This is a genomic window from Salinicola lusitanus (genome assembly GCF_003206045.1).
GTDB classification, from domain to species: Bacteria; Pseudomonadota; Gammaproteobacteria; order Pseudomonadales; family Halomonadaceae; genus Salinicola; species Salinicola lusitanus.
The window spans coordinates 114799-576171 of the sequence record NZ_PZJM01000003.1 but is presented as its reverse complement, the minus strand read 5'-3'; the positions used below and the strand labels follow the sequence as shown (position 1 = coordinate 576171).

Sequence of the window (461373 nt, the reverse complement as noted above, 5' to 3'; positions counted from 1 at the left end):
AGCGAACTCTGCTTGGTGTGCAGGTCCTTGAAGCGGATCCCGGCGGCTTCGATCTCGTTGATCAGCGCGCTGATGCTGACGTGATCGCTATCGCCGGCCTCGCTGGCATCGTAGGTGTAGACCAGCACATTGCCGTCCTCGGCCAGCGTCAACGGGTGGTGGCTCAGCGCGGGCGGCACGCTGGCCAGCGGCGTCTGCAGGTGCAGCGTCAACTGCTTGCTGCCGAGCTGGCGCATCAGCGCCGCTTTCTCCCGTACCAGCACGATCTCGCCGCCATTGATGACGCCGATCCGATCGGCCATCTCCTCGGCTTCCTCGATGTAGTGCGTGGTCAGGATGATGGTCACGCCGCTGTTGCGAAGCTCCCTGACCACTTCCCACATGTCGCGCCTCAGCCCGACGTCGACACCCGCGGTGGGCTCGTCGAGGAACAGGATCTCCGGCTCGTGCGCCAGGGCCTTGGCGATCAGGACGCGGCGCTTCATGCCGCCGGAGAGCGTGATCAGCTTGTTCTTGCGCTTGTCCCAGAGCGACAACGCCTTGAGCACCTGCTCGATATGGCTGTCCTTGGGCGGCTTGCCGAACAGGCCGCGACTGAAACGCACCGTGTTCCAGACCGTCTCGAAGGCATCGCTGGTCAGTTCCTGGGGCACCAGGCCGATCTTGGCGCGGGCCGCGCGGTAGTCGGTGACGCTGTCGTGACCGTCGATCACGACGCTGCCGCCGGTGGCATTGACCAGCCCGCAGATGATGCTGATCAGGGTGGTCTTGCCGGCCCCGTTGGGACCTAGCAGCGCAAATATCTCGCCGCGCTGGATCTCCAGGTCGATCTGCTTCAACGCTTCGAAACCGGAGTCGTAGCGCTTGGAGAGACCGGAGATGGCGATCACCGGCGCCGGCCGGTCGGCGGGGGAGTCGGCTTTGGCCTGGTGCGCTGGCGCTGTGGGCGTCTCGTGATTCATGAAAGGCGATACATCGTGACGTGAGGGGCCATCATTGTAGGCGAAAAAGCGCGCCGGCTGGACCCGTGGAGAGCGGGAGCGTGCCGATGGGGCCGGAAAAGCGTGAAAAGGGGGCCTGCCAGGGCGTAAACGGGCGTAATGGCGCAGAGTTGTCTATAACGAACAGGCAACATAAAAAATCTTATCGATAAGGCCGGTGTCGAAAAGAGACCGAGCTCGTATCAGCAAGGAGGCCATTCATGCCACGTTCTTCTTTCCTTCATCGCACTGCCATCGTGTTGTTCGCTGCCATTCTCGGCGGTACGGCGTTGTCCGCCTGTACCACGACGACGACCGCCGACCGGGAGAGCCGCCTCGCCCAGCGCCAGCAGCTCGACCAGGACGTCCAGCAGACGCTGGACCGGCTCTACCGTTCGGTGCCGGAGGCTCGTTCGCTGGCGGAGCGCGCGAAGGGCGTACTGGTGTTCCCGGGCGTGCTGGGCGCCAGCTTCATCGTCGGCGCCAGCCATGGCGACGGCTCGCTGTTGATCGATGGCGCCAAGGCGGGTTACTACACCACCACCAGCGGCTCGATCGGCTTCCAGGCCGGGGCCCAGTCCCAGGCCATCGTCTACATGCTGATGACCGAGAAGGCGCTCAATCGGGTACGCAGCGACAACGGCTGGTCGGTAGGCGCCAGCGCCGGGGTCGCGGTGGCGGATATCGGTGCCAACGGCCAGATCACCAACAACACCGCCAACAAGGAGGTGGTGGCGTTCGTGATGAACAACCAGGGCATTCAGGGTGGCGTTTCGCTCAACGGCGCCAAGATCTCCAAGGTCAGCCCCTGAGGCGAGCCGAGTGATTCACCGGCCCAGCGCAGAAAACCCACCGTGAGGTGGGTTTTCTTTTGGCAGCGAGCCGGGAGAACGGCGGGCGCGAGGGCCTCAGGCGCTCTCGGGCAGCTCGGCGTTGTGATAGACGTTCTGCACGTCGTCGAGATCGTTCAGCATGTCGATGAACTTCTCGAACATCGCCACGTCATCGCCCTCGACCGGCGTATGGGTCTGCGGCAGGAACTGGATCTCGTCGGCCTCGAACTCGAGTTCGCCGAAGGCGTCGAGCAGTGCCTGCTTGGCCTTGGCGTAGTCGGTGTGCGGCGCGAAGACGGTGATGCGACCCTCCTCGCTCTCGATGTCGGTCACGTCGACATCGGCCTCCATCAGCGCCTCGAGCACGGCCTCCTCGTCGTCTCCGGCGAAGGCGAAGATCGCGCAGTGGTCGAACATGTGGCTGACCGTGCCCTGGGTGCCGATCTTGCTCTTGGTCTTGGTGAAGCAGCCGCGCACGTCGCCGAAGGTCCGGTTCGGGTTGTCGGTCAGGCACTCGACGATCACCATGCAGTTGCCGGGACCGAAGCCTTCGTAGCGTGCCGCCGAGAAGTCCTCGCCACCGCTGCCCTTGGCCTTGTCGATCGCCTTGTCGATCACGTGCGAGGGGACCTGGTCCTTCTTGGCCTTGTCGATCAGCCCGCGCAGCGTCAGGTTGCCGGAGGGGTCGGTGCCACCGGACTTGGCGCAGACATAGATTTCGCGACCATACTTGCTGTAGACCTTGGTCTTGGCATCGGCCGTTTTGGCCATGGATTCCTTGCGATTCTGGAAGGCCCTACCCATTGTCACTACCTATCAGGTTGTCAACGACGGGCGAGATTTTACGCAACATCGCGCCGATGTTGCAGGATTATTTGGCCTTTTCCGCACCAATTGACCGCCCCCGGGCGACGAGACAGCGTCAATCTCGCCGTGCTCTGTTATTCTGCCGCGCCCGAGCATGACATGGCGAGACCGAGGCGTCCGCCGGTTGACTGCATCGATCCCTTCATCTCGACCAGGAGCGCCTGCCGTGCCCGATACCGACCACCACGAGACGCGCCGCGGCGAGGAACGGTCATCCTCGGCGCAGCCGCTCGAGCCGTTCTCGTCGCTGCCGCTGCCGCCGGCGCTGCAGGACAATCTCGCCTCGCTGGGCTATCTGACGATGACCCCGATCCAGGCCGCCAGCCTGCCGCCGATCCTGGACGGCAGGGACGTGATCGGCCAGGGCAAGACCGGTTCGGGCAAGACCGCGGCGTTCGGGCTCGGCCTGCTGTCGGCACTCGAGGTCGCCCGGTTCCAGGTCCAGGCGCTGGTGCTCTGCCCGACCCGCGAGCTGGCCGATCAGGTCGCCGAGGAGCTGCGCCGGCTGGCCCGCATGCTGGCCAACGTGAAGATTCTCTCGCTCTGCGGCGGCGCGCCGCTGGGTCCGCAACTGAATTCGCTCTCCCATGGGGCGCACGTCGTCGTCGGCACGCCGGGTCGCATCGAAGAGCATCTGCGCAAGGGCTCGCTGGACCTGTCCGCGCTCGGCGTGCTGGTGCTGGATGAGGCCGACCGCATGCTCGACATGGGATTTCAGGCCGCCCTCGATGCCATCGTCGCGGCCACGCCGGCGACACGCCAGACGCTGCTGTTCAGTGCCACCTATGGTGACAGCGTGCGGCCGGTGGCCGAACGCATGCTGCGGGAGCCGGTGACGGTGGAAGTGGCCTCGACCCACGACGAGCAGAGCATTCACCAGCATTTCCATCAGGTCGCCGACGAGCCGGCCCGTCTCGCGGCCCTGCGCCAGCTGCTGCTGCACTACCGGCCGGAATCCAGCGTGGTGTTCTGCAACACCAAGCGCGAGACCCAGGCGGTGGCGGACGAACTGGCCGCCATGGGATTCAGCGCCGAGGCGCTGCACGGCGATCTCGAGCAGCGCGATCGCGACCAGACGCTGATTCGGTTCGCCAACAAGAGTCTCTCGGTGCTGGTCGCGACCGACGTGGCGGCACGCGGATTGGATATCGACGCCCTGGATGCGGTATTCAACTACCAGATTGCCCGTGAACTGGAGGTGCACGTGCATCGGATCGGTCGAACGGGGCGTGCCGGCGCGAGCGGCGTGGCCTGCACGCTGTTGACCGAGAAGGAGGCCTATCGACTCGAACGTCTCGAGGCGTTCCTGGGGGAACGACTGCCGGTGGAGCCGTTGCCTGGCCGTGCCGGCGCCGGACAGCAACCGTTTCAACCGCGCATGGCGACGCTCCAGATCGACGCCGGCAAGAAGCAGAAGATCCGCCCGGGTGACGTGCTGGGGGCCTTGACCAACGGTGACGACGCCATCGAAGGCGACCAGGTGGGCAAGATCAAGGTGCTCGATCGCAGCGCTTATGTCGCGGTCGAGCGCGGTATCGCCAAGCAGGCGCTGACGACGTTGAGCGCCGGTAAACTGAAAGGGCGCAGCTGTCGGGTGCGCCGAATCGGACGCTGAGGATAGCGAGGACCTGTGAGGATAGCGAAAGCATGAAAGTACCCAAGCGATTGCAGCCGTTGGTCGAGGATGGCCTGGTGGACGAGGTCGTCAGTCAACTGATGAGTGGCAAGGAGGCCCAGGTTTTCGTGGTTCGCTGCGGTGACGAGCTGCGCTGTGCCAAGGTGTTCAAGGAAGCCAAGCAGCGCAGCTTCAAGCAGGCGGTGGCCTACCAGGAGGGCCGCAAGGTGCGCAACAGCCGCCGCGCGCGGGCGATGTCGAAGAAGACCCGCTACGGCCAGCGCGAGCAGGAGTCTGCCTGGTTGAACGCGGAAGTCGACGCGCTCTATCGCCTCGCCGAGGCGGGCGTGCGAGTACCGACGCCTCATGGCTTCGTCGACGGCGTGCTGCTGATGGAGATGATCGTCGATGCCGATGGCGACGTTGCGCCACGTCTCGATGACGTCGAATTGACGCCGGAGCTGGCGCTCGAGTATCACCAGCGCCTGATCGGCGAGGTCGTCCAGATGCTGTGCGCGGGGCTGATCCACGGCGACCTGTCCGAGTTCAACATTCTGGTCGGTGCCGAAGGGCCGGTGATCATCGACCTGCCCCAGGCGGTGGATGCGGCGGGCAACAACAACGCGCCCTGGATGCTGGTGCGCGACGTCGACAATCTGCGCGGCTACTTCGGTCGCTTCGAACCGGCACTGCTGAAGACCGACTACGGCAAGGAGATCTGGGCGCTCTACGAGGCTGGAGAGCTCCACCCCGAGGTTCGGCTCACCGGGCGGTTCGTGCCGGATGCGACGCTCGTCGATGTCAGCGATGTCATGCAGGTCATCGACGCCGCCCGCGAAGAAGCGGCGGAGCGCCAGGCGCGGGAGCAGGATGACGACGAGCCGGCGTGGTAGTGGGCGACGAGGCAGCTGTCATGCCGGCAAAAAGCGGGGCGTCGTCGGCACGGCTTGATCGGTGCGGGAGGGGAGCGTCTACACTCTGAGCACACCATCAGGCGATCCTTCGAGGTCGTCGCGTTCAAGGAGTGCCCCATGCAAGTCATCAATCTCAAGTCTCCCGGCGGCCTGGACCAGCTCAAGCTGCACGAGGTCGAAGGGCCGGGAGAGCCGGGCCCGGGAGAAATCCGCGTCCGCCTTCACGCCAGTTCGCTCAACTTCCACGACTATGTCGTCGCCAGCGGAAAATCCCCGACCGAGGAAGGTCGAATCCCCATGGCCGACGGCGCGGGCGTCGTCGAGGCCGTCGGCAAGGGCGTCACGGAGTTCGTCACCGGCGACCATGTCGTCTCGACCTTCTTCCCCCACTGGCTCGATGGACCGGCGCGTGTGGCCGACTTCAAGACGGTGCCGGGGGACGGCGTCGATGGCTACGCCCGCGAGCAGGTGGTACGCCCCGCCCACTGGTTCACCCATGCGCCCCAGGGGTATACCCACGCCGAAGCGGCCACGCTGACCACGGCCGGCCTCACCGCCTGGCGCGCATTGGTGGTCGACGGCGGCCTCAAGGCCGGCGATACCGTGCTCACGCTGGGGACCGGCGGTGTCTCGATCTTCGCGTTGCAGCTGGCCAAGGCGATGGGGGCGAGGGTCATCTCGACCTCGTCCACCGAGGAGAAGATCGCCCGGCTCAAGGCGCTGGGTGCCGATCACACCATCAACTACCGCGAAGAGCCGGAATGGGGCAAGAAAGTCCAGGCGCTGACCGGCGGCCGCGGTGCCGATCACGTCATCGAAGTCGGCGGACCGGGCACCTTGCCGCAATCCATCGACGCCGTGGCCATTGCCGGCCACATCTCGCTGATCGGTGTCCTGACCGGTCGCGGCGGCGATATTCCCACCTCCAAGCTGATGGCGAAGCAGGCCAGGCTGCAGGGGCTGATCGTGGGCAGCCGTCGTCATCAGATCGAGATGATCCGCGCCCTCGAGATCACCGGACTCAAACCGGTCATCGACAGTTCGTTCTCGCTCGACCGAATCGCCGATGCCTTCCGCCACCAGGAGTCCGGCAAGCACTTCGGCAAGATCTGCCTTGAGTTCTGATCGTTAGCGCCAACCGCTAGCGCGGACCCCGAGGGCAGCCCGCAAGCGCCGCCGGACANNTGTCCGGCGGCGCTTTTTCACACCTTCCGATCGCTGTCAGCTATCCGTCTTGCGGGAAGCGGGGCGCAGGTCGTAGTCGAAATACTGGTGCATCAGGGTTTCGAACGTGCCGTCCGCGTAAACGCCATCCAGCGCCTGGTTGAAGATGTCGGCCAGATCCTGGTCGCGAGGGCGCACGGCGATGGCGTTGCCCTTGCCGAAGATCGACTCCGGCCGGTCGATGCGCGGGCCCACCTGGACGAACTGGCTGTCGGGATCGCCGATCTCCAGTGAATCCAGCGCCACCGGATAGTTGAGGAAAGCCAGATCGAGCCGCTGCGACTCCAGGTCCAGCGCCACATCGGCCGCGGTGGCGTAGCGCTGAATGTCGAGCGTGTCCGCGTATTGCTGGGTGATGTAGCTGTCCTGGGTGGTGCCGCGCTGCACGCCGACCGACAATCCCTTCAGCGAGGCGGGGTCGTCGAGATCGATCGTCTCGCCGCGGCGGGCGACCCACACCTTGGGCGACATCGCATAGGGGCGCGTGAACAGCACCTGGCGCTCCCGCGCCGGGGTGATCCGCATCGACGACATGATGGCGTCGTACTTGCGCGAGAGCAGGCCGGGGATGATGCCGTCCCAGCCCTGCACCACCCATTCGCAGTCGAGCTTGGCGCGCTGGCACAGAATGTTGCCCAGATCGATCTCGAACCCCTCCAGCTCACCGGCAGCATTGCGGTATTCGAACGGCGGATAGGGCACGTCGACGGCGATTCGCACGTGCTGTGGTGTCTCGGCCTGGGTGGCGGCGTTGGCCGGCGAGGCGATGAACGGTAGCGCGGTGAACAGGGCAACGGCGGGCAGCGTCAGACAGGCCAGCTCACGAGTCGCGAAGCAACGTGGTGTCACGGAAAGATCCTTGAAGTTGTGAGGTTGTTATCGGTGCCGAGCGATTGTTGATAGTGCGGGGCAGCGGATGGCCCTACCCGAATAGCGTGCCGCAAGCCGCCCGCGATGGGAAGGCGGGCGTCGACCCAGATATGTTCTGCGAGTCATCCAGCGGCGCCACCACCTGCCGGATGCTCAGGTCTGGTGACAGGTCGATCCGAGACGCCGCATGCTCTTCGAAGCAATCTTCGGAATATCCCGTCAATACAACACGTTGTCGATAGGGCGGAGATTGCACTCAAAACGTATGACCAAGGGGCTTGGCGTAGATTCACATCACAAAAGATGGTGGGTGGATGGCGCCCGCTTCGGTTGGCGTTGTTCTCGACGTGACTGTCAGACAAAGACCGCACTCAATATCGCCCTATGGCCCAGCTTCACACGCAAGGGACTACCGCAGGGATGGCAGCCCGCCATCACTGCATGCACAGGTAGGGGGGATAGCGCCGCAGAATGCCTCGCTCGAGCTACGCCCCAGCGGTCTGCGGACACCGGCAAAGCCTATCCAGCGCAGGCGCAGCTAGCGCATACTTCGTATTCTGCGATGGGCCACTGCAGCAGACCTCTTTCCGTCAGATGCGCCAGGGAAGCAGGCAATTCCGATGCTCTCCTACCCGGCAGCTCTATTTGAGTAGAATCTGTGATGACTCTGAAAGATCACTTTGGGTTGCTGGCTTCCTACAATCAGTGGATGAACTCGAAGGTTTATGAAGCTGCGAGTCTCCTCTCTGCCAACGATCTAGCCATGGATCGAGGCGCCTTTTTCGATTCCATTCTGGGAACCCTGAACCATATCCTCGTTGCCGACACTATCTGGCTCAAGCGGTTTGCCGAGCATCCCGCCTGCCTGACCTCGCTGCGCGAGGTGGTTGACCTGGCGCATCCGACCGGCCTGGATCAGATTCTCTTCGACGATATCGAGCGTCTGTCTGAGCGCCGGGTTTGGTTGGACCAGAAGATCATCGGTTGGATAGCCGGTTTGTCTGACGATGATCTGGATATCGTCCTCACCTATCGCAATAGCCAGGGGATGACTTTCCACAAGCGGTATTCGAGCCTGGTTCTTCATTTTTTCAATCATCAAACCCACCATCGCGGCCAGGCATCTACCTTGTTGTCACAGGCCGGCAAGGATGTTGGCGTCACTGATCTGCTGGCTCTGATTCCGAATGACATTGAGGTATGACCCGCCGCGTTGGTCGGGCGATATTTCCAGCGCTGCACGACCCCAAGATCGCCGCAAGGCTGCGCGTTATTTTTGATCGCTAGGCCGTCACCTGAAGCGTCGTCAGCGGTCAATCGCGCCGGAGATGCGCTCGAGCACAGACAGTGTGGTCTCGAGTTCCGCCTGGGTGATGCCTGCCGAGCATGTCTTGGCCCAGCCCGACTGCTTTTCATACAGCTTCGAATAGACCGTTTTTCCGAGGTCCGAGAGGCTGATCAGTCTTGCGCGCTTATGCCCCGGATTGTCTTGGAATAACAGAAGGTCATCCTCCTGCATGGCATCCACGAGGCGCTGTACGGCTTGCCGTGTCAGCCCCATGCTTCTGGCGATCTGCGGCACGGTTTGCGGTTCACCCGCCAGGGAAAGGGCACCCAGGATCTTCCATCGGGCACTGGTGATGCCATATTCCGCCCCCATGCGGTCGCCCTCACTGACGAGGAGCCCGCCGAGCTTGAAGACTTCGAGAACAATCTCGGTGAACACCGGGCCTTTCTGAGCGTCGCTCATCGGCGATTCCTCCGGCAGTTTGACAACATGTTGACAACCTTGGTTGCCACTCGCATGATGACAACATGTTACCAATCGCTCCTCCCGGAGGAAACCAGAATGCTCATGCTCCATCGGCTGGCAGCCACCCTCGCCATCTTGTGCATTGCCACGTTCTTCTCCGCGACGGTTCTCGTCGAGCTGTTCGGCACGGCAGCATCCATCGCGACCGTCAAAAGCCTCGTCGTGTGGCCAGGCTTGTGGGTGCTGGTGCCCGCCATTGCCTTGACCGGCGGTAGCGGTTTTGCCTTGGCGAAATCCAGAAGTGGGAAGCTCGTACGACGCAAGAAGATGAGAATGCCCTTTATTGCCATCAATGGCTTATTGGTGCTCATTCCCTGCGCCGTGTTTCTCGATCGCTGGGCATCCGCTGGCGCTTTCGATACCGCTTTCTACCTGGTGCAAGGCGCGGAATTGCTGGCCGGTGCGACCAATCTCGTCTTGATGGGCATGAACATGCGAGACGGTTTCAAGATGAGCGGTAGGTTTAGACGCTCAACGTTGGCTAACCGCTAGCGCTGCTTTCCAACGGGCGCGACCGCTTCAGCTAGCCGTGATCAGTATGGGGACCCAGTACGCGACTTGGGGTAGTGGCCTGCCGACGGGTAGGGCGTGTGAAAACTGCACTGAAATGGAGAGCGCTGGTCATTTTGATGCCAGCTTTACAAGTGCTACCGATTCGGGGCTCCGACCCAGCGGATTTTTCCGTGCAGCGATCAGGGATTCTGACATACGCAAGCAAGACGTCTTTTCTTTCGCCGATTGTCCATTTCATGCCTTGAAACCCGGCGCTGCTGTGGTGCGTCGACAGAGGCGGGATGGGGTTGATCGAGAGTCCGGATCGATAACGAATTAAATATAAAAATCAATGGGATGAGTGGTTTTTCGACATATTGGCACGGCGCTTGCCATGGGTTGTTCAGGACGTCACGAGTGTGATGCGAACAACCTTTCGGCGGAGAGCACAGTGCAATGACCTACAAACGACGGGATTTCATCAAGACGGGTGCCGGAGCGCTGGTGGGCCTGGCCGCGGCGCCGATGGTTGCGCGCGGTGCGCAGGCGCAGCAAGTTCACTGGCGCATGACCGGCGCCTATCCCGCAGGGGCGCCTTTCTATTCCGCCGGGCCGGGATCGGCCAGCGATTTTGCCAAGCGGGTCGAAGCGGCATCCGGTGGCCGAATGAAGATCGACTTCTTCCCGGCCGGTGAGCTGGTGCCGGCGTTGGGCGGTTTCGATGCGGTACGCAGTGGCACCGTGCAGATGAACTGGGGGAACTCGTTCTTCTGGTCGGGGCGCTCTTTCGCCGCGCAATATTTCACCGCCGTCCCCTTTGGCATGGACGTCATGATGGTCAACGCCTGGCTCTACCACGGCGGCGGGCAGGCACTGTGGGACGAGGTCTATGCCGACTTCGGGCTCAAGGCGTTGCCGGTCGGCAATACCGGCATGCAGATGACCGGCTGGTTCAAGAAGCCGCTCGAGAACATCGACAGCTTCAAAGGGTTGCGCATGCGCATCGCCGGCCTGTCGGCGAAGGTCTACGAGCAGTTGGGCGTCAATGTCAAGGTGTTGCCCGGTGGTGAGATCTTCCCGGCACTGGAGCGTGGTGTCATCGATGCCGCCGAATTCGTCGGCCCCTATCTCGACCGGCAGTTGGGCCTGCAAAATGCCGCCAGCAACTACTACACCCCCGGTTGGCACGAGCCCTCCAACGTGTCGGAGCTGCTGATCAATGCCAGCGCCTGGGAGCAGTTGCCGGACGACCTCAAGGCCGTCGTGCAGAACTGCGCTGCTGCCTGCAACGAGATCAGCTTCGCCTGGTGCAATGCCAACAACTCCGAAGCGCTCAATGACCTGACCCAGAATCAGGGCGTGACGGTACGCCAGCTACCCGACGGCGTCTTGCCCAGACTGCGCGAAGTGACCATGGATACCCTGTCGGCAGAGGCCGCCAAGGACCCCATGGTCGCCAAGGTCAATACCGCCTACTTCGACTTCATGAAGACGGCGAAATCCTGGCTGGATGTCAGCGAGAAGGTCGTTCTCAACCTCGATCTCTGAGCCGGGAATCATCCGCTTCGGCGAGTCTCTGGCCGAGCGTCGGCCGGGGCTCGCTCTCTCGTTGTCCAGGGGATATTGACGTCATGACTACGATGGAAACCGATCGCGGCAGCCAGCCGTTCGCGCTCGGCCTGGTCCGTTGCCTGCGCGGTCTGGATCGCGGCATGGAGCGGCTGGGTCGCGCCACGGCATGGCTGACGCTAGCGCTGGTGCTGATGGTGGCTGGCGATGTGCTGTTCCGCTACGTCTGGCACGTGGGGTCCGTGGCCGAGCAGGAGCTGCAGTGGCATCTACTGGCGGTCATCGCGATGATCAGCGCCTCTTACACCTTCCAGCAGAACGAGCACGTGCGGGTCGATATTTTCTATCAGTACTACAGCCCGCGTGCCCGGCAGGTTCTCGACATCATCATCTCGCTGCTGATCGTCGTGCCGAGCATGCTGTTCCTGGCCTGGATGTGCCTGGATTTTGTCTATCAGTCCTGGTCGTTAAATGAAGGCTCTCCCGATCCCGGTGGGCTACCGGCTCGCTACGTGATCAAGGCCTTCGTGCCGCTCGGCTTTGCCCTGGTGGCATGGCAGGGCCTCGTGCGGGGCCTGCTCGACCTGATCACGCTGATGGCGGGACACTCGCCGGAGGTGCGTGATGGGGCTTGAGATGATGGCCGTCGGCATGGTGCTGGCGCTCTTTGCCTTGTTGCTGATCGGCATCCCGGTGCCGTTTGCCCTGGCCGCCAGCGGTATCGTGTTCGGGGTGTTCGGTTTCGGGACCTCGCTGTTCGGGCTCCTGCCGCTGCGTGTCTATGGGGTCGTCACCAACTACACCTTGCTCGCCATTCCGCTGTTCGTATTCATGGGCGTGATGCTGGAGAAGTCGCGGCTGGCCGAGCGCATGCTCGATGTCATCGGCCATGTCGCCGGTGCGCGCCCGGGCGGCATGACGGTTGCCATCATCATCGTCGGCGTGCTGATGGGGGCTTCCACCGGCATCGTGGCGGCTACCGTCGTCACCGTCGGGTTGATCAGCCTGCCGACGCTGCTGGCGCGCCAGTACAACAAGGCGCTGGCCTGCGGCACGATCTGTGCGGCCGGCACCCTCGGTCAGATCATTCCACCCAGCCTGGTGCTGATCGTACTTGCGGACATCTCCGGCGAGTCCGTCGGCACGCTGTTCGCGGGCGCCTTGATCCCGGGGCTGCTGCTGTCCGGACTCTACGTGCTCTATCTGGTGATCATGGCCAAGCTGAAGCCGGACACGATGCCGCCGATCGATGCCGCTGAACGCGCGACGGTCGACAACCGCACGCTGATGATCGATCTGGCCAAGGTGGTCGCGCCACCGCTGGTGCTGATCGTGCTGGTGCTCGGGTCGATCATCGGGGGTGTGGCGGCGCCCACGGAGGCGGCGTCAGTCGGCGCGATCGGTGCCATCGTGCTGGTGGCCTGCACCGGTCGATTGACTCGGAGAGTGATGAGCGACACCGTCATCTCGACTTTCAAGATCACCGGCATGACGCTGTTCGTGCTGATCGCTGCGCAGGTCTTCAGCCTGGCGTTCCGGGGGCTGGGCGGCGATCGACTGATCGATTCGCTGTTCGAGTTTCTGCCCGGTGGGGTCTGGGGCGGTATTCTGTTCATGATGGCGCTGGTCTTCCTGCTGGGATTCTTTCTCGACTGGATCGAGATCTCCTACATCGTGATGCCGCTGCTGCTGCCCTATTTTCAGGCCCAGGGGGTCGATCTCGCCTGGCTCTGCATTCTGGTGGCGATGAACCTGCAGACCTCGTTTCTGACCCCGCCGTTCGGATGGTCGCTGTTCTACCTCAAGGGGGTGGCGCCACCAGAGATCTCCACGCGGGATATCTATGTCGGCGTGCTGCCGTACATCGGCATCCAGTTCCTGACGTTGGCGCTGCTATGCCTGATGCCTGCGCTGGTCACCTGGCTGCCCAAGGCGATCGGCTGGTGATCCGCCAGGGCGGGTGCCCAGTGGCCGGCGTTTCGGTCAATACCTTGGATACAGGGAGCATCACGATCCATGCAGAGTAATGCCAAGCCCAGTCGCGGCATGGTCGTCGCGCCTCACTATCTGGCTGCTCAGGCCGGCCGCGATATCCTGCGTGAGGGCGGCAATGCCATCGAGGCAATGGTGGCGGCGGCATCGACCATCGCCACCGTCTATCCGCACATGAACTCGATCGGCGGCGATGGCTTCTGGCTCATCTCCGAACCCGGCAGGACACCGGTCGCCATCGAGGCCTGTGGCGCCGCCGCGCAGTTGGCGGATACGGATTATTACGCCGGGCAGGCCGGCATTCCCGCCCGCGGTCCGCTGGCCGCCTTGACCACGGCGGGGACGGTGGGGGGGTGGGAGATGGCCCTCGCGCATTCGCGCCGCTGGGGGGGCACGTTGCCGCTGTCACGGCTGTTCGAGGCGGCGATCACCCATGCGCGTCAGGGAGTTCCCGTGACACGGGGGCAGGCGGCACTGACGGCGGCCAAGCTCGGCGAGCTGGCGGACGTTCCCGGGTTTGCCGGCCATCTGCTTAGCGAGGGCGCGGCGCCGCAGCAGGGCGAGACGTTTCGTCAACCGACCCTGGCCTCGACCTTCGAACGGCTGGCGCACGCCGGCCTGGGGGATTTCTATCGGGGCGAGCTGGGAATGGCCATGGGCGAGGAGCTGGAGCGATTCGGCAGCCCGCTGCGCCGGGCCGATCTCGCCGGCTACGCGCCGCGGGCGGTCACACCGCTGTCGCTGAGCCTCAAGCAGGGGCAGGTGTGGAATCTACCGCCGCCCACGCAAGGCGTCTCCTCACTGATGATCCTGGGGCTCTTCGAGCGTCTGAAAATCGCTGAAGCCGAGGGGTTCGATTACGTTCATGCCCTCGTCGAGTCCACCAAGCAGGCGTTTCTGGTGCGAGATCGGCATGTGACCGATCCCCGCTGGATGGACGTCGATCCACTCGACCTGCTGGCAGACGCTACTCTGGATCGGTTGGCGGCGCGGATCGATCCGGCCCGTGCGCTGGCCTGGCCGCACGCAGGCGAACCTGGCGATACCATCTGGATGGGGTGTATCGACGGTGAGGGGCGGGCGGTGAGCTTCATTCAGAGTACCTTCTGGGAGTTCGGTTCCGGCGTGGTATTACCCTCCACCGGGGTACTGTGGCAGAACCGGGGGATCGGCTTTTCACTCGATCCGCAGGCGCGTCAGGCGCTGGTGCCCGGGCGCAGGCCGTTCCATACACTCAACCCGGCCCTGGCGCGGCTCAACGACGGCCGAACCATGGTCTACGGCACCATGGGCGGCGAAGGGCAGCCGCAGACCCAGTCGGCGGTCTTCACGCGGCACGTGGTCTACGGTCAGCCGCTGCAGCAGGCCGTCGATGCGCCGCGCTGGTTGCTGGGGAGAACCTGGGGGGAGGGCACGACGTCACTCAAGCTGGAGTCGCGCTTCGATCCGACGCTGATCGCGGCCTTGCGCCAGGCTGGCCATCAGGTGGATGTCATCGACGCCTACAGTGACACCATGGGGCATGCTGGCGGCATCACTCGCCATGCCGACGGGCGCCTGGAGGGCGGTGCGGACCCGCGCAGCGACGGCAGTGTCGAGGGCGATTGATGGCGCGCCCCTGCAGCACTCAGATCTTGGCGCCGCCGCGCCCGTGTTTGACGCGGGACATCAGCGTGGTGCAGTTCACCGAGATGACCTCCTGGCGGCCCAGGATATGTTCGCGGGCGAAACGATCGAAGGTCTCCTGACTGTCCGTCAGCGTATGCATATGGAGACTGCGAAGATCGCTCATGATGTAGAGGTTGATGACCTCGTGGCACTCCGCCAGCTCGGCTGCCATCGCCTCGATGGCGTAGGGCGCGACCTTCAGGTCGACGAAGGTCGAGATGATCTTGCCGAGCTTCGACGGGTTGACCACGGCGGTGAACTGTTCGATGACACCGCTTTCCACCAGCAACTGCACCCGATCGCGAGCGTGGGCCCGTGAAATGTCGAGCTCGCGGGCCATGTCCGCATAGGACATGCGGCCATCCTTGAGCAGCAGATTGAGCAGGGCGTTATCGAGTTTGTTCATGGCGGGCAGGCGTCGGTGCGTCGATTGGGACCGACTCAACATACGCTCGCTCGAGACTTTCGGATAGCCCGGGCGGGCGTCTCCTCTCCTTCGCGCGGGCACGCGGTGATCCGCATGGAAGTTGCCTCATGCGTGATGACCAGGTGGCGGTTGATCAGTCGAGGCCATATCCCCCAATGGCCGGGCCAGCAGCTCCGAGACCACTCCCGGCATGAACTCCCGAGGCAGGGTGATGGCGTAGAAGTTCTCGAACACGTTGGGGAGCTGCTCCAGGCGCGTCAGCCGCGCCTGCTGCAGCTCGTCCTTGACCACCACCTCCGGCAGCACGCTCAGCGCGCCGCTGTCGCGGGCCAGCAGGCGCAGCATCGCCATGTCGTCGGCTTCGGCGAGGATCTTCGGCCGGTATTGGTAGAGGCTGCAGTGGCCATCGAAGGCGCGGCGAATCTCGTGGTGCTCGCCGGGCAGTATCCAACGGCTCTCATCGAAGCCGGTGGGGAAGGGTGTGCCCGGGGCGGTGCCGGGCGGGCCGATGATTGAGAGCGGCTGGCGCGCCAGTAGCTGGCTCTGCCAGGCAGCGGCCTGCGAATGCGACGAGGGTAGCTGGGTATTGGTGAGCACCACGTCGAATTCGTGACGGGCCAGGCCATCCAGCAGGTCGGCCATGCCGCGGGCGTGCAGGCTGAAGTGCACCCGCTGTTCGGGCTGATGGAGCAGCGGGGCGACGAAGCTCTCGATGAAGTTACGCGACATGGTGGAGAGGGTGCCGATGCGCAGGCGCTGGTACTCGGGCTCGATACCACGGCTGATCAGCGACTCCAGCTCCTCGCCCTTGGTGAAGATCGCCTCCGCGTAGTTGAACACCCGGCGGCCCGCCTCGGTCAGCACCAGAGCGCGGTTGCGGCGCTCGAACAGCGGCTTGTCCATCCGTTCTTCCAGCTTGCGGATCTGCGCCGAGAGCGCGCTCTGCGACAGGTGCAGCGAGTCCGCCACCTGGGTCAGCTTGCCTTCCCGGGCCACGCGCCAGAAGTAGTAGAGGTGATGATAGTTGAGGCGGCTCATTCCGTTCTCTTTTGTAGAACTGTTCTTCAATTAATATCTATTTTAATTAAAAATCGCTTCGCCGGATACTGCACGCTTCCTGGATCAGCGGAGCCTGCCCATGCACGGCAACGAGCCATTTTTCACCTTCCTGCTTACCCTGGTGCCGCTCGTCCTGGCGCTGGGGGCCGTGGTCAGCGCTCGCGGCTCAACCGCGCGGGCCTGGCGTATCGGCCAGATCACCACCTGCGCCAGCGTGCTGCTGGCAGCCGCGCTGCTGGCGCTGGGGCTGGTACACGGCCTGCCGGCGCTCGCCGGCTGGTGGCAGAGCGGCGTGCTGCAGCTGTGCATGCTGGCGCTGGCCAACTTCATCGCTTTCGTGGTGGTGCGCTACAGCGCGACCTATCTGCAGGGCGAGCCGCGCCAGCGGCGTTTCGTCACCCTCGTTCAGGCGCTCTTCGCCGCGGTCAGCGTGGCGGTGCTCAGCGATCATCTGCTGCTGTTCCTGTTCGCCTGGCTGGGCATCAGCCTGGCCATGCATCAGCTGCTGATGTTCTACCCGGACCGCCCGCGTGCGGCCCAGGCAGCGCACAAGAAGTTCCTCTTCGCCCGCGCCGCCGAGCTCTGCGCCGCAGCCGCTTTCCTCATTCTCTACCTGGAGCACGATAGCGCGCGGATCAGCGTCATCACCGCCGCCTATGCCGTGCCCGGCCACGCCCTGAGCCTCGCCGATCACGCCGCGGCCTGCCTGATCGGGCTGGCGGCGCTGATCAAGTGCGCCCAGCTACCGCTGCACGGCTGGCTGATCCAGGTGGTCGAGGCGCCGACCCCGGTGTCGGCGACGCTGCACGGTGGGGTGATCAACCTCGGTGGCTACCTGCTGCTGCTGTTCTCGCCGCTGCTGCTGCAGTCGGCGCCGGCCCAGGCGCTGGTGCTGGCGGTGGCCGGCGTCAGCAGCGTGCTGGCGGCGCTGGTGATGATGACCCGCGTCAGCGTCAAGGTGCGCCTGGCCTGGTCGACCAGCGCCCAGATGGGCCTGATGCTGGTCGAGATCGCCCTCGGGCTGACCGAACTGGCGTTGCTGCACCTGCTCGCCCACTCCTGCTACAAGGCCTACGCCTTCCTCAGCTCCGGTGAGGCGGTGGCCGAGGATCTGCTGCGTCGCCAGGCCCCGGCTCGCAGCCCCTCGCCGGGCCAGTGGCTCGCGGCCTTTCTGATCAGCGCCGCGCTGGTGAGCACGGTGGTGGTGCTAGCACGCAGCCTCAGTACGTCGCCTGCCTTCGCCGCCTACAGCCCCTGGGTGCTGGTCACCCTGGCGCTGAGCGTGATGCTGGCCGAGCGCCGCAGTGAGCGCAGCGCGGGCGCCCTCGGCAGCTTCCTCGGCCTGGCCGTGCTGGTGGTGCTCGCCTATGTCGGCCTCAAGACGCTGTTCGTCACGCTGCTGCCCGCCACCGGGCGCAGTGTCTCGCCCTGGGCGGATCTGTGGGTGAGCGTGCTGTTCGTGCTGCTCTTCGCCGGCTACTGGCTGCAGCGCCATGGGCTGCACTACCGCGCCTCGCAGACGCTCAACCGCTACTGCTACGCCGGCTTCTACCTCGATGAGTGGGTCACCCGTAACACCCTCAAGCTCTGGCCCCACGCGCTGCCCGGCCGAATCAAGGCCAAGCACCTCCACACCGTCTCTCGCGGGAGTTCCCTATGATGAGTCTCGATACCTCTCGAACCGCACGGCTGGCCGACACGAGCGACGTCGCGCCGCTCACCGAGCCCCAGATCGCGGCGCTGGATCGCGCCTGCGCACGCATCGCCCCGAGCTGGCCGCTGGATCGGTTGATTGCGGTGAGCCCCTACTGGACCCAGCGCGGTGAAGACGCCGCCACGGTCTCGGCGCGCCTCTCGGCGCTGGGCAATGTCCACGGCCTGATGCCGCCGAGCCACTACCTGGCGGCGTGGCAGCGCGGCGAGATCACCGAGGCGCATCTGAGTGAGGCCGCCGCAAGGCTCGACTACCATGGCCCCTACCGCAATCTGCTTGCGGTGGTCGACGAGCTGAGCCGGCTGCCCCACTGGCACAACATCAGCGATTTGATCGATGCCCGTCGTGACCGTCAGCACCAGATGGCCTGGCGCGACGAGATCACCCATCAGATCAGCCAGTTCTGCGCCGCCTACTATCAGGCGGACGGGCCGCTCAACGCCGAGCGCCTGCACGCGCCCCGCGACATGCGGCTCTATCAGCACTGGCGCGAGATGACCCTCGAGGATCGCGGCATCGCCATCCTGATGGGCGAACCGCGGCTGCGGCGCTACTTCCAGACCCTGCCGGAGAGCGAAGAGGGGCTGTTCCAGGCGGCCATCGCCGAGCTGGATGTCGCCACCGGTCATCTCGAGAGCTACGCCCAGGCGCTGCTGCTCGATATCAATGGCTGGGCCAGCTGGGTCGCCTATCAGGATTGGCAGCAGGGGCTGGATGCCTCCGCCGGTGAGGGTCAGGAGGAGACTCAGCGCCAGGGCCAGTTCGCGCGGCCTCCTTCGGACATGCGCAGCCTGCTGGCGATCCGCCTGGCTTGGGAGCTGGTGCTGTGGCGCTATACCGGGGCGGAGCAGCCAGAACAGGCCGAGCGCCTGAACCGACTGTGGCACGCCGAGCTGGTGGCGCTGCCGACGCGTATCGAGCGCCACCAGCGTGCACAGCAGCCGCTATGGGTGTGGCAGCTCGCCAGTGAAATCGCCTACCAGCAGCCGCTGCATCATGCGCTGCGGCAGGCCGCGGGTGTGGCTTCAGACAGTACGCAGACGCCGCGGCTGCAGGCGGTGTTCTGCATCGATGTGCGCTCCGAGCCGATGCGCCGGGCGCTGGAGCGGCAGAGCCCGGCGATCCAGACGCTGGGCTTCGCCGGCTTCTTCGGCCTGCCGCTGGCGCACCAGCAGGGTGGTACCGCGCTGGCCCAGCCGCATCTGCCGGGGCTGCTGGCACCGCAGGTGATGCTCAAGAGCGAGCCGAACACGGGGACGACACACACCGCGCAACGGTTGAACTGGCAGGCACGCCTGCAGGAGTGGAGCCGCACGGCGAGTGCCAGCTTCACCGCGGTGGAAGCGGGCGGACTGCTCTACGCCGGCAAGCTGCTGCGCCGCTCGCTGGAGGCCAAGGCCCGGCGCCAGCCCCTCGCTATGGATACGCTGAGCTGGCACTGGCGCGCCAGCGGTGAGGCCCTGAGCCTGGCCGACAAGGCCGCGCTCGCCCGCAGCGTGCTGGTGGGCATGGGGCTGACCGACCACATCGCCTCGCGGGTACTGCTGGTGGGGCACGGCAGCCACAGCAGCAATAACCCGCACGCTGCGGGGCTCGAGTGCGGCGCCTGCGGCGGCCAGTCCGGGGAAGTCTCGGTACGCGCCCTGGCGCGGCTGCTCAACGAACCCGCGCTGCGCGAGGCGCTGGCCGAAGACGGGTTGGTCATCCCCGAGGAGACGCGCTTCGTGCCGGCGCTGCACCACACCATCACCGACCGACTCGAACTGCTGGAGGCCGAGACGGACGCCCAGGTGCTGGGTGAAGAGATGCGTACCTGGCTCCAGCGGGCCGGCGAGCAGGCCCGGCGCGAGCGCGCCCCGCAGCTCGGCCTCGCGGCCGATACGCCCGAACTTGAGCAGACCCTGGACCGCCGCGGCGCCGACTGGTCGCAGACCCGCCCGGAGTGGGGGCTGGCCAACAACGCCAGCTTCATCGCCGCCCCGCGGCGCTGCACCGCGCTGCTCGATCTCGCCGGGCGCAGCTTCCTGCACGACTACGACTGGTGCACGGACAGCGACTTCGCCCGGCTGGAAGCGATCATGACCGCACCGCTGGTGGTCGCCCACTGGATCAACATGCAGTACAACGCCTCGGTCACCGACAACCGCAAGTTCGGCAGTGGCAACAAGGTGCTGCATAACGTGGTCGGCGGGCATATCGGCGTGTTCGAAGGCAACGGCGGCGATCTACGTATCGGCCTGCCGCTGCAGTCGCTGCACGACGGCGAGCGCTGGCGCCACGAACCGCTGCGCCTGAGCGCCTACCTCGCCGCGCCCCCGGAAGCCATCGCCGAGATCGTCGCGCGCCACGAGGTGTTGACCTCGCTGACGCACAATGGCTGGCTGCATCTGTTCGCGCTGGATGACCGGAGCGGAGAGGTTCTGGCCTATCGTGGCGGGCAGTGGGTCAGTAGCTAAAGGTAAGATTCGGCTAGAAAACTCGCCGCATCAGAGAAAGCCCCGGGTCGAACCACTGGCTCGGGGCTTTTCTCTTTTGGGACGTTTTCACTGAGTTGGCATCCGCTTGCGTGGTGGAGTCCCCGGGGGCTGAATCTCAAAGCGGCGAATGGTGCTTCTAATGCGACTCACAGTGTTTTGCATCCGTCATGATGGGTGAATAATCTTGTTGTTCAAGACCTCTTGCATGGCCAGGTGGAATGGTCTCTTAGCTGAATGCTAGCACTACTGCATGGATGGCAAGCCGCCATCACCCATGCCCAGGTAGGGGCGGTAGCGTGGCCAGGCATTAGGTTCTCTCGGTACGCTGGCTGTAGCGTTTACCCGCATGATGCCTTTACACGATCCATCAGCTCGGGAGTTTTGCTCTGCGCATCCATAAGCTGGTGCCTAGGGTTTTGTGTTTATAGACAGTATCGTTGGGATTGAAAAGTTGCGAGGGCGCGCGAATTCGGCATAGGTAGCCGAGCTGTTTAGAGAAAACTTTGTTACCAATGAGTTAGGTGGATGGTGGGGCGCTCGTGAACTCGCGTTGCTGTGCTGCGCTTTAAGTTCTAATTGGAATTGATGATGAATATTAAAACCGTGGAAAAAGCAGAGTATCCAAGGCTGCTGGAGGTTTGGGAAGCGTCGGTGAGAGAAACTCACGATTTTTTGCAAGAAGAAGATCTTCAGGAGTTAAAGCCGCTGATCTTAGAGCAGTATTTTGACGCCGTTGATTTAAGGTGTGCCAAAAACAGTAACGGTGAAATACTGGGGTTCTGCGGTGTACGTGATGGCAACATTGAAATGCTGTTCATTTCACCTGATGCACGCGGCAAAGGTGGCGGGGCTTTGTTGGCGGCCTATGCGGTCAAGTACCAAGGTGCTACCAAAGTCGATGTTAATGAACAGAATAAGCAGGCGCTAGGTTTTTACCAGCATATTGGCTTTTCTGTAACGGGCCGTTCACCAGTTGATGGACAAGGCAAGCCTTATCCACTGCTGCACATGACGCTATGAATTTGACAAATTCAGGTGGTCGAACGTGTGCTACGCTGCGCTCCGTACCCGCCGCAACTGCAAGCGTCATAGCGAAACTGAAATACAGCAAGATTCGGGTCGGCAGCAGTCGTTCGTCCTCCTAACATAGCTCCTGTCGGGCATGTGCCCTTTTATAGCGAGCAGAGCTAGGAGGAATGACTGATGCCTACACTTGCTAACAAGGTTGCTATCGTAACTGGCGCCAGCACCGGTATTGGCTACGCAGCCGCGAAGCTTTTTGCGAGAGAAGGGGCTGCCGTAGTGGTGGCTGCAAGGCGACAGAAAGAGCTTGATGACCTGGTGGACCTAATCAATACGGAAGGCGGAAAGGCACTGGCACTAGTCGGTGATGTTGGCGAAGAAGCGTTTGCCAAAGCTTTGGTAGATAAGGCTGTAAGTCATTTTGGCGCTTTGGATATTGCTTTTAACAATGCTGCCATTCTCGGGGCTATGGGCCCTGTCCCGGAGATGTCGCTCACGGATTGGAATCAAGTTATTGCGAACAACTTGACCAGCGCATTTTTGGGCGCAAAGTACCAGCTGCCCGCTATGGCTGCCCGAAAAGGAGGTTCTTTAATTTTTACCTCCACCTTCGTTGGTTACACTGCAGGCATGCCAGGCATGCCAGGCATGGCTGCCTACGCCGCCAGCAAGGCTGGCCTTATTGGATTGACCCAGGTGCTGGCGTCAGAGCATGGGCCCCAGAATATCCGGGTCAATGCCCTTCTGCCCGGTGGTACTGATACGCCAGCGGGACGTGAATTTGCCAGCACGCCAGAAGCAGTGGCGTTTGTGCATAACCTGCATGCTCTCAAGCGTATGGCGACACCTGATGAAATCGCTCAATCCGCACTGTACTTAGCATCCGATGCCTCCAGCTTCACCACGGGGTCTGCAATGCTGGTCGATGGCGGTGTGTCTATAAATCGTGTCTGAGAGGCCTCGCCATGTCAGACTATGACCGAATCGCAGGTGCTATGGCCTATTTGGTTGATCGGGCAGTGGATCAGCCCAGCCTGGAAGAGATAGCCGCCCATGTGCATCTGAGTCCGTATCACTTTCAAAGGCTGTTTTGTCGGTGGGCGGGTACTACGCCGAAGCGCTTTTTACAGGTTCTGACATTGGAACGGGGCAAAGGATTGCTGGACAATTCCCGCTCCTTGCTTGATGTTTCACATGAGCTTGGATTGAGCGGCAGTTCAAGGTTGCACGATCACTTTGTGCAGCTAGAAGCAGTCACACCCGGCGAGTATAAAAATCGAGGTAAGGAGTTACAGATCGAGTATGGAGTACATCCGACCCCTCTGGGGCCCATGTTCGTAGCCGTAACCCAGCGTGGCGTTTGCCGGGCAGCGTTTATGGACTTCAATGGCATGGAGGAGTTGCTGGATGACTTGCATAACGATTGGCCTCTGAGTTCGATCAGAGAAAGCTTGGCATCCACGCGACACGTTATTGATGCCTTTTTTAGCAGTAAGACAGCTTCCGGACAGGGTCCGCTGTCGCTTCATGTGACCGGGACAAATTTCCAGATAGCCGTATGGCGTGCCTTGTTGAAAATACCATCGGGTGCTGTGGCCAGCTATGCCGAAGTGGCCAGATCACTCGGCGTCCCTAGGTCGGCAAGGGCCGTTGGTAACGCCATCGGCGCAAATCCCGTTGCTTTGCTGATCCCCTGCCACCGGGTTATTCAGCAGAGTGGTGCGTTGGGCGGGTACCGCTGGGGACCAACCAAGAAGCTCATGGTACAAACATGGGAGAAAATGCGTGATGAACCGGTTGCGCTATAACAATGCCATGCAACCGACGCTCATATCTCGCTCGGCTGATGGCGGGCGCCATGATTTCGCTATTGGCCATTGGGCGTCTGCGCCCACGGCGCCCTGGTCTATCTTGTCTTTCATCGCCAGAGAACGGTGCGTTCACGCCGAGATGAAAGGAACCCGACCCTTATGAGTTGCATCTTTTGCGACATCGTCGCCGGCCGGGCGCCGGCCCACCGTATCTGGGAAGACGAGTCGCACCTGGCTTTTCTCTCCATTTTCCCCAATACCGAGGGGTTTTCGGTGGTGATCCCCAAGGCGCATCACGGCAGCTATGCCTTCGAACAGGAAGATGCGGTGCTGCGCGAGCTGATCGTGGCGACCAAGCAGGTGGCCAGGCGGCTGGATCGGGCGCTGGAGGGCGTGGCCCGCTGCGGCATGTTCTTCGAGGGCTACGGCGTCGATCATCTCCACGCCAAGCTGTTCCCCATGCATGGCACGGGGGACGACGCCGCGTTCAAACCGGTCGAGTCCAGGGTCGACAAGTACTTCGACGTCTACGAAGGATATCTCTCCTCCCATGACTACCGGCGTGCCGATGATGCCGGGCTGGCAGCGCTTGCCGCCCGGATTCGTGCCACCGGCGCCGCGGAGTGAGCGGCGGGGAACCGCCTTCCCATGGCGCCGGCCAACCTGTAACTTGGCGTCATCACCGCCTGGGCCCGGGCACCCGGGAACCCTCGAGGCTCCAATTTCCAATCTCCTTCAACCGGGAACCCTTCATGCAGACACCCGTGACCGCCTTGCCCGCCGCCGCCCGTCAACCGTGGCGGTGGCTATTGCTGCTGGTATTGATGTTGTCGCTCTCCGGCTGCGGCATCAACAACATTCCGACCCTGGACGAGAAGGTGAAGTCGGCCTGGTCCCAGGTCGAGAACCAGTATCAGCGTCGCGCAGACCTGGTGCCCAACCTGGTGGAGACGGTCAAGGGCTTCGCCAGCCAGGAGCGGGAGACGCTGACGGCGGTCGTCGAGGCGCGGGCCAAGGCGACCTCGATCCAGGTCGACGCCGATACGCTGAACGATCCCCAGCAACTGCAGCAGTTCCAGCAGGCCCAGAGCCAGCTGACTGGGGCGCTGAGCCGGCTGATGGCGGTTTCCGAGCGCTATCCCGATCTGAAGTCGAACCAGAACTTCCTGGCGCTGCAGTCGCAACTGGAAGGCACCGAGAATCGGATCGCGGTGGCACGTCGCGATTTCATCCAGGCGGTAGAGGCGTACAACACCGAAATTCGGACCTTCCCCGGCAAGATCTGGCATAGCGTGCTCTACAGCGATATGCCGATTCGCGAGAACTTCGAAGCCACCGCGGAGAACGCCGACCAGGCGCCCAAGGTGGAGTTCTGATGCGCTGTCCGACGCGACGAACGTACACGCGTTTCATCTCGCTGACGCTGGGCCTCTGGCTACTGGCATTTGCGTTGCTCGCCCAGGCGGCCCCGGACTTTCCCGAATTGACCGGGCGCGTCGTCGACAACGCCGATCTGCTGGATGCCTCGACCCGCGATCGGCTGACCGAGATGCTCGCGGCCCATGAGGAGGCGACCGGCGAGCAGCTCGTCGTGGTGACGCTGCCGAACCTTCAGGGAGAGGCCATCGAGGACTACGGCTATCAGCTCGGCCGCCACTGGGGTATCGGCCAGCAGGGCGAGGATAACGGCGCGCTGCTGATCGTCGCCGTGGACGAACGCGCCGTTCGAATCGAAGTGGGTTACGGCCTCGAGGGCCGGCTGACCGATGCCCGGTCTTCCGCGATCATCAACCAGACCATCACCCCGGCATTTCGCAAGGGGGATTACGCCGGTGGGATCGTGGGTGGCGTTCAGGCGATGATCGCAGCGCTCGGCGGCGACGCCCAGGCCGAGGCGGCTCCGCCGCCCCAGCCCGCCCAGCAGGAATCCCGTCACCTGGGTGGTGCCGGGATCTGGTTCGGGCTGCTGTTCTTCATCGTCATGCTGATCGTACGTGGTGGTGGCGGCGGTGGTGGACGCGGCGGCAGACGGCGTCGGCGCGGAGGCGCTATGGGCGGCGTGCTGCTGGGCGGCGCTCTCGGCGGTTCCGGCGGCTTCGGCGGCGGTGGTGGTTTCGGTGGCGGCGGCTTCGGCGGCGGCGGTGGTGGTTTCGGCGGCGGCGGCGCGTCCGGTGGCTGGTAGACGACAGGATAACGACAGCATGGCTTTATTGAGTGAAAGCGAACAGCGGCAAGTCGGCGACGCGATCACGCGGATCGAGCGCGACACCGATGCCGAGGTCGTCACCGTCCTGGCGCGTCAGGCCGACGATTACACCTATATTCCGCTGCTGTGGGCCGGACTGACGGCGCTCATCGTCCCCGGCGCGCTGAGCGTCATCGCCAGTTGGCTGGGGTGGCTGGGCGGGACCAGCGCCTGGTATCTGCTGCTGGCGCAGTGGCTGGTCTTCATCGTGCTGGCGGTGGTGTTCCGGCTGCCGCCGGTGCTGACGCGACTGATTCCGCGGCATGTGCGTTTCTGGCGCGCCTCCAACCTGGCCAGGCGCCAGTTCCTGGAGCAGAACCTGCATCACACCGAGGCGGGTACCGGCATGCTGATCTTCGTCTCCGAGGCCGAGCGCTACGTCGAGATCCTCGTCGATCGAGGCATCTCGGCACGCTTGAGCGACGATACCTGGCAGGCGATCGTCGAGGCGTTCACCGCTCGCGTCAAAGCCGGCGAGACGTTGCAGGGCTTTCTCGACTGCATCGATAGCTGTGGCGAGCTGCTCGAGGCCCATGTGCCGGCGACCCACGAGCGCAATGAACTGCCCAACCGGCTCATCGTGCTCGACTGAGTGCCGGGCCGCGCCTCGGCGAGGATCCGACGTCCGGATACGACAACGCCACCGTCAATGACGGTGGCGTTGTCGTTTGGGGCTGGCCCTGAGGGCCGGGTATCAGACGTTGCCGTTGGACGTGCCGCCGCCGCCGCTGCGACGCTGGCCACCGCGCGAGCGCTGACGGCGCTGGGCCGGGGCATCGCCGCTGCGGTTGCCACGGTTGCCGCTATCGATGCGATTGCCACGGTTGTCGTCTTGAGAACCGCCCTGGCTCGAGGAGGCGCTGCGGCCTTCTCCGCGGCGTGAATCGCCACCACGGCCACCGCCGTTACCGCGCCCGCCGGCGCTGTTGCCGCGGCCACCACCGCCATTGCCGCGACGCTGGCCGCCATCACCACGCCGTTGACCACCGCGGGGCTGACGACCTTCGTTCTCGTCCACCTTGGGGCCACCGCCGGGCGTGGGCTCGAAGCCCGTCACCGCCTCGCTGGTCAGGCGCTGGCTGATCAGGCGCTCGATGCCGGCCAGTTCCTTCTTCTCGTCCAGGCTCACCAGCGAGACCGCCTGGCCGCTGGCGCCGGCCCGGCCGGTACGGCCGATACGGTGGACATAGTCCTCCGCCACGTTGGGCAGTTCGAAGTTCACCACCTGCGGCAGTTGATCGATATCCAGCCCGCGTGCGGCGATATCGGTCGCGATCAGGGCGCGGACGCCACCGCTCTTGAAGTCGGCCAGCGCCTTGGTGCGGGCATTCTGGCTCTTGTTGCCATGAATCGCCGCAGCCTCGATGCCCTGGCCCTCGAGATACTTGGTCAGGCGGTTGGCGCCGTGCTTGGTGCGGGTGAAGACCAGCACCTGTTGCCACTGGTGGGTCTGGATCAGGTGCGACAGCAGCGCCGGCTTGCGGCTCTTGTCCACCGGATGGACCCACTGCTTCACCGTCGCCGCGGCGGCGTTGCGCGGGGTCACCGAGAGCTCGACCGGATCGTTGACCAGGCCCTTGGCGAGGTTGCGGATATCGTTGGAGAAGGTCGCCGAGAACAGCAGGTTCTGGCGCTGCTTGGGCAGCACGGCCAGAATCTTGCGGATGTCATGGATGAAGCCCATGTCGAGCATGCGGTCGGCTTCGTCCAGTACCAGCACTTCGAGCTTGTCGAAGCGAACCACTTTCTGCTGGTAGAGATCGAGCAGGCGACCAGGGGTGGCGACGAGAATGTCGACGCCCTGGCGCAGGGTGGCGATCTGCGGGTTGATCTTGACGCCGCCGAAGACCACGGCGCTTTTCAACGGCAGGTGCTTGCCGTAGGTCGCCACGCTCTCGCCGACCTGAGCGGCGAGCTCGCGGGTCGGGGTCAGGATCAGCGCACGTACCGGAATCTGTGAACCGGCCCGGGGGCGATCGCCCTGGGACAGGCGGTGAAGGATCGGCAGGGTGAAACCCGCCGTCTTGCCGGTGCCGGTCTGCGCGGCGGCCATGACGTCTCTTCCCTCGAGAACGGCGGGAATCGCCTGTGACTGGATCGGGGAGGGGGTGTCATAGCCTTGCTCGGCAACGGCTTTCAGCAACGGGGCGCTAAGGCCCAGTGAGGCAAAACTCATTCGGTATTCTCTAGGTCGCGGCGAATGGCGAAGCGAAGCGGCTACGCTCTACCGGGGAATGCCAGTGCTGGCTGATGCGCCTGGAGGCGGCAAAATGGAGGGTCGTCGACTCTTTCAGCTTCGCGTGACGACGGTCAGACAGATAACGGCAATGGGCCCGCAGCTTAACGCATGTGCGTCGCCACCGCCATCCCGTTGTGATGCCTAGCGTGAATCGATTCGAAGCCGAGCCGGGTCAGGAGCGAACCGGTCTCGCGGCGAAGTGAGGACTGACTGGGGCGGTGGCAGTCGGTCGGGGAGGTCGCCGTGCCCGGCGCTGGCTATGCTGGATGAGGATACGACTTTCGGATTCACATGACGGAGAGGAGAACCACGATGCACAGAAGCCGTCTGGCAGCGCTCGTCATCGACAGCCAGGGCGGAGAGAAGTCTTCCGCCATCGAGTTCTGGGCCCGGGCACTGGGCTGGCCCTGTCACGAGACCGACGAGAAATACGGCAAGCTGGCCACGCCTCCGGATCAGCCCGATGTGCTGATACAGCAGGTGGATCACCCCAGTCGGGTTCACCTGGATATCGAAACCGATGATATCGAGGCGGAGGTGGCCCGGCTGGAGGGGTTGGGTGCGCAGGTGGTCGAGCGCCTGGAGCGCTGGACCATCATGGAGGCGCCGACCGGCCACCGGTTCTGTGTCGTCCACCCGCAGCGGCCGGATTTCGAGGATGCCGACAACGTCAATGCCTGGGCATGATCGAGGGACACCCATCGCCATCTCGACGATGGGTGGCGGGGAGACTCAGCGGGGATCGCTGGCCGCGGAGGCTCCGGCGAATCGCGGGCGAGGCGGATTCTCCTCCGGCGCCAGTCGGCGTACGCCGAAACTGCCCGTCCAGGGCGCGGCGATCGCCAGCAGCGCCGAGAACACGATCCCGAGATAATTGAACAGCGCCCAGGGGGCGTAGTCGAGCGTGGATACGCCGAGCGTCGCCGCCATGTAGACCGCCGAGACCGTCCATGGCGCCAGCGGCTCGGGGATCATGCCGCCATCTTCCAGGCTGCGCGAGAGATTGAGCGGATGAAGCCCTTTGCTGGCGTACTGGTCGGCGAAGATCTCGCGGGTCAGGAAGAAGGTCACGTAGCTGTTGCCGGTGGCGAAGATGATGCAGAGACCGGCGAGCAGCGAGGCGAGGATGGTACCGCTGGCGGAGCGTACGTGCTCCAGCGTCCGGTGGAGAACCACATGGAGCGCTCCCGAGGCCTCCAGCGCCGAGGCGAAGAAGAACGCGCAGAACACGAACAGCACGGTGCCGTGCATGCTGTAGAGGCCGCCCCGTTCCAGCAGCGTTCGCAGCGTGTCGTTGATCTGTCCGGCCTGTGCGGAGGGCAGCATGTCGACGCTGAAGCCGGAGACGGCGGCCTCGACCACCACCGACAGCGGCAGGCCCTGTACCCACAGCGCCAGCAGCATGGCGCACAGCGTCGAGGCGAACAGCACCACCAGCGTGGGTTTCTTGAGTATCGATCCGGTCAGGATGATGACCGCCGGGAGCAGCAGGATCGGATTGAGGGTGAAAAGCTCCTCGATCTGGGTAGTGGTGGCGGCGATCGCCGGCGACTGGGCATCACCGTGGAGACTGGTGCCCAGTATCCAGTAGGCGAGTGCCGCGACCAGGCAGGATGGCACCGAGGTGAACATCAGATAGCGAATATGGCGGTAGAGGTCCACCTTGACCACCATCGACGCCATGATCGTGGTATCGGAGAGCGGTGACAGCTTGTCGCCGAAATAGGCCCCCGAGATGACGGCGCCGGCGGTGATCGCCAGGTTGATCTCCATGGCCCCGGCGATCCCCATGATCGCCACGCCGATGGTGCCTGCCGACCCCCATGAGGTCCCGGTGCAGGTCGAGACGATGGCGGTGGCGACGAACGCCATGACGTAGAGATAGCCGGGGTCGATCAGTTCCAGCCCGTAGTAGATGAAGTAGGGGATGGCGCCGGCCACCAGCCAGGTCCCGATGATCAGCCCGATGCTGTAGAGCACCAGGATGGCGATGGTCGCGGTTCGGATCTTGTCCGCGAGGATGGTCATGATGTCGTCCCAGCGGCGGCCGTGGGCGACGGCGAACAGCGTTGCCAGGACGCCGACGGTGATCAGGACCATCTCCGTCTCGTACGCCGCGATGACGATGCCGTAGATGATGGTGGCGGCAATGACGAGCAGTAGTCCGAGCGAGGCGAGAAACCCGGGTTGTTGTTGTCGGGTGGTGGCCATCGTGGCGTCTCCGGTTGACGTGGCGGGATTATTGCAGCGTGCGGAAGGCGCGCTCCAGATCGTCGAGCAGGGATTGGACGTCCTCCAGCCCGATCGCCAGGCGAATCAGGGCAGGGCCGGTGTCGTCGGGCTGGCGCTGGGAGATGGCCAGCGACTCGTAGCCGCCCCAGCTCACGCCGATACGGAAGACGCGCAGGGTGTCGATGAAACCGGCGATGCGAACATAGGACGGATCGACGATCTCGAAACTGAGCAATCCAGCGTGGCCGCTCAGCTGTCTCTCGGCCCATGCCGCCGCCTCGCCGGTGGCGAGACAGGGGTGGTGGAGCCCCGTCACCGAGGGTTGGGTCGCCAGGTAGCGGATGACCTCCAGGACATTGGCCTGGTGCTGGCGCATCCTGATCGGCAGCGTGCGCAGGCCGCGCAGGGCCAGGAAGGCGCTGTGGGGCGAGAGGGCCGCCCCCAGCAACTGGTGGCCGTGCTCGAAGATCGGCGCCACCAGTTCCCGCCGGCCGACGACGACCCCGCCGACCAGGTCGCTGTGGCCGCCGATATACTTGGAGAGCGTGTGCAGGGTCAGGTCGATACCGTGCGTCAGCGGCTTCTGGTAAAGCGGCGTCGCCCAGGTATTGTCGATGGCGGTGAGGATGCCCCGGGTTCGGGCCAGCTCGGCGATGCCGTCGAGATCGGCCAGCGCCATGCGCATCGACGAGGGGCTCTCGATGTAGATCAACCGGGTATTGTCCCGCACGGCCGCCTCGACCTCGCCGCGACTGCCGCCGGTTTCGCTGAAGCTCACGCCGAATCGTGCCATCTGCTCCAGCAGCTGGCGCGTCGGGCCGTAGGCCTGGTTGACCAGCAGCACATGGTCGCCCTGGTCGAGCAGCGTCATCATCGTCGCGCTGATCGCGCCCATGCCCGAGGCGAAGGCCTTGGCCATCTCCCCCCGCTCCAGCGCGGCGAGCTTGTCCTCGAGCAGCTTGACGGTCGGGTTGAGCCCGCGGCTGTAGACGAAATGACTGCGCTCGTCGCGCATCACCTCGGTGAAGCGCTCCAGGGTCGGGAACGTGAACAGGCTGGTCTGATAGATGGGGGGCGCGATCGCCCCCTCGTAGCGCTGATGTTCCTCGAAGGCGTGGGTGCAGATCTCGGAATCCCGAGCGGCGTCGGAGGTGTTGTCGTCGAATGCCATCAAAATCGCCAAGTGAGTGAGCGGAATATGTCATGGTGTCAGCCTGTCTGATAGGTAGGATTATCACAGGGTGACTGGCGCTTCAATTGAACCTAAGCGGGTTTGTGGTTACCGTTTTTGCCTACGGCCGCCCAGCGGCATCAGCGGGGCAGTGATGAAAAGACTCTACTTATCCGACACGGTGGCCGGCGAGATCGGCAGCTATATCGCCGAGCAAGGGCTGTCGGCCGGGGATCGACTGCCATCGGTGGCCGAGTGGATGCAGCGCCTGCGGGTGGGGCGCTCCACGCTGCGGGAGGGGCTGAAGCGGCTCGAGGCCGAGGGCGTGATCCAGGTCGTCAACGGCAAGGGGATCTATGTCAGCGACCAGCAGACCTTCCGTCTGTTCTCGCGACTGCAAGTGACGGATGCGCGGCGCCACCTGCTGGAGATGCTGGAAGTGCGCCTGGTGCTGGAGGAGAAGGCCATCGCGCTGGCCACCCTGCATGCCAGCGAGGCCCAGTTCGACGAGATGGCGCAGTACCTGTCCGATTACCAGGTCGCCCGCGCCGCCGACGATTTTCTACGTGTCCACGAGGCGGACTCGGCGTTTCACCTCGCCATCTATCGCGCCAGTCACAACCAGGTACTGGTCGAACTGATACGCTCGATTCACTCCGAGCTCTATGTGTCGTGGCAGACGCCCCAGGACCGAAACCAGGTCTTCGATGCCAGTTTTCCGCACCATCTGACGCTGTTGGCGGCGATGCGCCGGCGCGACGTCGAAGCGGCCGTGACCGCTTTCGGCGAGTTGATGGCCGCCACGCGGCATAACGTGGAGATCATGCGTTAGGGAAACGCTGAACAGATCGCCGAACGAGATGAAGGGCAAGGCGCACGGCACGCAGAGACCGAAACATGACAGTGGCCAGGCGAGTTTCGATCGGACTGGCGCCCCAGTACCGCGCGACGCAGTCATTCGCTCGTGTAGACCTTTATGCAGTGGTGCCCTCGCCGGCGCTGGCGCGTTCCCTGCAGCACCCCGACAATTCCGAGGAGACGATGATGATCAAGGCGAAGCGACACTGGCTGCGGATCTGCGGCTTGAGCCTGATGCTGCCGTTCGCGGCCGCCCAGGCCGACGACGGGGCGACCCCCCAGGGCTCGACGCTTTGCACCAAGATCCCGATACCCTGCGATGCGGTGATCGCGCATCGCGGCGCATCCTATCAGGCGCCGGAATCGACCCGGCCCGCCTATCTCCTGGCGCGGGATCTCGGGGTCGACTATCTGGAGCTGGACCTGCAACGTACCAAGGATGGCGTGCTGGTGGCCGTCCATGACAATACCCTGGGCCGCAATACCGACGTGGCCGAGGTGTTCCCCGACCGGGCCGACGCGCCGGTGTCGAGTTTCACGCTGGACGAACTCAAGCAGCTCGACGCCGGCAGCTGGTTCAATGCCAGCTATCCCGAGCGTGCCCGCGACAGTTACTCGGGGCTCGAGATCCTGACCCTGGACGAGGTGATCGACATCGCCGAGAACGGCGACAACCATCCGGGGCTCTATATCGAGACCAAGGTGCCCGAACAGTTCCCGGGGATCGAGCAGGACCTGCGCGACAAGCTCGAGGCGCGTGGCTGGCTGGGTGACGCCGCCAAGACTCGGCCGGCCGCGGAGGGCGGGGCGGTAAAGGTGGGCGACGGCCCTGGACGCCTGGTCATGCAGACCTTCTCCAAGGCCAGCCTCGAAGCGCTGGAACAGACCATGCCGGAGGTGCCGCGGGTTTTGCTGCTGTGGCTGGGCGAGGGCGGCATCGAGGCCGCGCCGAGCGAGCCGCAGGGTGAGGACGAGAGCAGCGCCGACTACTACGCACGCCAGCAGGTGGCCTCGCCGGAAGCCTTCCGCTCCTGGCTCGACTTCGCCAAGGATCATGGCGCGATCGGGATCGGCCCGTCGGCGGTCCAGACCGAGCATGATGGTCCTTTCAGTAGCCAGTTCAGCTACATGGAACTGGCCGAGCCGTGGATGATCGGCATGGCCCACGACGACGGCATGCTGGTGCATCTCTATACGGTCGACGAGCCGGTCGATTTCGAGCGCTACCGGCAGCGTGGCGTCGACGGCTTCTTCACCAACCGGGCAGAACAGCTGCTGACATTCTACGGCCACCCGGCGCAGGACCAGGAAGCGATCCTCGAGCGCCACGGCTACTGACGCCCCCTCGGGCATCGGCGAGATCGCGCCGATGCCCGTTCCCCGATTTCGACAGAGGAGTTGCTGCATGAGCGCTTCGCGCCCCCAGGCCCAGCCAACCGTACAGATCGACAATGACCGTGTCGTGGTGACCGAATGGCGCTTCCCGCCTGGCGCCGAGACGGGCTGGCACGCCCACGGTCGCGACTATGTCGTGGTGCCGCGGACCACCGGCAAGCTCGAGCTCGAGACGCTGGATGGCCACACCTTCTCGACCCTGGAAACCGGTGTCTCCTACTACCGGGACAAGGGCATCGAACACAACGTGGTCAACGCCAACGATTTCGAATTCGTGTTCATCGAGATCGAAATCAAGTAAGCCCAGCCCCTTGATCCCATCTTCATTGCCTTGCTCTCACCCGCTCTGTTCAGCGGATGTCTCAGGCGAGTGCCAGATTGGAGCCACGCCCGGCAGTGCTTCGAGCAGGATTGTTCGATTATGGTGTAGACGCCCCATTTAGGTTTTCCAAGTATCGCGCTATCCTCGTCAGAGCGGCAATACAAAAAAGGTTGGTCACGAGTGGAATGATCGTGTTCTGGCGTACACCGTCTATTTCGGAGGTTTAGCGCATCATGGAACAGCATGTACTGATCGAGATGTGTCTGCAGCAACTGACGCTCAGCGGCGTTCACGAGGGTGAAAAGGTCGTGGTGTTGTCCCAGGGCCAGGCGCGGTTGGATTACGCCGATGCCTTCCTCGCCGCGGGGCAGCGTCTCGGCGCGCGGATGTATCACATGCGCCTGCCGGCCCCGATGCCGGGCAACGGCGCCTGGGCCGTCGGCGAAACGGGGCTGGCCGCCAACCCGGAAGCGGTGGAAGCGCTCAAGCAGGCCGATATGGTCGTCGATCTGATCTTCCTGCTGTTCAGCGATGAACAGATGGCGATCCAGGCCGCGGGCGCGCGGGTTCTGACCGCCGTCGAGCCAGCCCCGTTACTCGCCAAGCTGATGCCGACCCAGGAGCTACGCGAGCGGGTCGAGGTCGGGGCCGAGCTGCTCGCCAAGGCCAGCACGATGCGGATTACCAGCCCGCACGGCACCGATGTCACCTATCGACTCGGCGTCTATCCGACCATGAGTGAATACGGCTTTACCGATGAGCCCGGGCGCTGGGATCACTGGCCGGCGGCGTTCGTGTTCACCGGCGGTGCCGACGACGGGGTCGACGGCCAGATCGTGCTGGCGCCGGGCGATGTGCTGCTGCCGTTCAACACCTACGTGCGCGAACCGGTGACCTACACCATCGAGAAGGGCTTCATCACCGATATTCGTGGTGGGCTGGATGCCGATCTGATCAAGTCCTACATGGGCACGTTCAAGGATCCTCGCGGGCTCGGCATGTCACATGTCGGCTGGGGCCTGGATCATCGCGCCGACTGGCACGGACTGACCCAGTTCCCCGGCGGCATGGGGATGGAGCTGCGTTCGTTCTATGGGAACGTCATGTTCTCGACCGGTCCCAACAACGAGCTGGGCGGCAGCAACGACACCGCCTGCCATCTCGACATTCCGATGCGCAACTGCAGCCTGTTTCTCGACGATGAACCGATCGTTCTCGACGGCGACATCGCGGTGAAGGAGATGCAGCGCCGCGACTGAGGGCGTGGCACGGGGCGTGACTCTGGAGGATAATCGCGCCTCGGTTATCTTCCCTTCGACACGGTATCGCCCCATGACCCAGCCACACGTCCACGGCCCCGACTGCCAGCACGATCACGACCACAGCCACGACAGCCCGGGCCACGTCCATGGCCCGCACTGTCAGCATCACCACCACGAAGCGCAGGCGCCGGTACGTAACGCCATGAAGGATATCGGACGTAACGACCCTTGCCCCTGCGGCAGCGGCAAGAAGTTCAAGAAGTGCCACGCCGGCTGACAACCGTTACGGCCCGCCGGCTTCCATCATCCCCTTGAGATGCTCGACGAACGCCCCGGTCGCCGCCGGCAGGGTGCGATTGGCGAGCGTCTGCAACTCCACGTGGCGTGCGTCCATGCCGGTATCGCGGATCGGCACCGCGACCAGCCGATCCTGGAGAAGCCGATGGCGAATCGAGATCTCGCCGGCCAGGGCGATCCCGCCACCCAGCATGGCAAAGTTGACCAGCGCCTCGGTGTAGTTGCTGGTGAAGACGGACTCGAAGATCAGGTTCTGCTGACTGCAGCAGATGTCGAACAGCTGGCGCAGCGTCGTTTCCGGGGGGGGCAGGGCGATAGGGTGGGGCTGCAACTGTGACAGCTTCACGTCGCGTCGGCCGGCCAGCGGGTGATCGTGGGCCATCAGGGCCTGAATCCGCGATCGCTGACGCGATTCCACCTGGATGTCGCGCTCCGGCGCCAGGCTGAACGTGAGCCCGATGTCCACCTCTCCCTCGCGTACCCGGCGCGTCACCTCGGCCGGCGAACTGACGCTGAGCCGAAACTGGATACCCTGATAGCGGCGCCGGAATCGGGCGATCGCCAGGGGAATGAAATCCACCGCGAACCCTTCCGAGCTGGCCAGACGCACCGTGCCGCGCTCGAGCCCCTGCAGGGCCTGGATCTCGCTGGCAATCCGGTCGGTTTCCAGTTGCATGCGTCTGGCATGGGCGGCAAGCAGTTCGCCGGCGGCACTGGGCACCATCCCCCGGGCGCGGCGCTCGAACAGCTGGGTGTCGAGCTCGGTCTCGAGCCGGGCGATCTGACGGCTGATCGCCGAGGCCGCGACGTTGAGCTTGAGCGACGCCTCGCTGATCGAGCCGTTTTTCACCACCGCCAGGAAGTAGCGCAGCGCGGTTTCCTGAAGGGCGCGACTGTTCATTGCCACTGTTCTCTCCCTCGATCTTTTCCACGACATCTCGGTTGATGTTGTTTTTATTAACCTTTGCCGAAATGGCAACGGTTGGTTCTAAACATTGTACTTGTGGCATGGGTGGGCGTTCGATAGCTTCGAGGAAAACGACGTCGGCCCAAGGGTGATTAGACGACACAGGACCTGGTCGCCGGCACGACACCGCCAGCGGTATGGCGGATGCTCCAGCAACACGCTCTCAGCCAACAACACAACAATGAGGTCGAAATGCGCTCCAACCTGACGCTCCGCCACATCGTGGCCGGCACGGCGCTGTGCTGCCTGTCGCTACCGGCGCTGGCCAACAAGGCCAACGACACGCTGATCTACGCTTCCGACAGCGAACCCGAGAACATCAGCCCGTATCACAACAACCTGCGGGAGGGGGTGATCATCTCGCACCTGGCCTGGGATACGCTGATCTACCGCAACCCGGAGACCAACGACTACGAGCCGATGCTCGCCACCGAATGGCACTGGGTCGATGACACCACCCTGGAGATGACGCTGCGTCAGGGCGTCGAGTTCCAGAACGGCGAGCCGTTCAATGCCGATGACGTGGTCTTCACGTTCAACTACGTGGTATCGCCTGACTCGAAGGTGGTAACGCGTCAGAACACCGACTGGATCGAGAGCGTCGAGAAGATCGACGACACCCATGTCCGCTTCCATCTCAACGGACCCTTCCCGGCGGCGCTGGAGTATCTTTCCGGGCCGCTTCCGGTGTTCCCGGATCAGTACTTTCAGCAGATGGGCCTCGAGGGGTTCAGCAGGCAGCCGATCGGCACCGGCCCCTACCGGATTACCGAAGTGACGCCGGGGGAAGGCGTCAAGATGGTCCGCAACGACAACTACTTCGCCGACAGCCCGGTCGGCCAGCCCCAGATCGGCAAGCTCGAGTTCAAGGTGATTCCCGATCAGGACTCCCGCGTGGCGCAGTTGATGACCGGCCAGGTCGACTGGATCTGGCGCGTCCCGGCGGACCAGGCCGAGCAGATGGAGGCGATGCCCAACCTGACCGTGGACAGCGGCGAGACCATGCGGGTCGGCTATCTCTCCTTCGATGCCGCCAGGCGCGAGAACTCGCCGCTGAGCCATCTCGAGGTTCGCCAGGCGATCAATCACGCGATCAATCGCCAGGGCATGGCCGACAACCTGGTGCGGGGCGGCAGTCGTCCGCTCTATGCCCCGTGCTTTCCGGCCCAGTTCGGCTGCGAGACTCAGGATGTCGTCGAGTACGACTACGACCCCGACAAGGCGCGCCAGCTACTGGCGGACGCCGGCTACGGCGATGGCTTCGAGCTGAACCTCTACGCCTATCGCGAGCGGGACTACGCCGAGGCGATGATCGGCGATCTGCGCAATGTCGGCATTCGCGCCAATCTGCGCTTCATGACCTCGCCGGCGCTGCTGGAGCAGCAGCGCGGGGGCAACACCGACATGTCTTTCAAGACCTGGGGCTCCTATTCGGTCAATGACGTGTCCGCGATCACCAGCGTCTACTTCGGCGGCGGCGCCGACGACCACTGGCAGGACGAGCAGGTCCAGCAGTGGCTGCACACCGCCGACACCTCGGTCGACCCCGACGTCCGCAAGGACAATTACCGCAAGGCGCTGCAGCGGATTTCCGAGCAGGCCTACTGGGCGCCGCTGTTCTCCTACTCCACCTACTACGCCTATACCGCCGACCTGAATTTCACGCCCTATCCGGATGAGCTGCCGCGCTTCGCCGAGGCCAGCTGGAAGTGACGCTTTCCGATATCCGCTAACCGCCTGCGTGGCCCCGTGCCTGACAACACGAGGCCGCGCAGCGTGAGGAGGTACCATGGGCACTTTCATCATCCGCCGGGTTCTGGTCGCGATCAGCGTGGCGCTCACCATCTCGGTCGTCAGCTTCATGCTGCTGCATCTCTCCGGCGATCTGGCCACATCGATCGCCGGGCCGGAGGCCACCGCCGAGCAGGTCGAGCGAATCCGCGTCGACTACGGGCTCGATCGACCCATCGTCAGTCAGTACCTGGACTGGCTGGGGGGCGCGCTGACCTTCGACTTCGGCCGTTCCTACTACTACCAGAGCACGGTGGTCGACCTGATCGTCGATCGCATGCCGATCACCTTGACGCTGGGCGGCCTCGCGCTGGCGCTGGCGGTGAGCATCTCGATTCCGCTCGGCGTCCTGGCGGCGCTCAAGCGCGATACCTGGATCGATCGGCTGGCGCTGCTGTTCGCCGTGGTGGGGCAGGCGATGCCGAGTTTCTGGTTCGGTCTGACGCTGATCGTGATCTTCGCGGTGACGCTGCAGTGGCTGCCGGCCGCCGGCAGCGACGGCTGGCAGCATTTCGTGCTGCCGGCGATCGCCCTGGGCTACTACGCCACGCCCGCGATGATGCGCCTGACCCGGACCGGCATGCTCGAGGTACTCGAGTCCGACTATATCCGCACGGCGCGGGCCAAGGGGCTGCGCGGCGGTTCGGTGATCTTCAAGCATGCGCTGCGCAACGCGGTGATTCCGGTGGTGGCACTGGCCGCGGTGGAGCTCGGCTTCATGCTGGGCGGGTCGGTGGTCATCGAATCGGTCTTCTCGCTCAACGGCCTCGGCCAGCTGGCCTGGGATGCGATCTCGCGCAACGACTATCCCGTGGTGCAGGCCGTGGTGCTGATCATCGCACTGTTCTACATCGTGTTGACGCTGCTGGCGGATGTCGCCAACGCCGCGCTCGACCCCCGTATCCGCACCCGTTGAGGAGAACGACATGACGACTTCCCATGCTTCGCCTCGCGTTTCTCCAGCTGCGACCTCGGCTATCTCCGGCGGCGAGATTCCACTGCCGGCGCCGGCCTGGTCGCGGATCACGCGCCGGGTCTTCGGCCATCGCGGGCTGGCGATCGGGCTGGTATTGGTCGCGCTGGCGGTGTTGATCGCCGTCTTCGCGCCGCTGCTGGCCCCGCATGACCCCTATCACCAGGACATCGCCAACCGGATGGTGCCGCCGGTGTGGCACGACAAGGGCTCGTGGACGCATGTGCTGGGCACCGACAAGCTGGGCCGCGACACCTTGAGCCGGCTGCTGTTCGGGACTCGCATCTCGCTGACCATCGGGCTGGTGGCCGCGCTGATCTCCGGTGTCATCGGCACCACGCTGGGCGTCCTGGCGGGCTACTTCGGCGGCCGCGTGGATGCGGTCATCAGCTACATCATCACTACCCGCCTGGCGATGCCGGTGGTGCTGGTGGCGCTGGCGCTGGCCTCGCTGACCGGCGGCTCCCTGACCACGGTGATCGTGCTGCTGGGCCTGCTGCTGTGGGATCGCTTCGCGGTGGTGTCGCGTTCGGTCACCCAGCAGATGCGCGATGCCGAGTACGTCTACGCGGCGCGCACGCTGGGCTGCTCGCTGCCCCATATCCTGCTGCGCGAGGTGCTGCCCAACATCGCCGGCTCGCTGATCGTGGTGATGACCCTGGAGATGGCCCACGCGATCCTGCTCGAGGCGACGCTGTCGTTCCTCGGCATGGGGGTGCAGCCGCCGTTGCCGTCATGGGGGCTGATGGTCGCCGAGGGCAAGGCCTACATGTTCTTCCAGCCCTGGGTCATCGCGATTCCCGGTATCGCCCTGTTCGTGCTGGTGCTGGCGATCAACCTGCTGGGTGACGGACTGCGGGATCTCAACGCACCGGGAGGACGCAACTGATGCCACTTCTGAACGTGAAAAACCTGCATGTCGACCTGCCGGTGGAGGCGGGCATGCTGCACGCCGTGCGCGGGATCGACTTCCATGTCGAGCGCGGCGAGATGCTCTGCCTGGTAGGGGAGTCCGGCTGCGGCAAGTCGATGACCTCGCTCGCCCTGATGGGACTGCTGCCGCGCAAGGCCAGGCTCAGTGCCGACCGTCTCGAGTTCGACGGGATCGATCTGGCGACGCTCTCCGAACGCCGTCGCAGCGATCTGCGCGGGGCGCGCATGGCGATGATCTTCCAGGAGCCGATGACCGCACTGAATCCGGCCTACACCCTGGGCAACCAGCTCTGCGAAGGGTTGATCCGGCACCGCGGCGTCAGCCGGCGCGAGGCGCGCGAGCGGGCGATCTATCTGTTGGGAAGAGTCGGTATCAGCGCCGCGAAAGAGCGCCTCGACCAGTATCCCCACCAGCTTTCCGGCGGGCTGCGCCAGCGGGTGATGATTGCCATGGCGCTGATGTGCGAGCCCGACCTGATCATCGCCGACGAGCCGACCACGGCCCTCGACGTGACGATCCAGGCGCAGATCCTGCGCCTGCTGCGAGAGCTGCAGCAGGAGTTCGGTACCGCGGTGATCTTCATCACCCACGATCTCGGCGTCGTGGCGCGCATCGCCGACCGGGTGGCGGTGATGTACGCCGGCGAGGTGATCGAATCCGCGCCGACGCCGGCACTCTATGCCGCCCCCGGGCACCCCTATACGCGCGGGCTGTTGAGCTGCATCCCCACGCCGGGAAGGACACTCCCCGGCAGCCGGCTGCAGGCGATCCCCGGCGTCGTGCCCAGTCTCGTCGGTGACGTCGAGGGGTGCGCCTTCCGCAATCGCTGTCCGCAGGCCCAACCGACCTGCGAGCGCACGCCGCCGTTGATGGCGTTGCCGGACGATCACCGGGCCCGCTGTCACTACGCCGACCGGCCGGTACCGGCCCCGCGTCAACCGGAGACGATGTCATGAACGCACATTCGACCACCGAGGTCGCCGATTCCCGTCTCTCACAAGCCATGCCCGCTGCGTCCATGTCGCCCCCGGCCTCGCAAGCGCCGACCCCGGCCCTGGAGCTTTGCGGACTGTCGAAAACCTTCACCCTGGGCGGCGGGCTGTTCAAGCGGGGACGCGCGCTGGGCGCCGTCAGCGATGTCTCGCTGCGGATTCCCCGCGGCCAGGTCATGGGGCTGGTGGGGGAGTCGGGCTGTGGCAAGAGCACCCTGGCCAAGATGCTGCTGGGGCTGACCACGCCGAGCGCGGGAGACGTGCTGGTGGATGGCAGGCCGCTGCGGGGCGCCAGCCAGAAAGCGCTGGCGCGACGCATCCAGCCGATCTTCCAGGACCCGTACTCCTCGCTCAATCCGCGCAAGCGAATCGCCCAGATCGTCGGGTTGCCGTTGCGGGTACATGGCATCGGCACCGCCCGCGAGCAGGCGGCGCGCGTCGCCGAGACCCTGGATGTGGTCGGGCTGCCCCGACGCGCCGCCGATCAGTTCCCGGGCCAGCTCTCCGGCGGCCAGCGCCAGCGTGTGGCCATCGCCCGCGCGCTGATCATGCGTCCGGACATCGTGATCTGCGACGAACCGACCTCGGCGCTGGATGTCTCGGTGCAGGCCCAGATCCTCAACCTGCTGCTGGATCTCAAGGCCGAGTTCGGGCTGACCTATCTGTTCATCAGCCACGACCTGGCGGTGGTCGAGCATCTGGTGGATCGGGTTGCGGTGATGTACCTGGGGCGAATCGTCGAGGAGGGCACGCGGGAACGGATCTTCGCCGCCCCGCGTCATCCCTACACCCAGGCACTGCTGGCCTCCGCCCTGACCCCCGAACCGGGGCTGGGCGTGCCGGATATCGGGCTGGGCGACGCCATGCCCGACCCGAGCGATCCGCCCGCCGGTTGTGCCTTCCACCCGCGTTGCCCCAAGGCGGAGGCGATCTGCCGACAGCAGCGGCCGCGCCTGGAGGCGTCTGGTGACGATGGCACTCGTGTGGCCTGTCATCTCGCTTGAGCCCGGCCGTCGCAAGCGGCGGCCCGTCCCCCCTGTTCGTATTCAACGAGGAGAGATTCATGGCGCGAGCAAAAGCGCTGCAACACGCCTGGCAAGTCTTCGACAGCGGCGACTTCCTGCATCGACTCGACGCCCGTATCGCCGTGCGTAGCGAAAGCCAGGAGGCGGGGCGCGACGGCGAACTGCGCCGTTACCTGACCGACTTCGTGATCCCCGAGATCGAAAATCTGGGCTTCACCTGGGAGATCGTCGACAACCCGGTCGGCGGCTTCGGGCCCTTCCTGCTGGCCGAGCGAATCGAGGTCGATGCGGCCTTGACGCTGCTCACCTATGGCCACGGCGATGTGGTACGCGGCTACGACGCGCAGTGGCGGGAAGGGCTTTCGCCGTGGCAGATCGTGGTCGAGGGCGAGCGCTGGTATGGCCGAGGCACCGCCGACAACAAGGGCCAGCACACGCTCAATTTCGCGGCGCTGAAGAGCGTCATCGAGGCACGCGATGGTCGGCTGGGCTACAACGTCAAGCTGATCCTGGAGATGGGCGAGGAGACCGGATCTCCCGGCTTGAAGGCTGTCTGCGAAGCCCACCGCGAGCGCCTGGCGGCGGATCTGTTCATCGCCTCCGATGGCCCGCGCCTGGCAGCGGATTCGCCGACGCTGTTTCTCGGCTCCCGCGGCTCGTTCAACTTCGACCTGCGCCTGCGTGCCCGCGACGGCGCTCATCACTCCGGCAACTGGGGCGGGGTGCTCTCCAACCCGGCCACCCGGCTGGCCAACGCCTGGGCGACACTGGTCGATGCCCACGGCAAGATCCTGATCGAGGGCCTGCGCCCGCCGGCGATCCCTGCGCCGGTTCGTGACGCCGTTGCCTCGCTCGAAGTCGGAGCGACACCGGGGGACCCGGCGATCGATGCGAGTTGGGGCGAACCCGGATTGCTGCCGGCGGAAAGGCTGTTCGCCTGGAACACCCTGGAGCTGTTGGCGATCAAGGCCGGCAATCCGGAGGCGCCGGCCAACGCCATCCCCGGGGAGGCCTACGCGCACTGCCAGCTGCGCTTCGTCGTCGGCAGCGACCGCGAGCGCTTCCTCGAGCATCTGCGCCGGCATCTCGATGCCCATGGCTTCGAGGACATCGAGGTCAGCAGTGCGCGGATGTCGCAGATGAACGCCACCCGACTCGACCCGACGGATCCGTGGGTGGGCTGGGCGCTGGCATCGATGCGCGAGTCCAGCGGCAAGTCGCCGACGCTGCTGCCCAACCTGGGCGGCTCGCTGCCCAACGATGTCTTTGCCGAGACGCTGGGGCTGCCGACGCTATGGGTGCCGCACTCCTACCCGGCCTGCTCCCAGCACGCCCCCGACGAGCACGCCCTGGCGAGCATTCTGCGGGAAGGTCTGGGTATCATGGCCGGGTTATGGTGGGATCTGGCCGAGCAGGGTCGAGACATCAAGAAGGAGCGTGAACGATGGCACCGCTGAGCGACGCGGGAAGAATCACGGCCACCGCCTGCGAGTGGCTGGCCGGACAGCAGGCGGAGATGATCGAGTGCCTGCAGAGATTGGTGGATATCGACTCCAACAGCTATGACAAGGCCGGCACCGATGCGGTGGCGGATCTCATCGTCGAGTGGCTGGAGGCCGACGGGATCGAGGTGACGCGCACGCCGCGCCCGGACGCCGGCGATATCCTCGAGGCCCGGCTGGAGGGCGATGGCAGCGATGCAGGCGCTGGCCACGTGCTGATGATGGGGCATCGCGATACGGTCTTCCCGACGGGAACGGTTGCCGAGCGCGGCTTCACCCGCGAGGGCGATACCGCTTTCGGCCCCGGCGTCGCCGACATGAAGTCGGGGCTGGTGCTCAACATCTTCGTGCTGCGGGCGCTCAAGCGGGTGGCGCCGCTGCCGTTCCCGGTGCGGGCGCTGTTCACGGCGGACGAGGAGATCGGTTCCCGCGACGGCACGGCCTTCATTCGCGAAGCGGCCAGCGGTGCACGGGCCGTGCTCAACGCCGAACCCGGCAGGATCAGTGGCAACGTCGTCACCGGCCGAAAGGGCGGGGCGGCTTTCCTGATCGAAGTGACCGGCAAGGCGGCCCACTCCGGTGTCAGCCACGCCGACGGTGCCAGTGCCGTGGAGGCGCTGGCGCGCAAGATCGTCAAGCTCCACGCGTTGACCGACTACGATAGCGGCGTGACCACCAATGTCGGCTTGATCGAGGGCGGTATCTCGCGCAATACCGTGGCCCCTGCGGCGACGGCGCAACTGGACACGCGCTTCGTCACCAATCAGCAGCGGCTCGATCTGCTGGCGGCGATCGAGGCGATCATCGCCGAGGAGGAGGTTCCCGGAACGCGGGCGACGATCCGCCAGACCTCGGGGTTCTTGCCGATGGAGCCCGCCATGAGCGAGGCACTGTTCGCGCGCTACCGGGTCCAGGCCGAACGGCTCGGGTTTGATGTCGAGGGCGAGTTCACCGGCGGCTGCTCGGACGCCGGGACCACGGCCAGCCTGGGCATCCCTACGCTGTGCGGCACCGGTCCGGTTGGCGCCAAGATGCATACCGAAGAGGAGTATTGCCGTCTCGAGACGCTGGTGCCGAGGGCCCAGGCCGTTGCGGCGACGATCATCGATCTCGCCGGCGAGAAGAGCGGGGCGACCTGAGCGACGGCGCGCCGTCGGTTCGCCAGGCGGCGCAATGTATCCCTGGGTTACCCGCGATGACGGTTCGTTTTCATTGTGTCGATCAATGACACGTTTCGGCCCCCTAGCGGCGCTCGCGGCGTTTCATAATCGGGTTGGTTCCCGGCGTACGGGAGCTCGCAGAACGCGCCAGGTTCATGCCGATGTCATCGAGCCGCGCCACAATCATCAAAACGAACCTTCTGCCAGGGAAAAAGCCGATGTCTACCGTGACGCCGACGGGCAACAGTCCCGCCAACCAGCCCTCTTCCTTCTCTTCCTTCGAAGATCAACTCACCGTCGCCCGGTCCAGCAAGATCCTCGCGGACTACGTCAAGGATCATGGTGGCGCGGTGTGGAAAAGCGACCTCGAAGCGCTGGCCAGCGATACCAGCGGCAACACGCCGCCCGAGGTATCCGCGGCCGCCAGCTACATGCTGAGCCACCCCGACGTCTATACCGCCATCGAGACCCTCGACAATCCGAACGCGGATGGCCTGTCCGGTCACTGGAACTTCCAGGATGCCGCCAATGGTGCCCTGGGCAGCACCGGCACCATGGCCGACCTGAAGGACGTCTTCGACCGCGCCATCAAGAGCTCCGCCGAGATCACCAAGCTGACTACCGAGAAGAAGACCGGGCTCGACGCCACCAAGCAACGCCCCCAGAACTGAGTCCCCACGGCTCGCGAACCGCGGAAAGCCGGCGGCTTCCCGCGGTTCGCATTTCACGGTCGCGCGCCGCGACCCCGCTTCAGGGGCGGTCGGCGAATCGATCGGTTGCCCGGACCAGCGCGGCCATGATCTGCGGTTCGCTGAACGCGTGTCCCGCCGCCTCGACGATCTCCAGCTTGGCATCCGGCCACACCTTGGCCAGATCCCAGGCGTTCTGGAGCGGACAGACCATGTCGTAGCGGCCGTGAATGATCACGCCGGGAATGCCCGCCAGCCGGTCGGCCTGGGCCAGTAGCTGATCGTCGCGCTCGAAGAAGCCCTTGTTGATGAAGTAGTGGTTCTCGATCCGGGCGAAGGCCAGGGCGAAGTGATCGGCGGCGTGGGAGTCGCTGGCATCGACGGGGATCAGCTTCGAGGTCTCGCCCTCCCACACGCTCCAGCGTCGAGCGGCCTCGAGCTGGCGCTCGGTATCGTCGCCCATGAGCCGCTCGTGGAAGGCGGGAATGATATCGTCGCGCTGCGTCTCGGGCAGAATCTCCACCAGCCGTTCCCACTTCTCGGGGAAGATGTTGCGAGCCCCATGCTTGTAGAACCAGTCGAGCTCCTGCTGGCGCATGGTGAAGATGCCACGCAGCACCAGTTCACTGACGCGATCCGGATGCCGCTCGGCGTAGGCCAGCGCCAGCGTCGATCCCCATGAGCCCCCGAACACCTGCCACCGCTCGGCACCCATCATCTCCCGCAGCCGCTCCATGTCCTCGATCAGGTGCCAGGTGGTGTTGTTGGCGAGGCTGGCGTGGGGTGTCGAACGGCCGCAGCCACGCTGGTCGAACAGCAGGATGTCGTAGCGCGCGGGATCGAACAGCTGGCGGTGGATCGGCTTGCAGCCGCCACCCGGGCCGCCGTGGAGGAAGACCACCGGCTTGCCGTTCGGATTGCCGCTGCGCTCCCAGTAGACCTGGTGGCCGTCACCGGTCTCCAGATGACCGCTGGCGTGAGGTTCGAGAGCAGGATAGAGCGGGTTGGATTCGGACATGATTGACCCTGTTGGCAACGTGATGCGGCATCGCAATGGTGTCGTGTCAGCATAGAGGCCGGGCGGCCCGTGGGCCAGCCACCTGCCGTGCCGTCCCGGACTCCAGGCGTCGGGCGCATCGCGTAACAGCGATGATGTCGGCATGCGCCTCTGCTACCATCGTCGCCTATACACGGCAGCGCGCCGATACTCGGTCACGTTAGAGGGCAGTCGCCAACACGACTGCAACGGACATCCATGAAATCTCGCGATACCGGTTTTCGCCACCTGATCTACTCCACCGGATACTCACTGAAGGGGCTGGTGGCGGCATTCCGCAACGAGACCGCCTTCCGTCAGGAAGTGGCGCTCTGCATCGTGCTGGTGCCTTTTGCCTGGTGGATCGGCAAGAACCCCGTCGAGTGGCTGGTGCTGGTCGGCAGCTGCATCTTCGTGCTGATCGTCGAACTGCTCAACAGCGCGGTGGAGACGGTGGTCGACCGGATTGGTCCGGAACACCACGAGCTCTCCGGGCGGGCCAAGGATATCGGCTCGGCGGCGGTGATGCTGGCGCTGGGCATGGCGGCGGTGACCTGGGGCCTGCTGGCCTGGGACAAGTTCTTCGGCTGATCCGGCTCGCCGCTCATGGCGGCTCGGGCAAGTCCTCTGGCGTATCGATATCCCGCCAGATGCCGTCGTCGTCGACATCGACGACGGATACTGCCGCCCGATTGGCCTGCACCACGGTCCTGGCGCCGTCTCCCGCCTCCAGTGCGGCCAGGGTCGGCCAGAAATGCCGCCCGAACAGCACTGGATGGCCGCGCCTGCCACGATGACTGGGGATGATAATGCGCTCGGCATCGGCATGCCGCTGGAGTCGGGCACAGGTGGTGGCGCTGAGCCACGGCATGTCGGCCAGTACCACGGCGGCGGCGGTCGCCGTGTCGCCTTCGGCGATCAGGTGGCGAAACGCATCGCCCAGGCTTCCGCCCAGGCCGTGCCGTGCCTGGGCGGCGACCAGCCGCCGATGCCGGGCGGGATCGAACGCCTCAGCCAGATCCAGGTCGTCCTCCGGGCGCGTGACCAGCCACCAGCGGGGGTAGGCCCGGGCCACCGTGTTCAGCGTGGTCGCCAGCAGGGTGCGGCCATCCGGCAGCGTGGCACGGCGCTTGTCGCCGCCGAAGCGCCGGGAGACACCGGCCGCCATCACCAGTGCCACGACGGCCGGCGGTTCGGGCCGGGGGTCAGAGCTCATGGCGTGACTTGCCGCGCCGCACGCGGAGCACGTCGGCGACGACGGCGAGGGCGATCTCGGCCGGCGTCTTGCTGTCGAGGTGCAGCCCGATCGGCATCTGGATGCGCGCGATGGCGTCGTCATCCAGCCCGCCGGAGCGCTTGAGGCGTTCGGCCCGCTTTTCGGACGTCCGCTTCGACCCCATCACCCCGATGTAGAACGCCGGCGTGCGCACGGCCTCGATCATGGCCAGATCGTCGATCCGGGGGTCATGGGTCAGCGCGACGATGGCGGTGGCGGCATGCGCGGCGCCGGAGCCGATGAACAGCGACGGCAGCACCGACTGCAGCTCGATCCCCTCGATCGGGAAATCGCGTCGGGCCTCTTCCCTGGGATCGCAGACGATCACCTCGAAGCCCAGCGCACGGGCGAATTCGGCGCAGAAACGGGAAACCGGAGAGATCCCGGCGATGATCAGGCGCAGCGCCGGCCCCACGCGAAGGTGGATGACCTGGCCGTCGCGCTCGACCCGAGGGCCGTTCTCGCCGGCTTCGATGAAGCGCTTGCGCCCGCTCGCCAGGTCGATTCGGCGCACCAGCGAGCGCTGGCCGAGCAGGGTCGCGTGGAGCACCTCCAGATGTGTCAGGGTCTCGGCATCCGGCGTCAGACGCTCGACGAGTACATCCAGAATCCCGCCACAGGGCAGCGAGACCTGGGGCGATTCGTCGGCCCCTTCGCCGTAGCGGACCACCGACAGCGCATCGCCGAAATGCCCTTCGGCGATTCTGCCGAGGAAATCCTCCTCGATGCAGCCGCCGGAGAGCGAGCCGACATGACTGCCGTCCGCTTTCGCGACCAGCATCGAGCCCGGCTCGCGCGGCGACGAGCCGAACGTCGCCAGTACGCTGCATAACCAGATCGTCTCGCCGTCGTTGGCCCATTCGAGCGCCGCGTCGAGTACCTGGAGATCGAGATGTTGCATGAGGAGCGTCGTTCCTTCCTGAGAGCTGAGCCATCCCTGGCCGCGATGTGAGGTGACCGGATCAGGCGGCGACCGTCGACCCTGCCGAAGCCAACGCCGCCCGCACCCGCTCCGGGGTGAAGGGGGGCTCGCGAAAGCGGACGCCGGTGGCATCGAAAAGCGCCGCGGCGATGGCCGGGGCCCCGGGCAGTGACGTGGATTCACCCACGCCCAGCGGCGCCTCGTCGGCATTGTCGAGCAGCAGCAGATCGATGTGCGGCAGTTCGTCGAATCGCAGGATCGGATAGCCGCCCCATTCACGGCTGACCGGCAGGCCCCGTTCGAAGCTCACGCACTCCTTCAGCGTTCGGCTTAGGGTCTGGATGACGTTGCCGTGAACCTGATGGCGCACGCCGGCGGGATTGACCATCAGTCCCGCATCCTGACCCACCATGAGGCGCAAGACACGAATCCGGCCGCTCTCGCGATGAACCTGGAGCGTCACCGCCCAGGCGGCGTAGGCCGCGCCGAATCCCGGAAACCTGCTGTGCACGTAGTGGCCGTAGGCGAAACCATGGCCCTCGGACCAGCCATCGCCGACAGCGCTTGCCGACGATCGGCCGAACCAGTTGGCCCGCTCGGCGACGGCGGCCACCAGCGCCTGCGCGCGGGGCTCCAGGTAGTGTAGTCGATATTCCACCGGGTCGACGCCGGCACGTTCGGCCAGCTCGTCGATGAAGCTCTCGTGAGCGAAACAGTTGGGAAGGGCCGAGACCCCGCGTAGCCAGGAGGCGCGGACGATCGGCGCGACATCGTCGCAGGCGACTCTCAGGTGCGGGTAGCGATAAGGAGGCACCGAAGTGCGATCCCCCATCTGAAAAGGCACGTCGCTGGGCTGTCTGGCGCCGGTCAACAGCAGGGCCAGCGTCGGGGCGTCGTTGGAGGGGTAGCGGGTGACGAAGTCGTAGGCGCACAGCTTGCCGTCGGCGTCGGTGCCGCCGCGGATATCCATCAACTGCGCGGTTCCCTTCGGCTCCCACTCGTGTTCCTGAGCGCGATCCAGCTGCACGCGTACCGGCCGGCCCACGGCGCTCGACAGCAGCGCGGCGTCGGCGCCGACGTCATCGGCACAGTTGCGCCCGTAGCAGCCGGCCGCTTCATGGCGGCGGATCTCGATACGGCTTTCGTCCATGGCCAGCAGCGTCGCGATATCGGCACGCAGGCTGTGCGGATTCTGGGTGCCGGAATGAAGCGTCAGATAGCCGTCGCGATAATCGGCGACCGAACAGGAGGGGCCGATCGACCCATGCAACTGATAGGGCCAGAGATAGGTGCGCTCGAGTACCGTCGATGCCGTGGCCAGCGCCGCATCGACGTCGCCTTGCTGCAGCAACGGCCGATGTTCGGCCGGCTGGCGGCGCAGCGCGGTCTCCAGATCGTCGAGATCGGGAAGTGCCGGCAGTGGACGCCAGCGGACCTTGAGGCGCCTGGCGGCGAGCGCGGCCTGCTCTTCCCGCTCGGCCACGACGCCGACGAAGTCCCCCTTGACGACCAGGGCAACGAAACCCGGCAGGCCTCGCACAGACGCCTCGTCGGCCTCGATCAGGCTGCGACCGACGAACGGGCCCAGATCATGCCCCGTGTAAGGTGGGCGCACGACGCGCCCGTGCAGCATGCCGGGCAGGCGAACATCGTGGACATAGACGAACTCGCCGCTGGCCTTGGCGGGGATGTCGACCCGCGGCGTGCTGCGGCCCACTACCCGGTAGTCACGGCTCGCCTTGGTCGGTATCTCGGTGTCGAGTTCGAGCGCGACGCGCTCGCCGACCAGTAGTGATTCGTAACGCAGCGCGCGGCTGGCATCGCCCGGGACCACGGCAACGACCCCGTCGTCGACCTGCAGCTGTTGCGCCGGTATGTCGAGGCGCCTGGCGGCCCGCGCCAGCAGGTACTGCCTGGCCTGGGCGGCAGCGCAGCGCAGGGGGGTGGCGGAGATCTGGATGGTGGCGCTGGCGATGGTCGGCCCCTGGTTCGGCACCTCGAACGGATGGCCCAATACCATGATGACGCGCTCGACATCGACATCGAGCTCATCCGCGACGATCTGCGCCAGCGCAGTACGGACGCCGGTGCCCAGGTCGACGTGGCCGTTGAAGGCAAGGAAGCGGCCATCGGCGAGCAGGGCGATGAACAGCTCCGGCTCGGTGGGGATGAAATCGGAGCGTGTGCCCGGCTGGCCGGGGGCGGGCTTCGGCGGTATCACCGGGGCGCGGTAGACCACCAGCATGTCGGAGCCCTGCAGTAGATGCTCGCGATTGGGGAGTGAAGTCGACGTCATGCCTTACGGCCTCTGTTGTTGTAGGGAAAGTCTCCGCCAGAAACAGGCTGGCTGGCGAACCGGTGGGTCACCCGTTGCGCGCAAAAAGGCGCGTAGACACTGTTCCTGCGTTCGCCGATGATTTCCTTTCTCGCCATCAGCTCCTGATTAATTCATGAAAAACAGCTGAGTGGCGATTCTTTATATTTGTGGGTGGATGAAATTTGACCAAATGGTGTAGTATTTTTCCCAGAAATTACAGCGACTACGCCTAAAATCACAGCCACGCTCTGAGCTTTCCCCGCCGTTTGCTGCGCCCACCGCCGCGACGCGAATCGACGGTATCCGGCCGGCGGTGGCGGCAGGGCGAGGCTTGGAGGATGGTGCTTGGAGAGTGAGATCATGTCGAATTCCTTCGACCATGCCGTCGATGAAGTGGAACCGAACGCCGCCGCGACGCCCCACCAGCAGGACTACGAATTCTCCGAGCAGGTCGGCCATCTGCTGCGGCGTGCCTATCAGCGGCATACCGCGATCTTCCAAAGCCAGAGCTGTGACAAGCAGCTCACCGCCATTCAGTTCGTCACGCTCTGCACGATCATGGACAACGGCCCTAGCGCGCTGACCGATCTGGTCAAGGCGACGGCCATCGACCCCGCCACCATCCGCGGCGTGATCAAGCGGCTCAAGGCGCGTGACTGGATATCGCTGTCATCCGATCCCAACGATCAACGCAAGGTGATCGTCGACATCACCCTGGCCGGACGCGAGCTGGTCGCGACGATGGTGCCGCGAGCCAAGCGTATCTCCGACATGACGATGGGCAAGCTCAATCCCGCCGAGCGCGTGGCTCTCATGCATCTGCTGGAGAAGATGAACGCCTCGGAGGAGTGACAACCCCTTGTCCGGCCGGTCACCGCGCGACGCTGCTGGATCTGGATCGGTGTCGGCCTCGAGCTCTCGAGAGCAGTCCGATCGTACCCCGTGTCGAGCGCCGTGGCGTTCGACACGGGTTTCTCAACGCTTGAGCCACGCCATGGCCTCGCCGCTGTCGATGACGTCGCCATACTTGCTGTCGATGTCGAACAGGTTGGCCTCGTGCGGCCCTTCATGGCGATCACCGACGCCATCGCGGACCACCATGACGCGGAACCCGTGCTGCACGCCGTCGACGGCGGTGGCCCGCACGCAGCCGCTGGTGGAGCAGCCGATCAAGATCAGCGTGTCGACGCCCTGGCTATGCAGCGTCGGTGCCAGCGAGGTGCCGAAAAACGCACTGGCGTACTGCTTGGTGATGACCAGTTCGTCGTCTCGTGGCGTCACCTCGGCGCAGAATTCGGCCAGCGGGTTGCCCTCGACCATGTCCCGCATCACCGGGGCCTTTTTCACCCACATGCCGCCATCCTGGAAGCTGCCGGGCTGATAGCGAATATTGGTGTGGATGATCGGGGTCGCGGTCTCGCGGGCGACCTGCAACAGCTCACCACCTATCCTGACGGCGGTGACCACGCCCGGGGCGTAGAGCGGCGCCCCTTCGGTGGTATATCCCTTCATGAAATCGATGACCAGCAGGGCAGCCTTGTGGCCGAAGCCGATGCGGTTGCCCCATACGCCGGCATAGTTGCTGGCGGCGGATTCAGACATGACGATCCCCTCGATAATGGGCTTTACGAATAGCGGAAAGCAGGTCAGTCCGGCCGCGGGCTTGCCTGCTGGCGAGGCCCCTGCTCAATAGGCGCCCGAGAGCAGCGCGCCGGCACCCGGCACGACGGGCTCGAGATCGAGTGCCTTGAGCATGGCGTAGGTGGTGGCGATGGCGGCGGTCACCACGGGCTTGCCGGTCAATGCCTCGACCTTGGAAACGGCAGCCAGCGACGGCATCTGCACGCACGCCGACAGCACGATGGCATCGGCGTCGCTGAAGTCGAGTTCGGCGACGATCTCCGGCAGGCGCATCGGGTCGTGGCGGGCGACATCGAGGTTGTCGGGTATCTCCAGGGCGCGATAACCGAGCACCTCGACCCCCTCTTCGCGGATGTAGTTCACCACCAGCTCGGTGAGCGGCTTCATGTAGGGCGCCACGACGACGACGCGGCGGGCGTTCATCACTTTCAGCGCATCGACCAGCGCGCCCGCGCTGGTGATGACCGGCGTGGGGTGCCCGTTCTCGACGCTGCGCTGATGAAGGCGCTTCTGCGATTCACGGTGGTAGCCGGGGCCCATCGACATGATCGCGACCAGACACGCATAGCCCATCACATCGACATGGGCATCGGAGAGTTCCAGCGCACAGCGATCGGACTCCCCGTCCATGGCGGCCAGCTCCTCCTTGCGTACGGTCTTCATGCGCATTCGGCTGGAGTGGAAGGTGAACCGTTGATCCGGGCGGATGAGCTGCCGGGCGGTCAGCATCGCGGGAATCTCGGTTTCCATGGTGACGTTGGAGCTCGGGACGATCTGGCCGATGCGATAGAGCTGGGTCATGGCACTTTCCTCGGTGAACAGGCCTGGGGGCATTGCGATTACGGCACGGGCGGGCTGCGCTCGGGCTCATGGTCGTGACACGTCGAGTGGGCGGGCATGGCGCTACCGCCCCTCGCCCAGCTCGACGACGCGTTGACAGAAATCTTCGAAACGGCCGCTGAAATAGTGCTCGCGCGGCCAGCCGGTGCGCGGCAGATAGAAGAACATCTCTTCCAGTCGCGACTTGATGGTGGCGTGGTTCTTGGTATCGATGACGAAGACGTGCTTGCCGGTGGCGTCGAAGGGGCTCTCGGCGAGCTGACGCAGGATGAAGCGCACCAGGGAGTCTTCCTGCGGCATGCTGTACCCGACGATCACCAGGACATCGGTCTCCCGCAACAGCCGCACGGCCTTGGGGAAGACCTGATGGAAATAGGGCTCGTCGTAGTCCTGGACCTGGGATGGCAGGATCAGCAGCGGCGGCTCCTGGCGAATCTCGGCGTCGCTGCGCTGGCGATATTCGAAGTCGAAGCCCTGGGCCGTCGGCAGAATCTCGAATCCACCGTTGATCTTGATCACGTTGCGGTCGACGGTACGCGGCAGGTGTTCCCAGATCGTGCCGCCGCAGATCCGCTGAGGCGTGACGCCCCGATAGAGACGGCCGAAGACCGGCGCGTTCTGGCGATAGACGTGTTCGAGGATGGTCTCGATGGTGAAGTCGTAGTTGGTGGTCAGGAAATGGTACAGCGGCCAGTTGGCGCCCAGATTGGCGCTGCTGGCACGGTCTTCCAGCGCGGCGAACAGGCGCACGATGGCGCGCTGGCCGTCGCTGTCGTAAGGCGAGGTGAAACGCAGAGTGTCGTCGTCGACGTTGTGAATGTCGCAGGCGGCGGTGAAGCGGCGCATGACCAGCGTTCGCAACTCGTTGATGCTCAGACGCAGGTTCTGATCGTCGAAATACCGGTTGCGGATATCGGGATAGCGCACCTGCATGTCGAGCACGTAGCGCAGGTTCTTGAAGCGTTCGAAATCGAGATGACGGTAATCCTCCCAGCCGATGACGTGCATCAGGTGCTGCAGGTTGGGGAAGTCACGAATATCATCGAGATCGATCGCGAACAGCTCGCCGTCGGTGGGGGAGCGCGGGTCCCACGCCTTGGAGAACCCGGCACCGCACCAGAATGTCACCACCGGCGGCTTGCGCTGATCGAGATTCTGATCGAGCAGGCTGCCGATCAGACGCCCGAAGGCGTCGACCGTGGCGTCGTTGCTTACATCCGTCCGCGACATGGCGTCATCACTCCCGTTTCAGCTCGAAGGCGTTGCCGGTCCGGGCAAAGGCGACGACCCGGTCGAGCGCGCCTTGGCTGGAGGCATATAGCCGGTAGAGCGGTTGACCGATGTCGACCCGCTCGCCCTTGCGAGCGGCGAGGTCGAGTCCGGCCAGTGTGTCGCCCGGGGCGCCGGTGAGTCGAGCGATCGAGTTGAGTCGCCAGATATCGATATGGTCGATGCGGCCGCTAGCCGGCGCGACGATATCGGCGTGAAAAGGGCCGGGCGCGGCCGGAAGTCCACGCCGACCCTGCAGGTCGATGATGCGCTCGAAGCGGGCCTTTGCCGCGCCACTGGCGAGCAGGTCCTTGGCGCGCGCCCGCCCCTCGCCGGGCCTCACGTCCGGCGCCCAGTCGAGCAGGGCACCGGCGAAATCGAGCGCCTTGTCACGCAGGTCCTGCGGCGCGTCGGGGTCGTTGTTCAGCACCTGGAGGACATCGCGTGCTTCCAGGTTGGGGCCGATGCCCCTGCCCACCGGCTGAGTGCCGTCGGTGATCCGTGCCAGTACCCGGATGCCGAGCGCGGCACCCACCGACTCCATCAGCCGCTTCAGCTCCTGCGCCTTCTCCCGGGTCGGCAACTTGGCCTGGGGCCCTGTCGGCAGATCGACGACCAGATGGGTGACGCCGGCGGCCAGCTTCTTGGACAGGATGGAAGCGACGCTCATCCGCGCCGAGTCCAGATCCAGCGGCCGCACGATGGCGTTGGTCATGTCGTCGAAAGGCGTGTGCGACAGATGTCCGTTCCAGACGATACAGCCGTTGGCCCCGTTGACGACGCGGCGGACGTCGTCCGGGCCGAGCTCGACGTTGGCAAACAGCGCCATGGTATCGGCGGTGCCGGCCGGCGAGGTGATCGCCCGCGACGACGCCTTGGGAATGGTCAGCCCATGCGCGGCGACGATCGGGATCACGATCAGCGTGATCCGGCTGCCGGGGAGTCCACCGATCGAGTGCTTGTCGACCACCATCGGGCGATCCCAGTGCAGCGTCTGGGCGATCCGGGCCCGGGCGCGGGTCAGCGCGATGATCTCGTCGTCGTCGAGGTGATTGGCCAGGCTGGCCAGGAATGCCCCGGTCGAGGCTTCGTCGAAGCGGTTGTCGGCGATGTCGTGGACCACGCCGAAGAACTCGTCTTCGTTCAATGACTGACCGCGAAGCTTGCGCCGCAGCGCCGGTGCGCCGGCAGGCGGCGGTGCCGGTTGCAACTGCAAGGACATGCCGGCGATCAGCCCGAGCCGGGCCAGGGTAGCGCGCGCCAGGCCGATGGCGTCGGGAGCCAGCCAGTGATCGTCGTCGACCCACTGCACTTCCAGCACCAGCGGCCGGCCGAGGATGTCGACCTCGACGCGGGGCGTGGGCAGCGCCTGTATCGCATCGTGCAGCGGGTGGCGGAGTGACAGGAAGCCGATCAGGCGAGGACCGCTATCGATCGGCAGGTGGCGAATCGGCGTGTCGCCACCACAGGCCCGGGCCAGCGCGATGAGAAAGCGTTCGATGCCGGTGTCCAGGTCGGCACCGTTATCGATGCAGTAGTGGTCCACGCCCTGCGGTGGCTGCCACGCCAGCGTCTCGAGCCGGCCGAGGATGTCGCTGGCGGTTTCGCGCCCACGCATCGCCAGGCGCTGGGCGCGCACCTCGCGCGCTGCCGTGACTTCGATCACCGAGACCGGCAGCCCCAGTTCGGCGATGGCGCCGATGACCTTGCGCGACACATTGGCCAGCACCGTGCGCCCGCGGGCCAGGTCATCACGAATCGCCGCGGGCAGCGCATAGCGCAGGCCGTGCGCACGCCAGTGGATCAGGAACTCGCCGGCGTCGAGCGCCGCGTCGAAATCCGCGTCGCTCATCGCCTGATGATCCTCACCGCCCGCACCGGCAGGACGGGTGATGATCCGCCGCGCCAGGATCACGTGCCGGGTGCAGGCGTAGTCGGTCAGCGCCCGCTCCATCAGGGTATCCTTGCCGGCCCCGCTGGGGCCGACGACCAGTACCAGTAAGCCGCGCGGCGGATTGTTCGAACGCATCCCGCTCACTCCGCGTCGTCGAGGCCGATGTCCAGCGCTGGCGACGACTGCGTGATGCGTCCGACCGAGATGAAGTCGACGCCGGTCTCGGCGATGGCGCGAATGGTCTCCAGGCGCACGCCACCGGAAGCCTCCAGCAGGACACGGCCATCGACCATGGCCACCGCCCGCTGCATCTCTTCCACCGCCATGTTGTCGAGCATGATCACGTCGGCCCCGGCGGCGAGCGCTTCTTCCACCTGGTCGAGGCGGTCGCACTCGACCTCGACCTTGGTCAGCACCGGCACGCTGGACCTGGCGCGGGCGACGGCGGCGGTGATGCTGCCGCAGACGGCGATGTGGTTGTCCTTGAGCATGATGCCGTTGTCCAGACCCAGGCGGTGATTGCGACCGCCACCGCAGGCCACGGCGTGCTTCTCCATGGCGCGGAGCCCTGGCGTGGTCTTGCGGGAATCGATCAATTGCGCCCGGGTGCCGGCGATCCGCTCGATATAGGCCGCGGTGACGGTGGCAATGCCGGAAAGATGCTGAACCAGGTTCAGTGCGGTGCGTTCGGCGGTCAGAATGCTGCGCGCCGGACCTGCGATCCTGAGCAGGGTGGTGCCCTTGTCGACCTGCTGGCCATCCCTTGCCAGCACCTCGACCTGAATGCTGGCGTCGTAGAACGTGAAGACGCGGGCGGCAGCGGCAAGGCCGGCGAGCGTCATCGGTTCCCGAGCGCGCATCTCGAAGCGTCCGGGCAGCTCGGGGTCGATCAGCAGCGTCGCGGTGAGATCGAAGTAGCCGATATCTTCACGCAGGAAGGCTCGGATCTGGTCGTCCAGCACCAGCGGGTCGAGCTGCCAGGCCTGGGGGGCCGTTCGTCTTTCGAGGGTCATGTCGATGCTCCTTGTTGGGGGTCAGGGCGTGTTCACGGATGGGTTGCCGGGCGACGAGCGCCAGCGCCGGACAGTTGATACGCGACGATGACGGCAACCACGATGAGGCCGCCGAGTACGGGCCAGCCGCTCGGAGAGAGCAGGGTCAGCCCGGCAGCCATCAGCAGAAGTCGTACGCCGGGAGACAACCGCTGGCGGAGATAGCCCTCGGTGGCAATGGCGATGGCCAGGGTCGCGATGAAGGCCTGGGCGATCTCCAGCCCGCAGCTCAGCAGCGTGCCGTCCAGCGTGATACTGGGGTTGTAGACGATGGCGAACGGGAACACGAAGGCGAAGATCGCCAGGCGTACCGCCTGCGCCGCGATGCTCACCGGGTTACCCCCGCAGATCGCCGATGCCGCGTAGGCCGCGACGGCGACCGGTGGCGTCAATGCCGAGAGTACCGCGTAGTAGAGGATGAACAGATGCGACGACATCACCGGCAGCCCGAGCGTGTTGACCAGGGTCGGTCCGAGCAGTACGGCGGCCAGAATGTAGGCGCTGGGTGTCGGCATGCCCATGCCGAGGATGATGGTGATGATCGCGGTGAAGAACAGCGTCATGAAGGTGCTGTCGCCGGCCAGCAGCATCACGATCGAGGAGAACTTGGTCGCGAGGCCGGTCATGGTGATGCCGCCGATCACCAGTCCTGCCGCGGCGCAGGCGGCCGTGACGCCGACCATGCGAAAGGTGGTGGTGGCCAGGGCGTCGAGCAGCGACTTCGGTGTCAGCCGGTGTCGGCGACTGAACAGCGAGCAGATCACGATCGCGCCGGTGCCGAACAGCGCCACGAAGGTCGGCGAGTAACCGATCACCAGCGGAATCACCATCGCCGCCAGCGGGATCAGGAATAGCCAGGCGCCACGCATTACGGTAGACCATGACGGCACCTCCTCGGCTGCCAGCTGGCCGAGCCCGTGGCGCTTGCAGTACAGGTGCACCTGCACCAGTACGCCCATGTAGTAGAGCAGTGCGGGGACCAGCGCGGCGATGATGATCTCGCTGTAGGCGATGCCGGTGTACTCGGCCATGATGAAGGCGACCGAGCCCATGACCGGCGGCAGGATACTGCCTCCGGTGGAGGCGGCGACTTCTATCCCGGCCGCCAGGTTGCGCGAGAAACCGAGGCGCTGCATCAGTGGAATGGTGATGGAGCCGGTGGTGACCACGTCCGCGGTGGGGCTTCCGGAAACCGTACCGAACAGCGCCGAGGAGATCACCGCGACCTTGGCCGGCCCGCCGGTCGAGCGCCCGGTCAGGCGGGCGGCGAGATTGAAGAAGAAATCGCCGCCGCGAACGCTGTCGAGAAAGGTCCCGAACATCACGAACAGAAAGGCGTAGGTGGCGGCGACGCGAACCGGAACGCCGAACAGTCCGTCGCTGGTATAGACGTTGACGTCGATGAAATAGGATAGCGGCAGGTAGCCGTGACGGAACATCCCCGACAGCAGGTGCCCGGCGAGATTGTAGATGATGAAAACGGTGGCGATGAGGGTCAGGCCGAGACCGACGGTGCGACGTGTGGCCTCCAGGGTGAGCAGGGTGATCAGCACACCGAAGCCGAGCTGTGCCGAGGTCAGCGGCGTCAACAGGCTGATCCGGTTGGCCAGATCGTCGATCGAACCGATGAAGAAGATGGCGCAGGCGGCACTGGCAACCACCAGACCCCAGTCGAGCGGACTCGGCGTCTCCGCTCCGGGTTTGTCGTTGGGCGCGATCAGGAAGAACACCAGCACGAGCATCAGGGTCAGGAAGACGATGGTCAGCGCCAGCACGTCCGCCGTGGAGAAGATCGTCGTCCAGATCACCCACAGGGCAATGACGGCCGCATAGCACTTCAGCAGCCAACTGAAGACGCCTTGCGGCTGGCGGCGGCGCCCCGTCGACATCAGGCCGTTGGCCAGGCGAGTGAGATTACCGCGAGTCATGTTGTCGTCCCATGAGAGTGGTGTCGTGAGGTCGAGTGGGCTGAGCGGGCTCGCCGGCGCCGGTCACCGAGGCTTCCGGCGCCGCGCGGACCTAGAGTAGACCCGCCTCCTCGTAAGCGCGCTTGGCGCCGGGGTGCAGCTCGACCACCGACTGCTCGAGCAGGGTCTCGGGTGTGAGCTGCTTCATCGCCGGGTGCACCCCCTGCATGACGTCGATGTGTTCGATCAGATCCTTGGTGATGCGGTAGGTCTCATCGTCGGCCATCGTGGCCGGCGCCACCAGCATGGCCGCGGCGGTATGCGTCTGAACCGGATGATCGAGCCAGGTATAGGCATCGGCCGGTACGGTATAGGGCTTGTCGCCGTACTCCTCCTCCATGGCCTTGATCACGCTATCCGGCACTGCCAGCAGGGTCATCGGGCGATTTTCCGCCATGCCACTGATCGCGCTGCTGCCAACGAAGGTCTCGTTGGCCCACATGTCGGCGCGACGGTTCTGGACCAGCTCGGTGGCGACCGCGGAACCCTGGTAGACCACGCTGCCCCCCCAGGACTCGATGTCGTCCGGGGTCACGCCGAGCGCTTCGAGAGACGATTCTCCGACCATCGAGGGGAGAATGCCCTTGCGATTGAGCACCAGCCTCAGCGGTGGCTTCTTGTCGGCGATATCCTGCAGCGAGTGGATGCCGTACTCATCGGAGAAGTCCTGGGTCAGGACCCACTGCATCGGGGCCCAGTTGTACAGCACGCCGATCGCCCGGAAGTTGTTCACTGCCTTGGGGAATGGCGGCTCGCCGGAGATCGCCTTCATCGCTTCGCCAGCGTGGACGATGGCGAGGTCACAGGTATCGCCCTGCATCTGGATGATGTTGGCAAAGCCGCCGGACGAGGTCTGGTAGGTGACGCTGGAATTCGGATTCTCGGCCTTGAGCACGCCGTCCATGCCGACACCCAGCAGCTGCCACAGGCCATTCGGACTGCCACCGCACAGGTTTTCGTTGAGCGGCTCGGCCTGGGCCGACAAGCCGAGCCCGAGGCTGGTGACGATCACGCCAGCGGTGATGAGTTGCTTGATCATTGCTCTGTTCTCCAGATTTGTCGTTGTGTTGTTCGAGAAACGGGCTTCCGACGCGCTACGAGGTCGATGAGTGTAATCAAGGTTGTCGTGGATTGGGTGGGGCTTCGGCTCCTGTTGGCGATGGTGACAAGGCGCGGCTCAGCGGTTGACCTGATGGCCGGGCAAGGCCAGGACCAGCAGGCATCCCAACAGCAGGGCCGCCGCGAAGCAGAGCAGGGCGATTGCACTGCTCCCCGTGAGATCCAGAATCCAGCCCATCAGCGAATTGCTGACCAGGCCCGCGATATTGGCCAGCGAACAGGCAAGCGCGAATCCGGTCGCCGCCGCCTGTCCCTTGAGAAAGGTCGCCGGCAGGCTGAAAAAGACCGGAATCGCGCCCATGATCGCGCCCGATGCGATGGCGAATACGGTCACGGTCGCCACGGCGTTGTGGGCGAATAGCGTGCTCAGCGACATCGCCGCCGCGCCGATCAGAAACGGCACGATGATATGCCAGCGGCGTTCGCGATGGCGGTCGGAACTGAAGCCGACCAGCAGCATCCCGACCAGTCCCGCCAGGCTGGGTATCGAGGTCAGCCAGCCGATGGTCGAGCTGTCGCCGACGCCGGCGTTGTGAATGAAGGTCGGCAGCCAGAAGCCGATGGCGTAGGCACTCAGCAGGATGGCGAAATCGATGCCGCCCAGCATCCACACCTTCAGGTTGAAGAAGCCGTCGCGAAAAGTGGTCTGCCGACTCGGGTTGGCGGCGCTGTCGCGGGCAAGCTCCGATTCCAGCGCCTGCCGCTCGTCGGTATTCAGCCACTTGGCCTGACGCGGGCTGTCGGGCAGTGCCACCAGCAGGACCAGCCCGAGAATGACCGTGGGAATCGCCTCCAGCAGGAATAGCCATTGCCAGCCGAACAGTCCGTGCCAGCCGTCGGCAAAGGTCATGATGGCGCCGGAGAGCGGCCCGCCGACGAGACTGGAGAGCGGCAGGCCGATCATGAACAGGGCGATGATGCGGGCGCGGCGCCAGGAGGGGAACCAGCCGGTGAGATAGAACAGCACCCCGGGCAGGAATCCGGCCTCCGCCGCGCCCAGCAGAAAGCGCAGCAGATAGAACTGCCAGGCCTGGGTCACCAGCATCGTCAGGCCGGAGAGGATGCCCCAACTGATCATGATGCGGGCGAGCCAGAGCCTCGCCCCGACCTTCTCCAGCACCAGGTTGCTGGGCACTTCGAACAGGATGTAGCCGACGAAGAACAGCCCGGCGCCGAGACCGTAGGCGGTCTCGCTGAACGACAGCTGTTCGGCCATCTGCAGCTTGGCGAAGCCGATGTTGATCCGATCGAGATAGGCCGTCAGGTAGCACAATCCCAACAGCGGTATCAGCCGCCAGATCACGCGTCGGTAGAGTTCGTCGTGTGGCGACACCTCTGCAGTGCCGGCCACCGAGGAGAGGGTGGACATAGCGATTCCCGATCGTTGTTGTTGCTGGTTGTCATCGTCTGTCTGATGCGATCGCCGGGCCGACCGCCGCGGGGGCGGTCTTCGTCGATGTCGCCACAGCATTCATGGCGGCACCGGATCCTCGTTGGCAGTGGTGTTGATGATCTCTTTGCCGTTGTGCCGTCTCTATCGGACTATCGATGCCGTCAGAGCCTGCGGCCCAGAAAATCCTCGAAGGCGGCGAAGAACCCCTCGAAGTCATCCCACGGGATCATGTGGCCGGCATCCTGCGCCGTGGTTATCCGGATCGCCGGCAATCGTTGGCGGATCTCCTGCTGGTCGGGCGGCTGGATGACGCCACCTCTGCCCGCGCAGATCAGCAGCGTCGGCACCGTGATTGCAGACAGGTCCTGATGGATATCGACCGTATGAAACTCCTCGAAGGCCTGCACGATGGCCGGCTCGAAGCAGGTATGCAGCCACTCCGCTCGCAGCGCTAGCTGGTCGTCGCTCCACGTCGGGCAGTACTGGCGCATCGTCTCCAGGTCGCAGCCCTTGATGCAGTCGCGAATGGAGTCGACGTACCACGGCAGTTTGCTGGGGTACTCGCGTCGGCCTGGCCCGGAGACCGGGGGATCGATCAGTACCAGCTTGTCGAGCGTCGGCACGCCGCGGCTGGCGGCGCGGATCGCGAAGCGGGCACCCATCGAATGACCCGCCAGAATGACGTTCTCGAGCCCCAGCGCGGCAATGAAAGCAGTGGCGTCGGCGGCGCAGGTATCGGTGTCATAGGCGAGTTCCGGGCCGGTCGACGAGAGGCCTCGGCCACGCACGTCGAGAACGTAGGTATCGAAATTCTCGCCCAGACGCTCGGCCACGAAAGCCCAGGTGATCGCCGGGCTGGTGATGCCGGGAATCAGCACCAGCGGCTGGCCGATCGCAGCGCGTTCGCCGCCGAAACGCAGATAGTGCTGACGAATGCCGTTGGCATGGACATTGGCGCCGTAGAGATAAGTGCTCATGTCGGGTCTTTCCTCGTGGACGTCTGGGAGGCGTCGATACGCCGGCCAGCGAGCGGCGTTCCGGCGTCTCGGCTGTGACTGCCGGCCGCCCGGGCCGTGGCCGTTTGGCAATGCATCAGGGTGCCTTGAGTTCCTGGGTGGTCACGTCATGGCCGAATACCCAGGCCGGGTCTTCTTCCTGCCGCAGCCAGGTGTTGTCGTGGGAGACCTGCTGCACCCGCGAGGCGCGCTCGAAGCGGTTGGTCTTGTAGAGTTCGAAGGCGTCGGCGTAATGCTCGGGGCCGACCGCTTCCAGGCTACGGACCAGCACTGCGGCGTCCTCGATCGCCATGGCCGCGCCCTGCGCCATGTGAGGCTTCATCGGATGGCAGGCGTCGCCGAGCAGCACCAGGCGCCCCTTGTGCCAGATCGGCAGCGGGTTACGTTCCAGCAGTGGCCATTTGGTCACCGCTTCGGTGCAGTCGATCAAGGCCTGAACCACGGGATGATAGTCGTGGAAGATTTCGCGCATCTCTTCTTTCGAGCTGTCGACGAACGACGTGCCATGCTGCCAGTCGGGAGTCTTCACGCCCGTGACGTAGTAGTACTCGCGCTGATCGCCGGTGACGTAGTAGACCATCATGTGCTTGTCCGGCGACCACCACTTCACGCACGACTCGAAATCGAGATCGTAGGCCTTGAGCTTTTCCGCATCGACGATGGCGCGGTGGGCAATCCAGCCGCTGTAGGTGGGATCCTCCGCGCCCAGCAGCGTTTCGCGAATGCGCGAGTTGACGCCGTCGGCGCCGATGACCAGGTCGGCCGTCTCGGTGTTGCCATCCGCGAAGCGCATGATCACCTCGCTGCCGGTGTCGTCGACGCTCGTCAGCCGCCTGTCGAAATGCAGCTGGCTCGGATCGAGGGCTTCGACCATCAGGGCGTGCAGGTCGCCGCGATGCACGGTGATATAGGCGGCGCCGTACTCCCGCTTCGCGAACTCGCCCAGGGGTATGCGTGACTGATAGTCGCCGCTGACGCCGTCGCGACTGAACCAGTAATCCGGGTGCGACCCCATCGCTTCGAGCCGTTCCTCGATGCCGATCTGGCGCATCACCTTCATGACGTTGGGACCCAGATGGATTCCGGCGCCCAGCCGGGAGAATTCAGGTGCCTGTTCATAGACCTGAGTTGGATAACCCGCTTTCTGCAGCAGCGCGGCCACGGCGGCGCCACCCAGGCCGGCGCCGATGACCGCCACTCTGGGTTTCGGTGACATCGGTTTCTGACTCATGTTCTTTCCTCGATAGATTGTTGTCGTGCAGCGGCTGTCGCCGGGCCATGGCCCTCGCCGGCTAGCGCTATCCCGACCCCGACCCCGACGTGGTCGCTGGGAGCGCCGTCTCGACTGGCAATGGTTGCTGCCCCGGTCGCAATCCAGTCCCCTGATGGCAGGCCGGCATGACTGTTAAAAACAACGTATACGCCGTATATTGGCAAGTCAACGGTTTTCTCCATCGGAAATCTCAAGACCGGCCAGGACGTGCTAGGTCTTTATAAAACCATTGTTTTTGAAGTATAAAATTATATTCTAGGGGCGTTTTAAAGGCCGCTTGTTTTACGCTTGGCGAGGGTGGTATAAGTTTAGATATCGCCATTTCTGGTGTATGCACTATAAGGGTACGATGGCGTTCGAGTTTGCACCACGGTAGTGCCAAATTGACGAATAACTCCAATCGAGAACGGCATGACGGACAGCATCGATTTGCGGGTCAATGGCCAAGTGCGGCACCTGCCGCTCGATCCCGCGACCCCGCTACTTCAGGTTCTGCGCAACGACCTCTGTCTCAATGGCCCCAAGTACGGTTGCGGTCTGGGTCAGTGCGGGGCCTGCAGCGTACTGGTCGAGGGTCGTGTTGCCCGCTCCTGCGTGATCTCCCTGGGGGCCGTGGCCGGCCGCGACGTCGTCACGCTCGAGGGCCTGGGCGCGTCGGGCCGGCTCGATCCGGTGCAGACCGCGTTCATCGAATGTCAGGCGGCCCAGTGCGGCTACTGTCTCAATGGCATGATCATGACGGTGCGGGGGCTGCTCAATCACTGCGCGCAGCCGTCACCTGACCAGATCGTCGGCGCGCTCAAATACAATCTTTGCCGTTGCGGAACCCATGTCGAGATTCTCGAAGCTGCCACCCTGGCGGCCGAACTCGATGCCGCCGGCGTGGCGCCGGGGGGCAGCGAATGAGTGTGCCGGCCTCGTCCGTCGACCGCCCCCCGCTCCCCGGCGATTTCGACGCGCTTCCCGGTCTCCTTCGCTATGCCGTGGTCGTCCGGCCCCCCGACGTCGCGTTTCACGAGGGCCGCTTCGGCTGTTCGAGACTGCTGGATATCGATCACGCCTCGCTGGGCGAGTGGGCCACCTTCACCACCGTGGTCGAGATCGCCAATTTCGTGGCGGTGGTGGCGGCCGATCCTGAGCTGGCGCGACAGGCAGCCCGGCGCCTGCGCCTGCACTGGACGCCACCACCGCTGTGGGACGACCACCTCGGCGTGGGTAGCGAGCGATCGGACGGGCGCGGGGCGGTGGTCAATCGCCGACGGACGGACGGCATGGTCCGGCGCTACGGTTGGCCCAATCGCCTGCGTTGGGGGGAGCGTGCCGGCTGGGTGATTGCCGATGTCTCCCCGGCCCGGGCCAGCCTGTGGGTCGACACCGCCACGCCCGAAGCCCTGCGTGGTGATCTCGCGGCACTGCTTTCGCTGGCGCCGGCCGCGATCGATTTCTCCAGCGAGCGCAGCGATCAGGAGGAGACAAGCCTGGGTCGTCTCGCCTGTGACGATGCCGCCGCAGACGCGGCGCTGGTGTCGCGGCAGGTCGGGGCGCCGGTCGCGATCTGGCTGGATGCCGACTATCAGCGTGACGTCGACGCGCTGGGCCTGGCCGAGACGTGGGACGTGGCGGCCAGTGGTGGGCACACACTGGATGCGCTGGCACTGGGGTACGGGGCGGCGAGACCCGCGCCGGCCATGGCGCTGCTGCTGACTGGGCTCACCGAGCCCGCCGGAGCGCCGGCCGGCCGGCCGGCACGCTCGCCTTATCGGCGTGCCAATCCCGTTCGAGAGGGCGACGAGAGCGGCAGGGCAAGCGATCGTGTGCGTGTCTTCGCCGAAGAGTCGTTCCTCGATGAGTGGAGCCGGCAACAGGCGAGCGATCCGCTCGATCTGCGGCTGCGGCACCTCGATGATCGCCGCGGCCAGGCGCTGATCGAGGCCGTCCGCCAGCGCGCGGCCTGGCACCCGAAGCCGACGCCCGATCCCGTCGAGGGCGGCGTCGGGCTGCTGACGGGTCGAGGATTCGCCTACTGTCACCTGCCGGATGCCAAGGGGGAGTGGGAGAGTGGCACCCGTTCCGCCTGGATCGCCGATGTCAGCGTCGATCCGGTGACGGGGAGCGTTCAGTTGACCCGCATGGTGGTGGGGCAGGACGCCGGCGAGCCGGTCGACAGGGCGGCGCTGGCCGCGGCGCTGCGTCGGCAACTGCTACCCGAGTCGACGCTGCTGCTGCGCCACGCTGACGGCATCGACGAGTGGGGCGAGCTTGCCGATGCGTCACCTCCGACGCTACCGGCCATCGATGCGCTGACACTGGATGCCGGCGGCCATGCCTTGCCGGCGCGCGTGCCGGATGCCCTGGCCCCGAACGGCACCGCCGACAGCCCGGTCACGATGCCTCTGCGTCTCAGCGCGCAGACGCTGGCCCCGGGCACGGCAGCGATCGCCAATGCGCTGTTCGACGCCACCGGGCAGCGTTTTCGCGAGCCGCCTTTCACGGCAGCGCGCATTCGCGCCGGGCTGCGTGAGTCGACCGGCGGCGATGCTCGAGGCGCCAGGGCGGCGTCATCCGTGGGTAGGCGGCGCTGGCGCTGGGTGGGCGCCGCCACCGCGTCGCTGATCTCGCTCGGCGGCGCGGCGGCGGTGGGGTTGCCATGGAAGGCGGCGATCGACCCGGTGCCACGCCCCGCCGCGAATCTCTACTCCCAGGCGACCATCGAACGCGGGCGGCTGGTCGCCGAGGCCGGCGACTGTGCGGTTTGCCACACCGCCAGCGAAGGTGGCGCGACCAACGTGGGGGGACGCGCCTTCGAGACCCCGTTCGGAACCGTCTACAGCACCAATATCACGCCCGACGAGTTGACCGGTATCGGCCGCTGGCCGTATGCGGCCTTCGCGCGCGCCATGCGTCACGGCATCAGCCGCGACGGTAGCCATCTCTACCCGGCCTTCCCCTATACGGCGTTTGCCAAGCTGAGCGACACCGACCTCCAATCGCTGTATGCGTACCTGATGGCGCAACCGGCGGTGGCGTCGCCTGCCGTGGACAATCAGATGCGTTTTCCTTTCAATATCCGCGGACTGATGGCGGGCTGGAACCTGTTGTATCACGACGCCAAACCCTTCACGCCGGACCCGACGCGGAGCGCACTGTGGAATCGCGGCGCCTATCTGGCCGAAGGTGCTGGGCATTGCAGCGCCTGCCATTCGCCGCGTAATGCGCTAGGGGCGGAGAAGCGCGGCGATGACCATTTTGCCGGCGCGCTGGTCGACGGCTGGGAGGCGCCGGCGTTGAGTCAACTGTCGAAGGCCCCGGTGCCGTGGAGCGAAGCCGCGCTGTACGATTATCTCCGCACCGGCCGGGCGGCGCACCATGGGGTTGCCGCCGGGCCGATGGCGCCGGTGGTGGCGGGGCTGGGCGAGTTGCCGGAGAGCGATGTGCGCGCCATCGCGCATTACGTGGCGTCGTTCATGCCGAGCGCGGTCGATGCCGCGCAGGCCTCCGAGATCGCCGACCATCGTCTGGCCCTCTCGACCGCCACGCCGCCGGGGTTCGATGCCGGAGAGCGACTCTACAATGGCGCTTGTGCTTCGTGTCACGAAGGCGGCGACATGCCGGTCTATTCCCGGGCGGAGACCTCGCTGGCGCTCAACACCAACCTTCACAGCGCGCGCCCGGACAATGTCATTCAGGCCATCCTCGACGGCGTCGTGGCGCCCGGTTCGAGCGCGGGAAGCGCTGGCGAGATGCCCGGGTTCCGTACCGACTTCAGCGACAGCCAGCTCACCGCCTTGGTGAGTTACCTGCGCGCGCGTTTCGCCCCAGACCAGCCGGCCTGGGAACATCTTTCAACAACAATCGGCGAGCTGCGCGGTGCGTCGTCGCCATGAGCGACGCTGGCGGCATCGGCTCGATAGCGGATCTCGCCAACGCGGGGCGGTAACGCGTGTCTCGACAACAACGGTTTCGATAGCAGCGATTTCGATGACAACGGCAACAATAAAGGAGTGACGCAATGAATTCTCGCCGCTGGATCTGGCTCGTCTGGGCGCTGGTCCTTTCGTGTTACGTGGTGCCCTACGGTCTGCTCGGACAGGTGCAGGCCTGGTACGGCAGCTGTCTGTTCTGGTTTGTCGTCGGCGTCCTGGTCATCGTCGCCAACATCATGATCACCCAGGGTTTCAAGGACGAGTCGGGGAACTGAACCATGAGTACCAATCTGATCTGGGGAGCGGTCCTCATCTATCTCGTGGTGGCCGTGGTGGTCGCCTACCTGTCGCGGGGCGAGGCGACCAACGGCAAGGGCGTCGACATGTCCGGCTACTTTCTCGGCAATCGCCAGATGAATGGCTTTGTCTCGGCGCTCAGCTACAGCGCCACGACCTACAGTGCGTTCATGATGGTGGGGCTGGCGGGACTCACCTATGCCGGCGGCGTCGGGGCGTTCGGGTTCGAGATCGTCTACTTCGCCGGCGTTTCGCTGGTGGCAATCTTCGGGCCCCGGTTCTGGGCGGTGGGCAAGCGCTTCGGTTTCGTCACGCCGAGCGAGATGCTGGGTCATCGCTATGGCAACGGGAAAGTCGCGGTGGCGACCGCCGTCGCCAGCTGCGTGTTTCTGATCCCTTACGCCGCGGTGCAACTGGCTGGCGTCGGCTACCTGCTGGCGGGCATGAGCGGCGGGGCGATCTCGTTCACCACCGGTGTGATCGTGTCGACGCTGCTGGCGATCCTGTTTTCCTACATTGCCGGGATCCGTTCGGTGATGTGGACCGATTCGCTGCAGGCGTTGTTCATGATCGTCGCCTCGACGCTGGTGGCGCTTCTCGTGGTCCATTCGCTCGGCGGCTTTTCGGAACTGTTCGACACGCTGGCCAGCGAGCACCCGGCTTCTCTCAGCGTACCCGGCCCCGGCCTGTTCAGTTTCACCACTTTCCTGGGGCTGACCATCCCCTGGTTCTTCTTCAGCCTCTCCAACCCCCAGGTCAGCCAGCGTCTGTTCATGCCGTCATCGCTCAAGTCGATGCGCCAGATGCTGATCGGCTTTCTGATCTTCGGCTTCATCTACACCGTGGTCTCGGTGCTGTGGGGCTTCTCGGCGCTGGTGGCATTCCCCGATCTGGCCAAGTCGGATCTGGCAACGCCGACGCTGCTGGCTTCCGAACATGTGCCGCCCGTGCTCGGCGTGATCGTCATGGTGGGGATTCTGGCCGCTGCGGTCTCGACCATCGACTCGATCATGCTGACGCTCTCCTCGATGCTGTCGAGGGACGTCTATGCCAATGTCGTTATCGATGCCAGCGAGTCCAGGCAGCTCAAGGTGGGCAAGTGGGTGTTGCCGATCATCGCGATCCTCGCCTTCCTGTTCGCTGAGCTGCAACTCAACCTGATTGCGGTGCTCTCCGTGGCGGCCTCGACGGGGCTGGTGGTGATCGTGCCGGCGATCATCGGGGCCTTCTACTGGCAGCGCGGTACGGCGGTCGGGGCGCTTGCGAGCATCGTCGGCGGCGGCCTGGTCGTCATCTATCTCTACCTGAGCGGTGTCAAACCGCTGGGGCTGCCGGCGGGGATCTGGGCGCTGCCGGTCGCGGTGGTGCTGTTCGTGGCGGTCAGCCTGGTGACCCGGGCCAATCGCGAGCGGGCCGACGAGTTCATGGAGACCGCCAGGCGGCGCTGAGATGAGTCAGCGGCAGGCGTGACGACAGGACGAGCCCGGCGCTGTGCCGGGCTCGTCCTGTGCGGCGGCTGAAAGGCCGGGATCAACGCCAGCCGGGCGCGATGGCGATGGCAAGACGCTCCCCCCTCTTGGCTGCGATCACCGCGCATGCCTGGTCACCAATCACCGTCAGACGGTGATCGATCAATCACCGCTGGCAATGAGTGGTCGTTGCAGGCGGGGCACGCCGAGACCCACCGCCATCAGCACCACGACCAGCGGCAGCAGCAGGAGGTTGAGCGTCTGCCAGCCGAGCCAGGCGTTGAGCGGACCGGCCAGCAGCGCGGAGAGGGTGGTCAGCGAGAAGACCGCGCAGTCGTTGATGGCCTGGACGCGAGGCGCCTCGCCGGTCCGGTAGGTGGTGGTCAGCCAGGCGCTGGCGGGCAGGAAGGTGAAGTTCCAGCCCAGTCCCAGCAGGAACAGCCCGACCGCGAAGGCCCAGAACGTGGTCGGGAGCAGGGCGCAGAGCAGGCTGGCCAGCAGCGCCAGCGACCCGGCGGCGATCATGGGCCGGTAGCCGAAGCGCCGGGTCAGGTCGCCGGTGACGAACGAGGGGGCGAACATCGCCAGGATGTGCCACTGAATCACGTTGGTGACGTCGCCGAAGCCGTGGCCGGCATGCGTCATGGCCAGCGGCGTCGCGGTCATGGCCAGATTCATGATGGCGTAGCTCAGGGTGGCGATGACCACCGCCGCCAGCAGCTGGGGCTCTCGCAGCAGTTGGCCGGGGCGGCGCGGCGATTCGCCGTCGACCGCGCCCCGGGGCGATGACAGTTCGAGTCGCGAGAGCAGCAGCAGCGCCAGGGCGTAGAGTCCCGCCAGGCCGACGAAACAGCCCAGGAACGGTGTCGCGAAGGCGTGTTGGGTGTAGCGCGCCAGCCAGGGCCCGGCGAAGGCGGCGATGACACCGCCCGCCATCACCAGGCTGAGGGCGCGGTCGCGCTGCGATTGGCTCGCCGCGTCGATGGCGGCGAAGCGATAGAGCATGCCGGCGCCGATACTCATGCCGATGGCGAAGGTGCCGAGAGTGAACAGTGGGAAGGCGGCACTCTTCAACGCCAGCAGGCAGATGGCGATGCCGATGAGCCCGGCGGTGTTGCCGATCAGGAAGGTGCGCTTGCGTCCCAGGCGTGCGGTCAACCAGCCGGAGGGGAGTGTCGCCGCGGTCAATCCCAGCAACTGGGTGGCAACGGGCAGCGTGCTCCAGTCGGCATTGCCGGAGAGCTGGGCGCCGACCAGCGGCGAGACGGCGATGAGCAGGATATTGCCGCTGACCAGCAGTGCCTGGCACAGCGCCAGGCCCCAGACGGTGAGTGGCAGGCGGGAAGGCGCGGAGGTCGTCATGAGGCTTCTCGGTTGCTGGTGGGGGACGGGGCCGGGGTGGCCAGGGTTCGGCCGAAGCGAGCGCGATAAGCGCTGGGGGCGAGTCCGTAGCGGCGCTGGAACTGGCGGCGCAGCTGTTCGGCGCCACCGATGCGGCAGTGTTCGGCAATCCGTGCCAGCGGGGCGTCGCTCTCGGCCAGTAGTCGACGCGCCGACTCCAGCCGCAGTCGGGTCAGGAACTCCATCGGGGTCATCGAGAGTTGCTGGCGGAACAGGCGTTGAAAGTGACGTGGCGTCACCGCCATCGCGGCGGCCAGATCCTCGCTGTTCCAGGCGGCCAGCGGATCGTTGAGCACGCGATCGATCAGCGCGCGTAGCCGGCCATGGCTGGCGAGCTGGCAGCGCAACCCTTCACTGAATTGCGCCTGGTCTCCGGGCCGGTGCAGGAACATCACCAGCTCGCGGGCGACCTCGCCGGCCAGGCGATGATCGTGGTCCGTTGCGACCAGGGCGAGCGCCAGGTCCATGCCCGCGGTGACCCCGGCACTGGTGTAGAGGTTGCCGCTGTTGCGGTAGAGCGCATCGGCCGCGACATCGACCTCGGGAAACTCCCGCGCCAGGCGTTCGGCCTGGCGCCAGTGCGTGGTGACACAGCAGCCGTCGAGCAGTCCGGTTCTGGCCAGTGCGAAGGCCCCGCTGCAGATCGAGCCGACCCGTGACGCCGAGGCGGCGCGTTCGGCGAGCTTGCGGATGACCGTGTCGTCCAGCTCATGCACGCCATGGCCACCGGCCACCAGCAGCGTGCCGCCCGGGGTCGTCGTTGCCAGGGCATGGGTCGCGACCAGCGTCATGCCGCCATTAGTCCGGACCTCGCCGGGCTCGCTGGCAGTGAGGCGGAGCTCGTAATGCGGCCGACCCAGCAGCGTGTTGGCGCTGGCGAAGACCTGCCAGGGGCCGCTGGCGTCCAGCAGCTGGCAGTCCGGATAGACGAACAGGTCGACGGTGTGGGTCATGGCATCGTCCGGTGGAGTTCGACAGGCAGTCTGCGCCGGGCGGAGGATGTCGGCAATGACACCATGGCCACCGGAAACGACATTCGACCCTGTCGCCGCGGTACTCCCCGGTCACGGCGCTTCATCCTTTAGTCGTCTTTGTCGCCTGAAGCGGGTCGTTCGACTACCGGAGCCGGGCCGCCGGGACTATCATTTTCTGCGCATTAGTAACGTGCTAATTATTTTTGGGAGTTCAGGTCATGATGCATGTCACGTTGCGGGTCATCAGAATCGGTGGGGTGTCGGCGCTACTGTTGGGCGGTCTCGGAATCATCGGCTCGGCGCAGGCCTACTCGGCGTTCTCCCCGGATTCGCCCTATCTGCTGGGGGATTGGGGGGGCGAGCGCACGGCGCTGGAGAATGCCGGGATCTCCTTCGACTTCGACTACGTGGGCGAGGCGGCCACGATCCTCGATGGCGGCTACCACGATAGCCATGTGGCGAAATACTCGGATCAGTTCGCGGTCGGTGCCAATTTCGACCTCGACAAGCTCGCCGGCATTCCCGCTGCTGACTTTCAGGTCACCGTCACCAATCGCAACGGCCACAGCGTCAATGACCGGATGAGCGATCCCGGCGCCACCGTCGGTGGCTCGTCGGTGCAGGAAGTCCAGGGGCGCGGGCCGGTCACGCGACTGACCCAGTTCTGGTATCGCCAGCGGTTCTTCAATGACGCGCTCGCCGTCAAGCTCGGTCGAATCCCGTTCGGCGACGACTTCGCCACCATCGACAGCAATTTCCAGAACCTCGCCTTTGGCAGCGCTCAGCCCGGCAACTGGGGCAACAACATCTACAACTGGCCGATCGCCCAGTGGGCGGCGGTGATCCGTGCCAACTTCAGCCCCGAGTGGTACGCCCAGGTCGGCGCTTTCAACATCAACGACAGCAACCTGGAGAACGACAACGGTTTCGATCTGCGCACCAGCGGCACCGAGGGCACCCTGTTCCCCGTCGAAGTGGGCTACACGCCGAAGCTGGATGGCATGGCCGGCGCCTACAAACTCGGTTTCTACACCCAGAACGTGGAGAATCGCGCCTACGGCGATGGGCCGGATACCCGCACCAGCGACACCAACACCGGGCTCTACTACGTGGTCCAGCAGCAGGTGACCACGCGTGGCGGCAACGCCGATCGCGGCCTGACCCTGTTCAGCATGGGCAACGCCAACCACGGCGACACCGCCGGTATCGATCGCTACGTCTCGGTCGGCGCGACCTACGCCGGCCCGTTCGATGCCCGCCCGCAGGACGACGCGGGAATCGGCCTGGCCTATCTCCATGTCAACGACGACGTCAACGACTATGTCGGCTACTACAACGCCACCCCGGCCGGCTCGCTTGCGCCGTTGCCGCGCCAGGGGCACGAGTACGACGCGGAGATCTACTACAGCTTCAACCTCACCCCCTCGCTCACCCTGCGCCCGAACCTGCAGTACGTCGCCAACCCGTCGGCGGTGGATTCGGTCGACAACGCCTGGGTGGCGGGCACCATGATCACGGCGAGTTTCTGAGCGCCGGCGGGAAACAGTAGCCGAGCGTGCGAGACGGCGCTTGCTCGGCTTGAGAGCCGGGGCGGGCTGCCGGCAGTTGTCGTTGGCCCGCTTCGCCCGGCTGCGTCGTCCGCCTACCGGGCGAGGTTGGCTTCGAGATAGTTTTCCAGCTCCTCGCGATCAGGCGCTGTGGCGGGTCCCCGGCGGGAGACGGCAATCGCCGCTGCCGCATTGGCACGAGCGCAGGCAGTGGGCAGGGAAGTGCCCTCGGCCAGTGCCGCGACCATGACGCCAGTATGAGCGTCCCCCGCCCCATTGGTGTCGATGGCTTGGCTCGCGAACCCTTCGATGGCTCGCGTCTCGCCGTCGTGATGCAGCCAGCACCCCCGCGGACCGTCCCGCACGACGACCGCGGCCGACCTGTTCAGGCGCGAGGCGATCACGGCGATACCCGATTCCAGCTCGTCACGGCCGGCGAACGTTCGCGTTTCACTGGCGTTGCTGCTCCATATCGCTATCCGAGGCAGTAATCGCGCGAGCTGGCGGTGATCGATACGGGCCAGCAGCGGGCCTGGGTCGAAGACGACGGCGCAGGTTGCGGCCAGCGTCTCCAGCCAGTCGAGCAGGGCGGAGGCCTTGCCGGGGTACGCCAGGCTATAGCCGCTGATATAGATCCAGTCATTGTCGGCCACCGGCAGGGCCCCGAGACGCTCGGCGCCGACCTGCCCCTCCACGCCGATATGAGACACGAACGTGCGCTCGCCAGCCGCATCGGTCAGGGCGATGCAGAAGCCGCTGTCGCCAGCGGGGTTTGGCTCTCTCGCCAATACGATGCCTTCGTTGACGAGCGCCTCTCGCACGCGGGACCCCATGGGCCCGGTTCCATGTTCTCCGGCATAGATGACTGGCATCCCGTAGCGGCGGGCGGCGGCCATCACATTGAATCCCCCGCCGACTTCGTGATTCGCCGACTGCGCGATGACATCGCCGCCCGGGGGCGGCAGCGCCTCGATCGACATCACGATGTCGACGATCGCCTGGCCCGTATGCCAGAGCCTGGCGGGGAGCGGTGAGTGGGGGAGGCCAGTCACGGCGAGGTGCTTGCGCGTAGCGCCAGCAGTGTCTCGACCCGAGGCTCGAGATCCAGGCGGTTGCGGCGCTTGACCTGGTCGATCAGGTCGCTCGGCAAGGCGTCCAGCCCCGCGCATGCGCCCAGCATCGCGCCAAGAATGGCGGCAATCGTATCCGTGTCGCCGCCCAGACTGGCCGCCAGGCAGAGCGCGCGCTGCGGCGCGTCGCCCGCCAGCTCGGCCAGGGCAAAGGCGGCCACGATCGACTCCTGCGCCAGTACCGAAGTGCCGACCAGGTCGTTGAGGAGGGTGATGGCGGTGGCGTCGCTGATGCCGGCCATTTGTGAGCGTATCCAACGGATGCGCGGCGCGAGGCGTGCACCAGCGAACCAGTAACCCAGCCTTTCGCCGTGCTCGGCGAATTCGGTACCGATATCGAGCGCCTGCGCCAGCGCCGCACCATTGAGACCCGCGGAGATGGTCGCTGCCACCGAGGCGGCCCCAGCGATGCCCAGACCGGTGTTGTGGGTCACGCTGCTGGCCGCGTAGACGGCCTCCATGAAGCGTTCTGTGTACGCCACATCGAACGCGATGCCGACCGGCGTGATGCGCATTGCCGCACCATTGGTGGCGCCCAGGCGGCCGGCCTCTTCGGGCGGAATGCCTTGGGTGATGCGTGCCACCGCCCGCTGGGTCGACGGTCCGAGCAGGTCCCGCGAGCCGCGGGCACGCATGTCATCTTCCCAGGCGATCAGACGCTCGGCGAAGGTCAGGGGATCTATCGACCCGCGACCGTCGATGAGCAGGTCCGCGACCAGCATCGCCTGTTCGGTGTCGTCGGTGATGCTGCCCGCCGGCATGCCGGGTGCGATCGGTTGGTCAGCGCGAGCATCGATCAACGTGGTGATCTCGCCGAAGGTCGCCACGATCTGCTGTCGGCTCAGTGACTGAGTCGGCATGCCCAAGGCATCTCCCAGCGCGAGCCCGTAGAAGGCACCGAGTGCCCGTTGACGCAGCGGAGACGCGTGATCGGCGGCATCGAACATGGTCAGGTTCCAAAATGCAAATGTAATCGAAAATGGTCAGGATCGAGCAAGCTCACCACGTGCTCGACCAATGAACCCTGCTGATTGAACGTGGTTCGCGTCGAACGCAGCACTGGCGTGCCGATGTCACGGGTGAGCAGGTTGGCGCTTTCTGCGTCCAGATAGGCGATATCGACGCTCTGTTCGCCGCGCGTCACTTCGAGCCCGGCGGCCCTGAGCGTCGCGGTCAGTGAATCATCGACCAAGCCGCGTGCGGGCAGGTCGATCAGCGCGGGCAGGGCAGGGACCCGTGAGCGCTCCAGCGAGACGAACAGCCCGTCGCGGGTGGAGCGGCGGCGATCGACGGCGATGAAGCGCTCGACCCCAAAGCGGGTCTGCAAGTCGGCCTCTTCGATCGTCGCCAATCGCAGCATCTCGACCTGGAGGTCGGCTCCGGTTTCGGCCAGTGCCTGGGCCCAGCCGCGTTGCGGGTCTATTTCGACGCCATCGTAGGTCACGATGGAGCCGACGCCGGTCTGCGTTGCGATGTAGGACTGCCGCTTGAGCTCCAGCAAGGCCTCACGCAGGGTACCGCGGCTGACCTCGAGTTCTTCGGCCAACTGGTGTTCGCCAGGCAGACGCTTGCCGCGACGCAATCGGCCGCTGTGAATCCTTCGAGTCAACTCGTCGATGACGCGTTGCTTCTTGTCAAATCGAACAGGTTTGTGCATGTTTAGTCTTGTACAGTGAAGCGGAACGTCGATCAAGCACTTTGCGTCAGCGGCGACAACGCGACGCAGCGAGTGCAATGAAGCACGCTTTCAGCCTGCCGCGATGGTGCGGGAGATCACGTCAAGGCGACTTCAGAAGGGGCCTTGAGACGGTGCAAGGCGGGCGGTGAAAACGGGTGCGACGACGTTGGCGGTAGCCGAAATAACAATCCGATAAACAGGGGGCAACACCATGAAAGGGTATGGCTTCATTCGTTCCATCGCGCTCGTCGCGGCTCTCTCCACGGCCACGGGCCTGGCCCAGGCGGACACGATCCGCGTGCTCAACTGGCAGGGGTATGGCACCGACGAGGATTGGTCGCTCGAACAGTTCGAGAAGGCCACCGGCAACACAGTCGCGCACGAGTACTTCAACTCCGAGCAGGAGATGCTGACCAAGCTGCGTACCAACCCCGGCACCTACGACGTGGTCCTGGTCAATTCCGCCTACACTCAGCAGGCGGCGAGGGAGGGGCTGATCCAGCCCCTCGATCTGGCCGACTTCCCGCACAGCGACGGTCTGCAGCCACGACTCGCCCGGAACTCCAACCTCCTGCACGACGGCAAGCTGTTCGGCGTCGCCTGGCTTTGGGGCGTGACGTCGTTTGCCATCAATACCGGCGCTTTCGACGCCAAGCCGAATTCCATCATGGAGCTGTGGAACCCGGCGCATGCGGGACGCCTGGGCTGGCGTGACGACGCGGTCGAATCCTGCCAGTTCGCAGCACTGGCGACCGGTCAGGACATCAATGACCCCAGCGATTACGACCTCATTCGTGAGCGTCTCCACGCACTCAAACCGCAGATTCGGACTTTCTGGAACTCCGAGAACGAGTGGAACCAGTACATGGCCTCCGGTGAATTCGATCTGGCGACTTACTGGAGTGGATCGGCGGCGCGCTCGAAGAATAACTTCGGTCTTCCCATCGAGTTCATCGTGCCCCGTGAAGGCGCCATCGCTTGGCTCGACGGGCTCTCGCTGCCGACGGATGCGCCTCATCCCGAGGCTGCCAAGCAGTTCATCGACTGGATGATCGATCCTGAGTTCTACGTGCAGTGGGATACCGAGGTGGGGGCGCCCATCTCCGCTAATGAGAAGGCCGTCGCCCAGCTACCCGATGGCGCCTTCAACAAGACGCTGATCGAGGAGCTCAAGACGGTCAACACTCTTCCCTTCATGGGGCCGATGAGCGATGCGACGCGCGAGAAGATGCTCGAGGTGTGGCAGGAAACCAAGACCTTCTACCAGGAGTAATTCGGGGCGATGGCTGTTTCCGACACCAAGCGTTCGCCGACACGCCGCCGACAGCCCTCCAATGCCAAGAGCATTCTGGGGCTGACGGGGCCGGCCTATCTGTGGCTGATCGTCACCATCCTCCTGCCGCTGGCAGCGATGTTCTACTTCAGCTTCCTGAGTGACGTGCCGCTACCGGGACGCGACTGGCAGGTCACGCTGTCCAATTATGCGGCGTTTTTCCAGGAAGACTTCTATCGCACGCTGATGCTGCGCTCGCTCAGGCTCGGCTTCGAGGTGGCGTTGTGGTGCTTTCTGATCGGCTTTCCCTGCGCCTACGTGCTGGCCAAGACCATCAAGGGGCGCTGGCGCGAGGCCCTGTTTCTGATGGTGATCATCCCGTTCTGGAGCAACGCGCTGATCCGGGTCTTCTCGTGGACCATGGTGCTGCGCGGCAACGGTATCCTGGAAAGCCTGCTCGACTGGCTGATCCCGGGGTTCGGCTCGCTCCGGCTGATGTTCACCTACGAGGCGGTGGTGATCGGGCTGGTCCACTCTTACCTGCCCTACATGATCCTGACCTGCTACATCTCGCTGTCGACCATCGATGACGATCTGATCGATGCCGCGCGCTCGATGGGCGCGAGTCGTCTGACCGTGCTGCGACGTATCATCCTGCCGCTCTCCATGCCAGGAATCGTCGCCGGCGCCGTGCTGATTTTTGTGCCGGTGATCGGCTCCTTCATGGAGCCGAGGATCCTCGGAGGTCGCGAGGGCACCTTTCTGGGCACGGTGATCGAGGACCAGTTCACCTCGGTCTTCAACTGGCCGTTGGGAGCGGCACTGTCGTTCATCCTGCTGGCCTGCGTACTGATCATCTTCGCCATCTTCCAGCCGATTCTGAGGAGGGCATCATGAAAGCCCGGCCGACCAACATGCTGGCGCGGATCTATCTCGGCCTGGTGCTGGCGTTTCTCTACCTGCCGATCCTGGTGATGGCCGCGATGTCCTTCAATTCGTCACAGTTCTACATGCTGCCCATCGATTGGACCTTCGACTGGTATGTCAAGCTGGCCCACAACACTCGACTGCTGGAGTCCACGCGCAACAGCCTCCTGGTGGCGCTGGCGACCACGGTGATCGCCAGCGTGCTGGGAACGGCGGCATCGATCGCCTTCTTCCGCTATGACTTTCGCTTCAAGAAGGTGCTGCAGGCTGCGCTGTTTCCGCCGATCGCGATTCCGTGGTTGATCACCGGTACCGCGATGTTGCTGTTCTTTTTCTGGAGCGGCATCGGGCGCGGCTTGCACGCCATGATCCTGGGGCATGTGGCACTGGCACTGCCTTACGTGATCATCGTCGTCTCGGCACGCATCAAGGGGTTCGACCCCGACCTGGAGGCGGCCGCTCGCTCACTGGGGGCGAATCCGTGGCAGGTCATACGCCACGTGACCCTGCCTTATCTGGCTCCGGGGTTCATCGCGGGAGCCCTGTTTGCGTTTGCGGTATCGTTCGATCAGTTCGTGATCTCCTACTTTCTGTCGGTGCCGGGTGTCAGCACGCTACCGGTAGAGATCTATACCGCGATCAAGAAAGGGTTCACGCCGGAGATCAACGCCATCTCCACGCTCGTGATCGCCTTCTCCATCACCCTGCTGGTGATCGTGTCCCGTTTCTACCGTTTTGGAGGCGATCGCTGATGGCATCTGTCACCGTATCCCATGTCAACAAGTCCTTCGGCGAGTTTCAGGCGCTGGACGACGTCTCGATCGAATTCGCCGACGGCGGCTTCTATGCCCTGCTTGGGCCCTCCGGCAGCGGCAAGACGACCCTGCTGCGCCAGATCGCTGGCTTCAGCTTTCCGGACAGTGGCGAGATTCTGATCGGTGGTGAAGCGGTCGAGTCGCTGCCGGTGGAGAAGCGCAATATCGGCATGATGTTCCAGAACTACGCGCTGTTCCCCAACATGAGCGTGTTCGACAACGTCGCCTTCGGACTGATGGTGCGCAGCACGCCGAAGCCCGAGATCAAGGCGCGAGTCGGCGAGGCGCTGGAACTGGTCAGGCTCTCCGGCTACGACGAGCGTAAACCGCACCAGCTCTCCGGCGGCCAGCGCCAGCGTGTGGCCTTGGCGCGCGCCATCGTCTTCCGTCCTCGGGTGCTGCTGCTCGATGAACCGCTCAGCGCGCTCGACAAGGCGCTGCGCCTCGGAATGCAGGTCGAGCTGAAGCGTATTCAGCGCGAAGTGGGCATCACCACGATCTTCGTGACCCACGATCAGGAGGAGGCCTTGACGCTGAGCGACAAGGTCGGGGTGCTCAAGGATGGCAAACTGCTGCAGGAAGGGCCGCCGCGAGAACTCTACGAGCGCCCGGCGACAGCCTTCGCCGCGACTTTCCTGGGCGATGCCAACCTGTTCGAAGGTGATGTCGACGACGGCGAGCTGGCGCTTTCCGACGGCACGAGGCTGCGCGCTACCGCACCCTTGACCGGCGTCGGCAAAGCCACCTGTGCGGTACGCCCGGAAAAAATGGCGATCGCCGAGGAGGGGGAGCCCCCTCTTGCCGACCACAATCTCCTCGAGGCGGAGCTTCAGGAGATCATCTTCGCCGGTAACAGCCTGAGTTATCTGCTGCGCCGTAATGACATTCATCTGCGTGTCTTCGCCCAGAACCGCGCCACGGCCGAGCTACAACCAGGCCAGCGAGTGCGGCTGACATGGCGCGTGGCGGATACCATTCCGGTCGAAGCATGAGCGAGGGGCGGCGAAATCTCGGTTGGGGGACGTGGAATCCGGATCGTCCGGCGGAACTCGTGCATCCGGAGTTGAACGTTCGCTTGACACCGATGCTCTACGCGGCCAGCGCGAACGCGGTTTCCCTGCTCACTCCCTCGCAGACGCGATTCGGCATGCGCTCGCTGGACGGCGGGGAAGCGCGCCTGCGGAGTGAGTTCCACGGTACGGTGCTCGACTGGCGGTTTTGCTTCGACGTCGACGGTATCGAGATCGAGTGGCAGACTCGCGAGACCGGTGAGTGGGGGTTGCGATTCTGGGTCGCCCTGGTCGTCCACGGAGGCGGTCGCTGGCATTTCGACGAGGGGAGCGGTGAGCTCCGGAATGACGTGGCCGACGCACCGCGTGATCGCTCGCTGCGGGTCAGGGCAGCCCACGCGCCTCTGCTCGTGACCTTTCACGATGACCTGGACGCAGTGCGCCAGGAGTTCCTCGACAGAGGCTATTTCTATCTCGGCTCCCGGGCCGAGAGTGGCACGACCGCCGCACTGCGCTTCAACCTGGAAGAGATGCCCCGGCAGCGGATCGTCTGTCGGCAGGGCACGATCGACATACCGGCGCTGCCCCGGGAAGACTGGGCGTTGGCCGATGCGCATCCGCCCGGCGGCGCGCAGCAGGCGCTGCAGGCGATCAATGACGTGATCCGCTGGAACCATGTCTACGATGCCGTCAATCGTCGGCCCTACACCGGCTTGACGCGTTTCTGGAGCACACAGAAGTTCGGCGGCTTCGGCGTCTGGCTCGATGACGTCGCCTTCAATGCCTGGCTGTGGGGACACATCGATCTTCAAGGCGCCAAGGACAATCTGGCGGCGATCTTCTCGTTTCAGACCGAGGCGGGTAATTTTCCCTGTCTGGTGACCGGCAACGACGCCTGGATCGATCGCAGCCAACTGCCGATTCTTGGCTACGTCGTCTGGAATCTCTACCAGCGCAGCGGGGATGAAGGCTTGATCCGCTGGGCGTTTCCCAGGCTGCTGGCCAACTTCGACTGGTGGTGGCGTCATCGTGAACTGGCTGGCGCCGGGCTGGTGGCCTATGGCACTACCCCGGGGGTCGGGCGAGGGCTCTACCGGGGTACCAAGCTGGGCGCCAAGAACGAGTCGGCGATGGACAACAGTCCGGTCCACGACGATGCCCCGTTCGATCCCGCCACCGGTCTGCTGCAGGCGTTCGATGTCGGTGCCAACAGCCTGCTGGCGCTGGATAACGAGATGCTGATATCGATGGCGGATCGACTCGGCGAGGTGGCGACGGCGAAACGGCTGCGGGCACGCCATGCCGATCACGTGGCCCGCATCCGCGACCAGCTGTGGGATGCCGAGCGCGGCGTATTCGCCAATCGATTGCGGGGTGGCAGCTTTGTGCGCCAGTTGGCGCCCACTTCGTTCTATCCGCTCGTCGCCGGGGCGGCCACCTCGGAGCAGGCGACTGCGTTAGTCAACAACTACCTGCTCCCGTGGGAGAAGTTCGGGGGGGACGTGGGGTTGCCCTCGGTGGCTCGAGACGACCCCAGTTATCAGGACAACGTCTACTGGCGCGGGCGCGTCTGGCCGACACTCAACTTCTGGACCCAGCGTGGCTTGCTGCGCGCCGGATTTCACGAGCAGGCCCGCGAACTCGCCGACAAGAGCTGGCGACTGTTCCAGGATGGCTGGCGGGAGCGAATCTGCGGCGAGAACTTTCACCCCGAAACCGGCGCCATCACCGATCAGCCCGATACCGATTCCTTCTATTCCTGGGGGGCATTGATGGCGGCGATGGCAGTCGCGCAGACGGTCGACGTGACGCCCTGGAGCTCTGGCGTGGCGAGGCCGGATCATGGCCTGGTGCCACTCTCCGGCCTGCTCTCGAGATAGCCTCACCCCGCCGGTGGCGTTCCCAGTCCTCGGTCCTTGGGTTTGCGGATCACCATGAAGTAGAAGAACACCGCGGTCAGCGCGATGAAGAAGAGGCTATCCGGGCTGGTGAAGAAGATCAGCGGGTTACCGTCGTTGATGGAAAGCGCTCGACGGCAGTACTCCTCCAGGCTCGGACCGAGCACGAATCCCAGCAGCAGGCAGACAGTAGGATACTTCTGCTTGCGCAGGTAGTAGGCCAACACGCCGAACACCAATGCCAGCGCCATCTGGAACGTGGAGTAGGTGGCAACGTAGCTGCCCACCAGTGCGACGATGGCAATGCTCGAGTAGAGCACGTCACGGCGTATCGACACGATCTTGAGAAAGTAGGGGCCGAGCAGGTAGAGGGTCAGCGGAATCAGGATCAGGGCGCTGACGAACAGCGAGGCGAACATCGGCGCGATCAGGTCGAGCTGCTGGGTCATGAACTGCGGGCCGGGCTGGAGGCCGTTGATCACCAGCACGCCGAGCACGATGGCGGTAGTCGGATCGCCGGGGATGCCGAACGTCAGCATCGGCACGAACGCGCCGCCGCACATCGAGTTGTTGGCGCACTCTGCCGCCGCGATACCTTCCGGGTTGCCCTTGCCGTAACGCTCCGGGTGCTTGGAGGAGCGCATCGATTCGGCGTAGGAGACGAAAGCCGCCATCGAGCCGCCGGCACCGGGCAGAATGCCGACCGCATAGCCGATGACCGCGCTTTTCAGGTAGCGCAGCGCGCCGATCTCGCGGACCTCGGAGAGCGGCGGGATGAAATCGCGACGTCTCACCTTGGCCGCCTTGATCATGCTCGGGTCGACGGTGCGGGTGCTGCGGCTGTCGGCTTGGACCAGTAGCTCGCTGATGGCGAAGGTACCGATGATCAGCGGCATCATGTCGATGCCCTGAACCAGCACGCCGGTGCCGAAGGTGAAGCGGGCCAGCGGCTGGACCACGTCGATGCCGATGGTGGCGATCATGACGCCGAACAGGGTCGCGATCATGCCCTTGGTGATCGATCCGCGCTGGGAAATGATGATCACGATCAGCGCAAAGGCGATCAGCGAGAACTTGCCCGGTGTGCGGATCAGCAGGGCCACGTCCGCCGCCAGCGGTGCCATCACCATCAGCAGCAGGGCGCCCAGCGAACCGCCGATCATCGAACCCAGTGCGGCATGGCCGAGCGCCTTGGCGCCCTCGCCGCGCTGCTGCATCGGGTAACCTTCCAGCGCGGTCATCATCGACGAGGGCGCCCCGGGAATGTTGATGGTGGTGGCGGTGATGCTGCCGCTGCACATTCCGGCCATGAAGATGCTGGCGCAGGCGACCAGCGCCGTGGTCACGTCGAGGCTGTAGGTCAGCGGCAGCAGCAGGGCAATGGCCAGTACCGATGTCAGCCCCGGCACCGCGCCGAAGAAGGTGCCGATCAGGAATCCCCCGATCATGTAGAGCAGGGTTTCGGGATTGGCGAGGGCGGCGAAGCCACCCAGCAGCCCGGAGATCGCGTCCATGATCATTGACTCCAGAGAGTGGGCAGGCGGACCTGGAAGACGACCTCGAACAGCAGGTAGCCCGCCAGGGTGATGGCGACGGCGGCGACCAGCTTGGTCAGCCATTTATCGCGGAAGCCGCCGCCGAACAGGCAGCAGAGCAGCAATACGTAGACGAACGTCGCGACGAAGTAGCCGATCAGATCGAACGCCAGCAGATAGCCTGCCGTCAGCACGATGACGCCGATCGCGCCGAGGGAGAGCCCGGCGTACTGGCGACCGCTGGGAATCTCAGCGTGGCTTTCCGTGTCGACGGACGATGATTCGGCGGATGCTCTGGCCCTGCCGCGCAGCGCATGAACCATGGCGCAGATCAGCGCGACCAGCATCAGAATGGCGGTCGCGATGGGGAAGAACGAGGCGGTCATGTTGCCGGCCTTCATCGGCGGACCGAGCTGGATCGCCGAGATCAGATAGACCAGGGTGATGAGCGCAAGCACCGCCGGCACGAAGAATTCACCGCCCAGGGTAGGGCGTCGGGACGACGGGTGAGACGAAGGTTTGAGTGAGCGTTCAGAAGACATGGAGACCCCTGGATTGACGACTCTGCGCCATGCGTAAAGCATGGCGCAGAGTGAGTGGAATCGAATGAGGGTGGCTTATTTCTCCAGCACGCCCTGGTCGACCAGATCGTCCATGGTGTTGAAGAGCTGCTGCTGGGTATCGTTCGCCCACTGGGTCACGTCGTCGGCTCCCAGCCAGGCGGGTGTCACACCGATCTTTTTCAGCCACTGCTGGAACTCGTCGCTCTCGTAAGCCTTGTGATAGGTCGTTTCCAGCTTTTCGATCACGTCGTCCGGCGTACGCGCCGGGGCCACCATGATGATGAAGCTGCCCATCTGCAGATCGAGGCCGGTATCGGTCTCGGTGACCGGCGGTACGTTGGGGAAGCCTTCATTCTGGGTGTCGGAAAATTCGACCAGACCGCGCGCCTGGCCGGACTCGATCAGCGGTGCCAGATCGCCGAGACTGGTGACGACGGCATCGACTTCGCCGTTGAGCAGGGCTTCCTTTTGCGACGCTGCGCTGTTGTCGTAGGAGACGATCTTGAACTTGGCGCCGGTCTGTTCCTGGAGCTGCAGCAGCGTCAGATGGGTTCTGGCCCCCATGTTCTGGATGCCGACGCGGATACTGTTGGGCTTTTCCTTGGCCGCGGCAATCAGGTCATCCAGCGTCTTGTAAGGAGAGTTTTCCGGCACGGTGATCGCATCGGCTTCGCTGGTGATGCGCGCAATCATGCGCATCTTGTCCATGTCGAAGCCGGGCAGCATGTTCTTCCACGGGATCGTGATGATGCTGTCGTAGGTGATCGCGGCGATGGTCTGCCCGTCCGGGCGCGCTTTCATCAACTGGAGCAGGCCGGTTGCCGTCATGCCGCCTTCCACGTTTTCGACATACATCGAGACGGGCAGCGACTCTTCGGCGATGTTGGAGGCCTTGCGAACGATGGCGTCGGTACCGCCGCCGGCGGCTGCCGGCACGATGACGCGGATATCCCGATTCGGGAAGTCGGCTTGGGCGGTGCCTACCGTCAGTGATGCCAGGCAGGCGATTCCCAGCAGGGTTTTCTTGAACGTCATGAGGTAATCCTTGGCAGTGGTTGGACTTCGAGAGCGGGGTCGGTAGATCGAGGAGCGCTTGTGGTTGGAGGAGTGCACCTGGACCCGGCTGATTGGCTTGTGCCTTTGTAGTCGGTTTATTCGTACGATGTAATACAACCTTGGTTTGACACCGTGCATCTGGCCGAGCGACTGCGCCAATCGGCCGAGTCATCGGCACGTAGGCAACGACCTTCGTCGCTTGGGTCTCGCTAGAGGCTTTCGTTATGCTGGGCGGGCCTATTCCGCGTTGACCCGCCCATCGCCTGCCTGGAGCCCCTGATGCCGTTACCCGAGTGCTGGTTTGCCGACATCGATGTCCCCGCGGCACTGGAGCGCGCCAGCCGCGATGCCAGGCAGCGGTTGGAGGAGGCGCTGGACGCCGAGGGGGAGCCGGCGGTCGTCGAGGCGTGGCGGTCGCTGGACGAGACCCGGGGGGGCGAACTCGCCCGCGTGGTGCTGCTGTCGGATTTCGCGCTGGATGCCCTGGCCACACGCCCGGCGCTGCTGCCCGCCGCGCTGGAGATGGGCGAGCTGGAAGCCGCTCCGGAACGGGCACGGCTCGAGCAGGTACTGGGTGAAGCGCTGGCGAAGGCGGAGAACGAGGAGGCGCTCCACCGCGTCCTGCGCCGTTTCCGCCAGGCGCGAATGCTCGGCACCGTCTGGCGCGACCTCAACGGTGCCGACATGTGGCAGACCGCCCGCGCCGTCTCCGAACTGGCGGAAATCTGCCTCGAGGGAGCGCTGGGGTGGCTCGAGGGACATTTCGCGGCCCGCTGGGGGACACCCGCCCCAAGCGCCGATGGCGCGCCCCAGCGCCTGATCGTGCTGGGAATGGGCAAGCTCGGCGCCGGCGAGCTCAATCTCTCCTCGGATATCGATCTGATCTTCGCGTTTCCCGAAAAGGGCACCACCCAGGGGGGCGCACGCGAGTACGAGCACCAGCAGTATTTCACCAAGCTGGGGCAGAAGCTGATTGCCGCGCTGGACGCGATCAGCGCCGACGGCTTCGTGTTCCGGGTCGACATGCGACTGCGTCCGCTGGGCGATGGCGGGCCGCTGGTCGGCAGCTTCAACACCTTCACCAGCTACTACCAGGATCAGGGGCGCGAGTGGGAGCGCTACGCCATGCTCAAGGCGCGGCCCGTCGCCGGCGACATCGATGCCGGTTACCGGCTGCTCGGCGAGCTCAAGCCCTTCATCTACCGCAAGTATCTCGACTTCGGCGCGATCGAGTCGCTGCGTGACATGAAGGCGATGATCCATCGTGAGGTCAAGCGGCTGGGAAGAGACGACAACATCAAGCTGGGACGAGGCGGGATTCGTGAGGTCGAGTTCGTGGTCCAGGCGTTCCAGCTGATCCGTGGCGGTCGGGATACCGAACTCCAGGTCACCTCGCTGCGAGACGCCATGTCGCAACTGGTCACGCTGGAGCTGCTGCCGCAGGCGGTGGTCGACGAGCTGCGGGAGGACTACGTCTTCCTGCGGGATCTGGAGCATGCGCTGCAGGCGCAGCAGGACCGCCAGACGCAGACGCTGCCGGGCGACCCGGAGAACCAGGCGAGGTTGGCGATGGCCATGCGGATGCCGGACTGGGAAGCGTTGAGAGAGGCGCTTGCGGCCTGCCGGGAGCGGGTGCGACGTCATTTCGACGCGGTGATCGCCGACCCCGATGACGAATCGCCGCCCCAGGCGGACGAGACGGGCCGGCATGATGTCGCCTGGCGGCAGCTATGGCAGGGGGAGATGGACGACGCCGAGGCGGAGCGAACGCTGGCGGCGGCAGGCTTCGAGCTGCCCGATTCGCTGCGGCGTCTCAGCGCCTTTCGAGACTCCCGCGGCGTCAAGTCGATGCAGCGTATCGGCTACGAGCGGCTCGACGCCGTCATGCCACTGCTGCTGGAAGCGGCGGCGGAGAGCGACACGCCGAGCGTGGCCCTCGAGCGCGTGCTACCGCTGATCGAGGCGGTGCTTCGGCGCACCGCCTATCTGTCGCTGCTGCGCGAGAATCCGCAGGTGCTGCCGTCGCTGGTCCGGCTCTGCTCGGCCAGCCCCTGGATCGCCGAACAGCTGGCCCGCCATCCCATCCTGCTCGATGAGCTGCTGACCCCCGCGACGCTCTATTCGCCGGCCGACAAGCAGCGGCTGGCGGATGAGCTGCGCCAGACGCTGGCAAGGATTCCCGAAGACGACGAGGAGAGCTGGCTGGAAGCGATGCGGGTCTTCAAGCAGACCCAGGTGCTGCGCGTCGCCGCCTCCGACATCGCCGGGGGGCGCGTGTTGATGAAGGTCAGCGATTACCTGACCGCGATCGCCGAGGTGGTGCTGGATAGCGTATTGCGGATGGCGTGGCGCTCGCTGGCGGCACGCTACGGCCAACCCAGCGCCAGGGAGTCGTCGACTCAGGCGAGCTTTTTGATCGTCGGCTACGGCAAGCTGGGCGGCATCGAGTTGGGCTACGGCTCCGACCTCGATCTGGTATTCCTCTACGACGCCGCGCCGCGGGGCGTCACCGACGGCGCCAAGTCGATCGACAACCTGGTCTTCTTCACCCGCCTGGGCCAGCGGATCATCCATCTGCTCACCGCCACCACGCCCAGTGGCACGCTCTACGAGGTCGACATGCGCCTGCGTCCCTCGGGCAATGCCGGGTTGCTGGTCTCGTCGCTGGATGCGTTCGCCGAGTATCAGCGCAAGGAGGCCTGGAGCTGGGAACATCAGGCACTGGTGCGCGCGCGGGCGGTGGCCGGTGACGACGCCCTGGGCGATCGTTTCGAGGCCGTCCGGCGGGAAGTGCTGGGACGAGAGCGCGACTGCGAAGCATTGCGGCGTGAAGTGGTCGGGATGCGGCACAAGATGCGCGAGCATCTGGGTAGCGGTGCCGAAGCGAGAGAGGCGGGGCAGTTCCACCTCAAGCAGGATGCCGGCGGCCTGGTGGACATCGAGTTCATGAACCAGTACGCCGTGCTGGCCCTGTCGGCAACGACGCCGGCCCTGCTCGAGGTCACCGACAACATGCGGCTGCTGGATGCGCTGGCCCAGAGCGGCAGGTTAGCCGAGCAGGATGCCCGCGATCTGCAGGCGGCCTACCTGGCCTATCGCGACGCCAGTCACCGGGCGGCACTGGCCAAGAAGCGAAGCCTGGTGGCGGGGGAGGCCTTTGCCGATCATCGCGCTACGGTCTCCCGGCTGTGGGATCGCTGGATGCGCCCGGAGTCCGACGATGAGACGAAAGATCAATGAAAACGCCGTTTGATTAATGTAATATTAACGGGTCATGACGCCTGTGTTACGGCTCGGAGTGGCCCCACCTTGCACCGACTTTCCCATCTCAACGAAATTGCCCACGGCAACGACCGGGCGATCTATCGGCATCCGGAACGGCCCGAGCGCTGTATCAAGGTGCCCCGGTTCCCCGAGCGCGGAAGTCACCAGAACGAGCGAGAACAGGTCTACTTCGACGTTCTGAAGGCGCGCGGCCTCGACGACTGGCGCCATGTCCCGGAATATTTCGGATCGGTGGAGACGGATCAGGGTCCCGGGCTGGTGTTTCGGCTGGTGACCGATGCCGATGGCCGGATCTCCTCCACCATTCGACAGTGCCGCGATCGGGGCGATACGGCCTGGTTCGCCACCCATGCGTTCGCCGACGAACTGCAGGGGCTGTATCACTATCTTCGCGACAACTGGATCGTGCCGTCCGACATCAACGACCGCAACATCGTCTGTCAGCTTAGGGCCGACGGCTCTCGGCGGCTGTGGCTGATCGACGGCGTCTCCAATCCGGATTTCATGCCGCTGGCCAACGTCTGGCCCTGGTTCGCGCGTCAGAAAGTCGATCGTCGCATGCGACGGTTCTTTGCCACGTTGAGTGGCTATGGCCTGCTGCCCGAACCGGACAGGAAGGAGCTGGTGCGCAGCGCGCACTGAGTCGGGCCCGGGCGATACCATCGGGGTTCGAATGACGGCCTCCCGAATCGATCGGGAGGCCGTTGCCATCCGCCCTCAGGCGTTCGACGTTTCGCGCGGGTTGCGGCCGATCGGATGCGGCTGGTTGCGGGCCCGGGCCAGCTCGATCTGCTTCTGCCGCTCGCGGGCGCTGGCACGCGTCTTTTCCGGCAGTGAATCCCAGCAGTGGGGGCAACTGATCCCCGGCGTGTACTTGTCCGACGACTGGTCTGCGGTGGAGATCGGCATGCGACAGGCATGACACTGCTCGAACTCGCCCTCGCTCAGGTCGTGGCGGACGGTGACCCGGTTATCGAACACGAAACAGTCGCCGCGCCAGCGACTCTGTGTCTCCGGCACCCGCTCCAGATAGCTCAGGATACCCCCCTTGAGGTGGAAGACTTCCTCGAAGCCCTCGTTGAGCATGAAGCTCGACGCCTTCTCGCAGCGGATACCGCCGGTGCAGAACATCGCCACCTTCTTGTGGCGGCTGGGATCGTAGTGCTGCCTGACGTACTCGGGGAACTCGCGGAACGACTTGGTCCTGGGGTCGACCGCTCCCTCGAAGCTGCCGATGGCCACTTCGTAGTCGTTGCGCGTATCGATGACCAGCACTTCGGGATCGTCGATCAGCGCGTTCCACTGCTCCGGCTCGACATAGGTGCCGACCCGACGGTTCGGATCGACGTCCGGTACGCCCATGGTCACGATCTCGCGCTTGAGCTTGACCTTGGTGCGATAGAACGGGTGGGCGTCGCAGTAGGATTCCTTGTGGCCCAGCTCGGCAAAACGCGCGTCGCGCTTGAGCCAGCCGAGCAGTGCGTCGATGCTATCGCGGGTGCCGGAAACGGTACCGTTGATACCCTCGTTGGCGAGCAGCAGCGTGCCCTTGACATCGAGACGCTGCATTTCGGCGAGCAGCGGCTCGCGCAGGGCTTCGAAGTCGTCGAGAGTGACGAACTGATACAACGCCGCGACCACGATGGCGGGATCGTTTGATGACATGCCTAGGCTCCTGGTAGTCGCCCTCGCAAAGGGCGGACCGGGTTGGGGTGGCGCCACGATGGCGCCGATGATCGCCGCGCATTTTACGCCGCTGAGCGTTGGCGTCCAGTGACCGACCGTCGCAGCGGAGGGCGCGGCTAGCGGGTGGTTTCGGCGATATAGCGGGCGATCATCAGGTCGAGGTGGGCGCCGCCACCATTCTTGAACAGGGTGATATCGGCCTCGTTCTGTCGGCCCCCACGTCCGCTGAGCAGATCGTAGAAGTCGCCGAGGATGTCCTCCTCGGCGATGACACCGGCAGCGAGGGGGATCTTCAGCTCGCCGATGTGGCCGAGCGTGGTCTCGCGGCTGTCCACGAACAGCCGAGCCTTCTGCAGCAGCGTATCGTCCGCTTCCCGCATGTCAGCCTTGAACGCGCCGATCAGATCGACGTGCGTGCCCGGCGCGATCCACTCGCCCCGGAGGAACGGGGTTCGCGCCATGGTGGCGCTGGCGATGATATCCGCCGACCTCGCCGCCGCTTCCAGGTCGCTCACCGCGGCCACGTTCAGGCCGCGAGCTTCACAGGCGCCGGCGAGTGCTCGCGCCTTGTCGTGGGTCCGGTTCCACAGGCTGATGCGCTCGAGTCCGGGGAACAGGGCGGTATAGGCGTCGATCAGGCTGGCCGCGACCTTGCCGGCACCGCAGACGAGCAGATGGCGGCTCTCCCTGCGGGCCAACAGCAGCGCGCCCAGCACGGAGTCGCTGGCCGTCTTGACCTCGGTGACCAGCCGGCTCTCGATGATCGCCTGTAACTGGCCATCGTCGGGGGCGAAATAGAGCATGGCGCCCTGGACGGTCTCCAGGCCGCGGGCGGCATTGCCGTCGAAGACGGTGACCGCCTTGGCGCCATAGCCGACACCGGGGATGAAACAGGAGCGATTGAGCAGGGTCTTGTCGGCCGGTCCAAGAAAAGTATCGTCGATTTCCGGCCGTGCGGCTCGATGGCCCTGCTTCAGGGCCTCGACGGCTTCGGCCCAGAAAAGTCGCTCTCTCGCTTCTTGATAAGTTATCTGTCGAATCATGCCTGCCTCGTATCCTCGTTGACGTCAGTTGTTCCACTCGCTGGGTTTGAAAGCCAGATCGGTACATACCCAGAAAACCACCGCATCTTCTTCCGATCCTTTCAGACAAGCGTGGCCCATGGAGCTGTCGATGTAGGCGCAGTCGCCCTCGTTGAGAACCACGGGACTATAGAACTCGGTGTGCAGAACAACCTGGCCCTTGACCACGAAGAGCGTCTCCTCTCCCTCGTGAGAGAACAGGCCGTCCGCTCGGGCGCTGGTTCCGCGAATCTCCGTCATTTCTTTGGCGTGAACCGTCGCGATCATCGGGCACATCTTCTTGTTCGTCAGTTCGGAACAGAGAAAGCGATAGTCGTGCGAGCCAATGGAATGGCCGATGCCTTCACCGTTGCGGGTAATCGAGCGCCGCGTCTTGGGTAACGCATCCACCTGGGGCTGGATCAGTTCGGCAGGCTCCACCTCCAGCCCTTTGGCGAGACGGAGAAGGCTCGCATAACTGGGTGAGATCGCTCCGCGTTCGATCTTGGATACGGTCGAGGCGCGCAGGCCGCAGCGCTGTTCCACTTCACTAAGTGTCAACGCCTTATCTCGGCGTATCTGTTTGATACGTTCGCCTAGTCGAGCCGAGCTTAGTTTGTCATCTACTTCCGTCACTCGCTCATCTCCCTGGAGGTGCGATGTGGCATCACATGGAACTCATACAGCAATCGCTATTCAGCATGCACAGAATGTTAAAGACTTGCCAAGATGTCAGTCATGTGCAATATATGACATATGTGTCTTATAAGACAATTTTTGGAGCATGTGTGTCATGAAGATCCAGGCGCTCAATATTTTTCTGCTGGAAGTCCCCCTGGGAGGGCAGATCTTCAATCCGCGCATCCTCTGGCATCGGAAGCAGTCTGTGCTGGTTCGTCTGGTCACTGAAGAGGGCGTCGAGGGATGGGGCGAGTGCTGGTGCTTCGATAATTCCGCCGACGCATTGATCCGCTTTCTGCAGAGCGAAATTCGGCCCCGCGTGCTCGGCGCTGATGCCAACGATCCCGCTGGGCTGTGGCAAGACCTATGGTCGATGGCTTCGCTCAATGGTCGTCACGGCATGATGGCGGCGGCCTTGAGCGGGGTCGATATCGCGCTGCACGACGTGCTTGGCAAGCGCACGGGACGCGCGCTGGGGGCGGCGATCTCCATAGAGCCACTGCGCGATCGAATCCCGGTCTATGCCAGTGGCGGGCTCTATCGCAAGGACGATGCGCCCGTTCGGCTGGCCGACGAAATGCGCTGCTACGTCGCGGCGGGGCACAACCGCATCAAGATGAAAATCGGGGCTTTGGCCTTCGAACAGGACGTCGCGCGTGTCAGAGCCGTCAGAGAAGCCGTCGGACCGGATGTCGGGCTGATCGTCGATGCCGTATACAGCCTGGACAGGGCGCGGGCGGAAAAATGGCTCGGTGTATGGCGCGAGTTCGATGTAGAGGCGGTTCAGGCTCCCTTTCCCACTCACTGTTGGGAGGAGATGCGCTGGCTCAATCGTGACTGCGGCGTACCGGTCATGGTGTTCGAGGCCGAGTCGCGCTTCGAGATATTTCGCGCACTGTTGGAGTTCGAAGCGATCGGCGCGCTGCAGTTTTCGCCTATCGCCGTCGGCGGCATTACCGCTGCCAGGCGACTGATCGCTCTGGCGAGCGACTACCGCTGCGACGTCTCGTTGCAGTGCTCTTCGACCTGGCTTACCGAAAAAGTGGCGCTGGAGATCGCGCGAGGTCATTCACAGGTCCGTCACGTGGAGTTACACACGCTTCACACCGCGCTCTTCGATCAGACTGCTGCCGGAGAACTTCAGGTACGTGACGGTCAGCTGTCGTTGGCATCCTGTGTCGGCCTTGGCGTCTCGCCGGACGTTTCGCGCCTGCTCTGCGTCGATGAGCAGCTCCCCGATATGCAAAAGATTCCTACACCCAATGGCCACCTGCGTCGCGTCGGCGACTAGACCGTTGGTCGACGGCGAAAATCGCCAACCTTCAAAAACAAAGAGGTAGATATCGTGAAATACGCGAAAACGATTCTGTCAGCTGCCGTCGCCTCGCTGTCGATCGCTTCTGCATCCGGCGCTACCTGGCCGGAGCGTCCGGTCAGCATCGTGGTGCCGTTCAAGGCTGGCGGCTCCAGCGATCTCGTCGCACGTAGTTTTGCAGCGGCCATTAACGAGCAGCAACTGCTCTCCGAGCCGCTCAACGTGGTCAATGTCGGCGGCCACTCCTCCGTCGGTGCAAGACGCGTCATGGACGCCAAGCCGGATGGCTATGAATTCCTGGTCCACGAGACCGGGCTGATCGGTGCGCAGGCCGCGGGAATCACCAATTTCGGTTATGAAGACTTCAAGCCCGTTGCCCTGACCGGCGAGAACTGCATGGCCATTCTGGTGCGCAAGGATTCGGGCTACGACAGCCTGCAGGCTCTGCTGACCGCTGCTGCCGACAAATCCAACCCGGTGGTGTTTGGCGTCAATATCGGCGGGCTGAACCACATGTCCGGCATCATGCTCGAGAATCACTCGGACGCGGATTTCCGCTTCGCTCAGGTCGGTGGCTCAGCCGACAACTTTGCGGCACTGACCGGGGGCCAGATCGACGTGGCTTCCGTGGGGGCCGCCGGGGCCAAGAACTTTACGCTGACCGAGGATGGTCAACTGGCCGACGACAGCCAGGTCAAGGCGATCGCCCTGTTGGACGATGAGCCTGACGATCGTTTGCCCGGGGTGCCTACGGCCCGTTCTCAAGGTACCGATGTCAGCTTCTGCTTCGGTAACTACTGGCTGGCACCCAAGGACACGCCCGACGAGATCGTTGATGCCTTCGCCGATGCGCTCGAGGCCGCCTCTCAAAGCGACCGTATTAAGACCTACTACGACGATACCCTGACCAAGCCGATCTTTCTCCGTGGTGAAGCGTTCCGTAAGTATCTCGACGAGCAGGCCGATATCGTCGGACCCGTCGCCAGGCAGGCGACTGCGCGCTAACGAGGAAACGTGCTGCCTGCGAGACGAGCGGCGTGTCGCGCCGCTCTTTCGCGCTTCCCTAACGCTTGCGAAAGAGAGGCGTCGTAATGGATCGAAGACAGGAGTGGTTTATCACGATGCTCATCGGCATCGTCGGTGTCATTGGTTGCTGGAGCGCGCTGCAGATCGGCGGCTTCGCATTCGACCCCCTTGGCTCCAGAGCCGTGCCCCTGGGGGTATCCGTGCTCATGATCGGCCTTTGTGTCGTGCAGGCAGGTAAATGGTTGCTTCCCAGAGCACCTGCCGTTTCCGCGACCGGTGCGCCCGTTGATATCGAGAAAAGCGATATGAAGGAGGACACCCTGGCGCAAGTTGGCGAGTCTGTAGAGGATATTTTCGAGGCGAGGCAACTGCTGGCGCCACTTGGCATGCTGACGTTATGCCTCGGTTTCATCTGGCTGGTATTTCTCGAGCGCTTTCCGATTTCGCTGGTCACGACCGCCTTTGTGGTCGTGGCAGCTCAGTTGTTGCCGATGCCGAATCGTCGCCGCGGCACATTGATCGCGCTAATGCTGGGTGTGGTGCTGGGGTTTGGTGCCGAATGGCTTTTCACGCAAGTTTTTTTCGTCGATCTTCCGGCGCTGGGGTGATGTGATGGACGGTTTGCTGACGGCTTTCTGGTTTACCTTGCAGCCCGCAGCCCTTGGTCTGATGCTGTTGGGTGTCTCGGCTGGGGTATTCGTAGGGGCGATCCCCGGATTGAGTGGCACGATGCTCATAGCACTATGTCTGCCGCTGACCTTCTTCATGACGCCGGAAATGGCGATCGTGCTGCTCATTTCGATCTACATCGGCGCCATCAGCGGCGGATTGATCACGGCGACGCTGCTCAAGATGCCGGGTACCGAAGCCGCGATCATGACGACACTGGATGGCTACCCCATGGCCAGGGCGGGTCGCCCGGGGCGCGCGCTCGGCCTGGGAATTGGTAGTTCGTTCGTCGGCGGTTTGATCTCCTGGGTGGCCCTGGTCCTGCTGACCAAGCCGCTTTCGATCTGGGCGACCAAATTCACCGCTTTCAACTATTTCGCGCTGATCGTCATGGCACTGGTGCTGATCGCGATCATCACCGAGGGATCGTTCCTGAAGGGCATCATCGCGGCACTACTGGGCGCGCTGCTCGCGGTGCCGGGCATCGATCCTTCCTCCGGGACGCCGCGACTGACGTTCGATCTGGTGGCGCTCAATGGCGGCATCGATCCTATCCCCATGTTCATCGGGCTCTTCGCCCTGGGCACCGCATTCACCGATCTGCTTAAGCCCAAGAAAGAGGGCGAAGGGCTCTCCACGAGCTACCGCGGCGTGATCATGGGGGTGAAGGATTATCTGCGCCATGGTGCCAACCTGCTGCGCTCTTCCGTACTGGGAACCTGGATTGGCCTGTTGCCGGGTGTCGGGGCAATCATCGGTTCGATGGTGGCTTACTCGACTACCAAGGCGCTGTCGAAAACACCGGAAAAGTTCGGCACCGGCTGCGAAGCGGGAATCGTTTCATCGGAGTCCGCCAACAATGCTACCATCGGCGGTGCCATGATTCCGCTTATTGCGCTCGGCCTGCCGGGAAGTCTGAACAATGTGCTGTTGCTGGCGGCGTTGTTGATCCATTCGATTCAGCCGGGGCCGCTGCTGTTCGTCAACAATCCCGAGCTTGTCTACATTCTGATGGCGGCTTTTTTCTGCGCCAATATCATCATGTACTTCGTCATGGTAGGCAGCGTTAGATGGGTTTCCCGGATCAGCCAGATTCCCGGCTACATTTTATTCCCCATCATCGTATTCTTCTGCCTGGTGGGCGGGTACGCTTACGGTAATTCCGTTGCCGACGTGTGGATGCTGCTCAGTTTCGCGGTGATCGGTTTTCTGCTGGATCTGGGCGGTTTCCCCAAGGGGCCGCTGGCGATCAGTTTTATCCTGACGCCCATGGCAGAACAGAAGTTGCGCTCGGGGTTGCAGATTGCCGGTGGTGACTGGTCGGGGCTGTATACGGAACCTTTGACGCTGATCATGCTGTTGATGGCGCTCGCCATGTTGCTGATCCCCAGTCTGGGGCCGAAACTTTCACGCAGGCGAAAGCGTGCGCTCGACAAGATCGGTTCGCCGACGCCAAAAGAGTGACCGCCAATGTTCATTCGTTGGCGATGGAGCTTTCCACGATCTCGGTCACGACTTCGGTCTTGACCGAGTTGGCGATGAAGCAGCCCCGGTGGGCCTGGTGGTGCATCGCCTCGAGCTGTTCAGGGGTCGGTCGGCGCTCACCGGAGAACGTCACCGCCGGGCGCAGCGTGACCCGCGTCATCGCCAACTGGCCGGCGTCATTCTGTTCCAGCACGCCGACGGCGCTGTCCTCGTAGCGCTCGACGACGAAGCGTCGTTTGGCGACGATACCGAGAAACACCAGCATATGGCAGCTGGAGAGCGCCGCGACGAAGGCTTCCTCGGGATCGACGTTGGCCTCGATCGAGTAGGGGAGCGGGACGATGTGAGGGGAGGCAGAGGCGGCAACGGTGACTCCACCGTCGAAGTGCCATTCGTGCCCCCGGCTGTGGCAACCGTCGATGAATCCCTCCGTCGGCTGGCGCCGCCAGCGTATGGTGGCCGTATAGTGGGACATGGCACCCTCCCTCCTAGTCGATCCCGCTGAGAATCGTTGCTTCGGCGGCGGTATGCCCGTACTCGCCGCGAAGGCCCTGGAAGATCGCCTCGCGCTCCTCCCTCGGCTTGTGCTGGCTCGCCTTGCGCTTGCCCTCCATGCGCTCGACGGTCAGCTCGACACCGATGATGGCACGACACATCCCCGCAATGTAGTCATCCGGCGCATCCTCGATCGACCAGGGAACGGGCCGACCACGTTCGAAGCGGCGGGTCAGCGCGCCCGTCAGTTCACGTAGCCAGGATGGGTCGTCGATCAGGCGAAGGCGACCGCGAACGTGCACGACCTGATAGTTCCAGGTCGGGACGACCCTGCCGTGCTCGCGCTTGGCCGGATACCAGCTTGGCGATACATAGGCCTGCGGACCATGGAAGATGGCCAGGGCGGGGAGGGTGGAGACCTTGGCGCCCGGTGCGTCGGCCAGCGGGTTGGCACGCGAGATATGGCCGCGCAGTCGACGAGGCGCCGACTCGCCGCCGGCGGTCTCGAGCAGCAGCGGCAGGTGATCGGCCTCGAAGCCGCCACCGCCTCCTGGTGTGATCAGGGTCGCGAACGGGGCCTGGTCGATGGCGCTCTCCATTGCTGCGGTATCGTCGAGGCGAAACGGATTCGGCTGGTACACGATTCAGCCTCCGTCGGAAGAGAGGGTCGCCGTCACTTCGGCCAGCGACTGGCGCTGGCGCCCCTCGGCATCGAAGTTGTCCGGCGAGAGCCAGCGGCGATGGCTCTCGCGGATGGCCGGCCACTCGTCGTCGATGATCGAGAACCAGGCGGTGTCGCGATTGCGTCCATTGACCACCCGGTGCTGGCGGAAGATGCCCTCGAGACGGAAGCCCAGCCGCTCGGCCGCGCGACGGGAAGGGGCATTGAGGGCGTCGCATTTCCACTCCACGCGACGGTAGCCGAGCTCGAAGGCGTGTCGAATCAGCAACATCAACGTTTCGCTGGAGATCGGCGTCCGTGCCATGCGCGGCGAGAAGTTGAGATGACCGATCTCGAGCGCGCCGTCGGTCGGGACGATGCGCAGGTAGGTGGCCATGCCCACGGCGCGATCCTCGGCCGGATCGATGATGGCGTAGCAGATCGGATCGCTGTCGCGACTCATCGTCTCCAGCCAGCGCTCGCACCCCGCCCGATCGTCGAAGGCACGGCCACCCAGGTAGGTCCAGCGTGCCTTGGCCTCGCGATCGTTGGCGATGTCGGGGTCGGGCATCTGCCACGCCTGCCATAGCGATGGCGCATGCCGACCTGGATCGAGCGGCTCCAGACGACAGAAGCGTCCTTCCAGGACGGTCGGGTCCGGAAAAGGTGGCTCGCGCCAGTCCGGGATATCGCTGCCCACGGGCTGGCCGTACGCATTGGTGGTCGGTTTCATGATCTGTCTCAGCAGCCACAGGAGGTGAGTGTATGGTCTCGCAGGCTGCCGGCACTGGGGCCGGTGGCAACCGGATGACCGTCGCGCTTCCAGAAGTCCAGGCCGCCGAGTAGCTCCTTGACCTTCAGCCCCGCGCTGGCGAGTTTGAAGGCGCCCCAGGTGGAGCCGTTGCAACCGATGCCGTCGCAATAGCTGATGTAGACGCGCGAACGGTCCAGCGATGCCAATCGCTCTGCCGTCATCTCGACATGGGGGAGGCTGATCGCGCCAGGGATGTGACCGGCAAGGTAGTGATCGTGACGCCGGGTATCGATGACGATGATCTCCTCGATGCCGTTGGCGAGATCCATCGCCAGATCCCAGGCATCGGTATGAAACCTGAGCTTGTCGCGCATGGCGGAAGCGCTCTGCTCGGGGGTGGCCGGCAGAACATCGAGTACGAGTGAGGTCGCGGTCATTGAGAGCTCCCGGCGGTTCAGACAGTCAACAGAAAGGTGTGGAAGGCATCGTCGCGTTGCCAGCCGAGCGCGCGGTAGCGGGACTGGGCGGCGGCGTTCTCGACCTGGGTGCGCAGCATCAATTGGGCAATGCCGTGCTCGGATGCCAGCTCCCTGGCGGCCTGCAGCAGGGCGCTGCCGATGCCGCGGCAACGAGCCTCGGGGACGACGAAGAGGTCGTTGAGAATCCAGCGCGAGCCGAGGGTGGTCGTCGAAGGTATCGGGAACAGCTGGGCGAAGCCGACGGCCGTATCGCCTGCGTCGTAGGCCACCAGCAGGTGAGCGTCTCCGCGCCGGTCGCGTTCGCCAAGAAAGGCCCGGGCGCCCTCGAGGTCGCTGGGCTGCCGGTAGAACTGGCGGTAGCCATCGACCAGCGGCGCGATGGCGTCGATCTCTTCGTGGGTGGCGATGCGGATGTCGGTCATGGGGGCCTCCAGCAGGATTGACGTGACTTGGCAGTAGTCTGGCGTCATGCTGGTCCTTCGATAAGAGCCAGTTGTTGCAATAGCGAGGGGACCAGTGACACAACCCAATGTGCATCGTCCGTGGATCGTCGAAGCGTTGACGATGCGCCTCGCCACGCCCTCTTCGTTGACCCTGACCCAGCGCCTGTACCAGTCGCTGAGAGACTGGATCCAGCAGGGAGAGCTCAGGCCGGGTAGCGCGCTGCCGTCGTCGCGGCAACTGGCGCGCGAGCTCGGCCTGGGCCGCAATACCGTGCTGGGGGCGGTCGATCGATTGACCGCCGAGGGCTTCCTCGAGACTCGGCCCGGTGCGGGTGTCTTCGTCGCCGAGTGGGGCGCGGCGGTAGTGGCGGGGAGGCGTCCGGTGCCGGAGCGGACGGCCGTGTCGGCGACACTCTCCGCCCGAGGCCAGCGCGTTCTCGATATCAGCGGCCTGCTGAGCGAGCGTCACACCGCCTTCGCACCGGGCGTGCCCGCGCTGGACCGGTTCCCGCGTGAGCGCTGGCAGCGACTGCTGCGTCGTCACCAGCAGCGGGCGCCGCTGGAGTGGCACGACTATCAGCATCGGGGAGGCGTGCCGGCACTTCGCGAGGCGCTCTGCGACTATCTGCGGCTGTCGCGATCGGTACGCTGTCGGCCCGATCAGATTCTGGTGACCCAGGGCGCCCAGCAGGGCTTCGAACTGATCGCCCGGTTGCTGGCCGATACGGGGGAGACGGTCTGGATGGAGGAGCCCGGCTACGGCGGTGCGCACGCCTGCTTTCTCGCCGCCGGGCTAGATATCGTGCCGGTCCCGGTGGATGACGAGGGCATGGCAATCGCCACCCTGCCATCTTCGGTGGCGACGCCTCGACTGATCTACGTGACGCCCTCGCACCAGTATCCCAGCGGCGTGACGATGAGTCTCAAGCGACGCACGGCGCTGATCGAAGCGGCCCAGCGTCACGGCGCCTGGATCATCGAGGATGACTACGACAGCGAGTTCCGCTATGCCAGCGCGCCGATCGCCTCGCTACAGGGGCTCGTCGACGATGCGCCGGTCATCTACGTGGGCACCTTCAGCAAGGTGATGTATCCCGGCCTGCGATTGGGTTATCTGGTGCTGCCGGACCTGCTGGTCGAGCCGTTCCGGCGGGCCAATGCACGACTCCACCGCGAGGGTCAGTACGTGGCCCAGGCCGCGCTGGCGGCGTTCATTACCGAAGGGCACTTCGCGCGCCACGTCTCGCGGATGCGGGAACTCTATCGGCAACGCCAGGCTGCCCTGCGCCATGCCCTGGCGCCGGCTGTGGCGAAGGGCCTCGGGCTGTCGGCGGGAACGGCGGGCATGCACCTGGTCGCCGAGCTGGAGAGCCCGGCGCTGGAGGCCGAACTGGTCGCCCGGGCGGAGCAGGCGGGAATTCTACTGTCGCCGCTATCACGCTATTTCCTGCGCTCCCCCGCTCGGCCAGGCCTGGTGCTGGGTTATGCCGGCGCCACCGACATCGAGATCGCTTCCGCTGGCCGCTGGCTGAGCGACGCCTGGTGCGCGCTGGCTTCTCGTGACGAGCCCTAGCCCGCGACACCTTCGCCGGACCCTGGCTCAGGCGTCGCCCTCTCCTTCGGAGTCGTCGCTGGGCCCCGGGGCCCTGGATGGCCGGTGTCTGTCGCCGGAAGATCGGGAGGCGCCGTCGTCGTCACCCGATTCTCGTTCACCATGGACCCGGGTCCCGCCTCGCTCACCATCCTCGCGATCCAGGCCCTCGGGAAGATAGAGCCGAGACGTCGGCAGGGCCAAACAGGCGCCGTGCTGGTCGATGATGTCGCGAACCTTGAGCAGGATGCCCTGCTTGATCTCGTGGAATCGCTGCCAATCCGTCTCGCGGGTGAAGGCGTAGATCATGATGTCCAGCGAGTACTGACCGTAGGTGACGAAATTGACCGTGATCAGCTCGTCCTGATTGATCTCCTCGTGCTGCTGCAGCAGGTCGCGGATATCGTGGGTGATGTTCTCGATCTTGCCGATATCCTGGTAGCGGATGCCGATGGTCTCCCACAGGCGGCGGCTGACCATCCGCGTCGGGGTCTCGACCGAAATCTGGCTGAACCAGGCATTGGGGACATAAAGCGGCGGACCGGCGAAGGTTCGCACGGTGGTAAGGCGCCAGCCGATATCCTCGACGATGCCCTCGATCTGGCGCTCGGGCGAGCGGATCCAGTCGCCGACCACGAAGGGCTTGTCCAGGTGGACCACCATGCCGCCGAAGAAATTGGCGATCACATCCCGCGCGGCGAAACCGATGACCAGGCCGCCGAACCCGCCCATCGCGAGGATGCTCGACATCGATACGCCCAGAATCTGCAGCCCGATCAGCAGCAGCGTGACGATCAGCACGGCACCGACGATCTTGGTCAGCGCCGATGCCGAGGTCGGGTCGACGGGCTTGGCGTGGCACTTGACCGGCGGGAACACCAGCCGCTGCTCCAGCCGCCGGAACAGGCGAATGCCGCCCCAGCCGACGAGCAGGAGCGTGATCAGTGCGCCGAGACGCGATAACACGGCCGTCAGTCGCTCGATCTCGAAGTGCGCGCCGATGATTCCCAGGCCGACCATCAAGGCCGTGATCCAGACCCACCAGCGCAGTGGCAGACGCAGACCATGGAGAATGGGATCGTCCCAGCGGCGGGGCGAGTCGCGCAGGCGACGCTCCATCCGGTTGAGCGTGAAGTGCAGCACGAGATCGATGATGACAGCGGCAAGGAGAATCAGTGCCGGCAGCGCGATCCATCCAGGAATGTGGAGCCACTGGCCGAGCGCATCCTGCGACTGGCTGAAGAGATGGGTGGCGCTATCGGAAATTTCCATTCACCTGCTTTCTTGTTCGCAACTCGCGGCGGCATGGCGCTGCGAAGGGATGGATGGGCACGCCCGGAAGTCGCGGGCGGTGCATCGAATGGAGAAAAGCGTAGCGGGGCGCCGGGGTGTGGTCCACTCGCGTACCGAGTCGACCACGGGATCGGTTTCACTGCAGGCAGCAGCGTTTGGCTTTCTTGCCGCTTCCACACGGGCAGGGGGCGTTGCGCGACGGGCTGTCGGCGGGCGGTGGGTCGATGATGCCATCGACATAGAGCCAATTGCCGCGATGACGGTGGAAGCGGGAGCGCTCGTGAAGGGTCTGGTCCGGTCCGGCGGGGACGGCACGCCGGGGACGGAAGCGGGCCTTGAATTCGACGGTGGCCCTCGCACCGGCGGTGCGGACGTCGACGATCTCGAGCCCCAGCCATTGCTGATCTCGCTGATCGAGCGCGGCGCTCGTCAGGGTCGGGTCGAGCGCGCCAGGGTCCCAGGTGCTGACCAGATAGCCGCCCAGCCCGCCCAGCGCAAAAGCCGTATAGCGGGAGCGCATCAGCGCCTCCGGCGTCGGAGCGGCTTGCTCCAGGCGATGGTAGATCCCGCAGCAGCGCTCGTATGACCGGCCACTGCCGCAGGGGCAGGAGAGGGCGTCTGGTGCTTCGGTGACTGTGGTTGGAACATTCATTTGGGTAAACTACGCTATCATTTGTCTCTGAATGTTAATGGTGCGCTGCGCTTTGGATGAAGTTGTGGTAAAAGAGCGGCGCCGATTGTCAGAACCATCGTCAAGCCAGAACCAATGCCAAGTCACTCGACATGTGGGTCGACCACCTATGTTTCTCGACGAGTTCCATTCTACCGACGCGGACCGTATCTGTATCACGGCGGAGCAGGCCAGTCGGTTCGCGCGACAGATCGCGGGTGATTACAACCCGATTCACGACCCCTGTGCGCGCCGTTTCTGCGTCCCCGGCGACCTGCTGTTTGCGCTGGTCCTGTCCCGCTATGGATTGTCCCAGCACATGACCTTCCATTTCTGCGGCATGGTGGGAGATCGCGTGGCGCTGAGCTTCCTCGAGGATGAATCGGGCACCGTCAGTGTCGTGGATGAGAACGGCAAGCGGTATCTGAGCGTCAAGCGCAGCGGCTGGACGATCCGCGACCCCTCCACGGTGGAGACTTTCACCCGTCGCTACGTCGCCTTCTCGGGTCGCAACTTCCCGCACTACCTCAAGCCGCTGCTCGAGGAGAAGGGCGTGATGTTCAATCCCCGTCGGCCGCTGGTGATCTACGACAGCATGGGGTTCTCGCTCGAGAATCACGACCCCTGCGATCTGGATCTCGACTTCGCCGGTGCCAATCTGGATGTGAAAGGCAAGCGCGGAGAGGCGCATCTCGAGTTTCGCATGAGTTGCAATGGCCACGACGTGGGCATCGGTTCCAAGAAGCTCGTGATCAGCGGTCTGCAGGATTACGACGCGGAAAAGATGGACACCTTCGTGACCAATTTCGCTCAATTGAAAGCCGCCAACCCCTGCTCGGCCTGACACCGGGATTCGAGCTGCGCGTCAGCGCCCCCTCCAGGTGGCGATCGATGTCACATCGAACCGGGCGATTCGCGTTTTAGCGGCCGAACCGCCGATAATGTCATTCACTTTGATCCCGCCGCAGCCCGGTGGCTGTCGGCGTGGGCCGTTCACGTGAATGGGACTCGTCGTGAAAGAACACGTTACGCCGTTTCAGTTTTTTATCCTGGCGCTCTCTTTCTATGTCCTTGGCGCCATGCTCGCCGACATATTCCTTGATTTGCCCCCCGAGATCAGCCGGCTCTTCGGCTATCTGGATTACCTTGTCTGCTTCTTCTTCTTCGTCGACTTCTGCCAGCGGTTCTACCGGGCGCCCAGCAAATGGCGCTACATGCGGTGGGGGTGGCTGGATCTGCTGGCGTGCATCCCCGCGGGCTGGCTCCAGGCGGCGCGCCTGATGCGAGTCGTTCAAGTCATTCGCGTGCTGCGTGCGGTGCGATCGCTGGAGCTGATCTGGCAACTGCTATTCCGCAATCGCGCCCAGGGGGTGCTGGCTTCGGCCGCGACCGCCACCGTCCTGCTGGTGATTTTCGGCGCGATGACGGTGCTGATCGTGGAATCCCCGGATCCCCACAGTCCGATCAATACCGCCGAGGAGGCGCTATGGTGGGCGGTGGTGACCGTCACCACGGTGGGCTACGGCGATTACTACCCGGTCACGACGATGGGACGGGTGGTTGCCGTGATGCTGATGGTCTGTGGCGTCGGCCTGTTCGGCAGTTTCGCCGCCTACGTCAGTTCGCTGTTCGTCGAGGACCAGGGCGAATCCGAGTCACGCCAGCATCAGGCAAACCGGCGGATGATGCGCCATATGATCGAGCAGGTAAGCGAGCTTCGGGAGGAGATCGATTCGCTGCGACAGGAACTTCGCGATCATCGCCAGGAACTGGCCGAGCGCCATGAGCGCGGCGATAGTGCGGATCGATGAGCTCGATTGGGAGAGTCCATTGCCAGAAAAATATAAGGGTGCTAATATATTTTCATCGAATGCAGATGCTTTGCAGCAGTCGTTCGAGTCGCGTCTCCTAGTAACACCCCGCCTCGCCCGCGCATCCCCCCTCTTGCGCGGGCTTTTTTTGTTCCGGCGCTACCGAAAGCCCGCAACTACCAGCCCTTGTAGGGCAGGAACTTGCCGCTCATGGTAACCACGACCCGGTCGCCCTTGGGATTCTCCTCCCGTTCGACTTCCATCTCGAAGTCGATGGCACTCATGATACCGTCGCCAAACTTCTCCTGAATGACATCCTTGAGGGTGGGACCGTAGACGCCGACGATTTCGTAAAGCCGGTAGATCAGCGGGTCCTGCGGAATGGCGCCGTCCCACGTCTTGGTGGGAAAGGCTTCCAGGGCTCTCGCTACGTCATCGCCGAGTTCCAGCGCATCGGCGATCTTGCGCGCGGTTTCTGGCGGGGCGCTGTTCATGCCGTAGCAGGCCGAAGCGATCCAGACCGGCGAGTGACCGGTCATCTCGCCCAGCGACTCCCAGCTCAATCCCTTGCGCGCCTTGGCGGCCATCAGCGTGTGGTGCATTTCCAGCTTGTCCATGGGTCAGTCTCTCCATCTTGGTATCGATAGGGCATCCCGCGGATGCCCCGGCATGTATTGATCGGCTCCCGTTCGCGTCGCGGCCGACATCAAGTCGTGCTCAGGCCAGGTCCCGCTTGGGTCCGGTCTTGACGTGGGTGGCGTAGAGCGTGAGTCCGGTGAAGGCGAGCCCGCCGGCCAGGTTGCCCAGCACTGTCGGTATCTCGTTCCACCACAGGTAGTCCATGATCGAGAAGCCGCCGCCCATGATCATCGCCGAGGGAAACAGGAACATGTTGACGATCGAGTGCTCGAAGCCCATGTAGAAGAACAGCATGATCGGCATCCACATCGCGATCACCTTGCCGCTGACGGAGGTCGAGACCATCGCTCCGACCACGCCCATCGAGACCATCCAGTTGCAGAGCATGCCGCGGATGAAGATGGTCGCCCAGCCGGCGACGCCGTACTCGGCGTAGCCCAGCGTGCGCGATTCGCCGATCCCGGCGATCTTCTCTCCCACGACGCCCGGGCCGATGGAGAAGCCGTAGGTGAAGATGAACGCCATCATGAAGGCAACGGTCAGCGCCCCGCCCAGATTGCCGAGAAATACCCAGCCCCAGTTGCGCAGCACACGATTGAGCGTCACCCCCTGACGTCGGTCCAGCAGGGCCAGTGGCGTCAGCATGAACACGCCGGTCAGTAGATCGAAGCCCATCAGATAGAGCATCACGAACCCCACCGGGAACAGGATCGCGCCCACCAGTGGCTGGCCGGTCTGCACGGTGATGGTAATGGCAAACGCCGCCGCCAGCGCCAGGATCGCCCCGGCCATGTAGGCGCGAATTATCGTGTCACGGGTGGACATGAATATCTTGGATTCACCGGCATCGACCATTTTGGTGGTGAATTCGGCAGGGAGTAGATAGGACATGACGCTTTCCTCGATTGTGATTGTGTATGAAGCGTTATTGCTCGTCTTTCGGGACAGGAGTCGATCGGGGTCGCCGGGGTTCGGCGGCCTCTCCGGCCAGGCCGGGTCAGCGGCCGGCCGCCGCCTCTGCCAGCAGCACCACGTCGTCGCCCTCGAGGGCGACCGGCCAGCAGCGCAGGCGCTGGTCGGGGGCCTCCAGGCACTGGCCATCTCGCAGCCGAAAATGCTGCTTGTAGATCGGCGAGGCCACCACCAGCTCGCCCCCCAGGTCGCCGACGATGCCGCGGCCGATCACGTTGGCGCCGGAGAACGGATCCCGGTTGTCGAGCGCATAGAGCCCATCGGAAGTGATCGGCGAGGCGAAAGGCGCTCCCGCGACTTCGGACGACTCGGGTGGCACTGGCCCCACGCTCCCAGGCGGCTGAGCCAGTAGGAAGATCGCTATCTGATGGCCCTGGTGCCAGGCAACGATGCCGGAGTTGGCGACAAGGTCTTGCCGCGAGCAGAGGCGGATCCGGGCTTCGGTCCCGGGTGCGATGGCCGTGCCGCTCATGACGTCACCTCCACGGCCAGTCTGGCGATCTCTTCCGGACGCGCCGGTCGCGGCTGGTTCCGCTCGGAAACGGCGATGATGTCCGGGTCGCTGCGCTTGTCGTTGACGAAGGTGCGGAAGCGCTTGAGCTTCTCCGGATCCTTGAGCGCATTGGCCCACTCGCACTCGTACTGGTCGACCACGTGCTGCATCTGCGCCTCCAGTTCGCCGCCCAGGCCGAGACTGTCCTCGAGGATCACCTGCTTGAGGTAGTCGAGGCCTCCGTCGAGGTTCTCCCGCCATACCGAGGTGCGCTGCAGGCGGTCGGCGGTGCGGATGTAGAACATCAGAAAACGGTCGATGGTCTTCAGCAGCGTGTCGTCGTCGAGATCGGTGGCGAACAGCTCCGCATGGCGCGGGCGCATGCCGCCATTACCGCAGACGAAGAGATTCCAGCCGTGCTCGGTGGCGATCACGCCGACATCCTTGCTCTGGGCTTCCGCGCATTCTCGCGTGCAGCCGGAGACGGCGAACTTGAGCTTGTGCGGCGAGCGCAGCCCCTTGTAGCGATTCTCGATGATCAGCGCCATGGCCACGCTATCCTGGACGCCATAGCGACACCAGGTATTGCCGACACAGGATTTCACCGTCCGCGTGGACTTGCCGTAGGCGTGGCCGGTCTCGAATCCGGCGTCGATCAGCTCGCTCCAGATCTCCGGCAGCTCGTGCAACTGAGCGCCGAACAGGTCGATGCGCTGGCCGCCGGTGATCTTGGTATACAGGTCGTACTTCTTGGCCACGGCGCCGATGGCGATCAGCTTGTCCGGGGTGATCTCGCCACCGGGGACGCGCGGTACCACGGAGTAGGTGCCGTTCTTCTGCATATTGGCCATGAAGGTGTCGTTGGTGTCCTGCAGCGGCACCAGAGAGGGGCTGGTGATCGACTCGTTCCAGCACGAGGCGAGAATCGAGGCCACCGCCGGCTTGCAGATATCGCAGCCGAGCTGGCCCTTGCCGTGGCGGGCAAGCAGCGCCTCGAAACTGCGAAGGCCCTCGACGCGAATGATTCCGTAGAGTTCCTGGCGGGTATGGGCGAAGTGCTCGCAAAGGCTGCGGTCGACCTCGATGCCGCGGCGCTCGAGTTCATGCTCGAAGACCTGCTTGAGCAGGGCGGTGCAGCCACCGCAGCCGGTGCTCGCCTTCGTCTCCGCCTTGAGCGTGCCGAGATCGCTGCAACCGCCCTCGACCGTCTGGCAGATCGCGCTCTTGGAGACGTTGTGGCACGAGCAGATCGTTGCGGTCTCCGGCAGCGCGTCGGCACCCAGCAGTGGTGCGCCTTCGCCCTGGGGCAGGATCAGGCTGGCGGGATCGGCGGGCAGTCCGATGCCGTTCTGCACGTACTGCAGCAGGGTGTCGTAGTAGCTGTTGTCGCCCACCAGCACGGCGCCGATCGCCCGCCTGCCGTCGGCGGAGACGACCAGACGACGATAGCCGTGGCCGGCTTCATCGATGAAGCGGTAACTCACGGCGCCTTCGGTGGCGGCGTGGGCATCGCCGATCGAGCCCACGTCGACGCCGAGCAGTTTGAGCTTGGTCGACATGTCGGCGCCGCTGAACGGCTCGCAGGTGCCGGTCAAGCAGCCGGCGACGGTGCGCGCCATGGTGTAGCCCGGCGCGACCAGACCGAAGGTCCGGTCGTTCCAGAGTGCACATTCGCCGATGGCGAAGATATCCGGATCGGAGGTACGGCAGGTGTCGTCGATGATGATGCCGCCGCGCTCGCCGATCTCGAGCCCGCACTCCCGTGCCAGCCGGTCCTGTGGGCGGATGCCGGCGGAGAAGACGATCATGTCGGTCTCGAGCCACTCGCCGTCGGCGAAATTCATGCGGTAGCGGTGGGCTTCACCCGCGATGATCTCGGTCGTGGCGCGCTCCAGGTGGATCTTCACACCCAGCGCCTCTATCTGCTGTCGCAGCGCTGCTCCGCCTTCGGTATCCAGTTGCACCGGCATCAGCCGGGGCGCGAATTCGACGATATGGGCTTCGAGCCCCAGCGATCTGAGCGCATTGGCCGCCTCGAGGCCAAGCAGACCGCCGCCGACGACGACGCCGCGTCGAGTTTCCCGTGCCGAAAGCGATTCGGCGGCATCGCGAATGCGGTCGAGATCGTCGAGGGTGCGATAGACCAGCGCCGCGTGGCTCTCCTTGGCCTCTTCCGGAGTGGGAATCGGCGGCACGAAGGGGAAGGAGCCGGTGGCCAGCACCAACTGGTCGAAAGGATACTCGCCGCGGGTGGTGGTGACGAGACGTGCGTCGCGATCGATCGCAGTGACAGCCTCGTCCAGATGCAGTTCGATCCCGTTGAGATCGCAATAGTCGGCTTCGCTCAGCGACAGTGAATTCGCGTCTCGACCGTCGAAGTACTCCGACAGGTGCACGCGGTCGTAGGCACGATGACGCTCCTCGCCGAAAACGGTTACCGAGAACCGGCGATGGGCGTCCTGCTCGATCAGCCGCTCCAGCAAGTGGTGACCGACCATGCCGTTGCCGATCACGACCAGGCGGGGCAGAGCGCGATGGCTGCGGGTCGCGGTCGACGTGTCCGCGTCGATATCGGGAGTGTTCATGCGGGCTCCTCTCGTTCGTTGGGCTTGGATAGCAGGGTGGTGCCGAGCCATACAACGCAAAAAGGCGCCTGATGCCACGAAGCGTTGGCTTCGCGGCATCAGGCGCCTTTGCCTGAATTCTGTTTCCGTCAAACGGGATACCCGGAACCCACCCGTCCGGGTCTGCGGCCGTCGCGCGACATCGATCCGGCGCGCGGCTGGCGATGACCGTCGTTGGTCACTGCCTGTAGTCCGTCAAGCGAATGTCATGCCAGTCGGCGAATCCTGCGATGGATTTCAAGGTGTTGGGTCAATGCTGACTGCCACGGTGCGTACCAGTCTCCCGCGCTGGTGAACACCGATGGTGCAAGGCGGGTGACTTCTGCACCAGGAACTCCCGCCGCGACGCCACACCGCGGTGACGCGGATGGGGAAGGGGGCTGGACGGGGGAGACAGGTGACTGTCTGGAAAGGTAAAGGCGATTGTTGGCCCTGAAATTGCCCAATGATGGATGAATCGAAACGCCGACAAGGCGGTGGTCGGATGCCAAAGAGGGTGTCGGGCCGGAGTGCAGGAGCGAGGCACGAACCGTGTCATCGGCTGCGGAAGAGACAGTTGAAGTGTCGGTCCTCTCTGGGCCGACGGCAGGCAAAGAGGCCTGACTCACCCATGGCGGTGAGTCGGGCCTCTTTGCGTTCGAGCGCGGCCTCTCTTCAGGTGACAGGCGTAGCGCTCTGCCTCGCCCGGTTACACGATTCGCGTCAACCCGATTGGAAATTGCCGTTGGAAGAGGAGTCTGCCGATGCCAGCCTGTCATCCGAGTCGTATCCCGATTCATCATCCCACTCATCGATCCAGGCGCGAATGGGCGCCTGGCTCGACCGGTTGGATGGCACGCATGCGGCAAACGGCCCAGCAGTGGCTCTTCGCCGCCATGGACGCCAAGGGCCGTATTGGTGCAGTTGGGCAGCGTAACTGCCGGGTCTCGCTGGTGGGGGCGGGCCCGGGCTCGGCTGATCTGCTGACCGTTCGTGCGCTGCGGCACATCGAGTCAGCACAAGCGGTAGTCTATGATCGCCTGGTCGGCGCCGAGATCCTCGCCTTGTTACCGAAAGGGTGCGAACGCTACTACGTCGGAAAGGCGAAGGGCGATCACAGCGTGCCGCAGGCGGAAATCGGCGATCTGATGGTGAGACTCGCCGCCAAGGGCAAACGCGTGGTGCGACTCAAGGGCGGCGATCCGGGGATCTTCGGGCGCATGGGCGAAGAGCTAGCCGCGCTCGCCGATGCCGGTATCGACAGCGAGATCGTGCCCGGTATCACGGCCGCTTCCGGCGCCGCGGCGGCGCTGGGGCTGCCGCTGACCGATCGTGCCCACGCCCAGCGCTTGCGTTTCATTACCGCCCGACAGTGCAGCGACGAGGCGATGCCCGACTGGACGACGCTTGCCCACCGAGATGAGACACTGGTCTTCTACATGGGGCTCGACCGCCTCGAGATGATCTGTGAAGGCCTGACCGGTGCCGGCCTTCCGGCCGAGTGGCCTGTGATGCTGGTCGCCAATGCTTCGCTACCCGAGCAGCAGGCGCTCATCGGTACGCTGGCGGACATGCCCCGGAGGCTCGCCGCCAACCCGTTGCCCTCGCCTTGCCTGGTCGTGGTCGGCAGCATCGTCGACATGGCCCAGGCCACCATCCGTGCGTCGATCCCGATCGATGCCGACCTTTGACTGGGCAGCCTCGGGTCGGCGGCGTAGACTTCGCCACTTTCCAGATGTCGAGGGTCTACACGTGAGTCAACTACCAGCCTGCCCGCAGTGCGGGTCAGAATATACCTATGCCGACAACCTGCTATTCATCTGCCCCGAGTGCGCCCATGAATGGTCCAGCGTGGCGACTGCCGATAGTGAGAGCGATGAACGGACAGTCACTGACGCGCACGGCACCCCGCTTGCCGACGGCGACAGCGTGACCGTGATCAAGGATCTGAAGATCAAGGGGTCTTCACAGGTCGTGAAAGTGGGCACCAAGGTCAAGAGCATCCGCCTGGTCGATGGCGATCACGATATCGACTGCAAGATCGACGGGATTGGCGCCATGAAGCTCAAGTCCGAGTTCGTCAAGAAGGCCTGACATCGAATCGACGCCGGCTCGGGCGTTGGACCTATCGGGCTTCTCTAGCCGTCGATCGACTTGGGATTCAGCATCACGGGTGGGGCCATGATGGACTGGAAGATCTCTCGGTTGGGCCGCGCTGACACGCTTGGCATCGAAACGGTATCGCGTTGGACCTTCGACGCCTGGGGCGGACTCCACCCGCACACGACGTTCGACGAATGGCGGGACGACACCCGCGAGGATTGCGGTGCCAGAGGCGTACCTTCGGTATTCGTGGCCATGAACGATGGCGAGCCGATAGCTACCGCGAGCCTGACCGTCAGCGACATGAGCAGTCGGCCCCTCATGGGGCCTTGGCTCGCCTCCGTTTTCGTCCTGCCGGCTTGGCGCGGCCGCGGTATCGCCTCGGCATTGGTGGCGACGGTGGAGACCGAGGCCCAGGAAGCGGATTGTCGGCGACTTTATCTCTACACACCCGACCAGGTGGCGTTTTACGCGCGTCTGGGCTGGGTGCCCTTCGAATCCGTGATTTATCGTGGCGAACGCGTCACGTTGATGCACCAGGACTTCTGAAAAGACCAGAATCGCCGTTATCGACGAGATTCAACAACATAAGCTCGATCCCGTGATGCACGGCGATGGGAGCGTGAGCGGACGGAGCTTCAGGCCGGTGCAACGCCCCCGCCCACTGCACCGAGAGCGTCTGGCGGGCGATTCGAGGTCCTGGTTCAGGCTCGCCTGGGTTCAGACCCGCTTCGCGGAGAGCATCTCGACCAGGTCGATCACGTTTTGCGCCACCTCGATCAGCGGCTTGCTCTGATCCATGGCGGTCTTGCGCAACAGTCGGTAAGCCTCGTCTTCGGACAGCTGCTGATGGGTCATCAGCAGGCCCTTGGCGCGATCGATCCGCTTGCGGTCGCGCAGGCTCCTGCGAGTGCTTTCGAGCTCGTCGCTGATCTGCTGGAGCCTGGCGTTCTGCAGCTGTACCAGCCCGATCAGCGAGCGGCTGAAGCGTGAATCCATCGCACTGGCGGTCAGCGCGCCGAGACTCGAGGCCTGATCCGCGTCCGGCGCATCCAGCAGCAGCTTCACCGGGGCCACCCACCGCTCACCGCTCAGCGCATCCTGCAGACCCGAGGCATTGTCGATATCGCGCTCGGTCTGGGCGATACGCTCCCGGCAACTCCGTTGAAGCTCTTCCACCAGACGATCCTCGATCCCCTTCATGGCGTCGATCCGCTGCGTGGCGATGGCATACCACTGCTCGCCCGGGTCGTCGAGATCGTCGGGGAGTGGCGCATCCAGTGTCGCCAGTTCACGCAGCCGAACGATGGCGGTATGGATCGGCTGGTCCAGCTCATGGCGCCAGCAAGAGATCAGGTCGGCGCTGGCAAACTCGGCGAAGGTCTCGAAGCAGCGGTGCTGGGCATCGATCAGTTGCCGCATCGTGTGGCGGTGAGCTTCATCGAAGGCGCCCGAGGTGAAGCCGAAGGCGCCGCAGGCGCGCTCCTGCCCGGCCAGCTCCTTGCCCTGAATGAAGTGAAACAGGCAGACCAGCACGCGGGTGATTTCGGCGTCACTGGCCGTGTCCGCGGCTTCGAAGATGACCGACAGTAGATTGCTGATCAGCCGATTGAACAACCGCACGGCGTCGTCCGCGGTCAGGCGTTGCGCGTCGATATCGAGACGGATGCCGGGGAGGGCGTCGAGTCCCTGCCAGACCGCCGCGACCCGGGTCAGCAGACGGGCGCTGGCGAGCTGGTGCGAGATTCGGTCTGCCTCGTTCGGTGTCGCCCACTCCTCCAGGCGCTGGCGCAGCGTGGTCTCGGCCTGAAGGCTGTCGGCGATGCGCTGGTGCCGCTGCCTGGTGAAGCGCAGGCCACCTGAACCGAGATAGATGCTGGAGGCGCCTCGCTCACGTTGCAGGGCATGGACGAAACGAGTGATATCGCCGACGACGGCGGCGGTTTCCGCCAGGCCAGTCAGCTGTTCGATCTCGGAAATCTTGGCCGCGCGCAACAGTCGGTCGATCGCGTTCATGGGTCACGGAGCCTTACTGTCGGATTATTGTTATCGACGCCATCACGGCAAGGCGCTGCCGGCGCAGTCGCGATGGCCTGCTCTACCAAGGTCGTAAATGACTCTACCGCGTACGCCGGGAAGGCGCACGCGGTCAGCGCGTTGAGATGACAGGAGACGGCGAGCCGGATCGATCATTGCTGAAGCGACACGGCGCGCGATGCGATCGATGGCGGGAGAGCCGGCGGACGCCGGCCCGATCAATTATCCCTGGAGCGGACTTCGTATTCGCCGTCGAGCACCCGCTGAGAGCGCCCGGTAGCGGCCTCACCGCCATGGTCGGCGCTGCCGCCGGCGTATTGCGCCCGGGAGGCACGTACCTGCTCTGCGCGTTTTTTCATCCGGTGGCGAAGAAACGGTAGCATGGCCCAGCCGATGACGAGGAAGAACAGCCCCAGCAGGGTGCCAATGATCAGCATGGCGCCGAACAGTAGCCAGGTCAGCAACAGTCGAATCCCGCTGGCCCCCTGGCTGGGGCGGGTCTGCTGAACGCGCTCGCGCCACTGCTGGGCGGCACGCCAGGCGGCGTTGTCGTTCTGGCGGTTGTCGGTCATCCGTTTTCACTCCCGCTGTCGAGATGCTCGGAATTCAGCTCATCGCGGTGCAGGTCGAGTTCGAACTGCGCTTGCTGCGCATTGTAGCCCTCGATCTCGACGTGCCCATTACTATCGACCTCGAGCTCCGCAAAATGTTGCATTCCACCGGCCCGGGCCTTGGAGAGTGCCGCGTCGAGCTCCTCTCTGGTCAGTCCCCAGTCCGGAGCGATCGACTTCCGCTGACTCTCTCGCGTCAGCGTCCCATCGTTCAGCGTCATCGACACGTCGAGTTCCCAGCCATCGGCGCGCCAGCCCTCGATCTCGAAACGGTTGTCATCGTGATCGGCGTCCAGTTTCTCGTAGCGATTGAAACCGTAATCCTCTGCGCTGTTGAGCAGCCTCTCCAACTGACCGTAGGAGAGCGTGGTGTCGTCGGCCAGGGCGTTGACGCCGAAACCTCCGCCAAAGGCGACGGCAGGGAGTAGCCATAAGCGATTTTTCATCACGTACCTCCTGAGTGACCGTTTCCGGAAGACGCGGGTCGCGTCTGTCGAACGTGGTCGACACTGTCATCCGTTATACGCGCGCAGACCTTGCGTCGAACTGACGGTGACATTCATATTGCGTTAATCGCCCCTCGACGGCCGATAGGGATGGTGCTCGTCCGGCCGGATGTTCATGTCGGATTCATGGCAATTACGGCACACTGGCGACATGAAACTTCGCAACCTCCTCGTGCTGCTGATCGTGACCCTGCCATTGATGATGAGCGGGGCACTGGTGCCTGCGAGCGCCGACGGCGACAATTGGCGGGATCTCCACAAGGAGGTCAAGGAAGGCCACCTGGTCGGTATCGACGAGATCATGGACTGGCTGGAAGCCCGCTACGAAGGACAGATTCTCGAGGTCGAACTGGAGCAGGAGGATGGCCGGATCGAGTACGAGGTGGAGATGATCGGACCCCAGGGGCAGGTGGTGGAGTTCGAGTTCGATGCAACCAGTGGCGAGCTGCTGAGCGTCGAGGGAGTCAATATCGAGGCGATGAAGAAGTCGCCGTGAACGATTGTCGTCGCACGTCGCCGCGGAGCAGCGACGGTGGATGAGCCTGGAACCGGGGAGTCGGTAATGAAGGTATTGTTGGTCGAGGACGATGCGGCGCTCGCCGAGGCGCTGGCCGATGCCCTTGCCGAGGCCGGGTTGCTGATCGAGTCGACCACCACCGGGCGGGAGGCCGACTTCCTGGTCCGCACCGAACGCTACGATGCGATCATCCTGGATTTGGGACTGCCCGATGGCGATGGCACCCGCTGGCTCTCCCAGTGGCGGGAGGACGACATCGATCTGCCGGTGCTGGTCCTGACGGCACGGGAGCGCTGGTCCGACAAGGCCGCGGGCTTTTCCGCCGGCGCCGATGACTACGTGGTCAAGCCGTTCGAGACCGCCGAAGTGCTGTTCCGCCTGCGCGCACTGGTCCGGCGCAGCCATGGCCATGCCCATCCCGTGATCCGGGTGGGGGAGCTGACCCTGGACACCCACTCCGGCAGCGTCTCGCTGGCGGGTCGCCCCATTACGTTGACCGCTCAGGAGTCCCGGCTGCTCTCCTACCTGATGCACGCCTCTCCACGCATCGTCAGTCGGGCCGAACTGGTCGAGCACGTCTACAACCGCGACCATGAGCCCGACTCCAACGTCATCGACGTGCAGATCAGTCGCTTGCGACGCAAGTTCGGTCGCGCCCGGATCGAGACGCTTCGAGGCCAGGGCTACCGTCTGGTCGATCTCGAGGCCGATACTTGAAGCGTTGGCGACCCCGCTGGATTCTCCACCTGGGCGAGCGTCTGCGCCTGGCGCCATTGGGGGCACGTCTGCTGGTGGCGTCACTGCTTCTGGTCATCGTGCTGCTCCCGCTGGCCGGTGTCGGGCTGAGTTACAATTTTCGCCAATCCGCCACCGCCTCTTTCGACAGCCGGCTCGAATCCCAGCTCAATGCCCTGCTGGCCGGGATTCAGGTCGACAGTGTCGGTCAGCGCCTGCACCTCAATCGCTCGCTGGGCGACGCTCGCTTCGACCGCGTCTACTCCGGCTGGTACTGGCAGGTGAGCGATGGGGGCGATCTCACCATGACGTCGCGCTCGCTGTGGGACCAGCGGCTGCCCATCCCCGGCCACCACAACGGGATCAATATCTATGAAGTCAAAGGCCCGCGAGACGACGCGCTGCGCATGATCGAGCGCGATCTCCGCTTGCCTGGCTACAGCGATGTCATCCACGTGGCGCTGGCAGGTTCGACCGCCGAGCTGGATCACGAGGTCGGGCGCTTCGAGCGCCTGCTGATCCTGTCGCTGGCCGCCTTCGGGGTGTTGCTGCTCGCGGGGCTGGCGCTTCAGATGCGCTGGGGGCTCGCGCCACTGAGACGCATGTCGGCCAACCTGCAGTCGGTGGAGGAGGGCGAGAGCGAGCGGCTGGACACGCAGTTGCCGATGGAGCTCAAGGAACTGGCGCTGGCCATGAACGGCGTGCTCGAGCGCGATCGGCGCTTGATCGAGCGAGGTCGCGCGGCGGCCGGCAATCTGGCGCACGCGCTGAAGACGCCGGTCAGCGTGCTGAAGACCCTGTCGGAGCGCTTCCCCGAGGAGCAGCGCAGGCCCATCAACACCGAGCTGACGCGCATCGATGACGCGGTGCGTCATCATCTGGCGCGAGCCTCGGCGGCGGGCGGCGTGGCATTCTCGGGGCGTGTGGCGATCGGTGACGCGATCGCCCCGGTGGTGCAGGGGCTGGCCAGGCTCGCGGAGCGTCGTGGCGTGCGGTTCGATGCCGATATCGATCCCAGGGCGGCGGCGCGTATCGACCCGCAGGATATCCAGGAGCTCACCGGCAATCTGCTGGAGAATGCGCTGCGCTGGGCAAGCACCAGGGTCTCGTTCACGGTCTCCCAGGTACCCCAGGGAGTTCGCCTGCGTATCGAGGACGACGGTCCGGGAATGACGCGTGCCCAGGGTGAGTCGGCGCTGGCGCGGGGCGTGCGCCTGGATGCCCGCGGCTCCGGCTCCGGGTTGGGACTGTCGATCGTCGAGGATCTGATGATGCTTTACGGTGGCACCCTGCGCCTCGAGCGAGCGGCGCTGGGCGGGCTGGCGGCCGATGTCTGGTTGCCCGCGTCACCGGTCTCCGCCCAGGTCGGCAATGCTGCCGGCCCGACATCGGCACCCGACTGATCGTCTTCCGTTCGATCCTCGCGGCAGCCGTGCCCGGCCCGCTGGCCTGTCACCAGGTACGCAGCTGTCCTCGCACCACGGTTCGGAATCCGCGCTGGTCCGGTGACTGGATCGCCGCCAATGCCAGCTGCAGCGCCTGCTGGGCAATTTCCGGCAAATTGTGGTGAATGCAGGGGATATGCACCCCGAACACGTCGCTATGCTCGATGTCGTCGATGCTGAACAATTGGACGTCTCGCTGTGGCACGACGCCCTGTTCGTGACAGAGCTTCAGCACCGCCATGGTGATCTGGTTGTTGGCCCCGATGATCGCCTCTGGCCAGGAGTGGTCGCGCAGATAGTCGCGTAGCGCCAGATAGGCGGGCTCGAAGCTGAAATCGCTGTAGATCACCTCGAGCGATACCGGTCGGCTGCCGATCGCTTCACGCAGCCCGGACATTCGCCCGATCGAGACCATCGAGTCGGCCGGGCCCGACACGGCGAGCAGCTGCGTCAATCCCTTCTCCAGGCAGTAGCGCCCGGCCTGATAACCGCAGTCGAGATTGTCGATGTAGACGCCGCCGTAATGCGCGGCCTTGAGCTCGCGGTCGACCAGTACCACCGGAATCCTCGCCGCCTCCAGGCGATCCAGGTAGGCCGGATGATAGTCGATGTCCGAGGAGATGACCGACAGGATGACGGCATCGACGGAGAATTCGATCAACTTGCCGATCGCCTCGTCTTCCAGCGTTTCCGACTCGTAGGAGTCGAACACCAGCACCGTATAGCCCCGGGCTCTGGCGGCCAGTGTGATCTCCCGCGTCATCCGGCCGAAGAACGGGTTGCTCATGTTGGGGTTGACCACACCCAGCGTTCGCGTGATCGCGGGATCGCGATTGGCCGTCTGCGACTGCGGCACGTAATTGAGTTCACGGGCGATTCGCAATATCTGACTACGGGTCTCGGCGTGCACCTTCTCCGGCGAAGAGAAGGTCCGCGAGACGGTAATCTTGCTGACCCCGGCCTGTCGGGCAATATCTTCGAGCGTGGTTCGAGGCATCGACCTCATCTCCCTGGTGATACTCGTGATTTTCGACCTGTCGAGAACGTGGCCGGCAAGCCGGCGACCTCTCCTGGTGCAGTGACGATCATGAGCATCTAATATCATTTTGTGTCATTTCATAACATCGATATTGTCCGCGAGGGACTGGTTTTTCTCTACTACTTAGGTCTATTCAGGGCATTAAACATTGGTCTAATGTTTTTCAATATACTGATTTTAAAGGATAAATTAAAATTCAATTGGCTTGATTCCTTCAGTGTTAACGCTATGATTTCCTCTTGATGTCATGTGCGTCAGGGCAGGCATCCATGAGTGCACGGTCGATCCTCTTCATCACAACGCCAGCCTGGGTAGATCGGGTCGGATCGTATCCGTGGGATCGTTCGATGCTCGGCGCGATAGCCGTCGAATATGACCGCCGTCGAAAACATAGCAATAACGAGCGCTACGAGAGGAATTCCAGATGAGACTTGCCTTGTTCATTTCAGGTGTCGGGATCGCAGGCTTGAGTGTCTGCTCCGTCGCCATGGCACAGAGCACGGAAATCACCGTCGCCACGGTGAACAACCCCGACATGGTGACCATGCAGAGCATGATGTCGGCGTTCAACGACGCGCATCCGGATATCAAGGTCAACTGGGTGACGCTACCGGAAAACGAGTTGCGGCAGAAGGTCACGACCGATATCGCCAGCGGGGCCGGCCAGTACGACGTGGTCACCGTGAGCAACTACGAGACGCCGATCTGGGCGCAGAACGACTGGCTGACGCCGATGGAGAACCTGCCCGAGAGCTATGACGTCGATGATCTGCTCAAGCCGGTCAAGGATGGCCTGTCGGTCGACGGCACGCTCTACGCCTTGCCGTTCTATGCGGAATCCTCGGTGACCTACTACCGCAAGGATCTGTTCGAGAAGGCCGGGATCGAGATGCCGGACAAGCCGACCTGGAGCCAGGTCGAGGAGTTCGCCTCCAAGATTCATTCGCCCTCGGATGGCGTCTATGGCATCTGTCTGCGCGGACTGCCCGGATGGGGGCAGAACATGGCGCTGTTCGGCACCATGGTCAACAGCTTCGGCGGCCGCTGGTTCGACATGGACTGGAAGCCGCAGCTGACCAGCGAAGAGTGGAAGAACGCGGCCCACGCCTATGTCGACCTGCTCAACAACTATGGCCCCCCGGGCGTGACCTCCAACGGCTTCACCGAATCCGAGACGCTGTTCGCCAACGGCCAGTGCGGAATGTGGGTGGATTCCACCGTCGCGGCGAGCTACGTGAGCGACCCGAAAACCTCGCAGGTCGCCGACAAGGTGGGCTTCGCTCAGGCGCCTTACGAGACGACGGAGAAAGGCTCCAACTGGCTGTTCACCTGGGCGCTGGCGGTGCCGCAGTCCTCCAAGCATCAGGACGCGGCGAAGACCTTCGTCGACTGGGCGACTTCCAAGGACTACATCCAGGCCGTGGCTGATGACAAGGGCTGGCTGGCCGTGCCGCCGGGAACGCGCCAATCGACCTATGCCAGCGAGGATTACGTCAAGGCAGCACCGTTCGCGCCGCTGGTCGAGACGGCGATCAAGAGCGCCAGTCCGAACGACCCCAGCGCACAGGAAGTGCCCTATACCGGCGTGCAGTTCGTCACCATTCCGCAGTTCCAGGCGATCGGGACACGGGTCGGCCAGCTGATGGCGGCGATGCTGTCCGGTCAGAGCAGCGTCGATGAAGCGCTGCAGCAGGGGCAGACCTTCACCGACCGCATCATGCAGCAGACCGGCAAACCGCAGTAAGCGATTCGCCACGGACACCGCCGAACCGCCATGGCGATCGGCGGTGTCGCTGCGCAAGTCGGACCAGTGGTTGCATGACGCAATCCAAAGCCACGGGAATCACGCATGAAAGCCATTTCTCGAACCGCCTCGACCACCGCGCCATCCGCCGAAGAGGCCGGTGCGCGCTCGTTCGCTCGCACGACGCGACTGCTGATGGCGCCGGCGGTCATCTTCCTGCTGATCTGGATGCTCGTGCCGCTGGCAATGACCATCTATTACTCGTTTCAGCAGTACAACCTGATCATGCCGATGTACAACGGCTTCGCCGGGTTGACCAATTTCACCATCCTGTTGAGCGATCCCACCTTCTGGAAATCGCTGGCCAACACCCTGATCATCGTCGGGGCCAGCCTGGTCATCACGGTCTGCCTGGGCCTGGCGCTGGCGCTGCTTTTCAACCGGACCTTCGTCGGCCGAGGCGTGGCGCGCACGCTGGCGGTCGCGCCGTTCTTCGTGATGCCGGTCGTGACCGGGCTGATCTGGAAGAACATGTTGTTCCATCCGGTCTACGGCCTGTTCGCCTGGGTGGCTCGACAACTGGGGCTGGAGCCGATCGACTGGCTCGCCCACTATCCGATGCTGTCGGTGATCATCATGATCACCTGGGAATGGACTCCGTTCGCGTTGCTGGTGCTGCTGACCGGCCTGCAGTCGCTGCCGGAAGACCAGATCGAGGCGGCCAAGCTCGATGGCGCCAGTGCCTGGCAGGAGTTCCGCCATATCGTGATTCCCCACCTGGGGCAGGTGCTGTACGTCGTGGTGATGCTGGAAAGCATCTTCTTCCTGACCTCGTTCGCGGAGATCTACACCACCACTGGCGGCGGCCCCGGCACCGCCACGACCAACCTGCCGTACTACATCTTCCAGACCGTGTTCCAGCAGAACGACATCGGCATCGCCTCGGCGGCCGCCATCGGCGCCGTGATCCTGGCGAACATCTTCGCCATCATGCTGATTCGCTTCATTGCCGGGAACCTCAACGCGGGAGCCGCACGATGAATTCGAACCGGTTTGCCAACGGTGCCCTGGGCGTACTCGCGTGGGGCGTGGCACTGCTGATCTTCTTCCCGATCCTGTGGCTGCTGCTGACCTCGTTCAAGACCGAGCAGCAGGCCTTCACGGTGGTGCCGAACTTCTTCTTCTCGCCGACGCTGGAGAGTTTCAAGATGGCCCTGGCGCAGGGCAGCGGTTACTGGCACTACGCCTGGAACTCCGCGCTGACCGCCGTCGCCTCGACCGTCATCGGGCTGGCGCTGGCGGTGCCGGCCGCCTACGCGATGGCGTTCTATCCCAACAAGCGCACCGATTTCCTGCTGGTATGGATGGTCTCGACCAAGTTCATCCCGGCGGTGGGCGTGCTGATCCCGATCTACCTGGTCTACAGCGCGGTCGGGCTGCTGGACAACGCGTTGGGGCTGACGCTGCTGTTCACCGCCATGAACCTGCCGATCATCGTCTGGATGGTCTACTCCTACTTCCGCGACATTCCCAAGGACATCGTCGAGGCCGCCGACATCGACGGTGCCAGCATCATGCAGACGCTGTTCAAGGTGGTGCTGCCGCTGGCGCTGCCCGGGCTGGCCTCGACGGGGCTGCTGGCGCTGATCCTGGCCTGGAACGAGTCGTTCTGGAGCATCACCATGACCGACCATAGCGCGGCGACGCTGGCGGTCTACATTGCCTCGTTCAAGAGTGCCGAGGGGCTGTTCTGGGCCAAGATGTCCGCCGCCTCCGTGCTGGCGATCGCGCCGATCATCGTGCTCGGCTGGTTCACGCAACGCCAGATGGTCAGAGGCCTGACTTTCGGCGCCGTCAAATGACCGGCGATCGTGCTGGTAACGGATTTCCTATAGAGGGTTAACGACATGGCTATCGTCGAACTCAAGAATGTCGCCAAGAATTATGGTTCGCAACTCAAGGGCGCCAGCAGCAGCAACGCCGTCGACGACTTCAACCTGGTCACGCGTGACGGCGAGTTCGTGGTCCTGGTGGGGCCTTCGGGCTGCGGCAAGTCGACCACCATGCGCATGATCGCCGGGCTCGAGCGCAATACCGAAGGCGAAATCCTGATCGGCGGCCGGGATGTCAGTCAGGTGCCGCCCAAGGAGCGCGACATCGCGATGGTGTTCCAGAGCTACGCGCTCTACCCGCACATGAGCGTGGCCGAGAACATGGCGTTCAGCCTGCGGTTGAAGAAACGCCCCGCCGAGGAGATCAAGCAGAAGATCGACGAGGCGGCCCAGACGCTCGGCATCCAGCATCTGCTCGAACGCAAGCCGCGCGAACTCTCCGGCGGGCAACGTCAGCGTGTCGCGCTGGGCAGGGCGATCGTGCGCGATCCGCAGGTATTCCTGATGGACGAGCCGCTCTCCAACCTGGATGCCAAGTTGCGCGTCGACATGCGTGCCGAGATCGTCAAGCTGCACAAGCGTCTCAAGGTCACCACCTTCTACGTCACCCACGATCAGGTCGAGGCGATGACCATGGGCGAACGTATCGTGGTGATGAAGGATGGCAAGATCCAGCAGATCGACACGCCGATCAATCTCTACGAATTCCCGGCCAACCGCTTCGTGGCCGGCTTCATCGGCAACCCTTCGATGAACTTCCTGCCCGCCAGGCATGTCGATGGGGTCGTGAGTGGAGATGGCTATCGGCTCTCCTTGGACGCCGCCCACCGTGCCACCATGGCATCGCGGGGCGGGGCGGACGTCTGGGCCGGTATCCGCCCGGAACATCTCCGCTTGAGCGACGCGGCGGCCACCAATCGCATCGAGGGAACGGTGGATGTCGTCGAGACGCTGGGGGCGGTGACCATGGTGCAGTTGAGCGTGGGCGAACACGCCGTTTCGGCACAGCTCCCGGGCCATCGGAAGGTGCAGCTCGGCGACACGCTGACGCTGACCTGCGACAGCGACAAGCTGCATCTTTTCGACAGTGAGAGCGAACTGGCCATTGCCCGCGAGTCGACGGCGGCGCCTTCGGCTGCGGAAGCCTGACCGATACCGTGGCCTGTGCGATGGATCACCCACGGCAGTGACTTTTTCAGGAGAAACACTATGGCATCGTTGAATTCGGCGGCGCTCGACCAACTCGACAGCAGCGTCGCCAAGCCGTCCTACGACCGGGCCCAGGTCACGCCCGGCATCGTGCACTTCGGTGTCGGCGGTTTCCATCGCGCCCACCAGGCGATGTATCTCGACGACCTCATGAATCGGGGCGAGGCGCTGGACTGGGGGATCGTCGGCGTCGGGGTGATGCCAGGCGACCGTCGCATGCAGGTGGCACTCTCCGCCCAGGATCATCTCTATACCTTGGTGATCAAGCATCCCGAGGGCGAATACCAGGCGCGGGTGATCGGTTCGATCATCGACTATCGCTACGCGCCGGACGACATCGAAGGCACCCTGGAGCTGCTGGCGGATCCGAAGATACGCATCGTCTCGCTGACGGTGACCGAAGGCGGCTACAACTTCCACCACGTCACCGGCGAGTTCGATCTCGGTAACGCCGATGTCGAGCACGATCTGGCCTCGCCGAAGACGCCCAGGACCACTTTCGGGATCGTGGTCGAGGCGCTTTCCCGGCGCCGCGAGCGTGGCGTCGAGCCGTTCACGGTGATGTCCTGCGACAACATCCAGGGCAACGGCGAAGTCGCCCACAAGATGTTCGTGGCCTATGCCCGGGCGCGGGACGTGGAACTGGCCGACTGGATCGATGCCAACGTCCACTTCCCCAACTCGATGGTCGATCGCATCACGCCGGTGACCACCGATGCCGACATCGAAGAGATCGGAAGCCGCTTCGGTATCGAGGATCGCTGGCCGGTGGTGTGCGAGCCATTCACCCAGTGGGTGCTGGAGGATCATTTCAACGCGGGCCGCCCGGCCTACGACCAGGTTGGCGTGCAACTGGTCGAAGACGTCATGCCCTACGAACTGATGAAGCTGCGCCTGCTCAACGCCAGCCATCAGGCGCTGACCTATTTCGGCTACCTGGCCGGCTACCGCTACGCCCATGAGGTGTGCCAGGATCCGCTGTTCGTCGACTTTCTGCTCGACTACATGAACCGCGAGGGCACGCCGACGCTGCGTCCGGTGCCGGGGGTCGATCTCGACGACTACAAGCGGACCCTGATCGCGCGTTTCGCCAATCCGGAGATCAAGGATACCCTGGCGCGACTCTGCGCCGAGAGCTCGGATCGCATTCCCAAGTGGCTGCTGCCGGTGATCCGGGAGCAGCTGGCCCAGGGAGGAGAGATCCATCGAAGCGCGGCGGTCGTTGCAAGCTGGGCGCGTTATGCGGAGGGGGCCGACGAGCAGGGCGAGCCGATCACGGTGGTCGACCGGCTCAAGGACGAACTGATGGCGATCGCCAAGCGCAACCGCGACCAGCCGACCGCGTTCATCGAGAACCGTCAGCTGTTCGGGGACCTGGCCGATGACGAGCGGTTCCGCTCGGCCTATCTCGATGCGCTGGATCGTCTCTATCGTGATGGCGCCCGGGCCTGCGTCGAGCATCTCGTCGCCAGTTGACCCCCGCGGTCGACAGGGTGAGGGCGGCACTGGCGCCGGCCTCGACGGAACTGATCAAGGGATGGATGTGATGTATATCGGCGTGGATTGTGGCACCCAGAGCACCAAGGTGGTGGTGGTCGATGGCAGCGACGGTCGCATCGTCGGCGAGGCCTCGCGACCCCACAAGCTGGAGCAGGGCGACCATGGGCGGCGGGAGCAGCGGGTCGAGGAGTGGACCGAGGCGTTCCGTGGCGCGCTCGACGAGGCGCTGAAGGATGCCGGCGTCGGCGCGGAGGCCATTCGCGCGATCGGTGTCTCCGGCCAGCAGCACGGCATGGTGGCTCTCGACGAGGATGGCGTACCGGTACACCCGGCCAAGCTCTGGAACGACACCGAGACTGCGGAGTGGAACGAGCGACTGATCGACCGGCTCGGTGGCGAGCAGAGCTGCATCGACAAGCTGGGCCTGGTGCTGCAGACCGGCTATACCGCCTCGAAGGTCGCCTGGCTGCGCGAGACCCATCCGCAGGCCTATCGCCGGATCGCCACGCTGCTGTTGCCCCACGACTACCTCAACTTCTGGCTGACCGGCGAGCGCGTGGCCGAACCGGGCGATGCCTCAGGCACCGGCTACTTCGATACGCGGGCGCGGACCTGGCGGCGCGATGCGTTCGAGATCATCGCCCCGGAGCTCGACTTCGACAGCGTGCTGCCCCGACTGATCGACTCCCGCGAGGCGGTGGGCAAGGTGCGTCCGGCGCTGGCCCGTGAGCTGGGCCTCAGCGACGACGTCATCGTCTCCAGCGGCGGCGGCGACAACATGATGGGCGCCATCGGCACCGGCAACATCGAGCCGGGCCGGGTCACGATCAGTCTCGGCACCTCAGGCACCATCGCCGTTCACTCTGGTGAACCGGTGGTGCCGGAAAACGCCATGGTGGCCAACTTCTGTGCCAGTCACGGCGGCTGGCTGCCGCTGATCTGCACCATGAACGTGACCTCGGCCACGACCACGCTGCGGGAGTTGGTCGGGCTCGACATCGACGGGTTCAACCGCGCCGTGGCCAAGGCGGAACCGGGCGCGGGCGGCATCACGCTGCTGCCTTTCTTCAGCGGTGAGCGTGTGCCGGCGCTGCCGCAGGCGCAGGCCAGCATGAGCGGCATGACCAGCTTCAACACCACGCCGGAAAACCTGTGTCGCGCGGCGGTCGAGAGCGCCACGTTCGGGCTGCGCTACGGACTCGAACTGCTCGGCTCGCTGGCGAGCGAGGCGACCCAGATTCGTCTCGTCGGGGGTGGTGCGAAGAGTCCGGTCTGGCGTCAGATCGTCGCCGACGTGCTCGGTCTCGAGGTGGTATGCCCGGAAGTCACCGAAGCCGCCGCCTTCGGCGGCGCCATCCAGGCACGCTGGTGCGACGATCGCGACTCCGAGGTGGCATTGGACGAGCTGTGCCGGGATTGGGTACGGCTGGACGAAGACACCCTGACCCGGCCACGGCCGGAAGTGGTCGCCAGCTACGACGGCATCTACCGGCGCTATCGTGAGGCGCTGAGCCGGGAGTATGGCATCGCCTGAGGCTCGCTCATTGCGGTAAGGGGGAGGGCATTGAAATCATCGCCTCTCCCCCTCATAAGACAGAACAGGTGCGGTGATTTTCCGCTGGAATTCCAACTTGCCAGGCCCTCCGTCCAACCAGTATCGACCCTGATCGTCGATCGCCGGAAACACGCCATGTGGCACGGCGATGACCACGTATCGGTGTTATGCTTTCAGAATCAGGATTGCGACGGGATGCAATCACACGCCACAACGATGGAGCGATTCATGACACAGCAACTCGACTCTCTCAAACAGCTTTCCATGGTGGTTGCCGATACCGGCGACCTGGATGCCATTCGTCGCTATCAGCCGCACGATGCGACCACCAACCCTTCCCTGATCCTCAAGGCTTTCGATCTCGAGGGTTACCAGGCGCTGATCGACGAGACACTGGCGGCGGTCAAGTCCGACATCAGCGATGTCGACGCCCGCGTCGAGGAAGCCGTGGACCGCCTGTCGGTGGCTATCGGTACCGAGATCACCAAGCTGGTGCCCGGACGGGTCTCCACCGAGGTGGCGGCCAAGCTCTCGTTCGACGAGCAGGCCAGCATTGACAAGGCGCATCACCTGATCGATCTCTACGAGAAGCAGGGGGTCTCCAAGGATCGGGTGCTGATCAAGCTGGCCTCGACCTGGGAAGGCATCCGCGCCGCCGAAAAGCTCGAGAAGGAGGGCATCAACTGCAACCTGACGCTGCTGTTCTCCGATGCCCAGGCCCGGGCCTGCTTCGAGGCTGGCGTCTACCTGATCTCGCCCTTCGTCGGTCGTGTCACCGACTGGTACAAGAAGGCCACCGGCACCGAATCCTATGCGCCGGACGAGGACCCGGGCGTCAAGTTCGTGCGCGGCGTGTGCGACTACGCCAGCCAGTATGGCTACGACACCGTGGTCATGGGTGCCAGCTTCCGTAACACCGACCAGATCCGGGCGCTGGCCGGCTGCAACCGCCTCACCATCTCGCCGGCGCTGCTCGAGGAACTCGCCTCCACGGATGGCGAAGTGACGCGCAAGATCACCGATCAGGGTAGCGGTGCCAAGCGTCTCGACCCGATCGGCGAAGCGCAGTTCCGCTGGGAGCACAACGAGGACGCCATGGCCACCGAGAAGCTGGCCGAAGGTATTCGCACCTTCGCCGCCGACCAGAAGAAGCTGGAAGGTCTGCTGGCCAAGCGATTGGGCTGAGTCTTTTCTTTCAAGCTCGACGCAGAGACACCCGGCTATATGCCGGGTGTTTTTTTATTGATGGACCGGGCTTGGCTGATTCCCGAGTGAAGAGTGCGTCACTGATCGTGAATCAGCCATCCTCACCGCTGATTGACGAGGGGGCTTAACGCTCGCCCCCTCGCCGCTCCCCCTCTACTGGTGTCGCAAGACCGCGAAACCCGGTATGAGAATGCGCCTGCGCTCCGGGTCGGCGCGCACGGACATCCTTGTCCTGGCGCGCCTCGCGCGACATCCATGTCGCGCGACCCGGCTTAGCGCTTCTCATCCCGCGCGGTCTTGGAGACGCCGGGTAAATTCCAGCCTTATTCGATGTACGGTGAGGATCGCTAATTCACGATCATTGAAGCTCGCGACAGCAAGCCACTGCGTGAGTCGGTTACGTCTTACTCCACACATCCGCCAGAATCTCGTAGGACTTCACCCGCTCGGCGTGGTCGTAACAGTCGGTGTTGACCATGATCTCGTCGGCCCCGGTACGGTCCAGCAGCTCGTCCAGTTGCTGGCGTACGCTCTCGGGCCCGCCGACGACGGCGGCTCCGAGATTCTGGGCGACCATGGCCTGCTCCTGGGGCGACCAGTCGAGATGCTCCACCGGTGGCTGGGTCCGCGTGCTCTTGCCACGGATCAGGTTGAGGAACTTCTGCTGCTGGGTGGTGGCGAGAAAGCGGGCGCGCTCGTCGGTATCGGCGGCGACCAGCGGAATCCCGATCATCGCGTGAGGCTTGTCGAGCACCCCCGGCTGGAAGCCTTCGCGATAGAGATGCAGGGCCTCGATCATGTAACCGGGGGCGAACTGACCGGCGAAGGCGAACGGCAGCCCGAGCCTGGCCGCGAGCTGCGCGCTGTAGCCGCTGGAACCGAGCAGCCAGATCGGCACATGGGTGCCTTCGCCGGGAATCGCCCGCACCCGCTGGCCGGGTACGGTATCGCCCAGGTAGCGGCGGAGTTCGTCGAGGCGATCGGGGAAATCGTTGACCCCGGCGCGCGGGTCGCGACGCATGGCCTGCATGGTGATGCCGTCGGAGCCCGGGGCACGGCCGAGGCCGAGATCGATACGCTCCGGGTAGAGCGTCGCCAGCGTGCCGAACTGCTCGGCGATCGCCAACGGCGGATGGTTGGGCAGCATGATCCCGCCGCTGCCGATGCGCATGGTCGAGGTCGCCCCGGCGATATGACCGATCAGGACGCTGGTCGCCGCGCTGGCGATACCGTCGATATTGTGGTGCTCGGCCAGCCAGTAGCGGTTGTAGCCCAGGCGCTCGGTCTGCTGGGCCAGGTCGACGCTGCGGCGGAACGTCTCCGCTGCGGTGCCGTCACGCGTGATCGGCGCCAGATCCAGTACCGAGAGAGGAGTATCGGCGAGTCGTGACATGAGCGTTCCCTTTAGGAAATGGGCGGGCGCTCGTTAGCGCCCTCATGATCTCCATCATGAGGGCTGTTGCGATGAATGCAACCGATACCCGCTGTCGATCTCCACGCTGTGCCGGATTGCTCGGACGTCAGAACGAGGTCTCTGCGTCTAGATCTCCTGCAGCAGTGCCTGAATGTCTTGACGACGTCCGGCATCGGCCGTCTCCCGGCCGGGCCGCGGCGCGGCGGCCATCGCTTTCTCGAGTGCCTGCCGGGCCTGCGCGTCGTCGCCCTCGTCGTGAAGGAATTGGGCCCAGAAGTAGTTGCTGTCGATCCCGTCGGGATTGAGGTTCAACCCTTTCTGCAGCAGCTCGCGCGCCTTGTCGTCGTCGCCGAAGCTCAGGGGCCAGCCGGGGACCTGGTGATAGAGGGTGCCCAGGCTGGTATAGGCCGACCCGTCCAGCGCCGTCGGATCGATCGATATCGCCCGCTCGAACTCGGAGCGCGCCTCCTTGACCAGGGAGAGTGCGCCCAGGCCACCCTCCGCACCCGCCTGGGAGCCTCGGATGATGCCTGCCCAGGTGTGCAGCGCCGCGCTATCGGGCTGCGCCTTGAGCAAGGCCTGCGCACGCTGGTAGAGCTGATCGAAGTCGTCGGCACGCCGCGCTTCCGGCGTCTTGTACTGGATATTGGCCCAGCGGCTCTGGAGCTCGTGCAGACCCGCGGCGACCGCGGTCGCCGATGCCGCGCTCGATGCCGTCGGGGATTCGGCCGCCAGTGCGAGCGGGCTGCCGGCAAGCGCAATTCCCGACATAGTGGCAAGCGCGGTGGCGAGCATCAGCGCCTTCATGGATCGGTATGCTGTCATGGTGATCTCCGTGTACGGATCATGGCGAGGGGGAGGGGCGACGTGCATGCTGCTGGATCGTCGGGAGCCGTTTCCTGAGTGCGCGGTCGACGATGCCGGGTAGGATCCCGTTCAACTTGACCAGCAGGCACTCCGGCCAACCGAGCTGCCGATCACGAGCCTGCGCCTCGATGCCGCGAATCACCCTCGCCGCGACCTGGGCAGGTTCGTCCACGTGGTTGCCCAGTTCGGTATTGAGGGCATCGGCGCGGTCGCTGTTCATGCCGGTTCGGGTGGCCCGAGGCGAGATGTGAAGCACCTGGACCGGGGTGTCGGCCAGTTCCCGGCGCAGCGCCTGGCTGAATCCGCGCAGAGCGAACTTGGTCGTGCAGTAGGCGGTGTAGCCGGGGTGCCCGATGGCGCCGAACGCGGAACCGAGGTTGACGATCCAGGCGCTGTTCTCGTGCAGCAGTCGCGGTAGCAGCGCTTGCGTGAGCAGCAGGGTGGCGGTCACGTTGAGTTCCACCATCGACGAGATCGCTGCCGGGGACTGCTCGTCGAACAGGCCGAAGTGATTGACGCCGGCGGCGTTGATCAGCATGTCGATACGCGTCTCTTCCGCGGTCTCGACCACCCGGCGACGATCCTCGGACGTCGTCAGGTCCGCGGACAGCGTGCGTATGCGCTCTGGCGCCAGCGCTGCCAGCGCTTTCAGGACGCTGGCGTTACGCCCCACGATCAGCAGCCGTGCGCCGCGCTGTGCCAGCAGGGTCACCAGTTCACGTCCGATACCGCCGCTGGCGCCGGTGATCAGGATGCGGCGATCAGACCAGCGCATGGCTCAGGCCCTCGTGGCTGACGGCGTCGTCGGCGTCCTGGCGGAGGTTGCGGAACATGGCACCGTAGAGGCGGTAGACCATGTTGGCGGCATCGATGATGGCCTGGAGGTCGGCGGGATCTTCGAGCCGGTTGATCTGCTCCTCAAAGAACGCCAGATGGCCGATATCGAGGCTGCCGTGGGACTCGAGATAGCGGAAGGCGTTGGCCGGAAGGCCCGCGCGGTCTCGCATCTGCTCGGCGGCCTGGGTGGCGATGGCGGTGCTGGTGCCTTCCAATACGTGCACCATGCCGAAGAAGCCGACCGGATTGTCGTAGGCGATCACGTCACGGACGTAGCGCACCATCAGTTCGGTCGCCGGCGCCGGGGTCGCGCTGGCGACCGCCTCGGCATCGCCGCCCAGGGCTCGAATGTCGTCCAGGATCCACTCCTGGTGGCCGTACTCCTCCTCGATGTACTCGACCAGCGCGCCACGCAACCACTCGAGACGCGGAGGCAGGCGCGCGCCGCAGGCCATCATCAATGGCACCGTCTGTTTGACGTGATGGTAAGCCTGCGCCAGAAACGCCTGATAGATCTCCTGGGTGATGTTGCCCTCCAGCGCCTGGCGAATCACCGGCGTGTCGAGCAGCCATTGGCGATGGCTGGCGGTGGCTTGTTGCAGAGTTTCGTAGTGGGACATGATGTCGTCTCCTCGGACGTGGACGGATGGCCTATGCATCCGCCGATGGATGTAACGGGCTGGTCAGCCAGGTGTGGTAATGCGCGTTCAGGGCGTCACGGCGCAGCCGACCATTGGCAGTCGCCAGACCGTTCTGCGCGGTAAAGGGAGTGCTGCGTTGCCACAGCGAGACACGCGCGTAATCGGGCAATCGGGCATTGGCGCTGGCCACGGCGTCCTCGATCTGGCGATCGTTGACCCAGTCGCCCCGCGGTACCAGCAAGGCACGGTTGAAAGACTGTGCTTCACCGCTTACCCAGGCCTGGGCAATCGCGGGTTCGGCGGTCAGTTCGGCTTCGACCCAGGCCGGATCGACATTGCGTCCGTAGGCGGTGATGAATACCTGACGACGACGGCCCTTGAGTCTCAGCGCATCGCCGTCCCACTGCCCCAGATCGCCGGTGGGCCAGACGGTCGGCGCCGGCGCGCTATCACCCAGATAGCCCAGCATCACATTGCCCTGGACCAGAACCTCGCCGTCGTCGGCCAGTCTGACCTCGACGTGAGGCAGGGGGCGTCCGACGCTGCCGGGATGCCGTTCACCGGGACGGTTGAGCGTGACCACGGAGGCGCACTCGGAGAGGCCGTAGCCCTCGAATACCGGCCAACCGGCGGCTTCCGCGCGCGCCAGCAGCGCTGGCGACACCGTGGCCCCGCCGACGGCGAAGAAGCGGCCAAAGCCGATGGGGGCATCGCCTTGCCGGGTGAGTAGCGCCGACAGCAACTGCGGCACCAGAATCAGGCTGTCCGGCGCCTGGCGACTGATGACCCGCCAGCCGCTGGCACTGTCGAAGCCGCTGGCGCCCTGCCAGCCCAGGGCGGCCAGCGACGGCAGGCTAATACTGCCCCCGAGCCATAGCGGCGCATAGATGCCGCCGATGTTTTCCAGCAGCGTCGCCAGCGGGAGTACCGCCAGGTGACGGCGCACGTCGACGCTAGCGGCGATACCAGCGAGACTCTCGGCGACCGTGAGCTGATTGTCGCTGCTCAGACAGACCCCTTTTGGCGTACCACTGGTGCCCGAGGTGAAGGTGATCTTGTGGGTGCCCGCGGGCAGCTTCGGCGGTGGCGAGACACCGCGACGCCGCCAGAGCATGGCGTCGGCATCCGGGGTGGCATCGAAGCCCAGTACGCTCGTCAGTGATCCGGGGCCGATCAGGGTATCGATACCGGCCTGGTCAACAAGGTGGGTCAACTGCGCCGGGGTGAAGAAGCCTGGCAATGGCACGTTGACGATGGCTTCCTGCATCATCGCCAGATCCCACAGCGCCCAGTCGATGCCATTGTCCAGCGCCAACCCCACACGTTGGCTGCCGAGCCGGCGCAGCTGCCGTGCCCGGGAGTCGACGAGCGGCATCAGGTCGCCGTAGCGGATTGACCGGGTTTCATCCTCCAGGGCGATGCGGTTCGCATCCTCGTTTCCCAGCGCCCGGAGATGGTCCAGAAAGCGCTCACGCATGATCGATGTCCTTGAGATGCGGGGCCGCGGCTGGCACGGTGGTGGTGGTGGAGCGGCCGTGGCTCGGGGTGAGACGATGCCAGGCGGCGATCAGGTCGCCACCCATGACCCAGGGCCGATGCAGGTAGTAGTTGCCCCAATCGCCCTGGGTGTCGCCCAGCCGGGCCGGATCGGCGTCCGCCAGACGGTGGACGTCGAGACCGAGGCGTCGAAAACCGTTGCGCACCGTCGCCGTCGCGGTGAATGCAAGCCAGCGGCACTCCTCGGCGACGAGCGAATCGATCAGGGCGCGAATCAGCGCGACCGTCATGCCTGGGCGGCGTGCCGCCAGGTTGCCGATCTCTGCCAGTGCGGTGCGCTCCACCGGCTGCTCCAGCACCGCGGAGAGCGCCTGCTCGATGGGCGTTTCCAGGTAGCACTCGAGAAAGAGCGGGGAGGCGTCGGCGCGACGGACGCCCACGGCAGCCTGCAATTCATCGCGCTCCCAGAGCCCGTAGAGTCGTGGCGCGAACTGGCCGATCGACGCACCATGCTGCTGCCGGTAGGTGTCGGCGATGAAGTTCTCGAGCGTGGCGCGCTCCCGGTCGCCGCGGCTTTCACGCCATACGGTGTTCGCTGCTGAAGCAGGTAAACCCGACATCGATAGCCCTCCGACAAGTTGACGGAGGCTAGATTGAAGGGCAGGGGCTTAACGAAGTCTTACGCTGGAACCCGGTGGGGGAATCTTTCGCCCCGTCCGGACCAGGCGCTCGGCCGGGGCTTCCGCAGAGCGCGGCGGGGTCGTCTACACTATTGACGTCGAAGGAAATCAGCACAATCAAAAGGGGACGACATGCCTAAACTCGGCAAGCAAGGCGTATTCATCGTCTCGGCGGTGGTGATCGCGGCGATCGTGGCCATAGGCGCGATTTTCCCGACAGGATTTGGAAATATCGCCAATGCGGCACTGGGGGCGACAACACATTACTTCGGGTGGTTCTACCTGATTTCCGTGTTCGGATTCGTCATTTTTCTGGTCGGCTTGGCGTTCAGCAAGTACGGCAAGATTCGCCTGGGGCCACAGGACAGCAAACCGACTTACGGTTTCTTTTCATGGGTCAGCATGCTGCTCGCGGCGGGCTTCGGGGTCGGCCTGGTGTTCTACGGCATGGCGGAGCCCATGACGCACTACATGACGCCACCCTATGGTGACGTGGAACCGGAATCCGCCGAATCGGCTCGTTACGCGATTCAGTACGCTTTCTTCAACTGGGGGATTCACCAGTGGGCGGCGTTTTCGGTCGTCGGTCTGATCATCGCCTACTACCAGTTTCGCAAGGGCCAGGCGGGCATGGTCTCCAACGTACTCTCGTCGGTCACCGCGAAACGCCCGAAGTTGCGCCGTCTCGGGCCGGTCCTCGATATCTTCGCGGTCGTCGCAACGGTGATGGGCGTGGCGACCTCCATCGGCTTGGCGGTACTGCAGATCAATGGTGGCCTGCACTCGGTGTTCGATGTGCCGGAAAACATGATGTGGCAGTTCATCATCATGGGCGCGATGTTCATCTGCTACATGATCTCGGCCACATCGGGCCTCGACAAGGGCATCAAGAACCTGTCCAACCTCAACCTGATCATCTGCTTCGCACTGATGTTCTACGTCCTGTTCACGGGGCCGACCATCGCGATTCTCGAGACCATCACGCTGGGCATCGGCGACTACCTGCAGAACTTCATCGGCATGAGTCTGCGGATGTCGCCCTACGATGACAGTCAGTGGGCCTCGAACTGGACCATCTTCTACTGGGCCTGGGTCATTGCCTGGTCGCCGTTCGTGGGGACGTTCGTGGCGCGAATCTCGCGCGGGCGAACCATCAAGCAGTATGTTTTCGGGGTGCTCGTGGTGCCGCCGCTGCTGGCTTGCCTGTGGATCGGGGTCTTCGGTGGTGCCGCCATTCAGATGGAGATGAACAGCGATGCGGGTCTTGCCCAGGCAACGGCGGACAATATCACCTCGGCGCTGTTCCGCATGTTCGACCTGATGCCGTTCTCGAACGTACTGTCGGTCGTCGCACTCTGCCTGATCTTCATCTTCCTGGTGACCTCGGCGGACTCGGCGACCTACATCGTGTCGCAGATGACGGACAACGGCTCGCTCAATCCGCCGCTGATGAAACGTATCATCTGGGGGGTACTGATCGCGGCGATCTGCCTGACGCTGCTCTCCGCCGGTGGCGAGAACGGACTGAAAGGGCTGCAATCGGCCTCGGTGCTGGCGGCGTTGCCCTTCACCTTCATTCTCTACGGGATGATATTCGTGACGTTGAAGGAGCTGCGCGCCGATCGCAAGGCGATGCTGACCGCACTCTATCGGCGCCATAGCGATACCCCGGTCGGGGCCGACGCCTTCGAGGCCGAGGAGCTGGGCGAAGAAGATCGCTATCGGCGTGCCCCCGACGTCAAGAACCGGCGCATCAATCCGCGCTGATCGTCGGCGTGGGGAGTCCCGGCCCCGGTCTGCAAGGACCGGGGCCGTTTTCGTCGCTGGATCGGAACGGCGGGAACGCACGGGGGAGCGCCGAGCGAATCTGGCGCCGGTGGCGAAAAATCGTGAACCAGCCTAATTTGTGACTGGATTTCATCTTCATGCCGCCGTTAATAAGATGATAAAGCCTTGCGGAGCTCATCCATGCCACCGGCCTTGAAGTCTTCCCGACGACCGCGTCATGGCGCCACTCGCCGCGGCGTGGCGTCTGCCGATTCCAGGATCGACCGATGGCTCGATGCGCTGGTCAGCCTGTTCGTGGTCACGGCACTGATCGTCGGCGGCGCGGCGCTGCTTGTCACCCTGCTGTTCTGAACCGCTCGAGGTCGGCTCGGCTCCGACCTGCCATCTCCAGGTCTTCCGCGCGGAGCCCGCGCCGGCAACACCCTGTCGCGAGATTTGCTAGCCCTCGCGGCGTCTGACCTGCAGGCGTTGCATTGACGCCACCAGATCGTTGAACCGTTCCCCCTGAACCTGCACATGCGCCTTGATCGCGGCCTCGGCAGCGTCGGCCTCGCCTCGCTCCAGCGCTGCCATGATGGCCTCGTGCTCGTCGAAACTGCTGGCGAGGCGGTGGCGGGCGTGAAGTTGCAGGCGACGATAGGGTTTCAGGATGGCATGCAGGCGGGCCGCTTCCTGGGTAAGAAAGTCGTTGTGGCTGGCTTCGTAGATCAGATGATGGAAGATGCCGTTTTCGTAGTAGTAGCCATCGGCGTCTCCCGAACGCATGCACGCCCGGCAGGCCGCCTGGGCGCGATGCAGTGCCGCCAGCTCTTCGGGGGTGGCGCGTCGCGCCGCCAGCCGAGCGCACATGCCCTCCAGTTCCGCCATGACCTCGAATCGCTCGACCAGCTCGGTGACGCTCAGTTGAGCGACGAAGGTGCCGCGCTTCGGCAGGACGCGCACCATGCCCGACGCCGCCAGTTGCTGCAGTGCTTCGCGAATCGGGGTGCGCGAGCAGTCGTACTCCCTGGCCAGAGCTTCCGGGTCCAGTCTGTCCCCCGGCGCGTAATGGCCGTCGACGATGGCATCCTCGAGCAGGTCGCGAAGCCGCTGGGCATGCGGGATGCGGGCCATATTAGACTTTCTCCTATGTTGACACCCGGTCGGCGGGGGCATAACTGTTATATATAACAGAGCGATGACATGTATGTTAACTGCCGGTTGCCGATTCGCGCGATCGGATGGGGTTCCGGCCCGCTGTCTCGCTCCGTTCACGCTCACCGGCGACGTCGCGCGGCACCGGTGGAAGCTTCAGTCTCCGATCCGAGAGGGACGGCATGAACGTCAACATGAATTTTCTGCAGGATCTGCTCTCCAGTATCGGCCGCCGAACCCGAGGCCAGTACCTGTTCGGTGGCAAGGACGGCGACAAGCCGAGCAGTCTGGCGAGATTGACCTCGGTGTGCGAGACGCTGATGCACCCCGGCGGTGAAGCCTCGCAGATCCTGATCGCCCAGGAGGCGCTGGAGCGCTACGCCTCGCTGGATGACAGCGACCGTGTCGCATTTTTCCAACTGCTGGGGGAGCGCTACGCCGCCGAGCCCGATGCCATCCATCAAGCCTATGCGGCGTATCGCGATACTGGGGACAACGCCAGTCTGCAGCGGCTGTTCTCCGCCTGCGAGCCGCGACGACAGCATCTGCTGCGCCGACTGAATCTGTGCCCCGGCGGCACCTACGAACTGGTCAAGATGCGCGCGGACCTGTTGCGCTGTCTCAAGACCCACCCCGAGCTGGCGCCGCTGGACGCCGACTTCGAGCACCTGTTCGCCTCGTGGTTCAATCGCGGTTTTCTGGTGCTCGAGAGCATCGACTGGAACACACCCGCGGCGGTGCTCGAGAAGATCATTCACTACGAGGCGGTGCACGCGATCGGCGACTGGTCGGACCTGCGCCGCCGCCTGGACCCGGAGGACCGTCACTGTTACGCCTTCTTTCACCCGGCCACGGGAGACGAGCCGCTGATCTTCGTCGAAGTGGCGCTGTGCAAGGGCATTCCCAACAGTATCCAGACGATCCTCGAAGGGGGCGACGACGTGCGCCCGGAAGAGGCCGATACGGCCGCGTTCTACAGCATCAGCAACTGCCAGGCTGGCCTGCGGGGTATCTCGTTCGGCAACTTCCTGATCAAGCAGGTGGTTCAGGAGCTCAAGCGCGAACTGCCCAACCTGGAGAAGTTCGTGACGCTGTCGCCGGTGCCGGGTTTTGCCAAGTGGTTGGCGGCCGAGCGTGAAAGCGGCGCCTGCCAGCTGAGCGATGAGGTCGCAGACGGTCTGGATGCCGAAGGCTGGGTCGAGAACCCCAAACTGCGCGAGAAACTCACGCCGGAGGTGCGCGGCCTGGCGGCGCATTACCTGATCGACGCCAAGCGCGACAATGGCCTGCCGTTGGACCCGGTCGCTCGCTTTCATCTGGGCAATGGCGCCAGTCTCCATCGCCTCAACTGGCCCGGCGACACGTCCGAGAACGGCCGCCGCCAGTCCCACGGCCTGATGGTCAACTATCTCTACGAGCTCGACCGGATCGAGCAGAACCACGAAGCGTTCAGTCGCGAGGGCACGGTGGTCTGCACCAGCGACATCCGTCGCGATGCCAAGCAGGGGCGCTCACGTTGCCGTCATGGCTCCCGCACCGACGCCTGATCGGTCGCGTATTCAAAGCAGGAGAGGTGGAATGAATCACAACTTGTATCTGCAGTTTTCGGGTAACTTCGAGCGCGATCCCGACAAGGTACTGATCGACACGCCGAGTGGCGAGACGTATCGCTATCGCGACGTGCTGTCCACATCGCGGCGGCTGGCGCGGGTGTTGCTCGATCTCGGGGTCGAGCGGGGCGATCGGGTCGTCGTCCAGGTCGACAAGAGCCCGCAGGCGATCATGCTCTATCTGGCCTGTCTGCAGACGGGGGCCGTCTATCTGCCGCTCAACACCGCCTACACCGAAGCCGAGGTCGAGTACTTCCTGACCGACGCCGAGCCGCGGCTCTATGTGTGTCGTCCGGCCGATGTCGAGACCGCACGGGAGCTGGCGCGACGCTGCGGTGTGCCGGCCGTCGAGAGTTTGGGCAGCGAGGCGGATGGATCTCTGATGGAGCTGACAGCGCGCGCCGAGGAGGAGACGAGCATTGTCGAACTCGCAGCCGATGAGCTCGCGTCGATTCTCTACACCTCCGGCACCACCGGGCGCTCCAAGGGGGCGATGCTCAGCCACGGCAATCTGGCGGCCAACAGCCAGGCGCTGGCGCAGACCTGGCACTTCAGCGCCGATGATCATCTGCTGCATGCGCTGCCCATCTTCCATACCCACGGGTTGTTCGTGGCGTGCAATATCGTCCTGACCGTGGGCGCGTCGATGACCTTCCTGCCCAAGCTCGACCCCGAGCAACTGCTCGACCTGATGCCGCGGGCGACGGTGCTGATGGGCGTGCCGACCTTCTACACCCGCCTGCTCGCCAGCCCGCGCCTGGACCGGACGACGACCGCCAACATGCGGCTGTTCGTCTCCGGTTCCGCGCCGCTGCTGGCGGAAACCCATCGCGAATTCTCCGAGCGAACCGGGCACGCCATTCTCGAGCGCTACGGCATGACCGAAACCAACATGAACACCTCCAACCCCTACGACGGCGAGCGCCGCCCGGGCACGGTCGGTTTCGCGCTGCCGGGCAGCGAGGTACGTATCACCGACCGCGAGAGCGGCAAGACTCTGGCGGCCGGGGAGACGGGACTGGTGGAGGTTCGCGGCCCGAACGTCTTCCAGGGCTATTGGCGCATGCCGGAAAAGACCGCCACCGAGTTCCGCGGCGACGGTTTCTTCATTACCGGCGATCTCGGCCTGATCGATGCGGATGGCTACCTGCAGATCGTCGGGCGCGACAAGGATCTGGTGATCTCCGGCGGCTACAACGTCTATCCGAAAGAGATCGAGCAGTGGATCGACGAGATGCCGCAGGTCGCCGAGTCGGCCGTCATCGGCGTGGCCCATCCCGATCTCGGCGAGGGCGTGACTGCCGCAGTGGTGCTGAAACCCGGCGAGTCGCTCGACGAATCCCAGGTGCTGGCGGCGCTCGAAGACAAGGTGGCTCGCTACAAGCAGCCCAAGCGCGTGTTCTTCATCGACAGCCTGCCGCGCAATGTCATGGGCAAGGTGCAGAAGAACGCACTGCGCGACCGTTATGCCGATATCTACCGTAGTGCCGAAACGGTCGGCAAGTAGCCTGTCGTTTCACTGATGGCCCCGCCGCGTGGGTAACGCGGCACCACAGCCACGCGTGAGTGGCTGTCTCGACACACGCCAAGCTCCGATAACCGGGCTAATCATGACCATTCTCGACAATAACGCCCCATGAGGTGATAACGATGGTGATTTACGGTGTAGCACTCCTGGCCGGCTGCATGCTGGCCGGGCTGATCATCGGCGACGTACTCGGCCAGATGCTGGGAATCGATGCCAACCTGGGTGGCGTGGGTATCGCCATGCTGCTGCTGATCTTCGTGACCGGATATCTCAAGGATCGCGGCAAGCTGCCGGAAACGACCGAAAGTGGCATCAACTTCTGGAACGCGATGTACATTCCCATCGTCGTCGCTATGGCGGCGAGCCAGAACGTGGCCGCGGCCTTCAGCGGTGGCATGGTGGCGATTCTCGCCGGCGTCCTGGCGGTGGTGCTGGGGCTGGCGCTGGTACCGGTGCTGACCGGCAAGAAAGTCGACGACGCGAGCCCGCTCGAGTCGGCCCCGACCACCCCTAGCGGCCACTGAGAGAGGATACCGACATGAACGACTCCATCGTCTCCCTGGTCGACAAGTATCACCTGATCGCTGCGTTTGCAGTGGTCGGTCTGACCATGTACATCGCCTATTGGCTGAGTCGGCATCTGACCGCTGGGCGCCTGCACGGCTCGGCGATCGCGATCATCATCGGCCTGGCACTGGCGTACGTCGGTGGCGTGTCCACCGGCGGCAGCAAGGGGCTCTCCGACGTCACGCTGTTTTCCGGCCTCGGCCTGATGGGGGGCGGCATGCTGCGGGACCTGGCGATCATCGCCACCGCCTATGGCGTGCGTTTTCAGGAGATCAAGAAAGCTGGCCTGCGCGGCGTGATCGCACTGTTCCTCGGCGTGCTGGTGTCGTTCGTCGCCGGTGCCGCCGTGGCGATCGGCTTCGGCTACACCGACCCGGTGGACATCACCACCATTGCGGCCGGCGCGGTGACCTACATCGTCGGGCCGGTGACCGGTGCCACCCTGGGCGCGAGTTCGGAGGTGATCGCGCTGTCGATCGCCGCCGGTCTGGTGAAATCGATTCTCACCATGATCGCGACACCGTTGACGGCCAGATTGATCGGCCTGGACAATCCGCGCTCGGCGATGATTTTCGGTGGCCTGATCGGTACCACCAGTGGCGTGGCCGCTGGCCTGGCCGCCACTGACGCGCGCCTGGTGCCCTACGGGGCGATGACCGCGACGTTCTACACCGGGCTCGGCATCCTGCTGGCGCCGACGGTGCTGTTTCTGGCCGTACGCGCGATCTTCTGAGACAAGGGTGGCCGGCGGGAGCCGGCCGCTCCACTAAGGCGACGAGAACGCCCGGTTGAGACACCTGCCCGGGCGGGACGCCGGGACCGGAGCGATGGCGACGCAGCCTCGACCCGCGGACTTGGCCTGATAGAGTGCCAGGTCGATCTCCTCCAGCAATCCCTTGGAAGTCTGGTGGCGGTGTTCGCCGACACCCGCGGAGAAGCTGACGCGCAGGTCCAGTGTACTCAAGGCTTGATGGCGGAGCTGGCCCAGCACACGGTTCACCGTCGCCTGTGCCGAAAAGCGGTCGATGCCCGGCAGGATCATCAGGAACTCCTCTCCGCCCCAGCGAATCAGGGTGTCGCTGGAGCGCAGCGCGCCGGCAACGAAATGGCTGAACTCCCTCAGCACCGTGTCGCCGACGGCGTGGCCATAGCGATCGTTGATCGCCTTGAAGTGATCCAGATCCAGCATCGCGACGGAGATCCTGTCGCCAACCCGCTTGCCGCGCTCCAGCGCCTGCTCGAGCAACTCCCCGCCCATGCGACGGTTGTGCAGACCTGTGAGGTCGTCGCGTGTCGCCAGATACTCGAGACGCCGGTTTTTCTCTTCCAGCCGACGTTCGACGTCGCGCCGCTGGGTGATGTCGACCAGAAAGGCGACTCGCTGGGGGTTGCCCCGTTCGTCACGGCTGACCGTGTCCTCGAGCATCACGGTGCGGGGGGTACCGTCGTGAAGCCTCACCTCCAGCGAGTGGCGCTGGTTCAAGGCATGGGGAAAGCTGGCGGCATGCCGTTTTTCCGCGGCCTGTCGACTCTGCGGGGGTAGCAGCTTGCGAAAGTGGGCGTTGAGCAGTTCGTTTTCCGCGTAGCCGAAGAACTCGCAGAACGCGCGATTGACCTGGCGCAGATATCCGCCCGCATCGATCGTGCACACGCCCATGGGCAGGTTCTCGAGGATCTGACGCAGTTGGGGCTGGTGCCGGGGCAGCAGGTTTGCCGTGGCGTCGTCAGCGGCCACCTCGCCGATGGCGATCAAGACGTGGCGTGAGGACTCGGTATCGCCAGGCGCCCCGAGCGAGGAAACCTTGAGCTTCACGGCCAGCGGTGGCTGACGGTGCTGGCGGATGTAGAAACTGTGCCATTGTCGTGAATCGTCGACGGCGACACTCAGCAGGGCGGGGTGATCCCGGCCCGCGGCCGGATGCCGTCCGGCATCGAGCCACTGCCAGGGGTCGGCCATGGGGAAGCGGTCGTCCAGTCGCAACTGGCGTTTTGCCGTTGCATTGGCGTCGACCAGTAGCGGTACGCCGCTGTCGAGCCGGTAGATCAGTGCCGCGATATCCAGCGTGTCCAGACCATCCGGCGTCGAGGGACGCGCCTGTCGTGACAATCGTCTTTTCGATGCAACCATGAGCCAGGGTACCGTGAGTTCCTACGGTGAATAGAGCTGCCGAGCGTCCTGCGACGGTCAGTACCGTCCCTTGACCAGCGCGAAGCGCGAGTCCGGGCAGACGGGTAGCCGTTCCGCGACCGGCCGGGCAAACCAGTATCCCTGCTGCCTTGCAATACCGTGCCGATAGAGCCAGCGAGCCTCTTCCAAGGTCTCGATGCCCTCGGCGACCAGCTTGATGTCGAGATGGCGCGCCAGGTCGACGAGATGGCGGATCACGATCTGTTTTCGGGGTGAGGCATCGATGTCGCTGATCAACTGGCGGTCGATCTTCAGCATGTCGGGCGAGATCTCGGCCAGCAGATCGAGGTTGGCGTAGCCGGTGCCGAAGTCGTCGAGTGCCGTCTTCATGCCCATGGCACGGTAGCTGGCCACGATTTTCTGCAGGTGGCGCCGATCCGTGACGCTCTCGCTTTCGACGATCTCGAAACATAGTCGACTGACCGGCCATCCGACGCGCTCGGCAGCTGCCAGCGTCGCCTGGATACAGGCTTCGGGTTCATAGACGGCGTTGGGCAGAAAATTGATCGACAGCACGCCCCGCGCGTTCAGCCGATGGGCGATTTCGATCGCCTTGACACGACAGGCCTGATCGAAACGATAGCGTGTCCTGTCATCGACCTTGGCCAGCACGGCTGCGGCGGACTCTCCCTCGGGACCTCTGACGAGGGCTTCGTAGCCATAGACGCGGCCCTCGTCGATGTCGACGAGCGGCTGGAATGCCATGGTGAAATCGAAATCCAGCGGCGCATCGCAGCGTCCGCAGACGTTATCGTGTCTGGCGCAACCCGGCATTGTTGTCCTCCCTGACGACATGCACTGCCATGATGAGCCTTGCCAGCAACGCACTCCATTGCGGTCCTGACAAGTTAACTAAGCTTAGAATAGATGACTATGATCGAATAGCAGTGATTTGGTAGGTAAGTGTGAATCCTGATGCGAGGATCGTCGCAGATCGCCGACGGTCGTGCCGCCTGGAAAAGACACTCTCGAGTACTACCGCCCGATGACGACTCTCTTTCCCAATTCGCGAGGTCTATGAAACCGTCTCCGGCTACCCTCTTCTATATTTTGCTGATCGCGCTGGGCGTCGCGCTGGATAAAGGCGTCTGGCAGATCCCGCGGGAGTGGAATCCGCTGGCGCCACTGGTCGTCAGCGACCCCGTGACGCCAGTCACTCGCTGGAAGCTGAAGGCGCTCTCCGGAGATCGCGACGCCTATCTGGCGGCGCTCGATACCGCCCCCGACATTCGTTACGCCCCGCTGGCGGACTACACGCCGGTCGCCGGCTGTCCGTTGGAGAACGTGGTGCGCGTAAATCACACCCAGGTCCGGTTCAATGCCAGTTTCGTCGCCAGTTGCCCCCTGGCCCTGGCCTGGACCATGTTCGAGCAGCACGAGCTGCAACCGCTGTCGCAGCGGATCTTCGGCGAGCGGGTCGCCAGCGTCCGCCACTATGGCTCCTTCGCCTGTCGCAACATCTATCACCGGGAGAACGCGAGACGAAGCGAGCACGCCACGGCGTCGGCGCTGGACGTCGCCGCCTTCGGGCTGGAGGATGGTCGCAGCATCAGCGTGCTCGACGATTGGCGGGACGGCGGTGAACGCGGCCGGTTCCTCGAGGAGGCCCAGAAGGGTGCCTGCCACTACTTCGGGACCACCTTGGGGCCCGACTACAATGCCGCCCATGCCAACCATTTTCATCTCGGCATGCGAGGTATCTCGTTCTGTCGCTAATCGGTCCGCTCGACGCCTTCGCTGGCTTCGGTCATGACAAAAACCTCGCGGGGACCTAAGGTTGTCGGTATCTCTCGCGGATGCGCTTGTCATCGATAGTGACGGGGCGTTCGCTGCCGCCCGATCCTGTTTTTCCACCGAGAGGAGTAGTCCATGCGTCTGACCATCAAGGGTGTCGAGGAGGGCAAACCGATCCCGGCGACCTTCGCTTTTGCCGTCCCGGATCCGGAGCAGCACATGCGCCTCAGCGACAATCGCAATCCGGAAGTGCGCTGGCTGGACGCGCCATCGGGGACGCGAAGCTTCGTGATGCTGGTGACCGACCCCGACGTTCCCGGCGTGGCGGATGACGTCAACCAGGAGGGCAAGACGTTGCCGCCGGAACTGCCGCGAGTCGACTTCTATCATTGGGTGCTGGTCGACATCCCGGCGGAAGTCAACCTGCTGGAGGAAGGCGAGATGGCCGACGGCGTGGTGCCCAAGGGGAAACCGCCGGGGCAGACCGCCAAGGGGATCAGCGGCATCAACGGCTACACCGGTTTCCTGGCCGGCGATCCCGACATGGCGGGTGTCTACGGTGGCTACGACGGTCCCTGTCCGCCGTGGAACGACGAGATCGTCCACCGCTACACGTTCAGCCTGTTCGCGCTGGACATCCCCACGCTGGGGCTGGCGGGCGAGTTCACCGGTGAACAGGTCCGCGAGGCGATGGCCGGTCACGTCCTGGCCGAATCCAGCGTCACCGGGACCTATACGCTCAACCCGGACCTGCGCTGAGTCGTCATGGCGTCGTCACCCCACCCGGCGACGCTGCGCCGTGCGATCCTGGCCATGGCCGAATCGCGCGGTTCCGCCAAGACCTTCTGTCCCTCGGAAGTGGCGCGCCAGTTGGATGACGACTGGCGCCCCCTGATGGCGCCGATACGGGCCAGTTCGCGCGAGCTGGCCCGCGAGGGGCGTCTCGCTGTGCTCCAGCGGGGACGGGCACTGTCGCCGGAAGAGGCTTGGCGCGGGGCGATCCGGCTGCAGTTGCCGGCCGATCGCGATGGATGACGACGCGCGAGGTGTCCGCCGCACCGGCGTCGGCATGATGGTGCTGTTCTGGGTGCTCCTGCTGCTGTTGGCGGGCTGGTGGTTTCGTGGAGTGGAACAGCGGCGTAGTCATCCCAACGCGGAACTGGCGACCGCGACGTTCGAGCATCAGGCGCCGGTCACCCTGGAGCGCAATGCGCAGGGCCACTTCGTGGCGCCGGGGGAGGTCGATGGCCAGGCGGTGACGTTCCTGATCGATACCGGCGCCACCTACGTCTCGCTTTCGCAGTCTCTCGCCCGCACCTTGCAGATCGAACCTGGGCCGGAGGTCATGTTTACCACGGCCAACGGTCGCGTCAGCGGCAATCTGGCCACGCTGGAGAGTGTGAGGCTGGGAGGGCTGACCGCCCGACAGGTGCCCGGTTCGATCCATGCGGGTATCGGCGACGACGTGGTGCTGCTCGGCATGAGCTTTCTGGGCCGGTTCGATATTCAGATACGCGGCAGTCAGATGATCGTCGGCCCGCCAGACCCTTGATTTGAGCCATACTGGGAATTCGGCGGTACTGGAAAAAAGATCCCCGGACTCGAGCGACATCGATGTCCCCACGGGGAGAGCTTGCCAGCGAGGGGAGTGCCATCGACATGAGCGCACGCAAACCGTATCGGCTCGCTGCCTGGGTGCTGGGCGCCGTCATGGTGGTCGTGGGCCTGATCCTGGTCGTGGGCGGGGGCTGGCTGATCGTCCTGCGGGGCAGCGGTTACTATCTGCTCGCCGGTCTCGGCCTCCTGGCCAGTGGCGGGCTGCTGATTCGTCGCCATCCGGCGGCACTGCTGCTTTACGCGATGGTACTGCTGGCGACGCTGGCCTGGTCGCTGTGGGAGGTGGGATTCGACTGGTGGCAACTGGCGCCGCGGGTCGCGCTGCCCTGCGTGCTCGGGATCGTGCTGCTGTTGCCGTGGTGGAGAAAGCCGGTGGCCTCTCCGCTGGGAAGCGGCGCGCTGGCGCTGGCCGTCGGCCTGACGATCGGGATCGCGGTGGTCGCGCAGTTCATCGCGCCGGGCACCATCGAGGGACGACTCGATCCCGAACGCAGGGCGCAGGTGATCAACGAGGCGCAGGTGGCAGGAGAGAACTGGCCCGCCTACGGCGGCACCAATGCCGGTACCCACTATTCGTCCCTCGACCAGATCACGCCGGCGAATGTCGGCAGGCTCCAGGAAGCCTGGCGCCTTCGAACCGGTGACATCGCGACGTCCACCTCGCCACCGGAGATTACCAACGAGAACACGCCGCTGAAGGTGGGCGACAATCTCTTTCTGTGTACTTCCCATAGCCGAGTGATAGCAGTGTCACCGGAAACCGGCGACGTCCGATGGACCTTCGATCCCGAGCTCAGCAGGATGGGCGCCGACGATTTCTCTGGCTGGGCGCACATGACCTGTCGCGGTGTCGCCTACTACGACGTATCCGATTACGCCGACACGGCGGGGAGTGGCGTCGCGACCGGGGGTGGCGCTGCCGGGAGCGACGAAGGCCCCGTCGCGCCGCGAGTGCCGTCGATTGGCCAGACGGACGTGATGTGCCCGCGACGACTCTTCGTGCCGACGGCCGATGCCAGGCTGATTGCGCTGGACGCCCAGAGCGGCGAGCGTTGTCCCGGTTTCGGGGTCGATGGCGAAGTCGACCTGACGCGCAATATCGGCGATTTCGCGCCCGGCGGTTACTACGCCACGTCGCCGCCGGTGGTCACCGAACACTTGGTCATCATCGGCGGTCACGTCACCGACAACGGCTCCACCGATGAGCCCTCGGGGGTCGTCCGGGCCTACGATGTCGGTACGGGAGAGCTGGTCTGGAACTGGGACAGCGGCAATCCGGAAGCCACCGCTCCCATTGCGCCCGAGGCGACCTACACCCGCAACTCCCCCAATGCCTGGGCGCCGCTCAGCGTCGACGAGCGCCTGGGACTGGTCTATCTGCCGACCGGCAACGCCACGCCGGACCCGTACGGTGCCGATCGCGACGAGAATGACGAGACCTACGGCGCGGCACTGGTGGCGCTGGGTCTCGCCACCGGCGGGGTCCGCTGGCGGCAGCAGTTCGTCCACCACGACCTTTGGGACATGGATACTCCCGCCCAGCCGGTCCTGCTCGACCTCCAGACGCCCGACGGCATGTTGCCGGCGGTGATTCAACCGACCAAGCAGGGCAGCCTCTACGTGCTCGACCGGGGGACCGGGGAGCCGATCGTGCCGATCGAGGAGGTCAAGGCGCCCAGCGGTGCGGTCGAGGGTGACTTCACCGCGGCGACCCAGCCGCGTTCGACACTCAACCTGCTGCCGCCGCCACTCACCGGCAGCGACATGTGGGGCGTCTCGCCGATCGATCAGATGCTGTGCCGCATCCAGTTCCACGCTCTCGACTATCGAGGGCAGTACACGCCGCCGTCGCTGAACGGGAGTCTCGTCTATCCCGGCAATGTCGGCGTTTTCAACTGGAGCGGAGTGGCCGTCGATCCGGCGCGTCAGGCGATGTTCACCAGCCCCAACTATCTCGCCTTCGTCTCGCGTCTGATCCCCCGCGACGGCGAAGACGATCCGGAGGCGTCCGCCAGCGAGCAGGGCGTTCGACCCAATCGAAGGGCGCCATACGCCGTCGAACTGGGGCCGTTCCTGTCGATACTCGGCCTGCCTTGCCAGGCGCCGCCCTGGGGCCAGGTCGCGGGGATCGATCTCGGCAGTCGTGAAGTGGTCTGGCAACATCGCAACGGCACCACGAGAGACAGCATGCCGTTCGACCTGCCGATCCCGTTGGCCGTCGGCGTCCCGGCGCTGGGCGGGCCGATCACCACCGCCGGTGGCGTCAGTTTTCTCAGCGGCACGCTCGATCAATATCTGCGGGCTTACGACCTGACCAGTGGTCGCGAACTCTGGAAAGCCCGGCTCCCCGCAGGCGGACAGGCCACGCCAATGACCTACCGGGGCAGGGACGGCCGCCAGTACGTGGTCGTCACGGCCGGCGGGCACGGGACTTTCGGCTCCCGTATGGGGGACTATGTCGTGGCTTATGCATTGCCTCGGGACGCGCTGCCGTGAGCGAACGGCATGGCGTCATGGTAATGACGGCTTGCGAACTTGTTGCCCGATTGGCAGGCAGGATGAGGCTCGTGACGCTGACGACCAGCGTCAATGTTCAAGGAGAGAATCGATGGTGGCGGGAAATCTTCGGCTCGGCGCTTTGGCGCTGACGGTGACGCTGGTGCTGGCGGGCTGCGAGAGCCTTTCGACGGGATCGTTTCAGATGCCCGATATCTTCGGTGGTGCCGACAGCGATGAAACCGTGGTGAAGCGCCAGATCCCCTTTCCGGCCGACGAGTACGCGAAGCTGGAGAAAAAAGGGACGTCTGCCGTGCAGGGGCGTCTGACCTACGAGACCTCCGCCGGCCAGACGTTGATCGGTGCCGGCGAGACGGTATCGGTAGCGCCCGCGACCCGTTATGCCGCCGAAGCCGCCGACGTGGCGCTCTCGGGGCGCAAGATCGAACCTGCCGACCCACGGGCCCGGGAATACACGCACTACGCCAAGACCGACGACAACGGCTATTTCGTCGTGCGCGGCATCCCCGCCGGTGTCTTCTACGTCGCCGGCAGCGTGTTGCTTCCCGGTGGCAACTCGCGCAGTCCGATCATCATCAAGCAGATCGAACTCGGCGAGGGGCAGACCCGGGATGTGGATTTGAGCCGCTGAGGTCGGCGACGGGAAATGGAGGTCGAGACGGCGCGAGAGACGGGCCGTGAACCGGAGGGGCGAACGATGTTGACGATCTGGGGGCGCGAGAGCTCATACAACGTCCAGAAAGTGCTGTGGCTGGCTGACGAACTGGGACTCGACTACGCCCATCGACCGGCGGGGGGAGAGCAGGGCGGCCTGGACGACGAGGCGTTTCTGGCGATGAATCCCAACGGGCGGATTCCCGTCATCGAAGAGGACGAGACCATCGTCTGGGAAACGCACGCAATCCTTCGCTACCTGGCTTCGGCGCATGGCGGACAGGATTTTCGGCGCGCCTCTCCGGCCGCCCAGTCGCTGATCGATCGCTGGCTCGATTGGTCGTTGTCCGAACTGGAGCCGGCTTTCTTTGGTGGTATCTTCTGGGGCTTCTATCGCACGCCGGGCGACCAGCATGACGATGTCGCCATCGAACGTTCGCTGGCCAAGTGCGACCGGCTCTACCGCCTCCTCGACGAGCGCCTGGCCCAGAGTCCGTTCCTCAGCGGAGATCGGCTGGGATTGGCCGATATTCCGGCCGGCACCACGCTCTACCGTTACTTCGAACTCGAGATACCGCGACCGTCGCTGCCCAACGTGGAAGCGTGGTATCGACGGCTGCAGCAGCGCCCCCACTATCAACGCCACGTCATGCGCCCCTTCGGCGAACTTTACGGACGCCTGACTTACTGATCCCGCGCTAAGAAATTCGCCAGGAGCGACACCCTGCATGGCGTCACGACGGGCATCTTGATGGTGCGCTCCCGGAGGATTCCAACCCAAGGTACTTTGGCCGCCAGCGATACTGGGTTACAAAGGGAACAATTCGGGTATGATGCTGTTTAATTCGCTATGTTCTGTTTTTAAGCGTAGCGTCAGTCTTTGTTTTCGAAGTCGGTTTTCAGAGACAGCAGTATCATGATGGCAAGCCATAATGCAGTTGCGTGAATCGTGATTGCCGTGAGCCGCCACATAATAAATGAATATCGGTATGCAGGGTTTCGAGGCCAACTCAAAGGGATGGATGACAGCTTGGACAGCACTGCACATCAAGATCGCGTATTGATCATCGAAGACGACGAGCGTCTGGCACATCTGACGCGTGAGTATCTGGAGGCCAACGGGTTCCAGGTCGGGCTGGAGCATGATGGCGCGCACGGCGTGGAGCGTATCGTCGAGGAGCAGCCGGACATGGTGATCCTCGATCTGATGCTGCCCGGCGAGGATGGTCTGTCCATCTGCCGGCGGGCGCGACCGCACTATGCCGGCCCCATCCTGATGCTGACCGCGCGCACCGACGACATGGATCAGGTCCTCGGCCTGGAGATGGGCGCCGACGACTACGTGCCCAAGCCGGTTCAGCCCAGGGTTCTGCTGGCGCGCATGAGGGCCTTGATGCGCCGCGCCGACAGCCTGGTCTCCTCCAGTGGAGCGACCCGCCTGACCTTCGACAACCTGGTCATCGACAGCGCCACTCGCGAAGCCTGGCTGGAGGAGGAGCGGGTCGATCTCACCAGCGCCGAGTTCGACCTCCTCTGGCTGCTGGCCGACAACGCCGGCCGCGTGCTGACCCGGGAAGAGATATTTTCCCAGCTGCGCGGCATCAAATACGATGGACAGGATCGCTCCATCGACGTGCGCGTCTCGCGTATTCGTCCCAAGATCGGTGACGACCCCAACCACCCCCATCGCATCAAGACCGTGCGGAGCAAGGGGTATCTATTCGTCAGGGATAGCTGAAGCGAACCGATCACGGTGTCCGCTCGGTTCTCCTGGGCCGTGAAACCGGCAGGTTGCCGGGCTGTTGCGGTCAGTAGCTTCGCGATCACGACTACCGTCGCTCGGCCGGCCACGCCAGGCAGGGGCGATAGGCGAGTCGTCGCGACGCCGGCCGAGCGCGGGGCCACGGGTGCCGCACGGCGGACATCGATCGCCTCCTGCAGCAGGCCCCCGTCTCTTCGCGGAGACGGGCGAAACTAGCCTTCTGGCCATCCACGAAGCCGATTGCCGCGCGAGATTCAACATGCGTCGTTCCTTTACCGACAGCACATTCTTTCGGTTCTACGTGTCGTTGCTGGCGGCGTTGGTCATCACCTTCGCGCTGGTGCTGCTCGGTTTCCTGATGGTCGACAAGGTGCGCCAGGAACATTATCGGGAGAATCTCGTCAGCGGTCCGCTGGCGCTGCTTTCCGATCTCGTCTCTCGCCAACCGTTGGCGCAGCGAAATGACTGGCTGGCATCGATGGCATCGACACTGGGCATGCCGTTGGGGCTGTTCAAGCTCGACGAGCTCTCGCTCAACTACTTCGAGCGAGCCCGCTTGCGCGAGAACCGCCCCGTCATCGAGTCGACCGACAAGGGCTGGCGCTCTCTCTATCAGTTGCCGAACTCCCAATGGGTGCTGGCGGCACGCATCAACAGTCTCAACGAGATGCAGCTGCGCGGCATCACCGAAGTGCTGCGAAGCTGGCTGAGCGGCGAGACGGACGAGATCCAGGCCCGTCGCTTCGAGCGGGTCAAACAGCAGTTCCACGTGCCACTCGGTCTCTACACCGCGCCACCGACGGATGTCGACCCCATCCAGGCGACGCGCCTCGACGCCGGCGAGGTGGTGGTGCGTCTCGAAACGGGCCTCAGCGCGCTCTATATCCACGCCCGAGTCGGCCCGGATCGCTGGTTGCGAATCGGTCCGCTGCCCAGTTTCGAATCGATGCCGCTGTCGCTGGCGCTGGCGCTGCTGATCATGGTGCTCTTGACCCTGGCGGGAGCCATCTATCTCATCGTCTGGAGTGTCGAAGGGCGCGTGGGGCGGCTGGAGCGCGCCGCGACGAGGATTGCCGCCGGGCATCTCAACTCGCGGGTGCGGGTCGACAGCAACGACTTCGTCGGTCGCCTGGGCATGGCGCTCAATGGCATGGCCGCCCAGGTCCAGTCGCTGCTGCGCAGCCAGCAGGAGATGATCCGTGCCGTTTCCCACGAGTTGCGCACGCCGGTGGCCCGCATTCGCTTCGCGGTCCAGATGCTCGAGGATCTCAGCAAGGATGAAAGCGCCCAGCGCCAGCTGGCGGGCATCGACGAGGACATTTCCGAGCTCGACCGGCTGATCGACGAGATCCTCACCTATGCCAAGCTCGACAGCGAGAACGCGCAAGGCGTCACGCTCAAGACGGAGAGCATGGAGTGCCGGGCGGTTGCCTGGCGAGTGCTGGATACGCTGAGCCCGCTGCATCCGCACCTCGAACTCGGCGTCGTCGATGGCGAGGAGCTCGAGGTGGAAGCGGAGCCGCGCTACCTGCAGCGTGCGGTACAGAATCTGGTCGCCAATGCCTGCCGCCATGCCGAATCCCGGGTCATGGTGACGATCCACCGCGAGCCGAGGGCTGTCCGGATCGATGTCGAGGACGATGGTCCGGGGGTGCCGGAAGAGAAGCGGATTGCCATCTTCAAGCCATTCGCCCGGCTGGACGACAGCCGCACCCGCCGCTCCGGCGGCTACGGGCTGGGGCTCTCCATCGTGCAGAAGATCATGGCCTGGCACGGTGGCAATGTCGTGGTCGATCGCAGTGCCAGCCTGGGGGGCGCCCGGTTCAGCTTGCTGCTACCGCTCCATGGGCGGGAGGCGATTCACCCGCTGAACTTCGACGAGGAGGAGTCGTCCTGACGAGCCAGCGCCGGCACGCGCTTCGGCGTCCGCACCGTGGTTCGTGGCTCAGGTGGGCTCCGCGCCCGCCGGCTTGATCCCGTTCAGTACCGCGAACGACGTGTCTCTGGCGGTACGAATGAAGTCCTCCATCCACGGTAGCGCCAGATTCTCCTCCCGGATCGCCGCATACAGCGTGCTCCATACCCCTTCCTTGCCCAGCGGCAGCGCCTTGACGTAGTCGCGCTCCAGATACTCGGTCAGTGCCCAGTTGGGCAGGGCGCAGACGCCGCGCCCGCTGGCTACCAGCTGCATCATCATCACCGTCAGCTCCGCACTGCGGATCTCCTTCGGCCGCACGCTGACCGGGTCCAGAAACTGGGTGAAGACGTCCAGCCGGGAGTGGTCCACCGGGTAGACGATCAGCGTCTCCTCGATCAAGTCCGATGGCTCGACCCAGCTTCGGGTCGCCAGGGCGTGCTGCTTGGCCACTGCCAGCAAGCCTTCGTAGCGGAACAGCGGTTCGTAGTGCACGCCCGGCAGCGGCTCGGGATTGTCGGTGATGACCAGATCGAGAACTTCGCGGGTCAGGCCGGGCAGCAGGTCGAAATTCTGGCCGCTGGGGATGTCGACCTCGACTTCCGGCCAGTGATTGCGAAAGTGGTCGACCGTCGGCATCAGCCACTGAAAGCAGCTGTGGCACTCGATCGCCATGTGCAGGCGCCCTTGTTCGTGTCCCGCCAGCCGAGCCAGGTCCCGCTCCGCCAGACGCAACTGAGGCAGAACCTGTTCGGCCAGTGTCAGCAGGCGCTCCCCGGCGCGCGTGAACGACACCGGACGTGTCTTGCGCGTGAACAGCGGCATGCCGAGACGCGACTCCAGATCCTTGATCTGGTGGGACAGCGCCGATTGGGTCAGGTGGACGCGCTCCGCCGCCTCGACGAGGGAACCGGTATCGCGCAGGGCGATCAGCGTGCGGAGGTGGCGAAGTTCGAGCATGCTATGAATTCTGCTCACGTTGAGGATTAGATAAACGCGTTTGATTCAGGATATATCGCCGGGGACACTGCCCGCCAAGCCATCATCTTCACCATTCTAACCGCTAACTCTGAGAGACCCTACACATGACCACGCCGGTGCATACCCTGGGCTACCCGAGAATCGGTGCCCATCGCGAACTGAAGAAAGCCGTCGAAGCCTACTGGAAAGGCGAACTCGACCGCGATGGACTCGAGCGGGAAGGTACGCGCCTTCGCAAAACGCACTGGCAGGATCAGGTCGATGCAGGCCTGGACCTGGTGACGGTGGGGGACTTCGCCTTTTACGACCAGGTGCTCAACGTCTCGGTGATGATCGGCGCCGTTCCGCCGCGCTTCGGCCGCACCGGCGGCGAGGTCGATCTCGACACCAGCTTTCGGATGGCACGTGGCCGCGCGCCCAGCGGCGAGCCGGCAGCGGCTTGCGAGATGACGAAGTATTTCGATACCAACTACCACTATCTGGTGCCGGAGCTATACCAGGGACAGACGTTTTGCATTGCCAGCGAGCGGCTATTCGACGAGGTCGCGGAAGCCCGGGCCGAAGGCCATCCCGTCAAGGTGGCGCTGACCGGCCCGGTAACCTGGCTGTGGCTGGCCAAGGCCAAGAGCGACGGGCTCGAACGTCTCTCGCTCCTCGACGAGCTCGTCGCGACCTATAGCGACATTCTGGGTCGCCTCGCGAGCGCAGGCGTCGAATGGGTGCAACTCGACGAGCCGGCGCTGGTGCAGGACTTGCCCAGCGACTGGCAGCGCGCCTTCGAATCGGCTTACGCCACGCTCCAGTCGACACCGGTCAAGCTGCTGGTGGCAAGCTACTTCGGCGGGCTCGGCGACAATCTGGGGCTGGCCGTCGCGCTGCCGGTGGAGGGGCTGCACGTGGATGTGGTGCGGGCGCCGCAGCAGCTGAGCGCGGTGCTCGACAGGCTGCCATCCGACAAGGTGCTCTCGGTAGGCGCCATCGATGGCCGCAACATCTGGCGTGCCGATCTCACCCGACTTGCCGGCGAGCTCGCGGACGCCAAGGCTCGCCTGGGCGACCGCCTGTGGCTGGCGCCGAGTTGCTCGCTGCTTCACGTCCCCGTCGACCTGGACAACGAAACCGGACTCGATCCCGAGCTGAAGAGCTGGCTGGCCTTCGCGCGGCAGAAGCTCGGCGAGGTGGTGACGCTCGCCCACGTGCTCGATGGCACCGAGACGGCGACGGATCGCCAGCGGGTGGATGAGGCCAGCCAGGCCCTGGCGGCGCGCCGAGCGTCGCGGCGCATCCACAAGCCTCGGGTCGCCGAGCGTCTGGCCAAGGTGAGCGCTGCCGACACGCGCCGTGGCAACGTCTACGCGGTACGCGCCAGCGCGCAGCGGGAGCGTCTCGCCCTGCCGCTGTTCCCGACCACGTCGATCGGGTCCTTCCCGCAGACCCAGGAGATTCGCGCGGCACGCCGCGACTTCAAGAAGGGGATCCTCGACCTGGCCGATTACGAAGCCCGCATGCGGGAGGAGATTGCAATGGTCGTCGAGCGCCAGGCGCAGCTCGGGCTCGATGTGCCGGTACACGGCGAGGCCGAGCGTAACGACATGGTCGAGTACTTCGGCGAGCAGCTCGATGGCTTTGCCTTCACCCAGAACGGCTGGGTGCAGAGCTACGGTTCACGCTGCGTCAAGCCGCCGGTGATCTTCGGCGACGTGGAGCGGCCAGCGGCGATGACGGTGCGCTGGAGCCAGTATGCCCAGTCGCTCACCGACAAGCCGATGAAGGGCATGCTGACCGGACCGGTCACCATTCTGCAGTGGTCGTTCGTGCGCGACGACCAGCCGCGCGCCGAGACCTGCCGGCAGATCGCGCTGGCCCTGCGCGATGAAGTCGCCGACCTCGAGCGCGCGGGTATCGCGATCATTCAGATCGACGAGCCTGCACTGCGGGAGGGTCTGCCGCTGCGCCAGGCCGAGTGGCAGGCGTATCTCGACTGGGCGGTGGAGTGCTTCCAGTTGAGCGCTGCCGTCGCCACCGACGAGACCCAGATCCACACCCACATGTGCTACGCCGAGTTCAACGACATCATCGGCGCCATCGCGGCCATGGATGCCGACGTCATCACCATCGAGACCTCGCGTTCGGACATGGAGCTGCTGGATGCGTTCCAGGACTTCGACTACCCCAACGAGATCGGGCCCGGCGTCTACGACATTCACTCGCCGAACATCCCCGAGCGCGCCTGGATGGTCGACCTGATGACCAAGGCTGCGGAGAAGATTGCGCCCGAGCGACTCTGGGTCAATCCGGACTGCGGTCTCAAGACGCGCGGCTGGGCGGAAGTGGAGCCCGCGCTGGCCAACATGGCCGAAGCGGCCCGCGAGCTGCGCAAGCGCTACGCATGAGCGTCGCGCGATGAACGGGTTCATGGTTTGGCCCGCCAGCGCGCCTGGCATGTTAGGCTGAACGTTGCGCCGCGGGGCGATCCCGCGGCGCTTTTTTATGACGGCTATCAGAGGGTGTTCACAAAACAGGCGAGCGAAGACAAGGCAAGGCGAAATTGGACGAGAAAGCGGAATTTACCGGGCGTAAATGAGTATTTGACTCGCACCGCTCGCCCTTCGGGCCGTCCTGCGGACGTTCTGAACTGAAGTTCGGTGAGGTCAATTTCAACGCCGCATTGTCGAGCGCAGCCCTTTGGTAAACACTCTCTTCGTGTCCAGACATCTCTCGGGAACCTTGCTCATGCCCAATGCGCTCCAGGCTGGCAAAGACCGCCGCGCCCTCATCCGTCGTTATCGCCCATCGGTTCGCTGGCTGGCCCTGTCGGCCGCGTCGCTGCTGCTCACGGCCTGTGCCGGTGGCGCTCAGCAGGGGGTGAAGTCCACCGCGCCGTCGGCGGGCCTGGCTGCGCTCAAGTCGCCGCTGATGCCGAGTGCCTTCTTCGCCGACGGTGGCGAGACGTTCACTGCCTGGCGCTGTACCCCATCCCAGGATCTGGTCACCACCACGCCCGATGATCGGCGACTGCGGTTGTGGACCGCGCTGGGGGAGACCGAACTGCCGAGCGCCGTGGTGGGCGCCGGCTCCCGCTACCAGCTCGGCGGGGTGTCGTTCTGGCGCCAGGGGCGTGATGCCCGGGTCGAGAGCGATAACGGCCGGCTGGTCTGCACGCTGGCCAGCGAGCGCCAGACGACGACGCGCAAGGCGCATCCCGACACCATCTTCTACGCCAGCGGCAACGAGCCCGGCTGGAACGTCTCGCTGGATCGCAACAGCCATTCGCTGACGCTGGTGTCCGATTATGGCCAGGCTACCGATACGTTCGACTACCGGGTCGCCTCGGTGAAGAACGGAGGCGATGCGCGCATGGTGCTGGTCAGCGACAGCGGCCGATATCCCATGGAACTCGATCTTCGCGCCGGCGCCTGCTTCGATGACATGAGTGGCCAGCCGTGGCCGGTCAAGGTGACGCTGCGCTACGGGGCTCGCGAGTTCCAGGGCTGCGGGCAGGGCGTGGAAGCCAGCCGCTGAGCGACCAGCGCCATGAATGTGAGAACGAACGAAATTGTCGAAAGGTTGATGCTATTTTTAGCGGTTTTCATTTCATGAAGTGCAACGAATAATCCCTGCAACGCTTGCCGCTCATCGACGGCATCTTGGTTGGGTGTGACTTCAATAATGGAGACGGCTTCATGACACGACGTGTTCTTCTCATCACCAGTTCCCTCTTCGGCGAGGCTGGCCAGTCCCGAGCGCTGGCGGCATCGTTCAAGGCCGCCTTGCAGGGGCGGGACGTCGAGTTGACCGAGCGCAACGTGGTGGAGCAGCCGCTGCCCCACCTGACCGGTGCCGAAATGACGAGCTGGATGACCGATCCCTCCGAGCGCAGTGACGAGCAGCGGCAACTGGCTCAGGTGTCCGACGAACTGCTGTCCGAGGTCGATGCCTGCGATGTGCTGGTGCTGGCGGTGCCGCTCTACAATCTGGGCATTCCGAGTCAGCTCAAGTCATGGTTCGATCGTATCCTGCGCGCTGGCAAGACCTTCCAGTACACCGCCAACGGCCCGGTGGGGCTGCTGGAGGGCAAGTCGGCGCTGATTCTGGCCGCCCGCGGGGGCATGTACGCCGGCACCGAGATGGACTCGCAAACGCCACACCTCAGGCACATGCTGGGCCTGATCGGCATCAAGGAGGTCGACGCCATCTACGCCGAAGGCCTTAACATGGGCGACGATCGCAAGCATCAATCCCTGACCGAAGCCAAGCAGGCGATCGGCCACTACGTCGACTCGCATTTCTGATCGTCGGACCTCGTTCCAGCGTCGACCCGAGCCGCCCGCTACCGATGTAGCGGGCGGCTCTCGTTTCAGTCGGGCGCGGTGATCGGCTCGACCTGGGGCGAGGTGATTCGCGCCAGCAGCCGCTGCATGACGGCCCGGTCCGGACGGGCCGAACCCACGCGCTCGCTGGTCACGGGCTGCCACTGGCCGTCATCCCCGCGCTCGGCAATCGAGAAGGTGAACGGGTGGGCACCCGGCACGCCCAGGCGAATGTCGGTGGCCAGGAGCCTCTCTCTGCCCGCCTCGCGGCGGGTTTCGTAACGCAGGAACGAGCCGCTGAACCAGGCGAGGCGCTGGCCATCCCGAGTCCGCTGCGCAGCCCGTCGCCATTCATCCCCCAGTGGCCAGGGTGCCAGCGTCGGCGGGGCATCGCCGTCCAGCAGGCTGACCCAACCTTCGTAGGCCGCGCCGTCATGGATGACGGTGACGCGCCAGAGCAGGGTGGTCAGGGGGGCTGGCTGAACCAGGATGGGGTCGCCGCTCATGCCCCGTTGGGCCAGGAGAGGCGCGAGCCGTTGCTCGACGAACGCCTGGGCCGCCAGGCTGAAACCGATGTAGAGGCATGACAGCCCCAGCATCGCGGCCAGCAGCCGTTGGGTGCTGGGACGTATGGCGAACACGATCACCCCGATCAGCAGGGGAAGCGTGTAGAGCGGGTCGATGATGAACAGGGTGTGCCAACTGATCGGTCGCAGCGGCAGCGGCCACAGCAGCTGGGTGCCATAGGTCGTGAAGGCATCGAGCAACGGATGCGTCGTTAGGCAGAGGGTGAACAGCCACCACCAGTGCTGGAAGGAGGCGATCTCGCGCGTGCGCGACCAGCGTGCGGCGAGCCCGGCGAAAAGCGTCGCGATGCCGGTCAGCACGATCAGCGAGTGACTGAAGCCGCGATGCCGGGTGTAGTCGGCAACGGCGTCGCCATAATCGATCAGCACGTCGAGGTCCGGCAGGGTGCCGAGGGCGGCCCCGATCAGCAGCGCACGCCGGCCGAGTCGAGGCATGACCACGCCGCCGATGGCGGCGCCCAGGCAGGCTTGGGTAACGGAGTCCATACGATGTCCCTATCATGGGCGGTCGAGAGTGACGGCATCTGCCGAACGTCGCAGTGTGTGCGAGGTTGGCCGCCGCGTCGACTCGAACGTAACCAGCGAGGCGTCATTCACCGATCGACGGCGGTGGTCTACCATGGGATGGTCCAACTCACTGACGAATCAGGAACAAATCCATGGAATACCTGCATACGATGGTTCGCGTCGCCGATCTCGACGCGTCGCTGCACTTCTATTGCGACTTGCTGGGCCTGCAGGAGGTGTCACGCAAGGAGAGCGAGAAGGGGCGTTTCACACTGGTTTTCCTGGCCACGCCCAATGACACGCCACGCGCCAAGGCCGAGCAGTCGCCGATGGTCGAGCTGACCTACAACTGGGATCCGGAAACCTACACCGGCGGTCGCAATTTCGGCCACCTGGCCTATCGGGTCGACGATATCTACGCCCTCTGCGAAAAGCTGCAGGCGGGTGGCGTGACCATCAATCGGCCGCCGCGGGACGGACACATGGCTTTCGTGCGCTCTCCCGACGGCATTTCGATCGAACTGCTCCAGAAGGGCGAGGCGCAGGCACCGAAGGAGCCGTGGGCTTCGATGGAAAACACCGGTAGCTGGTGACGCCGTGAATCGCTCGACGCGTATCTTTCTCGGCTGGCTGCTGCTGGTGGCGATCGCTGCCAGCAGCGGCATCCTCGCCCCACCCGGCGAGTGGTATGCGGCGCTGGCCAAGCCGCCCCTGACGCCACCGGATTGGCTGTTTCCGATGGCCTGGACGCTGCTCTACCTGATGATGGCGGTCGCGGCGACGAAAGTGACGCTGGCGGTGCCCCAGGGTGGACGTTGGTCCGCCTTGGCACCGTTCGTGCTGCAACTGGTCGCCAACGGCGTGTGGTCGTGGCTGTTTTTCGCCGCCCACTGGATGCTGATCGGTCTGCTCGACCTGCTGCTGCTGTGGGGGCTGATCGTATGGACGATCGTGACGTTCTCGCGCCATTCACGCTTCGCGGCCGGCTTGCTGGTGCCCTATTTGATATGGGTGAGCTTCGCCGCCTATCTCAACGCGGGCGTACTGATACTCAACGCGCCATGGGACTGATATCGCGCCGTCCCGTGGCCGCCATCGATCGGCGTTATCTCGACAGACCCCTGGAGCCGTCACCATGACCCAGCCGACACGACCGCTGCCTGCCGATATCGAGGCCGCGATGCGCCGCGAGGCGGCCGGGCTCGAGCGGCTGGATCGAGAGGTCTATCACCACTACGATCGTGACCCTCTGGCGCCGATCGTCGGTTTGGGGCCCAGAGAAGCCAAGCTGGCCATCTTCGGCCGCGATCCCGGCAGGAAAGAGGTCGAGATGGGGCAGCCGTTCGTCGGCGCCGGAGGGCAGAAGGTTCGCGACGCGCTCTATCGACATCGCCACGGACGAGCGTTGCCGGATTTCGAATCCTCGCTGGAGGTGGGGGAGGATCTGTTCTGGATCAATACCGTCCCCTACAAGCCGCTGGGCAACAAGGCCTGGCCAATGGCGGTGAAGCGGCGCTTCCAGCCGCTGATAGCGGCACTGCTGGCGCAGCAGTGGTCTGGCGATCAGGTGATCACACTCGGACGGGAAGCCTTCCTGTGGTTCGGTATCGGCCAATCGCGCGAGGTGCGCGATGGGCTGGAGGCTTTCTGGGCCCGCGAGGATCGTTTTACCGCGACCTGTGTCACGGCGCTGACGCTACCGACCGGCGGAACCCGCCACTTCACCCTCGCACCGCTTCCGCACCCCTCGCCGCTCAACCAGCGCTGGTTCAAGCGCTTTCCCGAGCTGCTGGACCGGCGGCTGTCGGCGCTCGGGGCCTGACCGGCTTGGCTAGTCCGGGCGGGCCGCCATACGCCCACTCCCCAGGAACATGATCGCCAGGGCGCCGAACAGGAACATGCCCTGCAGCTCCAGCGTCCATCCCCCCTGGCTATTGAGCGTCCACAGTTGCGACATGTGGACCAGTATCAGTGCCACGATCATGTTGACCGCCATCAGCAACCCGCCAATCCGCGCTTGCCAGCCGACGATCGCCATCAGCGGGGCGACGATCTCGCCGACCAGAACGCCGTAGGCGACGAAGGAGGGGAGGCCCATGCCCGATAGCTGATGGGCAATCCCGTTGAGACTGGTCGGATCCATCAGCTTGCTGATGCCATGCAGCAGTATCAGGACGCCAACGCACAGGCGCAGCAGAAGCTTGCCCAGATCATCGTTTTGCAGGAAGCGCATAGGGAGTTCCGTATTGTCCAAGGTTCCAGTGCCTTATTGGCGCGCATAGGCTAACAGAACTTGCGCTGGATTCGTGGCGCGGGGATATTGGTATCTTTTTGTAAGCGATGGACTACGTTGGCGATGGCGATTCTGACAATGTCCTCTGTCGTCGAAAACGGTGATACTTGTGCCGATTCTTCGGTGAGGGGGGAGCATCGGCCCGCCGGGCCGGGGTTTTTTCTGGCGCTGGCCCGAGCAAAGTGCTCGTAGAAGGGTCCTACCCAAACACAACAACGAGTCGTAAATGCGGAGCCAGTTCTTCTCCCTTTGGCGGAAATGCACCGAAGCGCCCGATTCCCTCCCGGCGGAGCGTCGGAGAAGTTTCGAGATCATGGCCGAGATCTATCTGCTGGCACTATGTGCGCAGTCGATGATCGCGCCTGTGCTGTTTCTCGTCGGCCGCCCGGTCCTCGGTTGGCTCAATCTGGCCTGTCTTGCCGGTTACGTGGTGGCACTGGTGCTGCATCGTCGCCTGTTCGTGGCGACCGCGCTGGCGGTCAAGCTGGGCGCGTTTCTCGTTTTCGTCATTGTCGGTGCCGTCGTCACCGCCAACCAGGCCAGTCTGATCTACTTTCTCCTGTTTGCCGAAGTCGAAATGATGCTTGCCGACCTTCGTCGTCGCACCAAGATCATCGCGACCGGCTGCCTCGTCACGTTTTCTCTTGGTGTCCTCCATCTGCCCCCGTTGCCTGGCGCACCCCGTCAGGCTTCCGGCATCGACATGTTTCTTGCCGAACTGGGTCTGGGGCTGGTCTTCACCATGCTATGCATCGTGATTCTGCGCATGCTGGCGATCACCGACTACCACGAGCATCGCTATCGGCGTGACGCCATGCATGACTCGCTGACGCGGGTGCTCAATCGGCGTGCGATCTTCGAACGGGCCTCCCTCTACTGGAAGACCCATCGCGAGTTTGCCTTGGTGCTAGTGGATGCCGACCGCTTCAAGGAGATCAACGATAACCATGGACACTCTGCCGGCGACGCCGTTCTGCGCCATTTGGCCACCCTGCTGCGGGAGACGCTGCGCAGTGACGACAGCGTCGGGCGGGTCGGCGGGGAGGAGTTCCTGATCCTGTTGCCCGGTGCCGGCAAGCGCCAGGGCATCGAAGCCGCCACGCGCATGCGCAATCGACTGGCGCGCAATCCCTGCCGACTCGACAGTATCGAGCTGCCAGTCACGCTATCGATGGGAATCGCCACTGCCGACGAGGCCCTGCATCTGCGGGAACTGATCGAACTGGCCGATCGGCGACTCTATGCCGCCAAGTCCGCCGGGCGAGATCAAGTGGTGGCCGAGGGGCATGCCGGCGCCGCGACGTCGCGAAACTCGCAGCGCCTCGCCCAGGGGGTCGAGCGGGCGCTGGAGACGGACCGCGTCTGAAGGGAATCGCCGCCGCAGCGCCGGAGGGAAGCGCTTCGTTCCAACCGCGGGCCGGTGAGCGGTCAGTGGGGCAGTGGCAGGCGTGACAGCCCGCGCTGGACGAGCGTCGTCACGCTGGTCGCCACCGGCGTGCACAGGACCCAGGGCAGAGCAAGCAGCGCGATGCTGAGCGCGCCCATGTAGACATCGCTGAACCAGTGCGCGCCGACCATGATCCTGGGGGCGCTCAGCAGCATCACGAAGGCCACGCTCCAGCCGGCCGTGCGGCGATCGGCAAAGCGCAGCATGAATCCGGCGAAGATCATCAACATCAGCCCATGGTCGCCGGGGAAACTGTTCGACGCCGAATCCTTGGTGGGGATCGAGACGATATCCGTCAGGTGGGCGGCATGTTCGAAGAAGCGTGTCGGGCTGGGATGCCCGTAGGTGATCGCCTTGTTGGTGACCACCGCGATGATGCCGGCGGTCAGCAGCATCGTCACGCCGATGCCGAACCAGCGACGCACCCGGTCGGGTCGCGGATCGCGGCGCATGGCGATGGCAAACAGTACGCCCATGACGCCGAACGACGCGGCATCGAAGAAGCGCGTGTTGAGCAGCGCCAGCGTATCGTTCCAGAGTCCGTTCTCGGGGGTGATCCACTGGTTGAAAGCCCAGAAGATTTTGTCGTCCAGGTCGGTCCAGGGTAGCCCGTGGGGTAGTGCCCAACTCAGCAGCAGCGCGAGGCCGGTCAGGTTGAAGGCGATGATGCGTTTGAGATCTATCCGCGTCGGTGTCATGACCAACTCCTTGTTAGTGGCTCGGGCGAAGGCGCCGATAGAGGGTGTCGAATGCCGCTGCCATGGCGCCGATCAGCCGCACGATCCAGGCGTTGCAAAGTACCCAGGGCAGGACCACCAGGGCGATCGCCAGCGATCCCAGGTAGACATCGCTGACCCAGTGCGCGCCGACCATGATTCGCGGCAGCGTGACCAGGCCCGTCAGGGTGACGGCCAGCGCTGCCGTCAGCCGGTCGGCGAAGCGCAGCATGAAGCTGGCGAAGACCATCGCCATCAGCCCGTGATCGCTCGGGAAGCTGTCGGATGCCGAATCCTTGGCGTGGAGCGAGGTGTAATCGCTCAGGAGGTTGACCTGGCCGTGCCACAACGTCGGGCTGGGGCGCACCATCAGCAGGTGCTCGTGCAATAGCGCACCGAGCGTCGCGGCAACGGCGGACATGACCAGGCCAATGGCCAGCCACTTCGGCCACCCGCCGTTGCGGTCGCGAAGCATGGCCATGCACAGAATCCCCAGCAACACGCCGAACAGGATCTTGTCGAACGCGCGGGTGTTGAGAACCGCCAGGAGTTCCGTCCAGTGGGGGTAGACGGGGCCTATGAACTGGTTGAAGAAGAAAAACACGTCGTCGTCCAGCCGGGTCCAGAACAGTACGGTCGGGAGCCACCAACTGATGACCAGCACGAGGGCGAGCAGGTTGTAGAAGAGGATTCGGCGAATATCCATGACGAAGGCTCGGTGTGACTTTTCGCCATTATAATTTAAGCCATACATAAGGAACAGTGTTTCTAAACTGGTCCCGACTCGCCGCCGCTCTTTCCATCGGCTTGAACGAAAAGACGCCGGCCCCTGGGTAGGGCCGGCGCCTGACTCGCGCGAGGTAGAACGTGCCTAGCCGTCGAGTTCGGCGATCTTGTTGCGCTGCTCGACCAGGTGCTGGCGCGCCGCCAGATACTCCTTGAGCTTGCCGCGCTCCTTCTCGACCACTGCCTCGGGTGCCTTGGCGGTGAAGCTCTCGTTGCCGAGTTTCTTCTCGATGCCGACGATCAGCTTGTCCTGCTTGTCGATCTCCTTGGCCAGCCGCTGCATTTCGGCCTCCTTGTCGATCAGGTCGGCCATCGGTACCAGCACTTCCATGTCGCCCACCAATTGGGTGGCGGACAGGGGCGCCTCGGCCGGATCGTCGAGCCAGGTCACGCTCTCCAGCTTGGCCAGCTTGGCCAGGAACAGCCGGTTGGCGGCGAGGCGCTCGCGGTCGCCGGCGACGCCCTTGGTCAACAGCGCATCCAGCGGCTTGCCGGGGGCGATGTTCATCTCGGCGCGGATGTTGCGCACCGCGACGATCACCCCCTTGAGCCACTCGATGTCGCGAATGGACTGCTCGTCGATGCGCGAGGGGTCCGCCTCCGGCCACGGCTGGATCATCAGGCTCGTCGCTTCCGCGGCGGATGCCGTGCCCGCCAGGGGCGCCACGCGCTGCCAGATCTCTTCGCTGATGAACGGCATCATCGGATGCGCCAGGCGCAGAATCACCTCGAGCACACGTACCAGGGTGCGGCGGGTGCCGCGCTTGGCCTCCGCCGAGGCGTTCTCGTCCCACAGTACCGGCTTGGAGAGCTCCAGATACCAGTCGCAGTACTCGTTCCAGACGAAGTCGTAGAGCGCCTGGGAGGCGTGGTCGAAACGATACTCTTCCAGCGCTCTGGTGACCTGCGCTTCGGTCTGCTGCAGACGGGAGATGATCCAGCGATCCGCCAGCGACAGCGCCACGCTCTCGCCGCCGAGGCCGACATCCTGGTCCTCGGCGTTCATCAGTACGTAACGGGAGGCGTTCCACAGCTTGTTGCAGAAGTTGCGGTAGCCGTCGAGGCGGCCCATGTCGAACTTGATGTCGCGACCGGTGGTGGCCAGCGACAGGAAGGTGTAGCGCAGGGCATCGGTGCCGTGGGCCTCGATGCCCTCCGGGAATTCGGCTCGGGTGGCCTTCTCGATGGCGCGAGCCTTCTGCGGCTGCATCATGTTGCCGGTGCGCTTGGCCACCAGTGTCTCGAGGTCGATGCCGTCGATCAGATCGATGGGATCGAGCACGTTGCCCTTGGACTTGGACATCTTCTGGCCCTGGCTGTCGCGCACCAGGCCGTGGACATAGACGGTCTTGAACGGCACCTGGCCGGTGAAGTGGCCGGTCAGCATGATCATCCGGGCGACCCAGAAGAAGATGATGTCGAAGCCGGTCACCAGTACGCTGGTGGAGTGGAAGGTCTCGAGCTCCGGCGTCTTCTCGGGCCAGCCCAGGGTGCCGAAGGTCCACAGCCCGGAACTGAACCAGGTGTCGAGCACATCGTCGTCCTGGGTCAGGGTCACCCCGTCGGCGATGGCGTACTTCTCGCGGGCCTCCTGCTCGGTGCGGGCGACGAAGATGTTGCCCTCGGCGTCGTACCAGGCGGGAATGCGGTGGCCCCACCACAGCTGGCGGGAGATGCACCAGTCCTGCAGGTCGCGCATCCAGGCGAAGTACATGTTCTCGTAGTTCTTGGGCACGAACTCGATGTCGCCGTTCTCCACCGCTTCGATGGCCGGCTTGGCCAGCTTCTCGACGGCGACGAACCACTGGTCCGTCAGCAGCGGCTCGATCACATCGCCGGAACGGTCGCCGTAGGGCAGGGTGTTGGTGACCGTCTCGATCTGCTCGAGCAGCCCGGCGGCTTCCATGTCGGCGACGATGCGCTCTCGTGCGACGTAGCGATCCAGCCCCGCGTAGGCGGCAGGCAGCGTGACGTCGACGTCCGGCAGCGGACGTCCTTGCAGGTCGAACGCCTCGGCGCGTTCGAGAATGGTCGCGTCCTGCGAGAAGACGTTGATCAGCGCGTGGTCGTGGCGCTTGCCGACCTCGTAGTCGTTGAAGTCGTGGGCCGGGGTGATCTTGACGCAGCCCGAACCCTTCTCCATGTCGGCGTGCTCGTCGGCGATCACCGGGATGCGGCGGCCGACCAGCGGCAGTTCGATGTACTTGCCGATCAGCGACGCATAGCGCGGATCTTCCGGATTGACCGCCACGCCGGTGTCACCCAGCAGCGTCTCCGGACGGGTGGTGGCGACGACCAGGTAGTCCCTGCCGTCGGCGGTGGTGACGCCGTCGGCCAGCGGATAGCGGAAGTGCCAGAACTGGCCCTGCTGCTCGCGGTTCTCCACCTCCAGATCGGAGATCGCGGTATGCAGGGTCGGGTCCCAGTTGACCAGGCGCTTGCCGCGATAGATCAGGCCCTCGTCGAACAGCTTGACGAAGACCTCCTGCACCGCCTTGTAGAAGCCGTCGTCCATGGTGAAGCGTTCGCGGCTCCAGTCGACACTGGCGCCCATGCGGCGCAACTGGCGGGTGATATGGCCGCCGGACTCTTCCTTCCATTCCCAGATCTTGTCGATGAACGCCTCGCGCCCCAGGTCGTGACGCGTCTGACCGGTCTCCGCGGCCAGCTTGCGCTCCACCAGCATCTGGGTGGCGATGCCGGCGTGATCCGTTCCCACCTGCCACAGGGTGTTGTTGCCGCGCATGCGCTTCCAGCGCACCAGCGTGTCCATGATCGTGTCCTGGAAGGCGTGGCCCATGTGCAGGCTGCCGGTCACGTTGGGCGGCGGGATCATGATCGAGAACGGCTCGCCCTGACCGCTCGGGGCGAAACGGTTGTTGGTTTCCCAGCTCTCGTACCAGCGGGTTTCGATCTGATCGGGTTGGTAGGTCTTGTCCATGGCGGCTATATCGGGCTCGGCAATCGGTGTCGATGGCAGTCGCCGCGCCTCGGCTCCCGGGCCGGGATTGCAGGATCCCGGAGCTGGATCGAGGCGTGGCGTCGCGAAAATGGCGGGGATTATAACGCTTGAGCAAGGGTGGCGTCAGGGAGCCGCTTTATTTAGCAACAAAACTCAATCTCCCTGCTCTCGGGACGATAAAGCCGCTTCGTCATACGACTTTAGTCGTATGTGATGGCTGGATAGATGACAGGGAGCATTCGATAGTACATGAACCAGGCAACGGAATATCAGGCTGCAGCGGGCGGCATCGAACGAGAGGCGGGCAGGAGTGACGTCGCACCGCCGGCCGATGGCACGACGCGAAGGGGCGTGTCGCTGCGCCGGCAGCGATGGATCGGCATCGCCGTACTATGGCTGATCCTGATCGCGATGCTGGTCACCAATGCGTTGCAGATGCGTAGTGCGCTGATCGAGGAGCGCGAGAAGCGCATGATGACCGCAGTGGAGATGTCGGTGTCATTGATGGCGCATTACCGGCAGCGCGTCGAACGCGGCGAGATCAGTGACGCCGAGGCACAGGCGCAGGCGTTCGACGCCATTCGGGAGATCCGATTCGAGGGCGGTGACAACTACATCTACGTCTTCGGTGACGATCTGCATATCCGTGCCCATCCCAAGCGTGAGCAGGGCCAGGACGTGTCCAAGGCGACGGACCCCACCGGCAAGCTGATCTTCGTCGATATGATCCAGGCGGCGCGGGCCAGCGGTCAGGGCTTCGTCGACTATCGCTCCAACTTCGCCCGTGGCGCGTCGGCGCAGCCACGCGTTCACTCGTTCGTGGAAGCCTTCAAACCCTGGGGCGTCTACGCGGCCAGTGGTGTCTTCATGGGCGACGTCGACGCTCATGTCATGGCGCAACTGCTGCGTTCGGCACTCGTCAGCCTCGTTGCCGGCGCTCTGGTGACGATCGCTTTCTGGTTCATGATCGCTCGGGTGCTGCGCCGTCTCGGTGGCGAGCCGGCCTACACCGCCGGCGTGGTGGAGCGTATCGCCGGAGGCGATCTGGGTGTCGATATCGCGTTGGATCGTCGGTACGCGCACAGCCTGCTGGGAGATATCCAGCGCATGCGGGATCGCCTGCGAGCGGCCGTGGGGAATATCCAGGCGTCGAGTCTGGACGTTGGCCAGGGCGCCGAGGAGATCGCGGCCGGCAATCAGGAGCTGGCATCGCGCACCGAGGAGCAGGCCGCGGCGCTCCAGCAGACCTCGACCAGCATGGAGGAGATGACCGCGACGACCCGTCACAGCGCTGATAACGCCAAGCGTGCCCGTGCGCTGGTAGAGCTGACCGGAGAGACCTCGCAGACCGGCCAGCGGGCGATTCTCGGCGCGGTGGAGTCGATGCAGGAGATCCGCCAAGGCGCCAGTCAGATCACCGAGATCATCGGCCTGATCGACAACATCGCATTCCAGACCAACATCCTGGCACTGAATGCGTCGGTTGAGGCGGCTCGTGCCGGTGAGCATGGACGCGGTTTCGCGGTGGTGGCCGGTGAGGTGAGGCAGCTGGCCAACCGCTCGGCGACGGCCGCGCAGGATATCAAGCGGTTGATCGAGACCTCCAGCGCGCAGGTGGCCACCGGCGCAACGCGAGTCAACGATGCCAAGGCGCAGATGCAGGAAATCGACGGCCAGATCCGCGAGATCGACACGCTGTTCGACCAGATCGCCAATGCGGCACTGGAGCAGACCGGTGGTATCGAGCAGATCAACGACGCCGTATCCCAGCTAGACCAGACCACTCAGCAGAACGCCGCGCTGGTCGAGCAGACCTCGAGCATGGCGGATGCCCTGCGGGAGCGATCGGTAGCACTGCGCGAGGCGATTCGGATCTTCAAGCTGTAGATCACATCCTCTTCGTGAGGCCGGCGCCAGGCTGGGGCTCACTGCCCCAGCTTGTGCGCCTCGACCCGGTACCCCCGATCCTTGTAGGTCTTCCAGCAGGCGCGCTTGGTGCGCAGCACATCCTGATGCTGGTTGATGATCTCGGCGACGCGCTCCAGCCGCGAGAACCACTCGGGGATCTCGTCGTTCAGGTTGAGCATCGCCTGCACGCCCGGTTCCGGCACGGTTTCCCAGCCGATGGTGACCGGTGGGGCAGGGTCCATCTCGTCTCCCGCGACCCGGTGCGGGACATAGCTATCCTCGCGGAACGTCCACAATAGCTCGTCGAGCTCGCGAGCCATGGCTTCGTCCTGGGTGTGGATATGCAGCTGGTAACCCTTGCGATAGATCGTCTCCGCCAGTCGACAGGCGAAGGTCAGCCGGGCTTCCAGCGTGGTATCCGGCAGGATGTAGAAATCGACTTTGGTCATAAATCCCCTTCGGGGAGCTGTAAGCGGTAAGAGCGGCGCTTCGCGCCTGGAAGCGGGAAGAAAGACAATCTGGGCGACGAGCGACGAGCGACGAGCGACGAGCGACGAGCTACGAGCTAAGAGCTACGAGCTAAGAGCTAAGAGCTAAGAGCTAAGAGCTAAGAGCTAAGAGCTAAGAGCTAAGAGCTAAGAGCCCAGGTTGCGAGTTACCAATGTTACCTGAATCGGCGCCGAGCGAGATGAGTGCTCGCAAGCGAACCCGAGCGATCGAGCGAGCTAGCTTCAGCATCTTCTCGCTGAGTCGGCGCCGAGCGAGATGAGTGGCTAGGTGCGCGGCGCGTGAGGAACGAGATATAACAGGGGTTAGGCGAGGCCCGCACGCGGCGTGCAACAAAGCCAGTCGCTCGCGCAGGCCCGACCTCTTCTAGACGCCGCCGTCGACGTCGATCAGCGCCCCGGTGGTGAACCCGGCTTCGGCCAGCCACAGCACCGCGTTGGCGATCTCTTCCGGCTCGCCGATCCGGCCCATCGGGATCACCTCACCGGCGACATCGGGCTTGTCCGGGTTGCCGCCGCTGGCGTGAATGGTGGTGCGGATCACCCCGGGGCGCACGGTATTGACGCGGATGCCCTCGCCGGCGACCTCCTTGGCCAGGCCTTCGGTCATGGTGTCGATGGCGCCCTTGGAGGCGGCGTAGTCGACGTACTCGCCAGCGCCGCCGAGGTGCGAGGCGGCGGAGCCGACGTTGACGATGGCGCCGCCGTTGCCGCCGTGGCGGGTGGACATGCGCTTGATCGCCTCGCGGGCACAGACGAAGGGCCCGACCACGTTGATCTTCATCATCCGGTCGACACGCGCGAAGCTCATCTCGTCGACGCGGCTGATCTGGTCGACCACCCCGGCGTTGTTGACCAGTACGTCGACCCGGCCCAGCTCACGATCGACCGTCTCGAACATGGCGACGATGGCGGCTTCGTCGACCACGTCGGCCTGAACCGCGATGGCGCGGCCGCCATCGGATTCGATCTCGGCGACCACCTTGTCGGCGGAAGCCTTGTCGCTGCGATAGTTCACGGCCACGGCGTAGCCTTTCTGGGCGGCCATGATCGCGGTAGCGGCGCCAATGCCGCGGCCGGCACCGGTGATGATCATCACGGGTTTCATTGCATCATCCTTTTCATCAATGGGCGTCGAGGCTCTCCAGACGAAGCGACCGCCGGAGGGCGGTCGTTTCGGGACCGGCGAGCGATCCAGTGCTTACAGCAGCTTAGGACGAAACCGGGCCACTCGCATCAGGCCAATTGCATCAGCCAGCCGCGGGTGTCCTCGCTGCGACCGTACTGGATGTCGAGCAGTCGCTTGCGCAGTTTCGCGCTGACCGGCTCCCCATCGGTGGCCGGCGTCACGATCCGGTCTTCCTCGGTCAGCAACTGGCCGATCTGGGTGATCACGGCGGCGGTGCCGCAGGCGAACACCTCGACGATGTCGCCACTGGCGACGCCTTCACGCCACTCGTCGATGCTGATCGGGCGCTCCTCCGGCGTGAGGCCTTCGTCGCGGGCCAGTTCCAGGATCGAGTCGCGGGTGACGCCTTCGAGGATGGTGCCGGTCAGCGCGGGCGTGACCAGACGGCCATCGCGGTAGACGAAGAACAGGTTCATGCCGCCCAGCTCCTCGATCCACTTGTTCTCCGCGGCGTCGAGGAACGCGACCTGGTCGCAGCCATGGGATTCGGCCTCGGCCTGGGCCAGCAGGGAAGCCGCGTAGTTGCCCCCGCACTTGGCGGCGCCGGTACCGCCGGGCGCGGCACGATTGTAGTGCTGGGAGAGCCAGATCGAGACCGGCTTGCCACCGCCCTTGAAATAGGACGCGGCGGGCGAGGCGATCAGGTAGTAGTCGACCTCGGCGGCGGGCTTCACGCCGAGCGACTTGCCGTTGCCGATCATGAACGGACGCAGGTAGAGGCTGCACTCCTCGGTGTCGTTCCGCGGGGTCGGCACCCAGTCGGCATCCTGGGCGACCAGCGTCCTGAGCGATCCGAGGAACGTCTCGTCGTCGAGTTCCGGCAGGGCCAGGCGGCGAGCGGAAGCGCGGAAGCGCGCCGCGTTCTTCTCCGGGCGGAAGGTCCAGACCGAGCCGTCGGCATGGCGGTAGGCCTTGATGCCCTCGAAGATCTCCTGGCCGTAGTGCAGCACCGGCGAGGCCGGGTCGATCAGCAGCGGTCCGTAGGGGCGAATCTCGCCACGCTGCCAACCGTCCGACTTGGTCCAGCGTACGTGTACCATATGGTCGGTGAAGTAGCGGCCGAAGCCCGGGTTGGCAAGAATCTCGTTGCGCAGCGTGGCATCGAGAGGGTTGGAGGAAAGGCGGGCTTCGAAACCTGAAGTGGACACTGCGACTTCTCCTGACAGTCCATGATGCCTGACCACGCGAGCGGGGCGGCAGGCGGTCGACGACCTCGGTTGAAAACTGCCCGGGACCCCAGGCAGCGGACCATCCAAATTAGCATGCAAAGCGTTGGTGTGGGTAGTGGCGGATAGCGGCTTATTCCAGCAGCCCTTCCAGGCCTGGCGCCGTGAGGGACGGCTCGAATTCGACGATCTCGTACTCGGCAAGATCGTGGATTTTGAACGGATCCTCGGCCAGGCACGCCTCGAGCGTGGCACGGTCCCCGCGCGCGAGCAGAACGCCACCGGTCCGTGGCACCTTGCGTCCCGATGCCACCACTATCTCGCGCTGATAGGCGTCTTTCAGCCAGGCGATGTGGCCTTCGAGGTGCGCCTCGACCTGGTCGATCGACACCTTGTAGGAGAGCGAAACGATGAACACGTCGGATTTTCCTTGTTGAGAGGGGAGTGTCGGTGATGCTCTGAACGACGAACCGGGCTTGAGTCGCCCGGTTCGTGATTCGGCACTACGCCTCCTGCGTTACCACCCGTTCGCTCTCGCGATCCAGCAGGTAGCGGGTCAGCAGACCCACGGGCCTGCCGGTGGCGCCTTTCTGCTTGCCGCTGTCCCAGGCGGTGCCTGCGATGTCGAGATGCGCCCACGGGTAGCTGTCGGCGAAACGTGACAGGAAGCAGGCTGCGGTGATGCTGCCAGCCGGACGCCCGCCAATATTGGCGAGGTCGGCGAAGTTGGACTCGAGCTGCTGCTGGTAGTCGTCCCACAGTGGCATGTGCCAGGCCCGATCCCAGGAAGCCTCGCCGGCCTCGAGCAGGTCCAGCGCGAGATCGTCATCGTTGGAGAACAGGCCGCTGGCGTGATCGCCCAGGGCAATGACGCAGGCACCGGTGAGCGTGGCGATGTCGACGACGCTGGCCGGCGTGAAACGCTCGGCATAGGTCAGGGCGTCGCACAGCACCAGCCGGCCTTCGGCGTCGGTATTGAGAATCTCGACGGTCAGCCCCTTGAGCGTGGTGACGATATCGCCTGGCTTGATCGCGCGTCCGTCCGGCATGTTCTCGGCGCTGGCGACGATCGCCACCACGTTGAGCTTCGGCTTCAGCGCGATCACGCTCTTCATGGCGCCGAACACGCTGGCGGCGCCGCACATGTCGAACTTCATCTCGTCCATGCCGGCGCCGGGCTTCAGCGAGATGCCGCCGGTATCGAAGGTGATGCCCTTGCCGACCAGAACGTGGGGCGACTCCTCGGGATCCTCGGCGCCCTGATACTTCATCACGATCAGCTTCGAGGGTTCCGCGCTGCCGCGGCCGACCGCCAGCAGCGAGTGGGCGCCCAGCGCCTCCAGTTCGGCTTCGTCGAGAATCTCCACCGTCAGCGAACCGGCGGATTCCCCCGCCAGCGTCTCGGCCTGGCTGGCGAGATAGCTCGGGGTGCAGATATTGCCGGGCAGGTTGCCCAGCGTGCGCGCGAGGTTGACGCCATCGCCCAGGGCCGCGCCGATGCGGGCGCCGGCCTTGGCGCCATCGGCCTGATTGGCCTCCGAGACCAGCAGTTCTATCGTGCGCAATTGCGGCAGGGTCGGCTGGGTGGATTTGCACTCGGTGAAGCGGTAGACGGCGCGAATGGCGGCCTCCAGCGTCATCTGTGCGTTCCAGGCGGCATCGCGATCCTCGACCTCGGCGTCGGCGAAGGCCACCGCGGCGCTATCCACCGGCAGTTTGGCGAGCGCGGTGAAGGCGCCATCCAGCGCCTTGCGCAGGGCACCTTCATTGAAGGCGTCGCGCTTGCCCAGACCGACCAGCAGCAGTCGCTCGGCGGCCAGCCCCGGCGCGAACGGAATCAGTTGGACATTGGCCAGCTCCGGGGTGAAATCGCCGCGCTCGATGAGCTGTGCGATCAAGCGCTCGCTGGCGTCATCCAGCTTGGCCGCGACAGACAGCAGTTCGCCATCCTGAAATAGCGGCACCACGAGGCAGGCTGTCTCGACCTTGGCCGGATTGACGGTCAGTACGGAAAATTCCATGTCGTCTCCAATGAACGATTGCGCTGGCTTCACGTCACATGCCTGTCGGCAACGAGACAAGCGAGCGGTGATTCAGGATAATGGCGCCGGGTGAAGGTGCGCGGCAGTGACAGTCAGTCGGGAACGCCATCGCGAACGTTCTCGAGCAGCCAAACCCATCGCCGCCGATGAATGGCCCATCGATGGGCCAGTTTACGCAAAGCCGAAGCGCGTTGCACAAGACGTATCGGTGATTCGTATTCTCGGGACGTAGTGGCGGGCAGCGACCGTTTTCCCGGCAGCAAGTCCGATGGCCTGGGTCGTCCAGTCCGAGCGCAGGGTCGAGCTGCGGCAGGAAGCCAAATCAGGAGTCGAAGTTGATTGTATCCCGTTATTTGACACGCGAGATTCTGCTGACCATGTCGGCGGTGGCCGGCGTGCTGTTGCTGGTGATCATGGGCAGTCGCTTCATTCGCTATTTCACCGACGCGGCCCAGGGCGAACTGCCGCTCAGCGCGCTGGGCACGCTGATGCTGTTCCATATGCCCAGCTTCCTCGAGCTGGTGCTACCGCTGTCGTTCTTCCTCGCGATTCTGCTCGCCTACGGCCAGCTCTATCTGAACAGCGAGATCACCGTGCTGGTCGCCTGCGGCATCAGTCCCAATCGGCTGTTGCAGGTCACCCTGCTGCCGGCGGCGCTGATCGCGGTGCTGGTCGGGCTTTGCAGCCTGTGGCTGACACCGGCGGGTGCCGCTCACAACGAGCGCCTGATCGACGAGCAACAGAGTCAGCTCGATTTCTCGCTGCTGACGCCGGGTCGATTCCAGGATTTCGGCAATGACCGTACCGCCTACACCCAGTCTCTCAACGATGACCGGTCACGCATGCAGAATGTCTTCATCAGCGAGCGCCAGACCGGCGGCAACGGTTCGCCGCAGCAGGTGGTGACGCGGGCCGAGGGTGGCTACCAGACCACCGATCCGGATACCGGCAGCCGCTACCTGGTACTCGAGAATGGCCAGCGCTACAGCGTCGAGCCCGGCAGCCCGGTCGCGGAAAGACTGAAGTTCGGCAGCTACGGCGTTCGTCTGGCGACCGACGATACCGGCGAGGTCGATGTCGACAGCGAGCTGATGAGCACGCCGGAGCTGATCGCCGACGGCGACGACGAGTCCATGGCGCAACTGCAGTGGCGTATCTCCATGCCGCTGATGATTCCCATCCTGACCCTGCTGGCGCTGCCGCTGGCGCGGGTCAACCCGCGCCAGGGGCGCTTCGCCAAGCTGCTGCCGGCGATCTTCCTGCACATCAGCTACCTCAGCCTGCTGCTGGCGGCACAGGACGCGATCGCACGGGGCAGCTTGCCGCCCAGTATCGGCATGTGGCCGATCCATCTGGTCTACCTGGCGCTGGGGCTTTTCCTGATCCGTCGTGACCAGGCACGGGGGGGCCGCTGATGTTGATCGATCGTCTCGACCGTTATATCGCCCGCAACGTGCTCGGCGCGATGCTGGTGGTTCAGGTCATGGTGCTGGGCCTGGACCTGGTGATCTCCTACATCAACGACCTGGGGGACGTCTCGGGCGGTTACACCGCGCTGGATGTGCTGATCTACCTGGTCATGCGGCTGCCCTGGCGTTTCTACGAATACGCCCCCGTTGCGGTGCTGATCGGCGCGCTGGTCGGTCTCGGTGGCATGGCATCCAACAACGAGCTGACGGTGATGCGTGCCTCGGGCCGTTCACTGGGGCGAATCCTGCTGGGCGTGCTCAAGCCGCTGGTACTGGTGATCCTGCTGACCATGGCGATAGGCGAGTTCGTCAGCCCGGCGACCGAGCAGCACGCCGAGGCGTGGCGGCTGGAGCAGTCCGAAGGCTCGGAGGCCGTGCTGTCGCATCGCGGTGGCTGGCAGCGTGAGGGGGATGACTTCTACCGCTTCGGCACCATTCGCGCCGACGATACCCTGATCAACGTCACCAGGTACCACTTCGATGGCCAGCGCCTGGTCGATGCCACCCAGGCAGCGCGAGCGGTATGGGATGGCGACGCCTGGACGCTGGAAGATGTCAGGATCACCCATTTCGAAGATGGCGCGACGCGTGCCGAGACACTGCCCAGCGAGAGCTGGGACACGGCGCTGACGCCGGCCCAGTTGAACCGCCTGCTGCGCCCCCTGGGCAGCCAGCCCATCACCAGTCTCTGGCGATATGCCGACTATCTGCGAGCGCAGGGGCAGGAGGCCACGCAGCCACTGCTCTACTTCTGGCAGAAGAGCCTGCTGCCGGTGACGCTGGCCGGCCTGGTGCTGCTGGCGGCCTCGTTCGTGTTTGGTCCGCTGCGCAGCGTGGCCGCGGGGACGCGTATCTTCTATGGCGTGATCGTCGGCCTGACCTTCAAGTATCTTCAGGACCTGCTGGCGCCGGCGTCGGTGCTGTTCGGCTTCTCGCCTTCGCTGGCGGTAGTGGTGCCGACGGCGGCCTGCTACCTGCTGGGGTTCTGGCTTTTGCGCCGTACCGGCTGAGAGCCACTCCTCGCTCGCTGGCTCGTAAGACAGACTCCTGCAGACATCGTGATCAGGATGAATCACAGGACGCCGCGACCCGAAAGGGCGCGGCGTTCTTGCGTTCGGGGACTATCGCCAGCGGCGGCAGATTCAGGGGTACGGGGGGCGGGGGAGAGCGTGGATGGCGAGCGTCGGCGGCTTCAGGTTGCGTTAAGTCAGCCTCGAGTAATGTCTGGCGAGATGATTTCGATTACGGGTTGAAATTGCCTATGCGAATCATTTACATTTGCTATCACGTTACCAGTGAGGTTTGCCCGTGTACGTCTGTCTCTGTGTAGGGGTCACTGACCGCGATATCGAAAATGCCGTTGCTGACGGCGCCCGCAGCTGGCGTGAAGTTCGCGAGAGCACCGGTTGCGCCGGCCAGTGCGGCAAGTGCGCCTGCACCGGCAAGAGCGTGATGCGCGAGGCGATCAGCCAGGAAATGGCGATGGATCCAGATCTCGCCTACGCGGTCTGAGCGCGACTGGCACCTCCCGTGGCTGCCGCTTCTGCTTGATTACCAACCGATTTCCCTCATCACGCCGTGCTGGCGATGGCTCCGCGATAGCGCGAGTCGTTATCAGCCGCGTTCCCATCTGCCAACGGCTTGCAGATGAGATATTGTCGTAACCTACTGTAATGGTTGTAATTTCTGGATCGCATGGGTGATACTGCCGTCACTGGATCGATGCCGCCCGGCCGGGTGGCGTGGATTCGACGGGAGTGCGTAGCCAGAACGTGCCTCCCCATTCCAGAGACACCATGAGGAGAACACGACAATGAAAGGCGACGCCAAGGTCATCACCTATCTCAACACCGTGCTCGGCAACGAGCTGGTCGCGATCAACCAGTACTTCCTGCACAGCAAGATGTACAAGGACTGGGGACTCAGCGTGCTGGCCAAGTGGGAGTACGAAGAGTCCATCGAAGAGATGCAGCACGCCGACAAGCTGATCGAGCGCATCCTGTTCCTGGAAGGCATCCCCAACCTGCAGGACCTGGGCAAGCTCAACATCGGCGAGAACTGTCAGGAGATGCTCGAGAGCGACCTCAAGATCGAGCACAAGGCGCGCGCCGACCTGCAGGAAGCGATTCCCTACTGCGAATCCGTGCGTGACTACGTCAGCCGCGATCTGTTCATCAAGATTCTCGACGACGAAGAAGAGCACATCGACAAGCTCGAGGCGGAACTGGGCCTGATCGACAAGGTCGGCATCCAGAACTACCTGCAGAAGCACATGTTCACGACGGACAAGGAGTGAGGCGCCGCGCCTGACCAGGCGCACGCTGCAACGAGAAGGCCCCGCTGTCACCGACAGCGGGGCCTTTTTCATTCTGCCTGCTCACGCCTTGGCTGCGGGCAAGGGCGCGGCGGCTGGCGTGAGTGTCGCGAGCGCCCGCCGCCCTAGCAGAGGCTAGCCCAGGTCGTTGACCAGCAGCGCCTCGACCGCCTCGATACGCTTCTTGAGCGTCTCGTCGTCCGCGGCCAGCACCGTCACATGGCCGATTTTGCGGCCCGGTCGGGGCGCCTTGCCGTAGTCGTGCCAGCGGGTGCCGGGCACGGCGAGCACGGCGTCGCGCTCCGGGAAGGCGCCGATCACGTTGAGCATCGCGCATGGTGCCAGGCGGGCGGTCTCGCCCAGTGGCAGGCCGGCGACGGCGCGGAGGTGGTTCTCGAACTGGCTGGTCACCGCGCCCTCGATACTCCAGTGGCCGGAGTTGTGGACCCGGGGTGCGATCTCGTTGGCGAGCAGCCCGGCGGCGGTGACGAAGAACTCGAACGCCATCACCCCGACATAATCGAGCTCGTTCATGACCCGGCTGGCGTAGTCCTCGGCCTGGGCCTGCAGCGGATGCGCGATCTGCGGCACCGAGCAGTGCAGGATGCCCTGGCGATGCGCGTTGCGCACCACCGGCCAGTGGCGGATCTCGCCGTCGCGGCCGCGCACGGCAATCACCGAGATCTCATGGTCGAAGTCGATGAAACCCTCGAGGATCAACGGCACGCCGCCGAGTTCATCGAAGGTGCCGGCGACCTCTTCCGGCGCGCGCAGCACCTTCTGGCCCTTGCCGTCGTAGCCCATGGTTCGGGTCTTGATCACCACCGGCAGGCCGATCTCGTTCACCGCAGCGTCGAGGTCGGCCTGGCTGTCGATCCGGGCGATGGGCGGCACGTCGATATCCAGCGAACGGAACAGCGACTTCTCGAGCCAGCGATCCTTTGCCGTGGCCAGCGCCGAGGCGGGCGGATAGGCGGGACGGCGCTCGGCCAGCCGTTCGACCGCCTCGGCCGGCACGTTCTCGAATTCGAAGGTGATGGCGTCACAGCTGGCGGTCAGCGTGTTCAACGCCTCCGGGTCCTGCCAGTCGGCCTGCAGGTGCTGGCCGTGGACGGCGGCACACGGCTCGCTGCCGGGGTCGAGGAAGGTGAAGCGAAGATCCATTGGCGCGCCCGCCTGGGCGAGCATGCGGCCGAGCTGACCGCCGCCGACGATACCGATTCTCATGAGGGCTCCTGATCTGCGGGTCGAGGATCGGGGTTGTCGAGCACCTGCTGCGTCTGTTCGGCACGGAAGGCCTCCAGCGCCTCGCGGATGCGCTCGTCGTGGTTGGCCAGCATGGCGGCGGCGAGCAGGGCGGCGTTGATCGCCCCGGCGCGGCCGATCGCCAGCGTCGCGGTGGGAATGCCGGCCGGCATCTGGACGATGGAGAGCAGCGAGTCGACCCCGGAGAGCGTGCTCGACTTCACCGGTACGCCCAGCACCGGCAGGCGCGTCTTGGCGGCGCACATGCCCGGCAGATGGGCCGCGCCGCCGGCGCCGGCGATGATCACTTCCAGGCCCCGGTCGGCAGCGGTCTCGGCGTATTCGAACAGCAGGTCCGGCGTGCGGTGGGCGGAGACCACCTTGGTTTCATGCTCGATACCCAGCTTTTCGAGGGTCTCGACGGTATGGCAGAGAGTCGACCAGTCCGACTTCGAACCCATGATCACGCCGACGCGTACGCTCATGCTTCCTCCCGTGGGAAATGATTCGCCGGCCCCCGTTGTGGCTACCACCGTGTGGAATCGTCGGGCCGTCGCTTGGAAAGCAGCGAATTGTACGGGAATACGGAAAATCGATCAGCCGTAAAATCGTTCCTGCGGGGAAACCATCATCTTTTAGGCAGCGTTCAGCGGAATGCTTTCTCCAGCGCGAAGCGTGCCACCGGTTCGTCGCTGACGCTAACCCGTTCGCAGAACATGGCGAGCGGGCGCACCCACAGCCCGTAGTCGCCGTAGAGCGCGCGATAGACCACCAGCCACTCCTCGGTCTCGCTGTGTTGGGCGACGTCGAGTACCTCGTAGAGCTGGCCCTTGTAGTGACGGTAGATGCCCGGGACCGGCTTGTGATGTTCACTCATGGGGGACCTCCTGGGTGTCGATTGACGGTTCTGCCGATGTGCGGGTCGTCTCCGTCGACGCTGGCGCCTCCGCCGGGGCGGCAGAGCGTTCCGCCCTGGCGGCGAGCCGGGTCAGCACGCGCCCGGCCGCCACGAAGCCGAAGGTGCCGGTGACCACGCTGACCGCGCCGAAGCCGGCGGCGCAGTCGAGCCGTGTCGACTCGCCCGGTGCAGGCTTCTGCAGGCAGACCTCGCCATCCTCGCCGGGATAGACGAGCTGCTCGTCCGAATAGACGCACTCGACGCCGAAGCGACGCTTGGGATTGCGCGAGAAGCCGAAATCCCGGCGCAGCTTCGAGCGCACCTTGGCCAGCAGCGGGTCGTGTTCGGTACGGGTGAGATCGGCGACCCGCACGCGGGTCGGATCGCTCTGGCCGCCGGCGCCGCCGGTCACGGTGATCGGCAGCTTGTGGCGGTTGCAGTAGTGGATCAGCGCCGCCTTGGCACCGACGTGGTCGATGGCGTCGATCACGTGGTCGGCATCGGCGGGGATGCGTTCGGCGAGGTTGGTCGGGGTGATGAAGGCTTCATCGGCGACCACCTCGATGCCCGGCCAGATCGCGCGGCAGCGCTCGGCCAGCACCGCCACCTTGGGCTTGCCGATCTGGCCGTCCAGGGCGTGGAGCTGGCGATTGACGTTGGAGACGCAGACATCGTCCAGGTCGATCAGGGTGAGCTTGCCGATACCGGAGCGCGCCAGCGCCTCGGCACTCCAGCTGCCGACACCGCCCACGCCGATCACCACCACGTGGGCGCGACGAAAGGCGCTGGCCGCACGGGTGCCGTAGAGGCGCCGAATACCGCCGAAGCGGAAATCGTAGTCGTCACGCAGGCCGTCGTCGCCGGATTCGGGGGCGTCCTGAAGAGTCTTGGCGTCGTCGCTCATGGGATCTCGATCATGAAAGGGCATCGCTCGGTTCGGCTGGCGTCATGCTTTCGCCGGGCGTCTGCCACCGGGCGTCGTTTCGTGTCAGGTGCGCCTGCCAGCCGAACCGGATGAGCAGGGCGGAGAAATGGTCGTCGGGAGCCGCTTCCAGCGTCAGTCGGCGACCCTCGAACGGATGTGTCAGCGTCAATTGTACGCTGGACAGCAGCAGATGCGGACAATCCAGGTGATCGCGGAAGTAGCGGTTGTGGATGCCCTTGCCGTGCTTGGCGTCGTTGATGATCGGGTGACCGCAGCGGGCCAGATGGCGACGGATCTGGTGGCGACGCCCCGTTTCCGGCCGCGCTTCCATCAGCGAGTAGCGCGACTGCGGATAGCGGTCGATCGCCACCGGAAGTTCTGCCGTCGCCAGGCGCCGGAAATGGGTCAGCGCCGCCTGCGCCGGCATCTCCGCCTTGGGTCGGATACCGTCCTCCTCACGCAGCGGGGCGTCGACGCTGATCGCTTCCGGCCCCCAGCCGCGAACCACGGCCAGATAGCGCTTGGTCACCTGCTGCTCGGTGAAGGAGCGCGTCAGCGCCGCGGCTGCCTCGCTGTCCAGCGCGAACAGCAGTACGCCACCGGTGGGTCGGTCCAGCCGGTGGACCGGATAGACGTGCTGGCCGAGCTGGTCGCGCAGCGTCTGCATCACGAACCGGGTCTCGCCGCGGGCCAGCGCCGTGCGATGCACCAGCATCCCCGGCGGTTTGGCCACGGCGATCAGCCGCGCATCGCGGTAGATCACCGCCAGCGGCGCCGGGCGCGCGGTCGTGGCAAGTGTCGCGGTCATGAAACGGCTCGCAAAGCGGAACGGGTCGCTATTGTCGGGGCTGGGCCGGGGTATCTCAAGGGGACCGTCGACCGCTGCCCAGGAGCGAGGGCCGCGTGGCTTTTGCCGGCGGCGGATGTCCGCGGCGCCAGCCCATGCTAGCCTCGCTGAAGTTCCAGCCCGAAGGGAGGCGTATGGCGTCATGAGTGATCACACCAAACCCCATCTGGTGGTACTGACCGGTGCCGGCATCAGCGCCGAGAGCGGCCTCAGGACCTTCCGCGATGGCGACGGCCTGTGGGAAAACCATCGTGTCGAGGATGTGGCAACGCCCGAAGCCTGGGCGCGTGACCCGGAGACCGTGCTGCGCTTCTACGACGAGCGCCGCGAGCAGACCCGCCAGGCGCGCCCCAACGCCGCCCACCTGGCACTGGCCGAGCTCGAGGCGGCCGGGTTTCGGGTCAGCGTGGTCACCCAGAATATCGACGACCTGCACGAGCGCGCCGGTTCCCGCCACGTACTGCACCTGCACGGCGAGATTCGGTTGGCGCGCTCGTCCGTCGATGCCAATCTGCGCTATCCGGTGGAGGAGATCTCGCCCCGAGGCACCATCGCAATCGGCGATCTGTGCGACAAGGGCAGCCAGTTGCGCCCGGACGTGGTCTGGTTCGGCGAGGCGGTGCCGCGCTACGCCGAAGCCTGCGATATCGTCGCCGAGGCCGATGCGCTGCTGGTGGTCGGCACCTCGCTGGCAGTGATGCCGGCGGCGCTGCTGCTGGAACAGGCCCCGCTGGAGGCGCCGTGCTGGCTGGTCGATCCCCACGCCCGCGACCTGGCGCCGCCCGGCGTCAGCCCCGTTGCGGAACCGGCCAGCCAGGGCGTGCCGGCGCTGGCGGCACGGTGGCGAGAGCAGGGCGGTTTCGGCGACTGAATCCCCGTCGACTTGCCGACCGGGGGCGGGAAACCCCGGCATCTGCCGCCTTTTGCCTATTTAGTCGCGGCTCGCGGTACGGCAGAATAGCGCGCCCGGTCGATATCGGAACCGTGGCTTTTTTTCGTATCGATCCCGACAGAGCCGCTCGAGCGGCCCCGGCTTGCCCCATCGGCGAGTCACACCATCGCTAGGACACATCATCATGTTTGAACGCATCAACCGGTTGTTCCCGGTCTGGGCCGTCTTGCTGGCCGTCATCGCCGCTTTCGAGCCGCAGCTATTCGTCGGGTTGAAAGCGGATATCAAGACGCTGCTGGTGGTGATCATGTTCGCCATGGGCCTGACCCTGACCCGCGAGGATTTTGCCCGCGTGATCAAGGCGCCCAAGCCGATCGCCGTCGGCGTGGTGCTGCAGTTCCTGATCATGCCGGTGGCCGCGCTGCTGGTGTCCCGCGTGCTGGGCCTGAGCCCGGAGCTGACCACCGGGATGATTCTGGTCGGCGCCACCGCCGGGGGCACCTCCTCCAACGTGATGACCTGGCTCGCCGGCGGCCACGTGGCGCTGTCGGTCTCGATGACCATGGTTTCCACCGTGATCTCGGTCGTCGCCACGCCGTTCATCACCTGGCTGCTGGTCGGCCAGACCATCGACGTGCCGGTTCTGGGCATGCTGATGAGCATCGCGCAACTGGTGATCGCGCCGATCGCGCTGGGGGTCGTCGTCCACCATCTGCTGGGGGCACGGATCCGCAAGATCGAATCGGCCCTGGCGACGCTGGCCATGGCCGCCATCGTGCTGATCATCGCCATCGTGGTCGCGCTCAACGCCGGCAACCTGGCAACGCTGGGGCCGATCGTGGCGATCGCCGTCATCGCCCACAACAGCATCGGCCTCGCCGGTGGCTACTGGCTGAGCCGCGCGCTGGGCTTCGATATCCGCACCGCGCGCACCATCGCCTTCGAGGTGGGACTGCAGAATTCCGGCCTGGCGGTCACCCTCGCCAACCAGTTCTTCACCGCCGGTGCGGCACTGCCAGGGGCGCTGTTCTCGGTCTGGCACAATGTCTCCGGCTCGGTGCTGGCGGGATACTGGAAACAGCGCGGCGTGCCCGCCCACGGTGAGTCGGGCAAGACGAGCGAGAGCCTCGGCCGTTGAGAGGGTGTTTACAAATCCGCCGAGCGCAGGGATTTTGTAGAAACCCTCTGAGGGATTGATACAGATCTTTCCTCGATTGCGGGTCCGAGCCAGCGGGGCGAAGTGCTAGAATGCGCGCCCCGCTTTTTTGTGCAGAGACCGCCGAGCCATGCGTAACGATGCCGACCTGACGACCGACAATCGGTCGCCGAGCGAGAATGACGCGCCGAACGCCGCCTCCCGTCGTGAACCGGCGGCCGGAGAAGGGCTCCCGCCGCGTCGCGAGTTCAAGGCCCGCGGCAGCTTCGTCGAGCGCTGCGAGGGCTGTCGTCTGCCAGCGCTCAATTGCCTCTGCCCCTACCGGGTGACGGCGACCAGCGACGCCCAGGTATGGCTGCTGACTCATCCCTACGAGCACAACAAGCCCACTAATACCGGTCGCTTGATCGCCGACGTATTGCCGCAGACCGAGACCTTCACCTGGTATCGCACCGCCCCGGAGGCGCGCCTGCTCGAGTTGCTGGCGGATCGGCGCTACGTGCCGTTCGTGGTCTTCCCCGACGACCAGCCCGACTATCAGCATCGCGTGGTCGACGAGCGGGCGGTGATCGGCGCCAAGCAGGACGGCTTCATCCCCGTGTTCATCCTGATCGACGGGACCTGGCGTCAGGCGCGGCGCATCTTCCGCAAGAGCCCGTATCTGGAAAACCTGCCGGTGCTACCGCTCCATACGGATCGTCTGACCCGCTATCGGCTTCGCAAGCCGGCCTCGGCCGCGCATCTCTGCACCGCCGAGGTCGCTGCCGAGCTGCTGCGCAAGACCGGCGACGCCGTCGCCGCCAACGTGCTCGACGACTACTTCGACGCCTTCAACGAAAGCTACGCCGCAAGCCGCTTCTATCACAAGATCGAAAAGCCCAATGCCGCCATGCAGCGGCTGCTCGACCGACGGGCCTTCGGCGTCAGCTACGTCTGATCCCGTCCGCTGTCTGCCAGCGCGCCTCGCGCCAGGGATAGCGACCGACGCGAGGCCAGCGCCGAACCCCATGCGTCACGCATCCTCTCTGGCGGCGCCGTCTGCAAGCGTTCGTCATATTTTATGTAGTGTTATGATATAACGTATTGTTCAATGGCGTTTCGATCTTCGTCTGTTCACAAGAGAGAGTCACTTCATGAAATTGTTGTCAGCGCATAGCGCGGGTGTGGTGGTCGTCGGCGTATTGGCGATGGGGAGCTATTCCGCGGTCATGGCGGATCACGACCACGATCATGGCCATGACCACGAGCATGCCCATGACCACGGCCAGGACAAGGACGTCAACGCCGGCTACTTCGACGACGGCCAGGTCGAGGATCGACAGCTCTCCGACTGGGAAGGGGACTGGCAGTCCGTCTATCCCTACCTGCAGGACGGCACCCTCGACCCGGTGTTCGCTCACAAGGCAGCGCATGGCGACAAGACGGCGGCCGAATACAAGGCCTACTACGAGAAGGGCTATCAGACCGACGTGAATCGGATCGTCATCGACGGCGACGATGTCACCTTCTACGAAGGGGACGAGGCGCATACTGGCGAGTACGTCTACGACGGCTATGAGATCCTGACCTATGAAGCCGGCAATCGAGGCGTGCGCTATATCTTCGAGCGAGAAGCCGGCGACGAGGAAGCGCCGAAATACTTCCAGTTCAGCGACCACACCATCGCGCCCAACGATGCGGACCACTACCACCTCTACATGGGTGACGACCGAGAAGCACTGCTCGAGGAGGTCACCAACTGGCCGACCTACTACCCCTCCGACCTGAGCGGCAAGGAGATCGCCGAAGAGATGATGGCGCACTAAGCGCTGTCCGAAGACTGGCTGCGCTCAACCCCATTGCGTTAAAAACCGGTTCTTCGCTCGCCGACTTTTCAGACAAAGCCTAATCGCCGATTCGGGCCTCCGTCGCACTCGCATCGGAGGCCCGAGCAATGTTATCTTCTGCGCCGTGCGCCCGAATAGCTCAATTGGATAGAGTACCGGCCTTCGAAGCCGTGGGTTGCAGGTTCGAGTCCTGCTTCGGGCGCCAGTTCCTCGTCGACGACTTCTCTCGCGAGCTGCCGACATGCAGCGATATTCGAGACGCTCTCTTTCCCGCCGTTCCTCGTCATTTCCGGTTCATGCGGTAACCTCGTGGTATCGCGTGTGCTCTATCGCCTGTTCGCACTCGAGCGCGATACCAGGACGTCCCTGGCCGCCCGCCGGATCGAGAAACCCAGCCTGTACCCCGAAGCTCAAACCTTGGGCGAGGCAGGCGTGGCCGGTGCAAGCCACCAAGCGCATACAGGTGACTTACGGCTCCGGCATGCCGGGGGTGGTCAGGCTGAACTGACGGGCCTCGTCGAGCAGCCAGTCGATGAACTCGCGAATACCTTCCGGTGGCTTGCCGTTGTCGGGAATGACCAGCTCATACCGGAACGGAGACGGCAGCATCCATCGATCGCCGAACGGGCAGGTCAGGATGCCGCTGACCAGGCGATCCGCGACCACCGGCAGGCTGGCGAGGATCAGGCCGCGACCGGCGATGACCTGATCCAGAGCGAGGCCATACAGCGAGTAGTGACGCAAGGTTGGAAGCGGCTGCCCGGCCAGGCCCGCCGCGGCAAACCAGTCTCTCCAGTTCGGAAAGCCGCCACTCCCCGACGTCGACCAGCAGACATCGAACAAGGTGTGTGCCAGCAGGTCGTGTGGCTGTTCGATGGGCCGGTGGTCGAGCAATGTCGGCGAGCAGACCGGGACCAGTACATCCCCGAACAGTGGCAGCGTACTGACGCCGGGCCAGGGAGGCCGGCCGTAGCGCAGCGCCAGACGGGCGTCCGTATCGTGCCAACTGGGTTCGCTGAGCGCCTGGCTGGCGTCGATCGAAATCTCCAGTTGGCGATGACGGAGTTCGAAATCGGCCAACCGTGGCAGCAGCCACAGCTGGGTGAAAGAGGGCGGTGCGCTGAGCAGCAGGCGAGTGATGTCAGGCGTGATATTGGCGATCGCTTCCATGCCGGCCGCGATACGGGCCAAACCGGCATCGACATCCTCGGCGAGGCGTCTTCCGGCGGCCGTGGTTCTGACACCGTTGGCATGGCGCTCGAACAGCGTCACCGCCAGACGCTCCTCGAGCTGCTTGATCTGACGGCTGACCGCCCCAGGCGTGACTCCAAGTCGGTCTGCCGCCACCTTGAAGCTGCCCTCGCGAGAGGCTGCTGCAAAGGCACGCAGGCCATTGAGAGGCAGGCGTTCGATCTTCATGAGTTGAGTTTTCCTGAGTCTGGCCCTGCAAGATAATCGCTTGGCGGCCCAGGCGGCAAATGGTCCACTTCCCTACCTGATTCATCGGCTTTCCAGGCGCGGTGCAGATATCGCCGATGCCTGTGTGAGCCGTACCGAGGGAGAGGCCCCATGTCTTGTTCTTCCGCATCATCCACAGCCGCAACGGCGTTACCGACGCGTCGTGCCATCGATGTGCCGGCCGGTGCGGGCATGGTGCTGTTCTGTGTGGCGCTGGGCCTGCAGCAGGTGGCGATCAAATCGGCAGCGGCGGACATTGCGCCGCTGACTCAGATCGCGCTGCGTTCGATGCTGGCGGCCATTCTCATATGGGGGCTGGCGGCCCTGCGAGGCATCCAGTGGCGTGATTTCGTGGCGGGCCTCGGGCCGGGGATACTGGTTGGTCTGGGCTTTACCTTCGAGTTCGTGTTCGTGGCGTTGGGGCTCCACTACACCACCGCATCTCACATGTCGGTCTTCCTGTATACCGCGCCGGTATTCGCAGGCCTGGGGCTGCATTTCCTGGTACCTGGAGAACAGCTGGCCAAGCGCCAGTGGTGGGGCATGGCGCTGGCCTTTGCGGGCCTGGTGCTCGCCATGGCGCCCAGCGGCGAGGGCGCGAATGCGGGTGCCATGTTGGTGGGGGATATCTTCGGGCTGCTGGCGGGCATGAGTTGGGCGGCCACGACGTTGGTGCTGCGGCGTACCTCGCTGTCGGAGGCGCCGCCGCTGCAGACCCAAGGTTATCAACTGCTGACCGCGGGCGTGCTGTTGTTGCCGGTGGCGCTGTTCAGCGGCGATCTCGCGGCGATACGATTCAGCTGGATCGCCGTTACCAGCCTGGCCTTCCAGACGCTGGTGATCTCCTGCGCGGCCCTGCTGCTGTGGTTCGCGCTACTGCGCCGGTACTGGGCATCGCAGCTGGGGGTGTTCTCGTTTCTGTCGCCCATCTTCGGGGTGATGTTTGGCGCACTACTGCTTGATGAACCGTTGACCGTCAGTTTTCTGGTCGGCGGGGCCATGCTGTTGGCCGGGATCGTCACCGTCTCACGCGGCTGACGCTTGATGCCGTTGTCGACCTGGTCGTGGCGAGCGAATGGGGAGCGGTCTCGCCTCTCACTCCAACAGTTTCTCGACCATCAAAATGATGGTGTGGATCACCTTGATATGGATCTCCTGAATCCGGTCGGCGTAGCCAAAGTGGGGCACACGAATCTCCACGTCCGCCAGACCCGCCAATCTGCCGCCATCCTTGCCGGTCAGTAGAATGACGAGCATCTTCTTCGCTCGGGCCGCTTCGACGGCTCTGATGATGGTGGCGGAGTTGCCGGAGGTCGAAAGCCCGAAGAGTACATCGCCTTCCATGCCGACCGCTTCGACATAGCGCGAGAAGACGTGCTCATAGCCGAAGTCGTTGGCGACGCAGGAGAGATGGCTCGGGTCGGAAATGGCGATGGCCGGCAAGCCCCGGCGATTCTCCCGAAAGCGCCCGGTGAGTTCTTCGGCGAAATGCATGGCGTCGCAGTGTGAACCGCCATTGCCGCAGGCGAGCACTTTTCCACCGGCTTTGAAGCGTGCCGCCAACAGCTCCGCCGCTTGCGTGACGGCCTCCAGTTGGGTTTCATCCTGACTGAAGCGAGCCAGCACATCTGCCGCTTCGCAAAATTGCTCTTTGGCGATGTCTTTCAGTTCCAATAGCGCATCCTCTGGTCGACCGTGCTCGCCAGCCTACACGCGGCCGGTGGCGCTGGGGAAATTTGGGCGCGGCAGACATGAACGACTTTTCCCAACCACCTCTTCCTCGCGCCGGAGCCAAGCTCTCAAGAGGAGTCACGACAAACCTTGGTCTTCACGATGATGAATGTGGAAATCTTCCAGCCCGGCGCGGCACACAGGGCGGCGTTCCTGGCCGCCGTTCAGCGCAGTGAATCCCTCCTGGGCAGATGGGTTGCGCCACCGGATACACCGGAGAAGTACGCTGATTACCTGCGTCGATACTCGACGGAGACTCACTACAGCTACCTCGCCAGGACGAGAGACGGCACCTTGGTCGGCTGTATCAACCTGAACGAGATCGTTCGCGGCGCGCTCCAGTCGGCGTATCTCGGTTACTACGCGTTCAGCCCGAACCAGGGCAAAGGGCTGATGAAGGAAGCGTTGAGCGCCGTGGTTTCCCGCGCCTTCGGCGAGCACGAGCTGCATCGACTGGAGGCCAATATTCAGCCGGGCAACGAGCGCTCGGCTGGCTTGATCAAATCCCTGGGCTTTCGGTTGGAGGGGTATTCGCCGCGGTACCTGAAAATCGATGGGGAGTGGAGAGATCATGAGCGCTATGCGATCACGTCGGAAGAGTGGGCCGTCAAGGCAATTGCCACCGATCGGTCCAGAGGCACCTGAATTGGGACGCGGCCTGACCGCGCTCTGTGTGTCGCCAAATCCTGGCGTCGGTCGAGTGACCGTTCACGACCTGACGTTATCGGCCAAGGCTCAGTCGGATGATGAATGGGAACTCAACTCTGAACGAAAGCCCAGGAGACTGCCCCGATCATCAGCATTGCGAAGGCAAGGCGGAGCAATCGGGAGAAGAGAGGGCGCTGCACGAGCGGCCGAATGGCGCCACCGACGCACATCCAGAAGATATTGGTGAAGACGGCAACCGCCAGGCAAACCCCCATGGTGGCAACGTAAGCGATAGCCGTCGGCGATAGCGGCAGTAAGAACTGAGAGTAGATCACCAGTAACACCGCGTAGGACTTGGGGTTGAGCACGTTGAGGAGAACGCCATCGCGCATCGTCAGGCGGGCGCCTTCGGCTGCGTTGATGTCGAGTGGCGTGGACGCAATGCGGTAGGCGAGATAGAGCACGTAGAGCCCGCCCACGATTTGCAGCGTCAGCTTTGCACTGGGCCAGGCCGCCAGTAGCGCTGCCAGGCCCAGGGCCGCGGCCACCATCGAGACCGCCAGCCCGGTCAGAATGCCCGCATAGAGCGAGAGCGTCTTGCGGACGCCAAAGGTGGCGGATGTCGCCACGATGGTCATTGGCCCCGGCCCCGGGGAGCCGAACAAGAGCATGGCCGTGATAGCGAGTGTGGCGACTTGCGACATGAGCCTCTTCATCTCCGAATACGCTCTTCTCAGAGCGATAGCGACCGCAACATGCTAGCCCCGTTACGGAACCGATCAGTACCGTTTGCGTTAAACGGTACTGATCATTACCATTCACTGTCAAGATCGTAGAGAGGAGCAGCCATGCCGATACAGGCTCGTGAACGACTGATAGCGACGGCGGAAGCGCTTTTCTATCAACGAGGCATCAATACGGTCGGCATCAGCGAGTTGATAGAAACCTCCGGCGTGGGACGCGCGTCGTTCTATCGTCACTTCGACAGCAAGGATGCGCTGGTCCATGCCGTGCTACGTCACCGCAATGAGATGGCCCTGGCATCACTCGAGGCAGGTCTCGCCGCCAATGACAGCTCGCCCCTCGGTGTGTTCGATGTCATCGCCGAGCGCTACGGACAAGCCGACTTTCGAGGCTGTGCCTTCATCAACGCCATGGTGGAAGCCGCCGACCGTGGTAGCGAGACCCATCGCATCGCCAGAGAGCACAAGCTGGCGCAGATACGGATCATGGCTCGAGTGCTCGAGCAAGCCGGCCACTCACCGAGTCACGAACTCGCCCGCGACTTTCAACTGCTTATCGATGGTGCCGTCATGGGCGTGCTGCGAGAGGGCAATCTCGAGCCTGTCGAGCGAGCCAAGCAGATAGCGGCCAGATTGCTGCCACCTCTTTGGACATGACCTCGTCCGTCACAGAGAGACCCGGCGTAGTGCCCTAACCCCGGAACCCCCCCTCTCTCCCGGTGAGCGAACGGGGGGCGTTGCGACTACCCTGAATCCGTGCCAATCACGGACAAGGATGGGGCGTGATGTTTGAAGGGTTTCAGTTGGAGAGGGTAGCGCTGTCCGAAGCGACCTTGAGAGTGCGGTATGGCGGATCCGGACCGCCGATCCTGTTGTTGCATGGCCATCCGCGGACGCACACGACCTGGCACCGCGTAGCGCCGCTACTGACCGCTCACCACACCGTCGTCTGCCCCGACTTGAGAGGTTTCGGAGAGTCTTCCAAGCCCGCCGACACACCCGACCACTCCGGATCGTCCAAACGCGCCAAGGCGCGGGACTGCATCGAGCTGATGCGGCACCTCGGCTTCGACCGCTTCTCCATCGTCGGCCACGACCGAGGTAGTTACACGGCCTTCCGCACGGCGATGGATCATCCCGAGGCTATCGAAAAAGCCGTCATTCTCGATGGCGTGCCGATTCTCGAGGCGCTGGAACGATGCGATGCGCGATTCGCCACCGAGTGGTGGCACTGGTTTTTTTTCGCGCAGTTTGAAAAGCCAGAGCGAGCCGTCCTGGCCGATCCGGATGCCTGGTACGGCGGCGATCCCGAAGCGATGGGGAAAGCGTCATTCGCCGACTTCCATAGAGCCATTCACGATCCCGCAACTGTCCACGGCATGATCGAGGATTACCGCGCCGGCCTGAGCGTGGATCACCTGCACGACCGCGAGGACCGCGAGCAGGGCAGACGGATCCAGTGCCCGGCCATGGTGCTTTGGTCATTACGTGACGACCTGGAACGGCTCTATGGCGACGTGCTGGAGGTGTGGCGTCCCTGGACGACATCGCTAGTGGGGCATGGGCTCGACTGTGGCCATCATATGGCTGAGGAAGCGCCGGAGGCGCTGGCCAGCGCGCTCCTCGACTTCTTCCAAGGCAATGCCGACTCCGCCTCATTGACAACATGACGAGTGGGCCTTGCAGCAGGTCTCGTTCGCCGGCTCGCTCGATGGGCGCGCGGAGTCAGTTGCCATGACCGGCTTCGCACCTTGCCACGCTCCCCATGCCTCGCTGGAGACCTGCCAAGCCGAATGCAGGAACAGCGCCGCAATGGCCAGGCCGACGATCACGTCCGGCCAGAGCGAGCCGGTCACGCCGACGGCGATGGCGGCCAGCACCACGCTGGTATTCGCGATGAGATCGTTGCGCGAACAGAGCCAGGTCGAACGCATATTGAGATCCGCCGAGCGGTAGCGCAGCAGCATGATGAAACAGATGGTGTTGGCCGCCAGCGCCAGCAAACCCATGATGCCCATCGCCCCGGCTTCGGGGACGCTGCCTACCACGCTCTTGTGGACCGCCTCGGCAATGACCGCCAGACCGAAAACGAACATGAACAGGCTCTTGACCAGCGCCGCACCGGCTCGTGTTCGGTCACTTCGGTGCAGGGCGTATAGCGTCAGCACGTAGACGGTGGCATCGCCGAACATATCGAGCGAGTCAGCCAGCAGTGCCGTCGACCCGATCAGCCAGCCCGCCACGAACTCGATCACGAACATCGAGCCGTTGATACCGAGTACCCAATACAGCACCTTGGCCTGCGCGCCCCGCAATTGTGCCAGCTCGCCAGCCTTGTTCTCGCAGCAAGAGTCCATGCCAGTGCCTCCTCGAATGATTGGCTGCTAGCATGAAGGTTCTAGCCGCTATAGGGTCAAGCATCATGGAGGCGCAGATCACCATCGGTCAGCTTGCCAAGGCGACCGACACCAAGGCGGTGACCATCCGCTACTACGAGAGCGCGGGGCTTGTCTCGCCGGTGACCAGAACCGAGGGCGGCTATCGCCTCTACACGGATCGGGAGCGGGATCGCCTGATCTTCATCAAGCGCGCCCGCCACCTGGGGTTGAGCCTGGAAGACGTGAAATCGCTGCTCGGGCTCGCCGATGACCAGAGCGCACCCTGTGGGCAGGTCGACTCGATCATCCACGAGCAACTGGAGCGGGTCAGGGCCAGGCTGAAGGATCTACAGCAACTGGAACGGGAACTCGACCGGCTCGAGCAGTGCTGCCAGGCGGACACCGTGGCCGACTGCAAAATCATCGAGTCGCTGTCGCAGTAACAGCGGCGAGTGGTGACCGCGCCCCTGTGGCCACCATCCTGCCCTTATCTCGCCGCAACCTGCCGGCGCGCTGTCGACTCCCCGCCCCGCCTGCGCGCTAAATGGGTCGGTTTTGATGCAGCGTTGCAATGGGCGCTAGGGCGCGCCAGTGCTGAGGCGACGGGGTGATCAGGGGGTCTGAAAAATGGTGCGGAATGATGCGTTTTGCAGCATGCGCGACGATAGGTGGGGGGTATAGAGAAGTGAAACAGAATGTGGCAGATTGACGCGCTGTGCATTCTTAGCTTTGCTTCGTGTATCCTGGACATTCCTGTATTGGGAATGTAGAGAATTAAAGTCAGTCGATATTGGATGAGTGTGAGATCTGTAAAGTAGATCCAAGGCCTTGGAGGTCCTATGTTGAAGGACGAGCTTGAAGAAGCAAAAAGAAATGTAATAACAGATAGTGTGCAGATATCAATTGGTGAAATTTCATCAATGTATAGTCAGGAGGAGTTGGATATAATCCCTGATTTTCAAAGGCTTTTTCGTTGGAATATTGAGAAGAAAACTGCTTTTATTGAATCGATACTTATTGGGATTCCATTGCCACCAGCATTCGCTTTTGAAAATAGTGATGGGACATGGGAACTGATTGATGGGCTTCAAAGAATATCCACGATTTTGGAGTTTTTAGGTGTTTTGAGAGATCCTGAGGATAGAACTAAGTTGCTAGCAGCCTCGAGTTTGACTAGTGCGATTTATCTGCCTTCTTTGGATGGTGTGAGTTGGTCGGAAAGCGTAGAGGGAAAAACAACGCTAGAGAAGTCTCTGCAGCTGTTTTTTCGCCGTGCGCGCATTGATTTTCAGGTTTTAAAGCATCCGAGTGACCCTAAGACAAAATTTGATTTGTTTCAACGTCTCAATAGGGGTGGCGAGTATGCAAATGAGCAAGAGGTAAGAACTTGTTCAATGGTTCTTGCAAATAAAGATGCTACTCGACGTATTAAAGAAATCGCCCAGTCTGAAAAATTTGGTCATCTTTTTAATATAACCGATGATCAGAAAGAGAAACAAAAGGATATTGAGTATCTTGTTAGAGCGATTTCGCTCACTTTCAGAGAGCTCGATCCTAAGTTAGATGTCCAAGAGTTTCTAGATAGAGCTATTCTTGATGTTATTATAAGTGAGAGTTGTGATGAAGTGATTGATAAAGTTTTGTGGAGTGTCAATTTGCTGCATCGCATTTTTGGTGGTGAGGCATTACTGCCGCATGCGGAAGCGCACGAAGGTATTGCGAAACGATTTTCTCTTCGTGCATTAGAGGGGATACTTGTCGGTGTGGCTAGAAACAGGATGGCAATATCGGCACTTGATGACGCTGAAGCTTTTGTACAGGAAAGGGTAGATGGCTTTTGGCGGCAGAGAGAAGTGGCTGAATTAAGTGCGTCTGGTCTTCGCGGTACAACTAGAATACTTCGAACAGTGCCATTTGGGCAAAAATGGTTTTGTCCCGATGAGTAATGCGTTATCTGTCCTTGAAAAGATTGATGCTGCTAGACTTCGAAGAGTGAAAGAGCTTTCGGAGGTTAAAACGAAAATGGCGCAGGCGTCTGAGTACTCAATTTATGGTGTCCATTCTAAAGCGCTAATAGTATTAACTTACTCTCACTGGGAAGGGTTTTATAACGAATGCGCACGCTTCTATATATCTTTCCTTAAGTCTTCGAGCGTCAAAGTTAGTGAGGTGTCGTGGGGAATGCTGTTGGGAGTGTTGACCCCAAGTTTACAGTCCTTGCGTGATAGAAACTATTCTATTGAAGCAGGTGGGCGTTTTGTGGATGGATTGAAGTCGGCTATTGAAAGCGGGTTTGATTGCTTTGATGAAAGTGTGGTTTTGTCTAGGTCCAATCTTAACTTTCAAAAGCTCAGGCAAAATTATGATTTGTTAGGCTTTGATCTTTCTCCGTTTCAAAGGTTTCGTATTCGTATTGACAAGGAGTTAGTGGGGTGGAGGCACAGTATTGCCCATGGTGATGATCCAGATCTACACACTCTAGATCTTGAAAATCACATAAAGCTGACTCAGGAGTTGCTATTTCTTATATCCAATTCCTTTCAAGAAAATATATATTCGTTGACTATTCCTGAGCAGCGGGTCAGTTAGCCTAAAGCCAGGAAGCCAGGAAGCCAGGGAGCCAGGGAGCCAGGGAGCCAGGGAGCCAGGGAGCCAGGGAGCCAGGGAGCCGCGGTTCCGTGGTCTGGTGGTACCGTAAGTTTGATGTGCTACCAAGTTTAAGAAGTCCTTGGTGTTAAAAGTCATACCTTAAGATATAGCTATTAGATGCTGCTCGTTAAAAGTTAAAAACAGTAGCTTGGGTATGTTGTATAATCCTGCTTTGTGCCAACTACCAAATCTTGATGTGAACTAATCGGAAAGCTGGGTTGGAAAGCTTCAACCCCGCCGAAGTAGTGATCGCCATCGCGAGGGCGTTATGCCAAAGGCGCGACCGAAGGCGCGGGTCATGTGGCTCTGGTCGGCGAATCCCGCCAAGAGCGCCGCTTCGCTGAGGCTGATGCCGGTGGCGATGCACTGCCTGGCGAGATCCAGCCGACGTAGCGTGAGGTAGCGATAGGGGCTGGTGCCGAACAGCGCGCGGAAGTCGCGGGAGAGCGTCCAGCGCTCTTGGCCGGATATCGACTCGAGATCGTCCAGCGTCACGCCCTCTTGAGTGCGGGCATCGAGATAGTCCCGAACCCGGCTTGCCGCGCGGTAGTCGGGTGTCGTTCGCGAGCGGGCGATCCGGGTATCGCTGTTGGCTTCCAGCACGGCGGCCAGGTCGGCAATGCCGTTCTCCTCCTCGAGCGCATCCAGAGGCGCCTCGACCGAGGTCAGGAGAAAGCGGACGGCATCCCTCAATCGCGGGTCCGTCGACAGGCCGCCGGCAATGTGGGGCAGGGTCCTGCCGCCCAGCGCGGTCTGGATCAGCGCCGGGGCGATGTAGAGCATGCGGTAGTGAAACCCGTGCTCGTCGCCGGCGTGGCCATCGTGAGCCTCGTCCGGGTGGAGCACCATGACGGTGCCGGGCAGGCTGTGCCGATAGTCGCGCCGGTAGTGGAAGCTCTGCACCCCATCCAGCGTGATGCCGATGGCGAAGGTGTCGTGGCGGTGGGTGTCGTAGGCATGACCCTGAAAGCGCGCCTCCAGACGCTCGATACGAGAAGGCGAGCCCACGATGCACCAGTCGGCACTGTTATCGGCCATGGCGGTTCCTGTCATAGCAGCGGTACGACAACGTAATCGAAGAACATCATCGCTGCGACCACGACGAGCAGAATCGCCATGATCCGGTTGCAGAGTCGAAAGTATCTCGGTTGATGGATCTGCTTGCCAACGATCTTGCCAGCCCAGAAGTAGAGCGCGGGAGCGCCACCGCCGCCCAGCGCGATGAGCGCCGAACAGCCGATCAACGCTGTGCCGGTGATTCCTCGGCCCGGGAACATCACCGTAGTGATCGGGATGACGACGAGTGAGTTCTTCGGGTTGAGCAGTTGCATGAAGAATCCATTGGCGAAGCTCAACCGCCCTGAACGTAGACCTTCCCGATCCCCGGTCGTCGTCGGGGTCGAGGTGAATACCTTGAACGCCAGGTAGAGAATATAGGCGCTGCCGGCCAGCGCGATGTAAGGGACCAGGTCCCGGACAATCAGGATCTGGCCCGCGAAACCGATCACGGCGAACCAGCAGAAGATCGCCAGTGCCACGCCGGCGAAGAACCCCCACGTCTTCCTGAGCGAAGCGCTCAGCCCCTCGTTCAGGCTCAGCAGGTTCACCGGGCCGGGCGTGTACATCACGGTGAACGCGTACAAAACGATCTCCATCTCTCTGCCTCATCGATGATCAGTTCCGGTTGGGTCGATAGGCTAGAGCGTTGAAGGCGGCGAATCTTGAACGATCCTGCAGCGGACGTTTCTCGCCTTGTGGCGGTCTGCAGTCCGTTGATAAGGATCGTTTCTCCATGGCGCTGGAGGCATCACCAGTCCCGCTCCGACTTCGCTGCCTGGGTGCGAATTCGTCACGCCGTGATCCCCCGACGGGGACGGCTCGAAATGATTACACTGCGAGGGTCGAGCTGCCGAGAGGGATATCATGCACTTATACGTCGTGCGGCACGGGGAAACCTGGGCCAATGCCGAACAACGTTACCTTGGAGCCCTTGATCCAGAACTGACCGTTCTGGGTCGGCAGCAGGCCGAGGCGCTTGGTGGGCGATTGCCGGAAGCACTCGACGTCATCATTGTTTCACCGAAGCTGAGGGCCAGGGAAACGGCCATGATCCTCAATGAGGAGCGAGGGCTTCCCGTCGAGATAATGGACTGCTTCCGAGAGCGAAGCGTTGGCGTTTTCGAAGGGCTGACTCAAGCCGAGGCGAGGGAGAGATACCCGGGGCTCTGGGCCAGGAACATCACTCGCCAATGGGATGCCGCGCCAGATGGCGGTGAGTCAATTCATGAGATTGTGGCGCGAGTTCGCGGCGGCTTGTCCGAGCTGGCATCGAGATATCCCACGAACAATATCTTGCTCGTGGCACACGGTGTCGTTGCCAAGGTGATCCGGGCACTGTCCAAGGGCGATTTCTCGGATTTCTACGACTGGAAGCTCTCGAACGGCAGCATGCTGGCCCTGGAGAATTTCGCGATGACGGTTTCCGATACTGATGCGCTAGGGATCTCGCTGCCGCAATCGTGACGTGTCGTGGTGGTCAAAGCCCGGTACGGCGAAACCCGAATGCAAGGCGTGGAATGTTATGACTCATGAGCCGCATCGAATGTTATTACGCTATCTCGCGGCATTGAGCGAGGCTGAGCGTCTTTCGATACCCGCGATAGGCGCCGAGCATTTTTGTGATAACGAAGTCAATGCCAATGCCTGCGCGCATCTTGTCGCCACAGGCATTAAGCGAGCGAGCTGCGGGTTGCTGAAGTCTTATCAGATCGAGGGGGAGGACTTGCCTGTGGCTGGCAAGTTGACCGTTGTCCTTGATTGGCGCCAGTGGCCAGTGTGTATCGTCAGGACGACGGACGTCCAGATCGCGCCCTTCGATCGAGTTCCGGAGGAGTTTGCCTATCTCGAAGGGGAAGGCGACAGAACCTATGAAGAATGGAGGCGGGCTCATATCCAGTTCTTCGAAAGAGAAGCCGAACGGCTCGGCGATACATTTAACTTCGATAGCGCCGTGGTCTTGGAGCGCTTCGAAAAAGTCTTCCCCTGAGGCGGGCAATTCGGCATTGGTCAAATTGCCAGCCCGCGAGGCGCGGCGCACACTCTCTGTCCAATCGGCCATTCGGTCCTCCGCCTGCAGGGATGCGTCGTCAATGTCGAAACGCTCTTGAATCTCGAAACGATTTTTATCATCGCCTTTGCCTATCTGGTGGCGGCCTTCGTCAAGGGCGCCACTGGCCTCGGCTTCTCGACCTCCGCGCTGCCTATCCTGGCGCTGGGCCTGGGGCTGAAGTCGGGGATGCCGCTGGTGATCATCCCTTCGCTGGTCAGCAATCTCATCGTGATGCGGCAGGCGGGGCACTTCGGCGAGACGCTGCGGCGCTTCTGGCCGATGTTCCTGGCGACCGTTCCCGGCCTGCTGCTCGGTCTCGCCGTGCTGGATCTCATCGATAGCCTCGTGGCCGGCGCGATACTCGGTGTCGTGCTGGTCGTCTACGGGGCGTTCACGCTGTTTCGGCCCGGGCGGCCGTTATCGGATCGGTTGGGGCGCAAGCTGGCACCGGTCTCGGGATTCCTGACCGGGCTGGTGAACGGCACGACCGGCTCGCAAGTGATGCCGATTCTGCCGTTCCTGCTGGCGCTGCGGCTCGATCCGAAGCGGTTCATCCAGGCGATCAATATCTCCTTCACGCTGTCGAGCCTGATCATGGCGCTGGGGCTGGCGAAGCTCGGTTTGATGACGGCGGATTCGATCTGGATTTCGCTGGCCGGGCTGGTGCCGGTCTATTTCGGCACTCGGCTTGGCGGGGCCGTGCGTCAGCGGATGGACGCCGAGTCCTTCCGCAAGGTGGTCCTCATGATGCTGATCGTCTTCGGCGTGGTGCTGGTGGGCAAGACCGCGCTGGCGTAGTCGGCACCGTGCGGTCCGGCGGGCGAATGTCCAGGGTCGGGCGCCAACGTGGCCTGTCGTCTCGTTCCCTGGCGTGTGAACTACCGAACTACGCTCGCGAGGCCTCTTGGGCGTGAAACCCACGCGCAGAAAGGCTGCCGCGCCGGGTGGACCGGCGACGGCAGCGTGGTTGCAGTGCTCGGCTAGCTTTTCAGCGTCGCATCGCGGCTCTGGATCAGATTCGAGTAGTGGGGGAGGTGACTGGCGAGAATGCCGCCGAAGCCCTCGATGTCGTTACGCCAGTCGCGGTGCAGTTCGCCGGCGACCGAGAACCAGTTCATCAACTGCACGCCGGCCTGGGACATGCGGCTCCACGCGGCGTCGCGCACGGTCGTGTTGAAGGTGCCGGAAGCATCGGTGACGACGAAGACCTCGTAGCCTGCTTCGCGCGCGGCCAGGGCCGGGAAGGCGACGCAGACATCGGTGACCACGCCGGCGATCAACAGCTGTTTCTTGCCGGTATCCTTGACGGCCTGGACGAACTCCTCGTTGTCCCAGGCGTTGATCTGGCCGGGGCGGGCGATATAGGCCGCACCGGGGAACTTCGCCTTCAGTTCCGGCACCAACGGGCCGTTGGGGCCATCCTCGAAGCTGGTGGTCAGGATCGTCGGCAGGTCGAAGAACTCGGCGATATCGGCAAGCGCCATCACGTTGTTCTTGAACTCGTCGGGACCGAAGTCGCGAACCAGCGACAACAGGCCGGCCTGGTGATCGATCATCAGCACGGCGACATCGTTCTTGTCGAGTCTCTGGTAGGAATAGGCCATCACGCATCTCCTTCTTTTGGGAAGCGGCGGGATATCGGCGTCGATATCCCGCGAGTTATCGGGCGCTCCCGAGAGCACCCGAATCCTTTACGCCGTGGCGCCGAACTTTCCGGCCTGGAACTGGCGGATCGACTCTTCGATCTCCTCGTTCGAGTTCATGACGAACGGTCCGTAACCGACGACGGGTTCCTCGATCGGCTCACCGGTCAGCACCAGCAGCTTGGCGTCGTTGTTGGCCTCGACCACGATCTCGCGGCCTTCGCGTGCGAACAGGGCGAGCTCGGCATCGCGGACGATCTTGGCGCCGTTGAGCTGCACGGTGCCGCTGAGCACGACGATCATCGTGGTGTGGCCCTCCGGCACGTCGAGCGTGGTGGCGCCGCCCTGGTTCAGACGCAGGTCCCAGACGTTGACCGGGCTGAACGTTCGCGCCGGGCCGCGCTTTCCGGCGACTTCACCGGCAATCACCGCCAACTGTCCCGCGCCTTCCGCCAGTTCGAGGCGGGGGATCTCGGCGGCCTTCAGCGACTGATACGCCGGGGGCGCCGACTTGTCCGCAGCCGCCAGGTTCACCCACAGCTGGACCACTTCGAAGCGCCCGCCACGCGCGGTGAACGCCGGGGAGTGGAACTCCTCGTGGACGATGCCGCTGCCGGCCGTCATCCACTGGACATCGCCCGGGCCGATGACGCCGCCGCTGCCGGTGGAGTCCCGATGCTCGACTTCGCCCTCGTAGACGATGGTCACCGTCTCGAAGCCGCGATGGGGATGGGCCCCGACCCCGCGTGGCTTGACTGCCGGCTTGAACTCTTTCGGCCCGGCGTAATCGAGCATCAGAAACGGCGTGACGTGATGCGCGCCCAGGCGTTCGTAGGTGAACAGCGAGCGCACGGGAAAGCCGTTGCCGACCCAGTGGGCTCGAGGCGCGGAGTAGATACCGGTGATGTTTTTCATCCTGACCTCCCGTTTTTCGATGATTCCTCGGGCGATGCGTCACCCAGCATCCGGCCGTGTCGAAGGCAGGCGGTGATGGGCTGAATCGATAGGTCGAATTTACAGGTAGGACATTCGAGTGATTAGCGGGGTAAAATCCAACGCAGCGTCTCACTCATGGAACGATCATATGCAGGATCTCAACGACCTCTACTACTTCGTCCAGGTGGTGGAGCATGGCGGCTTCGCACCGGCGAGCCGGGCGATCGGGGTGCCGAAGTCCAAGCTGAGCCGGCGCGTGGCCGAACTCGAGGCTCGCATCGGCGTGCGCCTGATCCACCGCACCACCCGCAGCCTCGCCGTCACCGATCTGGGGCGGGCTTACTACGATCACTGCGCCGCCATGGTGGTGGAGGCCGAGGCGGCCCAGGAGACCATCGACCGCTCGATCTCCGAACCCCAGGGATTGGTGCGGATGAGCTGCCCGCCGGGGCTGCTCTGCTTCATCGTGGGTGACTTGCTCACCGCGTTCATGGCGAGGCATCCGCTGGTCCGGGTCGAGCTGGAGGCGAGCGGCCGGCGCGTGGACGTGGTCCGCGAGGGGTTCGATCTGGCGATTCGGGTGAGATTCCCGCCCATCGAGGACAGCGATCTCAGCCAGCGCGTGCTCTCCCGCAGCCCGCAGCGCCTGATGGCGTCGCCCGCGCTGTTCGAGCGTTTCGCCCGCCCGGCGGTGCCGGGGGACCTCCACGGCTTGCCGTCCCTCGACTGGGAGCGGCCGGGCACGGGCCATACCTGGTGCCTCGAAGGGCCGGATGGGGTGAGTACGCTGATCGATCATCGCCCGCGACTGGTGACCGACGACATGGTCACCCTGCGCCGCGCGGCCCTGGCGGGCCTGGGGGTCGTGCAGCTGCCGATGCTGGTGGCGGGGCCGGATATCGCCGAGGGCAGTCTCGTGGATGTGCTACCGAGCTGGGTGCCCCGCGATGGCGTGGTCCAGGCGATCTTCCCGTCGCGCCGTGGCCTGCTGCCGGCCGTGCGCCAGTTGATCGACTTCCTGGCCGATAACTTCGGCCAGGAGGATGTCACCACGAGGATTTCCGCGTCGGCACAGCCCGGGGATGACGCCGGGCGCTGAGCCGTCTCGTCGTCAGCGCTTCAGAAACTCGATGACCAGGCGGGCGATCTCTTCCGGCCGGTCCTCGGGTGAAAAGTGGCCGCACGCCTCGAGGACGCTGAGATCCGACCCCGGTATGTCGGCATGCAGCCGATGGGCGTAGTCGACGCTCTGCCAGGCGTCCTCCGCGCCCCAGATCAGCTTGACCGGCATTCTCCCGAGCTCCGGCAGCCGGGCGGCGACCTCCATGGTGTGCTTCGGGTCGTAGTGGCGTATCTGATGCTGGAACAGGCTGGCCTGGCCGATGGGCCCACTGATGAAGTCGAGGTAGGTCGCGAGCGCGGATGCCTCGAGGCGCCGCGGGTCGTGGACTGCGGTCAACAGCCATTCCCGGAAGTGCGCGCGGTGTTCGTCCTCGGGCACCTTGATCAGTCGCTCCAGCCCCGCGGCCATCTGCTGGCGGGTCCTGGGCGAGGGATAGCTGTCGTAGCTGACGACATCGATCAGTGTCAGCGACCGCAAGCGTTGCGGGTGAAACACGCCGAGGCGCTGGGCGATGCCGCCACCGAAGTCGTGGGCCACGATATGTGCCGCCTCCAGCCCCCAGTGGTCCATCAGGGCCTCCAGCACCGAGACCTGGGCCGAGATCGAGGTATCGATCGATGGGTCCCGGGGGCGCTCGGAGTGGCCGTAACCCAGCAGGTCGAAGAGATGGACGCGATAGCCGGCCTCGACCAGCCGGGGCAGGACGTTACGCCAGATCAGGGAGGAGGAGGGCGTGCCGTGCAGCAGCACGATGGGCTCGCCCTGTCCGTAGACGCCGTGGGCGATACGCTGGCCATCGATCAATACATTGTCGGTCGCGATCGGGTTCATGGTTCGGCTCCGCATTGGGTGGGTGTCGATGAGCTTGCGAAAACTTCTCGCATGACGCAAATGCGTTATATGATGAAAACAATCTATTTTTGTCATGATTTGGGTCGCCGCTATCGTGGCCGGGACCCGCAGGTCGAGGAGCGGAAAGCGTGAGCGCGAGGCTGGAGCTAGGAGCGCTGCAGGCGCTGGCAGCGATCGTGGAGACGGGCGGGATCACGCGGGCGGCGCAGTCGTTGGCGCTGTCCCAGTCGGCGATCTCCCACAAGATCCGCCGGCTGGAGATGGCGATCGGCTGCGAGCTGCTGACTAGGCGCAGCGGGGCGAGTCTGTTGACCCCGGAAGGCGAGAAGCTGCTGGGCTATGCCCGGCGCATTCTGGATCTGCACGACGAGGCGGTCTCCTCCCTGGGAACGGAGCCGTTGCGCGGAACGGTTAGGCTCGGCGTGACCGAGGATACGACCAGCGGCGGCGTGGCCCGTATCCTGGGGCGATTCGCCCGACGGCATCCGGACGTCGCGGTGCGGACCCACGTCGGCCAGAGTCTCGCCCTGGAGGGGCAGCTCGACCGGGGCGAGATCGACGTCGGCTTCATGCAGGTGTTCGAGCATCGTCAGCGAGCGTCCGACACCGTCGTCGCCAGAGAGCCACTGCACTGGGTGAAGTCCCGGGACTGGAGCCTGGACATGACCCGTTCGATTCCGTTCGTCGCCTTCGATGACGACTGTTTCTATCGCCGGTGGGCGATGGAGGCGGGGCAGGCGAGCTCCCCGGGACTGACGACCGTCATGACCTGCGCAAGCATTGCCGGCGTGAAGTCGGCAGTGCTCTCGGGGTTGGGCGTGACGCTGTTGAACCGCCGCCATGTGACGCCGGAGATGGAGGTGGTGCAGGCGCCATTTCCCGAGCCGCCGCCGATCGTCTACCTCCTCCGCACCGGGCGACAGCGTCACTCGAGTGCGGTTCGCGGCCTGGTCAGCGCGATAACCGAAGAGGTGGAGACGCCCGCGGTTCCGGGGTGAGGTGGTCACGACTGGCGAGCCGGGTTGCGATGCGCTGGAAAATGAGGACGTTAGGCCGAGATGGCAAGATTTTCGTCTTACGACCAACACACCTGTTGACTATCCGTCCATGACGGCGCAGACTGGCGATCAGTTGGTTAGCAAGTCGCATATTGTCAGTTGCACTCGAATCATTCGGTAGCCTGGTTATATCCCCTTGTTTTACCCACTACATCGGGTAGCACCCGGCAATCGTAATTACGCGCTAAGCGCATAAGGAATTCGGAACATGGCAACTGGCACAGTTAAGTGGTTCAACGACACTAAAGGCTTTGGCTTCATCTCTCCGGCAGACGGTGGCGACGACCTGTTCGCACACTTCTCCGAGATCCAAGCCGACGGCTTCAAGTCTCTGCAGGACGGTCAGGAAGTTTCTTTCGACGTCACTCAGGGCAAAAAAGGTCTTCAGGCTGCTAACATCAAGCCGCTCTAAGACTTTCGGTAGATCCATCGCCCTAGCGCGATAGAGATTCCAGCACCAAGGCCCGCTAACGCGGGCCTTGGTGTTTTTGCGTCTACAGTCGGTGAACATGGGGCTGGAACGTTTCGTAGCGATCGTTGCGCCCTCCAGGAGGTCTCATGCCCAATCTCCGTCACCCGGCGGCTCCCCGAGTCAATCATGTCGGTTTCAGCGTTCGCTCTCTGGAATCATCGATACGGTTCTGGTGCGAATGTTTCGGTGCCACGCTGGTTCGCCAAGGCGAGATGTCCGGCTCGTTTCTCTCCCATGTGACCGGTGCGCCAGACACGACCGTGAAAATGGCCATCGTCGACATCGATGGCTTTCCTGTCGAGCTGCTGGAGTATGCACTTGAAGCCGAGGCTCCACGCAGCGACGGTTACAGCCAGGGAGTGGCTCATCTCGCGCTCGATGTCGACGACATCGAGGCCACTCTCGGCAGCGTCGGTCTTCACGGCTGGCAGGCGCAGGGCGAGGTGCAGACCATACCGGCAGGTGAGAAGAAAGGAACGAAGGTGATGTATATCGTCGGGCCGGATGGTTGCGTCGTCGAGTTGATGCAGCCACCAACAGGATTCGCCGAGTGATGGAGCTGCAGTGCGACTGCGGTAACGTCAGGCTCTTCGCCCCCGAGCCGGCGCAGGTGACTTGCTGCAATTGTGGAATCTGTCGGCGCTACATGGCGCTTTGGGGCTATTTTCGCCCTGATGAGGTCGAGATCGTCACTGGCGCGGCGGGCAGGGCGTCGTATCAGCGTGGTGACCGGGAGATCGAGTTCCTGCGGTGCGCCGCGTGCGGCTGCGTGACGCATTACCAGACGCTGGCGGGTGACCCCGACCCCATCGTAGCGGTCAATTTCCGGTTGGCGGAAACGCTGCCTCATGGGGTGACGACGCGCTACGCCGATAACGCGACGCGTTGAAGGAAGCGGGAGCCGCTCCCGGCTGGATGTCACGGCCGCTGGCGCGGCCGTGACGTGCGCTGCCCGGCCCGCGATTCAGCTCTGGCGACGCGATGTCACGCTGCCGAAGCGACGCTTGAACTGTGCGGCACGGCCCTCGGTGCCGACCTCGCGCTGCTTGCCGGTGTAGAAGGGGTGGGACGCGGAGGAGATATCGAGGTGGACGAGGGGGTAGGTGTTGCCATCTTCCCACTCGATAGTCTCGTCGGAAGTCATGGTCGAGCCAATCTTGAAGTATTGGTTGACGCTGGTGTCGTGGAAGATCACCTGACGATATTCGGGGTGGATGCCGGCTTTCATGGACTTCTCCGTTCGGTTGATTTTGTAATGTTATTACATTTCTCGAGGATGAGGCAATCGACTGCGTCACGTGGACGCATCGCCCGCCGCGCCTGTGCGAAACATCGCGGGATCCGCTATCATCGGCTTTCCCCCGCCGGCCAGACGCTTTCTCCATGCACAATCTCTATATCCCCGTCGTTGCCATCCTACTGGCGTTCGCCATCATCTTCGGCGGGCAGGCCCTGTCGGACAGCCAGGTCGATGACGACATCAAGTCCCTGATCGCTAGCCAACTGGGTGGCGAAGACGAGATCGAGCTGCAGGCGACGAGAGAGATCCAGAAGGGGTACGGCGTTTGCGGCGAGTATCGTGTGGCCGGCCAGCACCACTCCTTCTCGCCGTTCTACTACAGCAAGGTCAACGAGCGCGTGACGCTGGGCGCCGAATCCGAGCGGTACCGGCGCCACTGCGGCAACTGAGCGACAGGGTCAGATCTGCTGAAATCGCTCGATGCGCTCCCGGATGGCGTTCTCGGGGCCGATGAGATCCAACAGGTCCGATTCGGTCAGGCCGATGTGCTGATGACCGCGAGCGATCGAGGTGTAGTTTTCCCCCTCCCGAATCGCCTCTTCGACCAGCAGCGAAAGCTCCTTGCGATCATCAAGCGAGGCGGGGTCGTAGCTCTGGCGCGCACGCTGGAACTGGTTGGCCTGTTCCCTGCGACAGCGCTGCAGCAGACTCTCGGTGATGAACGGTGTGCTTTTCATGGACCTTACCCCATCGGCGGCGAAATTCCCCTTGAGATTAGAACCGTTTCGAAGGCCGTCACCATTGGCATTTTGGTGTAGAGCAGCACCTGAATTAGTGATGGTGAATTTGCGGTATTAGACCAAGGTCGGTAGGGTGGCGCGCTTCATGCCCAAAGAATCCTCCCTCTGATATGACCTCCGACACCAACGTGCCATCGACGCAGGGTGGCCGTTTTGGCGATCCCGTCGTGCTTGTGCTGACCATCGGCTTCATCCTGATCTTTCTGGCGGCATCAGCGGTGGCGCCGGATACCGTCGCCCGAGTGATCGATATCGGCTTCACCTGGTCGGCCAGAACCTTCGGCAGCCTGTTCCAGTGGCTGATGCTGCTGACCTTCTTCATCGCCATCGGCGTGGCGCTCTCCCCGGCCGGGCGGGCGCGAATCGGGTCCCAGGAGCGGCCCGACATGAGTACCTTCCGGTGGGTGTCGATCATTCTGTGCACGCTGCTGGCGGGGGGCGGCGTCTTCTTTGCCGCCGGTGAGCCGATCTATCACTTCGTGGTCACGCCGCCGGCTTTCGACTCCCAGCCCGGCACCGCCGAGGCCGTACCCAACGCCTTGGCCCAGGCCTTCTTCCATTGGGGATTCACCGGCTGGGCGATTCTCGGCACCTTGCCGGTCGCGATCCTCTCGCACCAGCACTACCAGCGCGGCATGCCGCTTCAGCCACGAACGCTGCTGGCACCGGTACTCGGTGACCGCCTGGTGCGCGGCTTCCTCGGTGGCGTCGTCGACGCCATCTGCGCGATCGCCGTCACCGCAGGCACGGTCGGGCCGCTGGGTTTCCTGGCGACCCAGGTCAGCTTCGGTCTCCACGACCTGTTCGGCTTTCCGCGCGGCTATGAGGTGCAGTTGGGGATCCTGGCGGCGCTGGGGGCGATCTACGTGACGTCGGCGGTGACCGGTATCGACCGTGGCATTCAGGTGCTGAGTCGCCTGAACGTCATTCTGGCCATGGTGATCGGTGCCATCATCCTGCTGTTCGGGCCGACCCAGTTTCTGGTCGATAGCTGGTTCCAGGGCTTCGGCACCTATCTCGGCCATTTCTTCGAGATGTCGACCATGACCACGGTGACGGCCTCGCCGAGCTGGATGAAGTGGTGGACGGTCTTCTTCTTTGCCTGGTTCGTCGGCTTCGCGCCGCCCATGGCGATCTTCGTCACCCGGATCTCCCGCGGGCGCACGGTGCGCGAGATGATCATCGCCACGGCGGTCATGGCGCCGGTGGTCACCACCGTCTGGTTCACCTTGCTGGGTGGTTCCGGCATCTTCTACCAGCTCCAGGGCGCGATCGATCTCAGCCAGCCGCTGCAGAACTTCCAGTTCGACGTGGCGACGCTGACCGTGGCCCAGGCGCTGCCGGGAGGTGTCTGGATGGCGCTGGCCGTGCTGGTGCTGACCACGGTGTTCGTGGCGACCACCGGGGACTCGATGAGCTATGCCGTGTCCGTCGTCTGTGCCGGCAACGACAATCCCGGATCGGCGCTACGCGCGTTCTGGGGAATCGTCTTCGCGCTGATGGCGGCGATACTGCTGGGCATGGGCGAGGGGCAGGTCAGCGTGCTCCAGCAGTTCCTGGTAATCCCCGCCGTGCCGGTGGCGATGCTGCTGGTGCCGACACTGTGGCATGGGCCCAAGGCGGCCTATGCGATGGCCAGGGCGCAAGGCGTGCTGGACGACTCGCCAACGGCTCGCCCGATGCCCTGAAGCCGGGCCGATCCCCCAACGACGACGCCCCCGACGGATTGCTCCGTCGGGGGCGTTGCCATTTCACCGCGGCGCTTCGCCATGGCTGCCATGGCGGCGGCGCGGTCCTATCGCCACTGGCTTAGACGGCGACGGTTTGATCCGCCGAGTGCGTCTCCAGACGGCCCTGGCTGCCGTTGATCGGGATCTGGCGCGGGCGCTGCTCTTCCGGCACCACCCGCAGCAGGTCGACGATCAGCAACCCGTTCTCGAGCCGGGCGCCCTGGACCTCGATGTTCTCGTCGAGGCGGAACGACAGCTTGAACGCGCGCTGGGCGATACCCTGGTGCAGGTACTGCACCTTGTCGTCCTGCTGGCGATCGCCCTTGCCGGCAGTGATCGTGAGCACACGCTTTTCGACGTTGACGTCGAGTTCCTGCTCGGCAAATCCGGCCGTGGCCACGGCGATGCGGTAGTCGTTCTCGCCATACTTCTCGACGTTGTAGGGCGGATAGCTGGGCACGTCGTTCTGCATCGCGGTCTCGAACAGATCGTTGAGCCGGTCGAAACCGATGGAACGGCGGAACAGCGGAGAAAGAGACATCGTATTCATGGTGCAACCTCCTGAATGACAGCGAAGTCTTGGGGGCCCGGGCCTATCCCGGGTCACCGCTCGCGGACCCGCTCGGCGGCGTCCGCTGTCGAGGGGATGACGCATGCAAGATGCCGTCTGCCAGTCGGCTCCCTCTCGACATTATGTTAAATAGGGTCGCCCAGACGGCTTTCAAGGGGGAGTGCATCACGTGGCGAGATTTTTTATCTCCCGCGCCCGGCCCCGCTATCAGCGGTCTCGGCGGTACCCGGAGCAGAAAATGGTGGTGATCGGACGGCTTTCAAGAGGGGGAGCGAGAAAGGAGGGGAGTGCGCGAAAGCGGTTATGGGCGCATGCCCGGGGAGACGCCATTTCGGCCCAGCGTGAGAGACTTTCCGCTTTGCTGGCCAACATCCCCGCGGCTGAATGCCCCCCGCCGGCGCGTGCTCGGCTCGCGAAGGGCGAGCCGAGCACCCCGGCCTAGCCCAGCAGTTGCCCGGCGATGCGCAGGCCGGCGACCCAGGTGGCGATGGCGGAACCCAGGCTCGAGAGCAGGAAGACCAGTAGGGTGCGGGCGACGCGGTTGCGCCACCAGCCGCGCCAGTGGCTGACATCGCTGCGCAGGCGCGAGAAGTCGCCGACGGTGGGGCGGCGCAGGTAGAGTTCGACCCCGGCGGTGACGAAGCCGACGCCGATGGTCGGGTTGAGCGAGGTGAGCGGGGCGCCGACGAAGGCGGCGGCGATCGTCAGCGGATGACCCAGGGCGATCAGCGCTCCCAGTGCCGAGAAGCTGCCGTTGATCAGCACCCATTCGCCCACTAGCGACCAGCCGAAGGCGGTATCGCGGCTGAAACCGATGGCGAAGCCGGTCAGCACCAGGGCGACGATCACCCACGGGATCGCTTTCCACCAGCGCGCGCGGGGCGCGGTCGACTCCAGATTGGCGCGCTCCTGGATCACGCTGTCCAGCTCGGGCGGATGCTGGTTCAGGGTCTCGAGGTGGGCCTTCATGCCCTTGAGGTGGCCGGCGCCGATCACTACCAGCACGCGCTGGGTCCCGCCCTCCGGCAGTTCTTCCACCAGCCTGAGCGCCATGTAGCGGTCACGCTCGGTGATCAGGGGTTCGTACAAGGTCTGGGACTGCTCGGCGAATTCGGCGAAGGTGGACTCGAGCACGTCGCCCTGCTTGAGCTTCTCGATCTCCTCGCTGGAGACCTTCTGCCGCGACAGCACGCTGCCGAGCAGACCGGATATCAGGCTGAAGCGCTTGTACCACGGCACGTTCTGGTAGATGCGCTTGAGGGTGACGCCGATCTCGCGATCGATCAGATAGAGCGGCAGGCCGGCCCGTTGGGTCTCCTTGACCGCCGTGCGCATCTCCGCACCGGGTTCGATCCCCGACTGCTCCGCCACCCGTTGCTGGAAGGCGCCGAGCGCGAGGCTGGCGGCAACCATGCCGGCCTTGCCCTGCTTGAGAACCTGGAACAGGTCGAGCTTGGCCATGGCGTTGGGCTGGACCAGGCTCTGATGACGCGAGGTGCAAAGCTCGATCGCGACGGCATCGAACTCGCCGGAGCGAATCAGCTCGCGCACCTCGTCGGCGCTGGCCTGGGAAACGTGGGCAGTGCCCAGCAGGGTCAAGTGGTGGGCGGCGAGATCCACGATCTCGCGAGGTCCGGCGGCGTTGTCGGGCATCAAGGGGGCAATCCAAGGCTTGGGAAAGAGAGTTGCCCCATATTGCACGTCATGTCGCCGATTCCAAGCCGTTGACAGCGAAAAACGTCGGTCGCGGTCAACGGCGGCCCTGCTCGACGGTCGATCACTCGCCGGCAAGGCGCTCCTGGGCACGCGGTGAACGGCACGCGGCGGCGGTGAACAGCACGTCGGTGGAGGAGTTGAGTGCGGTTTCGGTGGAGTCCTGGATCACGCTGATGACGAAGCCGATCGCTACCACCTGCATGGCGACGTCCGCCGAGATCCCGAACAGGCTGGCCGCCATCGGTATCAGCAGCAGCGAGCCGCCGGCGACGCCGGAGACGCCGCAGGCCGCCAGCGCCGAAACGACGCAGAGCAGCAGCGCGGTGGCGAAATCCACGTCGATTCCCAGGGTGTTGGCGGCCGCCAGTGTCATCACCGTGATGGTGACCGCGGCGCCTGACATGTTGATCGTGGCGCCCAGCGGGATCGAGACGGAGTAGGTGTCGGCGTGCAGGTCGAGGCGCTTGCACAACTCCATGTTGACCGGAATGTTGGCCGCGCTGCTGCGGGTGAAGAAGGCGGTGATGGCGCTGCCGCGCAGGCAGGTGAAGACCAGCGGGTAGGGGTTCTGGCGGGTGTAGAGGAACACGATCAGCGGATTGCTCACCAGTGCCACGAAGGCCATGCAGCCCAGCAGTACCGCGAGCAGCTGGGCGTAGTCGGCCAGCGCGCTCATGCCGGTGGAGGCGAAGGTGTTGGCGACCAGCCCGAAGATGCCCAGCGGGGCGAGCCGGATCACCCAGCGGACCAGGCCGGAAACCGCATCCGAGAGATCGGCCAGTGACCGCCGCGTGGTGTCGCTGGCGCGACGCAGCAGCAGGCCGAGCCCGACGGCCCAGGCCAGGATGCCGATGAAGTTGGCATCGGTCAGGGCGTGGATGGGATTGTCCACCGCGCTCATGGCCAGGTTGCGCAGGATCTCGGCGACGCCGGTCGGCGGCGTGCCATCGGCCCGCGGGGCGTCGATGATCAGCGAGGTCGGGAACAGGAAGCTCGCCGCCACCGCGATCAGCGCGGCAGCCAGCGTGCCGGTCAGGTAGAGCATCAGGACGCCGCGCACCTGGGTCGGCTGGCCACGCTGGTGGCTGGCGATGGCCGCCATCACCAGTACGAAGACCAGCACCGGGGCGACGGCCTTGAGCGCGCCGATGAACAGGTCGCCGAAGATGGCCACCGATGGCGCGATCGACGGCGCCAGGGTGGCGAGGAGCAGGCCGGCCGCGATCCCGATCAGGATCTGGGGAATGAGCCCGATACGGGGCAGAAGCGAGGACGCGGTGCGGGTGTCGGAACTGGCGGACATGACTCTCTCTTGGGTAGCCGAGGTGGCGGCGTGGCCGCGAAGGGCGGCATTCTACCACCGCTCTCCCGGTCGAACTCGTCGAAAATCCTGTCGCTGGCTCAACCTTTAGTGTCATTCACCGATGATTGGCCGAGCGGATGGTAAAAAAGTGATTTGCCTTGGGTAAGCGAGAGAGATTGTTCGCGAATGACCGGTCAGCGTCGCCAGAATGCCGGGGTGAACAGCACCAGGATGGTGAAGATCTCCAGTCTTCCCAGCATCATCGCCAGCACCAGGATCCACTTGGCGGCGCTGGGAATGTCGCCGTAGTCGGTCGAGACATCACCCAGTCCCGGGCCCAGGTTGTTGAGCGCCGAGCCGATCGCCGACCACGCCGTCACCTGATCGAGGCCGGTGGCCAGCAGCGCCAGCAGCATCACCACGAACAGCATCATGTAGACGGAGAAGAAGCCCCAGACGGCTTCGGCGACACCCTCGGAGATGCGCATCTTGCCGACCTTTACGGCAAACACGGCGTTGGGATGGATCAGCCGGTGAATCTCGCGGATGCCCTGCTTCAGAACCAGCAGAATGCGGATCACCTTCATGCCGCCCCCCGCCGACCCGGAGCAGGCGCCGACGAAGGCCGCCATGAACAGCATGATCGGCAGCACCCCCGGCCACAGGGTGAAATCGGCCACGCTGAAGCCGGATGTCGTCGCCACCGAAACGGCTTCGAACAGCCCGTGTCGAATGCCGGTGGCGTCATGATAGGTACCGGTGGCGAACAGGGTGATGACGGTGATCGCGATCAGGATGCCGAGAAACGTGACGAAGAACCGGAACTCCGGGTCGCGGATGTACTGCAGCAGGCGCCGTTCCCGCCATACCGCGAAGTGCAGACCGAAACTGACCGAGGAGACGATCATGAAGAAGACGCAGATCATCTCGATGGTGGCACTATCGAAGTGCGAGATGCTGGCGTCGTAGGTGGAGAACCCGCCGACGGCCACGGTGGCGAAGCTGTGGCCGATGGCGTCGAACCAGTTCATGCCCGCTAGCCAGTAGGCCAGCGCGCAGACGACGGTCAGGATCACGTAGATGTACCACAGTGCCTTGGCCGTCTCGGTGATCCGCGGGGTCAGCTTGGAGTCCTTCAGCGGGCCGGGGATCTCGGTCCGATAGAGCTGCATGCCGCCGATGCCCAGTGTCGGCAGAATCGCTACCGCGAGTACCACGATCCCCATCCCGCCCAGCCACTGCAGCTGCTGGCGGTAGAAGCGGATCGAGGCGGGCAGGTGATCGATGCCGCTGAGCACGGTGGCGCCGGTGGTCGTGAGTCCGGAGAAGGATTCGAACACGGCGTCGGTGAACGACATCGACGGCGCATCGGAGACCATGAACGGGATCGTGCCGAACAGCCCGAGCACGCTCCAGAACAGCACGGTGATGATGAAGCCGTCACGGGTACGCAGTTCGCGCTTGGCACGCCGGTTGGGCCAGTAGAGCAGCGCGCCGGTGATGACCGAGATCGCCATGCCGGCGCCGAAGGCGTGCCAGTTGCCGTCGTGGAAGATTCGCGCGATCACCATCGGCGGCACCATGGTCAGGCTGAACAGCATCAGCAGCAGGCCGACGATGCGGAGAATGACCAGTAGGCTCACGCGGCGTCCCCCACCGGTCGGGACGGGCAGGCGGTGTCGGATGAATGGACCATCAGAAGAAAGTCAGGCCGACCTGGAACAGCCGCTCGACGTCACGGATACGTCGCTTGTCGATCACGAACAGGATCAGGTGATCGCCGCTCTCGATCATGACATCGTCGTGGGCGATCAGCACTTCCTTGCCGCGCACGATGGCGCCGATGCTGGTGCCGCTGGGCAGGTCGACCTCGCCGATGGTGCGCCCGACCACCCGGGAGGAGCGCTTGTCGCCGTGAGCGATCGCCTCGATCGCTTCGGCGGCGCCGCGGCGCAGCGAGTGGACGTTGACGATATCGCCACGACGAACGTGGGTGAGCAGGCTGCCGATGGTGGTCTGCTGGGGAGAGATCGCGATGTCGATCTCGCCGCCCTGAACCAGGTCCACGTAAGCGGCATTGTTGATCAGGGTGAGTACCTTCTTGGCACCCAGACGCTTGGCCAGCATCGACGACATGATGTTGACCTCGTCGTCGTTGGTGAGCGCGCAGTAGATATCGCAGTCTTCGATGTTCTCCTCGAGCATCAGCCGCTTGCTAGTGGCGCTGCCGTGGAGCACCACGGTGCGGTCGAGCTTCTCGGAGAGCGCGCCGCAGCGGTTGAGGTCATGTTCGATGATCTTGACCTGATGCTTGTGCTCCAGCGTCTCCGCTAGGCGCTCGCCGATGTTGCCGCCGCCGGCAATCAGCACGCGCCGGAAGTCGCGGTCGACCTTGCGTAGCTCCCCCATCACGGTGCGGATATCGCGCCGTGCGGCAATGAAGAACACTTCGTCGTCGGCCTCGATGACGGTGTCACCGGTGGGGATGATCGGCCGGTCGCGACGGTAGATCGCCGCCACGCGAGTATCGATATTGGGCATGTGGCGGCGCAGGAAGCCGAGTTCCTGGCCCACCAGCGGGCCGCCGTAGTAGGCCTTGACCGCCACCAGTTGGGCCAGGCCGCCGGCGAAATCGAGCACCTGCAGCGCCCCGGGGTACTCGATCAACCGGCGGATGTGATCGGTGACCACCTGCTCGGGGCTGATCAGCACGTCCACCGGGATGGCGTCGTTGGAGAACAGGCTCTTGCGCGTCAGGTAGGCGGTGGACCGCACGCGACCGATCTTGGTCGGCGTGCGAAACAGCGTGTGCGCCACCTGACAGGCGACCATGTTGATCTCGTCGGAGCTGGTCACCGCGATCAGCATGTCGGCGTCTTCACCGCCGGCCTGACGCAGAATGTTGGGGTAGGACGCGGTACCGATCACCGTGCGGATGTCGAGCCGATTCTGCAGCTCTCGCAGCCGCTCCTCGTTGATATCCACCACCGTGATGTCGTTCTCTTCATTGGCCAGATGTTCTGCCAACGTACCGCCGACCTGACCGGCACCCAGAATAATAATTTTCATGCCAAACCATCACGGAAATACAGCGTACCGCCTGCCAGTTTACCCAGCCCCGGAGGATCGGAGTGCAACCCGCCCGGCACCGAAATCAGCGCGTAGCATAACGAGCCGGGCCACCGATTGACAGGACCGCGGACGAGATCCCGCCCGCGATCATAGGCCGCGCCGATCAATCCAGCGAGACGCCGACCTTGATGGTCACCTGCCAGTGGGCCAGCTTGTCATCCTCGAGATGGCCGCGCGTCTCGGTGACCTCGAACCAGCGCATGCCGTGCAGCGTCTTGCTGGCTTTCTGCAGCGCGTTCTGGACGGCATCCTCGATGCTGGTGGGAGAAGAACCGGTCAGTTCGATCTGCTTGTAGACGTGGTCGCTCATGAGACAGCTCCTTGGTTGAGAAGGCCCCGGCGATCGCCACCGGTGGCCGGAAGCCCCTGGAATCCATGGGGCATCGGGAAATTTCCTCGGGTCCTGGCAATGGCTCAGGCGTCGACGACGGTGATGCCCAGGGTCGAGAGCCGTTGCCGGGTGTCGTCGTCGGTTTCGAAAGTGACGGGACGCGTCAGCGGCCAGAGAAAATGGGTGTTGAAGCCCGCCGCCACCGCGTCCTCGGCGGTCCACAGCACGCAGACGTCCCGGGCCAGGCCGCAGAGATAGACGTCGGTGACGCGGCGGTCGCGAAGCCAGCCGGCCAGCCCGGTGGCGGGGCGATGACCGTCGGGGCCGACGTTGTTGCGAAACGCGCTGTAGGAGTCGATGCCGGGATCGGTTCCCTTGCGGATGATCGCATCGCAGCACGACCAGTCGATGGCCGGATGCAGCGCCGCGCCTTCGGTGCGCTGAATGCAGTGATCCGGCCATAGCGTCTGGGAGTGGCCGTAGAGCTCGATCGCCTCGAACGGCTGGTGCGGTGGATGGCTGGACGCGAACGAGACGTGCCTGGTCGGATGCCAGTCCTGGGTTGCCACCACGTGGGCGAAGGCGTGCTGGGACAGCAGCCACTCCAGTCCCAGCAGGATCTGGTCGCCCTCGGCGCAGGCCAGCGCGCCACCGGGCATGAAGTCCGGCTGGACGTCGACGACGATCAGGGCGCTGTGAGGGGAGACGCCTCCGAGCGCCAGCCCGGCCGGCTGCGTCTCGGTGATCGGCGTCTCGCTGGTCTGCGTCTCGCTGGTCTGCGTAGTATCGATGACCTCGTTGTCAGGCACGACGGGTGCTTCCCGAGTGGCGGATTCGTCCTCAGTATCGAAGGCGGGCGAGGATGTCGCAAGTGCGCCACCCCCCGACGCAGCGTGGTGCAGATCGGGGCATCGCACTGCCCCGCCGGCGTGGCGGTCGAGGCGAGTGGGCGGCGGAGGGGCGGTCAGGCGCGCTTGCGCAGCCGGGCGTAGAAGAAGCCGTCGTGGCCGGCCGGGGTGGGCAGCAGCTGCCGGCCGTGGCCGCTTGGCCGGCCCCAGTCGAGCTCGCGGGGCATGTCGGCGTCGGCCTCCGGCGTGCGTGCCAGGAAGGCGTCGATCTGGGCTTCGTTTTCCGCCGGCAGCACCGAGCAGGTGGCGTAGAGCAGGACACCGCCCGGCGCGAGTTTGCTCCAAAGCGTATCCAGCAGGCGCGATTGCAGCGCCGCCAGTTCGGCGATGTCGCTGTGGCGACGGGTCAGCTTGATATCCGGATGGCGCCGAATCACGCCGGTACCCGAGCAGGGGGCGTCGAGCAGGATCGCGTCGAACGGCTGGCCGTCCCACCAGTCGCTATCCGCCTCTGCGCGGCTGGCATCGGCGGTATGAAGGCGGGCTTCCAGCCCCAGTCGCTGCAGCGTCGACGAGACCCGCTTCAGGCGGGCCGGGTCGACGTCCAGTGCAGTGAGCTCGGTGTCGAAACGTTCCAGCAGGTGAGCGCTCTTGCCGCCCGGAGCGCTGCAGGCATCGAGAACCCGCCTGGTGGCGTCGCCTGCCAGTGCCGGTGCCAGCAGGTCGGCGCACAGCTGGGCCGATTCGTCCTGGACGCTGACGTCGCCGTCGGCGAAGCCGGGCAGTTGGGACACGTCGCAGGCGGTGGTCAGTCGGACGCCATCGGCGGCGAATTCGCAGGGTACTGCGTCGAGCCCAGCCGTCTCGAGCCGCTTCAGGTAAGCCTCGCGAGTGACGCGACGCCGGTTGACGCGCAGCGTCATCGGCCCCGCGTCGTTGTTGGCCGCGCAGATCGCACGCCAGTCGTCGGGCCAGGCGTCGCGAAACTCCAGCAGCAGCCAGGCGGGATGCCACAGGGCGACCGGCGCGTCCTTGTCCACCTTCGCCTGCAGGGCCACCGACTCGCGCTGGAACCGGCGCAGGCAGCCGTTGAGCACCTTCGTCGCCCACGCCTTGCCGAGCGCGCGCGCGGCGCCCGCCGTCTCGCTGACGGCGGCATGAGGCGGTACCCGCATGTGGAGAAGCTGGTACAGCCCGATCAGCAGCAGTGCCTGAATGTCGGTGTCGCGCTGCTTCATGGGCTGACGCAGCAACTGGCCGGCCAGGGCATCGAGGCGGGGATGGGCGCGGCAGACACCGTAGCAGAGTGCCTTGACGAAGCCTCGGTCGCGCTCCTTGATCACGCTGGCGGCGAGGTCGGCATCGAGACCGGAGAGCGACCCCTTGCCGTCGAGTACCGGTACCAGCAGTCGCGCGGCAAAGGCGCGGGTATCGCCAGGATTCATCGGTCGGCTTCCTTGGGCTGGCCCAGGCGCTGGCCGGGGCTGAGACGAGGGTGGTTGGCGTTGAGCAGATCGCGGGCCGCGAGTGGCTTGCCGCCCGGCATCTGCAATCGGGTCACGCGCAGCACGTCGCGGCCGTCGACGCCGCAGGCGATGCGCAGTGCCTCGCCGTCCGGCGCCAGCAGGGTTCCAGGCTCGGCATCTCCCTCGCCGGGTCCGGTATCCGGCACGGCGAACCATAGCCGCAACGGCTCGCCGTCGAGCCGGGTCCAGGCCACGGGCCACGGATTGAAGGCGCGAATCCGGCGGGACAGTGCCGCCGCCGGCTGGCGGAAATCGAGCTCCGCTTCCGGCTTCGAGAGCTTGCTGGCGTAGGTGACGCCGGTCGCCGGTTGCGGCGTGGGGCTCAGGCTGCCCTCGGCCAGCGCGTCGACGCCCTCGACCAGTGTCCGGCCGCCGAGCTCGGCAAGGCGGTCATGAAGATCGCCACCGGTGGTGGCGTCATCGATGGGCGTGCGTTCGATCAGCAGCATGTCGCCGGTGTCGAGACCGGCATCCATCTGCATCAGGGTGATACCGCTCTCGCTGTCGCCGGCCTCGATGGCGCGCTGGATCGGCGCCGCGCCGCGCCAGCGCGGCAGCAACGAGGCGTGCACGTTGAGGCAGCCGAGCCGGGGCGTGTCGAGTACCGCCTGGGGTAGCAGCAGACCGTAGGCGACGACGATCATCACGTCCGCCTCGAACTCGGCCAGCCGCCGCTGGGCCGCCTCGTCCTTGAGACTGAGCGGCTGTTCCACCGGCAGATCGTGTTGCTCGGCGAGACGCTTGACCGGGCTGGGCGTGAGCTTGCGGCCGCGCCCGGCGGGGCGATCCGGCTGGGTATAGACGCCAACCACCCGATGGCGGGAGGCGAGCAGCGCTTTCAGGCTCTCGGCGGCGAAGTCGGGCGTGCCGGCGAAGACGATCCGCAGCGACTGCCCTTCAACACGGTGACGCATTCGATAGGTTCCCGATGAGTGATGCTTGAAGATGAACGATGCCCGCGAATGACGAAGGCCGGCGTCGCGGGGACGGCCGGCCTTTGCAAGTCCGGGGAGCGGTCAGGCAGGCGATCAGGCTTCCTGCTTCTGGCGCTTCTGCATCTTCTTGAGAATGCGGTCGCGCTTGAGCGGCGACAGGTAGTCGACGAACAGGACGCCTTCCAGGTGATCGCACTCATGCTGGATGCAGTGGGCCAGCAGGCCGTCGGCGTCCAGTTCGTAGGCGTTGCCGTCGCGATCGGTCGCCTTGAGATGAACGCGCAGCGCCCGCGGCACTTCGGCGTAGTAGTCGGGGATCGACAGGCAGCCTTCCTGCAGCGGCTCGCGCTCGTCGTCCAGCGGCTCGTAGCTCGGGTTGATCAGCACCAGCGGATCGTTGCGGTCGTCGCTGACGTCCATGACGATCACGCGCTGGTGAACGTCGATCTGCGTCGCTGCCAGGCCGATGCCGGAGGCGTCGTACATCGTTGCCAGCATGTCGTCGACCAGGGTGCGGATCTCGTCGTCGACGTGATCCACCGGGGTGGCCTTGGTGCGAAGGCGCGGATCGGGGTACTGGAGAATGGTTCTGATGGCCATAGTCGTTTTGCGTGCCTATCGGCATGAGTGACGTGATCTCCCTATTGTAGATCGCCAGCGCTGGCGGGGAAACCGCCGTGCCGGTTCGGGGGGCAGGGGGCGATCGCGGGGCGCCGAATCCTCAAGTCCGGCGGGGTGGCGCCGATCTATGCAGCAATACCTCGAGGTAATCACCGGTGGGACGACGATAATGATCAGTCTGGAGGGGCCGAGGCCGCACCGCTGCCGTGCCATGATGTGGCGCTGGCTGCTGGTCGGCGGCCTTGGCGTGATGGCGGCGTTTTCGAACCCGGTATGGGCGTTGTCACTCAAGGCGGACGCGCCCGCCCACTATACGGTGCGCGAGGGCGACACGCTGTGGGGCATCGCCTCGCGATTTCTCGACTCGCCGTGGCAGTGGCAGGCGCTGTGGCGGCACAACCCGCAGATCGCCTCGCCGCAGAAACTCTATCCGGGCGATGTGCTCAGCCTCGATGCCGGCGCGGCCGGTGCGCCCCGGCTGTCGCTGGAGCGCGGGCGCGGCCAGACGGTTCGGCTCTCGCCCGGTGTCCGCCGGGCGCCGACACGGGATGCCGTGCCGGGACTGCCGCTGGATCGCATCAAGGTCTTCCTCGATGCCTATCAGATCGTCGATCCCGCCATTCTCGAGGATGCACCGACGGTCGTTGCCGGACAGTCGCAGCGGCTGCTGAGTGGTGCCGGTGACAGGCTGTATGCCCATGGCGCTCTGCCGGCTGCAGGTGCGACGCTGGGGGTCTATCGTCCCGGTACCGACTACCGGATTCCACGCTCGACCGGCGCGCCCCGGCAGGCAGCACGGCAACCGGATGTCGGAACGACGCCGGGTCAGGAGGACCTCGCCGGGACGCTGCGCGGGCTGGAGCTGCGCCGGCTCGGACACGTGAAAGTGATTCGAAACGTGGAAGATGTCGGTGAACTGGAGGTGCTGGACGCCGTTCAGGAGATCCGCAGTGGCGACTATCTGCTGGCGCTGACCGAGGGCGGCATCGCGACTCGGTTCGAGCCTCGAGCACCGGACACGCCGGTGGAGGCGACGATTCTGTCCGTTCCGGCCGGGGTGCGTTTCATCGGTCGCTACGACGTGGTGGCGATCGACCGTGGCAGTGCGGACGGACTCGAGGCCGGCCATGTGCTGCAGGCGATGCGTCAGGGCGAACGCGTGCACGACGATAGCCGCGATACCTGGGTGACGCTGCCGGACACCGAGGCGGGCGCGGTGATGGTCTTTCGCGTCTTCGATCACTTGAGCTACGCCCTGGTCATGCGGGCGTCCCAGCCGCTGGCGGTGGGCGACCGCCTCGTCGTGCCGCGCGATCTTCGCGAGGCGGTGGCCATGGGAGGAGCGCCTTGAGCGCGGTGCCGCTGACAACGGCGTGGCGTCACACCGGCAGGTGCCGGCAGTGAGCCCGACGCTGCGCGACTGGTTGGCGTTGAGCGCGCTGCCCGGCCTGGGCCCGGTTCGTCTGGCACCGCTGCTGCGTCGCTGGCGCGAGGGAGGCGACATGGCGTGGCCGCAGGGGTGGCTGGCGGCACTGCCCGCCAATCTGGCCCAGCCGCTGCGGCTGTGGCTGGAGCACCCCTCGCGTAGCCCGCTGACACCGGCGGTCGACGCGGCGCTCGAGTGGGAGCGCGCCGATTCGCGGCGGCATCTGCTCCATCCGGGGCATCCGGCCTGGCCCGAACTGCTGACCCAGTTGCCGGATCCGCCGACGGTGCTCTGGGCCAAGGGCGAGCTCTCGATACTGTCGCAGCCCGCCATCGCGATGGTCGGCACTCGGCGACCCACGCGGGAGGGGCAGGACAATGCGGTGCGGTTCGCCCGGGAACTGGTCGCCAGGGGATTCTGTATCGTCAGCGGCATGGCGCTGGGTATCGACGGCGCCGCACAGCGGGCGGCACTGGAGGCCGGCGGCGCAACCATCGGCGTGCTCGGCTGTGGAGTGGATGTGGTCTATCCGCCACGCCATGCCGCGCTCTTCCGGGAACTGTGGGAAGGCGAGGGGCTGCTGATCTCCGAACATCCGCCGGAGACGCGGGCCCATCCGCGTTTCTTTCCTCGCCGCAACCGGCTGATCACGGGGCTGTCCCAAGGCGTACTGGTCGTGGAGGCCGCGGAGAAGAGCGGCTCGCTGGTGAGCGCGCGGCTGGCGCTGGAGCAGAACCGGGAGGTGTTCGCGATACCGGGCTCGATCCACAACCCCCAGTCCGAAGGCTGCCTGCGCCTGATTCGTCAGGGCGAGGCTGCGCTGGTGCGTCACATAGAGGATATCGTGGGCGATCTCTCGCCCTGGCAGGTGCCGGTGTCTGCCCCCGATGCCGCCATCCCGACCGCGCATACGATGGATTCGCCGGGCCGACCGCCACGCCAGCGTCCGGCTGGGCCCAGGCCGGCGACGAACGCCCGCCCGGCGCCGCCGAACGGAGCGGCGGCGACCGAGATGCCGACATCGCCGCTGCTGGCTGCACTCAGCGATGCGCCGACGCCTGTGGATCTGCTGGTCGACCTGACCGGGCTGTCCGTCGCCGACGTCCAGTTGGGGCTGCTCGAACTCGAACTCGATGGCTGGGTCGCCCAGACCACGGGCGGCTGGGTCAGAAGAGGGCGTTGACGCCCGCCACACTCGCCGCCCGGGCAACGCTTCAGCGGGTCGGCCCGCCCCACGCCTCGAGGTGGTTGCGGCGGGCACGGGATTTCTGCTCGTCGCTCAGGCTCCAGTCCCCGCCGTAGATCGCTTCCTCCCACGCGCCGTAGGCCGGATTGGGCAGCACGATGTAGCGGCTGCCGAAAGCGTCGGCCTGGGCGTTGGCGGCGGCACGTCGCGCCGCGGCGCTCTCGCGGTCGAATCCCTGGGAGAAGTCGCCCAGATTGTCACCCATCAGCAGCACGACCCAGTGCGACTGCGCGACGCGCTGGCGCCTGGACGTCTTGTCGCTCGAGTCGGTACGCGGCAGGAAATGCTCGTGGTCGGCGTCGGGGAACCCGACCTGACGCAGGTTGCGCAGCGTCGCCTCCGTCTCGTCGTCGCGGCGGTTGGTGACGTAGAAGACCTCTACCCCCCGCGAGGCGGCATAATCGAGAAAGGACCTCGCTCCCGGCATCGGTGCCGCGCTGGCCCGCTCCACCCACTGGTGCCAGCTATCGCTGGCGTAATTCTCGTCATTGGCGATCAGCCACGCCTCGTAGGGGCTGTTGTCGAGCACCGTCTCGTCGACGTCGACGATGATCGCCGGCGGGCGCTGCGTCTGGCTGCCGGCGGCGGCCAGCGCGCGATCCAGGTTCATGCGGGCGAGATTGAAGGCCTGGTGGCTCAGCGCAGCGTACTCGCCGGAGGATTGCATCCAGGCCGTCGCCATCACCAGCTCGTCAGCGAGAGAGGCCTGCGGGGCGGGCGGTTGGGCCGGCTGCTGGGCGCAGGCGGCGAGACCGCCGGTCAGCGCCAGTGAGAGCAGTATCGGGGGCAGCGGTGAGCGAGGCATTGGCGGTTCCTTGATTGTCCGGTCCGATGGAGAAGTACCCGATTTCTCAATATGGCCGCCGACGCGGGCATTCGCCACCTCGAGCGCGCCTGGGTGCGACGTTGGCGCACGGCCCGGCGGCTTGTCGGCGTGTTAGAATTCGGGCCATGGGCAGCGGCTCGACTGTCGTGGAACCGGCAGTCGGGCTTTGGTGAAAGCCAGGCCCGGATGCTAGTGGAAGAGAGACCCAGGTTTTCGTGGAAGAGAGACCCAGATGCGTCAAGATTTCTCGGCTGCCGTCTCCTCCCTTCGGCAGGGGGGAATCATCGCCTATCCGACCGAAGGGGTATGGGGGCTCGGCTGCGACCCGGACGACGATCGGGCGCTGGCATCGCTGATCGCGCTCAAGGGGCGCGCCAGCGAAAAGGGCCTGATCCTGATCGCCGGTGACATCCGGCAGCTTTCTGAGTGGCTCGAGGGCATCGACGAGCGAGCCCGCCAACGCCTTCTCGAGACCTGGCCAGGGCCCCATACCTGGCTGATACCCGATAACGGGCGGGCCAGACCGCTGCTGCGTGGGGAGCATTCCACGCTGGCGGTTCGGGTCAGCGACCATCCGCTGGTGCAGGAGTTGTGCGCCGCCTGGGGTGGACCCCTGGTGTCGACATCGGCCAATCGTGCCGGTGAAGCGCCGGCGATGAGCGCCGATGAGGTGCGTGAAACATTCGGCGAGGCGTTGGGCGCGATCGTCGATGGACCACTCGGTGGACGCGACCGGCCCAGCACCATCCGCGATCTGACGACCGGGCGGCTGCTGCGCGCCTGAAAGGGCCGAATCGCAGGCAGCCGCCGTGCCGATACGCCCCGAATCCCTATTCTCCGGACCGAAGGAAAGACGACCGTGGCACATCCCCATCTCGAAAGCGTCAAGGACTATCTGCTCACGCTGCAGGATTCACTTTGCGACTCGCTGGCCGCGCTCGACGGTGGCGGGCGATTCCGCGAGGAGAGCTGGGAGCGTACCGAAGGGGGCGGCGGGCGTTCGCGGGTGATCGAGGAGGGCGCGCTGTTCGAGAAGGGCGGCGTCAACTTCTCGCATGTCCACGGTGAAAAACTGCCGCCCTCGGCGAGTGTCGCGCGTCCGGAGCTGGCGGGGCGCAGCTTCCACGCGGTGGGGGTTTCGTGGGTACTGCACCCGCGCAATCCGCACGTGCCGACCGTGCACGGCAACGTGCGATTCTTCATCGCCGACAAGGCGGGCGAAGAACCGGTATGGTGGTTCGGCGGCGGTTACGACCTGACCCCTTACTACCCCAGTCTCGAGGACACGAAACACTGGCACCGGGTCGCTGCCAAGGCCTGCGAGCCGTTCGGCGAGTCGGTGTACCCGCGCTTCAAGACTTGGTGCGACGAGTACTTCACGCTCAAGCATCGCGACGAGACCCGGGGGGTCGGCGGACTGTTCTTCGATGACCTCAACGAATGGCCGTTCGAGACCTGCTTTGCTTTCCAGCGGTCAGTGGGAGACAGCTTCCTGGAAGCGTTCGTGCCGATCGCCGAACGCCGTCGCGAGACACCGTTCGGGGAGCGGGAGCGGGAGTTCCAGTCCTACCGTCGGGGCCGTTACGTCGAGTTCAATCTGGTCTGGGACCGGGGCACCCTGTTCGGTTTGCAGAGCGGCGGGCGGACCGAGTCGATCCTGATGTCGATGCCGCCGCTGGCGCGCTGGCAATACCAGTGGGCGCCGCAGCCGGGCTCCGAGGAAGCGCGTCTGCTCGCTTATCTACAGCCCCGCGACTGGCTGAATACCACCGAGGAACCGTTACCCCAATGACCGACCGCTATGCCGTTTTCGGCCACCCCATTGGCCACTCGAAATCGCCACGCATTCACGCCGCCTTCGCCGAGCAGACCGGCCAGAAGCTGTGTTACGACGCTATCGAGGCTCCCGTGAACGGATTCGCGGGGGCCTGGCGGGCGTTCGTCGATGCCGGCGGCCGCGGGGGCAACGTGACCGTGCCGTTCAAGCAGGAGGCCTTTGCGTTGGCCGAGGTGCTGTCGCCGAGAGCCCAGCTTGCCGGTGCGGTGAATACGCTGCTGATAGGCGAGGATGGGCGATTGCACGGCGATACCACCGACGGTGTCGGCCTGGTCCGCGACCTGAACGCCCACGCGGCGCCGCTCACCGGTGCGCGGGTCCTGCTGCTCGGCGCGGGAGGGGCCTCGCGCGGGGTGATCGAACCGCTGCTGGAGGCCGGGATCGCGATGTTGACGGTGGCCAACCGCACCGTGTCGAAGGCCGAGGCGCTGGCGGCGCTGTTTGTCGACAAGGGTGATGTCGTCGGCTGCGGTTTCGATCGCGTCGAGGGTCCGTTCGATCTGGTGGTCAATGCGACCAGCGCCAGTCTTGCCGGCGATCTGCCACCATTGCCGGATCACCTTTTCGCGGCGGATGGCCTGGCCTACGACATGATGTACGCCGCCGAGCCGACGGTCTTCCTGCGCTGGGCCGCCGAGCGGGGCGCGCGGTCGGTGGATGGGCTCGGCATGCTGATCGAGCAGGCCGCCGAGTCCTTCTGGCTGTGGCGTCGGGTGCGCCCGGACACCGCGCCGTTGCGGGAGCTATTGAGGCGGGAGTTGTAGTTTGGGCTCTGGCGAGGCAACGAATTCGAGCAGGATCAGCTTACCACTGGCCGAGTCTCAACGATGCTTTGGCTCATGAATGCGAGGGGCAAGCCCCTCGCGCTCCCCTGTTTGACGCCTCAGACGACGAAAACCCGAACGCCACTCTCCCGTGCGCGGGTCGGCGCGAAAGGGCGTCCCTTTCCAACGCGCCGCTTGCGCCATCCATGACGCAAGACTCGGCACGGGTGACTGTCGTCCAGCGTCGTCTGGAAGGCGTCATTGGGTGGAGACCCCGAGCGTATTGGCTCTTGCCGGGAGACCGAACGCGAGAGGATCAAGCTTTGCAGTTGGGTCGCTTGCCGTTGGCCTTGGCCCGTTCGTAGCGCGACTGGGCCTCGCTGAGGCGATTGTGCAGGCCTTCCATCCGCTGCGAGTTGCTGGGGTGGGTGGACATCCAGGCCGGCGGCTCGCCCTGGCTGTTGGCCGACATGTTCTGCCACAGCTGAATGCTGGCGCTGGGGTCGAACCCGGCATCGGCCATCAGGTCCAGCCCTACCAGGTCGGCTTCCGACTCCTGCTGGCGCGAGAATGGCAGAATCACGCCGTATTGCGCACCCGCCCCCAGCAGCCCCATCACCTGCTCGCCACCCGCGCCTTGCAGGCCTGCCACCGTCTGCAGTACGGAGAGCCCGCTCTGCGTCGCTGCCTGGGTGGAAACGCGCTCGTTGGCGTGATGCGCCAGCACATGACCGACCTCGTGGCCGATGACCGCAGCCAACTGGTCCTGGTTGGTGGCGACGTCGAGCAGCCCGGTGTTGACACCGATATAGCCGCCCGGCAGGGCGAAGGCGTTGGCGGTGTCGTCCTTGAACAGCTTGACCTCCCACTCGGAGATACCGGCACTGGCGGGGACCTCGGCGGTGATCGCTTTCGCCACGCACTGCACGTAGTTGGCCTGGGCGCCACTGACCGTGGGCAGCTCCTGCTGGTACTGGGCGAAGCTCTGCTGGCCCATCTGCGCCAGCTCGTCATCGGAGTAGAAGGCCAACTGGTTGCGGCCCATCGGCGAGGTGCTGCAGGCGCTCAGCAGGACGGCGAGGCCGAGGGCGCCAATCAGCCGGGGGGAAGGTCTTCCTGACATGATGGTCTCCGAAACTCTCTGGTCATAAGTTGTTGGGGGTGCCGATTGGCCCAAGATACCCGGCCTGGCAGGGCGGTCAAGCCGACGGGTCTTGCTGGCCGCCGTCGGCGGGTTCACCGATGTCCAGGGTCAGGGTCGGCGCCGTGACGATGCCGTCGAGCGCGGCCGGCAGTGTGGGCGTCAGCGTCAGTTGGCTGCCTGTCGGCAGCTCGCCGGCGCGACTCAACCGTCGGGCGAGCGAGAGCAGGGACGACACGCGATCGGCCCTGGACGATAGTGCGTCGAGGCCTTCCGGCTCCAGCGAAACCGGCAGTGTGACGGTCTCGGGCTCGCCGCCGGTCAGCGAAATCGGCTCGGTGACTTCGCCGGCGGCGGGTTCCGCGCCGGGCACCTGGAGCTGCCAGTCGAAGCCCTGCAGCGTGACCGACGGCGTCCCCGCCGGCAGCACCATCGCCAGCGGCAGATCGACGTTCACCGGCAGGCCGGCCAGCGCCAGCCCCGAACTCAGCAGCGTCAATTCGTCGATGCCTTCCAGACCGGGCGAGAAGTGGTAGTTGCCGATGCGCACGTTCTCGACGCCCATCGACGACAGCGCGATTCGTCCCAGCATGAAGCCGACCTGGGGGAGCGCCAGGCAGCCGGTGAGCGAAGTCACCAGGATCGATGCGGCGAGCCAGCGGAAGCGAAACGCCATCGTCACTCCTTGAAATGAGCCATGGGAAACGTCTGGGTGAGCGGCGGTGCCGAATCGGTACTCCCAGGCCGAAAATGCGGGTCGACCGAGGGCCGCGACTGGACCCGAGGGGCCAGCCGGCACAAGATACTCCGTTTCCGGCAGCCTGCAATCCTCCGGGAAGATCGATTTCCATCGTTACTTTCCCCCACTCTTAGAGCCCGTTGCCGGAATCGTCTGACCCTGTTCGTTTCAAGGAGAGTCGAGGATGGATGGTGATTTGGCGCTACGTCTGAGCCGTTTACTGGATCGTGTCGAGGGATGGCTGCCCGAGCAGCCGCCTGCCATCGACTGGGCGCGTGATGTCGCGGCCCTGTGGCAATCCCACCCGCTCGGCGGACAGCTGGTCGCGGTATCGCCGCGTGATAGCGTCCGGCTGGAGGATCTGATCGGGGTCGAGCGCCAGAAGCGCGCCTTGCTGGAGAACACCCGAGCGTTTCTCCAAGGCTACCCCGCCAACCATGCCTTGCTGTGGGGCGCGCGGGGCAGCGGCAAGTCGTCGATGGTGCGCGCCCTGCTCAATACGCTGTCCGGCGAGGGGCTCCGCCTGATCCAGGTCGATCGTCACGATCTGGTCGCGCTGCCGATCCTGGTGCAGCGGTTGCGGGATCGGTCGGAACGATTCGTCGTCTACTGCGACGATCTGTCGTTCGAGGGCAGCGACGATGCCTATAAGGCGTTGAAGAGCGTGCTCGATGGCACGCTGACCGGGCCGCCGGAGAATGTGCTGCTCTATGCCACGTCGAATCGTCGTCACCTGTTGCCGGAGTCGATGGCCGACAATCAGGAGACGCACCTGGTCGATGGCGAGTTGCACCATGGCGATGCCGTGGAGGAAAAAATCTCGCTGTCGGATCGTTTCGGCCTGTGGCTGGCGTTTCACCCGTTCGACCAGCAATCCTACCTCGAGGCATGCCGCCATTGGGTCGCCCATCTGGGAGGAGACGGTGCCTGGAGCGAGGCGGCCCGTGCCGACGCGGTGCGCTATGCCACGCTGCGCGGCGTGCGCAGCGGTCGTGCCGCGTGGCAATTCGCCTGCCAGTGGGTCGGTTCGCAATCCATTCAACGGCCAACGGCGTAAGCGAATGCGTTATCCTCATGAAAAAGCATGAGTCATTTCATGCTTTGCTTGGGAACCGTTCATGAGGAGACAGACGGGTGAAGGTCTCTCGCTTACCGACATGGTTGATTGTCCTGGGCAGCATCCTGCTGACGCTGTTCTTCGGTTGGATGTTGTTGCAGGCGTTGTTCAATGATCGTGAGGCCTTTTCCCGGGACCTGAATTTCCAGTCTCAGGAACAGGGAATCACCATCAATGCTTCGCGTGCCGGGCTCGAACGTCGAGTCCAGGTACTGGCGACCACGCTGGTCGCCAATCCGGTCGTTCGCGGACTCATGGCCCAGGCGACGGGCCCCGTCTCGCCAGCTCGGCTGCAAGCGATCCGGACCCGACTTCGCGAGAATCTCGCTCCCTACTGGAGGGCGCTGGAAGCGGGCAATGCGCTGGAACTCAACCTCTTCCTGCCTGGTGACGACGACGCGAGTCCTTTCCTGAGCCTGCAGTCGCATGACGCGTCCCCGGTCTCCGGGGACAGCGACTATCTGTTACGGCGGAGCCTGGAAACGCGAGAGGCGGTCTACGGCATCGAGTTCGACGGTTCCCGAGCGACCACGGCTGGTGTCGCGCCGATCTTCGGACCCGAGGACGAGAAGAGCGATACGCTCGTCGGGCTTCTCGAGGTGGAATTTGCCGTGGTGCCCGACGTCGCCAGACTCTCCAATCAACTGGAGAGCGGTGTCGCGGTGCTTTCCCGAGAGGGCGATATCGATGGGGCCGTACCCCGATGGCGGGTGACCAAGCGCTCGAATGCGCTGATCGATGACTGGTTGTCCGGCACCCAGATGCCGGTGGTGCAAGACCGCGCGAACTGGTCCGTGGTCGAGGGCGATGACGGACGCGGCTATCTGTTGACGCTGGTCCCGCTGAGCCAATCCGGGGACGACAGCTCGCGAGCGATCGCGGCGGTGGCGGTCTGGAAAGATATCACGACGCAACTCGAGCATCGCGATGCGCTGATCATCAGCACCTGGCTGCGCTGGGGTGTGGCGTGGCTGATCGCCGAGGCCTGCCTGCTGCTGCTGCTGTGGGGCACGCGTCGTGTGACCCGGGACACCATGCTTCGTCATCAGCAGCGGCTCGAGGGCCAGAAATCGACCCTGGAGTCCCTCAACCAGCGCCTCGAGGCACAGAAGGAGACGCTGCAGACCCTCAACGATATCGCAGCCTTCCAGGAAACCTCTTTCCAGCGTCTGGTGGAAAAGGCGCTGCAGGCAGGTGCCGAGCATCTTGGGATGCCATTTGCCGTCGCCAACCGTATCGAGGGTGAGGATTATCTGATCCAGGCCGCCTACTCCATCGATCAGCGGTTCGAGCCGGGACAGCACCTGAAGACCAGCGACACGTTCTGTGAATTGACCATGGCCAGTGCCGACGTCGTCGCCTTCGCCGATGCCGACACCGATGGCTTCGGCGAGCACCGCTGCCGTTTGCGTTACTCGCTCAAGAGCTATATCGGTGCCCCTATCTGGGTACATGGACAGCGCTACGGGGCCTTGGCCTTCAGCAGCGATCGGCCGCATCCCCGTCGATTCGACGAAGTCGACAAGGAGTTCGTGCGCCTGCTGGCGCGTTGGGTCGGTGCCACGCTGATGCGCTGGCACGAAGTCGAAGCGCGGGAGGAGTTGAGCAAGCGGCTGCGCAAGATTGCCTCCCAGACCCCCGGGATGATCTATCAGTATCGGGTCGATGCCGATGGGCGGCCCTCGTTTCCCTACGCCAGTGACGCGATCAAGGCGTTCTACGGGATCACCCCCGAGCAGGCGGCACAGGACTCCTCCGCGGTCATCGAGGCGATCCTGGAAGAGGATCGGGAGATGGTTCTGCGGTCTATCACCGAGTCGAGGGAGAATCTGACTCCATGGCAGTGTGAGTATCGCATCCTGCATCCCGATGGTCGGGTCATCTGGCTTGCCGGCCAGTCGATCCCCGAGCGGGAGGACGATGGCGGGACGATATGGCACGGCTTCCTCCACGACGTGACCGAGCGCAAGCGCGACGAGCGTCTCAAGGGCGAGTTCATCTCCACCGTCAGTCATGAGCTACGCACGCCGCTGACCTCGATTTCCGGTGCGCTGGGGTTGATTCAGGGCGGCGCGCTCGGAACACCGCCGGATGCGATGCGTGGGATGTTGAAGACCGCCCACAGCAATTCCCAGCGCCTGATCCTGCTGATCAACGATCTGCTCGACATGGAGAAACTGGTCGCCGGCAAGATGACGTTCCAGATGCAGGAACAGCCGCTGATGCCACTGGTCGACCAGGCGATCGAGGCCAACCAGGCTTACGCCGACCAGTTCCAGACTCGCTATGTGGTGACCGATCGCATGGATCGCGCGAGTGTCAACGTCGACCCGATGCGCCTTCAGCAGGTGATGAGCAATCTGCTCTCCAACGCGGCGAAGTTCTCTCCACCGCACACCCAGGTCGAAATTCGGGTAGAGCCGATCGGTGAACGGGTGAGAGTCAGTATCATCGACCACGGCCCGGGCATTCCCGCCGAGTTTCACGATCGCATCTTCCAGAAGTTCTCCCAGGCCGACGGCTCCACCACGCGCAAGCAGGGCGGGACCGGTCTGGGCCTTGCCATCACGCGTGAGCTCGTCGAGCGGATGCGAGGGTCGATCAACTTCTTCTCGGAGGCCGGGCAGGGCGCCTGTTTCTTCTTCGAGCTGCCCTGCACGGAGATGGCTCAGGCGCCCGAGTCCAGAGTGTCAGTGGAAGCGTCGCCAGCGGCTGTCGACGGCCACGAGATCGAAACCACCGGATCCCGGCTGCTGATCGTCGAGGACGATCCGGACACGGCAGTGCTGCTGGCCACGCTGGTCAGGCACTGGGGCTATCAGGCCGAAACCGCGCACACCATCGGTGAAGCCCTGAAATGGCTCGAGCGCCGGAGCTTCGATGCCATCACCCTCGATCTGCTGCTGCCGGACGGCAACGGCCTGACGCTGCTGCGTCAACTGCGCGAGCAACCGCGCACCCGGGAGTTGCCGGTGTTGATCGTCTCGGCGGCGGCGGAAGAGGGGGAGCTGGAGATCGGCGGCCGCTTGGATGCCGTCGATTGGCTGGCCAAACCGCTCGACGAGAAGCGGCTGGCTGGCGCACTGCACAGTTCGCTGAGTCTGAAGCCCCAGCGCGAGCGTATCCTGCATGTCGAGAGCGATGCCGAGCTGACCCACCGCGTGGCGCAACAGATCGCCGTCAGCATGACGCTGGACGTGGCGCGTTCGCTGCAGGAAGCGCGCTATCTGCTCGACAGCCATGACTACGGCTTGATATCGCTGGATCTCACCGGGCCGCAATCGCCCGGCTGGGAGATCATTCCGATGCTGAGCCAACTGGCCCGCCAGCCGGCTGTCATCATCCTGTCCGAGGAGGCGCTGGCACCGACGCTGCTGGGACGAATGGATACGGCGATCGCCAAGCCCGGTCTCTCTGCCGAGGCGCTCATGGAAGCCTTCGGTCGTCAGCTTCGGGGCGGTGCGACGTCGTCGGACAATCAAAACGAGGAAACCCGCTGAGATGAAACCTCTCCAACGGATTCTGCATGTCGAGGACGATATCTCGATCCAGGAGGTGGCCAAGGTCGCGCTCGAGATCGTCGGCGGCTTCGAGGTCCGCAGCTGCGATGACGGCCAGTCGGCGCTTTCATGCGCCGATGAATGGCAGCCGGATCTGGTCCTGCTCGACGTGATGATGCCGGGCATCGATGGCCCCACCACGCTGACCCGGTTGCGGGAACAGGCGTCGACACAATCGATTCCGGTCATCTTCATGACGGCCAAGGTCCAGCCCAGCGAGATCGAGCATTACCGCGCCCTCGGCGCCCTGGATGTGGTCATCAAACCATTCGATCCCATGATGCTATCGACACAGCTGCGGGAGATCTGGGAGCGATCCCATGCAGGATAGTGACATCCAGGCGCGGCTGGCGGCGCTCAAGGCACAGTACAGTCAGCGTCTCGGCGAGGACCTGCAGACCCTCACCGCTCAGGCACGCGAGCTCAGCGCGCGCCAGAGCGGACTCGATCCGGCGATGCTCGAGGTACTGAAACAGGGTCTGCACCGGATCGCGGGCTCCGCGGGGACGTTCGGTTATCCCGAGTTGAGCCGCGATGCCCGTGAAATGGAGATGTGGCTTCAGACCGTGATCGAGAGCGCGGCTGCGCCCACGCCGCCGATGCTCTCGGCGCTGCACGACCGCCTTCGGGACAGCTATCGTCTGCTCGCCACCACCGCTGCAGCGGCCGTCGCCGAGCCGCAAGCCGGCTATGACCTCGCCAGCGGCGATCGGCCCATTCGGATCGCGGTCATGGCGGATGGCGAGACCGACGCCCTGATCCATTCACTGACCGGATTCGGCTACGACTGCCGCGCGCTCTCGGCGGAGAGGTCCTGTCGTGAGTGGCAGCCGGATGTCGCGATCGTCGACACGGCCCGGGTCGACAGCGTCACCTGGCGCGATCGTATCGCCGACATGCCGCAGGCGATGCTGATACTGCTGAGCGACGACACCGGGTTCGATGCTCGTCTCCAGGCGGTTCGTGACGGGGCTCACGGCTTCTTTGCCCATCCCGTCGATGTGCCTTCGCTGGAGCGCCATCTCCGCCAGTTGGTCAACCTTCCGCAGCAGGATCCCTACCGGGTGCTGATCGTCGACGACGACCTCGAGCTCGCCGAGCATTTTCGCCTGACCTTGAAGGGCGCCGGGATCGAGTCCCGGGTCATCACCGCGCCCCGCGACGTGTTGCGGGGCCTGCGCGATTTCGTGCCCGATCTGGTACTGATCGACATCAACATGCCGGGGTGCTCCGGACCGGAACTGGCGCGCCTCATTCGCTTCGACGACGACTGGCTGCGAATTCCACTGGTCTATCTGTCGGCGGAATCCGACGTCCACCGCCAGGCGCAGGCCCTGGCCCAGGCCGGTGACGACTTTCTGGTCAAGCCGATCGCGGACGTGGCGCTAGTGGCTGCGGTCACGGCGAGGGCACAGCGCTCCCGGCAGCTCAGTCTGGCATTGGCCCGTGATGGCCTGACCGGCCTGATCAAGCACCCGGCGATCAAGGAATTGATCGAGATCGAACAGGCGCGCTCCGAGCGTACCGGCTCGGAGGCCTGCGTGGTGATGATCGACATCGATCGCTTCAAGTCGATCAACGATACGTACGGTCATGGCACCGGCGACTATGTCATTCGCCTGCTCGCCAACCTGCTGCGCCAGCGGCTGCGCCGGGTCGATCATGTCGGCCGCTACGGCGGCGAGGAGTTCGTGGCGGTGTTGCCCTCGTGCTCGCTGGAGCACGCTCGCGAAGCGATCGAGCGTATCCGGGTCAGTTTCTCTCAGCTCGAGTGCGTGGCAGCGAGGGAGACCTTCAACGTCACATTCAGTGCGGGGGTGGCGAGTACGCTCGACTGGCAACCGGCCGAGGCGCTGCTCGAGGCCGCCGACCGTGCGATGTACGACGCCAAGCAGGGGGGAAGGAATCAGACCCGGGTCGCCGTTGCCCCTTGACCAGCGACGGCGTCGCGGCGGCGAGGAACGGCGCGGGCGCCACTGGCCTCGCCAGGCAGGTCAGCGGCGGTTCTTTCTCGCCTCCCGGGTGCGGCTCAACTGGCGCTCGCGGGCCTTTTCCCGGTCGCTGGCGCCAGCCTGGTTGTCGTAGGGGTTGTTGCCCGAACGGAACTCGAATCGGATTGGCGTACCTCGGACTTTCAGCACCTTGCGGAAGGTGTTGGTGAGGTAGCGTCGGTAGGCTTCCGGCAACGACGAGGTCTGGTTGCCGTGGACGACGATGATCGGCGGGTTGCTGCCCCCTTGGTGGGCCATGCGCAGCTTGATCCGGCGGCCATTGATCATCGGCGGCTGATGCTCGCTGACGGCATCCTGCAGGATCGAGGTCAGCCGGTTGGTCGACCAGTGGCTGTTGGCGCTGTCGAAGGCCTTGTCGACCGACTTGTAGAGGTCGCCGACGCCGGTGCCGTGCAGGGCCGAGATGAAGTGCAGCTCGGCGTAGTCGGCAAACCCGAGCCGGCGCTTGATGTCCGAGCGCATCTTGTCGCGGGCTTCCCCTTCCAGGCCATCCCACTTGTTGACCGCCAGCACCAGCGCGCGCCCACTGCTGAGCACGTAGTCGAGCAGGTGCATGTCCTGCTCCACCAGGCCGGTGCGGGCGTCCAGCACCATGATCGCGACGTGGCACTCCTTGATCGCCTCGAGCGTCTTGATGATCGAGAACTTCTCGGCGATCAGGCTGACGTTCTTGCGCCGCCGCACACCCGCGGTATCGACCAGCACGTAAGGCTTGCCGCGCCGCTCGAAAGGCACTTCGATGGCGTCGCGGGTGGTGCCGGCCTCGTCGAACACGACCACGCGCTCCTCGCCCAGCATGCGGTTGACCAGCGTCGACTTGCCGACGTTGGGGCGACCGATGACGCCGATGTGAATGCCGGGATGATAGCCGGCCGGGCCGGCGTTGGGGTCGCGCTCGGGGAACGGCTCCAGCACCTCGTCGATCAGCGTGGTGACGTTGCGTCCGTGGGAGGCGGCGATCGGTCGCGGATCGCCCAGGCCGAGCGCCCAGAAATCGGCCATCGCGGTCTGCTCTTCGAGGCCATCGGTCTTGTTCACCACCAGCCAGGTCTTCTTCTGGTTGACGCGCAGGTGGTTGGCGATCGCCTGGTCGGCCGGCATCAGCCCGGCACGCCCGTCGACCATGAACAGCACGATATCGGCCTCGTCGATGGCGGTCAGCGACTGCTCCGCCATGGCCGCGTCGATACCCTGCTCGTCACCGCTGATGCCGCCGGTGTCGATCACGGTGTAGGTCTTGTCGCCGAGCTGGCCGCTGCCGTACTTGCGGTCGCGGGTCAGGCCGGGGAAATCGGCCACCAGCGCGTCGCGGGTACGTGTCAGGCGATTGAAAAGCGTCGACTTGCCGACGTTGGGTCGGCCAACCAGGGCGATAACGGGGTTCATGGCGATTCGCAAAAAGGCGGTGACAAGGTGGACGGCCGGCGGGAGGGGCTGCGAGGAAGCCCGGTACGACCGCTTGATAGCCGGTCATTCTAGCACGCGAACAGCGGGAAGTCCGAGCCGGGCGGTTCCATTCTTCCCAACGCAATCGGCCCCGCTCAGGCGGGGCCGATTGGCAGAGCGCGGTGCCGGTCAGTTCTGATCGGAGAGCGTCTTCAGGTCGTACGCAACCAGGGTGCCATCGTTGCCAAGGGCATAGAGACGACGGTCGCCGGTCAGCAGGGGCAGCGACAGGCCGTCGCCACCCAAGTGGATGCGTCCGCTCATCTCGCCGGTCGACGCGTCGATGAGATGGATGTAGCCCTGGTAGTCGCCCACCGCAATGTTGCCGTCGACGAACGAGGGGGCGGTCAGCGAACGGCCTTCCAGGGTATCGGAATCCCACATTACACGGCCGGTGTCGGCGTCGATCGCGATCACGTGGCTGGCCGCGTTGACCGTGAACAGGTAGTTGCCGACCACCAATGGTGTCAGGTAGCTGGACTCCTCGTGTTCCCACAGCACCTTGCCGGAGGTGGCTTCCAGCGCCAGCAGGCGGCCGTTGTAGCTGGTCACGAACAGCCGGCCATCCGGGGTCAGTACCGGCTGGCCGTCTAGGTCGACGAGCTGATCGACCTCGGTCCGTCCCTTGGGCACGGCGACGCGCATGTCCCACAGCGGCTGGCCGCTGCGGTTGTCCAGCGTCACCAGGCGGCCGTTGGCGAAGCCGGCGAAGGAGACCGGCTCGATGACCCGGGGCGCGCCGGTACCGCGCAGCGTCAGTGCCGGCTGGGAGCTGGAGTAGACCCATTTCTCGCTGCCGGTCAGGCGGTCGAGGGCGGTGACCGCACCGTCGACGCTCTGGGCCACTACCAGCTCGCTATTGACCTGGGGCGCGGCCAGCACCTCGCTGGAGACCCGCGATTTCCAGTCGATGCTGCCGTCTCGCCGATCCACCGCCAGCACCTCGCCATTGCGAGTGCCGAGGTAGAGACGCCCGCCGTCGGCGCCGATGCCGCTGGAGATGGGCGTTCCCAGCTTGACGTCCCATTGGGTATCGCCGCTGTCGGTATCGATCGCCCGCAGGTCGCCGGTTTCGTCGACGGCATACAGGGTTCCGTCATCGACGATCGGCGTGAGCGGATAGCGGGCGCGGCCGAGCCCTTCGCCGATGCCCTGATCCCAGCGCTCCTCGAGGCTGACCTTGGGCGTGAAGTCCTGAAGCTCCTTGGGCGGATATTGCGGTTCGACGCTACCGGCACAACCGGCCAGCAGCGTGGCGGTCAGGCCCAGGGGCAGAAGTAGGTGAGTCAGTTTCATCAGGTGGCGTCCTCCACACCGAGATCGTCTAGCTTGAGCTGAAGGCCGTAGATCGTCTGGTCAGCATCCTGGGCCAGGCTTTGCGCCTGTTGATAGGCCTTGCGCGCGTCGTCCGGGCGTTCCAGCGCGACGAAGGCGTCGCCGAGAACGTTCTGGCGCTGCGCCTCGAGTGCGCCGGGCACGGCGTCCTTCAGGGTCTCCAGCGCCGCTTCGGGGTTGTCGCTGGCGATCTGGAGACGGGCCAGGTCGATGCGCGCCAGGCCCTTCATGTAGGGGCGGTCACTGTCGGCGACGACATCGTCGAGCGCCTGGCGAGCGCGGTCGGTATCGTCGGCACCGATGGCGATCTTGGCTTCCAGCAGCCCGGCCAGGTCGGCGTAGAGGGTGCTGCCATGATCGCTTTGCAGGCCATCCGCCAGGGTGAAGGCCTGTGTCCGCGCGTTGTCGTCGAGCGTGTCGCTGCTGGCGATGGCGATCAGCTGCTGATAGGCGTTGGACGCCTCGGCGGACTGGCCTTCCTCATAGCGCTGCCAGGCATGCCAGCCAAAGACGCCGGCGGCGGCGACGGCAATCCCCACCAGCAGCGCGCTGCCGTTCGACTTCCACCACTGTTTGATCGCGTCCAGCTGCTCTTCTTCGGTCCTAAGCTCCGCCACGGGCGGTCTCCTTCTGCGTTCGTCGGCAGTCATGCGGCTGCCGGTACCCGTTCAGGCTTCAGGTGAACTGGCGCTCCAGCCAAGCAATGGCGTCGTCCAGTTCGAGTGTCTGCTGCTCGCCATCTTCGCGCAGCGGCTTGATTGTCAGGCAGCCCTTTTCGATCTCGTCTTCGCCGAGGATCAGCGCGACGCTGGCGCCGCTGCGATCGGCGCGACGAATCTGGCTCTTGAAGCTGCCGCCGCCGCAGTGTACCTGAAGTCGCAGCGCCGGCAGAGCATCGCGCAGGCGCTCGCCGAGTCCTATCGCGTTGCGCTCCGCCGAGTCGCCCATCGCCAATAGGTAGGCGTCGGCGCCACCGTGGGCCTCCGCCGGAATCAGGTCGAGCGTATCGAGCAGCAGCATGAGGCGCTCGAGGCCGATGGCGAAGCCGACACCCGGCGTCGGTTTGCCGCCGAGCTGCTCGACCAGGCCGTCGTAGCGCCCGCCGCCGCAGACGGTGCCCTGGCTGCCGAGGGCGGTGGTGGTCCACTCGAACACGGTGCGTGAATAGTAGTCGAGCCCGCGGACCAGCCGGGGGTTGATGCGATAGGCCACGCCGGCGGCATCGAGCGTCGATTTCAACTGCTCGAAATGCTGGCGGGAGGCGTCGTCCAGGTGGTCGAGCAACTGCGGTGCCCCGGCCAGCATCTCGGCCATGGCGGGATTCTTGGAGTCCAGAATCCGCAGCGGATTGGTCGTCAGTCGACGCTGGGAATCCTCATCGAGCACCTCGCGATGGGCCTCGAAATAGGCGACCAGGGAGTCGCGATAGGCGGCGCGGGCTTCCGGCGTGCCCAGCGAATTGAGCTCGAGCGTGACGTGTTCCGCCATGCCGAGCTGGCGCCAGAGGCGAGCGGAGAGCAGGATGATCTCGGCGTCGATATCGGGGCCGGTCATGCCGTAGGCCTCGATGCCGATCTGGTGGAACTGGCGGTAGCGACCCTTCTGCGGGCGCTCGTAGCGGAACATCGGACCCATGTACCAGAGCCGCTGGGTCTGGTTGTGGAGCAGGCCATGCTCCATCGCGGCCCGCACCACGGCGGCGGTATTCTCCGGGCGCAGGGTCAGGCTCTCGCCATTGCGGTCGTCGAAGGTGTACATCTCCTTCTCGACCACGTCCGTCGCCTCGCCGATGGAGCGGGCGAACAGGGCGGTCTGTTCGACGATCGGGGTGCGGATCTCGCGATAATCGTAGCGGTCCACCAGCGAGCGCAGCTGGCGCTCGAGATACTGCCACGCGGGCGACCGATCCGGCAGCAGATCGTTCATGCCGCGAATGGCCTGGATTTTGTTGCTCAACTGACACTCCTGCCTATAGCAAAACGCCACAGGCACCCGCCTGGGCGTTCGTCGGTTACTCTCTGATGATGGGCCGCGAGGCGTCAAGCCTCGCGCTCATGCGTGGGAGCTCGGGGACGCTGGATTCACGCCTCGCGGGCAATCAGGGCGTCAGCGCGGCTCTCTTTCTCTTTTGCCTTCTCGCGGATCAGCGCTTCGAGATCGTCGACGAGATGATCGTTACGCAGCTTGCTCGCCGGCTTGCCATCGATGTAGACCAGGTTGGCCGGGCTGCCGCCGGTGAGGCCGATGTCGGTCTCCTTGGCTTCGCCGGGGCCATTGACCACGCAGCCGATGACCGAGACGTTCAGCGGCGTCATGATGTCCTCGAGGCGCTCCTCCAGGGCATTCATGGTGGCGATGACGTCGAAATTCTGACGAGAACAGCTGGGGCAGGCGATGAAGTTGATGCCCTTGGCGCGCAGCTTGAGGCTCTTCAGCATGTCGAAGCCGACCTTGATCTCCTCCACCGGATCGGCGGCCAGCGAGACCCGGATGGTGTCGCCGATGCCATCCATCAGCAGCATGCCGAGACCGATGGAGGACTTCACCGTGCCGGAGCGCAGACCGCCGGCCTCGGTGATGCCCAGGTGCAGCGGCTGCTCGATCTGCTTGGCCAGCAGCCGGTAGGCGGCCACGGCCATGAACACGTCGCTGGCCTTGACGCTGACCTTGAAGTCGGGGAAATCGAGCCGGTCGAGATGATCGATGTGGCGCATGGCCGACTCGACCAGCGCCTCCGGGGTCGGTTCGCCATACTTCTTCTGCAGATCCTTCTCCAGCGAGCCGGCGTTGACGCCGATCCGGATCGGGATGCCGTGATGGCGTGCCGCGTCGACCACCGCCCGCACCCGATCCTCGCGCCCGATGTTGCCGGGGTTGATGCGCAGGCAGTCGACGCCGAGCTCGGCTACCCGCAGGGCGATCTTGTAATCGAAATGGATATCGGCCACCAGCGGAACGCTGACCTGGCGCTTGATCTTGCCGAAGGCTTCGGCGGCATCCATGTCCGGTACCGAGACGCGCACGATGTCGGCGCCGGCCTGTTGAAGACGCTGGATCTGCGCGACGGTGGCGGCGACGTCGTTGGTGTCGGTATTGGTCATGCTCTGGACGGCGATCGGGGCGCCGCCTCCGACGGGAACGTCACCGACGTGGATCCGTCGGGAGGTGCGGCGGGTGATCGGAGATGGCATATTCATGGCGCTTCTCAGTCTCCCAGGGTAAAGCGAGCGACATTGTTGCCGCCCGTGTATTGGCTCAGATCGACCGATTCACCGCGATATCGAAGCGTCACGCCGCTGGCGTTGCCGATGGTCAGACGGAAGGGGGGATCTCCCTCCGCGCTCGCCTGGCTGCCGGCGGACTGCAGACCGCTGAAAATTCGGTCGTCGTTGGCATCATATATCTCGGTCCATGACTCTTGGTTGAAAGTCAGGGAGAGCGTGTTGGCGCTGGCCGCGGCTGGCGTTGCCTCGTCATCTGCCGGTGCCGTGGTGGACGCGACCAGATCGTTGGCTGTCGAGCCGACCTGCTGGGCCTGACGTTCGTCACCGCTCGGCGGCGTCGTCTCCGCCGAGGCGGAAACGCCGGTGCCGTCGCCCGCACCGCTGTCCGTGGCGCCGACGCCATTCGTCGAAACGTCCGCCCCGGCTGTCGGCGTGTCCTGCTGCGTGGGCAGCGGCGGCAGTTGGGTATCGGTGTTGGGCGTCATCGCCGAACTGTCCGTCGCCGGCGCCTGGGCAGAAACGCCAGCGCCGTCGTCGTTGAGACGGTCGACGGCGATCGGGCTGTCGTCGCTGCCGCCACCGAAGATATCGTTGCCCTCGCGGCTCTGCCACCACAGCAGTGTCAGCGAGATCAGGCCGATGATGACCAGCAGCGTGAACAGGCGGAAGATCCAGGCGCCAACCCGGGAGGGTGGGCGGGCGGTGTGCACCGGGGCCAGTTTTCGTTCCATGTCGCCGCGGCCGTGCTTGGCGTCGTAGGCCCCGACGACCCGAGTCTCGTCGAGCCCCAGCAAGCGCGCGTAGGCTCGCACGTAACCCCGGCGATAGGCGGCGATGGGCACCTGATCGAAGCGATCCTCCTCGAGACCCGCGACGACGATCGGCCTCAGATTCAGCTGCAGCGCGACGTCCTCGAGACTCAGTCCCTGGCGTTCGCGCTCGCCTTGGAGCATGTCACCCGCCGTTTCGGAAGCGTGGCCGGGTGCGTCGTGTTGCTTGGTCGATGATTCGTTCATTTCGCTCATTGGCGAAAATCCTTCTGATCTTTTCCCGAGCAGGGCTCGAGTACGGGGTCTGTTGGCCTCAGGCGCCGCTCAACTGCTGGCGGTAAAAGGCAGCACGTGCCGAATCCCCCTGGGCGCTGGCGATCTCGCTGGCCAGGCGCAGGCTGTCGGCGTTGGTGCCAGCCACGGTGAAATAACGCTGCAGGCGTTCCCAGGCACGTTCGTTGTTACCCTGCGTATGATCGATGCGAGCCAGAGCCAGCAGGCTACGTGCGTCGCGCGCATCGATATCTAGCGCGCGCTCGTAATACTGGCGAGCTGCAGTCGCATCGCCGCTGGCCATCTCGCACTGGCCCAGATTCGCAAAGAGCTGGGCTCGGTTGGTATAGGTGATATCGTCGCTGGCGACGCGCAGTTGCTCGCATGCCTTGGCGTACTCGCCGCGCTGATACAGCAGCGCGGCGTAGTTGTTACGGATGCGCGTGGCCTTGGGGGCAGCCCCCAGGGCCTGCTGAAAGAACCGATCCGCCAGATCGAGGTCGTTCTGGCGCTGGTAGAGTAGTGCCAGCCCCTCCAGCGCGCCGCTGTCCCGGGGATCCAGATTCAGCGCATGCTCGAGAGCCTGCTGCGCGCGCGGCATGTTGCCCTCGGCGAGATAGGCCTTGCCAAGTCTCGTGTAGGCCGCGGCCGCATCCTCCGGGCTATCCTGTCTGGGGCCGTTCGACGACACCGCCGTGGCGCAGCCGCCCAATAGACACACCAACCCCAGCGCGATACATAGCGGCCGTATCGAAAAGGGACGAGATTGGCGAGTCATTCACGGCTCTCCCACGTTTACGGGATGGCGACAATCCGAAGGTCGAATCCCGAGCAACTGATAACAAAGCGGTTTTGGGGCTCCCATCAAAGCGCCGGACCGGGGCGAAGTCAAGGTGACGCCCGTTCGACGCCAGGCCGATCGGAAGGCGCCCGGTCGTCTCCGGAGAGCTGGCCCTGCCGCTGAGCGCGACAATTCAGTCGGCGTCCAGCTGGATCGACTGGATGTAGCGCTCGTGGCGCTTGGTGCGATCCTTGACCTTGCCCACCAGCTGGCCGCACGCCGCATCGATGTCGTCGCCGCGGGTCGTGCGTACCATCGCGGTGTGGCCGAGCTCGTAGAGCCAGCTCTGGAAGCGCATGACCTGATTGCGCGATGGCTTCTCGTACCCCGAGTGGGGGAACGGATTGAAAGGAATCAGGTTGATCTTGCACGGCAGTTCGTCGAGCAGTGCGACGAGCTCCTGCGCATGGACCTGCTGATCGTTGACGTCCTTGATCAGGGTGTACTCGATCGTAATGTGGCGCGCGTCGCCGCACTTGGCGAGATAGCGCTGACACGAATCGAGCAGCTTGCGAATGTTGTACTTGCGATTGAGCGGTACCAGCTCGTTGCGCAGCTCGTCGTTGGCCGCGTGCAGCGAGATGGCGAGACTCACGTCGATGTCGTCGCCCAGCTTGTCGATCATCGGTACCACGCCGGAGGTGGAGAGCGTCACCCGGCGCTTGGAGAGACCGTAGGCGTTGTCGTCGAGCATCAGCTTCATCGACGGCACCACGTTGTCGTAATTGAGCAGCGGCTCGCCCATCCCCATCATCACCACGTTGGTGATGGCTCGTCGTCCATCCGGTGCGCTCATGCGGCCGCCGGCCCGCTGCTGGGCGACCCACACCTGGCCGATGATCTCGGCGCTGGTCAGGTTGCGCTGGAAGCCCTGCTTGCCGGTGGAGCAGAAGCTGCAGTCCAGCGAGCAGCCGACCTGCGACGACACGCAGAGCGTGCGGCGCGTGCCGCTATCGGCCGGAATCAGCACGGTTTCGACATAGCTGCCATCCTCGACCTCGAGCACCCACTTGCGGGTGCCGTCGCTGGAGGTCCCTTCGTAGACCACGCTCGGGCCACGGATCTCGGCGTGTTCCTCCAGTCGGGCACGCAACGGCTTGGAGAGGTTGGTCATCGACTCGAAGTCGTCGCAACCTTCCTGATGGATCCATTTCATGACCTGGGCGGCGCGAAACTTCTTCTCGCCCAGAGAGACGAAGAATGCCTCCATCTGCTCGCGAGAGAGCCCCAGGAGATTGGTGCGGGGGGTGGCGGTAGCAGCGCTCATAGCAACGGCATCGGCTCGAGAGTGGCGGGGTGTCCGGAGACAGGGGTGACCGACCGGCGGGAGAGGCCGGTCGGTCGACGAATCAGCTGCGCGGGCAGAGTTCGTTATCCTGGAAGAAATAGCTGATCTCGCGCGCGGCGGACTCCGGTGCATCGGAACCGTGCGCGGCGTTGGCATCGATGGACGATGCGAAATCGGCGCGGATGGTACCCGGTGCGGCTTCCTTCGGGTTGGTGGCGCCCATCAGCTCGCGGTTCTTGGCGATCGCGCCCTCGCCTTCGAGGACCTGGACCATCACCGGGCCGGAGGTCATGAAGCTGACTAGGTCGGCGAAGAAGCCCCGCTCCTTGTGCTCGGCGTAGAAGCCTTCGGCCTGCTCCTTGGAGAGATGCAGCATCTTGGCGCCAACGATCTGCAGCCCGGCTTTCTCGAACCGGCTGTAGATGTCGCCGATCACGTTCTTGGCAACGGCATCGGGCTTGATGATGGAAAGCGTACGCTCGGTGGCCATGACTTCGGTCTCCTGGCTGTGGTGAATCGATCGCGATCATCGCGAACGAAAAAAGGGGTGAAGATGCGAGACGACGCGCCTCCAACCGATCGTGTCGTTAGATGGCGCGCCGTCCGAAATCGTCGCTGGCCGGGGTGGCGGATGCCTGCGGGTACCGCGCGCCAGCCGAAAAATCGCGCCATTGTAGCGCAAGCCCGCGGGCTACGCATCCCGGCCGTCACCGCGCCGGGGCCACGGCGAGAGGGGGGGCGGGGGAGGTCAGACGTTGAAGCTTTCGCCACAGCCGCATTCGTCGGTCACATTGGGATTGTTGAAGCGGAAGAAGCGGTTGAGTCCTTCACTGACGTAGTCGACTTCGGTGCCGTCGAGGATCGCCAGCGCGTCCTTGTCCACCAGCACCTTGACGCCGCGCTCCTCGAACGCGACATCTCCGTCACGCAGGTCGTCGGCGATGTCGAGCACGTAACTGTAGCCGGAGCAGCCGCTCGGCTTGACTGCCACCCGCAGCCCCAGGCCGCTGCCACGCTCCTCGAGGACGTGACGGATCTGGGTGGCGGCGGATTCACTGATGGTGATGTTCTGCATGCTATCTCTCCTTGCCAAACGGGAGTGGCGCAGACGCCACTCCCCTAGCGATGATTCAGGGCGGCGGATTGCGACGGTTGACGCAGCCCGCTCAGGGCACGGCGTATGTCGGCCACGGCCGCATCGATCTCGTCGATGGTGGTGAACCGGCCAAAGCTGAAGCGGATCGAGGCGAGCGCCTGGACGTGGGGCACGCCGATCCCCTTGAGCACGTAGGAGGGCTCCACGCTGGCCGAGTTGCAGGCCGACCCGGTGGAGACCGCGAGTCCGCGCAGCGCCATCAGCAGCGATTCACCGTCGACCCCGTCGAAGGCGAGATTGACGATGTTGGGGACGGAGCGATCCAGCGGCGAGTGGTTGTGGATGCCGCCACAGTCGGCCAGCCCATCGAGGAACCGCCGACGCAGTGCACGGGCGTGCTCGCCGTCGGCATCGCCCTCGTCGCGTGCCAGCGCGAAGGCCTCGCCCATGCCCACGATCTGATGCGTAGGCAGGGTGCCGGAGCGCATGCCACGCTCGTGACCGCCGCCGTGGATCAGCGCCTCGATGCGCAGATCCGGGTCGCGGCGCACGTAGAGGGCGCCGATGCCCTTGGGGCCGTATACCTTGTGTGCCGATAGCGACATCAGGTCGATCCCCATCGCGCCCACATCCAGCGACAGTCGCCCGGTGGCCTGGGCGGCATCGACGTGAAAGCGCGCACCGAACTCGTGGGCAACGGCCGCCAGGCCGGTGAGATCGTTGACGCTGCCCAGTTCGTTGTTGACCGCCATCAGCGAGACCAGCACGGTGTCGTCGCGCATCGCCTCGCGCAGCTGCGCGGGCGTGACCCGGCCATCCGCTCCCGGGGTCAGCCAGGTGACCTCGAAGCCTTCCGCTTCCAGCGCGAGCGCAGTATCCACGATCGCCTTGTGTTCGATGATCGAGGTCACCATGTGGCGACCGCGGCCGCGGTTGGCCCGCATGAAACCGGTCAGCGCCAGATTGTCCGCCTCGGTGGCACCGGAGGTCCAGACGATCTCCCGCGGGTCCGCGGCGATCAGGTCGGCGACCTGGCGGCGGGCATTCTCCACCGCCTGTTCGGCCAGCCATCCGGGCATGTGGCTGCGCGACGCCGGGTTGGCGAAGACCCCGTCCAGCGTCAGATGACGCATCATCTGCTCGGCCACCCTCGGATCGGTAGGGGTGGTGGCGGCGTAATCGAGATAAATCGGAGCGCTCATGGCACGGAGGATCTCTGGCTATCGGTCGAAATGGAGTCGGATACGTTACGCCGAAGTGTAGTCGCTGGATGACCTGACTAGCGCGACGACACGGCAATCGTGGCGACGTCGTCGGCGAAAGCGCTCACCTCGGGTTCGGGGCGAGTGGCGCTGCGAGCCTGTTCCCGGCGTACCAGCTCCTGCAGGCTGATATCGCTCAGGAAACGCTGGATTTCGTCCGACAGGTCGCACCACAGATGATGCGTGATGCACTTGCTGCCCTGATGGCAATCCGCCTGGCCCTGGCAGCGAGTGGCGTCCACCGACTCGTTGACCGCATCGATCACACCCGCCACGGAAATCTCCGCCGGAGCACGACCCAGCAGGTAGCCGCCACCCGGACCGCGCACGCTGGTCACCAGCTGCGCCCGGCGCAGACGGGCGAAAAGCTGCTCCAGATAGGAGAGCGAGATGTCCTGGCGCTTGGAGATATCGGCCAGGCATACCGGTCCCTGATCGGCGTTGAGCGCCAGATCGAGCATGGCGGTGACGGCGTAGCGGCCTTTGGTGGTCAGACGCATCGGAGGAGTCGGCGGTCGCTGCAAGGATGCCGGCATTATGGAAAACCCGAGTAGAACGGTCAACCATTCCCCGCGGCGCCGTGCCGCCCCGGCACCCTGCGAGGCGAGCCCGTCGGCACGCTCACTCGCCGTCGCGGCGCGGGGATGGGGCGGTGTCGCGCAGGCGCTTGTCCATGGTGCCGAGGATGCCGCGCAGGATGTTCATCTCCATGCTGTCGAGATGGGCGCGCAGGAACAGCCGGCGCAGGCGTGCCATGAGCTGGCGCGGGTTGTCCGGGTCGTGGAACGCCAGCGTGGTCAGGGTGCGTTCGAGATGGGCGAAGAAGCGCTCCATGTCGGCGTGGCTGGCCGGCGGGTTGTCCCAGGCCACGCCGAACGGCTGGGCGGCATCGTCATCCGCGGCCGAGTCGCTGGCGGTGAGCCACGCCTGACGGCACTCATAGGCCAGCACCTGCACCGCCGCGGCCAGGTTCAACGAGCTGAAATCGGGGTTGGTGGGGATGTGCACGTGCTGATGGCAGCGCTGCAGCTCGGCGTTGGTCAGCCCGGTATCCTCGCGACCGAACACCAGCGCGAGGCGGGCGCCATCGGGGGCCAGCGCTTGCGGCAGATTCTCCGCCAGGGCCCGTGGGCTGACCATCGGCCAGGGTAGATGGCGCGAGCGCGCACTGGCGCCCACCACCAGGGTGCAGTCGGCGACCGCCGCCTCGAGCTGGTCGTGGACGCGGGCGGCGTCGACCAGGGCGTTGGCGCCGGAGGCGCGTGAGTAGGCCTCGCGATCCTTGGGGTCGCAGCGCGGTGCCACCAGCGCCAGGTCATCGAGCCCCATGTTGCGCATGGCGCGGGCGGCCCCGCCGATATTGCCGGGGTGACTGGTGCCGATCAAAACGATACGAATACGGTCGAGCATGGCGCTGTCGGGCCTGGGGGTGTCGGACATGGGTCTGTCGAGCCTGGGGGTGTCGAGTAGCGGGATACCGCGTCTAGGGCCGGCGAGCATGAGCGCGTCGACCATCGGGCGCAAAAGGGGAAAACGCGTAGTCTAGCATGCCCGGGCTCTGTTAGACTCTGCCGCGCTCTTTAACAGCTTTCGATCCCGCTCTCGATACCGTTCTCGATAGATACCAAGGCCAGATCCATGCATCCGATGGTTCAATTCGCGCTGCGTGCCGCACGTAGCGCCGCTGAACAGTTCGTTCGCATCCGCGACCGTCTCGAAGTCAGCCACGATGAGCAGGCCACCTCCGGTCTGCTGCAAGACACCGCGCGTAATGCCGAAACGCTGATCGTGCATCAGCTCACCCGTGGTTACCCCAAACACGGCGTGTCCGGACGCTTCACTCCTTACCGTGAAGGCAAGGGGGAGGAGCGCGACACCGTATGGCACATCGAGCCCTTCCACGGCGAGTCCAATCTCGGTGTGGGGAGTCGCCAGTTCGCGATCTCGATGGTGTGCCTGGTCAAGGGTCGCCCCGAGCATGCGGTGATCGTTGCGCCGTTCAGCGACGATGAGTTCCTGATCAGCCGTGGTCGCGGCGCCCAGGGCAACGGCAAGCGCCTGCGCGTCTCCAAGACGGTCGGGGTGCCCGGGGCGCGCCTCGCGCTCTCCTGGCCCAGCGAAGAGTACCGCTCGCGCTGGCTGCCGCAGTATCTCACCGTGGTCGAGCGTCTCGGGCCGCAGATCGATACGCTGATCGGCAGCGGCTGTGCGCTGCTCGACATGATCGAATTCGCCGCCGGCCGTACCGATGCCGCCTTCGTACTCGGCCTCGAAGAGCAGGATCTCTGGGTCGGTTCGCTGCTGCTCAAGGAGGCCGGCGCACTCTCCGGCGCTATCGACGGCTCGCCCAGCGTGACCGTGGGCGGTAGCCTGATGGCCGCCGGCCCGCGCCTCTACAAGGCGCTGGCACAGCAGTTGAAAGCGAGCGTCTGAGACGTCGGGCGCCAGGCGCTGTTGAAATAGAGACACCCCGCCGGTTCTGCCGGCGGGGTGTCTTTGTTTATGGCTGGTGTTTATGTTCCGTGTCGATGGTTCGGGCTGCTGAAGGGGGGGGGCTGCGTCGTTCTGCGCTGAGTTGTTCCGCGCTGGGGGTAAGGGGCGCCGGATAGGGCGCCCCGGCGCTCAGATACGCTTGCCCAGATTCACGAACAGCGTGCTGGTGCGCGCATTGTCGGGATCGACGCTGGCACCGAGCTGGGTGTCGAGGCCCCAGAGCGTGGCCCGCGCGCCGACGTTGACCTCGACATAGTCACGGTCGAAGGTGAGCTTGGGCACGCGATAGTCGCCCAGCTGCGGCAGGCTCTGCAGGGTCGCCGCGACCCCTTCGCTCTCTTCGAACTCGTGGTTGTAGGTGAGCTGCAGGTAGGGGTTGAGCGTCGGCCCGTGGCGCCGGATCTGCCAGCCGACCCGGCCCACCAGCGAATCGATCTCCTGGTCGGGATAGCTCAGTGAGGTCGATGCCTGCCCCTCCTCGTCGTAGCCGTCGAGCTTGACCCGCTGCCAGGTCACTCCGGCGATCGGCCCGGTGCGCACGTCGCCCTCGGGAATCGCGAAGGCGCGGAACTCGTAGCCGGCGTTGAGCGCGGCGGTCAGGTTGCTGCCCTCCGGCGAGCCACGGTGGTGGCGGGTCGCGCTGCCGAGCTGCACTTCGCGGTCGATGTCGTAGTCGAGCCAGCTGTAGCTGAGCTGGGCATTGACCCAGGCGCTGTCGGCGTACCAGCCGGAGAAGAGGCCGACGGTGGTGTCCTTGCGCTGAAAGTCGCCGCGGCCGTCGCCGAAGTCGGCATCCTGATCGCCGTAGCCGACGAACCCGCCCAGTACCAGCCCGTCCCGATACCAGTCCACCCCGAACAGTCCCGCCGGCATGCTGGCGTCATACAGATCGCCGGAGTCGAGCTGCTGGTGCTCGGCGCGCAGATCGCCCCACCAGCGCAGGCCGTTGGCCAGTGGCACCGCATCGAGATGCTCGGCGACCCGATTGGCCCGCGAGCGTCCGCTGAGAACCGCCGAATGGGTCAGCAACTGCTGCTGCTGCGGGGCTTCGAGCAGCGAGATCACGTACTCGCCGATGATCCGGTGGGTGGCGGTGGTGGGGTGGACGTCGTCGGCGAACACATAGCTTTCGTCGGCGCCGGGGGCGACCAGGGTATCGGGTGTGCACAGCGGCAGCGTCTGGGTACAGGCGCGGTCGGTGACATTGGTGAAGCCGTAGGCGACGGGCTCGGCGACCACCTCCTGCAGCAGGCCGAAGGTATCCACCGGGATCACTTTGGCGCCGCTGGCGGCGACCGCCGCATAGAGCGCGCTGTTGTACTGGCTCGCCAGCGCGGTGGCGCCGGCGCTGGTGGCAGGGTCGCCATTGAAGCGCGGCGTCAGGCCGAAGTCGGGAATGTTGAACAGCAGCACATGGCGCGCACCGGCCCCTTCCAGCGTGGCGAGAATCCCGGCGGTGCCGGTGACCGCGGTGGTGATGGTGCTCTGGGCGTCGGCACCCCCGGCCACCGCGAACAGATCGTTGGCACCTCCCCACACGGCATAGAGGGCATCGCCATCGGCCACGCCGCCGGTGCTGGCGAGGTAGGTCGCGACCTGCTCGCCGAGGGCGGGCGCGGCGCCGAACGGGGTCGCCGCGGGCGTGGTCACCCGGGCGCCGCCGGCGGCGTAGTCGTTGCCGCCGACATTGCTGGGCTGGGCGTTGCTGGCGTAGTGGCCGGCGACCCGCTCGGCCCATACCGGCCCGGGGTTGGTGGTGAAGCGGCCGATGAACGCCTGCTGGCTCGGCGTCAGCGAGAGCGCGCTGCCGATGGCGCCTCGATAGTAGCCGCTGTCGCTCAGGCTATCGCCGAAGAAGACGGTGTCGTCGAAGGTGTCATGGAAGCTGGAGGCGGCCAGCGCCGGGAGCGGCAGGGCGCTGGCCCCGACGATCACCCCCAGCGCCAGTTGCCGAGAGCGCGGCATTGGCATGGTATCGATCCCTTGTGAGCTGTTGTCATGGCTCGTCGGGGTGGGTGCCGGCCGCGCGGTAGAATAAGGGCGACGCGCGGTTCTCGAACGAGCGTTTACGTTATGACACAGCGCCGCCGCCGCGGCTGTAAGAGAAAGGTCGCATGGCGTCTCGACCGACGCTTACGCCGGGCCAATCACGTGCTTGATCTCCACGTAGCTGGCGAGTCCCCAGGGGCCCAGCTCGCGGCCGATGCCGCTGCGCCCGAAGCCGCCCCAGCCAGCCTGGGGCAGCACCCGCTGCTCGCCGTTGAGCCATACGCTGCCGGCGCGCAGCGCCCGAGCCACGTCACGCACACGGTCGAGGTCGCCACCGATCACGGTAGCGGCGAGACCGAAGTCACTGGCGTTGGCCAGCGCGATCGCCTCGGCGTCGCTGGCCACGCCGCGCGCGCACAGTACCGGGCCGAAGATCTCCTCCTGCCACAGACGACTGGTCACCGGCACGTCGCGGTACAGGGTGGGGGCGACGAACTCGCCCTGGGGCGGTAGCTGGCGGTGGCTGGCATCGCGCACCGCGACCAACCCCTCGCTGACGGCGAGGGCGAGATAGGCTTCCACCCGCTCGCGCTGCCGGGTGCTGGTCATCGGCCCCATGTCGGTCCCGGCGGCAAGCGGGTCGCCCAGGCACAGGGCATCGATCCGCTGGGCGAGCGCTGCGTAGAGCGCCTCGGCCAAGCTATGTTGCACCAGCAGCCGCGAGGTGGCCGAGCAGATCTGGCCACTGTTGAAGAAGATCCCTGCCATCACCCAGTCGGCGGCGCTGTCGACATCGGCATCGTCGAGCACCAGGATCGGTGACTTGCCGCCGAGCTCCAGCGAGACCCCGCGGCTGCCGCTGGCGGCGGCGCGCATCACGGTCTCGCCCACCGCGTTGCTGCCGGTGAACGAGAGCTTGTCGATACCGGGGTGGGCGCTCAGCGGAGCGCCGATGCCTTCGCCGTCGCCCAGCAGCAGATTGAATACCCCGGGTGGCAGATCGATCTCTTCGGCGATCTCGGCCAGGGCCAGCTCCGGCAGCGGCACCACCTCCGAGGGCTTGAACACCACGCAGCAGCCGGCGGCGAGGGCGGGGGCGATCTTCCAGGCGCTGGTCACCAGCGGGAAGTTCCACGGCGTGATCAGGCCCACCACGCCGGCTGGCTCCTCATAGATGCGGGCATCGATATCCGCGGCGGGTTCCACCGGGCGCCCCTGGCGCGCTTCCAGGGCGTGCGCCTGGGCGGCGTAGTAGCGATAGCAGGCCACGGTGTCATCGAGGTCGATATGGGTCTCGGCCAGGGCCTTGCCGTTGTTGCGTGCCGAGAGCCGGGTCAGCGTCTCTCGGCGGGTCTCCAGGGCGGTGGCCAGGGCCTCGAGATAGGCCGCGCGGCGCGCTCCGCCGAGGGCATGCCAGGCCGGCTGGGCGTCGCGGGCCGCGTTCACCGCGGCATCGACGTCGGTGGCTGCGCCGGCGGTGATCTCGGCCAGCGGGCACTGCTGGTAGGGGTCGCGCACCGTCAGCCGGCGCGTGGCGGCGCTCTGCTGCCAGCGGTTGGCGATGAACTGTTGCGTCAGTCGTTGCATGGAAGCGGCTCCGAAGCGGGTTCAGGCGTCGATCAGGGCGTGGCAGCGCTGCCCCGGGAAGCAGGGGACGTGGCCGTCTGCCACGCCGCGGCATCGATCTCGAGCAGCCGTGGGGCCGTGCAGGGTGTGGCCAGAGCCTCTGCCAGCGCCGCCGGGCTAAATATGCGTTCGGCGGCACAGCCGAAGGCATGCGCCAGCGGCAGGAACGCCGGTGCCGCGGGGTCGACGCCGAGCGGGGCAATGCCGGCGTGGGTCATGGCCTGGCGGATCTCCGCATAGCCGGCGTTGTGCCACAGCACCAGGGTGAGCGGCAGCGCCAGCTCCACTGCCGTGGCCAGCTCTGCCAGGGTGAACATCACGCCGCCATCGCCGACCAGCGCCACCACCGGGCGCTCGGGGCAGGACAGCGCCGCGCCGATGGCCGCTGGCAGGCCGTAGCCGAGCGTGCCGTAGCCGGTGGAGGCATTGAACCAACCGCGCGTCGCGTCGCGTTGGGCCAGATGGTTGCCGGCGTAGACCGGCGCGGTGGAGTCACCGACCAGCACGGCGTCGCGGCGGTGCTGGTCCAGGGCATCGAACAGCGGCACGAAGGGGGCGAAATCCGGCCGGGTGGCCAGCGCCAGCGCTGCCTTCAGCTCAGCCACGCGGGCGGCCGCTTCATGCGCTCCCGGCGCCAGCCGTGGCAGCAGGTCGCGCATCGCCGCGCCGGCCTCGGCCACGATGCCCAGCGCCGGCAGGTGGTTGCCGCACAGCTGGCGCGGATCGATGTCGATGCGGATCAGCCGTTCGGGGAGCGTGAAGCCGCCATCGAAGGTGACGTCGTAGTCGGTTTCGCCCAGCTCGGTGCCGATCGCCAGCACCACGTCGGCCTCGGCCACCAGCGCGCGCACCTCGGGCCAAGTGGCGTTGGCGCCGAGATCGAGCGGGTGCCCTCGCCCCATTACGCCGCGGGCATTGATGGTGGTCAGGGTGGGGGCATCCAGGCGCTCGGCCAGGGCCCGCGCCGCCGCCGGGTCGGCGATCGCACCGCCGCCCAGCAGCAGCAGCGGGCGCCGGGCGGCGCCGAGCCACGCCGCCGCCTGGTCGAGTGCCGCCGTCGCGGCCTGGGGTGGGTGGCAGCGCCCGGGCAGCGGCAGCTCGGCGTCGAGCGGGGCATCGAGCAGGTCGCGCGGGATCTCGATGTGCACCGGCCCCGGCCGCCCGGTGTGCAGCAGCGTCCAGGCCCGCGTCAGCACCCGCGGCAGATTGGCCGGGTCGAGCAGGGTATGGCTGAACAGGCTGACCCCGCTCAGGGTCTGCTGCTGCGATGGCAGCTCGTGAAGCCGGCCTTCGCCCATGCCCAGCTCGGCGCGGCGGTTGACGCTGGAGATCACCAGCATGGGCACGCTGTCGGCGAGTGCCTGGCCCATCGCCGTGGCGATGTTGGTCATCCCCGGGCCAGTGATGATGAAGCAGGCCGCCGGGCGCCCGCTGGCGCGGGCATAGCCATCGGCCATGAAGCCCGCGCCCTGCTCGTGACGCGGGGTGACGTGGCGCAGCCGGCTGCCCTCGAGCCCACGATAGAGTTCGATGGTGTGGACGCCCGGAATGCCGAAGACGGTATCGATGCCGAGCGCTTCCAGCGCCCGCACCAGCCAGTGTGCCACGCTCATGCGCTCTGCTCCGGCTGGGTCTCTGCGGCCACGGGGCGGCTGCGATCCGGGCGCAGCAGGCTGACCACGATGAAGCTCGCCAGGCTCGCGGCCAGTCCGGCGTAGATCGGCGAGTTGGCCAGCAGGCCATCCTTGAGCATGAACACGATCACCCCCAGCGAGCCGGCCGCCATCGCCGCGATGGCGCCGCTGTTGGAGGCCCGGCGCCAGTAGAGCGCGCCCAGGATCGGCACCAGCATGCCGCCGACCAGCAGGTTGTAGGCGATGGTCAGGGCGCCGATCACGTCATCCACCAGCAGCGCGATGACGATGGTGACCAGCCCCATGAGCAGCGTCCACAGGCGGTAGCTCGAGACCCGCTCGCTCTGCCGGCCACCACGCAGCGCCGGCAGCAGGTCGCGGGTCATCAGGGTCGAAGCGGCCAGCATGCCGGCGCTGGCGGTGGACATCATCGCGGCCATCGCGGCGGCCACGATCAGCCCGCGCAGTCCATCCGGCAGCGCCAGCTGGGCGACCGCGGCAAAGGCATTGTTGGGATCGGCGAGATCGGGCAGGAGCACGCTGGCGGCCACGCCCACCAACGCGCCGATGGCACCGTAGATCAGGCAGTAGACCCCTGCGGCGGTACCGGCGAAGCGGGCCACCCGGGTCGAGCGTGCGGTGAACACCCGCTGCCAGATGTCCTGGCCGATCAGGATGCCCAGGAAATAGATGACTAAGTAGGTGACGATGGTGGACCAGCCGATCCCGGTGAGCGAGAAGTGCCCCGGTGCGGCGCTGGCGACCAGCGTGTCCCAGCCGCCGGCGTAGTGCACCGTCAGCGGCAGCATCAGGCCGATCATCCCCACGGTCATGATCACGAACTGGACGATGTCGGTGAGCGTCAGCGACCACATGCCGCCGAGTGTGGAGTAGATCACCACGATGGTGCCGCCGATCACCACGCCGACCCAGGAGGGCAGCGCGAACAGCACCGTCACCAGGGTGCCGATGGCAATGGTCGACGTAACCGCGATCATCAGGTCATAGGCGAGCATCACCGTCGAGCTGACGCTTTTGGCCGCCGGCGTGTAGCGGCGCTCGAGCAGCTGGGTGATGGTGTAGAGCTTGAGCTTGGCCAGCGGCTTGGCCAGGACCAGGCTGAGCACGATCAGCCCCAGGCCCAGGGCGCCGCACAGCCACAGCCCGGAGAGGCCGTAGACGTAGCCCAGTTTAACCGTGCCCACGGTGGAGGCGCCGCCGAGCACCACCGCGGAGAGCGTGCCCAGATAGAGCCCTGGGCCCAGGCGGCGGCCCGCCACCAGATAGTCGTCGCTGCTGCGGGCGCGTTTCATGCCCCAGCAGCCGAGAAGCAGCATGCCCGCCGCGTAGAACGCGACGACGAGAAGATCCAGCATCATGATGTTTTACCTTGCCGCCGTGCCGGCGGCGATAGTTGTTGTTGAAGGTGGTTGTGCAAGTTTGCTGCAAACGGTCGTCGTGAACTGTCGCCGGCGACCGGGCGCCGGTCGGCGTCAGCGGCGCTTCACGCCGGGCAGCACGCAGAGCATCTCGAACAGCAGATTGGCGGCGACCACCGCGGTCTGGCCGTGGGCATCGTAGGGCGGCGAGACCTCGACCAGGTCGCAGCCGACGATATCTAAGCCGTGGCAGCCGCGGATGATCTCCAGCGCCTGGGGGATGGTCAGCCCGCCGATCTCGACGGTGCCGGTGCCCGGGGCGTAGGCGGGGTCGAGGCTGTCGATGTCGAAGCTCAGATAGACCGGGCCGCCGCCCACCTTTTCGCGAATCTCTGCCATCAGCGGTGTCAGGCTCTGGTGCCAGCACGCTTCCGCAGGGACTACCTGGAAGCCCTGCTCGCGGCCCCAGTCGAACTCGTCGGCGGCGTAGCCGGTACCGCGCAGGCCGATCTGGGCCACGCGCTGGGTATCCAGCAGCCCCTCTTCCACCGCACGCCGGAAGGGGGTGCCGTGGGCGATCTGCTCGCCGAACATCTGATCGTTGACGTCGGCGTGGGCATCGACATGGATCAGCCCCACCGGACCGTGCTTCTTGGCCATGGCACGCAGGATCGGCAGGGCGATGGTGTGATCGCCGCCCAGGGTCAGCGGGATGACGTCGTGGCCGAGCAGCTCGTGGTAGAAGCGCTCGATGATGCCGACGCTCTTCTTGAGATCGAAGGTATTGATCGGCACATCGCCGATGTCCGCCACCTGCAGGCTCTCGAAGGGCGCGGCGCGCGTCGCCATGTTGAATGGCCGCAGCATGCGCGACTCGTCGCGAATCTGGCGCGGCCCGAAGCGGGTGCCGGGACGATTGGAGGTGCCGATGTCCAGCGGGATACCGACGAAGCAGGCGTCGAGTCCGGCAGCGCTGTGCTGGGTCGGCAGCCGCATCATGGTTGCCGGGCCGCCGAAGCGGGGCATCTCGTTACCGCCCAGTGGCTGGTTGAGCGGGGCGCGATCCGTAGGCTGGTGGGGCATACCATCTCCTGGGTTGTGATTGTCGAGGGATCGATAATCACCACGCATAAAGCGTGCCAACCGTAACCCATTGATTCTACGAACTTGGTGACGCACGTTGATGCGTTATTGTATCGATTGCTTGTCGCTTCCGATTCATTAACGTATCAATGATGCAAAACCGAATCGGAGACGACGATGATTGAGGCCCAGGCGGACCGTGCCACCCTGGGGGCCATGGTCCAGACCGCCCAGGACCATCTGTTCGTGGTCGATGCGGCGGGGCGCATCCTCGATGTCAGCCCCGGCGCCGCGACGGTCTATGGCATGCCGCGGGAGGCGCTGTGCGCGACCACCGTGCAGGCGCTGCAGGCCAGCGGCGTGCTCTCGCCCTCGGTCTCGCTCGAAGTGATCCGCACCGGCCAGCCGGCGCAGCTGATGCAGCGCACCGGCACCGGCCGTCAGGTGATCGCCGAGGCGCATCCGGTCTATGTCGACGGGCGCCTGGTGCGAGTGATCAGCCGTTCGCGGGATCTCACCGATCTGCGTCTGCTGCAGGACGAGTACGCGCTGCTCCAGCAGCGCTTCACCGAGCATCTCAAGCGCCACCACGAGGCGCCGGCGGAGATCCCCGTCGAGGCCGGCGAGCTGGTGGTCAAGAGCCGCCTGATGCGCGAGATCACCCAACTGCTCAAGCGCAGCGCGCCGACCGATGCCACGGTGCTGATGCTGGGGGAGTCGGGGGTGGGCAAGACCGCCTTCGCGCGCCAGTTGCACCGCTGGAGCCGTCGCCGCGATGGCGCCTTCGTCGACGTCAACTGTGCGGCGATCCCCGAGTCGCTGTTCGAGTCGGAGATGTTCGGCTACCAGCCCGGCGCCTTCAGCGGCGCGGCGCGACAGGGCAAAGCGGGGCTGCTGGAGCAGGCGCACGACGGCACCCTGTTCCTCGACGAGATCGGTGAGCTGCCGCTGACCATGCAGTCCAAGCTGCTCAAGGTGATCCAGGATGGCTCGCTCACCCGGCTCGGCGACACCCGTTCGCGGCGGGTCGACTTCCGCCTGGTGGTGGCGACCAACCGCGATCTGGCGCGACAGGTGGAGGAGGGCGCCTTCCGGCTCGATCTCTACTACCGGCTCAACGTGATCCCGGTGACCCTGCCGCCGCTGCGCGAGCGCCGCGAAGAGATCCGTGGGCTGGCGGAGCGCCAGCTGGAACGGCTCAACCGCCGCTACGGCGATGACAAGATGCTCCACCCGCGGGCCTGGGCCGAGCTGATGAGCGCCGAGTGGCCGGGCAACGTGCGTGAGCTGGAGAACTGGCTGGAGCGCGCCTGGCTGGCGGCGGAGGGCAGTGTGATCGGCGGCCCGGCGGGCGCCGAGCCGGGCAGTGCCGGGGCGCCGCCGTCGCAGCATCCGACGGAGCCGGCGAGCGGCGCGCTACTGGGCGAGGGCGAAGGGCTGAAGGCCGCGCTGGCGGCTTACGAGCAGCGCATCCTGGCCCAGCTCGCCCACACCCATGGCTCGACCTACGCGCTGGCCGAGCGCCTGGGCATCAGCCAGCCCAGCGTGGTGCGCAAGCTGAAGCGCTACGCCATCACCCTGGGGCGTGAGCGGGGAGACAGTTGAGCGCCCATCGCTCTCATCGATAAGGGCGCGTAGCGATCAGGATGCCTAGCGGTCAGGGTGCTGGCCGGTATAGCGGGCGATCAGCCGCGGATTGCCGTAGCCCCAGCGCTCCGCCTCGCTGGGGGCGTCCGGGGCCTCGTCGTCGTGCAGCCACTCGCGCCAGCTGGCGACCAGCAGGGCCATCAGCACCGGGCCCACGAACAGCCCTACCAGTCCCATGGTCTTCACCCCGCCCACTAGGCCGAAGAAGGTGGGCAGGAAGGGCAGCTTGATCGGGCCGCCGACCAGCCGCGGACGCAGCGTCTTGTCGACCACGAACAGCTCGATTGCCCCCCACAGGAACAGCCCGATGCCGTTGGGCAGGTGGCCGGTGGCGATCAGATAGAGCGAGACCAGCGTGAAGGTGAGCGGGGCACCGCCGGGGACCAGCGCCATGAAGGCGGTGATCACCCCGAGCACCACCGGCGACTGTACCCCGGCGATCCAGTAGGCGGTGCCCAGCACCAACCCTTCGCCGAGGGCGATCAGGCCCATGCCGACCACGGTCGAACTGATGGTCGCCGGCACCACCCGCGAGAAGCGCTGCCAGCGCGCCGGCAGGATGCGCTCGCCGACGATATCCAGCTGGCGCGCCATGCCCACCCCATCGCGGTAGAGAAAGAACAGCGTGATCAGCATGAACAGCAGGGTGAGCGCGAGATGCACCGCGTTGCTGCCGAGCGCCAGCACCCAGCGCGAGATATTGCCGATGTGCTCGCCACCCACCAGTTGGAGATAGGACTCCAGCGCATGCGGTTCGGCCAGATAGGTCTGCCACTGTTCGTGGACCCAACTGCCGATCCCCGGCAGTTCGGCGGCCCAGCCCGGCGCAGGAATGCCGTGCTGATTGGCGGCCAGCAGCCAGCCGATCCAGCCCTTGAGCTCCTGGAAGGCGTAGGTGCAAGCCATCACGATGGGAATCACCAGACACAGGATGATCAGCACCAGGGCGATGCTAGCGGCCAGGGTGCGACGCTGGCCGCAGCGCGCCAGCAGCCAGCGGTAGAGCGGCCAGCTGGCGACACAGATGATCAGCGCGGCGAGCACCGGAATCAGGAAATCGATGAAGAAGTAGACGCCGGCGATCATCACCAGCACCAGCAGCCAGCGGGCGACGCTGGAATCGGCAAAGATAGGAGCCATGGATCTCCCTGATGGCAAGCGTGGAAGGCGACTCATCATACCCCAGCTCGGCGCGATGGCGTCGAGTCTCGAACGCGGCTACGGCCAAGGATGAGGACGGTACGGGGTGACGAGAATTCTGGGCCTGGGGAGGCGGCAACGTAGAACGACAATGTAAAAGGCCTCTCCGGGGAGAGGCCTTGGATCCAGCATGTGTCTTGGCGGGGCTCAGGGCAGCTCCTCTTCGCCCTCGACGTTCTCCTTCTTCACCGGGATCAGATCCTGGCGCTCCAGCTTGAACACGATCAGCAGCGCTGCCGCCACATAGATCGAGGAGAAAGTACCGGCGACGATCCCCAGGATCAGCGAGATCGAGAAGTTGTGAATCATGTCGCCGCCGAGGAAGAACAGCGCGAACAGCACCAGCAAGGTGGTTCCCGAGGTCGCCAAGGTCCGTGACAGGGTCTGGTTGATCGCCTCGTTGAAGATCTGGGCCAGATCGTCGCTGCGCGACAGCCGGATGTTCTCGCGAATTCGGTCGTAGACGATGATGGTGTCGTTGAGCGAATAGCCGATGACCGCCATGATCCCGGCCAGCACGGTGAGATCGAACTCCCACTGGAACAGCGCGAACAGTCCCAGCACGATCAGCACGTCATGCCCCAGCGAGATGATCGCGCAGAGGGCGAACTTGTACTGGAAGCGGAAGGCGACGTAGACCGCAACGCCAGCCAGCGCGATCAGCATGCCCAGACCGCTCTGGTCACGCAGCTGATCGCCGACCTGGGCGCCGACGAACTCGGCGCGAACCAGATCGATCTGGGCACCGCCACTGCTCAGTGCGGAGACGACCTGATTGCCGACGTCGTTATCGAACGTCTGCTGCAACCGAACCAGAATCTCGTCGGTCGCACCGAAGGTCTGGACCTGGAAGTTCTCGAATCCGCTGTTGGCCAGCAGGGTGCGGATATCATCCAGTGACGGCGCCACGGCGTAGTGGAGCTCGACCACGGTGCCGCCGGTGAAATCGAGGCCGAGGTTGAGATGCAGGATGGCGAGGGCCGCTATCGATACGATCGTCAGCACGATCGAGACGATGAAAGCGATGCGGCGTTTGCCCATGAAATCGAGTTGGCGCATTGCTCGCGTCTCCTAGATCCAGAGTTTCTTCACCGGCTTGCCGCCGATGGAGAGATTGACGAGGGCACGCGACACCAGGATGCCGGTGAACATCGACGTGAGAATCCCGAGCGACAGCGTGACGGCGAAGCCCTTGATCGGGCCGGTGCCGATCGAGAACAGCACCACCGCCACCAGCAGGGTGGTGAGGTTGGCGTCGACGATCGAGGTGAAGGCGCGACCGTAGCCTGCATGAATCGCCTGCTGTGCCGGCGTCTTGCGCCTGAGCTCCTCGCGTATGCGTTCATAGATCAGGACGTTGGCATCCACCGCCATGCCCAGCGTCAGCACGATACCGGCGATGCCGGGCAGCGTCAGGGTCGCGCCGAGCAGCGACATGGCCGCGATCAGCAGCACCAGGTTGACCGCCAGCGCGGCATTGGCAATGACGCCGAACGCCTTGTAGCGAATCAGCATGAAGGCGATGACGAGCAGCCCACCGACGATCACCGAGAAGATGCCGCGCTGGATGTTCTGCGCGCCCAGGCTGGGGCCGATGGTGCGCTCCTGCACGAAGTAGATCGGTGCGGCGAGGGAGCCCGAGCGCAGCAGCAGCGCCAACTCGCTGGCCTCGGTGGGGGAGTCGAGGCCGGTGATGCGGAAGCGGTTGCTCAGCGCGCTCTGCACGGTTGCCAGGCTGATGATGCTGCGGCTGGTCGTCGGGATACGCTCCTCGACCTGCTTTCCACCCCGGGTGACCGTGCGAGTCTCCGTGCTGTGGTCGATGTACAGCACTGCCATGTTGCGGCCGATGTTGGTGCGGGTGGCCTGGTTCATCAGCGAGCCGCCGGTACCATCCAGGTTGATGTTGACCTGCGGGCGGCCGTTCTGGTCGAAGCCCTGGCTGGCGCTGGAGACGCGGTCGCCGGTGATGATCACGTCGCGCGACAGGGTGGCGGTGCGCTGCGGATCATTGCGGAACGGGAAGGTCTCCGTCTCGGAATCCGGGGCGTCCGGACGGGCCTCGAGCCGGAACTCCAGGTTCGCCGTGGCCCCCACGATACGCTTGGCCTCGGCGGTGTCCTGCACGCCCGGCAGTTCGACCACGATACGGCTCGGACCCTGGCGCTGCACCAGCGGCTCGGAGACGCCGAGTTCGTTGACACGATTACGGATCGTGGTCAGGTTCTGCTGGACCGCGTAATCCTGAATGTCCTTGATCGCCTGCTCGGTCAGCGTCATGTCGAGGAAGGCGCGGCGCCCCTCGTCACGGTTCTCGAACTGGAATTCATTGAATGTCTGGCTGATCTGGGCGCGCGCGGCGTCACGATCTTCGGCATTGGCGAATTCCAGATGCAGGGCGTTGTCGTCGACGTCGGTGGAGCGGTAACGGATGCGCTGATCGCGGAGATCGGCGCGAATCGCGCTGGCCGTGGCTTCCAGGCGCTGCTTGACGGCCGCCTCCATGTCGACCTCGAGCAGGAAATGCACCCCGCCGCGAAGGTCGAGACCGAGCTTCATCGGCGTCGCCGAAAGGCTGGTCAGCCAGGATGGCGTGGAGTCTGCCAGGTTGAGCGCCACGGTGTAATCGTTGTCGAGTAGGTTGTCGACCACGTCACGGGCGGGAAGCTGCTGTTCGGCGTTACTCAGCCGAATCAGGGCGGTGTTATTGCCAGTCATCGCTGCCGACTTGACCTGGATATCGTCGTCGGACAGCGCCTGGGTAACACGGTCGAGCTGCTGACTGTCCAGAGAACCGTTGGTGGTACTGATCTGGACGGCGGGATCCTGTGGGTAAAGATTGGGTAACGCGTAGATGACGCCAACCACACAGACGATGAGTATCAGCAGATACTTCCACAGGGGGTAACGATTGAGCATGGAAGCCCTGTCCTTTCAATCAATGACGATCGAGGCGATGACCGTCGTGCGAAGAGTGTCGCGGGAAGAGACGGCTGCCGACGGGAGAGCCGGCAGCCAGGAGAGTTACAGCGACTTCAACGTGCCTTTGGGAAGAACGGAGGCTACCGCGCTCTTCTGAACGCTGACGACCGTGCCCTCGGCGATCTCCATGCTGATGAAGTCGTCGGTCACGTTGGTGATGCGGCCGAGCAGCCCGCCACCGATCACGATCTCGTCACCCTTGGACAGGTTGTTGACCAGCTTCTTGTGCTCCTTCGCGCGCTTGGACTGCGGACGCCACAGCAGGAAGTAGAAGATCAACACGAAGCCGACCAGCATGATGATCTGGGCAATACCACCGCCGGCAGGGCCGCCCGCATCCTGGGCGTGAGCCGCAGGGATGAAAAAGTCCAGCATGGATGTTTCTCCGAAGGTTGTGTGAGGAAAAGGTCGTGTAATGAAACGGTTACTCGGGTGAGACTGACGAACGGCAGATCATCGATGTGCCGGTCTGGATCGCGTCAATCGACCCTGGGCGGCTCGGGCAGTCCGCGTCGCCGGTAGAATTGTGCTACGAAGTCGGCCAATGTACCCGCTTCGATAGCCCCGCGCAAACCCGCCATCAGGCGCTGGTAGTAGCGCAGATTATGAATCGTATTGAGCATCGATCCGAGCATTTCCCCGCAGCGATCGAGGTGATGGAGATAGCCGCGCGAGAAGTGCTGGCAGGTATAGCAGTCACAATCCGCTTCCAGCGGATTGGTGTCGTGGCGATGGCTGGCGTTACGAATCTTGACGGTTCCGTCGGCAGTGAAGAGATGCCCGTTGCGGGCGTTGCGGGTCGGCATCACGCAGTCGAACATGTCGATCCCGCGGCGCACGCCTTCGACCAGATCCTCGGGCTTGCCCACGCCCATCAGGTAGCGGGGCTTGTCCTCCGGCATCCAGGTCGGCAGGTAATCCAGCACGCCGATCATCTCTTCCTTGGGTTCGCCCACCGACAGGCCGCCGATCGCCAGCCCGTCGAAGCCGATCTCCAGCAGACCCTCGAGCGAGCGCTTGCGCAGATCGGGGTACATGCCGCCCTGGACGATGCCGAACAGCGCTGACGGTGAGTCGCCATGGGCCTCGCGCGAGCGCTTGGCCCAGCGCAGCGAGAGCTCCATCGACTTCTGTGCCTCCTGCTCGGTAGCGGGGTAGGGGGTGCACTCGTCGAAGATCATCACGATGTCGGAGCCCAGCGAACGCTGGACCGCCATCGACTCCTCCGGGCCCATGAACACCTTGGCGCCGTCCACCGGCGAGCGGAAGTGCACGCCCTGCTCGGTGATCTTGCGCATGGCGCCGAGCGAGAAAACCTGAAAGCCCCCGGAGTCGGTCAGGATAGGTTTGTGCCATTGCGAAAAGTCGTGCAGGTCACCATGACCTTCGATCACTTCGGTGCCGGGACGCAGCCAGAGGTGGAAGGTATTGCCGAGAATGATCTCGGCGCCGATCGCTTCGACATCCTTGGGCGTCATCCCCTTGACCGTGCCGTAGGTGCCCACCGGCATGAAGGCTGGGGTCTCCACCGTGCCGCGTGGGAAGGTCAAACGACCCCGGCGGGCGCGACCTTCCTGCGCCAGCCGCTCGAATTTCATGAAGGACTCGTCTCGCATGGTGTCTCTCTTCTTTTCAACGCGCCCGAAGCCGCGCGCAAAGCATTTGTCTATTCCAACGCGCCCGAAGCCGCGCGCAAAGCATTTGTCTGTTCCAACGCATCCGACGCCGCGCAGAGCATTTGTCTGTTCCGACTCCGACGCGCCTGAAGCCGCGCGCAATGCTCGTGACCGGGGTACGTGCAAAGCGTGTCCTGATCAGTCGGGTCGACGGGTCAGGTACATCGCATCGCCATAGCTGAAGAAGCGGTACTGCCCGGCGACGGCTTCCTGATAGGCGTGCATGACCGCGTCGTAACCGGCGAAGGAGGAGACCAGCATCAGCAGCGTCGACTCCGGCAGGTGGAAGTTGGTGACCAGGGCATCCACGCAGCGCCAGCGATAGCCGGGATAGATGAAGATATCGGTCTCGCCGCGGTAGGGAGCCAGGCGTCCATCTTCCTGACTGGCGCTCTCCAGGCAGCGCACGCTGGTGGTGCCGATGGCGACGACCTTGTTGCCCATGGCATGGGCGCGATTGACGCTGGCGCAGACCTGCTCGTCGACCTCCAGCCATTCGCTGTGCATATGGTGCTCGCGGATGTCGTCGACGCGTACCGGCTGAAAGGTGCCGGCGCCCACATGCAGGGTGACGAAGGCGATCTCGACCCCCTTGGCACGCAGCGCCTCCATCATCGCCTCGTCGAAGTGCAGGCCGGCGGTGGGCGCGGCGACTGCTCCCTCGTGGCGGGCGTAGACGGTCTGGTAGCGCTCGCGGTCGGCGAGTTCGTCCTCGCGGGTGATATAGGGCGGCAGCGGCATATGGCCGTGCTGTTCGAGTAGCGCGATCAGCGGCGTCTCGCCGAGGAAGCGCAGCTCGAACAGAGCGTCCTGCCGGCCTTCCACCACGGCGTGAATGCCGCCCTCGAAGATCAGCTCGGTGCCCGGCTTCGGCGACTTGCTGGCGCGCAGATGCGCCAGTCCGCGATGGGTATCCAGCGGTCGCTCCAGCAGCATCTCCACCTTGCCGCCACTAGCTTTCTGGCCGAACAACCGTGCCGGGATCACCCGGGTGTCGTTGAACACCACCACGTCGCCGGGCTCGAGCCGAGCCAATAGGTCGGGGAATCTAGCGTGCTCCAGCGCGCCGGAGTCACCGTCGACGCATAGCAGCCGACAGTCGGTGCGCTGTTCGGAAGGGTAACGAGCGATCAACTCGTCGGGCAGATCAAAATGGAAATCGGCGCGCTGCATGGCGTAGGTCGCGTATCGGTAGAGTCTGGATGGACGAGTGGCATCTGAAAGGGCGCCATCATAAAGCACGCGGCCGATTAAGTCAGCGTGATGATTGACGCCAGGCCGGGCGTCCGTATAATGCGTCTCCGCTGCCGGCGTGGCGGAATTGGTAGACGCAGCGGATTCAAAATCCGCCGCTGGAAACAGTGTGTCGGTTCGAGTCCGACCGCCGGCACCATCCGCAAAATCAGTACCTTGGCGTTACCCCCTCCTTCCTCGTTTTACCTTCGTTTCAATGCTTGGTCGCAGTTTGGTCGCAGAACGCCGCGCCAAAGCTCGGCAACCGTGCGCCGATGTCGTCCAGCCCCTGGTCGAACAGGTGGGCCTAGCGCATTGTCGTCGTAAATGCCTGGTGTCCCTGGATCTTTTACAGCGTAACACGCAACCGCCATTCATCATGAAATGGCTGGCACAAAGGTGTGGCGTATGACGTGAGCTCGCTGTCCCTTGGGTAACTGAATTCCCGCGCCTTTATGGCCTCCGAGATGTGCGCACTCAGGAGTGAATGAGGGAAAAAAAAGGCCCGATAAGCGTCACCAGGGGAGATGACTGACTTGCGGGCCGGAAAAGATCGCTTCCTGTGGAAGGCGACCATGAACGCGGTGAAGGCAGAGTCTCCTAATAAAGTTAACTTCGGCCTAGTGTCAGGATTGTCGCCGTTTTGCGTCGCCTAGGCAAATAAAAAAACTCTATAAATTAGAATTAACGCAATTTTTGGCAATACTTTAGTCGCGTAAATAAGTGGAATCGATTTCATTCGACGTGTCGCGAAAAAAGTTTGTAAATATGTAGTGTCAGGATTACAAAAACCCGCACTGGACATAAGGCTTGGTGAGCCTTACGCCGGTGCGGGCGGGTGATGCGTCTACTGATCGAGTCAGGACGTCATTATCGACATAGTGTCGTTCATGGTCGCTATATGTCGGTGCAAGCCTACTGGTGGCCTTGGCGGATCTTGATTCGAAAGAACGTGCCGAAGGACAGAATACCGATGCACCAGTGGATAGTAGTCCTGCTTTTGGGAAAAGGAAAATAACCTTTGTTCAATAAATTGGTTTAGATGAATGCATCTGCCGACTCACATATGACTTTGCAACAAGAGAAACCGGGCCATGAAAATCCGTCAGTGATGAAGGTTTGCCATATCGGGTCGAAGCGGTCACAGGGAAGCGACCGGACCTGAAAATCCTGGTGTGTATCAGCGCCGAGTGATGTTTCCAGATGTATAGTAGAAGACGCTATTCGGTTGATGCTCGAAGACGACGCTTGCTCCGGAAATCGGGTAGGAGATCGCCGATCCATGACATTTCATCGACTGGAGGTATTCAGTGGTCAGGAGAGCGATGTCGACCACGCGGCTCATTGTATCTACCGATATTATTGCCATGAGTAGATGGTGCGGTTGGATTTGCCGTGCAATAAGGAGGGAAAGAGTGGTGGCTAAAAAATGACCCAAAAGGCATCACGGAAAATGTGAGCCCATGGGCCAGGAAAGATCGCTTTGATGGCGACCATGAACTCCGTTGCCGTTGCGAGTGTGTCTTGCATTCTCGCTTTTGCAGTGTGTGCAGCCATTGTCGCTGTTTTGCGTCAGAATGAGTAAGCAAGAAATGCAGTCAAACGTTATTTTTTGAGTTCGCGGGACACAAAAACACGCTCCGAGGGACTTTTGGTTACAAAGTGTCTGCAATCGCTGCTTCCGTCGGAGGGGGGTGAGGGCGTAAAAAACCCGCGAATGCCGGATGGAAGCGTGAGCGTCGTTGGCATCGCGGGTCGGGCGGCTTCAAGATCTGAAGCGGGATGCGGCTGGAGCCCCTCTGAGGTTCATGGTCGCTGAATGGGTAACTGTCCGGCAGACGATCGCCTGCGCCAGTTATCTGGTTCGCTATTTTTTATGGCATCCCGCTGATGAAAGTATGGGGTAACCGAGAGCGTGTCAATCGGGCGGTGCCGAGGCGGAGGCTGGTCGAAGGTAGAGCGTCATTCCATTGCCGGGGCATGTCGACAGGTCGGAGCGAAGACGGAGCGTGGGCCAGTTGTTGCCCTGTATGACCCTGGGCGGCTTCTGCTCCTGTATGCGTGCGCTATGGCGTGGTGGGCTTTTCCATCCTGTGAGTGCAGGTTCTATTAATACCGGCCCTGTGAATACTGGCCCTGTGAATACCCGCAAGCCATTGATTGTCTGGGCATCGTTCCTCGGCCCTGTAAATGACGTTGGATTCTAAGCGATCGCGGTTCCTCGCTTGCTACGACTTTAGCCGGTGGCTAAATGACGCACTCCATCTGCGTAGCCTGGCTGATCACGAGGTTGCTATGATGCGAGATCGAGAAACATGGAGTGAAGAGCATGCTGAGCGTATTGACGTTCTTTCTGATTTTCCTGGGCGTTGCCATTTCCGTCTATCAGGTCTACGACATTTATTACGCTCAGAACTTTGAAGACGATGAACGTCAAGCGAGCCGTGAAACGCCGCTTGGTCAGCTCTCCCGACAGGCCGAGCGATATGCGGCCACTGGCGAATCCCAACGATTGCTGGATACTGCGAGCCGTTTTTTCGGTGCGCACCTCAACCCGCATCTCATCCTCTCCGCGGCGAAGCTTCCCAACGCGTCTCGATACTTGGGCGCGTTGCTTCGCCGTCGCCGGCGTATTCTCTTCAACGGCCAGCCCCGCGTACGCCATCTCCTGGCGTGGAAGACCGATCTTCCGCGCAAGGATAGTCGTCCTTTATTGCTGAGCCTGGTGCTGGTCAACTGCCTTGTGGTCATGTTCCTGGGCGGGCTGAGTCTCTATACCGTCGTTTATCGCGTATCCCTCGATTCGTTGGCCTGGGCGAACAGTGATTGGATACTGATGCTGCTTATTTACCTCGTGATCGTCATGACCCATGGTATTTCCCGGCTCGACAGCTACCTGCACGACCTCTACCTGATCGGCGCCCTGAACCGGGCTGGATGACCGTGGTTCCCGGGGGGCAGGTCCCGGATCGGCCGCTAGCTCGACTCCGCTTCTGGCTCGAGAAGGTTCCAGATACCGGGGCCGCTGGTTTCCAGGCTGTTGAGGAACTCCATGTGTTCTGTTGCCTTGGCCTCATGGTGGTGCACGCCGACGGTCTGGTTGCCGTGATGGGTGTCGGTGACTATGAAGTGCTGATGTAGCGTGCCGGCCTGCTTGATCTTTACGATATAGCGCCTGAACATCCCGCCCCTCGCGCATGCTTTTAGTTAATAAAATTCTAATATTTCTTCCCAGGCGTTCAAGCCGGATTTCGGTATCTCGGGGTCAGCGACTCACGGGGTAGCCGTGTCGAGTCGAGGGTGACTCGCGGCAGGCGCTTCGTTGTCGACGGGAGCGGTTCGTCGAGAGGCTTTCTTGCGCGCGTTTTACCTCGGCTATCTAACCGATGTTATGTAACTTGCCCGTCTAACATGCTGTCATGCTTGAAAAATTCAAGAAGGCGAAGGCATGGGTCAGCAGGAAGGCTGTATTGCCCGACATTTTAGTCACTATGGGAAACTCTCGGAAAATGATCGGCGCCAGCTCGATGCTCTGGAAGGCTCCTCCACGCGCGTCGTCAAGGGACAAGTGCTCTGGCACGAAGGCGACAATGCGCGAGATTTCTGTACCTTGCAGGATGGATGGGCTTACTCGTTTCGCCATCTGAAGGGTGGCACCCGTCATATTCTGGAGATATACCTGCCCGGCGACGTCATCGGGCTACATGAATTCCCGTTCAAGCAACGACTCTCCAGCGTGGTCATGCTCGAAGATGGCGAGATTCTATCGGTAGCCAACCGGCAGCTTCTCAAGCTGTTTCGTGAATCCACTCGCCTCACTTCGGCATGCTTTGCGGTCTGCTCATATCAGCAGGCGGTGCTGAGCCAGAGGTTGGTCCATCTTTCCCGCCGGAGTGCTCGCCAGCGGGTGGCGTATCTGTTGCTCGAGATAGGCTGCCGGCTGCGGCGCAACGATGAAAGCGCACGAGAGCACTTTCGTTTGCCGCTATCCCAGCAGCATCTCTCAGATGCGCTGGGGCTGTCCCCGGTGCATGTCAGTCGTACGTTGACGGCGTTTCGTCAGGAAGGGCTGCTCAGGCTGGCTCGTGGCTGGGTACATATGCTCGATATGCCGGCGTTGGCCAGCGAGGGTGGCGTTGACGGCTGTCTGCAGGATCACGTCGTGCCTACGATTTGAACGCAGGGTGTCTTTCCATCGATGACTCGGCTCGCAAGCTGCCAAGCGTCTTCGATGGTCCGAGAGACGAGCTGTGGACAAGCGCCGCCAGCCAACCGCAAGGCGAAAAAAAGCCGCTCTCATCGATGAAGAGAGCGAGCCGAGATGAAGCCAGGTGTCTCGGGACCCACTAGACCGCGGCGCGGCGCGAGGCGCGGCTCAAAGCGCTGGTCATCTCGATCGCCATGGTCAGGTCCGCCAGCTCCCGAGGGGAAAACGCGTTCAGTGCCAGCTTGCGAGTCGTCGGGTTGGCAGGGCGGAAATGGGTGAAGGACTCACACCACGCCAGCGCCGCTTTCTCCCGCTCGTCGAACTCGTCGGATTCAGCCCAGGCCGTCAACGCCTTGAGCTTGCTGGGTGAGATGCCCAGGGCTTCGGCCTGTTCGCGACGGAAATGGGTGCAACTGAGGCAACCGTTGATCTGCGAGGCACGCAACTCGGCCAGGCAGCGAATGGAGGGATCCAGTGAGCAGGCGTGTAGCGACCTGGCGGATTTGTCGATGTTCTCGACATCGATCGTTTGCCACTTGTCAGCGTTCATCTCGGTCTCCTGAGTTCAGGTATCCTGCGATTAAACGACTATCGTTCTCAATTTTCCACAGCTTCGATTATAAAGTTCAATGACGGTTAAAGATTGAAACTATGGTTTGGTTGGGAACACGCAGGAAACGCCCCGCCGAGCGAGGCGTTCCCGTGATTCAACGCCGGCTGATCAGTAACCCGAGCATGGCGCCCGCCAGTGTGGCAACGCCGATGCTCGACCATGGGTGCTCGCGTACATAGCGGTCGCAATCGTCCAGCGACTGGTTGGCGGAGTGCTTGAAGCGGCGGTTGCGGCGGCGTGCTTCGGCTGCCATGCGAGCGTACTGCTCCTCGCTTTTCATTCGCGCTTCCTCGATCGCGTCCTGCGCGTCATCTCGCAGGTCGTGCCCCAACGCCTGGCCCTGCTCGCCGATATCGTGCAGGTCGTCGCGGATGCGGTCCGTTCGGGCCTGCCGGTCTTCACGCTTGAATAGGCTCATGTTTCACCTCCCTGATGGATGGGCCTGAGTGCGTATGACAGCGTAGCCGTTGTGAAGTGCCTGCGCCGGTGGAATTATCCGGAGTCCTGAAATAGCCTCATGGCGGGCGGTCCTCGTCCGGAACGTCCGGTATAGTCGGCCAGCGGATATCACTGGTGAAAATGGGAAGAAGACGTGTCGTTGCAACTCTGGTTATCTCTGCTGGCGATCTGCGCCCTCGGCGCCATGTCTCCCGGTCCCAGCCTGGCCATGGTGATGCAGAACACGCTGGGCGGCGGGCGCAGCTGCGGCGTGATCGCCGGGATCACTCACGCGGCGGGTGTCGGTCTCTATGCGGGGGTGACGGTACTGGGACTGGCGGCGGTTATCGTTCACCAGCCCTGGCTCTATCGGCTGGTGACCTGGGGCGGGGCTTGCTATCTGGCGTGGATGGGCGTCCAGGCGTTGCGGGCCGGCGGCAGCGACGGCTTCGGCATGAGCCATCGAAGCAGCGATTGGCGACGCGCCATGCGCGATGGCCTGTTGGTGGCGCTGGGCAATCCCAAGTTGATCGTGTTCTTCGTCGCGTTGTTGAGTCAGTTCGTCAGCGCCGACCTGAGCGTGGCGGGGCGCTGGTCGATCGTCGCGACCGCGACCCTGGTGGATGGCAGTTGGTACGTGCTGGTGGCACTGCTGCTCTCCCATTCCCGCGTGCTGCCATGGTTGCAGCGGCACGCGGCTTGGATTCATCGGCTGACGGGGCTCGTCCTGCTCGGTCTGGCCGCTCGCGTGGCGCTGGGTTGAGCATCGCCGCCGTCGGCGACCGTTCACCCCTCCAGGCGCTCGAGAATCGTCGCCACGGGGGCGTCGGCGGGGAGAACGCCGAAGATCGGCGACGCATTCGCCAGCCTGGTGGCGCAGAACGTGTCGGCGATGGCCTGGGGCGCATGTCGAATCAGCATCGCGGCCTGCAGCGTCTGGGCCATGGCCTGGGCTAGCCAGCGTGCCTCGGCCTGCAGCTGTTCGGGGCCTGCCGTCAGCCGCTCGTCGAGCGCGTCGATGGCGGCGTCGAAAGCCGCATGGTGGCCTCGGGCCAGGCTCAGCTCCTGCCGCAACGCCTCGATGCTGGCCGGGTGGCGATCCAGGATACGCAGCACGTCCAGACAGATCACATTGCCGGAGCCTTCCCAGATCGAGTTGACCGGGGCCTCGCGATAGAGCCTTGCCAGTGGTGCCTCCTCGACATAGCCGATGCCGCCGAGACACTCCATCGCCTCGGCCATGAACGCGGGGCCGCGCTTGTTGTGCCAGAACTTGGCCAGCGCCGGGAGCAGCCTCGCCAGCGCGGCTTCATGCTCGTCGCTCCGGGATCGGTCCATGGCGCGCGCGCCTCGCATCGCCAGCATCAGGCTGGCCTCGGTCTCGATCTCGAGATCGGCGACGACGCGCTGCATCAGCGGCTGATCGGCCAGCCGCCGGTCGAAGGCTCGGCGCCCCTTCACGTGGCACCAGACCTCACTCACGGCCTGACGCATCATGCCCGCCGGGGCGGTAGCGGCATCGAGCCGTGTCTGCTGCACCATTTCCAGTATCGCCGGTATGCCCCGGCCAGGCTCGCCGACGAGTTGCGCCCAGGCACCGGCATATTCGATCTCCGCCGAGGCATTGGCACGATTGCCGCACTTGTCCTTGAGCCGCCGGATCTCGATGGCGTTTCTCCGGGCATCCGGGGTGAAGCGCGGTGCCAGGAAGCAGGACAGGCCGTCATCGGTCTGAGCCAGGGTGAGGAAAGCGTCCGACATCGGCGCGCTGCAGAACCACTTGTGGCCGTCGAGCCGATACCACTCGCCGGTACCGGGCGAGGCCACCGGCGACGCCCGAGTGCTGTTGCGGCGCACGTCGCTGCCTCCCTGCTTTTCGGTCATCGCCATGCCGAAGGTGTTGGTGCGCTTGTGCTCGGCCGGGATGGCGGCGGCGTCATACGCTCGGCCCATGAGCCGTTCTCGCCATGCCTCGCCACCTTGCAACTGGCGCAGTACCGGCATGGCGGCGTGGGTCATGGTGATCGGGCAGCAGAAGCCCGGTTCGGCCTGGGTCAGCAGATAGAGCCCGGCGACGTGGGCTTGATGCCCACCGTCATGCTCCTGCTCCCAGGCGACGGCGTGCCAGCCGTCCTCGATAGCGAGTGCCATCAGGGCGTGGTAGGCGGGATGATATTCGACCTCGTCCAGGCGGCGGCCATAACGGTCGAAGGCATGGAGCGTAGGAGGGTAGCGGTTGGCCTGTTCACCCCAACGCTCCACCTCGGCGGTCCCGAGTTTTTGCCCCAGGGGAGCCAGGCGCTCGCCGACCCAGGCCGGTGCGAAGTGAGATAGCGTCTCCCGCAGGGGGCGATCGTCTCTCCACGGATCGCGACGTGGGCCCGCGGTAGGCTGATTCTCGACGCGGTGCGTGGTCAGGTCTTGGCGTGGTGCGTAGTCGGCCATCAGCTTCCTCCAGGGTGGCTGATTCGAGCATAGACCGGGCGTTCGCCGCTGTGTTTTGCATTCGACCATTGCGGCATGGGGCAGGGCAATGCGCGCTATCGGTGAGCCGTGCCCGGTCGGTCACGTGATACGCTGCTTTTCCGTTTCTCGACTGGCAGACATTCCATGAGCGACATCGTCATCGCCGACGAGCAGGTTCAGCTCGTCGATCCCCGCAATCGGCCGTGCGGTAGTGCTTCGCGGGCCATGATGCGGCGCCTGGGCTGCTGGCACAGGGCGACTTACATCGTCGTGCGCAACGCCCGCGGCGAGATCTGCGTGCAGGAACGTACGCCGATCAAGGAGACACACCCGGGCTGGTTCGATCTGGCCGCCGGTGGTGTCGTGAGCGCGGGCGAGGCCCCCATGCCGGCTGCGCGGCGGGAGCTGTTCGAGGAGCTTGGCATTCGCGGTGTCGAGTTGATGGCCGGCGGTGAGTTCGTGTTCCAGGATGCCAGCTTGAAGCTGTACGGCAGTCTCTACTGGGTCGATTACGATGGACCGCTGCGATTGCAGCCGGAGGAAGTGGCCGCCGTGCGCTGGCTGCCGATCTCGGAGGCGTTGTCGCTGGACAAGGCGACGCCGGACACGCGCATGGCGCTGGCGAGAGCCATCGAGCTCGATCACTGGTGAACGGGCGTCCGGCGTGGCACTCTGCGGAGCGGGAGCGATGCGCCTCGGGGCGTGACGCGGTTCCGCCGACTTGAACTTGGTGTTCTCGGATCGATTCATCCATGTCGTTATATACGCAAGACTGCCGGACCCCGTCCGGCGAATCCTTCAATCTGCGTGCGCTGCGTGGCCAGGTACTGTTGATCGTCAATGTCGCCAGCCGCTGCGGTTTCACGCCGCAAATGGAGGGATTGGAGAAGCTCTATCAGGAGTACCGGGATCAGGGGTTCACGGTGCTCGCGTTCCCCTGTAACCAGTTCGGACGCCAGTCGCCGGAGTCGTCGGCCGGATTCGGCGCCTTCTGCGAACGGCGCTACGCGGTGACGTTCCCGCTGATGGAGAAGGTCAAGGTCAATGGGCGTGAAGCGCACCCGCTGTTCGTCCATCTGCGCCGTCAGGCGCCCGGGGTGCTCGGCAGCACGCCGGTCAAATGGAATTTCACCAAGTTCCTGGTGGGGCGGGACGGACAGGTGATCAGACGCTTCGGGCCGCGTGCCGTGCCTCGCTCGCTGCGCGGTGCCATCGAGGAGGCGCTGGAGACGCCGTTTTCGGCGTGAGTCCGTTCTCTAGCCCGGCGGTCTCTCGCCACGCGCGACCATGACCCGCACGCCCAGTTCGTTGAAGCGCGGTCGGCTCATCATCGTCGTCAGGCCCGAGAACAGCGACCAGGTCGCCTTGCGCCATCCTCGCAGCTTGCGATTGTGGCGGACCAGTCGCGTCAGCAGTTCGGTCTCGTCGAAGGTCCGCCATTCGCCGGCCATCGAGAGCTGGTAGCGAGCCATGACCGGTGACATCTCCAGGCGATAGACCCACTCCAGCTGCTGCAGCGTCAGGTGACTGGCATCGATCTCGCGAATCATGCGAGCGAAGTCCGCCTCCCTGGGCTCCCGCTCGAGCCATAGTGGCGAGAGTGCCAGCCAGAGCGCGCCACGCCGGATGACCAGCTCCTCGATCTCTTGTTCGTGGGCCATGGGGCTTTCTCTACGCTCTGGGTGGGTTCGACTCGCGGGCGAGTCATCTTCGAATAGACTGGCGAGAGAGACAAGTCCGGCGCCGAAGAAGGCCGGGAGCGGCATGCAGTGCCCGGGCTCGGCAGGAACCGGAGGGGGAAGGCTCATGCGAGTTCGCTCCCGCTTTCACCACCCTGCTAGAATGCGCCCGACAAGCATTCGCTCAATGCCACCTCCCGGCACGCTTCGCCGGGGCTTTCGTTCCGCTGTAGAAGACGAGGTTAGACGTGATCATCAAGCCCAAGGTTCGCGGTTTCATCTGTACCACGACGCATCCGCTCGGCTGCGAGCGCAACGTACTCGAACAGATCGAGACCACCCGCGCCAACCTGAGCGGCGACCAGGCGGGGCCGCGCAACGTGCTCGTCATCGGTGCCTCCAGCGGTTATGGGCTGGCGGCCCGCATCACCGCGGCTTTCGGCTACGGCGCCGACACGCTGGGCGTGTTCTTCGAGAAGCCGGCGACCGAGAGCAAGCCCGGTACGGCGGGATGGTACAACTCGGCCGCCTTCGACAAGTTCGCCAAGGCCGAGGGGCTATACAGCAAGTCGATCAACGGCGATGCGTTTTCCCACGAGGTGCGTGACAAGGCGATCGAACTGATCCGCGAGGACATGGGGCAGATCGATCTGGTGATCTATTCGCTGGCCTCGCCGGTGCGCAAGCTGCCGGATAGCGGAGAACTCAAGCGCTCCAGCCTCAAGCCGATCGGCGAGACCTACACCGCGACGGCCATCGATACCAACAAGGATGCGATCATCCAGGCTTCCGTCGAGCCGGCCACCGAGCAGGAAGTGGCCGATACCATCGAGGTGATGGGCGGCCAGGATTGGGAGCTGTGGATGGATGCGCTGGACAAGGCGGGCGTGCTGGCGCCGGGTGCCAAGTCGGTGGCGTTCAGCTACATCGGTACCGACATCACCTGGCCGATCTACTGGCACGGTGCCCTCGGCAAGGCGAAAGAGGACCTGGATCGCGCCGCCGGCGAGATCGACTCGCGCCTCAAGGCCAGCGGTGGCGGGGCCAACGTGGCCGTGCTCAAGTCCGTGGTCACCCAGGCCAGCGCCGCGATCCCGGTGATGCCGCTCTATATCTCCATGGTCTACAAGGTCATGAAGGAGCAGGGTGTCCACGAGGGCACCATCGATCAGCTCAATCGCCTGTTCGGCGAGCGTCTCTACGCCGACGGCGAGCCCGAGTTGGATGAGGCCGGGCGCCTGCGCCTGGATGACTGGGAACTGCGCGACGATATCCAGCAGGCGTGCAAGGATCTCTGGCCGCAGGTGACCAGCGACAACCTGTTTGCGCTGACCGACTACGCCGGCTACAAGCACGAGTTCCTCAAGCTGTTCGGCTTCGAACGCGACGACGTGGATTACGACGCCGACGTCGACCCGAAGGTCGAATTCGACGTCGTTCAAGTCTGATTCCGACGCGCCACCGCATGAACCGTCGATCATGAACGTCAGCGACACCCCGCGCCGAGTGGGGTTCGTTATGTTGCCCGGCTTCTCGCTGCTGGCGCAGGCTTGCGCGATCGAGCCGTTGATCGTCGCGAACACGCTCTCGGGGCGACGGCTCTACGCCGCCACGACCTTCGGCATCGACGGTCGAGCGGTAAAGAGCGTGGCCCAGCTGTCGTTCTCGCCGGAGAGCGTCGCCGGGAGTGATGCGCGCCACCTCGATATGCTGTTCGTCTGCGCCCCCGCGCCGGATGGCGCGGGGGCCATGGAGGAGAGTGGCGAGACGCTGATTCACTGGCTGCATCGTCTGGCCAGCCGTGGCGTGATGCTGGGCGGCATCGCCGGCGGAACCCACTGGCTCGCCAGGGCGGGTGTGATGGATGGTTATCGGGCCTCGATTCCCTACGCCAGTGCCGACGCGTTCACGCGAACGTTTCCAAAGATCCACGTTTCTCACCAGTTGTTCGAGATCGACCGCGACCGCCTTTCCTGTGGCGGGGGGACGGCGGCAATGGACATGCTGATGACGCTGATCGGCCAGCAGCAGGGAGCGGGGCTGGCGCAGCGAATCTCCGAGCACTTCGTCTGCGAGCGTATCCGCATGGCCGACGAGCCGCAGCAGACGTCGCTGCGCTCACGGCTTGGCCATGCGCCGCAGAGCCTGGTGGACGCCGTGGCATTGATGGAGGCCAACATCGAAGAGCCGTTGACCACGCATGAGCTCTCGGCCCATCTGGGGATATCCCGGCGACAACTGGAGCGACTGTTCAAGAAGCATCTCCAGGCCGTGCCCAGCCGCTACTATCTCAACCTGCGCCTCCAGCGGGCGCGCAAGCTGCTGCGCGAGAGCGATCAGGCGGTGGGGGAGATCGCGTTGGCTCATGGCTTTTCGTCGGGGGCGCATTTCTCGACGGCCTATCGCCACCATTTCGGCATCAGCCCCAGAGACGAGCGGCTAGGCCTGGCTGCACAAGCGACATGATCTCGAAGGAGCTTGCAGGATGAGGATCGACGATCACTGGCTCGATACGGCCAGGCGAGTGGCGTCACCCAACGCCAACGCGCGGCCGCAGGGGGAGGTGTCCGCAGTGGTCCTGCACGGAATCAGCCTCCCCCCGGGGGTGTTCGGCGGCGATGCCATCGAGCGGCTGTTCACCAATACACTGGACCCCGACGCTCACCCCGCTTTCGGCGCGATTGCCGCGCTGCGGGTGTCGGCGCACCTGCTGGTCCGGCGCGACGGCGAGTGTGTGCAGTTCGTTCCCTTCGATCGCCGCGCCTGGCATGCCGGCAAGTCCCGATGGCACGACGGCGGGCGTCTACGCGAAGGGCTCAACGATTTCACCATCGGTATCGAGCTCGAAGGCGCCGATGAAGTGCCCTACCGGGAGGCCCAGTATCGCGTACTGGCCGAGGTGTTGCAGGCGCTGGCAAGAGACTATCCGCCAATCACCACCGAACGGATCACCGGACATGGGTACATCGCGCCGCTGCGCAAGACCGATCCGGGCCCGGCGTTCGATTGGGCTTATCTGCGTCGCTGCCTGACAGCGACGGTTTGAGTGCTACGCTCAAGGGTGGCGCGAGCCTGTAGCTCGACTACACCAACCGAGACTCCCGGTGGGGCGTCACGAATGGCGACTAAGCGACTGATGTCACGGCATTTGGGCATTGCCACCAGGAGGATCGAAGCGTCTGCGAATTGGCAGATGAGGGCGTTTGCGGTATCTTCTTCGCCTGATTTCCCGCGTCCCGCACGCCCGCTGTAATTCAGTTACAGCCAAAAAATCTCGGAAAGCAGCCCCAAAAGAGCCGCGCCCGCACCGAAGAGCGCATATTCCCAAGCCCCGCTGCGGCTACCCGCCATGGCCGGGCGAATGGCAAACCTTTTCCCATTCGGAGAGTTGTCTATGAGTCTGGAGACACGAGAAGATCTCGATCCGGTCGAGACCACGGAGTGGTTGGATTCCCTGGCCTCGGTTGTCGAGCATGAGGGCGAAGAGCGCGCTCGGTACATCCTGACCCGGTTGGCGGACCGTCTGCGTCGTGACGGCTCTTCACCGCCGTTTTCCGGGACCACGCCGCACCGCAATACCATTCCCGTCCATCGTGAAGCCAAGATGCCCGGCGACATGTTCATCGAGCGCAAGATCCGCTCGGCGATTCGCTGGAATGCCATGGTGCAGGTTCTGCGGGCGAACAAGAAGCACAAGGGCCTGGGCGGTCATATCGCCAGCTATCAGTCCAGTGCCACGCTCTACGAAGTGGGTTTCAACCATTTCTTCCGGGCCGACAACGGTGACCACAAGGGCGACCTGCTCTACATCCAGGGGCACGTGACGCCGGGCATCTACGCGCGCTCGTTTCTCGAGGGCCGCCTGACCCAGGAGCAGATGGACAACTTCCGCCAGGAAGTGGACGGCGACGCGCTGCCATCCTATCCGCACCCTTACCTGATGCCGGACTACTGGCAGTTCCCCACCGTCTCGATGGGGCTCGGGCCGATCCAGTCGATCTACCAGGCCCACGTGATGAAGTACCTGCACTCACGTGAACTGGAGGACATGAAGGACCGCAAGGTCTGGGCGTTCCTCGGCGACGGCGAGTGCGACGAGCCGGAGTCCCTCGGCGCGCTGCACCTGGCCAGCCGCGAGAAGCTCGACAACCTGATCTTCGTCATCAACTGCAACCTGCAGCGTCTCGACGGCCCGGTACGCGGTAACTCGCGCGTGATCGACGAGCTCGAAGGCGTGTTCCGCGGCGCCGGCTGGAACGTCATCAAGGTCGTCTGGGGCGGCCTGTGGGACCCGCTGTTCGAGAAAGACACCAAGGGCATGCTGCAGAAGCGCATGGACGAGGCGGTCGACGGCGAGTATCAGAACTACAAGGCGCAGGGTGGGGCCTACACGCGCAAGGAGTTCTTCGGCAAGTACGAAGAGACTGCCGAGATGGTCAAGGAGTACTCCGACGAGGAGGTCTTCCGTCTCAACCGCGGTGGCCACGATCCGCAGAAGGTCTACGCGGCCTATCACGAGGCGGTCAACAACGCCAATGGGCGTCCCACCGTGATCCTGGCGCACACCGTCAAGGGCTACGGCATGGGTGGCGGCCACGGCGAAGCCGACATGGAAGCCCATCAGATCAAGTCGATGGACGTCGACGCCCTCAAGGCGTTCCGTGACCGCTTCGGCATCCCGGTCTCCGACAAGCAGATCGAGAGCGGCGATATTCCGTACTACAAGCCCGAGGACGACAGTCCGGAGATGAAGTACATGCATCTCCAGCGCGAGCGGCTGGGTGGCTTCCTGCCGGCGCGCAAGGCCGACTTCGAGGCGATGGAGATCCCCGGTCTCGACGACAAGATGTTCGCGACCCAGATGAAGGGCTCCGGCGACCGCGAAGTCTCCACCACCATGTCGTTCGTGCGCGTCCTCAACGGCCTGGTCAAGCACAAGCAGCTGGGCTCCCGTATCGTGCCGATCATCCCGGATGAAGCCCGCACCTTCGGGATGGAAGGCATGTTCCGGCAGCTCGGTATCTACGCCGCCGAAGGCCAGAAGTACGAGCCGATGGATGCCGGCCAGATCATGTACTACCGCGAGGACAAGAAAGGCCAGATCCTCGAGGAGGGCATCACCGAGGCGGGTTCGATGTCGGCGTGGATCGCGGCCGCGACCTCCTACGCCAACCACCATCTGCCGCTGATCCCGTTCTACATCTACTATTCGATGTTCGGTTATCAGCGAATCGGCGACCTGGTCTGGGCGGCCGGCGATCTCCAGGCGCGTGGCTTCATGGTCGGCGGCACCGCCGGTCGTACCACCATCAATGGCGAAGGCCTGCAACACCAGGATGGCCACAGCCATATCCTGATGTCGACCGTGCCGACCTGCCGGGCCTACGACCCGACCTACGGGCATGAACTGGCCGTCATCGTGCAGGATGGCTTGAAGCGGATGTTCCAGGACAAGGAGAACTGCTTCTACTATCTGACGGTGATGAACGAGAACTACTCGCATCCGGAAATGCCGGAAGGCAGCGAGGAGGGCATCGTTCGCGGCATGTACCGCCTGCACGAAGGCAAGGCGGCCGGCAAGAAGAAGCAGCCGCGGGTCCAGCTCATGGGCAGTGGCACCATCCTTCGCGAGGTCGAGGCGGCTGCCGAAATGCTGGCGGAAGAGCATGGCGTGATCGCCGATGTCTGGAGCGTGACCAGCTTCAACGAGCTGCGTCGCGAAGCGCTCGAATACGATCGTCAGCAGTTCCTCGACTACGATGAGAAGCGCGAGAAGCCTTGGGTGGTCCAGCAGCTCGAAGGGGCCGAGGGTCCGGTCATCGCATCGACGGACTACATGAAGCTGTATGCCGACCAGATCCGCGCCTGGGTGCCCAACGACTTCCACGTGCTCGGTACCGATGGTTTCGGACGTTCCGACACCCGCGAAGCGCTGCGCCGCTTCTTCGAGGTCGACCGCTACTACGTGACGATTCAGGCGCTGCGTGCATTGGTCAAACGGGGCGAGCTCGAGGCCAAGGTCGTCAACGATGCCATGAAGAAGTACGGCATCGACCCCGCCAAGCCCAGCCCGCTGGTGTCTTGAGTCGACGGACCACGTCAGGGTGCCGTCGCCGGCTGAGAGCGACGGCCAGAATGCCTGAATTAGCCGACCTCGCCCGCGGGGCGGGTCGGCAGATGATTAAAGGAGCGCGACCTTGAGTAGCGAAATCATCAAAGTTCCCGACATCGGCGGCAGCGACGATGTCGAAATCATCGAGATTGCGGTGAGCGTCGGCGATGTCATCTCCGCCGAAGACACCATGATCACGCTGGAGTCGGACAAGGCCAGCATGGATGTCCCCGCGCCGAAAGGCGGCAAGGTGGTCAAGATTCTGGTCAAGGAAGGCGACACCGTCTCCGAGGGCGACGACATCCTGGAGCTGGAAGCCGAGGGCGAAGGCGAGGATGAGCCGGAAGCCTCATTCGATGACGACGCCTCCGACGACGCGGCCCCGCAGGATGACGCCGAGTCGCAGGAGAAGGACGAGCCCGAGAAGGCCGCGCCGAAGAAGAAATCCTCCGGCGGGGGCAAGCGCACCGTCGAAGTGAAGGTGCCGGATATCGGCGGTGGCGATGGCGTCGAGATCATCGAGGTGGCCGTCAGCGAGGGCGACGAGATCAGCGAGGAGGACACGCTGATCACGCTCGAGTCCGACAAGGCCTCCATGGACGTGCCCAGTCCCTACAGTGGCAAGATCGTGTCGCTCTCGATCAAGGAGGGCGATAGCGTCTCCGAAGGCGACCTGATCGGCACCATGGAGATCGCCGGCGAGGGCGACGACACGGAAGACGATGCCCCGGCGGCGGACGATGCCGAAGCGCCGGGCGCCGACGACAGCGCCGATACCGACGAAGACAGCGCTGACGAAGAGGGTGACGACGAAGACGCCGACGACAGCGCAGGCGGTCGTCAGGAGATTCGCGTGCCGGATATCGGCGGCAGCGAAGGCGTCGAGATCATCGAAGTCGCGATCAGCGAAGGCGACGAGATCGACAAGGAAGACACCTTGATCACGCTGGAGTCCGACAAGGCCTCCATGGACGTGCCCAGCCCGGTCAAGGGCAAGGTGGTCGAACTGGCGGTCAAGGAGGGCGACAGCGTCTCCGAGGGCGACCTGATCGGCTACGTCGAAGTCGCTGGCCAGTCGGGTGGCAAGAAGAAGGCCGCCAAGACCGGTGGTGACGCGAGCAAGTCCGGATCGAAGGCGCCCAAGAGCGATGCCCGGAAGGACGTGGCCAAGAAGGACGATGCCAAGGCGTCGGCCGACTCGCGGGCACAGCGGCAGCCCAGCGGCGAGCCGAGCCCGGAAGCGCGCGAGAAGCATGGCGATGACAAGACCGCCGGTGCCCATGTGCATGCCGGTCCGGCGGTCCGCAAGCTGGCTCGCGAGCTGGGTGTCGATCTCGGTGAAGTCAAGGGCTCCGGTCCCAAGGGGCGGATCCTGAAGGACGACGTCGACGGTTTCGTCAAGCAAGTGATGAAAGCGCGCAAGAGCGGTGGTGCTTCGGCACCTGCGGCCGCTTCCGGTGGCGCGGGCATTCCGCAGGTACCGGCGATCGACTTCAGTCAGTTCGGCGAGATCGAAGAGAAGCCGATGAGCCGTCTGATGAAGGCGGGTGCCAACAACCTGCACCGCAGCTGGCTCAACGTGCCTCACGTCACCCAGTTCGACGAAGCGGACATCACCGAGCTCGAGGCCTTCCGCAAGTCGATGAAGGCGGAGGCCGAGTCCCAGGGCGCCAAGCTGACGCCGCTGCCGTTCATGATCAAGGCGTGTGCCTATGCGCTGCGCAAGTTCCCGCAGTTCAACTCGAGCCTGCATCCGGATGGCGACAAGCTGATCGTCAAGCACTACGTGCACATCGGGGTGGCGGTCGATACCCCGGACGGGCTGATGGTGCCGGTGATCCGCGATGCCGACAAGAAGTCGCTGATCGATCTGGCCAAGGAGTCGGTCGAGCTGGCCAAGAAGGCGCAGAACAAGAAGCTGTCCCGCGAGGAGATGAGCGGCGCCAGCTTCACCATCTCGAGCCTCGGCTCGATCGGTGGCACGGCCTTCACGCCCATCGTCAACACGCCGGAAGTGGCCATTCTCGGCGTCTCCAAGTCGTCGATGAAGCCGGTCTGGAACGGCAGCGAGTTCGAGCCGCGCTTGATGCTGCCGCTGTCGCTCTCCTACGACCACCGTGCGGTCAACGGTGCCGACGCGGCGCGTTTCACCGCTTTCCTGGCACAGGTGCTGACCGATATCCGGCGCATGCTGGTCTGATGCGGCGGTCCGCTCGATCCAAACCAACGGCTCCTTCGGGGGCCGTTGGCGTTTGTTGCCCTGTGATCAGGATTCGTCGGCGCCCTCGGTAGCGGCGCGTCGATCCAGGCGAGTCTTGTGCGCTACCCGATCGGCAGGTATCGTCATGAGCCATTGACGGTGTCGTCTGCGTTGAGTTCTCAACGCCGTTGACCGGTCCGACAACCGATGCGATTCACGAAGGAGCAGTTATCAATGCGTTTGATCCTCTTGGGCGCCCCCGGCGCTGGCAAGGGTACCCAAGCCCAGTTCATCTGCGAGCATTTCCATATCCCGCAGATTTCCACCGGCGACATGCTGCGTGCCGCGGTCAAGGAGGGAAGTGAGCTGGGGGTCAAGGTCAAGGAGACCATGAATAGCGGTGCTCTGGTATCGGATGATCTGATCATCGCACTGGTCAAGGAACGCATCTCCCAGCCCGACTGCGCCAACGGCTTCCTGTTCGACGGCTTCCCGCGCACGCTCCCGCAGGCGGATGCGATGAAGGACGCCGGCATCAAGCTGGACCACGTGGTGGAGATCGCCGTCGACGACGAAGAGATCGTCAACCGGCTCTCCGGGCGTCGCGTCCACCCGGACTCCGGACGTGTCTATCATGTCGACTACAAGCCGCCGCGGGAGGAAGGCAAGGACGACGTCACCGGCGAGCCGCTGATCCAGCGTGACGACGACAGCGAGAAGACCGTGCGCCATCGTCTCTCGGTCTACCACGACCAGACCGAGCCGCTGGTCGGTTACTACCGCGAGTGGGCGGCCGAGGATGCCGAAGCCGCGCCGGAGTATCACCGTATCGCCGGCGTTGGCAGCGTCGACGAGATCCGAGAGCAGGTCCTCGCCGCGTTGAAGGGCTGACCCGCCGCCGACCCACTGATCATCCCGAATGGCTCCGCCTCCTGGCGGAGCCATCGTTTTGACATCGCGATGGCGCTATACTCGCCACCTCCTTGATGCTGCCATTCCCCGGGAAACCGATGCCGACGTTGCTGGCGCTGGACGCCTCCTCTACTGCCTGCTCCTGCGCGCTGATATGGAATCACCAGATCGTTCAGCGTTTCGAGATTGCCCCCCGTGAACACACCCGGCTGCTGCTGCCGATGATCGACGAGGTGCTGGCGGAAGCCGGCGTGACCCTGGCCCAGCTCGACGCGGTCGCCTATGGCCATGGCCCGGGTTCGTTCACCGGCCTGCGAATCGCCGCTGGCATCGCCCAGGGGCTCGCCTACGGCGCCGACCTGCCGCTGATCGGCGTTTCCACCCTGGAAGCCCTGGCGCTCGCGGCTCACCGCAAATGGCACGCCCGGCACGTCATCGCCGCCCTCGACGCCCGCATGGACGAGATCTATGTCGCGGCCTATCACTGCCATGACGGCGCCTTGACCGTGGCGCTCGAGCCACGCGTCATGCCGCCTTCGCGATTGCGTCTGCCCGACACGGATCGCGATATCGAGTGGCTGGGGATAGGCAGCGGTTGGCAACTTTTGTCTAATATACCTGTCGATGTACAGGTTGCATTGCCGCAAACCCTCCCCGACGAACTACCGGCGGCGGAGGATCTCGTGCGTCTGGCCGCCACATCATGGGAGCGTGGCGCGCGCGGCAGCGCGCCTCACGAGGTAATTCCCGTCTATCTGCGTGATGAGGTGGCGTGGCGTAAGGCGTGAAAGATCGAGGTCCACGATGGCGACCTCCTCGAACAAGGATATCGAAAGAAAATGGATGTTTTGCAACTGGCCGCACTCGCCATCATCCAGGGTTTGACGGAATTCCTGCCCATCTCCTCCTCTGCACATCTGATTTTGCCCTCCCAGCTCTTCGGCTGGTCCGATCAGGGGCTGGCCTTCGACGTGGCAGTCCATATCGGCTCTCTGGGCGCCGTGCTGTTCGCGTTTCGACATGAAGTCTGGCGTATTCTCCACGCCTGGTTCACTCAGTTCGGCGAGCGGGGGCAGACGCCGGAGAGCCGCCTCGGGTGGGCGATCATCGTCGGTACTATTCCGGCGGTCATCTTCGGGCTGTTGATCGAGGATTGGGTCGAGAGCGCGGGGCGCTCCGTGCTGGTGATCGCGACGACGACGATCGTTTTCGGCGTATTGCTGGGTATCGCCGACAAGCGGGGCTCCCGGATACGCCCGATCGAAACGATGTCACTCAAGACGGCGCTGTTGATCGGTCTCGCCCAGGCCATTGCCTTGATTCCCGGCACCTCTCGCTCGGGAATCACCATGACGGCGGCCCTGATGCTCGGTTTCACCCGCCAGGCGGCGGCGCGTTTCTCGTTCCTGTTGTCGATTCCGCTGATTCTGGCGGCGGGCTCGTTGAAAGGCGTGGAGCTGGTCCAGGCGGGCACTACGACGCAGTGGCACGAGATCTTTCTGGGAGTGGCGTTCTCGTTCGTGGCGGCCTGGCTCTGCATCAGGCTGTTCCTGGTCGCGCTGGACAAGATCGGCATGATGCCTTTCGTGATCTACCGACTGCTGCTGGGTATCGCCCTGTTCGTATGGGCGACATGAGCGAGGCGGCCCCGCCGCTGATCGTGGTCGGGGAGTCGCTGGTCGATCTGGCCGCGCGCTACGGCCTGCCCTGGGCCGCCTCGGCACCTGCGGACGGGCTGGTTCTGCAGCGCGCCGGGCAAGGGCTCGAGATCGCCGGTGACACCCAGCGTTACGGTCTTCCGGTCCGGGCCGATTTCGTCTCCGGCGCGGCGGCGCATCGGCGACGCTACGGCGGCGGGCGGGGACAACTGGTGGCGCGCGCCTGCGGATTCGGCCAGGGCGTGACGCCGCGGGTGGTCGATGCCACGGCCGGCCTGGGCCGGGACGCCTTCGTGCTGGCGTCGCTGGGGGCCGAGGTACTGATGATCGAGCGGGTGGCGGCGATCCATGCGCTGCTGGAGGCCGCCCTGTCGCGAGCGATGGCGGACGATGAGGTGGCGGAGATCGCCGGGCGACTGTCGTTGCGCCACGCCGATAGCGCGGCCGAACTGGCGGCGGCGGTCGGCGACTGGCCGCAGGAGCCCCAGGTGGTGCATCTCGATCCGATGTTCCCGCACCGGGAGAAGTCGGCGTTGGTCAAAAAGGAGATGCGACTGTTCCGGGATCTGGCGGGTGGGGATGACGACGCCCCGCGCCTGCTGGAGGCGGCGCTGGATGTCGCCACGCATCGGGTGGTGGTCAAGCGTCCGCGGAAGGCTCCGCCGATCGATGGCCCCGCGCCGAAGCATGTACTGGAGGGAAAGACGAGCCGCTACGACCTTTACGTGCACCGGTCACTGAAGCGCTGAGCCGACGCCGAGGCGCCGGGCAGAGCCCGGCGCGCCAATATCGACCGTGCACCGTTACTGGCGTTTCAACGTCATGTCGGCTCCGGACTGGATCGACTGCATGTGCGTGTCGAGGACTTCCAGATCGCCGTTGTCGAGCGGCCGCAGGTAATAGATCGTGTTACCGCCAGCGCCCTTGAGCTCGTAGATCGTCGGTATCTGTTGCGGTCCGGCGTCCTTCAGGACCAGGAAATTGCCCTGGGTCGTCATGGGCTCGTCACTGCGCCCCTGGTAGAGGCTGTTCAGTACATAGGCCCCGCCGGTGTCATCCATGTTCATCATCTCCAGGTCGACCTGGATGCCCGAGCAGTCGGCGCAAGGCAGAACGCCTTCATACTCACCGGCCGCCTTCTCGTACGGCGAGGGCGGCGTGCTGGAGCACCCCGCCAGGACCAGCGCCAAGCCCAACAATCCTGCACCCACCCATTCTGGCTTACGCATTGCTTATTCCTTTTTTAGCAAAATGCGATTTTCAGTATAGTGCGAAAATCCGGTGGCGAGCGTGTCGGGCTCAATCGCCGGTCTGGCGGGGCACCACGGCATCGCGCCGACGTCGGAACAGGATCATCCAGAGCGCAACGCCTATCAGCGAGCCGCCGATGGCATGCGCCCAGGTCACCTGCTCGCCCAGGAAGAGTGCGCCCCAGAGTACGCCGAACGCGGGCACCAGCATGGTGACCGTGAGCGGCTTGACCGGTCCGAGATCTTCGACGAGCCGGAAATAGAGAAGGTAGGCCAACGAGGTGCAGGCGAGCCCCAGCGCCAGCATCGCCCACCAGACGCCACTGTCGGTCCAGGCAGTGGCCTGGTGTGCCAGCGTCAGCTGGCCGAGCATGAAGGGCGCCAGCAGCAGCGTTGCGCCGACCTGCGAGCCCATGGCGATCAGGCGCGAGTCCAGGCCGCCGCGATCGGCCACCCAGCGCTTGACGATGAACCCGCCCAGCCCGTAGCAGACCGCGGCAGTCAGGCAGGCGGCGGCGCCAATGAGCAGGCCGCCATCGATCCGGACGGGCCCCGCGCCCACCAGGACGCCGACACCCAGCATGCCCGCCGCGACGCCGACCAGCCGATCTCTCGTCAACGGCTCCTGAAACAGCGTGGCGCCGATGATCACCCCCATCAACGGTGTCGAGGCGTTGAGCATCGCGGAATAGCCGGCAGGCAGGTACTGCGCGGCGATGCAGAACATGCCGAACGGAATACCGGAGTTGATCATGCCGATCGCCAGCACTGCTCCGAGCTTGCCGTCGAAGCGCCAGCGCACGCGCAGTAGCGCCAGGATCGCCACCAGTCCCGCTGCACCGAGCAGCACGCGGAAGAACGCCGTGGGGAAGGCCCCCAGCGCCGGGGTGGCGATGCGCATGAACAGGAAACTGGCGCCCCATAGCGCCGATAGCAGAAGCAGACGACCAAGCGAGAGTAGTGGCATGCTGAACAGGCTCCGGGAGTGATCGGTGCGTAGCGTAAACCGCTCCTGCGTCGAAGTCCGGCGGTTTTCGGAACTCATGGGTTTTGTCGAGATCCTCTAAGCCAACTATGCTCAGGTGTCAGCGGAATGATTCCGCTGCGGCAACGGCAATCAAGGAGATCGAGATGTACGAAGATCAAGTGAAAGGACGCACCGAGGAACTCAAGGGTCATGCTCAGGAAACGGTCGGTGGCTTGACCGAAGATGACAATCTCCGCCGCGAGGGCAAGGCCAGGCAGGCCGCCGGCAAATTGCAGGCCAACTATGGCGAGAAGCTCGATGACGTGCGTGAAGCGACGGTGAAGAACCCGATCAGCGCCTTGGCGATCGCCGGTGGTGTCGGTGTGTTCCTGGGGATTCTGCTCGGCCGGCGTTGATGACTTCCTGAACGTGCCGAAGAACGCATCTCGACCCCGGCAGCAGGCCGGGGTCGTCGTGTCTGCCGGTAACGACCGCTGACGTCGGCCACGATCATAAAGCCTGCCTGGCTTGCGGCATGTCCCGCGAGACGCGACAGTCTGTTCGGCATTCATTCATGGGCTATCGTTTTGTCGACTCCTCTCATCTATCTCGCTGCGGCGTTGGCGGAAATCGCGGGTTGTTTCGCGTTCTGGGCGTGGTGGCGATCGGGCTGTTCCGCATTGTGGTTGGCCCCGGGGGCCATCAGCCTGGGGCTGTTCGCGTGGCTGCTGACGCTGGTGGACAGTGATTATGCCGGACGTGCCTACGCCGCTTACGGCGGTGTCTACATCGTCACCTCGGTATTGTGGTTATGGCTCGTCGAGCACCGCCTGCCCGACCGCTGGGATGTGACGGGGGCGGCGATCTGCCTGGTCGGCGCCGGCGTCATACTGTTCGGGCCTCGCGGTTGAGGGTGTCACACGAGGGCGGGATGGCGGAGCGCGCTGTTTCGTCTGATGGTAACGAATCCCTCCTAACATCGACCGGGATTTGACGCGAAAAAGTCTTGAGGCCAGTCTCTGACGAGGTCATCATCTGCGACCTCTCGCCGGTTCCCAGGGACGGTACGAGAGACCAAGACCGGGGTGGCATCGGGTCGGGGTGCGCTGAATCTTATGAGACGTTAGTTGCCCACTACCGATAAGACCTTATCACTGTTGACTTTTCCCGATCTGGAAGCGAATTCATGAGCAAAGTCCTGATTGTTGGTGCCGGTGGCGTCGGTGGCGTAGTCACCCACAAGTGCGCACAGCATCCCGAAGTATTCAGCGAGATCTGTCTCGCCAGCCGCAACGAAGCCAAGTGCAAGGCCATCGCCGAGCAACTGCCGCGTTCGATCCAGACCGCTCAGGTCGACGCTGACAGCGTCGAAGCGCTGGTCGCGCTGATCGAGTCGTTCAAGCCGGATATCCTGATTCACGTGGCACTGCCTTATCAGGATCTCACCATCATGGAAGCCTGCCTCCAGACCGGCGTGCCCTATCTGGACACCGCCAACTACGAGCATCCGGACGAGGCCAAGTTCGAATACAAGGAGCAGTGGGCGTTCCAGGATCGTTATGCCAAGGCGGGTGCAATGGCCACGCTGGGCTGTGGCTTCGACCCGGGCATGACCAATATCTATTGCGCCTACGGCCAGAAGAACCTGTTCGACGAGATCCACCGGATCGATATCCTGGATGCCAACGGCGGCGATCACGGCTACCCGTTCGCCACCAACTTCAACCCGGAAATCAACATTCGCGAGATCACCGCGAACGGCCGTTACTGGGAGAAGGGCGAGTGGGTCGAGACGCCGCCGCTGGCCGAGAAACGCAAGTTCGACTTCGACGGCATCGGCGAGAAGGAGATGTATCTGCTCTATCACGAAGAGCTGGAATCGTTGTCCCAGAACATCAAGGGCCTGGAGCGCATTCGCTTCTGGATGACCTTCTCGGAGAAGTACATCACGCACCTCAAGGTGCTCGAGAACGTCGGCATGACCCGTATCGAGCCGATCCAGGTCGAGGGAGTCGAGATATCCCCGCTGCAGTTCCTGAAGCAGGTACTGCCGGACCCGGCATCCCTCGGCCCGCGCACCAAGGGCAAGACCAACATCGGCGTCATTCTCGACGGCATCAAGGATGGCAAGCGTCGCAAGGTGTACATCTACAACATCTGCGATCACGAGAAGTGCTACGCCGAAGTCCAGTCCCAGGCGATCTCCTACACCACCGGCGTGCCGGCGGTGACCGGTGCGATGCTGATGCTGGAAGGCATCTGGAAGGGCGAGGGGGTGTTCAACGTCGAGCAGCTCGATCCCGACCCGTTCATGGCGCGCATCGGTGAGATGGGGTTGCCGTGGCAGATGGTCGAGCTCGATCCTGACCAGGATCCACTGGCCTGATGGCGACGCACGACACCGGCCACTCGCTCGACGCGGCGCCGTTCGATGTCGGCGCCTGCCCGTCGCCGGCGTACGTGGTGGATGACGCGCTGTTGCGGCGCAATCTGGAGCTGCTGGGGCGGGTGCAGGCCGAGAGCGGTGCCAGGATTCTGCTGGCGCTGAAAGGCTTCGCCATGTGGAACACCTTCCCGCTGGTGAGTCAGTACCTGGTGGGGACGACCGCCAGTGGGCAGGACGAGGCGCGCCTGGGCGCCGAGACGTTCGGTGGTGAAGTCCATGTCTATTCTCCGGCGTTCACCGCGCCGGAGATGGAGGTGGTCCTGCGTTACGCCGATCACCTGAGTTTCAATTCGCCGAGCCAGTGGCGGCATTTCCGCGAGACGGTCAGGGCCGCGCCGCGCCGCGTCTCCTGCGGGCTGCGGGTCAATCCCGAACACTCCACCGGTGAAGTGGCGCTCTATGATCCCTGCGCGCCGGGTTCGCGCCTTGGCACCCGGGCGGTCGATCTGTCGCCGGCAGACGTCGAGGGGCTGGAAGGCCTGCATTTCCACGCGCTCTGCGAGCAGAACAGCGATGCGCTGGAAGCGACGCTGGCGGCGTTCGAGGCCAGATTCGGTCAGTATCTGGCCGGCCTGCGCTGGGTCAACTTCGGCGGCGGACATCACATCACTCGTGCCGATTACGATGTCGAACGCCTGGTGCGGGTGATCCGTGACTTCAAGGCGCGTCATCCCCATCTCGAGGTCTATCTCGAGCCGGGCGAAGCGATCGCGCTGAACACCGGCTATCTCGTCTGCAGCGTGCTGGATATCGTCGACAACGATGGTCCCATCGCGATCCTGGACACCTCGGCGACGGCGCACATGCCGGACGTGCTGGAGATGCCCTACCGTCCCGAGATCATCGGCGGTGCCAAGCCCGGCGAGAAAGCCCATACCTACCGCCTCGGCGGAACGACCTGCCTGGCCGGCGACGTGATCGGTGATTACGCCTTCGACCGGCCGCTCGAGATCGGCGACCGGCTGGTGTTCACCGACATGGCACACTACACCATGGTCAAGACCACCACCTTCAACGGCATTCGGCTGCCGGCGATCTGCCGGATCGACGAGACAAGCCGCGAGGTGCGAACCGTCAGGACCTTCGGCTACGTGGACTACATGCAGCGCTTGAGTTGATGGGCCAGATGTCGGCCCTGGTGACAATGCCCCGCGCCGCGGGGCATTTTTCATGGTCGGCTGGGTGTGCGCTGCGCCGGCGAGAAAGGTGGCGCTGACTGGTATTGGGTGATGATATCCAGCAGCTCCTGTCCAAACCCGGGCAGGGCATGGTCGTCGCGAATCAGGATGCTGCGCTCGCGGTATGCCCAGGCGTCGCTCAGGTGACGCACGCTCAAGCGCATGTGGCCTCGATAACGAAGTGCGCAGGACTCCGGAATGATACCCACCCCGACCCCGGCCTCGATCATGCGGCACGCCGATTCGAAACCGAATACCTGAATTCTGACCGGCAGTGGCTTGCCCAGCTCCAGCGCTTTCATCTCCAGATAATGAAACAGCGTGCTGCCCTCGTGCAGCGTGACATGCGGATAAACCAGGGCATCCTCGTAGGTGACCTCCTCGCGTTCGGCCAGCGGGTGATCGAGCGGTGTCGCCAGCACCAGCCTGTCCTGGCTGAAAGGCAGCGTCTTCAGTCGCGAGGGCACCTCGACGCCCACCATGATGCCAAGAATGCCCATGTCGGCGGTGCCGTCGAGCACACCGCGGACGATATCGCTGGTCATTCGTTCCTGGAGGTCCACGGTGATACCGGGGCGCGCGGCGAGAAAATCGGCCAGTACCTCGGGCATGAACTCGATCACTGCGGTGGTGTTGGCGAAGATCCGCAGGTGTCCGGCAGCGTCGCTGGCATAGCCGGAGAACTCGCTCTTCACACGCTCGACCTGGCGCAGGATGAGATGGGCGTGCTGCAGCAGCCGCTCCCCGGCCGGGGTCAGCTCGACACCCTGGCTGCTCCGGTAGAACAGACGACTTTCCAGTTGTGCCTCCAGCGACTTGACCCGACCGCTGACCGCCGCCGTCGACAGATGCGCGCGCTGTGCGCCGGCCGTCAGGCTCCTAGCTTCCGCCACGTGGACGAAGATACGCAGGTCCGCCAGATCGAAATGCATTGGGATCGGTTCCTTCGGTGCGACGCATGACAGTGAGGCGCTGAGTGTGTACTCCCGTGGCGAGCGGGACGTCACTAAGTCGATTCGACGACGCATCCAAGCCTATTTTGGGATTTTGCCCTCCGGGCACCCGCCACCGGTTGCCCTGGCGTTTGTAATGGCCTAAATCTGGGCCGTTACGGCTTGCTACATGCGAGGGGATGCCATGAGATTACTACTTCACCCCGGTCATGCGAAGTGCGGTTCGACCAGCATTCAGCGGGCGATCATCCGCAATCGCCCGGGACTGGCCGACAATCGGGTCGTCGTGCCCGATCCGCACCTTCGCCTGCCCGGCGATGCCGGGTTCGATCCCCATGGCGAAACCCCACGCGAGTTCTTTCGACAGGTCATGGAGAATGGTGGAGACACGACGTCTCTGCGCTCGCGCCTGGCGTCCTGGCAGGAGTCGCCACTGTGGCGGGACGCGACCTTCGTGATCTCCGCGGAGAACCTCATCAACCATCTGATGGGGCCGATAGGAGAGGGCATTCATCGGGTGCTCGCCGAATACTTCGACGACGTCCAGGTGATCTACTACATTCGCCGGCAGGATGACTACCTGCTCTCCGCCTGGCAGCAGTGGGGGTTCAAGGAGGGCAAGTCATTCGCGGAATATAGCCAGGAGGCGTTGCGCCGGGCCAACCCACACTACTTGGCGGTCGGGCAGGCTTTCGGCAGGCTCTATGGGGCCGCTCATGTGACGGTGAGACCGCTGCAGGCGGAGGCGCTACGAGGGGGAGAGCTGCTGACGGACTTCTTCGCCCATTTGGTGGAGGACCCGTCGACGCTCTCTTTCAACCAGGATCGAAGCAATCTCAGTCTGAATCCCTTTTTCTGCGAGATTCTCGCCGGCTATCAAGGGCTCTTCCGCGATATCCATGATGACAGGCTGAAGCAACGGCTGATCAGGACGCTGGGCGCCGGCAACGAGCTGTTCCAGCGTGAGAGGGATTTCATGGACCCGGAGATGGCTCGACGCATCATGGCGCATCACCGCGAGGAGAATGCTCGGCTTCAGCAGCAGTTCTTCCCGCACGTGCCGTTCGAGGCCGTCTTCGGTGACCGTGATGCAGGGGAGTCGGATCCAGCCGTGCGGGGGCGCCTATCCCGGGACCGGGCCGAGCAATTGCAGAGGCGTGTGATCCGAGACCTGCTCGAACTGCTGCAGTCGATGCCGGAGGGGGCGAGATCGCCGGCCTGACGGCTCGACCAGCCGCTCAGCGCAGTTGACTGTCCTTGCTGCCACGGCGATTGTAGCCGGCACGATGCGTCTGGTGGCGATCCGCTTCGGCCTGACAGGCGATACACAACCGAACGCCGGGCACGGCCTGGCGGCGCGCTTCCGGGATCGGCGCCTCGCACTCCTCGCAAACCGCCAGGCTGGGCCCGGCTCGCTGCAGCCGCAGTCGCGCTTCCTGGATACCGTCTTCCACGGTGCTGTCGATCTGCTCCTGAACCGCACCGTCTTTTGCCCAGCCGCTGGCCATGCGCTCTCTCCTTCGGGAACCTCTCCCGTGATGATCTCACAGCATGGTGGTGACCCTGGTGTCTCGCAAGTCCTGCGCGTGAATTGACGGCCCAGGCCGAGGGTCAGTCGAAGTCGACGAATTCGTGGGGCGCCTGTGTCGCGTGCCGGTGCGGGGTCTCATGTACGCAGATCACCCGACACTTGGCAACGTGGGTCACCTTGTGGGAGACGCTACCGATCATCAGACCCTTGAACTGGCCGACGCCTCGGCTGCCCATCACGATTGCGTCCACTTCCAGTCGCTCGGCTTCGGCAACGATCGTGCGGGCCGGCGAGCCCTGCTTGACCAGGGTGTCGAATTCGCCGTTGTAACCGGGAAAAGAGGGGAGCGTATCCAGCGCCACGTCCAGGATGGCGTGACCTTCGCGGAGCGCGGTGTCCACCGAAGCCGCCTTGATCGCCGCTTCGACGCTCAGCAACTCGCCGCGGTGCAGCTGGGGATAGGGGGCGCGGACATTCAGGAGATACAGCTTGCCCTGAACCGGTGCCGCCAGTTGGCAGGCGACATTGAGCGCGACATGGGAGTCCTCGGAACCATCGATGGGGACCAGCAGAGACTTGAACATGGCAACCTCCCAAAGGTGAAGGGAACCAGCGGAAGCGCTCCAGGGGCCGCACCGTCTCCGGTCGCCTGCGGCCGTTGACGTGTCACGACTCGTCGAATCGCTCGTCGACCCTCAACATAGGCCAGTTCCGGGGTGGATCATAGTGGCTGAATGTCGCATGCCTCGTCCTACCCGCACCCCGTGGCCGTCGGTGGCGACTTCAGTGGTCGGCGCCGACACGAGGCTCGGTCGCGACGTTATCCAGCCAGTCGTGGGGGCCGACGCTGTCGATCACGCGTAGGCGTCCACCGCTGGTCTCCGGAGCCAGGTGCGCGTCGGTGGCGACCAGCACGGTACCGGGGGCGAGCAGGGGCAACACCTTCTGCTTGAAACCGTCCGGCACGACGACCTGATTGACCAGATCGGCCGGTACCCGCTGGCCGGCCGTACTCTCGTAACCCGGTACGCCGATCGCGATCCAGGTGGGCATCGGCAGTGCCCGGTTGTCTCTTCCGGGGCTCGTGTGAGCGCTCTGTTGCGAGGTCGGGGGATGGAAATGCCCTTCGACGATATAGGCGCGGGTCCCGGTCACGGTATCCGAACGAGCTAGCTCGACACGGGAGCGGCCGATCTCGACGCCGTTGCGATAGACCACGATCATGCGGTCACTGCGGCTCAGCACCATTGAAACCGGCCCCGCGGCGGGGGGATCCATGGCCCAGCGCCAGCTACTGCCACTGGCCAGTTGGGGCATGCCGGCATCGGCGCCGGTATGCGCATCGATCGGACTCAACGGGCCGGGGTGAACGAGGGAAACCGGCGCCTGACCTTCCTGGGCCACCACCACGGTCATCCCGAGGTTCGAGGCGTCGAACAGCAGGCGGGCGAACTCGGTGGGCAGGTGGACGCAGCCGTGGGACTCCGGGTAGCCCGGCAAGCCGCCGGCATGCAGTGCCACGCCGTCCCAGGTCAATCGCTGCTGGTAGGGCATCGGGGCGTTGCCATAGAGATTGGAGTGGTGATCCTTGTCCTTCTGCAGCACGGTGAAGACACCCGTAGGCGTCTCATAGCCGGGGCGACCGCTGCTGATCGTGCTCACGCCGATCAGGATGCCGTTGCGATAGACGTAGGCCCGCTGCTCGGCCAGGCTGACGACGACGGCCATCGGCCCGGCCCGCTCGTCATCGCCGCCCCAGATCCAGGCGCCGGGAGGCAGTCGGTCGAGCGGGGAATCAATAGGGCTCGATTGCTTGTCACCCCAGAAAGGCACGGCAAAACTGGCCGGCGAGGCCAGCATGGCAAGGCTCAACAGTAGCGTGATTCCCAGCCGCAGCATTGGGGAACTCCCTGACGACTGCCGGTTCTCTTCTGGTCATCGACGCCCGGCACCCTATCAATGTCGCCTCTGCGGGGGAACCTGGCAAGGTCCGGAAACCGGCGTCCCGTGGAGATCGTTCAGCGCGCGCCGAGCCAGCGATGCTCGTGAACGTTTTGCGCGACCCGGGCCTGCCCGCACCGGGCCAGCGCGGAACGCATCAGCCACTCGCGCTCGGGATAGTAGGAGAACACGAACTGACCCTCCTTCAGCACGTCGATCACGCCATCGGCGATGCCGGGGCGCAGGGCGGGGCACCCCCAACTGCGACCCAGCCGGCCCTGCGCCTCGCCGGCTGCCGGGTCCACGTAGTCAGCGCCATGGATGACGATCGCGCGGCTCATCGCCGCATCGTTGAAGCCGGGTTCCAGGCCCTCCATGCGCAGGGAGTAGCCGTTTTTGCCCTCGTAGGTCTGGCCGGTCAGAAACAGGCCCAGGCTGGAGGCGTGAGAGCCTTCTTGGTTGGAGAAGTGATCCGGGATGTCCCCGCCCGAGCCCTGTCCATGCGCCACCACCTCTCGATAGAGGAGCGTGTTGCGGGCCAGATCGAAGACCCAGAGACGTGGCGTCAGTGAAGAGCGGCTGTAGTCGATGATTGCCAGGCGCCGGGCGTTCTCTCCCACGCCGTGCTGCTGCGCGCATTGCATGATCCCCAGGCCGAGGGCGACGACGTCGGGATCGGCGTCCGGGGCCAGTCGATCGAGTGAGGCCGCCGTCGGCTGATATCTCACGTCGGCGCGTGCCAGCAGGTCGGGAGCGGTCGATGACGTTGCCGCCATCGCGGGGGAGATCGCTGCCAGCAGGCTCGGCGAGGCGATGAGAAGGAGTGCCACGAGAGTCTTGAACATTGACGGTGTGGGCGAGGTGGCTGGAAAGGCGCCAGCATGCTTGAGAAGTCCCATCGAGACAAGCGCCGCCACCACCACTAAAGTCTAGATGTAATGTGCGGGCCTTATTCGTAAATTGGCGCGCTCTATCGAATTGCGGATCCTGCGGGTCCGTGTCGTACCTGCCGGATGCCCACAAGGCGTCTTTCCAGCACCAGGGGCCCTAGATGATTACATTCATTGGATCGATCCTACTGTTGATAGTGGGCTACTTCACGTATGGAAAATTCGTGGAGCGGGTGTTCGTCACCGATCGAAAGCGACGCACGCCGGCGTTCACCATGCGTGACAACATCGACTACGTGCCGATGAACACCACGCGGAATTCGCTGATTCAACTGCTCAATATCGCGGGGGTCGGACCCATCTTCGGACCGATTCTCGGCGCGCTCTACGGTCCGGTGGCGTTCGTTTGGATCGTCGTCGGCTGTATCTTCGCCGGCGCGGTGCACGACTATCTCACCGGCATGATCTCGATCCGCAATCATGGCGCTCACCTGCCGCAGCTGGCGGGCAAGTTCCTGGGCAGGGTGATGAAGCACGTCGTCAACGGCTTCGCCATTCTGCTGCTGCTGTTGGTGGGTACCGTCTTCGTGACCTCGCCGGCGGCGCTGCTCGCCAACATGACGCCGTTGTCGATCACGCTGATCACGCTGGTGATCTTCGCCTACTACCTGCTGGCGACGCTGCTGCCGATCGATAAGGTGATCGGTCGCATCTACCCTTATTTCGGCGCGCTGCTGCTGTTCAGCGCGTTGGGTATCGGCCTGGGCATGATCTTCACCGGCGCGCCGATTCCCGAGCTCTCGTTTCAGAACATGCATCCCCAGGGCGCACCGATCTTCCCGCTGCTGTTCCTGACCATCTCCTGCGGCGCGCTGTCCGGTTTTCATGCGACCCAGACACCCATCATCTCCCGCACCACGGAGAACGAGAGCAACGGTCGCAAGATCTTCTACGGCATGATGATCACCGAAGGTGTCATCGCGATGATCTGGGCGGCGGCGGCGATGAGCCTGTTCCACGGCGATCACACGCTATCCGACGTCCTGGCAGCCGGCGGCCCGGCCGCCGTGGTCAGCGAGGTCTCCACCACCATGCTGGGCGCCATCGGCGGTACGCTGGCCATTCTCGGCGTGATCGTGTTGCCGATCACCTCCGGCGACACGGCCTTCCGCAGCGCGCGCATGATCATCGCCGACTACCTGAAGGTCGACCAGCGCCCCATCGTCAAGCGCCTGCTGATCGCCGCGCCGCTGTTCGTGGTCTCATACGCGCTGACCCATATGGACTTCACGCTGCTGTGGCGCTACTTCTCCTGGGCCAACCAGACCACGGCCGTCATCGCGCTGTGGGTCGCGACCATGTATCTGGTGCTGGCACGCAAGCCGCACCTGATCACCTCGATCCCGGCGACGTTCATGACCATGGCGACCTTCACCTATCTCGCCTACGCGCCGATCGGCTTCGGTCTCTCGCTGCAGATGAGCTACGTGGTGGCGGCGATCGGTACGCTGATCTGCATCGCGTTGTTCATGAAGCGGGTACGTCGCCTGAGCGGCGGTCTGTTTGCCGTCGACGAGCCGGAAGTGCCGGCCCACCTGAACGGCAAGGGGGGCGAAGCGCTGGCGACGAGCTGAGCGCCAACGTTTCGCTCGTGGTAGACCTGCAAAGCAAACGGGCCCGTGCCNNGCACGGGCCCGTTTCTTTGGGTGTTGTGGCAGCGGTGAAACCGGCTCGATAACTTCGAGCCGGTACGCCGATCAGGAAGCCTGGTAGAGCTTGCTCAATGCCGCGTTCAGCGTCTTGCTGGGCCGCATCGCTTCGCTCACCAGCTTGCCATCGGGGTGGAAGTAGCCCTTGATGTCCACCGGCTTGCCCTGAACGGCGTTCAGCTCGTCGACGATCGCCTTCTCGTTGTCGCTGAGCGTCTTGGCGATCTCCTCGAACAGTGATTTCAGCTCGCTGTCTTCGGTCTGGGCGGCCAGCTCTTTTGCCCAGTAGAGCGCCAGATAGAAGTGGCTGCCGCGGTTGTCGAGCTCGCCGACCTTGCGCTTGGGCGACTTGTCGCTGTCGAGAAACTCGCCGTTGGCCTTGTCCAGCGTCGCCGACAGGATGCTGGCACGGGCGTTGTCGAAGGTGCTGCCGAGATGCTCGAGGGAAGCCGCGAGGGCCAGGAACTCACCCAGTGAATCCCAGCGCAGGTGGTTCTCCTCCAGGAACTGCTGGACGTGCTTCGGCGCGGAGCCGCCGGCACCGGTCTCGAACAGGCCGCCGCCGTTCATCAGCGGCACGATGGAGAGCATCTTGGCGCTGGTGCCGAGTTCCATGATCGGGAACAGGTCGGTCAGATAGTCGCGCAGCACGTTACCGGTGACGGAGATGGTGTCTTCGCCTTTGCGGATGCGCTCCAGCGACACCTTCATCGCTTCCACCGGCGCGAGGATACGGATGTCCAGGCCGTCGGTATCGTGATCCTTGAGGTAGGTCTCGACCTTCTCGATCAGTTTGGCGTCGTGGGCGCGGTTGGCGTCGAGCCAGAAGATCGCCGGCGAACCGCTTTCACGGGCGCGATTGACGGCCAGCTTGACCCAATCCTTGATCGGCGCATCCTTGGTCTGGCACATCCGCCAGATGTCGCCGGCCTCGACGTCATGGCGGAACAGCGTCTGGCCGTTCTCGTCGGTGACGACGACGGTGCCATCGGCCGGGATGTGGAAGGTCTTGTCGTGAGAGCCGTACTCCTCGGCCTTCTGTGCCATCAGGCCGACGTTGGGCACGCTTCCCATGGTGGTCGGGTCGAAGGCGCCATGCTGCTTGCAGTCCTCGATCACGGTCTGGTAGATGGTCGCGTAGCAGCGATCCGGAATCACCGCCTTGGCATCGTGCAGGGCGTCGTCGGTGCCCCACATCTTGCCGGAATCGCGGATCATCGCCGGCATGGAGGCATCGATGATCACGTCACTCGGCACGTGCAGGTTGGTGATGCCCTTGTGGGAGTTGACCATCGCCAGTGCCGGGCGCTCCTGGTAGAGCGCGTCGATGTCGGCCTTGATCGCATCCCGCTGTTCGCTCGGCAGTTTCTCGATCGCGCTGTAGAGATCGCCGATACCGCTGCTGGAGTTGAAACCGGCCAGTTTCAGCGCCTCGGCGTGCTTCTCCAGCGCCTCCTTGTAGAACTCCTCGACCACGATGCCGAACATGATCGGGTCGGAGACCTTCATCATGGTCGCCTTCAGGTGCAGCGAGAACAGCACGCCGCGCTTCTTGGCATCCTTGATCTCGCTGTCGATGAAGTTGCGCAGGCGACGGCTGCTCATGCTCGCGGCGTCGACGACTTCGCTCTCCTTGACGGCGAGGCCTTCTTTCAGCGTGATATGGGTACCGTCTTTCTGCTGCAGTTCGATCTTCAGCTTGCCGGCGTTGGCGATCACGGCGGACTGCTCGCTGCCGTAGAAGTCGCCTTCGCTCATGTGGGCGACGTGAGACTGGGAGTCGCTGCTCCACTCACCCATGCGATGCGGGTACTTGCGGGCATAGTTCTTGACCGACTTGGGCGCGCGGCGATCGGAGTTGCCCTCGCGCAGCACCGGGTTGACCGCGCTACCCTTGGCCTTGTCGTAAGCTGCCTTGATCGCCTTTTCGTCATCGTTCTTGGGCTCTTCCGGATAGTCCGGCAGCGGATAGCCCTGGCCCTGCAGTTCCTTGATGGTCGCCTTGAGCTGCGGCCCCGAAGCGCTGATGTTGGGCAGCTTGATGATGTTGGCTTCCGGCGTCGTCGCGAGTTGTCCGAGTTCGGCCAGATCGTCGCTGACGCGCTGCTCGTCGCTCAGCAGATCGGGGAACTGGGCCAGAACGCGAGCGGCGAGAGAGATGTCGCGGGTTTCGACCGTGATGCCGGCGGTGCCGGTGAAGGCCTCGATGATCGGCAGCAGAGAGTAGGTGGCCAGAGCCGGGGCTTCGTCGGTCAGGGTATAGATGATCTTCGGCGTATTGGGCATGTCTGTTCGTTAACCTCTCTTTGGCAATGACACGAAGTGTCGAGTGCGTGCGGAAACTCGAGTGCGCGGCGCGCCGTTTCGGTTCGAAACGTCTGCGCTCGACGCCGTCCTCTGTCGGTCACCCGACGCTTTCTCGAGTCCTGGACGTGATATCCGCCTGAACGTCGGCTTCTGGCGCCCTGGATGTCCGGCACTCGGACTGAAATCGGTCGCGGCGACGGTGCGTGAAAGTTGTCGACAACCCGCGGTCGCGACCGAGTATACCAGCGGTGGGTGACCAGCGCATTCACGTGACCCGGTAGCGGACCGGCGATCACGGCTGTTCGAACGATACGATCTCCACCCAGTTCGTCTTGCGGCCGGTGGCGACATCGTTGACATGGCTCAGCTCGCCGCTGGCCGCTTCGATGCGATAGAGCGACAGGTGATCGCTCAGTTCGCCGGCGGCTACCAGGTAACGCCCGACGGGATCGATCCCGAACCCCCGGGGCTGTGTCACGGTAGGCCGGGTGCCGACGAAGTGGAGCTCGCCGGAATCCGGGTTGGCGCGCAGCGTGCTCAGGGTGCTGCCGGTGCGCTCGGAGAGGTAGAGATAGCGCCCGTCGGGCGTGACGTGCAGATCGGCGGCCCAGATACGAGGCGTGTCGTCCCCGTCGGGAATCTCCTCCCGGGGCATGCCCGGCGCGAGGCCGTGGCCCTCGGGCAACCCCTGGCAGACGCCGACCCGGCTCAGTGTGCCGCTGTCGGCATCCAGCGCGAAGGTCGTTACCGTGGCGTCGAACTCTCCCAGTACGTAGACGAATCGCCCGTTCGGCGAAAAGACGAAATGGCGGGGGCCGGAACCGGTCGCGGTTTCGGCGACGGCCGGCTCGTTGGGAGCGAGCGCGCCGTCGGCGAAGTAGAACTGGGCCAGTTGGTCATCGCCCAGGTTGGTGGCAAGAACGTGGTGATTGTCGGGGGTCGTCTGGATGGCATGCGCGCGGCTGCCGGTGCCAAGCGTCTGGGTGGCATCTCCGGCGACGCCGTTGGCATCGATGGGGCTGACGCTGACCAGATCACCGCCGTAGGAGGCGGCCAGCAGGTAACGGCCGGCGCGGTCGGTGGCGATGTAGGCCATGCTGCCGTAGAGCGCGCCACTGCCCAGCGGCGTCAGCTCCCCGGTGCTGGCTTCGATGCGATAGCTCAGCACCCGCAATGGATCACTGCGGACCGCTGCGTAGAGATACTGCCGATCGGGACTGACGGCCAGCGGCATCACATTGTCGGCTGCCTCCGTGGTAGCGAGCGGGATCAGTTGGTCGGCGCTCCGATCCAGCCGGTAACTGCCAATTGTTCCATCGCCGGCATTGGCGACGTAGACGACGGTATCGAGCGCGGGGGCGGTGGGGGGCATGAGGCGTTCCTGAACGGTTGAAGGAGGTCGTGCGACAGTGACGCCGTCCCGGCGCGTGTTGACCGGCGGCCCGGTGACGACGAATGGCAGAAAGACGAGGTTCCGTTTTAGCATCGGCCACCCGGTGGCGTCGATTGCCGATAGGTCGATCCGCCGCCCTCAGCGCTCGGCGTCCAGTCGGCTCTGCAGCAGCTTGAGAATGGCACGCTCGTCGGGGCCGATCAGTTCGTCATCCTTTGCCAGTTCAGTCTCCACCAGCTTGCGGAAATGCTCCAGCGTCCGGCCGTCGAGGTAGCTCTCGACGACACGCGGGTCGATATAGCTCGCCTTGGCGATGCTAGGCGTGTTGCCCAGCATCTTGGCAACCCGTTCGACGGCCTGGCGAACGTTGCCCTGGCTTGTCTTGTCGTTGTCGCCCGGCCCCAGCTCCTCCAGTGCCAGTGCCGCGATCGAGGTCCCCGCCCAGGTCCGAAAATCCTTGGCGCTGAAGCACTCGCCCATCACCTCGTGGATGTAGTCGTTGAGGTCGTGGCTATCGACCTTGACCTTGTGGCCTTCGTCATCGAAGTATTTGAAGATTTCGTAGCCGGGGATGTCATCGAGCTCGCTGACGATCGTCGCCAGGCGCTCATCTTCGACGACACGATGCTGTTCCTGTCCGCTTTTGCCTCGGTAATCGAAGATCAGCTCGTCACCGTCGATGGTCAGATGCTTCGAGCGCATGGTCGTCAGGCCGTAGGAATCGTTCTCTTCACGGTAGCGCTCGCTGCCGGGCCGGAAGTAGGCGCTATCGATCAACCTGACCATGCAGGCGAGGACCTTTTCCCGTGGCATGCCGTCGAGTAGCAGGTGCTGGCCGGTCACGCGTCGCATCGGCGTCAGGCGCTGGGCGAACTCGACGATTCGGTCGAATTTCAGTATCTCGCGCTTCTGTCGCCACTTGGCGTTGTAGATGTACTGCTTTCGGCCGGCGCTGTCGCGTCCCGTGGCATGGATGTGGTGACGCTTGTCGAGCACGATCTCGACCTCCTGCCAGGCCGGTGGAATGGCCAGCGATGCGATCCAGTCGCGCCACGCCTTGTCCTTGAGTGTCTTGCCATCGTCCAGGCGGTAGGTGAAGCCCTTGCCGCAACGGTGGCGGGTGACTCGCTTCGGGGTTCTGGCAGTCATGGCAAACTCCTTTTGCCGAAACCGATCATCGGTGTTGCCCGCCGTCATTGGCGTGGCAGATTCGAGATCAGGATAGACCAGCGCCGTCAAAACACTCGGTGCACGCCGGTTTGACCTAGACTGAGCGGATTCTGATTCAGGGACGGGAGTGGCGAGATGGTAGGACGTTTTCGGTGGGTGTGGCGCCTGCTACACCGATCCTTGTGGTATCGCGCCACGCTGTTCTCGTTGGGCGGAGTGCTCACGGCACTCGTCGCCTGGTTGGCGTCGCCCTGGCTGGATGTTCCCTCGGCCGTCAGCATCGGTGCACGATCGGTGGACAGCATCCTCAATATCATCGCCTCCAGCATGCTGGCGGTAACCACTTTCTCGCTGAGCGCGATGGTAACGGCCTATGGCTCGGCGACCAGCAACGTCAGCCCGCGGGCAACACTGCTGCTGATCGAGGATCGCATCACGCAGAATACCCTGGCCACGTTCATCGGTGCGTTTCTCTTCAGCCTGGTCGGCATCATCGCCCTGGCCGCCGGCGTCTACGACGAAGATGGCCGCACGCTGCTGTTCGCCGCGACGATCGTGGTCATCGTGCTGGTGGTCTATCAACTGATCAAGTGGGCCGGTTATCTGACGCGGTTGGGCCGTGTGCGAGATACCATCGCCAAGGTCGAGCGCGCGGCGAGCGACGCCCTCCAGTCTCGCATCGAGAACCCCTATCTCGGTGGTCAGGCAATGCCGGCGCACAGCCGGCCGGAGCTGCATCCCGTTCGTGCCGGCGAGGTCGGCTACGTTCAGCACATCGACATGCCGCTGCTCGATTCGTTGGCGACCAACGAGCGGGAAGCGATCTACGTGCAGGTGCTGCCGGGAAAGTTCGTCGATAGTGGCGTCGTACTGGCGACAAGTGGCGAGACCAGCGATGAGCGGGCCAGGAAAATCCGCACCGCTTTCACCATTGGCCCGTCGCGGCGCTTCGAGCAGGATCCGCGCTTCGGCATCATCGTACTGGCCGAAGTCGCCTCCAAGGCGCTCTCGCCGGGTATCAACGACCCGGGCACCGCCATCGACGTGATTGGCTGCGGGGTCCGCGTACTGACTCCTTGGATGAGACATGCGGCCGACGGTATCGATGAAGCCGAACAGCCTGCGGCCCATGTCTTCGTCGAGCCACTCTCGACGGCCGACGTGTTCGACGACTTCTTTACACCGATTGCCCGGGACGGGGCCTCCACGGTGGAGATCGGGATCCGGCTGCAGAAGGCGTTGAGCGCGCTGGCGGCGGTCGGTGACGAGCGCTCCAAGCGTCTCGTCAACGACCACCGCGAACTGCTGCTCAAGCGCTTCGATCAGGGCCTGACGCTGGAAGACGATCGTCAGCGGGTCAGACGCGCGGCCAGCGACTGACCCCGGGGCCCGCTCAGTTCAGGCCGAGCAGGCCGCGAAGCGTCGACAGATCCTCGGCGAGTACCGTCACCGGCCCGGTCAGGGCCCTGCGATCGGCATCGCTGACCTCGTCGTAGGATTCGAAGCCTGCGCTGGGATCGTCGGCGTCCAGGCGATAGTCGGCCAGGGTCTCTTCCACGTCGTCGAAGTTGGCCTGGACGCGTTCGACGAAGTCGGGGTCCTCCTGCGCGGCCAACGGCTTGAACAGCTCGAAGATCTCCCGCGCGCCGTCGACGTTGCCCTGAAAGTCCCACAGGTCGGTACGGCTGTAGCGATCCTCCTCGCCGGATACCTTGGTCGCCGCAACCTCTTCCATCAATGCGGCAGCGCCGCCGACGACCGTCTCCGGCGGGAAGGTCAGGCCCTGGACGCGACTGTCCAGGTCGTTGACGTCATCCATCAGGCCCTGGGCGTACTTCTCCATGCCGTCGGTGCTGTGATCGTGAAACAGGGCGTACTCGAGACGGTGGAAACCGGTGAAGTCGGGATCCTCGACGCCTTTCTCGTAGTCGTCCTCCCGCGCGTCGATGCTGGCGTCGAGATCGGCGAACAGCTCGGCGATCGGCTCGATGCGCTCGTAGTAGACCCGGGTCGGAGCGTACAGCGCCTGCGCCTTCTCGACGTCACCGGCCTCGATGGCGGCGGTGAAATCCCGGGTGTGGCTGACCAACTGCTCCAGATTGTCGAGCACGTAGAGCTTGTAGTCGGCGACCGGGCCGACCAGCGCTTCCGGAGCGACTGCGGCCTGGGCTGCCGGAGCCGCGAGCAGGGCGGTGATAGGCGCGAGCGGGAGTAGCGCGAAAGCGCCGGTCGCGATCCACTGTCGAGTTCTCTTCATTGTCTGCCTCCGTTGAATGATCCGAGTGCCAGTCGGTGGTCGTGCCTCGTCGGCTCGTCGGCTCGTCGTCGCGAGCGCGATGGTTGTTGCTGTCCATTCGTTTTGTCCGACGCCTGCTGTCCGTACCCAACCGGCTCAGGCCGAGGCGGCCAGCAGGCCACTGCCCAGGAAATCGTTGGCGTCCCGCGCCCCGGGCAGCACGAAGAAGTAGCCGCCGCCCACCGGCTTGATGTACTCCTCCAGCGGCTCGCCGTCGAGGCGATGCTGGACGGTGATGAATCCCGCCTCCAGGTCCGCCTGGAAGCAGAGGAACAGCAGCCCCATATCGAGCTGTCCATTGGCCTCGACGCCATTGGAGTAGTTGAACGGCCGCCGCAGGATGCGATTTTTCTCGGTGGCGGGCGTACGCGGATTGGCCAGCCGGATATGGGCGTCGAGCGGGGTGATCTCGCCCTCCGGATCCCGCCTGTAGTCGGGGACGTCCTGCTCCTTGCCCTCCGTGCCATCCCCGGAGAGCGGCGCACCGCTCATCTTGCGACGACCGAAGATCATTTCCTGCTCCTGCAGTGGCGTGCGGTCCCAGCGCTCGACGAAGTTGCGGATGATGCGCGCCGCGAGATAGCTGCCACCGCGAGCCCAGGCCGGTTCGTCATGATCCCCGCCGACCCACACCAGCTCGTCCATCAGCGCGTCGTCGTCGCCATCGGGATTGGCGGAGCCGTCGCGGAAGCCGAGGAAATTGCGGGCGCTGCCGTCGCTGTCGCCTGGCGCGGGCGGCAGCAGCGGCACGGTGCCTTCCTGCTTCCAGCGCACCATCAGCAATCCCGGCGTATTCTTGATGATGTCGCGCAACGCGTGATAGCCGGTGTCCAGGGTGTTGGCGCAGATCTGGAGTGCCAGGTCGCCATGGCAGCGCGCGGCATCCAGGGCGTCGTTGGGGAAGCCCTCCATGCGCTGCAGGCGCTTCGGCCGGGCGCCCGCCAGGCCGAAACGCTGATCGAACAGCGAGTCGCCCACCGCGAGGGTCATGGTCAAGCCGTCAGGGGCGACCACCGGGCCCAGGATGCCGGAGTCCGGCGGCGGGAACAGCGGGTTCCGCTCGGGAATGCTGCCGCCCTGGGTCAGAAAGGCCATCCGCTCGGTCAGTATCTTCAGCAGCCTTTCCAGATCGTCTCGATCCCGCGCCAGCACGTCGAACGCGACCAGCATGCCGGTGGCCGGGCGCGGGGTGACGATGCCCTGCTGATGGTGGCCGTAGAAGGGATAGCGCAGTTGCGAGTCCTGCTCCTGCGGCGCGCTGGTGACATCCTGGCCGTGTCCGGTGGCAGCCAAGGCCCGGGCCGGGCAGGTGCCACCGAGCCCGATCCCGCCCAGCCCCAGGCCCAGGCCGGTCAAGCCGGCGCCCTTGAGGAATCGGCGGCGTTCAGGGTGGGCGGACGTGGACGCGTCGGACTGGGCGAGTGCTGGCTGGGAACGGTCTGTCCGGCGATGAAAGGGACAGCCTGAATGACGATCGAACTGACTCATGAGCGATGACCGAGGTCGATTAACCTTTCAGGGTGAGGGTTTGGTTGATACCGGCTAGCGAGTCGGCCAGGGCGCTGGCCGCCTGCAGCAGCCCCCCGGCGGCGACGCCGTCCGGCGCCGACGCGTCGGCCGCCGGAAGATCCCGCTGTAGCGTGCTCAGGTTGGCCTCCAGCGTCTGCAGGGTGGCGGGAGACTGACGCTCCAGGAGCGGTGCCAGCAGCGAGACGATCTTGTCGGCCCCTTCGGTCAGGGCGACGAGATCGGCAAGGTCTGGGCCCGCGATGGCGCTCTCGCCACGATGGTGGTCGAGCCACGCCTCCAGCACGCGCGACGTCCCGTCCGCCAGTTGGGCCGGCGGGATCGAGGCGTGCTTCAGCCGTTCGGTGAGCGTGTCCACATCGGCCAGCAGTTGCGCGGCAACCGGCGCCAGGCCGGCGGTATCCTGCCGCTCGAACAGGCCGTAAGCGAGCCGATGGAAGCCGACGAAGGCAGGGTCGGCCTCGCGCCGTTCGAAGTCGTCGGCGTGCGCATTGAGGCGCTGATCGATATCGCTGTAGAGCCCGATGGGCATGGCCAGATGCAGATCGGCGCGGCGCGCTTCCCGATAGGCACGGCGGGCGGCATCGAGGTCGCCGGCACCGATCGCGTCGCGCAGCTCGACGGCACTGGCGCGGAGCTTGCGCAACTGCAGCGTGGTATAGACGCGGTACTCGGCCAGCGCGCCCACGAAAGCGGTTGCCGGAAGGGCCGCAGGCGGGGCGCTCGAATCGCCGGCGAGGACATGCAGGGTGCCTCGCGGATTGCTGAGCAGGCCGCACGTCATCACGTAATCACCCGCCTTCAACGTCGCCGTCAGCGGCTGGCGCAGACCGGGTGCGATGTTCTCCCGCTCCGCAAGCACCATCACGCCGTCGATGATCTCCCACTCGATGGCCCGGTTCGACCGGTTGATCACGGTGAACGTGCGCCGTCCGGCGGGCACTTCCAGGTGGTTGGGCTCGCAACCGGTAGCAGTCACTTCGACGACCTGGCCGGCATCGCCGACGGGATGCACGGCCCGCAGCGAGAGCGTGAAAACGCCCAGGGCAATCAGCATCAGCAGGAACGACAACGCCATCCCCAGGCGCAGGGCGCGAGAGGAGGGCGGCGCGACGGATGCGGCCTGCGACATGGCTCAGGCCCTCCGGTGCCGGGGTTGGATAGCCGCCGATGCCCGGGGCGATGACGGTACAAGCCACAGCAGCCACGACGCGACGGCCAGATAGCCGATATAAGCGACGACTTCACTCACCGTGGGGGCCGGCTGGTAGCCGAAAATGCCCGAGAACAGCGACCCCAATGGCGTATCCAGCGGCAGACGATCGCTCAGGTCGAAAACCACATCCTGGGCGTGATTCCAGAGACCCGCCTCGTGCAGCGCGCGCACCGAGCCGGCGAACAGCCCTGCCGCGACCAGCAGGATGAACAGGCCGGTAAGACGGAAGAAGTGCGCCAGCGGTAGCTTCAAGCTGCCACGGTAGAGAGCCAGGCCGGCGACAGCCGCGACGACCAGCCCCAGTAGCGCGCCCAGAGGCGCCGCCGAGCTGCTGCTCTGCTGGAACACCGCCAGCAGAAAGAAGATCGATTCCAGTCCCTCGCGCGCCACGGCGAGAAAGACCATGCCGATCAGTGCGTAGGTGTGGCGTCTACCGCTGCCGAACGCCCGGTCCAGCGACCGGGTGAGCTCTCGCCGCATGCCGCTGGCGGCGCGTCGCATCCACATCACCATCCAGGTCAGCACGCCGACAGCGAGGAAACCGACCAGTGCCTCGAACAGCTCCTGTTGACGCTGCGGGAACTCGGCACTGGCGAACTGCAGTCCCGCACCAACGAACAGGGCCAGCGCGGCGGCCAGGAAAATGCCGATCCACACGGCGGGCATCCAGGCGCCACGGCCGGTCTGACGGAGATAGCTGGCGATGATGCCGACGACCAGGGCCGCTTCCAGCCCTTCTCTCAACATGATCAGAAAGGGTACCAACATGACGGAGATCCAGTGGCGAATCGCGGTGAACGATGATCAGACGATAATGGGTGAAACGGTGTGAATGATACTTGTTATCACCTTCGTTCGGTAACACTTTTTCACGTTCCGTTCGAATCGCGACATCGACGTAGCTGGAGCAGGATAATCTTTTCTAAAAACGACATCGGGGTGCCTAATGGCGATGACGGTGTCGCGCAGAGATAAAAACGCATGCGTCGCATAGTCACAGGGATTACAGTCGAGACAGGCCGGTAGAGACGCCGACAAGCCACGTGACGGTCGCTGTCGAGCGCCGTTCGACATCGACGAAGTCGCCGTGGAAAGAGAGCGACAGACGCCAGGGAACCGCAATAACAATAACCGCCGAACCATCCTTGGAGGAGACATGACATGGCAATCACCCCCGCTCGTGGTAGCGCCCCCACCCCCGCCGGCGCCGTGCCCGAACCGCAGACGCTTGGCTTCCTGCTGCTGGAAGATTTCACCCTGATTTCCTTGGCATCGGCCATCGAGCCGTTGCGCATGGCCAACCAGCTTGCCGGACGCGAGCTCTATCGCTGGTACGTGATGACCATGGATGGCGCTCCCGTTCGAGCGAGTGATGGCATGCAGGTGACGCCGGATGCCAGCGCCCATTCGCCGCTGCGGCTGGACTGGCTGGTGGTGTGCGGCGGGGTTGCGCCACAGCGCTCGGTGACGCCGGCCCTGCTGACCTGGCTGCAGAGTCGTCAGCGCCAGCTGCGGCGGGTGGGGTCGGTCTGTACCGGCAGTTGGGCGCTGGCCCAGGCGGGGCTGCTCAACGGTTACGACGCCAGTATCCACTGGGAGTGTCTGGCCGCGATCCAGGAAGCGTATCCGCGTACCGCGTGGAGCACGCGGCTATTCTCGATCGACCGCGACCGCTTCACGGCCTCGGGCGGCACGGCACCGCTGGACATGATGCTCAATCTGATCGGGCGCGACCATGGTCGCGAGCTGTCGGCGGCCATCTCCGAGATGTTCATCTACGAGCGGGTTCGCGGCGAGGAGGACCAGCAGCGGGTGCCGCTCAAGCATGTGCTCGGTACCACCCAGCCGAAGCTGCTCGAGATCGTGGCGTTGATGGAAGCCAATATCGAGGAGCCGATCGAGCTCGACGAGCTGGCCAGCTACGTGGATGTCTCCCGGCGCCAGCTCGAGCGGCTGTTCCAGCGTCATCTGCACTGCTCGCCGTCGCGCTACTATCTCAAGTTGCGGCTGACGCGGGCCAGGCAACTGCTCAAGCAGACGCCGTTGCCGATCATCGAGATCGCTTCCGCCTGCGGCTTCGTCTCCACCCCCCACTTCTCCAAGTGCTATCGCGAGTACTTTGGCACGCCGCCGCGCGAGGATCGGGGCGAGACCCTGAAGATTCGTCGACTGGAGCCTGCGGCGATCCCGCTGGCGGGCAACGATTCGCTGATGCAGTCCAGCAGTGCAACGGTGGCGCTGAGCCACGCCAGGGGAGAACCGACCTACGCCAGTATCGCGCTGGGCTGAGCGAGGCGGCTTTCACTTCCGGATCGGGCGGCCCTTGTGCCGCCCGTTGTCGTTGCGCGGTCAACTGCCGCGACGCCTGGTCCCGGCCCCGGACAGAGACTAGATGACGACTCTGGCCACGATCACCACGATCCCGAACGTGAGCACCCCGCCTATCACCGGCCAACCCAGCGAACGGGTTTTACGCCAGACGACGAGGGTGACGCCCAGTCCGACGATCGTCGCCAGCCAGCCCGCAGGGTCGGGCGTGCGCGGCATCAGCGAGACCCCCAGAACGGCAGCGATCATCATCGGCCCCAGCACCACCAGCCACTTTGGCAGGGCATCGACGGCGGCATCTCCATCGCGACGTTTCAGGCGCCGCTGCATCCAGAGCAGTGGCAGCAGTCGGATCAGATAGGTGCCCAGCGCGGCCACGGCCATGCCAAGCCAGAGTTCAAGGCTCATCGGCGTTTCCCTCCCCCCGTTGCGGCTGTCTCCGGCAGCCGAACCAGATAGAAGCAGAGCGCCCCGCAGGCGGCAGCCAGCGGGATCCCGATATTGGTCAGCCCGGTCAGGGTGCAGAGCAGGGCAGCGACGATACTGATACCGAGCGCGAGCGCCCAGCGCCTGCAGGTGATGCGCGGCACGAGCAACACCAGAAATAGTGCCGGCAGCGCAAACGGCATCACCTCACTCAGCAGGGGCCAGCGGCGGGTCAGCCACTCGCCGGCGACCGCGCCCAGCAACGAGCCGGCGATCCAACTGAGCCAGGCCAGCAGGGCGGCGCCGAAGAACCAGCCCACCCGGCTTGCTGCCGGCAGTTGCGGCAGGCGGCTGTGGGCCAGGGCGAAGACCTGATCGGTCAAGCCATGCATCAACCATGGCCACCAGCGACTCTTCGGCAGCCAGGGCGCGAGATTGGGGGCGTAGACGACATGGCGCACGTTGATCAGCAGTGTCAGCGCCACGGTCAGCCACAGGGGTGAGCCGCTGGCGATCATGCCGACGAACAGGAACTGCGACGCCCCGGCATAGATCAGGGCCGAGATCGCCAGGGTCTCGACCGTGCTGAACCCCGCCTGAGTGGAGATCAGTCCGAACGAGACGGCCACCGGGATGTATCCGCCCAGCAGGGGTACCGCTTCACGGACGCCGATCAACCACGCGTTCGGGGATGGCGGCATGTCGGTATCAGCCATTCGATGTCTCTCCCCTGGCGTAGACGATGGTGACCAGTAGCGTCGCGCCCATGTCGCTGGCGCGATAGTCGTGCGCTCGATCGGCAGCGAATGTGAAGACCTCCCCGGCGGCAAGCTGGTGCGGCGTTCCCGGCGGCCCTACCGATATCCGGCCCTCGACGACCTGCAAGGTTTCCCGGGTGCCTGGTGGGTGAGGTTCTGACTGTCGAGCCGCTCCAGGGGCGCAGCGCATCAGGTAGACATCGACGGCCGGCTCGTCGTGACGCTGATGATGACTCTGCTCGATCAGGCGCACGCTGACGCCATTCTCTTCCACCGGTGTCGCGACGGGGGCTACCAGAGTGCCGAACGGTACCCCCAGCTGCTTCGCCAGGCGCCACAGCGTGTCGATGGTCGGGTTGCCGCTCCCCTGCTCGAGGCGGGACAGGTTCGACTTGGCGATTCCCGCCCGAGCCGCCAACTGCGTCAGTGACAGGCCCTGGGCCTGACGCAGCGCTTGAAGATGCCTTCCCAGAGTTTCCAGCGCGATCTCGTCCATGAGCGAAAGGGTCCAGTCGTTCTTTATATGGAACGTTCTATATAAAGAACACCTTGACGTCAATCACGCTGCCGCTCGGCGGTTTTCGCAGCCTGGAGGCTGTCGCAGGCAGACAAGCGGGCGTGGCGCAATCGGAACACTGGGATTCGCTTTCGGTCGCCGAGGGGAGGGAGGCCGGGGATATGCTGCGCGGAACAATCGTTTTCGGGCTTCCGGTCAACTGCCGCGACGGCTGCCGAAGGCGCACAAAACCCAGGAGGATTTCCGCATGTCGACCTCATCCGTGCACGACGATGCCATCATCATCGACGGCCTGATCATTGCCAAATGGGACCGCGCCCTGTTCGAGGACATGCGCAAGGGCGGCCTGACCGCAGCCAACTGTACGGTGTCGGTATGGGAGGACTTCGAGTCCACCGTCGACAACATCGTCGCCGTCAACCAGCTGATGCGCGACAACGCCGAGCTGGTGCGCCCGGTGCACACCACCCGCGACATCGCCCGGGCCAAGGAGGAGGGCAAGACCGGCATCATCCTCGGTTTCCAGAACGCCTACGCCTTCGAGGACAAGCTGGGCTACATCGAGATCTTCAAGAAGCTCGGCGTGGGCATCACCCAGCTCTGCTACAACACCCAGAACCTGGTCGGTACCGGCTGCTACGAGCGCGACGGTGGCCTCTCCGGCTACGGCCGCGAGGTGATCGCGGAGATGAACCGGGTCGGCATGATGTGCGACCTCTCCCACGTCGGCTCGAAGACCTCAGAGGAGATCATCCTCGAGTCGAGCAAGCCGGTCTGCTACTCCCACTGCCTGCCCAGCGGGCTCAAGGAGCATCCGCGCAACAAGTCCGACGAGGAGCTCAAGTTCATCGCCGACCACGGCGGCTTCGTCGGGGTGACCATGTTCACGCCCTTCCTCAAGGCGGGCGTCAACGCCACCGTCGAGGATTACGTCGAGGCGATCGTCTACATCATGAACATCGTCGGCGAGGATGCCATCGGCATCGGTACCGACTTCACCCAGGGCCAGGACGAAGCCTTCTTCGAGTGGCTGACCCACGATAAGGGCTACGCCCGCCGTCTGACCCGCTTCGGCGAGATCATCAATCCCAAGGGCATCCGCACCATCGGCGAGTTCCCCAACCTGACCCAGGCGCTGCTGGACCACGGCCTTTCCGAGTCGGTGGTGCGCAAGATCATGGGCGAGAACTGGGTGCGGACGTTAAAGGATGTCTGGGGGGAATGATCGGCTACGAGCTTCGAGTCCCGAGCGATGAGCAGGTTCTCGAATCTCGCGGCGTTTGGCGCTCGATTAACGGCAATCCGCACAATCCTGCTCGTAGCTCGTAGCTCGTAGCTCGTAGCTCGTAGCCAGAGAACAATTTTTGAGGTAACCGATATGACCCAGATGGCTCCCGAACTGCCGATCAGCGTCGATAGCGACACCGGTATCTGGACCACCGATGCGCTGCCGATGCTCTACGTGCCGCGCCACTTCTTCATCAACAACCACGTCGCCGTCGAGGAGGCGCTGGGGGTCGAGGCCTACGCCAGGATCCTCTACGACGCCGGCTACAAGTCCGCCTGGCACTGGTGCGAGAAGGAGGCCGAGCTGCACGGTCTCGAGGGCGTGGCGGTCTTCGAGCACTACATGAAACGGCTGTCCCAGCGTGGCTGGGGGCTGTTCATCACCGAAGCGATCGATCTCGACGCCGGCACCGCCAAGGTGCGGCTGGAGCACTCCTGCTTCGTCTACCAGTTGGGCAAGACCGGCAAGAAGGAAGAGTACATGTTCACCGGCTGGTTCGCCGGTGCCATGGACCAGATTCTAGAGGCCCGCGGCAGCAGTCTGCGGACCCGTGCCGAGCAGACCCAGAGCGGGGCCGAGGCGGGCTGCGAGGTCGGCTACTTCGTTGTGCGCCCTAAATAAAAACGCCGCTTGAGTGGCATTCGATAACGCATAGACCGTTGAGTGAGAGGTCGATACGAAAACTTGACGAGCGATGCTCAGACAAGGCGGACGGCAGCGACTCGACGCTGACCGTCATTGAAGAACGGCGGGCTGGATGAGTATGGCTCGCTGTCGTTCAACGCCGTGTGAGTGAGCGCTGGCGGTTTTCGTGCGAGCCCGAGGAGAGCGACATGGCGCATGAAGCACTATTCAAACCGATCCAGATCGGCAAGTTGACCATCCGCAATCGCGTGGTGAGCACCGCCCACGCCGAGGTCCACGCCACCGACGGCGGCATGACCACGGATCGCTACGTCAGATACTACGAAGAGAAGTCCAAGGGCGGTTGCGGGCTCTGCATCTGCGGCGGCTCCTCGCCGGTCTCCATCGACAGCCCGCAGCAGTGGTGGAGTTCGGTCAACGTCTCCACCGATCGCATCATTCCCTACTTCCAGAATCTTGCCGACGCCGTTCACAAGCATGGCGGCAAGATCATGATCCAGATCACTCATATGGGACGGCGCTCGCGCTGGGACGGCCACAACTGGTCGACCCTGCTGTCGCCTTCCGGCATTCGTGAGCCGGTCCACCGCGCCACCTGCAAGACCATCGAAGAGGAGGAGATCTGGCGCATCATCGGTGATTTCGCCCAGGGCGCGCGGCGGGTCAAGGAGGGCGGGCTGGACGGCTGCGAGCTCTCCGCGGTCCACCAGCACCTGATCGACCAGTTCTGGAGCCCACGCGTCAACAAGCGTACCGACCAGTGGGGCGGCAGCTTCGAGAATCGCATGCGCTTCGGCATGGAGGTGCTCAAGGCGGTGCGTGCCGAAGTCGGCGACGACTTCTGCGTCGGCATGCGTATCTGCGGCGACGAGTTCCATCCGGATGGCCTGTCCCATGACGACATGAAGCAGATCGCCGCCTACTACGATGCCACCGGCATGGTCGACTTCTTCGGCGTGATCGGCTCCGGCTGCGATACCCACGACACCCTCGCCAACGTCATCCCCAACATGTCCTACCCGCCGGAGCCGTTTCTGCACCTGGCGGCGGGGATCAAGGAGGTGGTCTCGGTTCCGGTCATCCACGCCCAGAACATCAAGGATCCGACCCAGGCCGAGCGCATCCTCGAGGGCGGCTACGTCGACCTGGTGGGAATGACCCGGGCGCACATCGCCGACCCCCACATCATCGCCAAGATCAAGGCGGGGCAGACCGACCAGATCCGCCAGTGCGTTGGCGCCAACTACTGCATCGACCGTCAGTACCAGGGGCTAGACGTGCTCTGCATCCAGAACGCGGCGACCTCGCGGGAGTACATGGGGCTGCCGCATATCATCGAGAAGAGTACCGGCCCCACGCGCAAGGTGGTGGTGGTCGGCGGCGGGCCCGGCGGCATGGAAGCGGCGCGGGTGGCGGCGGAGCGCGGCCACGACGTGACCCTGTTCGAGGCCGAACCGCAACTCGGCGGCCAGATCACGCTCGCGGCCAAGGCACCGCAGCGCGACCAGATCGCCGGTATCACCCGCTGGTACGAGATGGAGCTGGCGCGCCTTGGCGTGGAGATCAAGCTCGAGAGCCGCGCCGACGACGCGATGATTCGCGACCTGCAGCCGGACGTGGTGGTGCTGGCCAACGGCGGCCATCCGTTCCTCGAGCAGGTGCCCGAGTGGGGCTACTCGGACAACCCTGACGAGAGCCTGGTGGTCAGCAGCTGGGACATCCTCGGCGGCAAGGTCGAGCCGGGCAAGAACGTGCTGGTCTACGACACCATGTGCGAGTTCAGCGGCATGTCCACCGCCGACTATCTCGCCAGCAAGGGCGCCACAGTGGAGATCGTCACCGACGACACCAAGCCTGGCGTGGCGATCGGCGGCACCACCTTCCCGACCTACTACCGCAGCCTCTATCAGCAGTCGGTGGTGATGACCGGCGACCTGGGGCTGCACAAGGTCTATCGCGAAGGTGACAAGCTGGTGGCACTGTTCGAGAACGAGTACACCGGCGAGCACGAGGAGCGGGTGGTCGACCAGGTCGTGATCGAGAACGGCGTGCGTCCGGACGAGTCGCTCTACTACGCGCTCAAGGAGCGTTCGCGCAACAAGGGGCAGATCGATCTCGAGGCGCTCTACGCGGCGACGGCGCAGCCGACCCTGGCCGAGAGCGGCGAGTTCGCGCTGTTCCGGCTGGGGGACTGCGTGGCGCAGCGCAATACGCATGCGGCGATCTATGATGCGCTCCGCCTCTGCAAGGATCTGTGAGGGGAACGGACTGCGCTCGACGATACGGCGTTGAATTGCTCGTCGCCATGCTCATGGACAACCGCGTCCACTTTGCTGGCTCCTCGCAATTCGCCTGGTCTCGTCCTCGCTCGTAGCCGTTCCATGTCGAAGGAGAGGCAGGGCATCGCTGGCGGCAAGTGTTGAAACGACCGACGTCAGCGACTTTTTTTGGAGAAGCACCATGTTGCAGACGCTACTCCCCATTCTGATCTTTGCCGCGCTGGCGGTGGGTGCGGCGGGCGCGGTGCGCCGCATCCGGCTGTGGCGCCAGGGCCAACGCACGCCGATGCGTTGGTATCGGCTCGTGCTGATGCCCAAGCGCTATCTCAATGACTTGCACCATGTGGTCGCCCGCGACAAGGCGATCGCCCACACCCACGTGGCCACCGCCGGGGGCTTCGTCGCCGCCATGGCGCTGGCGCTGGTGGTCCACGGCTTCGGCTGGCGCAATCCGATCCTCGGCGGGCTGCTGCTGGCGGCGAGCCTGTGCATGTTCATCGGCGCCCTGGCGGTCAACCGGCGGCGCATCGATCCGTCGGCCAAACTCTCCAAGGGGCCGTGGCAGCGGCTGTCGAAAAGCCTGCTCGCCTACTCGGTGGGCATGTTCCTGGTCAGCCTGCCTCTAGTGGGCGTGGCGCCGACCCTGTTGGGTGGCGGCGTGCTGGCCATCGTCCTGTCGGCCGTGCTGGTCTGGGGCCTGCTGGAGATGGTGGTCGGCATGGGCTGGGGCGGGCCGATGAAGCACGCCTTCGCCGGCTCCTTCCATCTGGCCTTCCATCGGCGCCCCGAGCGGTTCGACGACAATCACGCGGATGCCGTCCATGACGTTCATCGTGGCAGCCGCTCCACCGCACTCTTCCCGCTGGATCTCACGGCGAAGACGCTCGGCGTGGAGAAGCCCGCCGACTTCCAGTGGGAGCAGCTGCTCGGGTTCGACGCCTGCGTCCAGTGCGGCCGCTGCCAGAACGTCTGCCCGGCCTACGCCGCCGGCCAGCCGCTCAACCCCAAGAAGCTGATCCAGGACATGGTCGTGGGCATGGCCGGCGGCAATGATGCTCGCTACGCCGGCTCCGGCTATCCCGGGATCGAGGTCGGCAAGCACCATGGCGGGCCGAATGCGCCGATCGTGCCGCAACTGGTCGAGGCGCAGACGCTATGGGCCTGCACGACGTGTCGCGCCTGCGTCGAGGAGTGCCCGATGATGATCGAGCACGTCGACGCCATCGTCGACATGCGCCGCTTCATCACCCTGGAGAAGGGCGAGACCCCGGAGAAGGGCGCGGCGGCGATCGACAACCTGATCGCCACCGACAACCCCGGCGGGCTCGACAACGCCTCGCGCCTGGACTGGGCGGCGGATCTGGAGATGCCGCGCATCCAGGATCGCCCCGAAGGGGTCGATGTACTGCTGTGGCTGGGCGACGGCGCCTTCGACATGCGCAACCAGCGCACCCTGCGCGCCCTGGTCAAGATCCTCCGCGCCGGTGGTGTCGATTTCGCCGTGCTGGGTGACGAAGAGCGCGACAGCGGCGATGTCGCCCGGCGCCTGGGCGACGAGGCGACCTTCCAGCGTCTCGCCGAGCGCAATATCGCCACGCTGTCGCGCTATCGCTTCGCGCGCATCGTCACCGCCGACCCGCACAGCTTCCACGTGCTGGGCCGTGAATACGGCGCCTTTGGCGGGGACTACCGGGTGCTCCACCACTCGACCTTCATCGCCGAGCTGTTCGATGGCGGTCGCATTAGCGTGGAAGCTCCGGCCCAGGCCGAGACCGTCACCTACCACGATCCCTGCTATCTGGGCCGCTACAACGGGGAATTCGCCGCGCCACGTCAGGTGCTCGCCGCCCTCGGGCTGGAAGTCGCCGAGATGGAGCGCTCAGGCTACCGCTCGCGCTGCTGTGGTGGAGGCGGCGGTGCCGCGCTCTCCGACGTGCCCGGCAAGGCGCGTATTCCCGACATGCGCATGGAGGATGTGCGCGAGACCGGGGCGACCACCGTCGCCGTGGCCTGCCCCCAGTGCACCGCGATGCTCGAGGGTGTGGTCGAGCCGCGCCCGCGCATTCTCGATATCGCCGAGATGGTCGCCGCCGCGCTGGTGGAGCCGGCCACGGCATCGACCACGCGTACCAGCACCGAAGCGCCTGAGGAGGTCCCGGCATGAGTGTCAGACGAATCGACCCGCACGCCGAACGCGCCCGGCGCAATCGGCTGCACCCGCGCCATCATGAGTTCGCGCGTCCGGCCTGGCGCTGGACCAGCGCCGACGGGGTGACGCGCGTCAATCCCCATGCCCTCGGCGCCATCGGCCCCAACGGCGTCAAGCGCATCGACCGCAGCGGCGCCTCGGTGGAGGCGAACCCGGCGGCGGCTTCGACGAGCGCGGAACCGGCGCGGCGTCAGATCGTCCTCGATCAGCCGTTGGGCCATGTCGTGGTCGTGCCGGAGCTGCCGGAAGGGCGGCTCAACGATCATGACCGAGACCTGTTCGGCCTCGCCCGTCAACTCGCCGACGGCCATGACCTGGCGGTGACGGCCGTGACTTTCCTCGGCGGTGTCGCCGGTTTCGAGGAGGCCGGCGCGGACCGCGTCGTCGATCTCTCCGCGCGAGCCGGTAGCGGTTACGACCCGGTATCGCGGCTGGCGGCGCTCGTCGATGTCGAAGCGGGACTGGCTCCCCGGCACTGGATCTTCGCCGATTCGCTGCCGGATGGCGGCGACCTGGGCCGGCGGCTGGCGGCGCGTCTCTCGAATCAGGGCGTGAACCATAGCGCGGGCGGTGCCCGCCCGGCGACCCGGGTCTGGCAGCTCAGCGAGGGCAAGACGCTCTCTCGGGCGGGGGATCGCCAGGACATCCTGCGCGACGTCGCCCGTGTGCTGCTGGCGCTGCCGGAGTGTGCCGAGCCGGTCAGCGAGACGCTCCACGAGGCTCGGCCGATCGATCTCGAAGCACTGGCTGAAACGCCTCGCCAGGCCGAGGTGACTACGGCGGCCGCCGGTATGGTCGACCGCGGCCGCGTCGCCGTCGACCCCCAGGAGATCCCGCTCGCCCAGGCACCGTTCATTCTCTCCGCCGGGCGCGGGGTGTCGGACTGGGAAGGCTATCACCACGCCGCCCGCGTGCTGGGCGCCAGCGAGGGTGCCTCCCGGGTGGCGGTGGACGACGGCTACATGCCGCGCCCGCGCCAGGTCGGTGCCACCGGCACCTTCGTCACCGCGAGCTGCTACGTCGCCGTGGGGATCTCCGGGGCGGTCCAGCACCTCCAGGGCATCGCCAAGTGCCAGCGTGTGATCGCGATCAACAACGACCCGAGCTGCGACATGGTCAAGCGTGCCGACCTGGCGCTGATCGCCGACGGCGACGCGGTGCTGGCGGCGGTCTGCAGGCGGCTCGGCCAGCCGCGAGAGCAAACCGGTTCGGATGGGTCGTGGACGGATGAGGAGTCTCGACATGCCGCAGCCTGAACCCCGAGACACCGCGAAAATGCCCCAGCGGGTGAAGACGGCGGCGCTGGTGTCGAGCGGCCGCCACCCGGTCTCAGGGCGTGCCGGGCGCGCCCGCGAGGACGCCCGCGCCGTCGAGATGGGGCTGTCTCTGGTCGGCGCCGACCTGTCGCTGGCCCACGCCGGCGACCCGGAACAGGCTTCGCTGCGGGAGTCCCTGCAAGGATATCTGGGGATGTATCACGGCCTCGACGATGACCGGGATGGGCAGCTGTCGCTCTTGCCGCTGGGTGAGGGCGGGGATGCGGTGCCGCTGCTGGCGGCGTGGCTCGAGCGCAGTGGCGTGAGACTGGCGTTGACCGGCCAGCGCGCCGAGTGCGGCGAAGGCTCGGGCATGGTCGGCTACCTGCTGGCCGAACGGCTGGGCTGGGCAATCGCCACCGGCGTCGCCGCCATCGAACATTGCGACGGGGAGCGCGTGACGGTGCTGCAGGCGCTACCCCAGGGCCAGCGTCGGCGACTCGAAGTCCGTCTGCCGTGTCTGATTGCGGTGGACGCTGTCGCCGAGGCGCCGCGTCAGAGCGCCTTCGGTCCGGCGCGACGCGGACGCATCGATATCGTCGACGATCTGCTGCCACCGGACGAGTCGCCCCTCGACGCCGACAGCGCGGACTGGCACTGGCAGCCGGCCCGCGCGCGACCCAAGCGCCTCAAGGTGGTGAAATCGACCAATGCGCGGGATCGTTTCAAGGCGGCCGCGGCCAAGTCCTCCGCGTCCGGTGGTCAGGTGCTGACCGACCTCTCGCCGGAGGAGGCCGCCGAGAAGCTGATCGATTATCTGCGGGCGGAGAAGATCCTCGCGCAGGACGATCAGTAGTCCATCAGCCGAGGCATCCGCTCCGATAGCCGCTGGCCGCCGAGCACGATGCGCGCCGGATCGACGGCGTGAAAGCGACCGTCGCGAAAGTGCTCGGCGTGGTGGGCGTCGAACGCGACCAGCGGTTTCAGGTCGGTACGCTTCGACTCGGGCAGCATCATCAGCGTCAGGTTGTCGAGAATCAGGTGGCTGCCGTCGTCCTTACGGTAGCGCAGTACCGCATGATAGGTCGGGGTGAGGGTGTCGTCGGCGGCGAGAAAATCCAGGCGTGACACCGGGGTGCCCGCCTGGATCAGGATCTGATACTTGGCGATGGCGAAGTCCTCGCAGTCGCCGTAGCCATCACGGACCAGGCGATCGAAGCCCTTCCAGGTATCCACCTTCTCGAACTGCTGGCGGGCGGCGTTATTGATCACGCGATTGACGAAAGCCAGCCGGTCCTCGCCCCGACGATGGCTGGCCTGGGCCACGAACTCCTCCCGGGTGAGTGTCACGGCCGTGGCGCCGGGATCGTCCCAGTAGGTAAAGGCAGCGGCGTGGGACGTCGTCGGCAGTGCCGCAAACAGCAGACAGGCCAGGCGCCGAAGACGGGGGAAGGGAAAAGCGATCGCGGGCATGCGTCTCCATGAGTGACACCGAACTTCGTGAAACCGACATGGCGACGTTTCGGGTATCGACGCAGCCTGTCACGATGCGATAGATAATAGAACATGCGGCCGGCCCGAGGGCCATGCCCTGGTAGCGACTTGCAAGGCAACATTGTCGAACGGAGGTGGATCATGATGATCGTCGATCTCATCGATGGCGAGGACTTTCGTCAACGGCTGGTCTCGCTGGGGGTGCGTATCCCCGAGGAGGCGTGCCCGGAGAGCTGCGCGCGGCTGGCGGCGGGATGTCATCGTGCGCGAGGCGTCGAGGGGCTGGAGCCCGCCATTCGCGATCTGATGCAGCACACCGATGTGATGCTGCCATCGGTGCGGGAGGCGATAGAGCGCCATCTGCTGCCGGCCTTTGGCGCTGCTTGATCGCTGCCTCCCGAAGCAGCGCTAGAGGCGGCGCAATCCCCACATGAAGTAGACGCCGCCGATCAACGCGGCGATCAGGCCCGCCGGCAGTTGATAGGGGAAAAACAGATTCCTGCCCAGCCAGTCGGCGGTCACCATGACCAGCATCCCCAGCAGACCGGCGCCGAGCATCTGATGCCTGGCGCCGTGGAATCCCATCAGGCGCGCCATGTGCGGGGCCATCAGGCCGACGAAGGAGAGTGGCCCGATGACCAGGGTCGCGGCGACGGTGAGCAGGGCGACCAATGCCAACAGCACCAGTCGGCTGCGATCCACGTCGACGCCGAGCGCCTTGGCGGTGGGCGCGCCCAACGGCAGCAGCGTCAGCCAGCGCTGCAGAGGTAGCGTTAGCGCCAGCAGGAGAAGGGCGATGGCCACGATCCAGCCGCTCGAAGTCAGGCTGGCATAGTAGGTCGACCCACCCAGCCACGAGAGCAACTGTTGCGCCCTGGGATCCTCGCTGGCCAGCACGATGGCGCGCATGGCGTCCAGCAGCGAGGAGATGGCGATGCCGGTCAGCAGTAGCCGCTCCGGTGCGAAGCCACTGCGGCGGTTGCAGACGATCAGGACCAGTAGCGCTACCGTGGCCCCGCTGAAGCCCATGACCGAACCGCTCAGTGGCGCGATGCCGAGCGGCAGCAGCATCAGCGCGATCACGCCGATCGCGACGCCGGCACTGATGCCGAGGACCTCGGGACTGGCCATGGGGTTGCCGGTCATCCGCTGCAACAGGGTGCCGGCGATGGCCAGCATCAGCCCCGCCGCCGCAGCCGTGGCCACTCGCGACAACCGCCAGTCGACGATGAGCGACAGGTCACCCGTGCCTGCCACACTGGGATAGAGGGTGTGGCTGTCGAGCATGAAGCCGACAAGCAGCGCCAGCGCGCAGGCAGCGACCGTCAAGCCCGCCAGCGCCCACAGGCGGAGGTGTGGCCGTGCCAGGCGTGGCATGGTCAGTCCCGTGCTGGGCGTCGGCCGTGATCCACCGACCCGCAGGCGCGGCAACAGCCACAGCAGCAGTGGGGCACCCAGCGCCGCCGTCATGGCGCCGGTCGGCAGTAGCGAAGCAGTGAACGGAGACAGCTGCTGAACGGCGAGATCCGTCACCGCGAGCAGAAGAGCCCCCAGAATCATCGACCAGACGAGCCGTTGGGGTAGCGTGCGGGCGCCGGAGAGCCTTGCGATGGCCGGCGATGCGAGGCCGATGAAACCGATCAGGCCGATGGCGCTGACCACGCAGGCGGTCATGAAGATTCCCAGGCCGAGGCCGGCGATGCGCAGCTTGCGCAGCGAGATCCCCAGACTCTTGGCGCCCTCTTCTTCGAGATCGAGCAGCGCCAGCGGACGCAGCAGCAGCAGTGCCACCACCACCACGATACCCAGGCGCAGCAGCAGGAAACGGGTGTCGTGCCAGCTATCCTGGGCCAGCGCTCCCGACCCCCAGATGAACAGCCCCGACAGGCTCTCCTGGTGAAACAGCAGCAGTGCACTGTTGATCGCGCTGAAATAGAGGCCGACCACCATCCCGGAGAGCACCACCACCATCGGCGCCAAGCGTCGCTTCCAGGAGAGCGCGAAGACCAGCAGCATCGCCACGATGCCGCCGGCCAGGGCGATCCACTCCCTCCCGGCCAGCATCCAGCTCGGCGCCCACAGCGTCGCGACGACCAGCGCCAGCTGCGCACCGCTGGTGACGCCGAGCGTCGCCGGCGAGGCCAGTGGATTGCGCAACACCTGCTGCATCAGGCAACCCGCCAGGGCCAGGGCCGCTCCGCCCAGCAGCGCGACCAGCAGCCTCGGCACGAAGGTGTAGTGCATCACGATCTGACGGATCTGGTCATCGTCGGGGGCAACGATGGATTGCCACCAGACCCCGGCTAGATCGCCGAACCGGGTATGCAGGGTCGCAGTTGCCAGGCCGACCGCCAGCAGCAGCAGGGCGAGGGCGAACCAGGCGGGGGAGCGCCTGCGAAGCGTCACGGCGCCTGATCCTCGACGGAAGAGACGGTAGACGTATCGGCGGTGGGGGGCTGGGTGGCGACATCGACCAGCGAACGGGCCAAGCGCTGCAGCGAAATCAGGCCCCCGTAAGGCCAGACGGGGTCGATGAAGCTCACCCGCCCCGCGCGGACCGCCGGCAGGTGCTGCCAGATCTGATTGTCGCCCAGGGCCTCTTCGACGCCGCGGGGATAGGGCTTGATGACGACGATGCGCGCCTCTGGCCTCTCCGCGAGGCGATCGATCGGGATGCTGGCATAGCCCCAGGCATTGGTCGGGCCGGTCCAGGCATTGGTGAGGCCGGTGCGGGAGAACAGCGTGCCCACCATATTGCCCTGGCCGAATACGCGGACGTGCTGAGCATCGCTGAACTGCACCAGGTAGAGGGGTGTCTTCGCTCCTCGCAGGGCCCGAGCGGCGTGTGCGAGAACGGCATCGGTTTCGGCGATCAGGACCTCGGCCTGCGGCTGCCGGCCGGTCAGTCTCGCGATCTCGCGAGTCATCGCCAGCGTCGCCTCGTAATAGGGCCGGTCGGTGTAGAAGTTGTCGATCATCCTCACCGGCATCAGACGCTCCAGACGGGCGTTGTCGCGGGAGAACAGGGCGCTCGTCAGCAGCAGGTCGGGGGGATCCTGGGCCAGCAATTCGAGGTTGGGCTCGTTGCGCAGACCCATGTCCAGCGTCGAGTCGGGGATCGCTGGCGCCTTGACCCAGGCGTTGTAGTTGGGGATGTCCGATACCGCGTAGGGTTCGACGCCCAGGGCGACGAGGGTCTCGACGACAGTCCAGTTGGCGGCCGCGATTCGCGGCGGCTTCGAATCGGCGTCCGCCGGCGCGGTGCTCATCCCCAGCAGCACGGCAACCGCAAGTGCGAGGAGAGCGGGAAAAGAGCGAACACGCGGCAAAGTGACGGTTTCCTGGCGACGGGAACAAGTGGCACGGCGCTCATCCGGACAGCAACGCGGCGCCGGATGATGCGGCTACGGGCGGTGATGGTAGATCGAATGACAATCGTTATCAATAAAGAGCGGAAGACACGCCTTATTGAATACACATGGCAATGATTGTCATTTAGAATACCAGCGATAAAAATTCCCGGCCGATGGCTGCCGGCTCCTACAACGTGACAAACGGGCATTCGATCCGATGAAAACAGGGAACACACTCGCCGCCGTGAGCGGTACGCTGCTTTTTGCTTGTACGGCAAGCGTATTTGCCCAAGAGCCTACCGCCAACAACGATACTGTCGTGGTCACCAGCACGGCACTCAAGGTCGATACGCCGCTGCTGGAAACGCCTCGCTCCGCTTCTGTGGTCACCGACACCGAACTGGAGAGACGCGCGGTCAACAAGTATGACCAGGTTCTACGCTATCGCGCCGGCGCATTGTCGGCACCCTACGGGAATGACGCCAAGGCGGACTGGTTTTTCTTCCGAGGCTTCTCGGGAGAGGACTCAACCTATCAGGACGGATTGCGTCTGTTCCGCGAGGCTGGCTATCTATGGTGGAAAACCGAGCCTTTCGGTCTTGAGCGAGTCGATTTCTTGAAGGGTCCAGCGTCGATCCTATATGGCGAGGCACCTCCCGGGGGAATCATCAACGCCATCAGCAAGCGCCCGACCGACGATACCCAGGGGTTGTTCGAAATCCAGGCCGGCAACAAGGGACATCGACAGGTAGGAATTGATACGTCCGGTCCGGTCAGCGATAGCGGCGATGTTCGCTACCGTATCGTTGGGTTGTTTCGCGACCAGGATGGTGAACTCGACGGTACCGACAACGAGAGAGTCTACTTCGCTCCCAGTCTGGCGATCGATCTCTCCGACGACACCACGCTTACGTTGCTGGCCAGCTATCAGCGCGATCACGGTACGCCGGCCAATGTCTTCTACCTTCCTTATGGCTCCGTCAACGACACGCCGTTCGGCAAGGTCGGCCGGGATACCGATCTCGGTGACAACGATAACGATAGGCTCGAGCACGAGCAGATATCGGTCGGATACGAACTCGAGCATACCTTCAACGATACCTGGGAGTTCCAGCAGAACGCCCGGTTCGCGTCCCTGGATCTTTTCCTGCGCACGGCCTATCCGTCCTACATGGCGGAGGCGGATGGACGCGATGCAGTTCGAGGGCTGACCTACCGCGATGGCAGCTACGACGCCTTCACCATCGATAACCGCATGATAGGCACCTGGTACACCGACAACACCGAGAACACGCTGCTGGTGGGGCTGGACTATCAGCATCTGGATGCGGACTACCTCAGCCGTGACACCTTTGACTACGGCACGATCGATATCTTCGATCCAGGCAACGCATCCACCAATCCACTCAGCGATCCGAGCTATTACGATCAGGGCAAGGAACAGATCGGTGTCTACGTTCAGGACCAACTCCGTCTCTACGATCGCTGGATTCTGCTGGCGGGTGCTCGTCACGACAGCGTCGACGTCACCAACAAGCAGGACGGTGGTGAGGATCAGAGCTACGACGACTCCCAGATGTCCTACACCGGTGGCGTCATGTATCTCGGTGACTACGGCCTCTCGCCCTATCTGAGCTATAGCGAGTCATTCACACCCAACATCGGCAACGATCTAAACGGCGATGCCTATCAGCCCAGCGAGGGCAAACAGTGGGAGCTGGGGCTCAAGTACGCACCCGATTGGCTGGATGGTTATGTCACTGCAGCTGTCTTCGACTTGAAGGAGAGCGACACGCTCTATCCCAGCGGCGGCTCCTCAAGTAACCAGGGTGGGGAGCGTCATTCGCGCGGGTTCGAGCTGGAAGGGGTGGGTTACGTGACCGACAACCTTCAGGTCACGGCGGCTTACACCTACACCGACGTCACGGTCGACGTGAGCGACACGTTAAATGATCTACGTGCCGGTTTGATCCCGCGTCATCAGGCATCGCTGTGGCTGGATTACGACTTTGATCGAGGCCCGCTCGCCGGGCTGGGTCTGGGCGCAGGCGCTCGGTACATCGGTACCAGCGTGGATTCGCCTCAGTACAGTGATACCCGAGTGCCGGCCTATACGCTCTACGATGCGATGGCCAGCTACGCGATCGATTCGCACTGGACCGCCCAGGTGAACGTGACGAACCTGACCGATAAGGAGTACGTCAGCGGGTGCGACTACTGGTGTTACTACGGTGAATCCCGCAGTGTCATTGGTAGCCTGAAATATCATTGGTAAGACAGTCATCAATCCACGAAGCCCGGCGATACGCCGGGCTTTTTTCTTGCCAATCACCGCAAGCGCGGACCGGAAGTTTGGCACGCCGGGCCTTGGGTCATGGGCGAATTCGTGAGGAGGGATCGTCACCGGCGTAGAGATATGAATCGTTGTTTTTGATAATGATTGTCGTTTAACTTTTGGTTACGTCGCTATAGTATGTCCTCGCCGTTTACTCGTCCGCCCCGACCGCTAGGTTTCTCGAATCATGAACCGATCAGGTATTGAAACGCAGCAGAACCAGAAAACGCTAGGCAAGCTGATGTTTGTCGCTATGGCAATGACCGCGCCACCGTTGGTCAGTCCGGGATGGGCTCAGAGTCCTGATACCAGCGCGCAGACGCTGAACACTGTCACCGTCACCAGCCAGGCGATCCTGACCCAAGGCGATACACCGCCGCCGGCCTATGCGGGCGGGCAGGTCGCTGCCGGGGGACGGATCGGAGTTTTCGGCGAGCAGGACGCGATGGATGTGCCGTTCAACGTCATCAGCTACACCAGTGAGCTGATCGAGAATCAACAGGCCGACACCCTGGGCGACGTGCTGCAGAACGATGCCTCGGTCATGGTCGGCAAGGGGTTCGGCAACTACTCGGAGTCATTCAAGGTCCGCGGATTCGACCTCTACGGTGACGATATTTCCTACGGCGGGCTTTATGGGGTATTGCCGCGTCAGCTGATCAACACCAGCATGATGGGGCGCGTCGAGCTGTTCAAAGGGGCCAGTGCATTCGCCAATGGTGTACCCGCTGGCGGGACAGGCGTGGGTGGTGCGGTCAACATCGAGCCCAAGCGGGCGACCGATGAGCCGATCACACGAATCTCCACGGGATATCGGTCGGACAGCTACGGTGAAACACAGCTAGATGTCGGGCGGCGATTCGGCAATCAGAACGAATATGGGGTTCGGGCCAGTATCAACCGCGGGCGTGGGGATACGGCCATCGATGACGAAAGCCGTAAAAATACCTCTGCGGTGGTGGGGCTGGACTACCGTGGCGATCGCGCTCGAGCATCGCTGGATATCGGTCACCAGAAGTCGATCATCGACGGTGGGCGGCTCAATGTGAACCTGGCCAGCTACACCGGCGATACCGTACCTTCGGTGCCTGATGCCGACAGCAACTACACGCCGAGCTGGAATCGCTCAAGCCTGGAAACCAATTTCGCCATGCTGCGTGGTGAATACGACTTCAGCGATTCCTGGACCGGCTATGCGGCGATCGGGGGAAATCGCACGCATGAGCGAAGTCTGGCAGGATCGCCCCGCGTCATTAACGACGATGGCGACGCCACCGTGACGCAGCTAGATACGGCCTACCAGTCGGAGACCTTCGCCAGTCAGGTCGGATTGCGTGGGCAACTGGAGACGGGGCCAGTATCCCATCAGGTCAACCTCGGCTACTCCAGCGTCTACTCCCGCAAGGATGTGGCTTTCGATGGCATTTTTACTGGAGCGCCGACCAACATCTACGACCCGGCTAATGTTCCCGTCCGTGAGCCTAACTTCCCCAGCGGTGATCTGAGCGATCCCACGACGACAGGGCGTACCTATAATAACGGCGTTTCTCTGTCAGACACGCTGGGTTTCTTCGATGATCATGTGTTGCTGACGCTGGGTGGTCGCTATCAGGAGATCGAGGTCAATAACTACGATGGCAATACTGGCAAGCGTGGCAGTCGCTTCACCGAGTCGCGCGTCACGCCCGTCTACGGCATCGTCTACAAGGCCACGGACAATATTTCACTCTATGCCAACCATATCGAAGCGCTGCAGCAGGGTAAGACGGCCCCGAGTTTGAGTAACTATCCGAACCTGACGAATCCCAATGAAGTTCTCGGCATCGTGCGCTCTAAGCAGAATGAGATCGGTGCCAAGTTCGACTACGGCAATATCGGCGGTGGCATCAGCCTATTCCAGATCGAGCAGCCGCAGGTCAGCATCGAGGACAACACCGCCGGCTACAACGGCGAGCAGCGTAACCGCGGCATCGAGCTGAGTGGCTACGGCGTGCCGCTGGATGGCGTGCGCGTGTTGGCGAGTGCCACCTTCATGGACCCGGAACTCCGCAATACCACCAATGGTGAGAACGATGGCAACGATGCGCCGGGCGTGCCGAGCTATCGTTATGTGCTGGGCGGGGAGTGGGATATCCCGCACATGGACCGGCTGACGGCGACCGGCAGGTTCATTCGCACCGGTTCGCAGTACGTCGACGACAGCAACAATCTCGAAGTCGATCCCTGGAATCGTCTCGATCTGGGTTTCCGCTATACGATGCCACTCAACGAGGCGAGCCTGATCTGGCGCGCTGATGTCGACAACGTCACCGACGAGGATTACTGGGAGTCCGCCGCCACGACTGGCAACCAGACACTGGTCCAAGGCGAGCCGCGGACGTTCAAGCTGTCGGCGACGGTGGAGTTCTAGTTCGCGGATATCATGGCCATCAGCAAAAAGGCGCCTCCCAGGTGAGGCGCCTTTTTCATGGCTGGATGACCCGGAAAGCGTGGATTGCGCGCTGTCCAGTGGTGCCTCGACTACTGCGAGGCGACCTGCAACTGAGGCGATGCCTCGACGCCGAGATTGGCCCGCAACGTCTCGCTGTACCAGTTGACGAAGTCGATCACGCCGAACTCGTAGGTCTTGGAGTAGGGTCCTGGCTGATAGGCGCGTGAATTGATCCCGAGCTGGTTCTCCTCGGCCAGGCGGCGGTCCTGATCATTGGTGGCGTCCCAGACCTGGCGGAGACGTTCGGGGTCGTAGTCGACGCCTTCCACGGCATCCTTGTGCACCAGCCACTTGGTGGTGACCAGGGTCTCCTGCGGGCCGAGTGGCAGCACCCGGAACACCACCGCGTGATCGCCCATGAAGTGGTTCCACGAATTGGGCAGGTGCAGGATACGCAGCGAGCCCATGTCCGCATTGGGTATATGGCCCATCAGCTTGTTGCAGCCTGGCTTGCCGTCCATGGTCATCGAGACGATGCCGTCGATCAGCGGCGTGCGGGTGAGGCGATTGCGCTTGCCGAATCGGGCGAGCTGCCACGGTACCTCGCAGGCGGTCCAGTCGGCCTGCTTGCGGGCGACCAGTTCACGGTACTCGCCGGTGGAACGGGGGTCGTCGGTATCGTCGAACTCGATCAGCGAGTTGAGCAGTTCGGGATGGGCGCCGTTGCAGTGATAGCACTCACGATTGTTCTCGAGCACCAGCTTCCAGTTGGCGCGTTCGACGATATTGGACTCCACCGCGACCTTGACGTTGTCCATGTCGTAGGGCGACAGGTAGTGTTCCAGCGATACCAGGAAGTCGTCGATCGGCTCCGGGTCCTCGCTCAGGTTGACGAACACGAAGCCGCCGGCGCTCTTTACTGCCACGGGCTTGAGACCGTAGGCGCTCATGTCGAAATCGGCACCCATGTCGCTGCCGGCGAACAGCAGCCGACCATCGAGCTCGTAGGTCCACTGGTGATAGGGGCAGACCAGCTTGGCGACCTTGCCCTTGTCCTTGAGACACAATCGGGATCCGCGGTGGCGGCAGACATTGTGAAACGCCTGGATGCGATTCTCGGCACCACGCACCACGATGATCGAGTTGCTGCCGATCTCGATCTTGAAGAAGTTGCCCTTGGCGGGGATCTCGCAGCTCATGCCGGCGAACAGCCACTGCTTCTCGAACACTTCCTCCATGTCCAGCGCGAACAGTCGCGAGTCGTTGTAGAACGGCTGGGGCAGCGAGAACGTCGGGTCACGCTGGTCCAGCATTTCCGCCACGGCGGCGCGAGTCTCGGCAAGTGAACCCTCCAGACTGTCGCGTGGAAGTGGTGACATGGTCGCATCCTCATCGATAACAGGTGTGGGTCTTCCCGAACATGACCGCGGGAACGACCGGGTGGAGTGGCTATTGTGGTGTCGATTTTAAGCTGTCGGTCTGACTTTCGGCGAGTGTCGCTCAGGTGCTGGTGATGAAATTGTCCAGCCGCGACACTCGTCGATGCCAGGCCGACCGCTGACCACAATTGCTCACCGGGGCGTCACACGTTGACACTGGGTCGGCGATGACGTCGCGCGGCTGTCACAGGGCGTCATTTTTCGTACCGGCAGCGCCGTTTTACCGGTGGCTGGGGGTGGTTGACATGCCCGTGTCGTTGATAGGCAAGTCGGTCCGCGTCGGCGTGCGCAGAATCCGCTGAGGACGGTAATTCACCGGAAGCGGCTGAGCGGATTGGCATTCTCGCCCTGGCCATTTCCCCGATCGAGTGCGGTGACGATGGAATTCTTCAATCCGGTCAATACCCAAACCTGGACCAACGGCCGACATCAGGTACGGTGCGTCAAGGTGATTCAGGAAACCTGGAACGTGCGAACGTTCTGTTTTATGGCCGACCAGCCGGTGATGTTCTTCTTCAAGCCGGGACAGTTCGTCACGCTGGAGCTAGAGATCGCCGGCCAGCCGGTAATGCGTTCCTACACGATCTCCAGTTCCCCCTCGATCCCCTACAGCTTCTCGATCACCGTCAAGCGGCTGCCAGGGGGGCAGGTCTCCAACTGGTTGCACGACAATCTCAAGATCGGCGACCCGATGGTGGTTCACGGGCCGGTCGGCGATTTCAACGTCATCGATCATCCGGCGGAGAAAGTGCTGATGCTGTCCGGCGGTGTCGGCATCACGCCGCTGATGTCGATGACGCGCTGGTTCTTCGATACCAATGCTGCCGTGGATCTCGAATTCATCCACTGTGCCCAGGCGCCCAACGACATCATCTACCACCGTGAACTGGTCCACATGTTCTCGCGGCTGCCGGAGTTCCGCCTGCATATCGTCTGCGAGCGTAGCGACGAGCTCAGCCAGGCCTGGTCCGGTTTTCGAGGCTATCTGACGAGGCAGATGCTGACGCTGATGGCGCCGGACTATCTCGAAAGGGAAGTGTTCTGCTGCGGGCCGGCGCCATTCATGCAGGCGGTGCGCCAGGTACTGCAGGAAGATGGCTTCGACATGTCGAGTTACCACCAGGAGTCCTTCGGCGCGACGCCGTTGAGCGTCCAGGAAGATGTGCTGGAACTCGCCGAGCAGGCCGAGGCCGATGCCGAGGAAGTCGATACGGCGACGCTGATACCAGTGGAATTCACCGGCAGTGGCAAGAGTATCCGCGTCAGTGAAAACGACACTATTCACTCGGCTGCCGCCAAGCTTGGATTGCACATTCCCAAGGCCTGCGGGATGGGAATCTGCGGTACTTGCCGGGTCATGAAGCTGGAAGGCGAAGTCGAGATGGAACACAACGGCGGCATTACCGAGGAGGACGAAGCGGAAGGTTTCATCCTGTCGTGCTGTTCGAAGCCGCGGGGAAAAGTCGTCATCGATTTCTGAGCCACGAGCCACGAGCCACGAGCCACGACGAGCCACGAGCAAAGCGCTGCAAGTGTTAGACCTTTGGACCTGACGACTGTCGTCGCGGCGTCATTCGATGGCGTGAAGAGACCGTTTCGACGTCGATGTAACTCCTAGTCTGGTCTCGCGCCTTCATGCGATGTCGTCGCCAGAGCGGCACGACACAAGGCATTCCGAGATCAGACCCAGGAGTCCACGCCATGTCTTCATCCGCCAACCGAGGCGTCGTCTTTCGCGGTGCCGGCAAGGTCGCCGTCGAGAGTATTCCCTTCCCCGAACTGGCGCTCGGCAGCCGCCAGTGTCACCACGGCGTCATTCTCAAGATATTGACCACCAACATCTGCGGCAGCGACCAGCACATGGTGCGTGGCCGAACCACCGCGCCGGAAGGGCTGGTGCTTGGCCACGAGATCACCGGCGAGGTGATCGAGTGCGGCCGCGATGTCGAGTTCATCAAGAAGGGCGACATCGTCTCGGTACCGTTCAACGTAGCCTGCGGCCGCTGCCGCAACTGCAAGCGCGGCGATACCCACATCTGTCTGCACGTCAACGGTGACCGCGCCGGTGGCGCCTACGGCTATGTCGATATGGGCGGTTGGGTCGGCGGTCAGGCCGAGTACGTGATGGTGCCCTATGCCGACTTCCAACTGCTCGTCTTTCCCGACAAGGAGCAGGCGATGGAGAAGATCCTCGATCTCACCATGCTCTCGGACATTTTCCCCACCGGCTTCCACGGCTGCGTGACCGCCGGTGTCCAGCCCGGGTCGACGGTCTATATCGCCGGTGCGGGTCCGGTAGGGCTGGCCGCCGCCGTCTCCGCTCAACTGCTGGGTGCGGCCTGCGTCATCGTCGGCGACATGAACGACAAGCGTCTCGATCAGGCGCGCAGCTTCGGCTGCGTCGGGCTCGACCTGAAGCAGGATGCCAGCATGTCGGAGCTGATCGAATCGGTCCTCGGCGTGCCGGAGGTCGATGCGGCGGTCGATGCGGTGGGATTCGAGGCCAACTGCCATGGCCACAACCATTCTCATGAGCAGCCGGCCACCGTGCTCAACGCCACCATGGAGATCACCCAGGCCGGTGGTCGGGTCGGCATTCCAGGGCTCTACGTCACCGAAGATCCGGGCGCCGAGAGCGAAGACGCCAAGCACGGCAATATCTCGATGAAGTTCGGTCTCGGCTGGGCCAAGGCGATGTCGTTCCACACCGGTCAGACACCGGCCATGCGCTATCAGCGCCAGTTGATGCAGGCGATCCTTCACGACAGGGTACAGATCGGCAAGGCGGTGAACGTGCAGACCATCTCGCTCGACGAGGCGCCCCAGGGGTACGCCGACTTCGACGGCGGCGCGGCGAAGAAATTCGTCATCGATCCGCATGGGACGCTCAAATAGCCACGAGCCACGAGTAGCGCCGGTTTCGGGGCGCTGTCAAAAGAGCCGGCGATGCCATGGGGCATCGCCGGCTCTTTTTCGTTTGGCTGGGCCAGCGAAAGGCAGCAGAATCGAGTCATTCCGATCGTCCGACAGGAACCCGACCGAGACCGATGATGACAGAGCCGACCCCGAATCTGCCGCGCTGCGCCTGGGCGCAGACGCATCCACTGAATGCCGAGTACCACGACGAGGAGTGGGGCGTACCGGAGTACGACAGCCGGGCGCTGTGGGAAAAGTTGATCCTCGATGGCTTCCAGGCGGGGCTCTCCTGGCTGACCATCCTCAAGAAGCGTGACGCCTTCCGTGAGGCCTTCGAGGGCTTCGATCCCGTCAGGATCGCCGACTATGACGAGCATGACATCGAGCGGCTGATGGGCAACGCCGGCATCATCCGTTCCCGATCCAAGATCGAGGCGACCCTCGGCAATGCCCGGGCCTACCTCGCCATGCAGGACAACGGCGAGGATTTCTCCGAGTTCCTGTGGGGCATGGTCGGCGGCCGGCCGATCCAGCGGGACTTCGAACGCGATGGGCCGGTCCCCACCCAGACGCCGCTATCCCTGGAGATTTCCAAGGCGCTCAAGAAGCGTGGGTTCAAGTTCGTCGGTCCGGTCATCGTCTATGCCTGGATGCAGGCCGTCGGCATGGTCAACGACCACGCCGACGATTGCCATCGCCGCAAGCCGGTGGCGGCGATGGGCTGATCGCCGCCACTGGACCGGACTGCCTCGCGGCAGGCTCAGTCCAGGCGTCCATCGAACAGCTCGCGAAACGCGGCATAGCGCTTCTCGTGCATGTCACGCGCTGCCGGGTCGGGCTCGAGTACGCCCTCGCCAGGCGCGAGTGCACGGGCCACGGCCAGCAGATCGCCATCGCGCCAAGGCGCCATGGCGGCCACGGCGGCCCCCAGCAGCACGGGCTCCGGTGCCGCCGACAGCACCACGCGGCAGCCGGTGCCATCGGCGTAGAGCTTGCGCAGCAGGGGGGAGCGGTTGTGGCCACCGCTGAGGTGGAGCGTGTCGATGGCGTAACCGTTGGCGTTCATGCGCTCGATGATCGCCCGCGTGCCGTAGACCAGCGCCGTCGCGGCGGCCCAGTACACCTTGATGAAGGTCTCCGTGGGGGATTCCAGCGTGAGGCCGACGATGGCGCCACGAATGTCGGGGTCAGCCAGCGGTGAACGGTTGCCGATGAAGTCCGGGCGAACGTGAAGGTCCGGTGCCGGATCGCCTGTTGCAAGCCGTTCCAGCAGCAGTTCCGAGAGAGCACCGTGGGGGTCGTCGCCAAGCTCGCTACCCGCGCTGAACAGGTCGACGATATGGTCCAGCAGGGCGCCGGTCAGGCTCTGGCCGCCCTCGTTGGCGACGAATCCGTCGCACAGGGCGCCCGGATAGGGGCCCCAGACGCCGGGAACTTCGCGACGTTCCGGCTGGGCACCGATATGACAGGTCGAGGTGCCGGCAATCACCGCCACCCGATGCGCCGAGTGCGCGTCGAGGCTGCGCCCCAGCGTGCCCATGGCGCCGGCATAGGCGTCGATCATGCCGACGGCAAACAGACAGTCGGTGGTGAGGCCGAGCTCGGCCGCGGCCTTCTCGCTCAGTCGCCCCAGCGGTTCGCCCACGGCGGCGGCGCGATCGGGCAGCGCCGCGCGCTCGAGGACGTCCGTCATGTCGATCTGGGCGAGGAATTCCCGATCCCAGCCGCGGTTCGGGCGCGGATCGAAGGTCCATTTGCAGGCCAGCGTGCAGACCGAACGGCGATCGATGCCGGTGCAGTGATAGCCCAGCCAGTCGCCGAGGTCACCGGCGTAACCGATGCTGTCGTAGAGTTCCGGTCGGTTGCGCTTGAGCCACATCAGCTTGGGCATCTGCATCTCCGGCGACATCACTCCGCCGAGATTGGCCAGTGGTGCAGCCTGGGTCGCGGTACAGATCGACGCCTCGGCCGTCGCCCGATGATCCATCCAGACGATGATGTTCCAGGACTCGTCGCCCGGCGATAGCGTCAACGGCTCATGCTGACGGTCGAGCAGCGCCAGCGAACAGGTCGCGCTGACAGACATGCCCTTGACCTGGGCCGGCTCGATGTCCGCCTGCTGGACCGCGCGGCGGGTGGCGTCGCAGACGGCTCGCCAGATATCGGTGGTGCTCTGCTCGACATGGTGTTCGAGAGGACGATGAATGGCGATCGGTGCCTTCGCCTCGCCCAGCAGTTCGCCGCGATCATCGAAGACCCCGACGCGGGCGCTGCCGGTGCCGATGTCGACGCCCAGTGAATAAACGGTATAGGACATGGTTGACCTGTTCATGAGCGTTTGAGAAAGGGCATGCGCAGCGTCATCACGACGATCAGGAACGCGCCCCAGACGGCGGTGGCGAGATGCTGGCTGGCGCCCATCAGGTTCATGCCCGAGGCGATCACCTGAAGGCTCATCAACCCGAGCACCAGTGGCAGCACGCGCCCGAAGCCGCCGAACGGATTGGCACCGGCGAGGAAACAGGCCAGTACCGTGATCAGCAGGTAGCTCTCGCCATGGCCCACGCGGACGGAGTTGAACCGCGCCAGCATCACCATGCCGGCGATCGCGGCCAGCAACCCGGAGAGGGTGTAGAGCACGATCAACACACGGCGCACATTGATACCCGAGTACTCGGTGGCGCGCGGGTTGGAGCCGATCATATGGATCGAGAACCCGGTGCGCGTGAACTGCATGAAGTAGGCGAGCCCGCCAGCGGTCAGCAGGAAGATCAGCATCGGGATGGGGATACCGATCAGGGTGCCGCTGCCGAGCCATTGAAAACCGGCCGGCATGCCGGAGATGCCGCCGCCACGGGTCAGGAACTCACCCAGCCCCTGGAGGAAGATCATCGCGCCCAGCGAGACCAGAATCGGATGGGCGCCAACCCGCGCGACGATGACGCCGATCAGCAAGCCGGCTGCACTGCCGACGGCGAGACCGGCGCCGATACCCGCGACGATGCCGAGCACGCCAGCGTCGCCGAGGGCATTCTGCACCAGCCAGGCGGTGGTCAGCCCCGCGATATTGGCGGTGAAGGTCACCGCGAGGTTGAGACCGCCGGAGATGATCGGCACGAGCATGGCCAGGGAGAGCAGACCGAGCTCCGGAAGCTGTACGGCCATCGAGCGCACATTGACCGCGCTCAGAAAGCCCGGCGCCATCAGGGCGAAGAATGAGAAGCTCGCCACGAGCAGCAGCGCCATGATCCCGATCTCGAGCGTGTCGGCGCCGAAACGGAAGGCGTGACGGGGGGCGGATACGGAACTCATGAGCGTGCCTCCTGGGAAATCGGGCGACGGGGCAGCAGCTTGTCGAGATTGCTGCAGGTGATCGCGGCGAGAATGATGAAGCCGACGATCATGCGGAAGGCATAAGGTGTCACGCCAAGGAGATTGAGCCCGTTCTGCACCACGGCCAGCAGCAGCACGCCTAGCAGCGCCCCGGTCACCGAGCCGCGTCCGCCACCGAGCGTCGCACCGCCGAGGACCACGGCCGCGAGAATCGGCAGCTCCTGGCCGATCAGCGCGTTGGGGACCACTTCCTGCACGATGTGGGCCTGCATCAGCCCGGCGACGCCGGCGCAGAGACCCAGCCAACCGTAGGCGAAGGCGTGGATCATTCCCACCCGCACCCCGGAGCGCCTGGCCGCTTCCGGGCTGGAGCCGAAGCCGTAGATGGCACGGCCGAACCCGGTCCGGGTGAGGATGAATCCGGTGGCAAGGCTCATCACCACCATCACCGCCACGGGGAGATAGAGCGTCGCGCTGCCCCGCGAGGCGGGCAGGTCGATCAGCGGGACCGAATAGTAGAGCCAGTCGGGGATGTCGTAGATCGACACGCCGCCGGTGAAGACCATCAGCAGGCCGAAGTAGAGGTTGAAGGTGCCGATGGTGACGATGATCGAGACGATGCGGAAACGGTGAATCAGAAAGGCATTCACCAGCCCGAGCAGGCTCCCCACGGCCATCGACAGGAGGATGCCAAGCAGCCAGTTGCCGCCGCCCAGGTGATCCAGCAGTAGCGTCATGACCACGTACTGCACCACCGAGGCCGCCACCGCGAACGAGATGTCGATGCCGCCGGCGATGAGCACCACCACCAGCCCGACGGCGAAGATCATGTTCACGGACTGGTTGTTGAGCAGGTCGAACAGATTCTGCGTCGTCAGAAAGGTCTCCGTGGTCACACCCAGGATGAGACAGAGCGCGACGATGATCGCGGCCAGCACGCCCTCGGTGCCGAGGTGCAGTCTACGCATTGATGATCTCCTCGAGGGATGCCTCGGTGGTGGCATTCGGCGTGAGCTCGCGGCTGACTCGGCCCGCCTTGAGGACCACGACGCGGTCCGAATTCATCCAGATTTCGCCGGCCTCGTCCGAGATGAGGATGATCGACATGCCCTCGTCGGCCAGTTGGCGAATGATCTCGAAGATGCCCGCCTTGGCGCCGACATCGACGCCCACCGTGGGGCAGTCGAGAATCAGCACGTCAGGCTTGGTCGCCAGCCACTTGGCCAGCACGATCCGCTGCTGGTTGCCCCCGGAGAGGGAGGAGACCGCGAGTTCGGCGTCGCTGACCTTGGTGCCGAGACGCTGGATCCACTCGGCGGTCAGCTCGCGAAGACGTCGCGGGGAGAGGAAGCCCCGTGGCTTCTCCAGTTCGTCCAGTACCGTCACGGCGGTATTCATGTTGATCGACTGATTCTGGACCAGTCCCAGATGCAGGCGGTCCTCGGAGACGTAGGCGATGCCGTTGCGGATCGCGTCCCGATTGGAGCGCAGCGTCAGCGGCTTGCCGTTCTTGAGTAGCTCGCCGCCGGTGGGGCGATTCATGCCGAACAGAACGTGGGCCAGCTCTGTCCGTCCCGCACCCAGCAGCCCGGTGAGACCCAGTATCTCGCCGCGATGCAGCGTCAGCGAAACCTCCTCGAACTCGCCGGTGCGGCTCAGATTGCGCAGTTCGAGTACCGGCTCGCCCGCGCAGGCGGCTTGGCGCGGGGTGAGTGTCAGCTCGCGACCGGTCATCAATTGCGACAGCCGGGTCTGGGTCATGCCCTCGGTGGAATAGGTCCCGACCAGGGCACCGTTGCGCAGCACGGTCACTCGCTGACAGACCGCCAGCACCTCCGACAGCCGGTGACTGACGAAGACGATGGAGATTCCCTGCGCCGAGAGCGAGCGGGTGATTTCCAGCAGGGTCTGTACTTCGTTGCGGGTCAGCGAAGCCGTGGGCTCGTCCATGAACACGATTCGAGCCCCGGCGCGCAGGACCCGGCAGATCGCCACCAACTGACGTCGCGCGATGGAGAGATCCTCGACCCGGGCATCGGGGTCGAGGGGGACTCCGAGTCGTTCGATCACCCCACGCGCCTCGCTGCGAGCGGCTCGGCGGGAGAGCGGTCGAAAAGGGCTGGCCACGTAATCGTCGAAGACGATGTTCTCGGCAACGCTCAGGTGCGGGAACAGGGCCAGATCCTGCCAGATGACATGGATCCCGAGCGCGCGGGCGTCGTGAGGGGTGATACGGCTCACGGCGGTGGCATTGCCGAACGAGAAGGTCGCCCCCGCTTCCGGTGTGTAGACGCCGTTGAGTATCTTGATCAACGTGCTCTTGCCGCAGCCGTTCTCGCCGGCGAGGCAGAGTACCTCGCCACGACGAAGCTCGAAGGAGACGTCATCGAGTACCCGGCTCTGGCCGAATACCTTGCTGACACGCTCCGCCCGTAGTGCGATGTCATCCATCGCTGTCTCTCCCGGAAGGCAAGATGAAGGAAGGCCGCGCGGGTATCGCGCGGCGATGACGGTCGAAGCGCTTCAAAGGCCGAGTTCGGCCAGTTGATCGACCGTCTCCTCGTTCAGCTCCAGCGGCTTGGAGGCGAACAGGGTATGACCGTCGAGGCGCACCTTGCCCAGTACCGGCAGGTCGTCGCCATCGGCGATCTCGCCACCTTCGTAGAGTCTGTCGCCCAGCGCGACGAAGGCCTTGCCGGCCTCCAGCGGGCTCCACTGGAAACCGCCGGTAATGACGCCCTCGTGGACCAGGCGGCGCCCCTGTCCGGGGGAGAACAGGCCCATGACCTTGATGTCCCCGGCCAGACCCCGCTCCTTGACGGCTCGTGCCGCACCGATGGTGCCCTGGCTGCCGAAGGACATGATGCCGGCCAGGTCAGGGTGGGCGCGGATCAGATCCAGGGTGGTATTGCGGCTGTCGTCGACGCTCTCGGCGACACCGAAGCGATCGGCGGCCTGCTTCATGTCCGGGCAGTTCTGATCGAGCCATTGAATGGCGGCATCGGCCCAGGCGTTGTGGGCCGGCACGTTGAGTCCGCCGACATAGACGGCATAGGAACCTTCGCAGCCGGTGGTATCGGCCAGCAGCTTGGCGTGCTCTTCACCCAACTGCTGGGCGGAGATCATCTCGAAGTCGTAGTCGATGTTCTCGGAGTCGGGACTTTCATGCGTGAGGACGATGATGCCCTGGTCGCGGGCCTTCTTGAGCACCGGCTCCAGCACTTCGCGATCATTGGGGACCACACCGATGACATCCACGCCGCGAGCGATGAGATCCTCCACCGCGCGCACCTGCAGCGCGGGGTCGGCGCTGGTGGGGCCGATCATGTAGGCTTCGACGCCGAGCTCGTCGCCCATCTCCTCGATGCCTTGCTCCATGGCGTTGAACCAGGGAATCCCGCCGACCTTGGCCACGACCGCAATGGTGGGTTTGTCTTGAGCCTGCGCCACGCCGGCACTGCCGATGACGCCCGCGATGACGGTCGCGGCGAGATAGAAGTTGCGTTTCATGATCGGTTCCCCGTCGTTGGTGGTCCGATAGCGCAGCCCGGTCGAGGGGTCTTGACCAAAGTCGGTTATGAATGCGCAATCGGTTGTGCAACTATTCGTTTCTGCACCGTCCGGGTCAATGCGACTTTTGATCTACCGAAGGGGAGGGCCCAAGTGTCGAGCGAGCAGTCCAGAAAGTTGACGATCTATGATCTCGCCAAACTGGCGAACTCGTCGCCGAGTACCGTCAGCGCTGTCTTGAACGGTACGTGGCAGCGGCGTCGGATCAGCCGCAAGCTGGCCAAGCGAATCCTCGAGCTGGCCGAGCGCGAGGGATACTCGACCAACATGCAGGCGCGGGCGCTGCGCCGCGATCGTTCCGGCATTCTCGGCATGATCCTGCCGCTCTATGACAACCGCTATTTCAGTTCGATTGCCCAGGTATTCGAGGCGGAGGCGCGCCGGCGGGGTATTTTCACCATCGTCTCCTGCACCAATCGCGATCCGGCGCAGGAGCGCGAGGCGGCCAGGATGATGCTGGCCTACCGCGTCGAACATCTGATCTGTACCGGGGCAACGGACCCGGACGCCATCGCCGAAATGTGCGGTGCTGCAGGGATCGCCAGCCTCAACCTCGACCTGCCCGGCACGGCCGCGCCGTCGGTCATCTCCGCCAATCGCGAGGGTGCGCGCCGGCTGACGGATGCGCTGCTCGACCGGCTCGAGGCGCGGCGAGCCGACGCGGCGCGGGTGCTGTTCATCGGGGGGCGAGCCGAGGATCACAACACCCGGGAACGTATCGAAGGCTTCCGCCAGGCCCGTGAGAGGCGCGGTCTGGCCACGGCGCCCACGGATATCGTCACCTGTGATTATGCCGCCGAGAAGGCCCAGGCAGCGCTCGAGGCTTACGTCGGTCGTGAGGGCCGGTTGCCCGCCGCGATGTTCGTCAATTCCACGATCTCGCTGGAAGGTATCGTCCGCTGGCTGCGCCTGGGGGGGCATGACGTGAACGACATCATCATGGGCTGCTTCGACTGGGACCCGCTGGCGGCTGCCTTCCATCCGCGCCTGATCATGATGCGCCAGGACGTTCCCACGATGATCGCGCGTCTCTTCGACTGGATCGACGTCCCGCCCGAGGATCCGGCGAGCCGCCTGGAGGTCATGCCGGAGATCGTCGGCGACCCGGCGCAAGTCCGGGTCGCCGGATAGCCGCTATCTCTTCTCTCTACGTCACGTCGGTCGGTCGTCCTCTCGAGCGAGAGGGGTGAGCTCTGTCGTGAATCGCAATGTCATGTCGCAAACACGCCCAATCGTGACGTCGCAGCGCATCATGCCCCCCTAGGTGGACGATAACATCGCGGAAAATCACCGCACGCCGACCGCGTGTCGCCACGGCGACGAGCGACGTAGAGAGGGTCCCCATGCAACGTTATTCCGGTTTCAGCCTGGTCAAGCACGCGCTCAGTCATCACGAGAACTGGCAGCGCCACTGGCGTAACCCCACCCCCAAGAAGCGCTACGACGTGATCATCGTCGGCGGTGGCGGCCACGGTCTGGCGACGGCCTACTACCTCGCCAAGGAGTTCGGCGTCACCAATGTGGCGGTGATCGAGAAGGGCTGGCTGGGCGGCGGCAATACCGCGCGCAACACCACCATCGTGCGCTCCAACTATCTGTGGGACGAGGCGGCACAGCTCTACAACCACTCCCTCGATCTGTGGAAGGGGCTGTCCCAGGATCTCAACTACAACGTGATGTTCTCGCAGCGTGGCGTGCTCAACCTGGCGCACACCCTGCAGGACATGCGTGACGTGCAGCGCCGGGTCAATGCCAACCGCCTCAACGGCATCGACAGCGAGGTGGTGACGCCCGAGCAGATCAAGGAGATCGAGCCGGCGCTGGACATCTCCAAGAGCGCGCGTTACCCGATCATGGGCGCCTCGTGGCAGAAGAGTGCCGGGGTCGCGCGTCATGACGCCGTGGCCTGGGGCTTTGCCCGCGGCGCCGATGCCCTGGGTGTCGATCTGCTGCAGAACACCGAGGTGACCGGCTTCAAGATCCGCGATGGTCAGGTCTACGGCGTCCACACCAACCGCGGCGATATCGAAGCGCACACGGTCGGCTGCGTGGCCGCGGGCAACTCCGGCGTGTTGGCCAAGATGGCCGGATTCAAGCTGCCGCTGGAGTCGCATCCGCTGCAGGCGCTGGTCTCCGAACCGCTCAAGCCGATTCTCAACACCGTCACCATGTCCAACCACGTGCACGGCTACGTCAGCCAGTCCGACAAGGGCGATCTGGTGATCGGCGCGGGGATCGACGGCTATCTCGGTTACGGGCAGCGCGGCAGCTTCCCCACCATCGAGCACACCCTGCAGGCGATCGTCGAGATGTTCCCAATGTTCTCGCGGGTACGCATGAACCGGCAGTGGGGGGGCATCGTCGATACCTGCCCCGACGCCTGCCCGATCCTGTCCAAGACCCAGGTCAAGGGACTCTATTTCAACTGCGGCTGGGGCACCGGCGGCTTCAAGGCCACCCCCGGCTCTGGACACGTTTTCGCAGCCAGTCTGGCTAAAGGGGAAATGCACCCCATCGCGGCGCCGTTCTCCATCGACCGGTTCCATACCGGCGCCTTGATCGATGAGCATGGCGCCGCCGGCGTGGCGCACTGAGGGTACAAATGCCTGCGCGAGCGAATCGCTGCGTTACGCGGTACTCGGACATTCGCCTAATCCCGCGTTATGTCTCTTGTCCTGCGTGCCGTGTGCCTTGCGCTTCATCTCGCTCGGCAATTTGTACAGGGACTGCTCGTAACAAGTCCAAATCGGAGTAAACAACATGTTTCATATCTTCTGTCCCTACTGCCAGGAGTATCGCGAGGAAGAGGAGTTCCATCCCAGCGGTCAGGCACACCTCGTTCGTCCGGCCGATCCCGCCAGCGTGAGCGACGAGGAGTGGGGGGACTACCTGTTCTTCCGTGACAATCCGCGCGGTATCCACCACGAGATGTGGGTGCACCGGCTGGGCTGTCGCAAGTTCTTCAATATCACTCGCGACACCGCGACCTACGAGATTCTTGAGACCTACCGCATGGGCGAGCAGCCGAGCATCACCGCCGCCAACGCCGAGGTGCGCCGCGAGCAGGGCGTGCAGACCGCCGACGGCGGCTGGCAGACCGTGGGTGCACAGCCCGAGAACAGCCGGCTCAACGAGGAGACGCCGTCATGACCCAGTCCAACCGTCTCAATCAGGGCGGGCGCATCGACCGCTCGCGGCGGCTGTCGTTCACCTTCAACGGTCAGCAATACGTGGGCTTTGCCGGGGACACCCTGGCTTCCGCGCTGCTGGCCAACGGGGTGGATGTCGTCAACCGCAGCTTCAAGTATTCGCGGCCGCGCGGAATCGCCGCCGCCGGGCCGGAAGAGCCCAACGCCATCGTTCAGCTCGGCGCCAGCGAGGCCGCCCAGGTGCCCAACGTTCGCGCTACCCAACAGGCGCTGTATGACGGTCTGGTGGCGCGGGGCACCAACGGCTGGCCCAGCGTGCAGCGCGACGTGATGAGCTGGGTCGGTAAGCTGGGTGGCAGCTTCATGCCGCCGGGGTTCTACTACAAGACGTTCATGGCCCCGGCCTCGATGTGGATGACCTACGAGAAGTTCATCCGCAAGGGCGCCGGTCTCGGCCGCGCGCCCACCGAAGCCGATCCGGACATCTACGATCATCTCAATCAGCACTGCGACGTGCTGGTGATCGGCGCCGGCCCGGCCGGGCTTGCCGCCGCGCTCTCCGCCGCGCGTGCCGGCGCGCGGGTGATCCTGTGCGACGAGCAGGAGGAGATGGGCGGTTCGCTGCTCGACAGCCGTGAATCGATCGACGGCGCCCCGGCCAGCGCCTGGGCCGAACAGGTTGTCGCCGAACTCGCCGGTCTGGCTAACGTCACGCTGCTGCCGCGGACCACCGCCAACGGCTATCACGACCACAACTTCGTCACCCTGCACGAGCGGCGGACCGAGCACCTCGCCGATACCGCCGCGGGCGCCGGTCGCGAAGGTGAAGTGCGTGCACGGCTGCACCGGGTGCGTGCCGGCCGCGTGGTACTGGCCAGCGGCAGCCATGAGCGCCCGCTGGTCTACGCCAACAACGATGTGCCCGGCAACCTGGTGGCGGGGGCGATCTCTGTCTATATCCGCCGCTATGGGGTGGTGCCGGGGCAGCGCCTGGTGATCTCCACCAACAACGATCACGCCTACCGCGCGGCGCTGGACTGGCAGGAGGCTGGCCGTGAGGTGGTCGCGGTGGTCGACTCGCGCGCCAAGCCGGACGGCGATCTGGTCGAGCAGGCCCGCGATGCCGGTATCCGCGTCATCACCGGCAGCGCCGTGATGGAAGCCACCGGCAGCCAGCGCGTCAGCGGGGCCAAGGTGGTGGCGATCGACACCGAGCGCTTCGTGGTGACCGGCAAGGTCGAGACACTCGAGTGCGATACCATCGCCAGCTCCGGCGGCTACAGCCCGGTGGTCCACCTGGCCTCGCACACCGGCAAGCGCCCGCAGTGGCGCGACGACCTGCTCGGCTTCGTACCCGGCGAGGTCAAGGGCATGCATTTTGCCGGCGGCGTTCATGGCGTCTATGCCCTTGGCGAGACGCTCACCGACGGCGCCGATGTCGGTGCTGAAGCAGCGCGTGCGGCGGGCTTCGAGGAGGCCGCGGCGATGGCCGTCCCCGAGGTCGAGGTGCGCCACGAGTCGCCGACCAGCGCGCTCTATCAGATCCCCCACGAGAAGCCGCCGCTGCGCGCGCCCAAGCAGTTCGTCGATCTGCAGAACGATGTCACCGCAGCCGCCGTGGAGTTGGCGACCCGCGAGGGCTTCGAGTCGATCGAGCACGTCAAACGCTACACCGCGCTGGGCTTCGGCACCGACCAGGGCAAGCTGGGTAACATCAACGGGATGGCGATCGCCGCGCGCTGCCTCAATCGCTCGATTCCCGAGGTGGGGACCACGGTCTTCCGTCCCAACTACACCCCGGTCAGCTTCGGTGCCATCGTCGGCCGCCACTGCCGCGATCTGTTCGATCCCGAGCGCTATACCGCGCTGCACCAGTGGCACGTGGAGCACGGCGCCGAGTTCGAGGATGTCGGCCAGTGGAAGCGCCCCTGGTACTTCCCGCGCCGGGTCAACGGCAAGCGGGAGACGATGCACGAGGCAGTGGCGCGCGAGTGCCTCGCGGTGCGCCGCGGCGTGGGTATCCTCGACGCCTCGACCCTGGGCAAGATCGACATCCAGGGGCCGGATGCGCGTGAGTTCCTGGGCCGGGTCTACACCAACAAGTGGGCCAAGCTGGCACCGGGGCGCGTGCGCTACGGGCTGATGTGCAAAGACGACGGCATGCTGATGGACGACGGTACCACCAGTTGCCTGGCTGAAAACCACTTCCTGATGACCACCACCACCGGCGGCGCCGCCGGCGTGCTGGAGTGGCTGGAGCTGTGGCATCAGACCGAGTGGCCGGAACTGCAGGTCTACTTCAATTCGGTCACCGACCACTGGGCGACCATGACCGTGACCGGTCCGGACGCGCGCAAGCTGATGTCGGAAGTGACCGATATCGACCTCGACCGTGAGCAGTTCAAGTTCATGGACTGGAAGGAGGGCAAGGTCGCCGGCGTCCCCGCGCGGGTGTTCCGCATCTCCTTCACCGGCGAGCTGGCGTTCGAGATCAACGTCCAGGCCAACTACGCCATGCACGTGTGGAAGGCGCTCTTCGCCCATGGCGAGAAGTACGACCTCACGCCCTACGGCACCGAGACCATGCACGTGCTGCGTGCCGAGAAGGGGCTGATCATCGTCGGTCAGGACACCGACGGCTCGGTGACCCCGGAGGATCTGGGCATGCACTGGGCGGTGGGTTACGACAAACCGTTCTCGTGGATCGGCCAGCGCGCGCTGACGCGTCCGGACACCGCCCGCGAGGATCGCAAGCAGCTGGTGGGGCTCAAGCCCAAGGACCCCAAGGTGGTCCTCGAGGAGGGGGCGCAGATCGTGCTCGACCCCGAGCAGAAGATCCCCATGACCATGATGGGTCACGTCACCTCGAGCTACTACAGCCCGGTACTGGAGAGCGGCTTCGCGCTGGCGGTGCTCAAGGGCGGACGCAACCGGATGGGCGAGACCGTCTATCTGCCGATGTCCGACGGCACTGTCCACCAGGCCGAAGTCGTGAGTACCGTCTTCATCGATCCCAAGGGAGAGCGCCAGAATGTCTGAAGCCCATTCCGAAGCCAGTGTCGGCAACGCTGCCACTTTCGATACGCATCCGGGTGCCGACGCCGGCGTCACCCCCGAATCGCCGCTGCAGTGGAGCCGAGTGCAGGGGCACGTCACCGAGGAGGGGGGCGCCGCCGAGCAGATCCGGGTGGTCGAACGGCCATTCCTCGGTCATCTGGTACTGCGCGGTGGGGCCATCACTCTCGACGAGGCGGTGCGCGCCGAACTCGGCGTGAGCCTGCCGGGCAAGCCGCTGGGGCTGGTGCTCGACGCCGAGGGTAGCCGTTCGGTGCAGTGGGTCTCGCCGGACGAGTGGCTGGTGATCGTGCCCGCCGGCGAGGAGTTCGAGCTGGAGAATCGGCTGCGTGCGCGGCTGGGGGATGCCCACTTCGCCATCGTCAACGTCGGCGGCGGCCAGACCCTGCTGGAGCTCTCCGGCGAGAAGGCGCGTGAGCTGCTGATGAAGTCGGTCACCTACGATGTCCACGAGCATGGGCTGCCGGTGGGCAAGGCGGTAGGCACCGTCTTCGCCAAGACCAGCGTGGTGCTGCGGCGTCCCAGCGAAGAACGCTTCGAGCTGGTGATACGGCGCAGCTTCGCCGACTACTGCGTGCGCTGGCTGCGGGATGCCGGACGCGAGTACGGGCTGCGCGTGGCATCCGCGTCGCCCTGACCATCGATAGCCCCCGCCATGGCGGGGGCCAGGCCTGGCGGGAGCCAACATGCACTCTGAAAACAATAGCTGGATTCTGTCCGCCCAGTGCCCCAGTCGGCTGGGCACGGTGGACGTGGTGACCCGCTTCCTCAAGGAGCAGGGCTGCTATATCACCGAGCTGCACTCCTTCGACGACTACCGTGGCGGGCAGTTCTTTATCCGCGCGGCTTTTCTGCCGGAGCAGGCCGACTTCCATGGCGACGACTTCCGCGAGCTGTTCACCGCGCGGGCATCGGCGTTCGACATGCAGTTCGAGCTGACTCCGCCGGACTATCGCCTGCCGGTGGTGATCATGGTCTCCAAGACCGACCACTGCCTCAACGATCTGCTCTATCGCTATCGCACCGGGCAGTTGGCGATCGACGTGCGTGCCATCGTCTCCAACCATCCGGATCTGGAGCCGTTGGCGGCGTGGCACGGGCTGCCCTATCACCATCTGCCGATCACCCCGGAGACCAAGGCGGAGCAGGAGGCCGAGGTGCGCCGGGTGGTCGAGGAGAGCGGGGCGGAGCTGGTGATCCTGGCGCGCTACATGCAGGTGCTGTCCCCCGAGCTGTGCCACCACTTCGCCGGCCGCGCGATCAATATCCACCACTCGCTGCTGCCCGGCTTCAAGGGTGCCAAACCCTACCACCAGGCCTACGAGAAGGGCGTGAAGCTGGTCGGCGCCACCGCCCACTACATCAACGACGATCTCGACGAGGGCCCGATCATCGCCCAGGGCGTCGAGGCGGTCGACCACGCTCACTACCCCGAGGATCTGGTGGCGCGCGGACGCGACATCGAGTGTCTGACCCTGGCGCGGGCGGTGCGCTATCACCTGCAGAAGCGCGTCTTCCTGCACGCCGGGAGAACCGTGGTATTGGCGGGATGATCCGTCCGCCCGTTTGCCGTGTGGCGCGATACCTCCTATACCGATAGGCGCGAGGAAGCGGGAAGCTTCCCCGCTCCCACCAGGGAACGTCTTCATTCGACGCAAGGAGTCAGTCATGCGGCTATCTTCATTGGCGGGTCGTCTCGCCATCCTCTGTGTCCTTGGTGGCGTCGGTTCTAGCGGCGTCGCCATGGCGCAATCTGATGATTCACCGCCATCCGATGACGCCCATCGAAACCCGGAGATGCAAGCCGACACCCGGGAGGGGCAGAACCAGGGCGCCTCCGCGCAGTACGAGATGAGTGGCGAAGAGACGCGATCCGGTGACGACGTGGACGACGGCGATCCCGGAAAAGCGTCATCACGGGCGGAGCTGATGAAGGGAACGCTTCAGTACGAACGCTCGTCCGACAGTACTTCGTCTACCCCCTGAGCTTGACGCGATTTTCGACAGGAATCGACGTCGACGGGCTTGTGTCGTCCGCTGCTTGCAGACACAATGCGCTCAGCACGGAAGGGGAGTATTCCGCCGCCGGCGCGTCAGGCGCCGCCGGTCGATGATTTCGTCAGCACGGGCCACATTGCCCCGGAATCATCGGTTGCCACGGCCGCTTACGTAGCCGCAGGCAGCGGGAGAGACTTTCGGTGACGTTCACCGTCTACCGGAGGTTCCTCTATGCACGTACCCGTTTGGGTCTGGCTGGCGACTGTCGCCGGCATCGCCGCACTCTTCATCTTCGATTTCTACGCCCATGTGCGTAAGCCTCACGATCCCACCTTCAAGGAAGCGGCCTGGTGGTCGGTCTTCTTCATCGCACTGGCGATAATCTTCGGTGGCGGTCTATGGTGGGTCTGGGGCGCGCAGCATGGCGCCGAGTATTTTGCGGGTTTCATCACCGAGAAGAGTCTGTCGGTCGATAACCTGTTCGTCTTCCTGATCATCATGTCCAAGTTCGCGGTACCGCGCGCCTACCAGCAGAAGGCGCTGTTGATCGGCATCGTGATTGCGCTGATCCTGCGCGGTATCTTCATCGCGGTGGGTGCCGCTGCCATCGCGCAGTTCAGCTGGGTTTTCTATCTTTTCGGATTTTTCCTGCTCTACACGGCGATTCAGCTGGTGCGTGAGGGCGCGGGCGGTCATGACGAGAACGAGGAGTACGAACCCAATGCCATCGTACGCTGGATCCAGCAGCGTCTACCGGCCACCGACGAGTTCGACCGCGATCGCCTGCTGACGGTCAAGAACGGCAAGCGTCTGGTGACCCCGCTGTTCATGGTGGTGGTGGCGTTGGGGATGACCGACGTGCTGTTCGCACTGGACTCGATTCCGGCGATCTACGGGCTGACCAAGGAGCCCTATATCGTCTTTACCACCAACGCCTTCGCGCTGCTCGGTCTGCTCCAGCTCTACTTCCTGCTCGGCGGCCTGCTGACCCGACTGGTCTATCTCAGCCTGGGGCTGTCGTTCATCCTGGCCTTCATCGGGGTCAAGCTGATCATCGAGGCGATGCATACCAACAGCCTGCCGTTCATCAACGATGGCCAGCCGCTGCATCTGGTGCCGGAAATCCCGATCTGGCTCTCCATGTCGATCATTCTCGGCACCCTGGTCGTCACCACCGTCGCCAGTCTGATCAAGAGCCGGAACCTGAAGTCGGCGACGTCTCACCAGGAGTGACATCGCCGTAGATCCGATGCAGTAGATCCCGCACTCCCGCCATGGGAATCGCGGTTTCCGGCCCGGGCGGGAACATGCCGGGCCGAAAGCCGTTATCGAGGAATCCCCGTAGCAGCGCCGGATCGTCGCTGATCACATGCATCGGTACATCCTTGCCGGGGCTGCCGCCGATGATGGCCGGTGCGGCCTGGTGGTCGCCGAGGATCATCATCAGGGCATGATCGCCGCCGTGCAGGTTCCCGCCCAGGTAGCGCCGGGCGAAGCCGGTGGCTGCCTGCAGCGAGTAGTCGATGGCCGGAGCGTAGTTCCGGCGCATCGCCTCGGTGTCCTGCCACAGCGAGGCGTAGTCGTCGCCCGCGCCTCTCCAGCGATCGAAAACCCGGCCGTCGCCGACCGTCGACCAATCCTCGATCACGTCGATGACCGGCGACCACGGGGCGTGGCTGGATAGCGTCGCCAGTTCGGTAAAGCTCGGCCCTTGGTGGCGTGACAGCGCATAATCCTCGACCCGCTGCCAGGTGAACTGGTCCGGCATGCTGGCCCAGCCCATCGAGGGGCCTTGATAGCCCATGCTCTCGGCGGTGTGGATTTCGTCGTAGCCGTAGAGGTCACCTTCGGGCCAATCCCGGATGATGCCCGGCATGATGGCGATGGTGGTGTGCCCGGTCGCCTTGAAATCGTCGATCAGGGTCGAATGGGGGCTGTTGATCATCAGCTCGAACCGCAGTTGAGAGGTGACCGGCAGGCCACTGGCGAAAGTGGCGTGATTGAGCCAGGACTGGCCGCCGAGCGTGGCGGCGGTGACGCGCCCGGTGACGACCGACAGGCCGGCGGCGCCGAGTTGATGCTCTATCGTCTCCAGGCGTGGGCGAAGCTCGGCCTTGAACGGTTCCCGCTCGATGGCCGCGACGCCGTAGGACTCGATGAAGCCCAGAATGACATCGGTGTTGGCCAAGCCGGGGAGCGCCTGGCCGTCGGGCGTCGCATAGGCGTGGCCGTCGTCGTACAGCTGGCGTCCGAACGTCGCCATCGCCTGGCGTGTCTCCTGGGCTCGCTGCCATTCGAACATGACGAAGCTGGCAGCGGGATGGCCGAGCCTGGCAATTCCGGCCGGAGCGTTGCCCATGGATACGGCGTTGACGACCGCCAGGCCGATACAGCCTGTCAGTATCAGCAGCAGCGCCAGCGCGCGTGGCGTATTGCGGGCGTGGAAGCCGCGCAGCAGGCGCGCCAGCAAGAGGCCGGTGGCGAATGCAACGAGGCCGGCGGCCGACAAGCCTGCGACGGCCAGTGGCAGGCCGAGATTGGTGACGATCAGCTCGATCAGGATGGGGATCAGCTTGATGTCGGTGTAGAGATTCAGCGATCGACCCTGCATGGTCTGTGTCAGGGCGTCGCCGGCGGCACCGAAGACGATCGCCAGCGCGAACAGGACGACCAGTCCGGATAGCCAGCGCCGCCAGCGCGAGGGGGGCAGCAGGGCGAGCAGACCGACGATGAGCGGTGCCTCGAGCGCGATCCAGTGTCGCGGTGGAAACCCCGCCCAAGGGAGTTCCGGTGTCAGCAGCAGGACGTTGAGCAACGAGAGGGCCAGCACCAGGTGCCAGCGAGGCGCCTGGGGAAGAGAGAACGTCATGGCTCGTCCTTGAGTCGGGTCGGGCGATTCGGGGTCGGCATGGCTGTGACCTGCGTTCGTCGGGTGGGCGTGAAGCGAATCCGTTCATCAACCTACGCAGCGCGCAAGGTTTCGGATGGCACGTTAAACTGAGTGGTCAGAATTTCGAACCCTAACCGGGCCAACCAGGCGACGAGGACGATCCAACATGACAGCTGCGCGCGAGTTGATCATTGAACCATCGAACGGAAAAAAGGCCGATGCCTGTGTCATTCTGCTTCACGGGTTGGGGGCCGATGGTCATGACTTCGAGCCGCTGGTGCCGGCGCTGGCGTTGCCGGAGTCGCTGGCCGTGCGTTTCGTGCTGCCCCATGCCCCGCAACTGCCGGTGACGGTCAACGGCGGAATGACGATGTCGGCATGGTACGACATTCTCGAGATGAATCTCGGCCGCCGGGTCGATGTGGAGCAACTGCGGGCTTCCGCCGAGCGGGTCCACGGACTGGTCGAGGACCAGGTCGCCGACGGGATCGACAGTCGGCGAATCGTGATCGCCGGCTTCTCGCAGGGGGGCGCGGTAGCCTACGAGGCGGCGCTTTCCTGCGCCCGACCGATGGCCGGGTTGCTGGCGCTGTCGACCTACTTCGCCACCGCCGACAGCATCGATCTGGCAGACGCCAACCGCCACCTGCCCATCGAAGTGCACCACGGCTCGGCCGATCCGGTCGTCCCCGAATCCCTGGGGCGCGAGGGCGCCGAGAAGGTCGAGTCGCTCGGTTACCCGGTCAACTACCGCACCTACGAAATGGGGCACAGCCTATGCCCCGAGCAGGCGCGCGACATCGCCGACTGGCTGGTCGCCACATTTCGATGACGGGGGGCGTCATGAACAGCATGGATAGCCTGGACCAGAGGGAAAACGACCGGCGTCTCTCCAGCCCCGCCGCCCGGCGCAATCGCGAGCCGATTCTCGCGGTCCTGCGCTCGGCACTGCCGAGCGCGGGGCGGGTGCTGGAGATTGCCAGCGGCAGTGGCGAGCACGCGGTCTATTTTGCCCGTCACCTGGCGCCGCTGTGCTGGCAGCCGACGGATTCCAGCGAGACCGCGCTGGCCTCGATCGCTGCCTGGCGGGAGAGCGAGGCACTGGATAACCTGGCGGCGCCGGTTCGCCTGGACGTCACTGGGCACTGGCCGGTGTTGCCGGATCTTGCGGCCATGGTCTGTATCAACCTGCTGCATATCTCGCCCTGGGCGGCCAGCGAGGCGCTGTTCGCCGCAGCCGGGCGCCAGCTTCCCGCGGGCGGCGCGCTGATAGTCTATGGCCCTTTTCGGCGCCATGGCGAGCATACTGCGCCCAGCAATGCGGCGTTCGATGACGAGCTGCGGGCGCGTGACCCACGCTGGGGGATTCGTGATCTCGACGCGGTCGAGCGGTTGGCCGGGGACAGCGGCCTGAAGCGCGACGCCGTTCACGAATTGCCGGCGAACAACCTCTGTGTCGTCTGGCGGCGCTGACGTCCGCGGCGATCCGGGGCCGAAAGCGGGAGATGTCGCCGCAATACGCCGTAACTCGACTACACTGGATGCAGACCTTCAACGGCCGACAAGGAGTGATGCCGTGTCAGACTTCTCCGAAGAGTTTCGTATGCCCAAGGGTTGCCCCAATTGCGGCAACCACATGATGAAGGTCTCCCAGGCCAAATCCGCGGATGACCTGGTCTACTGCACGTCCTGCAACACGGAAGTCTGTGCCTGGGAGGAGGCCGAGCGCATCATGGCGGAGACGCCGCGCAGCGAGTCCGAGCAGCTGATCGAGGACGTGATGAACAACAAGAAGCCGTCCACTGACGACGATCGATAGCAGTTCGTCCGTGTCCAGACGAAGACACCCCGGCCATGGCCGGGGTGTTTTGCGTTGGGGGGGGGCGAGAGGCGAAGGAGCGCTACAGCAGCTCCTCTGCCGCCAGGGCGAGTCGGGAGCGCTCGACGCTTCTCAGCGTGATATGGCCGGCATGGGGCCAGTCGCGGAAGCGTTCCACGACCGCTGCCATGCCGCAGGTGTTGGCGGTGAGGTAGGGCGTGTCGATCTGGCCCACGTTGCCCAGACAGACGATCTTGGTATTGCGTCCAGCGCGCGTCACCAATGACTTGAGCTGCTTGGGCGTGAAGTTCTGGGCCTCGTCGATGATCAGGAAGGTATCGTTGAGCGTTCGCCCGCGCATGAAGGTAGGCGAGCGGATCTGCACGCGGGAGCCGATCAATTGGCGGGTCGCGCCATCGTTCCAGCTCGAGGAGCCCTCGCGCTCATCGCGCAGCAGGTTATCCATGTTGTCGTGGAAGGCGCCCATCCATGGCGACATCTTCTCTTCCTCGGTGCCCGGCAGGAAGCCGATGTCTTCTCCCATCGGGATCGGCGCCCGGGTAAAGACGATGCGTTCGAACTGCTTGCCATCCAGCGTCTGCTGCAGGGCGGCGGCCAAGGTCATGAAGGTCTTGCCGGTACCGGCACTGCCCGCCAGGGTGAGAAAGTCGATGGTCGGATCCATCAGCAGGTTGAGGGCGAAGTTCTGGCGGCTGTCGTGGGCATGTACGCCCCAGACGCCGCCGTGATGGCGGTAGTTGGTCAGCAGTTGCAGGCTGGCCTTGCGCGGACCATGGCTGCGGACGATGGCCTCGAATTCGGCGCCGTTGTCGCTGTCCGATACCAGCATGCCCACGTGCCAATCTTCGGGAATGCTGCCTTCCAGGTGGTAGAGCGTGTGGCCATCGGTGCGTTCGACCATGACCTCGACGTCCAGCGATTCCCATAGGCTGCGCCCGTCGCGGCCGGCATCGGCGTAGACCTTGGCCCCCTCGATCATGGCGTCGAGGTCATCGAACGCCTTGTCGTTGAGGTAGTCCTCGACCGGTACGTTCAGTGCCGTGGCCTTGACCCGCAGGTTGATGTCCTTGGTCACCAGCGTGACGGAGGCATCGGGTCTTTCGTCGCGTAGCCGGCAGGTCTCGGCCAGGATGCGGTTGTCGGGGGAGTTTTCCAGTGTCTCCAGCGGCGCCAGATCCTGATAGCAAAGGAAGCGCAGGCGGCCGGCGGGACCACCGGTGACGCGCGGGATGGGAATGCCTTGCTGAATTTCTTCCGGTGTGACGTGGGCGGTGAGGTCGGAGAGGGTGCGGCTGATCTGTCTTGCCGTGCGCGCGATCTCGCGCATGCCGTTCTTGTGTTTGTCCAGTTCCTCGAGGACCGTCATGGGGATGACGACATCGTGCTCCTCGAAATGGTAAAGGGCTGCTGGGTCGTGGATCAGGACATTGGTGTCCAGTACGTAGAGCCTGTTCGCTTTCTTGTCGATTCGCACCATCGGCAAAAGCACTCCTGTGAGTTCAAGGCTACTCGACCCTGACAGAGTGCGGTGACAGAACGGTGTCGCCCTGATTCACTCCGCCAGTGCCACTCTCGGTTGGCTGTAAAGACTGTGTCGGCTTTACCTCTCTGACGGATGAAGTCACCACCAGAATGGCCTGATGTGATCAAAAGCGCTACCCCCAATTTGAGGCATCGGGTGCAAAAAGCGGCTGTGGCTTTCACCGAGGCGGTGCCGGCCATCTCGGTCCGGCGATCGTTGCGGAATGGCGGCCACAAAAAAGCCCCGCCTTGGCGGGGCTTTGGACGGCAATGACGTCGACTAGATGTTGTCGTCGCCGTCGTCGTTCTTCTTGACGGAGACCTGGGCGATCGCCGGTTCGTTGTCGCCGCTCTGATCCAGCTTCGCCAGCAGGTTTTCCGATTCGCGCTTGAAGGCGGCCAGGGCATCGCCTCGGAGGCTCTGGGACTCCGGCAGTTTCACGCGCATGGCGTCGACCTGGTGGTTGTTGACCAGTACCTCGTAGTGAAGATGAGGACCGGTGACACGGCCGGTGCTGCCTGAAAGGGCAATCTTTTCACCCATCTTGACGTGTTCGCCGGGCTTGACCAGCGCCTTGCTGAGGTGCAGATAACGGGTCACGTAGCCGTTGTCATGGCGGATCACGATATAGCGCCCCGCGATCGGGTGATTGACCACCCGCTCGACGATGCCATCCGCCGGGGCGTCGATGGGCGTACCCGTGCGCATGGCGAAGTCGGTGCCTTTGTGCGGGCTGATGCGCCCCGTGACCGGGTGATGACGGCGCAGGTTGAACGGTGAACTGATGCGGTAGTGGCCCTGGAAGGGGTAACGGTCGAACGCGGGGTCGAGACTGTTGCCGTCCGGGGTGTAGAAGTGGTCGTCGGCGCCGTTGCGGACCACCGTCAGATTCATGCGCTGGCCTTCGTACTCGGCGGCCAGCACCTTGGAGTCCATGGAGTGGCCGTCGATCATGTCGGATTCGACCAGTACCCGAAACTGGTCGCCCGCACGGGCGTCGCGACGAAAGTCGAGTTTCTTCGAAAGCACGTTGATCAGTTCCGACACCTCGGCGCTGGATAGCCCCGTCGACTGAGCCGAGAGTGCGAAAGAGCCGTTGACCGTGCCGCTGAACATCCGCTGGGCGGCTTCGCCGGTCTTCTCGATCGGCGAGTAGGCGAAGTCGGCCGCCTCGTCGTCACGCTGGATCAGATAGCCCTCGCGGGGATCCTTCATGACCCGTAGCGCCAGTAATTGGCCATGTTCGTCGAGCTTGTAGTCGAAACTGTGCCCGACCCGCCAGCGGGTGAGGACCTTCTTGTCCGGCACCGTGTTGAGGATCTGCATGACGTCGCTGTACGCCAGGCCCAGCGTCCGCTCGGCGGTGAGCGCGAAGGAGTCGCCGTTCTGGATGGTGTAGCTCTGCCATTCCGGGGTATAGGTCTCGCGGGCGGCGATTTCGTCGCCCAATTCCGTGTTGCCGGAGGGATCGAGAGAGTTATCGAAGGACCAGTCCTCGTAAGAGGTGCCTCCAATGCTGTCATCGTCTTCGTCGGTCGCCGAGTAGGCGTCACCCACGGGCAGTTGCGCCGCCAGTTTCTTGACGCTGGGTTCGACCGTCGGTTTGATGATCGGAGAGATCGCCTGGGCTGGCTGCTGGGGCGCGTCGTCGGCCTGTGCTTCGGGTACCAGATCGAGGCGCATTACCTCCAACGGCTTGAGTTGCGCCAGCGGAATCTCTTTCGACAGATCTCCGAGGGAGAAGGCATCGGAGCCCGCCTCTTTTGGCGCCGCCGAGTTGACGATCGACTGGGAAATCGTGGTCGTCGTCGCCAGGGGGAGCTGCTTTTGTGCGTCCTCGGTGTCACCGAAAACGCCGATAATCTTTTGCGTGCCCAGCACGGTGACCATGGTGGCGACCGGCAACAATAATACTTTGTGCGTGCGGGGCAGCGAATGGAATATTCGCAACATGAAGATGAAGGCCCGGGTAAAAAAGGATGACAAATTTAAATAAAGGCCGGGGAAAGATACCCCAAGGTAGTATTAATTGCCTAGTCTGTATTTAAATACAGTACGCCGGCTCCCGCCACGCGGAGGATGTGGGCGACGAGGACGTAGGTCGCCAGACGTCATGTCAAGACGTCGGGCGTAAGCTTGTGTAAGGTGATGGTGCATGTTGTTGCACTGAGATGGTGCCGTTAAAAGTCTTGTTTTATTGGAAAATATTTTATCGTAAAACTTTTGTACGGCTTTTATTGGCCGATAAGATTGCGTCAGCGGCATCAATTTTCGCGATGGATTGGCGCGAAAAACGTCGGAGCCTAGACGACGATTTCTCACGCGAATGGCAAATGTGGAAATGTAGAGAGCTCAGCTGTAGAGACCATTCCTCTGACACGGGATGTGTGGGCCAACGGGGGAGAAGTCATGCCGAAAGTGACGTTGCTACAGTGGCAGATGCTGGCGGCGGTAGCCGATCACGGTGGATTTGCCAAGGCGGCCGATGTCGTTCATCGAAGCCCCTCGACGCTCAATCACGCGATTCACAAGATCGAGGAGCAGTTGGGTGTGGTGCTGTTCGAGCCAAAGGGTCGCCAGGTCGTTCTCACCGAAGCCGGCCGGCTACTACTGAGACGGGCGCGACAATTGATCGAGAATGCTGCCTCGCTGGAAGACGTCGCCGAGCGTCTCGCAGGCGGGCTGGAGGCGGAAATTTCCCTGGCCGTGGATCAGATATTCCCGGCGGATCCCCTTGCGGAGGCGTTGACCCGATTCTCGGAGGCTTTTCCCCACGTTCGCGTCCAACTGCACGAAACCGTTCTCAACGGCGCTGTAGAGATGTTGTACGAGGGGCGGGCGGATCTCGCCATCTCGGCAATCGACGCTCAGGGTTTCCTGGGGCAGCCGGTCGTCGACGTGGCTTTCATCGCAGTCGCCCATCCGGAGCATCCGCTGCACCGATTGCAGCGCGAGCTGGATCTGCGGGATCTGGAGCGATATCGGCAACTGGTGACGCGGGACTCCGCCGTCCGCCATCGACTGGATGCCGGTTGGTTGAAGGCCGAGCAGCGATGGACGCTGAGCCATCTGTCCACCACCATCGACATGCTGGAGCGCGGGCTGGGGTTTGCCTGGGTGCCCGAGCCACGTATCCATAGGGCGGTGCAGCAGGGCCGGCTGAAGGCGCTGCCGCTGCGGGCGGGTGGCGTGAGGCGAGTATCGCTCCAGATGATCTACCGGGATATCGATGGCGCCGGTCCGGCCACGCGCGCCCTGGCCGACGAGCTGATGGCGAGCGTGGCGGCCACCTGTCCCCGCGAATCGTTGCCGTCGGTGCCCCATTCATCGATGTAGACGAATGACTGGGCCGAGTTATTGCGCTGGATCTTCAGTGGCCGGGATCTATGCTGCTCTCGGCACGTCGTGGGACACCGAATCAACAGGAGAACGTCATGGGATTGCTGGTCGACGGAAAATGGCAGGATCGCTGGTACGACACCGAAAGTCATGGCGGGGAGTTCGTTCGCGAGTCCGCCAAGCTGCGCGATTGGATCACGCCGACCGGCGCACCCGGCCCGGACGGCCAGCGGGGGCTGGCGGCGGAGGCCGGGCGTTACCACCTCTACGTATCGCTGGCGTGTCCGTGGGCACATCGCGCCCTGATCATGCGCAAGCTCAAGGGATTGGAGGCGCTGGTCGGTGTCTCCCACACCAGTCCTCTGATGCTGGATCAGGGGTGGTCCTATCGAGTCGATGAAGGGTCCAGCGGCGATAGCGTCAATCATGTCGACTACCATCATCAGCTCTATACCCTGACCGACTCGAACTACACGGGGCGGGTGACGGTTCCGGCGTTGTGGGATCGGCAAGAGCAGCGGATCGTCAACAACGAGTCCGCGGAGATCGTGCGGATGCTGAACACGGCGTTCGACGGCCTGACCGGCAATTGCCTGGATTTCTATCCCGACGATCTGCGCGATGTCATCGATGCCGTCAATGCCGATGTCTACGACCACGTCAACAACGGTGTCTACAAGGCTGGCTTTGCCACCGAGCAGGGCGTCTACGAAAAGCACTTCGCGGCGTTGTTCGACTGCCTCGATCGATTGGAGTCGCGTCTCGCCGGGCAGCGCTACCTGGCGGGCGAGTGGCTGACGGAAGCCGACATCCGGCTGTTCACCACGCTGGTTCGCTTCGATGCGGTCTATCATGGCCACTTCAAGTGCAACCGGCAGCGCATCGCGGACTTTCCGAATCTGTCGAACTACCTGCGTGAGCTCTACCAGTGGCCGGGCGTCCGGGACACGGTCGACTTCGACCATATCAAGCGCCACTACTATTACAGCCATCCGACGATCAACCCGACCCGCATCGTGCCCGTGGGACCTTCACTGGCGCTGGATGCGCCGCATGATCGCGACCGGCTGACGGGGCGCGGAGTCCGCGGCGGCGAATGAAGGGGGCGCTGCCGGGTCCGGGTTCGCCCCGTTGACGGTAGCGAACCCGCTAGAATCGAGCGTGGCGTTGCAGCCAGCGGTCCAGCGCGTCGGCGAACGTCCGGCGATCGCCATCGGTATAGGCGTTGGGCCCCTGGGTGTGTTCCCCGCTGGCGCGCAGCGTCTCCATGAAATCGCGCATCTGTACGCGCGACTTGATGTTGTCGAGCGTCAGGTCCTCGCCGCGAGTGGTCATGACCATCGCCCCCCGCTCGATGACCTCCTGTGCCAGAGGAAGGTCGCTGGTAACGACGAGGTCGCCCTTGGTGACGGCATCGACGATCTCGTTGTCCGCGGCATCGAAGCCATGCGCCACGGTGCGCGACTTGACCCAAGGCGAAGGCGGCAACGGCAACGCATGATTGGCCACCATCCAGGTTCGGGTCTGGGTCCGCTCGGCGGCACGAATGATGATGTCACGGGCAACGCGCGGGCAGGCGTCGGCGTCGATCCAGAGAGTGGGCTTGGGTGTCGGCATGGCGATGACGCTCGGCTGGATGGGGAAGAAGTGGCGCGCAGTCTACGGTTTTCGCCGCCAGGCTTCATCCGAGGCCACGTCCATCCATCGGGGTTTTCGGTAGGATTTTTACGTTCCGGTGGTGAAACGTCTACGCCGATGGTATAGTAGCGCCTCCTCGCATGTGTTGACCCCACCATCCTGCCGATATGTCTGTAATCGACGCCATCGACCCGTGAGTCGATGCCCAGCACCGGACGTATCTCGTACATGACGCACGGCCACGCCGTTTTTCGCGTCCGGATGCAACGATGGAGCGCCTCAATCGGTTGATGTATTACGCAACCGGGCGCATCAAGGTCGCCACATACGCTATCGCTTTCGAATCCGCTGGCGAGAAGCGCAATGCCTGGTGCGACCGGCATTCAGTGGTGATCACGCCACCAATGCCATGACATTTTCGCCGGTGCCCACCGGCCACTCCAAGGTGTGAAATGACCTCGACTGTTACTGCTTCGCCTAGCTTTGGCGATCTGGCTCTGTTGCCGGAAGTACTGACCGCCCTCGAAACGTTGGGCTATGAAATCCCGTCGCCGATCCAGTCGCAGACTATCCCTGCGCTGCTGGAAGGTCGCGACATGCTGGGCCAGGCGCAGACCGGCACCGGCAAGACCGCGGCGTTCGCGCTGCCTTTACTGAGCCGTCTCGATCTCGGCCGGCGTGAACCGCAAGTCCTGGTGCTGGCGCCGACCCGCGAGCTGGCGCAGCAAGTTGCCGTATCCTTCTCCAAGTACGGCCAGAATCTGAAAGGCCTGGAAATCGCGACGCTTTGCGGTGGCCAGGATTACCGCGAGCAGCTGTCGGCGTTGAAGCGTGGCGCCCAGGTCGTCGTGGGGACACCGGGGCGGATCATCGATCACCTCGACCGTGGCAGCCTCAAGTTGGACGGCCTGTCGGCGCTGGTGCTCGACGAAGCCGACGAGATGCTGCGCATGGGCTTCATCGACGACGTCAAGCGCGTGGTCGCCGATACGCCCAAGAACGCCCAGCGCGTCTTCTTCTCGGCCACGCTGCCGAGCGAGATCGAGCGTATCGTCAACCGCTACCTGGTCGATCCGGTCAAGGTCGCGATCGAATCCAAGGTCAGCACTGGCGAGAACATCGAACAGCGCGTGGTACGGGTGGAAGGCCCCAGCAAGCTGGAAGCTCTGGCGCGTATCTTCGAAGTCGAGACGGTCGACGCCGCCATCGTGTTCGTGCGCACCCGTGCCGCCTGTACCACGCTGGTGGAGCAGCTGACTGCCCGCGGCGTCAACGCTGCCGGTCTCTCCGGCGATCTCGACCAGAGCCTGCGTGAGCGTACCGTGACGCGTCTCAAGCGGGGCAAGGTCGATGTGCTGGTGGCCACCGACGTGGCGGCGCGTGGTCTGGACGTTCCGCGGATCACTCACGTGATCAACTACGATCTGCCGCAGGATTCCGAGGCCTACATTCACCGTATCGGCCGTACCGGCCGTGCAGGCCGCAACGGTGTCGCCATCACCTTCGCCGGCGGCCGCGAGACCCGCAAGGTGCGCTGGGTCGAGCAGGCGACCGGTCAGGCCATGACCGAGATGCCGCTGCCCGACGAGGCCGCCATTCGCGCTCATCGCGACACGCAGTTCAGTGCGCGTCTGCGCGAGATGCTCGAGGCCGGTAGCGATCATCAGCGTGCGCTGATCGAGAAGCTGGTCGAAGAGGGTCACGATCCGATCGATCTGGCGGCGGCACTGGCAACGCTGGCGCGTGCCGGCGAAGCGCCGATCGGCCGCATCACCAGTTCACCCTCGCGCCGTGACAGCGGTCGCGACGGTGGCCGCGATGGCGGTAGCCGTGGTGAGCGCGGTGCCCCGCGCCGTCGCGACAGCGCGCCGCGCGAAGGCATGACCCGCTACCGGGTCTCCGTCGGTCACAAGGATGGCGTCAAGCCGGGGCAGCTGGTCGGCGCACTCGCCAACGAAGGGGGTATCGAGGGTGGTCGCATCGGCCGCATCGATATTCGCAACGCCTTCTCCGTGGTCGAGCTGCCGAGCGGACTGCCTTCCTCGATTCTGGCCAAGATGTCACGCGCCCGGGTCGGTGGACGTTCGCTGGAAATCTCGGAAGACCAGGGTGCGCCCGAGCGTGCACCGCGTCGCCGCACCGATGGCGAGGCACCGGTTCGCCGCTCGCGCGCCTGATCGGTAGACGCTGTACCGCCAGCCGAGCCCGTTGCTCCGCTGGTGTCGAAACGCCGCCCACTTCGTGGGCGGCGTTTTTGTTGGTGCCGCCATCAAGACGCGGTCTCCCAGGGGGCCGAAAGCCGATGTTGTCCCCCAGGTTCGAGGCAGGACCTAGGTCTGACAGTCGTTGACGGTCTTTGTATGCAATACTCGTTCTTGCTGAATCGTGGCACGTTCCCGATTCAGGTCCACCGAAAACGTGGCGGGATCAGTTCGATGACCAAGACGCTCAAGGATCAACTCTACGAGGCCCTGCTGCGCAGCATGGCCAGTGGCCATCTGGAGCCCGGCCTGGTGCTGCTCGAGGGCAACATCGCCGATATCTTCGGGATGAGCCGTTCGCCGGTGCGCCAGACCCTGGGGCGGCTGCACGACGAGGGCGCCATCAGCCGTTTCGACGGCCGCGGGTTCCTGGTGGGGCGGGCACCGGGGAGTATCGTGCGCCGCTCGCTGACGGCGGCCGATTTCCGGGCCGCAGGCGGCCGCGCCTCCGTCAAGCGGACGGACTCCTGGCGCGCGCTGGCGGAACGGGTCGAGCACGACGTCGTCCTCTGCTCGATGAAAGGCCGACTCGAGCTCAACGAGCTGCAACTGGCCAAGTCACTGGGTGTCAGCCGCGCCACGACCTACCGCATTCTGCTGCAGCTGCAGTCTCTCGGTGTCGTCGAGAAGGTCAAGTACAGTAGCTGGAACGTGGTGCCGCTGGACGACGATCGACTGCATCAACTCTACGATGCGCGGCGTCAGCTGGAGCCGTTCATGATCGCGCGGGCCTGCGAGCGAATCCCGGACAAGGCGATTCAGCGCTATCTGGATCGCCTGGATCAAGCCCAGGCCAGCTACCCTCGAATCGAGGCCAGCCAGCTCGATGCGCTGGAGAACGACCTGCATCACGAGGCGCTGGAGCAGGGCGGCAACGCCGAGATCCTGACCATGCTTCAGCGCACCCGGCCGATCCTGCTGATCAGCAAGCATCTGCTGGGAGGCGAGATCGAACTGCCGCCGGGCGACCCTTTCTTCGCTGCGCATCGGCAGGTCTTCGAAGCGATGCAGCAGCGGCGCGCCGCGCAGGCCAGCGACGCACTTCACCGGCACATCAGGGACTCCGAGGCACTGGTCCAGGAACGCCTGGCCAACTTCCGGCATGCCGGCGAACTGAGGGAGCCTGGGTATCTGCGCTGGTTGAGCCAGCGCTGACCGGGCAGATCGCCGGCTGCCCGACGTGTCCTGAGCTCAATCGACCGGCATCCCGTTTCGTCGGCGCAACTCCCGGATCAGCGCGCTGTGATCCAGCTCGCCATCGCCGTTCGCCAGCATGTCGCCGAACAGCGCATCGGCCTGACGGCTCATGGGAAGGTCGAGCGACAGGCGAGCCATCTGCGCCATTGCCGTCTGGGTGTCCTTGTGTTGCCACTTCGCGGCACCGCCGGGCAGGAAACTCTCCTCCAGCATGCGCTGGCCGTGAACCTCGAGAATGGTCGAGTCGGCGAAACCGCCCATCAACGCCTGACGCACCTGCGCGGGATCGGCCCCGCCACGCTCCACCAGCAGCAGCGCCTCGGCCACGGTGGCGATGGTGTTGGCCACGATCATCTGGTTGGCGAGCTTGGCGAGCTGGCCGCTCCCGGCGGGCCCGACATGGGTGGGGCGACCGAGGGTTGCCAGCAGCGGGCGATGGCGTTCGAAAACGGATGCCTCGCCACCGACCATGATCGCCAGCGTGCCCTCGATGGCGCCGCGTTCCCCGCCGGAGACCGGTGCGTCGAGGTAGTCGACACCGTGGAGGCCGGCGGCGTCCGCCTGCCCCTTGGCGGTCTCCACCGGGATCGAGCTCATCACGATCAGGCAACTGCCGGGCCGCATCGCGGCGATGATGCCGGTCTCGCCCAACAGGATCTCGTCGCAGACGGGGCCCGCGCTCAGCATCACGATGACCACATCGGCGTCGTGGACGGCCGCCTCGGGGGATGGAGCCGCGACCACGCCGGCGGCCTGCAGCGGTGCCAGCTTGTCGGGCGTGCGGTTCCAGGCCCGGACGCGATGACCGACATCCGCCAGGCGGGCCGCCATGGGGGCCCCCATGATGCCGGTTCCGAGAAAGCCGACGGTCTGGATATCCTCGAGGTGACGATCTTTATCGACAGGGGAATCTTGCATGAGTCGCTTCCTGAAAGAAGAGTGCGCGGGCGGGGCCGATTCATTCGACGGGGCGGGGCAGAATCCGGCCAGGGGAGATCAGGTAACGGGGGTCCAGAAGCCGCTTCAGGCCGCGCATGATGTCGTATTCCGGCTCGGACAGCGTCTCCAGGAAGGCGGTCTGCTTGAAGCGGCCGATGCCATGCTCGGCGCTGATGCTGCCATCGAAGTCGGCGACGATCTCGAACAGGCGCTCCTCCAGCTCATGCAGCAGCGACGAGCGCTCGTCGGGGCCGAGCTCTGGAGGCGGCAGGATGTTGAAGTGCAGATTGCCGTCGCCGATATGGCCGTAGGCGATGATCGTCGCTTGCGGGCACAATGTCCCGATCTCCTCGGTGGCGCGCTCGTGAAAGGTGTTCAACGAGGAGATCGGCAGCGAGACGTCGGTGCGCAGGTGCTCGCCACGATTGCGCTGGCCTTCCAGCATGGCTTCGCGAATGCGCCAGAGATTGCCGGCCTGCGCCTCGCTGGTGGCCAGCACGCCATCGGTCAGCCGGCCGGTCTCGAGCCCGCGCTCGAAAAGGCTCTCGATCATGCTGTCCAGGTCCGCCGGTCCACTGGCGCTGGCTTCCATCAAGACGTAATAGGGCGCCGGTGCGTCCAGCGGGTCGCGCAGGTCGGGGGCGGCCTCCATGGCGAGTTCGAGGCAGGTGCGAGGCACCAGCTCGAAGGCGGTCAGCAGGTCGCAGCAACTGCGTCGCGCCAGCGCGTAGAGTTCGAGCACGGCAGCCACGCTGGGGCAGGCCAGCAGCGCGCTGCGACTGACCTGAGGGCGGGGAAACAGCTTGAGGACCGCCCCGGTCACGATGCCGAGCGTGCCCTCCGCACCGATGAACAGCTGCTTGAGATCGTAGCCCGTGTTGTCCTTGTGCAGCGCTTTCATGCCGTTGTATATCCGACCATCCGGCAGCACCACCTCCAGCCCCAGGACCAGCTGTCGCATCATGCCGTAACGCAGCACGTTGAGGCCGCCGGCGTTGGTCGAGACGTTGCCGCCGATCTGGCAGCTGCCCTGGGCACCCAGCGAGAGCGGAAAATCGCAATCCACCGCCTCGGCGGCATCCTTGACCGACTGCAGCACGCAGCCGCCATCCACGCTCATGGTGAAATTGATCGGATCGACGTCGCGGATCGCCGTCATCCGCTCGAGACTGACGACCAGTTCCGGCCGCTCGCCATCGGGCAGGGCGCCGCCCACCAGGCCGCTGTGCCCCCCCTGGGGCACCAGCGGGATGTCGTGTCGATGACAGTAGCGCACCACGTCGGCCACCTGGTGCGTCGTCGCCGGCCGCGCCACTGCCAGGGGGGCGCCACCACGGTAGCCCGGCCAGTCGACGCAATAGCGTTCCATGTCATCGATGTCGGTCAGCACCCCCCCCTGGCCCAGCATCACGGCCAGCTCGTCGATCAGCGTGGCTTGAATGGTCATGCATCACCTCTCGAAACGTTATCGAAGCCACTCATCGTCGTCGAAACCGGCTGGCATCAGCGATACCAGAGGACGACCTGAGGAAAGAGCAGGAACAGCACCAGCAGGCCGATCAAGGTGAAGTAGAAGGGGAGCAGGCTCTTGACCAGGCTCTCCATGCCGACCTTGCCGACGCCGCAGCCGACGTAGAGCACCGTACCCACGGGAGGCGTGATCAGGCCGATCCCCAGGATGAACGACATCAGCACCCCGAAATAGACCGGGTCGATGCCCAGCTTGACCACCACCGGCGTCATCAGCGGGGCCAGGATCACCATCGCCGGCGTCAGATCCATGAAGAAGCCGACGATCAGCAGGAAACCCGACAGGATCAGCAGCAGCAGGAGCTTGTTCTCGGTGATCGCGGACAGGCTGACCACCAGTTGCTGCGGGATCATGTTGGCGGTGAGCAGCCAGGCGAGAACGCTGGCGAAGGCCAGCAGCAGCATCACCACGCCGGTGAGTTTGCCGGTGGCGATACAGAGCTCGAAGAAACGTTTCAGCGTCAGGCTACGGTAGATGAAGAAAGAGACCGCGAAGGCGTAGACCAGCGCGATCGCCGCGCTCTCCGTCGGGGTGAAGACGCCCGACAGGATCCCGCCGACGATGATCACCGGCAGCAGCAGCGCCAGCAGCGCTTCCTTCAACGCGGCGAACAGCTCGGGCACCGAGAAGGGCTGGCCACGGCCGTTCTTGCGCGACTGGACGTAGGTGGTGACCGCCAGCCCCAGCGTGATCAGGATGCCCGGTACGATACCCGCCATGAACAGCTGCGAGATCGAGGTGTTGGTGACCACGCCGAACAGGATCATCGGGATCGAGGGCGGGATGATGATGCCGACGACCGAGGCGGCCACCACGATCGCCGTCGCCAGCGGTGCGCTGTAGCGATGCTGCTTCATCGGCTCGATCATCATGCTGCCGACGGCGGAAGCGTCGGCCACGGCCGAGCCGCTGATGCCGCCGAAGAACATCGATGTCAGCACCGCGACCTGGCCCAGGCCGCCGGCCACGAACCCGACCAGGGCGCTGGCCAGTCGCACCAGGCGAGTGGCGATGCCGCCGGCGCTCATGACTTCCCCGACCAGGATGAACAGCGGGATGGCCAGCAGCGGAAAGGAGTCCAGGCCGTTGACCGCCTGGGCCACGATCGGCGAGAGCGCGTAGCCTGACTCGAAGAAGATGAACAGGCTGATGGCCGCGAGACCGAACGAGATCGGCATGCCGATGACGATACAGATGGCCAGCCCTATCAGAATGCTCCACAGGATCATGATGTCTTGCTCCGGAACAGGGAGAACAGGGCGATGGTGTTGGCGATGATCGTCAGGATCGCCATCACCGGCATGGCGCTGTACAGAAACGTCTGGGGTATGCCCAGCATCGGCGTGGCGCTGGTGTAGCCCGAGATGACTTCGTTGAACCCGAGCAGGATGCAGATGCAGACGATGTAGACGATGGCGATGCTCAGCAGCACGGCGGCCTTGCGCAGTCCGGCGGGCGCCTTGTCGCGGAAGAACGTGACCGCCACGTGCTCGTTGCCGAGACTGCCCACGCCGGCGCCGAGCAGCACCAGCCAGATGAACAGCACCCGGGAGAGCTCCTCGGCCCAGGTGTAGGAATAGTTGAGAACGAAGCGGCCAAAGACGTTGGCCGTGACGCAGAACACCACGCCCAGCACCAGTAGCCCGGCAGCGATTTCCAGCGTTTGGCGTAGCCAGCCCAGGAGACCCCGGGCGGAAGGCGAGTCGGCACTCATCATGACCTCCGTGATCACGCACTCGCCGCAGGCGCGAGTCGGCGCCTGCGGCGAACCGGTACTTACTGAGCCTGGGACTCAGCGCGAATACGGTCGATCAAGTCGCCGCCGATCTTGTCACGCCAGTCGTCGTAGACCGGTGCCAGATCTTCCTGGAAGGTCGCGATCTGCTCGGGCGTCAGTTCGGTGATCTGCATGCCCTGTTCCTTCAGCTCCTGCTTGATCTGGTCATTGAGCGTTCGGCTGACCTGGCGCTCGTAGTCGCCCATCTGCTTGGCCGCCTCGCGCAGCAGCTGCTGATAGCTCTCCGGCAGCCGGTTCCAGAAGCGCTCGGACACCAGGGTGATAAACGGCGTGTAGACGTGGTTGGTCTCGGTCGCGTACTGCTGCACTTCATTGAACTTGGAGGATTCGATGGTGATCCACGGGTTCTCCTGGCCGTCGACGACACCCTGCTCCAGCGCGGTGAACAGTTCGGCAAAGGACATCGGGGTCGGGTTGGCGCCGAGCGTGCGCCAGATATCCAGATGGATCGGGTTCTGCATGGTCCTGACCTTCAAGCCATCCAGATCCGAGGGGGAAGTCACCGCCAGCTTGCTGTTGGTCAACTGGCGATAGCCGTTCTCGGCCCAGCCGATCGCCACCAGTCCCTTCGTCGAGGCGTCCTTCAGCATCTGCTGACCGATATCCCCGTCCAGTACCTTGTCGGCGATTTCCGGGGTCGGGAACAGGAACGGCAGGTCGAAGACGGCAAACTGCGGGAACATGCTGACCATGGGGGAGGTCGACGGCGCCGTCATCTCCAGCGTGCCGGCCTGCAGCGCGCTGACCGACTGCAGGTCGTCGCCCAGTTGTGCGCTATGGAACGTCTGCACCTGAATATGACCGTCGCTGCGCTGCTCGACGATCTTCTTGAAATACTCCAGGCCGCGATACTGCGCGCTGGACTGGGTCAGGCCGATGTTGAACTTGAGGTTGTAGTCGTTGCCGTCGCCCTCGACGACATCACCGGTGACTTCCGGGATTGGCGGCATCTCGGTCGCCGCCACGGCAGAAAGGCTGGTCAGACCGAGGACCGTCGCCACCATCAGCGTCGTCAACCGGGAACGGGTCCGTCCAGGGCGTGTCGCGTGGGGGAAGGATGTGATTGTTGTCATCTTCGGCTCCATAACGTTGTTGGTGCTTATCGCGTGAGTGGCATGAATCGCGTGAGTGACTTGCGGCATGGCGACGCCCGCGTTGGCGACGTCCGAATGCTCTGGGTGGCGGGCGTCCGGCGCACGAGGCTACTGCTGCCAGGCGCTGCCGCCGGGAAACCGGTGGGCATCGAGCGAGCTGGCTTTCATGGTGACGCCGTAGCCGGCGGCATCGGGTAGCTGATAGTGCCCGCGATCGATCCTGACCGGGTCGATGAAATGGTCGTGCAGATGGTCGACGTACTCGAGCAGGCGACCCTCGAGCGATCCGGAAACGGCGATGTAGTCGAACATGGAGATGTGCTGGGTGTATTCGCACAGGCCCACGCCACCGCCGTGGGGGCAGACCGGGATGTCATACTTCGCGGCCATCAGCAGCACCACGAGCACCTCGTTGAGTCCACCCAGGCGGGCGGCATCCAGCTGGCAGAAATCGATGGCGTCCGCCTGGAAGAGCTGCTTGAACATCACCCGGTTGTGGCAGTGCTCGCCGGTGGCGACACCGATCGGCGACAGCCGATGACGAATCTCGGCGTGACCGAGCACGTCGTCCGGACTGGTCGGCTCCTCGATCCAGTGTGGCCGGAACTCGGCCAGCCGACGCATGTTGGCGATCGCCTCGTCGACGTCCCACATCTGATTGGCGTCCATCATCAACAGCCGCTCCTCGCCGATCTCCTCGCGCAGGATGCGGGCCCGCCGTCGATCCTCCTCGATGTCGCCGCCGACCTTCTGCTTGAAGTGCTCCCAGCCATCGCTGATCGCCTGGCGGCACAGCGACCGCATCTTCTCCTCGGAGTAGCCCAGCCAGCCGGCCGAGGTGGTGTAGCCGGGGTAGCCGTGCTCGCGCAGGTGGGCCTCGCGTTCGGCCTTGGTTGGCGCCTGGCGGCGCAGCAGGCCGATCGCTTCTTCCGGCGTCAGCGCATCGGTCACGAAGCGGAAATCGAGACAGCGGACCAGCTCCTCTGGCGTCATGTCGGCCAGCAGCTTCCACACCGGCTTGCCTTCCCGCTTGGCCCACAGATCCCAGATCGCGTTGATCATCGCCGAGCAGGCCAGATGAATGACGCCTTTCTCCGGCCCCAGCCAGCGCAACTGACTGTCCCCGCTGGTGAGTTCCCGCCAGTAAGCGCCCATGTCGGCGGTGATGTCCGACAGCGAACGCCCCTCCAGACGCGTTGCCAGCGATTCGACGGCGGTCACGCAGATCTCGTTGCCGCGGCCGATGGTGAAGGTCAGGCCGTGGCCGGTAATACCGTCATCGGCATCGGTGTGCAGAATGACATAGGTGGCTGAATAGTCCGGCGCGGCGTTCATCGCATCCGACCCGTCCAGCTCGCGGGAGGTCGGAAAGCGAATGTCCTGAACTTCGACGCGTTGAATCGTGGGCATGCCGAGAAGATTCCTTGCCTGGAGAGTATGGGATGGAGAGTGGGTACCCTCGACGACTTTCAATACCGGAAAGTCACCCTGTTTTTTGTCTTCTATTTTTCAAAAATAAAAAACGTCATTTGGGAATATCCGTCGAAAGTACGAGCCATCTTTCGTGGGTCATTCGGTAGCCTAATCGGCGCTCGAGATCGGTGGCTAATCGTTTTTTTTGCAACCCCGATAACCGAGGGTTATTGTTTTTGACCAAAGGATTATGCGGGGTGGCATTGATGTCCAACGATAGTCGTATTCACGTCAAGGGCTGGTTGCGAATCAAGCATCTCGTACTGCTCGTCACGCTAGACGAAAGTCGCAATCTTCACGCCACGTCTCGCCATATGAACATGAGTCAGCCTGCGGCCAGCAAGATGCTGAAGGACATCGAGACCTTCTTCGGCATGACGCTTTTCTATCGTCAGCCTCGCCACATGGAGATCACCGACGCCGGGCGGTTGCTAGTGCGCTACGCCCGCAGCATCCTCAACGACACCGACCGCCTGATCGACGATCTGGTGTCGCTGCGGGAGGGGGGGTACGGCAAGCTCGTCATCGGCTCGGTGCCGGGCGCGGCACCGCTGTTGCTGCCCAAGGCGATCACCTCGATCAAGGCGCGACGCCCACAGCTGGCGGTGAGCCTGTTCGAGAACTCCAGCGACCGGCTGCTGGCGGACCTGGAGTACAAGCGCCTGGACGTGGTGCTCGGGCGAGTCACGGAGCACGCCCAGCATCATCTGTTCGACTTCATGCCCCTGCAGGCGGAGCCCGTCTCGATCGTGGTCAGGGCGGAGCACCCGCTGTGCCAAAGTCTCCCCGGGCTCGGCGAGATCGTGCGCTGGCCCTGGGTCCTGCATCCCATGAGCAGCCCGATGCGGGGCCTGTTCGAAGTCGCTCTGGCCGAAGCCGGCGTGTCGTCGCCCCGCAACGTGGTGGAAACCACGTCGACACAGACGACGCTGCAACTGGTGAGCTCATCGGACGCCATTGCGCTGCTGCCGACGTCGGTACTCAAGACCGCGATCTCGGCAGGTAAATTCACCGCGCTGCCGCTGGTGATCGGCGAGCCGCTGGGCTATTACGGTGTTCTGACCCGCAAGGGGGAAGAGATATCGGACGTGGTCGGCGAGTTCATCGATATCCTGTTGATGCGCGACGACGCCTGAGCGCCGCCGGCTCGGCGGCGGCACTCGCTGCGTTCTCGCGATGGGTGGTGCGTTCGCGATCGATGTCAGCGCTGGCCGAGGTGGGCCAGTAGCGCGCGAATACCGAAGGTCCAGGGGGGGAGCCGATCGCTGCGATCGACGACATTGGTCAGCGCGCCCAGCCTGGACGTCGAGATCGTCACCCGGTCGCCCACGTGGTGGGTGAAGCCCTGGCCCTCGCCATCCCGATCCTGGATCGGCGAGAACATGGTGCCGAGGAACAGCATGAAGCCGTCGGGATACTGATGGTGCGCACCGTAGGTCTGCGCGACCAGGTCGAGCGGATCGCGGCTGATCTCGCGCATGTCGCTCTCGCCCTCCAGCACGAAGTCGTCGTCCGCCCCCTCGATGCGCAGCGAGACCCGGGCGTTGCGGACATCGTCGATGCCGAAGTGCTCATCGAAGAGGCGAATGAAGGGGCCGATCGAGCAGGAGGCGTTGTTGTCCTTCGCCTTGCCCAGCAGCAGGGCACTGCGGCCCTCGATGTCGCGCAGGTTGACGTCATTGCCCAGGGTCGCGCCGCGGACCTGGCCCTCGGCATCCACCGCCAGCACGATCTCCGGCTCCGGATTGTTCCATTGGGACGCGGGGTGCAGGCCGACCCGCGCACCATGGCCGACGGCCGACAGCGGCTGCGCCTTGGAGAACACCTCGGCGTCGGGGCCGATCCCCACTTCCATGTACTGCGACCAGCCGCCACGTGCCTGCAATTCGGTCTTGAGCGCCATCGCTTCCGCCGAGCCGGGCTCGATCCGCGACAGGTCGCCACCGATCAGCGCCTGGATCTCCTCGCGCAGTTCGGCGGCACGCTTGAGGTCGCCACCGGCCTGCTCCTCGATGACCCGTTCCAGCAGGCTGACGGCGAACGTTACGCCGCAGGCCTTGATCGCCTGCACGTCGCAGGGGGCCAGCAGGTAGGGGGGCTTCGGCGTATCGGCCACGCTATTGGCCAGGATCTCGTCGAGCGTGCCGATGCTATCGCCCGGCGCTTCACGCACGAGCCAGGTCGCGTCTTCGCGCTCCAGCAGGTCGGCCATGGTGGCCACGTGGCGGGAGAGATCGACCAGCGTATCGCCGCGCAGCGCCACCGGCGCCGGCCCGGACCGGCCGCCGGCGCTCTCCAGCCAGACGCGACCCACCAGCAGAGCGCGATCGGCATCGTCGGGCAGGCAGTGCCCGGCCTGGCGCTGCGGGGAAACGGAGTCGGAATCGTTGAATGGGGCCATGTCGCGGTGAGCTCCTGTCGAGTCGAGAGAAAGTGGGGTGGCATCAGCCGAACGCGGTACTGCCCGATAGCGACGAGTCTGCCACGGCCTCGCGCATCGCCTCCACCACGTCCGATGGCAGTGGAATGCCGTTGTCCAGATAGTCCCGGCGACGGGCGAGGCCGGACTGACCCGGCAGGCGGACCGGTCGATCGGGATCGCGTGGCCGGCTGCCGAGGCAGCGTCTGGCGAGATGGTCGGTCTCGTCGAGGAAGGGTTCCACGCCACCGAAACGGGCCGGATCGATCACCATGACCATCACCGACGCGCCCCAGCCTTCCGGGGCGTCCTTGCGGCCATAGCCGGAAAGGGCCGAGGTCAAGGCTTCGACCATCAGCCCCAGCGCGAATCCCTTGTGACCGAAGGCGAGTTCGCCCAGGGGCAGAATGCTCCCCTCCGGGGAGGCGAAATAGTCCTCGGGGTCGTCACTGATCTCGCCGTGACCGGTGAGAATCGCCGGGTGGTCGAGCTTGTCGCCGGCGGCACGGGTCTTGGCCACGGTGCCGTTGGTGATGGTCGACATGCTGACGTCGATCAGAAGCGGCTGCTCGCGTCCCGGGATACCGATGGCCAACGGGTTCGGCGTGTAGACACGATCCAGGCCGCCGAACGGTGCGACCGAGGCGACCGCCGGGTCCGAGGTCAATATCAGCGGAACCAGATTGGCCTCGACCAGCGGCTGCAGGTACGCCGCCAGGCATGCGATGTGATGCGAGCGCTTGAGACTGACCATGCCGATCCCGAAGGTGGCGGCGGCGTCGCGGCAGTGATCCAGCGCCCGTTGCACCAGGTACGGACCCAGCAGGTAGTGGCCGTCGAACAGCGCCGCGACCGGGCTGTTCTCCTGGATCTCGAGCCGGCTGTGGTCGCCGCTGGCATGTCCCGCCTTGAGGTCCTTGAGATAACCGTTGGCCAGCTTCACGCCATGGGTATGGTGACCGAGCAGGTCGCCCTCGACCAGAATCCGGGCGGTGGTTTCCGCCACTTCCGGCGAGGCGCCGTTCTCGGTGAAGAGCGTGGCCAGGGTAGTGCGCAGGTCGGCTGCATCGTAGCGTGTCATGAGGACCTCGGCTTGTGACTGGATGGCGGCGAGCTGCGCAGCCGGCGGACCAGCCGGATCAACGAGGGCAGCAGCCAGATCAGGATGACCAGCGCGCCGAGGGCGGCGCTGATCGGCCGTTCGAAGAAGGCCAGCAGATCGCCGTTGGATTTCAGCATCGAACTCATGAAGCTGTTCTCCAGCGTGCCGCCGAGCACCAGGCCCAGGATCGCCGGTGCCATGGGGAAGTCATTGCGGGCCAGCACGAAGGCCACCATCCCGATGATCAGCATGATCCAGATATCGGTGATCGAGTTGTTGATGGCGAAGGCGCCGACGATGCAGAAGCTCAGAATCACCGGCATCAGCAGCTTGCGCGGGGTCAGGATGAACACCTTCGAGGCGCGGATGGCGAGGTAGCCGATCGGCAGCATGATCAGGTTGGCGACGAAGAAGACCGTGAACAGCGCATAGACCTGGCCGCCGCCATTCATGAAGATCGTCGGCCCCGGATTCATGCCCTTCATGTAGAGCACGCCGATGACGATGGCGGTGATGGTGTCGCCGGGGATGCCGAATACCAGCGCCGGTACCCAGGCACCGCTGATGCCGGAGTTGTTGGCGGAGCTGGCGTCGACGATGCCTTCGATATGGCCGGTGCCATATTTCTCCTTCTCCTTGGAGCGGCTCTTGCCCAGCGCGTAGGCGATCCACGCCGCGATATCCGCACCCGCACCGGGCAGCGCGCCGATGAGCGTGCCCAGCGAACTGCCGCGAAGGACGTTACGCCAGTAGGTCTTGACGTGCTTTGGCGCGCCGGCGAACACGCTGTCCTTGGCCATCACCGGGACGCTGCGCGCCTCGGCCCGCGAGCCGTAGAACATCATGATCTCGTTGAGCGCGAACATGCCGATCATCACCGGGATGAAATTGATGCCGGCCATCAGGTCGGGGACGCCGAAGGTGAAGCGCGGCGCGCCACTCATCATGTCCAGACCGACCGTGGAGAGCAGCAGGCCGACGGTCAACGACAGGAACGCTTTGACCCGGGAACCGATGGCGATGAAGATCGAGCTGCTCAGTCCCAGCAGGGCGAGCCAGAAGTATTCGAACGAGCTGAAATTGAGCGCCATTTCGGCCAGCGAGGGGGAGACGAACACCAGCACCAAGGTGCCGAACAGCCCGCCGATGACGGAGCAGACCAGGTTGGTACCCAGCGTTTCCCGAGCGCGGCCCTTCTGGGCGAGACGATAGGACTCGCCGACATAAGCGGCGGAAGCCGGGGTGCCGGGAATGTTGAGATAGGTGCCGGGTATGTCACCGGCGAAGATCGCCATGGCCGAGGTGGCCACGATGGCGGCAATGGCCGGGGTGGCATCCATGTAGAACGTGATCGGCACCAGCAGCGCTACCGCCATGGTGGCGGTCAGGCCGGGAATGGCGCCCACGAAGAGTCCGAAGACGGCCGCCGCGACGATGACCAGCATCGTCTGGACGTTGAACACCATTGCCAGGCCTTGCAGAAAGGAGTCCATGGGCAATCACCAGGCTAGGGTAGGATTTGAGACAGCAGGGTGCCTTCCGGCAGCGGAATCAGCAGATAGCGTGAGAACAGCAGGTAGATCGCCGTCGCGACGACCAGCGACACGATCAGCGAGAGCCACGGTCTGGCGCCGCGCAGCAGCATCAGAATCAGCATGCTCACCGCCATGCACAAGGGCGCGCCCAGCCACTCGCTGGCGAGGATATAGAAGACGATCAGCGCACAGGGCAGCAGCGAGATCAGCAGGCCGCGGTAATCGTATCGTGGTGTCTGGGCACGGGGGCCGGCGAACGCGATCCTGAGTTGGCCTACCCGGGTCAGTGCCAGCACCAGTCCGCCGATCACCATGCCCCCGCCGATCAGCGAGGGAAACAGCGAGGGGCCGAACTGGAGTGTCGGCATGGTTGGGTAGGTCTGGGCGACGGCGATGACCACGCCGCCGCCGATCACGAATGCCAGCCCGAGCAGGAAGTCTCTCATGCAGTCATCTCCCGTTCGGGGCGCTGGATCACTTGGCCAGTCCCACCTGCTCGACGATCTTGCCGAAGCGTTCGTCCTGCTCGGCCATGAACTGGCCGAAATCGTCCGCCCCGCGCCACTCGGTGCCGAAGCCCTGCTTGGCCATGAAGTTCTGGTAGGTGTCACTGTTGTAGGCGGCCTCGATGGCCGTCTCCAGGGTCTTCACGACGTCCGGGTCCATTCCCTTGGGGCCGGCGATGCCGCGCCACTCACCGATGGTGTAATCGCTACCGATCGCCTCCTTCAGCGTGGGGACGTCGGGGAAGCTCGCGAGCCGCTCCGGCGCCATGATCGCCAGGCTCTTGGCCTTGCCGGCCTCGATCATCGAGCGGCCTTCGGGAACCGAGCTGGGCACGATGTCGATGCTACCCGCCGCCATCTCGGTCATCGCCGGCGCGGCGCCCTGGCTGGGAATCCAGGAGACACGGTCGGCTTCCATACCCTGGTCCAGCAGGAAGCCGGCGAAGGCCAGGTGCCACACGCCGCCCTGGCCGGTGCCGGACGCGGTGTAAGTTCGCGCGGGCTCGGCCCCGATCTTGTCGACCAGCGACTGGACCGAGTCGAAGGGGCCATCCGCGGCCACCTGAATGCCGGCGTAGTCGTAGTTGATCTGGGCAATGGGGGTGTAGTCCTTGTAGGTCAGCTGCGTCAGCCCTTGCCAGTGCATCATGTTGATCTCGCCGGTGATCAGGCCAAGCGTGTAGCCATCGGGCTTGGCCATGGCCATGGCAGTGTGTCCCACCACGCCGCTACCGCCGGTTCGGTTGACCACGTTGACGGTCTGCCCCAGCTCCTCCTCCAGCGCGGCGGCGATGGTTCGCGCAGTTGCATCGGTGCCGCCGCCAGCCGCCCAGGGGACGATCAGCGTGATCGGCTTTTCGGGATAGTCGGCCAGCGCCGGCAGCGGCAGCAGCAGGGACAATCCCAGTAATCCAGCGAGATGACGCTTGTTGATGGATGTCTTCATGGCGTGTCTCCTTGGGGAGGGGTGTTGTTGGCGTTTTGGTTTTTTTACCGCCACGTAATCGGTCTGTCGCTCACTGAAACTATGGTTTATGACCATTGAGTGCAATAAACGTATTGGCTAGACATTGGTATAACAGTCATCAATCGGCGCCGTCAGATGAACCCATGGACGGCAACAGAACATGATCCGACTAGCTCTATTTTTATCTCTGTTTTCAACATCATCGATCAAAAAACCGACAGCGTGAGGTCAGCAACCGAGCTCCTTTGAGATGCAGATTACGCTGGTTGGTGGCCAACGTATTTGCTGCGAAAGTCTATGTTGTACTTATTTTTTATATGTTCAACATATGCCAGTGATGATAAATGGTGGTCGCTGTGCCGCAGTGGCATAAGGCCCGCGCGGCGACGATGCACGATTTGCTGCCAGGGGCGCCGCCGGGACGTTGGCGACAGTGACCGATGATCGATGCAAGGAGAGTGCCGATGCGCCTGATTCAGTGCCTGAACGATGACCGCCTGACCGTGGCAATGGTCGTCGACGAACATGAGGTCCAGGTCGTCGATGGCGACGAGGGTGTCTACGGTCTGGCCAAGCGCGCCATCGCCGACGGCAACTCATTGACCACCGTGGTCGAGGCCGCCTTGACCGAAACCCGGCTCGACTACGCCAGGCTGGTCGAGGAGCGCCGGTTGTTGCCGCCGTTGACCCATCCCGACCCGGCGCACTGTCTGGTGACCGGGACCGGATTGACGCACCTTGGCAGCGCCGATACGCGCTCGGCGATGCACGCCGCCGCCATGCAGCCGTCCGACAAGGTCGACGAAAGCGAGTTGACCGATTCGATGCGCATGTTCCGCATGGGCGTGGAAGCCGGCAAGCCGAGCGCGGGCGAGGTGGGGCCGCAGCCGGAGTGGTTCTACAAGGGAGACGGCGACTGCGTGGTCGCGCCGGAAACCGAGATCCCCAGCCCATCGTTCGCCCAAGATGCCGGGGAGGAGCCGGAGCTGGCCGGCCTCTACGTCGTCGGCAGGGGCGGCCAGCCTTGGCGGGTCGGCTATGCCATCGGCAACGAATTCTCCGACCATGTCACCGAGCGCTTCAATTACCTGTGGCTGGCGCACTCCAAGCTGCGCGCCTGCAGCTTCGGGCCGGAACTCTTCGTCGGCGAGCTGCCGGCCAACCTCGAGGGCACCAGCCGCATCGTCCGCGACGGCCGTACCTTGTGGGAAAAGCCGTTCCTGACCGGCGAGGGCAACATGGCCCACAGTCTCGCCAATCTCGAACATCACCACTTCAAGTATCGTAATTTCCGCCGCCCGGGAGATGTCCACGTGCACTTCTTCGGGACCGCGACGCTGAGCTTCGCCGACAAGATCGTCGTCGAACCGGGCGACCGCTACGAGATCGACCTGCCAGCGCTGGGCCGCCCCCTGCGCAACGTGCTCGGCAGCGAGGACGATTTCGGCTACTCGGCCGCCAAGGCGCTCTGACCCCTTCGTGACGGCACGACGTACCGACCGACCGCCAAGGTTCTCGTCGCGTCGTCGAATCCCCCATGCATGACGACGCTCCGGTTGCCCGACCTGTGGCCGCCGGATCCGCCCGTTCTGGAGTCCTGATCATGAGCGAACGTCCCCGCCGAACCGCCGACCAACTGCGTTCGCGCTGGTGGTTCGACAACCCCGACCACGCTGGAACCACGGCGCTCTGCCTGGAGCGCTACATGAACTACGGCATCACGCTGGAAGAGCTCTCCTCCGGCAAGCCGATCATCGGCATCGCCCAGTCCGGCTCCGACCTGACGCCTTGCAACCGGCATCACATCCAGCTGGTGGAGCGGGTCAAGGCCGGCATCCGTGCGGCGGGCGGCGTCCCGTTCGAGTTCCCGCTGCATCCGATCCACGAGAACGTGCGTCGACCGACGGCGGCACTGGATCGCAATCTTGCCTACCTGGGGCTGGTCGAGGTGCTGCACGGCTACCCGCTCGATGGCGTGCTGCTGACCACTGGCTGCGACAAGACCACGCCAGCCTGCTTGATGGCCGCCGCCACCGCCGATATCCCGGCGATCGTGCTCTCCGGTGGGCCGATGCTCAACGGCTGGCGCGGCAAGGAGAGGGTCGGTTCCGGTACCATCGTGTGGGAGCTGCGCAAGCGTCTCGCCACCGGCGAGATCGACTACCCCGAGTTCCTGGCCCGGATCGCCGACTCGGCCCCGTCGGTGGGGCACTGCAACACCATGGGAACGGCCTCGACCATGAACTCCATGGCCGAGGCGCTGGGCATGAGCCTGCCCGGCTCGGCGATGATTCCCGCGCCCTACAAGGAGCGGCCGATGGTCGCCTATGAGACCGGCGCAAGGATCGTCGAGATGGTGTGGGAGGACCTGCGCCCGAGCGACATCCTCACCCGGGAAGCGTTCGAGAACGCCATCGTCGTCTGCTCCGCGCTGGGTGGTTCCAGCAATGCGCCCGTGCATATCAACGCCATCGCCCGGCACGCGGGGATCGAGCTCACCAACGATGACTGGCAACGCCTCGGGCATGCCATACCGCTGCTTGCCAACGTGATGCCGGCCGGTGCCTATCTCGGCGAGGAGTTCTTCCGCGCCGGTGGCGTGCCGGCGGTGGTTCACGAACTGCTGACGGCGGGGCGGCTCCACGGCGATGCATTGACGGTCAACGGCCAGACGCTCCGCGCCAACTGCTTCGGTCGCGAGACCCAGGATGACGACGTGATCCGGCGCTACGCCGATCCGCTGGTCGAGTCGGCGGGCTTCCTCAACCTCAAGGGCAACCTGTTCGACTCCGCGCTGATGAAGACCAGCGTCATTTCCCATGACTTTCGCCGCCGCTATCTCTCCAGGCCGGAGGACCCGGAGGCGTTCGAGGGCAAGGTCGCGGTGTTCGACGGCTCCGAGGACTACCACGCGCGCATCGACGACCCGGCGCTGGGCATCGACGAGAACACCATCCTGGTGATGCGTGGCGCCGGCCCGGTGGGGCACCCCGGCGGCGCCGAGGTGGTCAACATGCAGCCGCCGGAAGCGTTGATCAAGCGGGGCATCGACTCGCTGCCGTGCCTCGGTGACGGGCGCCAGTCGGGCACTTCCGGGTCGCCCTCGATTCTCAACGCCTCGCCGGAAGCGGCGACCGGTGGCGGGCTGGCACTGCTCGAAACCGGCGACCGGATCCGTATCGATCTCAAGCGTGGCGAAGCCAATCTGCTGATCGGCGACGAGGAGCTGGCAGCACGACGCGCCCGGCTCGAAGCCAGCGGCGGTTATCCCTACCGCGATCATCAGACCCCATGGCAGGAGATCCAGCGCTCGATGGTCGAGCCGCTCGACCGCGGCATGACCCTGGCGCCGGCGACCAAGTACCGCGCCATCGCCTGGGATCTGCCGCGGGACAATCACTGACGAGCGACGAGCGACGAGCGACGAGCGACGAGCGACGAGCGACGAGCGACGAGCTACGAGCGACGAGCTACGAGCTACGAGCTACGAGCTACGAGCGACGAGCCACGAGCCACGAGCGACGAGCCACGAGCCACGAGCCACGAGCGACGAGCCACGAGCCAAGAGCCACGAGCGAAGGCGAGCCTCGGGCTCTCCAGAGAGCGGCGCTAGCCTGGAAGTGCGGGAGACAGAGGTGCGTCTCGGAGCGTTTCGACCAAGATAGCCGCGTCTTCGGGCGCCTTGAAAAGCCCCCGGACAGGCGCGGCTTCGGGCGCCGTAGTAAGCCCCCGGACGGGCGCGTCTTCGAGCGCCGTAGTAAGCCCCCGGACGGGCGCGTCTTCGGGCGCCGTAGTAAGCCCCTGGACAGGCGCGGCTTCGGGCGCCGTAGTAAGCCCCCGGACGGGCGCGTCTTCGGGCGCCGTAGTAAGCCCTCGGACAGGCGCGGCTTCGGGCGCCCTAAAAAGTCCCCGGATAGGCGCCACCATCGAGCAGCACGTTCTGGCCGGTCATGTAGGCGGCCTGCTGGCTGCAGAGGAAGGCGCAGACGTCACCGAACTCCTCGGGCTTGCCGAAGCGGCCGGCGGGGATCGCTGCCGCCCGGTCACCGGCGACCTCCTCGGCGTCGCGTCCGGCCTTGCTGGCCGCTCGCTCGATATTGCCGCGTAGACGCTGGGTGTCGAAGCTCCCCGGCAACAGGTTGTTGATGGTGACATTGCAGCTGGCGAGGCGTGACTGGCGGGCCGTGCCGGCGACGAATCCGGTCAGGCCACTGCGGGCGCCGTTGGATAGCCCGAGCACGTCGATCGGCGCTTTCACCGCCGACGAGGTGATATTGACGATGCGACCGAAGCCGCGCTCCGCCATGCCGTCGACGCAGGCCTGGATCAGCGCGATGGGCGCGAGCATGTTGGCATCCAGCGCGGCGATCCAGTCGTCCCGCGACCAGTCGCGGAAATCGCCCGGGGGCGGTCCGCCGTTGTTGTTGATCAGGATATCGACCTGGGGTACGGCGGAAAGCAGGGCCTGCCGAGTGGCCGGGTCGCCGATATCGCCCGCGATCGCGCGTACCTCGATCGCCGCGTTCATCCGGCGCAGCTCCTCCGCCACCGCCTCGAGGGCCTCCTGGCGGCGCGAATTGATGACCAGATTGACGCCTTCTCTCGCCAAGGCGATGGCGCACCCCTTGCCCAACCCCTGGCTGGCGGCGCAGACGATGGCCCAGCGGCCGTTGATGCCTAGATCCATGGAACCTCCTGATCATGCGGTGAGGGTAAATTGCGCGGGCAGTACCGAGCTATCGGTCGCCCAGCGCTTCGGGTATCTCTCCCAGTAGCGTGTCCGGCATCTCGATGCCAAGCGCGGCGGCGGTGCCTTCCAATACGGCCACCGAGGCGAAGAAGGCGTCCCGTGGGCGACGGGTGCGAATGCACTCCATCAGCTCGCGATGGCGTTCCAGGCTCTCCTCGGGATCACTGGCGCTGACGTTGGAGGTCTCCACCAGCAGGTGAATCGAGGGCTTCAGGATGTGCGAGAGCTGGGTCCAGACGATGTTGTGAGTCGCCTTGAAGATGGCGACGTGGAAGGCCACGTCGCAGTCGCTATGCAGGCGGGCGCGGTGACCGGTATCCACGGGCTGGCGCAGATGCTGGCCCATGCCCTCGAAGGCCTCCTCGATCGCCACCAGATCCCTCGCCGTGGCGCGCTTGGCCGCGGTCATCGCCACGTAGGGTTCGACGTCGAATCGGAACGCCAGGATCTCGCGCTGGATACCCGGAATGGGAGTGGCGAACCGGACCATCCAGTCGGTGACCTGGGGATCGAGGATATTCCATTCGGCGTAGGGGCGAACGCGGGAACCGTATCCGGAAATGCGCTCGATGATGCCGGCGTCCACCAGTTGACGCAGATCGCTGCGCACGGCCGAACGATTGAGCGCAAACCGTTCGCAGAGATCGATCTCCTTGGGCACGAAGTCGCCGGGCTGGTAGCTACCGGCGAAGATCTCGCGTACCAGCGCTTCGGAGACGCTGATGCGCTTGGCGGCGGGGGGCGTTGGCTTGTCCGACACGAAGGAAAGTCTCGACTCACGGTGTCATGGGGAAATATGTTCAACATATTTCGGCGCAACGCCATCTTACCCGCCTGATCGACGGCGAAGCGACTGACAATGGCCGACATACGGCCATGGTCTTATCCGGCAGCGTCCTCTCCTGGCTTTCAGCGGCGCTCAAAATACCCAGTTGGGCAGTGTCAGCGAGACCGCGGGGACGAAGGTGACCACCAGCAGCAGCGCCACCAGCAGCAGCCAGTAGGGCACGATGGCGCGAATGAAGGCGCCGATCGAGACGCCGGTGATCGAGCAGGTGGTGAACATCACCGTCCCCAGCGGCGGCGTGATCGTGCCGATCGAGGCGTTGAGGATGAAGACGATGCCGAAGTGGACCGGGTCGATGCCGAACTGGGCGGCGACCGGCGCCAGCAGCGGCGACAGCACGATCAGGATGGCGTTGCCCTCGAGGAACATGCCCAGGATCAGCAGCAGCAGGTTGGCGATCAGCAGGAAGGCGACCGCGCTGCCGACGCCCGAAGAGAGCATCAGCGCGATCTGCTGCGGAATCTGCTCCCAGGTGAGCACGCGGGCGAAGCCCGACGCCACGGCAATGATGAAGAGCACGTTGACCGAGGCCATCAGCGATTCGCGGGTGGCCACGGCGACGCTGCCGAGCCCCATCTGGCGGTAGACGAACAGCCCCACGATCAGCGCGTAGAGCACCGCCATGGCGCCCGCCTCGGTGGGCGTGAACACCCCGATCCGGATACCGCCGATCACCACCACCGGCAGCAGCAGGGCGATGATGCCGGCGCGGGTCACGCTGATCCATTCGTGACGCGATACGCGTTCGCGGCGCGGTTTCTGGTAGCCGAGCCGCCGGCACTGGATCGACACCAGCGCCATCATGGCGACCGCCATCAGCACGCCGGGGACGACGCCGGCCAGGAACAGCCGGCCGATCGAGACGTTGTTGACGTAGCCGTAGACGATCAGCGCGATGCCCGGCGGTATGGTCGAGGTGATCAGCGACGACGAGGCGGTGATCGCACTGGAGAACGCCTTGGGGTAGCCGGCCCTGGTCATGCTCGGCACCAGCAGCTTGGCGTTCATCGCCGCGTCGGCGATGTTGGAACCGGAGAGCCCGCCCATGAAGGTGCTCAGCAGCACGTTGGCCTGGGCCAGCCCGCCGTGCAGGCGGCGGGTCATCAGCTCGGCCAGCTTGAGCAGGCGCTCGGTGATGCCGGAGTGGTTCATGAACACCCCGGCCATGATGAAGAACGGAATCGCCAGCAGCGAGATCGACTCCAGACCGCCGGCGAGGCGCTGGATCAGCGTCACCATGGGCTGGTCGGCACCGATCAGGAAATAGGCCAGGCTCGACGCGAACAGCGCGAAGGCCACCGGCGTGCCCAGGCAGAACAGGATGAAGAGCGCGACGAGCGCAATGCCAACGGCCATCGATATCACTCCTTGGTGTTCAAGACATCGGCGGTTTCGACGTCGGCGATCGCGTCCGATGACGCCACGCCACGATCATCGGTGATCAGGCGCACCAGCCCGTGGTAGAGCATCATGGCGGCGCTGATGGGGATGGCGACATGGATCCAGGTGTAGGGGATCTGCAGCATCGGGGTGCTGCGAAAACGCGAGAAGGGCAGCAGTTCCAACCCCCAGTAGAGCATCGCCAGGGCACACAGCATGACGATGCCGACATTGAAGATCCGGGTATTCCAGCGGCGCAGCCCGGGCGGCAGCTTGTCGCCCAGCAGCCCGATCAGGACGTGCTCGTTGCGACGCACCAGGGCGCTGGCGCCAAGAAAGGTCGCCCACACCATCAGCAACTGCAGGATCTCCTCGCTCCAGGCCAGCGGAGACGAGAACAGATAGCGCATGAAGACGTTGGCGATCGCCACCACGAACAGCCCGAACAGCGCCAGGCTGGCGATGACCTCATCGAGCCGCATCAGGCGGTCGAGCGCCTTGAAAAGCGTTTGCATGGTCAACTCCATGGCGCTCCCGCTCGATGTCGAACGGGAGCGCTGTCATGCCGGGAAAGCGGCTCGATCAACCGTTGATGATCTGACTCACCCGCTGATATAACCCCTCGCTCCACTGCGGGAACGCCTTGGGAATCTCTTCCTGGGCGCGCTCGCGGAACGGGGCGGTATCCACCTCGTGGACCTGGACACCGGCATCCTCGAGTTGCTGAAGCGACTTCTCGGTCTGCTCCTCGACCAGGGTGCGCAGGTTCTGGGCCATCTCCTGACCGGTCTCGGTGAGGATCTTCTGGTCCTCGGGGCTCAACTGCTGCCAGAACGCCTCGCCGGTGACGAAGGGCGCGACGGTATGCATGTGCGAGGTGAGGTTGAGGTTCTTGACCACTTCATAGAACTTGCCGCCATAGAGCACCGGCAGCGGATTCTCGACGCCGTCGACCAGGCCCTGGGCCAGGGAGGGGTAGACGTCTCCCAGTGACATCGGCGTGGGCACCGCGCCCATCGCCTTGATCGCGGCGACGTACATCGGCGAGTTCTGAACCCGGATCTTGACCCCGGCCAGGTCTTCCGGCGTGGCCACCGGCTCGCGGGATAGCAGTTGGCGCACGCCGTAGACGGTATTGGGAATCACGATGTGATAGCCGGCGGCTTCGACCTTCTTCTCCTGCTCGGCGAACCAGTCGGAATCGAACACCTTGAGCTTGCTGTCGAAATCCGTGGCCAGATAGGGCGCGTCCAGCACGGCGAGGTCCGGTACCGAACTGATGAAGTTGGAGTAGGCGGTGATGGTGATCAGCGGCGAGCCGAAGCGGGCCTGTTCCATCACTTCGGTTTCGCCGCCGAGCTGGCTGGCGGGAAACGCCTTCAGCGTCAACTCGCCACCACTCGCTTCCGCGACCTCTTTCGCCCAGGCCTTGACCGCCACGTCGACCGGCTCGCCCGGCTGGTTGCCGTAGGCGACGCGGATCTCGGTGGCCGCCTGGGCCACGCCCGTCAGGGCGACGGTGGAAAGGCCCGCCAGGGCTAGCGAGGCAGTCAATCGGAAGAATCTTTGAGTCAACATGAGCGTGCTCCGGGTGTTGTCGATCAGTCGGTCGTGGTGGATCGGTCGTGTGTCTTCGGCAAGGGGCGCTTTCGTCATGACAGGGCCTCGTCGAGCCTGGGTGTGGGACGCCCCTGCAGGTGCGCCTTCTCCGCCACCGGGCGCAGGCGGCGTTCCAGCTTGCTCGCGTGGTACTGGGCGATATCCGCCAGGCGGTGGTCGAGAAAGGGGTTGGCGAAGCGCTCCAGGGTGACGTCGCGGTAGCGTTCGAGTTCGTCCAGCGGCAGCGCGGCGGCAAGCGTCGGCAGCACCTCATCGTCGAGCAGCGCGCGCAGCGGCTCGCCGAGCTCGGGGCGCGCCATCGCCTCGCGCACGAACTCCACCGGCCGGTCGGCACGCTGCCAGCGGTCGACCAGATAGGTGTGGGCGAGATTGAGGATGTGCAGCTTGCACATCGACTGCGGCCCCAGATCGTCGACGATCTGGACATCCGGGTGGTGGCAGGGAATCGCCAGGCCGGGTCGGCGCTGGATGGCCCAGAGCGCGTAGGGTTCGGCGATGGCACCCAGTGGCTCCAGCGGTGCCGAGACGATGCGATCCACCAGCGTGTCGGCCCAGACGCAGCGGTGGTCGAGCCAGTCGATGAATGCCTCGCTGTCGCGGGAGGAGCCGCCGTCGCGGCGGGCCATCGCCGTCACCAGCGATTTCAAGCGGCTGGCGTTGTGCTCGACCAGCTCGCAGGGCAGGATCGTCAGGCCGTCGTTGCCGGCCTCGAAGCGCGCCCGCAGCAGCTGCGTCAATTTGCCGGGGAAGCTCGCCGGCACGCTGGCAAGGCTCGAGTCGTCGCCAACGTCGTAACCGTTGTCGGCGGTGTTGGAAACGATGATACGGGCGTGCTCGACCACGTGGCGCTCGAGCGCATCCCACTGTTCGGCGGCGATCAGGCAGCCGGCGACGCTGTCGACCACCTGCTCGCGATCGATGGTCGCGCCGTCACGGCGGCCACGAATCCGCACCGGATAGCGGCGCTGCTCGGCCAGCAGGCGCGCCTTGCGCTTGCCTTCCTCCCGGGTCGAGCTCTGCACCACCACGATGCGCTCGTCGCTCTCTCCGCGCTCCAGCGATTCCGAGACCAGCGCGTCGACATGGGCGAGCAGGAAACGTCCGGTGCCGAACTGGACGATACCTGCGTCGCGGTAGTCGTTCGCGTGGCTGGTGGTCGTCATAGCGACACCCCGCGCTTCCAGGGAATGAAGTCGTGCTGGGAGAGGCGCTGGGCGTGTGACTGGTGACGCCCCGAGGCGACTTCGATGCACAGTGTCAGCAGTGCTTCCGCCAGTTCGTCGATGCTGCGTTCGCCGCGCACGATGGGGCCGGCGTCGAAATCGATGATGTCGCGCATGCGTGCCGCCAGCTCGCTGTTGCTGGCGATCTTGAGCACCGGCGCCACCGGATTGCCGGTGGGGGTGCCGAGCCCGGTGGTGAAGAGGATCAGGTTGGCGCCGGAGCCGGCCAGGGCGGTGGTCGATTCGACATCGTTGCCCGGCGTGCACAGCAGGCTGAGCCCGGGGCGCCGGTGGGGCTCGGTGTAGTCGAGCACGTCGACCACCGGGCCATCGCCGCCTTTCTTGGCCGCGCCGGCGGACTTCATCGCATCGGTGATCAGGCCGTCGCGGATGTTGCCCGGCGAGGGATTCATCGAGAAATCGGCGCCCACCGCCGCGGCGTGGCGCTGATAGGCCTGCATCAGATCGCGGAAGCGTCCGGCGACATCCGTGTCGGTGCAGCGGGCAACCAGCTCATGCTCGACCCCGCACAGCTCCGGGAATTCGGCGAGAATGCCGCTGCCGCCCAGTGCCACCAGGCGATCGACCACGCCGCCCACCAACGGGTTGGCGGAGATTCCGGAGAAGCCGTCGGAGCCGCCGCACTCGACACCCAGGGTGAGCTTGGCCAGCGGTGTCGGCTGGCGGGTGATGCGGTTGGCCGCCGCCAGGCCGTCGAAGATCGACTGCAGCGCGTTGCGGATCAGGGCCTCCTCGCTGGGTGACGACTGCTGATCGAAATAGTCCACCGTTCGCAGTTGCTGCGGGTCGCGCCGGGCCACCGCCGCCTTGAGCATCGGGATCTGCGCCTTCTGGCAGCCGAGGCTCAGCACCGTCGCCCCGGCCACGTTGGGATGGCAGACATAGCCGGCCAGCAGCTGGCACAGCGCCTCGGCATCGTCGTCGGTGCCGCCGCAACCCAGGGTATGGGTCAAAAAGCGCACGCCGTCGACATTGGGGAAGCGCCCTGGCGCCTGCGATTCGAAAGGGTCGCCGAGCGAGTCATCGAGCCTCCCGTCCAGCATCTGTCGCGCCATGCGCTTGTAATCGCGGTAAGGGTCGTCGCCCAGGGCATCGGCGACACACTGGCGCAGTACCTCGATATTGCGGTTCTCGCAGAATACCAGCGGGATCACCAGCCAGACATTGGCGGTGCCGACGCTGCCGTCGGGGCGATGGAAGCCGTCGAAGGTCGTGCCCCGAAAGCGCGCCACGTCCGGCGGCGTCCAGCTCTTGCTGGCGGGCTGGACGTCATCGCTCTCCGTGGCATGGGCAAGGTTGTCCACGCTGATGACACCGCCCAGGGGAATGGCTTGCGTCGCCTTGCCCACGGTGACGCCGTACAGGGTGACGATATCCCCCGGTGAAAGCGCCTCGAGGGTGAACTTGTGCTTGTGGCGGACATGGTCGGCGAGGGCGATATCGCGGTCGTCGACCACGACCCGGCGGCCGGCGGGCAGGTCGGTCAGCGCCACCGCCACGTTGTCGTCGGGATGGATGCGCAGGGTGATCCGGGGCGGGCTGTCGGTGCCGATGGTCTCCAGACGTGTATCGCTCATGATTCGACCCTCCCGGGTTCGGCATCCAGCGTCACCATCGCCTTGACCACGCCACTGTCGGGCGCGCACCACTGGGGCATCAACGTCGGCAGTTCCTTGAGTCGGCCGCGGTGGGTGATCAACGGTTCGGTGAGGAGATCGCCACTGGCCATCAGATGGGTGACGGTCTCGAAATCCTCCCGCGTGGCGTTGCGGCTGCCCAGCAGGGTGAGCTCCTTCTTGTGGAACTCCGGGTCGCTGAAGCGGATCTCGGCCTTGACCACGCTGACCAGGACGTAGCGCCCGCCGTGGCCGGCGAAGTCGAAGCCCCGGTTCATCGCCGCCGGGTTGCCGGTGGCGTCGAAAACCACGTCGGCCAGCGCACCGTCGTTGAACCTCTCGATCTCGGCAGTCACGTCGTCCTCGACGGCGTGCCAGACGGCGTCGGCACCGAGCGCGTCTCGGCAGAGCGCCAGGCGGTCGCGATTGGTGTCGACCATCGCCACTCGGGCGCCGCGGCTCCTGGCGACCTGCAGCACGCCGATACCGATCGGCCCGGCGCCGACCACCACCACCAGCTCGTCGGCGGCGACCTGGGCGCGGCGCACGGCGTGGGCGCCGATGGCCTGGCACTCGACCAGGGCCAGCGCTTCCGCCGACAGTCCGGGCACCGGCACCAGATGGGATGCCGGGGCGTTGAGCGTCTGCGCCATGCCGCCGTCGCGGTGCACGCCGATCACCTCGAGCTGCTGGCAGCAGTTGGTGCGGCCCTGGCGACAGGCGCGGCACTCGCCGCAGTGCAGATAGGGAATGACGTAGACCGCCTGGCCGACCAGCGCCGGGTCGACGTCGGCGGCCACCGCGACCACCTCGCCGCCCAGCTCGTGGCCGAGCACGCGAGGGTAGTCGAAGTAGGGCTGATTGCCGCCGAAGGCGTGGATATCGGTGCCGCAGATGCCGATACGGCGGATGGCGACACGCGCTTCGCCTGGAGCCAGCGGTGGCGTCGGGCGCTCGACCAGCGCCATCTCGCCGGGGCGCGAACAGACGACGACTTGCATGCGGATTCTCCTGGCAGGTGAGGTTTTCGGCCTAAAGGTCAGGCCAATCGGCGTGCAGGCCGCCCTCCAGAATCAGGGAAGGCGGCGCCGCGCGCGGGGCGCTCAGCTCTCGACGCAGCGCTGCTGCTGTTCGCCCAGCCCCTCGATGCCCAGGCGCATGGTCTGACCCGGTTTGAGGAAGACTTTCGGGTTCTGACCCATGCCGACTCCCGGGGGCGTGCCGGTGGAGATGACGTCGCCCGGCTGCAGGCTCATGAAACGGCTGAGATAGGCGACCAGGTGGGCGACTCCGTAGACCATCGTCTGGGTCGAGCCATCCTGGTAGCGCTTGCCGTCGACCTCGAGCCACATGTCGAGGTTCTGCGGGTCGCTGATTTCGTCGCGGGTGACCAGCCACGGGCCGAGCGGGCCGAAGGTGTCGCAGCCCTTGCCCTTGTCCCAGGTGCCGCTGCGCTCGAGCTGATACTCGCGCTCGGAGACGTCGTTGACCACGCAGAAGCCGGCGACGTGGCTCATGGCATCGGCTTCGTCGATATAGCGCCCACCCTTGCCGATCACCACGCCCAGCTCCACTTCCCAGTCGGTCTTCTCGGAGCCGCGGGGGATCTCGACGTCGTCATTGGGGCCGCAGATGGCGCTGGTCCACTTGTTGAACACCACCGGCTCGGCGGGCACTTCGGCCCCGGTCTCGGCGGCGTGATCGGAGTAGTTCAGCCCGATGCAGATGAACTTGCCGACCCGGCCGACGCAGGGGCCGAGTCGCGTATCGGCGGAGACTTCCGGCAGGCTGGCGGTGTCGATCTGTGCCAGCCGGGCCAGGCCCGAGTCGGAGAGCACGTCGCCGGCGATATCGTCGATCTGGCCGGAGAGATCGCGAACGACCCCGTTGGCATCGACCAGACCGGGCTTTTCCTGACCCTTGGGGCCGTGGCGTAGCAGTTTCATGCAATTTCCTTTTCTGTATGCGTTAGCGAATAGAGTCTAGTCGGGAGCTACGAGCTACGAGCTACGAGGGGTGCGATCAATTCGACCAGCCGCCATCGATCATCTGAACCGTGCCGGTGATGAAGCCGGCCTCGTCGCTGGCCAGGTGCGTCGCCAGCGCGGCGATCTCCTCCACCTTGCCCAGCCGGCCCATGGGCTGACGGGCGATGAACTCGTCAAAGACCTCGTCGTTGGTGCGGCCTTGCCGGCGCGCCTGCTCGGCGACCCGCTCCCGCAGGGAGGGGGAATCGACGGTGCCGGGGCAGATGGCGTTGCAGCGGATGCCGCGGGTCATGTAGTCGGCGGCGACGGATTTGGTCAACCCGATCACCGCGGCCTTGGTGGTGCCGTAGGCGAAGCGGTTGACCACCCCCTTGGCGCTGGAGGCGAGCGAGGCCATGTTGATGATGCTGCCGCCGCCGTTGTCCAGCATCGCCGGCAGGGCGGCCCGTATGGTGTAGAACATGGAGTCGACGTTGAGGCGCTGAGCAAAGCGCCACTGGGCGTCGTCGCACTCGAGGATCGAGCCGCTCGGCACGGTACCGGCGCAGTTGAACAGGATCTCCAGCGGCGGCAGCGACTCGATCAACTCCCGCACGGCTTCGGCATCGGTGACGTCCAGCGCGTGGCACTGGGCGCCGGTCAATCCTTCCAACTTGGCGGGGTCGATGTCGGTGGCGATCACGCGGGCACCCTCGGCCAGAAAACGCTCGACGGTGGCACGGCCGATCCCCTGGCCGGCAGCGGTAATCAAGGCGGTCTTGTGGGCGAGTCGCATGGCGCTGGTTCCTGTGGTGTGATCGAGTCGACTTTTTGATTCCAGGGCCTGTGTCGGTTCTAATGTCTAAAGGCCTGACCATTGGTCCGAGTATTATCCTTTGCGGAAACGCCCCGCAAATCGCCAAACGTCTAATAAGCCGCCGAAAGCCGCTGGTAGCGTTGCCATTTGCGACCAATGTCTATGCGCTGCCCGAGAAGTGGCCGCGTTCGCCGCTGCGACGTTGACACTTGGGAAGACGCAGGCCGTCAATGCTTCACGCAGGGTCAAGTTCGTCCTGCTCATGAAACCGGGAGATCGATGGATGCCGATCCAGACCATTCGCGCACAGCGGCTCTATCGCCAGATTGCCGACCAGTTGCTGGTGCTGATCCGCCAGGGGGAGTTCCCGCCGGGCAGCCTGTTGCCGCCGGAGCGTGACCTGGCGCAGCAGTTGGGGGTCAGTCGGGCGTCGGTGCGGGAGGCGCTGATCGCGCTGGAGGTCATCGGCCAGGTGGAGGTGCGCGTCGGCCACGGCGTGCTGGTGCTGGAGCGCCACGAGGAGGTGGGCAGCTCGGTGATGAGCGCGGCCCGGCGCCAAGAAGGGTGGGCGCTGGATCCGGAATTCGCCAGCGAGATCGAACTCGATCTTGACCAGGAGATCCCGCCGTTCTCGCTGCTGCAGGCGAGACGCTATCTCGAGCCCGAGACGGCGGCGCTGGCGGCGCTGAATGCCAGCGACGAGGACCTCGCCGCGATGCGCGCCGCCTATGCGCGCAATGTCGAGGACAACCGGCACGGTGGCCGCAACCAGGCCGGCGATCGGCTTCTGCATATCCGTATCGCCGAGGCGTCGGGCAACGCCGCCTATGCCATGACCCTCAAGCATCTGCTCGGTCACCAGTACGGCAAGATGTTTCGCCGTCTCCAGGAACTGTTCATGGAGACCGACATGCCGCGCCAGTCGCAGGATGATCACCAGCGCATCCTGGCAGCGATCGAGAGTCGCGATCCCGACGCGGCTAGGAAGGCGATGGAAGTGCACCTGGACCATGTGCTGAGAGTGTTCTTCGATGCCTGACCGGCTGGCGGACGAGTCGGTCCGGGCGACGTTTCACGGGGACCCGGTGCTATTGAGACGGCCCACCGGTGATGCGGTCACCGGCCAGCCGCCCTGGCGAATCGCCGGGCAGCCGGCCACGTCTCGATTGTAGAGGTAGAGCCAGGCCGGGCCGAAGGCGGTGGCATGGACGGCGCGATCGTAGTCGCCGGATTGCGGTCGTCTTACCCGGTAGTCTTCCAGGCGGTCGAGGCGTTTCAGGCCGGCCGCGTCGACGCGAAACACTTCGATCTCCACCCCTCGAGAAGGCTCGGCCTTGGCTCCCGGATAGGGGCCGATATCGTAGAGTGTCGCCGTGGTGATGACGTCCTCGCCGACGAAGTCGGCACCGTCGAGCCAGTGGTGGTTGCGCAGCCCGCGTTTCAGCGTGCCGTAGACGGCCACCAGTGTGGTGCGGCGGACGGCGAGGGCAGGCGTATGCATGAATCCGGTCTCCTTGTCCGGCACGAACGAGCGAGGGCAGCGTTCAACGCGCCATCCGCTCGCCCAGCCGTTGCATGAAGCGATCGCCGGCCTCGAGCTGGTCGATCTCGATATATTCGTCGGGCTGGTGGGCCTGTTCGATGCTTCCCGGGCCGCACACGATGGTCGGCAGGCCGGCGCGCTGGAACTGCCCTCCCTCGGTGGCGTAGGCGACGCCGCCGGTGTCGGCGCTCGGATCGTCGAGACACTCGCGGCAGAGGGCGAGGGCGGGGGCGTTGTCGCGATCGGCCAGCGCCGGCACGGTATCGACCAGTTGCTCGGTGACGATGCTGAGCTCCGGTGCGCGCTCTCGCAGCTCGGCTTCCAGCGCCTTGGCGTAGCGCTCGAAACGGGCGAAGAGCGCCTCGAAGCCATCGCTGGGCAAGTGGCGGATCTCCCAGTCGAACTGACAGTGCCGCGCCATGATGTTGATCGCGGTCCCGCCCTCGATCAGGCCGACATGCAGGCTCGAGTGCTGGACGTTGAAGACATGTTCCAGCGCTCCTTCGTCGACCAGCTCCTGCATGATCGCCTCGATCTTCGTCACCAGCCTGGCGGCCACGTGGATCGCCGACATCCCCTGGTTGATCTGGCTGGAGTGCGACTCCCGGCCGGTCACCGTGGTGCGCAGGGTGGTGATTCCCTTCTGCGCCACGATCGGTTGCATCGAGGTGGGCTCGCCGATGATCACCGCGCCGGGCAACGGCTCATCCGCCATCAGTCGTTCGATCATTGCCGGCGCGCCGAGACAGCCGATCTCCTCATCGTAGGAGAAGGCCAGATAGATCGGTCGCGCGAGATCGAGGGCCTGCCAGGCGGGCACCTGCGCCAGGGCGCAGGCGAGAAATCCCTTCATGTCGCAGCTGCCGCGGCCGTAGAGCCGGCCGTCCTGCCTCTCCGTCAGGGTGAACGGGTCGCTGGTCCACGGTTGACCGTCGACCGGCACCACGTCGGTATGACCGGAAAGCACCACGCCGCCCTCCACCGCCGGACCGATGCGCGCCAGCAGGTTGGACTTGCTGCCATCGACGTTGGTGATGCGCTGGGCCGGCACGCGGTGAGCGGCGAGATAGCGTTCGACGAAATCGATCAGCTCGAGATTCGAGTGTCGGGAGACGGTATCGAAGCCGATCAGGGAGGCCAGCAGGTCGCGGGAGGTGGTCATCGCATGCTCCGGTCCACCAGCGTGGACCACGGTTCGGTGGGTGGGCCCACAGAATAGCGGCTATCCTTCCTCGGCAACAAATTCCCCAAGCGGTGCGGCGAACGGAGCCATGGCACTCGGCTTGAGAGGCCTGGCGTTCGATCGTTTCGCTGCTCGCGGCGTAAAAAATGCAACGTCCCGGCCGTGGCATCGCTCCTTGACGCGGGCTAGCCTGAAAGGCGTTTCGTCGCGAAACCCCTGTTCCTCAAGGAGTGTTCCCATGAGCAAAGTGCTGGTGTTGTATTACTCGAGCTACGGCCATATCGAGACCATGGCCAAGGCGGTGGCGGACGGCGCCGAAAGCGTCGGTGGCACCCAGGTGGACGTGCGCCGGGTGGCCGAGCTGGTCCCCGAGGAGGTGGCCGAGCAGTCGGGTTACAAGACCGATCAGGATGCACCGGTGATCGAGAGCCCCGACGCGCTGGCCGACTACGACGCGATCATCGTCGGTACGCCGACCCGGTTCGGCAACATGGCCTCGCAGATGCGCAATTTCTGGGACATGACCGGCGGCCTGTGGGCCCAGGGCAAGCTGATCGGCAAGGTCGGCAGCGCCTTCGTCTCCACCGCGAGCCAGCACGGTGGCCAGGAGACCACCTTGACCTCGATCCATACCACGCTGCTGCATCACGGCATGGTGATCGCCGGTGTGCCCTACAGCTGCGCCGGGCTCACCAACATGAGCGAGATCACCGGTGGCACGCCCTATGGTGCCTCTACCCTGGCGGGGGCCGACGGCAGCCGCACACCCAGCGAGAACGAGCTGGAGATCGCCCGCTTCCAGGGCAAGCACGTGGCCGAGCTGGCGGCCAAGCTCGCCGGCTGAGGCCGGCCGGCGACGGCCCGCCGCCCCCGGGCCGACCAACGAGAGCCGCTGATCTCATCGAGATCAGCGGCTTTTTTCTGGGCGATAGTCGAACTCGTGAAAATCCGCCGCGAGGCCGGCCCCGGAGAGATCCTGGGCGCAGAGGCCGACGAAGGTACCGGTGAAGCGGATGTAGTCCGGATCGTCGTCGCACAGATGGGAAATATCGAGGGGGTCGCCGATCGGCTGCCAGTCGACGGCGTCGGCGTGTCGATCCGGATCGCCTTGTGTATCGACCGGCGCATGGAAGAAACGCAACTTTTCGCGCGCCAGGCGCGCCATCAGGCGCACGTCACCCGCCATCAGAGGGACATCGGCGGTCAGCGGCTCGTCATAGACGCCGTGGCGCGAGACGACGATACCGAGGCAACGGCCCAGCGTCTCCTCCCGGGTCACCCTCAGGTAGACGTAATCCTTGGTGTCGTAGTAGAGGATCAGCCCCGCCATCTGCTGGAAATGCTCGGGGTCGAAGGAGAGGCGTGTCTCCACTTCCACGTCGAGATGGGTCAGGCGCCTGGCCAGCAGGCTCTGCCGGTGGGTCGACTGCATCGACTCGACGCCCTTGAGTCGCAGACAGCCCGGGCGCTCGCTCAGCGACAGCCAGGTGTCGTCGAACGGCCGGCGCAGACTCTGCCAGTAACGGTGGAGGCCAGGACTCTCGAAGGTGTCGTGATCCGGCTCGGCCGGGGGCGGCTGCCAGTGAAGGTCCGGGCCGGCCACCCGGTGGCTGGGATAGGGTCCGCCATCGATGCGAAGCCAGTCATCCTCGGTCCAGACGCAGCGCTGCAGGGCGGTTTCGCGCCCCAGTATGCAGCGCCCGGCGACGACCGGGCGGGCACAGAGGTGGGCGCAATACCACTCGCCCCCGGGGGTCTCCACCAGACTGCCATGGCCGGCCTTCTGCAACTGATCGCGCGCATTCGGGTTCGAGGTGAGCACCGGGTTGGTCGGGTCGACCTCGTAAGGACCGGTCAACTCGCGCGAGCGGGCCACCGTCATGGCATGACCATAACCGGTACCGCCCTCGGCGGTGACCAGGTAGTAGTAGCCGTTTCGTCGATAGAGATGCGGGGCTTCGGTGACGCCCAGAGACGTCCCCCGAAAGATATTGTGCACGGGCCCGGTGAGCTGCTGGCGTTCGATGTCGTAGCGCTGCAGGGCGATACCGGCGAAGGCGTTACGACCCTTGCGGAAATCCCAGATCATGTTGAGCAGCCAACTGCTGCCGTCATCGTCGTGGAACAGCGAGGGGTCGAAGCCACTGCTGTTGAGATGAACCCGCTCCGACCAGGGCCCTTCGATCCGCTCGGCGCTGACCAGATAGTTGTGGGTATCCTTGAACGCGCCACGACGGCTCTTGACGTCGGTGTAGATCAGATGGAAGCGGCCATGCGCGTAGCTCAGGCACGGCGCCCATACGCCACCCGAATCGGTGTTTCCGATCATGTCCAGCTGCGAACGCCGGTCGAGGGGCGAGGGCAACTGGCGCCACTGGATCAGATCCCGAGAGTGATAGAGCGCGACGCCGGGAAACCATTCGAAGGTCGAGGTGGCGATGTAGTAGTCGTCGCCGACCCGGAGTATCGACGGGTCCGGATGAAAGCCGGGCAGGATGGGGTTGGCAATGGTGGACATGCGATCTCCTGTCGCGACGGGTTTCAGCGTTTGGCGGCGAGGTCGGCGACGATGGCCGGATAGCGCTTGTCGAGGTCGTAGAACAGCATCAATACGATCATCAGCGCGCAAAGGCCCATCGGCAGATAGACGAACAGCGTCTGGATCGCCAACAGTGCGGTGTCGCTCTGCTCGCCGCCACCGCCGACATAGCCGCCGAAGGCCAGTATCCATCCCAGCAGTGCGGTACCCAGTCCGCTCCCGATCTTGATACCCATGCTGCCGCCGCTGTAGACCATGCCTTCGTTACGAATCCCGGTCTTCCACTCCCCGTACTCGATGGTGTCGCCCAGCAGCGCGAACATGCTGCCGTTGATCGGTGCCTTGCCGAGCCCGCGGATGACGGTGCCGGCGACGATCAGGTAGACGTTGCCGAGGTCGATCAGCATGACGCCGTAGCCGACCAGGGTGATCAGCTCGCCGACGATGATCGCGTTGCGCTTGCCGTAGCGTTTGGTGATCGGCGCCACGAATGCCATGCCTGCCAGGATGAAGACGATGTAGGCGGTCGTGATGACGCCTACCAGCCAGGTATCGTCGAGCAGGTACTGGGCGTAGTAGACGACCGCCCCGGAGTTGAGCGCGTTGAAGATATAGGTGATCAGGATGAACAGCGTGGCCAGCGCCCAGTAGCGATTCTTGCCCAGGGTACGCAGGCTCTGCTTCAGGGGAACCGGCGCCTGGCGTCGTTTCTCGTCGGCCGGCTGGACCCGCTCGCGGGTGCTCTTGAAGGTGAACAGGAACAGCCCTGTGCCGATGGCGCCGAAAATCGCGAAGGTGACGATCCATCCCGCCTGGCCGCCGCCGAACAGCGTGGCGACCGGCAGCGTCAGATTGCTGACCAGCAGCACGCCGATCAGCGCCAGGCTCATGCGAAAGACGTTGAGCAGCGAGCGCTGATACTGGTCCTGGGTGATCAGCGAGTTGAGCGTGCCGTAGGGTACGTTGAGGCCGGTATAGACCAGGCATACCAGGTTGTAGGTCACCGCGATGTAGACCGTCTGCCAGAACGGCGAGACATCGGGCACCGCGAACAGCAGCACCGCCGAGATCGCGAATGGCACCGCCAGCCACAGCAGCCAGGGCCTGGCCTTGCCGTGTCGCGAGGTGGTCTTGTCGATCACGTAGCCCATGGCGATGTCCGAGACACCGTCGAACACCCGCGAAAACAGCATGATCGAGCCGATGATACCGGCGGCGACGCCGATCACGTCGGTGTAGTAGTAGACGATGAAGATGCTCATCGCCTGCCAGATGAAATTGCTGGCCAGGTCCCCGCAGCCGTAGCCGATCCGCTCCATCAGCGGCACGGCGGCAGCAGGATCGTGAGCTGACCCTGGGGTTGTCTCTGTGTTGCTTGTCTCTGGGGCGCTTGTCGCCAGCGTGCTTGTCTCGCTCGTCATTGTCACCTCGCTACCTGCGATGGTCGTCGCGGCTCTCGACCGGGCCGCGACGACCATCCTCTTTGCGTGAGTTGTCGCCTTACTCGTAGGCCATCTCCTCGAGTTCCTTGCCGTTGGTTTCGCGGACGAAGCGGGCGACGAAGATGGCCGAGATCAACGCGCAGAGGGCGTAGAAGCCGTAGGCACCGGTCAGCCCGATCGACGCCAGCATGATCGGGAAGGTCATGGTGATGGCGAAGTTGGCGACCCACTGGAACAGACCGGCGATGGCCAGGCCCGAGCCGCGTACCTGGTTGGGGAACATCTCGCCGAGCATGACCCACATCACCGGGCCCCAGGAGACGTTGAAGAAGAAGACGTAGACGTTGGCGGCGATCAGCGCGAGCACGCCGTTGCCCGGGGAGAGCGCCAAGCTGCCATTGACCATGTCGGCAGTCGAGAAGGCGTAGACCAGCAGCGCCAGGGTGACCGTCATGCCCACGGAGCCGCCCCACAGCAGCGGCTTGCGTCCGATCCGGTCGATCAGGCCGATGGTGACCAGGCAGGCGGCGATGCTGACGGCCCCACTGATCACGTTGATCATCAGCGCATCGCTCTCGGAAAAACCGACCGCCTGCCACAGCACGGCGCCGTAGTAGAACACCACGTTGATCCCTACAAGCTGCTGGAACACCGCCAGGCCGATGCCGATCCAGACCAGTTTCAGCACCTTGCCGGTCTGCGGGTTGATCAGATCGGAGAGTCGCGGCTGGTGACGACTGGAGAGCGAGGCGCGGATATCGGCCAGACGCTTGTGGGTACCGGCTTCGTCGTAGACCAGGCGGAGGACCCGCTCGGCCTTGTCGTGGCGTCCGGCGCTGACCAGAAAGCGGGGGCTTTCCGGAATGAACATCAGCGCGATCAGGAAGATGCCCGCCGGGATCAGTTCCATCCAGAACATGCAGCGCCACGCCTCGAAGCCGAACCACAGCGGCGCGGTGGAGCTGCCGGCGACATTGGCCAGGATGTAGTTGTTGAGAAAAGAGAAGAACAGCCCGCCGATGATCGCCACCTGCTGGATGGTCGCCAGCCGGCCGCGCAGGTGGGACGGGGCGATCTCGCTGATATAGGCCGGCGACATCACGCTGGCGGCGCCCACCGCCAGGCCGCCCAGGACGCGATAGATCACGAACTCCAGCGAGCCCCCGGCGATACCCGAGCCCCAGGCGCTGATGATGAAGAAGACGGCGGATACCAGCAGCAGCGTGCGGCGGCCGAACCGGTCCGCCAGGCGGCCGGCGAAGAAAGCGCCGACGGCGCAGCCGAGCAGCATCGAGGCGACATTGAAGCCGGTGCCGACGCTCTGCGACTGGAAGGCCTGCTGGAGGCCGTCGACGGTACCGTTGATGACGCCGCTGTCGAAGCCGAACAGGAAGCCGCCGATGGCGGCGACGCAACAGGTGAGCAGAACCACGACAGGGCGTTGTGAAGCAACTTGAGTTGGCATTGTGAAGCTCCGTTGGTGTGTCGAGGAGGGTGCTGGAGGGCTCGCGATCAGAGCCAGCCGGCGTCGACCCAGTAGTTGTGCGCGGTGCAGGCGGCCGCGTCATCCGAGGCGAGGAACAGCACCATGGCGGCCACGTGATGGGGATGGATCCGCACCTTGAGCTTCTGCTCGGCGACGATCTGGGCTTCGTCCTCGGGGCCGTACCAGCGGGACTGACGCGGTGTCTTGACGTTGCCGGGGATCACGCAGTTGACGCGGATTCCGTCGCCGCCCAGCTCGCTCGCCAGGGCCCGGGTCATGCCCTCGATGCCGGCCTTGGCTGTTTCGTAGAGCAGCATGCCGGGCTGGCCCAGGTGCCAACTGATCGAGCCCAGGTTGACGATCACGCCCTGCCCACGGCGGCGCATGGCAGGAGCGACCTCGCGGGCGGCCAGCGCCAGGTGGCGCAGATTGACGTTCATGCGGTCGTCCCAGTACTCGGGCGTAACATCCTCGAGCCGATGGCGGTCGTCGTTGGCGGCGTTGTTGACCAGCACATCGATCTCGCCGATGCCGGCCAGCGTCGCGATCAACGCCTCGGCATCGGTGAGGTCGCAGCGATGGAAATGGACGCGTTCGCCCAGCTCGCTCGCCAGCGCCTCGGCGTCATCGAGGATATCGATGAAATGAACCTGGGCTTGCTGTGCGGCGAAGGCGCGTACCAGGCCCGCCCCGATGCCGGAACCGCCGCCGGTGACGACGACGCGCTTGCTGGCGAGACTGGGGTAGATGGCTGACGGCATGATGTCTCTCAGTGGTTAGTAAATGCTATTAACTAAGTGTTGCGGCAGCATGCGCGCTCGGCGGACCCGCTGCCATTGGTCATTGGTGTTAAGACTTAGGTCGTGACGAGAGGGGCACCTTCGGTGGGAGCCGACCGGCTTTGGTATAGTCGCGGCATCCACCGCCACCCGACGTTGCCACCAGCCAATGCACAATGCGTTCACGCCGCACACCTCCGGCGACCTCAACTACCTCAAGAGCCTCAACCGCAGCACGATCCTGAGCACCGTGCGCCGCAGCCCCGGGTTGTCGCGGGCGGATATCGCGCTGCGAACCGGCTTGACCAAGGCCACGGTGGGCAGCGTGGTACAGGCGCTGGTCGAGCGGGGGTGGCTGCGCGAGGGGGAGCTCCACTCGCGTGGCGGTGGGCGGCCGGGGCGGGCGCTCTACCTGGATGGCGAGCGCCACTACATGCTGGGGGCGGAGGTCGGGGTGAAGGGGCTGCGGCTGGTCGCGTGCAATCTGCTTGGGGTCGTCCTGGCGAGCATTCACCAGGAGGAGCCGCCCACCGACCCTGCCACGACCGCGAAGCGGCTGGCGGCGCTGCTGGTACAACTGCGCCAGGCGCCCGGCATCGCGGACCGTCGCTGCCTCGGGCTAGGGGTCGCGGTGCCGGGCCCAGTCTCGCCCAAGGCGCCGATTCTCAGCCTGGCGCCGAATCTGGGCTGGGTGGATATCGACTTCCTGGCGCTGCTGCGCGAGCAACCGGATCTGCCGGATGGGGTATGGCTGCTGGACAACGAGGCCAATGCCGCCGCCTTCGGCGAGTTCTATTTCTTCGAGGGCGTGCCCCCTGAGTCGATCGCCTACATCAGCGCCGGCAGCGGCATCGGCTGCGGCGTGGTCAGCGGCGAGCACTTCCCGCTGGTGCCGCGGGGCCACCAGGGGCTGGTCGGGGAGATCGGGCATACCGTGATACAGCCGGGAGGCGCGCTCTGCCACTGCGGCAATCACGGTTGTGCGGAGACGCTGGTCAGTGGGTGGGCGCTACGCGAGGCGTTGCACGTCGACATCGACGCCAGTCTCAGCCACGCGGTTCTGACCCGGGCCGAGGATGGCGAGGTCCAGGCCGTGATGAAGCGAGCCGGCGAAGCGCTGGGGCTGCTGATGCTCAACCTGCACCATACCCTCAATCCGTCGATGCTGATTCTGGGAGGGTCGCTGATGAAACTGGGCGAGAGCCTGACCGGGCCGGCGCTGGCCTACTTCGGGACTCACCAGAACGATCTGCTCCGGCAGTCCCAGACGGTGCCCGTCAAGGTGATCGGCGACAGCACCTACGTGGCCGCCAGAGGCGCCGCCGCCCAGGTCATGGCCCGGGCGGCGATCGAGGTCTGAGCCGGGTCAGAGCAGCCCGATCAGGTAGGCGAAGGCCAGCATCACCAGGCTGAAGAGCCACAGCAGGAAGAAGGAGTAGCGGATATGGCGGCCCATCTCCGCGCCGGCCAGGCCGAGCGCCAGCCACATGGCGGGGGAGAACGGGCTGATCATCTTGCCGACGTTGTTGCCGATCGTCATGGCGTAGACCACGCTGTCGGCGGCGACGCCCTGGGTCGACGCGACCTGCTCGACCACCGGCAGCAGGGCGAAGTAGTAGGCATCGGTGCTGGTCAGCATGTCCAGCGGTACGCCGAAGACACCGATCACCAGATGCAGATAGGGCACCATGGCGTGGGGCAGCACATGGGCCAGGTCGGTGGCGATCGACTCGAGCATGCCGGTACCCGAGAGGATCCCCAGAAAGGCGCCAGCGGCACTGATGATCGACGCCATCAGCAGGGCGCCGGGCGCGTGCGCCTTGATGCGCTCCATCTGCGCTTTGGGCTTGGGGTAGTTGGCCAGCAGCACGATACCGAGGGCCAGCATGAACATGTAGGCGGGCGGCATGATGCCGGAGGCGAGTACGCCGATGGTGGCGACGGCGATGGCCAGGTTGAGCCAGAAGCGGGGCGGCAGCGCCTTGCCGTTGTGGGCATCGGCCACGGCGTGTTCCGGCGAGGCCTGATCGGCCTGGGCGGGCAACCGCTTGATCCGACCCTGTTCGCGCAGGCCGAGGAGCGCGGCGAAGATCATCAGGATGACGAAGCCGGCGATCTGCACCGGCAGCAGGTCACGCCACAGCTCGGTGGGGCTGATGCCAGTGACGGCGGCGGCGCGGCCGATCGGGCCCGCCCAGGGGACGAGGTTCATGATGCCGATGCTCGCCGAGACGATCAGCAGCAGCAGGTAAGGGCTCATGCGCAGGCGCTGGTAGAGCGGCAGCAGTGCGGGGATGGAGATCAGAAAGGTGGAGGCGCCGGAGCCATCGAGATGGGCAATGGTGCCGATCACGCCGGTACCCATGGCGACGGCGATCACGTTGCCGCGGGTGAACGCCACCACGCGGTTGATCAAGGGGTCGAACAGGCCGACATCCTGCAGCACGCCGAAGAAGAGGATGGCGAAGATGAACATCACCGCCACATTGGCGACGTCCTGCAGTCCCGACTCGAAGAAACCGGCAATGTCGGCCGGCCCGAAGCCGGCGATCAGCGCGCCGATCAACGGCACCATCGACAGCGCAATGATCGGCGTGACGCGCTCTGTAAGCAGTAGCGCCACAATGGCAATGATGATGCCAAGGCCAATGATCGTGAGCAAGAATCACCTCCGCGAAATGGCATGCCTCACCGGAAATGGTGCGGCATGAAATGACGATGCGGCGGGATGGTAGGCAGAGCCTTTTCTTTGAGGCAACTCTTACAAAAATGTAAAAATTACTGATTTGTAAGGGTTTTGTGGTTCTCTTATGAAGCCGGTGCGACGAGAATCATCGGCAATCGTCGTTGTAATTCCTGAGAAATTCAGCGCTGGGTGGTCTCTTCGAGATGCCATGAACCTTTCCGATCGGAAAGGTTCATGGCTTTCGTTTGTCATCGATTTATAGACCAAAGTCTAACCGCGTGGTGGCCGGTCGTGTCGCCCGAGAAACGGCGTTCATGCGCGCCGGATCACGAGTTGACTGGCACCGTTGCCCCTGGGTTCCACTCGAATCTGCAGCGGGATCCGCTCGTGCATCTCCTGCACGTGGGAGATCACGCCGACCCGGCGGCCCTGGGCCTGCAGGCCATCGAGGGCATCCATCGCCAGCGCCAGCGACGCCGGGTCGAGGCTGCCGAAGCCCTCGTCGATGAACAGCGACTCGATCGCCAGCTGGTGCGAGGCCATCGAGGCCAGCCCCAGCGCCAGTGCCAGCGACACCAGGAAGGTCTCGCCGCCGGAGAGCGAGTGCACCGAGCGCCGCTCGTCGGCCATGTCGCCATCGATCACCAGAATGCCCAGCTCGCTGCCGCCGCGTTCCAGGCGGTAGCGCGGCGTCAGTGCGCGCAGGTGCTGGTTGGCGTGGGTCAACAGGTGGTCGAGATTGTAGGCCTGGGCGATGCGCCGGAAGCGCTTGCCGTCGGCGCTGCCGATCAGGCCGTTGATCCGCTCCCAGCGCTGCACCTCCTGCGCCGCCGCTTCGCGCTGGCGCGCCCCCTCCTGCTGTACCTGGCGCCGGCGGTCATCCTCGGCGAGCTGCTGCTGGGCGGCGTCGCGGCGCTGCTGCTGGGCCTGCCATTCGCTCTCCAGCGCCTGCAGGCGCTCGCGCTGGGCGGCGTGGCGCGCGCTCAGCGCATCTTCGTGCTCGGTGTCGAGCAGCCGCGCCTCGGGAGTCTCTGGTAGTAGCAGACGGCGCTGCTCGATCAGGGCGCGGCGGCGCTCCTCGACCGCGACCCGGGCCGCGTCGCGCTCGCGCTCGCGCCGTTCGCAGGCCTCGCGCAGCTGGCGATGCGCGGCCTCGGTATAGCCCAGCAGGGTCTCCAGTCGCGCCTCGTCGAGCTCGGGCTGGGTGCGTCGCCACGCCTGCCAGGCGTGATCTAGCTCGGCATGGGTTGTCTGTTCCTCCTGCTGGCGCTGGGCCAGATCGGCGATCTGCTGGGTCAGCCGCGTGTGGGTATTCTCCAGGGTCTGCCACTGCGCCTGGCGCGCTTCCCACTGCTGCTGCGCCTGCTGGCGCTGATCTTCCAGTGCAGCCTGCCAGGCCCCGGCCGAGGCGTGCTCGCCCAGCGCCGCGCCGAGTGCCTGATGCGTACGCGTCAGCGCCTGCTCCAGCTCCGGCAGGGCGGCGGCGAGGCTTTCCAGGCGCGTCTGGTCGAGGGCCTGGCGTGTCTCCCGCTTGCCCAGTTCCAGGGCCAGGCTCTGGTGCTGACGTTCGAGCGGGTCCAGGGTGCGCTCGATGGTATCGAGCCGCTGCAGCCGCTCGCTGGCCTGCTGGCGCTCACTCAGCGTCTGCTCGCGCTGGTGCTGCAGCCACTCGCCGGGTTGCTTGGCGATGCTCAGCTCGGCGCTCAGCGGGTGGTCGGCCAGGGCACTGGCGGCGGCCTCGCGGGCCGGCGCCAGCGCTTGCTGGCGCTGCTCGGCAGCCAGCAGCGTCTGACGGCAGCTGCGCCACTCGACGCTCAGCTCTTGATGCTGCTCGCGGGCGGCCGCCACGCGCTGGGTCTCCTGGTCGAGCTGTTGGCGCTCCTGGGCTTCGATGCTGGCGACCAGCGCTTCCCCCGGATGTGCCGGCGGCGTCTCGCGGTAGGGGTGGTCGGTGGCGCCACACACCGGGCACGGCGTCTCTTCGCGTAGCTGCTGGCGTAGCCGCGCGACTTCGTCGCTGCGCGCGGCGCGGGCGCTCTCGATCTGTTCGCCGATCTGGGCCTGGCGCTGCTCGGCGGCGGTGAGATCGCGCTTGGCCTGCTGGCCCGCCTGTTCGAGCTGGGTCAGCCGCTCGCGGCTCTCGGTGAGCTGCTGCTCCAGCGTCGCCTGCTCATGATCCAGACGTTCGCGTTCTCGCCACGCTTGGGTCAGACCGTCCAGGGCGTCTAGCCGCGCCTGGGCCTTGTCTCGCGCCTGATTGAGGGCGGCGCGCAGATCGGCGGCGGTGGTCTCCGCGGTGGCCGTCTCCAGCAGCGTGGTCAGATGCTGGCGCTGGGCCTCGATCTGCTGCGCCTGCTCGGCCATCTGCTGCTGCAGCTGCGTCTGCTGCTGTGCGCTTTCGGCCGCGGCGGCGGTGAGTTGCGTCTGCTCCGCGCGCTGCTGGTCGCACTGCTGCTGGAGCCGCGCGCGCTCGCTCTCGAGCTCGCGCGCCTGGGCCAGCTCGGGCTGGGCGTCGCGCAGCGCCGCGGCGGTGCGCTCGCGGGCGGCGTTGGCGGTTTCCAGCTCGGGTGCGAGAGTCCGGCGTTCGCCATCGCAGCGGTCGAGCGCGGTGCGCGCTTCGCCTAGCTGCTGCTCACGCCGGGCAAGGGTCTCGGCCAGACTGCGGCGCTGGCGGGCACGCTCGCGCCAGGGAGCAATGGCGTCGAGCTGGGCGAGGGTGTGGCGCTCGGCCTGAGTGGCGGTGATCGCCGCTTCGGCCGCCTGCAGGGCGGTCTCGGCCTGCTGCCAGTCGGCGCTCAGCCGGGCCTGGCGTTCGAGCTCGGTGCCCTCGGCCTGCAGCCGCTCGCGCCGGGTCTGCAGCGCTGCCAGCGCCTGCTGCTGCGCTGCGGCCTCGCGCTCCAGTTCGGCGCGGTCCTCGGTGTCCGCCGGCAGGGCGTCGGCGAGGCGTGCCTCGATCGCCTCCAGCGCGCCTCTGGCCGTGCGCGTGCGCTGGAAGGCGGCGCGCGAGATGGCGGAGTAGTGCTGGGTATCGGTGAGCCGCTCCAGCAGTTCGCTGCGGGCGTTGTCGTCGGCCTTGAGAAAGGCGGCGAACTCGCTCTGGGCGAGCAGCACGGCGCGGGTGAACTGGTCGAAGTTGAGTCCCAGGCGCTCCGGCAGCAGGCGGTCGAATTCGCGCTTCTGTGCCGTCAGCAGCTGGTTGGCGTCGAGATCGGTGAGCGACTGCTCGACCTTCTGCAGGCTGCCGTCGAGCTTATCGCGGGCCCGGCGCACGCCCCAGCGGGCGCGGTAGCGGCGGCCGTCGCGGCCGACGAAATCGACCTCGGCGAAGCCGCTGGCGCAGCCGCGGCGCAGCAGGGTACGGGCATCGGCGGTGGTCAGGGTATCGCGGCCCACGTCGGCGATCTGGGAGTCGCGCACCGGCGCCTGGCGCAGTCGCGGCGTGCTGCCATAGAGCGCCAGGCAGAGCGCATCGAGCAGGGTGCTCTTGCCGGCGCCGGTGGGGCCGGTGATGGCGTAGAGCCCCTGGTCGGCGAGCGGGGCGGTGGTGAAATCGAGCTCGTGGCGTCCGGCCAGCGAGGCCAGGTTCTCCAGCCGGATGGCGAGTATCTTCATGTGTCGGGCTCCGCGTCCTGTACCTCCTGCACCAGGGTGGCGAAATCCCGCGCCACCGCTTCCGGCGGTGTCTCGCCATACTCGGCCTGCCAGCGGCGGGCGAAGATCTCCTGGGGGGTGAGGCTGTCGAGATCGACCGCGCCGCTGCCCGCGGTGTCGCCCCCGGCGTTGGGGTAGTGGCTGTGAATGCGCAGCAGCCGCAGCGGCTTGTCGGCGATCGCCGCCTCGATCCGGGCGCGCAGATCGGGCTGCGGCGTCTCGAGCGCCACGCGCACCTCCAGCCACGGCCAGCGCTCCCGCGGCAGCGCCTCCCCGGTGGTGGGTTCGGGCTGCCACGCCGACAGCTCGGCCTCGACCGCCTCGACGCTGCCCGGGCCGATGCGTTCCAGCGCCACGTGGCGGGGTATCGGCAGGCTCTCGACGGTGTCGAGTTCGGCCCCGTTCAGGCTCACTTCGAGCACCTGGTGCGGGTAGTGGCTCTCGCTGAAATCCAGCGGCAGCGGCGAACCGCTGTAGCGGATGCGTGGCTCGCCCACCTGCTGTGGCCGGTGGAGATGACCCAGCGCCACATAGGCGATCGAGGGCGGAAAGAGCGCGGCGGAGATCGCCTCCTCGCCGCCGATCACGATCGGCCGTTCGCTCGCCTCGGAGACGGCCGCGCCCTGCAGATGGGCGTGGCTCATTGCCACCAGCGCCTGGCCCGGTTCGCGGCGGGCCTCGGCGGCTGCGACCAGCTCGCGGTGCACGCGGGCGATGCCGTCGCGGTAGTCGTCGATATCGCCGCCGGTGACCTCGGCCGGGCGCAGGAAGGGCAGCGCCAGGCACCAGGCGCGAATCTTCCCGCTGGTGTCGGGCAGCGGCACCAGCAGGTGCTCGCTGTCGAGCCTGCCATCCTCGAGCCAGTGCACCCGCCCCAGGGCATGGGTCTTGAGCCGCTTCATCAGCGGCGCCGGCAGTTCGATGCGCGAACCGCTGTCGTGGTTGCCGGCGATCATCACGGTCTCCAGCGCCGGCAGGGCGGCGTGGGCGGCGACGATGAAGTCGTAGAGCAGTTCCTGGGCCCGCAGCGAGGGGTTGACCACATCGAAGATGTCACCGGCGATCAGCAGCGCATCGGGCTGGCGCTCGACGAGCGTCGCCAGCAGCCAGTCGAGAAAGGCGCGCTGTTCGACATGGCGCTCCTGGCCATGGAAGGACTGGCCCAGGTGCCAGTCGGCGGTGTGGAAGAATTTCACGATGTGGCGCCTTGTGACGTCTGAGAGAGTGAAGCGGAAAAAGCGACGCCAAGTGTAACGCGACGATCGCCTCGGAGAAGATCGGCAGCGGAAAAGAACGACCATGGGAGGATCGAAGGTGCGCTGCATTGGAGAGACGTGGACGCCATGACTAGGCTTCTGGACGTCGACAGCACGGGAGGGCAAGACGGCGATGGCACTACATGACTGGAATCTGACGCCGGAGGCGGCGATCGCCCTGCAGAAGCGGCTGGCACCGAGCGTCAGGCGCGAGGATACGCTGGGCGAGGTGGGCCTGATCGCCGGCATGGATATCGGCTTCGAAGATGGCGGGGAGACCACCCGCGCGGCGCTGGTGCTGCTGGAGTGGCCGTCGCTCACGCTGGTGGAGCAGGTGGTGCATCGCGAGCCGACGCGCATGCCCTATGTGCCGGGGCTGCTGTCGTTTCGCGAGATACCGGCGGCGCTGGGAGCGTTCGAGCAGTTGTCGCAGCGCCCGGATCTGATCATGGTCGACGGCCAGGGCATCGCCCATCCGCGCCGTCTGGGCATCGCCTCGCACCTGGGGCTGTGGCTCGATCTGCCGACCATCGGCGTGGGCAAGAGCCGGCTGTGCGGCCAGTTCGGCGAGGTGCCGTCGGCCAAGGGGGAGTGGGCGCCGCTGACCGACCGGCGGCGCGAAGAGGATCCGAGCGACGTCAGTGTCGATGCGCGCGGCCGGGTCACCATCGGCGCGGTGCTGCGCTCGCGGGAGGGGGTGAAGCCGCTGTTCGTGTCGCCGGGGCACCGGCTCTCTCTGCCCACCGCGGTCGACTGGGTGGTGCGCTGCCTGGGTCGGACCAAGCTGCCGGAGCCGACCCGGCTGGCGGATCGGCTGGCATCGAGGAAGGGCGAGGTGGCGGTCAGCGGGCAGCTATCGCTGTGAGTCGAGGGGCCGGCCCTGCACCGGCCCCGGCATCACGCCTTCTCCTGTATCTCCTCCAGGCTCCGACCGCTGCCGGTTTCCGGCAGATAGAAAGTGACGAACAGCCACGCCAGGACGCCGACGCCGGCAAACAGGAAGAAACTCAGCGAGGCGCTGTAATCCAGCAGGGAGGGGAAGGCCTGCCCCACGACGAAATTGGCCAGCCAGTTGAGCACCAGAATCAGTCCGGCCGCCGTGCCGCGAATCGACGAGGGGAAAAGCTCCGAAATCACCACCCGCACGCAGACCCCCCAGGAGAGCGCAAAGGCCGCGAAGAAGAGCATCATGCCCAGCAGGTTGATCCAGGCACCCGTCATGGACGGTGCCGGCTGCAGCGCGGCATAGAGCCCCAGCAGCCCCATGGTGCAGAGCATGACGAGGGCGCCCATGCCCATCAGGCGCTTGCGCGAGAAGCGGTCCATGATCAGCACGCCGATGATCGTGAATACCAGATTGACCACGCCAATGCCGAGGTTGGCGGTCACCGCGGCGGCGTCGCCGAAACCGGCGCGGGAGAGCGTCGTCGGGGCGTAGTAGATGATCGAATTGACGCCGATGAACTGAACCAGAATCGCCACGGCGGCGGCGGCCAGCGAGGCCGAACGTAGCCTGGGCGCCAGCATCTGCTTGATCACCGAACTCTTGGCGGGGCCGTTGATGGTGCCGGCACGATGGGCTCTGACCAGCTCATCGAGTTCGGTATCGACCTCGTGTGACGCCCGACCCAGCATCGTGAGCGCCCGGCGCGCCGCCTCGAGGCGGTCGCGCATGACCAGCCAGCGTGGCGTTTCGGGCATGAAGGCCAGCCCGATGAGCAGGGCAATGGCCGGGATGGCGGAGAGACCGATCATCCAGCGCCAGGCATGGAAGGGCTGCAGGGCGTAGCCCACCAGATAGGCCAGCAGGATGCCCGAGACTACCATCAGCTGGCCCATGGCACCGACTCGCCCGCGCAGGTGGGTCGGTGCCACCTCCACCAGGTAGACCGAGACCACCACTGCCGAGGCGCCCACGCCCAGCCCCATGATCATGCGCGCCGCGATCAGCGACTCGACGTTGGGGGCGAGCGCGGCGACCACGCCGCTGAGGGCAAAAATCACGCCAGTGAGTATCAGCGCCGGCTTGCGCCCGAGACGGTCGGACAACCAGCCCGCCACGCCGACCCCGAGGGTGGCACCGAACAGAATGGAGCTGACCACCAGCCCCCGGGTGATCGTATCCAGGGCGAAGTCCTGTTCGATCGAGAGCAGTGCCACGCCGATGATGCCCAGGTCGTAGCCAAAGAGCAGTTCGGCCAGCGCCCCCAGGCCGAAGATCACGAGGGGAGAGCGTGCCCCGGCGGTGCCGGGCAGTGTCGTCGAGTCGCTCATGAGGAGGCTCCCGAGGCGGGTGGCTTGGCGCTCGCGGCGAGCGGCGGCAGGGCGTCCAGGGTGCGCGTACGGCGTGCGGGGGGCGCTATCGGGCCCTCGAGCAGCGGGTCCCGGGTATCGTTCATCCACGCCTCCAGGGCCTTCGAAAGCCGGGCCTGTACCTCTGCATAGGCGGGCTGATCGAACACATTGTTGAGCTCGTAGGGATCGCTGCGACGGTCGTACAGCTCGATCATGTCGCGCGCTTCCAGGTGGGCATCACCCATCCCCTGGCGGGTCGAGCTGTGCTCCAGATCCAGCGACAGCGCCAGCTTCGGCCCCGGGGTGAAGTTGCGGATCAGGGCGAAGTCCCGGGTGCGTACGGCGCGCTTGGGGTCGTAATTGTCGTGATAGGTCTTCTCGGTGAAGATCATCCGCTCCTCTGCGGCCGTGGTGTCGCCGGCCACGAGCAGGGGCAGCAGCGAGCGCCCTTCCAGTGACGGATTGGCCGGGCCGCCGGCCACCTCGAGCAGGGTAGGCAGGATGTCGACATGGCTGGCGATGCTGTCGACCCGGGCCGGCGCCTCGCCCCAGGCGCCAGGCGTGCGCACCAGCAGACTGACCCCGGTGCCGGCGTCATACAGGGTGCTCTTGGCGCGTGGGAATGCCGTGCCGTGATCGGTGGTGAAGATGATCAGGGTATTGGCGGGATCGAGGCTCGCGTCCAGCGCTTCGAACAGCCGCCCCATGGCCTGGTCCAGCTGCTGGATCGAACCGTGGAATGCCGCGATATCCTGGCGTGTCTCGGGCGTGTCCGGCAAGAAGGCCGGCACCTCGACCGTGGCAGGGTCTGCCGGGGTGTAATCGGTTTCCGGCCACGGGCGATGCACCTCCCACACGCCGATCGCCGCAAACAGTGGGGCACGCGCCTCGCGCGGTGGCTGGGCGGAGAGCCAGCTTCTGGCCGCGTCCACGACCTGGTGGGCACGGGGGAGAAAACCGGCCCCTGCGACCTCGTCGTACCCCAGCACATCCGGATCGACGTGCTCGTGCTGCAGCCCGATGAGGGTGGAGCGATAGCCCTGCGCGCGCAGGTGCTCCGGCGCCGTCAGGACATTTTCGCGATACCGCCAGGCATCGTGCGCCAGGCCTTGGATGCCGTTGCGGTGCGGTGACAGGCCGGTGAAGAGCGCGCCCCGAGCCGGCGAGCAGAGCGGGGCGGCCGCGTGGGCGTTGTCGAACACCGTCGCATGCTGCGCGAAGCGCGCTAGACAAGGGCTCGGTACGGAGGACAGGCCGTAACAGGAGAGCCAGCGGCCCAGGTCGTGGCAGTGAATCAGAACGATGTCCGGGCGTGTGCCGTCAGGCGCTGTCATGAGACGCTCCAATCAGTGGTTGGTAGATCGATCTACCTGGCACGCTATGGAGTCATGGGGGATCTCGCAATTAGACCTTTGTCTGGCGTCTCGTGGTCAACGTGGCGGCCGCAGTAAGTTCGCTCGCACCTTCACGATCTGGCCGGTTATCGCAGAGTGACAGCGGCAGACGATCGGCTGAGCCTGGGAGTCAGTCCTTCGTCTGGCGTGTCGTTCTAAACGTGGCAACCGCAGGACGCTCGCACCACCAGCACCGGGTCGAGACGCTGCTCCTGCGGTATCTCCTGCTTGTCGAGCAGCGCCAGGATGCGCCGGGCAGCCAGCGCTCCCATCTCCTCGGGGCCGACCGTGACGGTGGTCAGCGGTGGGTCATAGAGAGCGGACTCTTCCAGGCCGTCGAAGCCGATGATGGGCCAGGGGATATGGCCGTATCGCTGACGACAGGCCGCAATCAGGGCGAAGGCGATGATGTCGCTGTGGCAGATCACGCCATCGGTGGAGATATCGCTATCCAGCCAGCGTTCGGCCAGCTGCAGGCCGCCCTGGACACTGGCATGCCCCGTCATGCTGGCCACCAGGTGTCCGCCAGCCGCCTCGATGGCCTGTTCGACGCCCTGCATCCTTTCCGAGCGCACCGAGGCGCCTTCCGGACCCCCCAGATAGACCAGGCGGCGACAGTCGTGGACCTGACTCAGGTGTTCGGCGGCGAGCGCGCCACCGCGCGTGTCGTTCTGCCCGATCCAGGCGGTGTCGGCATGTGGCCGACGCGTGAGTGCCAGGTTGGGCCAGTAGCCGTTCGGCAACCGCGCCGCGTCCTCGCAACGATCCGCCGACGTCGGTACATGCACGAGCGCATCGACCGGCATCTCGCGCATCGACCGAATCAGGGAGCGCTCGCGTTCGGGGCTGTCGAAGGTATTGGCGAGCATGGTCAGATAGCCCGCCTCGGCCAGGGTCTGCTCGAAATGTACCGCCATGGCGGCGTGAAAGGGGTTGGAGAGCTGCGTGACCAGCAGGCCGACGACGCCGCTGCGCTGTTCGCGCAGGGCCGCCGCGCCACGGTGATAGACATAGCCCAGGTTCTGCATGACCTGCTGGACATGGGCCCGGGTCTCGGCGCTGATACGCCCCTCACCGCGAACCACCAGCGACGCTGTGGCACGCGAGACGCCGGCGTGGGCGGCGACTTGGCTCAAGGTCACTCGTTTCATGTCCCTGCCTTCCATGGAGTGTGAATGGGTGTCTCGGCGCTTGACGCCATCGCCGCGTCGATGTGCAGTGGCGGATTTCCTGACGCCATTGTACGGTCGTGGCGTACCCTGTGTACCGCTGCAAGCCTATCTGCCTGGAAACCATCATGACCTCGAGGCCTTCTTCACCCTGCTGCGCAGCCTCGCGCCCGCAGGGGACCATGGAACGCACGGCAACCGCTGTCGTGCCGCGTCGATCCGCTGCCGACACGCGCGGCATGTGCTCCCTGCCGGGGGGGCGATTTCTGATGGGTACCGATGAGGCGGACGGCTTCCCGCAGGATGGCGAGGGGCCCATAAGGGAGGTCGGCCTCGCGCCGTTTTTGATCGACGCCTGTGCTGTCAGCAACGACGCCTTCGCCGAGTTCGTGCGGGTCACGGGCTATCTTACGGATGCGGAGCACTTCGGCTGGTCGTTCGTGTTCGAGGGCTTGGTCGCCCAGCCCGATCCCGAGCAGGTGGTGGGCAGCGTGCCGGGCACCCCCTGGTGGCTGGCGATCAGGGACGCCTGCTGGCATCGGCCCGAGGGGCAGGGGAGTTCACTGGCGGGGCGGGGCGACCATCCGGTGGTCCACGTCTCGCACAATGACGCCCTGGCGTACTGCCGCTGGGCCGGCAAGCGCCTGCCGAGCGAGGCCGAGTGGGAGTTCATGGCGCGAGGCGGCCTGTACCAGCAGCGCTACCCCTGGGGGAATGAGCTGACGCCCGGCGGGCAGCACCGCTGCAATATCTGGCAGGGCGAGTTCCCGACATGCAATACCGGTGCAGATGGCTTCATGGGCACCTGTCCGGTCGATGCGTTTGCGCCCAACGGCTACGGTATCTTCAACGCCAGCGGCAACGTCTGGGAGTGGTGCGCCGACTGGTTTGGCGTCGATCACCCCACGCCCGTGCCGGCCGACCCTGTCGGGCCGGCAAGTGGCCAGAGCCGGGTCATGCGCGGCGGCTCCTATCTGTGTCATGCCTCCTACTGCAACCGCTACAGGGTGGCGGCGCGTACCCGCAACACGCCGGACTCCTCCTCGGGCAATATCGGCTTTCGCTGCGCGCTCTCCCTTTGATCGGCGGCGTCCGGCCTGCCAGTGGCGGCACCTGGCGCATGCGTCCTCGGCGCGCGGCTAGACGATATCCAGCGATACCGGCTCCCGGGGCGCCGGGAAGGCGTCATCGAGCCGGGTGAGATCGTCGTCGTCGAGGGCGATGTTCAAGGCGTCCGCATTGGCGTCGACGTGGGCCAGGGTCGACGCCTTGGGAATGGCGACGACGGATCTTGGCCCCTCGCGGTGGCCGCCGACGGGGCGAATGGTCCAGGCCAGCAGGATCTGGGCGGCGCTGGCGCCATGCTTGTCGGCGATCTCGTTGACCACCGTGGAGGAGAGCAGCTTGGCGCGCAGTCGGCCGCCCTGGGCAAGCGGACAGTAGGCCATGACCGGGATATGGTGATCCTGCATCCAGGGAATCACGTCGACCTCGATGCCGCGGGAACCGAGGTGATAGAGCACCTGATTGGTCGCGCAGTCGCCGGCGGCCGGCAGGGCTTCCATGGCCCTAAGATTGCCGGCATCGAAGTTGGAAACGCCGAACCGGCGAATCTTGCCCTGATCGCGCAGCCGCTCGAACGCCTCGAAGGTCTCTTCCAGGGGAATGCTGCCGGGCCAGTGCAGCAGGTAGAGATCGAGCGATTCGATCCCCAGCCGCTCGAGGCTGCCTTCGCAGGCGGCGATGGCGCTGTCCCGGCCGGCGTTCCAAGGGTAGACCTTGGAGACCACGAAGGCGTCGTCGCGCCGATCGCGTATCGCCTCGCCGACGACCTCTTCGGCACCGCCGTCGCCATACATCTCGGCCGTATCGATCAGCGTCAGGCCCAGGTCCAGGCCGTGGCGCAGCGCCGCCACCTCCTGCTGGCGCGGCACCCGATTCTCGCCCATGTACCAGGTTCCCTGGCCGATCGCCGGCAAGGCGACCGATGGGGCGTTCCGGCATTCGGGCAATTCGATCCGTGGTGTCTGCCGTGGCATGGAAAACTCCCTGTCGGTTGAGGCACTACTGTTATGCTGGTCGCCACTCGCGAGTTTCGCAAACCCCTTTGTCGACAACCGTGTAACGTTGCTCGACTGATGTGACCCCTCCGTTGGTTTCCTGTTAACGCCTTCGCGGTGAGGGTGAACGTCTCGCGGCTATCGTCCACCGGTCTCAGGAGAATCGCCATCGAACCCTCTGCGCTCAATCGGACCCGGGCCTGGGTCGAATCCTTCGTCGTGGCCCACGATATCTGTCCTTTCGCTGGGCGCGAGATGCGCCGGGGTGCCATTCACTACGCCTTGGCCGAGGCCAGCGACCTGGAAGGGCTGCTCCACGAGCTGGTGGCCGAATGCCGGCGTCTCGATGCGGACGCCGATATTGCCACCACGCTGCTGATCGCCCCTATGGGCATGGATGACTTCGACGACTATCTGGACTGGCTCGAGCTGGCCGAGCGGCTGCTGGAAGATCAGGGCTATGTCGGCATCTATCAGTTGGCCAGTTTCCACCCGGACTATGTGTTCGAGGGCGTCGAGGCGACCGATCCCGCCAACGCCACCAACCGTTCCCCCTTGCCGATGCTGCACATCCTGCGGGAGGCCGAGCTCGAGCGGGCGATCGCGCACCATGCCGACCCCGAAGGTATTCCCGAGCGCAACATGGCGCTGTTGCGCGAACCCGGCTCGGCGGCGCTGGCGAGATCCCGAGAGTTGCTGGACCGATCGTCCGGCGAGCCCGGCGAATAGGCTATGCTGATCGGTGGGGCCGATGTCGTCCGATATCGCGCTCACGGTTTTCCATCGTTCCGTCTTTGAATCGTTCCTTTCGGAGAGACATCATGCAGAGCGTGACGCGAGGCGGCGTGGCCGTCGAGGTTGGCGGTGACTTCCCCACCGTTGGCGACAGAGCCCCCGACTTTACCCTGACCAATGCCGAGCTCGAGGAGGTGTCGCTGGGGGACTTCTCCGGCCGATCCAAGGTGCTCAACATCATTCCCAGCGTCGATACCAAGACCTGCGCAATGTCCACGCGCAAGTTCAACGAGTACGCCAGCGGGCTCGACAACACCGTGGTGCTGGTGGTGTCGGCGGACCTGCCGTTTGCGCAGAGCCGATTCTGCGGCGCCGAGGGCCTGGATCGCGTCGTCACGCTCTCCAGCTTCCGCCATCCCGAGTTCCGTGAAAGCTACGGTGTCGCGCTGCAGAGTGGGGCCATGGCCGGACTGTGCGCCCGCGCGGTGATCGTGCTGGACGAGCAGGACAGGGTCGTACACGCCGAACTGGTCAGCGAGATCAAGAACGAGCCCGACTACGATGCAGCGCTGGCGGCGCTGAAGGGGTGAAGGGTGAGACGGCGGGGATGACCTTCGAGCAATGTGGTCTACACTGATCGTCGCCCATCCACTGTGATGGTCGATTGCATCGAAACGTCACATCAAACCAGAAGGAGCTGACGATGACGATCAAGAAATCCGGATCCGCCGAATGGAAGGGTAGCCTGAAGAAGGGCAAGGGCGTCGTGTCCACCGAGAGTGGCGCGCTCAAGCAGAATCCCTACGGTTTCAATACCCGTTTCGAGGGCCAGCCGGGCACCAATCCCGAAGAGCTGATCGCCTCTGCCCATGCCAGCTGTTTCTCGATGGCGCTGTCGATGATGCTGGGCGAGGAGGGCATCGAGCCCGATAGCATCAAGACCGACGCGACCGTGATCATGGAGCAGGACGACAGCGGCTTCACCATCACCGAAGTCCAGCTCAAGACCGTGGCCAAGATTCCGGGTGCCGATCAGGCGACCTTCGACAGCGCCGCCCAGAAGGCCAAGGAAGGGTGCCCGATCTCCAAATTGCTGAATGCCAAGATCTCGCTGGACGCCAAGCTGGAAAGCTGAGCGTCGGCGACGGGAAGAACCGGCCCTCGAGGCCGGTTTTTTTTGCGCCGGGGTGCGGCTCGCGCCCCGGCGTGCCGCTGACGGAACTGGCAAAGTCTGGTAATGTCGTGGCCCCTTCATGCGCCGGGCGGCATCCTCTGTCGAGCATCCGTGACGCACGTTGGCTACCGGACAACTGCACGTTTCAACGCCTCAGAAAAAGAACACGGCCATGGCTAACGCACCACAATACGATGCGGCTCCGTCGCGTCCCTTGTCACGCGGTGACATCAAGGTCCTGTCGCTATCCGCCCTGGGTGGCGCGCTGGAGTTCTACGATTTCATCATCTTCGTCTACTTTGCCACGGTGATCGGGCACCTGTTCTTCCCGCCCGACATGCCGGAGTGGCTGCGCATGGTCCAGACCTACGGCATCTTCGCCGCCGGCTATCTGGCGCGGCCGCTGGGCGGCATCATCATGGCGCACTTCGGCGACCTGCTGGGCCGCAAGCGGATGTTCACGCTGTCGATCTTCCTGATGTCGGTGCCGACGCTGCTGATCGGCTGCCTGCCGACCTACGACACCATCGGCTACCTGGCGCCACTGCTGCTGGTGCTGATGCGGATCCTGCAGGGCGCGGCGGTGGGCGGCGAGGTCCCCGGCGCCTGGGTGTTCGTGACCGAGCACGTCTCGCGCAAGGACGTGGGCCTGGCCTGCGGCACGCTGGCTTCCGGGCTGGTTGCCGGCATCCTGATCGGGTCGGTGATCTCGGCGTTCCTGAAGTCGTACTACACGCCGGAGGAGATGAACGCCTACGGCTGGCGGGTGCCGTTCCTGATCGGTGGCGTCTTCGGTTTCCTGGCAGTCTATCTGCGCCGTTACCTGGAAGAGACGCCGGTGTTCGCCGAGATGCGCGCCAAGAAAGCGCTCTCCGACGGTCTGCCGGTCAAGCGCGTGCTCAGCCGCCACCTGGACAGCGTCGTACTGTCGATGGCGGTGACCTGGATTCTCACCGGCGCGGTGGTGGTGGTGGTGCTGATGACGCCGAGCCTGCTGCAGACGCTCTACGGCATCGACGCCTCGCTGGCCAATGTCTGGGCCATCGTCTGCGTGATCATCGGCTGCGTGGTCTCGGGCTGGTGCTGCGATCGTCTCGGCAGCGGGATCACGATCATCGTTTGGAGCCTGCTGCTGGGCGTCGGCTACTGGGTGATGATGCATACGGTGCCGACCCGTCCCGATCAACTGACGCCGCTCTACTGCCTGGCCGGGTTCGGCGTCGGCATCGTCGGCGTGGTACCCACCATTGCGGTCAAGTCGTTCCCGGCAGCGGTGCGATTCTCGGGCCTGTCGTTCTCCTACAACGTCGCCTATGCGATCTTCGGCGGTTTCACCCCGGTGGTGGTGTCGACGTTGATGGCCAGTCATCCCGCCGCGCCGGCCTACTATATCGCCGCACTGGCGACGCTCGGCGTGGTGATCGGCCTGTTCCTGCTGCGCGCGCCAAGCGGGCAGCGCCTGGCGTTGATGCAGAACTGATTCCGCGGCGGTCTCGCGCCTGACCGGGCGGTGGCCATTGGGGCCGGAAACCCGGTGGCCGTGACGACCGCCTGTCGACCGATAGTCAAGACGGCGCCACCCGCGGGTGGCGTCTTTCGTGGAAGAGACCGTGGCCCATACACCGTTATCCGACAATGCTACCGGCGCGAGCGCCAACCGGCCTCTATCGCGAGGCGACGTCAAGACGCTGTCGCTCTCCGCGCTCGGGGGCGCGCTGGAGTTCTACGACTTCATCATCTTCGTCTACTTCGCCACGGTGATCGGGCAACTGTTCTTCCCGCCGGACATGCCGGAGTGGCTGCGCCAGACCCAGACCTTCGGCATCTTCGCCGCCGGCTATCTGGTGCGTCCCCTGGGCGGCATCGTGATGGCCCACTTCGGCGACCTGCTGGGGCGCAAGCGGATGTTCACGTTGTCGATCTTGCTGATGGCACTGCCGACGCTGGCGATCGGTTGCCTGCCGACCTACCACACCATCGGCTATCTGGCGCCGCTGCTGCTGGTCCTGTTGCGCATGCTCCAGGGGGCGGCCGTGGGTGGCGAGGTGCCCGGCGCCTGGGTGTTCGTCACCGAGCATGTCCAGCGTCGTCATGTCGGGCTTGCCTGCGGCACGCTGTCGGCGGGGCTGGCGGCGGGGATCCTGATCGGTTCGCTGGTGTCGGCGGCGATGAAATCGCACTACTCGGTCGGCGAGCTGGCTGAAGGGGCGTGGCGAATCCCGTTCGTGATCGGCGGGGGCTTCGGGTTGATCGCGGTCTACCTGCGTCGCTGGCTGCGCGAGACCCCGGTCTTCGCCGAGATGCGCGAGCGCCGGGCGCTGGCTGCCGAGCTGCCGGTCAAGGCGGTACTTCGCGACCACCTGGGCGGCGTACTGCTGGCCATGGCTGTCAGCTGGATCCTGACCGCGGCCATCGTCGTGGTGATGTTGATGACGCCGCCGCTGCTGGCGGCGCAGTACGCCGGGCTGGACGCCTCGCTGGCCAACGTGGTGGCGATCCTGTGTCTGATCGTGGGCTGCGTGGTCGCCGGCTGGTGCGCCGACCGTTTCGGCAGCGGCGCGACCCTGATCGGCTGGAGCGCACTGCTGGGCGCGAGCTACTGGCTGATGATGAGTGTCGTCGGCCAGCGCCCCGACCAGTTGATGCCGCTCTACGCCCTGGCCGGCTTCGCGGTGGGAATCACCGGCGCCATCCCGGCGGTGGCGGTCAAGGCGTTCCCGGCGGCGGTCCGGTTCAGCGGGCTGTCGTTCTCCTACAACGTTGCCTATGCGGTATTCGGCGGCTTCACACCGATCATCGTCACCACGCTGATGCGCTGGTACCCGATGTCGCCGGCGATCTATGTCGCCGCGCTATCGGTGATGGGTATCCTCATCGGCCTGTTTCTGCTGCGCACGCCTGCCGGGCGCCGGCTGGCGGTCATGCCGTCGTAGTCGAAGGGGCCTGGCGCTTCGATTACACCCCGTCGCGCCTCGTGTGCGCGGGGTGTCTTGCGTCGAGCGGCGGCCTGAGCACTACCGCCGTATCGGGTCGGTCGACGCGAACGTCCGAGGCCGCTTTCTCGGAAACGGGATCTCCCTGCTTTCAGACCGTTCGATGATGTAGCGGTCGACCGACACGCTCTGTTCGCGCCCCGAAACACGCGAGCGAACCATGGCCGGGACCGCCGGGCCGGCGCAAGCGCAGGCGTGGCCGGGTGATACCGCGATGGCGTCCACTATCTGCTTGAGCGGCCTCGCTGACCCCGGCGGCGAGGTGGATGCGTTGCGCCAATGGGGGGCGGACCGTCTAGCCATCCCGGCCGGTGTCCTGACCAGCCAGTCGAAGCGGTATCGCTTCGAGCAGTCGACTTGGCGACAGGGTCGAAGACCACCCGGGAAGAGATCGTCGAGCCGTTCGCCCGCGCCTTTCGGCAGCCGCCGACGAAGCGATCGATCCGCGACTTCGACGCCACCCCGGACCCGCCGCATGATGGGCAGATCGAGCAGCTCTTTTCTAGCTTCTCCGATGGTTTCTTCCCGCCGCCCCACGTCTTCTGCGGCCAGCACCTGCTGGTCTGTCACCTGCTGCTGGAGTGTCTGTGTCGGATTTACCTGGAGCGCTCCATTCGCCAAGACCAGGCCATCACCTTGCGCCTGAAGCGGTGTGAGTGGCTTGGTGGCCCGCAATACCTGGCGTGCCCGCCTAGCGCCGAAAAGTCACCATCTCGAGCAGAACCGTTTCCTCTAGCCGACCAGGAGACCGTTGCCGGGATGGCCAGCGCATGGCGCTCTTCGGCACGACGTGAACAGCGAGGGCGGGGGATAGGGGGCAGTGTGGCTTGAAGGAGGTAAATCGTTCAAAAGTGACCGGTTTCCACTCCATACGACGAGAAAGGCCGGCTTCGTCTCGCAGCAGACCGTGCGCGCGAGGCGAGTGGAGTTCTCGAGCCTGGCACCAGAAGATCACAAGCTCCCTCCCGCTCTGCTCAGCCGCTGCCGGCGGTTGAGTCTCACCCATGCAGGAACGGCAACCGAAGAGGCCAGCGTTCAGGTTCTCGCTATCCGGACGCTTCAGGCCTGGGCCGAGGGACGCGGGCTGGGGGTGGTTCATGCCATCTTTCTTGCCTTCGTGGCACTCATATCCCGGCCCGGCCCCAGGTGGAAATTACTTATCCGATAACGACGGGTCTCAAAAAAGTCTTGACACTCAGTGGCGCATGCCTCAGGTTTTTTACATGCAAGTGTAAAAATATATTGGGGTAAAAAATGGATGAGGCCGATGTGTCACCAAGCAGTGATCGACGCGCGCGCAAAAAGCAGATGCAGCGAGCAGAGATCTTGCGAGCGGCTATCGCTCTGCTGCGCAAGGAGAGCTTCGAACAGACCAGAATGGAAGACATTGCCGAGAGGGCCGATGTCTCGCTCAAGACCGTTTACAACTATTTCCCTACCAAGAACTCCGTGCTGCTGGCGATCCTTGCCAACGATCGCAAACGTCTTTCACAAGCGTATGAGGCTGTCGCCGACAACCCGCCCGACGATCTTGCCGAAGCACTGGCACAACTCATGTACGCCGACATCGGTGACGTGACGACGCCCCAGGAGAAGTCGCTGTGGCGCGATATGCTTGCCGCGGAGTTTCGGGCAAACAGCGAAGCGTCCGAAGAGATTGATCAGAATAGAGAGGTCTTCAAAACGTTCACGCGTCGTATTCTGCGACATTTTCGGACCCGGAATAGCCTGGGTGAGAACGTCGACGAGGGCGTGGCAGCAGATATTGTCTATGCGCTGCTGATGTACGATTTTCGGGAATATTGCGCTCGCTCGAACATGACCCCCGATGATTTTCTTCAACTCGCGCGGCAGCGAACACGGCTACTTGTCGCAGGCTGGGGCACTTGAATAACGGCAGGTATGACACTCCGACATGTCGTGAAACGGAGCACTGATTTCCAGCGGTTCCAGCACCATGGCAAACCACGAAGGTGGATTTAGCAAAATGATATCTAACAAGATGATAAAGATGGCTGTTGAGGTCGGGGGGACATTTACCGACCTGATCTGGATCGAAGAGGGAAAGGTGAAAAGCCAGAAGGTTCCCTCGACGCCGGAGGACGCCTCGGAGGGCGTGATCTCCGGTCTGCAGGTGGCGCTGGGTGAGGATCTCTCCAAGATGTCTGAGCTCTGTCACGGTTCGACCGTGGCCACGAATGCCATCATCGAACGGCGCGGGTGTCGCGCTGCACTCGTGACGACACGTGGCTTCAGAGATGTTCTGGAGTTGCAGCGCCAGCTTCGCGCCAACGTCTACGCGATCGCCTGCGAAAAGCCACAGCCGCTGATTCCCCTGAATCGCTCGATCGAGGTTCCCGAGCGACTGGATGCGCATGGTGAGGTTGTCGAGTCGCTGGACGAAGCCTCCCTGATCGACGCGGTCGAAGCGCTCATCGAGCGCGAGTCGCCCGAGGCCATCGCAGTCTGCTTGCTCCACTCCTATCTCAATCCGCGGCACGAAGACAGGGTCCGTGTCCTTCTGGCCGAGCGTTTCCCCGATCTGCCGGTCATTCTGTCATCGGATGTCTTGCCAACGTTCCGTGAATACGAGCGCGCGTCCACGACCGCCATGGCCGCTTACCTGGCACCCCTGGTAGGCCGGTATATCGGTCGCCTCGAGCGCCACATGGCGGAACATGCCCCGCAGAGCGATCTCTTCCTCATGCAGTCTTCCGGCGGCGTGCTGCCGGTAGGCGGTTCCCTCGACTGCGGTGTTCACATGCTCAATTCCGGGCCTGCGGCGGGAGTCATCGGTGCGGTCCGGGTGGCGGAGGTGGTCGGCGATACCGACGTCATCACGCTCGATATCGGTGGGACGAGTTCCGACATTGCGCTGATCCGCAATGGTACGGCCGGTGTCACGGCTGAAACGGATGTCAACGGACTGCCGGTGGGTCTGCCGAGCACCGATATCGCCAATATCGGCGCCGGCGGCGGGAGCCTCGGCTATGTCGACCGCGGGGGAATGCTGAAGGTGGGACCGCGCTCGGCTGGCGCCCGACCTGGGCCCGCGTCATACGGCCACGGCGGAACGGATCCGGCGATCACGGACGCCCTCGTGGAACTCGGCTGGATCCGGCCTCACCGGTTTCTCGGTGGCAAGATGACGCTGCATCCCGACCGCGCCAGCGAAGCCCTTGCGACGCTGGGTTCGTCGGCTTCGGAGTCGGCCCAAGCCATGATCGATATCGCGATTGCCCATATCGGCCAGGGTATCCGCCTCGTTTCAGTCCAGCGCGGCCACGACGCGAAGAACTTCGCGCTCTACGGCTATGGCGGTATGGGGCCAATGATGAGCGCTCTGGCGGCGGAGGAGCTCAAGATCGGACGTGTGGTCATTCCGCCCCATCCCGGACTGTTCTCGGCGCTCGGCCTGCTCGTGTCGGACCTGAAGCGCATCTATCGCGAGACCCATCTGATGAAGGTGGACGAGCACGCGGCCGAGCGCGTGGCGGCATCCTTCGTGAGAATGCGGGAGCGTGCGGTCGAGGAGTTCACCCGCCTCGGTCGCCATCATGACGAGCTGGTTTTCGATCATGCCCTGGAGATGCGCTATCTGGGCCAAGGGTTCGAGCTTCTGACGGAGATCGACCTGGAAACGCTTGCTGCGCAGGGTCAGGCCTATCTCGAGCGGCTCTTCCGTGAGACACACATGGCACGCTACGGCTCGGTTTCACGCGACCCCGTGGAGATCGTCACATTGCGACTCGTCGCGCAGATACCCGCCGATGGCGACACCCTGCAGGAACTGACTCGCGGCCCCTCCGGCGATGTCTCTCCCGAGATCGAAGAGTTTGCGGTGACGTTCCGCGGCGTCCGAACGCCGTGTCAGTTTGCCTGGCGCGCATCGCTGCCAAAGGGCCACGTCCTGCATGGGCCGGCAATCGTGGAGGAGCCAACTGCCACCACGCTCGTACCGCCGGCATGGCGTGCGACTGTACACGAGACCGGATCGTTGATCCTCGAAAAGGAGACACAGGCATGAGCACGTCGAGCGCAAGCGACCACGCCCTGTTCAGCATCATCAGCAACGGTCTGCACGGAATCGCGCAGGAGATGGGAGAGAAACTGGTTCGGTCAGCCTATTCCACCATCATCCGCGAGGCGAGGGACTGTTCGACCTCGCTGCTGGACCGCAATGGACGGATTCTGGCGCAGGCCCAGTTCTGCCCGATCCACATGAACTCGTTCGGCAAGGTGTTCGAGGCTTTCGCCAAGCGCTATGACCTGTCAACCATAGGCCCCGGCGAAGGGCTGATCACCAACGATCCGTACAGCGGCGCCCAGCACCTGAATGACTTCGTGCTGTTCACGCCGATCATCTACAACGGGGAAGTCGTCGCCTTCAGCGCGTCGATCGGCCATCACATCGATGTCGGCGGCGGTGCTGCGGGCCCGAATGCCGGTGCATCGGACGTCTTCTCGGAAGGTCTGCGAATCCCGCTTTCGCGCTTCGACATCGAGCGTGATCTCGGCGACGGTCTGCTGGAGCAGTTCATCCGTCTCAATGTGCGAGCGCCCGATCAGGTCATGGGCGATGTCTATGCACAGTTGGCCGCCAACCGGACAGGGCAGCAGCGCTTCGCCGAAATGCTCGAGCAGTTTGGCGAGGAGACGGTGCTCAGCGCGGGCGCGGGACTGCAGGATTATTCGGAACGACTGGCACGCGAGGGGATTCGCAGCATTCCCGATGGCGTCTACGAAGCGGAAGACTTCGTGGACGACAACGGTTTTACCGACGAGCCGCTGCGCGTCGCCGTCAGGATCACGATTAGCGGCGACGCCGTCGAGATCGATTTCGAGGGGAGCTCCCCGCAGTCGAAGGGCATCATCAACTCTCCGTTGGCCTCGACGATCTCCGCTGCCTACGGGGCCTTCGCCATTCTGCTCGGCGGTGGACAGATCCCGGTGAATGACGGGCTGTATCGGCCGATCAGGCGTATCGACGTGCCGCACGGCTCGTTCCTGAACCCGAGCCAACCGGTCGCGGTCCGCGCCCGCAATACCGCCTGTCATCGCATCTACAACACCATCATGCGAGCAATGTCAGACGTCGCGCCCGACCGAGTGCTGGCTGCCGGTCACGATACGACGAACGCCATTGGCATGGGCCACATGGGGCCCGACCGCTATCGCGTCTACATGGAGGTGGTCGGCGGCGGTTGGGGAGCCTCTGCTGGCGCTGACGGGGCCGATGTCGTGGACGGATTTGTCGGAAACTGCTCGAACGTGCCGATCGAGAGTCTGGAGATCGACTACCCCTTCATGCGCATCGAGGAGTATGCGCTGCGTCGCGGCTCCGCAGGAGCCGGCGCTCATCGGGGCGGTATGGGGGCACGGCGCATCTACCAGATCCTCGATGATGACGTGACCTTCAATTGCTACTCCGATCGCTTCAAGTTCCGGCCCTGGGGTCTGCATGGCGGAAAGCCAGGCGCAAACTCGCGGTTTTTCGTGGAGCGTGACGGCGCGTCCATCGACTTGCCTTCCAAGGGCAATATCGTCCTTTGCCGCGGCGACCGATTGGTGATCGAGACCGCTGGCGGCGGCGGCTTCGGTGACCCCGCCCAGAGGGAGGGAGAGCGGCTCTCGCGGGATGCAGTGGAAGGTGCGCTCGCCTCTGCGTAGGAGGTCTGTCGCCCCGGGCCGGTCCGGCGCCGGACACGCTTGATAGCGGCGCCTGACTCCCGACCCAAGCAGCAAGAACTCAGTACAACAACGAAAAGGGTACCCTATGAGACGTTTTTGCGGAGTCCTCCTCATCAGCTTGTTCAGCGTCGCGGCGGCTCCCGCTTCGGCGACCGAGATCACGGCCAGTACCTGGTTTCCGGATACCTATCCGTTGGTCAGGAACGGTTACTTCGCCCTGGCCAAGACGCTGGATCAGAAATCTCATGGTGCCCTCACCATGCAAGTCTACACGGGCGACTCGGTGCTCCCGCCCGGCGCTCATCTATCGGGTCTCCGTGACGGGATTGTGGACATGACCTATCACGCGGGAACCTATACGCCCTCGGACCTCCCGGCAGACAACGTGCTCGCTGCGCTGGGCATCTCGTTCAATGACAGCATGGTGCTGACGGCCGCGGTTGCCGACTTCTACTTGAACGATAAGCAGATGCAGGCCATGTTCCGCAAGCAGGGCATTGTCTTCCTTGGTAGCTATGCCTCGCCCTCTTATGCCCTGATATGCACCACGCCCGTCGTCTCGATCGAGGACATCGCCGGCAAGAAGATCAGGCTGCCGAGTCCGGTGCATGCTGCCTGGGCCTCTTCCGTGCAGGCGGTGCCAGTGAATGTACCTTCGTCCGAGATGTTCACCGGCCTCGACAGGGGGCAGCTCGACTGTGCCGCCAACTCGCCCAACGATCTGAAGACGCGCTCCCTCTGGGACGTGGCGAAGGAGGTAACGCTGCTGGATCTCGGGCAGTACTTTGCCGGTTGGCAGTACGCCATGAATGAAGCGGCGTGGTCCCGCCTTTCGGAGGAAGAGCGGCAACTCCTGATAGACACTATCTCCGACAATCTCGTCGTGATGACGGAGGCCTTCGAGCAGTCGGCCGACGAGGCCCTCGCCGAGGCCAAGGATCATGGCGTGACGATCCACGAGCCGGACGACAGCCTCAAAGGGGAACTGGATCGGTTCATCGCTTCGGATGTCAACGAGATGGCCCTGGATGTGGCGAAACGTCTCGATGTCGACGATCCCGACGCGCTGATCGACAGATTCGAGCAGACCTACGAGAAGTGGGAGCATCTGCTGGCAGATGTGGATAGGGATGACACCGACGCGCTGCAGAAGATCTTCCACGATCAAATCTACGGCAAGGTCGACGTGTCGACCTATGGTCTCTACGGGAGTTCGCAGGAGCCGCCGGGAGGGAACACGCCATGATTCTGCGATTGATCAGGCATCTCGCCAATCTGCTGGCCGCGCTCGCGCTGGTAAGCCTCTTTCTCATGATGCTCCAGACTGTGGTTGACGTGCTGGCAAGCAATCTTTCCGGTCGCCCGATACCCGGAAACCTCGAAATCATCTCCGTTTATCACATGGTGCTCGTCGTCTTTCTTCCACTCGCCTTTGTCGAGAAAAAGAACGAGCACATCTCGGTGGATCTCGTCTATCAGATGCTGCCAAGCCGATTGCAGCGGTGGGTCCTGGTGGCTGGATACCTCGTCACGGCGACCTTTCTTGGGCTTCTGGCCTGGCAGACTTGGGCAGATGCCATGCGGTCCTACCAACTCAACGAGATGATGATGGGCGCGGTCTACGTCACGATATGGCCAGCGAAACTGGCCCTGCCGGTCGGCTTTTCCGCCATGCTACTCATGGTTCTCGCGAACGCTTATCAAGCGGCGACTGAGCCGGATTTCGATCCATCGCCAGTGTCGTCCGATGAAGTCGGCAGCTGACAAGGTAGATCAATGGACAACCTGACGATTGGATTTCTAGGCTTGGGTGTCGCGCTCATCCTGCTGCTTTTACGCGTCCAGATCGGTGTCGTTCTTGGACTGGTATCGTTCATCGGCATCGGTGTTTTGCTCAACACACGAGCAGCATGGGGCATGCTTACCGCGATCCCGTTCAACCTCGTGGGCGACTGGAACTTGACGGCTATCCCCATGTTCCTCCTCATGGGATTCATCGCCTCGGAAACCGGAATTTCCACAGGGCTTTTCCGTGCGATGCGAATCCTGCTCGCCTGGCTTCCGGGCGGGTTGGCCGTATCGAGTGTAGGGGCCTGCGCGATGCTCTCCGCGGCGTCAGGCTCCAGCGTTGCCACCTCTTCGGCCTTCGCGCGCATTGCCACACCGGAGATGCTTCGCTACCGCTACGACCCCGGGCTTGCGACCGGCGTCATCGCGGCCGCCGGCACGCTGGGTTCACTCATACCGCCGAGCATTCTACTGGTGCTGTACGGGTATCTCGCCGAGATCTCGATTGCCAAGCTATTCATGGCCGGCTTTCTGCCAGGCCTTCTTTCGGCCATGATGTTCATCGCGATGATCGTCATCCGTTGTTCACTCAACCCTAACTTGGCGCCCGCTGTCACCGAAACCTTCACCCGGCGCGACCTGGTGGATGCGTTGAAGGAGGTCTGGGCGTTGCCGACCATCGTTGTCGTGGTTCTTGCCGGTATCTTCACCGGTCTCTTCAGTCCCACGGAGGCAGGCGCTATTGGTGCGGCGCTCGCCATCGCACTGGGTGCGATGCGGCGTTCTCTGACATGGAAGTCACTGACTCGAAGTGGGCTTGCGACGCTGTCCAGCACCGCTGGCATTTTCATGGTGGTCATCGGGACGACGTTGCTCGGCAAATTCATGACGTTGAGCGGCGTGCCGAACTACATCGCATCCTCGCTACTGTCCTTCGGCTCCAGCGATCTTGCCATCATCCTGATGGTCGCCATACTTTATCTCATTCTTGGATGTTTCCTCGATTCCATCGGCATCTTGCTTCTGACCATGCCGATTATCTTGCCTGTGGCGCAGGAAGCTGGCGTCGAGCTGCTTTATTTCGGCGTCATTCTGGTGAAGCTTCTGGAGATAGGCCTCGTTACCCCACCCGTGGGTCTCAATGTCTACATCGTAAAGGCAGCGCTCGGTAAAAGGGTGCCGCTCACGGCGATCTTCCGTGGCGTCGGCTGGTTCGTCGCTGTCGATTTGATCACGCTACTTCTGCTGATCACTTTCCCGATGATCAGTCTGTACCTGCCATCGTTGGCACCCCACTAGGCAGGCGTTCCCAAGTGTCGATAAACGGTCCCCCTCGTTCATGCGCCGGCCAACCATGGCGAGTGCTGCCTAGTGCCTGGCGCATGAATCTCATCGTGGCCGGGTGTCACCGAGCCCAGCCCGGCCAGCGTAGGAGTCAACTGATGACGACAGAGCTTTACATCGACGGCGCCTTTGTTGCGCCACGCAAAGGCGCCACTCTAGCGGCAATCGATCCGGCCACCGAGCAAGAGTTTGCGCGGATTGCCGCGGGCCAGGATGAAGACGTGGATCGTGCTGTGCGAGCGGCACGTACGGCATTTGACAGTGGTAAATGGTCCGATCTGGCGGCTTCCGATAGGGCAAGCGTGCTGCGCCAGGTCGCTGCGGGCATCCGAGCCCAGCTAAAGGAGATCGCTGCTCTGGAAACTCGGGACAATGGCAAGCCACTACCCGAGTCCGAGTGGGATATCGCGGATGCCGCTTTCTGCTTCGATTACTACGCCGATCTCGCGGAAGAAGTCGCCGCAAAGGGTGTCGACCAGGTGGACATAGGCGATCCGCGCTTCGATAGCCGCATCTGGCGCGAGCCAGTGGGAGTTGTGGCCGCCATTACGCCGTGGAATTTCCCTATGCTCATGGCGGTATGGAAAGTGGCACCGGCGTTGGCGGCAGGCTGTTCGGTGGTTCTGAAGCCATCCGAATTGTGCTCGATGTCCTGCGTGGAGTTGGCAAAGATTATCCATGAAGCGGGTGTCCCAGCCGGAGTCTTCAACCTCATCACTGGATTCGGACCCGAGGCCGGTGCTCCGCTCTCCGAACATCCGTTGGTGGACAAGATCGCCTTTACCGGTTCCATCCCCACCGGTCGTAAGGTAATGCATGCCGCGTCCCTGAGTATCCGCAACGTTTCCTTGGAACTGGGCGGAAAGTCGCCCTTCATCGTCTTTGCCGACTGTGACATCGACAAGGCGGTAGAGTGGATCCTTTTCGGAATCTTCTGGAACAAGGGCGAGGTCTGTTCGGCAACCTCCCGAGTGCTGATCGAGAAGAGCCTTTATCCCCGGATGGTGGAGCGGGTCGCAGAAGAGGCCAGGAAAATCACGATCGGTGCAGGCAACCGGGAGGGCGTCAAGCTCGGCCCCATCGTGTCGAAGAGCCAATATGACAAGGTCTTGGGCTTTCTCGATCGCGCTCGAAGCAGCGGTGCGCGACTGGTAACCGGAGGAGGCCGGCCCGACGGCTTGCCAACGGGCTACTTCATCGCACCGACGATCTATGCCGACGTGCCGCTCGAGGCGGAAATCTGGCAGCAGGAAATCTTCGGTCCTGTGGTCTGCATCAATCCCTTCGAAACGGAAGAGGAGGCGATCCGTATTGCCAATGATGGCCCCTACGGACTTGCCGGTGCGGTGATGTCCGACGACCTGGCGCGGTGTGACCGGGTGGCGGCCAAACTGCGCGCCGGCATCATTTGGATCAACTGTTCCCAGCCAACCTTCGCCCAAGCGCCTTGGGGGGGATACAAGAGTTCCGGTGTGGGCCGGGAACTGGGTGAGGCCGGATTCCACGCTTACCTCGAGACGAAACAGGTAACACGATTTGATCATAGAGAAGAGTGGGGTTGGTATCTGGACAAGGGGAGGGGCAATGACTCGGACGCCTCAGGTGGCGGATACCTTGACTGACGCGGCCAGAGGATCACAGGTATTTCCTCGAGCCAATCTATACCAGGAATTTGCGGATTTGGGCTGTTCCAGAGCCGAAGCTCGGTCGGCATAGGAGGGCCGCTGGATGGAAGGAATCAACCGATTTTCTGATGCCGATCGGACGCCTGTCTGGCTGGAGACCATTCTGGAGAGCGATCTCGCCTCGCCGCCAACGACCGATGTCCGTTGTGATCTCGCGGTCATCGGTGGCGGGTTCACGGGCCTCTGGGTGGCACTCAAGGCGCGCGAGCGCTGGCCAGATGCGCGTATCGTCATATTGGAGGCCACGCGTTGCGGTGCTGCGGCAAGCGGCCGGAACGGCGGTTTCTGCGCGCCCAGTATTTCCCACGGTGTCGCCAACGCCTTGGCGCGCTGGCCCAAAGAGGCCGAAACCCTGATTCGCCTGGGTTACGAGAACCTCGACGGATTAGAGGAAGATCTCACGAGGTACGGGATCGACTGCGAATTCGAGCGCGAGGGCAAGCTCAACGTCGCTGCCACTCCGTGGCAGGCGGAAGGGCTGAAAGCGATGCGTGACGTCTACGCGCGCTTCGGTATCGAGAGCCATTATCTCGAGGGCGATGCTCTGGATGAAAAGTTCAAGAGCCCGAGATATCAGGCAGGACTCTACGAGCCCAATTATGCACTAGTGAACCCCATGAAGCTGGTCGCGGGTCTGCGGCAGGCCTGTCTCGATCGCGGTATCGTCCTTCATGAGGACACGCCTGTCACATCGCTCGACAATGTTGCATCGGGCGTACGGCTGACCACGCCACAGGCGGTCGTGTCCGCCAGGCAGTCGGTGATGGCGACGAATGCCGCGATTCCGCTTCTCAGGCGCTTTCGGATGTCGATCATCCCTATTTTTGACTACACGCTGGTCACCGAGCCGCTTTCCGACGAACAGCTCGTGGCCATTGGCTGGCGCGGGCGCCATGGCGTAGCCGATAGCGGCAACCAGTTTCATTACTGCCGCAAGACGGCGGACAACCGGATTCTCTGGGGCGGATTTGACGCGATCTACCATTATGGCAGCCGTCGGGATCGCGAGCTCCTGCATCGTCCCGAGAGTTACGCGCGTCTGGAAGCGAACTTCGACGAGGCTTTCCCGGCGCTATCGGATCTATCCTTCAGTCATGCCTGGGGAGGGATCGTCGATACCTCCGCACGCACCACGTTCTTTGCCGGCACCGCGCTAGGGGGGCGATTGGCCTATGCGCTTGGCTTTACCGGCCAAGGCGTTTCGGCCTCGCGTTTTGCCGCGCTGGCGATGCTTGACATGCTGGAAGGCAGGCGCACGGAACGCACGGACTTGCGGATGCTGCGCAGCTGGGTCGTACCCTTTCCCCCCGAACCGTTCCGATCCTTGGCGATCCAACGCGTTCAAAAGGATCTCGCTCAGGAAGACCGCACGGGACGCCGCTCACTTTTGCTACGTACACTGAACCGTTTCGGGGTCGGCTTTGATTCCTGACACCTAGATAAGGAAGACAGGCCAGGATAGGGGCTTCGCCTGCCAAGGCCCTTGGCCACTCCTGCTGGAGCGACCTGGCCCCGGGCGCGCTACTGGAGGTGGTCGTCACGGTGGTCAAGTGATCGACCGTCACTCCCCGGGGCTCCGTCTCGGGGTGTCAGCTCCCAGCCGGGCCGCATCCACCAGCGCCCGGATCAGCCGTTGTTGCGAGCGGCTGAAGAGCAGGAACTCCGGATGCCACTGCACGCCGATGAGAAAGGGGTGGCGGTCGCTCTCGATCGCCTGCACCAGCTCGTCGCGGTCATGGGCGACCACCTTCAGGCCGTCCCCAGGCCGATCCACCGCCTGGTGATGCAGGCTGTTCACGTGGCAGTAGCGGCGGTTGAGAATGTCGGCCAACTGGCTGAACGGTTCGATCTCGATGCGCTTGCGTGGCAGCACCATGCGTCGGTTCTTGATGTGACGATAGGTCGTCTGGATGTCCTCGATCAGGCTGCCACCGCAGTGAATGTTGATGATCTGGGCGCCACGGCAGATACCCAGGATCGGTATCCGCTCCGGTAGATAGCGGGCCAGCAGTTCGAGTTCGAGCTCGTCGCGGGCGGGGTCGATACGCACGTCGAGTTGCATCTCTCCGCCGTAGCGCTGGGCGCCGATATCGTCGCCCCCGCCGATGATCAGGCCGTCCACCGGTCGTTGCAGCGGGCGGGCGGGCGAAATCCGCAGCGGCCTGCCCCCGGCGCGCCAGACCGAGACCCAGTCGCACCACCAGGCCAGGAAGCTCTTGTGGTCCGAGGTCGTGATACCGATCAGCGGGCGGCCGGTCATCCGGGGAGCCCCGGCTCGCCGTCTGCGATCGGAGCGGGCATGCGTCCAGCCCATCAATGGCGCATCCAGTGGCGTAGCGAGTCCAGCCAGCGGCTCAGGGTCGGCTGGGCGAGGTGGACGCGGTAGGCGGCGCTGCGCTCCGCCAGCCGGTCCGGGTCGGCGGCCAGGCGCTCGACTTCGGCCCAGCGATTCCACTCGACGCTCACGCCCCACTCGGGATCGGAGAGCGAGGCATTGGGAAGGCGGTAGTGATAGGTCGGCCGGGGTTTGACCAGCGTCTCTCGGAGCAGCGCATTGGGGTGGTCGGGCATCAGCCAGGCGAACAGCGGCAGCAGATCCAGCTCCCGGTTGCGGGTCGGATTGGCGACCAGGTAGTCATCAACCAGCGTCGGCAGCGTGGGGGCATAGTCCGGCGCCAGTATGCGGCGGGTGTAGTCGCTGTGGAATGGCCGGGTGTGCGGCAGCATGTCCCGCGTCACGTCCACGACGATCTCGTCGCGCAGCCAGTCGGCGAGTATCAGATAGGCGCGCAGATAGGCCACCACGCTTTCGACATCGGGAGAGGGGATTTCCGGGTTGAGGTGGAGACCGAAGCCATACAGCAGGCTGGCATCGGTGCCTTCCGCCCCATGCCGGCGCAGCGCCGCGAACAGCTCGTCCAGGCGCTCCAGTTCGTGCCAGGGAATCGGCGGGCAGACGATCTCCGTCGGCACCAGGCCCGCTACCATGTCGCCGAGCCATTCGCGGGTGCGGCTGTGCAGGCTGGCTCGCAAGTGCTCACCGATCCCGGGCGGCTGGCCGTCGATGGCGCGAGCGCGGTCGAGCAAGCGCTCGTCGGGGTGAACGTACTTGCTGTCCAGCTCGACATGGAAGATGCCCCATGGCGTCCCGGTGACCTGAAGGCGATGCGCGCTATGCTGCTCGACGCGACCGCCGAACGTCATCTCGACCAGACGTGCTGCCTGGATGGGGCCGATACCGGCGAACTCGATCTCGACACCGACCCGACGCGGCTGACCGTCGGCATTGGTGGTGTACGTTGGCGCGGTGAGAGTCACGATAGGCTCCTTGCCGATTGCTGTCGCCCTCAGGCTGTCGTCTGGATGAGCGTCGGATGCGCGCCGGAAAACTCGGCAACGGCGTTGGCAGAGCAGTGATTCGGAGAGTTAAGCCTAGCAGTCCTGGCGGGGGATGACATTCATCCCCAGTGGGTCAGGATGACGCCCCCGAGGATCAGCCCGCCGGCGAGCAGCCGCTCGCGACGCAACGGCTCCTTCAGCCAGATCACGCCGATGGCGATGGCGAACAGCACGCTGGTCTCGCGCAAGGCCGCGACCAGCGCGATCGGTGCCTGGGTCATGGCCCAGATGGTGATGCCGTAGGCGCCGAGGGAGAGCGCGCCGCCGATCAGACCGACCCGCCAGTGACGGCTCAGTTCGGGTAGCGCTCGAACGCCGCGCATGGCCACCAGCGCCAGCAGCATGCCGAAGCCGTCGAGCAGGAACAGCCAGATCACGTAGCCGATCGCGTCGCCGTTGGCGCGAGCGCCGCTGCCATCGGCCAGGGTGTAGCCGGCGATGAAGGCGGAGGTCGTCAGGGCGTTGACCAGCGAGGCGCGTTCCAGGCGTGGCCCCTTGCCGCCTCGAAAGGCCATGCACAGGATGCCGAGGACCAGCACCGCGATCCCCGTATAGCCGATCCACGAGGGGTTCTCGCTGAGCGCGAAGACGCCGATCAGCGTCACCAGCAGGGGCGCGCAGCCCCTGGCGATCGGGTAGATCTGGCCGAGATCGCCGACCCGGTAGGCGCGGGCCAGGAAGATGTTGTAGCCGATATGCAGAACCGCCGATACCGCCAGCCACGGCCAGGCTTCCGCTCGCGGCAGCGGCACGAAGGCGACGCCGGCGAGGGCGATCACGGCGCAGGCGGCCTGAATCAGCGAGATGCTCAGCAGCCGGTCCAGTCCGACCTTGACCAGCGCATTCCAACTAGCATGCATCAGGGCGCCGGCCAGCACGGCGAGGAAGACGGGCGTCGTCAACGCGAATCCTTAATCACAGCGAGTAGGCGAGGGCAATGACGGTACGCTCGTCATTCGATTGTCACATCTTGCCACAGGCTTCAGGTGATCGTCGCCCTGCGCCACGGTAGGATGGCACGACCATGGATCGGTGCTCATCGGTCCCCGTCGCCCCGTGAATCCCGGAGAACGGATGTTCAGCGTCCTGCATGCCAATCATCTCGAAGACCTGCACGACCTGGCACTGGCGCTGATCAAGCGCCATCGGCTGCCGCCACTGACCCCGGAGACCTTCCTGGTGCAGTCCAACGGCATGGCCCAGTGGTTGCGCCTGTCGCTGGCCGAAGCCGATGGCATCGCCGCTTCGGTGGATTTCCCGCTGCCCTCGAGCTTCGTCTGGCGTGCCTATCGCGCGGTGCTCGAACAGGCCGGTGGGGAGGGCGAGAGGCAGTCGATTCCGCTGCACTCGCCGTTCGACAAGCGACCGCTGGCCTGGCGCATCTTCCGACTGCTGGAGGGCGCGGTCGCCGCGGCGCCGGTCGTTTTCGCGCCGCTCGCCCACTACCTGGGCGCCGGGCCGGATGGCGCGGTGCCAGACGATGCGCGGGCCGAACCCGGTAACGGGGACCGCGCGACGGCGAGTGCGCAGCGCCTGGCGGTCGAGCAGGCGGAGCGCAAGCGCTGGCAACTGGCGGTCCGTCTGGCGGACCTGTTCGACCAGTACCTCAACTACCGGCCGGACTGGCTGGCGGCCTGGGAAGCGGGGGAGGAGTCGCCCCGGGACCTGCCCGCCGATCAGCGCTGGCAGCCGGCGCTGTGGCGGGCGCTGATCGATGACGCCGGGCCGGACGAGCGGGCGTTTCACCGCGCCAACCTGCACGGCCGTTTCCTGCACGCCGCCAGGCGACTGCGGAGCTGCCCGAAGGGATTGCCGCCGAGGATCTTCGTCTTCGGTATCTCGGCGCTGCCGTCGCAGACGCTGGAGGCGCTGCATGCGCTCTCCGGTGTCATCGATGTCTTTCTGATGATCACCAACCCCTGCCGCCACTACTGGGGGGACATCGTCTCCGACCGCGAGGCGATCAAGCGCGCCGGGCGGCTCTCCGCCGGGGCGGTGGCGCGCCAGCAGGCCCGCCACCCCGAAGCGCCCTGGCTCGAAGCGCTGGACGAGGAGGCGCTGCATCTCCAGGCCAACCCGCTGCTGGCCGCCTGGGGTGCCCAGGGGCGCGACTTCATCATCGGTCTCTACGAGTTCGAGAGCCAGGATGGTGGTTTCGACGTCGAGACCGATCTCTTTCGCGACCCGGCGGCGGACGATGAAGCGGATGCCGCACGAGCGCCGCTACTCAACCAGTTGCAGCAGGACATCCTCGATCTCAGACATCCGGGGGAGCGCGCCCGGGAGAGCGGTAAACGCACGATCGCGGCGAACGACGCCTCGCTGTCGCTGTTCAGCGTGCACTCGCCGCTGCGCGAGGTGGAAGTGCTGCACGACCGGCTGCTGGCGGCGTTCGAGGAGGCCAGCGCCCGGGGGGCGCCGCTGCGACCGCGGGACATCCTGGTGATGGTGCCGGAGATCGACGTCTACGCCCCCTATATCGAAGCGGTCTTCGGCCGGCTGCCCGCCGACGATCCGCGCCATATTCCCTTCACCATCGCCGACCAGGTTGCCAGTGAAGCGCATCCGATGATGGTGCTGATCCTGGCGCTGCTGGAACTGCCCGAGCGGCGGCTGGGGGTGAGCGAACTGCTCGATGCGCTCGATGTGCCGGCGTTTCGGGCCCGTTTCGCCATCGACGAAGCCGAACTGCCGCGCCTGCGGCGGTGGCTGTCGGAGAGCGGCGTGCGCTGGGGGCTCTCGGGCGCGCATCGCCAGGCGCTCGGGTTCCCGGCGCTGCATGAGAACAGTTGGGCGTTCGGGCTGGAACGCATGCTGCTGGGCTATTCAACCGGCCCGCTGCCGTCGGGGTCCACCGGCCCGCTGCCGCCGGGCGGGGGCAATGGGTCGATACCCGCTGACGCCGCCTGGCAGTTCGATGCCATCGTGCCCTACGACGAGGTGGGCGGGTTGGAGGCGGACCTGGCGGGCCGGCTCGCCGAGCTGATGCAGGTCGTGGCCGCCCAGTGCGAGGCCCTGAGCGGGTCCGCCGCGCCGGGCGACTGGCTGATGCGACTGCGATCGCTGATGGAGGCGCTGTTCGCGCCGACCGCACTGGACGAGCACGATGTGCTGGCGCGGGTGGACCAGGCGCTGGGCCGCTGGCAGCAGAGCTGCGAGCTGGCCTCGTTCTCGCAGCCGATCGGCCTGGCGGTGGTGCGTGACGCCCTCAGGGCCGAGCTCGACGACGGTGGCCTGGCCCAGCGCTTCCTGGCCGGCAAGGTCAATTTCGCCACGCTGATGCCGATGCGTGCCATCCCGTTCCGGCAGGTCTACCTGCTGGGGATGAACGACGGCGCCTATCCGCGAACCCGCCAGCCCCAGGACTTCGACCTGATGGCACAGCGCCCGCGCCCGGGGGATCGTTCGCGCCGCGACGATGACCGCTACCTGCTGCTCGAGGCGCTGCTCTCCGCCCGCGAGCGGCTGACACTCTCCTGGGTCGGCTTCGACCAGCGCGACAACACGCCACGACCGCCCTCGGTGCTGATCGGCGAGCTGCTGGATACGCTCGAGCAGGGCTGGCGTCCGGCCGGCCATCCGGGGGATGGCCCGGCGGTGGACGACGAGACGGCGCTGGCGGCACGGCTGATCGAGGCCCACCCGCTGCAACCGTTTTCGCGTCGCTACTTCCAGGCCGACGATCCACGCTACACCTTCGATGCCAGCTGGGCGCCATTGCACGACACCCGCGACGATGCCGAACGGGACACCGGGCAGAACGTCACCGAGCCGGCTCCGCCCCAGCCGCCGGGCGAAGCGCTGGGGCTGGCCGACCTGCAGCGACTGCTGCGCCGGCCCTGGAGCGTCTATCTCGGCCGTCTGGGCGTGCGATTCCAGGATGCCGAGGTCCCCGACGAGGATAGCGAGCCTTTCGTCCTCGATGCGCTGGAGGACCACACCGTCAAACGCGAACTGCTGGACGCCGGGCGCCGTGGCGAACCGCTGGTGCAGATGGCGGACCGGCTGCGTCTGACGGGGCGGCTGCCGGCGGCCGGCTTCGGCCTGGCCACCATCGAGCCGACGCTGAAACGGCTGGAGACGCAGCTGGAGACCTGGCGACGATTGACCGCGACCGCCAGCGAGCGGGAGCCGCCACTGCTGCGTTTCGAGGCAGCGGCTGCCGACGACGTGCCGTCGCTGGCGCTGGAGGCGCGCGTCGACGGACTGTTCACGGACGCGCAGGGCGGCTGCCAATTGATGACGCTGGAAACCAGCCATTTCGGTCACTTCAAGCCCGAGGGCGACGGCCCGTGGAAGAAGCTCGGCAAGCCGCATCGACTCCATGCCGGCTATCTGCGCTGGCTGCTGGTCAATGCGGCTGGCGAGGCGTCGTGTCACTGGACGGCGATCTTCGAGGATCGCTGTCTCGATTTCCCGCCGCTGGAACGGCTCGAGGCGAGGCGGCGACTGACAGCGTGGTTGGCGAGCTGGTGGCGGGCCTGGTGCAAGCCGCTGCCGGCCTCGGGGGAGCTGGTCCGCACGCTGTGGGGCCAGTGCCGTGCCGAGACGCTGCAAGCCCTGGCCGCGGGAGAGGCGCCCGAACCGGCATTGCGGGAGCGTCTCGCCGCGGACTACGAGGCCGGCAACTACCAGGTCGCGGCGCTGGTCCAGCGAGAGGGTGGTCTGGGTCAGCTCTGGCGCGACTTCGAGGCGTTCGAGGCGGCCGGCGGCGTGGCCGAGAGCGTCCGCCACTACCAGCCGCTGCTGGAGGCGATGCGCCAGGCCTCGCAGCGCATTCATCTCTCGAGGGGCGACTCATGACCGACAGCCGCGACCGCGCCGATGCCGCGATGGACGAGGGAGTCGTCCCGCTGGCGCTCGACGGCCTGCCGTTGACCGGGCGGCATCTGATCGAGGCCAGTGCCGGCACCGGCAAGACCTTCACCCTGGCGGCACTCTACGTTCGGCTGGTGCTGGGGCCGCTACCGGGCCGCGAGACGGTGGATTTCCCGCGTCCGTTGACGCCGCCGGAGATTCTGGTGGTGACCTTCACCGAGGCCGCCACCGCCGAGCTGCGTGGACGTATCCGCGCGCGCCTCAAGCAGGCCCGCGACTGGTTGCTGGTCAACCCAGAGGACCGCGCCGACCCAGTGTTGGCGACCTTGCTGGCACCGCTGGTGGCAGCCGGAGAGACCGCCTGCCGCGGTGGAGCCAAGCGGCTGGACCAGGCCGCGCGCCTGATGGACGAGGCAGCGATCTTCACCATTCACGGCTTCTGCCAGCGGATGCTGACCCGCCACGCCTTCGACGCCGGGGCGCGGTTCTCCGCCGAACTGCTGCAGGACGGACAGACGCTGCTGGCCCGAACGGTGGAAGATTACTGGCGCTGCGAGTTCTATCCGCTCGACGAGCGCTGGCAGCGTCAGATCCGCTCGCGCTGGAGCGGACCGGATGCCCTGGCGACCGCGTTGCGGCCATTGCTGAAGGATGGCGAGCCACAGCCGCTGTGGGTGGATGGCGAGGCGGTATCGGCACCGGCATCGCTGGCGGCACTGCTGGGCGGCTTCGAGCGTGAGATGGAGCGCCGCCAGGAGATCGAGTCCGCCCTGCACGCGCACTGGGATGAGGATGCGATCCGCCAGACGCTGCAGGCGGCGTTCGACGCCGACGCCGACGCGCTGAAGAAGAACAGCTACAAGCCGGAAGAGCTCGAGGCTCGCGTTGCCGGTTTCCGGAGCTGGCTCGAACAGGAGACCTTCGACAAGGCGGACGAAATCACCGACAGCAGCGGGCGTTTCTGGCTCAGCCAGGAGAAGCTGGCGGGCGCGACGAAGAAGAACGCGGCGGTGCCCGAGCATCCGTTCTTCGGCTGGCTGGATCGGCTCGCCGAGGCCGGCACGCCATTCGATGCGATTGCCTCCCAGGTGCTGGTGCACGCCCGCGACCGAATCGCGACAGCGTTCGCGGAGGAGAAGCGGCGCCGCGGACTGTGGGAGTTCTCGGACCTGCTCAACGATCTCGACGCCGCCCTGGCGCCGGGCAGTAACGGTGGCGATGCCGCGCTGCGGCTGGCCGCGCGCATCCGCCAGGAACTGCCGGTGGCGCTGATCGACGAGTTCCAGGATACCGATCCGGTCCAGTACCGGATCTTCTCGCGGATCTATCGGGCGCCGGAGAGCGACCCGGCCACCACCGCACTGCTGATGATCGGGGATCCCAAGCAGGCGATCTACGCCTTTCGCGGTGCCGACATCCACACCTACCTGCGCGCGCGTCGGGCCACGCCGAGCCGCTTCACGCTGATGCGCAACTTCCGTTCGACACAGGCCATGGTCGAGGCCACCAACGCGCTGTTCCAGCGCCACCCCCAGCCGTTCGGCAGCGCCGAGATACCGTTCGTGGCGATCGACTCCCAGCCCAAGCCGACGCGGCTGGTCGACCGAGACGGTGGGCCGGTGGCCGCGCTGGGGGTGTGGTGGCCGGATACCGAGCGCTACAGTCAGGGCGATTATCAGGCGACGATGGCGTCGGCGACCCGGGCCGAGGTCCAGCGGCTGCTGGAGGGCGAGTGGCGCTTCGCCGGCGCCACCGGCGAGCGTGCGGTCCAGCCGGCCGATATCGCCATCCTGGTGCGTAATGGGCCGGAAGCGCTCAAGGTGCGACGGGCGCTCGCCGACGGCGGGATTCGTAGCGTCTACCTCAGCGAGAAGTCGAGCGTGTTCGACACCCCGCAGGCGTTCGAGCTGTTGCAGCTGTTCGAGGCGGTGGCCCAGCCGCGCCAGGATGCCCGGCTCAAGGCGGCACTGGCGACCCAGTTGCTCAACGATTCGCCGCGGGCCCTGGAAGCGCTGCTGGCCGACGAGCTGGCGTGGGAGCGCGAAGTCGAGCGCTTCGGCGACTACCATCGCCAGTGGCAACGGCGCGGCGTACTGCCCATGTTGCGCAGGGTGATGCAGGATTTCCGTGTCGCCGAACGGCTCGCCCAGCGCGTCGACGGCGAGCGGGCCTTGACCGATCTGCTCCATCTCGGTGAGCTGGCCCAGAACGCCCAGCAGCGGCTCGACGGTGAACAGGCGCTGCTGCGCTGGTGGCACCGGGCGCTGCAGGAGGGCGTCGCGACCCTGGACAGCCAGGCGCTCAGCCAGCGGCTGGAGAGCGACGAGGATCTGGTCCGGGTGGTCACCGTGCACAAGTCCAAGGGCCTCGAGTATCCCATCGTCCTCTTGCCGTTCGTCTGCTCCCACCGGCCGGCGGAGCCGGATCGCCGGACCGGACTGCTGGCGTTGAGGCCTCCCGGGGGCGAGGGCAGCGTGCTGGTGGCCGCGCCCGATGACGACCACAAGCGAGAGGCCGAGCTGGCGCGTCTCGACGAGGATGTCCGCCTGCTCTATGTCGCCTTGACCCGTGCCGCCTACGCCTGTCGCCTGGGGGTCGCCCATGTCGGTCGCGGACGGGGCCAGGGCGGCTGCCTGCACGAAACCGCGCTGGGCCGGTTGCTGGGCAGCGCGCAGACGGACGATGGTGCGGCGCTGCTGGATCGGCTGCGGCAGGGCCAGCGCGACGGCTGGCTGGCGGTCGAGCCGCTGCCCGAACCGCCGGATCACCGGCTGCGAGCGGCGATGGTCGCCCCGGAGACCAAACCGGCGCGGATCTTCGACGGCGAGATCGACGATGACTGGTGGATCGCCTCCTACACCTCGCTGATTGCGGATGCCCGTCGCACCGTGGGCGAGGAGGAGGAGGCGTGGAACGGCGACGACACCGGCGATGGTGGTGGCGAGGATGCGGTCGCGGCCAGCGAGGACCTGCCGGCGACGCTGGACATCGAGGTCAGCCGCGAGCGGGATCCGGTACCGCGGCCCAGTATCCGTGCGCTGTTCGATTTCCCGCGGGGGCCACGCCCGGGAACCTTCCTGCACGGCTTGCTGGAAACGCTCGACTTCGATCGCCTGGACGAGCCCGGCTATGCCGTGGCGCTGCGCCGGGAGATCGACCGCCGTCTGGCGACCAGCGGATTCGATGCCGAGTGGGCGCCGCTGTTGCAGGCGCTGCTGCTGGAGCGGCTGCGCTCGCCATTGATGGCCGTCGACGGCCACTCGGTGCGCCTCGATCGCCTCGAGTCATGGCGGCCCGAGCTCGAGTTCTGGCTGCCGGCATCGGCGGCCTGGAGCGAACCGCTGGACCGTCTCGTCTCACGGCTGGAGCCGCTGCCCGGCCGGCGTCCCCGGCTGGCGCCGCGCAAGCTCAACGGCATGCTCAAGGGCTATATCGACCTTGTCTTCGAGTCGGGGGGGCGCTGGTACGTGCTCGACTGGAAATCCAATCATCTGGGCGATACGCCGGACGACTACCAGGGCGAGCGCCTGGCCGCGGCGATGGTGGATCACCGCTACGACCTGCAGTACGTACTCTACGTGCTGGCGCTGCACCGCCTGCTCGAGTCGCGGCTGGAGAATTACGATTACGACCGGCACATGGGCGGCGCCTGCTACGTCTTCCTGCGGGGACTTTCCGAGGCGTCGCTCTCCAAGGCGCCGCTCTCCATGGCGCCCGAAGATGCGCCGTTCTCCAAGGCGCCCGAAGATGCGCCACTCTCCAAGGCGCCCGAAGATGCGCCGTTCTCCAAGGCGCCCGAAGATGCGCCGTCCTCCAAGGCACCCGAAGACGCGCCTGAGTCTGCCATGGCGGCCCAAGACGCGTTCGAGTCTGGCATGGCGTCCGAAGTCGCGCCCGGGGTATTCCACCGGCGCCCGTCGCGGGCGCTGATCGAGGCGCTGGACGCGTGGCTCAAGGGTGACGCCGGGCCGGCCGGCGCGCTGCTGCGACAATCCAGGGAGATTCCGGCATGAACCGCCGACCGTCGACCACGCCTTCGAATCGGAATGCGCGCCCCGGCTCGCCGGGCGAGGGCCAGTTCTCGCTGGCCCTGGATGACGACGATGCCGCGACGTCGCCGACCGCCGCCGGGGGCGGTGCGCTCACCCGCGAGACCCTGTTGGCGGCGCTGTCGCTGTGGGTGGCGCTGGGCTGGCTGCGGCAGCTCGACCGCCACTTCGCGCTCTTCCTGCTCGAACGCGATCCCGCCGCCGATCCGCTGGTCGGCCTGGCTGCGGCGCTGGTCAGCCATCAGGTGGGCCGGGGCCATGTTTGCCTGTCGCTGGCCCGGGTGCTGGACGCGCCGCGCTCCGCGCTGTCGTTGCCGCCTCTGGAGAACACGGACGAGCACGCGTCGGCGGAGGCGGTGGTGCTGCCGGAATCCCTGCTCGACCCGGTCACGCCGGCGCAATGGCTTGCCGCGTTGATCGAATCCTCCACCGTTGCCGAGGCGACGGCGGCGGAGGGGCTCGCCACGCCGCTGGTCGTGGACGGCGACCGGGTCTACCTGCGCCGATACTGGCAGGCCGAGAGCGGGGTGGCGGCGCGGCTGCGCCAGCGCCTGGGGCCACCACTGGCGGTTGCCGAGGAGCTGGCCGGGCGGCTGCAGGCCCTGTTCGCCGACAATCGGCGCGAGGAGGGCGAACCCGACTGGCAGCGCGTGGCGTGCGCCCTGGCGTTGCGGCAGCGGCTGACGATCATCTCCGGCGGGCCCGGGACCGGCAAGACCACCACCGTGACTCGACTGCTGGCGCTGCTGCAGGAGCAGTCGTTGTCGGGTGACGGCGAGTCGCTTCGGATACGGCTGGCCGCGCCCACCGGCAAGGCGGCCGCCCGGCTATCGGAATCGATCGCGGGGGCGGTCGGCCGGCTGAAGATCTCCGATGCCGTGCGCGCCGCCATACCCCAGGAGGCGCAGACGCTCCACCGGCTGCTGGGGGCGCGCTCGGACACGCGCCATTTTCGCCATCATGGCGAGGCGCCGCTGAGCCTCGACCTGCTGGTGGTGGACGAGGCCTCGATGGTCGATCTCGAGATGATGGCGGCGCTGCTCGACGCGATGCCGGCGAAGGCCCGCCTGATCCTGCTCGGCGACAAGGATCAACTGGCTTCGGTGGAGGCGGGTTCGGTGTTGGGCGACCTGTGCGCGGGGGCCGGCGACGCCGGTTACTCCGAGGCGACGCGCGACTATCTTCAGGCGATCGCGGGCGAGCCGTTGCCCGTGGCCGCCGTGACCAATCCGCTGGCCGATCACGTGGCCATGCTGCGCCGGAGCTTCCGCTTCCGGGCGGACAGTGGCATCGGGGCCCTCGCCAGGGCCGCCAACGCCGGCGACGGCCGCGAGTTCACGCGGCTGCTGGCGGCGGGTTTCGAGGATGTGGAGACGCTGGACATCGACACGGCGGCATTCGAGCGGGCCGTGGTGACCGGCTACCGGTCGCTGTTCGAGGCATTGCGTGGCGGGGCGGACGTGGCATCGATTCTTGCCCTGCAGGGCCGCTTCCAGGTGCTGTGCGCCCTGCGCCGCGGGCCCTGGGGTGTCGAGGGGCTGAACGAACGTATCGCCCGGGCGCTGTGGCAGCAGGGCTGGATATCGCGCACCGAAGGGTGGTTCGCCGGGCGCCCGGTGATGGTGACCCACAACGACCCCCAGTTGGGTCTCTACAACGGCGACCTGGGGCTGACGTTGGCCGATGACGCCGGCCGGCTGCGGGTCTGTTTCCCGCAGGGCGACGGTATCCGCCAGGTACTGCCGTCGCGGCTCGATGCCGCGGCGACGGCATTCGCGATGACCGTGCACAAATCCCAGGGATCGGAGTTCGAGCACGTCCTGTTCGCACTGCCGGCGCGGGCCAATCCGATCGTCACCCGGGAGCTGATCTACACTGGCATCACGCGAGCCCGCTCGCGACTGACCCTGGCGCAGGGCGGCAACCACGAGCGGACGTTACGCGAGGCGATCGCCCGGCGGGTGGTCAGGGATAGCGCGATCGCGGAGCGGCTGCTGGGCTCGCCGGCGCCATCGACGTCAAGCGGTTCGTCAGGGAGTGAAACATGAGTGTCTACCAGTGGCAGGAGCTGACCACGACGGAGATGGCCGAACTGGTCGACGCGGGGACGGTGGCGGTGCTGCCGCTGGCGGCGATCGAGCAACACGGCGCGCATCTGCCGCTCTCCACCGACCTGGACATCGGGCTGGGCCTGCTCGAGGCGGCGACGACAAGACTCGCGCCGGATCGGAACGTGATCCTGCTGCCGCCGCTGGCGCTGGGCTCGAGTCTGGAACACGCCGGATTCACGGGCACGTTGAGCCTGCTGCCGGAGACGGCGATCGCGGTCATCGAGGCGCTGGGCGAGGCGGTGAGCCGCGCCGGCATTCGCCGTCTGGTGCTGTTCAACAGTCACGGCGGCAACAAGGCGGTCATCGACCTGGCCGCGCTCAAGCTGCGCGCGAGGCACGCCCTGCTGGTGGTCAAGGCCAACTACTTCCGATTTGCGCCCCCGGCGCAGGCACTTCCCGCCGAGGAGCTCCGCCATGGCCTGCATGGCGGTGCGCTGGAGACCTCGATGATGCTATATCTCGCCCCGGACAAGGTTCGCATCGCCCGGCTGGCCGATGCGGTCTCCGAGGGGCGAATCCGCGAGCAGGCCGGATCGACCCTGGGGCCGGAGGGGGACGCCGGCTACGCCTGGCTGGCGCAGGATCTCCACGCCAGCGGGGTGACCGGCAACGCAACCCTGGCCGATGCCGAGACCGGTCGTCGGCTGGTCGATCATTTCGGCGCCCGGCTGGCGCAGGTGATCGAGGAGGCGGGGATATTCGATCTCGCCACCTTGCGCCACGCCCATCCGGCGTCGGGGTGACGCTCAGCGCGCCACCGGACGCCTGAAAGGCGTGGCAGATTTGTCCTCGCCGTCGTCGAGGACCTCTTCCAGCCAGTGGCCGGCGCGCTTGGCCTTGGCGTCCAGGTAGCGTCGGTTCTGCTTGGTCAGCTTGCCGTAGATGCCGCGACGGTTGACCACCTCGACGCCGCCCTGGTCCATGGCGGCGATCTTCTCGGGGTTGTTGGTCAACAGTTCGATCCGCGCGATCTCGAGCTGCTCGAGCATCTCCAGCGCGACTTCGTAGGTTCGCTCGTCCTCACCGAACCCGAGTACCTGGTCGGCGTCGACCGTATCCAGGCCGCCATCCTGCAGGGTGTAGGCGCGCAACTTGTTGGCCAGCCCGATGCCGCGGCCCTCCTGGGCGAGATAGAGCAGCACGCCGCCGCCGCGTTCGTCGATGGTGCGCACGCTCTCGCGCAGCTGCTCGCCGCAGTCGCAGCGCAAACTGCCGAACAGATCGCCGGTGAGGCAGGCCGAATGAAGACGCACCGGCACCGCATCGCTCCATTCGGCGCGATCGCCGATCACGATCGCGATGTGCTCGCGCATGCCGTCGGCCTCCCGGAACATGACGAATTTCGCGCGTTCGGCGTGGGACAGCGGGATCTCCGCGTCGCTGGTGCGTTTGAGGAAGCGTGACCGGCTTTCGGCGTAGGCGTCGATCTGCTCGGCGGCGACCGCCAGAACCGTACCCTCCGCGACCAGCGCCTCGACCTGGGCGCGCTGTGCCTGGCTGACCTCGGCGACCACGGCCGCGGGGATCAGCAGGCCGATCCGCATCAGATCCAGCGCCGCCTCGCTTGCCGGGGCGGCGGCGACGGGCTGGCGATCCACGGGCAGCCGCTGCGTCTCGTCGCTGGCCCAGGCGACGATGGCGGGGGCGCCGTCGCCGGGAACGACCGGCACCAGCCCCACGCGGGGGCCGAAGTCGATGCCCAGCCGCGCCAGGCGATGGCGGGTCAGCGCCAGGGCGGCCGGGTTGCCGGCGAGCGCCGGCAGTGCCGTCAGTGCCTCGTCGTCGCAGCCCTCGAGCGGGTGGACCACCACGTCGCCGCTGGCGGCCCGCACGAGCACCGGGAGGCCGCGTCGCAGATCGAATATCGCGCGCTCTACCTGTCGCATGATCGTCTCCTTATCCTGTCGTCCATGATCAGTCTCATCTGTGATCGCTCTCCGTGATCGGCACCCGAGGCCCGGGGTGGGGGATCGGCGGGGTGAGCCGGAATGATGGCGCCCACCGCCGAACGCTCTCCGCGCTAAGGGCGATCTTTGCTACGCTGTGATGCCGTCTGGCCAAGGAATGACCGTGACTGCCTCGTCCGATAATCCCGCCCACGCCGTTGAATCCACCGTATCCGTCGCTCTGGCCTGGCGCTGGCTTCGCCAGGTGGCGGCCCTGACCCGTGACGACACGTTCGACGGGACCGTCGTCGATGGGCATCATCGCCTGGAAGTCGACGCCGACGGCGGCTGGCGCTGCAGCCATCCGGTCGACGAGGAGGCTGCGCAACTGCTGTCGATCTGGTTGCCGTGGTGCACGACCTCGGTGCGCCGGGGGCCGTGCGTCATCGCCCAGTTGGGCCAGAGCCTGGATGGCCGTATCGCGACGGTCACCGGGGCTTCCCATTACGTGACCGGAAAGCCGAGCCTGGTCCACCTGCATCGAATGCGGGCGCTGGTCGACGCGGTCGTCGTCGGTGCCGGTACGGTCGACGCCGACGACCCGCAGTTGACCGTGCGCCATGTCGAGGGCGACAACCCGCTGCGGGTGGTGCTCGATCCGCGAGGGCGGGTACCGGCCGACCGTCACGTCTTCCGCCAGTCGGCGGCGCCGACCTGGCATCTCGTCAACGAGGGCGTCGAGGGCCACGGGCTCGCGGCGCATGTCGGCGTCAAGTCGTTGCCGCCGGAGGCGACGGGCTTCGATCCCGCGAGGGTTCTGGCGCTGCTGGCCGAGCAGGGCCATCGTCGGATCCTGATCGAAGGTGGCGGGCTGACGATTTCCCGCTTTCTCGAGGCGGACTGTCTCGACCGCTTGCACAGTGTCGTCGCCCCCATGCTGATCGGATCCGGCCGTCCCGCGCTGACGCTGCCGGAGATCGAGACGCTGGATGTGGCGTTGCGGCCAGCCTGTCGCCATTTTTGCCTCGGCCGGGACATGCTGTTCGATCTCGACCTGCGTGATCGAACGCCAGCGGTGTCCTGATCTCATCAAGGATGCCCCTCCGATGCCAGCTTGCGGCGAAGCGAGACTGCCTGGCTCGCCCGACGGTCCCACAGCAGCACTCCCAATCCCGGCAGGCTGGCGGCGAGCACGAGCAGGCCGTAGGCCACCGACAGCGCGACGCCCTCCTGGGCCGGCAGGCCGGCCAGGGGCCAGATCAACGCGGCGGCTCCTTCCCGTAGCCCCCAACCGGCGATGGTCAAGGGGATCGCCATGGCCATCAGCAGGGGCGGGATCAGCGGCAGCAGCTGTGAGACCGGCCGCTGGAGGCCGAGGGCCTGGGCGGCGCAGAGAAAGACCGCGACGTAGGTGGCGATGACCAGCAGCGAGCTGACCAGTTGGGCGGGCCATACCGACGCCGTCAGCAACGCCCGCCTGACGTCCCGGCAGAAGGTTGCCAGAGCCGTCCCGGGTCGTCGCTTCGAGACGCCGATGATGACGCCGACCAGCAGCAGTACCGCCAGCAGCAGCCATACCAGGGTCGTCGTCCAGGGTTGCCATGCCCGAGCGATCCCGTGGCGTAGCGCCGGCGAGAGCGAGACGGCGGCGACCGCCACCAGCAGCAGCGCCACCTGGCCGGAGGCCCGCTCGATGATCACGGCACGCACCGCCGGTCCTGAGGGCGATGGCTGACTGCCAGCGGCGTTCGTCGGGGCGTTGCCGTGACGCCAGGCCCGAGCCGCGTCCCCCAGGACGCCGCCCGGCAGTACCTGATTCAGGAAGGTGGCCAGATAGTACTCACGAATGGCCGTGGGCCAGCGCAGCGCGATGCCGACCCGGTGGGCGGTCATTCGCCAGCGCCAGGCCGAGATCGCGATCTGGGGGAGGCCAAGCAGGACCGCAAGCGCAACCCAGGCTGGCGACAGCGCCGTGAGCCTCTCCAGCAACTGGCCGGTATCCAGTCTCCACGCCAGTACGCCCAGCAGCGCCAGCGTCACGGCCAGCCGCAGCCACGGCGACAGCCTCCGATTCACGCTCGCGCTCCCGGGTGCGTTGCATCGGCCGGAGTCGCCAGCAGGTCCCGGTGACCCACGGTCAAGGTCACCCGGCCACGCCGCAGGTCGTCGAGATGGCGGCCATGCCACTGGTCGACGCGGTCCCGCTGCTGTGGCAGATGCTCGTGAAGCGCCTGGCGCCAGCCCGCCATCAGCGATTCGGCGAGAGGCTGCGACTCCGGCCCGAGTCGCCAGGGGGAGGCGGCTTCACGGATATGGTAGCCGCGACGGTGGAAGCTCTCGCGAAGTCTACGGGGAGCCTCACCGCCTACCGCCGGGCCACCCCCCTTGTCGCGATGCTGGTGGGCCTGCAGCGCGGCGAGCATGAAGCGATCGTCGTCGTCGTAGAGCGCGCTGCCGCTGGCATCGTGGAACCGGATCAGGCCATCGATACTGAGCGCGAACAGCACCGCACAGCCGCTACGCTGGCAGGCATCGGCCATTGCCTCGAGGGCGTCGGCCGTCAGCAGGTCGAACAGCGCCGAGGCGGTGACCAGATCGGCGCCTTCCAGGCCGTGTTGCCAGGCCGTCGTCAGGCTCAGTTGATCGGTCTCGAGATGGATCGGCTGGCCGTCGGCACTCGCCAGCGACTCGCAGCGCTGTCGGGCCTGGGCCAGCAGCCCGGCGTCGTGATCGATCAGCCGCCACTGCTGGGCGCCCTGCAGGCGCGGGGCCAGATAGCGCAGATTGGAGCCGCTGCCGCAGCCCAGGTCGACCACGGTACGCCGTGTCTCGAACGGCCGGGTGTCCAGCGACTGATTCGTTGCGGCGCGGCGCACCAGCCACTGGTCTGCGGCGTGGGTGAGCTGGGCATCGCGTGCCCTGTGATCGGTGGGCTCCCTCAGCGTCAGCCATTGATCGCTGAACAGCGCGTCGGTGGCGGGGGGCGTCGAGGTCGGCATCAGCGCGTTGCCTCTCTCGTGTCCGAGCGCTTCAGGGCCTGACCGAAGGCGGCGGCGGCGGCGTGCCAGTCGGCCAGGGTATCGCGACACGCTCTGGCTCCGTCCCTGCAGCGCTGGTAGGTCTCCGGATCTTCCAGCATGCGTTCGAGCGCGTCACGCAGCGCCACCACGTCTCCCGGCGCCACCTTGATACCGGCGCCGTCGGGCAGCGTATGGGCCAGGGCGCCGCCCGTCGTGGTGACGATCGGCAGGCCGTGGGCGAGCGCTTCGGTGACCACCATGCCGTAGCCTTCGTAGTGCGAGGGCAGCACGAAGAGATCGGCTTGCCGGTAATGCTCGGACAGGCGCTCGGTGGGCTGCGAGCCCAGTAGCCGGATACGCTCGCCCAACTGGTGTTCGTCGATGATCTCGCGCACCTTGGCGACGTAGGTGTCGGCTCGGTCCAGCGCGCCGATCAGATCGCACTGCCACGGCAGCGCGGTCAGGCCTGCCAGCGCTTCGACCAGCAGATCCTGGCCCTTGCGCGGCGTCACCGTTGCAATGCACAGCAGGCGAGGCGTGCCGCTGCCGTCGCCGCTCGCCAGAGGGCCGGGCTCGACGCCAGGCTCGATGACCGCGATCTTGTCGGCCGGCACCTGGAAGTCGCGAAGCCGACGAGCGGTGAAGACGCTGGTGACGATGACGCTCCCCGCTGCGGCCAGGGCGCGGGTCTCGCTGATGCGGAAGCGCTGCTGCTCCGGTGCGCCCAGGCCGGTTTCGTCGGCGAGGGGATGGTGCACCAGTGCGGTGATGGATAACCGCGACGCGTGACGCTCGACGATGGCCGGTAGCCCGCCCATGGCAAGCCCGTCGATCACGGCCCGACTGCCGTCCGCCAGTGCGGTCAAGGCGCTGTCCAGGGCGTGGGCGGCGACGGCGTCCGGCTCGGGAAAGCGACCCTCGAGCCCGATCACGTCGATGGTCCAGCCGGTGGCGCGCAGCGCTTCGACGATTCGCGCATCGTAGACGTAGCCACCGGTCAACTGGCCGGGGTCGCCGGCGACGATCAGCGTGAAGTCGCTCATAACCCCCCTTCGTAACTCGCCCAGGCCACGTGGGACTCGTGCAGGGTCACGGTCAGGGCAGTGAGATGGCGGCCGCCGTCACCCAGCTCACCCTCGCGAATGGCGTGGGAGAGTCGGTCGAATACGACCTTGGCCATGAATTCGGTGGTGGTGTTGCGGCCCTTGAATTCGCCGATCTCGTCGAGGTTGCCCAGGGTGAATTCACCGAGCACTCGTTTCAGCGTTTCGCTGGCCAGACCGATATCGACGACGAGATCGTCCTGGTCGAGTTCGGGACGCTTGAAGGTGGCGTCGACCACGTACGTCGCACCGTGAAGCTTCTGCGCCGGGCCGAAGGTTTCACTATTGAAACTGTGGGCGATCATCATGTGATCGCGAACGGTCAAGCTGAACATTCCTCTCGCTCCTTGCTGAGTTGGCCGTATGGGGCCGTTGCCGAATTTGCGTCTTGCTGTCCCTGGCGAACCTGCCCGGCGAAGCTTGCGATACCGGGCCGGCATCATGAGGTACGTCGCGTCAGCCGTAGCGGATGCGCTGGCAGAGCGTATCGTCGTCACGCTGACTCAGTCGCTTGAGCGTTTCGGGTAGATCCCGGAAATGGCTTTCTCCGCTGATCAGTACGTCCAGACAGTCGTGATCGAGCAGCGCCAGCGCCAGCGCCAGCCGTCGCTGGTGATTCCAGCGAGGGCGGTGTCCGGGCGATACGCTGCCGACCTGGCTCGAGCGCAACGTCAGACGGCGGGCGTGAAACGCCTCGCCGAGCGGCAGGTTGACCTCGCGGCTGCCGTACCAGCTCATTTCCAGTACGGTGGCCTCGAACCCCGCCAGTGAGAGGGCACTCTGCAGGCCGGCATTCGACGCGCTGGCGTGCACGACCAGGTCCTGTTCGGCCTCGGCGGTTTCGGGGGTGTGGAAGTCCACTCCCAGCGCCTCTCCGAGGAAGCGCTTGCGCTCGTCGATATCGATCAACTGGACGCGGGTCCCGGGCAATCTGGCGCAGAGCCAGGCCACCAGGGCACCGACGACGCCAGCGCCGACGACGCTGATCCGGTCGCCGATTCCCGGCGCCGCGTCCCACAGGGCGTTGAGCGCCGTTTCCATGTTGGCGCCGAGTATCGCGCGCTGCGGGGGCACGCCGGGCGGCAGCGGCACGACGTCGTCGACGCCGACCCGATAGTGGGTCTGGTGAGGGTGAAGGCAGTAGACGTAGCGCCCGTGCCAGTCATGCGCGCCCTGCTCGACGACGCCGACATTGGAGTAGCCGTACTTGACCGGGCCGGGGAACTCGCCGCTTTGAAAGGGCGCCCGCATCCGCTGGTATTCACTTGCCGGTACCTGGCCATTGAAGACCAGCGTCTCGCTGCCCCGGCTGATGGCGGAGTAACAGGTGCGGATCATCAAGTCGCCGCTGACACTCAGCTCGGCCTGGCGAATTTCGCCGTTACCGTTGCCGAGAGACCAGAAGGCGTGAGCGTAAGGCGTCGTCATTGCGGTATCCGTTCCTTGAGGGCAGATCGGGGTGGCGGCTCGTCGTCCTGCTGACAGTATGGCAGAGTGTGACGAATTGGAATTGTACAAATGGTGTACAATAATAAATCAATGAACAAGATTTGCTCGCTCCGATGGCGCCGTCGGGAGGCTGCCGGGGCGAAGTGGGCGGCCTGGAAGTCGGCCAGCTCTCGGCGTTGCCGGCCCCGTCGGTCGCCACGGTGACCCGTCACTCTCGCAAATCGGTCAAACTGCATCCAAACTTGTACCGGTAGCGTATCGGTTGGGAAGGGCATCGCGATCCGGCGTCACGACAGGTCGGGGTGCGAGCCATCATCAGGGAGGAGGTCGCCGATGCGACACTCATCGACACGTATCTCGGCAGCGGTTTCCCGGCGGGGCAGATCCCTGCGCGGCTGGGTCGAGATGGCCGCGGGGCTCGCCATGGTCGGCCTGCTCACCGAGTGGGTGCACTGGGCTTTCTCGGCGCCCTCGGGCCTGCGTCTCACGGCCGGCGGCATTTATCTGGCGATCGCCACGGCAGTGCTCTGGGCCTGGCCAGCCTCGCGGCAGGGGCTCGGCTGGGCGAACCGTGTCACCCTGCTCCGAGCGGTGCTGATCGCGGTCGTCGCTGGCGTCGTGGTCTATCCAGATTTCATCCAGCGCCACGCCGAAGGGATCGCGGCGTTGTCGTTGCTGGCACTGGCCCTCGACGGGATCGATGGTTGGGTGGCGCGGCGAACCGGCTCGTCGAGCGCCTTCGGCGCGCGATTCGATATGGAGCTGGACGCGTTTTTCATCGTCGTGCTGTGCGTGGCGTTGATCGCCCTCGACAAGGTGGGGGCCTGGATCCTGGTCATCGGGCTGGCCCGCTATGTATTTCTGGTGGCCGGGTTCTACTCGCCGTGGCTCAATCGCGCCCTGCCCGAGAGCTATTTCCGCAAGACGGTCTGCGTCTGGCAGGTGTCGACGTTGATGGTCTGCCTGCTCCCCTTCGTCGAATCGTCGTGGGCGACCGCTTTCACATTGGTCGCGGCACTGCTGCTGGTCCTCTCGTTCGGTCGGGACATCGTCTGGCTCTGGCATCGGCGTCCTGCCGGCGACATCGAGCTGTGAGCGGCATCGCCGTCTCGCGCGATATTTTGGTCGATTTCCCCGCAAGGAGGCCGTCATGAGACGCGCTTGGCTGAATCTTCTCCCCGCGCTGGTGCTGCTGGCGTCGCCGCCGGCAAGCGCCGAGCCGCAGCACTTCGATATCGATCCCGAACACTTCTCCATCGCGTTCATGGTGGATCATCTGGGTTACGAGAACCTGCTTGGACAGTTCCTGGAGGGCGAGGGCACTTTCGTCTATGACCGGGAGGCGCAGAGGTTGATCTCGGCAGAGGTCACGATCCAGTCCACCAGCGTCTTCACCAATCTCGGGGCTCGCGACGAGCATCTGCGGGGACGCGACTTTCTGGACGCGGGCAGTCATCCGCGGATACATTTCGTGGCCACGGATTTCGAGCCCTCCTCCCCGACGACCGGTACGCTGAATGGCAAGCTCACGCTGCTGGGACGTACCGAGCCGGTCACGCTGGACGTCACGTTGAACCGTGATGCGGTCTATCCGTTCGGGCACAAGCGGCCCACGCTGGGATTGTCGGTCCGTGGCGCTCTCGATCGCAGTGACTGGGGGATGGATTACGGCGTCGACAACGGTATGGTCGGTGATCATGTGACGCTGATCTTCGAGCTGGAAGCGATCCAGCGGGATGCCCCCTCCCGCTGACGTGAGGGTTTCACGATCTCGTCACTACCGACCCAACCATTGTCAAGGATTGTCATGGCGCAGGAAGCCTTCACCCTCGTCGGCGAGCGAATCGAACCGGGCACGCGCCGGCAGGTCGATGTCCCGGTGGCCAAGCTCTATACCCACGCCCCGATGCATATTCCGGTAGAGGTAGTCCATGGTCGCCAGCCCGGCCCGGTGTTGCTGGTCTGCGGCGCGATCCACGGCGACGAGCTCAACGGCGTCGAGATCGTGCGCCGGCTGTTACGGCTGCCGAACCTGTCGCGATTGCGCGGGACCCTGATCGCCGTACCCGTCGTCAATGTCTTCGGCTTCGTCCAGCAGTCGCGCTACCTGCCGGACCGGCGCGATCTCAATCGCTGCTTCCCGGGAAGTGAGGGCGGGTCGCTGGGCTCTCGCATCGCCGCACTGATGCGGGAGGAGATGGTCGATCGGGCCACTCACATCATCGACTTGCACACCGGTGCCATTCACCGCACCAACCTGCCCCAGATTCGTTCCCAACTGCGCCAGAACCGCGAAACCCAGGCCATGGCCGAGGCGTTCGGCGTACCGGTGATCCTCAATGCAGAGCTTCGCGAGGGGAGCCTGCGCGAATACGCCCAGAATCGTGGCGTCCCCGTGCTCACCTACGAGGCTGGCGAGGCGCTGCGCTTCGACGAGTGGGCGATCGCGCCCGGCGTGAGGGGGATCCGGCGTGTGATGCGCCTGATCGGCATGTTGCCGGCCGACAGCCGCCGACGCACGCCGCCCCCCGCCGAAGTGGCCAACGGTTCGAGCTGGGCCAGGGCACCCATCGATGGCATTCTGAGGCCACGCGTCAGACTGGGGGCGCGGGTCGCCAAGCATCAGTCGCTGGGCGTGGTGGCCGATCCTTTCGGCAACGATGAAGCGCCGGTCGTGGCCAATGCCGATGGCATCGTCATTGGCATGAGCAACCTGCCGCTGGTCAACGAGGGCGAGGCGCTGTTTCACGTCGCCCGCTACCAGGAGATCGACGATGTCGAGAACGCGGTGGAGAGCTTCCAGTCGCGTTACGAGACGACCGGCTTCTAGGCGCGCTCCCGGGCCGGCTCGGCCAGCCGACGCTCGTCGACCAGGCCGATGGCGTCATCGTAGACGCTGATACCGGCACCCTCCTTGTGGGCGCTTTCCGAAAGATAGCGCCGGAAGCGCCTGCCGCCGGCACAGCCCTGGAACAGTCCCAGCAGATGCCGGGTGATATGGTTGAGCTTGACGCCTTCGGCCAGCCGTTCCATCACGTAGGGACGAAAGGCCCGCGCCGCCTCGTGGCGGCTGGTGGCCGGCGGCTCGACACCGTAGAGGGTGCTGTCGACATCGGCCAGCAGCCACGGATTCTGGTAGGCCTCCCGACCGATCATCACGCTATCCGCGCCAGCGTCGAGATGCCCCCTGCAGGCTTCCAGCGTCTTGATACCGCCATTGATCCCGATGTGCAGTTCGGGGTGCTGTGCCTTGAGTCGGTAAATGCGGGGATAGTTGAGCGGCGGGACGTCGCGATTTTCCTTGGGGGAGAGTCCCTGGAGCCACGCCTTGCGAGCGTGCACGATGAAGGTATCGCAGCCGGCGTCGGCGACCCGATCGATGAAGCGCTCGAGATCGGCATCTTCGTCCTGGTCGTCGATTCCGATGCGACACTTCACCGTGACGGGAATCGATACCGCGCGGCGCATGGCGGCGACGGCTTCGGCCACCTTGTCGGGATAACCCATCAGGCAGGCGCCGATCAGGTTGTTCTGCACCCGATCGCTCGGACAGCCCACGTTGAGATTGACCTCGTCGTAGCCCCACGCTTCGGCGATGGCCGCGCATTCGGCCAGTTCACCGGGATCGCTGCCACCCAATTGCAGCGCCAGCGGATGCTCTACGGCGTCGTAACCCAGGAAACGCTCCCGCGGCGAGCCATGCAGAATCGCGCCGGTGGTGACCATCTCCGTATACAGCAGAGCGCGGCGGGTCAGACAGCGGGCGAAGGCTCGGTAGTCCCGGGTGGTCCAGTCCATCATCGGCGCGACCGAGAAAGTCCTATCCAACGCAGGCCGCGTGGTTGTAGCGTTTCCGCGGTTTGTGGCGTTTTCGTTCATGGCCATAACTGGTAATATTTACAGTGGTTTTGCCGCGTTTTGCGTGTCGTGTTGTCACAAATCTGGCACCGCGCGGCATCCGGATTTGTCACATTTCGGGAGGGGCAGTGGCCACCATCGTCAAGCGGCAAAAGAAGGGCGGCAGTTTCTCATACCTGGCTCGGATCCGCATCGCCCACCGAGGGAGCGGGGATTATACAGAGTCGCGGACCTTCCCGCGCAAGGCGATGACTGAAGAGTGGGCCAAGCGCCGAGAACTGGAGCTCAGCGCGCCGTCCTTCTCGATGCGGTGCGCCGACATGGGTGGATCCAGCCAAGGCCGGGCTCGGGCGATACAGCGATCAGGGAGTACGGGTAGCGTCGTTCATTGTGGTGCCCGCCAAGCTCTGCCGAAAGGGTTTCTCGAGCGGGCGTCCAACGGGCCATCACGGGCTTGACCTCAAGTAAAGTCGAGGAATTACGCTGCGCTCGTCGTTCAGAGGAGCTCCATCATGTCAGCTATCGTTCCACTCTCCGGCCAGGCGATGGCCAGCGTCGATCTACCAGCCTATTTGAAGCGTATCGGACTCTCGGGTGCTCTGTCCCCGACGCTGGGGACGCTGCGTTCCATCGTTGCCCATCACATGGCCTCCATTCCTTTCGAGGCGATCGATGTATTGCTGGGGCGGGAGATCTCGCTCGACCCGAACGCCGTCGATGACAAGATGCTTCGTCGACGACGGGGAGGCTACTGTTTCGAACACACCAGCCTGCTGCAGCGTGTGCTGCAAGCGCTGGGGTATTCGGTGGAAACCCATCTGGCCCGGGTATGGGTCGGCCACGAGCTGGAAGGCCCCGCCCCGGCAGCGACACACGCATCCTTGAAAGTGGTGGTGGACGACGCCCTGTGGTTGGTGGATGTCGGTTTCGGCAGTTTCATGCCCAATGAGCCGCTCCTATGGCAGCCGGAGCGTCCCCGGCAGTATGCCTACGGCGCTTATCGGCTGCGCAAGACGATGAGCGGCTTCATGGTCGAGTCACATCATGATCACGCCTGGCAGGCCCTGTACGAGATTCTCGATTTTCCCTGGGAGCCCATCGATTACCAGATGGCCAACCACTATGTATCCCGCTGCCCGGAATCACACTTCCGCAGCCGGTTGATGGTGGCCATGACCACACCCGAAGCGCGTTATACCTTGGCGAGCAATCGGTTGAAGGTGGCATGGGTGACGGGAGATATCGAAGAGCACTACCTCTCGGTCGAGGAGATGATCGACACCCTGGGCGAACGGTTCGGATTGAATGTCGAATCCTGCTGGATTCCGGTACTGGAGCGCATCGTCGCTTCAGCACAGACCCAGGACGGAGCCGCGTCTCCATGAGCAAGATGGGTACCCGTGCCAGGTCTCGTCTCTGGATGGACCATTACGCCAGCCGCGCGAGAGGCCAGTGCCCGTGTGCGCGGCGTCCATATCGGCCTATCGATTTCGGCGATAGTCGCTTTCGAGGTCTTCGATTCGCATGCTAACTGTCTCGTTCCCATAATGGCATCAACGGTCAAGGCCAAGGGGCCAACCGAAGAAAGAAAACGAAAAAAGCCATTGGAGAACGAATCATGAAAACCGCCATTCTTGCCGCAATCGCACTGGCCATCGCGCTGCCCGCTGCCGCTCAGGCCAATAGCGCTCAGGCCGAAGAAGCTTTTGCCAGCCAGCATCAGGCACTGAACGCCCAGCAAACTTCCGAGTTCCAGGCGCTGCCGACCCAGTATCGTGTCAACCCGGTCAATGGTGGCCACAGCGCCGCCGCCGACGAGGCCTTGAACTATGTCTCCGTCAGCACCATGCACGCTACCGATATCCCGGCGGGTAATGAAGGCCTGATCGGTGGCGGGCAGAGCGTCGCTGCCGCCCGGGCGCTGCAGAGTGTTGGCCAGCCGACGGATCGCGGCCATGTCGAAATGACGTTTGCCAGCATCGACTGAGCGTCAATCAGGATCGCAATCGCAGAAAATTCTGTCTCGCGCCTCGAGAGTTCGGGGCGCCTTCGAGAGGCCTTCCGTCGTCTCCAACCTCCCTGGCCATCCCCCTGGCCGGGGTTTTTTCTGTCCCACCGGTCTGGTTTCAACGCGCCGTCGAGCGGGTTTGCGCTGGTGCTGGACGGCGGAATCTGGTTGCGATGTCCTCGGACGGAGGCGACTGGCGGATCGAGACGTTCAGGCCAGGCGCGGCGCTTCTGGGACGCACGGCGCCAAGCCCGGGGCGTCGAGTTCAAGTCATCGGGACGCTGGCCGATAGAACAGTCACCAGACGGTCAGGGGTGCGAGTTCAGTGCCGGTAACCGAGCGGATGCCGATGTCGGTTCGTATCCGCTATGGGTTTGTGTCGCTTCCCTGCGACGACTTCGACCTGGTGCATATGGCGTCTCTTTCCGTGTGCCACCGGGTCGCTTTTTCGTCCACACTTCGTCCCGTCACGCCGACCAGAAAGCGTTTGCCGGGCTCATCCTCATGGCAGAAAACCGACAGCCCGGCTGCATTACCGAGGTACCGATCTGGCTCAGGTTATCGCGCGGGAGAGCGGAAACAGGTGGAAAGCGGGGAGATGATCATTGATTGATGGTCGGTAGCAAATCGGAAGATGGTGCCCGGAGTCGGGCTCGAACCGACACGGTGTTGCCACCGAGGGATTTTAAGTCCCTTGCGTCTACCAATTTCGCCATCCGGGCTGGACGCATTCGGCTACTTTATTCCGGAGGCCTTTGCTCAGGCAGGGCGCCGGTAGCCGAGTATGGCGATCGAATCATGAAGGATTCACCGCCGAGAAGAAGTGGAGGCTGGAGTCGGAATCGAACCGGCGTACACGGAGTTGCAGTCCGCTGCATAACCACTCTGCCATCCAGCCTTTTGTCGATTCACTGCAGATCTGTCTTTCGAACTGTCATTACCATGACAATTCGCGTCGAATCGGCAGGATCGAGATTCGTGTTTGGAGCGGGAAAAGAGATCGACCGGGCTGGCGTTCCAGCTCCCGACCTTCGCTTACCGTTTCCATGACACTTCGTGTTTGGAGCGGGAAAGGAGATTCGAACTCCCGACCCTCGCCTTGGCAAGGCGATGCTCTACCACTGAGCTATTCCCGCTGAACACGCGTCGCATTATAAGGATAAGTGCGTACCTGTCAAACGCTTATGTCACTTTTCGCTTATAGCGAGCGGGTGAGTTCCGGCCACGCCGCCCTGAGATACTGGATCATCGACCACAGGGTCAGGCTGGCCGCTGCATAGAGTAGCACGATGCCGATGTTGGCAATCGGGGAGAGCGGCGGGAAGCCCAGAAGCAGCAGTAGCGAGATCATCTGCAGCGTGGTCTTCGACTTGCCGATCCAGGAGACCGCAACTCGCTTGCGCTGTCCGATCTCCGCCATCCACTCGCGCAGCGCCGAGATCACGATCTCGCGACCGATGATGACCAGTGCCGGCAGCGTCAGCCAGAACGCCTCGTAGCGCTCGATCAGCAGCGCCAGGGCGACGGCGACCATGACCTTGTCCGCGACGGGATCCAGAAAAGCGCCGAACGGCGTGCTCTGGTCCCAGCGCCTGGCGAGGTAACCGTCCAGCCAGTCGGTGATGGCCGCCAGCCCGAACAGGGCTGCCGTCACCAGCAGGCTCCAGGCGTAGGGCAAGTAGAACAACACCACCATTAGCGGGATGAACACGATTCTTGCCAGGGTGAGCATATTGGGAATGTTCATCGTGCCGCTAGCGTCCTTACTGGGAGATGAGAGTCGGGCATTTTACGCCTGCTATGTGCGCTCATCCATGGAGCGCCTGATGTATGGTGGCCGCCATCTGCTCGTTGATGCCCGGAACGCGGGAAAGATCGTCTCGGGTTGCCTTGCGCACGCCTTGCAGGCCACCGAAGAAGCGTAACAGCTCTCGGCGACGTTTCGGGCCGACGCCGGGAATATCCTGCAGCGAGGAGGTACGACGCTGCTTGTCACGGCGCTGACGGTGGCCGGTAATCGCGAAGCGGTGGGCCTCGTCGCGAATGTGCTGGATCAGGTGGAGTGCCGGTGAACTGGTATCGAGGTTGAGGGTGCGGTCCACCGTCTCGATGAACAGCGTCTCCAGACCGGCCTTCCGGGTCGTTCCCTTGGCGACGCCGATCAGCGCGACATCGACGACTTCCAGTTCGGCCAGTACCTCCCGGGCCATGTTCAACTGGCCCTTGCCGCCATCGACGATCAGGATGTCGGGCAGCTTGCCTTCACCTTTCTGCAGTCGCTTGAAGCGTCGGGTCAGGGCCTGGCGCATCGCCGCGTAATCATCGCCTGCGGCTACCCCTTCGATGTTGAAGCGTCGGTAGTCGGATTTGGCCGGACCATTCTGGTCGAACACGACGCAGGATGCCACGGTCGCTTCGCCGTGGCTGTGGCTGATATCGAAGCACTCGAGCCGGGCGGGGGCGACCGGTACATCCAGCGCCTGGCGCAGCGACTCGAAACGCTTGCCCAACTGGCTGCGGTTGGCGAGCTGGGTCGCCAAGTGCTGCTCGGCGTTGGTGATGGCCAGTCGGCGCCACTGGGCGCGATGGCCCCGCACTTGAGACGCGACCCGAATGCGCCGACCGGCGTGCTCGCTCAGTGCCGATTGCAGCAACTCGCTGTCGGTCAACGGGTGCGAGGCGATGATCTCGAGCGGGATCTCCTTGGATTGGCCGAGATAGAACTGGCTGACGAACTCGCTGAGCAGCTCCTCGGCCCCCAGGTCCAGGCCATTGTCGGGCTGGTGATGACGCGCACCCATCATGCGACCCTGGCGAATCGACAGGACGCTGATACAGAGCCCGCCGGGCTGTTCGGCCAGGGCAAAAATGTCGGCATCGCCATCGGCATTATCGACGAACTGCTTCTCCTGCAGTCGGCGCAGTTGCTGAATCTGGTCGCGCAAGCGTGCCGCTTCCTCGAAGTCGAGCGCATCGCTGGCACGCTCCATGCTTGCGGTAAGCTGCTGGGTCACCTGCTCGCTGCGCCCCTCGAGGCACATTACGGCGTGCTCGATATCCTGGCGATAGTCGGCTTCGCTGATGTAATCGACGCAGGGGGCGCTGCAACGTTTGATCTGATATTGCAGGCACGGCCGGTGCCGGTGTGCGAACACGCTGTCTTCGCAGTTGCGGATGCGAAATATCTTCTGCATCAGCGAGAGGCTCTCGCGTACCGCGGTCGAACTCGGGTACGGGCCGAGATAACGGCCGTCGCGCCGCTTCTGGCGGACGCGCTTGAACTCGAGCGCTGGGTAGGCGTGCCGATCGGTAACGAAGACGTAAGGGTAGGATTTATCGTCGCGCAGCAGAATGTTGTAGGGCGGCCGCAGCTCCTTGATCAGGGTCTGCTCCAGCAGCAGGGCCTCGGTCTCGCTGCGGGTGACCGTGATCTGGATGTCCTGAATGCGTGCCACGAGCGCCTGGGTCTTGGTATTCAAGGCGCCGCGGAAGTAACTGGCGAGTCGCGGTTTCAGGCGCTTGGCCTTGCCGACGTAGAGCACGTTGGCCTGTTCGTCGAGCATACGGTAGACGCCCGGCGACTCCGAGACCGATTTCAGGAAGTGCTTGGCGTCGAAGCGCGATGGGGTATCGATCGAGAGTTCGCTCATGCCCCGAGTATATCAAAGTCCCATACGAGCACGGTGGGCTCCATGCATTTCCATCGCGTTCGACTGGTCTTCACGACTTGGGTTCGAAACCGTCCAGCAGGCCATGCCGAAGGCCGAGGTGCGTCAACTCCACATCGGACTGCACCTTCAACTTGTCGAATATCCGGTAGCGGTAGGTGTTCACCGTCTTGGGGCTCAGGCAGAGCTGCTCCGAGATACGGCTGACCTTGTGACA

At 64.7% G+C, this 461373-nt stretch carries 412 protein-coding genes and 5 tRNA genes (2 of these 417 cut by a window edge); 209 read left to right on the top strand and 208 right to left on the bottom strand.

Annotation, left to right across the window (positions count from 1 at the left end):
* Positions 1-962 carry the 5' portion of an ABC transporter ATP-binding protein gene (locus DOM45_RS06415; RefSeq protein WP_110598682.1) on the bottom strand. It extends 40 nt beyond the left edge of the window, so 962 of the gene's 1002 nt are visible here — the first part of the coding sequence; the start codon lies at positions 960-962; its stop codon lies off the left edge, out of view.
* Positions 963-1201: 239 nt separating this feature from the next.
* Between DOM45_RS06415 and DOM45_RS06410 the strand changes: the two genes are divergently transcribed.
* On the top strand, positions 1202-1792 hold the full coding sequence (locus DOM45_RS06410; RefSeq protein ID WP_110598681.1) for a BPSL1445 family SYLF domain-containing lipoprotein: 591 nt from the start codon (positions 1202-1204) through the stop codon (positions 1790-1792).
* Between the two features lie 96 nt (positions 1793-1888).
* Here DOM45_RS06410 and DOM45_RS06405 read toward each other — a convergent pair whose 3' ends face one another.
* Positions 1889-2617 (bottom strand): YebC/PmpR family DNA-binding transcriptional regulator, encoded by a 729-nt coding sequence (locus DOM45_RS06405; protein ID WP_110598680.1) that lies wholly within the window; start codon positions 2615-2617, stop codon positions 1889-1891.
* 310 nt (positions 2618-2927) lie between these two features.
* Between DOM45_RS06405 and dbpA the strand changes: the two genes are divergently transcribed.
* From dbpA to DOM45_RS06390, 3 genes are all read left to right on the top strand, one after another.
* Positions 2928-4295 carry an ATP-dependent RNA helicase DbpA gene (gene dbpA, locus DOM45_RS06400; protein WP_240612319.1) on the top strand — a complete coding sequence of 456 codons (1368 nt, stop codon included), beginning with the start codon at positions 2928-2930 and terminating at the stop codon, positions 4293-4295.
* A 32-nt stretch (positions 4296-4327) separates the two neighbouring features.
* Complete coding sequence (locus tag DOM45_RS06395) at positions 4328-5188, top strand: PA4780 family RIO1-like protein kinase (protein ID WP_110598678.1); 861 nt, start codon at positions 4328-4330, stop codon at positions 5186-5188.
* 138 nt (positions 5189-5326) lie between these two features.
* Positions 5327-6334 (top strand): zinc-dependent alcohol dehydrogenase family protein, encoded by a 1008-nt coding sequence (locus DOM45_RS06390; protein ID WP_110598677.1) that lies wholly within the window; start codon positions 5327-5329, stop codon positions 6332-6334.
* A 96-nt stretch (positions 6335-6430) separates the two neighbouring features.
* On the opposite strand, the gene DOM45_RS06385 is transcribed toward DOM45_RS06390, so the two are convergent.
* A complete protein-coding gene (locus tag DOM45_RS06385) occupies positions 6431-7282 on the bottom strand; it encodes a transporter substrate-binding domain-containing protein (protein WP_240612301.1) in 852 nt (283 codons plus the stop codon).
* A gap of 682 nt (positions 7283-7964) precedes the next feature.
* Here DOM45_RS06385 and DOM45_RS06380 point away from each other — a divergent pair.
* On the top strand, positions 7965-8507 hold the full coding sequence (locus DOM45_RS06380; RefSeq protein WP_110598676.1) for a DinB family protein: 543 nt from the start codon (positions 7965-7967) through the stop codon (positions 8505-8507).
* A gap of 102 nt (positions 8508-8609) precedes the next feature.
* Here DOM45_RS06380 and DOM45_RS06375 read toward each other — a convergent pair whose 3' ends face one another.
* Complete coding sequence (locus DOM45_RS06375) at positions 8610-9053, bottom strand: MarR family winged helix-turn-helix transcriptional regulator (RefSeq protein WP_110598675.1); 444 nt, start codon at positions 9051-9053, stop codon at positions 8610-8612.
* A gap of 99 nt (positions 9054-9152) precedes the next feature.
* Here DOM45_RS06375 and DOM45_RS06370 point away from each other — a divergent pair, with 99 nt between their 5' ends.
* The 5 genes from DOM45_RS06370 (at position 9153) to DOM45_RS06350 (ending at position 14777) form a co-directional block, all read left to right on the top strand.
* On the top strand, positions 9153-9608 hold the full coding sequence (locus DOM45_RS06370) for a hypothetical protein (protein WP_110598674.1): 456 nt from the start codon (positions 9153-9155) through the stop codon (positions 9606-9608).
* Between the two features lie 456 nt (positions 9609-10064).
* A complete protein-coding gene (locus DOM45_RS06365) occupies positions 10065-11156 on the top strand; it encodes a TRAP transporter substrate-binding protein (protein WP_110598673.1) in 1092 nt (363 codons plus the stop codon).
* Between the two features lie 83 nt (positions 11157-11239).
* Entirely contained in the window at positions 11240-11812 is a 573-nt protein-coding gene (locus DOM45_RS06360; protein WP_110598672.1) for a TRAP transporter small permease subunit, read from the top strand.
* Positions 11802-13124: a TRAP transporter large permease gene (locus DOM45_RS06355; RefSeq protein ID WP_110598671.1), complete on the top strand. Its 1323-nt coding sequence runs from the start codon at positions 11802-11804 to the stop codon at positions 13122-13124. Before DOM45_RS06360 ends, DOM45_RS06355 begins: the two co-directional genes overlap by 11 nt.
* A 69-nt stretch (positions 13125-13193) precedes the next feature.
* Positions 13194-14777, top strand: coding sequence for a gamma-glutamyltransferase family protein (locus DOM45_RS06350; protein ID WP_110598670.1), 1584 nt, complete (start codon positions 13194-13196; stop codon positions 14775-14777).
* 19 nt (positions 14778-14796) lie between these two features.
* On the opposite strand, the gene DOM45_RS06345 is transcribed toward DOM45_RS06350, so the two are convergent.
* Positions 14797-15243 carry an Lrp/AsnC family transcriptional regulator gene (locus DOM45_RS06345; RefSeq protein WP_110599010.1) on the bottom strand — a complete coding sequence of 149 codons (447 nt, stop codon included), beginning with the start codon at positions 15241-15243 and terminating at the stop codon, positions 14797-14799.
* A gap of 126 nt (positions 15244-15369) precedes the next feature.
* The gene (locus DOM45_RS06340) at positions 15370-16302 is read right to left on the bottom strand and encodes a LysR family transcriptional regulator (protein ID WP_110598669.1); all 933 of its coding nucleotides are present in this window, start codon (positions 16300-16302) and stop codon (positions 15370-15372) included.
* A 100-nt stretch (positions 16303-16402) separates the two neighbouring features.
* On the opposite strand from DOM45_RS06340, the gene DOM45_RS06335 reads away from it, so the two are divergent.
* The 9 genes from DOM45_RS06335 to DOM45_RS06295 all read left to right on the top strand — a co-directional run bounded on the left by DOM45_RS06335 (position 16403) and on the right by DOM45_RS06295 (position 26185).
* Positions 16403-17983 carry an NADH-quinone oxidoreductase subunit L gene (locus DOM45_RS06335; protein WP_110598668.1) on the top strand — a complete coding sequence of 527 codons (1581 nt, stop codon included), beginning with the start codon at positions 16403-16405 and terminating at the stop codon, positions 17981-17983.
* On the top strand, positions 17980-20493 hold the full coding sequence (locus DOM45_RS06330) for a YbcC family protein (RefSeq protein WP_110598667.1): 2514 nt from the start codon (positions 17980-17982) through the stop codon (positions 20491-20493). The genes DOM45_RS06335 and DOM45_RS06330 overlap by 4 nt, the downstream gene beginning before the upstream one ends.
* A 609-nt stretch (positions 20494-21102) precedes the next feature.
* Positions 21103-21534 (top strand): acetyltransferase, encoded by a 432-nt coding sequence (locus DOM45_RS06325; RefSeq protein ID WP_110598666.1) that lies wholly within the window; start codon positions 21103-21105, stop codon positions 21532-21534.
* Positions 21535-21717: 183 nt separating this feature from the next.
* Positions 21718-22491 carry an SDR family oxidoreductase gene (locus DOM45_RS06320; protein WP_110598665.1) on the top strand — a complete coding sequence of 258 codons (774 nt, stop codon included), beginning with the start codon at positions 21718-21720 and terminating at the stop codon, positions 22489-22491.
* An 11-nt stretch (positions 22492-22502) separates the two neighbouring features.
* The gene (locus tag DOM45_RS06315; RefSeq protein ID WP_110598664.1) at positions 22503-23345 is read left to right on the top strand and encodes a bifunctional transcriptional activator/DNA repair enzyme AdaA; all 843 of its coding nucleotides are present in this window, start codon (positions 22503-22505) and stop codon (positions 23343-23345) included.
* 162 nt (positions 23346-23507) lie between these two features.
* Positions 23508-23975 (top strand): HIT family protein, encoded by a 468-nt coding sequence (locus DOM45_RS06310; protein WP_110598663.1) that lies wholly within the window; start codon positions 23508-23510, stop codon positions 23973-23975.
* A 125-nt stretch (positions 23976-24100) separates the two neighbouring features.
* Positions 24101-24724 (top strand): LemA family protein, encoded by a 624-nt coding sequence (locus tag DOM45_RS06305; protein WP_110598662.1) that lies wholly within the window; start codon positions 24101-24103, stop codon positions 24722-24724.
* Positions 24724-25530: a TPM domain-containing protein gene (locus DOM45_RS06300; protein WP_110598661.1), complete on the top strand. Its 807-nt coding sequence runs from the start codon at positions 24724-24726 to the stop codon at positions 25528-25530. Before DOM45_RS06305 ends, DOM45_RS06300 begins: the two co-directional genes overlap by 1 nt.
* Positions 25531-25549: 19 nt before the next feature.
* Entirely contained in the window at positions 25550-26185 is a 636-nt protein-coding gene (locus DOM45_RS06295) for a TPM domain-containing protein (RefSeq protein ID WP_110598660.1), read from the top strand.
* 102 nt (positions 26186-26287) lie between these two features.
* Here the strand turns inward: DOM45_RS06295 and DOM45_RS06290 are convergent, their stop codons facing one another.
* Positions 26288-27769, bottom strand: a complete 1482-nt coding sequence (locus tag DOM45_RS06290; protein ID WP_110598659.1) for a DEAD/DEAH box helicase — start codon at positions 27767-27769, stop codon at positions 26288-26290.
* A gap of 375 nt (positions 27770-28144) precedes the next feature.
* Here DOM45_RS06290 and DOM45_RS06285 point away from each other — a divergent pair, with 375 nt between their 5' ends.
* Positions 28145-28519 carry a VOC family protein gene (locus DOM45_RS06285; RefSeq protein WP_110598658.1) on the top strand — a complete coding sequence of 125 codons (375 nt, stop codon included), beginning with the start codon at positions 28145-28147 and terminating at the stop codon, positions 28517-28519.
* 45 nt (positions 28520-28564) lie between these two features.
* On the opposite strand, the gene nhaC is transcribed toward DOM45_RS06285, so the two are convergent.
* Positions 28565-30043 carry a Na+/H+ antiporter NhaC gene (nhaC, locus tag DOM45_RS06280; protein ID WP_110598657.1) on the bottom strand — a complete coding sequence of 493 codons (1479 nt, stop codon included), beginning with the start codon at positions 30041-30043 and terminating at the stop codon, positions 28565-28567.
* Positions 30044-30071: 28 nt separating this feature from the next.
* Entirely contained in the window at positions 30072-31235 is a 1164-nt protein-coding gene (locus DOM45_RS06275; protein ID WP_110598656.1) for a trans-sulfuration enzyme family protein, read from the bottom strand.
* A 154-nt stretch (positions 31236-31389) separates the two neighbouring features.
* On the opposite strand from DOM45_RS06275, the gene DOM45_RS06270 reads away from it, so the two are divergent.
* From DOM45_RS06270 to DOM45_RS20385, 5 genes are all read left to right on the top strand, one after another.
* On the top strand, positions 31390-32067 hold the full coding sequence (locus tag DOM45_RS06270; RefSeq protein ID WP_110598655.1) for a FadR/GntR family transcriptional regulator: 678 nt from the start codon (positions 31390-31392) through the stop codon (positions 32065-32067).
* A gap of 212 nt (positions 32068-32279) precedes the next feature.
* Positions 32280-33431: a glycerophosphodiester phosphodiesterase gene (locus tag DOM45_RS06265; RefSeq protein WP_205909404.1), complete on the top strand. Its 1152-nt coding sequence runs from the start codon at positions 32280-32282 to the stop codon at positions 33429-33431.
* A gap of 67 nt (positions 33432-33498) precedes the next feature.
* On the top strand, positions 33499-33789 hold the full coding sequence (locus DOM45_RS06260; RefSeq protein WP_110598654.1) for a cupin domain-containing protein: 291 nt from the start codon (positions 33499-33501) through the stop codon (positions 33787-33789).
* 254 nt (positions 33790-34043) lie between these two features.
* A complete protein-coding gene (locus DOM45_RS06255) occupies positions 34044-35069 on the top strand; it encodes a 2,5-dihydroxypyridine 5,6-dioxygenase NicX family protein (RefSeq protein ID WP_110598653.1) in 1026 nt (341 codons plus the stop codon).
* Between the two features lie 73 nt (positions 35070-35142).
* A complete protein-coding gene (locus DOM45_RS20385; RefSeq protein ID WP_110598652.1) occupies positions 35143-35349 on the top strand; it encodes an SEC-C metal-binding domain-containing protein in 207 nt (68 codons plus the stop codon).
* 6 nt (positions 35350-35355) lie between these two features.
* Here DOM45_RS20385 and DOM45_RS06245 read toward each other — a convergent pair whose 3' ends face one another.
* The gene (locus DOM45_RS06245) at positions 35356-36270 is read right to left on the bottom strand and encodes a LysR family transcriptional regulator (protein WP_110598651.1); all 915 of its coding nucleotides are present in this window, start codon (positions 36268-36270) and stop codon (positions 35356-35358) included.
* Between the two features lie 258 nt (positions 36271-36528).
* Here DOM45_RS06245 and DOM45_RS06240 point away from each other — a divergent pair, with 258 nt between their 5' ends.
* From DOM45_RS06240 to DOM45_RS06205, 8 genes are all read left to right on the top strand, one after another.
* The gene (locus tag DOM45_RS06240) at positions 36529-38049 is read left to right on the top strand and encodes an ABC transporter substrate-binding protein (RefSeq protein WP_110598650.1); all 1521 of its coding nucleotides are present in this window, start codon (positions 36529-36531) and stop codon (positions 38047-38049) included.
* Between the two features lie 76 nt (positions 38050-38125).
* The gene (locus DOM45_RS06235; RefSeq protein WP_110598649.1) at positions 38126-39043 is read left to right on the top strand and encodes an ABC transporter permease; all 918 of its coding nucleotides are present in this window, start codon (positions 38126-38128) and stop codon (positions 39041-39043) included.
* Between the two features lie 10 nt (positions 39044-39053).
* Positions 39054-39989, top strand: coding sequence for an ABC transporter permease (locus DOM45_RS06230; RefSeq protein WP_110598648.1), 936 nt, complete (start codon positions 39054-39056; stop codon positions 39987-39989).
* On the top strand, positions 39989-40990 hold the full coding sequence (locus DOM45_RS06225; RefSeq protein ID WP_205909403.1) for an ABC transporter ATP-binding protein: 1002 nt from the start codon (positions 39989-39991) through the stop codon (positions 40988-40990). The genes DOM45_RS06230 and DOM45_RS06225 overlap by 1 nt, the downstream gene beginning before the upstream one ends.
* A complete protein-coding gene (locus tag DOM45_RS06220) occupies positions 40987-42030 on the top strand; it encodes an ABC transporter ATP-binding protein (RefSeq protein WP_110598646.1) in 1044 nt (347 codons plus the stop codon). The genes DOM45_RS06225 and DOM45_RS06220 overlap by 4 nt, the downstream gene beginning before the upstream one ends.
* 59 nt (positions 42031-42089) lie before the next feature.
* A complete protein-coding gene (locus DOM45_RS06215; protein WP_110598645.1) occupies positions 42090-43508 on the top strand; it encodes a M20 family metallopeptidase in 1419 nt (472 codons plus the stop codon).
* Entirely contained in the window at positions 43496-44692 is a 1197-nt protein-coding gene (locus DOM45_RS06210) for a M20 family metallopeptidase (RefSeq protein WP_110598644.1), read from the top strand. Before DOM45_RS06215 ends, DOM45_RS06210 begins: the two co-directional genes overlap by 13 nt.
* 239 nt (positions 44693-44931) lie before the next feature.
* The gene (locus DOM45_RS06205) at positions 44932-45384 is read left to right on the top strand and encodes a hypothetical protein (RefSeq protein WP_110598643.1); all 453 of its coding nucleotides are present in this window, start codon (positions 44932-44934) and stop codon (positions 45382-45384) included.
* Positions 45385-45463: 79 nt separating this feature from the next.
* On the opposite strand, the gene pip is transcribed toward DOM45_RS06205, so the two are convergent.
* Positions 45464-46420 carry a prolyl aminopeptidase gene (gene pip / locus DOM45_RS06200; protein WP_110598642.1) on the bottom strand — a complete coding sequence of 319 codons (957 nt, stop codon included), beginning with the start codon at positions 46418-46420 and terminating at the stop codon, positions 45464-45466.
* Positions 46421-46657: 237 nt separating this feature from the next.
* Between pip and DOM45_RS06195 the strand changes: the two genes are divergently transcribed.
* Entirely contained in the window at positions 46658-47029 is a 372-nt protein-coding gene (locus DOM45_RS06195) for a diacylglycerol kinase (RefSeq protein ID WP_110598641.1), read from the top strand.
* 13 nt (positions 47030-47042) lie between these two features.
* Here the strand turns inward: DOM45_RS06195 and DOM45_RS06190 are convergent, their stop codons facing one another.
* From DOM45_RS06190 to DOM45_RS06180, 3 genes are all read right to left on the bottom strand, one after another.
* Positions 47043-47654, bottom strand: a complete 612-nt coding sequence (locus tag DOM45_RS06190; protein WP_110598640.1) for a nucleotidyltransferase family protein — start codon at positions 47652-47654, stop codon at positions 47043-47045.
* A complete protein-coding gene (locus DOM45_RS06185) occupies positions 47644-48615 on the bottom strand; it encodes an XdhC family protein (RefSeq protein ID WP_110598639.1) in 972 nt (323 codons plus the stop codon). Before DOM45_RS06185 ends, DOM45_RS06190 begins: the two co-directional genes overlap by 11 nt.
* Positions 48616-48676: 61 nt before the next feature.
* The gene (locus DOM45_RS06180) at positions 48677-50932 is read right to left on the bottom strand and encodes a xanthine dehydrogenase family protein molybdopterin-binding subunit (protein WP_110598638.1); all 2256 of its coding nucleotides are present in this window, start codon (positions 50930-50932) and stop codon (positions 48677-48679) included.
* A 381-nt stretch (positions 50933-51313) separates the two neighbouring features.
* Between DOM45_RS06180 and DOM45_RS06175 the strand changes: the two genes are divergently transcribed.
* The gene (locus tag DOM45_RS06175) at positions 51314-51805 is read left to right on the top strand and encodes a MarR family winged helix-turn-helix transcriptional regulator (protein ID WP_110599006.1); all 492 of its coding nucleotides are present in this window, start codon (positions 51314-51316) and stop codon (positions 51803-51805) included.
* 123 nt (positions 51806-51928) lie between these two features.
* Here the strand turns inward: DOM45_RS06175 and DOM45_RS06170 are convergent, their stop codons facing one another.
* The 10 genes from DOM45_RS06170 to DOM45_RS06125 form a co-directional block, all read right to left on the bottom strand.
* Entirely contained in the window at positions 51929-52555 is a 627-nt protein-coding gene (locus DOM45_RS06170; RefSeq protein ID WP_110598637.1) for an N-carbamoylsarcosine amidohydrolase, read from the bottom strand.
* An 84-nt stretch (positions 52556-52639) separates the two neighbouring features.
* Positions 52640-53395: an aspartate racemase/maleate isomerase family protein gene (locus tag DOM45_RS06165; protein WP_110598636.1), complete on the bottom strand. Its 756-nt coding sequence runs from the start codon at positions 53393-53395 to the stop codon at positions 52640-52642.
* 102 nt (positions 53396-53497) lie between these two features.
* On the bottom strand, positions 53498-54664 hold the full coding sequence (locus DOM45_RS06160) for an SIR2 family protein (RefSeq protein WP_110598635.1): 1167 nt from the start codon (positions 54662-54664) through the stop codon (positions 53498-53500).
* A 7-nt stretch (positions 54665-54671) separates the two neighbouring features.
* Positions 54672-56732: a phosphonate metabolism protein/1,5-bisphosphokinase (PRPP-forming) PhnN gene (gene phnN, locus DOM45_RS06155; RefSeq protein WP_110598634.1), complete on the bottom strand. Its 2061-nt coding sequence runs from the start codon at positions 56730-56732 to the stop codon at positions 54672-54674.
* Positions 56733-56737: 5 nt separating this feature from the next.
* A complete protein-coding gene (gene nadC / locus DOM45_RS06150; RefSeq protein WP_110598633.1) occupies positions 56738-57610 on the bottom strand; it encodes a carboxylating nicotinate-nucleotide diphosphorylase in 873 nt (290 codons plus the stop codon).
* 32 nt (positions 57611-57642) lie between these two features.
* Positions 57643-59577, bottom strand: coding sequence for a TRAP transporter permease (locus DOM45_RS06145; RefSeq protein ID WP_205909402.1), 1935 nt, complete (start codon positions 59575-59577; stop codon positions 57643-57645).
* A gap of 91 nt (positions 59578-59668) precedes the next feature.
* Positions 59669-60655 carry a TAXI family TRAP transporter solute-binding subunit gene (locus DOM45_RS06140; protein WP_110598632.1) on the bottom strand — a complete coding sequence of 329 codons (987 nt, stop codon included), beginning with the start codon at positions 60653-60655 and terminating at the stop codon, positions 59669-59671.
* A 138-nt stretch (positions 60656-60793) separates the two neighbouring features.
* Positions 60794-62104: an MFS transporter gene (locus DOM45_RS06135; RefSeq protein WP_110598631.1), complete on the bottom strand. Its 1311-nt coding sequence runs from the start codon at positions 62102-62104 to the stop codon at positions 60794-60796.
* Positions 62105-62289: 185 nt separating this feature from the next.
* Positions 62290-63105, bottom strand: coding sequence for an alpha/beta fold hydrolase (locus DOM45_RS06130; RefSeq protein ID WP_110598630.1), 816 nt, complete (start codon positions 63103-63105; stop codon positions 62290-62292).
* Positions 63106-63220: 115 nt separating this feature from the next.
* Positions 63221-64375 carry an FAD-dependent monooxygenase gene (locus DOM45_RS06125; RefSeq protein ID WP_280951652.1) on the bottom strand — a complete coding sequence of 385 codons (1155 nt, stop codon included), beginning with the start codon at positions 64373-64375 and terminating at the stop codon, positions 63221-63223.
* A gap of 453 nt (positions 64376-64828) precedes the next feature.
* Here DOM45_RS06125 and DOM45_RS06120 point away from each other — a divergent pair, with 453 nt between their 5' ends.
* From DOM45_RS06120 to DOM45_RS06105, 4 genes are all read left to right on the top strand, one after another.
* Positions 64829-65323, top strand: a complete 495-nt coding sequence (locus DOM45_RS06120) for a (2Fe-2S)-binding protein (RefSeq protein WP_110598629.1) — start codon at positions 64829-64831, stop codon at positions 65321-65323.
* A complete protein-coding gene (locus tag DOM45_RS06115) occupies positions 65320-68301 on the top strand; it encodes a c-type cytochrome (RefSeq protein ID WP_110598628.1) in 2982 nt (993 codons plus the stop codon). Before DOM45_RS06120 ends, DOM45_RS06115 begins: the two co-directional genes overlap by 4 nt.
* Positions 68302-68426: 125 nt before the next feature.
* Entirely contained in the window at positions 68427-68615 is a 189-nt protein-coding gene (locus DOM45_RS06110; RefSeq protein ID WP_110598627.1) for a hypothetical protein, read from the top strand.
* 3 nt (positions 68616-68618) lie between these two features.
* The gene (locus DOM45_RS06105; protein ID WP_110598626.1) at positions 68619-70085 is read left to right on the top strand and encodes a sodium:solute symporter family protein; all 1467 of its coding nucleotides are present in this window, start codon (positions 68619-68621) and stop codon (positions 70083-70085) included.
* Positions 70086-70268: 183 nt separating this feature from the next.
* On the opposite strand, the gene DOM45_RS06100 is transcribed toward DOM45_RS06105, so the two are convergent.
* Together DOM45_RS06100 and DOM45_RS06095 are read right to left on the bottom strand one after the other, a co-directional pair.
* Positions 70269-71468: an MFS transporter gene (locus tag DOM45_RS06100; RefSeq protein WP_240612300.1), complete on the bottom strand. Its 1200-nt coding sequence runs from the start codon at positions 71466-71468 to the stop codon at positions 70269-70271.
* Positions 71465-72460: a GlxA family transcriptional regulator gene (locus tag DOM45_RS06095; protein WP_110598625.1), complete on the bottom strand. Its 996-nt coding sequence runs from the start codon at positions 72458-72460 to the stop codon at positions 71465-71467. The genes DOM45_RS06100 and DOM45_RS06095 overlap by 4 nt, the downstream gene beginning before the upstream one ends.
* Before the next feature lie 239 nt (positions 72461-72699).
* Here DOM45_RS06095 and DOM45_RS06090 point away from each other — a divergent pair, with 239 nt between their 5' ends.
* Positions 72700-74010 (top strand): carbohydrate porin, encoded by a 1311-nt coding sequence (locus DOM45_RS06090; protein WP_205909401.1) that lies wholly within the window; start codon positions 72700-72702, stop codon positions 74008-74010.
* Between the two features lie 113 nt (positions 74011-74123).
* On the opposite strand, the gene DOM45_RS06085 is transcribed toward DOM45_RS06090, so the two are convergent.
* The 3 genes from DOM45_RS06085 to DOM45_RS06075 are packed head-to-tail and all read right to left on the bottom strand — an operon-like array spanning position 74124 to position 76851.
* The gene (locus DOM45_RS06085) at positions 74124-75080 is read right to left on the bottom strand and encodes a PfkB family carbohydrate kinase (protein WP_167404612.1); all 957 of its coding nucleotides are present in this window, start codon (positions 75078-75080) and stop codon (positions 74124-74126) included.
* Complete coding sequence (locus tag DOM45_RS06080; RefSeq protein WP_110598624.1) at positions 75077-76105, bottom strand: ADP-ribosylglycohydrolase family protein; 1029 nt, start codon at positions 76103-76105, stop codon at positions 75077-75079. The genes DOM45_RS06085 and DOM45_RS06080 overlap by 4 nt, the downstream gene beginning before the upstream one ends.
* A 2-nt stretch (positions 76106-76107) precedes the next feature.
* Positions 76108-76851, bottom strand: a complete 744-nt coding sequence (locus DOM45_RS06075) for a GntR family transcriptional regulator (RefSeq protein WP_205909400.1) — start codon at positions 76849-76851, stop codon at positions 76108-76110.
* Between the two features lie 196 nt (positions 76852-77047).
* Between DOM45_RS06075 and DOM45_RS06070 the strand changes: the two genes are divergently transcribed.
* The 5 genes from DOM45_RS06070 to DOM45_RS06050 all read left to right on the top strand — a co-directional run bounded on the left by DOM45_RS06070 (position 77048) and on the right by DOM45_RS06050 (position 82741).
* Positions 77048-78109, top strand: a complete 1062-nt coding sequence (locus tag DOM45_RS06070; protein WP_110598622.1) for an ABC transporter substrate-binding protein — start codon at positions 77048-77050, stop codon at positions 78107-78109.
* 9 nt (positions 78110-78118) lie between these two features.
* The gene (locus DOM45_RS06065) at positions 78119-79006 is read left to right on the top strand and encodes an ABC transporter permease (protein WP_110598621.1); all 888 of its coding nucleotides are present in this window, start codon (positions 78119-78121) and stop codon (positions 79004-79006) included.
* A complete protein-coding gene (locus tag DOM45_RS06060; protein WP_110598620.1) occupies positions 79003-79788 on the top strand; it encodes an ABC transporter permease in 786 nt (261 codons plus the stop codon). Before DOM45_RS06065 ends, DOM45_RS06060 begins: the two co-directional genes overlap by 4 nt.
* Entirely contained in the window at positions 79788-80843 is a 1056-nt protein-coding gene (locus tag DOM45_RS06055) for an ABC transporter ATP-binding protein (protein ID WP_110598619.1), read from the top strand. Before DOM45_RS06060 ends, DOM45_RS06055 begins: the two co-directional genes overlap by 1 nt.
* Before the next feature lie 92 nt (positions 80844-80935).
* Positions 80936-82741 (top strand): MGH1-like glycoside hydrolase domain-containing protein, encoded by a 1806-nt coding sequence (locus DOM45_RS06050; protein ID WP_240612318.1) that lies wholly within the window; start codon positions 80936-80938, stop codon positions 82739-82741.
* Between the two features lie 2 nt (positions 82742-82743).
* Here the strand turns inward: DOM45_RS06050 and DOM45_RS06045 are convergent, their stop codons facing one another.
* The 3 genes from DOM45_RS06045 to DOM45_RS06035 all read right to left on the bottom strand — a co-directional run bounded on the left by DOM45_RS06045 (position 82744) and on the right by DOM45_RS06035 (position 85892).
* The gene (locus tag DOM45_RS06045) at positions 82744-84273 is read right to left on the bottom strand and encodes a tripartite tricarboxylate transporter permease (protein WP_110598617.1); all 1530 of its coding nucleotides are present in this window, start codon (positions 84271-84273) and stop codon (positions 82744-82746) included.
* 2 nt (positions 84274-84275) lie between these two features.
* Positions 84276-84836: a tripartite tricarboxylate transporter TctB family protein gene (locus DOM45_RS06040; RefSeq protein ID WP_157958357.1), complete on the bottom strand. Its 561-nt coding sequence runs from the start codon at positions 84834-84836 to the stop codon at positions 84276-84278.
* Positions 84837-84911: 75 nt separating this feature from the next.
* The gene (locus DOM45_RS06035; RefSeq protein ID WP_110598615.1) at positions 84912-85892 is read right to left on the bottom strand and encodes a Bug family tripartite tricarboxylate transporter substrate binding protein; all 981 of its coding nucleotides are present in this window, start codon (positions 85890-85892) and stop codon (positions 84912-84914) included.
* Between the two features lie 300 nt (positions 85893-86192).
* Between DOM45_RS06035 and glnE the strand changes: the two genes are divergently transcribed.
* Both glnE and DOM45_RS06025 read left to right on the top strand, forming a co-directional pair.
* Positions 86193-89153, top strand: coding sequence for a bifunctional [glutamate--ammonia ligase]-adenylyl-L-tyrosine phosphorylase/[glutamate--ammonia-ligase] adenylyltransferase (glnE, locus tag DOM45_RS06030; RefSeq protein WP_110598614.1), 2961 nt, complete (start codon positions 86193-86195; stop codon positions 89151-89153).
* Positions 89154-89222: 69 nt separating this feature from the next.
* Positions 89223-89840: a YrbL family protein gene (locus DOM45_RS06025; protein WP_157958356.1), complete on the top strand. Its 618-nt coding sequence runs from the start codon at positions 89223-89225 to the stop codon at positions 89838-89840.
* A gap of 75 nt (positions 89841-89915) precedes the next feature.
* Here DOM45_RS06025 and trhO read toward each other — a convergent pair whose 3' ends face one another.
* The 3 genes from trhO to DOM45_RS06010 all read right to left on the bottom strand — a co-directional run bounded on the left by trhO (position 89916) and on the right by DOM45_RS06010 (position 92581).
* Complete coding sequence (trhO, locus tag DOM45_RS06020) at positions 89916-90863, bottom strand: oxygen-dependent tRNA uridine(34) hydroxylase TrhO (RefSeq protein ID WP_110598612.1); 948 nt, start codon at positions 90861-90863, stop codon at positions 89916-89918.
* Between the two features lie 137 nt (positions 90864-91000).
* Entirely contained in the window at positions 91001-91927 is a 927-nt protein-coding gene (locus tag DOM45_RS06015) for an ornithine cyclodeaminase family protein (protein WP_110598611.1), read from the bottom strand.
* A gap of 24 nt (positions 91928-91951) precedes the next feature.
* On the bottom strand, positions 91952-92581 hold the full coding sequence (locus DOM45_RS06010) for a helix-turn-helix domain-containing protein (protein WP_110598610.1): 630 nt from the start codon (positions 92579-92581) through the stop codon (positions 91952-91954).
* A gap of 157 nt (positions 92582-92738) precedes the next feature.
* On the opposite strand from DOM45_RS06010, the gene DOM45_RS06005 reads away from it, so the two are divergent.
* The 4 genes from DOM45_RS06005 to DOM45_RS05990 all read left to right on the top strand — a co-directional run bounded on the left by DOM45_RS06005 (position 92739) and on the right by DOM45_RS05990 (position 97100).
* Positions 92739-93917, top strand: coding sequence for a mandelate racemase/muconate lactonizing enzyme family protein (locus DOM45_RS06005; protein ID WP_162302602.1), 1179 nt, complete (start codon positions 92739-92741; stop codon positions 93915-93917).
* A gap of 54 nt (positions 93918-93971) precedes the next feature.
* The gene (locus DOM45_RS06000) at positions 93972-94946 is read left to right on the top strand and encodes a tripartite tricarboxylate transporter substrate binding protein (RefSeq protein WP_157958355.1); all 975 of its coding nucleotides are present in this window, start codon (positions 93972-93974) and stop codon (positions 94944-94946) included.
* 86 nt (positions 94947-95032) lie between these two features.
* Entirely contained in the window at positions 95033-95575 is a 543-nt protein-coding gene (locus DOM45_RS05995) for a tripartite tricarboxylate transporter TctB family protein (protein ID WP_110598607.1), read from the top strand.
* Between the two features lie 4 nt (positions 95576-95579).
* On the top strand, positions 95580-97100 hold the full coding sequence (locus tag DOM45_RS05990; RefSeq protein ID WP_110598606.1) for a tripartite tricarboxylate transporter permease: 1521 nt from the start codon (positions 95580-95582) through the stop codon (positions 97098-97100).
* A 10-nt stretch (positions 97101-97110) separates the two neighbouring features.
* Here DOM45_RS05990 and DOM45_RS05985 read toward each other — a convergent pair whose 3' ends face one another.
* Genes DOM45_RS05985 through DOM45_RS05965 form a run of 5 tightly spaced genes read right to left on the bottom strand, consistent with a single transcriptional unit; the run spans position 97111 to position 99932 of the window.
* Complete coding sequence (locus tag DOM45_RS05985; protein WP_110598605.1) at positions 97111-97596, bottom strand: OsmC family protein; 486 nt, start codon at positions 97594-97596, stop codon at positions 97111-97113.
* A gap of 13 nt (positions 97597-97609) precedes the next feature.
* Positions 97610-98257 (bottom strand): FMN-binding negative transcriptional regulator, encoded by a 648-nt coding sequence (locus DOM45_RS05980; protein WP_110598604.1) that lies wholly within the window; start codon positions 98255-98257, stop codon positions 97610-97612.
* 3 nt (positions 98258-98260) lie between these two features.
* On the bottom strand, positions 98261-99010 hold the full coding sequence (locus DOM45_RS05975; RefSeq protein ID WP_110598603.1) for a GNAT family N-acetyltransferase: 750 nt from the start codon (positions 99008-99010) through the stop codon (positions 98261-98263).
* Between the two features lie 8 nt (positions 99011-99018).
* Positions 99019-99468, bottom strand: a complete 450-nt coding sequence (locus DOM45_RS05970; protein WP_110598602.1) for a rhodanese-like domain-containing protein — start codon at positions 99466-99468, stop codon at positions 99019-99021.
* Between the two features lie 17 nt (positions 99469-99485).
* Positions 99486-99932, bottom strand: a complete 447-nt coding sequence (locus DOM45_RS05965) for a GNAT family N-acetyltransferase (protein ID WP_110598601.1) — start codon at positions 99930-99932, stop codon at positions 99486-99488.
* 94 nt (positions 99933-100026) lie between these two features.
* On the opposite strand from DOM45_RS05965, the gene pdxR reads away from it, so the two are divergent.
* Positions 100027-101526 (top strand): MocR-like pyridoxine biosynthesis transcription factor PdxR, encoded by a 1500-nt coding sequence (gene pdxR / locus DOM45_RS05960; RefSeq protein WP_425353325.1) that lies wholly within the window; start codon positions 100027-100029, stop codon positions 101524-101526.
* A 27-nt stretch (positions 101527-101553) separates the two neighbouring features.
* On the opposite strand, the gene DOM45_RS05955 is transcribed toward pdxR, so the two are convergent.
* Both DOM45_RS05955 and DOM45_RS05950 read right to left on the bottom strand, forming a co-directional pair.
* Complete coding sequence (locus DOM45_RS05955; protein ID WP_110598600.1) at positions 101554-102816, bottom strand: mechanosensitive ion channel family protein; 1263 nt, start codon at positions 102814-102816, stop codon at positions 101554-101556.
* Between the two features lie 157 nt (positions 102817-102973).
* Complete coding sequence (locus tag DOM45_RS05950; RefSeq protein ID WP_110598599.1) at positions 102974-103489, bottom strand: YchJ family protein; 516 nt, start codon at positions 103487-103489, stop codon at positions 102974-102976.
* A gap of 148 nt (positions 103490-103637) precedes the next feature.
* On the opposite strand from DOM45_RS05950, the gene DOM45_RS05945 reads away from it, so the two are divergent.
* Both DOM45_RS05945 and DOM45_RS05940 read left to right on the top strand, forming a co-directional pair.
* Positions 103638-104351, top strand: coding sequence for a DUF3581 family protein (locus DOM45_RS05945; protein WP_110598598.1), 714 nt, complete (start codon positions 103638-103640; stop codon positions 104349-104351).
* Positions 104352-104520: 169 nt separating this feature from the next.
* Positions 104521-105318: a potassium channel family protein gene (locus tag DOM45_RS05940; protein WP_205909399.1), complete on the top strand. Its 798-nt coding sequence runs from the start codon at positions 104521-104523 to the stop codon at positions 105316-105318.
* A gap of 176 nt (positions 105319-105494) precedes the next feature.
* Here the strand turns inward: DOM45_RS05940 and cynS are convergent, their stop codons facing one another.
* The 4 genes from cynS to nirB all read right to left on the bottom strand — a co-directional run bounded on the left by cynS (position 105495) and on the right by nirB (position 110007).
* Complete coding sequence (gene cynS / locus DOM45_RS05935; RefSeq protein WP_110598596.1) at positions 105495-105935, bottom strand: cyanase; 441 nt, start codon at positions 105933-105935, stop codon at positions 105495-105497.
* Positions 105936-106035: 100 nt separating this feature from the next.
* On the bottom strand, positions 106036-106848 hold the full coding sequence (locus DOM45_RS05930; RefSeq protein WP_110598595.1) for a formate/nitrite transporter family protein: 813 nt from the start codon (positions 106846-106848) through the stop codon (positions 106036-106038).
* A gap of 106 nt (positions 106849-106954) precedes the next feature.
* The gene (locus DOM45_RS05925; protein WP_110598594.1) at positions 106955-107401 is read right to left on the bottom strand and encodes a nitrite reductase small subunit NirD; all 447 of its coding nucleotides are present in this window, start codon (positions 107399-107401) and stop codon (positions 106955-106957) included.
* Positions 107398-110007, bottom strand: a complete 2610-nt coding sequence (gene nirB / locus DOM45_RS05920) for a nitrite reductase large subunit NirB (protein WP_110598593.1) — start codon at positions 110005-110007, stop codon at positions 107398-107400. Before nirB ends, DOM45_RS05925 begins: the two co-directional genes overlap by 4 nt.
* A gap of 914 nt (positions 110008-110921) precedes the next feature.
* Here nirB and cobA point away from each other — a divergent pair.
* The 3 genes from cobA to DOM45_RS05905 all read left to right on the top strand — a co-directional run bounded on the left by cobA (position 110922) and on the right by DOM45_RS05905 (position 112677).
* Positions 110922-111716: a uroporphyrinogen-III C-methyltransferase gene (cobA, locus tag DOM45_RS05915; RefSeq protein ID WP_240612315.1), complete on the top strand. Its 795-nt coding sequence runs from the start codon at positions 110922-110924 to the stop codon at positions 111714-111716.
* Between the two features lie 61 nt (positions 111717-111777).
* Positions 111778-112119 (top strand): zinc ribbon domain-containing protein YjdM, encoded by a 342-nt coding sequence (locus tag DOM45_RS05910; protein ID WP_110598591.1) that lies wholly within the window; start codon positions 111778-111780, stop codon positions 112117-112119.
* 87 nt (positions 112120-112206) lie between these two features.
* Entirely contained in the window at positions 112207-112677 is a 471-nt protein-coding gene (locus DOM45_RS05905; protein WP_110598590.1) for a GNAT family N-acetyltransferase, read from the top strand.
* A 171-nt stretch (positions 112678-112848) separates the two neighbouring features.
* Here DOM45_RS05905 and DOM45_RS05900 read toward each other — a convergent pair whose 3' ends face one another.
* From DOM45_RS05900 to DOM45_RS05890, 3 genes are all read right to left on the bottom strand, one after another.
* Complete coding sequence (locus tag DOM45_RS05900; protein ID WP_110598589.1) at positions 112849-114144, bottom strand: nitrate regulatory protein; 1296 nt, start codon at positions 114142-114144, stop codon at positions 112849-112851.
* Positions 114145-114383: 239 nt separating this feature from the next.
* A complete protein-coding gene (locus DOM45_RS05895; RefSeq protein ID WP_110598588.1) occupies positions 114384-114737 on the bottom strand; it encodes a hypothetical protein in 354 nt (117 codons plus the stop codon).
* The gene (locus tag DOM45_RS05890) at positions 114734-115222 is read right to left on the bottom strand and encodes a hypothetical protein (RefSeq protein ID WP_110598587.1); all 489 of its coding nucleotides are present in this window, start codon (positions 115220-115222) and stop codon (positions 114734-114736) included. Before DOM45_RS05890 ends, DOM45_RS05895 begins: the two co-directional genes overlap by 4 nt.
* A 211-nt stretch (positions 115223-115433) precedes the next feature.
* Between DOM45_RS05890 and DOM45_RS05885 the strand changes: the two genes are divergently transcribed.
* The 3 genes from DOM45_RS05885 (at position 115434) to DOM45_RS05875 (ending at position 117937) form a co-directional block, all read left to right on the top strand.
* Positions 115434-115778: a PepSY domain-containing protein gene (locus DOM45_RS05885; protein WP_110598586.1), complete on the top strand. Its 345-nt coding sequence runs from the start codon at positions 115434-115436 to the stop codon at positions 115776-115778.
* Between the two features lie 66 nt (positions 115779-115844).
* Positions 115845-116516: a response regulator gene (locus DOM45_RS05880; protein WP_110598585.1), complete on the top strand. Its 672-nt coding sequence runs from the start codon at positions 115845-115847 to the stop codon at positions 116514-116516.
* A complete protein-coding gene (locus tag DOM45_RS05875; RefSeq protein WP_240612299.1) occupies positions 116513-117937 on the top strand; it encodes a sensor histidine kinase in 1425 nt (474 codons plus the stop codon). Before DOM45_RS05880 ends, DOM45_RS05875 begins: the two co-directional genes overlap by 4 nt.
* Before the next feature lie 49 nt (positions 117938-117986).
* Here the strand turns inward: DOM45_RS05875 and DOM45_RS05870 are convergent, their stop codons facing one another.
* Complete coding sequence (locus DOM45_RS05870) at positions 117987-118976, bottom strand: LacI family DNA-binding transcriptional regulator (RefSeq protein WP_162302601.1); 990 nt, start codon at positions 118974-118976, stop codon at positions 117987-117989.
* A gap of 466 nt (positions 118977-119442) precedes the next feature.
* Between DOM45_RS05870 and DOM45_RS05865 the strand changes: the two genes are divergently transcribed.
* The 7 genes from DOM45_RS05865 (at position 119443) to tal (ending at position 128103) form a co-directional block, all read left to right on the top strand.
* Positions 119443-120762, top strand: coding sequence for an ABC transporter substrate-binding protein (locus DOM45_RS05865; protein ID WP_110598583.1), 1320 nt, complete (start codon positions 119443-119445; stop codon positions 120760-120762).
* A gap of 195 nt (positions 120763-120957) precedes the next feature.
* Positions 120958-121803 (top strand): carbohydrate ABC transporter permease, encoded by an 846-nt coding sequence (locus DOM45_RS05860; RefSeq protein WP_110598990.1) that lies wholly within the window; start codon positions 120958-120960, stop codon positions 121801-121803.
* Positions 121800-122624: a carbohydrate ABC transporter permease gene (locus DOM45_RS05855; RefSeq protein ID WP_110598582.1), complete on the top strand. Its 825-nt coding sequence runs from the start codon at positions 121800-121802 to the stop codon at positions 122622-122624. Before DOM45_RS05860 ends, DOM45_RS05855 begins: the two co-directional genes overlap by 4 nt.
* Before the next feature lie 45 nt (positions 122625-122669).
* Positions 122670-123803: an ABC transporter ATP-binding protein gene (locus DOM45_RS05850; protein WP_110598581.1), complete on the top strand. Its 1134-nt coding sequence runs from the start codon at positions 122670-122672 to the stop codon at positions 123801-123803.
* Positions 123804-123863: 60 nt separating this feature from the next.
* Positions 123864-125339, top strand: a complete 1476-nt coding sequence (locus DOM45_RS05845) for a mannitol dehydrogenase family protein (protein WP_110598580.1) — start codon at positions 123864-123866, stop codon at positions 125337-125339.
* Positions 125340-125409: 70 nt separating this feature from the next.
* Positions 125410-126897 carry a xylulokinase gene (gene xylB, locus DOM45_RS05840; protein ID WP_110598579.1) on the top strand — a complete coding sequence of 496 codons (1488 nt, stop codon included), beginning with the start codon at positions 125410-125412 and terminating at the stop codon, positions 126895-126897.
* Between the two features lie 249 nt (positions 126898-127146).
* Positions 127147-128103, top strand: a complete 957-nt coding sequence (tal, locus tag DOM45_RS05835) for a transaldolase (RefSeq protein ID WP_110598578.1) — start codon at positions 127147-127149, stop codon at positions 128101-128103.
* 418 nt (positions 128104-128521) lie between these two features.
* On the opposite strand, the gene DOM45_RS05830 is transcribed toward tal, so the two are convergent.
* The 6 genes from DOM45_RS05830 to DOM45_RS05805 form a co-directional block, all read right to left on the bottom strand.
* On the bottom strand, positions 128522-129517 hold the full coding sequence (locus DOM45_RS05830) for an LLM class flavin-dependent oxidoreductase (protein WP_110598577.1): 996 nt from the start codon (positions 129515-129517) through the stop codon (positions 128522-128524).
* A 147-nt stretch (positions 129518-129664) separates the two neighbouring features.
* Positions 129665-130363, bottom strand: a complete 699-nt coding sequence (locus DOM45_RS05825) for a tetratricopeptide repeat protein (RefSeq protein ID WP_205909398.1) — start codon at positions 130361-130363, stop codon at positions 129665-129667.
* Positions 130364-130382: 19 nt separating this feature from the next.
* Positions 130383-131180: an SDR family oxidoreductase gene (locus DOM45_RS05820; protein ID WP_110598576.1), complete on the bottom strand. Its 798-nt coding sequence runs from the start codon at positions 131178-131180 to the stop codon at positions 130383-130385.
* The gene (locus DOM45_RS05815; RefSeq protein WP_110598575.1) at positions 131167-131862 is read right to left on the bottom strand and encodes an iron-containing redox enzyme family protein; all 696 of its coding nucleotides are present in this window, start codon (positions 131860-131862) and stop codon (positions 131167-131169) included. The genes DOM45_RS05820 and DOM45_RS05815 overlap by 14 nt, the downstream gene beginning before the upstream one ends.
* Positions 131863-131893: 31 nt before the next feature.
* The gene (locus tag DOM45_RS05810; protein ID WP_110598574.1) at positions 131894-133360 is read right to left on the bottom strand and encodes an AMP-binding protein; all 1467 of its coding nucleotides are present in this window, start codon (positions 133358-133360) and stop codon (positions 131894-131896) included.
* Complete coding sequence (locus DOM45_RS05805; protein WP_110598573.1) at positions 133353-134000, bottom strand: thermostable hemolysin; 648 nt, start codon at positions 133998-134000, stop codon at positions 133353-133355. Before DOM45_RS05805 ends, DOM45_RS05810 begins: the two co-directional genes overlap by 8 nt.
* 192 nt (positions 134001-134192) lie before the next feature.
* Between DOM45_RS05805 and DOM45_RS05800 the strand changes: the two genes are divergently transcribed.
* Together DOM45_RS05800 and DOM45_RS20160 are read left to right on the top strand one after the other, a co-directional pair.
* Complete coding sequence (locus DOM45_RS05800) at positions 134193-135827, top strand: BCCT family transporter (RefSeq protein WP_110598572.1); 1635 nt, start codon at positions 134193-134195, stop codon at positions 135825-135827.
* Positions 135828-136028: 201 nt separating this feature from the next.
* Positions 136029-136199: a hypothetical protein gene (locus DOM45_RS20160; RefSeq protein WP_167404614.1), complete on the top strand. Its 171-nt coding sequence runs from the start codon at positions 136029-136031 to the stop codon at positions 136197-136199.
* An 87-nt stretch (positions 136200-136286) separates the two neighbouring features.
* Here the strand turns inward: DOM45_RS20160 and DOM45_RS05795 are convergent, their stop codons facing one another.
* Complete coding sequence (locus DOM45_RS05795) at positions 136287-136961, bottom strand: GntR family transcriptional regulator (protein WP_110598571.1); 675 nt, start codon at positions 136959-136961, stop codon at positions 136287-136289.
* Positions 136962-137164: 203 nt separating this feature from the next.
* Between DOM45_RS05795 and DOM45_RS05790 the strand changes: the two genes are divergently transcribed.
* The 4 genes from DOM45_RS05790 (at position 137165) to madM (ending at position 141420) form a co-directional block, all read left to right on the top strand.
* Positions 137165-138529, top strand: a complete 1365-nt coding sequence (locus tag DOM45_RS05790) for a malonyl-CoA decarboxylase (protein WP_240612298.1) — start codon at positions 137165-137167, stop codon at positions 138527-138529.
* 31 nt (positions 138530-138560) lie between these two features.
* The gene (locus DOM45_RS05785; protein WP_110598570.1) at positions 138561-140099 is read left to right on the top strand and encodes a malonate--CoA ligase; all 1539 of its coding nucleotides are present in this window, start codon (positions 138561-138563) and stop codon (positions 140097-140099) included.
* A gap of 143 nt (positions 140100-140242) precedes the next feature.
* Positions 140243-140644: a malonate transporter subunit MadL gene (gene madL, locus DOM45_RS05780; RefSeq protein WP_110598569.1), complete on the top strand. Its 402-nt coding sequence runs from the start codon at positions 140243-140245 to the stop codon at positions 140642-140644.
* A 14-nt stretch (positions 140645-140658) separates the two neighbouring features.
* On the top strand, positions 140659-141420 hold the full coding sequence (madM, locus tag DOM45_RS05775; protein WP_110598568.1) for a malonate transporter subunit MadM: 762 nt from the start codon (positions 140659-140661) through the stop codon (positions 141418-141420).
* A 33-nt stretch (positions 141421-141453) separates the two neighbouring features.
* On the opposite strand, the gene DOM45_RS05770 is transcribed toward madM, so the two are convergent.
* Together DOM45_RS05770 and DOM45_RS05765 are read right to left on the bottom strand one after the other, a co-directional pair.
* Positions 141454-142794 carry a GGDEF domain-containing protein gene (locus DOM45_RS05770; protein ID WP_162302600.1) on the bottom strand — a complete coding sequence of 447 codons (1341 nt, stop codon included), beginning with the start codon at positions 142792-142794 and terminating at the stop codon, positions 141454-141456.
* A 78-nt stretch (positions 142795-142872) separates the two neighbouring features.
* A complete protein-coding gene (locus DOM45_RS05765) occupies positions 142873-143649 on the bottom strand; it encodes an EAL domain-containing protein (protein ID WP_110598566.1) in 777 nt (258 codons plus the stop codon).
* Positions 143650-143892: 243 nt separating this feature from the next.
* Between DOM45_RS05765 and DOM45_RS05760 the strand changes: the two genes are divergently transcribed.
* The 9 genes from DOM45_RS05760 to DOM45_RS05720 all read left to right on the top strand — a co-directional run bounded on the left by DOM45_RS05760 (position 143893) and on the right by DOM45_RS05720 (position 153056).
* The gene (locus tag DOM45_RS05760; protein ID WP_110598565.1) at positions 143893-144591 is read left to right on the top strand and encodes an extensin-like domain-containing protein; all 699 of its coding nucleotides are present in this window, start codon (positions 143893-143895) and stop codon (positions 144589-144591) included.
* Between the two features lie 153 nt (positions 144592-144744).
* The gene (locus tag DOM45_RS05755; RefSeq protein ID WP_110598564.1) at positions 144745-145368 is read left to right on the top strand and encodes a YbhB/YbcL family Raf kinase inhibitor-like protein; all 624 of its coding nucleotides are present in this window, start codon (positions 144745-144747) and stop codon (positions 145366-145368) included.
* 6 nt (positions 145369-145374) lie between these two features.
* Positions 145375-145644 carry a DUF3253 domain-containing protein gene (locus DOM45_RS05750; RefSeq protein ID WP_110598563.1) on the top strand — a complete coding sequence of 90 codons (270 nt, stop codon included), beginning with the start codon at positions 145375-145377 and terminating at the stop codon, positions 145642-145644.
* A complete protein-coding gene (locus DOM45_RS05745; RefSeq protein ID WP_110598562.1) occupies positions 145637-146161 on the top strand; it encodes a retropepsin-like aspartic protease family protein in 525 nt (174 codons plus the stop codon). Before DOM45_RS05750 ends, DOM45_RS05745 begins: the two co-directional genes overlap by 8 nt.
* A 107-nt stretch (positions 146162-146268) precedes the next feature.
* Positions 146269-148722 (top strand): membrane-bound PQQ-dependent dehydrogenase, glucose/quinate/shikimate family, encoded by a 2454-nt coding sequence (locus DOM45_RS05740; protein ID WP_110598561.1) that lies wholly within the window; start codon positions 146269-146271, stop codon positions 148720-148722.
* A gap of 112 nt (positions 148723-148834) precedes the next feature.
* Positions 148835-149374, top strand: a complete 540-nt coding sequence (locus tag DOM45_RS05735; RefSeq protein ID WP_110598560.1) for a peptidase associated/transthyretin-like domain-containing protein — start codon at positions 148835-148837, stop codon at positions 149372-149374.
* Positions 149375-149440: 66 nt separating this feature from the next.
* Positions 149441-150088 (top strand): glutathione S-transferase family protein, encoded by a 648-nt coding sequence (locus tag DOM45_RS05730; RefSeq protein WP_110598984.1) that lies wholly within the window; start codon positions 149441-149443, stop codon positions 150086-150088.
* 327 nt (positions 150089-150415) lie between these two features.
* The gene (locus tag DOM45_RS05725) at positions 150416-151135 is read left to right on the top strand and encodes a winged helix-turn-helix domain-containing protein (protein WP_110598559.1); all 720 of its coding nucleotides are present in this window, start codon (positions 150416-150418) and stop codon (positions 151133-151135) included.
* A gap of 283 nt (positions 151136-151418) precedes the next feature.
* A complete protein-coding gene (locus tag DOM45_RS05720) occupies positions 151419-153056 on the top strand; it encodes an ATP-binding protein (RefSeq protein WP_110598558.1) in 1638 nt (545 codons plus the stop codon).
* Between the two features lie 48 nt (positions 153057-153104).
* On the opposite strand, the gene DOM45_RS05715 is transcribed toward DOM45_RS05720, so the two are convergent.
* The gene (locus DOM45_RS05715) at positions 153105-154034 is read right to left on the bottom strand and encodes a LysR family transcriptional regulator (protein WP_110598557.1); all 930 of its coding nucleotides are present in this window, start codon (positions 154032-154034) and stop codon (positions 153105-153107) included.
* Between the two features lie 125 nt (positions 154035-154159).
* Between DOM45_RS05715 and metE the strand changes: the two genes are divergently transcribed.
* From metE to DOM45_RS05700, 3 genes are all read left to right on the top strand, one after another.
* The gene (metE, locus tag DOM45_RS05710) at positions 154160-156448 is read left to right on the top strand and encodes a 5-methyltetrahydropteroyltriglutamate--homocysteine S-methyltransferase (RefSeq protein WP_110598556.1); all 2289 of its coding nucleotides are present in this window, start codon (positions 154160-154162) and stop codon (positions 156446-156448) included.
* Positions 156449-156788: 340 nt separating this feature from the next.
* Complete coding sequence (locus DOM45_RS05705) at positions 156789-157577, top strand: C-type lysozyme, inhibitor (protein ID WP_110598555.1); 789 nt, start codon at positions 156789-156791, stop codon at positions 157575-157577.
* A 161-nt stretch (positions 157578-157738) separates the two neighbouring features.
* Positions 157739-158347 (top strand): FMN-dependent NADH-azoreductase, encoded by a 609-nt coding sequence (locus tag DOM45_RS05700; RefSeq protein ID WP_110598554.1) that lies wholly within the window; start codon positions 157739-157741, stop codon positions 158345-158347.
* Between the two features lie 65 nt (positions 158348-158412).
* Here DOM45_RS05700 and DOM45_RS05695 read toward each other — a convergent pair whose 3' ends face one another.
* Positions 158413-159438, bottom strand: a complete 1026-nt coding sequence (locus tag DOM45_RS05695) for a metal-dependent hydrolase (RefSeq protein WP_110598553.1) — start codon at positions 159436-159438, stop codon at positions 158413-158415.
* Between the two features lie 173 nt (positions 159439-159611).
* On the opposite strand from DOM45_RS05695, the gene DOM45_RS05690 reads away from it, so the two are divergent.
* The 3 genes from DOM45_RS05690 (at position 159612) to DOM45_RS05680 (ending at position 161281) form a co-directional block, all read left to right on the top strand.
* Complete coding sequence (locus DOM45_RS05690) at positions 159612-160052, top strand: VOC family protein (RefSeq protein ID WP_110598552.1); 441 nt, start codon at positions 159612-159614, stop codon at positions 160050-160052.
* Between the two features lie 4 nt (positions 160053-160056).
* Positions 160057-160530, top strand: coding sequence for a TspO/MBR family protein (locus tag DOM45_RS05685; protein ID WP_110598551.1), 474 nt, complete (start codon positions 160057-160059; stop codon positions 160528-160530).
* 64 nt (positions 160531-160594) lie between these two features.
* Positions 160595-161281 (top strand): uracil-DNA glycosylase family protein, encoded by a 687-nt coding sequence (locus tag DOM45_RS05680; RefSeq protein ID WP_110598550.1) that lies wholly within the window; start codon positions 160595-160597, stop codon positions 161279-161281.
* Between the two features lie 9 nt (positions 161282-161290).
* Here the strand turns inward: DOM45_RS05680 and DOM45_RS05675 are convergent, their stop codons facing one another.
* Positions 161291-161692 carry a DoxX family protein gene (locus DOM45_RS05675; protein WP_110598549.1) on the bottom strand — a complete coding sequence of 134 codons (402 nt, stop codon included), beginning with the start codon at positions 161690-161692 and terminating at the stop codon, positions 161291-161293.
* Between the two features lie 373 nt (positions 161693-162065).
* Here DOM45_RS05675 and DOM45_RS05670 point away from each other — a divergent pair, with 373 nt between their 5' ends.
* Positions 162066-163118 carry a GGDEF domain-containing protein gene (locus DOM45_RS05670; RefSeq protein WP_157958183.1) on the top strand — a complete coding sequence of 351 codons (1053 nt, stop codon included), beginning with the start codon at positions 162066-162068 and terminating at the stop codon, positions 163116-163118.
* A gap of 62 nt (positions 163119-163180) precedes the next feature.
* Here DOM45_RS05670 and DOM45_RS05665 read toward each other — a convergent pair whose 3' ends face one another.
* The 3 genes from DOM45_RS05665 to DOM45_RS05655 form a co-directional block, all read right to left on the bottom strand.
* Complete coding sequence (locus DOM45_RS05665) at positions 163181-163897, bottom strand: phosphatase PAP2 family protein (RefSeq protein WP_240612297.1); 717 nt, start codon at positions 163895-163897, stop codon at positions 163181-163183.
* A gap of 13 nt (positions 163898-163910) precedes the next feature.
* Entirely contained in the window at positions 163911-164621 is a 711-nt protein-coding gene (locus tag DOM45_RS05660) for a phosphatase PAP2 family protein (RefSeq protein ID WP_157958353.1), read from the bottom strand.
* A 165-nt stretch (positions 164622-164786) separates the two neighbouring features.
* Positions 164787-167642, bottom strand: coding sequence for a valine--tRNA ligase (locus DOM45_RS05655; protein WP_110598546.1), 2856 nt, complete (start codon positions 167640-167642; stop codon positions 164787-164789).
* Between the two features lie 270 nt (positions 167643-167912).
* On the opposite strand from DOM45_RS05655, the gene DOM45_RS05650 reads away from it, so the two are divergent.
* Positions 167913-169550 carry a methyl-accepting chemotaxis protein gene (locus DOM45_RS05650; protein ID WP_110598545.1) on the top strand — a complete coding sequence of 546 codons (1638 nt, stop codon included), beginning with the start codon at positions 167913-167915 and terminating at the stop codon, positions 169548-169550.
* Between the two features lie 38 nt (positions 169551-169588).
* Here the strand turns inward: DOM45_RS05650 and DOM45_RS05645 are convergent, their stop codons facing one another.
* The 5 genes from DOM45_RS05645 to DOM45_RS05625 form a co-directional block, all read right to left on the bottom strand.
* Positions 169589-170020, bottom strand: a complete 432-nt coding sequence (locus tag DOM45_RS05645; protein ID WP_110598544.1) for a DNA polymerase III subunit chi — start codon at positions 170018-170020, stop codon at positions 169589-169591.
* Between the two features lie 424 nt (positions 170021-170444).
* Positions 170445-171185, bottom strand: coding sequence for an SDR family oxidoreductase (locus tag DOM45_RS05640; protein WP_110598543.1), 741 nt, complete (start codon positions 171183-171185; stop codon positions 170445-170447).
* Positions 171186-171313: 128 nt separating this feature from the next.
* Positions 171314-172414, bottom strand: a complete 1101-nt coding sequence (locus DOM45_RS05635; protein ID WP_110598542.1) for a branched-chain amino acid aminotransferase — start codon at positions 172412-172414, stop codon at positions 171314-171316.
* 151 nt (positions 172415-172565) lie between these two features.
* Positions 172566-172850, bottom strand: coding sequence for a YciI family protein (locus DOM45_RS05630; RefSeq protein ID WP_110598541.1), 285 nt, complete (start codon positions 172848-172850; stop codon positions 172566-172568).
* An 85-nt stretch (positions 172851-172935) separates the two neighbouring features.
* Positions 172936-174453: a leucyl aminopeptidase gene (locus DOM45_RS05625; protein WP_110598540.1), complete on the bottom strand. Its 1518-nt coding sequence runs from the start codon at positions 174451-174453 to the stop codon at positions 172936-172938.
* A gap of 356 nt (positions 174454-174809) precedes the next feature.
* On the opposite strand from DOM45_RS05625, the gene lptF reads away from it, so the two are divergent.
* The 4 genes from lptF to bfr all read left to right on the top strand — a co-directional run bounded on the left by lptF (position 174810) and on the right by bfr (position 178239).
* On the top strand, positions 174810-175889 hold the full coding sequence (gene lptF, locus DOM45_RS05620; RefSeq protein WP_110598539.1) for an LPS export ABC transporter permease LptF: 1080 nt from the start codon (positions 174810-174812) through the stop codon (positions 175887-175889).
* Positions 175889-176953: an LPS export ABC transporter permease LptG gene (lptG, locus tag DOM45_RS05615; RefSeq protein WP_110598538.1), complete on the top strand. Its 1065-nt coding sequence runs from the start codon at positions 175889-175891 to the stop codon at positions 176951-176953. Before lptF ends, lptG begins: the two co-directional genes overlap by 1 nt.
* 298 nt (positions 176954-177251) lie before the next feature.
* Positions 177252-177455: a (2Fe-2S)-binding protein gene (locus DOM45_RS05610; RefSeq protein ID WP_110598537.1), complete on the top strand. Its 204-nt coding sequence runs from the start codon at positions 177252-177254 to the stop codon at positions 177453-177455.
* 301 nt (positions 177456-177756) lie between these two features.
* Positions 177757-178239 carry a bacterioferritin gene (gene bfr, locus DOM45_RS05605; RefSeq protein WP_110598536.1) on the top strand — a complete coding sequence of 161 codons (483 nt, stop codon included), beginning with the start codon at positions 177757-177759 and terminating at the stop codon, positions 178237-178239.
* 153 nt (positions 178240-178392) lie between these two features.
* On the opposite strand, the gene DOM45_RS05600 is transcribed toward bfr, so the two are convergent.
* The 5 genes from DOM45_RS05600 to DOM45_RS05580 all read right to left on the bottom strand — a co-directional run bounded on the left by DOM45_RS05600 (position 178393) and on the right by DOM45_RS05580 (position 182133).
* Entirely contained in the window at positions 178393-179484 is a 1092-nt protein-coding gene (locus tag DOM45_RS05600) for a 5-(carboxyamino)imidazole ribonucleotide synthase (RefSeq protein WP_110598535.1), read from the bottom strand.
* Positions 179481-179987: a 5-(carboxyamino)imidazole ribonucleotide mutase gene (gene purE / locus DOM45_RS05595; protein ID WP_110598534.1), complete on the bottom strand. Its 507-nt coding sequence runs from the start codon at positions 179985-179987 to the stop codon at positions 179481-179483. The genes DOM45_RS05600 and purE overlap by 4 nt, the downstream gene beginning before the upstream one ends.
* Before the next feature lie 161 nt (positions 179988-180148).
* Positions 180149-180379 carry a DUF1653 domain-containing protein gene (locus DOM45_RS05590; RefSeq protein ID WP_110598533.1) on the bottom strand — a complete coding sequence of 77 codons (231 nt, stop codon included), beginning with the start codon at positions 180377-180379 and terminating at the stop codon, positions 180149-180151.
* On the bottom strand, positions 180372-181304 hold the full coding sequence (gene tcdA / locus DOM45_RS05585) for a tRNA cyclic N6-threonylcarbamoyladenosine(37) synthase TcdA (protein ID WP_110598532.1): 933 nt from the start codon (positions 181302-181304) through the stop codon (positions 180372-180374). Before tcdA ends, DOM45_RS05590 begins: the two co-directional genes overlap by 8 nt.
* A gap of 10 nt (positions 181305-181314) precedes the next feature.
* Positions 181315-182133 carry a pseudouridine synthase gene (locus tag DOM45_RS05580; protein WP_110598531.1) on the bottom strand — a complete coding sequence of 273 codons (819 nt, stop codon included), beginning with the start codon at positions 182131-182133 and terminating at the stop codon, positions 181315-181317.
* A gap of 181 nt (positions 182134-182314) precedes the next feature.
* Here DOM45_RS05580 and DOM45_RS05575 point away from each other — a divergent pair, with 181 nt between their 5' ends.
* The 5 genes from DOM45_RS05575 to DOM45_RS05555 all read left to right on the top strand — a co-directional run bounded on the left by DOM45_RS05575 (position 182315) and on the right by DOM45_RS05555 (position 186251).
* Entirely contained in the window at positions 182315-183043 is a 729-nt protein-coding gene (locus tag DOM45_RS05575) for an SIR2 family NAD-dependent protein deacylase (protein WP_110598530.1), read from the top strand.
* Between the two features lie 199 nt (positions 183044-183242).
* A complete protein-coding gene (locus DOM45_RS05570; RefSeq protein WP_280951660.1) occupies positions 183243-184202 on the top strand; it encodes a bile acid:sodium symporter family protein in 960 nt (319 codons plus the stop codon).
* A gap of 148 nt (positions 184203-184350) precedes the next feature.
* Positions 184351-185157 (top strand): tRNA-uridine aminocarboxypropyltransferase, encoded by an 807-nt coding sequence (locus tag DOM45_RS05565; RefSeq protein WP_110598528.1) that lies wholly within the window; start codon positions 184351-184353, stop codon positions 185155-185157.
* 196 nt (positions 185158-185353) lie between these two features.
* Positions 185354-186025: a metal-binding protein ZinT gene (locus DOM45_RS05560; protein ID WP_110598527.1), complete on the top strand. Its 672-nt coding sequence runs from the start codon at positions 185354-185356 to the stop codon at positions 186023-186025.
* Positions 186026-186174: 149 nt separating this feature from the next.
* Positions 186175-186251: transfer RNA gene (locus tag DOM45_RS05555), tRNA-Arg, on the top strand.
* Between the two features lie 263 nt (positions 186252-186514).
* Here the strand turns inward: DOM45_RS05555 and DOM45_RS05550 are convergent.
* A complete protein-coding gene (locus DOM45_RS05550; protein ID WP_110598526.1) occupies positions 186515-187465 on the bottom strand; it encodes a LysR substrate-binding domain-containing protein in 951 nt (316 codons plus the stop codon).
* Between the two features lie 150 nt (positions 187466-187615).
* On the opposite strand from DOM45_RS05550, the gene DOM45_RS05545 reads away from it, so the two are divergent.
* Positions 187616-188542, top strand: a complete 927-nt coding sequence (locus DOM45_RS05545) for a DMT family transporter (RefSeq protein ID WP_110598525.1) — start codon at positions 187616-187618, stop codon at positions 188540-188542.
* Between the two features lie 57 nt (positions 188543-188599).
* Here the strand turns inward: DOM45_RS05545 and lpcA are convergent, their stop codons facing one another.
* A complete protein-coding gene (lpcA, locus tag DOM45_RS05540) occupies positions 188600-189178 on the bottom strand; it encodes a D-sedoheptulose 7-phosphate isomerase (protein WP_110598524.1) in 579 nt (192 codons plus the stop codon).
* Positions 189179-189325: 147 nt separating this feature from the next.
* On the opposite strand from lpcA, the gene DOM45_RS05535 reads away from it, so the two are divergent.
* A complete protein-coding gene (locus tag DOM45_RS05535; RefSeq protein ID WP_240612296.1) occupies positions 189326-189880 on the top strand; it encodes a GNAT family N-acetyltransferase in 555 nt (184 codons plus the stop codon).
* A gap of 113 nt (positions 189881-189993) precedes the next feature.
* Here the strand turns inward: DOM45_RS05535 and DOM45_RS05530 are convergent, their stop codons facing one another.
* The gene (locus tag DOM45_RS05530) at positions 189994-190587 is read right to left on the bottom strand and encodes a LysE family translocator (protein WP_157958352.1); all 594 of its coding nucleotides are present in this window, start codon (positions 190585-190587) and stop codon (positions 189994-189996) included.
* A 144-nt stretch (positions 190588-190731) separates the two neighbouring features.
* Between DOM45_RS05530 and DOM45_RS05525 the strand changes: the two genes are divergently transcribed.
* Entirely contained in the window at positions 190732-191283 is a 552-nt protein-coding gene (locus DOM45_RS05525; protein WP_110598522.1) for a TetR/AcrR family transcriptional regulator, read from the top strand.
* Positions 191284-191411: 128 nt separating this feature from the next.
* On the top strand, positions 191412-192296 hold the full coding sequence (locus DOM45_RS05520; RefSeq protein WP_110598521.1) for an alpha/beta fold hydrolase: 885 nt from the start codon (positions 191412-191414) through the stop codon (positions 192294-192296).
* Here DOM45_RS05520 and DOM45_RS05515 read toward each other — a convergent pair.
* Positions 192282-192983, bottom strand: a complete 702-nt coding sequence (locus tag DOM45_RS05515) for a cation efflux transmembrane domain-containing protein (RefSeq protein WP_110598520.1) — start codon at positions 192981-192983, stop codon at positions 192282-192284. The genes DOM45_RS05520 and DOM45_RS05515 overlap by 15 nt on opposite strands.
* A gap of 65 nt (positions 192984-193048) precedes the next feature.
* Here DOM45_RS05515 and DOM45_RS05510 point away from each other — a divergent pair, with 65 nt between their 5' ends.
* The 3 genes from DOM45_RS05510 (at position 193049) to DOM45_RS05500 (ending at position 195593) form a co-directional block, all read left to right on the top strand.
* A complete protein-coding gene (locus DOM45_RS05510) occupies positions 193049-193447 on the top strand; it encodes a MerR family transcriptional regulator (RefSeq protein WP_240612295.1) in 399 nt (132 codons plus the stop codon).
* Positions 193448-193843: 396 nt separating this feature from the next.
* Positions 193844-194950 carry a DUF262 domain-containing protein gene (locus DOM45_RS05505; RefSeq protein WP_110598518.1) on the top strand — a complete coding sequence of 369 codons (1107 nt, stop codon included), beginning with the start codon at positions 193844-193846 and terminating at the stop codon, positions 194948-194950.
* Entirely contained in the window at positions 194943-195593 is a 651-nt protein-coding gene (locus DOM45_RS05500) for an MAE_28990/MAE_18760 family HEPN-like nuclease (RefSeq protein ID WP_110598517.1), read from the top strand. The genes DOM45_RS05505 and DOM45_RS05500 overlap by 8 nt, the downstream gene beginning before the upstream one ends.
* Before the next feature lie 288 nt (positions 195594-195881).
* Here DOM45_RS05500 and DOM45_RS05495 read toward each other — a convergent pair whose 3' ends face one another.
* Positions 195882-196691, bottom strand: coding sequence for an AraC family transcriptional regulator (locus DOM45_RS05495; protein ID WP_110598516.1), 810 nt, complete (start codon positions 196689-196691; stop codon positions 195882-195884).
* An 11-nt stretch (positions 196692-196702) separates the two neighbouring features.
* Positions 196703-197308, bottom strand: a complete 606-nt coding sequence (locus DOM45_RS05490) for a LysE family translocator (protein WP_110598515.1) — start codon at positions 197306-197308, stop codon at positions 196703-196705.
* Positions 197309-197576: 268 nt separating this feature from the next.
* Between DOM45_RS05490 and DOM45_RS05485 the strand changes: the two genes are divergently transcribed.
* From DOM45_RS05485 to DOM45_RS05475, 3 genes are all read left to right on the top strand, one after another.
* Positions 197577-198176 carry a histidine phosphatase family protein gene (locus DOM45_RS05485; protein ID WP_110598514.1) on the top strand — a complete coding sequence of 200 codons (600 nt, stop codon included), beginning with the start codon at positions 197577-197579 and terminating at the stop codon, positions 198174-198176.
* Positions 198177-198255: 79 nt separating this feature from the next.
* Positions 198256-198699, top strand: a complete 444-nt coding sequence (locus DOM45_RS05480; protein WP_205909396.1) for an ASCH domain-containing protein — start codon at positions 198256-198258, stop codon at positions 198697-198699.
* A gap of 117 nt (positions 198700-198816) precedes the next feature.
* Entirely contained in the window at positions 198817-199560 is a 744-nt protein-coding gene (locus DOM45_RS05475) for a sulfite exporter TauE/SafE family protein (RefSeq protein ID WP_110598512.1), read from the top strand.
* Between the two features lie 182 nt (positions 199561-199742).
* On the opposite strand, the gene ycaC is transcribed toward DOM45_RS05475, so the two are convergent.
* Positions 199743-200366, bottom strand: a complete 624-nt coding sequence (gene ycaC, locus DOM45_RS05470; RefSeq protein ID WP_110598511.1) for an isochorismate family cysteine hydrolase YcaC — start codon at positions 200364-200366, stop codon at positions 199743-199745.
* Positions 200367-200453: 87 nt separating this feature from the next.
* A complete protein-coding gene (locus tag DOM45_RS05465) occupies positions 200454-201320 on the bottom strand; it encodes a pirin family protein (protein WP_110598510.1) in 867 nt (288 codons plus the stop codon).
* 169 nt (positions 201321-201489) lie between these two features.
* Between DOM45_RS05465 and DOM45_RS05460 the strand changes: the two genes are divergently transcribed.
* Positions 201490-202440, top strand: a complete 951-nt coding sequence (locus DOM45_RS05460; RefSeq protein WP_110598509.1) for a LysR substrate-binding domain-containing protein — start codon at positions 201490-201492, stop codon at positions 202438-202440.
* 12 nt (positions 202441-202452) lie between these two features.
* Here the strand turns inward: DOM45_RS05460 and DOM45_RS05455 are convergent, their stop codons facing one another.
* The gene (locus tag DOM45_RS05455; protein WP_110598508.1) at positions 202453-203295 is read right to left on the bottom strand and encodes an alpha/beta fold hydrolase; all 843 of its coding nucleotides are present in this window, start codon (positions 203293-203295) and stop codon (positions 202453-202455) included.
* A 149-nt stretch (positions 203296-203444) separates the two neighbouring features.
* Here DOM45_RS05455 and DOM45_RS05450 point away from each other — a divergent pair, with 149 nt between their 5' ends.
* From DOM45_RS05450 to DOM45_RS05435, 4 genes are all read left to right on the top strand, one after another.
* Entirely contained in the window at positions 203445-204314 is an 870-nt protein-coding gene (locus DOM45_RS05450) for a LysR family transcriptional regulator (protein WP_110598507.1), read from the top strand.
* Positions 204315-204582: 268 nt separating this feature from the next.
* Complete coding sequence (locus tag DOM45_RS05445; protein ID WP_071229947.1) at positions 204583-204786, top strand: cold-shock protein; 204 nt, start codon at positions 204583-204585, stop codon at positions 204784-204786.
* Between the two features lie 146 nt (positions 204787-204932).
* On the top strand, positions 204933-205400 hold the full coding sequence (locus DOM45_RS05440) for a VOC family protein (RefSeq protein WP_110598506.1): 468 nt from the start codon (positions 204933-204935) through the stop codon (positions 205398-205400).
* Positions 205400-205735, top strand: coding sequence for a GFA family protein (locus DOM45_RS05435; RefSeq protein WP_110598505.1), 336 nt, complete (start codon positions 205400-205402; stop codon positions 205733-205735). Before DOM45_RS05440 ends, DOM45_RS05435 begins: the two co-directional genes overlap by 1 nt.
* A 75-nt stretch (positions 205736-205810) precedes the next feature.
* On the opposite strand, the gene DOM45_RS05430 is transcribed toward DOM45_RS05435, so the two are convergent.
* Complete coding sequence (locus tag DOM45_RS05430; protein ID WP_110598504.1) at positions 205811-206074, bottom strand: type B 50S ribosomal protein L31; 264 nt, start codon at positions 206072-206074, stop codon at positions 205811-205813.
* Between the two features lie 155 nt (positions 206075-206229).
* Between DOM45_RS05430 and DOM45_RS05425 the strand changes: the two genes are divergently transcribed.
* Positions 206230-206535 (top strand): hypothetical protein, encoded by a 306-nt coding sequence (locus DOM45_RS05425; protein WP_110598503.1) that lies wholly within the window; start codon positions 206230-206232, stop codon positions 206533-206535.
* Between the two features lie 9 nt (positions 206536-206544).
* Here DOM45_RS05425 and DOM45_RS05420 read toward each other — a convergent pair whose 3' ends face one another.
* A complete protein-coding gene (locus DOM45_RS05420) occupies positions 206545-206823 on the bottom strand; it encodes a hypothetical protein (RefSeq protein WP_110598502.1) in 279 nt (92 codons plus the stop codon).
* A 173-nt stretch (positions 206824-206996) separates the two neighbouring features.
* On the opposite strand from DOM45_RS05420, the gene DOM45_RS05415 reads away from it, so the two are divergent.
* Positions 206997-208574, top strand: coding sequence for a BCCT family transporter (locus DOM45_RS05415; protein WP_110598501.1), 1578 nt, complete (start codon positions 206997-206999; stop codon positions 208572-208574).
* 121 nt (positions 208575-208695) lie between these two features.
* On the opposite strand, the gene DOM45_RS05410 is transcribed toward DOM45_RS05415, so the two are convergent.
* The 10 genes from DOM45_RS05410 to def form a co-directional block, all read right to left on the bottom strand.
* Entirely contained in the window at positions 208696-209166 is a 471-nt protein-coding gene (locus tag DOM45_RS05410; RefSeq protein ID WP_110598500.1) for an Hsp20 family protein, read from the bottom strand.
* A 459-nt stretch (positions 209167-209625) separates the two neighbouring features.
* Complete coding sequence (locus DOM45_RS05405; RefSeq protein WP_110598499.1) at positions 209626-210840, bottom strand: TraB/GumN family protein; 1215 nt, start codon at positions 210838-210840, stop codon at positions 209626-209628.
* A gap of 124 nt (positions 210841-210964) precedes the next feature.
* Complete coding sequence (gene sstT / locus DOM45_RS05400) at positions 210965-212206, bottom strand: serine/threonine transporter SstT (protein ID WP_110598498.1); 1242 nt, start codon at positions 212204-212206, stop codon at positions 210965-210967.
* A gap of 194 nt (positions 212207-212400) precedes the next feature.
* Positions 212401-213849, bottom strand: coding sequence for a TrkH family potassium uptake protein (locus tag DOM45_RS05395; protein ID WP_110598497.1), 1449 nt, complete (start codon positions 213847-213849; stop codon positions 212401-212403).
* Between the two features lie 52 nt (positions 213850-213901).
* Positions 213902-215275 carry a Trk system potassium transporter TrkA gene (gene trkA / locus DOM45_RS05390; RefSeq protein ID WP_110598496.1) on the bottom strand — a complete coding sequence of 458 codons (1374 nt, stop codon included), beginning with the start codon at positions 215273-215275 and terminating at the stop codon, positions 213902-213904.
* Positions 215276-215441: 166 nt separating this feature from the next.
* Positions 215442-215648 (bottom strand): dodecin, encoded by a 207-nt coding sequence (locus DOM45_RS05385; RefSeq protein WP_110598495.1) that lies wholly within the window; start codon positions 215646-215648, stop codon positions 215442-215444.
* Positions 215649-215752: 104 nt separating this feature from the next.
* The gene (gene pncA, locus DOM45_RS05380; RefSeq protein ID WP_240612294.1) at positions 215753-216478 is read right to left on the bottom strand and encodes a bifunctional nicotinamidase/pyrazinamidase; all 726 of its coding nucleotides are present in this window, start codon (positions 216476-216478) and stop codon (positions 215753-215755) included.
* Positions 216479-216633: 155 nt separating this feature from the next.
* Positions 216634-217962 (bottom strand): 16S rRNA (cytosine(967)-C(5))-methyltransferase RsmB, encoded by a 1329-nt coding sequence (rsmB, locus tag DOM45_RS05375; protein ID WP_110598494.1) that lies wholly within the window; start codon positions 217960-217962, stop codon positions 216634-216636.
* Complete coding sequence (gene fmt, locus DOM45_RS05370) at positions 217959-218957, bottom strand: methionyl-tRNA formyltransferase (RefSeq protein WP_110598493.1); 999 nt, start codon at positions 218955-218957, stop codon at positions 217959-217961. The genes rsmB and fmt overlap by 4 nt, the downstream gene beginning before the upstream one ends.
* A 114-nt stretch (positions 218958-219071) precedes the next feature.
* The gene (gene def, locus DOM45_RS05365) at positions 219072-219578 is read right to left on the bottom strand and encodes a peptide deformylase (protein ID WP_110598492.1); all 507 of its coding nucleotides are present in this window, start codon (positions 219576-219578) and stop codon (positions 219072-219074) included.
* A gap of 190 nt (positions 219579-219768) precedes the next feature.
* Between def and DOM45_RS05360 the strand changes: the two genes are divergently transcribed.
* Both DOM45_RS05360 and dprA read left to right on the top strand, forming a co-directional pair.
* Positions 219769-220950 carry a LysM peptidoglycan-binding domain-containing protein gene (locus DOM45_RS05360; RefSeq protein WP_157958351.1) on the top strand — a complete coding sequence of 394 codons (1182 nt, stop codon included), beginning with the start codon at positions 219769-219771 and terminating at the stop codon, positions 220948-220950.
* A 49-nt stretch (positions 220951-220999) separates the two neighbouring features.
* A complete protein-coding gene (dprA, locus tag DOM45_RS05355) occupies positions 221000-222208 on the top strand; it encodes a DNA-processing protein DprA (RefSeq protein WP_240612293.1) in 1209 nt (402 codons plus the stop codon).
* A 31-nt stretch (positions 222209-222239) separates the two neighbouring features.
* On the opposite strand, the gene DOM45_RS05350 is transcribed toward dprA, so the two are convergent.
* The gene (locus DOM45_RS05350) at positions 222240-223076 is read right to left on the bottom strand and encodes a 5'-nucleotidase, lipoprotein e(P4) family (RefSeq protein ID WP_110598490.1); all 837 of its coding nucleotides are present in this window, start codon (positions 223074-223076) and stop codon (positions 222240-222242) included.
* 253 nt (positions 223077-223329) lie between these two features.
* Between DOM45_RS05350 and tsaC the strand changes: the two genes are divergently transcribed.
* The 3 genes from tsaC (at position 223330) to aroE (ending at position 225698) form a co-directional block, all read left to right on the top strand.
* Positions 223330-223881, top strand: a complete 552-nt coding sequence (gene tsaC / locus DOM45_RS05345) for an L-threonylcarbamoyladenylate synthase type 1 TsaC (protein WP_110598489.1) — start codon at positions 223330-223332, stop codon at positions 223879-223881.
* A 75-nt stretch (positions 223882-223956) separates the two neighbouring features.
* Entirely contained in the window at positions 223957-224889 is a 933-nt protein-coding gene (gene hemF, locus DOM45_RS05340) for an oxygen-dependent coproporphyrinogen oxidase (protein WP_110598488.1), read from the top strand.
* The gene (gene aroE / locus DOM45_RS05335; RefSeq protein WP_110598487.1) at positions 224886-225698 is read left to right on the top strand and encodes a shikimate dehydrogenase; all 813 of its coding nucleotides are present in this window, start codon (positions 224886-224888) and stop codon (positions 225696-225698) included. Before hemF ends, aroE begins: the two co-directional genes overlap by 4 nt.
* Before the next feature lie 316 nt (positions 225699-226014).
* On the opposite strand, the gene DOM45_RS05330 is transcribed toward aroE, so the two are convergent.
* Together DOM45_RS05330 and DOM45_RS05325 are read right to left on the bottom strand one after the other, a co-directional pair.
* Positions 226015-226821 (bottom strand): M48 family metallopeptidase, encoded by an 807-nt coding sequence (locus tag DOM45_RS05330; RefSeq protein ID WP_110598486.1) that lies wholly within the window; start codon positions 226819-226821, stop codon positions 226015-226017.
* Positions 226822-226897: 76 nt separating this feature from the next.
* Positions 226898-227515, bottom strand: coding sequence for a hypothetical protein (locus tag DOM45_RS05325; protein WP_110598485.1), 618 nt, complete (start codon positions 227513-227515; stop codon positions 226898-226900).
* Between the two features lie 247 nt (positions 227516-227762).
* Between DOM45_RS05325 and DOM45_RS05320 the strand changes: the two genes are divergently transcribed.
* The 4 genes from DOM45_RS05320 (at position 227763) to DOM45_RS05305 (ending at position 234189) form a co-directional block, all read left to right on the top strand.
* The gene (locus DOM45_RS05320) at positions 227763-228635 is read left to right on the top strand and encodes an ATP-binding protein (RefSeq protein WP_110598484.1); all 873 of its coding nucleotides are present in this window, start codon (positions 227763-227765) and stop codon (positions 228633-228635) included.
* Positions 228636-228712: 77 nt separating this feature from the next.
* Positions 228713-232195 (top strand): ATP-binding protein, encoded by a 3483-nt coding sequence (locus DOM45_RS05315; protein ID WP_110598483.1) that lies wholly within the window; start codon positions 228713-228715, stop codon positions 232193-232195.
* Between the two features lies 1 nt (position 232196).
* Entirely contained in the window at positions 232197-232586 is a 390-nt protein-coding gene (locus DOM45_RS05310) for a response regulator (protein ID WP_110598482.1), read from the top strand.
* Positions 232576-234189 carry a diguanylate cyclase gene (locus tag DOM45_RS05305; protein WP_110598481.1) on the top strand — a complete coding sequence of 538 codons (1614 nt, stop codon included), beginning with the start codon at positions 232576-232578 and terminating at the stop codon, positions 234187-234189. The genes DOM45_RS05310 and DOM45_RS05305 overlap by 11 nt, the downstream gene beginning before the upstream one ends.
* A 60-nt stretch (positions 234190-234249) precedes the next feature.
* Here the strand turns inward: DOM45_RS05305 and der are convergent, their stop codons facing one another.
* The 13 genes from der to DOM45_RS05240 all read right to left on the bottom strand — a co-directional run bounded on the left by der (position 234250) and on the right by DOM45_RS05240 (position 247212).
* Positions 234250-235653 carry a ribosome biogenesis GTPase Der gene (gene der / locus DOM45_RS05300; protein ID WP_110598480.1) on the bottom strand — a complete coding sequence of 468 codons (1404 nt, stop codon included), beginning with the start codon at positions 235651-235653 and terminating at the stop codon, positions 234250-234252.
* 189 nt (positions 235654-235842) lie between these two features.
* Positions 235843-237009 (bottom strand): outer membrane protein assembly factor BamB, encoded by a 1167-nt coding sequence (bamB, locus tag DOM45_RS05295; protein ID WP_110598479.1) that lies wholly within the window; start codon positions 237007-237009, stop codon positions 235843-235845.
* The gene (locus DOM45_RS05290) at positions 237009-237665 is read right to left on the bottom strand and encodes a YfgM family protein (protein WP_110598478.1); all 657 of its coding nucleotides are present in this window, start codon (positions 237663-237665) and stop codon (positions 237009-237011) included. Before DOM45_RS05290 ends, bamB begins: the two co-directional genes overlap by 1 nt.
* 58 nt (positions 237666-237723) lie before the next feature.
* On the bottom strand, positions 237724-239004 hold the full coding sequence (hisS, locus tag DOM45_RS05285) for a histidine--tRNA ligase (protein WP_110598477.1): 1281 nt from the start codon (positions 239002-239004) through the stop codon (positions 237724-237726).
* Positions 239005-239129: 125 nt separating this feature from the next.
* On the bottom strand, positions 239130-240245 hold the full coding sequence (gene ispG / locus DOM45_RS05280) for a flavodoxin-dependent (E)-4-hydroxy-3-methylbut-2-enyl-diphosphate synthase (protein ID WP_110598476.1): 1116 nt from the start codon (positions 240243-240245) through the stop codon (positions 239130-239132).
* Positions 240246-240253: 8 nt separating this feature from the next.
* Positions 240254-241297, bottom strand: a complete 1044-nt coding sequence (locus DOM45_RS05275) for a RodZ domain-containing protein (RefSeq protein WP_110598475.1) — start codon at positions 241295-241297, stop codon at positions 240254-240256.
* A 58-nt stretch (positions 241298-241355) separates the two neighbouring features.
* Positions 241356-242093, bottom strand: a complete 738-nt coding sequence (gene pilW, locus DOM45_RS05270) for a type IV pilus biogenesis/stability protein PilW (RefSeq protein ID WP_110598474.1) — start codon at positions 242091-242093, stop codon at positions 241356-241358.
* Between the two features lie 196 nt (positions 242094-242289).
* A complete protein-coding gene (gene rlmN / locus DOM45_RS05265) occupies positions 242290-243423 on the bottom strand; it encodes a dual-specificity RNA methyltransferase RlmN (protein ID WP_110598473.1) in 1134 nt (377 codons plus the stop codon).
* An 82-nt stretch (positions 243424-243505) separates the two neighbouring features.
* Positions 243506-243934: a nucleoside-diphosphate kinase gene (ndk, locus tag DOM45_RS05260; RefSeq protein WP_110598472.1), complete on the bottom strand. Its 429-nt coding sequence runs from the start codon at positions 243932-243934 to the stop codon at positions 243506-243508.
* Between the two features lie 258 nt (positions 243935-244192).
* The gene (locus DOM45_RS05255; protein ID WP_110598471.1) at positions 244193-244519 is read right to left on the bottom strand and encodes a HesB/IscA family protein; all 327 of its coding nucleotides are present in this window, start codon (positions 244517-244519) and stop codon (positions 244193-244195) included.
* 44 nt (positions 244520-244563) lie between these two features.
* Positions 244564-245742 (bottom strand): aminotransferase class V-fold PLP-dependent enzyme, encoded by a 1179-nt coding sequence (locus DOM45_RS05250; protein ID WP_110598470.1) that lies wholly within the window; start codon positions 245740-245742, stop codon positions 244564-244566.
* Positions 245743-245819: 77 nt separating this feature from the next.
* Positions 245820-246302: a Fe-S cluster assembly transcriptional regulator IscR gene (iscR, locus tag DOM45_RS05245; protein ID WP_110598469.1), complete on the bottom strand. Its 483-nt coding sequence runs from the start codon at positions 246300-246302 to the stop codon at positions 245820-245822.
* A gap of 121 nt (positions 246303-246423) precedes the next feature.
* Complete coding sequence (locus DOM45_RS05240) at positions 246424-247212, bottom strand: RNA methyltransferase (RefSeq protein WP_110598974.1); 789 nt, start codon at positions 247210-247212, stop codon at positions 246424-246426.
* A gap of 228 nt (positions 247213-247440) precedes the next feature.
* Here DOM45_RS05240 and DOM45_RS05235 point away from each other — a divergent pair, with 228 nt between their 5' ends.
* Complete coding sequence (locus DOM45_RS05235) at positions 247441-248235, top strand: inositol monophosphatase family protein (RefSeq protein ID WP_110598468.1); 795 nt, start codon at positions 247441-247443, stop codon at positions 248233-248235.
* A 189-nt stretch (positions 248236-248424) separates the two neighbouring features.
* Here DOM45_RS05235 and DOM45_RS05230 read toward each other — a convergent pair whose 3' ends face one another.
* From DOM45_RS05230 to speB, 5 genes are all read right to left on the bottom strand, one after another.
* A complete protein-coding gene (locus tag DOM45_RS05230; protein WP_205909395.1) occupies positions 248425-250266 on the bottom strand; it encodes an autotransporter domain-containing protein in 1842 nt (613 codons plus the stop codon).
* Between the two features lie 162 nt (positions 250267-250428).
* Positions 250429-251871, bottom strand: a complete 1443-nt coding sequence (locus tag DOM45_RS05225) for an aldehyde dehydrogenase family protein (RefSeq protein ID WP_110598466.1) — start codon at positions 251869-251871, stop codon at positions 250429-250431.
* 32 nt (positions 251872-251903) lie between these two features.
* Positions 251904-253523 (bottom strand): 5-guanidino-2-oxopentanoate decarboxylase, encoded by a 1620-nt coding sequence (locus tag DOM45_RS05220; RefSeq protein ID WP_110598465.1) that lies wholly within the window; start codon positions 253521-253523, stop codon positions 251904-251906.
* Positions 253520-254923 (bottom strand): sodium:solute symporter family protein, encoded by a 1404-nt coding sequence (locus DOM45_RS05215; RefSeq protein WP_110598464.1) that lies wholly within the window; start codon positions 254921-254923, stop codon positions 253520-253522. The genes DOM45_RS05220 and DOM45_RS05215 overlap by 4 nt, the downstream gene beginning before the upstream one ends.
* A gap of 114 nt (positions 254924-255037) precedes the next feature.
* A complete protein-coding gene (gene speB / locus DOM45_RS05210) occupies positions 255038-256006 on the bottom strand; it encodes an agmatinase (protein WP_110598463.1) in 969 nt (322 codons plus the stop codon).
* Positions 256007-256183: 177 nt separating this feature from the next.
* On the opposite strand from speB, the gene DOM45_RS05205 reads away from it, so the two are divergent.
* The gene (locus DOM45_RS05205; protein WP_110598462.1) at positions 256184-257611 is read left to right on the top strand and encodes a sigma-54 interaction domain-containing protein; all 1428 of its coding nucleotides are present in this window, start codon (positions 256184-256186) and stop codon (positions 257609-257611) included.
* Between the two features lie 45 nt (positions 257612-257656).
* Here DOM45_RS05205 and DOM45_RS05200 read toward each other — a convergent pair whose 3' ends face one another.
* The 6 genes from DOM45_RS05200 to queA all read right to left on the bottom strand — a co-directional run bounded on the left by DOM45_RS05200 (position 257657) and on the right by queA (position 264684).
* Entirely contained in the window at positions 257657-258793 is a 1137-nt protein-coding gene (locus DOM45_RS05200; RefSeq protein WP_110598461.1) for an AI-2E family transporter, read from the bottom strand.
* 207 nt (positions 258794-259000) lie between these two features.
* Positions 259001-259912 carry a protein translocase subunit SecF gene (secF, locus tag DOM45_RS05195; RefSeq protein ID WP_110598460.1) on the bottom strand — a complete coding sequence of 304 codons (912 nt, stop codon included), beginning with the start codon at positions 259910-259912 and terminating at the stop codon, positions 259001-259003.
* 12 nt (positions 259913-259924) lie between these two features.
* Entirely contained in the window at positions 259925-261772 is a 1848-nt protein-coding gene (secD, locus tag DOM45_RS05190; RefSeq protein ID WP_110598459.1) for a protein translocase subunit SecD, read from the bottom strand.
* Positions 261773-261877: 105 nt separating this feature from the next.
* A complete protein-coding gene (gene yajC / locus DOM45_RS05185; RefSeq protein ID WP_110598458.1) occupies positions 261878-262210 on the bottom strand; it encodes a preprotein translocase subunit YajC in 333 nt (110 codons plus the stop codon).
* A gap of 104 nt (positions 262211-262314) precedes the next feature.
* Positions 262315-263433 (bottom strand): tRNA guanosine(34) transglycosylase Tgt, encoded by a 1119-nt coding sequence (gene tgt, locus DOM45_RS05180; protein WP_110598972.1) that lies wholly within the window; start codon positions 263431-263433, stop codon positions 262315-262317.
* A 216-nt stretch (positions 263434-263649) separates the two neighbouring features.
* Positions 263650-264684, bottom strand: a complete 1035-nt coding sequence (queA, locus tag DOM45_RS05175) for a tRNA preQ1(34) S-adenosylmethionine ribosyltransferase-isomerase QueA (protein WP_110598457.1) — start codon at positions 264682-264684, stop codon at positions 263650-263652.
* 133 nt (positions 264685-264817) lie between these two features.
* On the opposite strand from queA, the gene DOM45_RS05170 reads away from it, so the two are divergent.
* Both DOM45_RS05170 and DOM45_RS05160 read left to right on the top strand, forming a co-directional pair.
* Positions 264818-264904: transfer RNA gene (locus DOM45_RS05170), tRNA-Leu, on the top strand.
* Between the two features lie 2169 nt (positions 264905-267073).
* The gene (locus DOM45_RS05160; RefSeq protein WP_110598456.1) at positions 267074-267685 is read left to right on the top strand and encodes a hypothetical protein; all 612 of its coding nucleotides are present in this window, start codon (positions 267074-267076) and stop codon (positions 267683-267685) included.
* 35 nt (positions 267686-267720) lie between these two features.
* On the opposite strand, the gene DOM45_RS05155 is transcribed toward DOM45_RS05160, so the two are convergent.
* The gene (locus DOM45_RS05155; RefSeq protein WP_110598455.1) at positions 267721-267927 is read right to left on the bottom strand and encodes a hypothetical protein; all 207 of its coding nucleotides are present in this window, start codon (positions 267925-267927) and stop codon (positions 267721-267723) included.
* A 265-nt stretch (positions 267928-268192) separates the two neighbouring features.
* Here DOM45_RS05155 and DOM45_RS05150 point away from each other — a divergent pair, with 265 nt between their 5' ends.
* Complete coding sequence (locus tag DOM45_RS05150) at positions 268193-268921, top strand: Crp/Fnr family transcriptional regulator (protein WP_110598454.1); 729 nt, start codon at positions 268193-268195, stop codon at positions 268919-268921.
* A gap of 169 nt (positions 268922-269090) precedes the next feature.
* Here the strand turns inward: DOM45_RS05150 and DOM45_RS05145 are convergent, their stop codons facing one another.
* Together DOM45_RS05145 and DOM45_RS05140 are read right to left on the bottom strand one after the other, a co-directional pair.
* A complete protein-coding gene (locus tag DOM45_RS05145; RefSeq protein ID WP_110598453.1) occupies positions 269091-269501 on the bottom strand; it encodes a carboxymuconolactone decarboxylase family protein in 411 nt (136 codons plus the stop codon).
* A 157-nt stretch (positions 269502-269658) separates the two neighbouring features.
* Entirely contained in the window at positions 269659-269982 is a 324-nt protein-coding gene (locus DOM45_RS05140) for an ElaB/YgaM/YqjD family protein (protein WP_110598452.1), read from the bottom strand.
* Positions 269983-270156: 174 nt separating this feature from the next.
* On the opposite strand from DOM45_RS05140, the gene DOM45_RS05135 reads away from it, so the two are divergent.
* The gene (locus tag DOM45_RS05135; protein WP_110598451.1) at positions 270157-270765 is read left to right on the top strand and encodes a LysE family translocator; all 609 of its coding nucleotides are present in this window, start codon (positions 270157-270159) and stop codon (positions 270763-270765) included.
* A 23-nt stretch (positions 270766-270788) separates the two neighbouring features.
* Here the strand turns inward: DOM45_RS05135 and DOM45_RS05130 are convergent, their stop codons facing one another.
* Positions 270789-272447, bottom strand: a complete 1659-nt coding sequence (locus DOM45_RS05130; protein ID WP_110598450.1) for an acyl-CoA dehydrogenase family protein — start codon at positions 272445-272447, stop codon at positions 270789-270791.
* 165 nt (positions 272448-272612) lie between these two features.
* Between DOM45_RS05130 and DOM45_RS05125 the strand changes: the two genes are divergently transcribed.
* Positions 272613-273119 (top strand): NUDIX hydrolase, encoded by a 507-nt coding sequence (locus DOM45_RS05125; RefSeq protein ID WP_110598449.1) that lies wholly within the window; start codon positions 272613-272615, stop codon positions 273117-273119.
* 101 nt (positions 273120-273220) lie between these two features.
* Complete coding sequence (locus tag DOM45_RS05120; RefSeq protein WP_110598448.1) at positions 273221-273715, top strand: glutathione peroxidase; 495 nt, start codon at positions 273221-273223, stop codon at positions 273713-273715.
* 9 nt (positions 273716-273724) lie between these two features.
* Here the strand turns inward: DOM45_RS05120 and DOM45_RS05115 are convergent, their stop codons facing one another.
* Positions 273725-274129: a DUF7079 family protein gene (locus DOM45_RS05115; protein ID WP_110598447.1), complete on the bottom strand. Its 405-nt coding sequence runs from the start codon at positions 274127-274129 to the stop codon at positions 273725-273727.
* 266 nt (positions 274130-274395) lie between these two features.
* On the opposite strand from DOM45_RS05115, the gene fabV reads away from it, so the two are divergent.
* The 9 genes from fabV (at position 274396) to DOM45_RS05070 (ending at position 285778) form a co-directional block, all read left to right on the top strand.
* The gene (gene fabV, locus DOM45_RS05110; protein WP_110598446.1) at positions 274396-275595 is read left to right on the top strand and encodes an enoyl-ACP reductase FabV; all 1200 of its coding nucleotides are present in this window, start codon (positions 274396-274398) and stop codon (positions 275593-275595) included.
* A 31-nt stretch (positions 275596-275626) separates the two neighbouring features.
* Entirely contained in the window at positions 275627-276613 is a 987-nt protein-coding gene (locus DOM45_RS05105; protein WP_110598445.1) for a GlxA family transcriptional regulator, read from the top strand.
* 19 nt (positions 276614-276632) lie between these two features.
* On the top strand, positions 276633-277193 hold the full coding sequence (ampD, locus tag DOM45_RS05100; RefSeq protein WP_110598444.1) for a 1,6-anhydro-N-acetylmuramyl-L-alanine amidase AmpD: 561 nt from the start codon (positions 276633-276635) through the stop codon (positions 277191-277193).
* A 348-nt stretch (positions 277194-277541) separates the two neighbouring features.
* The gene (gene aceE, locus DOM45_RS05095; RefSeq protein WP_110598443.1) at positions 277542-280232 is read left to right on the top strand and encodes a pyruvate dehydrogenase (acetyl-transferring), homodimeric type; all 2691 of its coding nucleotides are present in this window, start codon (positions 277542-277544) and stop codon (positions 280230-280232) included.
* 112 nt (positions 280233-280344) lie between these two features.
* Complete coding sequence (aceF, locus tag DOM45_RS05090; RefSeq protein WP_110598442.1) at positions 280345-282459, top strand: pyruvate dehydrogenase complex dihydrolipoyllysine-residue acetyltransferase; 2115 nt, start codon at positions 280345-280347, stop codon at positions 282457-282459.
* Between the two features lie 234 nt (positions 282460-282693).
* Positions 282694-283350, top strand: coding sequence for an adenylate kinase (gene adk, locus DOM45_RS05085; RefSeq protein WP_110598441.1), 657 nt, complete (start codon positions 282694-282696; stop codon positions 283348-283350).
* Positions 283351-283469: 119 nt separating this feature from the next.
* A complete protein-coding gene (gene tsaB, locus DOM45_RS05080) occupies positions 283470-284159 on the top strand; it encodes a tRNA (adenosine(37)-N6)-threonylcarbamoyltransferase complex dimerization subunit type 1 TsaB (protein WP_110598440.1) in 690 nt (229 codons plus the stop codon).
* 51 nt (positions 284160-284210) lie between these two features.
* On the top strand, positions 284211-285008 hold the full coding sequence (locus DOM45_RS05075) for an undecaprenyl-diphosphate phosphatase (RefSeq protein ID WP_110598439.1): 798 nt from the start codon (positions 284211-284213) through the stop codon (positions 285006-285008).
* Positions 285005-285778, top strand: a complete 774-nt coding sequence (locus DOM45_RS05070; RefSeq protein ID WP_110598968.1) for a class I SAM-dependent methyltransferase — start codon at positions 285005-285007, stop codon at positions 285776-285778. The genes DOM45_RS05075 and DOM45_RS05070 overlap by 4 nt, the downstream gene beginning before the upstream one ends.
* Positions 285779-285832: 54 nt before the next feature.
* Here DOM45_RS05070 and DOM45_RS05065 read toward each other — a convergent pair whose 3' ends face one another.
* Positions 285833-286258, bottom strand: coding sequence for a copper resistance protein NlpE (locus DOM45_RS05065; RefSeq protein ID WP_110598438.1), 426 nt, complete (start codon positions 286256-286258; stop codon positions 285833-285835).
* 70 nt (positions 286259-286328) lie between these two features.
* Positions 286329-287324, bottom strand: a complete 996-nt coding sequence (locus DOM45_RS05060; protein WP_240612292.1) for a DMT family transporter — start codon at positions 287322-287324, stop codon at positions 286329-286331.
* An 86-nt stretch (positions 287325-287410) separates the two neighbouring features.
* Here DOM45_RS05060 and DOM45_RS05055 point away from each other — a divergent pair, with 86 nt between their 5' ends.
* The 4 genes from DOM45_RS05055 (at position 287411) to nspC (ending at position 290810) form a co-directional block, all read left to right on the top strand.
* Positions 287411-287662, top strand: a complete 252-nt coding sequence (locus tag DOM45_RS05055) for a CsbD family protein (RefSeq protein ID WP_110598437.1) — start codon at positions 287411-287413, stop codon at positions 287660-287662.
* A gap of 171 nt (positions 287663-287833) precedes the next feature.
* Positions 287834-288157: a YnfA family protein gene (locus DOM45_RS05050; protein ID WP_110598436.1), complete on the top strand. Its 324-nt coding sequence runs from the start codon at positions 287834-287836 to the stop codon at positions 288155-288157.
* Between the two features lie 275 nt (positions 288158-288432).
* Positions 288433-289632: a saccharopine dehydrogenase family protein gene (locus DOM45_RS05045; protein ID WP_110598435.1), complete on the top strand. Its 1200-nt coding sequence runs from the start codon at positions 288433-288435 to the stop codon at positions 289630-289632.
* A complete protein-coding gene (gene nspC, locus DOM45_RS05040) occupies positions 289632-290810 on the top strand; it encodes a carboxynorspermidine decarboxylase (protein WP_110598434.1) in 1179 nt (392 codons plus the stop codon). The genes DOM45_RS05045 and nspC overlap by 1 nt, the downstream gene beginning before the upstream one ends.
* A 50-nt stretch (positions 290811-290860) precedes the next feature.
* Here nspC and DOM45_RS05035 read toward each other — a convergent pair whose 3' ends face one another.
* Positions 290861-291802: a LysR family transcriptional regulator gene (locus tag DOM45_RS05035; protein ID WP_110598433.1), complete on the bottom strand. Its 942-nt coding sequence runs from the start codon at positions 291800-291802 to the stop codon at positions 290861-290863.
* Between the two features lie 205 nt (positions 291803-292007).
* Here DOM45_RS05035 and DOM45_RS05030 point away from each other — a divergent pair, with 205 nt between their 5' ends.
* Positions 292008-293045 carry a hypothetical protein gene (locus DOM45_RS05030; protein ID WP_110598432.1) on the top strand — a complete coding sequence of 346 codons (1038 nt, stop codon included), beginning with the start codon at positions 292008-292010 and terminating at the stop codon, positions 293043-293045.
* 16 nt (positions 293046-293061) lie between these two features.
* Here the strand turns inward: DOM45_RS05030 and DOM45_RS05025 are convergent, their stop codons facing one another.
* The 4 genes from DOM45_RS05025 to DOM45_RS05010 all read right to left on the bottom strand — a co-directional run bounded on the left by DOM45_RS05025 (position 293062) and on the right by DOM45_RS05010 (position 296125).
* A complete protein-coding gene (locus tag DOM45_RS05025; RefSeq protein ID WP_110598431.1) occupies positions 293062-293331 on the bottom strand; it encodes a DksA/TraR family C4-type zinc finger protein in 270 nt (89 codons plus the stop codon).
* Positions 293332-293434: 103 nt separating this feature from the next.
* Complete coding sequence (locus tag DOM45_RS05020) at positions 293435-293938, bottom strand: universal stress protein (protein ID WP_110598430.1); 504 nt, start codon at positions 293936-293938, stop codon at positions 293435-293437.
* Between the two features lie 199 nt (positions 293939-294137).
* Positions 294138-295253 carry a L,D-transpeptidase gene (locus tag DOM45_RS05015; RefSeq protein WP_110598429.1) on the bottom strand — a complete coding sequence of 372 codons (1116 nt, stop codon included), beginning with the start codon at positions 295251-295253 and terminating at the stop codon, positions 294138-294140.
* A gap of 119 nt (positions 295254-295372) precedes the next feature.
* Positions 295373-296125: a murein L,D-transpeptidase catalytic domain family protein gene (locus tag DOM45_RS05010; RefSeq protein WP_240612291.1), complete on the bottom strand. Its 753-nt coding sequence runs from the start codon at positions 296123-296125 to the stop codon at positions 295373-295375.
* Between the two features lie 221 nt (positions 296126-296346).
* Here DOM45_RS05010 and DOM45_RS05005 point away from each other — a divergent pair, with 221 nt between their 5' ends.
* Positions 296347-297819 carry a carbon starvation CstA family protein gene (locus DOM45_RS05005; RefSeq protein ID WP_110598427.1) on the top strand — a complete coding sequence of 491 codons (1473 nt, stop codon included), beginning with the start codon at positions 296347-296349 and terminating at the stop codon, positions 297817-297819.
* A gap of 123 nt (positions 297820-297942) precedes the next feature.
* On the opposite strand, the gene DOM45_RS05000 is transcribed toward DOM45_RS05005, so the two are convergent.
* The 3 genes from DOM45_RS05000 to DOM45_RS04990 all read right to left on the bottom strand — a co-directional run bounded on the left by DOM45_RS05000 (position 297943) and on the right by DOM45_RS04990 (position 302743).
* Positions 297943-300180, bottom strand: a complete 2238-nt coding sequence (locus DOM45_RS05000) for an NADP-dependent isocitrate dehydrogenase (RefSeq protein WP_110598426.1) — start codon at positions 300178-300180, stop codon at positions 297943-297945.
* A 313-nt stretch (positions 300181-300493) separates the two neighbouring features.
* Positions 300494-301573, bottom strand: a complete 1080-nt coding sequence (locus DOM45_RS04995) for a lactonase family protein (protein WP_157958350.1) — start codon at positions 301571-301573, stop codon at positions 300494-300496.
* Between the two features lie 159 nt (positions 301574-301732).
* Complete coding sequence (locus tag DOM45_RS04990) at positions 301733-302743, bottom strand: DNA topoisomerase IB (RefSeq protein WP_110598424.1); 1011 nt, start codon at positions 302741-302743, stop codon at positions 301733-301735.
* Between the two features lie 156 nt (positions 302744-302899).
* Between DOM45_RS04990 and DOM45_RS04985 the strand changes: the two genes are divergently transcribed.
* Positions 302900-304144: a DUF2254 domain-containing protein gene (locus DOM45_RS04985; RefSeq protein WP_110598423.1), complete on the top strand. Its 1245-nt coding sequence runs from the start codon at positions 302900-302902 to the stop codon at positions 304142-304144.
* A 13-nt stretch (positions 304145-304157) separates the two neighbouring features.
* On the opposite strand, the gene efeO (DOM45_RS04980) is transcribed toward DOM45_RS04985, so the two are convergent.
* The 4 genes from efeO (DOM45_RS04980) to efeU all read right to left on the bottom strand — a co-directional run bounded on the left by efeO (DOM45_RS04980) (position 304158) and on the right by efeU (position 308571).
* Complete coding sequence (gene efeO, locus DOM45_RS04980) at positions 304158-305021, bottom strand: iron uptake system protein EfeO (RefSeq protein WP_110598422.1); 864 nt, start codon at positions 305019-305021, stop codon at positions 304158-304160.
* Between the two features lie 135 nt (positions 305022-305156).
* Entirely contained in the window at positions 305157-306548 is a 1392-nt protein-coding gene (gene efeB / locus DOM45_RS04975) for an iron uptake transporter deferrochelatase/peroxidase subunit (RefSeq protein WP_110598421.1), read from the bottom strand.
* A 19-nt stretch (positions 306549-306567) separates the two neighbouring features.
* Positions 306568-307719, bottom strand: a complete 1152-nt coding sequence (efeO, locus tag DOM45_RS04970) for an iron uptake system protein EfeO (RefSeq protein ID WP_110598420.1) — start codon at positions 307717-307719, stop codon at positions 306568-306570.
* A gap of 3 nt (positions 307720-307722) precedes the next feature.
* Positions 307723-308571, bottom strand: a complete 849-nt coding sequence (gene efeU / locus DOM45_RS04965) for an iron uptake transporter permease EfeU (protein ID WP_110598419.1) — start codon at positions 308569-308571, stop codon at positions 307723-307725.
* 393 nt (positions 308572-308964) lie between these two features.
* On the opposite strand from efeU, the gene gbdR reads away from it, so the two are divergent.
* Positions 308965-310092: a choline metabolism transcriptional regulator GbdR gene (gbdR, locus tag DOM45_RS04960; RefSeq protein ID WP_110598418.1), complete on the top strand. Its 1128-nt coding sequence runs from the start codon at positions 308965-308967 to the stop codon at positions 310090-310092.
* A gap of 99 nt (positions 310093-310191) precedes the next feature.
* Here the strand turns inward: gbdR and DOM45_RS04955 are convergent, their stop codons facing one another.
* From DOM45_RS04955 to DOM45_RS04945, 3 genes are read right to left on the bottom strand one after another with little or no spacing between them, the layout of a single operon-like run.
* Entirely contained in the window at positions 310192-310539 is a 348-nt protein-coding gene (locus DOM45_RS04955; protein WP_110598417.1) for an AzlD domain-containing protein, read from the bottom strand.
* Complete coding sequence (locus tag DOM45_RS04950) at positions 310536-311273, bottom strand: AzlC family ABC transporter permease (protein ID WP_110598416.1); 738 nt, start codon at positions 311271-311273, stop codon at positions 310536-310538. Before DOM45_RS04950 ends, DOM45_RS04955 begins: the two co-directional genes overlap by 4 nt.
* Positions 311266-311811: a helix-turn-helix domain-containing protein gene (locus DOM45_RS04945; protein WP_110598415.1), complete on the bottom strand. Its 546-nt coding sequence runs from the start codon at positions 311809-311811 to the stop codon at positions 311266-311268. The genes DOM45_RS04950 and DOM45_RS04945 overlap by 8 nt, the downstream gene beginning before the upstream one ends.
* A gap of 268 nt (positions 311812-312079) precedes the next feature.
* Here DOM45_RS04945 and DOM45_RS04940 point away from each other — a divergent pair, with 268 nt between their 5' ends.
* The 6 genes from DOM45_RS04940 to DOM45_RS04915 all read left to right on the top strand — a co-directional run bounded on the left by DOM45_RS04940 (position 312080) and on the right by DOM45_RS04915 (position 320365).
* Entirely contained in the window at positions 312080-313057 is a 978-nt protein-coding gene (locus DOM45_RS04940; protein ID WP_110598414.1) for a dipeptidase, read from the top strand.
* Between the two features lie 153 nt (positions 313058-313210).
* A complete protein-coding gene (locus DOM45_RS04935) occupies positions 313211-313741 on the top strand; it encodes a DUF5943 domain-containing protein (protein ID WP_110598413.1) in 531 nt (176 codons plus the stop codon).
* Positions 313742-313953: 212 nt separating this feature from the next.
* Positions 313954-316023 (top strand): dimethylglycine demethylation protein DgcA, encoded by a 2070-nt coding sequence (gene dgcA, locus DOM45_RS04930; RefSeq protein ID WP_110598412.1) that lies wholly within the window; start codon positions 313954-313956, stop codon positions 316021-316023.
* Between the two features lie 202 nt (positions 316024-316225).
* Positions 316226-318208 carry a (Fe-S)-binding protein gene (locus DOM45_RS04925; RefSeq protein WP_110598411.1) on the top strand — a complete coding sequence of 661 codons (1983 nt, stop codon included), beginning with the start codon at positions 316226-316228 and terminating at the stop codon, positions 318206-318208.
* On the top strand, positions 318205-319509 hold the full coding sequence (locus DOM45_RS04920; protein WP_110598410.1) for an electron transfer flavoprotein subunit alpha/FixB family protein: 1305 nt from the start codon (positions 318205-318207) through the stop codon (positions 319507-319509). The genes DOM45_RS04925 and DOM45_RS04920 overlap by 4 nt, the downstream gene beginning before the upstream one ends.
* Positions 319496-320365: an electron transfer flavoprotein subunit beta gene (locus DOM45_RS04915; protein WP_232822233.1), complete on the top strand. Its 870-nt coding sequence runs from the start codon at positions 319496-319498 to the stop codon at positions 320363-320365. The genes DOM45_RS04920 and DOM45_RS04915 overlap by 14 nt, the downstream gene beginning before the upstream one ends.
* Here DOM45_RS04915 and DOM45_RS04910 read toward each other — a convergent pair.
* Positions 320359-320982 (bottom strand): transglutaminase-like cysteine peptidase, encoded by a 624-nt coding sequence (locus DOM45_RS04910; RefSeq protein WP_110598409.1) that lies wholly within the window; start codon positions 320980-320982, stop codon positions 320359-320361. The two genes, DOM45_RS04915 and DOM45_RS04910, sit on opposite strands and share 7 nt — an antisense overlap.
* A 162-nt stretch (positions 320983-321144) precedes the next feature.
* Here DOM45_RS04910 and DOM45_RS04905 point away from each other — a divergent pair, with 162 nt between their 5' ends.
* Positions 321145-321390, top strand: a complete 246-nt coding sequence (locus DOM45_RS04905) for a hypothetical protein (RefSeq protein ID WP_110598408.1) — start codon at positions 321145-321147, stop codon at positions 321388-321390.
* Positions 321391-321411: 21 nt separating this feature from the next.
* Here DOM45_RS04905 and fhuB read toward each other — a convergent pair whose 3' ends face one another.
* Together fhuB and DOM45_RS04895 are read right to left on the bottom strand one after the other, a co-directional pair.
* Entirely contained in the window at positions 321412-323409 is a 1998-nt protein-coding gene (gene fhuB, locus DOM45_RS04900) for a Fe(3+)-hydroxamate ABC transporter permease FhuB (RefSeq protein ID WP_110598407.1), read from the bottom strand.
* The gene (locus DOM45_RS04895; protein ID WP_110598406.1) at positions 323406-324332 is read right to left on the bottom strand and encodes an ABC transporter substrate-binding protein; all 927 of its coding nucleotides are present in this window, start codon (positions 324330-324332) and stop codon (positions 323406-323408) included. Before DOM45_RS04895 ends, fhuB begins: the two co-directional genes overlap by 4 nt.
* A gap of 343 nt (positions 324333-324675) precedes the next feature.
* Between DOM45_RS04895 and DOM45_RS04890 the strand changes: the two genes are divergently transcribed.
* Together DOM45_RS04890 and DOM45_RS04885 are read left to right on the top strand one after the other, a co-directional pair.
* Positions 324676-326631, top strand: coding sequence for a TonB-dependent siderophore receptor (locus DOM45_RS04890; RefSeq protein ID WP_240612290.1), 1956 nt, complete (start codon positions 324676-324678; stop codon positions 326629-326631).
* A gap of 247 nt (positions 326632-326878) precedes the next feature.
* Entirely contained in the window at positions 326879-329101 is a 2223-nt protein-coding gene (locus tag DOM45_RS04885; RefSeq protein ID WP_110598404.1) for a TonB-dependent receptor, read from the top strand.
* 110 nt (positions 329102-329211) lie between these two features.
* On the opposite strand, the gene DOM45_RS04880 is transcribed toward DOM45_RS04885, so the two are convergent.
* Positions 329212-330501, bottom strand: a complete 1290-nt coding sequence (locus tag DOM45_RS04880) for an aromatic ring-hydroxylating oxygenase subunit alpha (protein WP_110598403.1) — start codon at positions 330499-330501, stop codon at positions 329212-329214.
* 439 nt (positions 330502-330940) lie between these two features.
* Between DOM45_RS04880 and DOM45_RS04875 the strand changes: the two genes are divergently transcribed.
* The 3 genes from DOM45_RS04875 (at position 330941) to DOM45_RS04865 (ending at position 334202) form a co-directional block, all read left to right on the top strand.
* A complete protein-coding gene (locus DOM45_RS04875) occupies positions 330941-332041 on the top strand; it encodes an FAD-binding oxidoreductase (protein WP_425353324.1) in 1101 nt (366 codons plus the stop codon).
* A 221-nt stretch (positions 332042-332262) separates the two neighbouring features.
* Positions 332263-333456, top strand: coding sequence for a formaldehyde dehydrogenase, glutathione-independent (fdhA, locus tag DOM45_RS04870; protein ID WP_110598401.1), 1194 nt, complete (start codon positions 332263-332265; stop codon positions 333454-333456).
* A gap of 155 nt (positions 333457-333611) precedes the next feature.
* On the top strand, positions 333612-334202 hold the full coding sequence (locus tag DOM45_RS04865; RefSeq protein WP_110598962.1) for a DNA-3-methyladenine glycosylase I: 591 nt from the start codon (positions 333612-333614) through the stop codon (positions 334200-334202).
* Positions 334203-334237: 35 nt separating this feature from the next.
* On the opposite strand, the gene DOM45_RS04860 is transcribed toward DOM45_RS04865, so the two are convergent.
* The 5 genes from DOM45_RS04860 to DOM45_RS04840 all read right to left on the bottom strand — a co-directional run bounded on the left by DOM45_RS04860 (position 334238) and on the right by DOM45_RS04840 (position 340320).
* On the bottom strand, positions 334238-335794 hold the full coding sequence (locus tag DOM45_RS04860) for an FGGY-family carbohydrate kinase (protein WP_110598400.1): 1557 nt from the start codon (positions 335792-335794) through the stop codon (positions 334238-334240).
* An 11-nt stretch (positions 335795-335805) separates the two neighbouring features.
* Positions 335806-336789: an ABC transporter permease gene (locus DOM45_RS04855; RefSeq protein WP_110598399.1), complete on the bottom strand. Its 984-nt coding sequence runs from the start codon at positions 336787-336789 to the stop codon at positions 335806-335808.
* Entirely contained in the window at positions 336786-337778 is a 993-nt protein-coding gene (locus DOM45_RS04850) for an ABC transporter permease (protein ID WP_110598398.1), read from the bottom strand. Before DOM45_RS04850 ends, DOM45_RS04855 begins: the two co-directional genes overlap by 4 nt.
* On the bottom strand, positions 337771-339261 hold the full coding sequence (locus DOM45_RS04845) for a sugar ABC transporter ATP-binding protein (RefSeq protein ID WP_110598397.1): 1491 nt from the start codon (positions 339259-339261) through the stop codon (positions 337771-337773). Before DOM45_RS04845 ends, DOM45_RS04850 begins: the two co-directional genes overlap by 8 nt.
* Positions 339262-339333: 72 nt before the next feature.
* A complete protein-coding gene (locus DOM45_RS04840) occupies positions 339334-340320 on the bottom strand; it encodes a substrate-binding domain-containing protein (protein WP_110598396.1) in 987 nt (328 codons plus the stop codon).
* Between the two features lie 153 nt (positions 340321-340473).
* On the opposite strand from DOM45_RS04840, the gene DOM45_RS04835 reads away from it, so the two are divergent.
* The 8 genes from DOM45_RS04835 to DOM45_RS04800 all read left to right on the top strand — a co-directional run bounded on the left by DOM45_RS04835 (position 340474) and on the right by DOM45_RS04800 (position 349835).
* A complete protein-coding gene (locus DOM45_RS04835; RefSeq protein ID WP_110598395.1) occupies positions 340474-341511 on the top strand; it encodes a substrate-binding domain-containing protein in 1038 nt (345 codons plus the stop codon).
* Positions 341512-341723: 212 nt separating this feature from the next.
* Complete coding sequence (locus DOM45_RS04830) at positions 341724-342974, top strand: sarcosine oxidase subunit beta family protein (protein WP_110598394.1); 1251 nt, start codon at positions 341724-341726, stop codon at positions 342972-342974.
* 166 nt (positions 342975-343140) lie between these two features.
* The gene (locus DOM45_RS04825; RefSeq protein ID WP_106418260.1) at positions 343141-343530 is read left to right on the top strand and encodes a sarcosine oxidase subunit delta; all 390 of its coding nucleotides are present in this window, start codon (positions 343141-343143) and stop codon (positions 343528-343530) included.
* The gene (locus tag DOM45_RS04820; RefSeq protein WP_110598393.1) at positions 343527-346568 is read left to right on the top strand and encodes a sarcosine oxidase subunit alpha family protein; all 3042 of its coding nucleotides are present in this window, start codon (positions 343527-343529) and stop codon (positions 346566-346568) included. The genes DOM45_RS04825 and DOM45_RS04820 overlap by 4 nt, the downstream gene beginning before the upstream one ends.
* Positions 346561-347241 carry a sarcosine oxidase subunit gamma gene (locus tag DOM45_RS04815; RefSeq protein ID WP_110598392.1) on the top strand — a complete coding sequence of 227 codons (681 nt, stop codon included), beginning with the start codon at positions 346561-346563 and terminating at the stop codon, positions 347239-347241. Before DOM45_RS04820 ends, DOM45_RS04815 begins: the two co-directional genes overlap by 8 nt.
* 49 nt (positions 347242-347290) lie before the next feature.
* Positions 347291-348157 (top strand): formyltetrahydrofolate deformylase, encoded by an 867-nt coding sequence (gene purU, locus DOM45_RS04810; RefSeq protein ID WP_110598391.1) that lies wholly within the window; start codon positions 347291-347293, stop codon positions 348155-348157.
* A 115-nt stretch (positions 348158-348272) separates the two neighbouring features.
* On the top strand, positions 348273-348590 hold the full coding sequence (locus DOM45_RS04805; RefSeq protein WP_110598390.1) for a hypothetical protein: 318 nt from the start codon (positions 348273-348275) through the stop codon (positions 348588-348590).
* 243 nt (positions 348591-348833) lie between these two features.
* Positions 348834-349835 carry a TerC family protein gene (locus tag DOM45_RS04800; RefSeq protein WP_110598389.1) on the top strand — a complete coding sequence of 334 codons (1002 nt, stop codon included), beginning with the start codon at positions 348834-348836 and terminating at the stop codon, positions 349833-349835.
* On the opposite strand, the gene DOM45_RS04795 is transcribed toward DOM45_RS04800, so the two are convergent.
* Positions 349792-351471, bottom strand: a complete 1680-nt coding sequence (locus DOM45_RS04795; RefSeq protein ID WP_110598388.1) for an LTA synthase family protein — start codon at positions 351469-351471, stop codon at positions 349792-349794. The two genes, DOM45_RS04800 and DOM45_RS04795, sit on opposite strands and share 44 nt — an antisense overlap.
* A 187-nt stretch (positions 351472-351658) precedes the next feature.
* Between DOM45_RS04795 and DOM45_RS04790 the strand changes: the two genes are divergently transcribed.
* The 3 genes from DOM45_RS04790 to DOM45_RS04780 all read left to right on the top strand — a co-directional run bounded on the left by DOM45_RS04790 (position 351659) and on the right by DOM45_RS04780 (position 353311).
* Positions 351659-352324, top strand: coding sequence for an alpha/beta hydrolase (locus DOM45_RS04790; RefSeq protein ID WP_110598387.1), 666 nt, complete (start codon positions 351659-351661; stop codon positions 352322-352324).
* Positions 352325-352335: 11 nt separating this feature from the next.
* Entirely contained in the window at positions 352336-352965 is a 630-nt protein-coding gene (locus tag DOM45_RS04785; RefSeq protein WP_110598386.1) for a DUF938 domain-containing protein, read from the top strand.
* A gap of 103 nt (positions 352966-353068) precedes the next feature.
* Positions 353069-353311, top strand: coding sequence for a hypothetical protein (locus tag DOM45_RS04780; protein WP_110598385.1), 243 nt, complete (start codon positions 353069-353071; stop codon positions 353309-353311).
* A gap of 82 nt (positions 353312-353393) precedes the next feature.
* On the opposite strand, the gene DOM45_RS04775 is transcribed toward DOM45_RS04780, so the two are convergent.
* Both DOM45_RS04775 and DOM45_RS04770 read right to left on the bottom strand, forming a co-directional pair.
* Positions 353394-354809, bottom strand: a complete 1416-nt coding sequence (locus DOM45_RS04775) for a PhoH family protein (RefSeq protein ID WP_110598384.1) — start codon at positions 354807-354809, stop codon at positions 353394-353396.
* Between the two features lie 324 nt (positions 354810-355133).
* A complete protein-coding gene (locus tag DOM45_RS04770) occupies positions 355134-356759 on the bottom strand; it encodes a peptidoglycan DD-metalloendopeptidase family protein (protein ID WP_342588712.1) in 1626 nt (541 codons plus the stop codon).
* A gap of 504 nt (positions 356760-357263) precedes the next feature.
* Here DOM45_RS04770 and DOM45_RS04765 point away from each other — a divergent pair.
* Positions 357264-358190 (top strand): LysR family transcriptional regulator, encoded by a 927-nt coding sequence (locus tag DOM45_RS04765; protein WP_110598382.1) that lies wholly within the window; start codon positions 357264-357266, stop codon positions 358188-358190.
* Between the two features lie 98 nt (positions 358191-358288).
* On the top strand, positions 358289-359293 hold the full coding sequence (locus DOM45_RS04760; protein WP_110598381.1) for a glutathione S-transferase family protein: 1005 nt from the start codon (positions 358289-358291) through the stop codon (positions 359291-359293).
* Between the two features lie 49 nt (positions 359294-359342).
* Here the strand turns inward: DOM45_RS04760 and DOM45_RS04755 are convergent, their stop codons facing one another.
* Positions 359343-359810 carry a YaiI/YqxD family protein gene (locus tag DOM45_RS04755; RefSeq protein ID WP_110598380.1) on the bottom strand — a complete coding sequence of 156 codons (468 nt, stop codon included), beginning with the start codon at positions 359808-359810 and terminating at the stop codon, positions 359343-359345.
* 473 nt (positions 359811-360283) lie between these two features.
* On the opposite strand from DOM45_RS04755, the gene DOM45_RS04750 reads away from it, so the two are divergent.
* Both DOM45_RS04750 and DOM45_RS04745 read left to right on the top strand, forming a co-directional pair.
* A complete protein-coding gene (locus tag DOM45_RS04750) occupies positions 360284-362008 on the top strand; it encodes a DEAD/DEAH box helicase (RefSeq protein ID WP_110598379.1) in 1725 nt (574 codons plus the stop codon).
* 258 nt (positions 362009-362266) lie between these two features.
* Positions 362267-363247 carry a GntR family transcriptional regulator gene (locus DOM45_RS04745; protein ID WP_110598960.1) on the top strand — a complete coding sequence of 327 codons (981 nt, stop codon included), beginning with the start codon at positions 362267-362269 and terminating at the stop codon, positions 363245-363247.
* A gap of 36 nt (positions 363248-363283) precedes the next feature.
* Here DOM45_RS04745 and DOM45_RS04740 read toward each other — a convergent pair whose 3' ends face one another.
* From DOM45_RS04740 to DOM45_RS04715, 6 genes are all read right to left on the bottom strand, one after another.
* On the bottom strand, positions 363284-364207 hold the full coding sequence (locus DOM45_RS04740; RefSeq protein WP_110598378.1) for an NAD(P)-dependent oxidoreductase: 924 nt from the start codon (positions 364205-364207) through the stop codon (positions 363284-363286).
* 40 nt (positions 364208-364247) lie between these two features.
* Positions 364248-365675 (bottom strand): FAD-binding oxidoreductase, encoded by a 1428-nt coding sequence (locus tag DOM45_RS04735; protein ID WP_110598377.1) that lies wholly within the window; start codon positions 365673-365675, stop codon positions 364248-364250.
* Between the two features lie 56 nt (positions 365676-365731).
* Entirely contained in the window at positions 365732-366988 is a 1257-nt protein-coding gene (locus DOM45_RS04730; protein ID WP_110598376.1) for a TRAP transporter large permease, read from the bottom strand.
* Complete coding sequence (locus DOM45_RS04725; RefSeq protein ID WP_110598375.1) at positions 366985-367473, bottom strand: TRAP transporter small permease; 489 nt, start codon at positions 367471-367473, stop codon at positions 366985-366987. The genes DOM45_RS04730 and DOM45_RS04725 overlap by 4 nt, the downstream gene beginning before the upstream one ends.
* A 62-nt stretch (positions 367474-367535) precedes the next feature.
* Positions 367536-368630 (bottom strand): TRAP transporter substrate-binding protein, encoded by a 1095-nt coding sequence (locus DOM45_RS04720; RefSeq protein WP_110598374.1) that lies wholly within the window; start codon positions 368628-368630, stop codon positions 367536-367538.
* A gap of 129 nt (positions 368631-368759) precedes the next feature.
* The gene (locus DOM45_RS04715; protein ID WP_110598373.1) at positions 368760-370061 is read right to left on the bottom strand and encodes an L-fuconate dehydratase; all 1302 of its coding nucleotides are present in this window, start codon (positions 370059-370061) and stop codon (positions 368760-368762) included.
* A 269-nt stretch (positions 370062-370330) separates the two neighbouring features.
* Between DOM45_RS04715 and DOM45_RS04710 the strand changes: the two genes are divergently transcribed.
* Complete coding sequence (locus DOM45_RS04710) at positions 370331-371260, top strand: LysR substrate-binding domain-containing protein (protein WP_110598372.1); 930 nt, start codon at positions 370331-370333, stop codon at positions 371258-371260.
* Positions 371261-371325: 65 nt separating this feature from the next.
* On the opposite strand, the gene DOM45_RS04705 is transcribed toward DOM45_RS04710, so the two are convergent.
* From DOM45_RS04705 to DOM45_RS04685, 5 genes are read right to left on the bottom strand one after another with little or no spacing between them, the layout of a single operon-like run.
* Positions 371326-372525: a fumarylacetoacetate hydrolase family protein gene (locus DOM45_RS04705; RefSeq protein ID WP_110598371.1), complete on the bottom strand. Its 1200-nt coding sequence runs from the start codon at positions 372523-372525 to the stop codon at positions 371326-371328.
* Positions 372526-372568: 43 nt separating this feature from the next.
* The gene (locus DOM45_RS04700) at positions 372569-373624 is read right to left on the bottom strand and encodes an Ldh family oxidoreductase (protein WP_110598370.1); all 1056 of its coding nucleotides are present in this window, start codon (positions 373622-373624) and stop codon (positions 372569-372571) included.
* The gene (locus DOM45_RS04695; RefSeq protein WP_110598369.1) at positions 373621-375138 is read right to left on the bottom strand and encodes a tripartite tricarboxylate transporter permease; all 1518 of its coding nucleotides are present in this window, start codon (positions 375136-375138) and stop codon (positions 373621-373623) included. Before DOM45_RS04695 ends, DOM45_RS04700 begins: the two co-directional genes overlap by 4 nt.
* Positions 375139-375152: 14 nt before the next feature.
* Entirely contained in the window at positions 375153-375626 is a 474-nt protein-coding gene (locus DOM45_RS04690) for a tripartite tricarboxylate transporter TctB family protein (RefSeq protein WP_110598368.1), read from the bottom strand.
* A 28-nt stretch (positions 375627-375654) separates the two neighbouring features.
* Positions 375655-376632 carry a tripartite tricarboxylate transporter substrate binding protein gene (locus DOM45_RS04685; RefSeq protein ID WP_110598367.1) on the bottom strand — a complete coding sequence of 326 codons (978 nt, stop codon included), beginning with the start codon at positions 376630-376632 and terminating at the stop codon, positions 375655-375657.
* A gap of 485 nt (positions 376633-377117) precedes the next feature.
* Here DOM45_RS04685 and araD1 point away from each other — a divergent pair, with 485 nt between their 5' ends.
* Positions 377118-378125 (top strand): AraD1 family protein, encoded by a 1008-nt coding sequence (gene araD1 / locus DOM45_RS04680; RefSeq protein ID WP_110598366.1) that lies wholly within the window; start codon positions 377118-377120, stop codon positions 378123-378125.
* Positions 378126-378256: 131 nt separating this feature from the next.
* The gene (locus tag DOM45_RS04675) at positions 378257-380056 is read left to right on the top strand and encodes an IlvD/Edd family dehydratase (protein WP_110598365.1); all 1800 of its coding nucleotides are present in this window, start codon (positions 378257-378259) and stop codon (positions 380054-380056) included.
* Positions 380057-380551: 495 nt separating this feature from the next.
* Here DOM45_RS04675 and DOM45_RS04670 read toward each other — a convergent pair whose 3' ends face one another.
* From DOM45_RS04670 to DOM45_RS04625, 10 genes are all read right to left on the bottom strand, one after another.
* Positions 380552-381340, bottom strand: coding sequence for an SDR family oxidoreductase (locus DOM45_RS04670; protein WP_110598364.1), 789 nt, complete (start codon positions 381338-381340; stop codon positions 380552-380554).
* 49 nt (positions 381341-381389) lie between these two features.
* A complete protein-coding gene (locus DOM45_RS04665; protein ID WP_110598363.1) occupies positions 381390-382163 on the bottom strand; it encodes a FadR/GntR family transcriptional regulator in 774 nt (257 codons plus the stop codon).
* A gap of 159 nt (positions 382164-382322) precedes the next feature.
* The gene (locus DOM45_RS04660; protein WP_110598362.1) at positions 382323-383606 is read right to left on the bottom strand and encodes a TRAP transporter large permease; all 1284 of its coding nucleotides are present in this window, start codon (positions 383604-383606) and stop codon (positions 382323-382325) included.
* 5 nt (positions 383607-383611) lie between these two features.
* Complete coding sequence (locus tag DOM45_RS04655; RefSeq protein ID WP_110598958.1) at positions 383612-384145, bottom strand: TRAP transporter small permease; 534 nt, start codon at positions 384143-384145, stop codon at positions 383612-383614.
* Positions 384146-384212: 67 nt separating this feature from the next.
* On the bottom strand, positions 384213-385208 hold the full coding sequence (locus tag DOM45_RS04650; RefSeq protein WP_110598956.1) for a C4-dicarboxylate TRAP transporter substrate-binding protein: 996 nt from the start codon (positions 385206-385208) through the stop codon (positions 384213-384215).
* 74 nt (positions 385209-385282) lie between these two features.
* Complete coding sequence (locus DOM45_RS04645; protein WP_110598361.1) at positions 385283-386413, bottom strand: mannitol dehydrogenase family protein; 1131 nt, start codon at positions 386411-386413, stop codon at positions 385283-385285.
* A complete protein-coding gene (locus DOM45_RS04640; RefSeq protein ID WP_110598360.1) occupies positions 386410-388071 on the bottom strand; it encodes a UxaA family hydrolase in 1662 nt (553 codons plus the stop codon). The genes DOM45_RS04645 and DOM45_RS04640 overlap by 4 nt, the downstream gene beginning before the upstream one ends.
* Complete coding sequence (locus DOM45_RS04635; protein WP_110598359.1) at positions 388068-389111, bottom strand: zinc-binding alcohol dehydrogenase family protein; 1044 nt, start codon at positions 389109-389111, stop codon at positions 388068-388070. Before DOM45_RS04635 ends, DOM45_RS04640 begins: the two co-directional genes overlap by 4 nt.
* Positions 389112-389213: 102 nt before the next feature.
* On the bottom strand, positions 389214-390056 hold the full coding sequence (locus DOM45_RS04630; RefSeq protein WP_110598358.1) for an ureidoglycolate lyase: 843 nt from the start codon (positions 390054-390056) through the stop codon (positions 389214-389216).
* Between the two features lie 76 nt (positions 390057-390132).
* Entirely contained in the window at positions 390133-390873 is a 741-nt protein-coding gene (locus tag DOM45_RS04625; RefSeq protein ID WP_110598357.1) for an SDR family oxidoreductase, read from the bottom strand.
* Between the two features lie 304 nt (positions 390874-391177).
* Here DOM45_RS04625 and DOM45_RS04620 point away from each other — a divergent pair, with 304 nt between their 5' ends.
* Positions 391178-391933 (top strand): FadR/GntR family transcriptional regulator, encoded by a 756-nt coding sequence (locus tag DOM45_RS04620; protein WP_110598356.1) that lies wholly within the window; start codon positions 391178-391180, stop codon positions 391931-391933.
* Between the two features lie 33 nt (positions 391934-391966).
* On the opposite strand, the gene DOM45_RS04615 is transcribed toward DOM45_RS04620, so the two are convergent.
* Together DOM45_RS04615 and argE are read right to left on the bottom strand one after the other, a co-directional pair.
* A complete protein-coding gene (locus DOM45_RS04615) occupies positions 391967-392395 on the bottom strand; it encodes a gamma-glutamylcyclotransferase family protein (protein ID WP_110598355.1) in 429 nt (142 codons plus the stop codon).
* 43 nt (positions 392396-392438) lie between these two features.
* Complete coding sequence (gene argE, locus DOM45_RS04610; RefSeq protein WP_110598354.1) at positions 392439-393599, bottom strand: acetylornithine deacetylase; 1161 nt, start codon at positions 393597-393599, stop codon at positions 392439-392441.
* A gap of 259 nt (positions 393600-393858) precedes the next feature.
* Here argE and wrbA point away from each other — a divergent pair, with 259 nt between their 5' ends.
* Positions 393859-394464: an NAD(P)H:quinone oxidoreductase gene (wrbA, locus tag DOM45_RS04605; RefSeq protein WP_110598353.1), complete on the top strand. Its 606-nt coding sequence runs from the start codon at positions 393859-393861 to the stop codon at positions 394462-394464.
* A 63-nt stretch (positions 394465-394527) separates the two neighbouring features.
* On the opposite strand, the gene DOM45_RS04600 is transcribed toward wrbA, so the two are convergent.
* The 4 genes from DOM45_RS04600 to xylB (DOM45_RS04585) all read right to left on the bottom strand — a co-directional run bounded on the left by DOM45_RS04600 (position 394528) and on the right by xylB (DOM45_RS04585) (position 399848).
* Positions 394528-396138 carry a glycoside hydrolase family 43 protein gene (locus tag DOM45_RS04600; RefSeq protein ID WP_110598352.1) on the bottom strand — a complete coding sequence of 537 codons (1611 nt, stop codon included), beginning with the start codon at positions 396136-396138 and terminating at the stop codon, positions 394528-394530.
* 23 nt (positions 396139-396161) lie between these two features.
* Entirely contained in the window at positions 396162-397478 is a 1317-nt protein-coding gene (locus DOM45_RS04595; protein ID WP_167404617.1) for an MFS transporter, read from the bottom strand.
* A gap of 181 nt (positions 397479-397659) precedes the next feature.
* Positions 397660-399114, bottom strand: coding sequence for a sugar porter family MFS transporter (locus tag DOM45_RS04590; protein WP_280951289.1), 1455 nt, complete (start codon positions 399112-399114; stop codon positions 397660-397662).
* Entirely contained in the window at positions 399114-399848 is a 735-nt protein-coding gene (xylB, locus tag DOM45_RS04585; protein WP_110598349.1) for a D-xylose 1-dehydrogenase, read from the bottom strand. Before xylB (DOM45_RS04585) ends, DOM45_RS04590 begins: the two co-directional genes overlap by 1 nt.
* A gap of 187 nt (positions 399849-400035) precedes the next feature.
* Here xylB (DOM45_RS04585) and DOM45_RS04580 point away from each other — a divergent pair, with 187 nt between their 5' ends.
* Positions 400036-401226 carry an ROK family transcriptional regulator gene (locus DOM45_RS04580; RefSeq protein WP_110598348.1) on the top strand — a complete coding sequence of 397 codons (1191 nt, stop codon included), beginning with the start codon at positions 400036-400038 and terminating at the stop codon, positions 401224-401226.
* Positions 401227-401232: 6 nt separating this feature from the next.
* Here DOM45_RS04580 and DOM45_RS04575 read toward each other — a convergent pair whose 3' ends face one another.
* The 3 genes from DOM45_RS04575 to DOM45_RS04565 form a co-directional block, all read right to left on the bottom strand.
* Complete coding sequence (locus tag DOM45_RS04575; RefSeq protein WP_110598347.1) at positions 401233-402528, bottom strand: CitMHS family transporter; 1296 nt, start codon at positions 402526-402528, stop codon at positions 401233-401235.
* A gap of 336 nt (positions 402529-402864) precedes the next feature.
* On the bottom strand, positions 402865-406164 hold the full coding sequence (locus DOM45_RS04570) for an AAA family ATPase (RefSeq protein ID WP_110598346.1): 3300 nt from the start codon (positions 406162-406164) through the stop codon (positions 402865-402867).
* A complete protein-coding gene (locus DOM45_RS04565; RefSeq protein ID WP_110598345.1) occupies positions 406161-407399 on the bottom strand; it encodes an exonuclease SbcCD subunit D C-terminal domain-containing protein in 1239 nt (412 codons plus the stop codon). Before DOM45_RS04565 ends, DOM45_RS04570 begins: the two co-directional genes overlap by 4 nt.
* A gap of 193 nt (positions 407400-407592) precedes the next feature.
* On the opposite strand from DOM45_RS04565, the gene nfi reads away from it, so the two are divergent.
* Complete coding sequence (gene nfi / locus DOM45_RS04560; protein ID WP_110598344.1) at positions 407593-408324, top strand: deoxyribonuclease V; 732 nt, start codon at positions 407593-407595, stop codon at positions 408322-408324.
* Positions 408325-408356: 32 nt separating this feature from the next.
* On the opposite strand, the gene DOM45_RS04555 is transcribed toward nfi, so the two are convergent.
* The 3 genes from DOM45_RS04555 to DOM45_RS04545 all read right to left on the bottom strand — a co-directional run bounded on the left by DOM45_RS04555 (position 408357) and on the right by DOM45_RS04545 (position 412299).
* Positions 408357-409733, bottom strand: a complete 1377-nt coding sequence (locus DOM45_RS04555; RefSeq protein ID WP_110598343.1) for a sugar porter family MFS transporter — start codon at positions 409731-409733, stop codon at positions 408357-408359.
* A complete protein-coding gene (locus DOM45_RS04550; protein WP_110598342.1) occupies positions 409730-411088 on the bottom strand; it encodes a sulfatase family protein in 1359 nt (452 codons plus the stop codon). The genes DOM45_RS04555 and DOM45_RS04550 overlap by 4 nt, the downstream gene beginning before the upstream one ends.
* A 215-nt stretch (positions 411089-411303) precedes the next feature.
* Positions 411304-412299, bottom strand: coding sequence for a LacI family DNA-binding transcriptional regulator (locus DOM45_RS04545; RefSeq protein WP_162302599.1), 996 nt, complete (start codon positions 412297-412299; stop codon positions 411304-411306).
* Positions 412300-412499: 200 nt separating this feature from the next.
* Between DOM45_RS04545 and DOM45_RS04540 the strand changes: the two genes are divergently transcribed.
* The gene (locus DOM45_RS04540) at positions 412500-413399 is read left to right on the top strand and encodes a formylglycine-generating enzyme family protein (RefSeq protein ID WP_205909394.1); all 900 of its coding nucleotides are present in this window, start codon (positions 412500-412502) and stop codon (positions 413397-413399) included.
* Between the two features lie 57 nt (positions 413400-413456).
* On the opposite strand, the gene DOM45_RS04535 is transcribed toward DOM45_RS04540, so the two are convergent.
* The gene (locus DOM45_RS04535; RefSeq protein WP_110598339.1) at positions 413457-414356 is read right to left on the bottom strand and encodes an aldo/keto reductase; all 900 of its coding nucleotides are present in this window, start codon (positions 414354-414356) and stop codon (positions 413457-413459) included.
* A 144-nt stretch (positions 414357-414500) separates the two neighbouring features.
* Here DOM45_RS04535 and DOM45_RS04530 point away from each other — a divergent pair, with 144 nt between their 5' ends.
* The 14 genes from DOM45_RS04530 (at position 414501) to DOM45_RS04465 (ending at position 431219) form a co-directional block, all read left to right on the top strand.
* Complete coding sequence (locus DOM45_RS04530) at positions 414501-415106, top strand: DUF1415 domain-containing protein (protein WP_240612289.1); 606 nt, start codon at positions 414501-414503, stop codon at positions 415104-415106.
* Between the two features lie 92 nt (positions 415107-415198).
* Positions 415199-415702, top strand: a complete 504-nt coding sequence (gene tpx, locus DOM45_RS04525) for a thiol peroxidase (protein WP_110598338.1) — start codon at positions 415199-415201, stop codon at positions 415700-415702.
* Positions 415703-415815: 113 nt separating this feature from the next.
* The gene (locus DOM45_RS04520; RefSeq protein ID WP_110598337.1) at positions 415816-416247 is read left to right on the top strand and encodes an OsmC family protein; all 432 of its coding nucleotides are present in this window, start codon (positions 415816-415818) and stop codon (positions 416245-416247) included.
* Between the two features lie 211 nt (positions 416248-416458).
* Positions 416459-417766, top strand: a complete 1308-nt coding sequence (locus DOM45_RS04515; protein WP_110598336.1) for an MFS transporter — start codon at positions 416459-416461, stop codon at positions 417764-417766.
* Positions 417767-417896: 130 nt separating this feature from the next.
* Positions 417897-419219 carry an MFS transporter gene (locus tag DOM45_RS04510; RefSeq protein ID WP_110598335.1) on the top strand — a complete coding sequence of 441 codons (1323 nt, stop codon included), beginning with the start codon at positions 417897-417899 and terminating at the stop codon, positions 419217-419219.
* Between the two features lie 417 nt (positions 419220-419636).
* Entirely contained in the window at positions 419637-420110 is a 474-nt protein-coding gene (locus DOM45_RS04505; RefSeq protein WP_110598334.1) for a hypothetical protein, read from the top strand.
* A 423-nt stretch (positions 420111-420533) separates the two neighbouring features.
* Positions 420534-421169, top strand: a complete 636-nt coding sequence (locus DOM45_RS04500) for a TetR/AcrR family transcriptional regulator (protein WP_110598333.1) — start codon at positions 420534-420536, stop codon at positions 421167-421169.
* 121 nt (positions 421170-421290) lie between these two features.
* A complete protein-coding gene (locus DOM45_RS04495; protein ID WP_162302598.1) occupies positions 421291-423306 on the top strand; it encodes a hydantoinase/oxoprolinase family protein in 2016 nt (671 codons plus the stop codon).
* The gene (locus DOM45_RS20265) at positions 423246-424949 is read left to right on the top strand and encodes a hydantoinase B/oxoprolinase family protein (protein ID WP_110598331.1); all 1704 of its coding nucleotides are present in this window, start codon (positions 423246-423248) and stop codon (positions 424947-424949) included. Before DOM45_RS04495 ends, DOM45_RS20265 begins: the two co-directional genes overlap by 61 nt.
* 139 nt (positions 424950-425088) lie before the next feature.
* On the top strand, positions 425089-426216 hold the full coding sequence (locus DOM45_RS04485; protein WP_205909393.1) for a C4-dicarboxylate TRAP transporter substrate-binding protein: 1128 nt from the start codon (positions 425089-425091) through the stop codon (positions 426214-426216).
* Positions 426213-426734 carry a TRAP transporter small permease subunit gene (locus tag DOM45_RS04480; protein WP_110598329.1) on the top strand — a complete coding sequence of 174 codons (522 nt, stop codon included), beginning with the start codon at positions 426213-426215 and terminating at the stop codon, positions 426732-426734. Before DOM45_RS04485 ends, DOM45_RS04480 begins: the two co-directional genes overlap by 4 nt.
* A 12-nt stretch (positions 426735-426746) precedes the next feature.
* Positions 426747-428057 carry a TRAP transporter large permease gene (locus tag DOM45_RS04475; RefSeq protein WP_110598328.1) on the top strand — a complete coding sequence of 437 codons (1311 nt, stop codon included), beginning with the start codon at positions 426747-426749 and terminating at the stop codon, positions 428055-428057.
* 143 nt (positions 428058-428200) lie between these two features.
* Complete coding sequence (locus DOM45_RS04470; RefSeq protein WP_110598327.1) at positions 428201-429724, top strand: aldehyde dehydrogenase family protein; 1524 nt, start codon at positions 428201-428203, stop codon at positions 429722-429724.
* Positions 429725-429830: 106 nt separating this feature from the next.
* On the top strand, positions 429831-431219 hold the full coding sequence (locus tag DOM45_RS04465; protein ID WP_110598326.1) for an NAD(P)/FAD-dependent oxidoreductase: 1389 nt from the start codon (positions 429831-429833) through the stop codon (positions 431217-431219).
* A 129-nt stretch (positions 431220-431348) separates the two neighbouring features.
* On the opposite strand, the gene DOM45_RS04460 is transcribed toward DOM45_RS04465, so the two are convergent.
* The 3 genes from DOM45_RS04460 to DOM45_RS04450 form a co-directional block, all read right to left on the bottom strand.
* Entirely contained in the window at positions 431349-432047 is a 699-nt protein-coding gene (locus DOM45_RS04460) for a gamma-glutamyl-gamma-aminobutyrate hydrolase family protein (protein ID WP_110598952.1), read from the bottom strand.
* Between the two features lie 53 nt (positions 432048-432100).
* Complete coding sequence (locus DOM45_RS04455) at positions 432101-433105, bottom strand: amidoligase family protein (RefSeq protein ID WP_110598325.1); 1005 nt, start codon at positions 433103-433105, stop codon at positions 432101-432103.
* 140 nt (positions 433106-433245) lie between these two features.
* Positions 433246-434088 (bottom strand): EamA family transporter, encoded by an 843-nt coding sequence (locus DOM45_RS04450; RefSeq protein WP_110598324.1) that lies wholly within the window; start codon positions 434086-434088, stop codon positions 433246-433248.
* 172 nt (positions 434089-434260) lie between these two features.
* Between DOM45_RS04450 and recC the strand changes: the two genes are divergently transcribed.
* The 4 genes from recC to DOM45_RS04430 are packed head-to-tail and all read left to right on the top strand — an operon-like array spanning position 434261 to position 444907.
* Positions 434261-437989, top strand: coding sequence for an exodeoxyribonuclease V subunit gamma (gene recC / locus DOM45_RS04445; RefSeq protein WP_110598323.1), 3729 nt, complete (start codon positions 434261-434263; stop codon positions 437987-437989).
* Positions 437986-442017: an exodeoxyribonuclease V subunit beta gene (gene recB / locus DOM45_RS04440; RefSeq protein ID WP_110598322.1), complete on the top strand. Its 4032-nt coding sequence runs from the start codon at positions 437986-437988 to the stop codon at positions 442015-442017. The genes recC and recB overlap by 4 nt, the downstream gene beginning before the upstream one ends.
* On the top strand, positions 442014-444101 hold the full coding sequence (gene recD / locus DOM45_RS04435) for an exodeoxyribonuclease V subunit alpha (RefSeq protein WP_110598321.1): 2088 nt from the start codon (positions 442014-442016) through the stop codon (positions 444099-444101). The genes recB and recD overlap by 4 nt, the downstream gene beginning before the upstream one ends.
* Entirely contained in the window at positions 444098-444907 is an 810-nt protein-coding gene (locus DOM45_RS04430) for a creatininase family protein (RefSeq protein ID WP_110598320.1), read from the top strand. The genes recD and DOM45_RS04430 overlap by 4 nt, the downstream gene beginning before the upstream one ends.
* A gap of 3 nt (positions 444908-444910) precedes the next feature.
* On the opposite strand, the gene ribA is transcribed toward DOM45_RS04430, so the two are convergent.
* On the bottom strand, positions 444911-446050 hold the full coding sequence (gene ribA, locus DOM45_RS04425) for a GTP cyclohydrolase II RibA (RefSeq protein ID WP_110598319.1): 1140 nt from the start codon (positions 446048-446050) through the stop codon (positions 444911-444913).
* 184 nt (positions 446051-446234) lie between these two features.
* On the opposite strand from ribA, the gene DOM45_RS04420 reads away from it, so the two are divergent.
* A complete protein-coding gene (locus DOM45_RS04420; RefSeq protein WP_240612288.1) occupies positions 446235-447134 on the top strand; it encodes a RibD family protein in 900 nt (299 codons plus the stop codon).
* A gap of 5 nt (positions 447135-447139) precedes the next feature.
* Here the strand turns inward: DOM45_RS04420 and DOM45_RS04415 are convergent, their stop codons facing one another.
* From DOM45_RS04415 to DOM45_RS04395, 5 genes are all read right to left on the bottom strand, one after another.
* Entirely contained in the window at positions 447140-448126 is a 987-nt protein-coding gene (locus DOM45_RS04415; RefSeq protein ID WP_157958347.1) for a lysylphosphatidylglycerol synthase transmembrane domain-containing protein, read from the bottom strand.
* Positions 448123-449049: a class I SAM-dependent methyltransferase gene (locus DOM45_RS04410; RefSeq protein ID WP_110598316.1), complete on the bottom strand. Its 927-nt coding sequence runs from the start codon at positions 449047-449049 to the stop codon at positions 448123-448125. Before DOM45_RS04410 ends, DOM45_RS04415 begins: the two co-directional genes overlap by 4 nt.
* Positions 449049-450113 (bottom strand): glycosyltransferase family 4 protein, encoded by a 1065-nt coding sequence (locus tag DOM45_RS04405; protein ID WP_110598315.1) that lies wholly within the window; start codon positions 450111-450113, stop codon positions 449049-449051. The genes DOM45_RS04410 and DOM45_RS04405 overlap by 1 nt, the downstream gene beginning before the upstream one ends.
* Positions 450110-450508 carry a 6-pyruvoyl trahydropterin synthase family protein gene (locus DOM45_RS04400; protein WP_110598314.1) on the bottom strand — a complete coding sequence of 133 codons (399 nt, stop codon included), beginning with the start codon at positions 450506-450508 and terminating at the stop codon, positions 450110-450112. Before DOM45_RS04400 ends, DOM45_RS04405 begins: the two co-directional genes overlap by 4 nt.
* Positions 450509-450629: 121 nt before the next feature.
* A complete protein-coding gene (locus tag DOM45_RS04395) occupies positions 450630-451601 on the bottom strand; it encodes a zinc-dependent alcohol dehydrogenase (protein WP_110598313.1) in 972 nt (323 codons plus the stop codon).
* A gap of 354 nt (positions 451602-451955) precedes the next feature.
* On the opposite strand from DOM45_RS04395, the gene DOM45_RS04390 reads away from it, so the two are divergent.
* Genes DOM45_RS04390 through DOM45_RS04380 form a run of 3 tightly spaced genes read left to right on the top strand, consistent with a single transcriptional unit; the run spans position 451956 to position 454452 of the window.
* Positions 451956-452717, top strand: coding sequence for a CDP-alcohol phosphatidyltransferase family protein (locus DOM45_RS04390; protein ID WP_110598312.1), 762 nt, complete (start codon positions 451956-451958; stop codon positions 452715-452717).
* A 55-nt stretch (positions 452718-452772) separates the two neighbouring features.
* Positions 452773-453375, top strand: a complete 603-nt coding sequence (locus tag DOM45_RS04385) for a YceI family protein (RefSeq protein ID WP_110598311.1) — start codon at positions 452773-452775, stop codon at positions 453373-453375.
* Between the two features lie 54 nt (positions 453376-453429).
* Positions 453430-454452 (top strand): succinylglutamate desuccinylase/aspartoacylase family protein, encoded by a 1023-nt coding sequence (locus tag DOM45_RS04380; RefSeq protein WP_110598310.1) that lies wholly within the window; start codon positions 453430-453432, stop codon positions 454450-454452.
* Here DOM45_RS04380 and dusA read toward each other — a convergent pair.
* A complete protein-coding gene (dusA, locus tag DOM45_RS04375) occupies positions 454449-455501 on the bottom strand; it encodes a tRNA dihydrouridine(20/20a) synthase DusA (protein WP_205909392.1) in 1053 nt (350 codons plus the stop codon). The genes DOM45_RS04380 and dusA overlap by 4 nt on opposite strands.
* 491 nt (positions 455502-455992) lie before the next feature.
* On the opposite strand from dusA, the gene DOM45_RS04365 reads away from it, so the two are divergent.
* Together DOM45_RS04365 and DOM45_RS04360 are read left to right on the top strand one after the other, a co-directional pair.
* Positions 455993-456865, top strand: coding sequence for an arylamine N-acetyltransferase family protein (locus tag DOM45_RS04365; RefSeq protein WP_110598307.1), 873 nt, complete (start codon positions 455993-455995; stop codon positions 456863-456865).
* A gap of 233 nt (positions 456866-457098) precedes the next feature.
* Positions 457099-457467 (top strand): hypothetical protein, encoded by a 369-nt coding sequence (locus DOM45_RS04360; RefSeq protein WP_110598306.1) that lies wholly within the window; start codon positions 457099-457101, stop codon positions 457465-457467.
* A 656-nt stretch (positions 457468-458123) separates the two neighbouring features.
* On the opposite strand, the gene DOM45_RS04355 is transcribed toward DOM45_RS04360, so the two are convergent.
* The 6 genes from DOM45_RS04355 to DOM45_RS04330 all read right to left on the bottom strand — a co-directional run.
* A tRNA-Leu gene (locus DOM45_RS04355) sits at positions 458124-458210 on the bottom strand.
* A gap of 102 nt (positions 458211-458312) precedes the next feature.
* Positions 458313-458386 (bottom strand) — tRNA-Cys (locus DOM45_RS04350).
* A 163-nt stretch (positions 458387-458549) separates the two neighbouring features.
* Positions 458550-458624: transfer RNA gene (locus tag DOM45_RS04345), tRNA-Gly, on the bottom strand.
* 62 nt (positions 458625-458686) lie between these two features.
* On the bottom strand, positions 458687-459235 hold the full coding sequence (gene pgsA / locus DOM45_RS04340) for a CDP-diacylglycerol--glycerol-3-phosphate 3-phosphatidyltransferase (RefSeq protein ID WP_110598305.1): 549 nt from the start codon (positions 459233-459235) through the stop codon (positions 458687-458689).
* A 61-nt stretch (positions 459236-459296) separates the two neighbouring features.
* Positions 459297-461138, bottom strand: coding sequence for an excinuclease ABC subunit UvrC (gene uvrC / locus DOM45_RS04335; protein WP_110598304.1), 1842 nt, complete (start codon positions 461136-461138; stop codon positions 459297-459299).
* A gap of 70 nt (positions 461139-461208) precedes the next feature.
* Positions 461209-461373, bottom strand: the end of a protein-coding gene (locus DOM45_RS04330; RefSeq protein ID WP_110598303.1) for a response regulator. 483 nt of this gene lie beyond the right edge of the window; the window shows 165 of its 648 coding nt (coding positions 484-648); its start codon lies beyond the right edge, outside the window; it ends in the stop codon at positions 461209-461211.

Bases quoted from the DNA above. Each gene is read 5' to 3' on its own strand.
- DOM45_RS06410 (WP_110598681.1), top strand. From the start codon at position 1,202: ATGCCACGTTCTTCTTTCCTTCATCGCACTGCCATCGTGTTGTTCGCT.
- DOM45_RS06405 (WP_110598680.1), bottom strand. From the start codon at position 2,617: ATGGGTAGGGCCTTCCAGAATCGCAAGGAATCCATGGCCAAAACGGCC.
- DOM45_RS06395 (WP_110598678.1), top strand. From the start codon at position 4,328: ATGAAAGTACCCAAGCGATTGCAGCCGTTGGTCGAGGATGGCCTGGTG.
- DOM45_RS06390 (WP_110598677.1), top strand. From the start codon at position 5,327: ATGCAAGTCATCAATCTCAAGTCTCCCGGCGGCCTGGACCAGCTCAAG.
- DOM45_RS06380 (WP_110598676.1), top strand. From the start codon at position 7,965: ATGACTCTGAAAGATCACTTTGGGTTGCTGGCTTCCTACAATCAGTGG.
- DOM45_RS06375 (WP_110598675.1), bottom strand. From the start codon at position 9,053: ATGAGCGACGCTCAGAAAGGCCCGGTGTTCACCGAGATTGTTCTCGAA.
- DOM45_RS06370 (WP_110598674.1), top strand. From the start codon at position 9,153: ATGCTCATGCTCCATCGGCTGGCAGCCACCCTCGCCATCTTGTGCATT.
- DOM45_RS06365 (WP_110598673.1), top strand. From the start codon at position 10,065: ATGACCTACAAACGACGGGATTTCATCAAGACGGGTGCCGGAGCGCTG.
- DOM45_RS06360 (WP_110598672.1), top strand. From the start codon at position 11,240: ATGACTACGATGGAAACCGATCGCGGCAGCCAGCCGTTCGCGCTCGGC.
- DOM45_RS06355 (WP_110598671.1), top strand. From the start codon at position 11,802: ATGGGGCTTGAGATGATGGCCGTCGGCATGGTGCTGGCGCTCTTTGCC.
- DOM45_RS06350 (WP_110598670.1), top strand. From the start codon at position 13,194: ATGCAGAGTAATGCCAAGCCCAGTCGCGGCATGGTCGTCGCGCCTCAC.
- DOM45_RS06345 (WP_110599010.1), bottom strand. From the start codon at position 15,243: ATGAACAAACTCGATAACGCCCTGCTCAATCTGCTGCTCAAGGATGGC.
- DOM45_RS06340 (WP_110598669.1), bottom strand. From the start codon at position 16,302: ATGAGCCGCCTCAACTATCATCACCTCTACTACTTCTGGCGCGTGGCC.
- DOM45_RS06335 (WP_110598668.1), top strand. From the start codon at position 16,403: ATGCACGGCAACGAGCCATTTTTCACCTTCCTGCTTACCCTGGTGCCG.
- DOM45_RS06330 (WP_110598667.1), top strand. From the start codon at position 17,980: ATGATGAGTCTCGATACCTCTCGAACCGCACGGCTGGCCGACACGAGC.
- DOM45_RS06325 (WP_110598666.1), top strand. From the start codon at position 21,103: ATGAATATTAAAACCGTGGAAAAAGCAGAGTATCCAAGGCTGCTGGAG.
- DOM45_RS06320 (WP_110598665.1), top strand. From the start codon at position 21,718: ATGCCTACACTTGCTAACAAGGTTGCTATCGTAACTGGCGCCAGCACC.
- DOM45_RS06315 (WP_110598664.1), top strand. From the start codon at position 22,503: ATGTCAGACTATGACCGAATCGCAGGTGCTATGGCCTATTTGGTTGAT.
- DOM45_RS06310 (WP_110598663.1), top strand. From the start codon at position 23,508: ATGAGTTGCATCTTTTGCGACATCGTCGCCGGCCGGGCGCCGGCCCAC.
- DOM45_RS06305 (WP_110598662.1), top strand. From the start codon at position 24,101: ATGCAGACACCCGTGACCGCCTTGCCCGCCGCCGCCCGTCAACCGTGG.
- DOM45_RS06300 (WP_110598661.1), top strand. From the start codon at position 24,724: ATGCGCTGTCCGACGCGACGAACGTACACGCGTTTCATCTCGCTGACG.
- DOM45_RS06295 (WP_110598660.1), top strand. From the start codon at position 25,550: ATGGCTTTATTGAGTGAAAGCGAACAGCGGCAAGTCGGCGACGCGATC.
- DOM45_RS06290 (WP_110598659.1), bottom strand. From the start codon at position 27,769: ATGAGTTTTGCCTCACTGGGCCTTAGCGCCCCGTTGCTGAAAGCCGTT.
- DOM45_RS06285 (WP_110598658.1), top strand. From the start codon at position 28,145: ATGCACAGAAGCCGTCTGGCAGCGCTCGTCATCGACAGCCAGGGCGGA.
- nhaC (WP_110598657.1), bottom strand. From the start codon at position 30,043: ATGGCCACCACCCGACAACAACAACCCGGGTTTCTCGCCTCGCTCGGA.
- DOM45_RS06275 (WP_110598656.1), bottom strand. From the start codon at position 31,235: ATGGCATTCGACGACAACACCTCCGACGCCGCTCGGGATTCCGAGATC.
- DOM45_RS06270 (WP_110598655.1), top strand. From the start codon at position 31,390: ATGAAAAGACTCTACTTATCCGACACGGTGGCCGGCGAGATCGGCAGC.
- DOM45_RS06265 (WP_205909404.1), top strand. From the start codon at position 32,280: ATGATCAAGGCGAAGCGACACTGGCTGCGGATCTGCGGCTTGAGCCTG.
- DOM45_RS06260 (WP_110598654.1), top strand. From the start codon at position 33,499: ATGAGCGCTTCGCGCCCCCAGGCCCAGCCAACCGTACAGATCGACAAT.
- DOM45_RS06255 (WP_110598653.1), top strand. From the start codon at position 34,044: ATGGAACAGCATGTACTGATCGAGATGTGTCTGCAGCAACTGACGCTC.
- DOM45_RS20385 (WP_110598652.1), top strand. From the start codon at position 35,143: ATGACCCAGCCACACGTCCACGGCCCCGACTGCCAGCACGATCACGAC.
- DOM45_RS06245 (WP_110598651.1), bottom strand. From the start codon at position 36,270: ATGAACAGTCGCGCCCTTCAGGAAACCGCGCTGCGCTACTTCCTGGCG.
- DOM45_RS06240 (WP_110598650.1), top strand. From the start codon at position 36,529: ATGCGCTCCAACCTGACGCTCCGCCACATCGTGGCCGGCACGGCGCTG.
- DOM45_RS06235 (WP_110598649.1), top strand. From the start codon at position 38,126: ATGGGCACTTTCATCATCCGCCGGGTTCTGGTCGCGATCAGCGTGGCG.
- DOM45_RS06230 (WP_110598648.1), top strand. From the start codon at position 39,054: ATGACGACTTCCCATGCTTCGCCTCGCGTTTCTCCAGCTGCGACCTCG.
- DOM45_RS06225 (WP_205909403.1), top strand. From the start codon at position 39,989: ATGCCACTTCTGAACGTGAAAAACCTGCATGTCGACCTGCCGGTGGAG.
- DOM45_RS06220 (WP_110598646.1), top strand. From the start codon at position 40,987: ATGAACGCACATTCGACCACCGAGGTCGCCGATTCCCGTCTCTCACAA.
- DOM45_RS06215 (WP_110598645.1), top strand. From the start codon at position 42,090: ATGGCGCGAGCAAAAGCGCTGCAACACGCCTGGCAAGTCTTCGACAGC.
- DOM45_RS06210 (WP_110598644.1), top strand. From the start codon at position 43,496: ATGGCACCGCTGAGCGACGCGGGAAGAATCACGGCCACCGCCTGCGAG.
- DOM45_RS06205 (WP_110598643.1), top strand. From the start codon at position 44,932: ATGTCTACCGTGACGCCGACGGGCAACAGTCCCGCCAACCAGCCCTCT.
- pip (WP_110598642.1), bottom strand. From the start codon at position 46,420: ATGTCCGAATCCAACCCGCTCTATCCTGCTCTCGAACCTCACGCCAGC.
- DOM45_RS06195 (WP_110598641.1), top strand. From the start codon at position 46,658: ATGAAATCTCGCGATACCGGTTTTCGCCACCTGATCTACTCCACCGGA.
- DOM45_RS06190 (WP_110598640.1), bottom strand. From the start codon at position 47,654: ATGAGCTCTGACCCCCGGCCCGAACCGCCGGCCGTCGTGGCACTGGTG.
- DOM45_RS06185 (WP_110598639.1), bottom strand. From the start codon at position 48,615: ATGCAACATCTCGATCTCCAGGTACTCGACGCGGCGCTCGAATGGGCC.
- DOM45_RS06180 (WP_110598638.1), bottom strand. From the start codon at position 50,932: ATGACGTCGACTTCACTCCCCAATCGCGAGCATCTACTGCAGGGCTCC.
- DOM45_RS06175 (WP_110599006.1), top strand. From the start codon at position 51,314: ATGTCGAATTCCTTCGACCATGCCGTCGATGAAGTGGAACCGAACGCC.
- DOM45_RS06170 (WP_110598637.1), bottom strand. From the start codon at position 52,555: ATGTCTGAATCCGCCGCCAGCAACTATGCCGGCGTATGGGGCAACCGC.
- DOM45_RS06165 (WP_110598636.1), bottom strand. From the start codon at position 53,395: ATGACCCAGCTCTATCGCATCGGCCAGATCGTCCCGAGCTCCAACGTC.
- DOM45_RS06160 (WP_110598635.1), bottom strand. From the start codon at position 54,664: ATGTCGCGGACGGATGTAAGCAACGACGCCACGGTCGACGCCTTCGGG.
- phnN (WP_110598634.1), bottom strand. From the start codon at position 56,732: ATGCGTTCGAACAATCCGCCGCGCGGCTTACTGGTACTGGTCGTCGGC.
- nadC (WP_110598633.1), bottom strand. From the start codon at position 57,610: ATGACCCTCGAAAGACGAACGGCCCCCCAGGCCTGGCAGCTCGACCCG.
- DOM45_RS06145 (WP_205909402.1), bottom strand. From the start codon at position 59,577: ATGACTCGCGGTAATCTCACTCGCCTGGCCAACGGCCTGATGTCGACG.
- DOM45_RS06140 (WP_110598632.1), bottom strand. From the start codon at position 60,655: ATGATCAAGCAACTCATCACCGCTGGCGTGATCGTCACCAGCCTCGGG.
- DOM45_RS06135 (WP_110598631.1), bottom strand. From the start codon at position 62,104: ATGTCCACCCTCTCCTCGGTGGCCGGCACTGCAGAGGTGTCGCCACAC.
- DOM45_RS06130 (WP_110598630.1), bottom strand. From the start codon at position 63,105: ATGAGCACTTATCTCTACGGCGCCAATGTCCATGCCAACGGCATTCGT.
- DOM45_RS06125 (WP_280951652.1), bottom strand. From the start codon at position 64,375: ATGAGTCAGAAACCGATGTCACCGAAACCCAGAGTGGCGGTCATCGGC.
- DOM45_RS06120 (WP_110598629.1), top strand. From the start codon at position 64,829: ATGACGGACAGCATCGATTTGCGGGTCAATGGCCAAGTGCGGCACCTG.
- DOM45_RS06115 (WP_110598628.1), top strand. From the start codon at position 65,320: ATGAGTGTGCCGGCCTCGTCCGTCGACCGCCCCCCGCTCCCCGGCGAT.
- DOM45_RS06110 (WP_110598627.1), top strand. From the start codon at position 68,427: ATGAATTCTCGCCGCTGGATCTGGCTCGTCTGGGCGCTGGTCCTTTCG.
- DOM45_RS06105 (WP_110598626.1), top strand. From the start codon at position 68,619: ATGAGTACCAATCTGATCTGGGGAGCGGTCCTCATCTATCTCGTGGTG.
- DOM45_RS06100 (WP_240612300.1), bottom strand. From the start codon at position 71,468: ATGACGACCTCCGCGCCTTCCCGCCTGCCACTCACCGTCTGGGGCCTG.
- DOM45_RS06095 (WP_110598625.1), bottom strand. From the start codon at position 72,460: ATGACCCACACCGTCGACCTGTTCGTCTATCCGGACTGCCAGCTGCTG.
- DOM45_RS06090 (WP_205909401.1), top strand. From the start codon at position 72,700: ATGATGCATGTCACGTTGCGGGTCATCAGAATCGGTGGGGTGTCGGCG.
- DOM45_RS06080 (WP_110598624.1), bottom strand. From the start codon at position 76,105: ATGTTCGATGCCGCCGATCACGCGTCTCCGCTGCGTCAACGGGCACTC.
- DOM45_RS06070 (WP_110598622.1), top strand. From the start codon at position 77,048: ATGAAAGGGTATGGCTTCATTCGTTCCATCGCGCTCGTCGCGGCTCTC.
- DOM45_RS06065 (WP_110598621.1), top strand. From the start codon at position 78,119: ATGGCTGTTTCCGACACCAAGCGTTCGCCGACACGCCGCCGACAGCCC.
- DOM45_RS06060 (WP_110598620.1), top strand. From the start codon at position 79,003: ATGAAAGCCCGGCCGACCAACATGCTGGCGCGGATCTATCTCGGCCTG.
- DOM45_RS06055 (WP_110598619.1), top strand. From the start codon at position 79,788: ATGGCATCTGTCACCGTATCCCATGTCAACAAGTCCTTCGGCGAGTTT.
- DOM45_RS06050 (WP_240612318.1), top strand. From the start codon at position 80,936: ATGCTCTACGCGGCCAGCGCGAACGCGGTTTCCCTGCTCACTCCCTCG.
- DOM45_RS06045 (WP_110598617.1), bottom strand. From the start codon at position 84,273: ATGGACGCGATCTCCGGGCTGCTGGGTGGCTTCGCCGCCCTCGCCAAT.
- DOM45_RS06040 (WP_157958357.1), bottom strand. From the start codon at position 84,836: ATGTCTTCTGAACGCTCACTCAAACCTTCGTCTCACCCGTCGTCCCGA.
- DOM45_RS06035 (WP_110598615.1), bottom strand. From the start codon at position 85,892: ATGACGTTCAAGAAAACCCTGCTGGGAATCGCCTGCCTGGCATCACTG.
- glnE (WP_110598614.1), top strand. From the start codon at position 86,193: ATGCCGTTACCCGAGTGCTGGTTTGCCGACATCGATGTCCCCGCGGCA.
- trhO (WP_110598612.1), bottom strand. From the start codon at position 90,863: ATGTCATCAAACGATCCCGCCATCGTGGTCGCGGCGTTGTATCAGTTC.
- DOM45_RS06015 (WP_110598611.1), bottom strand. From the start codon at position 91,927: ATGATTCGACAGATAACTTATCAAGAAGCGAGAGAGCGACTTTTCTGG.
- DOM45_RS06005 (WP_162302602.1), top strand. From the start codon at position 92,739: ATGAAGATCCAGGCGCTCAATATTTTTCTGCTGGAAGTCCCCCTGGGA.
- DOM45_RS05995 (WP_110598607.1), top strand. From the start codon at position 95,033: ATGGATCGAAGACAGGAGTGGTTTATCACGATGCTCATCGGCATCGTC.
- DOM45_RS05990 (WP_110598606.1), top strand. From the start codon at position 95,580: ATGGACGGTTTGCTGACGGCTTTCTGGTTTACCTTGCAGCCCGCAGCC.
- DOM45_RS05985 (WP_110598605.1), bottom strand. From the start codon at position 97,596: ATGTCCCACTATACGGCCACCATACGCTGGCGGCGCCAGCCGACGGAG.
- DOM45_RS05975 (WP_110598603.1), bottom strand. From the start codon at position 99,010: ATGAAACCGACCACCAATGCGTACGGCCAGCCCGTGGGCAGCGATATC.
- DOM45_RS05970 (WP_110598602.1), bottom strand. From the start codon at position 99,468: ATGACCGCGACCTCACTCGTACTCGATGTTCTGCCGGCCACCCCCGAG.
- DOM45_RS05965 (WP_110598601.1), bottom strand. From the start codon at position 99,932: ATGACCGACATCCGCATCGCCACCCACGAAGAGATCGACGCCATCGCG.
- DOM45_RS05955 (WP_110598600.1), bottom strand. From the start codon at position 102,816: ATGGAAATTTCCGATAGCGCCACCCATCTCTTCAGCCAGTCGCAGGAT.
- DOM45_RS05950 (WP_110598599.1), bottom strand. From the start codon at position 103,489: ATGAATGTTCCAACCACAGTCACCGAAGCACCAGACGCCCTCTCCTGC.
- DOM45_RS05945 (WP_110598598.1), top strand. From the start codon at position 103,638: ATGTTTCTCGACGAGTTCCATTCTACCGACGCGGACCGTATCTGTATC.
- cynS (WP_110598596.1), bottom strand. From the start codon at position 105,935: ATGGACAAGCTGGAAATGCACCACACGCTGATGGCCGCCAAGGCGCGC.
- DOM45_RS05930 (WP_110598595.1), bottom strand. From the start codon at position 106,848: ATGTCCTATCTACTCCCTGCCGAATTCACCACCAAAATGGTCGATGCC.
- DOM45_RS05925 (WP_110598594.1), bottom strand. From the start codon at position 107,401: ATGAGCGGCACGGCCATCGCACCCGGGACCGAAGCCCGGATCCGCCTC.
- nirB (WP_110598593.1), bottom strand. From the start codon at position 110,007: ATGAACACTCCCGATATCGACGCGGACACGTCGACCGCGACCCGCAGC.
- cobA (WP_240612315.1), top strand. From the start codon at position 110,922: ATGGACGCCAAGGGCCGTATTGGTGCAGTTGGGCAGCGTAACTGCCGG.
- DOM45_RS05905 (WP_110598590.1), top strand. From the start codon at position 112,207: ATGATGGACTGGAAGATCTCTCGGTTGGGCCGCGCTGACACGCTTGGC.
- DOM45_RS05900 (WP_110598589.1), bottom strand. From the start codon at position 114,144: ATGAACGCGATCGACCGACTGTTGCGCGCGGCCAAGATTTCCGAGATC.
- DOM45_RS05895 (WP_110598588.1), bottom strand. From the start codon at position 114,737: ATGACCGACAACCGCCAGAACGACAACGCCGCCTGGCGTGCCGCCCAG.
- DOM45_RS05890 (WP_110598587.1), bottom strand. From the start codon at position 115,222: ATGAAAAATCGCTTATGGCTACTCCCTGCCGTCGCCTTTGGCGGAGGT.
- DOM45_RS05885 (WP_110598586.1), top strand. From the start codon at position 115,434: ATGAAACTTCGCAACCTCCTCGTGCTGCTGATCGTGACCCTGCCATTG.
- DOM45_RS05880 (WP_110598585.1), top strand. From the start codon at position 115,845: ATGAAGGTATTGTTGGTCGAGGACGATGCGGCGCTCGCCGAGGCGCTG.
- DOM45_RS05870 (WP_162302601.1), bottom strand. From the start codon at position 118,976: ATGCCTCGAACCACGCTCGAAGATATTGCCCGACAGGCCGGGGTCAGC.
- DOM45_RS05865 (WP_110598583.1), top strand. From the start codon at position 119,443: ATGAGACTTGCCTTGTTCATTTCAGGTGTCGGGATCGCAGGCTTGAGT.
- DOM45_RS05860 (WP_110598990.1), top strand. From the start codon at position 120,958: ATGGCGCCGGCGGTCATCTTCCTGCTGATCTGGATGCTCGTGCCGCTG.
- DOM45_RS05855 (WP_110598582.1), top strand. From the start codon at position 121,800: ATGAATTCGAACCGGTTTGCCAACGGTGCCCTGGGCGTACTCGCGTGG.
- DOM45_RS05850 (WP_110598581.1), top strand. From the start codon at position 122,670: ATGGCTATCGTCGAACTCAAGAATGTCGCCAAGAATTATGGTTCGCAA.
- DOM45_RS05845 (WP_110598580.1), top strand. From the start codon at position 123,864: ATGGCATCGTTGAATTCGGCGGCGCTCGACCAACTCGACAGCAGCGTC.
- xylB (WP_110598579.1), top strand. From the start codon at position 125,410: ATGTATATCGGCGTGGATTGTGGCACCCAGAGCACCAAGGTGGTGGTG.
- tal (WP_110598578.1), top strand. From the start codon at position 127,147: ATGACACAGCAACTCGACTCTCTCAAACAGCTTTCCATGGTGGTTGCC.
- DOM45_RS05830 (WP_110598577.1), bottom strand. From the start codon at position 129,517: ATGTCACGACTCGCCGATACTCCTCTCTCGGTACTGGATCTGGCGCCG.
- DOM45_RS05825 (WP_205909398.1), bottom strand. From the start codon at position 130,363: ATGACAGCATACCGATCCATGAAGGCGCTGATGCTCGCCACCGCGCTT.
- DOM45_RS05820 (WP_110598576.1), bottom strand. From the start codon at position 131,180: ATGCGCTGGTCTGATCGCCGCATCCTGATCACCGGCGCCAGCGGCGGT.
- DOM45_RS05815 (WP_110598575.1), bottom strand. From the start codon at position 131,862: ATGTCCCACTACGAAACTCTGCAACAAGCCACCGCCAGCCATCGCCAA.
- DOM45_RS05810 (WP_110598574.1), bottom strand. From the start codon at position 133,360: ATGCGTGAGCGCTTTCTGGACCATCTCCGGGCGCTGGGAAACGAGGAT.
- DOM45_RS05805 (WP_110598573.1), bottom strand. From the start codon at position 134,000: ATGTCGGGTTTACCTGCTTCAGCAGCGAACACCGTATGGCGTGAAAGC.
- DOM45_RS05800 (WP_110598572.1), top strand. From the start codon at position 134,193: ATGCCTAAACTCGGCAAGCAAGGCGTATTCATCGTCTCGGCGGTGGTG.
- DOM45_RS20160 (WP_167404614.1), top strand. From the start codon at position 136,029: ATGCCACCGGCCTTGAAGTCTTCCCGACGACCGCGTCATGGCGCCACT.
- DOM45_RS05795 (WP_110598571.1), bottom strand. From the start codon at position 136,961: ATGGCCCGCATCCCGCATGCCCAGCGGCTTCGCGACCTGCTCGAGGAT.
- DOM45_RS05790 (WP_240612298.1), top strand. From the start codon at position 137,165: ATGAACGTCAACATGAATTTTCTGCAGGATCTGCTCTCCAGTATCGGC.
- DOM45_RS05785 (WP_110598570.1), top strand. From the start codon at position 138,561: ATGAATCACAACTTGTATCTGCAGTTTTCGGGTAACTTCGAGCGCGAT.
- madL (WP_110598569.1), top strand. From the start codon at position 140,243: ATGGTGATTTACGGTGTAGCACTCCTGGCCGGCTGCATGCTGGCCGGG.
- madM (WP_110598568.1), top strand. From the start codon at position 140,659: ATGAACGACTCCATCGTCTCCCTGGTCGACAAGTATCACCTGATCGCT.
- DOM45_RS05765 (WP_110598566.1), bottom strand. From the start codon at position 143,649: ATGCCGGGTTGCGCCAGACACGATAACGTCTGCGGACGCTGCGATGCG.
- DOM45_RS05760 (WP_110598565.1), top strand. From the start codon at position 143,893: ATGAAACCGTCTCCGGCTACCCTCTTCTATATTTTGCTGATCGCGCTG.
- DOM45_RS05755 (WP_110598564.1), top strand. From the start codon at position 144,745: ATGCGTCTGACCATCAAGGGTGTCGAGGAGGGCAAACCGATCCCGGCG.
- DOM45_RS05750 (WP_110598563.1), top strand. From the start codon at position 145,375: ATGGCGTCGTCACCCCACCCGGCGACGCTGCGCCGTGCGATCCTGGCC.
- DOM45_RS05745 (WP_110598562.1), top strand. From the start codon at position 145,637: ATGGATGACGACGCGCGAGGTGTCCGCCGCACCGGCGTCGGCATGATG.
- DOM45_RS05740 (WP_110598561.1), top strand. From the start codon at position 146,269: ATGAGCGCACGCAAACCGTATCGGCTCGCTGCCTGGGTGCTGGGCGCC.
- DOM45_RS05735 (WP_110598560.1), top strand. From the start codon at position 148,835: ATGGTGGCGGGAAATCTTCGGCTCGGCGCTTTGGCGCTGACGGTGACG.
- DOM45_RS05730 (WP_110598984.1), top strand. From the start codon at position 149,441: ATGTTGACGATCTGGGGGCGCGAGAGCTCATACAACGTCCAGAAAGTG.
- DOM45_RS05725 (WP_110598559.1), top strand. From the start codon at position 150,416: ATGGATGACAGCTTGGACAGCACTGCACATCAAGATCGCGTATTGATC.
- DOM45_RS05720 (WP_110598558.1), top strand. From the start codon at position 151,419: ATGCGTCGTTCCTTTACCGACAGCACATTCTTTCGGTTCTACGTGTCG.
- DOM45_RS05715 (WP_110598557.1), bottom strand. From the start codon at position 154,034: ATGCTCGAACTTCGCCACCTCCGCACGCTGATCGCCCTGCGCGATACC.
- metE (WP_110598556.1), top strand. From the start codon at position 154,160: ATGACCACGCCGGTGCATACCCTGGGCTACCCGAGAATCGGTGCCCAT.
- DOM45_RS05705 (WP_110598555.1), top strand. From the start codon at position 156,789: ATGCCCAATGCGCTCCAGGCTGGCAAAGACCGCCGCGCCCTCATCCGT.
- DOM45_RS05700 (WP_110598554.1), top strand. From the start codon at position 157,739: ATGACACGACGTGTTCTTCTCATCACCAGTTCCCTCTTCGGCGAGGCT.
- DOM45_RS05695 (WP_110598553.1), bottom strand. From the start codon at position 159,438: ATGGACTCCGTTACCCAAGCCTGCCTGGGCGCCGCCATCGGCGGCGTG.
- DOM45_RS05690 (WP_110598552.1), top strand. From the start codon at position 159,612: ATGGAATACCTGCATACGATGGTTCGCGTCGCCGATCTCGACGCGTCG.
- DOM45_RS05680 (WP_110598550.1), top strand. From the start codon at position 160,595: ATGACCCAGCCGACACGACCGCTGCCTGCCGATATCGAGGCCGCGATG.
- DOM45_RS05675 (WP_110598549.1), bottom strand. From the start codon at position 161,692: ATGCGCTTCCTGCAAAACGATGATCTGGGCAAGCTTCTGCTGCGCCTG.
- DOM45_RS05670 (WP_157958183.1), top strand. From the start codon at position 162,066: ATGGCCGAGATCTATCTGCTGGCACTATGTGCGCAGTCGATGATCGCG.
- DOM45_RS05665 (WP_240612297.1), bottom strand. From the start codon at position 163,897: ATGACACCGACGCGGATAGATCTCAAACGCATCATCGCCTTCAACCTG.
- DOM45_RS05660 (WP_157958353.1), bottom strand. From the start codon at position 164,621: ATGGATATTCGCCGAATCCTCTTCTACAACCTGCTCGCCCTCGTGCTG.
- DOM45_RS05655 (WP_110598546.1), bottom strand. From the start codon at position 167,642: ATGGACAAGACCTACCAACCCGATCAGATCGAAACCCGCTGGTACGAG.
- DOM45_RS05650 (WP_110598545.1), top strand. From the start codon at position 167,913: ATGAACCAGGCAACGGAATATCAGGCTGCAGCGGGCGGCATCGAACGA.
- DOM45_RS05645 (WP_110598544.1), bottom strand. From the start codon at position 170,020: ATGACCAAAGTCGATTTCTACATCCTGCCGGATACCACGCTGGAAGCC.
- DOM45_RS05640 (WP_110598543.1), bottom strand. From the start codon at position 171,185: ATGAAACCCGTGATGATCATCACCGGTGCCGGCCGCGGCATTGGCGCC.
- DOM45_RS05625 (WP_110598540.1), bottom strand. From the start codon at position 174,453: ATGGAATTTTCCGTACTGACCGTCAATCCGGCCAAGGTCGAGACAGCC.
- lptG (WP_110598538.1), top strand. From the start codon at position 175,889: ATGTTGATCGATCGTCTCGACCGTTATATCGCCCGCAACGTGCTCGGC.
- bfr (WP_110598536.1), top strand. From the start codon at position 177,757: ATGAAAGGCGACGCCAAGGTCATCACCTATCTCAACACCGTGCTCGGC.
- DOM45_RS05600 (WP_110598535.1), bottom strand. From the start codon at position 179,484: ATGAGAATCGGTATCGTCGGCGGCGGTCAGCTCGGCCGCATGCTCGCC.
- purE (WP_110598534.1), bottom strand. From the start codon at position 179,987: ATGAGCGTACGCGTCGGCGTGATCATGGGTTCGAAGTCGGACTGGTCG.
- DOM45_RS05590 (WP_110598533.1), bottom strand. From the start codon at position 180,379: ATGAGTGAACATCACAAGCCGGTCCCGGGCATCTACCGTCACTACAAG.
- tcdA (WP_110598532.1), bottom strand. From the start codon at position 181,304: ATGAGCGACGACGCCAAGACTCTTCAGGACGCCCCCGAATCCGGCGAC.
- DOM45_RS05580 (WP_110598531.1), bottom strand. From the start codon at position 182,133: ATGACCGCGACACTTGCCACGACCGCGCGCCCGGCGCCGCTGGCGGTG.
- DOM45_RS05575 (WP_110598530.1), top strand. From the start codon at position 182,315: ATGAGTGATCACACCAAACCCCATCTGGTGGTACTGACCGGTGCCGGC.
- DOM45_RS05565 (WP_110598528.1), top strand. From the start codon at position 184,351: ATGCGTAACGATGCCGACCTGACGACCGACAATCGGTCGCCGAGCGAG.
- DOM45_RS05560 (WP_110598527.1), top strand. From the start codon at position 185,354: ATGAAATTGTTGTCAGCGCATAGCGCGGGTGTGGTGGTCGTCGGCGTA.
- DOM45_RS05550 (WP_110598526.1), bottom strand. From the start codon at position 187,465: ATGAAGATCGAACGCCTGCCTCTCAATGGCCTGCGTGCCTTTGCAGCA.
- DOM45_RS05545 (WP_110598525.1), top strand. From the start codon at position 187,616: ATGTCTTGTTCTTCCGCATCATCCACAGCCGCAACGGCGTTACCGACG.
- DOM45_RS05530 (WP_157958352.1), bottom strand. From the start codon at position 190,587: ATGTCGCAAGTCGCCACACTCGCTATCACGGCCATGCTCTTGTTCGGC.
- DOM45_RS05525 (WP_110598522.1), top strand. From the start codon at position 190,732: ATGCCGATACAGGCTCGTGAACGACTGATAGCGACGGCGGAAGCGCTT.
- DOM45_RS05520 (WP_110598521.1), top strand. From the start codon at position 191,412: ATGTTTGAAGGGTTTCAGTTGGAGAGGGTAGCGCTGTCCGAAGCGACC.
- DOM45_RS05515 (WP_110598520.1), bottom strand. From the start codon at position 192,983: ATGGACTCTTGCTGCGAGAACAAGGCTGGCGAGCTGGCACAATTGCGG.
- DOM45_RS05510 (WP_240612295.1), top strand. From the start codon at position 193,049: ATGGAGGCGCAGATCACCATCGGTCAGCTTGCCAAGGCGACCGACACC.
- DOM45_RS05505 (WP_110598518.1), top strand. From the start codon at position 193,844: ATGTTGAAGGACGAGCTTGAAGAAGCAAAAAGAAATGTAATAACAGAT.
- DOM45_RS05500 (WP_110598517.1), top strand. From the start codon at position 194,943: ATGAGTAATGCGTTATCTGTCCTTGAAAAGATTGATGCTGCTAGACTT.
- DOM45_RS05495 (WP_110598516.1), bottom strand. From the start codon at position 196,691: ATGGCCGATAACAGTGCCGACTGGTGCATCGTGGGCTCGCCTTCTCGT.
- DOM45_RS05490 (WP_110598515.1), bottom strand. From the start codon at position 197,308: ATGGAGATCGTTTTGTACGCGTTCACCGTGATGTACACGCCCGGCCCG.
- DOM45_RS05485 (WP_110598514.1), top strand. From the start codon at position 197,577: ATGCACTTATACGTCGTGCGGCACGGGGAAACCTGGGCCAATGCCGAA.
- DOM45_RS05480 (WP_205909396.1), top strand. From the start codon at position 198,256: ATGTTATTACGCTATCTCGCGGCATTGAGCGAGGCTGAGCGTCTTTCG.
- ycaC (WP_110598511.1), bottom strand. From the start codon at position 200,366: ATGGCCTATTCCTACCAGAGACTCGACAAGAACGATGTCGCCGTGCTG.
- DOM45_RS05465 (WP_110598510.1), bottom strand. From the start codon at position 201,320: ATGAAAAACATCACCGGTATCTACTCCGCGCCTCGAGCCCACTGGGTC.
- DOM45_RS05460 (WP_110598509.1), top strand. From the start codon at position 201,490: ATGCAGGATCTCAACGACCTCTACTACTTCGTCCAGGTGGTGGAGCAT.
- DOM45_RS05455 (WP_110598508.1), bottom strand. From the start codon at position 203,295: ATGAACCCGATCGCGACCGACAATGTATTGATCGATGGCCAGCGTATC.
- DOM45_RS05445 (WP_071229947.1), top strand. From the start codon at position 204,583: ATGGCAACTGGCACAGTTAAGTGGTTCAACGACACTAAAGGCTTTGGC.
- DOM45_RS05440 (WP_110598506.1), top strand. From the start codon at position 204,933: ATGCCCAATCTCCGTCACCCGGCGGCTCCCCGAGTCAATCATGTCGGT.
- DOM45_RS05435 (WP_110598505.1), top strand. From the start codon at position 205,400: ATGGAGCTGCAGTGCGACTGCGGTAACGTCAGGCTCTTCGCCCCCGAG.
- DOM45_RS05430 (WP_110598504.1), bottom strand. From the start codon at position 206,074: ATGAAAGCCGGCATCCACCCCGAATATCGTCAGGTGATCTTCCACGAC.
- DOM45_RS05425 (WP_110598503.1), top strand. From the start codon at position 206,230: ATGCACAATCTCTATATCCCCGTCGTTGCCATCCTACTGGCGTTCGCC.
- DOM45_RS05420 (WP_110598502.1), bottom strand. From the start codon at position 206,823: ATGAAAAGCACACCGTTCATCACCGAGAGTCTGCTGCAGCGCTGTCGC.
- DOM45_RS05415 (WP_110598501.1), top strand. From the start codon at position 206,997: ATGACCTCCGACACCAACGTGCCATCGACGCAGGGTGGCCGTTTTGGC.
- DOM45_RS05410 (WP_110598500.1), bottom strand. From the start codon at position 209,166: ATGAATACGATGTCTCTTTCTCCGCTGTTCCGCCGTTCCATCGGTTTC.
- DOM45_RS05405 (WP_110598499.1), bottom strand. From the start codon at position 210,840: ATGCCCGACAACGCCGCCGGACCTCGCGAGATCGTGGATCTCGCCGCC.
- sstT (WP_110598498.1), bottom strand. From the start codon at position 212,206: ATGTCCGCCAGTTCCGACACCCGCACCGCGTCCTCGCTTCTGCCCCGT.
- trkA (WP_110598496.1), bottom strand. From the start codon at position 215,275: ATGAAAATTATTATTCTGGGTGCCGGTCAGGTCGGCGGTACGTTGGCA.
- DOM45_RS05385 (WP_110598495.1), bottom strand. From the start codon at position 215,648: ATGAGCGACCACGTCTACAAGCAGATCGAACTGACCGGTTCTTCTCCC.
- rsmB (WP_110598494.1), bottom strand. From the start codon at position 217,962: ATGAATCCTGGCGATACCCGCGCCTTTGCCGCGCGACTGCTGGTACCG.
- fmt (WP_110598493.1), bottom strand. From the start codon at position 218,957: ATGCGTCACCGTGTTGAAGGGCAGTCGCTGCGGATCGTCTTCGCCGGC.
- def (WP_110598492.1), bottom strand. From the start codon at position 219,578: ATGGCCATCAGAACCATTCTCCAGTACCCCGATCCGCGCCTTCGCACC.
- DOM45_RS05360 (WP_157958351.1), top strand. From the start codon at position 219,769: ATGATCAGTCTGGAGGGGCCGAGGCCGCACCGCTGCCGTGCCATGATG.
- DOM45_RS05350 (WP_110598490.1), bottom strand. From the start codon at position 223,076: ATGCCTCGCTCACCGCTGCCCCCGATACTGCTCTCACTGGCGCTGACC.
- tsaC (WP_110598489.1), top strand. From the start codon at position 223,330: ATGCGTCAAGATTTCTCGGCTGCCGTCTCCTCCCTTCGGCAGGGGGGA.
- aroE (WP_110598487.1), top strand. From the start codon at position 224,886: ATGACCGACCGCTATGCCGTTTTCGGCCACCCCATTGGCCACTCGAAA.
- DOM45_RS05330 (WP_110598486.1), bottom strand. From the start codon at position 226,821: ATGTCAGGAAGACCTTCCCCCCGGCTGATTGGCGCCCTCGGCCTCGCC.
- DOM45_RS05325 (WP_110598485.1), bottom strand. From the start codon at position 227,515: ATGGCGTTTCGCTTCCGCTGGCTCGCCGCATCGATCCTGGTGACTTCG.
- DOM45_RS05320 (WP_110598484.1), top strand. From the start codon at position 227,763: ATGGATGGTGATTTGGCGCTACGTCTGAGCCGTTTACTGGATCGTGTC.
- DOM45_RS05310 (WP_110598482.1), top strand. From the start codon at position 232,197: ATGAAACCTCTCCAACGGATTCTGCATGTCGAGGACGATATCTCGATC.
- DOM45_RS05305 (WP_110598481.1), top strand. From the start codon at position 232,576: ATGCAGGATAGTGACATCCAGGCGCGGCTGGCGGCGCTCAAGGCACAG.
- der (WP_110598480.1), bottom strand. From the start codon at position 235,653: ATGAACCCCGTTATCGCCCTGGTTGGCCGACCCAACGTCGGCAAGTCG.
- bamB (WP_110598479.1), bottom strand. From the start codon at position 237,009: ATGAAACTGACTCACCTACTTCTGCCCCTGGGCCTGACCGCCACGCTG.
- ispG (WP_110598476.1), bottom strand. From the start codon at position 240,245: ATGAATATGCCATCTCCGATCACCCGCCGCACCTCCCGACGGATCCAC.
- DOM45_RS05275 (WP_110598475.1), bottom strand. From the start codon at position 241,297: ATGAGCGAAATGAACGAATCATCGACCAAGCAACACGACGCACCCGGC.
- pilW (WP_110598474.1), bottom strand. From the start codon at position 242,093: ATGACTCGCCAATCTCGTCCCTTTTCGATACGGCCGCTATGTATCGCG.
- rlmN (WP_110598473.1), bottom strand. From the start codon at position 243,423: ATGAGCGCTGCTACCGCCACCCCCCGCACCAATCTCCTGGGGCTCTCT.
- ndk (WP_110598472.1), bottom strand. From the start codon at position 243,934: ATGGCCACCGAGCGTACGCTTTCCATCATCAAGCCCGATGCCGTTGCC.
- DOM45_RS05255 (WP_110598471.1), bottom strand. From the start codon at position 244,519: ATGCAGAACATCACCATCAGTGAATCCGCCGCCACCCAGATCCGTCAC.
- DOM45_RS05250 (WP_110598470.1), bottom strand. From the start codon at position 245,742: ATGAGCGCTCCGATTTATCTCGATTACGCCGCCACCACCCCTACCGAT.
- iscR (WP_110598469.1), bottom strand. From the start codon at position 246,302: ATGCGTCTGACCACCAAAGGCCGCTACGCCGTCACCGCCATGCTCGAT.
- DOM45_RS05240 (WP_110598974.1), bottom strand. From the start codon at position 247,212: ATGCTCGACCGTATTCGTATCGTTTTGATCGGCACCAGTCACCCCGGC.
- DOM45_RS05235 (WP_110598468.1), top strand. From the start codon at position 247,441: ATGCATCCGATGGTTCAATTCGCGCTGCGTGCCGCACGTAGCGCCGCT.
- DOM45_RS05230 (WP_205909395.1), bottom strand. From the start codon at position 250,266: ATGCCAATGCCGCGCTCTCGGCAACTGGCGCTGGGGGTGATCGTCGGG.
- DOM45_RS05225 (WP_110598466.1), bottom strand. From the start codon at position 251,871: ATGCAACGACTGACGCAACAGTTCATCGCCAACCGCTGGCAGCAGAGC.
- DOM45_RS05220 (WP_110598465.1), bottom strand. From the start codon at position 253,523: ATGAGCGTGGCACACTGGCTGGTGCGGGCGCTGGAAGCGCTCGGCATC.
- DOM45_RS05215 (WP_110598464.1), bottom strand. From the start codon at position 254,923: ATGATGCTGGATCTTCTCGTCGTCGCGTTCTACGCGGCGGGCATGCTG.
- speB (WP_110598463.1), bottom strand. From the start codon at position 256,006: ATGCCCCACCAGCCTACGGATCGCGCCCCGCTCAACCAGCCACTGGGC.
- DOM45_RS05205 (WP_110598462.1), top strand. From the start codon at position 256,184: ATGATTGAGGCCCAGGCGGACCGTGCCACCCTGGGGGCCATGGTCCAG.
- DOM45_RS05200 (WP_110598461.1), bottom strand. From the start codon at position 258,793: ATGGCTCCTATCTTTGCCGATTCCAGCGTCGCCCGCTGGCTGCTGGTG.
- secF (WP_110598460.1), bottom strand. From the start codon at position 259,912: ATGCGCCAACTCGATTTCATGGGCAAACGCCGCATCGCTTTCATCGTC.
- secD (WP_110598459.1), bottom strand. From the start codon at position 261,772: ATGCTCAATCGTTACCCCCTGTGGAAGTATCTGCTGATACTCATCGTC.
- yajC (WP_110598458.1), bottom strand. From the start codon at position 262,210: ATGCTGGACTTTTTCATCCCTGCGGCTCACGCCCAGGATGCGGGCGGC.
- tgt (WP_110598972.1), bottom strand. From the start codon at position 263,433: ATGAAATTCGAGCGGCTGGCGCAGGAAGGTCGCGCCCGCCGGGGTCGT.
- queA (WP_110598457.1), bottom strand. From the start codon at position 264,684: ATGCAGCGCGCCGATTTCCATTTTGATCTGCCCGACGAGTTGATCGCT.
- DOM45_RS05160 (WP_110598456.1), top strand. From the start codon at position 267,074: ATGCTGAGCGTATTGACGTTCTTTCTGATTTTCCTGGGCGTTGCCATT.
- DOM45_RS05155 (WP_110598455.1), bottom strand. From the start codon at position 267,927: ATGTTCAGGCGCTATATCGTAAAGATCAAGCAGGCCGGCACGCTACAT.
- DOM45_RS05150 (WP_110598454.1), top strand. From the start codon at position 268,193: ATGGGTCAGCAGGAAGGCTGTATTGCCCGACATTTTAGTCACTATGGG.
- DOM45_RS05145 (WP_110598453.1), bottom strand. From the start codon at position 269,501: ATGAACGCTGACAAGTGGCAAACGATCGATGTCGAGAACATCGACAAA.
- DOM45_RS05140 (WP_110598452.1), bottom strand. From the start codon at position 269,982: ATGAGCCTATTCAAGCGTGAAGACCGGCAGGCCCGAACGGACCGCATC.
- DOM45_RS05130 (WP_110598450.1), bottom strand. From the start codon at position 272,447: ATGGCCGACTACGCACCACGCCAAGACCTGACCACGCACCGCGTCGAG.
- DOM45_RS05125 (WP_110598449.1), top strand. From the start codon at position 272,613: ATGAGCGACATCGTCATCGCCGACGAGCAGGTTCAGCTCGTCGATCCC.
- DOM45_RS05120 (WP_110598448.1), top strand. From the start codon at position 273,221: ATGTCGTTATATACGCAAGACTGCCGGACCCCGTCCGGCGAATCCTTC.
- DOM45_RS05115 (WP_110598447.1), bottom strand. From the start codon at position 274,129: ATGGCCCACGAACAAGAGATCGAGGAGCTGGTCATCCGGCGTGGCGCG.
- DOM45_RS05105 (WP_110598445.1), top strand. From the start codon at position 275,627: ATGAACGTCAGCGACACCCCGCGCCGAGTGGGGTTCGTTATGTTGCCC.
- ampD (WP_110598444.1), top strand. From the start codon at position 276,633: ATGAGGATCGACGATCACTGGCTCGATACGGCCAGGCGAGTGGCGTCA.
- aceE (WP_110598443.1), top strand. From the start codon at position 277,542: ATGAGTCTGGAGACACGAGAAGATCTCGATCCGGTCGAGACCACGGAG.
- adk (WP_110598441.1), top strand. From the start codon at position 282,694: ATGCGTTTGATCCTCTTGGGCGCCCCCGGCGCTGGCAAGGGTACCCAA.
- tsaB (WP_110598440.1), top strand. From the start codon at position 283,470: ATGCCGACGTTGCTGGCGCTGGACGCCTCCTCTACTGCCTGCTCCTGC.
- DOM45_RS05075 (WP_110598439.1), top strand. From the start codon at position 284,211: ATGGATGTTTTGCAACTGGCCGCACTCGCCATCATCCAGGGTTTGACG.
- DOM45_RS05070 (WP_110598968.1), top strand. From the start codon at position 285,005: ATGAGCGAGGCGGCCCCGCCGCTGATCGTGGTCGGGGAGTCGCTGGTC.
- DOM45_RS05065 (WP_110598438.1), bottom strand. From the start codon at position 286,258: ATGCGTAAGCCAGAATGGGTGGGTGCAGGATTGTTGGGCTTGGCGCTG.
- DOM45_RS05060 (WP_240612292.1), bottom strand. From the start codon at position 287,324: ATGAGTTCCGAAAACCGCCGGACTTCGACGCAGGAGCGGTTTACGCTA.
- DOM45_RS05055 (WP_110598437.1), top strand. From the start codon at position 287,411: ATGTACGAAGATCAAGTGAAAGGACGCACCGAGGAACTCAAGGGTCAT.
- DOM45_RS05045 (WP_110598435.1), top strand. From the start codon at position 288,433: ATGAGCAAAGTCCTGATTGTTGGTGCCGGTGGCGTCGGTGGCGTAGTC.
- nspC (WP_110598434.1), top strand. From the start codon at position 289,632: ATGGCGACGCACGACACCGGCCACTCGCTCGACGCGGCGCCGTTCGAT.
- DOM45_RS05035 (WP_110598433.1), bottom strand. From the start codon at position 291,802: ATGCATTTCGATCTGGCGGACCTGCGTATCTTCGTCCACGTGGCGGAA.
- DOM45_RS05030 (WP_110598432.1), top strand. From the start codon at position 292,008: ATGAGATTACTACTTCACCCCGGTCATGCGAAGTGCGGTTCGACCAGC.
- DOM45_RS05025 (WP_110598431.1), bottom strand. From the start codon at position 293,331: ATGGCCAGCGGCTGGGCAAAAGACGGTGCGGTTCAGGAGCAGATCGAC.
- DOM45_RS05020 (WP_110598430.1), bottom strand. From the start codon at position 293,938: ATGTTCAAGTCTCTGCTGGTCCCCATCGATGGTTCCGAGGACTCCCAT.
- DOM45_RS05015 (WP_110598429.1), bottom strand. From the start codon at position 295,253: ATGCTGCGGCTGGGAATCACGCTACTGTTGAGCCTTGCCATGCTGGCC.
- DOM45_RS05005 (WP_110598427.1), top strand. From the start codon at position 296,347: ATGATTACATTCATTGGATCGATCCTACTGTTGATAGTGGGCTACTTC.
- DOM45_RS05000 (WP_110598426.1), bottom strand. From the start codon at position 300,180: ATGCCCAATACGCCGAAGATCATCTATACCCTGACCGACGAAGCCCCG.
- DOM45_RS04995 (WP_157958350.1), bottom strand. From the start codon at position 301,573: ATGCCCCCCACCGCCCCCGCGCTCGATACCGTCGTCTACGTCGCCAAT.
- DOM45_RS04990 (WP_110598424.1), bottom strand. From the start codon at position 302,743: ATGACTGCCAGAACCCCGAAGCGAGTCACCCGCCACCGTTGCGGCAAG.
- DOM45_RS04985 (WP_110598423.1), top strand. From the start codon at position 302,900: ATGGTAGGACGTTTTCGGTGGGTGTGGCGCCTGCTACACCGATCCTTG.
- efeO (WP_110598422.1), bottom strand. From the start codon at position 305,021: ATGAAGAGAACTCGACAGTGGATCGCGACCGGCGCTTTCGCGCTACTC.
- efeB (WP_110598421.1), bottom strand. From the start codon at position 306,548: ATGAGTCAGTTCGATCGTCATTCAGGCTGTCCCTTTCATCGCCGGACA.
- efeO (WP_110598420.1), bottom strand. From the start codon at position 307,719: ATGTCGCAGGCCGCATCCGTCGCGCCGCCCTCCTCTCGCGCCCTGCGC.
- efeU (WP_110598419.1), bottom strand. From the start codon at position 308,571: ATGTTGGTACCCTTTCTGATCATGTTGAGAGAAGGGCTGGAAGCGGCC.
- gbdR (WP_110598418.1), top strand. From the start codon at position 308,965: ATGGCAATCACCCCCGCTCGTGGTAGCGCCCCCACCCCCGCCGGCGCC.
- DOM45_RS04955 (WP_110598417.1), bottom strand. From the start codon at position 310,539: ATGAGCCTTGAACTCTGGCTTGGCATGGCCGTGGCCGCGCTGGGCACC.
- DOM45_RS04950 (WP_110598416.1), bottom strand. From the start codon at position 311,273: ATGGCTGATACCGACATGCCGCCATCCCCGAACGCGTGGTTGATCGGC.
- DOM45_RS04945 (WP_110598415.1), bottom strand. From the start codon at position 311,811: ATGGACGAGATCGCGCTGGAAACTCTGGGAAGGCATCTTCAAGCGCTG.
- DOM45_RS04940 (WP_110598414.1), top strand. From the start codon at position 312,080: ATGTCGACCTCATCCGTGCACGACGATGCCATCATCATCGACGGCCTG.
- DOM45_RS04935 (WP_110598413.1), top strand. From the start codon at position 313,211: ATGACCCAGATGGCTCCCGAACTGCCGATCAGCGTCGATAGCGACACC.
- dgcA (WP_110598412.1), top strand. From the start codon at position 313,954: ATGGCGCATGAAGCACTATTCAAACCGATCCAGATCGGCAAGTTGACC.
- DOM45_RS04925 (WP_110598411.1), top strand. From the start codon at position 316,226: ATGTTGCAGACGCTACTCCCCATTCTGATCTTTGCCGCGCTGGCGGTG.
- DOM45_RS04920 (WP_110598410.1), top strand. From the start codon at position 318,205: ATGAGTGTCAGACGAATCGACCCGCACGCCGAACGCGCCCGGCGCAAT.
- DOM45_RS04915 (WP_232822233.1), top strand. From the start codon at position 319,496: ATGCCGCAGCCTGAACCCCGAGACACCGCGAAAATGCCCCAGCGGGTG.
- DOM45_RS04910 (WP_110598409.1), bottom strand. From the start codon at position 320,982: ATGCCCGCGATCGCTTTTCCCTTCCCCCGTCTTCGGCGCCTGGCCTGT.
- DOM45_RS04905 (WP_110598408.1), top strand. From the start codon at position 321,145: ATGATGATCGTCGATCTCATCGATGGCGAGGACTTTCGTCAACGGCTG.
- DOM45_RS04885 (WP_110598404.1), top strand. From the start codon at position 326,879: ATGAACCGATCAGGTATTGAAACGCAGCAGAACCAGAAAACGCTAGGC.
- DOM45_RS04880 (WP_110598403.1), bottom strand. From the start codon at position 330,501: ATGTCACCACTTCCACGCGACAGTCTGGAGGGTTCACTTGCCGAGACT.
- DOM45_RS04875 (WP_425353324.1), top strand. From the start codon at position 330,941: ATGGAATTCTTCAATCCGGTCAATACCCAAACCTGGACCAACGGCCGA.
- fdhA (WP_110598401.1), top strand. From the start codon at position 332,263: ATGTCTTCATCCGCCAACCGAGGCGTCGTCTTTCGCGGTGCCGGCAAG.
- DOM45_RS04865 (WP_110598962.1), top strand. From the start codon at position 333,612: ATGACAGAGCCGACCCCGAATCTGCCGCGCTGCGCCTGGGCGCAGACG.
- DOM45_RS04860 (WP_110598400.1), bottom strand. From the start codon at position 335,794: ATGTCCTATACCGTTTATTCACTGGGCGTCGACATCGGCACCGGCAGC.
- DOM45_RS04855 (WP_110598399.1), bottom strand. From the start codon at position 336,789: ATGAGTTCCGTATCCGCCCCCCGTCACGCCTTCCGTTTCGGCGCCGAC.
- DOM45_RS04850 (WP_110598398.1), bottom strand. From the start codon at position 337,778: ATGCGTAGACTGCACCTCGGCACCGAGGGCGTGCTGGCCGCGATCATC.
- DOM45_RS04845 (WP_110598397.1), bottom strand. From the start codon at position 339,261: ATGGATGACATCGCACTACGGGCGGAGCGTGTCAGCAAGGTATTCGGC.
- DOM45_RS04840 (WP_110598396.1), bottom strand. From the start codon at position 340,320: ATGAAACGCAACTTCTATCTCGCCGCGACCGTCATCGCGGGCGTCATC.
- DOM45_RS04830 (WP_110598394.1), top strand. From the start codon at position 341,724: ATGCAACGTTATTCCGGTTTCAGCCTGGTCAAGCACGCGCTCAGTCAT.
- DOM45_RS04825 (WP_106418260.1), top strand. From the start codon at position 343,141: ATGTTTCATATCTTCTGTCCCTACTGCCAGGAGTATCGCGAGGAAGAG.
- DOM45_RS04820 (WP_110598393.1), top strand. From the start codon at position 343,527: ATGACCCAGTCCAACCGTCTCAATCAGGGCGGGCGCATCGACCGCTCG.
- DOM45_RS04815 (WP_110598392.1), top strand. From the start codon at position 346,561: ATGTCTGAAGCCCATTCCGAAGCCAGTGTCGGCAACGCTGCCACTTTC.
- purU (WP_110598391.1), top strand. From the start codon at position 347,291: ATGCACTCTGAAAACAATAGCTGGATTCTGTCCGCCCAGTGCCCCAGT.
- DOM45_RS04805 (WP_110598390.1), top strand. From the start codon at position 348,273: ATGCGGCTATCTTCATTGGCGGGTCGTCTCGCCATCCTCTGTGTCCTT.
- DOM45_RS04800 (WP_110598389.1), top strand. From the start codon at position 348,834: ATGCACGTACCCGTTTGGGTCTGGCTGGCGACTGTCGCCGGCATCGCC.
- DOM45_RS04795 (WP_110598388.1), bottom strand. From the start codon at position 351,471: ATGACGTTCTCTCTTCCCCAGGCGCCTCGCTGGCACCTGGTGCTGGCC.
- DOM45_RS04790 (WP_110598387.1), top strand. From the start codon at position 351,659: ATGACAGCTGCGCGCGAGTTGATCATTGAACCATCGAACGGAAAAAAG.
- DOM45_RS04785 (WP_110598386.1), top strand. From the start codon at position 352,336: ATGAACAGCATGGATAGCCTGGACCAGAGGGAAAACGACCGGCGTCTC.
- DOM45_RS04775 (WP_110598384.1), bottom strand. From the start codon at position 354,809: ATGGTGCGAATCGACAAGAAAGCGAACAGGCTCTACGTACTGGACACC.
- DOM45_RS04765 (WP_110598382.1), top strand. From the start codon at position 357,264: ATGCCGAAAGTGACGTTGCTACAGTGGCAGATGCTGGCGGCGGTAGCC.
- DOM45_RS04760 (WP_110598381.1), top strand. From the start codon at position 358,289: ATGGGATTGCTGGTCGACGGAAAATGGCAGGATCGCTGGTACGACACC.
- DOM45_RS04755 (WP_110598380.1), bottom strand. From the start codon at position 359,810: ATGCCGACACCCAAGCCCACTCTCTGGATCGACGCCGACGCCTGCCCG.
- DOM45_RS04750 (WP_110598379.1), top strand. From the start codon at position 360,284: ATGACCTCGACTGTTACTGCTTCGCCTAGCTTTGGCGATCTGGCTCTG.
- DOM45_RS04745 (WP_110598960.1), top strand. From the start codon at position 362,267: ATGACCAAGACGCTCAAGGATCAACTCTACGAGGCCCTGCTGCGCAGC.
- DOM45_RS04740 (WP_110598378.1), bottom strand. From the start codon at position 364,207: ATGCAAGATTCCCCTGTCGATAAAGATCGTCACCTCGAGGATATCCAG.
- DOM45_RS04735 (WP_110598377.1), bottom strand. From the start codon at position 365,675: ATGACCATTCAAGCCACGCTGATCGACGAGCTGGCCGTGATGCTGGGC.
- DOM45_RS04730 (WP_110598376.1), bottom strand. From the start codon at position 366,988: ATGATCCTGTGGAGCATTCTGATAGGGCTGGCCATCTGTATCGTCATC.
- DOM45_RS04725 (WP_110598375.1), bottom strand. From the start codon at position 367,473: ATGAGTGCCGACTCGCCTTCCGCCCGGGGTCTCCTGGGCTGGCTACGC.
- DOM45_RS04720 (WP_110598374.1), bottom strand. From the start codon at position 368,630: ATGACAACAATCACATCCTTCCCCCACGCGACACGCCCTGGACGGACC.
- DOM45_RS04715 (WP_110598373.1), bottom strand. From the start codon at position 370,061: ATGCCCACGATTCAACGCGTCGAAGTTCAGGACATTCGCTTTCCGACC.
- DOM45_RS04710 (WP_110598372.1), top strand. From the start codon at position 370,331: ATGTCCAACGATAGTCGTATTCACGTCAAGGGCTGGTTGCGAATCAAG.
- DOM45_RS04705 (WP_110598371.1), bottom strand. From the start codon at position 372,525: ATGGCCCCATTCAACGATTCCGACTCCGTTTCCCCGCAGCGCCAGGCC.
- DOM45_RS04700 (WP_110598370.1), bottom strand. From the start codon at position 373,624: ATGACACGCTACGATGCAGCCGACCTGCGCACTACCCTGGCCACGCTC.
- DOM45_RS04695 (WP_110598369.1), bottom strand. From the start codon at position 375,138: ATGGACTCCTTTCTGCAAGGCCTGGCAATGGTGTTCAACGTCCAGACG.
- DOM45_RS04690 (WP_110598368.1), bottom strand. From the start codon at position 375,626: ATGAGAGACTTCCTGCTCGGGCTGGCATTCGTGATCGGCGGCGGCGTG.
- DOM45_RS04685 (WP_110598367.1), bottom strand. From the start codon at position 376,632: ATGAAGACATCCATCAACAAGCGTCATCTCGCTGGATTACTGGGATTG.
- araD1 (WP_110598366.1), top strand. From the start codon at position 377,118: ATGCGCCTGATTCAGTGCCTGAACGATGACCGCCTGACCGTGGCAATG.
- DOM45_RS04675 (WP_110598365.1), top strand. From the start codon at position 378,257: ATGAGCGAACGTCCCCGCCGAACCGCCGACCAACTGCGTTCGCGCTGG.
- DOM45_RS04670 (WP_110598364.1), bottom strand. From the start codon at position 381,340: ATGGATCTAGGCATCAACGGCCGCTGGGCCATCGTCTGCGCCGCCAGC.
- DOM45_RS04660 (WP_110598362.1), bottom strand. From the start codon at position 383,606: ATGGCCGTTGGCATTGCGCTCGTCGCGCTCTTCATCCTGTTCTGCCTG.
- DOM45_RS04655 (WP_110598958.1), bottom strand. From the start codon at position 384,145: ATGCAAACGCTTTTCAAGGCGCTCGACCGCCTGATGCGGCTCGATGAG.
- DOM45_RS04650 (WP_110598956.1), bottom strand. From the start codon at position 385,208: ATGTTGACTCAAAGATTCTTCCGATTGACTGCCTCGCTAGCCCTGGCG.
- DOM45_RS04645 (WP_110598361.1), bottom strand. From the start codon at position 386,413: ATGACGACCACCAGCCACGCGAACGACTACCGCGACGCAGGTATCGTC.
- DOM45_RS04640 (WP_110598360.1), bottom strand. From the start codon at position 388,071: ATGAGCGATACACGTCTGGAGACCATCGGCACCGACAGCCCGCCCCGG.
- DOM45_RS04635 (WP_110598359.1), bottom strand. From the start codon at position 389,111: ATGCAAGTCGTCGTCTGTTCGCGCCCCGGCGAGATGGCGCTGGTCGAG.
- DOM45_RS04630 (WP_110598358.1), bottom strand. From the start codon at position 390,056: ATGAAACTGCTACGCCACGGCCCCAAGGGTCAGGAAAAGCCCGGTCTG.
- DOM45_RS04625 (WP_110598357.1), bottom strand. From the start codon at position 390,873: ATGCGACTCGCCCACAAGACCGCCTTGATTACCGCTGCCGGCCAGGGG.
- DOM45_RS04620 (WP_110598356.1), top strand. From the start codon at position 391,178: ATGCCGATCCAGACCATTCGCGCACAGCGGCTCTATCGCCAGATTGCC.
- DOM45_RS04615 (WP_110598355.1), bottom strand. From the start codon at position 392,395: ATGCATACGCCTGCCCTCGCCGTCCGCCGCACCACACTGGTGGCCGTC.
- argE (WP_110598354.1), bottom strand. From the start codon at position 393,599: ATGACCACCTCCCGCGACCTGCTGGCCTCCCTGATCGGCTTCGATACC.
- wrbA (WP_110598353.1), top strand. From the start codon at position 393,859: ATGAGCAAAGTGCTGGTGTTGTATTACTCGAGCTACGGCCATATCGAG.
- DOM45_RS04600 (WP_110598352.1), bottom strand. From the start codon at position 396,138: ATGTCCACCATTGCCAACCCCATCCTGCCCGGCTTTCATCCGGACCCG.
- DOM45_RS04595 (WP_167404617.1), bottom strand. From the start codon at position 397,478: ATGGAGCGGATCGGCTACGGCTGCGGGGACCTGGCCAGCAATTTCATC.
- xylB (WP_110598349.1), bottom strand. From the start codon at position 399,848: ATGCCGTCAGCCATCTACCCCAGTCTCGCCAGCAAGCGCGTCGTCGTC.
- DOM45_RS04580 (WP_110598348.1), top strand. From the start codon at position 400,036: ATGCACAATGCGTTCACGCCGCACACCTCCGGCGACCTCAACTACCTC.
- DOM45_RS04570 (WP_110598346.1), bottom strand. From the start codon at position 406,164: ATGAAGATACTCGCCATCCGGCTGGAGAACCTGGCCTCGCTGGCCGGA.
- nfi (WP_110598344.1), top strand. From the start codon at position 407,593: ATGGCACTACATGACTGGAATCTGACGCCGGAGGCGGCGATCGCCCTG.
- DOM45_RS04555 (WP_110598343.1), bottom strand. From the start codon at position 409,733: ATGAGCGACTCGACGACACTGCCCGGCACCGCCGGGGCACGCTCTCCC.
- DOM45_RS04550 (WP_110598342.1), bottom strand. From the start codon at position 411,088: ATGACAGCGCCTGACGGCACACGCCCGGACATCGTTCTGATTCACTGC.
- DOM45_RS04545 (WP_162302599.1), bottom strand. From the start codon at position 412,299: ATGAAACGAGTGACCTTGAGCCAAGTCGCCGCCCACGCCGGCGTCTCG.
- DOM45_RS04540 (WP_205909394.1), top strand. From the start codon at position 412,500: ATGGAACGCACGGCAACCGCTGTCGTGCCGCGTCGATCCGCTGCCGAC.
- DOM45_RS04535 (WP_110598339.1), bottom strand. From the start codon at position 414,356: ATGCCACGGCAGACACCACGGATCGAATTGCCCGAATGCCGGAACGCC.
- tpx (WP_110598338.1), top strand. From the start codon at position 415,199: ATGCAGAGCGTGACGCGAGGCGGCGTGGCCGTCGAGGTTGGCGGTGAC.
- DOM45_RS04520 (WP_110598337.1), top strand. From the start codon at position 415,816: ATGACGATCAAGAAATCCGGATCCGCCGAATGGAAGGGTAGCCTGAAG.
- DOM45_RS04515 (WP_110598336.1), top strand. From the start codon at position 416,459: ATGGCTAACGCACCACAATACGATGCGGCTCCGTCGCGTCCCTTGTCA.
- DOM45_RS04500 (WP_110598333.1), top strand. From the start codon at position 420,534: ATGGATGAGGCCGATGTGTCACCAAGCAGTGATCGACGCGCGCGCAAA.
- DOM45_RS04495 (WP_162302598.1), top strand. From the start codon at position 421,291: ATGGCTGTTGAGGTCGGGGGGACATTTACCGACCTGATCTGGATCGAA.
- DOM45_RS20265 (WP_110598331.1), top strand. From the start codon at position 423,246: ATGGCGTGCGACTGTACACGAGACCGGATCGTTGATCCTCGAAAAGGA.
- DOM45_RS04480 (WP_110598329.1), top strand. From the start codon at position 426,213: ATGATTCTGCGATTGATCAGGCATCTCGCCAATCTGCTGGCCGCGCTC.
- DOM45_RS04475 (WP_110598328.1), top strand. From the start codon at position 426,747: ATGGACAACCTGACGATTGGATTTCTAGGCTTGGGTGTCGCGCTCATC.
- DOM45_RS04470 (WP_110598327.1), top strand. From the start codon at position 428,201: ATGACGACAGAGCTTTACATCGACGGCGCCTTTGTTGCGCCACGCAAA.
- DOM45_RS04465 (WP_110598326.1), top strand. From the start codon at position 429,831: ATGGAAGGAATCAACCGATTTTCTGATGCCGATCGGACGCCTGTCTGG.
- DOM45_RS04460 (WP_110598952.1), bottom strand. From the start codon at position 432,047: ATGACCGGCCGCCCGCTGATCGGTATCACGACCTCGGACCACAAGAGC.
- recC (WP_110598323.1), top strand. From the start codon at position 434,261: ATGTTCAGCGTCCTGCATGCCAATCATCTCGAAGACCTGCACGACCTG.
- recB (WP_110598322.1), top strand. From the start codon at position 437,986: ATGACCGACAGCCGCGACCGCGCCGATGCCGCGATGGACGAGGGAGTC.
- recD (WP_110598321.1), top strand. From the start codon at position 442,014: ATGAACCGCCGACCGTCGACCACGCCTTCGAATCGGAATGCGCGCCCC.
- DOM45_RS04430 (WP_110598320.1), top strand. From the start codon at position 444,098: ATGAGTGTCTACCAGTGGCAGGAGCTGACCACGACGGAGATGGCCGAA.
- ribA (WP_110598319.1), bottom strand. From the start codon at position 446,050: ATGCGACAGGTAGAGCGCGCGATATTCGATCTGCGACGCGGCCTCCCG.
- DOM45_RS04410 (WP_110598316.1), bottom strand. From the start codon at position 449,049: ATGCCGACCTCGACGCCCCCCGCCACCGACGCGCTGTTCAGCGATCAA.
- DOM45_RS04405 (WP_110598315.1), bottom strand. From the start codon at position 450,113: ATGAGCGACTTCACGCTGATCGTCGCCGGCGACCCCGGCCAGTTGACC.
- DOM45_RS04400 (WP_110598314.1), bottom strand. From the start codon at position 450,508: ATGTTCAGCTTGACCGTTCGCGATCACATGATGATCGCCCACAGTTTC.
- DOM45_RS04395 (WP_110598313.1), bottom strand. From the start codon at position 451,601: ATGACGACGCCTTACGCTCACGCCTTCTGGTCTCTCGGCAACGGTAAC.
- DOM45_RS04390 (WP_110598312.1), top strand. From the start codon at position 451,956: ATGCGACACTCATCGACACGTATCTCGGCAGCGGTTTCCCGGCGGGGC.
- DOM45_RS04385 (WP_110598311.1), top strand. From the start codon at position 452,773: ATGAGACGCGCTTGGCTGAATCTTCTCCCCGCGCTGGTGCTGCTGGCG.
- DOM45_RS04380 (WP_110598310.1), top strand. From the start codon at position 453,430: ATGGCGCAGGAAGCCTTCACCCTCGTCGGCGAGCGAATCGAACCGGGC.
- dusA (WP_205909392.1), bottom strand. From the start codon at position 455,501: ATGAACGAAAACGCCACAAACCGCGGAAACGCTACAACCACGCGGCCT.
- DOM45_RS04365 (WP_110598307.1), top strand. From the start codon at position 455,993: ATGTCAGCTATCGTTCCACTCTCCGGCCAGGCGATGGCCAGCGTCGAT.
- DOM45_RS04360 (WP_110598306.1), top strand. From the start codon at position 457,099: ATGAAAACCGCCATTCTTGCCGCAATCGCACTGGCCATCGCGCTGCCC.
- pgsA (WP_110598305.1), bottom strand. From the start codon at position 459,235: ATGAACATTCCCAATATGCTCACCCTGGCAAGAATCGTGTTCATCCCG.
- uvrC (WP_110598304.1), bottom strand. From the start codon at position 461,138: ATGAGCGAACTCTCGATCGATACCCCATCGCGCTTCGACGCCAAGCAC.